The organism is Kineococcus aurantiacus (genome assembly GCF_013409345.1).
Lineage (GTDB): Bacteria > Actinomycetota > Actinomycetes > Actinomycetales > Kineococcaceae > Kineococcus > Kineococcus aurantiacus.
In genome coordinates this window covers 3,612,137-4,073,509 of the sequence record NZ_JACCBB010000001.1, presented here as the reverse complement: position 1 = coordinate 4,073,509, position 461,373 = coordinate 3,612,137, and the positions used below count along the sequence as shown (strand labels likewise).

The window sequence follows — 461,373 nt, the reverse complement described above, 5'->3', positions numbered from 1 at the left end:
GCACGCCGGCGGTGACCTCACGCCGGACGGGTTCTCGGCCGGGACGCCGGACGCGGTCCTCGTCGGGGCCGCCGTCACCCTCGTCGGGGCGCTGACCGCGCTGGCCCTGCCGCGCAAGGCGTAGGTCCGCGCGACGGCTCGGGAGACCGACAGGGCCAGCCGGGCCACGGTCGCCACCACCACGAGGAGGACGACCCCGCAGGCGGCTACGACCACCCCGGTGACACCGTCGCCGACGACGCTGCCGCCCCCGACCCGCACGTGCGCGGGTCGGGGGCGGAGGGGTCGTGGACGACCTGCGCGGAACGACCGGTGACGCAGGAGCGGTTCCAGGCCTGCTCACCCACCACGACGACCTCCCGGCCACCGGCCTCGAAGCGCACGATCGGCGGGGAGGTCGTCCGGTGCTCGTGGTGGTTCGTGATCCGGTCGTCCACGACCGTGCCCGTCGTCGTGACGCTCTCGGCGCCCAGGGGCCGAGAGCAGGCCGCCGACGACGACGGCCACGCCGGACAGGGCGATCAGGACGAACACCACCACGAGGAGCGCCGGCACACCGGGACCGGTGTCCAGGCCGGGCAGATCGTGATCCACCGCCCCGGCCTGCCGCGCCGCCTCAGGCGCGGTGGGGGTCCTCCCCGACCTCGTCGTCCGTCTCGTCCTCGTCCGCCTCGTCGTCGTCCCACTCGTCGTCGGGGTCGGCGGGCTTCTTGTACGGGTCCGGGTCCCCGGCGGGGGTGGCCCCGGCGGCCAGGGCGGCGACGCGGGCGTCCTGCTCGGCGGCCTTGGAGAGCAGGTCGGTGATCTGCTGCGCGGTCTCGGGGACCTCGTCGGCGGTGAACGTCAGCGTGGGGGTCAGCCGGATGCCGGTGCGCTTGCCGACCTCCGAGCGCAGGACGCCCTTGGCCGACTCCAGGGCGGCCTTGGTCCCCTGCTTCTCCTCGTCGCTGCCGAAGACCGTGTAGTACAGCGTGGCGTGCTGGAGGTCGTTCGTGACGCGGGCGTCGGTGATCGTGACGAACCCCAGGCGGGGGTCCTTGACGCGCTTCTCCAGCGCGTCGGCGACGACGACCTTGATGCGGTCGGCGAGCTTGCGGGCGCGGGTCGGGTCGACCACGGGAAACTCCTGCGTTCTAGTCGTCCGACGACAGGTACTGCCGCCGGGCGGAGAGGATCTGGAACTCCGGGTGGGCCGCGACGAGCCGTTCGCAGCGGTCGAGCACGTCGGCGCAGCGGGCGGCGTCGGTGGCCACGACGGCGACGGCGACCTCGGCCCGGCGGTGCAGGTCCAGGTGGCCGGTCTCGGCGGCCGCGACCTCGAAGGAACGGCGCAGCTCGGCGACCAGGGGCCGGACGAGGCTGCGCTTGCCCTTGAGGGAGTGGACGTCGCCGAGGAGCAGGTCGACGGTCAGGGTTCCGGTGAACATGGGTGTGCGCTGGTTCCCAGCGGGGAGGCGACCGGGGCGGGACCGCGAGGTCCCGCCCCGGTCACCGGGTCGCAGGCGTCAGCCGGTCAGCTGCGCGCCTTCTCCTGCATCTCGTACGTCTCGATGACGTCGTCGACCTGAAGGTCGTTGTACGAGCCCAGGCCGATACCGCACTCGTAGCCCTCGCGGACCTCGGTGGCGTCGTCCTTGAAGCGGCGCAACGACTCGATGGTGAGGTTGTCCCCGTGCACGACACCGCGGCGCAGGACGCGCGCCTTGGTGTTGCGGCGGATGAGACCCGACCGGACGAGGCAGCCGGCGATGTTGCCGAACTTCGACGAGCGGAAGATCTCGCGGACCTCCGCCGTGCCGAGCTGGACCTCTTCGAACTCGGGCTTCAGCAGGCCCTTCAGGGACGCCTCGACGTCCTCGATGGCCGCGTAGATGACCGAGTAGAAGCGGATGTCGACGCCCTCGCGGTCGGCGTACTCCTTGGTCTGCTGCTCCGGGCGCACGTTGAACCCGATGATGATCGCGTTCGAGGCGACGGCGAGGTTGACGTTGTTCTTCGTCACCGCACCGACACCGCGGTCGATCACCCGCAGCTCGACCTCGTCGCCGACGTCGATCTTGTAGAGGGCGTCCTCCAGGGCCTCGACCGAGCCCGCACCGTCACCCTTGAGGATGAGGTTGAGGGTCTCGACCTTGCCCTGCTCCAGCGCCTTGGTGAAGTCCTCCAGCGAGATGCGCTTGCGCGCCTTCGCCAGAGCCGCGTTGCGCTCCTGCGCCTCGCGCTTCTCCGCGATCTGCCGGGCGGTCCGGTCGTCCGGGGCCGCCAGGAACGTGTCACCGGCACCCGGCACCGACGTCAGACCCAGGACCTGGACCGGACGCGACGGGGTGGCCGCCTCGACGTTGTCGCCGTTCTCGTCGAGCATCGCGCGGACGCGGCCGTAGCCGGTGCCGGCGACGATCGCGTCACCGACGCGCAGGGTGCCGGACTGGACCAGGACGGTGGCGACGGGGCCGCGGCCCTTGTCGAGGTTGCCCTCGATCGCCACACCGCGAGCGTCCTTGTCGGGGTTCGCCCGCAGGTCCAGGGAGGCGTCGGCCGTGAGCAGGACGGCCTCGAGGAGGTCGTCCAGGCCCATGCCCTGCTTCGCCGAGACGTTGACGAACATCGTGTCGCCGCCGTACTCCTCGGCCACCAGGTTGTACTCGGTGAGCTGCTGCCGGACCTTGTCCGGGTTCGCGCCCTCCTTGTCGACCTTGTTGACCGCCACGACGATCGGGACGTCCGCCGCCTGGGCGTGGTTGAGCGCCTCGACGGTCTGGGGCATCACGCCGTCGTCCGCCGCGACCACGAGGATCGCGATGTCCGTGACCTTCGCACCACGGGCACGCATGGCCGTGAAGGCCTCGTGACCGGGGGTGTCGATGAAGGTGATCGGACGCTCGACCCCCTCGTGCTCCTTGACGACCTGGTAGGCACCGATGTGCTGGGTGATGCCACCGGCCTCCTTCGCCACGACGTCGGAGGACCGGATCGCGTCGAGGAGCTTGGTCTTCCCGTGGTCGACGTGACCCATGACGGTCACGACCGGCGGACGGGCCTCCAGCTCGTCGTCGCCCTCGGCCTCCAGCTCGGCGTCGAGGTCGATGGAGAAGCCCGCGAGCAGCTCGCGCTCCTCGTCCTCGGGCGAGACGACCTCGATGACGTACCCGAGCTCGTTGCCGAGCACCTGGAACGTGTCCTCGTCGAGGGACTGGGTCGCGGTCGCCATCTCACCGAGGTGGAACAGGACCGTGACCAGCGCCGCGGGGTCGACGTCGATGCGCTCGGCGAAGTCGCTCAGCGACGCGCCGCGGCGGATGCGGACGACGGTCGTGCCGTCACCGCGACGGACCGAGACGCCACCGGGCGTCGGGGCCGCCATCGACTCGAACTCCTGGCGCTTGGCCCGCTTCGACTTGCGGCCGCGCGCCGGCTTGCCCCCGGCGCGACCGAACGCGCCCTGGGTGCCGCCGCGACCACCGCGCGGACCACCGCCACCGCCACCGGGACGGCCGGCGAAGCCGCCACCGGTCCCGGTGCCGCCACCGGCACCGCCGGGACGACCGCCGAAACCACCGCGACCGCCACCGGGGCCACCGCGGCCCGGGGCACCCGGACGGCCGGCACCGGCACCCGGACGGCCGACCGTCGGGCGCGCGGGCATCATGCCCGGGTTCGGGCGCGGGCCACCCGGACGGGGACCACCCGGGCCGGGCGCGCCACCGGGACGCGGGCCCTGCGGGCGGGGCATGCCCTGGTTGGCCGCGAACGGGTTGTTGCCCGGACGCGGGGCACCGCCCTCGCGCTGCGGCCGGGGCATGCCCTGGCTCGTCGCGAAGGGGTTGTTGCCCGGGCGGGGAGCACCCGGACGGGGAGCGCCACCGGGCGCACCGGCACCGCCGGGACGGCCCTGGCGGTCGCCCTGCGGACGGTCGCCGCGGGGACGGTCGCCACCGGGCCGCTCACCGCGGTCGGGACGGTCGCCGCCCGGACGCGGACCGCGACCAGCGGGACCACCGGCGCCACCCGGGACGGGGGCACCCGGCCGGGCGCCGGGACCACCGGCACCGGGACGCGCGCCGGGGCGCGGACCCTGACCGGGACCACCGGAGGTGGGCGGCGTGGACGGGCGCGCACCCGGGGTGGGGCGCTGGCCCGGGGCCGCCGGGCGCTGCGGAGCCGGGCGGTCCGCCGGGGCGGGCGCGCGGAACGCGGGGTTGGCGGCGGGGTTGGCCGCCGCGGGGGCCTGCGGGGCCTGCGCGACCGGCGTCGGCGCGGGGGCCGGAGCCGGGGCCGGTGCAGCGGCCGGAGCCGCGGGCGCCGGGGCCGCGGGGGCGGGCGCAGCCGGGCGGGCGGCCGGAGCCGGACCCGGGCGGGCACCCTGCGGCAGACGCGGACCCGGCTTCGCCGCCGGGGCCGGACGGGCCGACGGCGCGGAGCCGCCCCCGTTCGGGAACTTGTCCTTCAGCCGCCGGATGACCGGCGGTTCGACGGTCGAGCTCGCGGAACGCACGAACTCGCCCATCTCCTTGAGCGTGGCCAGCACGACCTTGCTCTCGACTCCGAACTCCTTGGCGAGCTCGTAGACCCGGACCTTTGCCACATCTCTCCTGTCTCGGTCCGGGCTCGTCTCTACCGGGCGCGGACCGTCGTCAGTCGGGGGGATTCATCGCTGGAGACTCATCGGGTGCTCATCAGCTGTTCGACCCGCTCTCATCGGTGGTGGTGGACACGACGACCTCGGGCGAGCGCCGGTCCAGGAAGGACCGTACGCCCGAGGGGTCGAGGGGAGCTGCGCGGCGCAACGCGCGGGGCCAGGCCCTGCGCTTGTCCGCCAGCTCCAAGCACGCGGTGCTCTGGTGCAGCCACGCGCCCCTGCCCGGGAGCCGGCGCCGCACGTCGACGAGGAGGAGACCCTCCGCGTCCGGTGCGACGACGACCCTCAGCAGCGACGACCGGTCACCCCGGCGACGGCAGCCGACGCACGTGCGCTGAGGGTGCGGCGCAGGCTCGACGGACCGCCGGTCGGTAGGACCGGTCGCAGGCAGTGTAACGATGAGGGACAGTCTAGCCTTCCCGCCCGCTCCCCGCCCTACTGCTCCGGCTGGGTGTCCGGCCGGATGTCGATGCGCCAGCCGGTGAGCTTGGCGGCCAGGCGGGCGTTCTGCCCCTCCTTGCCGATCGCCAGGGACAGCTGGTAGTCCGGCACGACCACCCGCGCCGAGCGCGCCGCGAGGTCGACGACCTCCACGGAGCTGACGCGGGCCGGGGACAGCGCGTTGCCGACGAAGGTCGCCGGGTCCTCGTGGAAGTCGACGATGTCGATCTTCTCGCCGCGCAGCTCGGCCATGACCGCCCGCACGCGCTGACCCATCGGCCCGATGCAGGCGCCTTTGGCGTTGACGCCGGGCCGGGTGGCCCGCACCGCCATCTTCGAGCGGTGCCCGGCCTCGCGGGACAGCGCGGTGATCTGCACCGTGCCGTCGGCGATCTCGGGCACCTCCAGGGCGAACAGCTTGCGGACCAGCTGCGGGTGCGAGCGGGACAGCACGACCTGCGGCCCCTTGGGGCCCTTCTTGACGCTCACGACGAAGCAGCGGATGCGCGCGCCGTGCTCGTACTTCTCCCCCGGCACCTGCTCGGCCGGCGGCAGGACCCCCTCGAGGGTCCCCAGGTCGACCTGCACGATGCGCGGGTCGCGGCCCTGCTGCACGATCCCGGAGACGATCTCGCCCTCGGTGTCGGCGTACTCGCCGAGCACGGCGTCGTCCTCGGCGTCGCGCAGGCGCTGCAGGATCACCTGGCGGGCCGTGGCCGCCGCGATCCGGCCGAAGCCGCCGGGGGTGTCGTCGAACTCGCCGACGACGCCGCCGGAGTCGTCGCGCTCCTTGGCCCACACGCGCACCTCGCCGCTGCTGCGGTCCAGCTCGATGCGGGCGTCGGGGTGCGCCTTGTGGTCGGTGTGCTCGGTGCGGTGGTAGGCCACGAGCACCGCCTGCTCGATGGCGCGCACGAGCGTCTCGAAGGGGATCTCCTTCTCGCGCTCGAGCACCCGCAGGGCCGACATGTCGATGTTCACTGCTCGTCCTCGTCCTCGTCGTCCGGTCCGCTCTCGTCAGCGACCAGGTCCTCCACGTCCTCGACCGTGTCGCCGTCGGCGCGGCGGAACTCGACCTGCACCTCGCCGCGGACCAGGTCCGCCCAGGCGAGGTCGTGCGGGGCGCCCACGTCCCTGGCCCGCGGCGGCCGGCCCTTGACCGACTGCGGCTCGCCCGTGCCGTGCACGCCGTCCTCGTCGACCGACACCACGCGCAGGAACAGCGCGCCGCCGTCGGCCAGCACGGCGCGCACGAGGCGGCCCCGGGCCCGCGACCAGTGCCGCGGCGTCGTCAGCGGGCGCTCCACCCCCGGGGAGGTGACCTCCAGGGTGTACGGCGCGTCGCCCAGCACGTCCGACTCGTCCAGGGCCTGGGAGACGGCGGTGGAGGCGGCGGCCACGGCGTCCAGGTCGATCTCGCCCGGTTCGTCGCCGGCCCCGTCGACGACCACCCGGACCACGCGGCGGCGACCGGCGGCGCTGACGTCCACGCCGTCGAGGACGAGCGAGGCGCCGAGGTCGGTCCCGGGGGCGAACACGGGGGTCAGCACCGCGGTGACGGTCTCCTCGAGCGTCGACACGACCGCTCCTCCCTGTTCTCGAGTTGTCCAGAGGTGCCCGCGGACCCGGACGGACCGGGGCGGGCACGACCGCTCATCCTAGGGCTTCGCGGGCGGGGTCCGGCCACGCCGCCCGCCCTGGCACGATCGGTGCCCGTGCCCCGGCCCCGCTGCGCCCCGCCGACCCGACGCGCCCTGCTGGGCACCCTCGCGGTGGCCGCGCTGGCGGTGAGCGGGTGCGGCGTGCGGTGGGTGGGCGGTCCCGAGCCGACCCCGGCCCCCGACCGCGGCCCCGACGACGACGCGCGGGAGGCGGCGGTCGCCGGCACCCGCGCCCTGCTGACGCTCCTGGGCCCGGCCGCGGCCGGGCCCGAGCCGCTGCGGACCGTTGCGGGGCAGGCGGTCCAGGCCTGCCGGGCCCACCTGGTGGCGCTCGGGGAGGACGACCGGATCCCCACCGCGACCGGCTCCCCCACCCCCACCGACGCACCCTCCGGCGCTCCCGCCCCCGACGCCCGGGCGCTGGTGGACGGGCTCCTGGCCGCGGCCGGGACCGCGTGCGCGGCCGCCACCTCGACCGCGCCCGCCGTGAGCGGGGGGATGGCGCGGCTGCTGACCGCGATCGCCGCCTCGCGCGCGGTGCTGGCCGACGCGGTGGCCGCGACGACGGGGACCCCGGCCGGCGCGATCCCCCCGACGGCCGAACCGGGCCCCACCGCCGCGCCCGCGAGCAGCCCTGCGAGCACCTCCGCGAGGACCCCGTCGCCGGACGGGGACGACCCCGCCACGGCGGCCCTGCAGGCGGCCCTGGCCGGGGAGCACGCCGCCGTCCACGGCTTCGCGCTCGTCGCGGGCCGCCTCACCGCCCCGCGCCGCGCCGAGGCCGTGGCCGACCTCGCCGCCCGCCGGGTCGCCCGCGACGACCTCGTCGACCTGCTGACGGCGCGCGGGGCGACGCCCGTGCAGGCCGCCCCCGGCTACGACGCCGCGGCCCCCACCCCCGAGGCCGCCACCGCGCTCGCGGCCAGCGTGCTCGACCGGCTGGCGCGCCTGTACGCCGACGTCGTGGCGGTCTCGGCCCCCGACCGCGCGCTCGGCGCCCGGGCGGTGCCGGCGTGCGCGCGCGACGCCCGCCGCTGGGGGTCGACGGCGCGCTCGTTCCCCGGGCTGCCCGAGCTCGGCGCGGACGGCCCCCCCACCTCCACCGCGAGCCCCACCGCGAGCTCCACCGCCAGCGCCAGCGCGACGGCCACCCCCTGACCCCGGTCACCGGGCGGACTGCGAGACTGCCCGGGAGATGAGCAGCGACCCGCACCCCCGCCGCGACGACGCGCCCCTGCGCGTCATGACCTGGAACGTCTGGTGGCGGTTCGGGGACTGGCGGGCCCGGCGCGAGGCGCTGCTGGCCGTCCTGCGCGCCGAGGACCCCGACGTCGTCGGCCTGCAGGAGGTCTGGGCCGACGCCGACGAGAACCTCGCGCACTGGCTGGGCGCGGAGCTCGGGATGCACGTCGCGTGGTCGCCCTCGCCCGCCCCCGAGCGCTGGCGCCGCCGGCTGCTGTTCAACGGCGAGGACCCGGCCGTCGTGGAGACCCTGCAGTTCGGCAACGCGGTCCTGAGCCGCTGGCCGTTCCTGGAGCAGGAGTCCGTCGACCTGCCCGGCGGCGGTCACGAGGACGAGGGCCGCACGGCCCTGCAGGTGCTCGTCGACACCCCGCGCCGGCCGCTGCCGTTCACCACGACGCACCTGAACTCCTCCCCCGCCGAGTCCGCCGTCCGCGTCGACCAGGTGCGCGCGCTCGTGCCGTTCGTCGCCGCGGGCAGGGTGCGGGGCGATCGCTACCCGCCCGTGCTGACCGGCGACTTCAACGCCGTGGCGGAGTCCGACGAGCTGCGGCTGTGCCAGGGCTACCTCACGGCCGGACCGGTCCCCGGTTTCGTCCTCGTCGACAGCTGGCGGTTCGCCGACCCCGCCGACCCCGGCTTCACCTGGGACCGGGCCAACCCGTTCGTGGCCCGCGTCCACCAGCCCAGCGCGCGCATCGACCACGTCCTCGTGGGGCTGGCCCCGTTCAGCGGCGAGGGCTCGGTGCGCGACGTGCGCCTCGTGGCGACCGAGCCCGTCGACGGGGTGTGGGCCAGCGACCACGCGGCCGTCGTGGTCGACCTCGAACCCTGAGGACGGTCCTCGGACCGCGGTGCAGCCGCCGTCGATGACGACGTCCTGCGCCGTGAGGTGGCCGGGCCGCGCTTCGCGCAGGACCACCCCGACGCCCCGTGACCCCGGCGGGGCGCCGCCGCACCGCGGCGGGCCCGCCCGCGATCACGCCCGGGATCACGCCCCGAGGGCGGTGAGGGACTCGTCGAGGGCCTGCACCACCGTGTCCACGTCGCCGGCCGCGAAGACCAGCGGCGGGCGGAGCTTGAGGACGTTGCCGTGGGGCCCGGCGACCGAGGTGAGGACACCGCGCTCGCGCAGCTCCTCCAGGACCGCCAGGGCCAGGTCGCGGTCCGGTTCGCGCGTCGAACGGTCCGTCACGAGTTCGAGACCGGTGAACAACCCCACCCCGCGGACGTCGCCCACGGCCTCGTGGGTGGTGGCCAGCGAGCCCAGCGCGTCCCGGAACAGGGCACCGACCTCGAGCGCGTGCTCCTGCAGACCCTCCTCCCGCAGGACCCGCAGGACGGCCCGGGCGGCGGCCATCGAGACGGGGTTGCCGCCGAAGGTGTTGAAGTACGGGATGCGGTCGCTGAAGGCCCTCAGCACGTCCTCGCGCGCGAACAGGCCCGAGACCGGGATCCCGTTGCCCATGGGTTTGCCCGTGGTCACCAGTTCGGGGACCAGCCCGTGCCGGGCGAACCCCCAGAACTCCTCCCCGGTCCGGGCGAACCCCGGCTGCACCTCGTCGGCGATGAACACGCCACCGGCGGCGCGCACCACCTCGACGGCCTCGGCGAGGAACCCGCGCTGCCCCGGCAGGACCCCGTCGGAGGAGAAGGCGGAGTCCGCGATGAACGCCGCGACGCCGAACCCGTCGGCCTGCAGGGACGCGACGGCCTCGCGCACGCGGTCGGCGAACCAGGGACCGAGCTCGGCGGGCGACAGGCCCTGCCGGTAGGCGTCGGGCGCCGGGACGAGCCGGGTGGTGGGGGCCAGGGGCTGACCCGACCCCAGCGCCGGGGAGAACCCCGACGTCAGGTCGCTCGTCCCGTGGTACGCCTCGCTCGTGGCGATGACGCCGAGGTTCCCGGAGAACTCGCGCGCGACGCGGACCGCGAGGTCGTTGGCCTCCGACCCCGTGCACTGGTACATCGCCTTCCACGCTGCTCCCGGGGACCCCGGCGCGGGGAGCGTCGCGAGGATCTCGTCGGTGTAGTCGAGGATCGTCTCGTGCAGGTAGCGCGTGTGCGTGTTCAACTGCTGCACCTGCGCCGTGACGGCCTCGACGACGGCCGGGTGGCAGTGCCCGATGCTGGCGACGTTGTTGTACAGGTCCAGGTACCGGCGGCCGTCGGCGTCGAACAGGTACTGCCCCTCGCCCCGCACCAGGTGGACCGGCCGGCGGTAGAACAACCGGTAGGAGCCGCCCAGGACCCGGTCGCGGTGCTGCGTCAGGCCCCGCGTCGCCGGGTCGAGCTCCGCGGCGTGCTCGGCCCGGAAGCTGTTGGTGTCCATGATGGTGGACCGGGTGGGGCTGGTCATGGGTCTCCTCGCGCTGCGCTCGACGTGGTGGCGCCCGAACCCTCACGGCGGTGGCTGACGCGGCGATCCTGGCGGCCGCGGGTGACCCGGAGGTTCGCCCGGTGTTTCGGGCACGTCAACTCGTCACCGCGCGTGTGAACTGTTCGTTACGGACCCCGTCGCGCGGGCGCCCCCGTGCCAGGATCGTCGCGGCGCCCAGCCCTCCCCGCCCCCGGGAGTTCCCGTGACCGCACCCACCGCCGCCCCAGCCTCCGCCCCACCGTTCGCGCAGTTCGGTGCCCTGCGCCGCGGGGACCCGGCCCCCGGCTGGCTGCACCGCACGGTCGTCGACGCGTGGGGCCTGCCCGCCACCACCTCGCTCACGCTCATCGCCGTCTCGGAGAACGCGACGTTCCGGGTCGCGACCGGCGGTTCGCCCGTCGGGGTGCTGCGGGTCCACCGGCCCGGGTACGTCGCCGACGCCGCGCAGATCGAGGCGGAACTGCACTGGGTGCGGGCCATCGCCGAGGACACCGAGGTGCGGGTGCCCGAGGTGCTGCCGGTGCGGGACGGCTCCCTCGTGCACTCCTTCACCGACGACGCCGGGTCCGCCTGGTTCGCCGTGCAGTTCGGGTTCGTCGACGGCGAGGTCCTCGAGGACGTCCTGGCCGTCGGCGGCGTCGACCTGGACGTCGTGCGCACCCGGTACGCCGAGATCGGCGCGACGACCGCCGCGCTGCACGACCACGTCGCCGCCTGGACCCCGCCGCAGGGTTTCACCCGGTTCGGCTGGGACCTCGACGACGCGCTGGGGGCGGGCAGCCGCTGGGGCGATTGGCGCGGGGCCGCCCTGAGCCCGGAGCAGCGGGACGTGTGCGAGCGGGGGGAGCTCGCCGCGCGCGACGTCCTGGCGACCGCGACCCCGACCGGGCTCGTCCACGCCGACCTGCGCCCCTCGAACCTCATGGTCGACCGGGCGGGGCGGCTCACCGTCATCGACTTCGACGACTGCGGCGAGGCGCGGCTGCTGTGGGACTTCGCCGCCGCCCTGAGCTTCATCGAGCACGAGGAATTCACCCCCGCCCTCGCCTCGGCGTGGCTGGCCGGTTACCGGACGGTCCGCCCGCTGTCCGAGGAGGACCTCGAGGTGGCGGCGGCCCTGTCCGTCGTGCGCCGGCTGCAGATGCTGGGCTGGACCACGACGCACCGGCAGGACGCCCTGCCGCCGGCGGTGTGGGCCGCGCAGGTGCCCGGGACGGCGCGCGTGGTGGGCGACTACCTGAACCGGCCCCTGTGGCTGTTCGAGGACCGCGCCGGCTGAGCGGGCCCGCGTGCGGGCCGGGACGGGCGAGGGGACGATGACCGCGTGAGCAGCGACGCGATCTCCCGCACCGGGTCCCGCGACGGCGTGCGGCAGGTGGTCGTCGTGGCCAGCGCCGTGCTCGGCATCGCCGGCGCCGCCGTGGGTTCGGGGGCGTTCGGGGGCACCCCGATCGCCTCGGCCGCCGGGGGTGCCCTGTCGGCGGACGCGACGCTCGTGGCTCCCGCCGGACCCGCGTTCGGCATCTGGTCGGTCGTCTACACCGGGCTCGTCGGGCTGTCCGCCTGGCAGGCGCTGCCGGCGCACCGGGAGGACTTCCGCCAGCGCGCGACGGGGTGGTGGACGGCGGCGTCGCTGCTGCTGAACGCGGTGTGGATCGGGACCGTCCAGGCCGGCTGGCTGGGGGTGTCCGTGCTCGTCATCGCCGTGCTGCTCGTCGTCCTCGTGCGGACCTTCACGCTGCTGCTGCGCGAGCGGCCGACGTCGCGGGCCGAGGCGGCCCTCGTCGACGGGACCGTGGGGCTGTACCTGGGGTGGGTGTCGATCGCGACGGTGGCGAACACGGCGGCGGCGCTGCGGGCGGCGGGCCTGACGAGCGGTGAGACCGGCTGGGCCGTGGGCGTCCTCGGGGTCGCGACCGCGGTGGGCGCGTTCACCGCGGTGCGCTCGCGCGGGCGCCTGGCGTTCGGCGCGGGCCTGGCCTGGGGGCTCGGCTGGGTCGCGGCGGGGCGCGCGGGGGCCGAGCAGAACACCTCGACGACCGTGGCCGTCGCGGCGGGGGTGGCCGCCACGGTGGTCGCGGGGACCACCGTGGCGGTGCGCGTCCTCAGCCGCGCACGACGGCGGTGACCCGGTTGACGGCCTCGGCGACCGGCACCTGCTCGGAGTCGCCGCTGCGGCGGTCCTTCAGCTCCACGGTGCCCTCGGCCAGGCCCTTGCCGACGACGAGGACGGTCGGGACGCCGATGAGCTCGGCGTCCTTGAACTTCACGCCCGGGGAGACCTTCGGGCGGTCGTCGTAGAGGACCTCGACGCCCTGGGCCTGCAGTTCGGCGGCGATCCGCTCGGCGGTCTCGAAGACGGCGGCGTCCTTGCCCGTGGCGACGACGTGGACGTCGGCGGGGGCCAGCGCGCGGGGCCAGACCAGCCCCTTGTCGTCGTGGTTGCCCTCGGCCACGCACGCCATGGCGCGCGTGACGCCGATGCCGTAGGAGCCCATCGTCACGACGACCTGCTTGCCGTTCTCGTCGAGCACCTTCAGGTCCAGGGCCTGCGCGAAGCGGCGGCCGAGGGCGAAGATGTGCCCGATCTCGATGCCGCGGGCCAGTTCCAGCGGGCCGGAGCCGTCGGGGGCGGGGTCGCCCTCCTTGACCTCGGCGGCCTCGACGAACCCGTCGGGGGTGAAGTCGCGGCCCGCGACCAGGTCGTAGACGTGCCGGCCGGGGGCGTCGGCGCCCGTCACCCACGCGGTGCCGTCGACGACGCGGGGGTCGACGAGGTAGCGGATGCCGGAGGCGTTCTCCGAGCCCAGCACGCCGGGCCCGATGTACCCCTTGACCAGCGCGGGGTGCTTGGCGAAGTCGGCGGCCTCGAAGGGTTCGACCTCGGCCGGGGACAGCGCCGCCTCCAGCCGCTTGGCGTCGACCTCGCGGTCACCGGGGACCCCGATCGCCAGCGGTTCGCGCGTCCCGTCCGGGTGCTTGAGGACCACGATGACGTTCTTCAGGGTGTCCGCGGCCGTCCACGGCCGGTCGGCGCGCGGGTGGCGCTCGTTCGAGACGGCGACGAGGGTCTCGATGGTCGGGGTGTCGGGGGTGTCCTCGACGTGCGCGGCGGGCAGGCCCTCGAAGGGGATGGGCGCGGGCGCCAGGGTCGTGACGGCCTCGACGTTCGCGGCGTACCCGCCGGGCGAGCGCACGAAGGTGTCCTCCCCGATCGCGGTGGGGTGCAGGAACTCCTCGCTGCGCGAGCCGCCCATGGCCCCGGACATCGCCGAGACGATGACGAAGTCCAGCCCCAGCCGGGCGAAGATCCGGACGTACGCCTCGCGGTGCAGCTCGTAGGACTTCTCCAGGCCCGCGTCGTCGACGTCGAAGCTGTAGGAGTCCTTCATGGTGAACTCGCGCCCGCGCAGGATCCCGGCGCGGGGGCGGGCCTCGTCGCGGTACTTCGTCTGGATCTGGTAGATCGACAGCGGCAGGTCCTTGTACGAGGAGTACAGGTCCTTGACCAGGAGGGTGAACATCTCCTCGTGCGTGGGCGCGAGGAGGTAGTCGGCGCCCTTGCGGTCCTTGAGCTTGAAGATGCCGTCGCCGTAGTCGCTCCACCGGTTCGTGGCCTCGTAGGGCTCCCGGGGCAGCAGCGCCGGGAAGTGGACCTCCTGGGCGCCGGCGGCGTCCATCTCCTCGCGGACGATGCCCTCGATCTTGCGCAGCACCTTCAGGCCCAGCGGCAGCCAGGTGTAGATCCCGGGGGCGGCGCGCCGGACGTACCCGGCCCGCACCAGCAGCTTGTGGCTGGCGACCTCGGCCTCGACCGGGTCCTCCCGCAGGGTTCGCAGGAACAGGGTCGACATCCGCATCAGCACGGGAGCCAGGGTACCGGCGGCCCCTCACCCCAGCCGGTACGTCCCGGGACGCCGCTCGGCGAGGTGGTCCACGACGTCGCGGGCGCGCCGCACGTCGTCGGCGTCGACGTCGGCGACCAGCAGCGCGGGTGCGTCGGCGCCGGCGAGCGCCAGGACGCGCCCGTCCGGCCCGACGAGGACCGACCCGCCGCTGAACGTCTCCCCGTCGGGGGCGGGGCCGTGGTGGTTGGCGTAGGCGAGCGCGACGCGGTTCTCGTAGGCGCGGGCGGGCAGCAGCACCCGGGCCACGCTCGCGTCGCAGACGGCCGTGGGCACCACGACGACGTCGGCGCCGGCCAGGGCCAGGCCCCGCACGGTCTCGGGGAACTCGACGTCGAAGCAGACGAGGACGCCGACGCGCAGCCCCGCGACGTCGACGACCAGCGGGGTCCCGTCGCCGGGAGCGAACGCGGCGCGCTCGGCGGGGCCGTACAGGTGCGTCTTGACGTAGCGGCCCCGGACGGTGCCGTCGCGGTCGACGACGACGGCGGTGATCCGTGGAACGCCCGCGTCCTCGTGCGGTTCGCTGACCACCAGGGCGACGCCGGTGCGCCGGGCCACGTCCTGCACCCGCGGCAGCACGGTCGGGTCCGGGTGCACCCGGCCGGGGTCGTAGCCGCTGGTGAACAGCTCCGGGGTGACGAGCAGGTCGGCCCCGGCGCGGGCGGCCGCGGTGGCCGCCCGCTCCAGGGTCGCGAGGTTGCCCGCGACGTCGGCGCTCGCGGCCTCCTGGGTGACGGCGATCCTCACCGCGGCTCCCGCGCCGGGACGGGTGCCGGGACGGCCAGCCGGGAGCGGTGCCGGCCGTAGCCGAGGTGGACGGCCACGCCGACGAGGGTCCAGGCGCCGAAGGCGATCCAGGTGCCGGTGCCGAGGTTGAGGGCCAGCAGCACGCACATGGCGGCCCCCAGCAGCGGCGTGAGGGGGAACAGCGGGACGCGGAAGGTGCGGGGCAGGTCCGGGCGGGTGCGGCGCAGGACGACGACGGAGACGTTGACGAGGGCGAAGGCGGCCAGCGAGCCGATGCTCGTGGCGTCGGCGAGCGCGCCCAGCGGCACGAGGGCGGCCAGGACGGCGACGGCCCCGCCGACGACGACGGTGTTCAGGACGGGCACGCCGCGGCGGTCCAGGCGGCCGAACAGCGCCGGGGCCAGCCCGTCGCGGGCCATGCTGAACAGGATGCGCGTCTGCCCGTACAGGACGGTCAGCACGACGCTGGCGATGGAGACGAGGGCACCCGCGGAGAAGACCACGCCGACCCAGGTCTGCCCGGTGACCTCGCGCAGGATGTCGACGAGGGCGACCTCGACGCCGTCGAACCACGTCCACCGCCGCGCCCCGACGGCCGCGAGCGCCACCAGGCAGTAGATGGCGGTGATGACGACGAGGGACAGCACGATGGCGCGCGGCAGGTCGCGGCGGGGGTCGCGGGCCTCCTCCCCGGCGGTGCTGGCGGCGTCGAAACCGATGTAGGAGAAGAAGAGCCGGGAGGCGGCGGCGGTGGCCCCGGCCGCGCCCAGCGGCGCGAACGGGGTGAGGTTGCCGGCCCGGAAGGCGGTGAACGCCACGGCGCAGAACAGGGCGAGCACGACGAGCTTGACGACGACCATGGCGGCGTTGACGGCGGCGCTCTCCTGCGCGCCGCGCACCAGCAGGAGCACGGCGCCGACGACGACGAGGGCGGCGGGCAGGTTGACGACCCCGCCGGAGCCGGGCGGCTGGACGGTCCAGGCGGGCAGGGTGAGACCGCTGACGGCGTGCACGACGTCGGCGACGTACTGCCCCCAGCCGACGGCGACGGCGGCGACCGAGACGCCGTACTCCAGCAGCAGGCACCAGCCGCACAGCCACCCGGCGAACTCCCCGACGGTGGCGTAGACGTAGGAGTAGCTGGACCCGGCGACGGGCACGGCGCCGGCCATCTCGGCGTAGGACAGGGCCGAGAGCAGGGCGGTGAACCCGGCCAGGACGAAGCTGACGACGACGGCGGGCCCGGCCAGCGGCACGGACTCGCCGAGCACGACGAAGATGCCGGTGCCCAGGCTGGCGCCGATGCTCAGGGCGGTCAGCTGCCACAGGCCCAGGGAGCGGCGCATGCTCGCCGGGCCGCCGGTGCCGTGGCCGGCCTCGGAGACGATCTGGTCGACGGGTTTGGTGCGCAGCAGCTGGGCGCGCAGGCCCGGCCGGGGGGTGGTGCGGTCCACGGGACTCCTTCGTCCGCGAGCGTGCGGGTGCTCGTGCGGGGTGTGCGGTGCGCTCACGCGGGGCGGCGCGGCGGGTCGGACAGGGCGGGGCTGACGACCCACAGCACCCGGGCGGGGCCGTCGCCGGCGGCCTGGAAGCTGTGGGGGCGGGCGGGGTCGAAGGTGAAGGCGTCCCCGGTGCCCAGCAGGACGGTCTCGGCGGGTGCGGGGCCGGCGAAGCGCAGCTCGACCTCGCCGGCCAGGACGAGGGCGAACTCGACGTCGGCGTCGAGGGCGTAGGGCTCGTCGCCGGAGCCGCCGCGGGGGGCGAGCTCGCTGACGATGACGGCCACGCGCCGTTCCCCCAGCGGGGTGAGCAGGGACTCGTGCAGGCCGTGCCCGCCGAAGGTGATGGGCGGGTAGTGGCCGGCGCGGACGACCTCCCCGGCCGGGGCGGGGGTGAAGAGGCTGCCCACGGCCAGGTCGAGGGTGCCGCAGAGGCGGACCAGGGCGGCGACGGAGGCCGTGGCGCGGTCGCGCTCCAGGCGGGACAGGAAGCCCTTGGTCAGCCCGCTGGCCTCGGCGACCTCGGCGACGGTGCGGCGCTGGGCCAGGCGCGCGGCGCGCAGCCGGGCCCCGACGAGGGCCGAGCCGCCGGGGTCGCCGCGGGTCCCCGGTCCGTCCGGGTCCGGCCCCGTCGCCGCTGCCTGCACCGTGCCCCCTGGTCGTCCCGCCGTCGCGTCGCCGCAGTGTGGCACCGACGGGGGCGATCTGGAAACCCCCTGGCTCCACCGGTAAACAAGGGTTGACCGTCGGGGGGCGACGCGCCACTGTGGGCACCATGCCGTCCCCCAGCTCCCCTCCGCCGCAGGGTCCGGTCGACGCCACCCGCGTCCCCCGCTACGGCGGCCCCACCACCTTCGCGCGCCTGCCGCGCCTGGACGAGGTCTCGCGCGCCGACGTCGCCGTCGTCGGCCTGCCCTTCGACTCCGGCGTCAGCTACCGGCCCGGGGCCCGCTTCGGCCCCGGGCACATCCGCGCCTCCTCCAAGCTGCTGCGGCCCTACAACCCGGCCCTGGGCGTCTCCCCCTTCGCCGCCCAGCAGGTCGCCGACGCCGGCGACCTGGGGCTGAACCCCTTCGACATCGGCGAGGCGCTGCGCGAGACGGAGACCGCGCTGACCCGGCTGACCGAGGACGGCGCGACCGTCATGGCCCTCGGCGGCGACCACACCCTGGCCCTGCCCGCGCTGCGCGCCCTGGCCAGGCAGCACGGCAAGCTCGCCGTCCTGCACTTCGACGCCCACCTCGACACCTGGGACACCTACTTCGGCGCCCCCTACACCCACGGCACCCCGTTCCGCCGCGCCAGCGAGGAGGGCCTGCTGGACCTGGAGCGCTGCCTGCACGTGGGCACCCGCGGTCCCCTCTACAGCGAGCAGGACCTCGAGGACGACGCCGTCCTGGGCTTCCAGGTCGTGCGCGCCGACGACTACGAGGTCGACGGCGTGGCCGGCGCCGTGGACCGCGTGCGCCGCCGCCTGGGCGACGGGCCGGTCTACGTCTCCGTCGACATCGACGTCCTCGACCCCGCCGCGGCCCCCGGCACCGGCACCCCCGAGGCCGGTGGCCTCACCAGCCGGGAGCTGCTCAACACCCTGCGCGGGCTGACCGGCCTGAACGTCGTCGGCGCCGACGTCGTCGAGGTCGCCCCCGCCTACGACCACGCCGAGATCACCGGCATCGCCGCGGCCCACGTCACCTACGAGCTGCTGTCCGTGCTCGCCGCGACCCGGAAGGGGCGCTGACGTGACGCTGCCCACCGGCACCAGCACCGAGGACGAGCTGCCCGAGGCACCCGCCGGCGGCCCCGGGCCGCTGACGATGCTCGTCCCGGACTTCCCCTTCCCCTACGACGACTACCTGGCCCACCCCGCGGGCCTGGGCTCGGTGCCGCAGGACCGCCTCGGCACGGAGGTCGCCGTCGTGGGGGCAGGCATGTCCGGGCTGGTCGCGGCGTACGAGCTGATGAAGCTGGGCCTGCGCCCCGTCGTCTACGAGGCCGGCGAGATCGGCGGCCGGCTGCGCTCGGCGGCCTTCCCCGGGGTCCCCGGCGCCGTCGCCGACCTGGGCGGCATGCGCTTCCCCGCCTCCGGGCGGGCGTTCTTCCACTACGTCGACACCCTCGGCCTGCGCACCAGCCCGTTCCCCAACCCGCTGGCCCCGCAGACCCCCAGCACCGTCATCGAGCTGCGCAACCAGGCCCACTACGCCGAGACCGCCGCCGACCTGCCCGCCGAGTTCGGCGAGGTCGCCGCCGCGTGGCGGCGCGCGCTGGTGGAGGGCGCGGAGCTGGAGGCCATGCAGGACGCGATCCGACGCCGGGACCTGGGCACGATCAAGGAGATCTGGAACCGGACGGTCCCCCGCCTGGACGAGGAGACGTTCTACGGGTTCGTCGCGAAGTCGCCGGCGTTCTCGGCGCTGCCGTACTCCTACCGGGAGACGTTCGGACAGGTCGGTTTCGGCACCGGCGGCTGGGACACCGACTTCCCCAACTCCGTCCTGGAGATCCTGCGCGTCGTGCACACCGACGCCGACGACCAGCACCACCGCATCACCGGCGGCGCGCAGGGCGTCCCGCTGGGCCTGTGGGAGCACGCCCCGGACGACCTCGTGCACTGGCCGGCGGGCACCAGCCTGCGGTCCCTTCACGGCGGGTCCCCCCGCTCGGCCGTCACGCGCGTGCGCCGCGGCGAGGACGGCCGTCTGCGCGTGCTGGACCGCTGGGGCACCGAGCGTCCCTACGAGGCCGTCGTCGTCACGTGCCAGTCCTGGCTGCTGTCGGCGGGCATCGACACCGAGGAGTCGCTGTTCAGCCACGACCTGTGGATGGCGATGGAGCGCTCGCACTACATGCAGTCCTCCAAGACGTTCGTCCTGGTGGACCGCCCGTTCTGGCGCGACGTGGACCTGGCCACGGGGCGGCGGGTCATGAGCACGACCCTCACCGACCGCATGACCCGCGGGACGTACCTGCTCGACGGCGGCGAGGGCCTGGACGACCCCGCGGCCGTGGACTCCCCCGCCGTCATCTGCCTGAGCTACACGTGGAACGACGACGCCCTGAAGTGGCTGGCGCTGGACACCGACGAGCGCGTGCGGCTCATGCTGCACAACCTCAGGCAGATCTACCCCGACGTCGACATCGCCTCGCACGTGCTCGGTGAGCCCATCACCGTGTCGTGGGAGCGCGAACCGCACTTCATGGGCGCCTTCCGGGGGAACCTGCCCGGGCACTACCGCTACCAGCAGCGGCTGTTCTCCCACTTCGTCCAGGACGACCTGCCGGCGCACCAGCGCGGGGTCTTCCTGGCCGGGGACGACATCTCCTTCACCCCCGGCTGGGCCGAGGGGGCGGTCACGACGGGCCTGAACGCCGTGTGGGGCGTGGTGCACCAGCTCGGCGGGGCCAGCGCCCCCGGCAACCCCGGCCCCGGTGACCGCTTCGCGGAGCTGCAGCCGCTGCGCCTGCCCTGAGCGCGGGCGTGGACGGGTCGGCACCCGACCCGTCCACCGCCCCGGCAGACCCCCGGGCAGACCCTCAGGCCGGCGGGGCGTACAGCTGCAGGTCGTTGCCCTCGCTGTCCCGGAAGGGCGCGATCCGGCCCCACGGGTGCTCGCTGACGTCGCCGGTGAACTCCACCCCGGCCTCCCGCAACCGGGCCACCTCGTCCTCGATGCCGCCGTCGGGCTGGAACGTCACGACGGCGCCCCCGCCGGCCCCGCGCGAGGTCTCCTCCCGGGCGTTCAGCCCGATCATCAGCCCGTTCGCGTCGATCTCGCTCCAGTCGGGCGAGGTCGACGTCACCTCCAGCCCCAGCGTCCGTCCGTAGAACTCCACCGCCCGGTCCATGTCGGCCACCGGGACCCACACCGTCGCCACACCGCTCGCCACGTCCGCCTCCGCGTCCGGCCCGCGGGCGGATCGTCGACCCGTCGACCCGCGGTGCCCCCGGCACCGTCTCCCGCGCGGCGCCCCGGCGCACCCCGGAGCGGCGGGAGAGCCGCGTGGTCCCCCCGCGGCGGCTCCGATGAGTCCGGGCCCGTCGCACGGTCCTGTCGGCATGGCGATGACGACGAGGGTGCTGAGCGTGACGGTGCCGGTGGCCGACCAGGACGCGGCCCTGGCCTTCTACACCGGCGTGCTGGGGTGCGAGGTGCGCCACGACGTGGAGGTGTGGCCCGGGGCCCGGGTGGTGGAGGTGGTGCCGCCGGGCTCGGACGTCGGGATCGTCCTGCTGCCCCCGGACAGCCCGCTGCCCCTGGCCGTGCGGCTGGGCACGACCGACGCCGGCGCCGCCCACGCCCGGCTGGCCGCCACGGCGGGGGTCGTCCTGCACAACGACGAGGTGCTGCGGTGGGAGGGGGTCCCGCCGATGTTCCACTTCAGCGACCCCGACGGGAACGGGCTGGTGTTCCTGGAGACGGACCCCGCGGGCCCCTCGTGAGGATGGTGAGGTGCTGCACGGCGCGGTGAGCGGGTCCGCGGACCGAGGCGTCCGCGTCCAGCGGGTGCTGCCCGACGCCCCGCGCCGGCCGGGTGGCCGCACAGCCGGACCTCACAACCGCCGGCGCACCCCGGCCTCGGCGTCCAGGTCGCTCAGCTGACCGTCCAGGCCGCCCCCGCCCAGCGCCGTGGCCGAGTCGCCCCGCCGGCCCAGCGGCAGGACCGTGCGGTGCGCACCGTCCTCCAGCACGAACGCCAGACCGCCGTAGAGGGCCGCCACGGTGATCACCCAGGCCAGGACCCCCGCGGTGGTCTGCGCCCAGCCCGTCCCGGTGAACTCGTGGACGCCGTCGAAGTACCCGCGCACCGCCGACAGCGTCAGGACGGCGGCCATCAACGGCTGCCCGCGCCGCGCGGCGAGGGCCAGCAGCGCGACCGCGGTGCTGAACACGAGCAGGTACACCCCCAGCACCGCGCTGGACCCACCAGGAGGCCCCAGCACCAGCTGACCCCCGATCCCCGACCACGCGGCGGCGAACAGACCCAGACCCGTGCCGGCGGCACCGTCGCGGGAGGCGAAGGCGATGACCGCCGCCACGAGCTCGGCCGGCGCGACGAACGTGATGAGCATCCAGCCCAGCTGAGGGGACTGCCCGACGGGGACGATCTCCAGGTCCAGGCCCCCCAGCAGCGCCATCCCCACACCGAAGGCGAAGAACCCCAGAGGCAGGCCGCTGCCCACCGGGCGCAGGACGATGCGCACGCGGTCCTGCAGGCCGTCACCGGGCTCGGTCCCAGGCACGGACCCGCCTCACTCGGACGCGCTGGAGGCGTCGCCCTGACGCTGCTCGCCGCTGGGCGGCCCCACCCAGACCGTCTTGGCGTTCATGAAGGCGTGCATGCCCAGGTCGGTGAGTTCGCGGCCGTAGCCGCTCTGCTTCACCCCGCCGAACGGCAGTTCCGGGTAGCTGGTGACCATGCCGTTGACGAAGACCATCCCCGACTGCACGTCCCGGACGAACCGGGCCCGCTCCTCCTCGTCCTCCGTCCAGATGTTCGACCCCAACCCGTAGGGGTGGCTGTTGGCGATGTCGATCGCCTCCTGGAGGCTGGAGACGGTGAACAGCACCGCCACCGGTCCGAAGACCTCCTCGTCGTAGACCCGCATCCGCGGGGTGATGCCGGTCAGCAGCGTCGGCGGGTAGAACCAGCCCGGGCCCTGCGGCCGCTGCCCGCCCGTGACGACGGTCGCCCCCTGCTCGACGGCGTCGCGGACGTACTCCTCCACGTCCTGACGGCCCGACTCCGTGGCCAGCGGGCCGACCTGGGTGTCGTCAGCCATCGGGTCCCCCACCCGCAGCGCGGCCAGCTTCTGGGCGAACAGCCGGGTGAACTCCTCGGCGACGTCGGCGTGCACGAAGAAGCGCTTGGCCGCGATGCAGCTCTGCCCGTTGTTCTGGCAGCGGGCGGTGACCGCCACGCCCGCAGCGGTCTCCAGGTCGGCGGAGGGCATCACGACGAAGGGGTCGCTGCCGCCCAGTTCCAGCACGGTGGGCTTGAGCACGTCCCCGGCGACGGAGGCCACCGACCGCCCGGCCGGTGCGCTGCCGGTCAGCGTCGCGGCGACCACGCGGTCGTCGCGCAGCACCGCCTCGATGGCGCCGGAGCCGATGAGCAGCGTCTGGAACACGTCGGCGGGGAAGCCCGCCTTCCGGAACAGCTCCTCCAGGTAGAGCGCGGTCTGCGGCACGTTGCTGGCGTGCTTGAGCAGCCCCACGTTCCCGGCCATCAGCGCCGGGGCGGCGAAGCGCATCGCCTGCCACAGGGGGAAGTTCCACGGCATCACCGCCAGCACCACGCCCAGCGGCTGGTACGTCACGTACGCCTCGCGCGCGCCGACGGCGTCGGCGTCGGCCGGGCGCGGCCGCAGGAAGGCCGGACCCTGCTCGGCGTAGTAGCGCAACGCCGCGGCGCACTTGGCCACCTCGGCCTTCGCCGCGGCCAGCGTCTTGCCCATCTCCAGCGTCATCAGCGCGGCGACGTCGTCGGTGTCCGCGTCCAGCACGTCGGCCGCCGCGCGCAACCAGCCCACCCGCTGCTCGGGTGTCGTCAGCCGGTAGGTCGTGAAGGCCGCCGAGGCGCGCGCGATGCGCTCGTCCACGGCCTCCTCGTCCAGCGCTTCGAACTCGCGCACCGTCTCACCGGTCGTCGGGTCGATCGTCGCGATCGCCATGTCCGCTCCTCGCCGTCTCTGTCCGCGCCGCTCGTCGCGCCGCTGTCGTCGGCCCCGGACGTGAGGCCGGCACCGCTCTCGCCCTACCCGCTGCGGGCGGTTCCACGCGCTGAGGGTGCGGGGAGGGCGGGGACCGGGGACGCCGCCACGGGCGCCCGGACGCCGCGGACGGCGAGCAGGGTGTCGCGCGAGGGCGTGAACCCGGGACCGCCCCACCACGTCGTGGTCACGACGTCGTCGGGGAACCCCGGTCACGTCGCCGCCGAGGTCGTGGTGTTCCGCCCCCGAGCACGACCACGACCGTCCGGGACGCGCGGGACAGGCCCCTAGAACAGCACCGTCGCGAACGCGCCGACCTCGCGGAACCCGACCCGGCGGTAGGCCGCGAGCGCGCGGGCGTTGTAGTCGTTGACGTAGAGCGAGACGTGCTGGACGCCGTCGGCGCGGGCGGCCTCCACGACCGCGGCCATGCCCGGTTCGGACAGCCCCTGCCCGCGCCGGTGCGGGGGGACCCACACGCCCTGGACCTGGACCACCTTGGGCGAGACGGCGCCCAGCTCGGCCTTGAAGACGACCTCGGGGCCCGCCGGCCCGGGGTCGACGCGCACGAAGGAGCGGCCGGTGGAGACGAGCTCGGCGATCCGGGCGCGGTAGGCGCCGCCGCCGTCGGGCGGGGCCGGGGCGTACCCGATCTCCTCGGTGAACATGGCCACGCACGCGGGCACGACGAGGTCGAGCTCGCGCAGCGTGGCGCGCCGCACGGCGGGGTCGGGCCGCACGGACGGCTCGGTGTCGCAGACCATGAGCGGCTGGTGGGCGCGGACCTCGCGCACCCCGCGCCAGTGCGGTTCGAGCCGCTGCCACAGGGCCAGGACCGGTTCGGCCGGGCCGACGAGGGAGGAGCAGCGCCGGCCCTCGGCGCGCGCCTGCGCGGCGAAGGCGTCCAGCGCGGCGGGCGTGGCCTCGACGGGGACGAGGTTGGCGCCGGCCCAGCAGGCCGAGACGAGCTCGCCGTCCTCGAACCAGCCCCAGACCTGCCCCCCGAGGTCGGTGCCGGGGCGGGCGACGAGCCCGAGCAGCCGCGCGGAGACGAAGAGGTTGGCGACGGGGTCGCGCTCGCACAGGCGCAGGAGGGCGGGGGCGTCCGGCCCGCCGAGCACGCGCAGGGTCCCCGCGGTGGAGCCCCGCGCGGCGGAGTTGGTCAGGGACACCCCGGCATCCTGCCCGCTGAACCGCCGGCGGTCGAGGCGGACACCCCGGCGCCCCCTCAGCCGACGGTGACGGTGGGGGTGCCGGCGGCGTCGTCGTCGACGGGTTCGCCCATCTCGGCGGCCAGGCGGTTGGCCTCCTCGATGAGGGTCTCGACGATGGCGTGCTCGGGGACGGTCTTGATGACCTCGCCCTTGACGAAGATCTGGCCCTTGCCGTTGCCGCTGGCGACGCCCAGGTCGGCCTCGCGGGCCTCCCCCGGGCCGTTGACGACGCAGCCCATGACGGCCACGCGCAGCGGCACCTTCATGCCCTCCAGGCCCTCGGTGACGGCGTCGGCCAGGGAGTAGACGTCGACCTGGGCGCGGCCGCAGGAGGGGCAGGAGACGATCTCCAGCTTGCGGGGGCGCAGGTTGAGGGACTGCAGGATCTGCAGGCCGACCTTGACCTCCTCGGCCGGCGGGGCCGACAGCGACACGCGGATGGTGTCGCCGATGCCCTTGGCCAGCAGGGCCCCGAACGCGGTGGCGGACTTGATGGTGCCCTGGAAGGCCGGTCCGGCCTCGGTGACGCCCAGGTGCAGCGGCCAGTCGCCGCGCTCGGCGAGCAGCTCGTAGGCGCGGACCATGATCACCGGGTCGTTGTGCTTGACCGAGATCTTGAAGTCGTGGAAGTCGTGCTCCTCGAACAGCGAGGCCTCCCACACGGCGGACTCGACGAGGGCCTCGGGGGTGGCCTTGCCGTACTTCTGCATCAGGCGCGGGTCCAGGGAGCCGGCGTTGACCCCGATGCGGATCGACGTGCCGTGGTCCTTGGCGGCCTGGGCGATGGCCTTGACCTGGTCGTCGAACTTGCGGATGTTGCCCGGGTTGACGCGGACGGCCCCGCAGCCGGCCTCGATGGCCGCGAAGACGTACTTGGGCTGGAAGTGGATGTCGGCGATGACGGGGATCTGCGACTTGCGCGCGATGATCGGCAGCGCCTCGGCGTCGTCGGCGCTGGGGCAGGCGACGCGGACGATGTCGCAGCCGGTGGCCGTCAGCTCGGCGATCTGCTGCAGCGTGGCGTTGATGTTCGTCGTCGGGGTGGTCGTCATCGACTGCACCGAGACGGGGTGGTCGCTGCCGACACCGACCTTGCCGACCTGGATCTGCCGGGTCTTGCGGCGCGGGGCCAGGACGGGCGGGGGCAGGGCGGGGAGACCGAGGCTGACGCTCACGGGGTCAAGTATCAACCCCCCGCCCCCGGCTCACGACCAGGGGCGGGGCTCTTCACGGGGAGTTCACCGGTCCGGTCACTGGTTCAGGGTGACGGGGCGGACGATGTCGGCGTAGAGCAGCAGCACGCTCATGCCCACGAGCAGGATCGAGACGCCGTACGCCAGCGGCATGGCCTTGGCGACGTCGACGGGGCCGGGGTCCGGGCGACGGCGCAGCCGGAAGACCGCCTTCTTGACGACCTCCCACAGCGCCCCGGCGATGTGCCCGCCGTCGAAGGGCAGCAGCGGCACCACGTTGAAGACGAACAGCGCGACGTTCAGGCCCGCCAGCAGCGAGACGAGGCGCCCGGCCCGCTCGGCGAACGCGTTCCCCGACAGGGAGTCCTCGGCGTTCAGCTCCCCGGCGAGCCGGCCGATGCCGACGATCCCGATGGGGCCCTCCGGGTCGCGGGCCTGGGTGCCGAAGGCGGCCTGCGCGACGCCGTAGAGGCGCTGCGGCAGGTTCAGCACGATGCCGGCGGTGCCCGCGAGCTGGTCCAGGACGATGCCGGGCACCTGCCCGACGGGGACCCGCTCCAGCGTGGCCGTGGGCGAGACGCCGAGGAAGCCGGCCTCGACGGTCCCGCCGGTGGCCCGCCCGTCGGCGTCCAGGGCGGGGCGCTGGGTCAGCAGCGGCGTGGTGGTCAGGGTGACCGGCTGCCCGTCGCGCTCGACGACGAAGGACACCTGGCGGCCCCCGGCCTCGCGGATGAGGCGGGACAGCTGCACCCAGCCGGTGACCGGCTGCCCGTCGAAGGAGACGAAGACGTCACCGGGCCGCAGCCCCGCGGCGGCGCCGGGGGTGGGGTCGACGTCGGCGGGGCAGGTCGTCGCGGTCGTGTCGGCCGGCAGCACGCACCGCTGGACGACGCCGACCGTGGTGGAGGCCCCCGTGGGCAGCCCGATGGCCGACAGCGCCACACCCGTGAGGACGAAGCCGAGGACGAGGTTGACGAGGGGCCCGCCGGCCATGATGACGATGCGCTTCCACACCGGCTGGCGGTAGAAGGCGCGCTGCTCCTCACCGGGGCCGATCTCGACGAAGCTGGCCTGCCGGGCCTCCTCGGCCATGAGCGCCCAGCGGCCGGTGGAGCTGGCGCGCAGCCGCCCGTCGGGGCCGGGCGGGAACATGCCGATCATGCGGATGTAGCCGCCGAGCGGGACGGCCTTGACGCCGTACTCGGTCTCCCCCCGCCGCCGCGACCACAGCGTCGGGCCGAAGCCGACCATGTACTGGGTGACCTTCACGCCGAACCGCTTGGCGGGCAGCAGGTGCCCCAGCTCGTGCAGCGCGATGGACACGGCCACCCCGACGGCCGCGGCGAGCACGCCGGCGACCCACAGCAGCACGGTGCTCACGCGGCGAGCTCGTTCGCCCGGGCGCGGGCCCACTCCTCGGCGGCGAGCACGTCCTCCACGTCGCGGGGGTCCCCGCCGGGTTCGTGCTCGCCGACGACCCGGGCGACGGTGTCGACGATGCCCAGGAAGGGCAGCCGGCCGGCGTGGAAGGCCGCGACGGCCTCCTCGTTGGCGGCGTTGAGGACGGCCGGGACGGTCGACCCGCGCCGGCCCGCCTCCCGGGCCAGGTCCAGGGCCGGGAACGCCTGCGCGTCGACCGGCTCGAACGTCCACTGCGCCGCGCGCGTCCAGTCGACGGCGGCCGCGGCGCCGGGCACCCGCGCCGGCCAGGCCATCCCCAGCGCGATGGGCAGCCGCATGTCCGGCGGGGAGCATTGGGCCAGGGTGGAGCCGTCGGTGAACTCGACCATCGAGTGCACGACCGACTGCGGGTGCACGACGACGTCGATGCGGTCGTAGCCGATGCCGAACAGCAGCGACGCCTCGATGACCTCCAGCCCCTTGTTGACCAGGGTGGCCGAGTTCGTCGTCACCACCGGCCCCATGGACCACGTGGGGTGGGCCAGGGCCTGCTGGGGGGTGACGTCGGCCAGCTGCGCGCGCGTGCGGCCGCGGAACGGCCCGCCGCTGGCCGTCAGGACGAGCCGGGCGACCTCCCGGTCCGTCCCGGCGCGCAGGCACTGGGCCAGGGCGGAGTGCTCGGAGTCGACGGGGACGATCTGGCCGGGTGCCGCGGCCCGCGTCACGAGCGGGCCGCCGGCGACGAGGGACTCCTTGTTGGCCAGGGCCAGGGTGCGGCCCGCGCGCAGCGCCGCGAGCGTCGGGCGCAGGCCCACCGAGCCGGTCGTGCCGTTCAGGACGACGTCGCAGGGGTGCTCGGCGACCTCGGTGGCCGCCTCGGGGCCGGCGACGACGCGCGGGAGCGGGCGGCCCGCGGCGTGCGCGCGCAGCGCCTCCCGCAGCGGCTGCTCGGCGTCGGCGCGCGCCACCCCGACCAGGGCGACGCCGTGGTCGAGGGCCTGCCGGGCCAGGGTGCCGACGTCGGCCCCGCCGGCGGCCAGCGCGACGACGCGGAAGGCGCCCGCCGCGTGCGCGACGACGTCCAGGGCCTGGGTGCCGATCGACCCGGTGCTGCCGATCAGCACCACCTCGCGGACGGCGGAGGGGACGGGAGAGCTCACGCGGGCCATCATGTCGTGCCCCGCGACCGCCACGCCCCGTCACCACGTCGCTGCGGCGGATCTGCACGGGATCGGCGAGGATGACCCACGGCACCACCGGAACCGGGAGGACATCCGTCATGCGAAGGCTCGTCTCCGCGGCCTCGGCCGGCGCGTTCGCGCTGGCCTGCGCCGCCTTCACGACCACGGGCGCGGGGAGCGCCTCGGCCGTCCCCGTGACACCGGCCGGTTCCGCCGCGACCCTGCTGTCGACGGTCGACGCGGACGGGCAGCAGGCCGCGCTGGACTACTGGACGCCGGAGCGGATGGCGCAGGCCGAGCCGGCCGACCGGGTCGTGGTGCGGGGCGCCGACGCCACCACCACCGTCCCCGCCGAGCCTGCCGTCCCCGCCGAACCCGCCCCGGCCGCGCCGGGCACGGCGGCCCCGGACCGGTCGACGCTCGCCGCGGGCGACGCCCCGGTCCTGACCCCGCGGGCCCGGGCCACGGCCGACGTCGTCACCGGCGCGGCCGTCGCGCGGGCCACGACGTGGACGGGCCCGGCCGTGCCCACCGTGGGCCGGCTGTACTTCACGCAGGGCGCCGGCAAGTACGAGTGCAGCGCCAGCAGCGTCGACTCCCCCCGGGGCAACGTCCTCGTGACCGCCGGGCACTGCCTCACCGAGGACGGCGTGCCGTCCACCAACGTCCTGTTCGTGCCCGGCCTGACGGCCACGGCGGAACCGCACGGCCGGTTCTCGGTGACCAAGCTGTTCACGACGAGGCAGTGGGCGCAGGAGGATCAGACGTCGGCGGCGGCCCTGAACTACGACGTCGGGTTCGCCGTCGTCGCGGGCTCGCCGACGGGCAGGTCGCTGGCGAGCACCGTCGGGGCGTACGGCATCGACTTCTCCGAGTCGGTGGGCCGCGTGACGGTCCTGGGCTACCCCGCCCGCAGCACCACGGCGGACGGGGACACGCTGCAGTACTGCGCGGGCGTGCAGTTCACCGACAACGGCGCCGACGCCACGTCCGACCACGCGACGCTGTGCGACCTCGGCGGCGGGTCCAGCGGCGGGCCGTGGCTGCGCGACTTCGACCCCGCCCAGCGCACCGGCACGATCACCTCGGTCGTGAGCTTCAGCTACGGCAACGGGTCCGGGGTCCTGTACGGACCGCGGTTCGGGGACGTGGTGCGGGACGTCTACGACGAGGCCGTCGCCGCGTCCTGAGGCCTCGGCTCCCCGGGACGACGAAGGGCCCCGCCGTCACCGGCGGGGCCCTTCGTCGTGCGGGGTCGGAGCGTCCCGGGGGTCAGAGCGGGAAGTTCACGTACTTCGTCTCCAGGTACTCCTCGATGCCCTCGAAGCCGCCCTCGCGGCCGAACCCGGAGGCCTTGACCCCGCCGAAGGGCGCGGCGGCGTTGGACACGATCCCGGCGTTCAGGCCGACCATGCCGGTCTCCAGGGCCTCCGCGACGCGCATCGCGCGGTCCAGGCCCCGGGTGAAGGCGTAGGCGACGAGGCCGTACTCGGTGTCGTTGGCCAGGGCGACGCCCTCCTCCTCGGTGTCGAAGACGACGACGGGGGCGACCGGGCCGAAGGTCTCCTCGGTCAGCAGGCGCGCACCGGCCGGGACGTCGGTGACGACGGTCGGGGCGTAGAAGTACCCCTGGTCCCCCACCGGCCCGCCGCCGACGACGACCCGGGCGCCGGCGTCGACGGCCTCGGTGACGCGCCGGGCGACGTCGTCGCGGGCGCGGGCGTCGATGAGCGGGCCGACCTGCGTGTCGTCCTCGGTGCCGCGGCCGACGACGAGGGACCCCATGCGCTCGGCGAGCTTGCGGGAGAACTCCTCGGCGACGGGGCGCTGGACGTAGAACCGGTTCGCGGCCGTGCAGGCCTCGCCCTGGTTGCGCATCTTGGCCAGCACCGCGCCGTCGACGGCCGCGTCCACGTCGGCGTCGTCGAACACCAGGAACGGGGCGTTGCCGCCGAGCTCCATGGAGATGCGCAGCAGCTGCTGCGCGGACTGCTCGACGAGCTTCTTGCCCACCGGGGTGGAGCCGGTGAACGTCAGCTTGCGCAGGCGCGGGTCGGCGATGAGCGGCGCGACGACCTCGCTGGTGCGCGAGGTCGTGACGACGTTCACGACCCCGTCGGGGACCCCGGCCTCGGCCAGGGTCTGGGCCAGCAGCAGCGTCGTCAGCGGGGTCTGGGTGGCCGGCTTGACCACGACGGTGCAACCCGCCGCCAGGGCCGGGGCGATCTTGCGGGTGCCCATGGCCAGCGGGAAGTTCCACGGCAGGATCGCCAGGACGGGGCCGACGGGCTGCTTCATGGTCAGCAGCCGGGACCCGCCGGCGGGGTTCTGCGAGTAGCGGCCGGAGATGCGCGGGGCCTCCTCGGAGAACCAGCGGAAGAACTCGTTGCCGTAGGCGACCTCACCCCTGGCCTCGGCCAGCGGCTTGCCCATCTCCAGGGTCATGAGCAGGGCGAAGTCGTCGGCGCGCGCGGCGATGAGCTCGAACGCCCTGCGCAGGACCTCCGCGCGCACCCGGGTCGGGGTCCTGGCCCACGCCGGTGCGGCGGCCACGGCGGCGTCCAGGGCCGCGGCGCCGTCCTCGACGGAGGCGTCGGCGATCTCGACGAGGGTCTGGCCGGTGGACGGGTCCTCGACGGCGACGCGCGCGCCGTCGGCCGCCTCGCGCCAGCTCCCCCCGACGAACAGGCCGGTGGGGACGGCGGCGAGCAGTTCCTTCTCACGCAGGCTGGTGGTCACGGGGTCGATCCTCTCGGGCTCAGCGGGTGGCCGCGAAGACGCGGTCGAGGACGTCGAAGGCCTGCTCCAGCAGGTCGTCGCCGATGCTCAGCGGGGGCAGGAACCGCAGGACGTTGCCGTCGGTGCCGCAGGTCAGGACGATGACGCCCTGCTGGGCGGCCTCGGTCGCGACCTGCTTGGCCAGGGCGGCGTCGGGTTCGGTGGTACCGGGCTTCACCAGTTCCACCGCGACCATGGCGCCGCGGCCGCGGACGTCGCCGACGCGCGGGTCGCGCCCGGCCAGGGCGTGCAGGCGGCGGAACAGGATCTCCTCGACCTGCCGGGCGCGGGCGAGGAGGTCCTCGTCCTCGACGGTGCGCAGCGTCGCGAGGGCGGCCGCGGTGGCCAGCGGGTTGCCGCCGTAGGTGCCGCCGAGGCCACCGGTGACGGGGGCGTCGACGATCTCGGCGCGGCCGGTGACCGCCGACAGCGGCAGGCCGCCGGCGACGCCCTTGGCGATGGTGACGAGGTCGGGCTCGATGCCCTCGAGGTGGCTGGCGAACCAGGCGCCCGTGCGGGCGACGCCGGTCTGCACCTCGTCGGCGACGAACACGACGCCGTTCTCCTTGGCCCAGGCGGCGACGGCGGGCAGGAAGCCCGGCGCCGGGACGATGAAGCCGCCCTCGCCCTGGATGGGCTCGACGACGATGGCGGCGAGGTTGGCGGCGCCGACCTGCTTCTCGATGAGGTCGATGGCGCGCGCGGCGGCGGCCGGGCCGTCGAGGCCGTCGCGGAACGGGTAGCTCAGCGGGGCGCGGTAGACCTCGGGGGCGAAGGGGCCGAACCCGTTCTTGTACGGCATGTTCTTGGCCGTCATGGCCATCGTGAGGTTCGTGCGGCCGTGGTAGGCGTGGTCGAAGACGACGACGGCCTGCCGGCCGGTGTGCGCGCGGGCGATCTTCACGGCGTTCTCGACGGCCTCGGCGCCGGAGGTGAAGAAGGCGCTCTTCTTGGCGAAGTCGCCGGGGGTGAGCTCGGCGAGACGCTCGGCGAGCTCCACGTAGGACTCGTACGGCGTGATCATGAAGCAGGTGTGGGTGAACCGCTCGACCTGCTCGCCCACGGCGGCCACGACCGCGGGGGCGGAGTTGCCGACGGTGGTCACGGCGATGCCGGAGCCGAGGTCGGCGAAGGAGTTGCCGTCGACGTCCACGACGACGCCCCCGCCGGCGGCGGCGGCGTAGAAGGGCATCGAGGAACCGACGGCGGCCGAGACCGCGGCGGTGCGGCGGGCGGCCAGCTCGCGCGACCGGGGTCCGGGGACCTCGGTGACGAGCCGGATCTCCTGCGGCAGCGCGGGGCCACCGGTCTGCTGGGCCTGGGGGCTGAGCGTCGTCATGACCCGACGGTACGTCCGCAGCGCGTCCCCGTCAGTGCCCGGGATGCACCGTCTGGACGTCGCTGACGGTGCATCCTGTCCCTCGTGGTGCAGCTCAGCGACCTCCTGGCGACGGAGTCCCTCGCCCTGCGGCTCATCGGCGGCGACCCGCGGGTCGCCGTCCGCTGGGTCGCCACGAGCGAGCTGGACGACCCCACCGCGTTCCTGGAGGGCGGCGAGCTGCTGCTGACCACCGGGCTGCGCGTCCCGCGCGCCGGCTGGGCGGCGTGGGTGGGGCGCCTGGTGGCCGCCGGGGTGTCCGGGGTGGGCTTCGGCGTCGGGCTCAGCCACCGCACCGTGCCCCGCACCCTCACCGCCGCGGCGGCCGCGACCGGCCTGGCCCTCGTCGAGGTGCCGGTCCCCACCCCCTTCATCGCCGTCTCCCGCCGCCTGGCCGACCTGCTGCGGCGCAGCGAGAACGAGGCCGAGGCCGCCGCCGCGCGCGTGCAGCGCGACCTCGCGGCGCTCGCCGCGGGCCCGGACGGGACGCGGGCCGTCCTGCACCGCGCGGCCCGCGCGGCCGGTGGGCGGGCCTGGCTGCTGGACGCCTCGGGGGCCGTCGTGGCCGCCAGCAGCACCGACCCGCCGCCGCCCGCCGCGCTCGACGGGCTGCGCCGGGTCCGGGGGCAGGGCGCGCGGGCCGCCTGGAGCGACGTCGGGGCCGCCGGGTCGACGACGCTGCGCGCCAGCGGGACGTCGCGCTGGCTGCTGGTGACCGGTCCCCGCGAGGTCCCGCGGGCGGTGCACGCCACGCTCGGGACGGCGGCCGCGCTGCTGGGCCTGCTCTCGGCCCGCCCCGGCGACCCCGGCGGCGTCACGCCGGTGCTCGTCAACCTCGTCCTGGACGGGCGCACGGACCTGGCCCGCCGGCTGGCCGCCACCGTCCCGGTCCCCCTGCCCGACCCCCTCGTGGTCGTGCGCTGGGCCGGCCGGCCCCCCGCGGGGCCCCTGGTGGGCGACGCGTACGCCCTGTGCGGCACCACCGACCTGCCCGACCTGCCCGACCTGCCCGACCTGCCCGGGCGCGCGGGCGTGGGCCGCCCGGTGCCGCTGGAGCAGGCCGCCGAGGGCCGCCGCAGCGCCGACCTGGCCTTCGCCCGGACCGGTCCCGCCCGACCCGTCGCGCACGCCGACGGCCGGTCGCTGCCGGAGCTGGTGGCCCCCGACGCCCTGGCGGGGTGGGCCCGGGACCGGCTGGCGGGCCTGGACCCCCAGCTGCGCGCCACGGTCCGCGCGTTCCTGGCCCACCACGGCGCCCGGCAGCCCACCGCCGAGGCCCTCGGCGTGCACCGCAACACCCTGAGGCAGCGGCTGGCGCGCGCCGAGACGGTGCTGGGCGCGTCGCTGGAGGACCCGACCGAGCGGGCGGAGCTGTGGCTGGCCCTCGGCGCCACCGGCGGCTGACACACTGCCGCCGTGGCCCTCGACCCCGCCGACCTGCCCGCCGCCGCGCTGGAGTTCCTCGCCGAACGCCACCTGGCGACCCTGACGACCCTGCGGGCCGACGGGTCCCCGCACGTCGTGCCCGTCGGGTTCACCTTCGACCCGGCCACGCGCGAGGCCAGGGTCATCACCTCGGGGACCAGCCGCAAGGCCGTGCACGCCGCCCGGGGATCGCGCTGCGTCGTGGCGCAGGTCGACGGCCGGCGGTGGCTGTCGCTGGAGGGGGCCGGGCGCGTGCTCACCGGCGCCGGGGACGTGCGCGAGGCCGAGGAGCGCTACGCCGCGCGGTACCGCACCCCGCGACCCAACCCCGCCCGCGTCGTCGTGGTCTTCACCGTCGACCGGGTGCTGGGGTCGGTCCCGCCCTGGGACTAGCGCTCGAACGTCACCATGAGCTCGACGACGCGGTCCAGGAAGGCGTCGACGGGCGCCTCGCGGTACCCGCGGCCGCCGCGGCGCGGGCGGAACAGCGCCCCGCGGACGTCGTCGGCGGACAGCCGCGCCGTGCCCTGGAAGTGGTCGGCGAGCAGGTCGCACAGGTCGTCGACGTCGCGCGGGCGGTACCCGCGGCGCAGCCCGCGCGCGCGGGGGAACCGGTCGCCGGGGGCCTCCCCCAGCCGTCCCGAGACGGCCGCCGCGAGGGCCGCGCGGCGCTCGGTGAACTGCCGCTGGTCGCTGCGGGCCAGCGCGTGGGCGCGCTCGCGCCGGGCCAGGGCGTCCTCGAGGTCGGCCAGCAGGTCGTCGGTCTCCTCGACGTCGTAGCCGCGCAGCTGGGACCCGAACCCGACCGTGCGCACCTGGGCCGAGGACACCTTCCCCGTGGGCACCGCCCGGGACAGGTGGTCCAGGAACAGGTCGACGTCGGCGACCCGGTAGCCCCGGCGCAGACCCCCCGCCCGGCGGGGGCGTTCGAGGAGCAGCTGCGACAGCGGTGCACCCTCGAGGTCGGTGGTCATGCGGTCGGCTGCTCCGGACCGATGGCGGCGAGCTGGCCGCACGCGCCGTCGATCTCGCTGCCGCGGGTGTCGCGGACGGTCGTGGGGATGCCGCGGGCCTCCAGCGCGGCGACGAACGCCTTCTCCACGGCCGGGTCCGAGGCCGTCCACTTCGACCCCGGCGTCGGGTTCAGCGGGATGGGGTTGACGTGGACCCAGCCGCGGCCGCGGGCGTTGAGCAGCTTGCCGAGGCGGTCGGCGCGCCAGGCCTGGTCGTTGATGTCCCGGATCAGCGCGTACTCGATGCTGACGCGGCGCCCGGTGGCCTCGAAGTAGCGGCGGGCCGCGTCCAGTGCCTCCCCGACCTTCCACCGCTGGTTGATCGGCACGAGGTCGTCGCGCAGCTCGTCGTCGGGGGCGTGCAGGCTCAGCGCCAGCGTGGCCGCGATGCCCTCGGCGGCGAACTTGTCGATGGCCGGGACGAGCCCGACGGTCGACATCGTGATGCCGCGCGCGGAGATGCCCAGGCCGTCGGGGGCGGGCTGGGTGAGCCGGCGGACGGCGGCGACGGCCGACTTGTAGTTGGCCAGCGCCTCCCCCATGCCCATGAAGACGACGTTGTTGACGCGGCCCGGCCCGCCGGGGACCTCCCCGCGGGCCAGGGCCCGGGAGGCGGCCGTGACCTGCTCGACGATCTCGGCCGTCGACAGGTTGCGCGTCAGTCCCGCCTGGCCGGTCGCGCAGAACGGGCAGTTCATGCCGCAGCCGGCCTGGCTGGAGATGCAGATCGTGTCGCGGTTCTTGTAGCGCATGAGGACCGACTCGACGAGGGCGCCGTCGTGCAGGCGGTACAGCGTCTTGACCGTGGTGCCCTTGTCGGCCGTGAGCGTGCGGACCTTCGTCAGCAGCGTCGGCAGCAGCGCCTCGGAGATCCTGGCGCGGCTGGCCGCCGGCAGGTCGGTCATCTTCTCCGGATCGTCCTCGAGCCGCTCGAACCACTGCGTGGCGAGCTGCTTGCCGCGGAAGGCCTTCTCCCCCAGCGCGACCATCGCCTCGCCGCGCTCGGCGGGTTCGAGGTCGACGAAGTGCCGCGGCGGCTTGCCGCGGCGCGGGGCCGACATGACGAGCTTGCCGGGGCCGGCCGGGGCCAGCGGCAGGGGCTCGCGCGGCGGGGAGGTGAGGTCTGCGGGAGTCGACATCGTGACTCCATGGTAAGGGCGGTTCGGCGGGTCAGGGGCCGACGAACCACACCAGCAGCAGGTGCACCACCGGCGCCGCGGGCAGCAGGGAGTCCAGCCGGTCCATGACCCCGCCGTGACCGGGCAGCAGCGTGCCCATGTCCTTGATGCCGAGGTCCCGCTTGAGCATCGACTCCGACAGGTCCCCGCCGATGGCCACGACCACCGTCACCAGGCCCAGGACGACGCCCTGCCACCAGTGCCCGCCCAGGGCCAGCGGCACGGCCAGCCCCCCGGCCAGGGCCCCGACGACGAGCGAGCCGGCCGTGCCCTCCCAGGACTTCTTCGGGCTGATCGAGGGGGCCATGGGGTGCTTGCCGAACAGGACGCCGGCCGCGTACCCGCCGACGTCGCTGCCGACGACGACCAGCACGAAGATCAGGACCCGCCACGCGCCCTGCGTCGCGGCCAGCATGAGCATGGCGAAGCCGGCCAGCAGCGGCCCGTAGGTGACGATGAAGATGCCGCCGACGACGTCGCGGACCGGGGGCACCGGCACGGGCGAGCCGTGGTCCTCGTCACCGCCGGCGACGAGCCGGTGCACGAGCACCGCGAACACCGTCAGGGCGTACGCCACGAACAGCGTCTCGCCCCCGCCGAGGTAGGCGCCGGGCAGCATCGCGAGCGTGCCCGCGACGGGCGGCAGGACGGGGATGCGCAGGTGCCGCGCGCGGAAGGCGCGGACCATCTCCACGGTGCCGTAGAGCACCGCCGCGCTGGCCAGCACGAGGAAGGCCTCGCGGCGGACGAATAGGCTCGCGACCAGGACACCGCCCATCGCCAGTCCCATGCCGATCGCGGCGGGCAGGTTGCGTCCGGCTCGCCGCGGCGGCCTCCGCGTGGTCTCGCTGGTCACGGTTCGTCGTCGCCGGTGGTCCTCAGACGGCGAGGAGCTCGGCTTCCTTGTTCTTGAGCAGCTCGTCGACGGCGTCGACGTGCCTCTTGGTCACCGACTCCAGCTCCTTCTCGGCGCGGGTGACCTCGTCCTCGCCGGCCTCGCCGTCCTTGACGATGCGGTCGAGCTCCTCCTTGGCCCGGCGGCGGACGTTGCGCAGCGAGACGCGGGCGTCCTCGGCCTTGGACCGGGCGAGCTTGATGTAGTCCTTGCGGCGCTCCTCGGTCAGCTGCGGCAGCACGATGCGGATGACGTTGCCGTCGTTGCCCGGGTTGACGCCGAGGTCGGAGTTGCGCAGCGCCTTCTCGATCTCGCCCATCGCGCCCCGGTCGAAGGGGGTGATGAGGACCGAGCGGGCTTCGGGGATCTGGAAGCTCGCGAGCTGCTGCAGCGGCGTGGGTGCGCCGTAGTAGTCCACCATGATCTTGAAGAACATCGCGGCGTTGGCGCGGCCGGTGCGGATCGCCCCGAAGTCCTCCTTGGCGACCTCGACGGCCTTTTCCATCTTCTCCTCGGCCTCGAGGAGGGTGTCGTCGATCACGGTGGTCCCTTCGTCCTTCGTCCTGTCGCCGCAGGCCCCGACACGGGCTGACGAAGCGTCAGCCCGCGATCACCTGCGTGCCGATCCTCTCACCCCGCAGCGCGCGCGCCACGCCCTGGCCCTCCATGCCGAAGACGATCATCGGCAGCCGGTTGTCCATGCAGAGGCTGAAGGCCGTCGTGTCGACGACGCGCAGGTTCTTCTGCAGGGCCTCGGAGTAGGTGATCGTCTCGATCTTGGTCGCGGTCGGGTCCTTGCGGGGGTCGCCCGTGTAGACGCCGTCGACCCCGTTCTTGGCCATCAGGACGGCGTCGGCGCGCACCTCCAGGGCCCGCTGCGCCGCGACGGTGTCGGTGGAGAAGTACGGCATGCCCGCCCCGGCGCCGAAGATGACGACGCGACCCTTCTCCATGTGCCGGATGGCGCGGCGGGGGATGTACGGCTCGGCGACCTGCCCCATGGTGATGGCGGTCTGCACGCGGGTCGCGATGTCCTGCTGCTCCAGGAAGTCCTGCAGGGCCAGGGCGTTCATGACCGTGCCGAGCATGCCCATGTAGTCGGCGCGGCTGCGCTCCATGCCCCGCTGGGACAGCTCGGCCCCGCGGAAGAAGTTGCCGCCGCCGACGACGATGGCGACCTGGACGCCCTGCTTGACCGGACCGGCGATCTCCCGGGCCACCTGGGCGATGACGTCGGGGTCGACGCCGACCTGGCCGTTGCCGAAGAACTCCCCCGAGAGCTTGAGCAGCACGCGCTGGTAGGCGGGCCGCGGGTGGACGGTCCCGGCCTCGAGGTCGACGGTCAGGCTGGGCTCGCTCACGCGGGGGCTCCTCGGGTGGTCGCACTGGGTCTGGGGCGGGGTCTGGGGCAGTCTGCCCCAGTGGGGCTGGGGAGGTCACGCTGAGTGAGGCGCGACTGGTCCGGACGTGCGAACGGGGTGGGGGGACCGTGGTCCCCCCACCCCGTCACGTCGTCGTGCGAGCGGTGATCAGACGCCGGCCCGGAAGCGGGCGAAGGCGGTGACCTGCGCGCCGGCGTCGGCCAGCAGCTTGGTGATGGTCACCTTCTGGTCCTTGGCGAACGGCTGCTCGAGCAGCACGTTGTCCTTGAAGAAGGAGTTGACGCGACCCTCGATGATCTTGGGCAGCGCGGCCTCGGGCTTCTTCTCCTCGCGCGCGGTCTCCTCGGCGATGCGGCGCTCGGACTCGACCTTCTCGGCCGGCACCTCGTCGCGGGTGAGGTAGGTCGGGCTCATCGCCGCGGTGTGCATCGCGATGTCCTTGCCGAGGGCGTCGTTGTCGACGTCCAGGGCCACGAGGACGCCGATGGTCGGCGGCAGGTCGGTGGCGGTGCGGTGCAGGTACGCCGAGACGTGCTTGCCCTCGATGCGCGCGACGTTGGGGACGAGGATCTTCTCGCCCATGGTGGCGTTGGCCTCGTCGAGGACGGCCTGCACGGTCTTGCCGTCGATCTCGGAGGCGAGCAGCGAGGCGGAGTCGGTGGCGCCGACGGCCACGGCCTGGTCGAGGACCTGCTGGGCCAGGGTGACGAAGCCCTCGGACTTGGCGACGAAGTCGGTCTCGCAGTTGACCTGGACCATGACACCGAGGCCACCGTCGACGTGCACGGCCACGAGGCCGTTGGACGCGTCGCGGTCGGCGCGCTTGGCGACGCCCTTCTGACCCTTGATGCGGAGCAGCTCGATGGCCTTCTCGACGTCGCCCTCGGTCTCCACGAGCGCGTTCTTGCAGTCGAGCATGCCGGCGCCGGTCTTCTCGCGCAGCGCCTTGACGTCAGCGGCGGTGTACGCAGCCACGGTCGTTCCTCTCGTCGTGTCCGAACTGGTGGTGTCCGTGAGCATCTGGGTGTGTCTGGGGGTGGACGCGCGGACGCCCCGGGCCTGGGAGGGCCCGGGGCGTCACCACAGGCGTCCTGTGTCCGTACCTGAGGGAGGTCAGGCCTGGGCGGCGGCTTCGGCCGGCTCGCCCTCGGCGGCGACCTCGGCCGGCTGACCCTCGGCGGCCTCGGCCGCGGCGACCTCGGGGGCGGTGGAGCCCTCGGCGGTCGCGACGGACTCGGAGCCACCGGTCTGCTCACCCTCGTTGCCGGCGAGCAGGTCCTGCTCCCAGGCGGCCAGGGGCTCGGCGTCGGTGCCCGACTTGCCGCCGTGGCGGACCTGCAGGCCGTCGGCGACGGCGTCGGCGATGACCCGCGTCAGCAGCGTGACGGAGCGGATCGCGTCGTCGTTGCCGGGGATCCGGTAGTCGACGTCGTCCGGGTCGCAGTTGGAGTCGAGGATCGCGACGACGGGGATGTTCAGCTTCTTGGCCTCGTCGACGGCCAGGTGCTCCTTGTTGGTGTCCACGATCCACACGGCGGAGGGGACCTTCGCCATGTCGCGCAGACCACCGAGGGTCTTCTCCAGCTTCTCCTTCTCGCGGCGCAGGACGAGGAGCTCCTTCTTCGTGAGGCCGGAACCGGCCACGTCGTCGAAGTCGACCTCCTCGAGCTCGCGCAGGCGCGAGATCCGCTTGGAGACGGTGGAGAAGTTGGTCAGCATGCCGCCGAGCCAGCGCTGGTTGACGTAGGGCATGCCCACGCGGCGGGCCTGCTCGGCGATGGACTCCTGAGCCTGCTTCTTCGTCCCGATGAACAGGATGGTGCCGCCGTGGGCGACGGTCTCCTTGACGAAGTCGTAGGCGCGGTCGATGAACGACAGCGACTGCTGCAGGTCGATGATGTAGATGCCGTTGCGCTCGGTGAACAGGAAGCGCTTCATCTTCGGGTTCCAGCGGCGGGTCTGGTGGCCGAAGTGCACACCGGACTCGAGCAGCTGGCGCATCGTCACGACGGCCATGGGTGGTCCTCCTCGTGCCGGCCCCTGCGGCGGGGCCGATCGGTTCGTCCGCGGCGTCCCGGTCGGACCGCCGCGCCTGGCCCCCCGAGCGCACCCGACCGCCGGGGTGACCCGGTGGACCGAGAGGGTGCTCCCCCCTGCGCGGCGGCAGGGAAGGGGGACGCGATGTCACCCGGGAGGGTCCCTCGGGTGAGGGACACGCACGGGTGCCCGCCTAGTCTACGACGCGTGAGCACTGGTCTCGACCGCACCGCGTCCCCCGCCCGCCCGGCACCGGGACCGGTGTCCCGGCTGCGGCGCTTCGGGCCCACCGTCTTCGCGGAGATGTCGGCCCTGGCCCAGCGCACGGGGGCGGTCAACCTGGGCCAGGGCTTCCCCGACGCGGACGGGCCGGCGACGCTGCTGGACGACGCCGTCGCGGCGATCCGCTCGGGGCACAACCAGTACCCGCCCGGCGTGGGGGTGCCCGCCCTCCTCGACGCCGTCGCCGAGCACCAGCGGCGCTTCTACGGCCTCGACCTGGACCCCGGCTCCCAGGTGCTCGTGACCGCCGGGGCCACCGAGGCGGTCGCCGCGGGCGTCCTGGCGCTGTGCGAGGCCGGCGACGAGGTCGTCGTCCTCGAACCGGCCTACGACTCCTACCCGGCGGTCATCGCCCTCGCCGGGGCCGTGCAGCGGTCGGTGCCCCTGCTGCCGGGTCCCGACGGGTTCGCCCTGGACCGGCAGGCCCTGCGGGCGGCGTTCTCCGAGCGCACCCGGCTCGTGCTGCTGAACACCCCGCACAACCCCACCGGGACGGTCCTGGGCGCCGACGACCTGGCCGCCGTCGCCGCGCTGGCCGTGGAGTTCGACGCCGTGGTCGTCACCGACGAGGTCTACGAGCACCTCGTCTTCGACGGCCGCGCGCACACCCCGGTGGCGACGCTGCCGGGGATGGCCGAGCGCACCCTGACGGTCTCCTCGGCGGGCAAGACGTTCTCGGTGACCGGCTGGAAGGTCGGCTGGGTCAGCGGCCCGGCGCCGCTGGTCGCGGCGGTGCGGACCGTCAAGCAGTTCCTCACCTACGTCAACGCCGGGCCGTTCCAGCCGGCCGTGGCGAGCGCGCTGGCCCTGCCCGACGAGTTCTACACCGGCCTGGCGGCCGACCTGCAGCGCCGCCGGGACCTGCTCGTGGAGGGCCTGCGCGCGGCGGGCTTCGCCGTGGCCGTCCCGGCCGGGACGTACTTCGCGGTGGCCGACCCGCGGCCGCTGGGCTTCGCCGACGGCACCGACCTGTGCCGCCGGCTGCCCGAGCTGGCCGGGGTGGTGGGGGTGCCCGTCTCGGCGTTCTGCGACCCCGGCTCCGCCGCGGCGCAGGCCTGCGCACCGCTGGTGCGGTTCACCTTCTGCAAGTCCGACGCCGTCCTGCACTCCGCGGTCGAGCGGCTGCAGGTGCTGCAGTCGCGCTGATGCCGTCCCCGCAGCCGCACCCGCAGCCGCGACCGGGGCCGGAGCTGCGGGCCGCGCTGGAGGCCGAGCGGGCCGAGGCGCTGGTGCGCGTGGCGGGCCTGGAGCGCGAGCTGGCCAGCGCGCTGGAGGCCGCGGCCGAGGGCACCGCCGACGACGAGCACGACCCGGAGGGCTCGACCACGGCCTTCGAGCGGGCGCAGGTGGCGGCCGTCCTGGAGCAGGTGCGCGGGCGGCTGGTCGCCCTGGACGACGCGCTGGCCCGGTTCGACGACCCCGGTTTCGGGGTGTGCACCCGGTGCGGGCGGCCCATCGCGGCGGACCGGCTGGCGGCGCGGCCGTGGGCCACGACGTGCGTGGGGTGCGCCGCGCGCTGACCCGGCCGGGGCACCGCCCGCGGGTGCGGGGTCCGCGTGCACAGGGGCCGACCGTCCACAGCGGGCCGGTCCCGGCCCGCCGCACCGCGCCGGGGCGGGTGAGGGTGGGCCGGTGCTGAGCTCCTCCGTCCCCCCGGTCCTGGTCCCGCTGGCGGCGGCCGGGCTGGCCGTGGCCGCGCTGAGCGGTCCTCCCGCCGCGCCCGGGCCCGCGCGCACCCCGGTCGCGGCGTGGGGGTGGCCCGTGACGCCGCACCGGGTCCTGCGCGGTTTCGACGACGTCGGGCGGTACGCCGCCGGGCACCGTGGGCTGGACCTGGCCGTCTCCCCCGGCCGGCCGGTCGTCGCCGTCGCGGCCGGGTCGGTCACGTTCGCCGGTCCCGTGGCCGGCCGGTCCGTCGTCGTGGTGCTGCACGCCGACGGTGTTCGGACGACGTACGAACCGGTCGCCCCCCTCGTCACCGCCGGCTCGACGGTCGCCGGCGGCCAGCCGCTGGGGGTCGTGGCGGCGACACCGGCGCACTGCGCGGTGCCGTGCCTGCACCTGGGCGCCCGCGCCGGCGAGGTCTACCTCGACCCGGCCCTGCGCCTGCGCCCGGCCGCTCCCGTGCTGCTGCCGCTGGGCCAGGCGTGAGGCTCAGCTGGCGTCGGAGAGCTTCCCGCGCAGCTGCAGGACCGCCTTGGTGTGCATCTGGCAGATCCGCGACTCGGTGACGCCGAGGACGCGGCCGATCTCGGCCAGCGTCAGGCCCTCGTAGTAGTAGAGGGTGACGACGATCTTCTCCCGCTCGGGCAGCTGGTTGATGGCCCGCGACAGGAGGAACTTCGTCTCCTCGCTCTCGAAGGCCGCGACGGGGTCCTCGGCCTTGGTGTCCTCCAGGGTGTCGACGAGGGAGAGCTTGTCGCCCTTCTCACCGGACACGCTCAGCAGCTCGTCGAGCGCGACGACGTTGACGTAGGAGACCTGGCTGAAGATGTGGTGCAGGTCCGAGAGCGGGATGCCCATCCGCTCGGCGACCTCGGCCTCGGTGGGGGTGCGGTGCAGCTCCCCCTCCAGGGTCGCGTAGGTCCGCTCGACCTCGCGGGCCTTGCTGCGCACCGACCGCGGGATCCAGTCGATGGCGCGCAGCTCGTCGATGATGGCGCCGCGGATGCGGGAGATGGCGTACGTCTCGAACTTGATGGCGCGCTCGATGTCGAACTTCTCGATGGCGTCGATGAGGCCGAAGATCCCGTAGGAGACCAGGTCGGCCTGCTCGATGTTCGGCGGCAGGCCCACACCCACGCGCCCGGCGACGTACTTGACCAGCGGCGAGTAGTGCATGATCAGCTTCTCGCGGACGTAGGGGTCCGCGGAGGCCTTGAACTCCTCCCACATGGCCCGCAGGGCGGCCTCGGCCGCCTCCTGCTCCGGTGTGAGGGGTCCCTTGCCCTTGCGGCTGCTGAACCGGGCGTTCGCCTGGGGCCGACCGGCCGGCTGGACCTCCTCGACGGGGGGCTGCGCGCTGTCGGCGGACTGCTGCTCGGTCGTGCCGGTGGTGTCGATGCCGCGCTCCTTACCGTCGTCGACCACTCGCAGGCCGGACTCGCGTTCCGACTGCGCGGTGGAGGCACGGTTGCGCCCCGCTCCTGGTTCCACCGTGGTCCTCCCCCCGACCGCCACGCCCCGGGATGGGCCTGACGGTGCGAAACTCCGCAGACGTTGCACGCAGACGTGCGTGTCGATCTGCGTCGTTGACAGCGTAGCGTGACCAGGCAACTCCTGTACGCTACGAAGGTCAGCTCGTCCGTCGGTCCGTCCCGCCGGGGGGCCTCACCGCCGCGGATCGGCCGGCGGCGCCGCCGCAACCCGCGGCAGGCCGGCACCACGATCCTCCCCCGGCGACGCAGCCGCACCCCGGGCGGTGCCCACCGACCCTCGAGCCCCACGGGCCGACCAGCAGCGCCCGGACCACCCCGCGGCGCACGCAGCGGCCGGTCCCCCGACGACCCGGGTGGAGCAGACCGTCGCGGCGGGTCGCGACGAGGGCACCACGGCGGCCAGGGCACCGGCTGCACGTGGCCACGGCCCCACGTGGGCCGGGCTCCTGCCGAGGCCGGGGCCGACGGGAGGGTGCAGCCGGGCCGGGCGCACCCCTCCCCCACCCTCGCCCTGTGCCCGATCCGCGGCAGGACGGCCGACGGCGGACCGCGGCCGGGAGAGTCCCGGACCGCCGGCCCGCCGCCGCGCCCGTCAGTCGCCCTTCACGTTCACGACCTGCCGCAGCGTGTGGCGCACCTCCACGAGGTCGGCGGCGTCGGCCATGACCCGGTCGATGTCCTTGTAGGCGGCGGGGATCTCGTCGAGGAACGCGTCGGTGTCGCGGTACTCGATGCCCGCCATGGCCTCCCGCAGCTGCTCGCGGGTGAACCTCCGCCGCGCGGCGGACCGGCTGTACTCCCGGCCCGCGCCGTGCGGCGAGGAGTCCAGCGCCATCCGGTTCCCCTTGCCCACCACGACGTAGCTGGCGGTGCCCATCGACCCCGGGACCAGACCGGGGCGCCCCTCGTCGGCGCGGATCGCCCCCTTGCGCGACAACCACACCTCCCGGCCGAAGTGCCTCTCGCGCGAGGTGTAGTTGTGGTGGCAGTTGATCCGCTCCTGCTCCTGGACCTCGACCCCCAGGAACTCCCCGAGCCGGGCCGCGACCCGGTCCACCATCTCCTCGCGGTTCAGCAGCGCGAACTGCTGCGCCCACCGCAGGTCGCTGACGTAGTCGTCGAACTCGGCCGTGCCCTCGACCAGGTAGGCCAGGTCGCGGTCGGGCAGCGGCACGAACCACTGCGCGCACAGCCGCTGGGCGACGGCGATGTGGTGGGTCGCGAGCTTGTTGCCCGGCCCCCGGGACCCCGAGTGCAGGAACAGCCACACCGCGCCCGTCTCGTCGAGGGACACCTCGATGAAGTGGTTGCCCGACCCCAGCGTCCCCAGCGCCGTGCGCCACGCCGGGGCCAGCGCCTCGCGGAACCCGGCCCGGTGCGGTTCGAGCTGCTCGAGCTCGGCCACGCGCGGGACGGCCGTCGGCTCCACGACCCGGTTCGCCGCACCCGCCGACAGCGGCACCGACCGCTCGATCGCCACCCGCAGGACCGACAGGTCCCGGCCGGCCAGGTCCGCGGCCGAGAACTGCGTCCGCACCGCGATCATGCCGCAGCCGATGTCGACCCCGACGGCCGCCGGGATGATGGCGCCGTCGGTCGGGATGACCGACCCGACGGTCGCCCCCTTGCCGAGGTGGGCGTCGGGCATCAGCGCGATGTGCGGGTGGATGAAGGGCATCGTCGCGGCGGTCTCCGCCTGACGGCGGGTCTTCTCCTCCAGGATCGACGCCCAGTTCACCAGCTTGTCCGCGAGCCGCTCCACCGTTCCACCTCTCTCGACAGGCCTGCGCGGCAACGGTTCCCGCGCCAGGCCGGGGATCGACGATACGCACCGCCCCCGCCGGCCGCCCACCGGTTTTCACGCCGCCGGCCCCCGGCACCAGCCGTCGCCGGCCCGCGCCGCGTGGGCCGACAGCTCCAGCCGGCCCAGCACGGCCTGCACCGCGGCGACGTCCAGGCCGGCGTCCCGCGCCAGCCGGTCCAGGTCCGCCCCGCCCCGTCGCGGCAGGCACTCGGCGACCCGCAGCTCGTCCCGCTCCAGCCCGTCGAAGGGCCGGCGTTCGGCCTGCCGGGCCGTGACGGCCTCGCGGCCGAGGTCGCCGAGGAGCTCGGCGACCTCCTCGGCGCTCGTGACGCAGACGGCCCCCCGCTCGCGCAGCAGCCGGTGGCAGCCCGCCGAGGCCGCCGACGTCACCGGCCCGGGGACGGCCCCGACCGGGCGCATCAGCCGCTCGGCCCGGTCGGCCGTGGACAGCGCACCCGAGCGCCAGGCCGCCTCGACGACCACGGTCCCCCGCGTCAGCGCCGCGATGAGGCGGTTGCGCTCCAGGAAGCGCCACCGGGTGGGCGTGGACCCCGGCGGCACCTCCGAGACCAGCGCGCCGGTGCGCCCCAGCGTCGCCAGCAGGGCCGCGTTGCCGGCCGGGTACGTGCGGTCCACCCCGCAGGCCAGCACGGCGACGCTCACGCCGCCGACCGCGAGCGCCGCGCGGTGCGCGGCCGCGTCGATGCCGAACGCGCCGCCGCTGACGACGGCGAACCCCCGCTCGGCGAGGCCGGCGGAGAGCTCGGAGGCGACGTGCTGGCCGTAGCCGGTGGCCGCCCGCGACCCCACGAGGGCGGCGCTGCGGGCGGTGACGCCGGCGAGCCGGGCGGGCCCGCGGACCCACAGGCAGAACGGCGCTCCCAGGGACCGGTCGCCGGTGGCGTCGACGTCGAGGTCGGACAGGGTGGTGGGCCACTCCTCGTCGCCGGGCACGACGAGCCGCCCGCCGGCGGCACGGACGGCGGCGACGTCGGAGGCGGGGTCCGTCTCGTGCAGCCGGGTCCGCCAGCGGTCGGGGCCGCGACCGGAGACGACGGCTTCGAGCGCCAGCGGGGCGCCCACCTCGGCGACGAGCCGGGCCGCGGCGGCGTCGCCCGGTTCGGCGAGCCGGCTCCAGGCGGCGCGGGCGAGCCGGTCGTCGGCCAGGGCGGGCCTCAGCGCGGGCGGCACGGGGCGCGGGGCCGGGGTGCCCCGCGCGGGGGTGGCGCTCACGCGGCCACCGCCGAGGTGAGGGCGCCGCGCAGGGCCAGGGCCCGCCCGACGTCGTCGCGGTCCGGAGCGGGGGCGCCGCGCAGGTCGGCGACCGTCCACGCCAGCCGCAGGACGCGGTCGACGCCGCGCAGGGTCAGCAGGCCCCGGTCCAGCGCGCGGTCGAGGTCGCGGGTGGTCTCGGCGGGCAGCCGCAGGGGCCCGCGCAGCAGCGGCCCCCGCAGCTCGCCGTTGGTGAGCACGCCGTGGCGGGCCAGGCGCTCGCGCTGCACGGCGCGGGCGGCGGCGACGCGGGCGGCCACGACGGCGGTGCTCTCCCCCGCGACGGGGTCGGCGACGTCGGCGCGGGTCACGGCGTGCACCTGCAGCTGGACGTCGACGCGGTCCAGCAGCGGCCCGGACAGCTTCGTGGCGTAGCGGCGGCGGGCCTGCGGGGTGCAGGTGCAGTCGACGCCCTTGCCCACGGCCCGGCCGCACGGGCAGGGGTTGGCCGCGAGGACGAGCTGGAAGCGGGCCGGGTAGCGGGCGGTGCCCCGGGCGCGGTGCAGCACCAGCTCGCCGTGCTCCAGCGGCTGGCGCAGCGCGTCGAGCACCCGCGCCTCGAACTCGGGCGCCTCGTCGAGGAACAGCACGCCGCGGTGGGCGCGGGAGACGGCACCGGGGCGCGGTACGCCGCTGCCGCCGCCGACGAGGGAGGCCACCGACGCGGTGTGGTGGGGGTCCTCGTAGGGCGGGCGCGTGATGAGGGCGGTCCCGGGGCGCCCGCGCAGGGTGCCGGCCACGGAGTGGACGGCGGTGACCTCCAGGGCCGCGTCCTCGTCGAGGTCGGGCAGCAGGCCGGGCAGGCGCGCGGCGAGCATGGTCTTGCCGGCCCCGGGTGGGCCGTTCATGAGCAGGTGGTGGCCACCGGCGGCGGCCACCTCCAGCGCGAACCGGGCCTCGGTCTGGCCGACGACGTCGGCGAGGTCGAGTGGGCGGGCGGTCACGGGCCGGGCGGGCGGGACGAAGGCCCGCGGCGGGTCGGGCAGCTCCAGGGGCGGGTCCCCGCGGTACTCGGCGACGAGCTCGGCCAGCCAGCGCGCGCCGCGCACGGTGATGCCGGGCACGAGGGCGGCCTCACCGGCCGTGGCCTCGGGCACGACGACGCGCCGCACACCGGCCCGGGCCGCGGCCAGGACGGCCGGCAGGACGCCGTCGACGGCCCGGACGCTGCCGTCCAGGCCCAGTTCGCCGAGGTGGACGGTCTCGGCCGACGCCTCGGGGGGCAGGACGCCCGCGGCGGTGAGCGTGGCGACGGCGACGCTGAGGTCGAACGCGGACCCGTTCTTGGGCAGCGTGGCCGGGGACAGGTTGACGGTGATGCGCTGGGAGGGCAGGGGGAAGCCGGAGTTGGCGGCCGCGGCCCGGACCCGGTCCTTGGCCTCGTTGAGCGAGGCGTCGGGCAGTCCGACGAGGACGAAGGCGGGGATGCCGGCGGAGATGTCGGCCTCCACCTCCACGAGGTGCCCGTCGAGCCCGATGAGCCCGACCGCGAGGCAGCGCGCCAGGGCCATCAGAGCACCGCGCGCAGGTGCTCGACGTGGGCCGGGCCGCGGTCGGCGGGGGTCACGGCGACCACGTCGAAGCGGATGGCGCCGTACCGCACGTCGGGGCGGGCCCGCAGCCACTCCTGCGTCAGGTCGCGCAGGCGCCGCAGCTTGTCGGGGGTGACGGCCTCGGCCGCGGTCCCGGCGCGGCCGCTGCGCCGGGTCTTGACCTCGCAGACGACGAGGACGTCCCCGTCGCGGGCGAGGATGTCGATCTCCCCCCGCCGGCACCGCCAGTTGCGCTCCACGACGGTCATCCCGGCTTCGCTCAGCCACCGAGCGGCGACCCGCTCCCCGTACCGCCCGACGGCGTCCTTCGCACGCACGTGCACCACCTCCGCCGCCAAGACTGCGGCGTCCTGCGGTGGTGGCCGGGGCGGTGCGGTGCCCGCTGTGGACGGTGGGGGCCTGTGGACACCGGGGCGCCGGTGCCGCGGCCCGTCGACACGTCGACCGGTGCTGGAGGGAACGCGCCCCAACGACCCCCCGGCAGTGGGGCGCGTCCCGACGGTCCATCGGCAGCGGACGCGGGAGCGTTACCGATCTCCGCGCGCGAGGTGCGGATCGTCCCGGGACGACGCCGGGGCGCCGGCGTCAGCGGTCGCGCAGCTCCGGGGTGTCGGGCACCTCGATGTCGCGCTTCTGCAGCTCCTCGACGTTGACGTCCTTGAAGGTCACGACCCGCACGTCGCGCACGAACCGCGCCGGCCGGTACACGTCCCAGACCCAGGCGTCGTGCAGCGTCACCTCGAAGTAGGTCTCGCCGTCGGCCGTCCGCACCTGCAGGTCCACCGAGTTGGCGAGGTAGAAGCGCCGTTCGGTCTCCACCACGTAGGAGAAGAGCGACACGACGTCCCGGTACTCGCGGTAGAGCTGCAGCTCCATCTCGGTCTCGTAGTTCTCGAGGTCCTCTGCGCTCACGTGCCCATCATGCCTTCCGCGGCCCGGTCAGTGGTGGACGCCACCGGGGGCCGGGTCCCCCAGCGCGTCGCCGGCGGCCGGCCCGAGGTCGAGGGTCCGGGCCGACGGCTGGACGGTGCGGGGCGCCGGGACGGCGACCCCGGGCAGCCGCCAGCTGCGCCGGTGCTGCTCGCAGGCACCGTGCAGCGCCAGGGCCTGGAGGTGGTCGGGGGCGCTGTAGCCCTTGTTCCCCGCCCAGCCGTAGTGCGGGAACAGCTCGTGCCGCTGCGCCATCAGCGCGTCACGGGTCGTCTTGGCCAGCACGCTGGCCCCGGCGACGGCGGCGCAGGTCACGTCGGCCTTGATGCGCGTCGTGACGAGCGGGGCGTCCCACGCCGGACCGCCGAGGTCGTCGAGCAGGGACGGTTCGCGCGGGTCGCTGAGGTAGTCGTGGTTGCCGTCGAGGATGACGACGTCCGGGGCGACGGGCAGCTGCGCGAGGGCGCGCCGGCCGGCCAGCCGCAGGGCCGCGGTGATCCCCACGGCGTCGATCTCGGCCGGTTCGGTGTGCCCGACGGCCCAGGCCACGGCCCAGCGCTGCACCTTGGGGGTCAGGGCGTCGCGGGCCGCGGGCGTCAGCAGCTTGGAGTCGCGCAGCCCCGCCGGCGCCGTCCTGGTGGCGGCGTCGACGACGAGGACGCCGACGCTGACGGGACCGGCCAGCGCCCCGCGGCCCACCTCGTCGATCCCCGCGACCAGGGTGTGGCCCTCGCGCAGGAACTGCCGCTCCAGGCGCAGGGACGGCGGGACCGACGCGGACCGGCCGGTGGGACGGGCGCTCACTCCGCGCCCGAGGCGCCGCTGACGGAGTCGAAGTCGTGCGGGGTGCTCAGCCAGGTCCAGTGCCCCACGGGCCACACGACGGCGTAGGCCCGGCCCACGACGAGGTCGATCGGCACGAACCCCTGGTGCGGCTTGTCGGTGTTGTAGCGCGAGTCGGCCGACTCGGCGCGGTTGTCGCCCATGACCCACAGCGAGCCCTCGGGCACGGTGACGTCGCACGTCAGCTGGTTCGGGGAGTCGGAGGAGACGTACGGCTCGCCGATCGGGGTGTCGTTCACGGTGACGCTCCCGTCGGGGGCGCACACGACGTGGTCGCCGGGCAGGCCGACGACGCGCTTGATGAGGTGGTCGTCGGAGTCCTCCGGCAGGAGCCCGACGAAGGTCAGCGCCTCGGCCACGACCGTCCCCACGGCGCCCCGCTGCGTCGGCGCGGTCTCGCCCAGCCAGCCGCCGGGGTCGGAGAAGACCACGACGTCGCCGCGGTGCAGCTCGAACGGTCCCGGCGTCAGCTTGCTGACGATGACGCGGTCGCCGATGTCCAGGGTCCGCTCCATGGACTGCGAGGGGATGAAGAACGCCTGCAGCAGGAACGTCTTGACGACCAGGGAGACGACCAGGGCCACCGCCACGACGAGGACGGTCTCCTTGACGGCGGCGAGGACACCGCCGGCCGGGCTGCGCCGGGCCGGGGGCGGCTCGGGTGCGGCCGCGCCCTGGTGCGCGTCGTGCTCGGTGCTCACGAACCGTTCCCCCGTTCGACGGTGCCGGCCGCGCCGAGCGGCCAGGTGATGGCGACCACGCGCCCGATGACGTCCTCGAGCGCGATCGTGCCGCCCCCGGGCGAACCGAGGTGGGAGCGGGAGTCGACGGAGTCGCTGCGGTGGTCGCCCATCACCCACAGTCTCCCTTCCGGCACGGCGATGTCGAACTCGACGTCGCTGGCGGCGTCACCGGGGTGGACGTACGGCTCCTCCAGCGGCTGCCCGTCGACGAGCAGGCGCCCCTGGGCGTCGCAGCAGGTGATGCGGTCCCCCGGCAGCCCGACGACGCGCTTGACGTAGTCGGACTCCCCGGGCCGGAACCCGAGCAGCTCGCCGATCCCGGCACCGAGCCGGGCCAGCCCCCGGGGCGCGGCGGGGGTGTCGGCGAAGGTCCCCGTGCCGTCGAAGACGATCACGTCGCCCCGGCGGACGTCGGTCGCGTCGACGCGCCAGACCAGGACCCGTTCGCCGGGGTCGAGGGTGGGCTGCATCGAGTCGGAGGGGATCGAGAAGGACTGCACGACGAAGGTCCGCACGAGCAGGACCAGCAGCAGCGCGATCGCGAGGACGAGCACGGCCCGCCCGCCGCGGGAACTGCGCCTCGCCGGGGCCGACGGCCGCGGTGGGGTGGTCGTCACGGAACTCCTGCCTCGCGGGGACTGCGCGCCGCGAGCGGCGCGGCCCGGCGAGTCTAGTCAGAACGTCTCCACGGCCTGGGGACGACACGAGCCGGGCCCCCTGGAGGGGACCCGGCTCGTGGGTGTGCGCTGGTGTCAGCCGCGCGGGTTCACCGCGTCGCGACGCTCCTTGATCTTGGCGGCCTTGCCGCGCAGGTCGCGCAGGTAGTACAGCTTGGCGCGCTTGACGTCACCGCGGGTCACGACCTCGATCTTCTCGATGACCGGGGTGTGCAGCGGGAAGGTGCGCTCCACGCCGACGCCGAAGCTGACCTTGCGGACGGTGAAGGCCTCGCGGACGCCACCGCCGGTGCGGCGGATGACGACGCCCTGGAAGACCTGGACACGGGAGCGGCTGCCCTCGATGACCTTGACGTGGACCTTCAGGGTGTCCCCGGCGCGGAACTCGGGGACGTCCGAGCGCAGCGAGGCTGCGTCGATGCTGTCGAGCACGTTCACGGCTCTGCTCTTTCCTCCTGCAGGACGCCACAGGTCATCGGCGCAGGGATCGGTCCCGTGGCGGGAGGTCCGGCGGGCTGGCCCCCTGTGGCGGGCGCACCCCCGCTGCCCGGGGGCAGCGGTCACCGGTCGTCACGGCGTGGTGTTGTCAGCTGACGAGTCTGCCACAGGCGGGGACCCGAGCGAGAATCCGTGATCACCGGGGACCCAGCCGAGGTCGGCCAGGACGGCGAGGTCGTGGCGGTCGCAGCGCGCCGGGTCCAGCCGCCGCAGCACGTCGGGACGCCGGGAAGCGGTGCGGCGCAACGCCTCGTCCCGGCGCCAGCGCTCCACGGCCCCGTGGTTGCCGCCCGCCAGGACCGCCGGCACGTCCAGCCCCCGCCAGGAGGCGGGCTTGGTGTAGGCCGGGTGCTCCAGCAGGCCGTCGTGCTCGGGGGCGTGGCTCTCCTCCGTCAGCGACGCGGCGTTGCCGATGACGCCGGGCACCAGCCGGACGACGGCCTCGGTGATGGCCAGCACCGCGACCTCACCGCCGTTGAGGACGTAGTCGCCCAGCGAGACCTCGCGGACGCGGATCCGCGTCCGGTAGTGCTCCACGACGCGCGCGTCGATGCCCTCGTAGCGGCCGCAGGCGAAGACGAGCCACGGCTCGGCGGCCAGCTCCACCGCGGCGCGCTGGCTGAAGACCTCCCCCACCGGCGAGGGCACGACCAGCACGGGGCCCTCCTCGCGCGCGCCGGCGGGTGGGTCGGCCAGCAGGGCGTCCAGCGCCTCGCCCCACGGCTCGGGCTTCATGAGCAGCCCGGCGCCCCCGCCGTAGGGGGTGTCGTCGACCGTGCGGTGCCGGTCGTGGGTGTGCTCGCGCAGGTCGTGGACCCGCACGTCCAGCAGGCCCTGCTGCTGGGCCTTGCCGATGAGCGAGAGCTGCAGCGGGGCCAGGTAGTCGGCGAAGATCGTGACGACGTCCAGGCGCACTAGTCGGCGTCCCCGGGCAGCTCGACGAACAGCCCGCCCGGCGGGTTGAGCACGACCTTGCGCCGGCGCACGTCGACGGTCGGGACGATGGAGCGCACGAACGGCACGAGGACCTCGCGGCCGTCGGTGCCGGTGACGACGAGGACGTCCTGGGCGGTGCCGGTCAGCAGGTCCGCGACGACCCCCAGCGGGGTGCCGGTCACCGTGACGGCGGCCAGACCGCGCAGCTGGTGCGGGTACCAGGCGTCGTCGGTCTCGTCGGCCTCGTCGTCGATGTCGACGAGCAGGAGCGTGTCCCGCAGCGCCTCCACGGCCGTGCGGTCGGTCACCTCGCTGAACGTCAGCAGCAGGGTGCCGTTGTGCCAGCGCGCCGAGGCGACGGTGAGCCGGCCCCGGTCGGGGTCGGTGCGCAGGACCGCGCCGGGGACGAACCGCTCGTCGGGGTCGTCGGTGCGGACCTCGACGGTGACCTCACCGCGCACCCCGTGCGGGCGCCCGATGCGGGCGACGACGTACTCCACGTCACGAACTCCAAGTCGGGAACGGCGGAACGCCGGGGCCGCTCATGCGGCCCCGGCGTCCCGGGAAGTGCTGGTCCTCAGCGGCGGTCGACGTCGACGAGGTCGACCCGCACCTGCTTGCCGCCGGCGAGGGCACCGACGACGGTGCGCAGCGCCTTGGCCGTCCGACCCGAGCGGCCGATGACCCGGCCCAGGTCGTCCGGGTGCACGCGAACTTCGAGCAACGCGCCGCGCCGCAACGTCTTCGACGTCACCTGCACGTCGTCGGGGTGACCGACGATGCCGCGCACGAGGTGCTCGAGGGCGTCCGCGAGCACCGGGTCAGGACTCTTCGGCCGGGGTCTCGGCGTCGGCGGCGGGCGCCTCGGCCGGGGTCTCGGCGGTCTTCACGACGCCACCGGCGGGGATGCGCGGGGGCTTGGTGTTGGCGGCCGGGACGCGGTAGGTGCCCTCGGTGCCGGGCAGGTTCTTGAACTTCTGCCAGTCACCGGTGACCTTCAGCAGCGCGGCGACCTGCTCGGTCGGCTGCGCGCCGACACCGAGCCAGTACTGCGCGCGGTCGGACTTGATCTCGATGGTCGAGGGGTCGGTCATCGGGTTGTAGAGCCCGATCTCCTCGATCGCGCGACCGTCGCGCTTGCTGCGCGAGTCGGCGACGACGACGCGGTAGAACGGCGCGCGGATCTGGCCCATGCGCTTGAGGCGAATCTTGACAGCCACGGTGTGGGGTGTCTCCCGGTTCTGGAGTGGCGGACGGCACGGACCCGGTGTGGGGACGCCGGGCCGGACTGTCCATGGACGCGCGCGTCCCGGGTGAGAGGGTCCCTGGACGAACGAGTGCGCGTCCATCATGCCAGAGGTCGCGCAGGCCTCTCGACACGTCCGCCCGGCACCGTCCCGACGCCGCGGTGGAGCACCCGGTCGACCTCCCGGTCGTGGCGGGCCTCAGCCGGTGAGGAGCCGGCCGCGCAGCACGACCCGCGGCCGGCGCAGCACGCCCGGGTCGGCGCGCGGGTCGCCGTCGAGGACGAGCAGGTCCGCGCTGGCCCCCTCCTCCAGCCCGGGGTGCCCCAGCCAGCGCCGGGCCGACCACGTCGCGGCGTCCAGCGCGGCGGTCGGGGACAACCCCGCGGCGACGAGCTCGTGCAGCTCGTCGACGACCAGCCCGTGCGGCAGGACGCTGCCGGCGTCGGTCCCGGCGAACAGCGGCACGCCCGCCTCGTGCAGGGCGGCGACGTTGGCGTACCGCCGCGCGTGCAGCGCCCTCATGTGCGCGGCGTACGCCGGGAACTTCGGCTCGCCCCGGTCGGCGATGCCGGGGAACGTCGCGATGTTCACCAGCGTCGGCACGACGGCGACCCCGGCGGCGGCCAGCCGGGGCAGGACGTCGGCGGACAGCCCCGTCCCGTGCTCGATCCCGTCGACCCCCGCGGCGAGGAGGTCCTCGACGCCGTCCTCGCCGAACTGGTGCACGGTGACGCGCGCGCCGAGCTCGTGCGCCGCGGCCACCCCCGCGGCGAGCACGTCGGCGGGCCAGCACGGGGCCAGGTCCCCGGTGGTGCGGTCGATCCAGTCGCCGACGAGCTTGACCCAGCCGTCGCCGCGGCGGGCCTCGACGCGGACGTGCTCGACGAGGTCCTCGGGTTCGATCTCGTGGGCCAGCCCCCGCAGGTACCGCCTGGTCCGCGCCAGGTGCCGGCCCGCGCGGACGATGCGCGGCAGGTCCTCGCGGTCGTCGATCCAGCGCGTCCGCGACGCCGACCCGGCGTCACGCAGCAGGAGCGCCCCGGCGTCGCGGTCGGCGAGCGCCTGGGCTTCGGAGACGTCGTCGGGGACCTGCCCGTGCGGCCCGATCCCCACGTGGCAGTGCGCGTCGACCAGCCCGGGCACGACCCAGCCGGGCAGGGTGGCGCTCACCGAGGCCGGGCGGGAGAACGTCAGGCGACCGCCGACGACCCACGCCTGGGCGACCACCTCGTCCGGGCCGACGAGGACCGGCCCGGAGAGGTGCAGGCTCACTGGCCCAGGTACTTGTCGAACCCCTTGGGCAGGTTGAGGTCGGCGGGGTCGAAGCCCTTGGAGGGGTCGGGCAGCCCGAAGGCCGAGCCCGGCTGGGACGTCGCCCTCTCGGCGGCGGCGGCTTCCTGCTGGGCGCGCTTGGCGGGGTTGCCGCTCTTGCTCTTCTTGCCCTTGGAGGCGGCGATGCGCGCCTTCTGCTTCTTCGACGCCCCGCCGCCGACCCCGGGCATCCCCGGGATGCCGGGCAGCCCGCCGCCGCCGAGGCCGTTCTTCAGCGAGCGCATCATCTTCTGCGCCTGCCCGAAGCGTTCGAGCATGTCGTTGACGGACGAGACGCTCTGCCCGCAGCCGGCGGCGACGCGGGCCCGGCGCGAGCCGTTCATGATCTTCGGCTGGCGGCGCTCCAGCGGCGTCATGGACCGCACCATGGCCTCGATGCGGTCGAACTCGCGCTCGTCGAAGGCGTCGAGCTGCTGGCGCATCTGGGCCATGCCCGGCAGCATCCCGAGCATCTTCTTCAGCGAGCCCATGTTCCGGACGGCCTGCAGCTGCTGCAGGAAGTCGTCGAGGGTGAAGTCCTCGTCGCCGGCGAACTTGGCCGCCATGGCCTGGGCCTGGTCGGCGTCGAAGGCCTTCTCGGCCTGCTCGATGAGCGACATCACGTCACCCATGTCGAGGATGCGCGAGGCCATCCGGTCGGGGTGGAAGAGCTCGAAGTCGTCGAGCTTCTCGCCCGTGGAGGCGAACATGACGGGCTGGCCCGTGACGTGGCGCACCGACAGGGCCGCGCCACCGCGGGCGTCGCCGTCGAGCTTGGTGAGCACGACGCCGTCGAAGCCGACGCCGTCGCGGAACGCCTCGGCGGTGGCGACGGCGTCCTGGCCGATCATGGCGTCGAGGACGAAGAGGACCTCGTCGGGCTGGACGGCGGCCCGGATGTCGATGGCCTGCTGCATCATCTTGGCGTCCACGCCGGTGCGGCCGGCGGTGTCGACGACGACGACGTCGTAGTGGTGGTGCCGGGCGTGCTCGATGCCGCGCTGCGCGACCGAGACCGGGTCCCCCACGCCGTTGCCCGGCTCGGGGGCGAAGACGTCGACCCCGGCGCGCTCACCGGTGATCTGCAGCTGGTTGACGGCGTTGGGGCGCTGCAGGTCGCAAGCCACGAGCAGCGGGCGGTTGCCGTTGCCCTTCAGCCAGCGGCCCAGCTTGCCGGCCAGCGTCGTCTTCCCGGCCCCCTGCAGACCGGCGAGCATGATCACGGTCGGGGGGTTCTTGGCGAACCGCAGCCGGCGGGTCTCGCCGCCGAGGATGCCGACGAGCTCCTCGTTGACGATCTTGACGATCTGCTGGGCCGGGTTGAGGTGCCCCACGACCTCCGTGCCGGTGGCGCGCTCGCGCACGCGGGCGGTGAAGTCCCGGACGACGGGCAGCGCGACGTCGGCGTCGAGCAGCGCCCGCCGGATCTCCCGGACGGTCGCGTCGACGTCGGCTTCGGTCAACCGCCCCTTGCCGCGCAGCGACTTGAACGTGGCGGTGAGACGGTCGGAGAGCGTGGCGAACACGACCCCCACCTTAACTAACCGGGGACCTCGGCCGCGTCGGACAGCACCTGGATCGCCCGGGCCACCCGCGGCGGGCTCAGCCGGTCCCCCGACGGCTCGGCCAGGTAGAGCACGTCGACGGCCTGCGCGGCGTACGTCGCGACGTGCGCGGACCGGATGTCGACGCCCTCGGCGGCCAGCGCGCGCCCCAGGGCGTGCAGCAGGCCGGGGCGGTCGCCGCAGCGCACCTCCAGCACGGTGGCGCGCTCGGAGGCCCCGGGCAGGATGACCACCCGCGGGTGCGCCACGAGCGAGCGTCCCCCGCCGGCGGGCCGGCGGGCCTGGGCGTCGCGGGCCGAGAGCCGGTCCAGCAGGGTGACGTCGCCCCCGACGATGCGGTCCAGGCTCTGGCGCAGCAGGTCCGGCGACGGCGGGTCCCCCGTCGGCGACTCCACCCACCAGGAGTCGACGGCCACGCCGTCGAGCGTGCGGACCAGGGCCGAGCGGACGAGGAAGCGGTGCCCGGCCAGCAGCCCGGCGAGGTCGGCGAACAGCCCCGTCCGGTCGGGGGTCACGACGGTGACCACGAAGAAGCCGTCGACCTCGCGCACGTCGACGCGCGTGCGCCCGTCGGCGGCCGCGGCCGTGGCCAGGGCCTGCTCGGCGGCGTCGAAGGGCGCCGGGCCGGGAGCCTGCTCCCCTGCCAGGGACCGGGTGGCGCGCGCGACGAGGTCGTCGACGAGCCGGGCCCGCCACGGCGACCACGCCGTGGGACCCGCGGCGCGGGCGTCGGCCTCGGTGAGGGCGCGCAGCAGCTGCAGCGTCTCCAGCCGGCCGCCGACGGCCTCGACGAGGGCGGCGACGGTCTGCGGGTCGTCGGGGTCGCGCCGGGTGGCGAGGTCGACGAGGGTCAGGTGCTCGGCGACGAGCCGGCCCACGACCTCCACGTCCTCGGCCTCGAACCCCAGGCGCTGCGCGACGGCCCGGGCCAGGGGCGCCCCGGTGCGGGCGTGGTCCTGCGCGCCGGGCAGCTTGCCCAGGTCGTGCGTCAGGGCGGCCAGCAGCAGCAGGTCGGGGCGTTCGACCTCGCGCAGGAACGGCTGCGCGGCCACGGCGGTCTCGATGAGGTGGCGGTCGACGGTCCAGCGGTGCACGGCGTTGCGCTGGGGCCGGTTGCGGATCGCCGTCCACTGCGGCACCCACCGCTCGACGAGCCCGACCATGTCGAGGGACTCCCAGACGGGCACCTGCGCGGGCCCGGCGGCCAGCAGCTCCAGCAGCGCCTCGCGGGCCGGGGCCGGCCACGGGGTGGGCAGCGGCGGGCAGGTGGCGACGAAGTGCTCCAGGGTCACCGGCGACAGCGGCAGCCCCACCCGGACCGCGGTCGCGGCGGCCCGCAGCGGCAGCGCGGGGTCCTGCGCCGGGGCGGCACCGGCGCCGAGGACCACCTCGCCGTCGTGCTCGACGAGGCCGTGCCCCAGCGAGCGCAGCCGGGGGCGCCGGCCCTGGGCGCGGAACCGGCGCGAGGGCATGGACTGGCGGGCGCGGCGCGCGGTGAGGTCGACGGCCGCGGAGATCGTGCGGGCGGCCTGGGCGACGGCGGCGAGCATGAGGTCGGCGTCGGCGTAGCCGCAGACGACGGCGGTGGCGTCCTGCTCGGGCAGGACGAGCCGGTCACCGGGGCGGCCCGAGGAGGTCTGCAGCCCGTCGCGGACGTCGAGCAGGACCGCGTGGGCCTCGTCGACCGCGCCGTGCGGCCGGTCGGTCAGCCAGCTCGCGGCGAGGGCGCGCAGCGTGATGGCGTCGCGCAGCCCGCCGCGGGCCTCCTTCAGGTCCGGTTCGAGCAGGTAGGCCAGCTCCCCGAAGCGCGCGGCGCGCTCGGCGAGGGCGTCGAGGACCTGCGGCAGCCGGCGGCGGGCCCCGGCGCGCCAGTCGTCGAGCAGGTGCCCGCGGGTGCGGGCGACGAGGCCGCCGTCGCCGGCGACGACCCGCAGGTCCAGCAGCCCGGTGGCCGCGGCGAGGTCGGTGGCCGCGACCTCCCGGCACTCCTTGGCGGTGCGCACCGAGTGGTCCAGCCGCAGCCCGTTGTCCCACAGCGGGTACCAGACGCGGTCGGCGAGCACCGCGACGTCGTCGCGGGACAGCCGGCGGCCGTCGTGCAGCAGGACGAGGTCGACGTCGCTGGCCGGTCCGGCGTCGCGGCGGGCCAGGGACCCCACGCAGGCCAGGGCCACCCCGTCGGGCAGGTCGCCGAACGGCTCCACGGCCTCGTCCCACACGTCGCGCAACCGGGACTCGACGAGCTGGACCAGCTCGGCGCGGCGGTGCGGGCCGGGTCGCCCGGCCCGCACCGCCAGCGCGAGTCGCTCGGTGCGCAGGTCGGCGCTCAGCGCCGGCCTGCCACGGGAGCGTCCATCAGGTGCTTCCTCCTGCCGGGGTGGGTCAGAGCGCGTCGGGGCCGTGCTCGCCGGTGCGGACCCGCACGACGTCGTCGACCGGCTGCGTCCAGACCTTCCCGTCGCCGATGCGGCCCGTCTGGGCGCTCTTGACGACGACCTCGACGACGTCGTGGACGTCCACGTCGTCGACGAGCACCTCCACGCGGACCTTGGGGACCAGGTCGACGGTGTACTCCGCGCCCCGGTAGACCTCGGTGTGGCCGCGCTGGCGGCCGTAGCCGGACGACTCCGAGATCGTCAGCCCCTGGATGCCGTAGGCCTCCAGGGCCGACTTCACGTCGTCGAGCTTGTGGGGCTTGATGATCGCGGTGACGAGCTTCATGCGGAGACCTCCGAGGTGCCGGACGTGTGACGGGCGTCGGTCGGGCGGGCCGGGGAGCCGGCGACGCGGCCGCCGCCACCGGTGAGGGTGCCCCAGTCGTAGCCGGACTCGGCGTGGACGACCTGGTCGATGCCGGCCACCTCGTCCTCCTCGTCGATGCGGAAGCCCATCGTCTTCTGGATGACCGTGCCGATGACCCAGGTCACGACGAAGGAGAAGAGCATGACGCCGACCCCGGCCACGACCTGCTTGCCCAGGAGGCCGGCGCCGCCGCCGTAGAAGAGGCCGTCGGTGGCCGCGGGGGCGTCGGCGGTGGCGAACAGGCCGATGGAGATGGTGCCCCACAGGCCGCCGACGAGGTGGACGCCGACGACGTCGAGGGAGTCGTCGTAGCCGAGCTTGTACTTCAGGCCCACGGCCAGCGCGCACAGCACCCCGGCGAGGATCCCGACGACGATCGAGGTGACCGGGGTGAGGGCCGAGCAGGCGGGGGTGATGGCGACGAGGCCGGCGACGGCACCGGAGGCGCCGCCGAGGGAGGTGGCGTGGCCGTCGCGGACCTTCTCGGTGACCAGCCAGCCGAGGACGGCGGCGGAGGTCGCGGCGAGGGTGTTGACCCAGGCGACCGCGGCGGTGCCGTTGGCCGCGGTGGCCGAGCCGGCGTTGAAGCCGAACCAGCCGAACCACAGGATCCCGGCGCCGAGCATGACCAGCGGCAGGTTGTGCGGGCGCATGGGCTCGCGGCCGAACCCGCGGCGCTTGCCCAGGACGATCGCCAGGGCCAGGCCGGCGGCACCGGCGTTGATGTGGATGGCGGTCCCACCGGCGAAGTCGATGACGCCCCAGCCGGCGATGACCCCGCCGACCTCGGAGACGACGCCGTCGAAGGAGAACACCCAGTGGGCGACGGGGAAGTAGACGAGCGTGGCCCACACGCCGGCGAAGACCATCCACGCGCCGAACTTGGCGCGGTCGGCGATGGCCCCGGAGATCAGGGCGACGGCGATGATCGCGAACGCGGACTGGAAGCCGACGAACGCCATGGCCGGCAGCGTCCCGACCAGGTGGTCCGCGCCCAGCAGCCCCTTGAGGCCGAAGTACTCGAACGGGTCACCCAGCCAGCCGCCGCCGACGTCGTTGCCGAAGGCGACCGAGAAGCCGTACAGGACCCAGAGGACCCCGATGAGGGCCATCGCGCCGAAGCTCATCATCATCATGTTCAGGACGCTCTTGGCGCGGACCATGCCGCCGTAGAAGAGCGCGAGACCGGGGGTCATCAGCAGCACGAGCGAGGCGCTGGCGAGCACCCAGGCGGTGTCACCGGTATCCATGGGCAACGGGCCTTCCGCAGGGCCGGCAGAACCGGCGGGACGTCGGGGGTGAGCGAGGTCAAAGGTGACGTGACCTCGTTACAGGCCCTCGCACGTCGTGTTTCACCCGTGTGACGGAGCCGCCGTCCGTGTGAACTTCGCGTTACGCCGCGCCCCGCGCGCCTCAGCCGAGCAGGGCGTCGACGAAGGCCTCCGGCTCGAACGGCGCGAGGTCGTCGGCGCCCTCGCCCAGCCCCACGAGCTTGACCGGGACCCCCAGGGACCGCTGCACGGCCACGACGATGCCGCCCTTGGCGGTCCCGTCGAGCTTGGTCAGGACGATGCCGGTGACGTCGACGACCTCGGAGAAGACGGCCGCCTGCCGCAGCCCGTTCTGGCCGGTGGTCGCGTCCAGGACCAGGAGCACCTCGTCGACCGGCCCGTGCCGCTCGACGACGCGCTTGACCTTGCCGAGCTCGTCCATCAGCCCGACCTTGTTCTGCAGCCGGCCGGCGGTGTCGATGAGCACGACGTCGACCTCGGCCTCGATGCCCTGCTTGACGGCGTCGAAGGCGACGGCGGCGGGGTCGGCGCCGTCGCGGTCGGAGCGGACCGTGGGCACGCCCACGCGGTCGCCCCACGTCGCGAGCTGGTCGGCGGCGGCGGCGCGGAAGGTGTCGGCCGCGCCGAGGACGACGTCCTTGTCCTGCGCGACGAGCATGCGGGCGATCTTGCCGACGGTCGTCGTCTTCCCCGTGCCGTTGACGCCGACGACCATGACGACGGCCGGGCGCGAGCCCTGGCGCTCGACCGTCAGGGAGCGGTCGAGGTCGGGGCCGATGACGGACAGCAGCTCCTCGCGGAGCATGCCGCGCAGGTGCTCGGGGTCGCGGGTGCCGAGGACCTTCACGCGCTCGCGCAGGGCGTCGACGATGCGGGTGGTCGGCTCGAACCCGACGTCGGCCAGCAGCAGGGTCTCCTCGACCTCCTCCCACGTGGCCTCGTCGAGGGTGTCGCGCGAGAGCAGGGCGAGCAGGCCCTGGCCCAGGGCGGAGTTGGAGCGGGCCAGGCGCCCCCGCAGGCGCACCAGGCGGCCCAGCACGGGGGCCGGGCGCTCCAGGACCGGGCCCTCGGGCAGGGTGACGTCCTCGACGGTGCGGGTGGGGCTGTCCCGCGGCACCTCCGCGTCGTCACCGACGCCCGGCAGGTGCTCCGCGTCCGCGGTGCCGGGCCGCCGGGCCGGTCGCGGCGGCAGCGAGCGGCGCCGACGGGGCCGGACGAAGCCGACCACCGCGCCCACCGCCGCCAGGGCGATGACCGCGATGAGGCCGATGACGATCTCGAGGGTCTCCACGAGCCCCGATCTTCCCAGACCGCCGGCCCCCTGCGGGTCGGCCGCTGCCCCGCGGCTCGCCGGTCACCGCTCCGAGCACGGTTCGCGCCCCCGGGAACGGGTCCGGGAGGGCGCGAACCGTGCTTCGAGCGGGGCGCGTCAGCGGGCGCGCGCGGCCCCGTGGTCGTCGCGCGGGGACCGGGCGGCGCGGCGCTGGGCCTCGAGCCGGTCGGCGAGCTGGGCGGCGGCGCGGTCGCGGTGGTGCCGCAGGACTGGCAGGGCCCGTTCGGCCGCGGCGTCGATCCGGGCCATGGTCCGGCTGCCGCGGCGGCGCAGCGTGGGGGCCGCGACCGACAGCAGCACGACGAGCGCCAGGCCCACCGTGAGGGCGAACGTCACCAGCAGGGTCGTCACCATGTCCTCACCACGAGGTCCACCTTGCCCCGGGGGTCACGCCCGCACCACTCCGCCCACGCCGTCGTTGCTGGTCCGTGACCGGATGCTCATCGGGGCGTCACCGTCAGGTGGGCTGCCCCTCACGCAGCCGCTGGCTGACGACGGTGCTGATCCCGTCCCCGCGCATCGTCACGCCGTAGAGGGCGTCGGCGATCTGCATGGTGCGCTTCTGGTGCGTGATGATGATCAGCTGGCTGGTGGCGCGCAGCTCCTCGAACAGGGTGATCAGCCGGGACAGGTTCGCGTCGTCGAGCGCGGCCTCCACCTCGTCCATGACGTAGAACGGGCTGGGGCGGGCGCGGAAGATCGCGACGAGCATCGCGACGGCGGCCAGCGACCGCTCCCCGCCGGACAGCAGCGACAGCCGCTTGACCTTCTTGCCCGCCGGTCGCGCCTCCACCTCGATGCCCGTGGTCAGCATGTCGGCGGGGTCGGTCAGCACGAGCCGGCCCTCCCCGCCGGGGAACAGCCGCGGGAACACCTCCTCGTACTGCTGGGCGACCTCCGCGAACGCCTCGGTGAAGACCCGCTCGACGCGCTCGTCGACCTCCTTGACGATGTCGAGGAGGTCCTTGCGGGAGGTCTTGAGGTCGTCGGACTGGGTAACGAGGAACTGGTGCCGCTCCTCCATCGCCGCGTACTCCTCCAGCGCCAGCGGGTTGACCTGACCGAGCTGGGACAGGGCGCGCTCGGCCGCGCGGCGGCGCTTGTCCTGCTCGGCGCGCACGTAGGGCCGCGGCTCCGTCGCGGCGGCGGTCTCGCCGGGGGCCGGCGGGGAGGGCGGGACGAGCTGGTCGGGGCCGAACTCCTCGACGAGGACGTCGGGGTCGGTGCCCAGCTCGTCCAGCGCCCGCTGCCGCAGCTGGTCGATCTTCCAGCGCTGCTGGGCGCGGGCGACCTCGTCGGCGTGTCGGGTGTCGCCCAGGCGCTGCTGCTCGGCCTTCAGCGACTCCACCGTGCGCCGCGCGCCGGTGAGCTCCTCCTCGAACCGCGCGCGGGCCGCCTCGGCCGCTTCGCGCAGGCGCGCGGCCTGGGCGTGGGACGACTCCCACGCCGCCAGCGCCCGCTGGGCCCCGTCCCGCACGGCCGTGGCCACGCGGGACTGCTCGGCGCGCCGCTCCCGGCGGGCGGCGGCGCGCTCGCGGGCGGCCAGCTCCTCACGGGCCTGCCGCTGCAGGGAGTCGGCGCGACCGGCGAGGGCGCGGGCCCGCTCCTCGGTCGTGCGCAGCGCCAGCCGGGCCTCGGTCTCGGCCCGGCCGAACCCGCGGGCCGCCTCGGCGAGGCGGTCGCGCTCGTCGGTGGACACGTCGCCGTCGTCGGCCGGGGCGGCCGAGGCGGCCTCGAACCGCTCGGTCAGCTCGGCCAGCTCGGCGCGGTCGGCCTCCAGCCGGGCGGTGACCTGCTCGCGCGCGGTGCGGACGCGGTCGGCCTCGGCCGCGGCGCCGCGCACGGCCGAGCCGAGCTGCCCGAGCTGCTCGGCGACGGCGTTCATGCGGGCGTCGGAGTCGTGCAGCCGGTCCAGGGCGGCCTCGACGCGCTCGGTGGCGGCGGCGCGGGCGGTCTGGGTCTGCTGGAGGGCGAACTGCGCGCGCTGGGCGCGGTGCGAGGCGGCGGCCAGGGCGTCGGCGGCCTCGTCGACGGCGGCCTGGACCTGCAGCAGGCTCGGGGCGGAGGAGGAGCCTCCCGCGGCGACGTGGGCACCGAGCAGGTCCCCGTCGCGGGTGACGGCGACCAGCCCCGGGGAGGTCTGCACGAGGTGCTGGGCCTGCTCGAGCCCGTCGACGACCACGACGTCGCCCAGCAGCCGGGTCAGCGCCGGGCGCAGGTCCTCCGGCACCCGCACGAGGTCCAGCGCGGCGCGCGAGCCCGCGGGCGCGCCGGCCACCGCGCCGGTGTCACCGGCGGTGGCCACGACCAGCCCGGCCCGGCCGGCGTCGCCGGCCTTGAGGTGCTCGATGGCGCGCACGGCGTCGCCGGGGGTGGCGACCGCGACGGCGTCCGCGGCCGAGCCGAGGGCGGCCGCGACGGCCTGCTCGTAGCCGGGTTCGACGTCCAGCAGCGCGGCGACCGACCCCAGCACCCCGGAGACGGCGGGTCCGGCGGCCAGCAGGGCCCCGGCGCCGTCGCCGCGGGTCAGGCCGATCTCGAGGGCCTCCTTGCGCGCGGCCCACGCGGCGCGGTCGCGCTCGGCGGCCTGCAGCTCGGTGCGGGCGTCCTCGTGGGCGGCCTCGGCGAGCTGGAGCTGCTCGGCGGCGGCCTCGTGCTCGGCGTCGAGGCTCTCCTCGCCCTCCTCGACCCCGGCGACCTGCGTCTCCAGCGCCGTGAACTGCGACTGCGCCTTCGCCCGGCGCGCCTCGGCGTCGGCCAGCGTCGCCGAGAGCCGTTCGAGCTCGGCCTCGGCGGCCTCCACGCGCGAGGTGCGGGCGGCGACCTGCCCGCCGAGGCGGGCCAGGCCCTCGCGGCGGTCGGCGGCGGCGCGCAGGGCGGCGGCCACGCGCTGGTCCTCGGCGCGGGCGGCCCGGTCGGCCTCGGCGCGCGCGGCGAGCACGTCGTCGAGGGCCGCGCGGTGGGCGGCGACCTGCCCGGCGAGCTCGGCCTCCTCGGCGCGGACGCGGTCGGCCTGGGCGGCCAGCTCCTCGGGGTCGCGGCGGCCGGTCTGCTCCTCCGGTTCGGCCGCCAGCAGCCGCAGCCGTTCGGCGGCGAGCGCCTGGACGCCCCGCAGGCGCTCGGCCAGGGCGTCGAGCCGGTGGTGGGTCTCGACGGCGCGGGCCAGGTCCGGGGCGGCGGCCGCGGCGGCCCGCTCGGCGGCGGCCAGGCGGGTCGCGGCCTCGGCGAGGTCGGCCTCGACCTGGGCCTGCCGGGTCTTCAGCGCGGCCTCGTCGGCCTCGTCGCGGCGCAGGGAGCTGCTGGCCTGCACGAGGTCGTCGGCCAGCAGGCGCAGCCGGGCGTCGCGCAGGTCGGCCTGGACGACCTGGGCCCGGCGGGCGGCCTCGGCCTGCCGGCCCAGGGGCCGCAGCTGCCGGCGGATCTCGGTGATCAGGTCCGCCACGCGCGTGAGGTTGGCCTCCATCGCGTCGAGCTTGCGCAGCGCCTTCTCCTTGCGGCGCCGGTGCTTCAGGACGCCCGCGGCCTCCTCGACGAACGCGCGGCGCTCCTCGGGGGAGGCGTGCAGGACGGCGTCGATCTGCCCCTGGCCGACGACGACGTGCATCTCGCGGCCGATGCCGGAGTCGGACAGCAGTTCCTGCACGTCCAGCAGCCGGCACGTCTGGCCGTTGATCCGGTACTCCGAGCCGCCCGTGCGGAACATCGTCCGGGTGATCGTCACCTCGGCGAACTCGATGGGCAGGGCCCCGTCGGAGTTGTCGATCGTCAGGGACACCTCGGCCCGGCCCAGGGCCGCGCGGCCCTCCGCGCCGGTGGTGCCGGCGAAGATGACGTCCTCCATCTTCCCGCCGCGCAGGCTCTTGGCGCTGCTCTCCCCCATCACCCAGGTGAGGGCGTCCAGGACGTTGGACTTGCCCGAGCCGTTGGGGCCGACGACGCACGTGATCCCCGGCTGCAGCCGCAGCGTCGTCGCGGAGGCGAACGACTTGAACCCCTTGAGGGTGAGGGTCTTCAGGTGCACGGTCGGGAAGCCTAACGAGGAACGGCCCGTGATCCGGTGAGGCCGGGCGGTGGGCCGCTCCCATCACGAGGTGGAATGACGCCCGGGACGACACGCGATGCGCTCGGCCCGCGACGCCCCGGCGCTGTACAACGGTGGAACACCTCGCCACGACGGTGGAACACCTCGCCGTCCCGGCCGTCCCACCCGGAAGGACCTCCGTGCCGACCCGCCCCGCCGGTCGTTCCCGCCCCGCCCGCCCCGCCCGCAGCCGCCGGTTCCTCCCGCAGCCGCGGACCGTCCCCGGCTCGCCCGCGGGCCCGCTGCCCGGCCCGGCCGGCCAGGACGTCCCGGTGCGCCTGCTGGTGACGCTCGCGCTGCTCGTCGCGATCGGGCCGTTCGCCGTCGACATGTACCTGCCGACCTTCCCCGGCCTGGCCTCGGACCTGTCGACGAGCGCGGCGCACGTCCAGCTGACGCTGACGACGTTCATGCTGGGCATGGCCACCGGCCAGCTCGTCCTGGGGCCGCTGTCGGACCGCCTCGGCCGGCGCCGGCTGCTGCTGGCCGGGACGCTCGTGACGTTCGCCGCCGGGGTCGTGTGCGCGCTGAGCCCCTCCATCGCCGTGCTCGTCGTGGCACGGCTCGTGCAGGGCTTCGCGGGGGCCGCGGGGGTCGTCATCGGCCGCGCCGTCGTCGCGGACCTGGCCACCGGGCGCGCCGCGGCGCGGGCGTTCTCCACCCTGGGCGTCATCGGTGGCGTCGCCCCCGTCGTCGCCCCGCTGCTGGGCGGTCTCGTCGCCGGCCACGGCGGCTGGCGCGGGATCTTCGGCGTCACGGCCCTGGCCGCCCTGGTCATGGCGGTCGCGGCCTGGTTCGCCGTGCCCGAGACGCTGCCGCGCGAGCGCCGGCACTCCGGCGGGGTGCGCGACGTGCTGGTGACGTGCCGGGCGGTGCTCTCGCGCCGCGGGTACGTCGGCTACGTCGGCACCCTCGTCCTGGTCTTCGCGACGGTCTTCTCCTACGTGTCCGCGTCGCCGTTCGTGCTGCAGAACGTCGTGGGGCTGTCGCAGGGGACCTTCTCCCTCGTCTTCGCGGCCAACGCGGTGGGCATCGCCGCCGGGGGCGCGGTCTCGACCCGCGCCCTGCGCCGCCGCTCCCCCGTGCAGGTCCTGACGGCCGGGGTGCTCCTCCAGCTCGTCTGCGCCGCCGGGCTGTTCACGGCCGTCGTCGCCCTCGACGCCTGGACGCCCGCCGTCCTGGTCCTGCTGTGGTTCAACGTCTTCAGCTGCGGCCTCATCTTCGGCAACGCCACGGCGCTGGCCGCCGACGAGGTGCGCTTCGCCTCCGGGACGGGCTCGGCCCTGCAGGGGGCGCTGCAGTTCACCGTGGGGGCGCTGGTGTCCCCGCTGGTCGGGCTGGCCGGTGAGCACTCGGCGGTGCCGATGGTGACGGTGATGCTGGGCTGCACGGCGGCGGCGGCGCTGGTGCTGTTCACCGTGGCGCGCCCGGCCACCGCGGCCCGGCTCGCCGCGGTCGAGGCCCCGGCCAAGGGCTAGGTCGTCTCGAACCCCCGGGCGCCCTCGGCGGGTCCCCAGTGGTCGGTGACCCGGGTGACCCGACCGGGGCGCCCGTGGGCGGAGGGGTCCGCGCGCAGGCGGGACAGCAGCTGGCGCAGCGGCTCGCGCTCCCCCTCGGCGACCACCTCGACGTGGCCGTCGGAGGTGTTGGTGGCGCTGCCCGCGAGGCCGAGCTCGTCGGCCTGGGCCTTGGTCCACCACCGGAAGCCGACGCCCTGGACGCGGCCGGTGACGAGTGCGGTGAGTCGTTCCACGCGATCAGCCTGCCGCACCGGAGCGGCTCAGGCGTACGCCGTCCCGCCGCTGATCCCGAAGAACTCCTCCAGCGTGGTGACGCCCCGCTCGGCCATGCGCGCCAGCAGGTCGGTGCCGACCCAGCGCCAGTGCCACGGCTCCGGCTCGTACCCGGTGACGGGGGTCGCGCCCTCGGGGTAGCGCAGCAGGAACCCGAACGCGCCGGCGCGGGCCCGCAGCCAGGCCGACTCCGGTGTCTGGCCGAAGCAGTTCTCCAGCAGGCAGCCCGGCGCGGAGCTGCCGCCGAAGTCGACGGCCAGGCCGGTCTGGTGCTCGCTGTAGCCGGGGCGGGCCGACAGGCTCTCGGCGCTCTCCAGCCCGTTGCGGGCGACCGAGCTGTCGTGCACGGACCGCTGCCGGCTGAAGGAGCGGTACCCGCTGGTGATGCTCAGCGAGACCCCCTCGGCGCGGGCCGCGTCCAGCAGGGCCCGCAGGTCCCCGGCGATGGAGGCGGCGACCTCCTTGCCGCCCACGACGGCCAGCTCGGGGGCGTACTCCAGGGGGTTCAGCGGGTGCTGCTTGTTGACGACGACCCACGGGCTGGCCGCGTCCGTCGTCGACGGGCCCGGTGGCGGGGCCGTCGCGGGGGCGGTGCCGGGGGCCGGTTCGGGGGCGGTGAGCGCGACGGGGTCGTGCACGGCCGGGTCGGCCGCCGAGGCGGTCTCGTGCGGGGACCGCAGCTGGGTGAGCAGGACGCCGCCGCTGGCTCCCGCGACGACGAGCCCGGCCAGCAGCGTGCGCCGCGCGACGACGGCGTCGTGGCTGAACCGGCGCGACCCGTCGGGCCGCACCTGGGGCGCGAACGGGGACGGTCGCACCGGGGCGGGGGTCATGCGGGCAGTGTCCCAGCGCGGCGCGCGCGGGGCACGCGCCGCGCCGGGACGCCCGGGCCGGGTCTCAGGCCGTGACGCGGTGGTCGCCGGCGGCCAGCTCGTGCTCGCGGCCGTCGGGCAGCCGCAGGACCGCGCTCGTGCCGGGCGGCACCGTGACGTCCACGCTGAGCCCGCCGTCCTCCTGCCGCCAGCTCACGGCGAGCCGGCCGTGGGGGGTGTCCAGCGACCCCCTGGCCCAGGTGATCCCGCCGCCGGGCCGCGGGGCGACGAGCGACTTCGCGTACCCGGGCTCCAGCGGGGACAGGCCCGCGACGACGCGGTGCACCCAGTCCGCCACCGCGCCGAGGGCGTAGTGGTTGAAGCTCGTCATCTGGCCGGGGTTGATGGTCCCGTCGGGCAGCATCGAGTCCCAGCGCTCCCAGATCGTCGTGGCCCCCATGGTCACGGGGTACAGCCAGGACGGGCAGCCCTCCTCCAGCAGCAGCCTGTACGCCTCGTCCAGGTGGCCGGTCGAGGTGAGCGCGTCGGTGACGTAGGGGGTCCCCGCGAAACCGGTCGAGACGCGGTAGCCCGCCTTCTCGACGACCTCGGCGAGCCGGTCGCCCGCCTTCACCTCCAGGTCACCGTCGAGCAGCCCGAACTCGATGGCCAGGGCGTAGACGGTGGCGCAGTCCGAGAGCACGGTGCCGTCGTCGGAGACGTAGTGCCGGCCGAAGGCGGTGCGCAGCCGGGCGGCGAGGGCGTCGAACTCGGCGGCGTCCTCCTCCTTCCCGAGCACGCGGGCGGTGTCCGCGGCCGTGCGGGCGGAGCGGAAGATCGCCGCCGTCGCCACGACGCCCTTGTCCGCCTTGGCCGCGGCCGGGTCGTCCGGCGGCGCGTCGGGGTCGAGCCAGTCGGCGAACTGGAACCCCTGGTCCCACAGGTCGGTCGGCGACAGGAGCGTGGCGACGTGGCGGACGTGCGCGGCCGCGGCCGGGTAGGCCTCGGCCAGCGCCTCGCGGTCCCCGTAGGCCTGGTACAGCGTCCACGGCAGCCACACCGCGACGTCGGACCAGAAGCACGTGGAGTCGGGTTTGCCGCGCAGCTCCTTGGGCGGGGAGAACTTCAGGACGTCCGGGACGACGTACGGGGTGATGCCGTCGTCGTGGGCCTGCTCGGCGTCCAGGTCGCGCAGCCAGTCCCGCAGGAACGCCGAGACGTCGAACAGGTACGCGGCGGTGGGGCCGAACACGGCGAGGTCACCGGTCCAGCCGAGGCGCTCGTCGCGCTGCGGGCAGTCGGTGGGCACGTCGAGGAAGTTGCCCTTCTGCCCCCACACGACGTTGCGGTGCAGCTGGTTGACGAGCTCGTGGGAGCACTCGAACTCGCCCGTGCGGCGCAGTTCGGAGTGCACGACGACGGCTTCGAGGTCGTCGACGGTGAGCTCGCCGGGCCAGCCGGTGACCTCGGCGTACCGGAACCCGTGGAACGTGAACGTCGGCTCGAAGGTGTCGGTGCCGCCCGAGAGCGTGAAGCGGTCGGTGGCCTTCGCGGTGCGCAGCGGACGGGTGCCGAGCTCGCCGTGCTCGAGGACCTCGGCGTGCCGGACCGTGATGGTCGAGCCTGCTCCGCCGGCCACGGTGAACCGCAGCCAGCCGACGAGGTTCTGCCCGAAGTCGACGAGCGTCTTCCCGCTCGGGGAGGTCGTGACCGCGACGGGGCGGACGACCTCCTGCCGCCGCACGGGCGGCCCGAGGTGCTCGGTGAGCCGGGCGGTGTCGAAGTCGACGACGTGCACGCCGGACCACCCGTCGGCGGGCCCGTCCACCGCGGCCCAGCGGGGGACGAGGAGCCGGGCGTCGACGTCCTGGCCGTCGTAGATCTCGTCGGCCGTGACGGCCGAGGCGCGCGCCTGCCAGTCCGGGCCCGTGGCGACGGTCTGCCGGTGGCCGTCGGCGAAGGTGACCTCGAGCTGGGCGATGGCGCTGGGCTCGGGCGCGTACAGGCCGCGGTGGCCGCTCCAGGCCAGCCGGCCCACGGCCCAGCCGTTGCCGAGGGCCAGGCCGAGCACGTGGTCCTCCCCCGTGCCCCCCGCCGTGTCCCCCGCCGTGTCCCCCGCCGCCAGCCGCGCGGTCACGTCGTGGCTGACGTACCGCAGCCGCCACTCGTAGGAGCTCCAGCCGGGGGTGAGGACGTCCTCCCCGACGGGTTCGCCGTCGAGGTGGGGTTCGACGACACCGAGGGCGGACAGGTGCAGGACGGCCGACGTCACCTCCCCGTGGCCGGGGTCGAGGGTGAACGCGGTGCGCAGCAGTGGGGCCTGGGTCACGTCGTCGGCCGCGATCATCGCGGCCTGCCAGCGTGGGGACATCGGGTGGTCTCCTCCTGGGAGCGGTCTAGCCCTTGACGGCGCCGGACGTCATGCCGGCGACGATCTGACGGTTGAAGAACAGGTACATGACCAGCGGCGGGATCGTGATGAGCAGGATGTCCATGAACAGCAGGTTGTAGGACGTGAGGTTCTGGCTCTGGAAGTTGAACAGCGTCAGCTGCACCGTCGCGTTCTGGTCGCCGGGGGCGAAGTACAGCGGGTTGGTGAAGTCGTTGAAGATGGTCACCGACTGCACCACGATGATCGTCACCGTGACCGGCCGCAGCAGCGGCAGGATCACCCGGAAGAACAGCCGGAACGGGCCGGCGCCGTCGAGGACGGCCGCCTCGTCCAGTTCCCGCGGGACGGTGCCCAGGAAGGCGCGGAACAGCAGGACCGTGAACGAGAGGCCGTAGGCGATCTCGACGAGGATGAGCCCGGGCATCCCCCCGAACAGGCCCAGCCGCTGCAGGACCCAGATCGTCGGGACGACGGCCGGGGGCATGATGAGCCCGGCCAGCACGAGGAAGTTCACCAGCCCGGTGAGGCGGGACCGGCGGCGCTGCAGCACGAAGGCGACCATCGCCCCGAGCACGACCAGTGCCGTCACCGACACCACGGTGAGGATGGTGGAGTTGATGAAGGCGATGACCAGCAGGTAGTCCCGCGCCTGCAGGACGGTGGTGAAGTTCTCCACGAACTGCAGGTTCCGCGGCCAGGCCAGGGCGAACTCCCCGGCCTGCTGGGCGTCCATGACGGCGGTGGTGACGATGAACGCGAACGGCACGAGGAACACGACGACGCTGGCCACGATCGCCAGGCCCCCCAGTCCCCACCGGGTGAGCGCGGAGGCCGTGCGGGTGTTCCGCGCGGGGGCGAGGGGCCTCTTGACGGGGGCGTCGGCGAGGGTGCTCACATCTCCACCTCCTTGCGGGACAGGTACCGCGTCAGCGGGACGACGATGGCGGTGACGGCGAGGAAGAGGATGACGTTGCCGGCCGTCGACAGGCCGTAGAACCCGGCCTGGTACTGCTTGTAGATCACCGAGGCGATGACGTCGGAGGTGAAGCCGGGCCCGCCCCGGGTCATGGCCCAGATGAGGTCGAACGACCGCAGGCCCCCGATGAGCGAGAGCGTCACGACGGTCGACGTCGCGGGCCAGGACAGCGGCAGGACGATGTTGCGGAACGTGCTCCACGCACCGGCCCCGTCGACCTTGGCCGCTTCGCGGTACTCGTTCGGGATCGAGACGATCCCGGCCATGTAGATGACGGTGGCCAGGCCGACGCCCTTCCAGACGTCGACCAGGGCCACCGAGAAGAGGGCGAGGGAGGGGTTGGTGAGCCAGCCGACCTGGTCGATCCCGAAGACCGCGAGAGCGTGGTTGATGACGCCCTTCTCGGGGTTCATGAGCACCTGGAAGGTGATCCCGACCCCGACCGTGGAGACCAGGACGGGGAAGAACACCACCGACCGCAGGTACCCCCGGCCGACGATCCGGGAGGTCAGCAGCAGGCCCAGGGCCATCCCCAGGACGACCTTGGCCCCGGAGGTGACGACGGCGTAGACGAAGGTGTTGACGAAGCCCTTCGTCAGGGCCGGTTCGGAGAAGAACTGGGCGAAGTTGCCCAGCCCGATGAACTCGCTGTCGAAGATCGTCCAGCGCGTGAGGCTGAAGTAGAACGACAGCAGGGTGGGGACCAGGAAGAGGACCGCGTAGACGACCGCGGCGGGCAGGTAGAACCAGTGGGGGTAGGGGCTGCGCCGGCGACGCTGCCGCCCGTCCCCTCGCGCGCGCCCGCCCGCACCGGTGCGCGTGGCGGGTGGTGGGGTGCTGATCGTCGCCGACACCTCAGCTCACCAGCCCTCGAGGCCGAGCTGCTGGGCCTGCTTCTCGACGTCCTGGTCGTAGAGCTTCGCCGCGTCGGCGGCCGGAGTGATGCCCGAGCCGACCTCGACGCACAGCTGCTCGAGGTTCGGGCCCTTGACCGGGGACAGGAACTCCAGGGCGGGCGACTGCTTGTCGGCGTCGAAGTAGGCCTGGACGTCCTTGGTGACCTGCGGGACGTCGGCCGGCAGGGTGCAGCCCTCGACCAGGTACGGACCGGTGGGCGGGCTGGCCTGGCTCTGGGCCTCGCAGCCGGCGGGGCTGGCGATGAAGGCGAGCAGCTTCTTGGCCGCCGTCAGCTGGGCGTCCTCGGTCGTGTTGGGGATGTAGACCGCGTTGGGGAACCACGCCGTCAGGCCGTTGGACGCCGCGTCGGTGCCCGGCAGGGCGAAGAACCCGACGTCGTTCACCTTGTCGGGGGCGGCCGCCGCCAGCGTCGTGATGTTCCCCGACAGGATCGGGTACATGACGCCGTCGCCGGCGGCGAGCAGGCGCATGCCGTCGGGGACCTTGGCCGAGGCGAAGTCGGCGTTCGCGTAGCCGCGGTCGTGGATCTCCTGCAGGTGCTGGAACCCGGCGAGGGCCACGGGGTCGGTGGCGTACTTCCTCCGGTTGGCCGTGTACTCCTGCGCCCAGTCCGGGTCCGCGGCGGCCACGTTGTGGAAGTCGCCGAGGATGGGCAGCTGCGCGGTCCACGTCTCGCCGTAGGTCTGGATGACGGCGGTCTTGCCGGCGGCCTTGATCGCGTCGGCGTTGGCGAGGAACTCCGCCCACGTCGTCGGGACCTCCAGGCCCAGCTCCTCGTAGACCTTCTTGTTGTACATGACGCCGCCGCCGAAGGCGGTGCCGTAGGGAACGCCGTAGACGTCGTCGCCGACCGAGACCTGCGGGCTGAACGCCTCGTCGACGGCGGCGACGGCGGCGTCCCCGGTGAGGTCGGTGAGGTTCTTCTCGGGGGCGATCTGCTGGAACAGCGAGCCGGAGTTGTAGTCGAAGACGTCCGGCATGCTGCCGGTCTGCAACCGGGTCTTGACGAGGTTGTCCCCCTCGGCCCCGGCCGGGCGGCCGTCGAGCTCGACGGTGATGTCGGGGTTGGCCTTCTCGAACGCCGCGACGATGGTCCTGGCGGTCGTCTGGGCCGTCTCGTCGGAGCCGGTGAGCCACGTGATGGTCGTCCCGCCGTCGGAGGACTCCGAGGACGAGCCGAGGCTCCCGGCGCTGCAGGCCGTGAGGGGGGTCAGCGTCAGGGCGACCGCGAGGGCGAGGGCGAGCCGGGCGGGTCGGGGGTTCTTGCGTGTCACGGTTCGTCTCCTCTTCGAGACCACGGACCGGCGGCTGCGCCGGTTCTTGCACCGCCTGACACGATTCAAAGCGGTAGCCCCGAGTTTGGGGACGTGCCGCACCGCTCGTCAAGCGTTCAGCGCCCACTTCCCGCGCCGGGGCGTCCCGCGCCCTCCGGGAAAGCGTGTACCGCCCCTGTGGGCGGCACGGCATGCCTCCGGGCGGGCGCCCGGGCCCCCGGGGCAGGCGCTAACGTCCGCTGCACCCGTGCCCCCACCGTCGGGGGCCCACGACCGGAGGTCCACGATGACGATCCCGCCCACGATGAACGCGGCCTTCCTGCCCGGTGGGCGGGTGGTGGACCTGCAGGAGGTCCCCGTCCCCGCGCCCGGGCACGGGCAGGTCCTCCTCGCGGTGCGGGCCTCGACGATCTGCGGCAGCGACCTGCGGGCCATCTACCGCGAGCACCTGGGCGAGGGGCCCGAGGCCTACCAGGGCGTCGTGGGCGGTCACGAACCGGCGGGCCGGGTCGTGGGCGTCGGGACGGGCGTGGACCGCGTGCGCCCCGGCGACCGCGTCGTCGTCTACCACATCTCCGGCTGCGGGCAGTGCGACGACTGCCGCCGCGGGTACCAGATCAGCTGCACGTCGCCGCGGCGCGCGGCCTACGGCTGGCAGCGCGACGGCGGCCACGCCGACTACCTGCTCGCCGAGGAGCGCGACCTGCTCGTCCTGCCCGACAGCCTCACCTACCTCGACGGCGCGTGCGTGGCGTGCGGGTTCGGCACCGCCTACGAGGCGCTGCGCCGCCTGGACGTCAACGGCGCCGACCGCCTGCTCGTCGTCGGGCTGGGCCCGGTCGGCCTGGCCGCTGGGCTGCTGGCCCAGGCGCTGGGCGTCCGCACCGTCGTCGGGGTGGACCCCTCGGCCGAGCGCCGGGACCTGGCCCTGCGCCTGGGCGCGGTGAGCGGGGCCGCCGAACCCACCCGCGAGGCGTTCGAGGCGGTGCTGCCCGGCGGGGCCGAGACGGCCGTGGACTGCAGCGGGTCCGGTGCGGGGCAGCTGTTCGCCCTGCAGCACACCCGGCGCTGGGGGCGGGTGGCCCTCGTCGGCGAGGGCGGTCACCTGTCGGTCGACGTCAGCGAGCACGTCATCCACCAGCAGCTGACGATCCACGGGTCGTGGGTCACCTCGACGGTGCACATGGCCGAGCTGCTGGAGCTGCTGGACCGCACGGGCCTGCACCCGCAGGTCGTCGTGACCGACACCCGGCCCCTCGCCGAGGCCGGCGAGGCGTACCGGATCGCCGACAGCGGCACCCACGGCAAGGTCGGCATCGTCTGGCCCGACGCCTGAGCCGCCGCGGGTGCCCCGGGTGCTCCCCCGGCGCCCGGGTCAGGAGACCCCGAGCAGCTGCTTGATCGGGTCGATGGCGAAGTAGACGACGAACAGGGCCGCCACCACCCACATCACGGGGTGGACCGCGCGGGCCTTGCCGCGGGCGAGCTTGACCACGACGAACGCGACGAACCCCGCCCCGATGCCGGCGCTGATGGAGTACGTGAACGGCATGAGCACGATCGTCAGGAACGCCGGGACGGCGATCTCCAGGTCGGTCCAGTCGATGCCCTTGACCTGGGTCATCATGAGGAACCCGACGACGACCAGGGCGGGGGTCGCCGCCTCGTAGGGCACGATCGCCACGACGGGGGCCAGGAACGTCGTGAGCAGGAACGCGACGCCCGTCACGACGCTGGCCAGCCCGGTGCGGGCCCCCTCGCCCACACCCGTGGCGGACTCGATGAAGCTCGTGTTGCTCGAGACGCCGCCGGCGCCCCCGGCGGCGGCGGCGATGGAGTCGACGACGAGGATCCGGCGCATGCGCGGGGGGTTGCCCTCCGCGTCGAGCAGGTCGCCCTCGGCGCCGATCGCGACGACCGTGCCCATGGTGTCGAAGAAGTCGGCCAGCAGCAGGGTGAAGACCAGCAGGACGACCGTGACCCAGCCGACGGCCTCGAACGAGCCCAGCAGGGAGAAGTGCCCCAGCGTGGCGAAGTCGGGGGCGGAGACCCACGAGTCCGGCAGCGCGGGGACGTTCAGGCCCCAGGCGCGGGGGTTGACGACCGACCCGTCGGCCCCGGTGCGCGGCCCGAGGTGGGCCACGGCCTCGACGACCACCGCGAGGACGGTCGCCGCGACGATCCCGCCGAGGATGGCGCCGCGCACGCCGCGGGCCATGAGGACGATCATCAGCACGAGGCCGACGACGAAGACGAGCGTGGGCCAGCCGGCGAGGAAGCCGCCGATGCCCAGTTCGAGGGGCGTGCCGCTGCCGGCCCGGACGAACCCGGCGTCGACGAGCCCGACGATGGTGATGAACAGGCCGATGCCCACGCTGATGGCCGTCTTCAGCGGTGCCGGCACGGCCCGGAAGACGGCCTCGCGCAGCCCGGTGAGGACGAGCACGAGGATGACGAGCCCCTCGATGACGACCAGCCCCATGGCGTCGGCCCACGTCATGTCCGGCAGGCTGGCCACCCCGAAGGCGAGGAAGGCGTTCAGGCCCAGCCCGGTCGCCAGGGCGAGGGGGTAGTTGGCGACGAACCCCATGAGCAGCGTCACGACCCCGGCCACCAGGGCGGTGCCGGCGGCGACCGCGGCCAGGTTCGGGCTGTCCCCACCGCCGAGGTACTTCCCGGTGGCGTCGGCGTGCGTGCCGATGATCAGCGGGTTGAGCACCACGATGTAGGCCATCGTGAAGAAGGTCGCGAGGCCGCCGCGGACCTCCCGGCCCACGGTGGACCCGCGGGCGCTGACCTCGAACCAGCGGTCGATCGCGGACGGGGGGGCGGTGACGGCCATCGGAACCTCGGTGATCGGTCGAACGTCGTGTGCGGCCACGCCCTCGGAGCCGAGCGGCATCCTGCCAGAACGCCGGGGCCCGGCTCAGTGCACGGGTGCCACCGGGGAGATCACGATCTCGCGCGCGGGCACGTGCACACCCACCCACGTCGAGGACAGCGCCTCGTGCAGGACGGCGCTGGCCGCCCCCAGCGCACCGGCCTGCTCGCCGGCGTCGCTGAAGCGGACCTCGACGGGGTGCACCTCGCGGGTCATGGCCAGGCCCAGCCCCGCCCGCACGGCGTCGCGGACCCGTTCCCCCGCGTGGCGCAGGCCCGCACCGCCGAGCACGACCTCGCTGACGTCGACGACGTTGACCACGCCCAGCACGACGCGGGCGACGGCCAGCGCCGCGGTCCGCAGCTCCGCGGCGGCGACCTCGTCCCCCGCGGCGGCGCGCACGCCGAGGCGGTCGTGGTCGTCCAGGACGCTGCGCTCGGCCAGCCGCAGGCCCGCGGCGCGGGCGGCCTCGCGCCCGACCCGTTCGGCGTAGCGGCGCACGACCGCCGCGGGGGCGGCCACGGCCTCCAGGCACCCGACGGCACCGCAGGAGCAGGGCGGCCCGGCGGGTTCGACGACGACGTGCCCGATCTCCCCCGCGTTGCCCGACTCCCCCCGCAGGACCTCGTCGCGCACGACCACCCCGCCACCGATCCCGGCGCCGACGTGGACGTAGAGGAAGCTGCGCCCGACCCGCCGCGAGCGCCACAGGTCGCCGACGGCGGCGGCGGTCGCGTCGTTCTCCACCAGGACCGGCAGCCCGGTCGAGGCCGTGAGCATGTCGGCGACGGCGACCCCGCGCCAGCCGGGCAGGTTGATCGCCGAGCTGCGCACGGGCCCGGCGAAGTCGAGCGGCCCGGGGACGGCCACCCCGACGCCGAGCACGGCGTCGGCGGACCCGCGGGTGCGGACCAGCCGCCGCACCACGGCCGTCGCGCGGGCCACCGCGGCCTCGGCCGCCCCGCCGGTCGCCCCGCCGGTCGCGTCCGGGGGGTCCGGCAGCGGTTCGCGGTCGACGGCCAGCACGTCCCCGGTCAGGTCGAGCAGGACCGCGTCGACGTGCTCGCGCTCGAACTGCAGGCCGACGGCCAGCGCCGCGCCGGGCCGGACCGCCAGGGCGGTCCGCGGCTTGCCGCCGGCGCGGGCGCCCGGGCGCAGCAGCGGCTCCCCCTCCTGGACGAGGCCGCGCTCGATGAGCCGCCGGACGATGTTGGACACCGTCTGCAGGGTCAGGCCGGTGGCCGCGGCCAGGTCGGTCCGGGACGTGCCGGGGTGGCGGCGGACGCCGTCGAGGACGACGGCCTGGTTGTAGTCGCCCACCCAGGGCAGGTTCGTGCCTCGTCGCACCCGCGCCTCCTCGCGCTCGCCGCCCCGCTCGGGGAGCGACGTTGGGATCGTTCCCAGAATGATGCGGCCCATCCGTTGACACCGTCAATCCACTGGATTTAGTCTCCTCGCAACGGCCGGCCGGACGATCCCCGGACCGCCCGGCCGGCCGGCCAGAGATCGGACACCGCCACGAGGGAGTGGGTTGTGCGTCGTCGTAGCTTCCTGACCTATGCCGGCCTGGGTGCCGGAACCGTGCTCGGAACCGCAGCCTGCGGCGGCGGGTCCCAGGGCGGCGATGACTCGTCCGGGGCGATCAAGGTCGCCTACCAGCAGTGGGGCTCGGGCACCGTGATGAAGGACTACCTCACCACGGTCAAGAGCGCCTACGAGAAGGCGAACTCCGGCAAGACCGTGGAGCTCGTCCCGATCGTCGCCTCCGAGAACGACTACTACACCAAGCTCCAGCTCATGATGCGCTCGCCGCGCACCTCCCCGGACGTGGTGTACGAGGACACGTTCCTCATCAACTCCGACATCACCGCCGGGTACCTGCAGCCCCTGGACAGCTGGCTGGGCCAGTGGGACGAGTGGGACCAGTTCCAGGACGTCGCCAAGGGCGCCGCCAAGGCCGCCGACGGCAAGACGTACGGGGTCCCCGACGGCACCGACACCCGCGCCCTGTGGTTCAACAAGGACCTGCTCACCAAGGCGGGCCTGGCCGCGGACTGGGCGCCCACCTCGTGGGACGACATCCTCGCGGCCTGCCGCGAGATCAAGGGCAAGGTGCCGGGCGTCACGCCGATCAACGTGTTCGCCGGCAAGGCCGCCGGTGAGGCGGCGTCCATGCAGGGGTTCGAGATGCTGTTCTACGGCACCGGCTCCACGCTGTACGACCCCGGCCAGGACAAGTGGAACGTCGGCAGCCCCGAGTTCGTCGACTCCCTGCGGTTCATCAAGACGATCTTCGACGAGAAGCTCGCCCCGGACCCCTCGGTCGCGCTCGACGCGCAGGTGGGCACCCGGGTGCAGGAGGAGTTCCTGCCCGGCGGCACCCTGGCCATCGACCTGGACGGTTCCTGGGTCTCCAGCACCTGGCTGGACACCGGCGGCGCCCCCTGGCCCCAGTGGAACGACGTCATGGGCCAGGCCCCCATGCCGACGAAGGACGGCTCCGGCGACGGGAAGATCTCGATGTCCGGCGGCTGGACGTGGGCCATGACGAAGAACGCCTCCAACGCCGACGACGCCTGGAAGGTCATCTCGACCCTGACGTCCTTCGACAACAACCTGCGCTACAACATCAACTCCGCCGCCGTCGCCGTCCGCAAGGACGTCGCCGCCGACCCGACGTACACCGGCTCCAACCCGACGCTGGAGTTCTTCTCCAGCCTCGTCCCGGTGACCCAGTACCGCCCGCAGAACACCGACTACCCGCGGGTGTCCAACGAGATCCAGGTCGCGATGGAGGCCGTCGTCACCGGTCAGGCCAGCCCCGACGAGGCCGCGAAGGCCTACGACGAGGCCGTCAAGGGCATCGTCGGCGAGGACAAGACCGCGACGCTGTGAGTCGCAGGGAGGAGTTCCGGTGGCCACGCTGACACGACCGGGGGCACCGTCCGGCCCCCAGCTGCGGCGCAGGACGCACCCGGTCCGGGTCGACATCGCCAGGGCGCTGCCGCTGACCCCGGCGGTCGTGCTGCTGCTGGTGTTCCTGGCCGGCCCGATCCTGTGGTGCGTCTACGCCGCGTTCACGAACACGGCGCTGACCGGTGCGGGGTCGGGCGACACGCAGTTCGTCGGCCTGGACAACTTCCGGGCCGCCTTCGGCAGCGAGGCGTTCGGGAACTCCGTGGTCCTGACGCTGGTGTTCACCATCCTGTCCGCCGTCGTCGGGCAGAACGTCCTGGGGCTGGCCCTGGCCCTGCTGCAGAAGCGGGCCGCCAAGGTGGTCCGCACCCTCGTCGGCATCACCGTCATCGGCGCCTGGGTCATCCCCGAGGTCGTCGCCGGGTACCTCTGGTACGCCTTCCTGGCCAAGGACGGCACGCTCAACGAGGTCATCGGCGTGCTGGGGCTGGGCCAGAACTGGCTCTACACCCTGCCGATCATCGCGGTCTCGCTGGCGAACGTCTGGCGCGGGACGGCCTTCTCGATGCTCGTCTACAACGCGGCGCTCTCGGAGATCCCGGCCGAGATCGAGGAGGCAGCGGAGATGGACGGCGCGACGGGCTGGGCCCGGCTGCGGCACGTCACGATCCCCATGATCAAGCGGACCGTGACGACGAACCTCATGCTCATCACCCTGCAGACCCTGTCGGTCTTCGGCCTGATCTACACCATGACCAAGGGCGGCCCGGGGACCAAGAGCCAGACCCTGCCGCTGTACATGTACGAGCAGGCCTTCTCGTTCAGCCAGATCGGCTACGGCACCGCCATCGCGCTCGTCCTGCTCGCGGTCGGCGGCGTCTTCTCCATCGTCTACATGCGCCTGCTGCGCGAGGACTGACGCGATGACCACCGAGACCTCCACCACGCCGACCGCCACCCCCCTCGCGGTCACCTCGCACCGCCCCGTGGGACCCCGCACCTGGGTCGCCACGGCCGTCGTGAACGTCGTCACCGCCGTGCTCGGCGTGATGTTCCTCGTCCCGCTGCTGTGGGTCGTCTTCGCGGCCTTCGACGCCCGCGCGGGGCTGAAGCTGGAGTGGCCCGGCACGGGCTTCAGCTTCGACAACTTCCGGGCCGTCCTGACCCCGGAGACCACGTACCGGCCGATGTGGAACGGCCTGGTCCTGTGCGTGGGCTCGACGTTCATCGCCATCGTCGTGGCGACGCTGGCCGCCTACCCGCTGTCCCGCTTCGAGACGCGCTACAAGCGGCCGTTCCTGCTGACCATCCTCTTCTCGACCGGCCTGCCCATCACGGCGATCATGGTCCCGGTGTACGGGCTGTTCGTGCAGCTCAACCTCGTCGACACCATCGGCGGGACGGTCGCGTTCATGGCGACGACCGCGCTGCCCATGTCGATCTTCCTGTGCAAGAACTTCATGGACGGCGTGCCGCTGACGCTGGAGGAGGCGGCCTGGACCGACGGGGCCAGCTCCATGCAGACGCTGCGCCACATCGTCCTGCCCCTCATGTGGCCCGGGCTGTCCGTCGTGACGATCTTCACGTTCATCGGGATGTGGGGGAACTTCTTCATCCCCTTCGTCCTGCTGCTGTCCCCCGACCGGCTGCCCGCCTCGGTGAGCATCTTCACCTTCTTCGGGCAGTACGGGTCGGTCCAGTGGGGTCAGCTGGCGGCGTACTCGGTCCTGTACACGCTGCCCGTCGTCGTCCTGTACGTGCTGCTGTCCCGCCGGCTAGGCGGGGCGTTCAACTTCGGCGGCGCCCTGAAGGGCTGACCCCCTCCCCTCCGGGCACCGTGGTGCCGTGCGGGTGGGCCCGCTGCCCCGAGGGGGACGCGGCGGTGCGGCGGGAACCCCGCGGGCCGGTCCGCGCGTTGCGCGGGCGAGTCCCGTGACCGTCCGACGTCAGGAGTGCAGGTGCCGTTCTCGTTCCGCTGGGCCAAGGACCTCGGCAAGGGCGTGCGCGTGAACGCCGGGCGCTCCGGGGTGAGCGTCACGAAGCGGATCGGGCGCGCGACGGTGTCCTCCACGGGGCGCGTGAGCGTCCGCCTGCTGAAGGGGCTGAGCTGGCGCGGCAAGCTCTGGTGAGCCCCGCGGTGCCCCGGGGACCCCGCGACGGCCGAGACGTCAGGGCGTCGCCGGATCGCGCGGCCGGCGGGACCCGGCAGGACCGGGGTCCGTGGCCCACGACGACAGCAGCCGCAGGTTGTCCGCCGAAGCGCTCCCCGGCTCGGCCGAGTACGTGAACAGCGTCTGGTCGTCCTCCCCGGCCAGCACCAGCGCCTCGAAGTGGATCGTGACGTCCCCCACCACGCGGTGGTGCAGGCGCTTGGTCCCGTGGGTGCGTTCGTGCACGCGGCGGTCGGACCACCACCGGGCGAACTCCGGGCAGCCGATCGTCAGCTCCCCGACGAGGGCGTTGAGCAGCGGGTCGTCGGGGTGGCGGCCGGCGTCCAGGCGCAACGTGCCGACCGCCTCGGCCGCCAGCACCGGCCAGTCGGGGAACAGCGCACGCGCACCCGGGTCCAGCAGGAGCCAGCGGACGTAGTTGCGCCGGCGAGGCGGCAGCGCGTCCCAGTCGGTCAGCAGCGCCCGGGCCAGCGCGTTGGAGGCCAGCACGTCGGTGCGCCGGCCGACCACGAACGCCGGGTGGTCACGCAGGGAGTCCAGCAACTGGTGGACCGCGGGCCGCACCCGCTGCACCACCGGGCGTTCGTGCCTCGCCGTGGACGGCCCCGCCAGGTCGTGCAGGTGCGCGCGACCCGCCGGGTCCAGGCCCAGCGCGCGGGCCAGCGCGTCCAGCACAGCGCCCGACGGGCTGGCGTGGCGGCCCTGCTCCAGGCGCGTGTAGTAGTCCACGCTCACCCCGGCGAGCCGGGCGACCTCCTCCCGGCGCAGCCCGGCGACCCGGCGCCCCGGCGCCACCGGCAGCCCCACCGCCTCCGGGGACGTCGCCGCGCGCCGGCTGCGGAGGAAGTCACCCAGGTCCCTGCGGTGCTCGCCGTGGGAGGTCACCCGACCAGTGTGCCGGTCCGGACGGGGCACGGACAGGTCGAAGGGGGGTACGCCGTACCCAGGCAGGAGTGGGCGGGGCAGCGGCCTCCCCGGCCCCTGCTGACGGCCCAGGCTGGTGCTGTCCCCACCTCCTCCGACCGAAGGAGACCTCGTGTCCACCTGGTTCGTCACCGGCACCTCCCGCGGCCTGGGCCGCGAGCTCGTCACCCGACTGCTGGACCGCGGCGAGGACGTCGCGGCCACCACCCGCTCGACGCAGCGGTTGACCGCTGCCCTCGGCGGTGACGTCGACACCTCCCGGCTGCTGGCGCTGGAACTCGACCTGACCGACGGAGCCGCCGTCACGCGGGCGGTGCAGCGGACCCGCGAGCGGTTCGGCACCCTCGACGTCGTCGTCAACAACGCCGGTTACGGCTTCCTCGGCGCCGTCGAGGAGACCTCCGACGCCGAGGTCCGCGCCATGCTCGACGTGCAGGTCGTCGGGGTGTGGAACGTCCTGCGCGCGGCGCTGCCGATCCTGCGGGCCCAGCGGTCAGGTCACGTCGTCAACGTCTCCTCCATCCTGGGGATGACGTCCTTCCCCGGCTGGGGCCTGTACTGCGCGGGCAAGTTCGCCCTCGAGGGGCTCACCGAGTCCCTCGCCGCGGAGGTCGCCGACCTCGGGATCCAGGTCAGCCTCGTCGAGCCCGGCTACTTCCGCACCGACTTCCTGACCCCGGACTCCCTGGTGCTGCCCGAGAGGACCACCGACGCCTACCCCGCCCTGCGCGAGATGACGCAGGCGCACCTGCGGATGCCGGGGACCCAGCTGGGTGACCCGGTCAAGGCCGCCGCGGCCCTCGTCGACCTCGGGGTGTCCGGCAACGGCGGCCGGTTGCGCCACCTGCTGGGCTCGGACTCGTTCTCCCTCGCGCTCGGCGCGCTGGACGCCCGCCGCGAGGAGGTCGAGGCCGGCGAGGGGGTCGCCCGTTCCACCGACGTGTCGACCACCTGACGGGGCACGGGCGGTGCGCGGCCGCGGTGCCGGGGTGCGCTGCGGTCAGCGCCCCTGCCCTGCCCCGGAGGTACCGGGTTCGACGACGTCGGCGAGCAGCGCCGCCAGCGCGACCGCGCTGGCCGGTGACAGGGGGGCGAAGAACGTCCTGAGCTCGGCGCGGACCAGGACGGAGGCCTCGTCGAGACGGCACCGGCCGGCGCCGGTGATGCCGAGGATGACCTTGCGCCCGTCGTGCGGGTCCTTGGCCCGGGTGACCAGCCCCTCCTCCTGGAGCCTCTTGGCGATGAGGGTCACGCAGGACTGGGGCACCAGCATGTGGCGGGCCAGCGAGCCGGCGCTCTGGTCCCCGAGGACCTGCAGCAGGTACATGGCGCGCAGGTCGCTGGCCAGGAGCCCGACCCGGTCGGCGGCGCTGTCCAGGATGCCGAGGACCCCCAGCCCCGCCTGCAGGGTCAGGTGACCGAGTTCGGAGCCGGAGAACGGCGACCGGGCGATCACGTCCAGTTCCTCCCGCACCCCCGGCAGCCGGTCCACGGGAACCGGGTGGAGCTCGGCGGAGCCCTGGTCCGGGTCGACACCGGCTGCGTCGGTCGGGTGGGCGCTCGGGGTGGTCAGCACGGTCCTTCATCGGTCGAGGACCTCCGGTGCTTGACCGGGGGCCGGCGGAGGGGGCGGGCAGGGCCCGGGAGGTGGTCGGGGGCCACGATCCTCCGGATGCAGTAGTCAAGCCGTCCCACCGGGCAGTCGATCACTCCAGTGCTGGAGAACTTCAGCGCTGAAGGAGTCCGGCGCGGTGACGACCCGGGTCGTCACCGCGCCCAGTGACAGGAGATGGACGATGCTCGGTCGACGGACCGCTGGAACCGCCGCCGTGGCGCGCGAGCTCGCCGAGGGGCGCGCCGACGTCGAGGCCGTGACCGACCTCGTGCAGGCGCTGGAGACGGCCCGGACGCCGGCCGAGGCCGTCGGGATCGCGCTGGAGACCGTCCGGACCCGCTTCGGCTGGGCCTACGCCTCGTTCTGGCGGCTGGACCGCGCCGCCCGCGTCCTGCGCTTCGAGCAGGAGAGCGGGACGGCCGGCGAGGAGTTCCGCCGGGTGACCCTGGCGGCCACCTTCGCCGAGGGCGTCGGGCTGTCGGGCCGGGCCTGGCGCCAGCGCGACCTGGTGTTCGTGGCGGACCTGAGCGAGCTGAGCGACTGCGTGCGGGCACCCGTGGCGCAGCGGGCCGGGATCCGCTCGGGGATCTGCTTCCCGGTGCTGCAGGGCGGGCAGGTGGCCGGGACGCTGGACTTCTTCACCACCGAGCAGATCACCCCCTCCGCCGGCCGGCTGTCGGTGCTGCGCACGGTCGCCCGGCTGATCTCGGCGACGGTGGCCCGGCTCGAGGAGGCCGTGCGGCAGGAGAAGGCCGCTCAGGACGTCGAGGCGGTCTCCACCCTGATCCACGCGCTGACGTCGGCGACCAGCGAGGAGCAGGCGCTGCGCACGGCGCTGGACACGATCCGCGCCGAGTTCGACTGGCAGTACGGCTCCTTCTGGCGCCTGGACGAGTCCGGGCCGGCGTCGAAGCACGTGCTGCGCTTCGGGCTGGAGTCCGGGGACGCCGGGGCGGAGTTCCGGCAGGTGACCTTGAACGCGTCCTTCGCCAAGGGCGTCGGGTTGTCGGGGCGGACGTGGGCCAAGCAGGACTTCGTGTTCGTGGAGGACCTGGGCGAGATGACCGACTGCGTGCGGGCCCCGGCGGCCCAGCGGGCGGGGGTGAAGTCGGGGGTGTGCCTGCCGGTGGTGGTGGCCGGGCGCGTGGTGGGGACCATGGACTTCTTCGCCACCCGCACCCTCATCATGTCGGCCAGCCGCGAGAGCGCCCTGCGCAACACGGCTTTCCTCATCGGCCAGGCGATGGAGCGGTTCGCCGCCGCCGACCGCCTCACCCGGGCCGGCGGGGACCTGCTGGCGTCCATCGGGGAGGTGGAGCGCAACGTGGTCGCCGCCACCGGGGTCGCCGCGCACGGGGAGACCCTGGCGGTGGAGGCCAACGCCGAGGTGGCCGCCCTGGAACGGGCCAGCGCGGAGATCAACGACGTCGTGCGCGCCATCCAGGCCATCGCGGCCCAGACCAAGCTGCTGGCCCTGAACGCCACCATCGAGGCGGCCCGGGCCGGGGACGCCGGACGGGGTTTCGCGATCGTGGCCGAGGAGGTCAAGGAGCTGTCGGGTCAGACCGAGCAGGCGACGTCGAGCGTGAGCAGCAAGGTCGCCACGATCCAGGCGCGGGTGGGTGCGGTCACCGCCTCGCTGGTGCAGATCCACGCCGCGGTGGAGGAGATCAACCAGACGCAGTCGATCATCGGCGGCGTGCTGACCGAGCAGTTCGCCGTCACGCGCGACATCGTCGGCTGAGGACCGCTCCACGGCTCTGACGCAGTGGCCCGGTGTTCAGCCACCTCCGGCGGCGGCGCGATCGCCGGCGCGCCCATCGGGCACGAGGACCCCGACGCTCCCGCTCGACCGTGTCGCGCGGCGGCTCCCGGCTCCACCTCCGCGGCCGGCGTGCCGGTGAGCCCACCGGCCGCTGAGGAGGCGACGGCCCTGCCGCAGTGGCTGGCCGACCACGAGCACGGCCTCCGCCTCGGCGAGGGAGGAGCACGACCGGGCTCGAACGCGTCACGACCGTGACGCCGCCCGCAGGGCGTCCGGGTCGCGGTGTCGCGGGAGACGGTGGAGCACTTCGCGCGCGGCGTCTCAGGAACGCCTCAGGGTTCTCCCCGATGCGCTGAGACCGTGTGGACGGCCACCGTGGACTGCAGCTGCACGCAGCACCGGGCCCTTGCCCCTGGACCTCTCGGACAGAGGCAGTCGGCTCGTCGTGGGCGACGGGGTGTCGAACTCCTCGGCGTGGTGATCTCACAGGAGGGTGCAGCCATGAGCACGTTGCCCGACCCGCCCGACCCGCCCGACCCGCCGGACGTCGAGGGCGGGACTCCCGTCGGACAGCGGTAGTCGGTGGCAGGCACCGCCTCCCCGGGCCGAGCAGTGCTCGACCGTGGCGAGGAGGTGGTGGCCGAGTGTCGTCGGGGAACCCGCACGGGCAGGTGAGGAGCGCCGAGACCGCTGGGTGCGCGTCACGCGCCACGACCGTGCGCGACGCGGCCCGCGCCGTGACCGTGACGTCGTGCCCGGCGCAGAGGGTCACGGCACGTCGATCCACAGCGGCGCGCCGAACAGGTGGGCGGGCAGGACGTCGCGGATCCACGCTGCCCGTCTGGCGGCGTACGCAGCGACCCGGACCTCGAAGGCGGGGTCTTCGACAGTGCTCATCACCGCTCCGGTGGCCGGCGCTCTCGCCCCGGTTGGACGCTCGACCAGCACGACCCACGCAGGCGGTTGCGCCCGGTCGAAGTCCCAAACTCGTGGATCCGTGGGTCGTTCAGGAGCCGGTGCCCGCACGTGCTGCCAGCTGGTGCGCCCGGGCCGAGACCTGCCCGGCGCGGGACCGCTGACGTTCGGCCATGACCTGCAACTGGGCCGCGCGCTCCGCATCGTCCTCGCGCACGGCCAGTTGCTCGTACAGCGTGCTGCAGTGCTCCAGCGTCAAGGCCAGCTGCTCGCACGCCGCGATCGCGGCGGTGGCCATCTCCTGCTCCCGGTCCCGGCCTGCTGCCTGCTGGGCGTCCTGCTGCTCGCGCAGCCGCGCCGAGCGGTGACGAGCGTCGCGGGAGTAGAAGCGTTCGTCGGCGGAGTAGTTCCGGTCACTGCGGGCACTGCGGCGGTCCCGGTCGGCGGCTTCGCGGTCGGCGAACGCCGTGCGCCGGTCCTGCGCGGCGGCCCGCCGGTCGGCGCGGGCCTGTTCCCGGCTGGCCTGCGAGGCGCTGGTGTCCTGCCCCTGCGCCCCGCGGTCGGCGTCGGCCCGCTCGTCGGCGGCGTCGCGGTCGTCGGCGCTCGTGTCGCGTTCGAAGGCGGCGGTGTCGCGGTCCTGGGCGGCGGCGTCACGCTGCTCGGCCCGGTGGTTGCGGTCGCCGGCGGCGAGGTCCCGATCGACGGCTGAGGTGTCTCGGTCTCCAGCCAGTCGGTCGAAGTCGGCCAGGATGCGCCCCCGCGTCTGCGCGAGGTCAGGCCCGTCCGCCGACGTCTGCCACTGCTCGTCCAGCGCCTGCCAGCGGGTGGTGAACACCTTCCACTGCTCTTCCAGCAGCTGTTGCCGCTCCGACTCGGTCCGCCGGTCCGCCGGCGATCCCCTCTGCTCCTCCACCCGTCAGTGGTACTCCACCGGCCCGTCCTCGGACCACCCCGTGACCGACCTCCCGGCAGGATCGAGGTGGAGTGGTCGCCGCACCCGCCCCACCCCGGTCATCGGCACGGCCGCGACGTCCATGTCCGTCACCGACGCCCTACGACGTGACACACCTCGGTGGGAACCGCTCGACTCGAACACCCGTTCGACTCCTGGTAGCGTTCGGAGTGGCGGGTCGGTGTGGGGAAGCGCCGGCCCGCCCCCTTTCCCGACGTGGCACGGGACGGCCCCCGGCACCTCGAGGTGCCGGGGGCCTTCAGCCTGGAGGGGCGGGCGTCAGAGCGGCAGGTCCACGTCGAGGGTCGCCGTCGCGGTGGCGAGGAGGTTCCCGCCCCACGTCGTGTCGCTGACGGTCCACCGGTTGGTGGTCAGCTTCGTGACGTGCCAGCGCGTGAAGTCCGGGGTCTGGCCGGCGGCGCAGTCGAGCAGGTACTCGGGGTCGCCGTAGTGCCACTTGTAGATCTCGCCGAGGTTGATCTCCGCGCTGGTGGCGCTGGTCGCCCGCGCCGGGACCTCCACCTTGCCGGACTGGCTGAACGGCCCGCTGTAGTAGTAGTCGGTGTTCCCCGCCCCGTACGTCCCGAAGGACTTCTCCGTGCCGGGGACCACCCGCCCGCCCACGAAGCAGGCCCCGTAGCCGGTGCCGCTGAGGTAGCTGGCGATGCCGGTCTTGCCGGGCACGGCGGGGAAGGTCGAGTAGCTCGTGAGGCCACGCAGGCTCGTCGTCATGGTCGGTTTGGCGGCGACCGTGAAGGTGGTCTTGGTGCGGTTGTTCGACTCGTTGGATTCCGCGATGCGGCCGGCGTCGTCGACGTAGGCCAGGATCTCGTGCGTGCCGGTGGTCGCGGTCCAGGTCGAGGAGCCGGTGGGGCCGCCGCTGGCGACGACCGTGGTTGACTCCCCCGGCGCGAGGGACCAGGTGACGTAGTCGGACCAGGTGCGGAGCTTGCCGTCGACCTGGAAGCCGACGCCGTGGATGACATCGGCAGGGGTGGCAGCGGTGCCCTGGTTCTTGATGGTCGCGGAGAAGGCGAGCTGCTGCCCGGCGGCGACCGACTGCGGGGCCCAGGTGACCTTCGTGACGACGAGGTCCGGTCTGGCCGGCGCGGCCTGTGCGGTGCCTGCCCCCAGCAGGCCGGCCGCGACCGCTGCTGCGGCGGCGAGCGTGGTGGAGCGGTGGATGCGCATGGTTCCCCCCATGTGAGCGCCGGGCACAGCCGTTGTGCCCGGTGCGCAGCGTAGGGCCGTGCGGGTGAGTTCCGCGCGACCCCCGATGGGGGGACGAGTCGGCCTGTAAGCCGGATCCTGTACCGCTCCGGGGAGCGGTGGCGACCATCCCTCTAGGACGTGCGTCGCCGCACGCCTCAAGCGACCTACCCGGCAGCTCGGGCGGGCCGCCCTCGAACGCTGCCTGTCTGGTCTTGCTCCGGGTGGGGTTTACCTAGCCGCACTGGTCACCCAGCACGCTGGTGGTCTCTTGCACCACCGTTTCACCCTTACCGCGCCGATCGCTCGGCGTGGCGGTTTCCTTTCTGTGGCACTGTCCCGCGGCTCACGCCGGGTGGCTGTTAGCCACCACCCTGCCCTGTGGAGTCCGGACTTTCCTCGGCGGCCGGGTCGCCCCGGCCGACGCGGTCGCCCGGCCGACTCGTCCGCGGGACAGCCTAGGGCATCGGGCCGGACGGGTGGCCCGGCCCGGTCAGCGCCCGCGCAGGAGCACCGCGGTCCCCTGACCACCGCCCCCGCACAGCGTGGCCGCGCCCAGCGCCCCCGGGGCCAGGTGCAGCGCCACCGACCCCGCGATCCGTGCTCCCGACGCCCCCAGCGGGTGCCCCAGGGCGATGGCGCCGCCGTGCGGGTTCACGACCGCCTCGTCCAGCCCGAGCAGCCGCGTCGAGTGCACCGCCACGGCCGCGAAGGCCTCGTTGACCTCCACGTGCGCGAGGTCGGCCGGGTCGACGCCGGCCCGGTCCACGGCCCGGCGCAGCGCGTTCGCCGGCTGGGCGTGCAGGGTCGTGCCCGGACCGGCGACGGTGGCGTGCGCGACGACCTCGGCCAGGCCGGTGACCGCGTGCCGCTCGGCGTAGCGGGCGCTGACCAGGACGAGCGCGGCCGCGCCGTCGGTCAGCTGTGAGGAGTTCCCCGCGGTCACCGTGCCGTCGGCGGAGAACGCCGGCCGCAGCCGGGCCAGGACCTCCGGGGAGCTGTCGGGGCGGATCCCGTCGTCCTCGGTGACGGTGGTGGCGCCCCGGCGGCCGGGGACCTCGACGGGGACGACCTCCTCGGCCAGCCGCGCGCGGGCCTCGTGGGCGCGCCGGTGGGAACGGGCCGCCCAGGCGTCCTGCGCGGCCCGGTCCAGACCCAGCGCGGCGTTCTCCGCGTCGGTGCCCTCCCCCATCGCGCGGCCGTCGAAGGCGTCGGACAACCCGTCGCGCTGCAGGGTGTCGACGAGCTCGGCCGCCCCGTACCCCAGACCCTGCCGGGAGCGGGTCAGGGCGTGCGGGGCCAGCGACATCGACTCCTGGCCCAGCGCCACGACGACGTCGAACTCGCCCGTGCGCAGCAGGCGGTCGGCCTGGACGACGGCCTCCAGCCCCGACAGGCACACGGCGTTGACGGTCCAGGCCGGGGCCTGCAACCCGACGCCCGCCCCGGCCGCGGACTGCCGGGCGGGGTTCTGCCCCGCCGCGGCCTGCAGCGCCTGGCCCCCCACGACGGCTTCGACGGCGGCCGCGTCGATCCCGGACCGCCCCAGCGCGGCACGGACCGCCACCGCGCCCAGCGTCGTCGCGGGGACCGCCGCGAACGCCCCGTTCCAGCGGACGAAGGGAGTCCGGGCGCAGCCCGCGACCACGCTGTTCACGCCGGGACCGCCACCGAGAACGGGGCACCGGTCAGGGCGCGCAGCTCCTCGACGTCCTGGCCCGCGGCGACCTCCACCAGCACCAGCCCCTCGGCGGTCACGTCGAAGACCGCGCGGTCGGTGATGACCCGGTCCACCACGCCCTGACCCGTCAACGGCAGGTCGCACTCGGCCACCAGCTTCGGCGACCCGTCCCGGGCCACGTGCTCCATGACGACCACGACCCGGGGGGTGCCCGCGACCAGGTCCATCGCCCCGCCCATGCCCTTGACCATCTTCCCCGGGATCTGCCAGTTCGCCAGGTCCCCCCGCGCCGAGACCTGCAACGCCCCCAGCACCGCCACCGCCACGTGCCCGCCGCGGATCATCGCGAACGACGTCGCGGAGTCGAACACGCTGCCCCCGGGCAGGATCGTGACCGTCTGCTTCCCGGCGTTGACCAGGTCGGCGTCCTCCTCGCCCTCGAGGGGGAACGGGCCCAGGCCCAGCAGCCCGTTCTCGCTCTGCAACGTCACCCGCACCCCCGGCGGCAGGTGGTTGGCCACCAGCGTCGGGATCCCGATGCCCAGGTTCACGTGGTCACCGTCGCGCAGCTCCGAGGCCGCCCGCGCCGCCATCTCCTCCCGCGTCCAGGTCACGAAGCACCCCTCGCTCTCGTCGTGCGCTGCTCGATGGGCCGGTCGTGGTCGGTGCGGACCACCGACGTCACGAACACCCCGGGGGTGTGCACGTCGTCGGGGTCCAGGAACTCCCCCTCGTCCAGGACGTGCTCGGCGTCGACGACGGTGACCGGGGCGGCCGTGGCCACGACGGGGTTGAAGTTGCGGGCCGTCAGCCGGTACCGCAGGTTCCCCGCCCCGTCGGCGGTGCGGGCGTGCACCAGGGCCAGGTCGGCCACGATCGCCCGCTCCTGCAGGTAGGTCCGCCCGTCGAACTCCGTCGTGGGTTTGCCCTCGGCGACGGGGGTCCCCACCCCGGTCGCGGTCCAGAACGCCGGGATGCCCGCGCCCCCGGCCCGCAGCCGCTCGGCCAGCGTGCCCTGCGGGACGAACTCCACGTCCAGGTCGCCGTCGAGGTAGCGCTGCGCGAACAGCTTGTTCTCCCCGACGTAGGAGGCCAGGACCCGGGAGACCTGGTCGCTCTCCAGCAGCAGACCCAGGCCCTGCCCGTCGACGCCCATGTTGTTCGACACGACCGTCAGGTCCCGGACCCCGGCGTCGCGGACGGCCTCGATCAGGGAGAACGGCACCCCGCACAACCCGAAACCCCCGACCGCGATCGTCATGCCGTCCCGCAGGACGTCACCCAGCGCCTCCGCGGCGCTGCTGCGGACCTTGCTCACCGCGCACCCCCCACCACGTCGGGGACGGCGCGCTCGCGGCGCCGGGACCGGGTGCGCGCGGGCGGGACGACGGGCAGCGCCGCCAGGTCCGCCCCCGGGACGACCCGGTTCTGCACCGCGCCGATCCCCTCGACCTCCAGCCGCACGACGTTGCCCGGCCGCAGCGGCGGCGGGTCCTGCCGGCCCCGCCGGCCCCACAGCTCGGCCAGGCAGCCGCCGTTGCCGCACGTGCCCGAGCCCAGCACGTCACCGGGCCGCACCCAGGTGCCGCGCGAGGCGTAGGCGATCATCTCCTCGAACGTCCACCCGGCGTTGGAGAGCAGGTCGTGGCCGACGCGCTCACCGTCGACGAAGGCCTGCAGCTCCAGGGCCAGGAAACCCTCGTCGTCGCGGAAACCCTCCAGCTCGTCGGGGGTGACGATCCACGGCCCGAGGGTCGTCGCGGAGTCCTTGCCCTTGGCCGGGCCCAGGTTCACCCGCATCTCCCGGCGCTGCAGGTCGCGGGCCGACCAGTCGTTGAAGACCGTGTACCCGAACACGTGCTCGCCCGCGCGGGCCGGGTCGACGTCCTGCCCGGCCCTCCCGACGACGACCGCGACCTCGAGTTCGAAGTCGAGGACGGAACTGCCCGGCGGGACCGGCACGTCGTCGTGGGCGCCCACGAGCCCGTGCGGGTTGGTGAAGTAGAACGTCGGCGCCTCGTACCACTCCGGGACGACGGCCGTGGAGCCGTCGACGCTGCGCACGACCCCCTCGACGTGCTCCTCGAAGGTCACGAAGTCCCGCACCGACGGCGGCTGGACCGGCGGCAGGAGCTGGGCGTCGGCGACGGGGACGGCCGCGCTGGAACGCAGCGCCCAGGCGGTGGCCTCGGCGGCCGACCCCGGCGCGGCGGCCAGGTCCAGCACCGAGGTGGTGCCCTTGAGCGCGTGCAGGACCTCCTGCCCCGGGTCGCCGGCGACGGCCGCGGTGAACTCGGTCCCGGCGTGGCGGGCGCGGGCGAACCTCATGCCGGCACCGCCACGAGCGCGGAGATGCGGCGCATGAGGCCCGGGACGTCGGTCTCCTCGCGCGGGGTGCGCTCCAGCAGCCAGCGGCCCAGCTGCACCGAGGCGTCGACGACCTGGCGGGCCCGGTCGCGGCGGCGGTCGGCGTAGGTGACGAGCAGGTCCTCGGAGAACCCCTCCGCCTCTACGAGCAGCTCGGCGAGCACGGCGGCGTCCTCCAGCGCCTGCGCGGCGCCCTGGGCGATGGTCGGCGGGCAGGAGTGCACCGCGTCCCCGGCGAGCACGACGCGGCCGCGGTGCCAGGCGCCGTCGACGAGGTGCGTCTCGAAGCGGGTGTAGTTGACGTGGGTGTCGGGGGTCAGGCTCTCGCGGATCTCGTCCCAGGGGCCGTGGTAGGCCCGCGCCAGGTCCCGGACGACCTCCACCTGCTCGGTCGGGGTGAGGCCGGAGCGGTCCTGGACGTCCTCGACGAGGTAGGCGTAGACGGAGTCCTCACCCGTGGGGCAGTACCCCGCGATGTGGCAGGGGCCGCCGTAGGTCAGGTCGGTGCGGACGACGTCGGCGGGGCGGGGCACGTGGACGCGCCAGATGCCCATGCCGGTGCCCTGCGGCTCGACGTCGACGCCGACGGCCCGGCGCGTCCAGGAGCGGATGCCGTCGGCGCCGACCACGAGGTCGTACCGGCCCGAGCCGCCGTCGGAGAACCGGACGTCGACGCCGTCGGCGTCCTGGTCCAGGCCCGTGGCCGACACGCCGAAGCGCACCTTGGCGCCGACCTCGGCGGCCGCGTCCAGCAGGATCCCCGCCAGAACCGGGCGCGGCATCCCCAGGGTCGCCGGCAGGTCCGGGCCCCCCGTGCGGACGTCCGGGATCTCGGCGACGACGGTCCCGGCCGGGTCGGGGGCCCGCAGCCCCAGGGAGTCGAAGGCGTAGCCGCGCGCCTGTACGGCGGGCCAGACGCCGAGGTCGCGCAGGACGCGCAGCGCGTTGCCCTGCAGCGTGATCCCCGAGCCGGCGTCGGAGGTCCCCGGCCGCGCCTCGACGACCTCCACCTCGACCCCGGACCGGGCGAGCAGGATCGCCGCGGCGCACCCGGCGGCACCCCCGCCGACGACCAGGACTGAACGGACTGCGGGCATCGTCGCCCCACCTCTCCACACGACGGAACTACTTGACGGCGATCGGGTTCAGCGGCGCCCCGACGGCCCCGGTCACCGGCAGCGGCGCGGCCACGAGCAGGAAATCGTAGCGGGAGTCGGCCGCGCAGTCGTCGGCCAGCTCCTCCAGCGCCCACATCTCCCCGACGAACAACCCCATGTTGGGGATGACCACCTGGTGCAGCGGCTGGAACGCGACGTCGAACTCGTTCGGCCGGACCTCGAAACCCCAGGTGTCGGTGGCGACGGCGGCGACGTCGCGCTCGTGCAGCCACTCCGCCGACGTGAACGACAGCCCGGGGGCCGGGCCGCCGGCGTACTCGCCCCAGCCCTCGCGCCGGGTCCGGCCGTACTGGCCGGTGCGCACCAGCAGCAGGTCCCCGGTGCCCACCCGGGAGGTGTCCCCCTGGGCGGCGATGGTGGCGTCGAGGTGCTCGGGGGTGATGGCGAAGCCGTCGGGCAGCTCGCCGAACCCGTCGCCGAGCACCCGGCCCACGTCGAGGAGGACCCCGCGCCCCGTGAAGTCGGAGGCCACCGTCTCGATCCCGGTGCGGGAGTCGCCGAGCGAGGTCACGACCTCCCCGGCCCGCCGCCCGTTCCAGGTGCGGCCGTGGTCGAAGATGTGCCCCAGGCCGTCCCACTGGGTCGAGCACTGCAGGGGCATCGCGACGACGTCGTCGGCCCCGCCGAGGCCGTGCGGGAAACCCTGCACCCCGGCCTCGGCGTCGGTCCCGGTGTCGAGCATGGTGTGGACGGGGTTCGTCCGCCGGCGCCACCCCTTCTGCGGCCCGTCCATCGAGAACTGCTGCGCCAGGGAGAAGCTGCGGCCCCGCCGGACGAGCCCCGCCGCGGCGCGGCGGTGCTCGTCGGTGATGAGGTTCAGCGTGCCCTTGACGTCGTCCTCGCCCCACCGTCCCCAGTTGGACACGCGCGCGACGGTGGCCGCGATGGCCGCCTCGGGGTCGGTGCGGTCCAGGGTGGCCGGTTCGACGGTCACCGGGTGGTCCCGCCCAGCCGTTCGGCGACCCAGTCGGCGATGAGGTCGGTGGCGACCGACCCGTTGTCGACGCTGGAGTGCGCCGTCCCGCCCGTGCGGTCGGTGAACACGACCAGTTCGCGGTCGGGGGAGTTCACGAGCTGCTCGAACGTGCGGTGGGCGTACTGCAGCGGGATCTGCCGGTCGTGCTCGCCGTGGGTGACCAGGAAGGGCACCTGGATCTTCTCCACGACGCCGTCGAGGTGCATCCGCTCGGCGACCTCGAAGAAGTCGTCGAGGTCCTTCGTGCCGAAGACCCACTGCACGTGGTCCCAGTAGTGCGGGACGGGACGTTCGCCCTCGCGGTCGCGCCGCGCCTTCTGCACGGCGCGCCAGTCGTGGTTGGCGCCCCACGCCACGCCGAGGGCGAACCGCGGCTCGAACGCGACGGCGCGGGGGGCGTAGTACCCGCCGAGGGAGACCCCGAGCAGGCCGATCCGGTCGGCGTCGACGTCCTCGCGGGCGGCGAGGAACTCGTAGACCGGGGTGGCCCAGCGCTCGGACTCCGGTGTCGCGTGCAGGTCCTGCAGCCGCAGCGCCTCCCCGGTGCCCGGCTGGTCCAGGCACAGCGAGGAGACCCCCCGGGCGGCCAGCTTCGCGCCGGGCCCGGTGCGGTGCAGCATCTCCTTGGTGGAGTCCAGGCCGTTGACCTCGACGAGCAGCGGTTTCGGCCCGTCACCGGGGGCCTTCGTCAGGATGCCCGTCAGCACCGTCCCCTCGTAGGGGATCTCGACGCGCTCGGCGTTCTCGCCCGCGAGCTCGACCCCGCGGTCGAAGGTGCGGCGGAACTTCGCGTACAGGGCGACGCGGGGGGCGTGCCCGGCGGCCTGCATGCGCTCACCCGTGAGGAAGTACGTCGCGGCACGGCCGAGCTTCTCGCCGGCCGACAGCAGCCGCCCGGCCGCCTCGTCCTCGGCGGCGAGCTCGACGAGGGTGTCGCCCTGCCGTTCCCACGCCGCCATGAGGTCCTCGGTGCCGGCGTCCTCACCGCGGGTCGCGGCCTCCAGCAGCGGCCGGCAGATGGCGTCGACCTCGCCGATGCGGGCGCCCATCTCCATCGCGAGGTTGACGGAGAGGTTCCAGACGTAGTTGCCGGGGAAGTACTGGAACATCCTTCAGCCCTGGCCCTGCTGGGCGTACGGGTTGAGCAGCGCGTCCTCGGTGCCCGGCAGGACACCCTCCTCGGTGGCGGTGGGACGGCCCGGGTCCGGCGGGAACGACTCGGTCATCGACATCGGCATGGCGCCGTTGCGGTAGATGCTGTTCGAGCCCAGCGACGGCTTCCAGGCGTTCGGTTCCCAGTCCGGCACGTAGTTGCGGTAGCCGCCGGTGTTCAGCTCGACGCGCATGCCGCCGGGTTCGCGGAAGTACAGGAAGGTCTGCTCCCCGACGCCGTGGATCGAGGGGCCGTACTCGATGTCGACGCCGTTCTCCATGAGGACGTCGGCCGCCACGAGGAGTTCCTGGTGGCTGTCGGTCCAGAAGGCGATGTGGTTGACGCGGCCGCCGAGCTGGGAGGAGTCCAGGACGCAGCCCAGGTCGTGGGACTTCTCGTTGGTCGTCAGGACCCCGAACACCGTGACGGGGGCGTGGTCGAGCTCGGTGAAGGCCATGGTGCGGAACCCGAGGACCTCGGAGTACCAGGCGGCGAAACCCTTGACGTCGGTCGCGGCGACCGTGACGTGGTCGAGGAACCGGGGCGCGGCGGCGTGCGAGGACCGCTTCTCGGGGCGGTCGGGGAAGATCGACGTCAGCTCGGCCGGGGCGGAGTGCTTGGGGACGTCCCAGTACAGCTCCATGGTGTGGCCGTAGGGGCCGGTGAACCTGAACGAGCGGCCGTGCCCCTGGCGCTTGTCGGACCACTGCCCCTCGACGCCCTTGCCCTGGACGCGGCGGGCGGCCTCCTCGAGGGCCTGCTCGCTGGTGGTGCGCCAGGCCATGTTCACCAGCGCGGGCTGGGCGCCGGGCGAGACCACCAGGCTGTAGGGGTAGTAGTCGCCCCAGCAGCGCAGGTAGACGCTGCCGTCCTCGTCGCGCTGCACCTCGCGCAGGCCGAAGCCCCGCTCGAAGAAGCGCACGGAGGCCTCCACGTCGGGGGAGGCGATCTCGAGGTGGGCCAGGTGAGCCAGCAGGTTCGTCATCGAACGGGTCCTCTCGGGGTCTTCGTGGGCGGCGCCGGAGGCGCGGGAGGCGCTGCGCCGCGGCCTGTCACGACTGTGCGGCATCCCGCGGTCATCAGGGAAGAACGTTTTCGCGATGCCCGTCATCCACGACGTCGATGCCCCTCGGCGGTGCGCCACGTGACGGCGGCCAGCAGCACGGCCAGCAGCGCGACCCCGCCCAGGGCCGGGGACAGGCTCCCCAGCGCGGCGGTCAGGGCCAGCACCAGCAGCGGGCAGGCGAACTCGCCGGCGAACAGGGCGGCGGTCCACCAGCCGGTCGCCCGCCCGCGCTGGTCCAGGTCCAGGCCCCCGAGCGCCCACGTCAGCAGCGACGGCAGGAGCAGGCCGGTGCCGGCCGAGGCGACGGCGGCCCCCAGGAGCACGACCGGCACGGACCCGGCCAGGGCGACGCCCACCAGCCCCGCGCCGGCCAGGGTGAAGGCCACCGGCAGCAGGACACCGGACCCGCGGGGCGCGAGCCGCGCGAAGGAGGCCGCCCCGACGCAGGTGGCGACGGCGGCGGCGGCGCTGACGGCGCCGATGGTGGCGCTCGACCCCACGCCGAGGGCGTCCAGCGCGTAGGACAGCTCCACGATCGGGGTGTAGAACACCAGGCCGCCCCCGAGCGTGACGAGCAGCGGCAGGCGCAGGGCGCGCGCGTCCAGCGGCGGCAGCGCACCGGTCCGGCGCGGTGCGGGTTCGCGCAGCAGCACGCGCACGGCCACGGCGCCGACGACCCCGACCGCGTACAGCCAGAAGGGGGTGCGCCAGTCCCCGGCGGCCAGGGCACCGCCGGCGGCGATGAACACGACCGCCGACAGGCTCGTCGCCACGGTCTGCAGGCCGAAGTAGCGGTTGCGGCGGGCGCCCTCGAACAGGTCGCCGAGGAGCGTGGTGCAGCACGTCATGACGCCGGCCTCGGCGACGCCGACGAGGGCTCGGCTGACCACGACGGCGGGCAGCGAGTCCAGCCACAGCGGTGCGGTCCCGAACACCGAGTACAGGACCAGGGACGCGGTGAGGACGCGCAGCCGGCCGACCCGGTCGACGGTGCGGCCGGCGACGGGCGCGAGCAGCGCGATGGCGACGGCGGGGACGGTGAGGGACAGCGGTACGAGCACGTCGACGCCGGGCTGCCCGGCGAACGCTCGGGCGATGCTGGGCTGGACCGGGGCGATGAGCACGGCCCCCAGCACCGCCAGGGTGCTCAGGGCGACGAGCAGGACCCCTTGCGGGGCACGGGCACCGGTCGGGCCGGCCCGGCGGTGGGCGGGAGCGGCGGTCGTCCAGGGCGAGGGGGGCTGGGCAGTGGGCACGCGGACCTCCTGGGTGCGCCTGCTCCGTCGCAGGCGGTGCCAGGAGTGTCGGGGAGGGGCGGGACCGTTGGGCAGAGCGATCTGCTGAGGTCGGTCATCAGCGCCGTGGATGGCGCGGTGGGCGGCGCCGTCAGGACCCCACGTCGGGCAGCGTGGCCGCGGCCCGCCGGACGAGGTCGCGCAGCCAGGTGTGCTCGGGGTCGGCGGTGTAGACCGGGTGCCACCACATGGCCTCCAGCAGCAGGCCGACCTCGACCGGCGGGCGCAGCACCCGCACCCCGGAGCCGGGGGGCAGCCGCGCGGCGAGGCGTTCCTGCAGCAGCGCGATCCGGCCGCTGCCGGCGACGAGGGCCGGGACGGCCAGGAAGTGCTCGGTGACCACCTGGACGTGCGGCTCGACGCCCAGCAGCCGCATCTGCAGCGCGGCCGGGGTGGAGGCGACCGGCCCGTGGTAGGTCACCACCCACGGCATGGAGCGCAGCTGCCCGACGGTCAGCTCCGGCCCCACGTCGGGGTTGTCCTCGGCCACCAGGCAGACCCAGCGGTCGCGGTGCAGGTCCTGGTGGGGCAGGTCGGTGAGGAAGCCGTGCGGCAGCAGCAGCAGGTCGGCGTCGACGAGGACGCGTTCGGCGTCCTCGACGACGGGCGGGGTGTTCACCGAGAACCGCAGCCGCATCCCGGGGGCCTCGGCCGCCAGCAGGGCGGCCAGCGGGCCCCCCAGGACGGTCTCGGCGTAGTCGCTGCTGACGATGCGGACGTCGCGGACGGAGGAGGCCGGGTCGAAGTCCGGTTCGGCGCTGAAGACGCGCTCCACCCCGGCCAGCGCGACCCGGACCTGCTCGCGCAGCCGCACGGCCAGCGGGGTGAGCTGGTGGTCGTTGCCCACCCGGGTCAGCAGGGGGTCGTCGAAGTGCCGGCGCAGGCGGGCCAGGGAGGCCGACAGGGCGGGCTGGCTCAGGCCCATGCGGGTGGCGGCGCGGGTGACGCTGCGCTCCTGCAGGAGGGCGTCGAGGGCCACGAGGAGGTTCAGGTCGAGGTTGCGCAGGTTCACGCCGGCTCCCGCGGGTCGTGGCGCCGGGGCCGCGGGGGTCAGGCGACCACCCCCGCCGAGAGCCGCTGGAGGGTCGCGGCGTGCCCCAGGGGCTGACCGTCCTCCACCCAGTGCCCCAGCGCCACGGGGTTCAGCAGGTTCTCCGCGGCCAGCAGCCCGGCGCCGACGACCCCCTCCAGGTGGTCCAGGGAGGCCGCGCGGATCACGAGGTCGCGCACGGCCAGGTCGGTGCATCGCTGCCGGACCGTGTCGGCCATGACGTCCAGGAAGCGCGTCCCGGTGCGCAGCACCCCGCCGCCCAGGACGAGGGTGCCGGGGTTGGAGAAGTTCACCAGGTGCGCGGTGACCTCGGCGACGGCGCGCGCCGAGGCGTCGATGAGCCCGGCGGCGACCGGGTCCCCGGCGAGGGCCGCGCGGCCGACGTCCTGGGACGTCAGGTGGCCCCGGCGCTGCAGCGCGGCGGCCAGGGCCGGGCTGTCGCCGGCCCGGGCGCGCTCGGTCGCGTCGCGTTCGAGGGCCCAGCCCCCGGCGATGGCCTCCAGGCACCCGGTGCGGCCGCACCGGCAGGACAGGCGCGGGTCGTCGGAGACGTGGACGTGCCCGATCTCCCCGGCCGCGCCGCGGTCGCCGCGCAGCACCCGGCCGCGCACGACGAGGCCGGCGCCGATGCCGCTGCCGACCTTGACGAAGAGCATGTCGCGGCCGTCGTGGGGGGTGGCCCGCGTCCACTCCCCCAGGGCCATGAGGTTGACGTCGTTGTCGACCCACACGGGGGCGTCGTAGTGGTCGCGCAGCCAGGAGCGGACGCTGAACCCGTTCCAGCCCGGCATGATCGGCGGTGCGACGAGCCGGCCGGTGGCGTACTCCACCGGCCCGGGGACCCCGACGCCGATGCCCCAGGGGACGGTGACGCCGGTGCGGCGGGCCAGCGTGGTGAACAGGTCGTGCACCCGCTGCAGCGTCGGTTCCGGGCCCTCGGCGACGGGCCAGTCCTCGTGGGCGGTCCCGACGAGGGTGCCGCCGAGGTCGAGCACGGCGGCGGTGATCTCGGCGGCGCCGATGAGGGCGGCGTAGACGTGACCGCTGCCGGCGCGGAAGCGCAGGGTGCGCGAGGGACGCCCCCCGCTGGACGGCGCCAGCTCACCGTGCTCCAGCAGGCCCAGCCCGATCGCCTGCTCGACCCGCTGGGTCACGACCTTGCGGCTGAGCCGGCTGGCGTCGACCAGCGCGGGGCGGGTGGTGGCCCGCCCCGCGCGCACCAGGTCCACGACACCGGCCAGGGTCGCCGCGTCGGGGTCGGGCACCGGGGCCAGGAGGGGCGTCGGTGCGCCGACGGCGCGGGCGCGCGGGGCGGTCGGTGCGTCGGTCATGGCAACCCAGCTACGAGTGGTCGGTGCGCGGTGCGTCGGGACGGCTCGTCCTATCACACGCCCGCGGCGCGCCGGGCGGCCAGTTCGGCCCGGAGGGCAGGCAGGCGTCGCTGCAGGTCGTAGGGGGCGATCGCGACGATCTGCAGCAGGGCCAGCGCGATGGGCAGCCCGAGGTAGAGCCAGGTGATGCCGTCGGCCACGGCGTCGGTGACGGCGGCCGGGTCGTACCCGACGGCGGCCAGGCCCCAGGCCAGCAGGGCCGACCCAGCGCCGCCCCGATCTTGGTGCTCATGCTGTACCCGGCGAACAGCAGGCCCTCGTCGCGCCGCCCGCTGCGCCACTCCTGCTCCTCGACGATGTCGGCGGTGAGCGCGGGGGCGGCGACGAAGCCGAAGCCGCCGACGACGTTGGCGACGAAGAACACGGCGGTGAAGGCGACCAGGTTCCCCGTCAGCGGGACGAGGGCCGCGGTCAGGACGGCGGCGGCCACCAGGCCCAGGACGATGCCGCGGCGGTGCCCCAGCCGCTGCAGGACCCAGGGCGTCAGGGGGGCGCCGACGAGGGCGGACAGGGAGAAGGCGGTGAGGACGACCGCGATGGCGGCCGGGTCGTGCAGGACGTGCAGGGCGAAGAACACGGTGCCGGCGGTGGTGATGCCCAGGCGGGTGAAGGACAGCACCGAGAACGCGAACACCGACAGCCAGGACCTGTTGCGCAGCAGCGCCTTCAGCGACGCCCCGAGCTGCCCGCGCTCCCGGCTCACCGGGGCGTGGGGGACGCGTTCGCGGACCTGGGCGAAGACCACCCACAGCAGCAGGGTGCTGACCAGCGCGTACCCGGAGATCACCCAGGCGAACCCGGAGCGGGAGGTGGGCGAGCCGCCGACGGCCACGATGAGCGGCTGGGTGGCGGTGGAGACGACGATCAGGCCCAGGCCGATGCCGAGGGCGCGGTACCCGCTGAGCTTCATGCGCACGTCGGAGTCGGTGGTGGCCATGGACAGCAGCGCCCCGTAGGGGACGTTGACCAGGGAGTAGGCCAGGCCGACGAGGATGAACGTGACGTAGGCGTAGGCCACGGTGCCGGCGCCGCCGCCGGCGGGGGCCAGGAACGTCAGGACGGTCAGCCCGCCGAGCAGCGGGGCGCCGAAGAGCAGGTAGGGCCGGGCGCGTCCCCAGCGGGTGCTGGTGCGGTCGAGCAGGGCGCCCACCATGGGGTCGAACACGGCGTCGAGCAGGCGCGCGAGCAGCATCAGGGTGCCGGCGGCGGCGGCCCCGATGAGGGCGACGTCGGTGTAGAAGAACAGCAGGTAGCTGGAGATGGTGGTCCACACCAGGTTCGCGGCCACGTCGCCCAGCACGAACGCGCTCCGTTCGCGCAGGCGCAGCGGTGCGGGCGGGGTGCCGGGTGGGGTGGCGGGCGAGGTGGGCCGGACGGCGGGGGTGGAGTCTTGCCTCGCGCTCATCGTTGAGTCCTTCGTGTAGAGGGCGCCGACGGTGGCGTGGGAGCAGGTTGTGTTCACAAGGAACAAAAGTCAAGGCAGTTGCCTTCTCCCGGAGGCGGTCCCTCACCAATGGGGGTCATCCAGTGCGCTGATGCCGCGGCGATCACCCCGTTGCGCCATCCGGTCGACATAGTTGTCTTTTGCTCTGCGAGCACATAAGTTGCCTGCGTGGTCGAGGACGATCCCGTCCTCCGCCCGCCGACGCGACCCGGTCGCCCGGCGCCGGCGTGCCCGTGCCACCCCGCCCAGGAGGACCGATGTCCCCCACCGCCCCGGCCCCCCGCCGGCCCGACCACCTGCCCGATCACCTGCCCGACCACGTCGACGTCGTCATCGTGGGCAGCGGCCCGGCGGGGGCCGCCTACGCGCGCGTCCTCAGCGAGCAGGCCCCGCACGCCACGATCGTGCTGTTCGAGGCCGGCCCGCTCATCAGCGACCCGCCCGGCGCGCACGTCAAGAACATCGCCGACCCCGCCGCCCGCGCCGCCGCCCAGCGCGCCTCCGAGGGGCGCCGGCCGGCCGCCGCGGACACCCCCACCGACACCCTCGACGGGTACGCCGACGGCGCCCACCGCCTCGTGCGCCCCGGCACGTCCCTGCTGCCGACCGGGTGGCGGCAACCGGGCGAGGACGGGATGCCCGCCGCGGCGGTGTCGACCAACGTCGGCGGGATGGCCGCGCACTGGACCGGCGCGTGCCCCCGCCCCGGTGACAGCGAGCGCATCCCCTTCCTGCCCGACCTCGACGACTTGCTCACCGAGGGCGAGCGCCTCCTGGGGGTTTCGAGCACCGCCCTGGCCGGGGCGCCCCTGGCCGGGGAGGTCCGCCGGCGCCTCGCGGACGCCCTCGACGCCGGGCGGGCCCCGGGCCGCCGCGTGCAGCCCATGCCGCTGGCCGTGCGCCGCGAGACCGGCCCCGACGGGACCGGGCGGCTCGTCTGGTCCGGCTCCGACGTCGTCTTCGGCGCGGTCACCCGCGAGAACCCGCGCTTCACCCTCGTGCCCGAGGCGCTCGTGACGCGGGTGCTCACCACCGACGGCCCCGAGGGCCGCCGCGTGACGGGGGTGCGCGTGCGCGACCTGTCCGCCGGTGACGGTCCCGACGGACCCGAGCACGAGGTGTCCGCCGCGCACGTCGTGGTCGCCGCCGACGCCCTGCGCACCCCGCAGCTGCTGTGGGCCTCCGGCGTGCGGCCGCCGGCCCTGGGCCGCTACCTCAACGACCAGCCCCAGGTCGTCTTCGCCGTCCGCCTGCGCGACGTCCCGCAGAGCGCCGGGGAACCGGAGACCCTCGGCGTGGACCCGCGCACCACCCCCGGCATCACCGCCCAGAGCGGGGTCAGCTGGGTGCCCTTCACCGACGAGCACCCCTTCCACGGGCAGGTCATGCAGCTCGACGCCTCCCCCGTTCCCCTGCCCGCCGGCGACGACCCCGTGCCCGGTTCCGTCGTCGGGCTCGGCTGGTTCTGTGCCAAGGACGTCCAGGCCGGCGACCGCGTCGCCTTCAGCGAGACCGAGGTCGACGAGAACGGCATGCCCGCCCCGCGCCTGCACTACACGCTGACCGCCCGCGACCACCGCACCCTGGAGGAGGCCCGCGCCGCCGTCCGCCGCGCCGCGCTGGCCCTCGGGGACCCCCTGGACGACGAACCCCTCACCTTCCCCAACGGCGCTTCCCTGCACTACCAGGGCAGCGTGCGCATGGGGGCGCAGGACGACGGCACGTCGGTCTGCGACCGGGACAGCCGGGTGTGGGGCGTCGCGGGCCTGCACGTGGCCGGCAACGGGGTCATCCCCACCGCCACGGCCTGCAACCCCACCCTGACCTCGGTCGCGCTGGCGGTCGCCGGCGCGCGCAGCATCGCCCGCGCCCTGCAGCACTCCCCCGCGCACGCCGGCGCCTGAGACCCCACCCACCGGAAGGACGACACCGTGCTGGACCGAGAACTCATCCAGAACCGAGGTTTCCGCAACGTCGTCGACGACGACGGCACCACCACCGGCTTCCAGCTGCGGCTGCGGATGCCGAACTACCGCGGCGTGGCGGGCAGCCTCGTCGACGGCGTCGAGGTCGAGGTCGACGGCGAGACGTGGGACCGGGAGGTCCCACGCTGGACGTTGCAGGGCAGGGACTTCAGCATCGACGAACTGCGCACGTCGACCGACGTCCGCTGGCAGCTGGACGAGGCGGCCACCATCACCGTCCCAAAACCCGGGGGCCTGGAGCCGGGCGTCCACGACGTGCGGGTCAGCATCGCGATCCGCGCGCCCTACATCCCGGCGCAGTTCCAGCCGTCCCTGTTCCCCGCCCAGCGGAAGGTCACGATCGTCGCATGAACACCCCCAGCACCCCCGGGTTCCAGTACGGCGTCTCGCTCTACAGCTACACCGACGACCTCGGCACGGTCCTCACCCTGGAGGACGCCGCCGCCGAGATCGCCGACCTGGGGGCCACCGGCATCGAGATCCTCGGCGAGGGCAACGTACCCGGGTACCCCGAGCCCAGCACCGCGTGGATCGACGGCTGGCACCGCCTGCTGCAGACCCACGGGCTGACGCCCACGAACTACGGCTCGTGGATCGACTCCAGCATGTGGCGCCACCGCGACCTCACCGTCGAGGAGGGCACCGCGATCCTCGCCCGCGACCTGCGCCTGGCCCACACGCTGGGGTTCAGCACGGTGCGCCCCAAGATCGGCGTCGTCTCGACGGACCTGCGGCCCCACCCCATCTGGGAGGGCGTCGTGGAACGGAACCTGGACCTGGCCGCGGACCTCGGGATCGTCATCTGCCCCGAGATCCACGCGCCCACCCCGATCCGGCACGAGGTCGTCGACGGGTACGTGCAGTTCATCGAGCGCACCGGCACGAAGAACTTCGGCCTGCTCATCGACACCGGCATCTTCCAGACCCGCTCGTTCCTGGGCCTGCACGCCGGCCTGAGCGAGGAGGCCAACGAGGAGGGGTGGCGCCGGCCCCTGGCCGTGCCCATGGCCGACCTCGTCGACGTCCTGCCGCACGTGGTGTTCATCCAGGCCAAGTTCTTCGACATCGGTGACGACCTCGTCGACCAGCAGATCCCCTGGGCCGACGTCGTGGACACCCTGGTCGAGCACGGCTACACCGGCTGGCTGTCCAGCGAGTACGAGGGCGTGCGCTCGCCCTACCGTTCCCTGGAGCAGGTGCGGCGCCAGCACAGCCTGCTGCGGTCCCTGGAGTCCGCTGCGCGCAGCCGTCTGGGGTGATCCCCGTGCGCCGCGGGCCAGGACGCGCCGGGCCCGCGGCGCCATCTCGGTCAGCGCGCGAAACCCTCCGGGACCAGCACCTTCTCGGGTTCCCCGGACCGGACGAGGTCGAGGATCGCCTCGGCGACGTGCTCGGCGGTGTGCGGGGCCGGTCCACCGGGGCGCTGCTGCAACCGCCCGGCGCGCAGCACCCGGTGGAACTCGGTGTCGGTGATGAACGGGTAGACCGTGGAGACCACGACGCCGTCACCGGCGAGCTCGCGCCGGGCCACCGCCGAGAGCATGTTGAGGGCGGACTTGGTGGCCGCGTACGCCCCCGCCCCGGGCAGCACCATCCGGGAGGTCCCTGAGCTGACGTCGACGACGGCGCCGGCGCCCTGGGCGCGCATCACCGGCAGCACCGCCTGCAGCGCCACGAGCGGGGCCACGACGTTGAGCTCCAGGACGGCGCGGAAGTCGTCGACGTCGACGTCCTCCAGCGGTGCGTGGAGCCCCTGGCCGGCGTTGTTGACCAGGACGTCGAGGCGCCCGAACGCCTCCACCGCGGTGTCGACCGCGGCCTGCACCTGCGCGGGGTCGGTCACGTCGGTGCGCACGGCCACCGCGTGCGGCAGCTCCGCGGCCAGCGCCTCGAGGCGGTCGGCCCGGCGCGCGGCCAGCACGACCTTCGCCCCGGCGGCCGAGGCGGCGCGGGCGGTGGCGGCTCCGATGCCGGAGGAGGCGCCGGTGATGAGGAAGACCTTGTCGCGGGGATCCACCCCGTCAGCAGACCACCGCCGCAGCCGGCCGACCACTCCGGCCGGTCCCGCCCCGGCGGTCGTCCTGCGGTGGCGGGCGGGAGCGTGGATGATCCAGGGATGGCCGACGGCGCCCGCCCCCGCGAGTCCGCTCCGGAGCCCTCCGGGGAGCACTCGCACCGGGGCGGTGAGGAGGGGGCCGGCGGGCCCGTGCCCGACCGGCCGGTCACCGCCGAGCCGCCCGGGCCGCCCGGGCCCGCGACCCCCCCGCCCCTGGTCGACTTCGCCGCCGCCGCCGCCACCACGCTGCGCCACCTGCAGCAGCGCATCGGCATGGACAGCTGGGCCCTCGCCCGCCGCGACGGGGACGACTACGTCGTCCTGGCCGCGGTGGCCCCCGACGGCGTCGGCCCGGTCGCCGGCGGCGTCATGGCCTGGTGCGACACCTTCTGCGCCGCCGTCCTCGCCGGGCGGGCCCCGGTCTTCAGCACCCGGGTCCACGACACCCCCGCCTGGGACCACGCCCGCCGGGCCACGGGTTTCCCGTGGACGTCCTACCTGTCGGTCCCCCTCACCGGACCGGACGGCACCGTGCTGGGCAGCCTGTGCGCCGGGGCCCACCCCAGCGACCCCGCGCGGACGCGGGCCCTGGAGCACGCCGCGAGCGAGGCCATGGCCGAGGTGGAGCTGGCCGCGAGCCTGCTCGGGACGCTGCTGGCCTACGAGGTCCGCCTGCAGCAGGAGGCCCGCCGCGCCGAGCGCGCCGAGGCCGCCGCCGAACGGGACGCCCTGACCGGGGTGGGCAACCGGCGCGCCTGGGACGGGGCGCTGGCCGCCGAGGAGGCCCGCGCCCGCGCCCTGGGCGGCACGGCCTCCGTCCTGGTCCTGGACCTGGACGCGCTGAAGGAGACCAACGACACCCACGGCCACGAGGCCGGGGACGCGCTGCTGGTCCAGACGGCGCGGGTCATCGGGGAGCACCTGCGCGAGGCCGACCTGCTCGCGCGCCTGGGGGGTGACGAGTTCGCCGTCCTGCTGCCCGACGTCGACGAACCGACCGCCGCGCAGTGGCGGACCCGGTTGCAGGCGGCGCTGCAGGCCGCGCACGTCAGCGTCTCGGTGGGCGCGGCCACCCGCCGGGCCGCGACCGGGCTGGGAGCGGCCTGGCGGCAGGCCGACGCCGCGATGTACCTGGTCAAGACCGCGCGCGCCGGCCGCCGCGTGCCACCGGTCCCGGCGGGCACCACGTCACCGCCGGGGACCGCGGCCGAGCGGGCACCGGGCGCGAGCGGCCCCGGCGGCCCCGGCGGCCTCGTCGCCGCGGCCACCGGCGCCCCGGTGCCCGGCACGGACGGGACGGTGCAGGGCCTGGCGAGCCTGGACGACGCGGTCCTGACCGCCCGCATCGAGCAGCTGCTGGAGGCCGCCCGGCGTCAGCTGGGCCTGGAGACGACCGTCCTGGCCCGCTTCGACGGGCAGAGCTGGCGGCTGCACCACACCGCCACCGCCCCCGGCGTGCCCGACCACCGCGGTTTCGCCTGCCCCCGCCGCGAGACCTACTGCCAGCGGCTGCTCGAGGGCCACCTGGACGCGGTGGTCCCCGACACCCGCGCCGACCCGGTCACCGCCGGGCTGCCGCTGACCCGGGCCCTGGACGTCGGCGCCTACCTCGCCGCCCCGGTGCACCTGGCCGACGGGACCCTCTACGGCACGGTGTGCGCGCTGTCCCGCACCGCCGAGCCCGACCTGCGGCCCCGCGACGTCGGTGTCCTGGAACTGCTGGCCGACGCCTTGAGCGTCCCCCTCACCGCCCACCTGCAGCGGGCCCGCCGACGCCGCGACACCCTCGCGGCGCTGGACGCCCTCGCCCGCGCCGGGGGGCCGCGCCCGGTCTACCAGCCCGTGGTCGAGCTGCGCACCGGCCGGGTCCTGGGCCACGAGGCGCTCAGCCGCTTCCCGCACGACGGCCCCGAGGCCTGGTTCGCCCGGGCCGCGGCGGCCGGCGTCGGCCCCGACCTGGAGCTCGACGCGCTGCGGGCCGCGCTGCGTCGACGCCCCGCCCACCCCGGGGAGGCGCTGTTCCTCAACGTTGGTCCCGCGCTGGCCGGTTCACCGGCCCTGGCGCGGACGCTGGAGGAGCACCTGCTCCCCCGGGCCGACCACGGCACCGGACGGGACCTGTCGGGGATCGTGGTCGAGATCACCGAGCACGAGCAGGTCCAGGACTACCCCGCGCTCCTGCGCCACCTCGAACCGCTGCGCCGCGACGGCCTGCGCCTGGCCGTCGACGACGCCGGGGCGGGCTTCGCCAGCATGCGCCACGTCCTGGCGCTGCACCCGGAGTTCGTCAAGCTCGACATCAGCCTCGTGCACGGCATCGCCACCGACACGACCCGCCAGGCGCTGGCCGCCTCCCTGGTCGCCTTCGCCGAGCGCACCTGCACCCACCTGATCGCCGAGGGCGTCGAGAGCGAGGAGGAGCTGCGGTTCCTGCGCGACCTCGGCGTCGCCTACGGCCAGGGGGTCCACCTGGGACCGCCCGTGGACGCCGCCCCGCCGGCCCACCCCTGAGGCCCGCCCCCGCCCCGCACGGGCCCGCCGGGGCGTCCTCGAAGGGGAAGCGCAGGTCACAGGGGCGTCCCGTAGGCTCCCGCCTCGTGCTCGTGCTGCTCCCGCCGTCGGAGACCAAGTGGGCGGGGCCGCAGCGCGGTGCCCCCGCGCGTCTCGACGCCCTGTCCCACCCCGCCCTGACGGCCGCCCGCGAGCAGGTCCTCGACGCGCTCGTCGAGGTGTCCGCCCGCCCGGACGCCGCGGACCTGCTGGGGGCCGGGGCGAGCCTGGCCGACGTCGTCGCCGCCAACACGACGCTGCGGACCCGGCCGGCGGCGAAGGTGTCGCAGGTCTACACCGGCGTCCTGTACGACGCCCTGGACCTGCCGACGCTGCCCGCCGCGGCGGCGGAGCGGGTGCTGGTCGTGTCCGCCCTGTGGGGCGTGCTGCGGCCGCGCGACCGGGTCCCGGGCTACCGGCTGTCGATGGGCACCTCGCTGCCCGGCGTCGGGCCGCTGGCCGCGTTCTGGAGACCGCGGCTCGCCGAGGTCCTGGCGCCCCGGGGCGTCGTCGTGGACTGCCGGTCCGCGGCGTACGCGGCCGCGTGGGCGCCGGACGCGGACACGGCCCGGCGCACGGTGGGCGTGCGCGTCCTCTCCGGCGGCAAGGTCGTCTCCCACGCCGCCAAGCACACGCGCGGGCTCGTCGCCCGCCACCTGCTCACGCGCCCGGGCCGGCCGCCGCGCACACCCGCCGCCCTGCACGACGCGGTCGTCGAGGCGTTCGGGGCGAAGCTGCTCGAACCGTCCCGGCGCGGCGGGTCGTGGACGCTCGAGGTCGAGGCGCCCTGACGTGTGGTGGGTGAGCGGGATCGCCGGGGTCGTCGTCGTCGTCACCGGCCTGCTGGGCGGTGACGGCCTGTCCGAGGTCGCGGGGCGGGCCGGGCCCGTCCTGGCCTTCCTCCTGGCCGTCACCGTCGTGGCGGAACTGGCCGACGAAGCGGGGGTCTTCGACGCCGCCGCCCGGCTGGCGGCCCGGGTCGGCCGGGGCCGGACGTGGCTGCTGTGGCTGCTGGTCGTCGCCCTGGGGACCCTCGCGACGGTCGTGCTGTCCCTGGACACGACGGCCGTCCTGCTGACGCCCGTGGTCCTGGCGCTCGCCGCGCAGCTGCGCCTGGACCCGCTGCCGTTCGCGGTGACGACGGTGTGGCTGGCGAACACCACCTCGCTGCTGCTGCCCGTCTCCAACCTGACCAACCTCATCGGCCTGCGCACGCTGGAGGGTTTCGGCGTGCGCGGCACGGTGGGTTTCGCGGGGCTGACGTGGGCGCCGTTCCTGGCCGGCCTCGCCGGGGCGGTGCTGGTCCTGGGGCTGGCGTACCGGCGGCGGCTGCGCGGCCGCTACGACCCGCCCCCCGCTGCGCCGCCGCGGGACCCGGTGCTGTTCAGGACCTCGGCGGTCGTGTGCGCGCTGCTCGCGCCGGCGTTCGTCAGCGGGATCACCCCGGCGGTCCCGGCCGCCGTGGCCGCCGCCGTCCTCGTCGCGGTGTTCGCAGTGCGCCGCCGGGAGGCCCTGCGGTTCGGGCTGCTGCCGTGGCGCACGGTCGTCCTGGTCAGCGGGTTGTTCCTCGTCGTCGAGGCCGCCCAGGTGCACGGCCTGGAGGACCTGCTGCGCCCGCTGGCCGGGACGGGTGAGTCGTTCGGGGACCACCTGCGGCTGGCCGGGACGGCGGCCCTGACCGCGAACGTGGCCGACAACCTGCCCGCCTACCTGGCCGTCGAACCGCTGGCCGGCAGCGCCGCCCGGCTCGTGGCGGTGCTCGTCGGGGTGAACCTCGGCCCGCTGGTCACCCCGTGGGCCTCGCTGGCGACGCTGCTGTGGCTGGACCGCTGCCGGGCCCGCGGGGTGCGGGTGTCGCTGCCGCGGTTCGCCCTGCTGGGGCTGGTCGGCGCCCTCGTGTGCGTGCCCGCGGCGACGGCCGCGCTCCAGCTCGTCCGCTGACGGCCCCGCCACCGACGGCCCCGCCCCGCGCCGGGGCTGGCCAGGTCCACGACGTCGCCGGTCCTGACCCGCGGGCCGGTCCGCGGGCCGGGGTTCACAGGTCCCGGTGGTGCTCCTCGAAGGCCTGCCGCATGCCGGCCAGGAAGCGGTGCACGACCTCCAGCTCGGCGTCGTCGAAGCGCTCCATGACGGCGTCGCTGCGCCGGCCCAGGGGCCCGAAGAAGCGCGTGGCGAGTTCCTGGCCGGGTTCGGCGTAGCGCAGGAACACCTTGCGGCGGTCGGTGTCGGAGCGGTCGCGGCGCAGGTGGCCGTGCTTCTCCAGCCGGTCCACGACGCCGGTGGCCGCCCCGGTCGTCACGTCGAGCAGCCCGGCGAGCTCACCGGCCGTCAGGGGGTCGTCGGCGGCCTCGCGGCGCATGACGTGGATCAGCGCCTGCAGGTCGGTGGGGTGCAGGCCGTGGCGGTGGGCGAAGGCGTGCGCGATGCGTTCGGACGTGCCGACGAGGTCGCGCAGGTCGTCGACGATCTCCTGCTCGCGGCGGGCCCGCGGGGTGTCGCGCGGTCGGTACATGCTGCTCATCGGGTTGCCACCCTACCGCTTCCGCGCTAGAAATCTCAGTGACTGAGAAGTTCAGCGAAAGAGGTTCCCGTGCGCACCCTGACCGGCCGGCTGACGGCCTGGCTCGTCCTGCTCGCCGCCCTGGTCCTGACCGGCGTCGTCAACGCCGTCAGCGGCCAGGCCCCCGACGGCACCTCCGCCGCCACCGGCGGACCCCCCGCCTCCAGCGAGTCGGTGCGCGCGGCCGCCCTGGCCGGGCAGCTGCCCGACGACGGCCGGGGCGCCCTGCTCGTCGTCTACTCCCGCGACGGCGCCCTCACCCCCCAGGACCTGCGGGCCGCCGCGGCGCTGGGCACCCCTGTGCCCAGCCAGGACGGCGAAGCCGCCGTCGTCACCCTCACCGTGCCCGTCGACGTCCCCCGCGAGCAGCTCGCGCAGACCGTGGCCGACGTGCGCGAGCGCGCCGGCCGGGACCTGCCCGCCGGCCTGGACGTCCAGGTCACCGGCGGCCCGGCCTTCAGCGTCGACATCGCCGACTCCTTCTCCGGGGCCAACACCCGCCTGCTGCTCGTCACCGCCGGCGTCGTCGCGCTGCTGCTGCTCGTGACGTACCGCTCCCCCGTCCTGTGGCTGGTCCCGCTGGTCGTCGTCGGCACCGCCGACCAGGTCACGACCCAGCTGCTCGAACTCGTCGGCCGCCTCACCGACACCCCCGTCGACCCCTCCGCGACGGGCATCACCAGCGTCCTCGTCTTCGGCGCCGGCACCGACTACGCGCTGCTGCTCATCGCCCGCTACCGCGAGGAGCTGCGCCGCGAACCCGACCGGCGGGCCGCCATGCGCGCGGCCCTGCGGGGCGCCGGGCCCGCCATCGCCGCGAGCGCCGTCACGGTGGTCCTCGCGCTGCTGACCCTCCAGGCCGCCGTCCTGCCCAGCGACCGGACCATCGGCCGGGACGCCGCCATCGGCATCGTCGTCGCGCTCGTCTTCGGGCTGCTCGTCCTGCCCAGCGCCCTCGTCGTCTGCGGGCGCCGGCTGTTCTGGCCGTTCGTGCCGACCGTGGGCTCGAAGGACACGACCCGCACGGGCGTGTGGGCCCGCATCGCCGGCGCGGTCCTGGCCCGGCCCGTGCGGGTCGTGGTCGGCTCGGTCGCGCTGCTGGCGGTGCTCGGCGCCGGGCTGAGCGGGGCGACGCTCGGGCTGTCCCAGACGGAGCAGTTCCGGGTCAGCGCCGACTCCGTCGACGGTTCGCGCACGCTGTCCGAGCACTTCCCCGGTGCAGCCGCCGAACCCGCGCAGGTCCTCCTCACCAGCGACGTCACGAGCGACGTGCCCGGTGGCGTGGAGGCCGTCCGGACCGCCGCCGCGGCGGTCGAGGGCGTCACCTCGGTCACCGTGGGCCGCAGCGCCGCGGGCACCACCGAGCTCCTGGCCCGGCTGGCCGCCGACCCGGGCACCGCGGCCAGCCGCGCCACCGTCCAGGCGCTGCGGGACGCCCTGCCCGACGGCGCGCTGGTCGGCGGCACCGAGGCGCAGGCCCTCGACGTGCGGACCGCGACCGTGCGGGACCTGCGCGTGGTGACCCCGCTCGTCGTCCTCGTGGTCCTGGTCGTCCTCGTCGTGCTGCTGCGCTCCCTCGTGGCGCCGCTGCTGCTCGTCGCCACGGTCCTGGCGACGTACCTGGCGGCCCTCGGTGCGGCGAACCTGGTGTTCACGCAGCTGGCCGGGATGCCCGCCCTCGACACCCAGGTGCCGCTGCTGTCGCTGCTGTTCCTCGTCGCGCTGGGGGTGGACTACAACATCTTCCTCGTCACCCGCGTCCGGGAGGAGACCCCGCAGCTGGGCACCCGGGAGGCGGTGCGCGTGGCGGTGGCCGTCACCGGGGGCGTCATCACTAGCGCGGGGGTCCTGCTGGCCGCGGTGTTCGCCGTCCTCGGCGTCCTGCCGCTCATCGTGCTCACCCAGATCGGCGTCGTCGTCGGCATCGGGGTGCTGCTGGACACCCTGCTGGTCCGCACCGTCCTCGTCCCGGCGCTGTTCGCGCTGCTGGGCCACCGGGTGTGGTGGCCCAGCCGCCTCGACTCCCCCGGCGGGGCGCACCGTCAGAGCCGGTTGACCGCCAGCACCTCCGACGTGCCGTCGGCGCGGTAGCGCAGCAGCGTGCGGGACCCGGGGTCGACGTGGATGCGGCGCTGCATCTGCGGCCCGACCCCCAGCACCGAGCGCAGCAGCACGCGCAGCGGGTCGCCGTGGGTGACCAGGACGACCCGCTGGCCCGCCCACCGCCGCAGCAGCGCGTCCCGGGCCTGAAGGACGCGCCGCTCCACGGTGAGCAGCGACTCCCCGCCGGGCGGGGCCGCGGACCCGGACTCGTTCCACGCGGCGAACTCCGCGGGCCAGCGCTTGACGACCTCCCCGGCCGTCAGGCCGTCCCAGTCGCCGAAGTCCGTCTCGTCCCACAGCGGGTCGACCGTCACCTCCAGCCCGAGGCGGTCAGCGATGGCCCGCGCGGTCTCCCGCGAGCGGCGCAGTGTCGAGGACAGCACGACGTCGGCCCCGACGACGTCCGGGCAGGCGGCGGCGGCGACCGCCTCGGCCCGCCCCCGCTCCGACAGCGCGGGGTCCTCGCCGTAGCGGCCGGAGACCCGGCGCTGCTCGGTCAGCGCCGTGGACCCGTGCCGGACCAGGACGATCGTCGTCGGCGGCGCGTCGGGGTTCGCCGGCGCCGCGGGCCTGCCGGTCGGGGCCGCGGTCCGCTGCCACTGCTTGCCGGCGGCCGCGGCGTCCATGGCCTCGTTCGCCAGCCGGTCGGCGTGGGAGTTCTGCGCGCGCGGGATCCAGCCGAAGTCGACGTCCCCGCCGGCCAGCGCCCGCGCCTCCTGGGCCAGGACGCGCATGTCGGCGTGCTTGACCTGCCAGCGGCCGGACATCTGCTCCACGACGAGCTTGGAGTCCATCCGGACCTCCACGCGCGCGCCGGGGTCGATCGCCCGGGCCGCCTTCAGGCCCGCGATGAGCCCGCGGTACTCGGCGACGTTGTTCGTCGCCCGGCCGATCGACTCGGCGACCTCGGCCAGGACCTCACCCGTGGCGGCGTCCTTGACGACGGCCCCGAAACCCGCCGGGCCGGGGTTGCCCCGTGAGCCGCCGTCGGCCTCGACCCGAAGGACCGCGCTCAAAGACCCGACTCCTCCGTCCGGACGAGGATCCGCCCGCACTCCTCGCAGAACACGACGTCGTCGGAGGCCGCCTTGCGGATCTCGGCCAGGTCGGAGGCGTTCAGCTCCAGCTGGCAGCCGCCGCACCGGCGCGAGCGCAGCAGCGCCGCGCCGACCCCGCCGCGCGGGGCGCGGACCTTCTCGTAGAGGGCGACGAGGGCGTCGTCGACGCCCATGACGATCGCCTGCCGGCGGGCCAGGACGGCGGTCTCCTCCGCGGCGATCTCGGCCAGGGCGCCGTCGCGGCGGGCGGTGACCTCGGCGATCTGGTCGGCCAGCTCGCCGTCGGTCGTCGTCAGCTCGGCCGCGGCGAACTGCACCTGCTCCAGGCGCTCGAGGACCACGAGCTCCTCGTCCTCCAGGACGCCCTGGCGGCGGCCCAGGGACTCCAGCTCGTGCTGCAGCCCCTGCAGGTCCTTGGCCGAGCCGGTCCCGGTCTCCAGGCGCTTGCGGTTGCGGTCGGCGCGCTCGCGCACCTGCGCGACGTCGGCCTCGGCCTTGGCGACCTGGCGCTCGACGTCGCCGACGAGGGTGCGGGCGGCGACGAGCATGTCCGCGGACCGCTGCCGCTCCTTGACCAGCCCGTCGAGCTCGGCCTGCTCGGGCAGGGTGTTCCGGCGGTGCGCGAGCTGGGCCAGACGGGTGTCGACGGTCTGCAGGTCCAGCAGACGCTGCTGGTCGATGGCGGGAGCCTTGGGCATCGCCCCGCTCACTCTCCTCGGCTGGGGACGCGCAGCGACCAGGGGTCGGTGCGCGTGGTGGACACGTGGGCAGCCACGGTACGGCCGCCGGCGGCCAGGGCCACCACCAGGCGGTCGGCGCAGCCGGCCAGCCAGGGCCACTCGCTCGCCCAGTGCGCCACGTCGACGAGGTGCGGGCGGCCGTCCTCGAAGGCGGCGCGCTCGCGGGCCTCCGAGGCCGGGTGGTGGCGCAGGTCGGCCGTGACGTAGACGTCGGCGCCGCTGGCGCGCACCCGGTCGAACAGGCTGTCCCCGGACCCGCCGCACACCGCGACGCGCTGCACGAGCGCGTCGGGGTCGCCGGCGAGCCGGACGCCCTGCTCGGTGCCGGGCAGCGCGGCGGCCACCCGGTCGGCGAAGTCGCCCAGGCGCTCGGGGGCCGCGAGGTCGCCCACCCGGCCGATGCCCAGGTCCGGGCGCCCCGGCAGGGGTTCCAGCGGCACGAGGTGGTCGAGGTCGAGGACCCGCGCCAGGGCGTCGGAGACCCCCGGCGCCCCCGCGTCGGCGTTGGTGTGCGCCACGTAGATCGCCAGCCCGGCGCGGACCGCGCGGTGCACCACCGCGCCCTTGGGGGTCGTCGCGGCGACCGAGTGCACGGCGCGCAGCAGCAGCGGGTGGTGGGTGACGAGCAGGTCCGCGCCGGCCGCGACGGCCTCCTCGACGACCTCGGCGACCGGGTCGACGGCGAAGTGGACGCGGCGCACGGGCGCGGCGGGGTCACCGCAGACCAGGCCCACCGCGTCCCAGGGCTGCGCCCACTCCAGGGGGTGCATGGCCTCGAGCGCGTCGACGACCTGCTGCAACGTGGGAGCGGCCGGTGGGTCGGGGATCACGGGTCACGACACTAACGGCTACCGTGGTCCCGCAGGGGCCTGTAGCTCAGTTGGTAGAGCACCGCGTTTACACCGCGGGTGTCGTCGGTTCGAGACCGGCCGGGCCCACCCCCGGCTCCGCCCCCAGCGCCTCCAGGGCCGCCAGGTGCGCCTTCAGCGGCCGCGGCGCCCCGTGCTCGCCGCGCAGGACCCAGCGCACCCGCCCGTCCACCACCAGCAGCGACAGCCGGCGCGCCACCCCGAGCTCGGCGTCGAAGGCCCCCAGCGCCCGGCACACCTGACCGTGCGGCCAGAAGTCGCTGAGCAGCGGGAACGGGTAGACGCGGTCCTCGCCCCAGGCCCGCAGCGCGGGCACGGGGTCGCACGACAGCGCGGCCAGCTGCACCCCGGCCTCGTCGAACCGGTCGACCTCGAAGGCGAGGGCGCCCAGCTCGGCCGTGCAGTGGGTGGAGAAGGCCGCGGGCACGCAGACCAGCAGCGCGGGACCCTGCTCCCACAGCTCGCGCAGCGCGAGCCGGTCGCCGTGCTGGTCGGCCAGGACGGTGTCGGGGACGGGGAAGGCGTCCCCGACCGCCACGTTCAGCGGCGCCCGCTCTTCGGCGTGGTCATCCGGGTCCCCGCCCAGTTCGCGCTCGCGCTCACGCTGGAGGTCGCGTGCAGGCCCGCCGTGGGCGCCGCCTCGTCGATCTCGGAGGCGTTGACGCTGCCCGGGCGTCCCTTCTTGGGGGTCAGGAGCCAGACGATGCCGCCGTCGGCGAGGTTGGTGATGGAGTCCACCAGGGCGTCGACCAGGTCGCCGTCCCCCTCGCGGTACCAGCAAAGGACCACGTCGGCGACGTCGTCGGCGTCCTCGTCGAGCAGCTCGCTGCCGACGATCTCCTCGACGGCCGCCCGGAAGTCCTCGTCGACCTGCTCGTCCCAGCCGAACTCCTGGACCAGTTGCCCAGGCTTGAAGCCGAGCTTGGCCGCTGCGGCCACATCCGCCGCAGGGTCCGCGGTCGCACCCACTGATGTCCTACCTTCCTCGATGCCCCCCGGGGGCGCTGCCCCGGGAGCCGACGCTGACGCTCTTGACCTCCTAGTGGAGCGGAGGAACGGTGCTCGGCGCAAGACGGAGCGCGGTCGGCGCGACCACGACCCCTCTCGCGGGCCCCGCGGGGGCACCGGTGAGACAGTGGAGCGGTGGCGATCTCCTCGGTCCGCACGCGCACGGTCCGGCTGGACCTCGACGCGGGGTCGGCGTCCGAACGTCCCGACACCCTCGCCGTGGAGGAGCCGCTGCAGCTGGAGGTCGACGGCCGCGAGCTGACGGTCACGATGCGCACGCCGGGCCACGACGTGGAGCTGGCGCTGGGCTTCCTGCACGCCGAGGGCCTGCTGCACGACGCGGGCGACGTGGTGGCCATGCGGCACTGCGCGGGCACCGGGCCGGACGGGGAGCCGACGCACAACCTGCTGCGCGTCACCGCGCGCGCCGGCAGCCGCCTGGCCGGCGAGCGCGTGGCGCGCCCGTTCACGACGACCTCGGCCTGCGGGGTGTGCGGCTCCCTCAGCGTCGGCGACGTCCTGGCCCGGGTGCCCGCCCCGCTGCACGACGACCGCGTCGAGGTGGGCCCGGACGTCCTCGCCGGGCTGCCGGCCGCGCTGCGGGCCGCGCAGGCCACCTTCGAGCGCACCGGCGGCCTGCACGCCGCCGGCCTGTTCACCGCCGACGGCGAGCTGCTGTGCCTGCGCGAGGACGTGGGGCGGCACAACGCCGTCGACAAGGTCGTGGGCTGGGGCCTGCGCGAGGGGCGGCTGCCGCTGCGCGCCACCGTGCTCGTCGTCTCCGGCCGCGCCTCGTTCGAGCTCGTGCAGAAGGCGGCGATGGCCGGGGTGCCGGTGCTCGCCGCGGTGTCCGCGCCGTCGTCGCTGGCGGTGTCCCTGGCCCGGGAGGCGGGCATGACGCTGCTCGGCTTCGTGCGGCCCCCGCGGGCGAACGTCTACGCCGGTGAGCACCGGGTCGCGCGCCCGGCGGGGACCGGGGTGGGTCCGCGTCCGACGTCCGTCCTAACCTGAACCCACCAAATGGGTCCGACGCGCCCCCACCCGGCCGCGGGGGACCCTCGACGAATGCGGGAGGACCACCACCGTGGCCAGACGCGATGAAGCGGGAGCACCCGCCGGCAAGGGCCCCATCCTCAACGGCCTGCCGTCGCAGTTGCCGGACATCGACCCCGAGGAGACCGCCGAGTGGCTGGCCTCGCTCGACGGGGTCGTCGACGAGCGCGGCCAGAACCGGGCCCGCTACCTCATGCTGCAGCTGCTGCAGCGGGCCCGCGAGCGCCAGGTCGGCGTCCCCAGCCTCACCGCGACCGACTACATCAACACCATCGGCCCCGAGTCCGAGCCCTGGTTCCCGGGTGACGAGGAGGTCGAGCGCCGCTACCGCGCGTGGATCCGCTGGAACGCCGCGGTCATGGTGCACCGCGCCCAGCAGCCCGGCATCGGCGTCGGCGGCCACATCTCGACGTACGCGTCGTCGGCGACGCTGTACGAGGTCGGCTTCAACCACTTCTTCCGCGGCAAGGACCACGCCGGCGGCGGGGACCAGGTCTTCATCCAGGGCCACGCCTCCCCCGGCGTCTACGCCCGCGCCTTCCTCGAGGGCCGCCTCAGCGAGGAGCAGCTCGACGGCTTCCGCCAGGAGGTCTCCAAGGCCCCGAACGGCCTGTCGTCCTACCCCCACCCCCGGCTCATGCCGGACTTCTGGGAGTTCCCGACGGTCTCGATGGGCCTGGGCCCGGCGAACGCGATCTACCAGGCGCAGTTCAACAAGTACCTGCACAACCGCGGGTTCAAGGACACCTCGCAGCAGCACGTCTGGGCCTACCTGGGCGACGGCGAGATGGACGAGCCGGAGTCGCGCGGCTTCGCCCAGCTCGCGGCCTACGAGGAGCTCGACAACCTCACGTTCGTCGTCAACTGCAACCTGCAGCGCCTCGACGGCCCGGTGCGCGGCAACGGCAAGATCGTCCAGGAGCTGGAGGCGTTCTTCCGCGGCGCGGGCTGGAACGTCGTCAAGGTCCTGTGGGGCCGGGAGTGGGACTCCCTGCTGGCCGCCGACCACCAGGGCGCGCTGGTCAACCTCATGAACGCCACCCCCGACGGGGACTACCAGACGTTCAAGGCCGAGAACGGCGCGTTCGTCAAGGAGAACTTCTTCGGCCGCGACCCGCGCACGGCCAAGCTCGTCGAGGGCATGTCCGACGACGAGGTGTGGAACCTCAAGCGCGGCGGCCACGACTACCGCAAGGTGTACGCGGCGTACCAGGCGGCGGTGAACCACACCGGGCAGCCGACGGTGATCCTCGCCAAGACCATCAAGGGCTACGGCCTGGGCCCGCACTTCGCCGGGCGCAACGCCACGCACCAGATGAAGAAGCTGACGCTGGAGGACCTCAAGCTCCTGCGCGACTCGCTGCGCATCCCGATCAGCGACGAGCAGCTGGAGAAGGACCCCTACCGCCCGCCCTACTACCACCCCGGTGACGGCGACGAGGCGATCCAGTACCTGCGCAAGCGCCGCGCCGACCTCGGCGGGCCCGTCCCGCAGCGCCGCGTCCAGCACGCCCCGCTGCACCTGCCCGGCGACGAGTCCTACAAGATCGCCGCCAAGGGCTCGGGCAAGCAGGAGATCGCCACCACCATGGCCTTCGTCCGGCTGCTCAAGGACCTCATGCGGGACAAGGAGTTCGGCGCCCGCGTCGTGCCCGTCATCCCCGACGAGGCCCGCACCTTCGGGATGGACTCGCTCTTCCCGACCCTGAAGATCTACAACCCGCACGGGCAGAACTACACCTCCGTGGACCGCGAGCTGATGCTCGCCTACAAGGAGTCCGAGCAGGGCCAGATCCTGCACGTCGGCATCAACGAGGGCGGCTCGCTCGCGGCCTTCACCGCGGCGGGGTCCTCGTACGCCACGCACGGCCAGCCGATGGTCCCGATCTACGTCTTCTACTCGATGTTCGGGTTCCAGCGCACCGGCGACGCCATCTGGGCTGCGGCCGACACCATGGCCCGCGGGTTCATGATCGGCGCCACGGCGGGCCGGACCACCCTGACCGGTGAGGGCCTGCAGCACGCCGACGGCCACTCGCTGCTGCTCGCGGCGACCAACCCGGCGGTCGTGTCCTACGACCCGGCGTACGCCTACGAGATCGGGCACATCGTCAAGGACGGTCTGCGCCGCATGTACGGGGAGTCCCCCGAGAACCTCATCTACTACCTGACGGTCTACAACGAGCCGGCCGTCCAGCCGGCCGAGCCCGAGGGCGTGGACGTCGAGGGGATCCTGCGCGGCATGCACCGCGTCGCGACCGGCGAGGGGGACGGCCCGCGCGTGCAGCTGCTGGCCTCCGGCGTCGGGGTGGCGTGGGCCTTCGAGGCCCAGAAGCTGCTCAAGGAGGACTTCGGGGTCGTCGCCGACGTCTGGTCGGTGACGAGCTGGAACGAGCTGCGCCGCGACGGCCTCGCCAGCGACGAGCACCGGTTCCTCAACCCCGGCGACGAGGAGCGCGTGCCGTACGTGACGCGCAAGCTGCAGGACGCCCCCGGCCCGGTGGTCGCCGTCAGCGACTGGATGCGCCAGGTGCCCGACCAGATCGCGCAGTGGGTCCCGGGCGACTTCGCCTCCCTGGGCGCCGACGGGTTCGGCCTGTCCGACACCCGCGCGGCGGCCCGCCGGTACTTCCACATCGACGGCCCGTCCGTGGCGGTCCGCGCCCTGGAGATGCTCGCCAAGCGCGGCGAGGTCGACTGGCGCGCCCCCGGCCAGGCCATCGAGAAGTACCAGCTGCACGACGTCCGCGCGGGGCGCAGCGGCAACGCCGGCGGCGAGAGCTGAGGTGAGCGGCCGGTGAGGGCCCGGCAGCTGCTGCCCGAGGAGGTGGGGATCACCGTCCTCGGGCGGTTGCTGCTGGTCGGCGCCGTCGGCGGCGGCCTGGTGGGCGGCGCCACCGGCGCCGTCCTCGGCTCGGGCCTGCCGCTGGACCGCTGGGACGCCGTGCCGGTCTACGCCGGCGTCCTCGTCGGGCTGGTGGCCGGCGTCCTGACGCAGGCCGTGACGGCGCTGGTCGTGCACCTGGTGCACCGGCGCGTGCAGTGGGACACGGTGCTGCGCACCGCGCTGCTGCCCCCGGTCCTGGGGTCGGGGTCCCTGGTCCTGGCCGTCGGGTCCGCGCTGCCGCCGGACCTGGCCCTGGCGGCCGTGGTGGCCGCCGTGGCGCTGACCGCGGCCACGGCGCTGCGGACCGTCCGGTGGTGCCTCGCCCCGTACCTGCTGCCCGACTGGTAACCCCTACGCTCGCAGGGTGCCCGCCGACAGGACCGAGCTGTCCCCCGAGACGGTCCGACGCCTGGAGGCCGCGCAGGGGTCCTTCGCGTCGGCGATCACCGCCCGCATCGACCAGGCGCACCCCTGGTACGGCGACCTGCCCGCCGACGAGCGCTCCTGGGTGGGGCTGGTCGCCCAGGCCGGGTTCGGCGACTTCCTGCGCTGGCTGTCCGAACCGGACCCCGACGTGCTGGCCGGGACGGCCGTCTTCGGGGCGGCCCCGCGCGAGCTGATGCGGTCGGTGACCCTGCAGCAGACCGTGGAGCTGGTGCGCACCGCCATCACGGCCGTGGAGGAGGGCCTGGACGCCGTCGTGGGCGACGGCGAACCCCACGAGCAGGTCCTGGCCCGCGAGGCGCTGCTGCGCTACTCCCGCGAGGTCGCCTTCGCCGCGGCCGCCGTCTACGCCCGAGCCGCCGAGGCCCGCGGCGCCTGGGACGCGCGCCTGGAGGCGCTCGTCGTCGACGCCGTCCTGCGCGGCGACGGCGAGGACACCATCGCCTCCCGCGCCGCCGCCCTGGGCTGGACGGCGGTGGCCCCGACGACGGTCGTCATCGGCCAGGCCGCCGGGCAGGAGTCCGCCGGGGCCGTGGCCCGCATCCGCTCCCTGGCCCGCGAGGACGGCGGGGAGGCCCTGGTCGGCGTCCAGGGCGATCGGCTCGTGGTGGTGCTCTCGGGCACGCCCGACGCGCACGCCAGCGCCGAGCGGCTGGCGCTCACGGAGTTCGGGCCCGGCCCCGTGGTGGTGGGGCCCACGGTCGCCAGCCTGCCGGTCGCGGCCCGCTCGGCCCGCGCGGCGCAGGCGGGCGTGGTCGCGGCGCGGGCGTGGCCGGAGGCCCCCCGGCCCGTGCTGGCCGACGACCTGCTGCCCGAGCGGGCGCTGTCCGGGGACGCGACGGCCCGGCGGGCGCTGGTCGACCGCGCCTACGCCCCGCTCGTGGAGGCCGGCGGGGCGCTGCTGGAGACGCTGACGGCCTACCTGGCCCACGGCGGGTCGCTGGAGGCGTGCGCGCGGTCGCTGTACGTGCACGCCAACACGGTGCGTTACCGGCTGCGCCGGGTCGCGGAGGTCTCGGGCTGGACGCCGTCGGCACCGCGGGAGCGCTTCGTGCTGCAGACCGCCCTGGCGCTGGGCCGGCTGTCGCAGACCACCGCACCCGTCCGGAGCACGCGCTTGGAGGAACCCTACAAGTCTGGGGGGTGAACTCGGTGAGCGTCGTCACCGCCTCCGGGGGGTCCCGGCAGGCAGGGTGAGCGGGTGCTCGTCTTCGTCTTCCCCGGCCAGGGCTCCCAGTCGCCCGGCTTCCTCGCCCCCTGGCTCGAACTGCCGGGTGTGGCGGACCGGTTGCGGTGGGCCTCGGCCGTCGTGGGCGACGACCTCGTGGCGCACGGCACCCTGTCGGACGCCGACACCCTGCGTGACACGGCCGTCGCCCAGCCGCTCATCGTGGCGGCGGGGCTGCTGGGCCTGCGCGAGCTGTTCGCCGGCCCCGCCGAGCTGGCCGCCGCCGCCACCGCCGTTGCGGGGCACTCCGTCGGGGAGCTGACCGCGGCCGCCGCCACCGGCGCCCTGACCCCCGAGCAGGCCCTCGTGCTGGTGCGCGAGCGGGGCCGCGGGATGGCGGCCGCCGCGGCCGCGCGGCCCACGGGCATGAGCGCGGTCCTGGGCGGCGACCCCGACGAGGTCGCCGCGCGGCTGGCCGAGCTGCAGCTGACCCCGGCCAACGCCAACGGCGGCGGGCAGACCGTCGCCGCGGGCACCGTGGAGGCCCTCGCGGCGCTGGCGGAGAACCCCCCGGCGAAGGCCCGCGTGATCCCCCTGCAGGTGGCCGGCGCCTTCCACACCGAGCACATGGCCCCCGCGGTCGGCGCCCTGGAGCAGCTCGCCGCCGGCATCGACCCCGGCACCGCGGCCGTGCCCGTCGCCGCGAACGCCGACGGCGAGCTCGTCACCGACGGCGCGCAGTTCCTGCGCCGGCTCGTCGCGCAGGTCTCCCGCCCCGTGCGCTGGGACCTCGTGACCGGGACGTTCGCCCGGCTGGGGGTGACCGGCCTGATCGAGGTGCCCCCCGCGGGGACGTTGACCAACCTGGCCAAGCGCACACTGAAGGGTGTGGACGTGCTGGCGCTGAAGACGCCGGACGACCTGGACAAGGCCCGCGCCATGATCTCCGACCACGGTGGCGTGGCCGCCACGCTCACGACGGAGGCCGCCCTGTGACCGCTCTGACCAACGCCCCCACGCGCGAGGCCCGCATCCTCGGCATCGGTGCGCACCGCCCGCCGCGGGTCATCGACAACGAGGAGGTGTGCACCTGGATCGACAGCTCCGACGAGTGGATCCAGCAGCGCACCGGGATCAAGGCCCGCCGCTGGGCGGCCCCGGACGTCTCCGTGGTCGACATGAGCGAGGACGCCGGGGCCAAGGCGCTGGCCGCCGCCGGCCTGACCGGGTCCGACGTCGACGCCGTGATCCTGGCGACGGTCTCCTACCCGTACCAGACCCCCGCCGCCGCGGCGGTCGTCGCGCACCGCCTCGGCGCGACGCCCGCGGCCGCCTTCGACATCTCCGCCGGCTGCGCCGGGTTCTGCCACGGCATCGCGCTGGCCACCGACCTCGTGCGCGGCGGCACGGCCCGCAACGTCCTGGTCGTGGGCGCCGAGAAGCTGTCCGACTTCACCGACAAGCACGACCGTTCCACGGCGTTCCTGTTCGCCGACGGCGCCGGCGCCGCGGTCGTCGGGGTCTCCGACGAGGTCGGCGTCGGGCCGACGGTGTGGGGCTCGGACGGCGGCCAGTCGGAGCTGATCAAGAGCAAGTTCTCCTGGATCGAGCTGCGCGGCGTCATCGACGGCACCGCGGCGTCCTCCCCGGACCCGATCGCCACGGCGACCGCGGCCGAGCCCGCCTCCGAGCTGACGCCGGAGCCCGCGACCGGGCCCGCGTCGGAGCCCGGGCAGGCCCCCGGCTGGCCCTACCTGGAGCAGCAGGGCCAGTCGGTCTTCCGCTGGGCGGTGTGGCAGATGGCTCCCGTCGCCCAGGCCGCGCTCGACGCCGCGGGCGTCACGGCCGACCAGATCGACGTCTTCGTCCCCCACCAGGCCAACGCGCGGATCATCGACGCGATGGTCAAGCAGCTCAAGCTGCCCGAGACCGTCCACGTGGCCCGCGACATCGTCGACATGGGCAACACGTCGGCGGCCTCGATCCCGCTGGCGGTGGAACGCGCCATGGCCGATGGGGACGCCCCCTCCGGCGGCCTGGCGCTGCTGATCGGTTACGGCGCGGGCCTGTCCTACGCCGCCCAGGTGGTCCGGCTCCCGTAGCCGGCTGTTGTTCTCCTGGCCGCGATCCCCGCGGTCAGGTCGTTCCGGTGACCCGTCCGGGTCACCGTCCACACGGATGGAGCCACGCATGGCCAGCGAGCAGGAGATCCTCAGCGGTCTCGCCGAGATCGTGAACGAGGAGACGGGCCTGCCCACCGACAGCGTCGAGTCGGACAAGTCCTTCACCGACGACCTCGACATCGACTCGCTGTCGATGATGACGATCGTCGTGAACGCCGAGGAGAAGTTCGGCGTCCGCATCCCCGACGAGGACGTCAAGAACCTGCGCACCGTGGGCGACGCCGTCGCCTACATCTCCCAGGCCCAGGGCTGACGAGCACCCCCGGCCGGCCCGCACCCGCGGGCCGGCCCCCCTGCACCACCCACGCCGTCTGAGTTCCAGGAGGAGCTGACCGACCATGACCATGACCACGACCCCGTCGACCTCCACGAGTTCGTCGCGTCGCGTCGTCGTCACCGGGCTGGGGGCCACGACACCGCTCGGCGGCGACGTCCGCACCAGCTGGGAGGCCGCGCTGGCCGGCCGCTCCGGTGCGCGACCGATCACCGACGCGTGGATCGACGAGTTCGAGCTGCCCGTGACGTTCGCCGCCCAGGCCGCCGTGCGCGCCGACAGCGTGCTGGAGCGCCGGGAGATCAAGCGCCTGGACCCCTCCCAGCAGTTCGCGGTCATCGCCGCCCGCGAGGCGTGGGCCGACGCCGGCTCCCCCGAGGTGGACCCGCTGCGGCTGGGCTCGGTCGTCGCGACCGGGATCGGCGGCATCTGGACCCTGCTGACCGCCTACGACACGCTCAAGGAGAAGGGCGCCCGCCGCGTCCTGCCCCTGACCGTGCCGATGCTCATGGCCAACGGCCCGACGGCGGCCATCAGCATCGAGTTCACCGCCCGCGCCGGGGCCCACACCCCCGTCAGCGCGTGCGCGTCCGGGGCCGAGGCCATCGCGTACGGGGCGGACATGATCCGCTCCGGGCGCGCCGACATCGTCCTGTGCGGCGGCACGGAGGCGGCGATCCACCCGCTGCCGATCGCCTCCTTCACCTCCATGCACGCCATGTCCCGGCGCAACGAGGACCCCGAGCGCGCCTCGCGGCCCTTCGACACCGCCCGCGACGGGTTCGTCCTGGGCGAGGGCGCCGGGATCCTGGTCCTGGAGTCGGAGGAGCACGCCACGGCCCGCGGGGCGCGCATCCACGCCGAGCTCCTGGGCGCCGGGCTGTCGGCGGACGCCTACCACGTCGCGGCCCCCGAGCCCGAGGGCGCCGGTGTGAGCCGCGCGATCCGCGACGCGCTGAGCCAGGCCGGGCTGTCCCCGCGCGACATCGTCCACGTCAACGCCCACGCCACCTCGACCCCCGTCGGGGACGTGGCCGAGGACAAGGGCCTGCGCCTGGCCCTGGGCGACGCCGTGGACGGCATCGCGGTCTCGGCGACGAAGTCGATGACGGGCCACCTGCTGGGGGCGGCCGGGGCCGTGGAGAGCATCTTCACGATCCTGGCGCTGCGCGACCGGATGGCCCCCCCGACGATCAACGTCGACGACCTCGACCCGGAGGTCACGCTCGACGTGGTCCGCAAGGAGTCGCGCCCGCTGCCGGCGACGGGGACGCTCGTGGGCCTGAACAACGCCTTCGGCTTCGGCGGCCACAACGTCAGCGCGGTGTTCGCCGCCCGCTGACGCGGGTCCCCCGCGCGGGGTGCGGGGCCTCCCGGACGACGATCCGGGGGCCGCGCACCCCGCGCTGCCGCGTGCGGGGTGGGCGGTGCGGGCTGGGCGGGGTCAGCCGACCTGGTGCAGCCAGCGCACGGGGGTGTCGTCCCCGGCGTGGCGGAAGGCCTCGAGCTCGCAGTCCCAGGCCTCCCCGACGGCCAGGGCGAGGGCGCGGCGGGCGCCGGCGGCGTCGCCGACCGTCAGCAGCTCCATGGCGGCGTGGATGCGGTCCTCGGGGACGTGGGTGTTGCCGTGGACGTCGGTCACGGCGTGGAAGATGCCCAGCGCCGGGGTGTGGCTCCAGCGGCCGCCGTCGCAGCCCTGGGAGGGTTCCTCGGTCACCTCGAAGCGCAGGTGGGCCCAGCCGCGCAGCGCGGACGCCAGGAGCGCACCGCTGCCCTGCGGCGCCTGCCAGGAGTACTCCGCCCGCAGGCAGCCCGGAGCGACCGGCTGGCTCGTCCAGTCGAAGGACGCACGCACGCCGAGGACACCGCCGGCTGCCCACTCGATGTGCGGGACGAGCGCTCGCGGTGCGGAGTGCACGAAGAGCACGCCGCGGGTCGTCGCACCGGACATGCCTGTCTCCTTCTGCGTCGGTGTGAGGGACGTCTTCCCCAACGACCTCACGACACGCAGAACGACCGACCGTCGTACGTCGACTACACGGTGTGCAGCTCCTTGCCGGGCCCATCATGCACCACGGATCAAGGTGACGACCAGCCGTCCGCAGGACCTCCACACGCGGGCTCAAGTCCGGGGCCCCCCGCGCCGATGGAACGGACGACCCGAACGACCACCACCGACGAGGGGACGCCCCGCGTGGACGACCAGCCCACCCCGCCCGCGCAGCGCACCGCCGGGGAGATCTCCGAGGTCATCCGGCCCGCCGCGATCGTCCCCGAGGAGGCCGCGCGCTCGGTCCTGGTCGAGCTCGCCCTGCGCGACGTGCAGAACGGCGGCGTCTGGCAGGCCGGGCCGTCGCTGTGGAGCCGCTACGACCGCCCCTGGCTGGGTGCGGACAACGCCGCCGGCGCCGAGCTCATCGGCCGCATCCACGTCGCCTACGGCACCCCGACGAAGTACGAGATCACGATCTACCGCGTGACCGTCACCCTCTTCGGCAGCCAGCTGGGGTGGAGCGTGGAGTCCCTGTGCGACGAGGCCCTGGGTCACGGCGGCCTGCGCCTGCAGGACTGCCCGCGCGCGACCCTCGCCGCTCCCCCGGCACCGTTCCGCGGGTGACACCATCGGGTCCGTGCCCGATGCCGTCCCACCCGCCCGTCGCCACCACCGCCCCGCGCTGCCCGGCGACGAGGCCATCGTCGCCCTCGCCGGGGGCGTGGACCCCTCGGCCGTCCAGGAGGCCGCGCACGCCGCGGCCAGCGCCCTCGTCCACGGGGCCCGCAGCGCCCGCGACGCCGAGGTGACCCGGCGCGTCGTGCGCCTGGCCCAGGACGAGGGCCTGGAGGTCATCGCCGACCTGTGGGCCGACGCCCCCGCCGACTCCCTGGCCGGGGCCCTGTGGCGGCTGTACGTGCTGCGCACGTGGGTCCAGCGCCAGCCGGTGGCCGTCTCGCGCCAGTTCGCCGAGGGACGCCGGCACGCCCCCGTGCTGGAGGTCGTGGCGGGGGTGGCGGACCCGCCGGGCCCGCAGGAGGTCGCGACGGTGGTCGACGCCGTGCTCACCGGGGTCGCCGAGGGCGACTTCGCCGTGACGCTGGAGCGGGCGGCCGCCTTCTGCCGGGTCCTGGCCATCGGCCGGGCCCACCACGCCGACGCGCCCGCCGAGGACGACGCGGCCTCCGAGCTGACCCGGTCGGCGGCCCGGCTGGTGCGCACCGCCGAGCAGCTCGAGCACGTCGCGCACCGCTGGCGCGCCGGCGAGCTGGGCTGACCCGGCCGGCGGCACCGGCGTTACAATGGGAGGGCGTCGGGCCGCGGTAGCCCCGGGTCCCAATGAAAGCCGCTACGAGCGGCCGTGCGCCGTGAGGCGCTTCCCGGTCCGGCGCACCCTCACGTGAACAGGCCCTCGCCCCAGGCGCCACCGGTGCCGATCCCCGGCGGGCAGGCGAAGACGCCGGACCCGGTGTGCTTGAGGTACTCCGTCAGCGCGTCCTGCGCCCCGAGCTTGCGCTGCAGCGGGACGAACTGCCGGTGCGGGTCGTTGCCGAAGACGATGAAGAACAGGCCCGCGTCGAGCTGACCGGTCGCCACGTCCAGGCCGTCGGTATAGGAGTAGCCGCGGCGCAGCAGCTTGACGCCGCCGTTGGTCTCGGGGGCGGCCAGCCGCACGTGCGCGGCGACGTCGATGGCCGGCGTGCCGTCCGCACCCGTCTTCGCCAGGTCGAGGGCGTCGAACTCCGCCCTGCCCGACAGGGGCGCGCCGGACGCCTTGGCGCGGCCGATGACGCGCTCCTGCTCCCCGAGCGAGGCGCGGTCCCAGGCCTCGACGAGCATCCGGATGCGGCGGGCCACCAGGTAGGTCCCCCCGCGCATCCACTCCTGGTCGACCGCCGGCGCGCCCTGCCCGCCGACCCAGACGTGGCGGTCCAGGTCCGTGGTGTCCTCGGCCTTGAGGTTAGCGGTGCCGTCCTTGAAGCCCATGAGGTTGCGCGGGGTGGACTGGGCCGCGGAGGTCGTGGAGGTGCGCCCGAACCCCAGCTGCATCCACCGCACGCGCACGACGCCGCGGCCGGTGCGGACGAGGTTGCGCACGGCGTGGAAGGCGACCTGCGGGTCGTCGGCGCAGGCCTGCAGGCACAGGTCGCCGCCGACCTTGGTGGGGTCCAGCTGCTCGCCGGGCAGCGGGGGCAGCTCCTCCAGCGCGGCGGGCCGGCGGTCGGCCAGCCCGAAGCGCTCGTCGAACAGGGAGGGCCCGTACCCCAGGGTCACCGTGAGGTTGGCCGCGGGCAGCTCGTGGGCCTCGCCGGTGTCCTGCGGGGGCTCGTCGGCGGCCCCGCCCAGCCCGCCGGAGCCCCCCACGGGGGTGCCCGCGGCCATGGTGGCGGCGTCCGCGCTCCAGCGCTGCAGGACGTCGGCGAGCTCCCCGGCCCGCGACGTCGTGACGTCCAGCGCCGCGAAGACGAGGGAGTCCTGCTGGGCGGTGGTGATGCCGGCCTGGCGGGCCCCGTGGAAGGGCACGGTGCCGGGGGCGGCCGCGGCGTGGCCGGGCCGGGCGGCCAGGGCCGCGACACCGGCGCCCACGCCGGCGGCGCCGGCGACCGCGGCGCCGGTCAGGACGCCGCGGCGGGAGGGGCGGGGAGCGCTCACGGGACGATCACCTCCGGGGACTCAGGCGTTCGCGGCGCCGACGACCTTGCCGGAGACCTGCGAGAGCGGTTCGGCGAGGGCGTCGACGGCGGAGGCGAGGTCGCGGACCTGGTCCTGGGTCAGCTGGGTGTAGAGGACGTAGCCCTCGCCCTGCCGGAAGGGCGCCAGGGCGGTGGTGACGTCGTCGAAGCGGGCCGAGATGGTCGTGACCAGGTCGGGGTCGGTGACCTGCAGGGCCGGGGTCAGCAGGTCGAAGGCCTCGCGCGAGCCCTCGACGTTGGCGCCGAAGTCGAGCAGGTCGACGTGGGAGTACGCCTCCTCCTCGCCGGTGACCTTGGAGCTGGCGACCTCGTCGAGCAGGGCGGAGGCGCCGTTGGCGAGGTCGGCCGGCTGGTAGGTCGTGGTCTGCACGAGCGTGTTCAGCTCGGCGACGTCGGCGACGAGCTGCTGCGCGACGGGGGCCATGCCCTCGGTGGAGCCGGTGACCCACAGGGCCTGCTCGAGGCGGTGGAAGCCGGTCCAGGTGGCCGGGTCGGCGACGTCGGCGACGCGGGCGTCGATGCGCGGGTCGAGGTCGCCGAAGCTCTCGGCGACGGGCTCGACGCGCTCGTAGGGGGTGCGGGCGGGGCCGTACAGGGCCTTGGCCCGCTCGACGTCCCCGGCCTCGACGGCGGCGGCGAAGGCGCCCGTGGCGGTGACGAGGTCGGCGACCTGGGCCTTGACGTAGTCCTGGTAGCCCCGGGTCGCGGCGGCGAACAGCGGGTCCTCGGTGCTGGCGGGCGCCGCGCCGCTGACGGTGAACGCCGAGGACTCGGTCGCGGCGTTGGGGCACTGGACGGTGTAGTCGCCGGCCTCCAGCTGCAGGGAGAAGGTGCCCGTCAGGCCCGGGGTGAGGTTCTCCCGCTCGCCGACGATGCGACCGCCGGAGTTCACCAGCTCGGCCTCGGTGACGGCGGTGGCGCCCTCGTTGACGACGTCGAAGGTCGCCGCGCCCGCGGGGACGGTCGCCGGCTCGGCGCTGCAGCCGTCGTCGGTGATGGTGATCTTGACGTGGCCCGAGCCGCCGGCGACGTCGGCGGGGGCGCCGTCGGCCCCTCCGCCGCAGGCGGCGAGCAGGAGCAGGGGGCCCGCGGCGAGCGCCAGGGCGAGACGGGGGTGCGGGGTCACTTCGGGGTCCTCCGGGGACGGGTCAGGCGGGGACGCGCTGCGGCGCGGGCCGGCCGGCGCGGGGCCGGAGCACGACGACGAGCATGGGCAGGAGGTAGAGGAGCCAGCCGGTGACCTCGGCGACGGTCGGGCGGGGCTGCCAGCCCAGGACACCGGTGAACAGGGCCGAGCGGACCGTGCCGGGGGTCACGAGCGTGGACAGGTCCACGGCGGTGCCCTGCCCGGCGAGCAGCCAGCCGGCCTCGTAGGCGGTGTGGGCGGCCGACATGACCAGCCCGGCGGCGACGAGGACGAGCACGACGCCGGTCACGCGGAACAGCCGGCCGAGGTCGAGGCGGACCCCGCCGCGGTACACGGCGTAGCCGAGGGCGGCGGCGAGCAGGACGCCGAGGGAGGCGCCGAGCGCGCCGCCGGCGTTGCTGCCCGAGGCCTGGTAGGTCGCGAGCAGGAACACCGAGGTCTCCAGCCCCTCGCGCAGGACGGCCAGGAACGCCATGGCGACCAGCGCCCACGCGGACCCCTTGGCCAGCGCGGAGGAGGTGGACGCCTCGAGCTCGGCGCGCAGGGTGCGGGCGTGCCGGGTCGTCCACACGACCATCCAGGTGACCATGGCCACCGCGACGAGGGCGAGCACGGTCTCCAGCTGCTCCTGCTGGCGCTGGGGCAGGGACCGGGTGGCCGCCTGCAGGGCCGCGGCGGCGCCCAGGCACAGCGCGACGGCCAGCAGGACGCCGGCCCAGACCGAGCGCAGCGCCCGGCGCTCACCGCGCTGGACGAGGAAGGCCGAGACGATCCCGACGATGAGGGAGGCCTCGAGCCCTTCGCGCAGTCCGATGACGAACGTGGCGAGCACGGGCAGCTCCTCTGGTCGGCGACGGCCCACCGAGGTGAGGTGAGCCTCGCCGATGATAGGTGCACCTCACCGACCCCTCGACTCCCGCGCCGGCGGTGTGACGCAGCTCACCTCGGAGCGCGGAACTCGGTACCCGGTCCCGCGGTGGGGCCGCACCCGTGTTCGTCACCGGCCGCCGGAGCGGGCAGGATCTCCCCATGTCGCTGGACGCCGCGCCGCCCGCCCCACCCCTGCCGACCGCCGACGACGTCGAGGCCGCCGCGACCCGCCTGGGGCCGGTGGTGGTCCGCACCCCGCTGGCCACCAGCGTCCGCTGGTCGGCCGAGCTCGACGCCCACGTCCGCGTCAAGCGCGAGGACCTGCAGGCCGTCCGCTCCTACAAGCTGCGCGGCGCCTACAACCTCGTCGCCCAGCTCGACGCCGACCAGCGCGCCCGCGGCGTCGTCACCGCCAGCGCCGGCAACCACGCCCAGGGCCTGGCCTACGCGTGCGCCGCCCTGCGCGTGCAGGGACGCATCTACGTCCCGCGCACGACACCGCGCCAGAAGCGCGACCGCATCGCCGCCCTGGGCCAGGAGTTCGTCGAGACCATCGTCCTGGGCGACACCTACGACGACTCCGCCGCCGCCGCGGCCACCGACGCCGCGCGCACCGGCGCCACCCTCGTCCCCGCCTTCGACGACGCCCGGACCCTCACCGGCCAGGGCACCGTCGCCGTCGAGGTCGTGGAGCAGCTCGCCGCGCTCGGCGAGGCCCCGCCGGACGTCCTCGTCGTCCCCGTCGGCGGCGGTGGTCTGCTCGCCGGGGTCCTGACCTGGGTGCGCGAACGGCACCCGCAGGTGCGGGTCGTCGGCGTCGAGCCCGAGGGGGCCGCGTCGATGGCCGCCGCCCTGGCCGCGGGCCGGCCGGTCGAGCTGGACGACCTCGACACGTTCGTCGACGGCGCCTCGGTGCGCCGCGTCGGCGGGGTCACCCACGCCGTCGTGGCCCGCCACCCCGTCGAGCTCGTCACCGTGCCCGAGGGCGCCATCTGCGTCGAGATGCTCGCGATGTACCAGACCGACGGGATCATCGCCGAACCCGCCGGGGCGCTCGCCACGGCCGCCCTGGCCGGGTACGTCAAGGTCGAACCGGGCCAGAGCGTCGTGGCGGTCGTCTCCGGCGGCAACAACGACGTCTCCCGGTACGCCGAGATCATCGAGCGGGCCCTGGTCCACGAGGGGCGCAAGCACTACTTCCTCGTCGAGTTCCCCCAGGAACCCGGCGCCCTGCGCCGCTTCCTCGACGAGGTCCTCGGCCCGGACGACGACGTCACCCTCTTCGAGTACGTCAAGCGCAGCAACCGGGAGTTCGGCCCGGCCCTGGTCGGCATCGAGATCCCGACCAAGGAGGACCTGCCGGGGCTGCTGGCGCGGATGGACGCCGCTCCGCCCTCGTTCGAGCGGATCTCCGCGGCCGAGCCGCTGTACCGCTACCTGCTGTGAACCGGCGTCCCCCCGGGGGATGACGGGCACGCCCACCGTCCCCCGCCGGGACGACCCCGCGGATCCGCTCGGGAACCGATGTCCCGCAACCGGTCCGTCCGTAGCGTCGCCGACGTCGAGATCGTCTGCGAGCACGGGAGAACGTCGTGTCCGAACCCAACGTCGTGTCCGAACCCGGCCGGGAACCCCGCGCCGCCGCCGTCCTGGAGGCCGCCCGCCCGGCGGTCCGGGCCGTCGGCCTGCGCAGGACGTACGGGCGCGGTGACGCCGCGGTGCACGCCCTCGCCGGTGTCGACGTGGAGTTCGCCCGCGGGGAGTTCACCGCCATCATGGGCCCGTCGGGCTCGGGCAAGTCCACGCTCATGCACTGCCTGGCCGGGCTGGACACGGCCACCGCCGGGCAGGTGTTCCTCGGCGACACCGAGCTGACGGCGCTGAGGGACCGCGACCTGACCCGGTTGCGGCGCGAGCGCGTGGGGTTCGTCTTCCAGAGCTTCAACCTGCTGCCCGTCCTGGACGCGGCCGAGAACGTGCTGCTGCCGCTGCGACTGGCCGGGCGGACCCCGGACCGGGCCTGGTACGAGGACGTCGTGCGCCGCCTGGGCCTGACCCGGCGCCTGCACCACCGGCCCCACGAGCTGTCCGGCGGGCAGCAGCAGCGCGTCGCCGTCGCCCGCGCGCTGCTGCCGCGCCCGGACGTGGTCTTCGCCGACGAGCCCACGGGCAACCTGGACTCCCGCGCGGGCGCGGAGGTGCTGAGCCTGCTGCGCGACAGCGTCCGCGAGATCGGGCAGACCGTCGTCATGGTCACCCACGACCCGGTCGCGGCCAGCTACGCCGACCGCGTCGTCCTCCTGGCCGACGGGCGGCTGGCGGGCGGGCTGACCCGGCCCACGCCCGACGACGTCCTCGACGCGCTGCGCACCCTGGGGGCCTGAACCGTGCTGCGGGTGACCCTGGCCCAGCTGCGCGCCCACGGCGCGCGCGTCGTCGCCTCCTGCCTCGCGATCGTCATCGCGGTGGGTTTCGTGGTGGCGACCCTGTCCCTGAACGCGACCGCGAAGGCCGGTGTGCTGGACGCCGTCGGCGCGGAGTTCACCGCCAGCGCCCTCGTCGTCGAACCCGACGGGTCCTCCCCGGGGGAACCGCTCACGGACCTGCAGCCGGTCCTGGCGGCGCTGCCGGGCGTGGCGGCCGTCGCCGCGGACCGCTCGACGACCGTGGAGGTCCGGCTGCCGGGCCGCTCGGGCTCGACCACGGCGCTGGCCGAGGGCGTCGGCACGGCCCCGCAGCTGCGCTGGCAGCGCCTGAGCGCGGGCCGGCTGCCGGCGGCCCCCGACGAGGTCGCCGTCTCCGACCGCGTCGGCGTCCGGCCGGGGACGCGGATCGCGCTGACCGGCTACCCCGTCCCCGCGGACGGGGACCCCGGGGAGGGCGCCGCACCGGAGCCGGTGACCCGGGACGTCACCGTCGTCGGCGCCGTCGACCTGTCCGGCGACCCGCGCGCGGGGCTGGTCCCCCGCCTCTTCGGCACCGAGCAGGCGCTCGTGGCGTGGGGCGCGGACGCGGTGGAGCAGCTGCGCGTCGCGGCCGTGCCCGGCCAGGACCCGACGGCGGCCGTGCGGGCCGCCACCGCCGGGCGGGCCGTGACCGTCTCCACCGGCCCGGCCGTGGCGCAGCGGGTCGCGGACTCCTTCACGGGCGACGCCTCCAGCCTGACGTCGGTGCTGCTGGTCTTCGGGGCGATCGCCGTCCTGGTCGCCGGGCTCGTCATCGCGAACACGTTCGCGGTGCTGCTGGCCCAGCGGACGCGGGAACTGGCGCTGCTGCGGTGCGTGGGCGCGGCCCGCGCCCAGGTCGGTCGCAGCGTCCTGGGCGAGGCGGCCGCCGTGGGCCTGCTGGCCTCGGCGGCGGGGGTGCTGGCCGGGTCCGGGCTGGCGCACGCCGTGGCCGCCGTCGCCGGCCGGGCCGACTCCCCCGTCCCGCTGACGCACGTCGTGCTGCCCGGGTCGGCGGTCGCGACCGGGCTGGTCCTGGGCACGGTCGTCACGGTCCTGGCCGCCGCGGCCCCGGCCCGGGCCGCCACCCGGGTCGCGCCGCTGGCCGCGCTGCGCCCGCTCGACCACGCCCCGCTGCGCTCGCGCGGGGGTCTGGTGCGGCTGGTCCTGGGGCTGGTGCTCACCGTCCCGGCCACGGCCGCGATGGCGCTGTGCGCCGCCGTCGGCGCCCTGGAACCGGCCGTGGCGGCCGGTGCGCTGAGCTTCCTGGGGTTCCTGCTGCTGGCCCAGCGGCTCGTGCCCGCCCTCGTGGAGCTGGCCGGCCGCCCGTTCGCCCGGCTCGGCGGGGTCCCGGCGCAGCTGGCCGCCGGGAACTCGGTGCGCAACCCCCGCCGCACCGCGGCCACCGCGACGGCCCTGGTCATCGGGGTCACCCTGACCACCGCGATGGTCGTCGGCACGGCCTCGACGCGCTCGTCCGCCTCGGCCGGGCTGGAGGCCTCCTACCCCACCGACGTCGTCGTGCGGGCCTCCGGGCCGGTGACGCCGCAGGCCGTCGCGGCGGTGCGCGGCACCGGGCGGGTCGCGGCCGTGGCGCTCGTGCAGGACCTCGCGGTGGTCACCTCCGACGGGTCGCTGAGCCTGTCGGTGGCCGGTGTCGACCCCGCCGAGGCCGCGGGCGTCGTGCGCTCGCAGGAGCGGACCCCGCTGCCGCGCGACGGGGAGGTCGTCCTGGCGCGCACCACCGCGCAGGACGCCGGCCTCACCGACGGCGCGCGCCTGACCCTGCACCGCCAGGACGAGGCGACGGGGGCCGCCGCGGGCCCGGGGGTCGAGCTCACCGTGCGGGTCGCCGCGCGGTCCTCGGCCGGGGCGGGCGTCACCGCGGCCGACGCGCGCCGGCTGGCCCCCGGCGCCGTGGCGACGGGGATGTGGGTCCGGCTGGCCGACGGCGACCCGGACGCCCAGGCCGCCGCGACCGACGACGTCACCGAGGCCGTGACCCGGACGCTGCCGGCCGCCGAGGTGGCCGGGATCGCCTCGGTGCGCGGTGCCCTGGACCGGGTCCTGACGACGATGCTGCTCGTGGTCACGGGGCTGCTGGCCGTGGCGGTGGTCATCGCGCTGCTGGGGGTGGGGAACACGCTGGCGCTGTCGGTGGTGGAGCGCCGGCAGGAGTCGGGGCTGCTGCGGGCGCTGGGGCTGACCCGCGGGCAGCTGCGGGCGGTGCTGGCGTGGGAGGCGCTGCTGGTGGCGGGGGTCGCGGCGGTGCTCGGGGTCGTGCTGGGCACCGGTTACGGCCTGGCCGGGACGGCGTCGGTGCTCGTGCGGGAGACGCCGGTGCGGCTGAGCGTGCCGTGGGCCCAGGTCGCCGGGATCGTCGTGGTGGCCGCGGCGGCCGGGGTGCTGGCCTCGGTGCTGCCGGCCCGGCGGGCCGCGAACACCCCGCCGGTCGCCGCGATCGCCGACTGAGGGTCTGCGAGGCTGTCGGCATGGCTGTCGTGAAGATCAACGCGATCGAGGTGCCGGACGGGTCCGGCCCGGAGCTGGAACGCCGGTTCGCGCACCGGCTGGGTGCCGTGGAGGGCAGCCCGGGGTTCCTCGGGTTCGAGCTGCTGCGTCCGGTGGCGGGTGAGACCCGCTACTTCGTCTACACCCGGTGGGAGACCGAGGAGGCGTACCAGGCGTGGGCGGGCGGCGGCGCCCGCGACGCCCACGCCGGGGAGCGGCAGCGGCCGGTCGCGACGGGCGCCTCGCTGCTGGAGTTCGAGGTCGTGCTGGGCGCCGGTCCCGCCTGAGGGCGGGGCCGGCTCCCGGCTCAGAACTCGAACAGGTTGCCCCGCAGCCCCCCGCCGCCGTACCCGGACCGCAGGACGCCGCGGCGGCGCAGCACGGGCACGAGGTCGTCGAGGAAGCGGTGCAGCGTCACGGGGTGCAGGTCGCCCGAGAGCAGGAACCCGTCGTTGCCCGCGTCCTCGCCGAACTCCTCGACGAGGTCGGCGAACTCCTCCGCCGTCCCGACCAGGCCGGACCGGTCGGCCAGCCGGCCCTTGCGGGCCTTGCGGGTCAGCAGTTCCCGCAGCGGGGCGTCGGGGGTGTCCCCGCGCAGCGCGGAGATCGTCCCGAGGGAGACGTGGTCGCCGAACACCGCCGGGTCCAGCGGGCGGTCCAGCGGCAGGGCGGTCAGGTCGGTCTCCAGGTCGCTGGACCAGTGCAGCGCGACCTCGCGCAGGACGTCCTCGCCCGGGTGCGCGGAGGCCTCGACGACGCGGTCGGCCTCGGCGGCGCTCGCGACGAGCTCGGGTTTGACGACGAGCAGGACGCGCACGTCGGAGGCCTTGCGGCCCGCCAGCGCGGCCGCGTCGAGGACCCTGCGCCGGTACTCGCGGACCCGGTCGACCCGCAGGGGCGCGAGGGCCAGCTGCACGTCCGAGCGCGACCCCGCGAACCCCAGGCCCCGGGGCGACCCGCCCGGGGAGACCAGGACGGGGTCGCCCGAGGAGAACGGCAGGGCGTTCAGCGGGCCGTCGAGGCGGAAGTGCTCCCCGCGGTGGGCGAAGGCGTCGATGCGGGTGCCGTCGGCGAACCGGCCCGTGACGGGGTCGGCGACGAGCGCCTCGGGGTCCCAGCTGTGCCACAGCCGGCGGACCACGTCGATCCACTCCTCGGCGCGGTCGTAGGCGACGTCGTGCGGGACGGGGTCGAGCCCGACGTGCCGGGCGCTGCCGGTGTCGGTGACGAGGTTGATCCCGAACCGGCTGCCGGACAGGTGCTGCAGCGTCGCGGCCTGCCGGGCGGCGAGGTACGGCGGGGTGATCCCCGCGTTGACCGTCGGGACGACCCCGAGGTGGGTCGTGGCGGCGAACAGGTACGGCGCCAGCAGCAGCGGGTCGTGCTTGGGGCCGCCGTAGGCGGCGCGCACCCGCAGGTCCAGGGTCTGCGGGTTCCCCAGCGAGATCGCGTCCTCGACCACGACGAGGTCGAACCCGGCCCGTTCGAGGTCGCGGACGGCGTGGGCGTACAGGTCCGGGCGCGTCCAGTCGTCGTTCCACGCCTGGTAGTCCCGTCCCCAGCCCTGCGGGCCGAAACCCCGGGAGAAGAAGTAGCCGAAGTGCTGCAGGCGTCCCATCAGGCCGCCGCCCCCTCGCGCTCGCGGGAGGCCACGAGGGCCTGCTCCAGGTCCCCGAGCAGGTCCTCGGGTTCCTCCAGCCCGATGGACAGCCGCACCAGGCCGGGCCAGATCCCGGCGGCGAGCCGTTCGTCCTCGCTGCGGTGGGCGTGCGTGGTGCTGGCGGGGTGGATGACCAGGGAGCGGACGTCCCCGACGTGGGTCATCCGGGTGAACAGCTGCACGGCGTCGACGAACCGTTGGGCCGCAGCGCGTCCACCCTCCAGCGTCACGGACAGGACCGCCCCGGTGCCGCGCGGCAGCAGGCGGCGGGCGACGTCGTGGGAGGGGTGCCCGGGCAGCCCGGCGTGGTCGACGCCGACGACCTCGGGCCGGGCCTGCAGCCAGCGCGCGACGGTCTCGGCGGTCGCGCTCTGGCGGCCCACCCGCAGCGAGAGGGTCTCCAGCCCCTGCTGGACCAGGAAGGCGTTGAACGGCGAGATCGCCGGGCCCAGCCGGGAGGCGACGACGGAGCGGGTGTGCTCGACGTAGGCGCGCTGCGGGCCGTGGCGCTCCACCCAGCTCATCCCGGCCAGGACGTTCGCGGGGTCGGTGAGGTGGGCGAAACCGCTCCAGTCGAAACCGGTGCCGGTGACGACCGCGCCGCCCAGCGCCGAGCCGTGCCCGGCGAGGAACTTGCTCGCCGAGTGCACGACGACGTCGGCGCCGTGCTCCAGCGGCCGCAGCAGGTAGGGCGTGGCGAAGGTGTTGTCCACGACGAGCGGGACGCCGTGGCGGTGCGCGACGGCGGCCACGGCCGGGACGTCCAGGACGCTGTTCTTGGGGTTGGCGACCGACTCGGCGAAGAACGCCCGGGTCGTCGGGCGCACGAGCCGCTCCCAGTCCCCCGGCCCGGCGGCGAAGTCGACGGCGATGCCCAGGCGGGCGAAGTTGTCCAGCAGCAGCCCGCGCGAGCCCTCGTAGAGGTCGGCGGCGGCCACCACGTGGTCGCCGGCGCCGAGGATCCCCAGCAGGGCGACGGTGATCGCGGCCTGGCCGGTGCCGAGCAGGATCGCGTCGGTGCCGCCCTCCAGGACCGCCAGGCGGCGTTCGACGGCGGCCGTCGTCGGGTTGCCCATGCGGGTGTAGACGTAGCCGTCGTCCTCGCCGGCGAAGCGGGCGCGGGCGTGCTCGAAGTCGTCGAAGACGAACCCGGCGGTGAGGTGGACGGGCGTGACCCGGGAGCCGGTGACCGGGTCCGGTTCGGCGCCGGCGTGGACCTGCTGGGTGGTGAAGCCGTACGGGGCGTGCGTCATCGCGGGACCTTCCTGGGGCGGAGCGGGGTGGGGGCGGATCGGGCGGTCAGGCCCGACACGTCGTCCCGGCGCTGCGCAGGAGGTCGACGACGAGGCGTCGCGTGAGCGGTTCGATCGGCACTGCGGGTCCCTCCCCATCGGTCCTGGCGGGAGCACCTACCCCGGCGGGGCGGTTGCTGCGGCGTCGACGAGCCAGGTCTCTCGGCCGCTCTGGATGGCTCTCCCAGTGGACGGCACGGCCCCGACCCGTGTCAAGCGCTTCACCGGATCGGGCGCGGGGTAGCGTGCGCGGTCGTGATCCTCACGGCGATGGTCTTCTACCCCGGCGGCGAGCACCTCACGAGCTGGCGGCTGCCGGGTGGGCGGCCGGACGAGTACGTGAGCTTCGGGTACTACGAGCACTTCGCGCGCACCGCCGAGCGGGCGGGGTTCGCGGCCGTGTTCTACGCCGACGAGCTGTACGTGTGGGACCGGTTCGGCTCCGGCGTCGAGCACGTCGCGAACGTGCGGCCCGAGCCGTTCGGCCTGCTGGGGGCGCTGACCCGCAGCACCGAGCGGATCGGCCTGGTCGCGACCGTCTCCACGACGTACAACGAGCCGTTCCACACCGCCCGGCAGGTCGGCACCCTGGACTTCCTCAGCTCCGGGCGGGCCGGGTGGAACCTCGTGACGTCGGCCAGCGACGAGGAGGCCCGCAACTTCGGGCTGGAGCGCAACCTGGACCACGCCGCGCGCTACCGCCGCGGCGCCGAGTTCGTCGAGGTCGTGCACGGCCTGTGGGACAGCTGGGACGACGGCGCGATCCGCCCCGACGTCGCCTCGGGCCGCTACGCCGACCCGGCCGGGATGCACGTGCTGGACCACGAGGGGGAGTTCTTCCGGGTGCGGGGCCCGCTGAACCTGCCCCGCCCGCCGCAGGGCCGTCCCGTGCTGTTCCAGGCCGGGTCCTCCGAGGACGGCCGGCGGCTCGCGGGCCGGCACGCCGAGGCCGTGTTCGTGCCGGGCTCGGCCCCGCTGCCGGGCGCGCGCAGCCTCTACGAGGACTACAAGCGGCGCGCCGTGGAGAACGGCCGGGACCGCTCGCACCTGCTCGTGCTGCCGGCCCTGTCCCCCGTGCTGGGCGAGACCCCCGCGCGCGCCCTGGAGCGGCTGGAGGAGATCGAGGCGCTGACCCCGGACCGGCTCAGCCTGGACTGGCTCTCGCACCACCTGGGGGTCGACCTGTCCGACCGGCCGCTGGACGAGCGGTTCGAGTTCGACTTCAGCAGCGGGTCGAACCAGGTGCAGACGGTGTTCGAGGGGGTCCGCAAGCTCGTGGACCGCGAGCGGTTCACGCTGCGGGAGCTGTACCGGGCGATGCTGCGCCGCCGGTTCCTGCCCGGCACCCCCGAGCAGGTGGCGGACTGGATGACCGAGCGGTTCACCGGCGGCGCGGCGGACGGTTTCACCCTGGCGTTCTCCTCCCTGCCCACCGGGCTGGAGGAGTTCGCCGAGCAGGTGGTGCCGCTGCTGGTGCGACGCGGGGTGCTGGCCCCGGAACTGCCCGCGGCGACCCTGCGGGAGAACCTCGGCCTGCCCGTGCCGCCCAGCCGCTACCGGTGAGCCGCTACCGGTGAGCCGCTACCGGTGAGCCGCTACCGGTGAGCCGGGGGGCCGTTCAGGCGCCCAGCTCGGCCAGCCGCGGGACCACGGCGTCGCCGAACCGCTTGACGCTGCCGGGTTCGAAGTAGCCCCGGAACCCGCCGTGGACGTGGGTGACGCCGAGCGCGGCCCACCCGCGGGCCTGCTCGAGGAACCCCTCGACGTCGTCGGGGTCGGCGACGGCCATGACGGTCTTCTCGATCTCGTCGTAGTCGCGGCCGAGGTCCTCGCAGTGGGCCCGCAGGACGTCGAGCTTGCGGGCGATGTCGTCGCCCCCGAACAGGTTGCAGGCGTCGGCGTACTGCGCGACCAGGCGCAGCGTCTTCTTCTCCCCGCCGCCGCCGATGAGGATCGGCGGGTGCGGGCGGCGCAGCGGCTGCGGGCTGTTGAGGGTCCGGCCGAGCGCGTAGTGCCGGCCGGTGAAGGGTTCCTCGGAGTCGGACCACATCTGCCGGCAGATCCGCAGCGTCTCCTCCAGCCGCTCGAAGCGCTCGGCGGTGCCCGGGAAGGGCAGGCCCAGGCCCGTCGCCTCCTGCTCGAACCAGGCCGCCCCGATCCCCAGCCACGCCCGGCCGCCGGAGAGCACGTCGAGGGTGGTGACGAGCTTGGCCAGGAGCCCCGGTTCCCGGTACGTCACCGCGGTCACCCAGGCGAGCAGCTCGACGCGCTCGGTGCGGGCGGCCAGGAAGCCCAGCGTCGTGTACGCCTCCAGCATGGCCCGCTCGGCGTCGCCGATGGGCGGGATCTGCCACAGGTGGTCCATGACGCTGACGCTGCGGAAACCGGACTCCTCCGCCTCGCCGACGACCCGCAGGAGGTCCTCGCGCAGGGCGGCGGGGCCGCCGGGGTTGGTGAAGTCCGAGACGTGCAGGCCGATGCGCACGGGGTGCTCCCTCGTTCGGTGCCGGTGGTCCGGGGCGAACCTACGCCCGCCCCCCGCCACGCCGCACCCGGATCGGTCCCCGGGCCGTGGAGGGGTCCACGACCCGCCCGCCCTGGGTGATCTCGGCCTCCCCCGCCGCGACGAGCCGGCGGGCGGCCGAGCGGGCCGGTTCCCGCAGCTCCTGCCAGTCCGCGCCGCCGACGGCGCGCGCGACCTCCTCGGGGTCCACGGTGCCCGCGGGGCCGCGTTCGTCCAGCAGCCGGCTCAGGGCCGCCTGGAGCGCGCCGTCGACGCCGGCGGCCGCCTTGGCCCGCCGGCGGCAGGCGTCGGAGCAGTACCGGACCTGGTCCCAGTCGCGTTCCCACTTCTTGCGCCAGGTGATGGTCCGCCCGCAGACGGCGCAGTCCTTGGCCGGCGGCGGGGCACCGCGACGTGCGCCCTGGCCCGCTCCACGACTCACCGCCGCCTCACCCCGCGATCGCCGCGTTCGCGGCGTCCTGGGCCCGCTTCATGCCCTCGGGCACGGGGATGCGCCCCAGGAACACCTCCTTGAGGACCTCGTCGGCGGCCGCCTGGCCGGTCTGGGCGCGGGCGCCGTGCGGGGCGGGCATCGTGTCGGTGGCCGCGGCCGCGTCCAGGAAGGGCTGGACGTCGACGTCCTGGCCCTTCCAGTAGTCCAGGTAGGCCTGCTGCGCGGCCGTGACGGCGGGGAACGCGGCGCCCTCGGCCCCGATGGGCGCGGCGCCCTCCTCGCTGCCCAGCCACTCCAGGACCTTCAGCGTCGCCTCCTTGTCCTTGGTCTTGGCGTTGCCGACGGCGACGATCCCGTTGGTGACCAGGACCCGGCCGGCCGGCCCCGTCAGGCCCGGCGCGATGCCCCAGGAGAACTGCGCCGCGTCGGCGACGTTCTTGAGGTTGTAGGTGCCGGACTGGAACAGCGCCATGTTCCCCTGGGTGAACTGGTCGCGGGAGAAGTCGCCGTTGTCGTTGGTGTCGGCCGCCGAGGGCGACACCTCGTCGCGGTTGATCAGGTCGACGACGTACTGCATGGCCTCGACGGACTTCGGGTCGTCGCCGAAGACGTAGCTGTCGTCGTCGGCCTGCCAGGCGCCGCCGTTGGACCCGACGAAGTTGAAGAAGATCGCCTGCAGGTCGTAGGCGGCGTTGAACCCGTACCGCGTGCGGGCCCCGGAGGTGTCCGTCAGCGCCTCGGCCGCGGGCAGGAACGTGTCCCCGGTCCCCGACGGGTTCCACGTGAGGCCGGCCGGGTCCACGCCGGCGGCCCGGACGAGGTCGGTGTTGTGGAAGAGGCCGATGGCGTCGGACAGCTGCGGGACGCCCCACAGGGACCCGGAGCGGGTGTACTGGTCGACGACCGTCCGCTGCCAGCCCGCGACGGCGTCGGGCAGTTCCTCGGAGATGTTCAGGAACGTGCCGGAGTCGACGTAGACGCCGAAGTTGGAGCTGTTGACCCACAGGACGTCCGGCAGGGTCCCCCCGGCCACGTCGGCGGGCAGCTTGTCCCAGTAGCTGGCCCACGGGACCATCTCGATCTTCGGCGTGATGCCGGGGTTCTGCTCCCGGAAAGCCGCGAAGCTCTTCTCGTAGGCGGGCTGCACGGTGTCGTCCCACAACCGCACCGTCACCGTCGTCCCCCCGCCGGAGGACGACCCCGAGGACGAGCCGTCGTCGGCGATGGAGCAGCCGGCCAGGCCCGCGGTGGCCAGGCCCCCGGCGAGCAGGGAGCGGCGGCTGAGCCGGGACGTCGTGCGTGCGCTGGTCATCTGGACTCCTGGGACGTCAGCGGAAACCGGTGAGGGAGATCGACTCGGTGACGTGCTTGTTCACGAGCAGGAAGAGCACCACCAGGGGGGCCATGGCGAGCGTCGTCGCAGCGGTGACCAGCGTCCAGTTCCCGTTGTACTGACTCTGCAGGTTCGCAGTCGCCACCGTGAGAGTCTGCCACTTCGGGCCCGTGGTGATGATCAGGGGCCACAGGAAGTTGTTCCACTGGCTGACGACGGTGATGACCGCCAGGGTCGCCAGCACCGGCCGCGACAGCGGGACGACGACGTGCCGCAGGATGCGCAGGGTCCCGCACCCGTCGAGGCGGGCGGCGTCCTCCAGGTCCTGCGGGACGGCGCGGAAGTGCTCGCGCAGGAGGTAGACGGCGAACGGGGAACCGAACAGGGTGGGCAGCACGATGCCCCAGAAGGTGTTCCGCAGCCCGGCCTGGGCGAACATCACGTACAGCGGGACGACCGTGACGACCTGCGGGACCATCATGGTCGCCAGGTAGCCGCCGAACAGCAGGCTGCGCCCGGGGAACCGCAGCCGCGCGAACGCGTAGGCCGCGAACACCGAGCAGACGAGCTGCCCGACGAGCAGCACCACGACCACCTGCACCGTCACGACCAGGGCCGGGACCAGCGTGTACTGCCCGCCGAGGACGTCGGCGTAGTTCTGCCCCGTCCACGGCGCCGGCCAGGTGAGCGTGGCCCGCCGGGCCAGTTGCGCCGGCTCCTTCAGCGACGTCAGCAGGCTGAGCAGGTAGGGCCCGAGGGCGAGCACCGCCCCGGCGAGCAGCACGAGGTAGGTCAGGGCGACGCCCGCGGCGCGGCGGCTCACGCGGACAGCTCGTACGTCGTGCGGCGGCCGAACCACAGCCGCTGCGCCACGGTGAGCACCACGAGGACCACCATGAGGACGACCGAGATGGCGGCGGCCCGGCCCATGCGCAGCGCCGTGAACGCCTCGGAGTAGATCTGGTAGGCCACGACGGACGTGTCCCCGCCCGGCCCGCCGCCGGTCATGGCGTAGACGGTGTCGAACACCTGGAAGCTGGAGATGACGCCCGTGATGAGCACGAAGGACGTCGTGGGCCGCAGCAGCGGCAGCGTGATGCTGCGGAAGACCCGCCAGGGCCCGGCCCCGTCGACGCGCGCGGCGTCGGCCAGCTGCGGCGGGATGCCGGCCAGCCCCGCGAGGAAGAACAGCGCGACGTAGCCCACCTGCGTCCAGACCGTGACGAACGCGACGGCGGGCAGGGCCAGGGCGTGGCTGGTGAGCCACTCGACCCGGGTCCCGATCAGCGCGTTGAGCGCGCCCGTCGAGGGGTCGAACACCCACCGCCAGACCAGCCCGACGACCAGCGGCGCGCAGATCCAGGGCACGACGTACAGGACGCGGAAGAACCCCGACCCGGGCAGCCGGCGCGCGAGCAGGACCGCCACGAGCAGCCCCAGCCCGGTCTGCACGGGGATGACGAGGGCGGTGAACAGCGCGGTCACGGCGAAGGAGTGCCGGGTGCCGGCGTCGGACAGGACGGCGGCGTAGTTGTCCAGGCCCGCCCAGCGGGCCGGGGACACCAGGTCCCAGCGGTGCAGGCTCAGCCACAGCGCGACCGCGACGGGGACCAGCAGGAAGACGGCCGTCCCCAGCAGGCTGGGGGCCAGCAGCGCGAGGCCCGTCAGCGCCTCTCGGGTACGGCGTGTGCGCACATCACTCCCCCTCGCTGGCTGCTCCGCCTCCGGTCCGCTCGCCAACATGCCACGCCTCCCGTGCGGACGCGACGGGAGCGCGCTAGGTTGGACCCGACAACTTGCAGGTTCAACGAAAGAGGAGGTCGCCGTGAGCGACGTCAAGCTCGCCATCGTCTACTACTCCGCCACCGGCACCGTGCGCGCCATGGCCGAGCGCCTGGCCGCCACGGCCGAGGCGGCCGGGGCCCAGGTGCGGCTGCGCCAGGTCGAGCGCCAGCCCACGGGCGGCGAGAAGGCGGCCACCGACGAGCAGACCGCCGAGGCCGAAGCGGCGAAGGGCGCTCCCGGCGTCACCGCCGACGACGTCGTCTGGGCCGACGCCGTCCTGTTCGGCTCCCCCACCCGCTACGGCAACATCGCCGGCCAGCTGAAGATCTTCATCGACTCCCTCGGCGCGCAGTGGGCGCAGGGCCTGCTGGCCGACAAGGTGTACGCGGGGTTCACCTCCTCCCAGACCGCCCACGGCGGGCAGGAGACCACCCTCCTGGCCCTCTACAACTCGATCTACCACTTCGGCGGGATCATCGTGCCCCCCGGTTACACCGACGGCTCGAAGTTCGTCGACGGCAACCCCTACGGCGTCAGCCACGTCACCGGCGGCGGCAACGACATCCCCCTGGGCGACGTCGAGTTCACCGCCCTGGACCACCTGGTCACGCGCGTCATCGGCATCGCCGGCAAGCTCAGCGCCTGAGGCACCCCGTCCGACGACGAGGCCCCCGCACCGTCACGCGGTGCGGGGGCCTGGTCGGTCACGGGGTTCAGCGCGCGGCGGAACCCTCGACGTAGTCGCTGTCGTCGGACTTCACCCACGCCATGAGCTTGCGCAGCTCACGGCCGGTGGCCTCGATCGGGTGCTGCTCGGCCTTGGCGCGCAGCTCCTTGAACTTCGGCGCACCGGCGTCCTGGTCCTCGATGAAGTTGCGGGCGAAGGTGCCGTCCTGGATGTCCTTGAGGACGTCCTTCATGCGCTCCTTGACCGAGGCGTCGATGACGCGCGGGCCGGAGACGTAGTCGCCCCACTCGGCGGTGTCGGAGACCGACCAGCGCTGCTTGGCGATGCCGCCCTCGTACATGAGGTCGACGATGAGCTTCAGCTCGTGCAGGCACTCGAAGTAGGCGACCTCGGGCTGGTAGCCGGCCTCGGTGAGGACCTCGAAACCGGTCTGCACGAGGGCGGAGGCGCCACCGCACAGGACGGCCTGCTCACCGAACAGGTCGGTCTCGGTCTCCTCGGTGAAGGTGGTCTTGATGCCGCCGGCGCGCAGGCCGCCGATGGCCTTGGCGTAGGCCAGGGCCAGGCCCCAGGCGTCGCCGGTCGCGTCCTGCTCCACGGCGACGATCACGGGGACGCCGCGGCCGTCGACGTACTCGCGGCGCACGAGGTGGCCCGGGCCCTTGGGGGCGACCATGACGACGTCGACGTCGGCCGGGGGCTTGATGTAGCCGAAGCGGATGTTGAAGCCGTGGCTGAAGAACAGCGCCTTGCCGGCGGTCAGGTTCGGCTCGATCGCCTCGGCGTACAGGCCGCGCTGCAGGTGGTCCGGGACGAGGACCATGATCACGTCGGCGGCCTTGGCGGCCTCGAACGGCGTGGCGACGGTCAGGCCCTGCTCCTCGGCCTTGGCCTTGGACTTCGAGCCCTCCTTGAGGCCGACGACCACGTCGACACCGGAGTCGCGCAGCGACAGCGCGTGGGCGTGACCCTGGCTGCCGAAGCCGATGACGGCAACCTTCTTGCCGGTGATCTTGGACAGGTCGGCGTCGTCGTCGTAGAACATCTCGGCCACGTGGGGTTCTCTCCTCGGTTTCTTCTGGGGGTTTCGTGCGGGGATCAGGCGGAGCGCAGCGCGCGGTCGGAGATCGCGCGGCCACCGCGGGCGAGGGCCACCGACCCGGACTGCACCAGCTCGCGGATGCCGAACGGTTCCAGCACGCGCAGCAGGGCGGCCAGCTTGTCGGGGCTGCCCGTGGCCTCCACCGTCACCGCGTCGGGAGACACGTCGACGACGTGCGCGCGGAACAGCTGCACGGTGTCGAGCACCTCCCCGCGCGCCGAGGCGTCGGCCCGGACCTTCACGAGCAGCAGCTCGCGCTGGACCGAGGCGTCGTCCTCCAGCTCGACGATCTTCAGGACGTTGATCAGCTTGTTCAGCTGCTTCGTCACCTGCTCCAGGGGCTGCCGCTCCACGTCGACGACGATGGTCATCCGGGAGATCTCGGCCCGTTCGGTCGGTCCGACCGTGAGGGAGTGGATGTTGAAGTTCCTGCGCGCGAACAGCGAGGTGACGCGCATCAGGACACCCGGTCGGTTCTCGACCAGGACGCTCAGGGTGTGGACGGACATCAGGAGATCACCTTCTCCGGCCCGGACACGGTGTCGCCGGACTCCTCGCGGTCCCACTGGGGCGAGACCCCGCGGGCGTACTGGATGGCGTCGTTGCTCACGCCGGCCTCGACCATGGGCCAGACCATGGCGTCGCGGTGGACGCGGAAGTCGATGACGACGGGCACGTCGTTGATCGCCAGGGCCTTCTCGATGGTCGCGTCGACGTCCTCGGGCTTGTCGCAGCGCAGGCCCACGCACCCGTAGGCGTCGGCGAGCTTGACGAAGTCGGGGACGGGCGCGGCGTGCTCGCCGTGGTGGTCACCGGAGTGCAGGTCGGTGTTGGAGTACCGCTCGGAGTAGAAGAGCGTCTGCCACTGCCGCACCATGCCCAGCGACGAGTTGTTGATGATCGCGACCTTCAGCGGGATGCCGTTGAGGGTGCACGTGGCCAGTTCCTGGTTGGTCATCTGGAAGCAGCCGTCGCCGTCGATGGCCCACACCACGGTGTCGGGCCGGCCCACCTTGGCGCCCATGGCGGCCGGGACGGAGAAGCCCATGGTGCCCAGGCCGCCGGAGTTGATCCACGTGCGCGGGTTCTCGTAGTCGATGAACTGCGCGGACCACATCTGGTGCTGCCCGACGCCCGCGACGTACACGGCCTCGGGCCCGGTGAGCGCGCTGATGCGCTCCAGGACGTACTGGGGGGCGAGGGTGCCGTCCTCGGAGTCGGCGTAGCCCAGCGGGTACGTCGCCTTCCAGGACTGCGTCAGGTCGCGCCAGGCGCTCAGGTCGGCGCGCCCGTTCTCGAACTCGGCGGCCACGGCCGCGGTGAGCTCGGCGATGACGAGCTTGGCGTCGCCGACGATGGGCACGTCGACGGCGCGGTTCTTGCCGATCTCGGCCGGGTCGATGTCGGCGTGGATGACCTTGGCCTCGGGGGCGAAGCTGGACAGCTCACCGGTCACCCGGTCGTCGAAGCGCGCGCCGAGGGTGATGAGCAGGTCGGACTTCTGCAGGGCCGTGACGGCCGCGACCGTCCCGTGCATGCCGGGCATGCCCAGGTGGTTGGGGTGCGAGTCCGGCAGCGCGCCGCGGGCCATGAGGGTCGTCACGGCCGGGATGCCGGTCAGGTCGGCCAGGGCGATCAGCTCGGCGGAGGCGTCGGCCTTGATGACGCCGCCCCCGACGTACAGCACGGGGCGCTCGGCGGCGGCGATGAGCCGGGCCGCCTCGCGGATCTGCTTGCTGTGCGGGCGCACGACGGGCCGGTAGCCGGGCATGTCGACGCTCTCGGGCCAGGCGAAGGACGTCTTCGCCGTCTGCACCGACTTGGGGATGTCGACCAGGACCGGCCCCGGGCGCCCGGTGGAGGCCAGGTGGAAGGCCTCGGCGATGGTGCGCGGGATGTCGGCCGGGTCGGTCACCAGGTAGTTGTGCTTGGTGATCGGGATGGTGATCCCGGTGATGTCGGCTTCCTGGAACGCGTCGGTGCCGATGGCCTTCGTGCCGACCTGGCCGGTGATCGCGACCAGCGGCACGGAGTCCATGTAGGCGTCGGCGATGGGGGTGACGAGGTTCGTCGCGCCCGGGCCGGACGTCGCCATGCAGACGCCGACCCTGCCGGTGGCCTGGGCGTAGCCCTCGGCCGCGTGCCCGGCGCCCTGCTCGTGGCGGACGAGGATGTGCCGCACCGTCGGGGAGTCCATGAGCGGGTCGTAGCTGGGGAGGATGGTGCCGCCCGGGTAGCCGAAGACGACCTCGACCCCTACCGCCTCGAGGGAGCGGACGAGGCTCTGCGCGCCGGTGAGCTCGGCGACGGGGAGCTTGGGGTCCAGGGGCAGTTGCTCTGGCATCTGGGTGTCCTCCTCGGGCGGTGCCGTCCACGGTGTCGTGCTCCGGACGTCCGGCGTGTTCGGTCCGCCGGACGCAAAAAGACCCCTCAGCCAGGGATGGCGTGTGAGGGGTCGCGCGCTCGGCCGAACTGACTCAGCCGGCGCGCTGTCCGATGGCTACGAGGAACCGCATGGGTGGAAAGGTAGCCCCCCTGCGGCGCGCTGTCAGCCGAGGGCGTGTCGCGTCTCACATCGTGGACACCCTGTCCACCCGCTGGACGGCGCGGGGCGGGTGGGGGGCCATCGTTGCGACAACGCTCGCGGTCATCGCGAGCGTTGTCACAACGATCCCACCCCACCCCACCCCGCCCCGCCCGGCGCGCGGCGCGCGGTGCGTCAGAGGCAGACGGCCCCGACGGAGGCGGACTGGACCTGCTTGGCGTACTTGGCCAGCACCCCGCGCGTGAAGACCGGGGGCAGCGGCTGCCAGCCCTCGCGGCGGGCGGCCAGCTCCTCGTCGTCGACGAGGACCTCGAGCGTCTTGTTCGCGACGTCGAGGCGGATGGTGTCCCCGTCGCGCACGAAGGCGATCGGCCCGCCGTCGACGGCCTCGGGGGCCACGTGCCCCACGCACAGGCCCGTCGTCCCGCCGGAGAAGCGGCCGTCGGTCATGAGCAGCACGTCCTTGCCCAGCCCGGCGCCCTTGATCGCGCCGGTGATGGCGAGCATCTCGCGCATCCCCGGGCCGCCCTTGGGGCCCTCGTAGCGGATGACGACGACGTCGCCGGCCGAGATCGTGCCGTCCTCCAGCGCGTCGAGGGCGGCGCGCTCGCGCTCGAAGACGCGGGCGGTGCCCTCGAAGACCTCCGAGTCGAAGCCGGCGCTCTTGACCACCGCGCCACCGGGGGCGAGGTTGCCGGTGAGGATCGTGATGCCGCCAGTCTTGTGGATCGGGTCGTCCAGGGCCCGCAGCACGACGCCGTCGACGTCCGGCGGGGCGATGTCGGCGAGGTTCTCGGCCATGGTCTTGCCCGTGACCGTCAGCACGTCCCCGTGCAGCAGCCCGGCGTCGAGCAGGGCGCGCATGACGACGGGGATGCCGCCGATGCGGTCGACGTCGACCATGACGTGCCGGCCGAAGGGCTTGAGGTCGCCCAGGTGCGGGACCTTGCCGGCGATGCGGTCGAAGTCGGCCAGGGTCAGGTCGACCTCGGCCTCGTAGGCGATGGCCAGCAGGTGCAGGACGGCGTTGGTGGACCCGCCCAGGGCCATGACGACGGCGATGGCGTTCTCGAACGCCTCCTTGGTGAGGATCTGCCGGGCGGTGATCCCCCGGCGCAGCAGGTTCACCACGGCCTCGCCGGACTTGCGGGCGAACCCGTCGCGACGACGGTCGGTGGCCGGCGGGGCGGCGCTGCCGGGCAGCGACATGCCCAGCGCCTCGGCCGCGGCGGCCATGGTGTTGGCGGTGTACATGCCGCCGCAGGCGCCCTCGCCGGGGCAGATGGCGCGCTCGATGGTGTCGACGTCCTCGCGCGACATCAGCCCGCGCGCGCAGGCCCCGACGGCCTCGAAGGCGTCGATGAGGGTGACCTCGTGCTCGCTGCCGTCGGACAGCTTGGCCCGGCCGGGCAGGATCGTGCCGGCGTAGAGGAAGACGCTGGCCAGGTCCAGGCGGGCGGCGGCCATGAGCATGCCCGGCAGCGACTTGTCGCAGCCGGCCAGCAGCACCGAGCCGTCGAGGCGCTCGGCGCTCATGACGGTCTCGACGGAGTCGGCGATGACCTCGCGGGAGACGAGGGAGAAGTGCATCCCCTGGTGCCCCATCGAGATCCCGTCCGAGACGGAGATCGTGCCGAACTCCAGGGGGTAGCCGCCGCCGGCGTGGACGCCGTCCTTGACGGCCTTGGCCAGGCGGTCCAGCGGCAGGTTGCACGGGGTGATCTCGTTCCAGCTGGACGCGACCCCGATCTGGGGCTTCTCCCAGTCGTCGTCCCCCATGCCGACGGCTCGCAGCATGCCCCGCGAGGCGGTGGCCTCCAGCCCGTCGGTGACCTGGCGGCTGCGCGGTTTGATGTCGACGCTCACGGCGGGAGTCTAGATCGCGCCCGCCGGGCTCAGCCCGTTGACCGGACGGGGAGCGGCGATTAGCGTTCACCGGGCCGTGAACGTTCACGGCCCTCCCCCGGCCCGAAGGAGCGCCTCATGCCCACCCCCACCCGCTGGGCCGTGCTCGGCCCCGGTGGCATCGCCCACCGGTTCGCCTCCCAGCTCCCCCACGCCGACGCCGAGCTCGTCGCCGTCGGCAGCTCGCCCACCCCCGCGGGGACCGAGCGCGCCCGCGCATTCGCGGCCGAGTTCGCCCCCGACGCCTTCGTCGGCGACTACGACGCGGTCCTGGCCCGCGACGACGTCGACGCCGTCTACGTCAGCACCGTCCACGTGACCCACGCCAAGCTCGCGCTCGCGGCGCTGCGCGCCGGCAAGCACGTCCTCGTCGAGAAGCCCTTCGCGCCCAACCACGGCACCGTCATGGCGATGGTCGACGCCGCGCGCCGGTCCGGCGTCCACGTGCTCGAGGCGTACATGTACGCCCACCACCCGCAGTTCCAGAAGACCCTCGACCTCGTCCGCAGCGGGGCGATCGGCACCGTGCAGCACGTCGACGCCAGCTTCTCCTTCGCCACCGGGAAGAAGGAGGGGCGCCTGTACGACGCCGACCTCGCCGGCGGCGGGATCCTCGACGTCGGCGGCTACCCCGTCTCGGCCGCGCACCTCGTGGCCGGGGCCGCGCTCGGCCACCCGGCCGCGGTCGAGCGGTTCTCCGCGCAGGGCACCGTCGGGGAGACCGGCGTCGACGAGTGGGCCGTGGCCTCCCTCACCTTCGCCGGCGGGATCACGGCCTCGGCGCGCACCGGCGTCGGGCTGGCCGAACCGCAGTCGGTCACCGTGTACGGCTCGGCCGGCACCGTCCACCTGCCCGACCCGTGGACGATCCTCGGGGACCCCCGCGTCGTGCTGACCCGCCCCGGCGCCGAGCCGGAGACCTTCGCCTTCGACCCCGAACTGCCCGCGAACAAGGCCTACGCCCTGGAGGCGAAGGCGCTGGTCTCCGACGCCACCCCGGCGTTCACCCTCGACGACACCCTGGCCGTCAACGCGCTGCTCAACCGCTGGCGCGACGCGATCGGCCTGCGCTACCCGTTCGAGACCGACACCGCCGACATCCCCACCGTCTCGGGCCTGCCGCTGCGGCGCACCGAGCCGACGGCCATGAGGTACGGGCGCATCCCCGGCCTGGACCGCGAGGTCTCCCGCCTGGTCATGGGCTGCGACAACCAGCCCGACCTCGCGCACGCCTCGGCCGTGTTCGACGCGTTCGTCGAGGCCGGCGGGAACACGTTCGACACGGCGTGGGTGTACGGCATGGGCAAGTACGAACGGCTGCTGGGCCGCTGGATCGCCAACCGCGGGATCCGCGCCGACGTCAACGTCATCGTCAAGGGCTGCCACACGCCGCACTGCGACCCCGAGTCGCTGACCCGCCAGCTGTTCGAGTCCTTCGAGCGGCAGGGCAACGACCACGCCGACATCTACATGATGCACCGCGACAACGAGGACATCCCCGTCGGCGAGTTCGTCGACGTCCTCGACGAGCACGCCTCCGCCGGGCGCATCACGGTCTACGGCGGGTCGAACTGGTCGACCGCCCGCGTCGACGAGGCCAACGAGTACGCCGCCAAGAACGGCAAGCGCCCGTTCTCGGTGCTGTCCAACCACTTCGGGCTCGCCGAGGCCTACGACGTGCCGTGGGCCGGGTGCCGGCACGTGACCGACCCCGGGTCCAAGAAGTGGCTGTCCGAGCGGAACATCGCGCTCCTGCCGTGGAGCTCGCAGGCCCGCGGGTTCTTCGCCCGGGCCGACGCCGACGACACCAGCGACGCCGAACTGGTCCGCTGCTACTACTCCGAGGCGAACTTCGAGCGCAAGGCGCGCGCGGAGCAGCTCGGCCGGGAACTCGGCGTCCCCGCCACCGCGATCGCCCTGGCGTTCGTGCTGGCCCAGCCGTTCGAGGTGTTCGCGCTGTTCGGCCCGCGCACGATCGCCGAGGCGCGCTCGTCGATGACCGGGCTGGGGGTCGAGCTGACCGAGCAGCAGGTGGCGTGGCTGGACCTGCGCGAAGGGTGAGCGGACCCACCGGGACCCCCGGGCCGGCGCGCGCCGCGACCATCGTGGACGTGGCGCGCGCCGCCGGGGTCTCCCGGCAGACCGTGACCCGGGCCGTGAACGACATGGCCGGCATCAGCGCCGCCACCCGCGAGCGGGTGCTGGCCGCGGCCCGGGAGCTGAACTACCACCCCTCGCGGTTCGGCCGGGGCCTGGTGAAACCCTCGGCCCGCACCCTCGGGCTGCTCGTCGGGGACCTGACCAACCCGTACTACGCCGACCTGGCCTCCACGGTCCTGCGGCTGGCCGCCGACCGCGGCTGGAACGTCGTCATGGCCGAACCGGGGTCGGTGGCGGACCTGGTCGGGGGCGCCGACGCGGTCGTCGGGTTCACCGGGCTGGCGCTGGACCGGCCCGGTCCCGGCGCCCCGAACCTGCCCGTCGTGGAGATCGACCCGCCGCGCGTCCAGCCCGGGCACGGGCGGGTCGAGCTGGAACGGGCCACCGCGACCGGCGACGCCGTGCGGCACCTGCTCGGCCGCGGTGTCCGGCGCCCGGTGGTGATGGACCTGCCCGGTTCCACCTCGCGGGGACGGGCGTTCACCGCGGCGTTCCGCGCCGCGGGGGTCGAACCCGTCGCGGCCCCGCGCGAGGCCGGCTGGGCGGACCTGCGCGACCTGGACCCCGACGCCCTCGTCGCGTTCAACGACCTCGACGGGTTCCGGCTGCTGCGGGACCTGGCCCGCGACGGCGTGGGCGTCCCGGAGCGGGTGAAGGTGGTCGGGGTCGACGGCCTGGCCGTCGGGGAGTTCGTCACCCCGCGGTTGTCGACGCTCGCGATCGACCTGGCCGAGGTGGCCCGCGCCGCCCTCGACCTCGTCGTGGAGCTCAGCGAGCGGCGCGCCGGGGACCCGGTGCGGGTCGTGCCGCACCGGTTCGTGGCGCGGGACTCGACCTGAGGCTCAGCCCGCCAGGAGCGCCTCGACGTCCACGGTGATCCCCCACCGGTCCAGCTCAGCGGTGCCGGTGATCACCTGGTCGAGGACGGAGGCGTCCCCGACCAGGGTGAAGACGTGAACAGCCCGACCCCACGGCGACTCCGGCGCAGGGCGCCGGCTCCAGACCCAGTGCTCCGGGCACCCGGCCGCCGCGTGGTCGTGGAGGTCGCGGACCCGGTCCGTCGCCTCGTGCGACGGCGAGAGCACCTCGACGAGGAGCGCGACCGGACCGTCCCGGTGCTGACCGGACCGGTCGACCGCCGGCGGGTGGTCACGGTCGATGAGCACGAGGTTCGGGACCCCGTGAGCGGACTCGTGCACTTCGGCTGCCACGGTGCCCTCTCCGACCTGTCGTCACCGGTCCGGCCACGGACCACCGCGGCACTCACCGCCGAGCCCGCCTCGAAGCCGCCCCGCGAAGGCGGGCAGCCGGGGCAGCGGGGCCCTCAGGAGCGCTGCAGCCCCAGCTTGCGCAGCGAAGCGCGCACGTCGGCGGCCTCCCAGCCCAGCCGGCCGTCCGACCACGTCGGGGCGGGCAGGGCCCCGCGGCCGACCAGGGAGTGCAGCGTCGCGACGTCGACGTCGTAGCGGTGGCTGACCTGGAGCAGGGTGAGCTTGTCCATCGGATCCGATTCTCGAGGTGAGGCGGGGACGGGGCGAGGAGCACCCGCGGGGCGAAGAGCCCAAACGGCCCGATGGTACCCGGTGCCGGCCCGTGCCAGGAAGCGCCAGCGCGCGCCAGCGGGGTGACAGCGCCGCGCCAGCGGCCCCGGCGACGGTCCTGCCATGACCTACGCGATCGAGGCCGACGGCCTGCGCAAACGATTCGGTGACACCCGGGCCCTCGACGGCGTCTCCCTCGCCGTGGCCGAGGGCAAGGTCCTGGGCGTGCTCGGCCCCAACGGGGCGGGCAAGACGACCGCGGTGCGGGTCCTGGCCACGCTGCTGCGCCCCGACTCCGGCACCGCCCGCATCGGCGGTCACGACGTCGTCCGCGAGGCCGCCGCCGTCCGCCGCACCATCGGCCTCACCGGCCAGTACGCCTCCGTCGACGAGGACCTCACCGGCCGGCAGAACCTCCTGCTCATCGGGGCGCTGCTGGACCTGTCCCGCCGCGACGCCCGGCGGCGCGCCGACGAGCTCCTGGAGTGGTTCGACCTCACCGGCGCCGCGTCGCGCCCGGCCGGCACCTACTCCGGCGGGATGCGCCGCCGCCTGGACCTGGCCGCCTCCCTCGTCGGGCGCCCGGCCGTGGTGTTCCTCGACGAGCCCACGACCGGTCTGGACCCGGCCAAGCGGGACGCCATGTGGGACGTCGTGCGCACCCTGGTCGCGGAGGGGTCGACGATCCTGCTGACGACGCAGTACCTGGAGGAGGCCGACCAGCTGGCCGACGAGATCACCGTCATCGACCACGGCCGCGTCATCGCCCACGACACCCCGCTGGGCCTGAAGCGCCAGGCCGGCAACCGCACCCTGACCGTGGTGCCCGCCGACGCCGCCCACGCCCCCGTCGTCCGGTCCCTGCTCGCGGCGGTCTCCTCCGAGGAACCCACCGCCCTGCCCGCCGGCGGGTTCTCCGTGCCCGTCCTGGACGAGGCCGTGGTGGGGACGACGGTGTCGGCGCTGGCCGGGCGCGGCGTGGCCCTCAGCGAGCTGTCGCTGCACCTGCCCACGCTCGACGAGGTCTTCTCCACCCTCACCCAGCACGAGGACCGCACCCGAGACCGCAACGAGAAGGAGGTCGCCGCGTGAGCGCCGTCCTGGAACACCCCACCCCCACGACCCCCAGCCCCGCCGCACCCCGCCCGCTGCGCGCCCTGCGGCACGCCGGCGCGCTCGCGGTCCGCAACCTCGTCAAGACCGCCCGGACCCCCGAGGCGCTCATCGACGTGACCGTCCAGCCGGTCATCTTCCTGCTGCTGTTCACGTACATCTTCGGCGGCGCCCTCGGCGGCGGGGACCGCGGCAGCTACCTGCAGTACCTGCTGCCGGGGCTGCTGGCGCAGTCGATCGCCCTGGCCGGTGTCTCGCTGGGGCAGAACCTGAACTCCGACATCCAGAAGGGCGTCTTCGACCGGTTCCGGTCGCTGCCCATCGCGCGGTCGGCCCCGCTCGTGGGGGCCGTGCTGGCCGACGTCGTGCGGTACCTGATCCTCTTCGCGGTCACCACGGGCGCGGCGTGCCTGCTGGGTTTCCGGGTGCAGACCGGCCTCGTCCCGACCCTGGCCGCCCTGGGGGTCTCGATGGCGTTCGCGCTGTCGTTCTGCTGGATCTCGGTGTACGTCGGCCTCCTGGTGCGCACCCCGGGCGCGGTGCAGGGGCTGATGTTCCTGCTCGTCATGCCGCTCAGCTTCGGCAGCAACGTGTTCGTGGACACCGCGACGATGCCCGGGTGGCTGCAGTCCTTCGTGCACGTGAACCCGGTCACCCACCTCGTGGGGGTGGTGCGCGGGTTGCTGCTGGGCGGTCCGGTGGCCGGTGACCTGGCCTGGACCGGCGGCTGGATCGCGGTGTTCCTCGCCGTGTTCGTCCCGCTGGCGCTGCGCGCCTACTCCCGCCGCGCCTGAGGACGGGCCCCGGGGCCGGCGGGGGCGAGCACCGCGCGCAGACCGGCCAGCGCCTCCTCCCGCGCCAGGTCGCGGCCGCCCCGGTAGGCCGCCTCGAACTCCCCGGGGGGCAGGACGCGGTCGAGGTCGGTGCGGACCCGGGCGATCTCCGGCTCGGTGCGGTCGTCGGCCCCGCGCAGGCCGGCGGCCACGCCCAGCAGCCGCGCCGCGCCCCGCGGGTCGCCCGTGGCCAGGACCCAGCGGGCGACCGCCACGGCCGTCATGGCCGCGATGGGCATGTCGAAGGTCCCCAGCGCGAACTCCAGGGCCTCGACGAGGGTGGTCCCGGCCTGCGGCACCTGCCCCGCGTCGAGCTGCAGGTGGGCCAGCACCGTCAGGAGCCCGGCGCGCTCGTGACCCCACACCCCGCCGGAGGTGCGGGCCGGGCGGGCGGCCAGCCGCTCGTCGACGACCTCCCGCGCCCGCTCGGCTCGGCCCGTCGCCCGCAGCAGCCCGACCTGCGTCATGACCAGCCACGTGCGGGTGGTGGCCGACGCGGTCCCGGCGGCGGCCTCCATCCGCTGCAGCTGGGCGACGGCCTCCTCCAGCCGGCCGCGCCGTTGCAGGACGTCGACGAGCCGCATGCGCAGCTGCACCTCGTCGTCGGCGTTGCCGAACGGGGTGACCAGGTCACCGGCCTGCCGGTACAGGTCCTCGGCGGCGTCCAGGTCACCGTCGTACAGGCGCCCCTGGGCCAGCAGCCGCAGGGCCCCGGCCTTCCCCCAGCTCTCCCCCACGGCGGCGAACCCCGCCGCCGCGCGGGCGGCGGACTGCGACATGGCCGCGGTGTCGCCCACGTTCTCGGCGGCCGCGGCGAACATCAGCTGCACGAGCGCCTCGGCCCACGGGTCCGAACCGGCCGCGCGGAGGAACTCCGCCACGCGCGGGTCGTCGCGCAGCTCGGCGGGGGCGGGTGCGGCGGTCTCGTCGGTGAACCGCTCGAGGAACACCACCAGCAGCAGGGTCAGCACGTCCCGCTCGCCCGGGCCGAGCTGCGCGAGCTCGGCGCGCAGCTCCCGCATCCGCGCCCGCGTCGGTCCCCACTCCCCCGCACCGTCCATGACGCCGTTGACCAGTTCGAGCCCCTCGGCGGCCAGGGCGGCCGGTCCCCCGGTCGGCGCGCCCGAGCGCGCCACCGCGAGCCACTCGCGCACCTGGGCGTGCCGTCCCAGCGCGGTCCACCACACGGCCACCGGCAGCGCCAGCCGCAGGGCCGGCTGCGAGCGGCCGGTGGTCACGAGGTGGCGCAGCGCGGCGAGGAGGTCCTCGGACTCGGCGTCCAGCCGGGTCGACCACTGCACCTGGTCGCCGCCCCGCAGCCCCGCCGAAGCGCGCTCGCTGACGCCCAGCGCCCACTGCGTCCGCGCCTCCAGCACCTTCTCCGCGTCCCCGGAGGCGGCGAGCCGCTCCGCGCCGTACTCCCGGATGGTCTCCAGCAGCCCGTACCGCGCGGTCGGGCCCGGCCGCAGCTGCAGCAGCGACTTCTCCACGAGCGAGCCCAGCAGGTCGGCCACGGTCAGCTCGTCCCCCAGGTCCGGGGCGAGGGCCGCGGCGGCCTCCACCGGGACGGGGGCGTGGAACACCGACAGCCGCTGCAGCAGGGCCTGCTCGTCGGGAGCCAGCAGTTCCCAGCTCCAGTCGACGACGGCGCGCAGCGTGCGGTGCCGGGCCACCGCCGTGCGGCGGCCGCCGGTCAGGACGCGGAACCGGTCCGAGAGCCGGTCCAGCAGGTCGGCCGGGCTCATGGACCGCAACCGGGCCGCGGCCAGCTCCAGGGCCAGCGGCAGGCCGTCGAGCCGGGTGACGACCTGCTCGACGACCTCCCGGTGCGGCCCGTCGGCGGTGAAACCCGGGGAGACGGCCCGGGCGCGGTCGGTGAACAGCTCGACGCCGGCCTCTGGCGGCAGCGGCCCCAGCGGGTGCAGGACCTCCCCCTCCACGCCCAGGCCCTCCCGGGAGGTGGTCAGGACCCGCAGCCCCGCGCACGAGCGCAGCAGGTTCTCGACGAGGTGGGCGGCGGCGTCGACGACGTGCTCGCAGTTGTCCAGCACCAGCAGGTTCCCGGGCGCGGCCAGCGCGGAGACGACGCGCGTCCAGGGGTCGGTGTCGCCGCGCAGCGGACGCAGCCCGCGGCCGGTGTCCCGGGCCCCCACGACGGCCGCGACGGCGCCCAGCACGTCACCGCCCTCGGCGACCGGGGCCAGGGGCACGACGTGCACGGTCCCGCCGGCGAGGGCGCCGACCTCACCGGCCAGGCGGGTCTTGCCCGCGCCCCCGGGACCGACGACGGTGACGCAGCGGGCCGCGGCGAGCAGCTCGCGGACGCGCGCGACGTCGGCGGCCCGGCCCACGAAGGAGGTCAGGGCGCCGGGCACCGCCACCGGGGGCGCCGGCCGCGCCGGGGCACCACCGCCCGCCAGCGCCTGCCGGTGGGCCTCGCGCAGCGGGGCCGAGGGGTCGGCCCCCAGCTCCTCGGCCAGCAGCCGCCGGGTCTGCTCGTAGGCGGCCAGCGCCTCCCCCGCCCGGCCCGAGGCCGTGAGCACCCGGACCCGCAGCTCGGCGAACCGCTCCCGCAGCGGGTGCGCCCGCACCAGCTCCTCCAGCTCGGCGGCCAGGCCGTCCAGGGCCCCGGTCACCAGGCGCGCCTCGGCCCGGTCGGCGAGCCCGTCCAGGCGCGCCTCCTCCAGGCGCACCGCGTCGGGGGTGTCGGTGAGGTCCACCAGCGGGCCGCGCCAGCGCGCGAGGGCGGCGGTGAGGACCGCGTCGGCCTCCTCGCAGGCCCCGGCGCGCAGCAGGGACCGCCCCCGGGCCAGGGCCGCCTCGACCTCCGGCACGTCCACCGCGACCCCGTGCAGGGCGTACCCGGCCGGCCCGGCGACGACACCGGCCCCGGTCCCGGCCCCGGTCCCCAGCGTGCGGCGCAGCCGGGACACGAGCGACTGCAGCGCACCGGGACCGCCGGGTCCCTCCCCGGCCCACAGCAGCTCCTCCAGCCGGTCCGTGGACACCGGGTGACCGGCGCGCAGGGCGAGCTCGGCGAGCAGCCGGCGCAGCCGCGTCCCGGGCACGGGGACCTCGGCGCCGTCCGCGGTGCGGACGCGCAGGGGGCCCAGGAGGTCGATCTGCACGGGCCCAGCCTGCCACCGGCTCCCGCGGCCCCGCGGGACCCGGGGGACCTCAGTAGACGTCGCGCACGTACCGCTTGCCGCTGGCCATCGCCCGCACGTACGCGGCGGCGTCCTCGGCGCCCATCCCGCCGTGCTCGGCCACCACCTCGCGCAGCGCCGCGTCGACGTCCCGGGCCATGCGCGCCGCGTCGCCGCAGACGTACACGTGGGCGCCGTCGGCGATCCAGCGCCACAGCTCCTCGCCGTGCCGGCGCACCCGGTCCTGCACGTAGACCTTCTCGGGCTGGTCGCGGGAGAAGGCCAGCGACAGGCGCGTGAGCAGACCGTCCTCGCGCCAGCCCTCGAACTCCTCGCGGTAGTACCAGTCGGTGCGGGAACTGCGCTCGCCGAAGAACAGCCAGTTCGGGCCGGTGGCCCCGTGGGCGCGGCGGTGCTGCAGGAAACCCCGGAAGGGCGCGACCCCCGTCCCGGGCCCGATCATGACCATCGGCACGGACGGGTCGGCGGGCGGGCGGAACGCCGGGGAGGGCTGGACGAAGACCCGCAGGTCCCGGCCGTCGGCGCGGTCGGCCAGGAACGTGGAGCAGACCCCGTGCCGCACGGGGTCGCCGTAGCGCACCACGGACACCGTCAGCTGCACCTCGTCGGGGTTCACCTCCGGCGCCGAGGAGATGGAGTACTGCCGCGGCTGCAGGGGTTTGAGCAGGTTGCGCCACTCGGCGGGCTCGGCCCCGACGGGGAAGTGCCGCAGGACGTCGGCGGTCTGGCGGCCCCGGCACCACTGCGGGGTCAGCCCCTCCTGCCGGGAGTGCCGGGCGACGAACCGCAGCAGGTCCGGGGACGGGCGGGTGACGTCCAGGTCGCGCAGCTCACCGGCGTCGAGCCCGGTCAGCGAGGCGACCTCCTCCACGACGGCGGGGTCGTTGACGGGCCAGACCCCCAGGGAGTCCCCCACCTCGTGCTCCAGGCCGGCGTCGCGGGCGAACCCGAAGAGCCGGACCTCCTTGGAGGAGCCCTCGGCGTTGAGCCGCACGTTGCGCACCAGGCGGGAGACGTAGGGGTCCTTGCGGGTCGGGCGCGCGGGGGCCGCGGGGGCCGCGGACCGCTGGGCGGGGATCGCCGGGGCCGCCGCCGGCGCCGACGTGGCCGACGTGGCCGACGGGCCCAGCAGGCCGGCGATCGTCGCGCTCCAGCTCGCGGCCCGCTCGTCCTCCCCCGGCTCGCAGTCCACGCGGTCCAGCAGCCGCTGCGCGCCGAGCTCGGCGAACCGCTCGTCGAGGCGCCGGCCGTGGCCGCAGAAGTCGGCGTAGCTGGAGTCCCCGAAGGCCAGGACGGCGAACCGGCTGCCGTCCAGCCGCGGGGCGTCGGGGGCGGACAGGCTGTCCCAGAACGACTCCCCGTTGTCCGGCGGCCCGCCGTCGCCGAAGGTGCTGGAGACGACGAGCGTCGTGGGCGCCAGCCGCGCGGGGTCGGCCTGGTCCATCCCGCGCACGCCCACCCGCACCCCGGAGGCCTCCAGGACCGCGGCCGCCGAGCGCGCGTGCTCCTCGGCCGAGCCCGTCTGGGACGCGTAGAGCACGAGCACCTCGGGCTCGGCGACCGCGGTACCGGGTGCAGAGGCGGGTGCGAGGGCGGTGCCGGGGGCGGGGCGGGCGGCGAACGTCCCGGCGAGGAACCCGTCGACCCACGCCCGCTCGGCCGCGGGGAACGGGGCCGAGTCCGGCAGCACCGGGGTGAAGCCGGGCGCCTCGCCCAGGGCGTGCAGGAACCCCGCGAGGTACCGCTCCTGCCGGTCGTCGAGGACCGGCGGGCCGGACGCGGCGGGGACCCGCGCGGGCGCCTGCACGGGGACCTGCACGGGGACCTCGGCGGGGACCTCGGCGGGGACGCGGGTCAGCTGCACGGCGCACACCTTGAGCTCGGGCTGGAAGCTGTCGGGGTCGACGGCGTCGTTCGTGACGGCGTTCACCGCCAGGTCCTGCCCGAACGCGTCGCTCCAGTGGAAGGGGGCGAAGCAGCACCCCGGCAGCACCCGGTCGGTGACGACCGCGGGCAGCACCGCCCGGCCGCGCCGCGAGGCGACCTCGACGCGGTCCCCGTCGGCCACGCCGAGGCGCTCGGCGTCCTGCGGGTGCACCTCGACGAACGGGCCGGGGTTCAGCTTGTTGAGCTTGGCGATCTTGCCCGTCTTGGTCAGCGTGTGCCACTGGTGCTGCAGGCGCCCGGTGTTCAGGACGAAGGGGAACTCGTCGTCGGGCAGCTCCGCGGCCGGCACGAACGGCCGCGGCCAGAACACGGCCCGGCCGCTGGCGGTCGGGAAGCGCAGGGAACCGTCGCCCGTGAGGTAGCGCACGGGGTTGCGGGCCGGGCCGTCGGGGGCCACGGGCCACTGCACCGGCCCCTCGCGCAACCGGTCGTGGTCCACCCCCCGCAGGTCGTAGCCGGTGTGCGGGTTGGAGAACCGCCGGATCTCCTCGAAGACGTCGGCGGCGCACCCGTACGCGAACTGGTCCCCGAAGCCCATGGCCTGCGCGACGCGGGCGATGACCTCCCAGTCCGGCCTCGCCTCGCCCACGGGGTCGACCGCCTGCGGCAGCAGGGTCATGGTGCGCTCGGAGTTCACGGCGACCTGGTCGGACTCGGCCCACAGCGCCGCGGGCAGCAGGACGTCGGCGTGGGGGGTCGTCTCGTTGTCCGCGAAGGCGTCCTGCACGACGACGAAGTCGCAGCGCCCCAGCGCCTCGACGACGGTGGACCGGTTCGCGACGGAGGCGACGGGGTTGGTGCAGACGATCCAGCAGGCCTTGACCTCCCCGTCGGCCATGCGCCGGAACAGGTCGATCGTCCCGGTGCCGACCTCGGTGCGCAGCGTCCCCGGCTCCAGGCCCCACACGCTCTCGGTGAAGTCCCGGTCGGCCTCGACGAGCACCGACCGCTGCCCCGGCAGGCCCGGGCCCATGTACCCCATCTCCCGGCCGCCCATGGCGTTGGGCTGGCCCGTCAGGGAGAACGGGCCGCTGCCGCGACGGCCGATCGCCCCGGTCGCCAGGTGCAGGTTGACCAGGGCGTTGGTGTTCCAGGTCCCGTGGACGCTCTGGTTGAGCCCCATCGTCCAGCAGCTGACCCAGTTCCCGGCCCCGGCGATGAGCTCGGCGGCCCGGCGCAGGTCCGCCTCGGGGACGCCCGTCAGCTCGGCCACCCGGGCCGGGGGGAAGTCGGCCAGCAGCGGCGCCATCGCCTCCCAGCCCGTCGTGGAGGAGGCCACGAAGTCCTCGTCGACGGCCCCCAGCTCGACCAGCAGGTGCAGCAGGCCGTTGAGCAGCGCCAGGTCGGTGCCCGGCCGGACGGGCAGGAAGACGTCCGCCGCCTCGGCCGTCGCGGTGCGCCGCGGGTCCACGACGATCACCTTCGCGCCGGCCTGCCGGACCCGGTCCATCATCCGCAGGAAGAGGATGGGGTGGCAGTCGGCCATGTTGGAGCCGACGACGAGGAAGACGTCGGCGTGGTCGAAGTCGTCGTAGGAGCCCGGCGGGCCGTCGGCGCCGAGGGACTGCTTGTAGCCGGTCCCGGCGCTGGCCATGCACAGCCGGGAGTTGGACTCGATCTGGTTGGTGCGCCAGAAGCCCTTGGCGAGCTTGTTGGACAGGTACTGCGCCTCCAGGGACATCTGCCCCGAGACGTAGATCGCCACCGAGTCCGGCCCGTGCTCGGCGATCGTCGCGGCGAAGCGGTCGGCCACCCGGCGGACGGCCTCCTCCAGCGGCACCGGCCGGGCCGGGCCGCCCCGCTCGTCGCGCACCTGCGCGGTCTCCAGCCGCCCGGGCGCGGTGACCAGGGCGGCGCTCGTCGCCCCCTTGGTGCACAGCCGGCCCCGGTTCACGGGGTGCTCGCGGTCCCCAGAGACCCGGGCGAGGGTGCGCCGGCCCGTCTCGGGGTCGGTGGCGACGTCGAGGACCACACCGCACCCGACCCCGCAGTAGGAGCAGGCACTGCGCACGCTGGTCGTCACCTCGGGGCCGCTCACGTCGGCAGTACACAAGGGCGCCGTTGCACCGCCGTTTCCCCCGTGTTGCGCCCGTGGTGCGCTCTCCTCACAGCCCCGCCCCGCAGCCGTGAGGACAACGTGACGCGACCGCAACGGCGGACGCCACCGCCCGTAACGCAGCGTGCCTACGTTGCCGCCATGACCCTCGACACCCGCACCACCCCGGTCCCCCGGTCCGGCCGCTGGGTCGACGACCACGACCCCGAGGACGTCGCGCAGTGGGAGTCGACCGGACGCCGCGTCGCCCAGCGCAACCTGTGGCTGTCCATCTTCGCCGAGTTCCTCGGCTTCTCCGTCTGGCAGCTGTGGACCATCGTCACGCCGTCGCTGAACAAGTCCGGCTTCTCGCTGTCCGAGGACCAGATGTTCTGGCTCATCGCCGTGCCGAACCTGGTGGGGGCCACCCTGCGCTTCCCCTACACCTTCGCGGTGCCGCGCTTCGGCGGCCGCAACTGGACGATCGTCTCGGCCCTGCTGCTCATCGTCCCGTGCGCCGGGCTCGCGGTCGTCGTGCAGAACCCCGACACCCCGTTCTGGCTCATGGTCCTGGTCGCCGCGACCGCCGGCGTCGGGGGCGGGAACTTCGCCTCCAGCATGGCGAACATCTCGTTCTTCTACCCCGAGCGGGAGAAGGGCGCGGCCCTGGGCCTCAACGCGGCCGGCGGCAACCTCGGCGTGGCCGTCGTGCAGCTGGTCGTCCCGATCATCGTGGTCATCGGCGGCGGGCTGGCCCTGGACCGCGCGGGCCTGGTCGTCATCCCGCTCGCGGTGCTCGCGGCGGTGCTGGCGTGGCGGTACATGGACAACCTGTCGACGGCCAAGGCCGACTTCGCCGGGTACGCCGCCGCCGTGCGCAACAAGCACACGTGGATCATCTCGTTCCTCTACATCGGGACGTTCGGGTCCTTCATCGGGTACGCCGGGGTGTTCCCCACCCTCATCACCCGGGAGTTCCCGCAGGTCACGTTCAACTGGGGCTTCCTGGGGCTGCCGCAGGTCCCGCTGACCCTGGCCTTCCTCGGCGCGCTCGTCGGGTCGATGGCGCGCCCCAGCGGCGGGAAGCTGGCCGACCGGTTCTCGGGGGCCACCATGAGCATCGTCGCCTACGGCGTCATGGCCCTCGGCGCGCTGGGCGTCATCGCCAGCCTCAGCGCGGGGACGTTCGCCGGGTTCTTCACCAGCTTCCTCGTCCTGTTCATCGCCAGCGGCGTCGGCAACGGAGCGGTGTACCGGATGATCCCGGCCATCTTCCGCGCCGGGGTCGCCCCCGAGGACATGGTCCTGGCCAAGCGGAAGGCCGCGGCCTGCATCGGGATCGCCGCCGGGATCGGCGCGTACGGCGGGTTCGTCATCCCCCGCGTGTTCGCCGCCTCGATCAAGAGCACCGGATCCCTGCAGCCCGCGCTCGTCGGGTTCATCGCCTTCTACGCGGTGTGCGCCGTCGTGACCTTCGCCGTCTACAAGGTCGGCCGCGCCCAGCGCTTCGCCGGCGCCGAGATCTGAGGAGAACACCGTGAGCTCGACCCCCCGCTTCCTGCAGGGCACGTACGCCTTCACCGGCGCCGGCCTGGAGAAGACCGTCCCCCTCGAGGGCCTGGCGGGCCTGCAGGTCCCCGACGGCCACCGCGCGCAGACCGTCTACTTCCGCGGCGGCAACCCCACCGAGGAGCTCGTGGTGGTGGCCCTGCTGCGCGACGGGGTCGTCATGCGGCTCTTCCCCATCGGGGCCAAGGACGCCGTGCACGTCCCGCTGAGCATCGTGGAGGACGTCGAGGCGCCCTCCACCCTGGAGCTGCGGGTCATGGCGCCCGAGGGCCTGAGCGGGTCCGTCGTCGTCGACCTCGGCGTCGTGGAGGTCTGAGGTGACCATCGAAGAGACCGGGACCGTGGAAGCGGCCATCCCGCGCCAGCGCGACCACCGCCGCCGCCTCGTGGTCGTCGGCAACGGCATGGCCGGGATCCGCGCCGTCGAGGAGCTCCTCGAACGCGGCGGGGCCGAGCAGTTCGACATCACCGTGTTCGGCGACGAGCCGTACGGCAACTACAACCGCATCCTGCTCTCGCACGTGCTGTCCGGGGAGGAGACCGAGGAGGGCATCTTCCTCAACTCCCTGTCCTGGTACGAGGAGAACTCCATCGACCTGCGCGCCGGGGTGCGCGTCGACCGCGTCGACCGGTTCGCCAAGGTCGTGCACGACGCCGACGGCGGCCAGACGCCCTACGACACGCTGCTGCTGGCGACGGGGTCCACGCCGTTCTTCCCCTCGATGGACGGGCTGCACCTCGACGGCGTGTTCACGTTCCGCACCCTCGACGACGCCCGTTCCCTGCTGGCCTCGGCCCGGACCCACCGGCGCGCCGTCGTCATCGGCGGCGGCCTGCTCGGGCTGGAGGCCGCGCACGGCCTGGCCACGCACGGCCTGCAGGTCGACCTCGTGCACTCCCCCCAGCACCTCATGAACCAGCAGCTGGGGCCCGAGGCCGGGCGGGTGCTGCGCCGCAAGATCGAGGAGCTGGGCATCCGGGTGCACACCGGCGTCCGCACCCGGGCGCTGCTGGGCACCGACCGGGTGAGCGGGGTGGAGCTGCCCGACGGCACGGTGCTGGAGGCGGACTTCGTCGTCATCGCCGCCGGGATCCGCCCGAACGTGGACGTGGCGCTGCGCTCCGGCCTGGCGGTCGAGCGCGGGGTCGTCGTCGACGACCGCCTGCGCACCAGCCACCCCGACGTGTACGCCGTCGGGGAGTGCGTGCAGCACCGCGGCCAGACGTACGGCCTCGTGGCCCCGCTGTGGGACCAGGCCGGCGTCCTGGCCGACCACCTCACCGGGACCCGGCCGGACGCGCAGTACCACGGGACCCGCACGTCGACGAAGCTGAAGGTCGCCGGCGTCGACGTCGTGGCCATGGGCCTGCCGGGCCCCGAGCGCGACGACGACGAGTTCGTCGTGTTCTCCGAACCGCACCGCGGCGTCTACCTCAACGTCGTGGTCCGCGACGGCCGCCTCGTGGGGGCCACCCTCCTGGGCGACGTCCGCAAGACGGCGTTCCTCACCCAGGCGTTCGACCAGGCCCTGCCGCTGCCGGAGGAGCGCATGAGCCTGCTGTTCGACCTGGGGGCCCCCGACGAGGCCACCTCGGTGGCGGAGCTGTCCGACGACGTCCAGGTCTGCAACTGCAACGGCGTGACGAAGGGGAAGATCGTCGACGCGGTCGCCGGCGGCTGCACCTCCCTGACCGCGGTGATGGGCAAGACGAAGGCGGCCAAGGGCTGCGGGTCCTGCAAGAGCCTCGTCGAGCAGATCACCGAGTGGGCCGCCGGCGGCGAGCTGACGGTCGACGAGAGCGTCAACTGGTACGTGCCGGGCGTCCCGCTGGCCAAGCCCGAGCTCATGGCCGCCATCCGCGAGCGCGGGCTGAAGTCGGTCTCGGCGGTGTTCCGCGAGCTGGCCCCCGGCGGCGTCGAGGACGCCAAGTCGAAGATGGGCCTGACGTCGCTGCTGCGGATGATGTGGCCCGAGGGGATCGAGGAGGAGCGCGACGGCCGGTACATCAACGACCGCGTCCACGCGAACATCCAGCGCGACGGCACGTTCTCCGTCGTCCCGCAGATGAAGGGCGGGGTCACCACCCCCGAGCAGCTGCGCAAGATCGCCGACGTCGCCGACAAGTACGACGTGGGGATGGTCAAGGTCACCGGCGGTCAGCGCATCGACCTGCTGGGCGTGGCGAAGGAGGACCTGCCGAAGGTCTGGAAGGACCTGGGGATGCCGTCGGGCTACGCCTACGGCAAGAGCTTCCGGACCGTGAAGACGTGCGTGGGGTCCGACTTCTGCCGCTTCGGCCTGGACGACTCCACCCAGCTGGGGATCGACCTGGAGACCCGCTACCAGGGCATCGAGACCCCCGCCAAGCTCAAGCTGGGCGTCGTGGGCTGCCCCCGCAACTGCGCCGAGGCGTACGTCAAGGACATCGGCGTGGTCGCCGTCGGCGCCGGGAAGTGGGAGGTCTACGTGGGCGGGGCCGCGGGCGCCACCGTCCGCAAGGGCGACCTGCTGGCCACCGTCGGCTCGGCGCAGGAGGTCCTGACCCTCACGGGCCGGTTCATCCAGTTCTACCGGGAGTGGGGCAACTGGCTGGAGCGCACCTACGAGTTCGTGCCCCGCCTGGGGATCGAGCGGGTGCGCAACGTCCTGGTGGACGACTCCGACGGCCTGGCGGCGGGTTTGGACGAGCGCGTGCAGGCCACCGTCGACAACTACCGGGACCCGTGGCTGGAAGGAGCCGAACCCGTGACGACCGGACAGTTCCGTCCCGCCCTGCCCCTGGGGATGCCGGTGGTGCGCTCGTGAACGGCACCACCAGCCCCACCGCCAGCCCCACGGCGGTGTGCCGGGTCGAGGACCTGCCCGTCGGGGAGGGCCGGACGTACGTCGTCGACGGCGAGCAGGTCGCGCTGTTCCGGCACCGCAGCGGCCGGGTCAGCGCCGTGCAGGCCGCCTGCCCGCACGCGGGCGGGCCGCTGGCCGACGGACAGGTCGACGAGCGGGTCGTGGTGTGCCCGCTGCACCTGGCCACGTTCGACCTCACCACGGGTGAGTCCGCGGGCGGGGAGGGGCCGATCGCGGTGCATCCTTGTCGGGTCACCACAGACGGGCTCGTGGAGGTGTCGCTGTGACGTACCCGCTGCACCTCGACGTGTCCGGCCGCCGGGTCCTGGTCGCCGGCGGGGGGCCCGTCGCGGCCCGCCGCGCCCGCGACCTGGCCGACGCCGGCGCCGACGTCCTGGTCGTCGCCCCCGCGCTGTGCGAGGACCTGCGGGACCTGCTGCCCCGCGTGCGCTGGGAGGCCCGCGAGGTCGAGCCCGCCGACGTCGCCGGTGCCTGGCTCGCGCACACCGCCACCGGCGACCCCGCCGCGGACGCCGCGGTGGCCGCCGCGGCCGAGGCCCTGCACGTGTGGTGCGTGCGGGCCGACGACGCGGCGGCGTCCTCGGCGTGGACGCCCGTCGTCGTGCGCCGCGAGGAGGTGACGGTCTCGGCCACGGCCGGGGGCGACCCGCGCCGGGCCACGGCCCTGCGCGAGGCGCTGTCGCGCTGGCTGGACTCCGGCGCGGCCCCGCTGCGCCGGACCCGCCCGGGCCCGGGCCGGGTCACCCTCGTCGGCGGTGGCCCCGGGGAGGTGGACCTGCTGACGCTGCGCGGGCGGCGGCGGCTGGCCGAGGCGGACGTCGTCGTCGTCGACCGCCTGGCCCCCACGGACGTCCTGGACGAGCTGGACCCCGCCGTCGAGGTCGTCGACGTCGGCAAGACGCCCGACCACCACCCCGTGCCGCAGGAGGAGATCAACCGGATCGTCGTCGGGCACGCCCTCGCCGGCCGCCGCGTCGTGCGGCTCAAGGGCGGCGACCCGTACGTGCTGGGCCGCGGCGGGGAGGAGGTCCTGGCCTGCCGCGCGGCGGGCGTGGACGTCGAGGTCGTCCCGGGCGTCACGAGCGCCCTGGCCGTCCCCGCGGCGGCCGGGATCCCCGTGACCCACCGCGGGCTGGCCCGCTCGGTCACGGTGGTCAGCGGCCACGAGGAGGTCGACGGCGACGCGCTGGCCCGCGTCGAGGGGACGCTGGTGTTCCTCATGGGCGTCACGATGCTGCCCCGGATCGCCGCGGCGCTGCTGGCCGGCGGCAAACCCGCCACCACCCCCGTCGCGGTCGTCGAGAACGGCTGGCGCGCAGGGCAGCGCACGACGCGCGGGACGCTCGCGGACATCGCGGACCTGGCCGCCGAGCGGGGGGTGCGCAACCCCGCGGTCATCGTCGTCGGCGCCGTGGCGGCGCTGGGGGCGGAGATGGCGTCGGGGGCCGCGTTCCCCTACCGTCCGCACTCGTGAGCGAACTCCTGGGCGTGACGATCGGCATCACCAGCGACCGCCGCTCGGGCGACATGATCGCGACGTTCGAGCGCAAGGGCGCCCGCGTCGTCCACGCGCCGACGATGCGCATCGTCCCGCTGACCGAGGACGACCAGCTGCTGGCCGAGACGCGCGACGTCATCGCCGACCCGCCCGACGACGTGCTCATCACGACGGGGATCGGGTTGCGGGGGTGGGTCGAGGCCGCCGACGCGGCCGGGCTGGCCACCCCGCTGCTGGAGACCCTCGGCCGGGCGCGGGTCGTGGCGCGCGGCCCGAAGGCCACCGGCGTCATCCGCGCCAACGGCCTGCGCGAGACGTGGTCGGCGGCCTCGGAGCAGACGGCCGAGGCCGTCGAGCGGCTCGTCGCCGAGGGCGTCGCGGGCCGGTCGGTCGTCGTGCAGCTGCACGGGGCCGCCGACGTCCAGCAGCTCGAACCCCTCGTCGCGGCGGGGGCGCGGGTGCGCGGGGTGTCGGTGTACCGCTGGCTGCCGCCGGCCGACCCCGGGGCCGTGGACCGGCTCGTCGACCTCGTCGCGGCCCGCTCGCTGGACGCCGTGACGTTCACCAGCGCCCCCGGCGCCGTGGCGCTGCTGGAGGCCGCCCGCCAGCGCGGCTCGTTCGACGACCTCGTCGCCGGGTTCCGCGACGGCGTCATCGCCTGCGCCGTGGGCGACGTCACCGCCGAGCCGCTGCGCCTGGAGGGGATCGACCCGCTGATCCCCGACCGGTGGCGCCTGGGCGCGCTGCTGCGGACCCTGACGGCCCACCTGGCCGCGCACCCCGTGGCCGACGTCACGACCGGCTGCGGGCGGCTGGTGCTGCGCGCGCAGACGGCCGTCCTGGACGGGACGGTGCTGGAGCTGGCCCCGGGGCCGCTGGCGGTCCTGCGCCGGCTGGCCCGGGCCGGCGGGACCGTGCTCAGCCGGGAGGACCTGCTGCCGGTCCTGCCGGGCGCGGCCGACGAGCACGCCGTCGAGGTGACCGTCGGGCGCCTGCGGGCGGCGCTGCCCGACGCCGGGCTGGTGCGGACCGTCGTCAAGCGCGGCTACCGGCTGGACGTGGTCGCGTGACCCCCGCGCCGCAGTCCGCGTCGCGGCCCCCGGTGCTCATCGCCTGCTCGCACGGGACGCGCTCGGCCGCGGGCCGGGAGGTCGTCGAGGGGCTGCGCGCGGCCGTCCGCGCGGCCCGGCCGGGGCTGGAGGTCGAGGCCGCCCACGTCGACGTCCACGGCCCCTTCCTGGCCGACGTGGTCGAGCGCGTGTGCACCGGCGGGGACGAGGGGGGGCCCGGCCGGGACGCCGTGGTCGTGCCCCTGCTGCTGTCCAGCGGCTACCACGTGCGCGTCGACATCGCGCAGGCCCTGGAGCGTGGCCACGGCCGGGCCTTCGCCGCGGCCGCCCTGGGCCCCGACGAGGTCATCACGGGCATCCTCGCCGAGCGCCTCGGCGGCTTCGGCGGGGCGGTGGTCCTGGCGGCGGCGGGGTCCTCCGACGCGCAGGCGCAGGCCGACGTGGCCCGGGCCGCGCAGCTGCTGGCGCAGCGCGTGGGCCGTCCCGTGACCACGGGGTTCCTCTCCGCGCAGGAACCGTCCGTCGCCGACGCCGTGGCGGCCGCGGGCCCCGGCCCGGTGGCCGTCGTCAGCTACCTGCTGGCGCCGGGGGTGTTCTCGGCCCGGCTGGACGCCGTGGGGGCGGACCTCGTGACCGCTCCCCTGGGCGTGCACCCGGCGCTGGTCGAGCTCGTGCTGGACCGCTACGACACGGCTACCGGACGACGTTCCGCAACTCCCGACCCGCTGCCAGCCGGGCGATCTGGTCACGCAGCAGGGTGAGCATCCGCGGCCGGAAGGCCGTGGAGTTCCCCCCGACGTGGGGGGTGACGAGGACCCCGGGGGCGGTCCACAGCGGGTGGTCGGCGGGCAGCGGCTCGGGGTCGGTGACGTCGAGGGCGGCGCGCAGCCGGCCCGCGCGCAGCTCGGCCAGCAGCGCCGCGGTGTCCACGACGGGCCCGCGGGCCACGTTGACGACCAGCGCCCCGTCCGGCAGCGCGGCGAGGAACCCCCGGTCGACCAGCCCCCGGGTCCGTTCCGTCAGGGGGCAGGCCAGGACGACGACGTCGTGCTGCGGCAGCAGGTCGGGCAGCTCCTCCACGGCGTGCACCGGCACCCCGTCCTGCACGCGCGCGCGGGTGCCGACGGCGGTCACGGAGCACTCGAACGGCGCGAGCCGGGCCGCGGTCGCCCGGCCCACCCCGCCCCAGCCGACGACGAGGACGCGGCGGTCGGCCAGGGACGTGCGCCGGGAGGGGTTCCACTCCCCCGCCGCCATGGCGCGCGCGTCGTCGCCGATCCCGCGCAGCGCGGCGATCGCCAGGCCGACGGCCAGCTCGGCGGTGGACGTCTCGTGGACGCCGGTGGCGTTGCACAGCCGCACCCCCGCGGGCAGCTGCTCGGGGACCCCGTCGTACCCGATGGTCAGCAGCTGCACGGCGCGCGTGCCGGCCGGCAGGTGGGACAGGTCCGGGGTGGCGACGTACGGCGGCACGACGAGGTCGGGGGCCGGCCCGGGCAGGGGGCCGGCCCCGTCCCAGACGACGACGTCGGCGCCCTCGACGGGACCGAGGGCGCTGGCCCAGGAACAGGACGGGACGCTGACGAGGAGGCTCACGTCGCGCACGGTACCGAGCCGGGTGAGGATGGGTCCGTGAGCCGAGGACCGCGCGCGCTCGTCCCCGTGGCCCTGACCGGGGTGCTCCTGGTGGGCTGCTCGAACAGCGCCCCCGGGGCGTCCTCCCCCTCCCCCACGTCGGCGACCTCGTCCGCGGAGCCGGCCCCCACCGGCGGTGCGGCGGCCCCCGTGCCCGACCCGCGGGCCGCCGCCATCGGCAAACCCGGCACCCCGGTGGACATCGCGACGGGCCTCGACGTCCCGTGGGGGCTGGCGGTGCTGCCGGACGGGACGGCGCTGGTGACGCTGCGGGACCAGGCCCGCGTCGTGCGGCTGGGGCCGGGCGTGCGCGACGTGCTGGGCACCGACGGCCCGGACGGGGAGGTCCCCGACGTCGCCCCCGCCGGCGAGGGCGGCCTGCTGGGCGTCGCGGTCTCGCCCGCGTTCACCACCGACCAGCACGTGTTCCTCTACCAGACCGCGCGGGACGACAACCGCGTCGTGCGCTACACGCTGGTGCAGAACCGCCTCACGCAGGCCACGCCGATCGTGACGGGGATCCCGAAGAACACCACCCACAACGGGGGGCGGCTGGCGTTCGGGCCCGACGGCAAGCTGTACGTCGGGACCGGGGACGCGCAGGACCGGCCCAGCGCCCAGGACGTGGGCTCCCTCGGCGGGAAGGTCCTGCGGGTCGAGGCCGACGGGTCGATCCCCTCCGACAACCCCTTCCAGGGCTCGCGCACGTGGTCCTACGGCCACCGCAACGTGCAGGGTTTCGGCTGGGACGCCACGGGCCGGATGATCGCCTCGGAGTTCGGGCAGGACACCTGGGACGAGCTCAACGTCATCAGGCCCGGCGGGAACTACGGCTGGCCCGAGGTGGAGGGCCCCGGGGACGGCGGCGGGGAGTACGTCGCGCCCCTGCAGACGTGGGCGACGGCCGACTCCTCCCCCTCCGGCGTCGCCGTCACCCCCGACGCCGTGTACGTCGCGGCCCTGCGGGGCCAGCGGCTGTGGCGGGTCCCGCTGAACCCCGACGGCCCCACCGGGACCCCCGACGCCTACCTCGACGGCACCCTGGGCCGGCTGCGGACCGTGGAGGTGGGACCGGACGGGTCGTTGTGGGTCCTCACCTCCAACACGTTCCGCGGCACCCCCAGGCAGGGCGACGACCGGCTCGTGACGGTCCCGCTGACGTGACCGGCGGAGTGACCGGCGGAGTGACCGGCGGCGGGAGCGGCGGGGTCAGCGCACGCGCCGGGCGGTGAACTGCAGGCGCGGGTGCGCGTACGCCTCCTGCGCCTCGACGAGCTGCAGCTCCCGCTGCCCCGACCGGTACGTCAGCTCGATGAGGTCGAAGACGCTGGAGACGGTGCGCTCCAGCGCCACCTTCGCGTCCCCAGTGGAGCGCAGGTGGGCGGTGAACAGCGCGGCCGTCACGTCGCCGGAGCCGTTGGCCTTGAACGGCAGCATGGGCGTCTGGACGACCCAGGCGCCGGAGTCGTCGGCGACGAGGACCTCGACGGTGCCCTCCTCGCGGTCGGGGCGCTCCACGCTGGTCACCAGGACGGTCGAAGGGCCCATGGCCCGGGCCGCGTCGACCGAGGCGAGGGTGGACTCCAGGGTCGAGGGCTCGGTGCCGGTGAGGTACCCCAGCTCGAACTGGTTGGGCGTGATGACGTCGGCGACGGGCACGACGCGGTCGCGCAGCAGGTCGGGGATCTCCGGGGCGACGAAGCAGCCCGACTTCGCGTTGCCCATGACCGGGTCGCACGCGTAGATCGCGGACGGGTTCGCGGCCTTCACCCGCCGCACGGCGTCCACGATCACGTCACCGATCCCGACCCCGCCCTGGTACCCCGACAGGACGACGTCGACCTGCGGGAACACCCCGCGCTCCTCGACGCCGGTGAGGACGTCGGCCACGTCCGCCGGGGAGATGAGCGGACCCCGCCAGGCGCCGTACCCGGTGTGGTTGGAGAAGTTCACCGTGTAGACGGGCACGACCTCGACCCCGATGCGCTGCAGGGGGAAGACCGCGGCGGAGTTGCCGACGTGACCGTGGGCGACGGCGGACTGGATGGAGAGCACCTTCACCCGCGGGAGGATACGCCCGCCCCCCGGGCCGACGCCGGGCGTGGCAGGCTGGCCGGGTGTTCGACCAGCTCAACGCGCTCGTCACCGAGCACGCGGGAGCCCCCTGGGTGCTGGCCGCGGTGCTCGCCCTGGCCGCGCTCGACGGTTTCGTCCCGCCGCTGCCCAGCGAGTCGATCGTCATCGGGCTCTCGGCCGTCGCCGCCGACACCGGGCACCCCGACCGGTGGGCGCTGTTCGGCTGCGCGGCGGTCGGGGCGTTCCTGGGGGACAACCTCACCTACGCCCTGGGCCGGCACTCCCCGCTGCGCCGCTGGGTCGCCGGGCACCCCCGGCTGGAACGGGCCTTCAGCCGCGCCGCCCTGGAGCTGGACCGGCGGGGCCCCTTCGCGATCCTCGCGGCCCGCTACGTGCCGATCGGGCGGGTCGCGGTGAACCTCACGGCCGGGGCGGTGCAGTTCCCGCGGACCCGGTTCGTGGGGCTCAGCGCGCTCGCGGCGCTCACGTGGGCGGCGTACTCGATCGCGATCGGGTCGCTGGCCGGGCACTGGGTGGAGTCCACCCCGCTGGTGGGGGCCGTGCTGGGGATCGTCGTCGCCCTGGCGCTCGGGTTCGTCGTCGACCTTCTGCTCAACCGGTTCGTCCACGCCCGGGGAGGGGCCCGGTGAGGCGGCGCGGCACCGCGCTGCTGGGGTGCGCCCTGCTCCTGGCGGCCTGCTCGGGGACGGCCGGGGACCCCACCGCCCCGACCCCGACCCCGTTCCCGTCCACGTCCTCAGCCCCGTCCCCGTCCTCGTCCCCGTCCACGTCCTCAGCCCCGTCCACGGCCCCGTCCCCGCCGGCCCTCGACCCCGGCCTCGGCGCGCTGGAGCAGGAGTTCGGGGCCCGGCTGGGCGTGTGGGCCGTCGACACCGGCACGGGGCGGACGGTGGAGCACCGGGCCGACGAGCGGTTCGCGTTCGCCTCCACGTACAAGGCGCTGGCCGCGGCCGCGCTGCTGGCCGACGGCACCGACCTCGACCGCCGGGTCGCGGTCGAGGAGGCCGACCTCGTGAGCCACTCCCCGGTCACCGCGCAGCACGTCGCGGACGGCCTCACCCTGGGCCGGGCCGCCGAGGCGGCCGTCACCGTCAGCGACAACACCGCCGGGAACCTGCTGCTCGACGCCCTCGGCGGCCCCGCCGGGTTCCAGGCGCGGCTGCGGGCCCTCGGCGACACCGTCACGCGGTCCGACCGCACCGAACCCGGCCTCAACGACACCGCGCCCGGGGACGCGCGCGACACCACCTCACCGCGCGCCTTCGGCACCGACCTGCGGGCCTACGCCCTCGGCGACGCCCTCGACCCCGCCGACCGCGAGCTCCTCGCGACGTGGCTGCGGGCCAGCACCACCGGGCCCGACCTCGTGCGGGCCGGGGTCCCCGCCGGCTGGGACGCGGGCGACAAGACCGGGCGCACCGGCGTCCACGCCGGCCTCAACGACCTCGCCGTGCTCCGGCCCCCCGGCGGGGCCGCCCCCTGGGTCCTGGCCGTCTTCTCCGACCGGCCCGGGACCGACGACGAGCCCGACCCCGCGCTCGTGGCGCGCGCGGCCGGGCTCGTCGTCCAGCGGCTCAGCTGACGCGTTCGGCGATCAGCCCGCGGATCTTCGCCGCGTCCGCCTTGCCCTGCATCTCCTTCATGACCTGGCCGATGAGCGCCCCGGCGGCCTGCGCCTTCCCGCCGCGGATCTTCTCGACCACGTCGGGGTTGGCCGCCAGCACCTTGTCCACGGCCGCGGCCAGCGCGCCGTCGTCCTGGACGACGACGAGGCCGCGCGCCTCCACGACCTGCGCGACCGACCCCTCCCCGGCCAGCACGCCGTCGAGGGCCTCCCGGGCGAGGCGGTCGGTGAGCTTGCCGGCCTCGACGAGCCCGGCCAGCTCGGCCACGTCGGCGGGGGTGACGGGCAGGTCCGCCAGGTCCACGCCGTCGGCGTTGGCGCGGCGGGCCAGTTCCCCGGACCACCACTTGCGAGCCGCGGCGGGCGAGGCCCCCGCCGCGACGGTGGCCTCGACGACGTCGAGGGCCCCGGCGTTGACGAGGTCGCGGAACTCCAGGTCGGAGAAGCCCCACTCGGCGTGCAGCCGCTTGCGGCGCTGCGCCGGCGGCTCGGGCAGCGAGGCGCGCAGCTCCTCCACCCACGCCCGGTCCGGGACGATCGGCACGAGGTCGGGTTCGGGGAAGTACCGGTAGTCCTCGGCGTCGGACTTCTCCCGGCCCGAGGTCGTCAGGCCGGTGTCCTCGTGCCAGTGCCGGGTCTCCTGCACGACCTTCGCGCCCGAGCGCAGGACCGCGGCGTGCCGGGACACCTCGTAGCGCACGGCCCGCTCGACCGAGCGCAGCGAGTTGACGTTCTTCGTCTCCGAGCGGGTGCCCAGCGGGGACTGCGGGGTCGGGCGCAGCGACAGGTTCACGTCGCAGCGCAGCGAGCCCTGCTCCATCTTCACGTCCGAGACGTCGAGCGCGCGCAGCAGGTCCCGCAGGGCCGCCACGTAGGCGCGGGCCACGTCGGGGGCGCGGTCACCGGTGCCCTCCAGGGGCTTGGTGACGATCTCGATGAGCGGGATGCCCGCGCGGTTGTAGTCCACCAGGGAGTACTCCGCGCCGTGGATGCGCCCCGTCGACCCGCCGACGTGCAGGGACTTGCCGGTGTCCTCCTCCATGTGCGCGCGCTCGACGAGGACGCGGTAGGTGAAGGCGGGCTTCGTGCCGTCCTCCGACGCCGGGACGTCGACGTCGAGGTAGCCGTCGTAGGCGATCGGCTCGTCGTACTGCGACGTCTGGAAGTTCTTCGGCATGTCCGGGTAGAAGTAGTTCTTCCGGGCGAACCGGCAGGACTGCGCGATGGAGCAGTTCAGCGCCAGGCCGATGCGGATCGCCGACTCCAGGGCCTTGGCGTTCAGCACCGGCATGGACCCGGGCAGGCCCAGCGACGTCGGGTCCACCTGGGTGTTCGGCTCGGCGCCGAACTCCGTGGGGGCCCCGGAGAACATCTTCGTCGCGGTGTTCAGCTCGACGTGCACCTCGAGCCCGAGGACGGGGTCGAAGCTCGCCACCGCCTCGTCGTAGTCGACCAGTTCCACGGTCACGCCGAAACCCCCTGCCAGGTCGGGATCTTCGCGAGCAACGGCCCGCCCCACGAGTCGTTCAGCCGCGTCTCCAGCGCCGCCCCGACCCGGTACAGCCGGTCGTCGGCCTGCTGGGGGGCCAGGATCTGCAACCCCACCGGCAGGCCCTCGGACAGGCCGGCGGGCAGGGACATGCCGGGGATGCCGGCCAGGTTCGCCGGGATCGTCGCGACGTCCCCGGCGTACATCGCCAGCGGGTCGTCGAGCTTCTCCCCCAGCTTGTAGGCGACCGTCGGGGCGGTCGGGGACACGAGCACGTCGACCTGCCCGAACGCGGCGTCGAAGTCGCGCTGCACCAGGGTGCGGACCTTCTGCGCGCTGCCGTAGTAGGCGTCGTAGTACCCCGCGGACAGGGCGTAGGTGCCGAGGATGATGCGGCGCTTGGCCTCGTCGCCGAACCCGGCGGCGCGGGTGGCGCGCATGACGGTCTCGGCCGTCACGCCCTCCCCCTCGGGCACGACGCGCAGGCCGTACCGCATGCCGTCGAACTTGGCGAGGTTGCTGGAGGCCTCGCTCGGCAGGATGAGGTAGTACGCGGCGAGGGCGTGCACGATGTTCGGCAGGCTCAGCTCGACGACCTCGGCGCCGGCGGCGCGGAACTGCTCGAGGGCCTCCTCGAAGCGCGCGACGACCCCGGGTTCGTACCCCTCGCCGGACAGCTCCTTCACGGCGCCGACCCGCACGCCGGTCAGGTCCCCGGACGCGCCGAGGCGCGCGGCCCCCACGACGTCGGGGACCGCGGACGGCAGGGAGGTGGAGTCGTACGGGTCGTGGCCGGCGATGACCGCGTGCAGCAGCGCCGTGTCCATGACGGTCCGCGCGCACGGTCCGGCCTGGTCCAGGGAGCTGGCCAGGGCGATGAGGCCGTACCGCGAGACCGCGCCGTAGGTCGGCTTGACGCCGACGGTGCCGGTGACCGCGGCCGGCTGGCGGATCGAGCCGCCGGTGTCCGACCCGACGGTCAGCGGAGCCTCGAAGGCCGCGAGCGCCGCCGCGGACCCGCCGCCGGAGCCGCCGGGGATGCGGGTGGGGTCCCACGGGTTGCGGGTCTCGCCGAAGGCGGAGTGCTCGGTGGTCGAGCCCATCGCGAACTCGTCCATGTTGGTCTTGCCGAGGACGACGAGACCGGCGGCGTGCAGCTCGCGCACGACGGTGGCGTCGTACGGCGGGACCCAGCCCTCGAGCATGCGCGACCCGGCCGTGGTGGGCAGACCGCGGGTGGTCAGGACGTCCTTGACGCCGATCGGGACCCCGGCGAGGGGCCCGAGGTCGGCGCCGGCGGCGCGGTCGGCGTCGATCTGCCGGGCGCGGGCCAGGGCGCCGTCGTGGTCGACGTGCAGGAAGGCGTGCACGCCGTCGGGGTTGGGGCCGGAGGTGGGGCCGTCGACGGCGTCGATGCGGTCCAGGTGGGCCTGGACGACCTCCTCGGCCGAGACGACCTTGGCGCGCAGGCCCTCGGCGAGCCGGGTGGCGTCCCAGTGGACGAGCTCGTTGACGCTCACGCCTCCTCCCCCAGGATCATCGGGACCCGGAACCGGCCGTCCTCCGCCGCGGGGGCGCCGGCGAGCGCCTCCTCGGCGGTCAGCCCCGGGCGGACGACGTCGGGGCGCGTGACGTTGGTCAGCGGCACGGGGTGGGAGGTGGCGGGGACGTCGTCGGTGGCGACCTTCGCGACGGCCGCGACGGCATCGAGGACCGCGTCGAGCTGGCCGGCCATGCGGTCCAGCTCCTCGTCGGTCATGTCGATGCGCGCCAGGCGCGCGAGGTGCTCGACCTCGGGACGGGTGATGGCGGACACGAACGGTGAGTCTATTCGGCCCGGCCGGGGCGGGCTGCGGTCCACCGGTCGCGGCGCCGCGGCGCGGGGCGCGGCGGCGGTCGCGAGGACGGTGCCGGGACCGTCGCAGCGGCCCGCGGCGGGGGGTGGCGGAGCGGCCCGTGGCCCCCCGCCGGCCCCCTCCCCGGCGGCGTCACTCGGGGGCGGCCGCGGGAACGGGGTCGGGAACGGGTTCGGGAGCGGGTTCGGCGGCGGGCACGGCGTCCGGGCCACCGGCCAGCAGCGCCGTGAACCCCGCCTCGTCGAGGACCCGCACCCCGAGCTGCTCGGCCTTGTCGGCCTTGGACCCGGCCGCCTCGCCGACGACGACGAAGTCGGTCTTCTTCGACACCGAGCCCGACGCCTTGCCGCCGCGGGACAGGATCGCCTCCTTGGCCTCGTCGCGGGAGTACCCGGCCAGGGAGCCGGTGACGACGACCGTCAGGCCCTCCAGGGTGCGCGGGGTCGACTCGTCGCGCTCGTCGGCCATCCGGACGCCGGCCTCGCGCCACTTGCGCACGACCTCGCGGTGCCAGTCGACGGCGAGCCACTCCACGACGGCCTCGGCGATGGTGGGACCCACCCCCTCGGCGGCGGCGATCTCCTCGGCCGTGGCGGCCTCGATCGCCTCCATCGACCCGAACGTCGAGGCCAGGGCGCGGGCCGCGGTGGGACCGACGTGCCGGATCGACAGGCCCACCAGGACCCGCCACAGCGGGCGGTCCTTGGCGGCGTCGAGGTTCTTCAGGAGCTTGCGGCCGTTGGCCGAGACCGTGCCGGCCTTGGTCAGGAACAGCGGGACCCGCGCCAGGTCCTCCTCGGACAGCGTGAACACGTCGCCCTCGTCCTCGATGACCCCGGCCTGCAGCAGCGCGGTGGCGGCCTCGTAGCCGAGGGCCTCGACGTCGAAGGAACCGCGTCCGGCGAGGTGGAACACGCGCTCGCGCAGCTGCGCGGGGCAGCTGCGGGTGTTGGGGCAGCGGATGTCGACGTCGTCGGCCTTCTGCCGGGCCAGCGGCGTGCCGCACTCGGGGCAGACGGTGGGCATGACGAACTCGCGCTCGTCGCCGGTGCGGGAGTCCACGACGGGGCCGAGGACCTCGGGGATGACGTCACCGGCCTTGCGGACGACGACGGTGTCGCCGATGAGGACGCCCTTGCGCCTGACCTCGTCGGCGTTGTGCAGCGTCGCCATCTTCACGGTGGACCCGGCGACCAGGACGGGTTCGAGGACGGCGAAGGGGGTGACCCGCCCGGTGCGGCCGACGTTGACCTGGATGTCGTGCAGGACCGTCGTGACCTCCTCGGGCGGGTACTTGAACGCGATGGCCCACCGGGGCGCGCGCGAGGTCGTCCCCAGCCTGCGCTGCAACGGCACCTGGTCGACCTTCACGACGACCCCGTCGATCTCGTGCTCGACGTCGTGCCGGTGCTCGCCGTAGAACCGGACGTAGTCCGCGACCTCGGGCAGGGTGTCGACCACCTTCACGCGCGGGGACGTCGGCAGCCCCCACGCCGCGAGCTTGGCGTACGCCTCGAACTGGGAGGCGTTCTCCATGCCCCGGCGGGCCCCGATGCCGTGCACGAGCATCCGCAGGGGGCGGGTCGCGGTGATGCGGGGGTCCTTCTGCCGCAACGAACCCGCCGCGGCGTTGCGGGGGTTGGCGAACGGTGGTTTCCCCGCCTCGACGAGCCCGGCGTTGATGGCGGCGAAACCGTCGAGGTGGAAGAACACCTCCCCGCGCACCTCGAGGAACTCCGGCACGCCCTCGCCCGTGAGCTCGTGCGGGACGTCGCCGATGGTGCGGACGTTGTAGGTGACGTCCTCGCCCGTCCGGCCGTCGCCGCGCGTGACGCCGCGCACGAGGCGGCCGCCCTCGTACACCAGGTCGATCGCCAGGCCGTCGATCTTCGGTTCGCACAGGTACCGGGCGCCCTCGCCGACCTCCTTCTCGACGCGTGCGGCCCACTGCGACAGCTCGTCGAGGGAGAAGGCGTTGTCGAGGCTGAGCATGCGCTCGGGGTGGTCGACGGCGGCGAACTCGGTGGAGAACGTGCCGCCGACGGTCTGGGTGGGCGAGTCCGGCGTGCGCAGCTGCGGGTGCTCCTCCTCGAGCGCGCGCAGTTCCCGCTCCAGCTCGTCGTACTGCCCGTCGCTCAGCGGGGAGGAGTTGCGCACGTAGTACGCGAACCGCGCGGCCTCGATCCGGGCCACGAGCTCCTCCCAGCGGTGCCGGGCCGACGGGGGGATCGCACTGTCGTCGCTCACGGGGAACATCCTGCCGCGAGGCTCCGACAGGCGCGTCTCACGTCGTGGGGGCGGTCGGCCGGCGCAGGACCACGAACTCCAGGTCGTCGCGCAACGGCCGGCCGAACCGCTCGTCCCCGTAGGGGAACGGGCGCCGCTCGCCGGTCGCGGTGAAACCGAGCCGCTCGTACCAGGCGATGAGGTCGGCGCGCTGGACGATGACCGTCATCTCCAGGGCGCTCGCGCCCCAGCGCCGGACGGCCTCGGCGTCGGCGCGGGTGAGCAGCCGGCGGCCGATGCCGCCGCCCTGCGCGGCCGGGTCCACCGCGAACGTGCCGAAGTAGGCCACCTGCCCGACCTGCCGCAGCTCGCAGCAGCCGACGAGCGCGCCGTCGCGCTCGGCCAGCAGCAGCACCGACCCCGGGGCGTCGACGACGGCGCCGATCCCCCCGGCGTCGGTGCGCTGCCCCGCCAGCAGGTCCGCCTCCGTCGTCCAGCCCGCGCGGCTGGACTCCCCCCGGTAGGCGGACTCCACGAGCGCCACCACGGCGGGCACGTCGGCCGCGGTCGCCTCGCGGAACGTCGGGTCAGTCACCGGAAGCCTCCTCCAGGGCGGCGGCCGCCTCGCGCAGCCGGGTCAGCAGGCCCCGCACGGCGGCCGGGTCGGTGTCGGCCAGCCCGGTCGCGGGGGTCAGGACGACGTCCGCGAGCGCCGTCGCGGGCAGCCCGACGCGCCGCCAGGGCAGGCGCACCGCGTCGACGAGGGAGCCGACCGCGGGCAGGTCCCCCCGCACGGGCAGGGCACCGGCCCACAACCGCAGGCCGTCCTCGACGCAGGCCGCGACCGACTCCCAGCCGGCCGGGCCCAGGGAGCGCACGTCGAGGGCGACCCCGGCTGCCCCGGTCTCGCGGACCAGCGCCCAGGGCGCCTCCTCGGGGGTGAGCCGGACGACGGGCTCGGCGTCGGCGGCGCGGACCGCGGCCAGGACGTCGCGCAGCCCGTCGCGGACCTCGGCGCGGTCCACGGCGCGCAGCGTCCCGTAGCCGGACTGGGTGGGCAGTCGGCCGGCGAGCACGGCGGCGAGCGAGGGCTCCTCGACGTGGACGACGACGCGGGCGCCGGGCACGAGCCGCCGCACGTCGGCGACGTGGCGGCTCAGGCCCTCGGCGAGGGAGGCGACGACGTCGCGGCGGGCGCCGGGGTCGGCGACGCTGCGCTCGCCGCGGTTCAGCTCGACGGCGGCCAGCAGCGTCCAGGGACCGACGACGGGCAGCGCGAGCGCCCCGGTCCACCCGTCGGCGGCCTCGGCGAGCTCGTCGAGGTCGGCGCGCAGGAAGGACGCGGCCCGGGCCGCGTCCCGGCCGGGGGCGTCGACGAAGCGCCAGCCGGCGGGCTGGCGGTCCACGGGCAGGTCCACCAGCAGGGCCGCGGTGCGGCCCAGCGGGTCCGCGCCCGGGCCCCGGGCGGGCAGCGGGGCCAGGTGCGGGACGTGGGGCGGGTCGCCGAGCTCCCCGAAGACGGTCCGCGCGGCCTCGCGGGGGTCCTCACCGGGCATCGGGCCGACGGCGGCGGCGGTTCCTGGCACGAGGGCGACGGTACCGGGGGCGCGCGCGGGGTCCGTCGAAGGGAGGACCCGGGGTGCACCGGAGGTCCGTTGGCACCGGCGGGGCGGGTGCGGGTGGATGGGAGCGTCACAGCAGACTCCTGGGAAGGCTCCCCCGTGCACCTCCGCCGTCCAGCCGTCGTGGGCGTCCTGGCCCTGACCGGTTCGCTCCTGGCCGCCGCCCCACCGGCCTCGGCCACGCCCGCACCCGACCCCCTCGTGCAGGCCCAGCGCGAGTTCGAGCAGCGCACCCCCGAGCGGTTCCGCGACCAGCAGCTCGCCTGGGCGCCCTGCACCACCGACCAGCTCGGCCTCCTCGCCGGGCTGACGTCGGGGCTGGAGTGCGCGCGGGTGGCCGTCCCGCGCGACTGGGACGACCCGGAGGCGGGTGAGCCGCTGCACGTCACGATCAGCCGCGCGCCGCGCACGGGCCCGCGCCCCGAGCGCACGATCGTCACCAACCCCGGCGGGCCCGGCGGCGCGGGGCTGTCGCTGGCCGCCCTCGGGACGCAGGTGCCGGCGCTGGCCGGGACCGAGGTCGTCGGCCTCGACGTGCGGGGCACGGGCGCCAGCTCGGCGTTCACGTGCGGGACCGGCGCGACCGACCGGCTCCCCGACGTCCGCGACCGCTCCCCCGAGGCGCTCGCCGCGACGGCGCGGGCCGTGCGGGCCGTGGCGCAGGAGTGCTCGGCGGACCCGCTGGCCCCGGTCGTCAACACGCAGCAGACCGTCCACGACGTCGACCTGGTCCGCGACGCCCTGGACCGGGACACGATCGACTGGGTCGGGTACTCCGGCGGGACGTGGCTGGGCACGCAGTTCGCGACCCACCTGCCCGCCCGGGTCGGCCGGTTCGTCCTGGACTCCACGGTCGACGCGACGGCCGGCTACCAGGAGGTCTTCTCCTACCAGCCCATGGCGTTCCAGCGCCGGTTCGACGAGGACTTCACGCCGTGGGCCGCGGCCGGGAACGGCACGTACGGGCTGGGCGCGACCCCGCAGGAGGTCACGGCGACCTACGAGGGGCTGCGCGCCGCCCTCGTCGCCCACCCGCTGCCCACGCCGACGACGACCCTGGACGGCAACGGCCTCGACACCGTCGTGGCCCAGGCGATGTACGGCAAGGCGCAGTTCCCCGTCCTGGCGCAGACCTTGAGCGGTCTGCGGACCGTGCTGGCGCTGCGCGGCGACGCCGACCTGCCCGTCCCCGCCGCCCTCCAGCGGCTCGTGACGGACCTGCTCGAGCGGCTCAGCGGTCCCCCCGGAGCCACCCGGACGATGACGGCCACGTTCGCGGCGACGACGTGCAACGACAGCCCGTGGACCACCGACCAGGCCTTCTGGGACGCCTACGGGACCGAGCAGGGCCGCCGGTACCCGCTCGTCGGGTACGCCCAGAGCGCCCAGGTCTGCGCGGCGTGGGACCGCACGCCCGTCGACCTGCCGACCGTCGACGGCGCGGACCTGCCGCCGCTGCTCATCGTGCAGTCCCGCCACGACCCCGCCACCGCCTACGAGGGCGCGCTGCAGACGCACGAGGCGCTCGGCTCGTCGGTGCTGGTCACCGTCGAGGACGAGGGCGACCACGGCCTCTACGGCGTGGGCGGCAACGCGTGCGTCGACGACGTCGTGGGGGCGTTCCTCACCGACGGCACCGTCCCCGCCGGCGACCTGTCCTGCGCCGGCACCGGCCTGCCCCCCGTCGGCGGCGGCGCCGGGGAGGGCGTGCTGGCGCAGGTGCTGCGCGCCGCGCGGACGGGTGGGTGAGGATGACCCGGTGAGCAGCCCCCACCCCGCCCCCGCGCTCGGTCACGCCGTCCCCGGCGGTCTCACCGACGGGGTCTCCGACGCCGAGCGCCGCGCGAGCCTTCGCCGGATGCGGCTGCTGGCCACCGGGCTCCTCGCGCTGGCCGCCGTCGTGTACGCCGTGACGGTCGGGCGCGGGGGCGGGTGGGGGTTCGTCAACGCGGCGGCCGAGGCCGCCATGGTCGGGGCCGTCGCCGACTGGTTCGCCGTGACCGCGATCTTCCGGCACCCGCTGCGGCTGCCGATCCCGCACACGGCGCTCATCCCGCGCCGCAAGGACGCCCTGGGCAAGAGCCTGGAGCAGTTCGTCGCCGAGAACTTCCTCGCCGAGGACGTCGTGCGGGACAAGGTCGCGCGGGCCGGGATCCCCCGCCGGGTGGGGTCGTGGCTGACCGACCGCGGCGGGTCGGCCCGCGTGGTGGAGGAGGCCGCGACGGTCCTGACGGGCGCGCTGGGGATCCTGCGCGACGAGGAGGTCACCGCCGTCATCGACCAGGTCCTCGTGCGGCGGCTGGCCGCGCAGTCGTGGAGCCCGACGCTGGGCCGGCTGCTGGAGGAGGTCGTCCGCGACGGCACCCACCACCCCGTCGTGGACCTCACCCTCACCGAGGTCCAGACGTGGCTGCGCGGCAACGAGCACCTCGTGCGCCGCATGGTCACCGACCGGGCCCCGCTGTGGGCGCCGGACTGGCTCAACGACCGGCTCGGCAAGCGCGTCTACACCGAGGCCCAGACGTGGGTGGACGACGTCGTGGCCGACCGCGGGCACGCCGGCCGCAAGGCCATCGACGACCTCCTGGCCCGCTACGCCGACGCCCTGCAGCACGACCCGGACACCCGGGCCAAGGCCGACGAGTTCCAGCAGCGGCTGCTGGGCTCCCCCGGCCTGGCCGACACCGTCGCGGGCCTGTGGTCCAGCGTGCGGGGGTTCCTGCTGGAGGCGCTGGCCGACCCGCGGTCCTCGCTGCGCGTCCGCAGCGAGGAGGCGCTCGTCGACGTCGGGCACCGGCTCGTGACCGACGAGGCGTTCGCGCTGCGCGTCGAGGGGCACCTCACCGACGCGGCCGGGCACGTGGTGCGCCGCTTCGCCCCCGAGCTGGCGACCGTCATCTCCGACACCGTCGCGCGCTGGGACGGGCAGGACGCGGCCCAGCGCATCGAGCTGCACGTCGGGCGGGACCTGCAGTTCATCCGGATCAACGGGACGGTCGTGGGCGGGCTCGTGGGTCTGCTGATCCACGCCGTCACCGTGCTGCTGGGGTGAACGTGCTCGGCCGAACGGGCGAGGCGGGTCCGGTGAGCGCCCGCGGGTGCCGATGGGGCCGTGTGAGCCCCCTCCCCGACGCCGTGCGCCGCCGCACCGCCGCCGTCACCTCGCTGCTGCCGCGGGGGCGGCTGCTGCCCGACGAGGTGTGGCACCGGAGGCACCGGGCGATCGTGCGCGTCGCGGGCCTGCAGGCCCTCGCGCTGGTCCTGTTCGGCGCCTTCTCCGGGCACGACCCGCTCGTCTGCCTCGCCGGCGGGCTCCTCGTGGCCGCGCCGCTGGTCGTCTCGCTGCCGGCGGGGTACTCGCGCAAGGTGCGCTCGGCGGGCGCCTCGGCGAGCCTGTTCCTGGCCTCCGCGGTCCTGGTGCAGTTCTGGGGCGGGCAGATCGAGGCGCACTTCCACTTCTTCGTCATGGTGGGGCTCGTCGCGCTCTACCAGGACTGGGTGCCGTTCGGGATCGGCCTGGGCGTCGTGGTGCTCCACCACGGGGTCCTGGGCACCCTGGAACCGGGGGTCGTCTTCAGCCACCACGCGGCCATGGCGCACCCGTGGCGCTGGATGGTCGTGCACGCGGCCTTCGTGCTGGCGGCCAGCGCGACCCACCTGGCGTCCTGGCGCCTCAACGAGCAGCAGGGCCTGCGGGACCCGCTGACCGGGCTGGCCAACCGCACGCTGCTGCGCGAGTTCCTGGCCCGGACGCTGTCGCGGCGCGAGGACGTCGCGGTGGTGTTCGTCGACCTCGACGACTTCAAGAACGTCAACGACTCGCGCGGGCACGCCGCGGGCGACCAGCTGCTGCTGGCCGTCGCCGAGCGGCTGCGCGCGTGCGTGCGCACCGGTGACCTCGTGGCCCGCCTGGGCGGGGACGAGTTCGCCGTCGTCGTCCACGGTGGCGGGGTCCCCGCGCGCCGGGTCGGGGAGCGCTTCCTGGCGGGCCTGGCCCAGCCCGTCGACGTCGAGGGGCAGCAGCTGCACGTCCACGCCAGCCTGGGCACCGCGGACACCTCCACGACGTGCGCGCGCGTCAGCGAGCTGGACGGCGCCGACGAGCTGCTGCGCAACGCCGACCTGGCGATGTACTGGGCCAAGGCGAGCGGGAAGAACCGCCTCGTGACCTACGCCGAGGGCATGTCCAAGGAGGCCCAGGACAAGGCGGCGCTGCGCGACGACCTCGCCCACGCCCTGGAGCTGGGGCAGTTCGAGGTGCACTACCAGGCCACGGTCGACTTCCGGGACAGCGGCCCCGTGCCGCGGGCCAAGGGGTACGAGGCGCTGCTGCGCTGGCGGCACCCCGAGCGCGGGACGGTCTCCCCGCTGGAGTTCGTGCCGCTGGCCGAGGCCAGCGGCGACATCCGCGCCATCGGGGCGTGGGTGCTGCGCACCGCCACGGCGCAGGCCGCGGCGTGGACGGCCGAGCGCGGCACCCCGGTGGGGATCGCGGTGAACCTGTCCGCGGTGCAGCTGGGCGACGACGAGGTCCTCACCGTGGTGCGCGAGGCCCTGCGCGACAGCGGCCTGCGCCCGCACCAGCTCACCCTGGAGGTCACCGAGAGCGTCCTGGTCGGCGACCTGGACGCGGTCTCGGGCCGGCTGGCCCGGTTGCGCGCGACGGGCGTGCAGGTGGCGATCGACGACTTCGGGACGGGCTACTCCAGCCTGTCGTACCTGCGGCGGCTGCCCGTGGACACCGTGAAGATCGACCGGTCGTTCGTCGGCGACCTGGCCCACGGCGGGTCGGCGACGACGCTGGTGGCGACCATCATCGAACTGGCCCGCAGCCTGGGCCTGGACGTCGTCGCCGAGGGCGTCGAGACCGAGCAGCAGGCGCAGGTCCTGCGCGACCTCAGCTGCACCTACGCGCAGGGGTACCTCTACGCCCGACCGCAGGCGGCTCAGGACGTCGTGGCACCGGCCCCCGCGGACGCGGTCCCGTCGGACGCGGTCCCGTCGGACGCGGTCCCGTCGGACGCGGTCCCGTCGGACGCGGTCCCGGCGGGCGCGGTCCCGGCGGGCGTGGTCCCGGCGATGGTGGCCGAGCCCAGCACCCGCGTCCCGCGGTAGACCGCGACCGTCTGGCCGGGGGCCACGCCGGTCAGCGGGGTGCGCAGGTCCACGTGCAGCTCGCCGTCGCGCAGCCGCGCGACGGCGGGGACGGGCTCGCCGTGGGCGCGGACCTGGACGTGGACCTCCGCCGGGCCCTGCGGCACCGGGCCGTTCCAGACGGGGTCCACGGCCCGCAGAGCGCCCACGGACAGCCGCTCGGCCGGGCCCACGGTCACGGTGCGGCGCACCGGCTCGATGCTCAGCACGTACCGGGGGCGGCCGTCGGCGGCGGGCCGGGAGATGCCCAGGCCCTTGCGCTGGCCCACGGTGAAGCCGTACGTGCCCGCGTGGGTCCCCAGGACCCGCCCGTCCTCGTCGACGACCTCGCCGGGGGCCTCGCCGAGCTTGTCGGCCAGGAACCCGCGGGTGTCGCCGTCGGGGATGAAGCAGATGTCGTGGCTGTCGGGCTTGTCGGCCACCGGCAGCCCGCGGCGCACGGCCTCGGCCCGCACCTCGGCCTTGGTGGGCGCGTCGCCGAGGGGGAACAGGGCGTGGGCGACCTGGTCGGCGTCCAGGACGGCCAGCACGTACGACTGGTCCTTGGCGGCGTCGGCGGCCCGGTGCAGCTGCGCGGTGCCGTCCTCGCCGCGGACGACCCGGGCGTAGTGCCCCGTCGCGACGGCGTCGAAGCCCAGGGCGATCCCCTTGTCCAGCAGGGCCGCGAACTTGATGCGCTCGTTGCAGCGCACGCACGGGTTCGGGGTGCGCCCCGCGGCGTACTCGGCGACGAAGTCCTCCACGACGTCCTCGACGAAGTCGTCGGACAGGTCCCACACGTAGAAGGGGATGCCGAGCAGGTCGGCGGCGCGGCGGGCGTCGAGGGCGTCCTCGATGGTGCAGCAGCCCCGCGAGCCCGTGCGCAGGGTCCCGGGGTTGCGGTTCAGCGCCATGTGGACGCCGACGACCTCGTGGCCGGCGTCGACGGCGCGGGCGGCGGCGACCGCGGAGTCCACCCCGCCGCTCATGGCGGCCAGGACGCGCATCAGGACACCCCGCCGGCGAGGGTCCGGGACCGGCGGTGCGCCCGGCCCCCGCGCGAGCTGCGCGCCCGGCGGGCCCGCTCCACGGCCGGCCCGATGGCCGCGACGGCGGCCTCGACGTCGGCGGCGGTGGAGTCCCAGCCCAGGGAGAAGCGCAGCGCACCGGCGGCCTCGGCGGCCTCCAGGCCCATCGCGAGCAGCACGTGGCTGGGCTGCGGGACCCCGGCCCGGCAGGCCGAGCCCGTGGAGCACTCCACCCCGGCGGCGTCGAGCAAGTACGTCAGCGAGTCGCCCTCGCACCCGGCGAACGTCACGTGCGCGTTCCCGGGCAGCCGCCCGGGGCCGGGCGGGGCGCCGCGCACCACGGCGCCGGGCACCTGCGTCAGGCCCGCCAGCAGCCGGTCCCGCAGCTGCGCGAGCCGCTGCGCCTGCCCCGGCAGGTCACCGGTGGCGGCGGTCAGGGCCGCGGCGCTCGCGCGCGCCCCGGCCGCGTCGAGCGTGCCGGAGCGGACGCCCAGCTCCTGGCCGCCGCCGTGCAGCAGCGGCACGAGCGCCGTCCCCCGCTTCACGAGCAGCGCCCCGGTGCCGACCGGGCCGCCGAACTTGTGCGCCGACAGCGACAGCAGGTCCGCGCCGGAGGCGGCGAAGTCCACCGGCAGCTGCCCGACGGCCTGCACGGCGTCGGTGTGCAGGGGCACCCCGGCGGCGTGGGCCAGCTCGGCGGCCGCGGCGACGGGCTGGACCGTCCCGACCTCGTTGTTGGCCCACATGAGTGAGACGAGGGCGACGTCGCCGGCCCGGTCGGGGCGCAGCTCGGCCGCCAGGGCGTCCAGGTCGACCAGGCCGGTGGCGTCGACGGGCAGCCAGGTGACCTCGGCGCCCTCGCGGGCGGCGAGGGACTCGACGCAGTCCAGGACGGCGTGGTGCTCGGTCGCGGTCAGCAGCACGCGCCGGCGCGCCGGGTCGGCGTCGCGGCGGGCGCGGTACAGGCCGGTGAGGGCCAGGTTGTCGCTCTCGGTGCCCCCCGAGGTCCACACGACCTCCCCCGGCCGGGCGCCCAGGGCCGCGGCCAGGGCCTCGCGGCTCTCCTCGACCGCGACCCGCGCGCGCCGGCCCGCGGAGTGCAGCGAGGAGGGGTTGCCGGCCCCGCGCGCCGTCTCGGCGACGTAGGCGTCGAGCGCCTCGGGCCGCAGCGCGGTCGTCGAGGCGTGGTCCAGGTAGGCCGCCGTCACGAGCCGATTCTAAGGAACTGGCAGACTGCGGCGGTGCCCGTCCCGACGCCCGCCCTGACCCGCAGCCACCCGCTGGGGGTGACGCTGAGCGGTGACGGGGCCGACGTGGCGGTCCTGGCCGTGCACGCCGACGCCGTGGAGGTGTGCGTCTTCGCCGACGACGGCACCGAGACCCGCACGGCCCTGAGCGACGTCGAGCTCGGCGTCTGGCACGGCCACGTCCCCGGCCTGGTCGCCGGGTCCCGCTACGGGCTGCGGGTGCACGGGCGGTGGGACCCCGAGCGGGGGCTGCGCCACAACCCGGCCAAGCTGCTGCTCGACCCGTACGCGCGGGGCGTGGAGGGCGAGGTGGCCCTGGCCCCGGAGATCTTCGGGCACGCCGTGGACGAGGACCTGGTGGGTGACCTGCGGGTGGCCGACGAGCGCGACAGCGCCCCGTTCGTCCCGCGCGGCGTCGTCCTGGGGCCGCTGCCGGAGCACCTGCGGGTGCGCGAGGACGAGCGCCCGCGGGTGCCGTGGGCGGACACCGTCGTCTACGAGGCGCACGTGCGCGGCCTGACGCAGCGCTTCCCCGGCGTCCCCGAGGAGGAGCGCGGGACGTACGCCGCGCTGGCGCACCCGGCCGTGCTGGAGCACCTGCGCTCCCTGGGCGTGACGGCGCTGGAGCTGCTGCCGATCCACGCCAGCACCTCCGAGATCGCGCTGCGCCGGCGGGGGCTGTCGAACTACTGGGGGTACAACACCCTGGCCTTCAACGCCCCGCACCCCGGCTACGCGACGGCGGCCGCGCGCGCCGCGGGGCCGGAGGCGGTGCGCGAGGAGTTCCGCCGCGCCGTGCAGGCCCTGCACGGCGCGGGCGTCGAGGTGCTGCTCGACGTCGTCTACAACCACACGTGCGAGGAGGGCCCGGACGGCCCGCACCTGTCGCTGCGCGGCCTGGACGACGCCACCTACTACCTGCGCGACGCCGGGGGGCGGCCGTTCGACGTCACCGGCTGCGGCAACTCCCTGGACTTCTCCGAGCGCCGCGTCGTGCAGTTCGCGCTGGACTCCCTGCGCCACTGGGTGAGCGAGTACGGCGTCGACGGGTTCCGCTTCGACCTCATGACGACCCTGGCCCGCGGCCGGGACGGCTACTCCCCCGACCACCCGTTCCTGGTGGCCCTGGGCGCCGACCCCGTCCTGGCCGGGACGAAGCTCGTGGCCGAACCGTGGGACGTGGGCCCGTTCGGCTGGCGCACCGGGCAGTTCCCGCCGCCGCTGCACGAGTGGAACGACCGCTTCCGCGACGGGGTGCGGCGGTTCTGGCTGACCGACGCGCGCGAGGCCGCCCTGGGCCACCCCGCGCCCTCCGGCGGGGGCCGCGGGCTGCGGGAGTTCGCCACGCGCTTCGCGGGGTCGGCCGACACGTTCGACGTCCAGCGCGGCCGGCTGACCAGCGTGAACTTCGTGACCGCGCACGACGGTTTCTGCCTGGGCGACCTGGTGGCCTACGACCGCAAGCACAACGAGGCCAACGGCGAGGGCAACCGCGACGGGTCCGACGGCGACACCAGCTGGAACCACGGCGTCGAGGGGGACACCACCGACCCCGCGGTCCTGGAGTTCCGCCGCCGCAGCGTCCGCAACCTCTTCGCGACCCTCGTGCTGTCCTCGGGCGTCCCGATGATCACCGCCGGGGACGAGTTCGGGCGCAGCCAGGGCGGCAACAACAACGCCTACTGCCAGGACAACGAGGTCAGCTGGCTGGACTGGGACCTGCAGGACTGGCAGGGCGAGCTGCTGGAGGACGTCCGGGAGCTGCTGGCCCTGCGCCGCCGCTACCCGGTGCTGCGGGAGGCCGGGGTGCGCCGCGGCTCCCCCGTGCGCGAGCAGCGGCAGGACCTGCTGTGGTTCTCCGAGGACGGGGAGCAGATGACGGTGGAGAGGTGGCACGAACCGGACCGGCGGATCCTGCAGGTCCTCGTCGACGGCCGCGACCGCGGGCTGGACTCCGTGCTCGTCGTCGTCAACGGCGGCCCGCGCCAGCTCGACGTGCGCCTGCCGACGGTGGAGGGCCTGCCCCGGTTCCTGCCCCGCTGGGCCTCGACGCCGGACCGGCGCCGCCGGGCCACGGGGGCGGGCCGGTGCCTGCGGGTCGCGCCGTGGTCGGTGCGGGTGCTGGCCACCGCCTGAGGTGTCCCCCGTGGTCGAGCGCAGGGGTGGCGGGTGACGGCGCTGGTCCTGGTGCCCGGGATCGGGTGCGACACGACGCAGTTCGGGCGGCTGCTGCCGGGGCTGGGCGGGTTCGACGTCCACCCCCTGGACCTGCCCGGGCACCACGGCACCCCCGCGCTGCCCGCGGCGACGCTGGACGCGGTCGCCGAGCGGGTCGCCGGGCAGGTCGCCGAGCAGGTGGCCGGGCGGGTCCCGGGGGGCGCGGTGCTCGTGGGGCACAGCACGGGCGGGGTCGTCGGCCTGGTCGTCGCCGCCCGGCACCCGGGGCTGCTGTCGGGGCTGGTGCTGCTCGACGCCAACCTGCCCGTGACCCCGGACGCGCTGGCGCGCAAGGTCGCCCGGTCCCGGGAGGTCCTGGCGCCGGGGTGGCGGGAGGTCTTGGAGGACTCGATGCGCACGTCGTGGGGGCCGCGGGAGCCGGAGCTGCGCGAGGAGGTCGTCGCAGGAGTCCTCGCGACCCCCGGGGCGGCGGTGCGGCGGCTGTGGCACGACGTGCTGGCCCTGGACCCCGCCCCGCTGCTGGCGGCCCTGCAGGTCCCGGCGCTGTACGTGCGCCCCAGTCGGGAGGTCGACCTGGCCGCGCTGCACGCGCTGAACCCGCGGGTCCGCGGGGCCGACCTGCACGCGCTGGCCGCCGGGCACTGGCCGCACCTGACCGAACCCGCTGCGGTGCTCGGCGCGCTGCGGGCGTTCCTGGACGGTGCGCTACCCCGCGGCTGAGCCGCTGCCCCACGGCAGGTGCGCGACGGCGACGGCGACGACCACGGCGACGACCACCGCGAGCAGCGCCAGGTCCGGCGCCGCCGGGCGCCGCGCCGGCCCGGTCACCCGCACGGTCACCAGCACCGCCGCGCCGGTCGCCGCGGTCAGCCACAGCAGCCAGCCCAGGAGCAGGGCCAGCACGGGCCCGGAGTCGGACCCCGGGACGTGCCGCCACACGGCGTCCCCCGCCGCGAGCACGAGGCCCGCGGCGAGGGCGAGCACGAGCGTCACGAGCGTGCCGGTCCGCCGCGTCACCACGCGCCGAGCCTAGCCGCGCGGGACCTCCCGTGGTCAGGCGTTGGCGACCAGCCCCAGCTCGGCGGCCGTGGCCAGGCCGGCGTGCCGGGGCAGGACCCGCACCGTGTACCCGAAGGGGCCGGTCTGGCGCAGCGCGAACTCCCCCTCGAACCGGTGCCGGCCGTCGCCGAACGACTCCGCCGGGTGCAGCGGGACCGTGCCGGAGGGGCGCAGCTCGTCGGAGTCGCTCACGCGGCCGTGGACGACCTGCACCTCGACGTCGTCGACGGGCAGCTCCCCCAGCGAGACGAAGGCGCGCACGTGGACGACGTCGCCGATCTGGGCGGAGTCGCCGACGCCGGAGGACTCCACGTGGTCGACGCGCACGTCCGGCCAGGCGCCGCGCACCTCCGCCTTCCAGCGCGCCAGGTCCCGGGCCCCGGCGGCCGAGGACGCCAGCGCCGCCCGCCCGGCGCGGGCCGCGGGGACGTACAGCTGCTCGACGTAGTCGGTCACCATGCGGCTCGCGAGCACCTTCGGGCCCAGGGAGGCCAGGGTGTGCCGGACCATCTCCAGCCACCGCGCGGGCAGGCCGCGCTCGTCGCGGTCGTAGAAGCGGGCCGCGACGGAGTTCTCCACGAGGTCGTACAGCGCCGCGGCCTCCAGGTCGTCGCGGTGGTCGGGGTCGTCGACGCCGTCGGCGGTGGGGATCGCCCAGCCGTTGCCGCCGTCGTACCACTCGTCCCACCAGCCGTCGAGGATCGACAGGTTCAGCCCGCCGTTCAGCGCGGCCTTCATGCCGGAGGTGCCGCACGCCTCGAAGGGCCGCAGCGGGTTGTTCAGCCACACGTCGCAGCCGGGGTACAGCTGCAGGGCCATGGTGATGTCGTAGTTCGGCAGGAACACGATGCGGTGCCGCACCGCGGGGTCGTCGGCGAAGCGCACCATCTGCTGGATGAGCCGCTTGCCGGTCTCGTCGGCCGGGTGGGACTTGCCGGCGATGACGAGCTGCACGGGCCGCTGGGGGTGCAGCAGCAGGGACTTCAGCCGCTCGGGGTCGCGCAGCATGAGGGTGAGCCGCTTGTAGGTGGGCACGCGGCGGGCGAAGCCGATCGTCAGGACGTCGGGGTCGAGGACCTCCTTGGTCCAGGCCAGCTCGGCCTCCGAGGCGCCCCGCTGCAACCAGGACAGCTTCAGCCGGCGCCGGGCGTCGTCCACGAGGCGCCCGCGCAGGACCCGCCGGGTGCGCCAGATCTCCTCGTCGGGCACCTGGCCGACCTTCTCGAAGCCCTGCCCCTCGCGGGGCAGCTCGGGGCCGATGTACTGCTTGCCCATCGAGATGACCTCCGGCGCCACCCACGTCGGGGCGTGCACGCCGTTGGTGATGGAGGTGATGGGCACCTCGGGGGCGTCGAAGCCGGGCCAGAGGCCGTCGAACATGCCGCGGCTGACCGCCCCGTGCAGCCGGGAGACGCCGTTGGCGCGCTGGGCCAGCCGCAGGCCCATGACGGCCATGTTGAAGACGCCGGGGTCCCCGCCGGGGTAGTCCTCGGCGCCCAGGGCCAGGATGCGCTCGACGGGGACGCCGGGCAGCGGGTTGTCGCCGCCGAAGTACAGCTCGATCTGGTCCCGCCCGAAGCGGTCGATGCCCGCCGGGACGGGCGTGTGGGTCGTGAACACCGTGGCGGCGCGCACGGCCTCCAGGGCCTCCTCGAACGTCAGCCCGCGCTCGACCTGCTCCCGGATGCGCTCCACGGACAGGAACCCCGCGTGCCCCTCGTTGGTGTGGTAGACCTCCGGCTCCGGCGCCCCGGTCAGCCGCGACCACAGCCGCAGCGCACGGACCCCGCCGATGCCGCACAGCAGTTCCTGCTGCAGCCGGTGCTCCCCGCCGCCGCCGTAGAGCCGGTCGGTGACGCCGCGGGCGGCGTCGTCGTTCTCCTCCACGTCGGAGTCGAGCAGCAGCAGCGGCACCCGGCCGACCTGCGCCTTCCAGACCTGCGCGTGCAGGCGGCGGCCGCCGGGCAGGTCGACGCCGACCTTGGCCGGGGTGCCGTCGGCCTCGCGCAGCAGCGACAGCGGCAGCCCGTCGGGGTCCAGGACGGGGTAGGTCTCCTGCTGCCAGCCGTCGCGCGAGAGGGACTGCTTGAAGTACCCGGTGGCGTAGAAGAGGCCGACCCCCACGATCGGGACGGCCAGGTCGCTGGCCGACTTCAGGTGGTCGCCGGCCAGGATCCCCAGCCCGCCGGAGTACTGGGGCAGGGCCCCGGTGATGCCGAACTCCATGGAGAAGTACGCCACGCTGGCCGGGGCGTCCGCACCCAGCCCGGCGTACCAGCCGGGCCGGGACAGGTAGGCCTCCAGGTCCGCGGCGGTGGCCCGCACCCGCGCGACGAACTCCGGGTCGGCGGCCAGCGCGTCGAGGCGCTCGGTGCTCAGGGCACCCAGCAGCGCCCCGGGCTCGCGGTGCACCGCGACCCACGCCCGGGGGTCCATGGACTCGAAGAGGTCCCGCGTGGGTTTGTGCCACGACCAGCGGAGGTTGCTCGCCAGCTCCCCCAGGGGCGCCAGCGGCGCGGGGAGCACGGTGCGGACGGTGAAGCGCCTGATTGCTCTCACGGCGCCGACCCTAGACCGGTGATCACCGCTGCGCGACGCTTTCGCCGCGGCCGTGCCCGCTCCCGCGCGACCGCACCCGCACCCCCGCGCCACCGCACTCGCACTCCCGCGCGACGAGCGGGCCCACCCTCGGTAGGTTCGCACCGTGACGATCGACCGAGACCTCACCGACGACACGCTGACCGTGCAGCAGGGCGCCACCAGCACCCCGGTGGTGGGCCGCATCCCCGTGCTCGACGTCCAACCCGTCGTCGACGGCGGCCGGTGGCCGTCGCAGGCGGTCCCCGGCGAACTCGTCCCCGTGCGCGCCACCGTCTTCCGCGAGGGCCACGACGCCGTCGCCGCCACCGCCGTCCTGGTGCGGCCGGACGGCACCGACGGCCCGAGCGCGCGGATGACCCTGGACAACGCCGGGCTCAGCACCTGGACCGCGACCCTGTCCCCCGACGCCGAGGGGCTGTGGGGCCTGCGGGTCGAGGGCTGGTCGGACCCCTACGGCACCTGGGACCACGACGCGACGATCAAGGTCGAGGCCGGCGTCGACGTGGCGCTCATGCTGGAGGAGGGCGCCCGCCTCCTCCAGGGAGCCGCCACGACGCCGGGCCGCACGGGCGAGGACGCGCAGGTGCTGCGGGAGGCCGCGACGGCCCTGCGCGACACCTCCCGGGGCGACCACGAGCGCCTGGACGCCGGCCGCAGCGAGGCCGTGCGCGCGGTCCTGGACCGGCTGCCCGTGCGCGAGCTGGTCAGCCCCTCGGCGACGTACCCGCTGCGCGTGGAGCGCAAGCTCGCCGCCTTCAGCGCCTGGTACGAGTTCTTCCCGCGCTCGGAGGGCGCGCACTGGGACGAGCAGGAGCAGCGCTGGGTCTCCGGGACGTTCCGCACCGCGGCCGAGCGCCTGCCGGCGATCAAGGACATGGGTTTCGACATCGCCTACCTGACGCCGATCCACCCCATCGGCCGCGTCAACCGCAAGGGACCGAACAACACCCTGACGGCCGGGCCGCTGGACCCGGGCTCGCCGTACGCCATCGGCGCCGCCGAGGGCGGCCACGACGCCGTCCACCCCGACCTGGGGACGTTCGAGGACTTCGACTTCTTCGTCGCCCGCGCCAAGGAGCTCGGCCTCGAGGTCGCCCTGGACATCGCGCTGCAGTGCGCCCCGGACCACCCGTGGGTGACCGAGCACCCCGAGTGGTTCACCACGCGCGCCGACGGGTCGATCGCCTACGCGGAGAACCCGCCGAAGAAGTACCAGGACATCTACCCGCTGAACTTCGACAACGACCCCGCCGGGATCTACGCCGAGGTCAAGCGCGTGGTCCTGCTGTGGGTCGAGCACGGCGTGACGCTGTTCCGCGTCGACAACCCGCACACCAAGCCCGTGGAGTTCTGGGAGTGGCTCATCGCGGAGGTCAACGCCGAGCACCCCGAGGTCGTCTGGCTGGCCGAGGCGTTCACCAAGCCCGCGATGATGCACACGCTGGCCAAGGTGGGTTTCCAGCAGTCGTACACGTACTTCGCCTGGCGCAACCAGGCCTGGGAGCTGCGCGAGTACCTGACGCAGCTGACGACCGAGTCGGCGCACTACATGATCCCGAACTTCTGGCCCACCACGCACGACATCCTCACGCCGACCATGCAGTACGGCGGGCCGCCGGTGTTCAAGCTGCGCGCGGTGCTCGCGGCCCTGCTGTCCCCCTCGTGGGGCATCTACACGGGGTACGAGCTCGTCGAGCACGCCGCCCGGCCCGGCGCCGAGGAGCAGCTCGACAACGAGAAGTACCAGTACCGGCCCCGGGACTTCGCCCGGGCCGAGCGCGAGGGCTGGTCGCTGGCCCCGTACCTGGGGAAGCTGAACCGGGTCCGCAACCACCACCCCGCGCTGCAGCAGCTGCGGGGAACCACGTTCCACGCCACCGACGACGAGAACGTCCTCGCGTTCACGCGCCGCCGGGTGGAGCTCGACGGCACCGAGGACCTGGTGGTCGTCGTCGTGAACCTCGACCCGCACGCGGCGCGCGAGACGACGGTGCACCTGGACATGGCGGCCCTGGGCCGGCAGTGGTGGGAGACGTTCACGGTCGTCGACGAGATCACCGGTGCGCAGTACCAGTGGGGCGAGAACAACTACGTCCGCCTCGACCCGTACGTCGAGCCGGCCCACGTCTTCCGCGTCGAGGGCTGAGCGGTGGGAGTCCCGGTCGTGACGTCCAAGGCCTCCGACGAGGCCATCGCCGAGCTCCTGCGCGGGTGGGCCCCCCGGCAGCGGTGGTTCGCGCACAAGGGGGTCCTCGCGCACGTCGAGCGCCTCGAGCGCACCCCCCTCGACGAGGGCGGGGTCGCGCAGCTGGTCGCCCTGACCGTCCGCTCGGGCGAGGGCCACGACGCGGCGCACACCGTCTACTCGGTGCCGATCTCGGTGCGCCCGGCCCCGGACCCCGACCTGGCGCACGCCCTGGTCGGGGAACTGCCCGACGTCGACGGCGCACCGGCGTGGATCTACGACGGCCCGCACGACCCGACCTGGACCCGTGCGCTGCTGACCCTCGTGGCCAGCGAGGAGGGAGCGGGGTCGACGACCTTCGGCGTCCACGGCCACAGCGCCGAGGGGGGCCTGCCGGTCCCCGCCGGGGCGCGCACGAAGGTCCTCTCGGGCGAGCAGTCGAACACCTCCGTCGTGGTGTCGGCCGACGAGGGCGAGACCCCGCTCATCGCCAAGGTGTTCCGGGTGCTGTCCGCCGGGGACAACCCCGACGTCGTCGTCCAGACGGCGCTGGCCGACGCCGGCTGCGGGCGGGTCCCGCGCCCCGCGGGCTGGGTCGACGGGCAGTGGACGGGTCCGGACGGGCAGCTGGCCGTCGGTCAGCTGGCCCACGTGACCGAGTTCCTCGCCGGGTCGCAGGACGCCTGGCGCGTCGCGACGGCCGCCGTGGCCGAGGGCCGCGGGTTCACCACCGAGGCCCGGGAGCTGGGTGGGGCCACCGCCGAGGTGCACGCGGTCCTGGCCGCCGAGCTGCCCACCGAGCCGGCGACGCCGGAACGGCTGGCCGCCCTGGCCGACGGGCTGCTGGAACGCGTCGCGTGGGCGTGCACCGCCGTCCCGCAGCTGCACGAGGTCGCCGCCGCGGCCCGCGCCCGTGTCGACGCCGTCCGGCACGTCACGGGAGCGCCTGCGCTGCAACGGGTCCACGGTGACTACCACCTGGGGCAGGTGCTGCACTCCAGCGCCCGCGGCTGGGTGCTGCTGGACTTCGAGGGCGAACCGCTGCGACCGCTGGCCGAGCGCAGCCTGCCCGACCTGGCCCTGCGCGACGTCGCGGGGATGCTCCGCTCCTTCGACTACGCCGCCTCCACGGTCCCCGACGCCGGGACCTGGGGCGCGCAGTGCCGCGAGGCGTTCCTCGACGGGTACGCGGCCGTGGCGGGGACCGACCCGCGCGCGGGTGGTCAGTCCGTGCTGCTGGCGGCGCTGGAGCTCGACAAGGCCCTCTACGAGGTCGTGTACGAAGCGCGCAACCGGCCCGACTGGCTGCGCATCCCGCTGGACGCCGTCCACCGGCTGCTGTCCGACCCGTCCTGAGAGGCGGGTCCCCCACGATCACGGGAGACTCACACGCATGACCGGTCACGCCGCTGCACCTCGCCCCGTCGACGCCGACGAACTGGCCCGGGCCGCCGCCGGGGCGCACTGGTCCCCGCACTCGGTGCTGGGGGCGCACGCCCACGACGGCGCCGTCACCTACCGCGTCCTGAAGCCGTTCGCCTCGGCCGTCACGGTCGTCACCGAGGACGGCGCGCGCGTCGGGCTCGTCCACGAGTACGACGGCGTCTGGGTCGGTGTCCGCCCCGACGCCGCGGTGGGCGACTACCGCGTGGAGGTGACCTACCCCGACGCCGAGCCGGTGGTGCTGGACGACCCGTACCGCTTCCTGCCCAGCGTCGGCGAGGTCGACCTGCACCTCATCGGCGAGGGCCGGCACGAGGAGCTGTGGAACGTCCTGGGTGCGCACGTGAAGCACTGGGAGGGCCCGCTGGGACCGGTCGACGGCACGGCGTTCGCCGTGTGGGCGCCGAACGCCCGCGCGGTCCGCGTGGTGGGCGACCACAACCACTGGAGCGGCCGCGGGGAGTCGATGCGCTCGCTGGGCTCGTCGGGGGTGTGGGAGCTGTTCCTGCCCGGCGTCGGCGTGGGGTCGCGGTACAAGTACGAGATCCTCGGGGCCGACGGGCACTGGCGGCAGAAGGCCGACCCGATGGCCCAGGCCACCGAGGTGCCCCCGGCGACGGCGTCGGTCGTCACCGCGAGCAGCTACCGGTGGGGCGACGAGGACTGGATGGAGCAGCGCGCCGCGCGCTCCGCGCAGGACGGCCCGGTGTCCATCTACGAGGTGCACCTGGGTTCGTGGAAGCAGGGGCTGTCCTACACCGAGCTGGCGACCGAGCTGGTGGAGTACGTGAAGACCACGGGCTTCACGCACGTGGAGTTCCTGCCCGTCATGGAGCACCCGTTCGGGGGCTCGTGGGGGTACCAGGTCACGGGGTACTTCGCGCCGACGTCGCGGTTCGGCTCCCCCGACGAGCTGCGGTTCCTCATCGACTCCCTGCACCGCGCCGGCATCGGCGTCATCATCGACTGGGTCCCGGGCCACTTCCCCAAGGACGAGTTCGCGCTGGCCCGCTTCGACGGGACCGCGCTGTACGAGCACCCGGACCCGCGCTTGGGCGAGCACATGGACTGGGGCACCTACATCCCCAACTTCGGCCGCAGCGAGGTGCGCAACTTCCTCGTCGCGTCGGGGCTGTACTGGCTGGAGGAGTTCCACGCCGACGGTCTGCGCGTCGACGCCGTGGCCTCGATGCTGTACCTGGACTACTCCCGCAACGAGGGCGAGTGGGTGCCGAACCGGTACGGCGGCCGGGAGAACCTGGAGGCGATCAGCTTCCTCCAGGAGGCGAACGCCACCGCCTACAAGCGCACGCCCGGCATCATGATGATCGCCGAGGAGTCCACGGCCTACCCGGGCGTCACGGCCCCCACGAGCGGGGGCGGTCTGGGCTTCGGGCTGAAGTGGAACATGGGCTGGATGCACGACTCGCTGCAGTACGCCAGCCAGGACCCGGTCAACCGGCAGTACCACCACGGTGAGCTGACCTTCAGCCTCGTCTACGCGTTCAGCGAGAACTTCTGCCTGCCCATCTCGCACGACGAGGTCGTGCACGGCAAGGGGTCCCTGCTGCGCAAGATGCCCGGGGACCGCTGGCAGCAGCTCGCCAACGTCCGCGCCTACCTGGCGTACATGTGGTCCCACCCGGGCAAGCAGCTGCTGTTCATGGGCGCCGAGCTGGGCCAGGAGGCCGAGTGGTCCGAGGCGCGGTCGCTGGACTGGTGGCTGCTGGACACCCCGTGGCACCAGGGGCTGCACCGCCTCGTCTCGGAGCTGAACGCCGTCTACAAGGCCCGGCCGGAGCTGTGGTCCGACGACTTCACGTCCGAGGGCTTCCAGTGGATCGACGGCGGCGACAGCGCGCGCAACGTCCTGTCCTTCGCCCGGTGGAGCACCGACCGCAAACCGCTGGTGGCGGTCTGCAACTTCTCCGGCGGGCCGTACGAGGACTTCCGCGTCGGCGTGCCGCAGCCGGGGGTCTGGCGCGAGGTCCTCAACACCGACGCCGCGGAGTTCGCCGGGTCCGGTGTCGTCAACACCGGCACCCTGCAGGCCGAGGACATCGCCTGGAACGGCCAGCAGTTCTCCGTGAGCCTGCGGGTGCCGCCGCTGGGCGTCACCTGGCTCGTCCCCGCCTGAAGGGAGCGCCGGAGGACCCGCGTGCTCGACTGAACACGACACCCCTCGCCCGACCACACGGTCGGACGAGGGGTGTCGTGTTCCACCGGCAGCGGATCCGCTGCGCTTCCCGTCAGGCCAGGCCGTTGTCCGTGAGGAACGCCTTGGCGACGGTCGCGGAGTCCTGCTTGTCGACCGACACCTTGGCGAGGTAGGTCGTGAGGTTGTCCGTCGTGAGCTTGGCGGAGAACGCGTTGAGGGCCGTCGTGATGGCGTCGGTGTTCTTCGAGGACCGGATGAGCGGCAGCACGTTCTGGGCCAGGAACAGGTTCTTCGGGTCCTCCAGGACCACGAACCGGTTGGTCGTGATGGCCGAGTCCGTCGTGAAGAGGTTGCCCACCTGGATCGAGCCGTCCTTCAGGCCCGCGACGGTCAGCGGGCCGCCGACGTCGAGGGGCTTGAACTCCTTGAACTCGACGCCGTACAGCTCCTTGAGCCCGACCAGGCCCTGGTAGCGCTCCTGGAACTCCGGGCCGGCCCCCATGACGAGGTCCCCGGCCACCGGGGCCAGGTCCGCGATGGAGGTCAGGTCGTACTTCGCCTTCGTCTCGGCGCTGACGGTCAGGGAGTCCTTGTCCTCCGCGGCCGACTGGTCCAGGACCTCCAGGCCGTCGGGCAGCTGCTCCTTCAGGGCGGCCAGCACCGTCTCGGGGCTGGACACGCCCTCCGGCGCGTCACCCTTGAGGTAGTACGCCAGCAGCGCGCCGTTGTACTCCGGCAGCAGGTCGATCGAGCCGTCGTCGAGGGCCTTGAGGTACAGCTCCCGGGCCCCGATGTTGAACTTGCGCTGCACCGTGACGCCCTCGCCCTCCAGGACCTGGGCGTACATCTCGGCGAGCAGCTCGCTCTCGGGGAAGTTGGCCGAGCCGACGATGACGGTCGAGGCGTCGGCCGACGAGCTGGAGCTGGAGCCGGGGTCGGCGGCCAGCGGGTCGTCACCGCCACCGCAGGCGGCCAGGCCCGCGGTCACGGTGCCCACGAGGGCCAGGCCGAGCAGGTTCCTGCGGTTCATGACGTGCCTCCTGGTGTTGCGGACATCAGTTCTGACGATTGCGCCCCGGACTCTGCCACGGATCGGGTGCCCCGTGCGCGCCGCAGTCCGCGGCCGGTGATGCCGGGTGAGACGGCGTACCGCTGCACGAGCCCCAGCAGCAGGTCCAGGACGACGGCGAGGACGGCCACCACCACCGCGCCGGCGACCATGCGCCCGTAGTCGTTGAGCGCCAGGCCGTCCACGAGCAGCCGGCCCAGGCCGGACAACCCGACGTAGGCCGCGACGGTCGCTGTGGCGACGACCTGCAGCACCGCGGCGCGCACACCGCCGAAGACGACCGGCAGGGCCATGGGCAGTTCGACGCGGAACAGCACCTGCGCCGAGCTCATGCCCATCCCCCGGGCCGCGTCGACGGCGTTCGGGTCCACCGAGCGCAATCCCGCGTAGGTGGACGTGAGGATCGGCGGGACGACGAGGACGACCAGGGCGATGAGCACCGGCAGGAAACCCTGGCTGCTCATGTAGACGACGAGCAGGCTCAGCAGTCCCAGGGTGGGCAGCGAACGCCCCGCGTTCCCGGCGTTGATGGCCCAGAACGCGCCCCGGCCCGTGTGCCCGATGAGCAGGCCCAGCGGGAAGGCGATGACGAAACCCACGAGCACCGCCAGCGCGGTGTACTGCAGGTGCGCCAGCAGCAGGTGCGGGATCGACCCGGAGGTCGACCACGCCCAGTGCGCGCCGTCGAGCAGGTACGGCGTGTCGTCCACGTCAGGCCCCCATCACGGCGCGCGTCCACGGCGTCACCGCGCGCTGGAACACGACGATGAGCAGGTCCGCCGCCGCGGCCAGGGCGATCGACAGCACGATGCCCACGATGATCGGTGCGGTGTAGAACAACTGGAAACCCCGGGTGAACAGCGCCCCCAGGCCGCCGATCCCCAGCAGGGCGCCGACGCTGACCAGGGAGATGTTCGACACGGCCGCGACCCGGACCCCGGCGAGGATGACGGGGGCGGCCAGCGGCAGCTCCACCTCCAGCAGGCGGCGGGTCCGCTTGTAGCCCATGGCCGTGGCCGCCTCCGTCAGCGCGGGGTCGACCGAGCGCAACCCGTCGGCGACCGTGCGGGCCATGAGCGCGACCGTGTACATCGCCAGGGCCACGACGATGTTGACGGGCGAGAGGATCTTCGTGCCCAGCACGTAGGGCAGTGCGACGAACACCGCCAGCGAGGGGATGGAGTAGACGATCCCCGAGACGTTGAGGATGGGGTGGTACAGCCAGCCGAAGCGCACCCCGAGGTAGCCGATGGGCAGGGCGACGAGGACGCCGACGAGCAGCGGCACGACCGCCAGGACGACGTGCTGACCCAGGGCGTCCAGGACGGTGGACTGGTTCTGCCGCAGGTAGTCCAGGACCGAGTTCACCGGCGCTTCTCCAGCAGGTCGACGACGTCGTGGTGGTGCACGAGGCCGGTGGCCCGCCCCTGGTCGTCGACCTGGACGGCCGTGCCCGTGGGCGAGGTGAGGGTGAGGTCGACGACGACGCGCAGCGAGTCGCCGGCGCGGAACGTGCCGTCGACCCCCACGGGCCGGCCCTGCTCGTCGAGGGCGACCCCGTCGAGGGGGCGCAGGACCAGACCCTCGCTGCCCTGGAAGCTCAGGCCCCGGTACCCGCGGTCGCGGCCGACGAAGTCGCGGACGAACGCGTCGGCGGGTTTCGTCAGCAGTTCCTCGGGGGTGCCGACCTGGGCGAGGTGGCCGCCCTGGCGGAAGACGGCGATGCGGTCGCCCAGGACGACGGCCTCGTCGATGTCGTGGGTCACGATGGCGATGGTCTTGCCCAGCTCGGCCTGCAGCCGCAGGAACTCCTCCTGCAGCTGGCCGCGGACGACGGGGTCGACGGCGCTGAAGGGTTCGTCCATGAGCATGACGGGCGGGTCGGCGGCCAGCGCGCGGGCGACGCCGACGCGCTGCTGCTGCCCGCCGGACAGCTGGGCGGGGTACCGGTCGGCCAGGGCCGCGGGCAGGCCGACCCGTTCGAGCAGCTCCAGGGCCCGGTGCCGCTCCCGGCCCCGGCCGACGAGCCGGGGCACGGTGAGGACGTTGTCCAGGACGGTCTTGTGCGGGAAGAGCCCGGCGTGCTGGATGACGTACCCGATGCCGCGGCGCAGGGTGGCCGGGTCCTGGCTGCGGACGTCGCGGCCGTCGATGGCGACGGTGCCGCCGGTGGGTTCGAGCATCCGGTTGATCATGCGCAGCGACGTCGTCTTGCCGCAGCCGGAGGGCCCGACGAAGACCGTGATCCGCCCGGTCGGGAGCTCGAGGTCGAGGTCGTCGACCGCGACGGTCCCGTCCGGGAACTGCTTGCGGACGGCCTCGAAGGTGATCACTGGGGCGGCTCCCTGGTTGGGCCGGTCGGCTGGTCCATGCTGGGCACGGCTCGGGGACCGGTCAACGAGGCACGATCAGCCGTCACCTGATCGTGACCTCCCCCGGGGACCCACCAGCGGCGGATGGAGGACAAGTGGACCACCAGCACGTCCCCGCGGCGACCCCGGGGGTCCTGCGGGCCCTGGTGCTGTCGGGGCGGCCCGTGGACCTGGGCGACCTGGACGACCTGGCGCACGGGCGGGCCCGGCCGGTCGTGGACCGGCACGCGCTGGGCGCGCTGGGCGCGGTGAGCGCGGCCATGGACGCCGCGCGCGGGGCCGGGGCGGTCTACGGGGCGACGACGGGGGTCGGGGCCAACAAGGACGTCGAGGTCGACGAGGAGCAGGGCGAGCACCCCCGCGCGCACGGGTTGCGGCTGCTGCGCTCGCACGCGGCGTCGCTGGGCCCGGTGGAGGACGCCCCGACGACGCGGGCCGCGCTGGCGGTGCGGCTGAACCAGCTGCTGGCCGGGGCCCACGCCGGGCTGGGGGCCGGCCTCAGCGCCCCGGTGCTGGGGGCGCTGGCCGAGGCGGTGGAGACCGACGCCCAGCCGACGCTGCACCGGTTCGGCGGCATCGGCACCTCCGACCTGGCGCCGCTGGCCGAGCTGGGGCTGACCCTCGTCGGGGAGCGGCCGTGGCGGGCGGGGTCGGTGCCGCCGGTCCCCCTGGGCCCGGCGGACGCGCTGCCGCTGATCTCCTCGCACGCCCTGACGCTGGCGACCGCCTCGCTGGCCCTGGTCCGGTTGCGGCAGCAGCTGCTGGCGGGGCTGGGGATCTCGGCGCTGTCCTTCCTGGCGCTGCGGGGCAACCCGCAGGCGTGGGACCCGCGGGTGCACGCCGCCCGCCCGCACGCGCGCCAGCCGCAGGTCGCGGCGGCCCTGTCGGGGCTGGTCGGGGGCGGCCCGGCCCCGGCGCGGCTGCAGGACCCGTTCGCGCTGCGGACCGTCCCGCAGGTGCTGGCCCCGGCCTTCGCCGCGGCCGACGCCCTGGCCGACGTGCTGGTCCTGGAGGCCTCGACGCCCGGGGAGAACCCGCTCGTCTCCGCCGAGGGCGTCTTCCACCACGGGCAGTTCCACGCGGCCTCGCTCGCGACGGCGCTGGACACGCTGCGCGCCACCACCTACGGGGTGCTGACGTTGTCGGCGGCGCGGCTGGCGCTGCTGCTGCGGCCCGAGCACACGGGGTTGCGGGCGTTCCTGGCGGCCGGCCCGCGCGGCAGCTCGGGGCTGATGATCGGTGAGTACGTCGTGCAGGACGTCCTGGCCGAGCTGCGCCCGGCGACGGCGCCCATGACGGCCGGGACGGTGTCGATCTCGCTGGGCCTGGAGGAGCACGCCAGCTTCGCCACCCAGGGGGCGCGCGCGCTGCGGCAGACCGCGGAGCTGGCCCCGGTGGTCCTGGCGGTGGAGGCGCTGGCCGCGGTGCGGGCGCTGCGCGCGGCCCCCGACCGGCTCAGCCCCGGCGCGGCGGCGCTGTTCGGGGTGTTCGACGAGGTCCTGGACCGCGACGCGCGCGACGCCCCCATCGGCCCGGACGTGGAGCGGGTGGTGGCCCGGGTGGCGGACCTGGCGCTACTCCTCCGTCTGGAGGGGTCGTAGCTCGTCGGCGTAGCTGACCGACGTGCGGCGCAGGACCCCCGAGGGGGAGATCGAGTACTGCCCCATCCGCCACAGCGGCGGGGAGTAGGCGTGGATCGACACCGACCCGTCCACGCCACCGCTCATGCGGTGGATGTGGTCGGGGCCGAAGCCGAAGGACCGGCCCGCGGCGACGGTGCGCCGGACGGGGTCGCCGCCCATGCGGGGGGTGGCCTCGACGACGGCGCCGCGGGTGACGGCCACGGCCCCGGAGGAGGTGTCGTGGTCGTGCCAGCCGGTGTCGTCGACGGTGTTCCAGCACAGCAGCCACACGTCGAGGTCGCCGTCGCGGTGCAGGCCGGCGAAGTGCCGGCCGCCGGTGTCGTGGCGGACCAGGTGCTCCCAGGCCCGGGGGTGCCGGGCGGCCTCGTCGACCCAGTCCTGCAGCTCGCGGGGGCTCAGCGTGCGCCCGGGGGCCGCGGGCAGCCCGGGGACGCGGGGGGTGCGCGGGGTGTGGGGGGTGTGGGGGGTGGTCGTCACGGTCGGTCCCCTTCGAGCAGGCGGGCGGGGTTGGCGGTGGTCAGGGCGTGGGCGAAGGCCTCGCCGAAGCCGGGCAGCCCGGCCGGGTCGAAGGGCTGGGCGTAGGGCCGGTCGCTGCCCAGGACGAGGGGGTCGACGCCGACGACGCGGACCACGGCGTCGACCGCGCGCGGGCCGTAGGAGCTCGTCTCGTAGTGCACGTTCGGGTCGAGCCGGCCCAGGGCCCCGCCGCGGGCGGCGAGCCGTTCGTGGTGCAGCGGGGCCAGGCCGGCCAGGGCCGCGAAGACGGTGCGCAGGCGGGGGTGCTGGGCGCGGCCGGCGACGTGCCAGGCCAGCCAGGCGGCGTGCAGCTGCTGGACGTAGGGGACGAGGGCGGGCCACCAGGACGGGACGTCGGACCCGGCCCCGGCGGTCGCGGCGGCGGGGCCGGGGTGGACCAGGACGGGCCGGCCGGCGCGTTCGCACTCGGCCAGCAGGGGGCCCAGGCGCTCGACGGCCCGCGGGGTGGCCAGCGCGGTGGCCGGCAGCTGGAGCCCGACGACGCGCTCGTGCCGCAGGGTGCGTGCGAGGGCGCCGGGGTCGAGGTCGGTGACGCCGGCGGCGGCCCAGACCGCGAAGGGGTCGCCGAAGGCCGTGGCCCCCTCGTGCCAGGCGCGCAGCAGGGGTTCGGCCTCCTCCCCCGGCAGGTGCTCCAGGCCCAGGGGGGCCGAGAGGGAGACGAGGGCGCGGGCGGTCCCGTCGGCGCGCTCGGCGGCGGCGCGGGCGGCGACGTCGTGGGCGGCGGGGTCGAGGAGGCAGGGCGGTTCGCCGGGCAGGTCCAGCGTCCAGCCGCCGGTCCCGGGGCGCAGGCGGGGCGGGTCGCGGCGGGCGCGCAGGGCGTCCAGGAGCGCGGGGGGCCACAGGTGCTGGTGGCAGTCCGTCCGCACCGCGTCCCTCCCCCGTCTCGGCGTGAAGCGCTTCACACAGTCTCGAGTGAAGCGCTTCACGATCGACGCGTCAAGTCGGGCGGGGCGGTCCGCACCACCCCGGCGGCTACTGTTCAGCCGTGCCGAGGGACTCGCGCAGGACGCTGCAGGACGTCGCGGACGCGGCGGGGCTGTCCCTGGCGGCCACGTCGTACGCCCTGCGCGGCACGCGCGGCTCGGCGGCCACCATCGAGCGCGTCCAGGCCCTGGCCCTCGAGCTCGGCTACCGCGTCGACCCCATCGCCCGCGCCCTGGCCAGCGGCCGCACCGGCACCGTCGGGATCAGCGGCTCGCTGCGCGACCTGTGGCAGCAGGACCTGTCCGTCCAGCTCACCCGCGCCCTGCGGACCCTGGACAAGGACGCCACCATCGCCGACGCCGACGCCGACCCCCGCACCGAGCAGCGCGTCGTGGAGCGGTTCGCCGCCCAGCGCGTCGACGGCGCCCTCGTCTCCCCCGTCGACCCCTCCGCGGAGTACTGGCGGCTGCTCGACCCCGCCACGGCCGTCGTCTCCCTCGGCGACGCCCTCACCGCCCGCCCCGGCAGCGGCGCCGTCCTGTTCGACAACCGGTTCGGCATCGGCCAGGTCCTGGACCACCTGCGCGGCCTGGGGCACCGGCGCGTGGCCCTGCTCACCCCGTCGCTGCCCACCACGCCCGGGCGCCCGGCCGAACGGCTCGCGGTGGAACTGGCCGCACCGCGCGGGATCGACCTGCTGGTCGTCCCGTCCCCCGCCTCCCCCGTGGCCGCCGCCGAGGCCGCCGCCGGGGTCCTCACCGCCACCGACCGGCCCACCGCCGTGTTCTGCCTGTCCGACTCCCTCGCCTTCGGCGTCTACCGCGCCGCCGCGGACCTCGGCCTGCGCGTGCCCGACGACGTGTCCGTCGTCGGTTTCGACGACCACCAGCTCGCCGCGCTCGTGGCCCCCGCCCTCACGACGGTCTCCTGGGACGAGGACGCCATCGTCGCCGCGGCCGTCCAGCAGTTCCTGGCCCTCGAGAGCACCGGCCGGGGCACCGGCCCGGCCCCCGACCCGGCCCCCGAGCCCGTCGTCTTCCGCCCCCACCTCGTCGTGCGGGGCTCCACGGGCGCGCCCCTCAGGGCCGCGCGAGCAGGTCGGTGAGCACCTCCACGTCCCGGCCGTAGGGACGGTCGGCCACGTCGTCGCCCAGCGCCGCGGCCACCGCGTCGAGGAGCTCGGCGGCCTCCCCACCCACACCGCCCGGGCCCCCGCGCAGCAACCGCGCCCGGTGGACCGCGAGGAGCTCCACGGCCAGCACCTCGCGCAGCCCGTCCGTCACCTCCGCCAGGCACTCGGCCGCCTCCAGCCCGAAGCTCTGCACGTCCTCCTGGCCCAGGGACGTCTCCACCGCCCCCGGCAGCGCCGGGACGGCGAAGCGCCGCAACCGGTGGGCCACCCCGACGGCCCGCTTGTGCACCGCCACCAGACCGGCCTGCGCGCCGGGTTCGGGCGACAGCTGCGCGGGCAGCCCCGTGCAGCGCGGGTCCAGGGCCCGGTGGGTGCGGGCCACGGACGTGTCGGCCACGTGCAGCAGCGCGGCGGCCAGCGCGTCGGAGTCCGCGGCCAGCTCGGTGCCGGCGAACCCCGCCGTCCCGGTGAACCCCCCGCCCAGGAACGCCGGGGAGTCGGTGACCCCCTCCAGCGCCCGGTCGGCGGCCGCGGCCAGGGCCCGCACCCGGCGGCGGGCCACGGCCAGCGCGACCGGGGCCACCCGCACCGAGACCGGGGCCTGCAACCCGTGCACCGCGGGGGCCGGGCGCAGCTCCCGCAGCCGGTCGTGGACGGCGCCCAGGTCGTCGTCGCCGCGCGCGAGCCCGGGGACGAACGGGTCGGGGCTGGCGCGCAGCACCTCCGCGCTCGCCGCGAGCACCACCTCGCAGCGGTCCAGCAGCCGCGCGGCGTCGCGCACGGCGACGGTCGCCAGGGCGGTCGCGACCGGGACCCCCTCCAGGACCGCGATGCCCTCCTTGGCCCCGAACGCGAACGGGCCGGCGCGGCGGCCGTCGAGGGTGGCGCCGGCGCCCAGCAGGACCGCCCCGACGTGAGCCAGCGGGATGATCTCCCCCGCCGCCCCGTTGCCGCGCCGCGGCACGCAGGGGTGGACGCGCTCGTCCAGCAGGGACGCCAGCCGGGCGCACAGCTCCGCCGACACCCCCGCCTCGGGGTGCAGGAACGTGCGCAGCCGCACGGCGAGGACCGCGCGCGACTGCTCCACCGTCAGCCAGGGCGCCGAGCCCACGGCCCGGCCCACCACGAGGTTGCCCTGGTGGGCGGCGCGGGCGCGGGCGTCGAGGGCGACGCCCGCCATCGCGCCCGTGCCGGTCGTCACGCCGTACACCGGCCCGCCCTCCTCCAGGGCGGCCAGCACCGCCGACCGGCGGTCGCGGACGGCCGCCAGCAGCGCGGGAGCCAGTCCCACCGGGGCACCGGCCGCGACCTCCAGGACCGCGGCCCGGTCGAGGTCGGCGCCCCGGTGGACGATCACGCGGGCCGGCGCAGGACCGACAGGGCCGGCCCGTGCAGCGGGGAGGTCTCCCACCGGGCCCGGAACCGCTCCCCGTCCAGTTCCAGGTGCAGCAGGTGCGGGGTCTCGGCGAACCGGACGTCGACGCGGGAACCGCCACCGGAGACCGACAGCGGCCCGGAGTCCTCCCAGGCGCCGTGGCCGACGCGCGCGGTGAGGACCTCACCGGAGTCGTGCAGCGCCAGTTCCCCGCCCGAGAGCACCACCCGGGTCAGCGAGGCCGGTTCGCTGCCGGGGGCCGCGGTGAACTCCCCGTCGGCCACGGCGGGACCGTCCACCGGGGGCAGCGCCAGCGCCGACAACCTGCGGGCCAGGGCCTCGTCGTGCGCGGCCGCGTCCTCGGGCAGCTGCGCCCCCAGCGCCGGCAGCAGGTGCTCCCAGGCCGCGTCCAGCACGGCCTGCATGTCCGGGCTCTGGGAGGTGATGGCCACGACGGTGTCCTGCTCGGGCAGCACGACGCAGAACTGCCCGTACGCGCCGTCCCCGCGGTAACCGTGCCGCGCGACCCAGAACTGGAAACCGTAGCCCTGCTGCCAGTCCGGGTTGTCGTTGAAACTGGCGTTGTCGATGTGCGACCGGGTCGCCTCGGACACCCAGCTCCCGGGCAGGAGCTGCCGCCCCTCCCAGGAACCGTTCTGCACGTACAGCTTCCCGAGCTTGGCGATGAGCTCGGTGGGGGCGTGGAAACCCGACCAGCCCAGTTCGCGCCCCTGCCCGTCGCGCAGCCAGCCCAGGGTCGACGGGTCGACCCCGAGGGGTTCGAGCAGCCGCGGCCGCAGGAACTCCAGGAGCCCCTGCCCCGACGCGCGCTGCACGATCGCCGACACCGCGAACGTGCACGGCTGGTTGTAGCAGAACAGGGTCCCGGGTTCGGCGTCCGGGCGGATCTTCAGGAAACCCCTCACGAGGTCCCCGTCGGGGTCCTGCGCGGCCCGGTCCAGGGTCTCCTCGCGGTGCCCGCTGGCCATGTTCGCGACGTGCCGGACGAGGATGCGGCGCGACCGGTCGTCGGTGACCTCGGCGTCGAACTCGGGGAAGTACGACAGGACCGTCGCGTCGAGGTCCACCAGACCCTCGGCGACGGCGAACCCCAGCGCCGTGGAGGTGAAGCTCTTCGACAGCGAGTACAGCAGGTGCGGCCGGTCGGGCCGGAACGGCGCCCACCAGCCCTCGGCCACGACGTCGCCGTGGCGCACGACGACCAGGCTGTGGGGTTCGACCCCGGGGATGTTCTCCAGGGCGTCCACGAAGGACGCGATGCCGCGCGCGTCGACGCCCCGGGAGGACGGCGCGCTGCGGTGCAGGGGGACTTCTGCGGTGGTGGCCTCGGTGCTCACGCCAGCGACTCTAGGACCCGGCCCCGCGAAAAGGGGTTGCGGGTCCGCAGCGGGCGGACGCACGCTCGGGGGGTCCCGTCCCCGACCGAGGAGCCGCTGCGGTGCTCAGCTGACGTGCCCCGAACCCCTGGACCCCCGCTCGTCCCGAGCCCGGGTCCGCTCGGCGTACGTCACGCGAAGGAACCCACGTGCCCACCACGGCCAGGACCACCACCTCCCTCTCCCTGCGGGGCGTCTCCAAGGGCTACGACCACGTGTCGGTCCTGGAGGGCCTCACCCTCACCCTCACCCCGGGCGTCGTGACCGGCGTCGTCGGCGAGAACGGCTGCGGCAAGTCGACGCTGCTGCGCGTCCTCGCCGGTGTCGAACCCGTCGACGCCGGGCGCGTCGTGGCCACCGCCGACGGCGGCCTCGGCCACCTGCCGCAGGACGCCGGCGCCCCCTCGCGCACCGCCGTGGGCGCCGTCCTGGACGCCGCCCTCGCCGACCTCACGGCGCTGCGGACCCGGATGCGGGACCTCGAAGCGCTCATGACCGGCCCGGACGCCGCGTCCGTGCTCGCCGAGTACGGGGACCTGCAGACCGCCTTCGAGCTGCGCGGCGGGTACGAGGCCGACACCCGCCTGGAGCAGTCCCTCGCCGGTCTGGGGCTCCCCCGGCTCGACCGCGACCGCGAGGTCGGGACGCTGTCGGGCGGGCAGCGGTCCCGGCTGCACCTGGCCGCGCTGCTGGCCGCCGGGCCCGAGGTGCTGCTGCTCGACGAACCCACCAACCACCTCGACGCCGCCGCCGTGCGGTGGCTGGAGGACCACCTGCGCTCGCGCACCGGGACGACCGTCGTCGTCTCGCACGACCGGGACTTCCTCGACGCCGTCGCCCGCGAGCTCGTCGAGGTCGACCCGCACCACGAGCACGGGGTCGCCCGCTACCCCGGCCCCTACGCGGACTACCTGCTGGCCAAGGCCGCCGAGCGCCGCCGCTGGGAGCAGGCCCGCGCCGGGTGGGAGGCCGAGGTCGAGCGGCTGCGCACGACGGGCGACGTGCAGGCGCGCGACGTCAACCACGCCCGAGCCCGCAAGGACAACGACAAGATGCAGCACGACTACAGGGGCGAGCGGGTCCAGGAGTCGATCGCGGCGCGCGTGCGGGCCAACGCCGAGAAGCTGCGGCGGCTGCAGGAGGCCGAGGTCCCCCGGCCGCCGGAGCCGTTGCGTTTCACCGCTCCGCCCGGGGCGTCGGGGCGGCGCGGCGGGCTGCGCGCCGAGGGCGTCGGCGTCACCGGCCGGCTGGCCCCGGTCGACGTCCACCTCGGCCCCACCGACCGGCTGCTCGTGACGGGCCCGAACGGCGCGGGCAAGTCGACGCTGCTGGAGGTCCTCGCCGGGACGCTGGCCCCGGGCACCGGGACGGTCCGCCGCCGCGGACGCGTCGGGCTGCTGCGCCAGGACCCGGCGACCGACCACGGCGGGCGGACGGTGCTGGCCACCTTCGCGTCCGGGCGCGCCGGGAGCGCCGAGGAGCACGCCCGGACGCTCCTGCGCACGGGGCTGTTCGACCGCGAACGCCTCGGGGTGGCCGTCGGCAAGCTGTCCACGGGCGGCCGGCGGCGGCTGGACCTGGCCCGCCTGCTGGCCGACCGGCACGACGTCCTGCTGCTGGACGAGCCGACGAACCACCTGGCCCCGCAGCTGGTCGAGGAGCTGGAGGCCGCTATCGACGCCTTCGCCGGCGCGGTCGTCGTCGTCAGCCACGACCGCCGCTTCCGGCGGACCTTCCGCGGCGACGTGCTGGAGCTGGGGGCCTGGGGAGCCGGGGCCTGAGGAGCCGGCCCGGCCTCAGAACAGGGCGCGGGTGAGCGCCTGGCGGGCCTTGACCACGCGCGGGTCGGTGGCGCCGACGACGGCGAACTGGTCCAGCAGGTGGGTGCGGGCGGCGTCGCGGTCCTCCCCGGCGGTGCGCTGCACGATCTGCAGCAGCCGGTTGAAGGCGTCCTCGACGTGCCCGCCGACGAGGTCGAGGTCGGCCACGACGATCTGGGCGGCCACGTCGTCGGGGGCCGCGGCCGCCGCGGCGCGCGCCTGCTGCAGGTCGACACCGGCCACCCGCCGCAGGACCGCGACCCGGGCCAGGCCCTCGGTGGCGGCGCTGTCGCGGGGGTCCTGGGCCAGGGCCCTGCCCCAGGCCGCGGCGGCCCCGTCGAAGTCGCCGGCCTCGACCGCGGCCAGCGCCTCGGCGTGCAGCGGCGGCAGGGCCGGGGCGGCGGGCTCCTCGGCGGCGCTCACCGCGGCCTCGACCCGGCCCGTGACGCCGTTGGCCTCGGCCACCCGCAGGACCTCCTCCAGCACCGGGCGGATCTCCTCGGCGGTGGGGTAGGAACCGGTGAACAGCGGGATCGGCTGGCCCTTGACGATGGCCGCCACCAGCGGGATCGCGCGGGCCTGCAGGGACTGCACGAGCGACTGGGCCAGGCCCGGCTCGGCCTGCGCGTCGACGCGCCCGAGCAGGAACGCGCCCGCGTACTCCTCGGCCAGCACCTGCAGGGCCTCGGCGCCCTGGTCGTAGCCCTCGGCCCACAGGTCCAGGACGAGCGGGACCTGCACCGACCCCTGGACCAGCTCGGCGAAGGTCTCCTCGGTGACGTCGACGACGAACGGCGACGACGGGGCCGCGGCGTCGGGGTCGGCCGCCGCGCGGCGGGCGACCTCCTCGCGGCGGGTGTTGCGCGCCGCGAGCGCCCCGAGGTCCACCGCTCCGCGCAGGTTGAGCTTGCCGCCGGGAGGAGTGGGCTGGGAAGTCATGGCGGACACCCTCTCACGAGCCCGTCAGCTCGCCGTGACGCGCACCAGGCCGCTCTCGACGGCGACGGCCTGCACCGTTCCCTGCCCCGGCGGGACGGCGAAGACGACGACGCTCTGGCGCTCCACGGCGGTCGTGCGGCCCTGCGCCCGGCCCGCGAGCGCCGCGAAGGCCGGTTCGAGGGTGCCGCTGGTCGCGCCCGGCGGGATGGTCAGCGTCGTGGTCCAGGTGTACCCGGCGACGACGAGCGCGCCGCCCTCGCGGGTGCGCACGGCCAGGACGCCGTCGGGCAGCACCGAGCGCTCCTGGGTGAAGGTGCCGCCGGCGCCCTGGACGGCGGCGGTGTCGGCGGCCACGGCGGACCGGACGCCGTCGCGGTAGCCGTCGGGGCCGAACTCGCCGGCGTGGGGGCTGTCGTCGCCGGCGGTCAGCACGTCGGCGTAGTGCTCGGCGACGGCGCGGGGGCTCAGGGGCAGGTTGGTGCCCTCGTCGTCGGCGACGACGGCGACGCCGTCGGCGGGTGCGGCGAGCGTGGGCAGGGAGGCCCCCGGCAGCAGCGAGGGCGTGGCCCACGCGGTGTAGGGCTCGCGGGCCGAGGCCGAGCGGAGGACCACGAGCGAGGGCGAGCGGTCGGCGCCGGGGGCGGTGACGGTCGCGAACCAGCGCGGGAAGTCCCGCGTGCGGGGCAGGATCGAGGTCAGCGGCGTGAAGTCGTCGGCGCCGTTGGTGGTCGGCGCCTGCGCCCCGGCGGCGGCGACCGCGTGCGCGGCGGTGCGCAGGGCCAGCTCGGGTCCGCTGACACGGGCGGCCAGGGCGGCGGGGTCCGCGGTGGCCGGGTCGGCGCCGGCCTGCAGGACGGCGGTGGCGGCGGCCACGACGCGGGTGGCCTGGACCGGCTCGACGGCCAGCGGCTGCCGGTCGGTGGGGGCCGGGGCCGTGGTGGTGGGCAGCCGGGCGCACCCGGCGAGCAGGACGGTCCCGGTCAGGGCCAGCGCCAGGGACCGGGTCGTGACCCGGGCGGAGCGGGCCCGGGCGAAGGGGGTCCGGCGGGTCACGCGCGCCTCCGGGCGGTCGGGGTGCGGCGGTCCAGGACGGCGCCCACGGCGCCCAGCAGCGCCAGGACGCAGCCGGCGACGAGCAGCGGCACCCCGCCGGGGTGGGTGGCGGCCGGACCCGCGGCGTGCCAGCTCAGCCGCACCTCGGAGGGGGCGGGCGCGGTGCCGTCGGTGGCGGCGAGCAGGACGAGGCCACCGGCGTCGGCGAAGTCGCCGTCGGAGGCGGTGGGCCAGGTGAGGGCGGCGGACCCGTCGCCGGTGGCGCTGGCGAGCCAGAGGTCGGCGGTGCGGGGGTCGGCGGCCGCGCCGGTCCCGGTGCGCGTCGTCGCCGCGGTCGGCTCGTCGAGGTCGCCCCCGACGGAGGTGAGGGTGGTGCGCCCGGCGTCGCCCAGCCAGGCCGTGACGTCGTCGGCGCGGGCGACGGCGAGGAAGACGCCGGTGCCGGGGGCGGCGGTGGCGCCCAGCCGGACGTCGGGCCCGGACAGCTCGAGCAGGCCGGGGGCGCTGACGACGGCGACGCCGGGGTCGGCCGCGCGGGCGGTGACCTCGATGCGGTCGGCGGGGGCCAGGACGGTCAGCAGCGCCGCACCGGTCAGACCGCACCCCAGGCCCACCACGAGGAGGAGCCGGGCGACCAGGCGTCTCACGTCGGGGTCCTCCGCGTCGGGGGTGGGGTACGGGGGCACACCCTAGGGGGTGCCCGTCGCGGGCTCCCCGCCCGCGCACGGCCCGTGACCGGCCCGGGACCGGGTGTCGCGGGTGTGGCGCAGGACACGCCGTCCGGGTGAACCGGCGCCCGGGGCACCTCCGTGGTGGGGGTGCACCTCGTGCCCGCCCGAAGAGCCCGGACCCCCGGCGCTCCCTCCCGACGCAGAGGAGAACACCGTGACCACCACGACGACCACCGCCCGCACCGACCGCCCCCGCGTCGCGCGCACCAGCCCGGCCGCCTCGGTGGGGCTGCTCCTGCTGCGCCTGGCCGCCGGCGCCCTGCTGCTGGTGCACGGCGTCCCGAAGCTGCTCGAGCCCGCCACGGCGACCGGGATGGCCGCCTCCCTCGGCGTGCCCGCCCCCACGGTCCTCGGCTGGCTCTCGATCCTCGGCGAGGTCGGGCTCGGCGGGCTGCTCCTGCTGGGCCTGGCCACCCGGGTGGCCGGCACGCTGCTGCTCGTGCAGATGGCCGGCATCTGGCTGCTGGCCCACGCCCCCGACGGCTTCCTCGTCCAGGGTCAGGTCAACGGGGAGAACGCCCTGCTGTTCGCCGCGCTCGGCCTGGCCCTGGCTTTCACCGGCGCGGGCCGCGTCAGCCTCGACGGGCTGCTGACCCGCCGCCGCTGACCGGAGCGGGTGGGCGGGCCGGGGTCACTGACCCCGGCCGGCCTCCCCCTGCGCCCGCTCGACGGCGGCCTCGAGGCGGTCCAGCTTGCCCGTCATCTCCCCCGTGCGACCGGGCCGGACGTCGGCCTTGAGGACCAGGGAGACGCGCGTGCCGTGCCGGCCGGCGGCCTCGGTGGCGCGCCGGACGACGTCCATGCACTCGTCCCACTCGCCCTCGATGGTGGTGAACATCGAGTCGGTGCGGTGCGGCAGCCCCGAGGAGCGCACGACGAGGACGGCGTCGGCGACGGCGGCGCTGACGGAGTCGGGCTCGCCGCCGACGGGGGCGGGACCACCGGACGGGGCGACGGAGAAGGCGACGATCACGGCCCGACGCTACTCCGGTCCCGGTCCGGTCCCGTGTCCCCGCCGGGCCCGGGGGTCCGGCGCGGTTACGCTGCGCTCAGTCCCTTCCCGCCCCCTCGTACCCGCCGGAGGTCCGCCGGTGTCCACCGACTCCCACGACGCGTTCAGCATCGTCGTCCGCGGCTACGAACGCAGCCAGGTCGACGCGCGCCTCAAGCACCTCGAGGAGGCCGTCGCCGAGGCCCGCGCCCGCGTCGCCCAGCGCGACCACGAGCTGCGCCAGGCCGAGGAGAAGCTCGCCGACGCGCACAAGGAGCTGCGCGAGCACGAGAAGCCCTCCTACGCCGGCCTCGGGGCCCGCATGGAGAAGCTGCTGCGCCTGGCCGAGGACCAGTCCTCGGAGATCCTGCGCTCGGCCCGCCGCGACGCCGACCGGCTGCGCGAGGAGGCCCGCGCGGAGGCCTCGGCGACCCGCGCCCAGGCCGACGAGGACGCCCGCCGCCGCACGGGCGAGGCCAGCCGCGACGCCGAGGAGATCGTCTCGCGGGCCAAGCACCAGGCCGACGGGATGGTCGACGCCGCCCAGCGGACCGCGGCCGAGCTGACCGCCGCCGCCCACCGGCAGGCCGACCAGCTCCTGGCCTCCGCCCAGCACGAGAGCGCCGAGTCGATCGCCGCGACCGAGCGGCAGGTGGCGGCGCTGCGCACGCAGGCCGAGCGCGAGGTCATCGAGCTGCGCTCGTCCACCGACGCCCGCGTCCGCGAGCAGGAGCTGGCCCTGGCCGCCGCCCGCGAGCAGGCCGCCGAGGAGGACCGGCAGCGCCTGGAGGTCGCCGCGGCCCGCACGGCGGCCCGCATCGCCGAGGCCGAGCAGCGCGCCGCCGAGGCCGAGGAACGCGCCCGGGAGGCCGTGGAGGCCGCGGAGGCCATCCGCGCCGACGCCATCGCCCAGGCCGCGCTGCGGGCCGAGACCGCGCGCCGGGAGTCCGACGAGCTGCTGTCCGACGCCCGGGCCCGCGCGCAGGCCATGGTGGAGACCGCGCGCGAGCAGGCCGAGCGCTCGCGGGCCGGTGCCCAGTCCGAGGTCGACGAGCTGATGTCGCAGCGCGACCAGATCACCGACCAGCTCGACGACCTGCGCGGGCTGCTGGGCCTGGCGCCGAAGCTGCCGGCCCGCCCGGTGGAGGAGGTCCTCGACGTGCGCGAGGGCCAGCCGGTCGAGCAGGCCGGCTAGTCAGTACTCCGTCGGCAGGGGTGAGCGCGCGGGGTTGACCCGCGCGACCACCTCGTCGAGGACGCGGCGCACGGAGGCCTCCCCCACCCACAGGTGCTTGGCGCCGGCGACGGGCACGACCTCGGCCTGGGTCAGCGGGGCGAACCGCTCCACCGCCTCGGCCGGGCGCAGGAAGTCGTCGAGCTCGGGCACGAGCGCGGTGACGGGCCGCCCGGTCCCGGCCCAGGCCTCCAAGTCCTGCGGGGTGGACCAGCGCAGCGGCGGCGAGAGCAGGATCAGCCCCTCCACGAGCGGGTCGCGGCCGTGGACGAGGGCGAGGTCGGTGCCGAAGGACCAGCCCAGCAGCCACACGTGCGGCAGGTCGCGGAACTCGGCGAACTCCAGGGCCGCGGCGACGTCGAACCGCTCGCCGCGGCCTTCGTCGAAGCTGCCGCCGCTGCGGCCGCGCGGCGACTGCGTCCCGCGGGTGTTGAAGCGCAGGACGGCCAGATCGGCCAGGGCCGGCAGCCGGTTGGCGGCCTTGCGCAGCACGTGGCTGTCCATGAACCCGCCGGCGGTGGGCAGCGGGTGCAGCGTCACCAGGGTCGCGACGGGGTCCCGCTCGGCGGGCAGGGCGAGCTCGCCGACGAGGGTCAGCCCGTCGGCGGTGTGCAGCTCCACCTCCTCCCGGCGCGCGGGCAGCACCGTGCCCGAGGTGATCTCAGGCACCGGCGATCTCCTCGGCCAGGACCTTGCCGAACGCCTCGACGTCCTCGGCGGTGGTGTCGAAGCTCGCGACGAGGCGCACCTCGACGAACCCGGCCGAGAAGTGCGGGTCCCACACGTGGAACGGCACGCGCGCGGCGGCGCGCTCGGCGACCTGCGGGGCGAGCTCGGCGAAGACGGCGTTGGCCTGGACGGGCCGGGTCACCCGCGCGCCGGCGGCGCTCACGGCCTCGGCCAGGGCCCGGGCCGCCCCGTTGGCCGCCGAGGCCGTGCGCCACCACAGGTCGCCGCCGAACAGGGCCAGCAGCTGGGCGGAGACGAAGCGCGTCTTCGACGACTGCTGCATCGAGGGCTTGACGAGCCGGTGCAGCGCCAGCCCGAACGCCTCGCGCACGACGACGGCCTCGGCGAAGCCCCCGCCGTTCTTGGTGCCGCCGAGCGAGACGGCGTCGACGCCCAGGTGCGTGGTCAGCTCGCCGGGCCCGGTGCCCAGGGAGACGGCCGCGTTGGCCAGCCGGGCGCCGTCGACGTGGACCCGCACCCCCAGGTCGTGGCTGACGCGCACCAGGTCGCGCAGCTGGTCCAGGGAGTACGTGGTGCCCAGCTCGGTGCTCTGGGTCAGCGTCAGGGCACCGACGGGGGCGCGCATGGGGTTGTCGGCGGCCTTGACGGCCCGCTCGACGTCGGCGGGGTCGACGAGGCCGTCGACGGTGGGCAGCGCGGTCACCTTCGCGCCCGCGACGTGCTCCAGGCCGCCGGCCTCGTCGTGCACGACGTGGGCCTGGTCGGAGGCCAGCACCGACTCCCAGCGCCGGGTCAGGGCCTGCAGGGCCACGACGTTCGCGCCGGTCCCGGTGAGGACGACGGCGCTGTCGGTGCCGGGGCCGAAGCGGGTGCGCAGGGACTGCGCGAGGGCCCGGGTGTACGGGTCGCCGCCGTAGCTGGGCACGTGCCCGCCGTTGGCCGCGACGACGGCGGCGAGGACCTCCGGGTGCATCCCGGCGGCGTTGTCGCTGGCGAACCCGCGGACCTCGGGGTCGTGGAGGGTGCTCACCCGGGCACGCTACCCGGCGCCCCTACCGCCGCCGCCCCCGGGCGGAGAAGCAGGAGCGGTGCCAGTGCCGGCGCTCGCTGGCCCCGTCGGCGGGGCTGAACGTGCCCCGGGCGGGCCACACGACGAGGTGGGGCGTGCCGGGGAGGATGTCCTGGAAGCAGCCCGGGCACGTGTACGTCTTGGTCGAGGACGTGCCGCGCAGCTCCCGGACGACCCAGTCGCCGTCGGGACCGGACACCGTGCGGTCCACGCCCGCGCCCAGCGGCGCCCGCGGCGGCGGGTCGGGGCGGCGGCGGTTGGAGCGGGGCACGGCGCCATGCTCGCAGAGACGGGCCGGACGCACTGCCGGGCGGTGCCGCGGTGGTGTCCCCTCCACACCACCGTGGCCACGCCCGGTTCGACCGGTAGTCGTCGTGGCCGCGCGATTCGTTACACCGCTGCTCCGGGCAGCTGCGGCCGGTCGCTCGGGGCGCGCGCCGCGGGTGCGTAAGCTCGCCCCTCGTGCGTCTCGTCATCGCCCGCTGCTCCGTCGACTACGCGGGCCGGCTCACCGCCCACCTGCCGCTGGCGACGCGGCTGCTCATCGCGAAGGCCGACGGCAGCGTCCTCGTGCACTCCGACGGGGGCTCGTACAAGCCGCTGAACTGGATGAGCCCGCCCGCCCGGCTGACCATCGCGGTGCCCGAGGAGGAGCAGCGGGAGGCCGGCGTCGTGGAGACGTGGACGGTCCAGCACACCAAGACCGACGACCGGCTCGTCGTGTCCATCCACGAGGTCCTGCACGACAGCGAGCACGAGCTGGGGGTCGACCCGGGCCTGGTCAAGGACGGCGTCGAGGCGCACCTGCAGAAGCTGCTGGCCGAGAACATCACCACCCTCGGGCAGGGCTGGACGTTCGTGCGCCGGGAGCACATGACGGCCATCGGGCCCGTGGACATCCTCGCCCGCGACCCGCAGGGCCGGTCCGTGGCCGTCGAGATCAAGCGGCGCGCGGAGATCGACGGCGTCGAGCAGCTCACGCGCTACCTGGAGCTGATGAACCGGGACCCGCTGCTGGCCCCCGTGACCGGCGTCCTGGCCGCCCAGGAGATCAAGCCCCAGGCCCGGACGCTGGCGACCGACCGGGGCATCCGGTGCGTGGTGCTGGACTACGACGCCTTGCGGGGCATCGACGACGTCGAGTCGCGCCTGTTCTGAGCGCTCTCCCGCGGGCGCAGGATCGCCTCGGCCCGGGCCCGGCGCAGGACCTGGCGCTCGGCGTCGGTGGCCGCCGCCGGGCCGGTGGCCTCGTCGAGGAGCAGCACCCGGTGCAGCCGCGTGACCCGCAGCAGCCGCAGCGCGGGCGGCGGGACGTCGCGCAGGACCAGGCGGCGCCCGGTGCGCTGGGCGCGCCGGTGGGCCCCGACGAAGACCCCCAGGCCCGTGGCGTCCGCGACGACGATCTCGTCGACGTGGACGACGAGGTCGCCGGTCCCGCGGTCCACGGCCGCGTGCAGGGCTGCCCGGACGTCGGGCACGGTGTGCACGTCGAGCCGGCCCGCGACGTGCACGACCTGCCCGCGGACCTCCTCGTCGACGTGGGCCGGTCGCCCGGGTGCCGAGCGCGCGGCCCGGCGGGCCGCGACGTCGTCGGCTGCGCTGGGCGCGCTGTCGATCGTCATCTGTTCCTCCCCCGAGGACGCCGGTCGTGATCGTGTGATCGTCACCGGTAGGACGCAGAGGACCTGCTCCCGGTTGCACCCCGGTGGTCACGAGGTGCGCGTGACGGCTGGGGGTGCTGGGGCGGCCGATCGCCTGTGAGCACACTCTGCCACCAAGCGGTACCGCTGCGTGGTCACTTGAGGCGCCGTTGCCGAAAGGTGACCTGCGGGGAGGACAATGCGGGGATGCAGGACTGGGGCAGCTTCTCGTACGCGTTCGGACCCGTCGTCGCGTTCGTGGCCGTCGGCCTGCTCGTGCTGCTCCTGCGCTGGACGTACGCGCGCGGCAAGTCCGTCGTCGAACGCCGGCCCGAGCGCGGCGGCGAGCAGGACTACGGGCTGCTGGAGGTGGTCGCGGCTCCCCCGACGTTCGTCGAGGCCGAGGTGCAGCGGCGCACCCTCGTCGACGCGGGCATCCGCGCCACGCTGGCCCCCACGACCGAGGGACCCCGCGTCATGGTCTTCCCCACCGAGGCCGGCCTGGCCCGGCAGATCCTGGCCCAGGGCCGCGGGAAGAGCTAGGCGACGTTGACGCCCTGCCCCGGCGGGGCGGACTCCAGCCAGCTCGCGAACCCCGTGTAGGCGTCGCGGCCCATGGCGAACTCGATCTCCTCGCCCAGCCCGTCGACCTCCAGGCGGCACTCCACGATCATCGCTCCGGGCTGCACTGCGGCCAGTTCGCTGCCCTCGGCCTCGCGGAACAGCGAGACCGTCAGCGCCCGCCGCGCATAGGTGCACGACGGGCGCGGGGACAGCGAGAAGGTGCGGTACCAGTCGAGGCGGTCGGTCTCGTAGCGCGCGACCCCCAGGGCCCAGCGGCGACGAGCGCCCCGCACCTGCCGGATCGAGCAGTCGAAGGTGCCCAGCCGCGACGTCAGGCGCCGCCGGCGCGCCACGACGGCCACCAGCAGCACGAGCAGAGCGACGGCGCACGCGCCTGCGATCTCCAGGGAGAGCAGGACCTCGTGCACCGTCGCTCAGCCGTCCTCAGCGCGCGCCGGAACCCGCGGTGACCTCGACCTGCTCGGCGACGATCGTCACCTTGTCGTGGTCCACCGAGAAGAACCCACCGGTGACGGTGGCCGTGACACCCTCCGAGCCGGAGCCGGAGATGGCCACGTCACCGGGGGCGAGGATGGCCAGGATCGGCTCGTGGCCGGCCATGATGCCGATGTCGCCCTCGGCGGTGCGCGCCCGCACGAGCGTCGCCTCGCCGGACCACACGGAGCGGTCCGCCGCGACGAGTTCTACCTGCAGAGCCATCAGGCGGTTTCCTTCTGGATGCGCGCCCAGTTGCGCTCGACGTCCTCGAGGCCACCGACGTTGAAGAAGGCCTGCTCGGCGACGTGGTCCAGCTCGCCGTCGGCGATCTTGGAGAAGCCCTCGATCGTGTCCTTCAGCGGCACGGTCGAGCCGGAGACGCCGGTGAACTTCTCGGCCATGTAGGTGTTCTGCGAGAGGAACTGCTGGATGCGGCGAGCACGGCTCACCGTCAGCTTGTCCTCCTCCGACAGCTCGTCGACACCCAGGATCGCGATGATGTCCTGCAGCTCCTTGTTCTTCTGCAGGATCTGCTTGACGCGCACCGCGGTGTTGTAGTGGTCGGCCGAGATGTACAGCGGGTCCAGGATCCGCGACGTCGAGGTCAGCGGGTCCACGGCCGGGTACAGACCGCGCGAGGCGATCTCGCGCGACAGCTCGGTCGTGGCGTCCAGGTGCGCGAACGTCGTGGCCGGCGCCGGGTCGGTGTAGTCGTCGGCGGGGACGTAGATCGCCTGCAGCGAGGTGATCGAGTGACCGCGGGTCGAGGTGATGCGCTCCTGGAGCACACCCATCTCGTCGGCCAGCGTGGGCTGGTACCCCACGGCCGAGGGCATGCGGCCCAGCAGCGTGGAGACCTCCGAACCGGCCTGGGTGAACCGGAAGATGTTGTCGATGAACAGCAGCACGTCCTGCTTCTGCACGTCGCGGAAGTACTCCGCCATCGTCAGCGCCGACAGCGCCACCCGCAGGCGGGTGCCCGGCGGCTCGTCCATCTGACCGAAGACCAGAGCGGTCTTGTCGAAGACGCCGGCCTCGGCCATCTCGGCGATCAGGTCGTTGCCCTCACGCGTGCGCTCACCGACCCCGGCGAACACCGACACACCACCGTGGTCCTGCGCGACGCGCTGGATCATCTCCTGGATGAGGACGGTCTTGCCGACGCCCGCACCGCCGAACAGGCCGATCTTGCCGCCCTGGACGTACGGGGTGAGCAGGTCGATGACCTTGATGCCGGTCTCGAACATCTGGGTCTTCGACTCCAGCTGGTCGAAGGCCGGGGCCTTGCGGTGGATCGGCCAGCGCTCGGTGACCTCGAGCTTCTCGCCCTCCTCCAGGTTCAGCGCCTCGCCGATGGCGTTGAACACCTTGCCCAGGGTGACGTTGCCGACGGGCACCGAGATCGGCGCGCCGGTGTCGACGACGGCCGCCCCGCGGACCATGCCGTCGGTCGGCTTCAGGGAGATGGCGCGGACCATGTTGTCGCCCAGGTGGGAGGCCACCTCGAGGGTGACGGTGGTGGTCTCGCCACCCATGGTCACCTCGGTCGTCAGGGCGTTGTTCTGGTCCGGCATCGCGTCGGCCGAGAACTCGACGTCGACGACGGGCCCGATGACTCGGGCGATGCGGCCGGTCGCACCCTTGCTGGTGCTGGTGGGCGCTTCGTTGACGGTGGCGGTCATGTCGCTCCTCGGGCTTCCTTCGTCGAGTGAGTTCTTCGTGAGGTGGTGGGGGCCGCGCGTCAGGCGCGCGAGCCGGAGGAGGCCAGCGCGTCGGCGCCGCCGACGATCTCGCTGATCTCCTGGGTGATGTCCGCCTGGCGGGCGTTGTTCGCCAGCCGGGTCAGCTTCTTGATGAGCTCGTCCGCGTTGTCGGTCGCGCTCTTCATGGCCCGCTGACGGGCGGCGAGCTCGGAGGCCGCGGCCTGCAGGAGGCAGTTGTAGATCCGGCTGTTGACGTACTGCGGCAGCAGCGCGTCCAGCACGGCGTCGGCGCTCGGCTCGAACTCGTAGAGCGGCTGCAGGTCCCCGCCGGCAGGCGCCTCGACGCCCTCGACGACCTCCAGCGGCAGGAGCCGGATGACCCGGGGCTCCTGCGTCACCATGCTCACGAAGTGCGTGTACACGACGTGGATCTCGTCGATGCCGCCCTGGTCGGCGTCGGCCGCGAAGTCGGCGATCAGGCGGTCACCGATCTCCTTGGCGTCCGCGTAGGACGGCGAGTCGGTGAACCCGGCCCAGGAGTCGACCACGGTGCGGCGGCGGAAGTTGTAGAACGCCGCCGCCTTGCGGCCGACCAGGTACGGGGCGACCTCCTTGCCCTCCGAGCGCAGGGCCGCGGTGAGCCGCTCGCCCTCGCGCAGCACGGAGGAGGAGTACGCCCCCGCCAGCCCGCGGTCGGACGACAGCAGCAGCAGGGCCGCGCGCTTGACCTGGGTCTTCTCGGTGATCAACGGGTGGTCGAGCGAGGAGTTCGACGCCGCCGCCGACACCGCGCGGGTCAGCGCCCGCGCGTACGGAGTCGACGCGCGCACGTTCGCCTGCGCCTTGATGATGCGCGACGCCGCGATGAGCTCCATCGCACGAGTGATCTTCTTGGTCGCCTGGACCGAGCGGATCTGCCGCCGGTAGGCCCTCAGCTGGCCTGCCATGTCCTGCTCCTCTTCCTTGCTCCGCTCGGTCCTTCGTGACTGCCGGGTGGAGCGCCTCAGCCGCGAGCGGCCGTGGCCCCGCCCTTGCGCGTGGTGATCTGCTCCTGCGTGATGTCGTCCGCGTCGGTCGCGCCGAGGTCCTCGTCGGCCGGCACCGCGGACTCGGTGGCGCCCGAGGTGAACTGCGGCTTGAAGGCGTCGATGGCCTTCTTCAGCTCGTCCTTGGCGCCGTCCGAGAACTGCTTCGTCTCGCGGATGCCCCGCATCAGGTCGGCGTGGTTGCGCTTGACGTGCTCGAGGAACTCGCGCTCGAAGCGGGAGACGTCCTCGACCTCGACGGAGTCGAGCTGACCCGTCGTGCCGGCCCAGATCGAGACGACCTGCTCCTCGAGGGAGAAGGGCGTGTACTGCGGCTGCTTGAGCAGCTCGACGAGGCGCGCGCCCCGGGCGAGCTGGTTGCGCGAGGCCTGGTCGAGGTCCGAGGCGAACATCGCGAACGCCTGCATCGACCGGTACTGGGCCAGGTCCAGCTTCAGCGTGCCCGAGATGCCCTTGATGGCCTTCGTCTGGGCGGCACCACCGACGCGGGACACCGAGATGCCGACGTCGATGGCCGGACGCTGGTTCGCGTTGAACAGGTCCGACTGCAGGAAGATCTGGCCGTCGGTGATGGAGATGACGTTGGTCGGGATGTACGCCGAGACGTCGTTGCCCTTGGTCTCGATGAACGGCAGACCCGTCATCGAGCCGGCACCGAGCTCGTCGGACAGCTTCGCGCAACGCTCCAGCAGGCGGGAGTGCAGGTAGAAGACGTCACCGGGGTAGGCCTCGCGGCCCGGCGGGCGGCGCAGCAGCAGCGACACGGCGCGGTAGGCCTCGGCCTGCTTGGACAGGTCGTCGAAGACGATGAGGACGTGCTTGCCGGCGTACATCCAGTGCTGGCCGATGGCCGAGCCGGTGTACGGGGCGAGGTACTTGAAGCCGGCCGGGTCGGAGGCGGGGGCCGCGACGATGGTCGTGTACTCCATCGCGCCGGCCTCCTCCAGCGAGCGCTTCACCGAAGCGATCGTGGAGCCCTTCTGGCCGATGGCGACGTAGATGCAGCGGACCTGCTGCTTGGGGTCGCCCGAGGCCCAGTTGGCCTTCTGGTTGATGATCGTGTCGATCGCGATGGCGGTCTTGCCGGTCTGGCGGTCGCCGATGATCAGCTGACGCTGGCCGCGGCCGACCGGGATCATGGCGTCGATGGCCTTGATGCCGGTCTGGAGCGGCTCGCGGACCTCCTGGCGCTGCACGACCGTGGGGGCCTGCAGCTCCAGGGCGCGGCGGGTCTCGGCCTCGATCGGCCCGAGGCCGTCGATCGGCGCACCCAGCGGGTCGACGACGCGGCCCAGGAAGTTGTCACCGACGGGGACGGAGAGGACCTCACCCGTGCGGTGGACCTCCTGGCCCTCCTCGATGCCGGCGTAGTCGCCCAGGACGACGACACCGATGTCCCGGACATCGAGGTTCTGCGCGAGGCCGAGGGTCCCGTCCTCGAAGCGCAGCAGCTCGTTCGCCATGACCGAGGGCAGGCCCTCGACGTGGGCGATCCCGTCGCCCGCGTCGGTCACGCGGCCGACTTCCTCACGCGCGGCGGTACCGGGGTCGTACGACGCCACGAAGGCGTCGAGAGCGTCCCGGATCTCCTCCGGGCGGATGGTCAGCTCGGCCATGGAAGCCCTGCTCTCCTTCTCGGGTCCTGCGGTTCTCGAAGTCCATTGTCCCCCCGCGCGGCGCGGGGGGCGGTGTTGAGTCGGCGTCAGCCGGCGAGGCGGCGGCGGGCGTCCTCGAGGCGGGTCAGGATCGACCCGTCGATGACGTCGTCCCCGACGCTGATGCGCAGCCCACCCACGAGGTGCGGGTCGACGTCGACGTTGAGGCGGATCGGCCGGTCGTACTGGCGCGAGAGCGAGGCCGCCAGGCGGTCGCGCTGGACCTCGGTCAGCGGCGCGGCGCTCACGACGTGGGCGACGAGCTGGGACCGGCGCGCGGCCACGACCTCGACCCAGTCCTCCAGCACGCGTTCGGCGCGCAGCCCGCGGGGGGCCACGGCCGCGCGACGGACCAGCTGGACCGTCTCGGGCACCGCTCGGTCGAGCAGCAGCCGGGAGACCAGCGAGGCGCGGTTGGCGTCGGGGGCGGTGCGGTCGGCGAGCGCGTCGCGCAGGGCGGGGTTGCCGGCGATCGTCCGGGAGAACCGGAAGAGCTCGTCCTCCAGCGCGTCCAGGTGCCCCGACCGCTCGGCCTGCATCACGACCGCCACGACGGCGAGCCGCTCCGTGGCGTCGGACAGGTCGCGCCCGGCCGTCCACCGCGCGGACGCCAGGGCGACCAGCGTCCCGACCGCGGCCGGGCTGATCTTCCCGGTGAACGTGGCGTGGATGAAGGCGGCCTTGGCCGTGCCCTCGCGGGACGGGTCGGTCAGCGCGCGGCGCAGGCCGACCGAGGAGTCGAGCAGGCTGGTGACGGCGAAGAGGTCCTCACCGGTCCGGCCCGCGTCGGCCCCCTCGGCGGCCAGCTGCGCCTCGAGCACCTGCTGCGCGGCGGCGAGGCTCGCCTTCGCGACGCCGGAGTCGAGCTCGCTCATCAGCGCCTCGCCCCGGCCTCGGACCGCTCGAGCTCGGCCAGGAACCGGTCCACGACACCGCTCTGGCGAGCGGGGTCCTGCAGCGACTCACCCACGATGCGCGATGCCAGGTCGGTCGCCAGGCGACCCACCTCGGCGCGCAGCTGCGCGGTGGCCTGGGCGCGCTCGGCCTCGATGGTCGTGCGCGCCGCGGTCGTGATGCGCTCGGACTCGGCCTGCGCCTGCTCGCGCATCTCGGCGAGGATCTGCGCACCCTGCTGGCGCGCCTCCTCGCGGATGCGGTTGCCCTCGGCGCGGGCGTCCGAGAGCTGGGCCTTGTACTCCTCGAGGGCGGCCTGGGCCTCGGCCTGGGCCCTCTCGGCCTTCTCGACGTTGCCCTCGATGGCCGCGCGCCGTTCCTCGTACATGGCTTCGAGGCGCGGGACGACCTTCTTGGCGACGACGATCCAGATGATGATCGCGAAGATGATCCCGACGATCAGCTCCCCCAGGTGGGGAAGGATCGGGTAGATCGGGTCGCCCTCGACGGTCTCTTCACCGGCGGCGGCGAAGACTGCTGCGAGCACGTTTCCTCCTTCGGGCTAGGGCGACGGCGGTCGGATCAGCCGGACTGATCAGCCGTTGGGGTTGGTGCCCGAGAAGACGAAGGCGAGCGCGATGCCGAAGATGGCGAGCGCCTCGGCGAGGACGAAGCCCAGGATGGCGATGCTCTGGAGCATGCCGCGGGCCTCGGGCTGACGAGCCGCGCCGTTGATGTAGGCCGCGAAGATCAGGCCGATGCCGATGCCCGGGCCGATGGCGGAGAGACCGTAACCGACGATGGCGAGGGAGCCGTACATGGTCCTCTGTCATTCCTTTCGTAGCCGAAGCGCAGGTCCGCGCCCCGGGTTCTGGGTGGGGCGGGTCAGTGGTCGTCAGCGAGGGCGCTGGCGATGAACGTGGCGGCGAGCATCGTGTAGACGTACGCCTGGAGGAACTCGACGAAGAGCTCGAAGAGGGTGAGCGCGAAGGCCATGGCGATCGTCGGGATGCCCACGAGCTTCAGGCCCAGGCCACCTTCGAGGAACATGTGCTCCGCGCCGGTGATGAACAGCACGAGGATGAGGTGGCCGGCGAACATGTTGCCGAACAGCCGCAGGGTGATCGTCACCGGCTGGATGACGACGATCGAGAGGACCTCGAGCAGGAAGACCAGCGGGACGATCGGCTTGGGCAGGCCGTGCGGCACGACACCGGCGAAGTAGGCCGCGAAGCCCTTCTTCCGGATCCCGACGAAGTGGTAGGTCAGGTACAGGAAGATCGTCAGCGCCAGCGGGAAGGCGATGCGCCCCATCGTGGGGTACTGGATCGGCGGGATGACGCCGAACAGGTTGTTCACGAGGATGATCGAGAAGAACGTGAACAGCAGCGGGACGAACTTCAGGAACTCCTTGGAACCGATGATGTCCCGGCCGATGGAGTTGCGGACGAAGCCGTAGGCGGCCTCGACGACCATCTGCTTCTTGCCCGGCACCACCGACAGGCGCTTGGTGCCGGCCAGCAGCAGCCAGGTGATGAGCACCGCCGACAGCGCGAAGACGATGGCCGGACGCGTGATGGCGAACGGACCGCTCCCGATCAGCGGCTGCCAGAAGATGCTCTGGTCGGGCGCTTCGTACGCGCTCTCCGCGGCAGCCAGCAGGGGCAGGCTCACGTCAACTCCTCCGTGCGAACTTCATCGTGGGTACGGGGCCGGCGGCCGGCCGCGTGGCCCTGCGAACAAGTGGTCGAGCGTCCCGCGGTCAGTGCGTACCGTACCGGAGCCACACGTAGTACAAAGTCAGCGCCTTGCCGACGACCAGGCCGATGCCCACGACGAAGTGGGTCCCGAGCAGGTGGTCGACGCCCCAGCCGGCCAGCGCCCCCAGGAGCGCGCCGGAGATGAGGTACGACGTCACGCTCCAGGCGACCTTCTCGGTGATGCCGTTGCCGGCGTCGGTCGGCACCTCGCGGGGGGCGGCGGGCTCGACGGCGCTCACCTGCGGTCCCCGTCCACCATGAAGACCGGGATGCGCAGCTTCGTGAAGGCGCGCAGCTCCGCGGCCAGCCAGACCACGGCGGTGATGATGACGGTGAAGCCCAGCGCCGGGCCGGAGATGCCGTCGACGCGCGTCAGCAGCAGCATCGCGACCCCCAGCAGCACGATCTTCACCGAGTAGACGACCATCGCCGTCAGCATGATCATGTGCGGGTTCCTCGCGGTGACCTTGCGCATGACGACCAGCCGCGCCCCGAAGAACGCGATGACGATCGCCCCGCCGATCAGCGACGACAGACCCGCCGGGAGGCCCTTCCAGACCGCCGCGACCGCGACGCAGGCGAGCGCGACGACAGCCGTCACCCGCGACGCGCGGCGCAGCAGGAGGCCGAAGGCCTCGGCGGCCTGGACCCCTGCGTCGGTGCTCGTGCTCACGGGATTCTCTTTCGTCGTCGGTGGGTCGTCCGGTGGGACAGGCCTATCGGCGGCAGCCCCGGACTCGGGTGGAACCGGGGAGACTTCGTGAAAGCTATCACGAGCCGCAGGGTCTCCTACGCCGCGTCGTTCGCCGTCCGGGCTCACGTGCGCGACGCTTCGGGGGGTGCGGGTTCACGGTCCGCGCCGGTCTGGTCGCTCACGGGCTCCACGGTGGGCCGTCCGCGGCGCCAGTACAAGGGCAGGAACGTCAGCGCGAGCACGAGGCAGCCCGCGGCGAAGGCCACGGCGAGCGCCTGGGTCAGCGGCAGGAAGGCCGACGTGGCCGCCCCGAAGCTCAGGAACGCGGCCCAGGAGTACATGACGAGCACCGCCACCCGGTGCGAGTGCCCCATCTGCAGCAGCCGGTGGTGCAGGTGCTTCTTGTCGGGGTGCCAGAACGCCTTGCCGGCCCGGGTGCGGCGCACGACGGCCAGCAGCATGTCGCTGAACGGCACGAGCAGCACCGCGATGGGCAGCAGCAGCGGGAAGAAGGCCGGGGCGATCTTCTCGGCCGCGACCGTCCCGGGGTCGACCGTGCTCGTCGCGGCGATGGTCGAGCTCGCCAGGAGCAGGCCCAGCAGCATCGAGCCGGAGTCGCCCATGAAGATGCGCGCCGGGTGGGCGTTGTGCGGCAGGAAGCCCAGGCACACCCCGACGGTGATCGCGGCGATGAGCGTGGCCAGGGAGGAGAAGTCGTCGGGGACGCTGCCGCGCTGCAGCGCGTAGGAGTAGCCGAAGAAGGCGATCGCGCCGATGCCGACGATGCCCGCCGCGAGGCCGTCGAGACCGTCGACGAAGTTCACGGCGTTCACCGAGACCACCACGACGAGGATGGTGATGACCATCATCGTCCGCCCCGACAGCAGCGTCACCCCGCCGATGGGCAGCTGCAGCAGGCTCACGCCCTGCCAGCCCATGATCCCCGCGGCGAGCACCTGACCGGCCAGCTTGGTGACGGCGTCGAGCTGGACGATGTCGTCGGCGACCCCGACGGCAACGACCACCGCGGCGCCGACCAGGACCCACAACGGGCCGGGGTCGGTGTCGAACACGCGGGACAGGAACGGGATGCGGCTGGAGACCAGGAGCGCGGCGCCGGTCCCCAGCAGCATGGCCAGCCCCCCCAGGCGCGGGATCGGCACGGTGTGCACGTCCCGGTCGCGCAGGGGGGTGACCGCGCCGACGCGCTGGGCCAGGCGCCGCACCAGGGGCGTCGTCAGGTACGTCACGGCCGCGGCCACGACGATGACGAGCAGGTAGGCCCTCATCCGCTCGCGGCCCCTGACCGCTCCGCGCCCCCGGTGGGCTCGGTGGGCTCGCCCGCGGGGGGGACCTCGGCGGGGGCTCCCGCGGCGGTCTGCGGCTCCTCCGGCTCGACCCAGCCCTTCGGCACCGCGGCCCGCAGCTCCGCCTCGCTGATCGCGCCGACGCGCACGACGCGCAACGGCCCGTCGGAGGCGTCGACGATGGTCGAGGGCGCCCCCTTCGGGCTGGGCCCGCCGTCCAGGTACACCCGCACGGACTCGCCGAGCTGGTCGACGGCCTCCTGCACGAGCGTCGCGGCCGGCTGCCCGGACTTGTTGGCGCTCGAGACGGCCATCGGGCCCGTGCGCTTGAGCAGCTCCAGGGCCACCGGGTGCAGCGGCATCCGCAGGGCGACCGTGCCGCCCGTCTCCCCCAGGTCCCACGTCAGGGACGGCTGGGCGCGGCAGATGATCGTCAGCGCACCGGGCCAGAAGGCGTCGATGAGCTCGCGCACCGCGAAGGGGATGGAGCTCGCGAGCCCGTCGATGGTGCGGGTCTCGGGCACCAGGACCGGCGGCGGCATGTCCCGGCCGCGGCCCTTGGCCTCGAGTAGCCGCTTGACGGCGGCGGGGTTGAACGCGTCGGCGCCGATGCCGTACACGGTGTCGGTCGGCAGCACGACGACCTCGCCGCGCTTGACGGCGTTGTGCGCGGCCGACAGGCCGCGCTCTCGGATGATCGGGTCAGCGCAATCGAACGGGGGCCTCACGGGGGAGAGTCTGGCACCGTCCCGGCGTGTCGTGAGGACGGCCTGCCCCGCGGCGCGTCAGCGGCGGCGCGCGGAGGTCGAGCGGGGACGGCCCGTGAGGTCGCGGTGGCTGCGCACGTCGGTCCAGTCCCGCCCGCCGAACATGGCCCGGGCCGCGGCCTCCTGGACCTCGGCGTGCTCGACGACGGCGTACCCGCCGGGCTTGAGCAGCCGGGCGGCCGAGGCCACGACGCGCCGCGGCACCAGCAGCCCGTCGTCCCCGAGCCCGTACAGCGCCACCTCGGGGTCGTGCCGGGCGACCTCGGCGTCGACGGGGACGGCGCCCGGCGGCACGTAGGGCGGGTTGCTGACGACGACGTCGACCGCGCCGTCGAGGTCGGGGAAGGCCGTGGCCGCGTCCCCCCGGCGCAGGTCCACGTCCGGGGCGATCTCCTGCACGTTGCGGCGGGCCCACTCGTGGGCCATGGGGTCCAGCTCGACGGCGTGCACCCGCGCACCCGGCACCTCGGTCGCGACCGCGAGCGCGATGGCCCCCGACCCCGTGCACAGGTCCACGACGACGGGGGACGGCACCGCGCACGCCGCGACGACCGCCAGCTCGGCGACGGTCTCGGTCTCGGGCCGGGGCACGAACACCCCCGGGCCGACGTGCAGGTCCAGGGCGCGGAACCCCGCGCGGCCGGTCAGGTGCTGCAGCGGGACGCGGTCGGCCCGCAGCTCCAGCAGGTCGTCGAACCGGCCCGGGTCGACCCGCTCCCCCAGCGCGACGAGCACCCCGACCCGCGAGCGCTCCACCCCCAGGGCGTGGGCGAGCAGCAGCTCGGCGTCGGTGCGGGGGGTGGGTACGCCGGCGGCCGCGAGCCGCTCCTCGGCCTCGAGCAGCAGCTGGCGGGCGTCGATCACCTCACGAGGCTAGGCCCAGCGGCCGGCAGGCCACGGTCCGGGTGCCCGCCCTCCGGTGGACCCGGGGAGCCGGGGGTCAGGACGCCGCGAGCTGCGCCGCCTCGTCGGCGTCGATCGCCGACTGGATGACGGGGTCGAGGTCGCCGTCCAGGACGGTGTCGAGGTTGTACGCCTTGAAGCCCGTGCGGTGGTCGGCGATGCGGTTCTCGCCGTAGTTGTAGGTGCGGATGCGCTCGGACCGGTCGACCGTGCGCACCTGGGAGCGGCGCGCGGCGGAGGCCTGGGCGTCGGCGGCCTCCTGGGCCACGGCGTGCAGCCGGGCCCGCAGGATCCGCAGCGCCTGCTCCTTGTTCTGCAGCTGCGACTTCTCGTTCTGGCAGCTGGCGACGATGCCCGTGGGCAGGTGGGTGATGCGCACGGCCGAGTCGGTCGTGTTGACGCTCTGGCCCCCGGGGCCGGAGGAGCGGAAGACGTCGATGCGCAGGTCGTTCGGGTCGATCGCGACCTCGACCTCCTCGGCCTCGGGCATGACGAGCACCCCGACGGCGGAGGTGTGCACGCGCCCCTGGGACTCGGTGACGGGGACGCGCTGCACGCGGTGCACGCCCCCCTCGTACTTCAGCCGGTGCCAGACGCCGTCGGCGGTGCTGCCGCGCGTCTTGACCGCCACCGAGACGTCCTTGTAGCCGCCCAGGTCGCTGGGGGTGGAGTCGATCAGCTCGGTGGCCCAGCCGTGGCGCTCGGCGTACCGCAGGTACATGCGCAGCAGGTCCCCGGCGAACAGCGCGGACTCCTCCCCGCCCTCCCCCGCCTTGATCTCCAGGATCACGTCGCGGGAGTCGTCGGGGTCGCGCGGCAGCAGGACGCGGCGCAGGCGCTCGCCGGCCTCGGTGACGGCCTGCTCCAGCGCGGGCAGCTCGGCGGCGAACCCGGCGTCCTCGGCCGCCAGCTCGCGGGCCGCCCCGGCGTCGTCGGTGGCCGCGCGCCAGGCGGAGTACGCCTCGACGACCTGCCCCAGCTCGGCGTACCGCCGGCCCAGGCTGCGGGCCAGGCCCTGGTCGGCGTGGACGGCGGGGTCACCCAGCCGGCGCTCGAGCTCGGCGTGCTCGTCGAGCAGCGGCTGGACGGCTTCGAACACGGTGGACTCCCGGGGACGCAGGGCTCAGAACGCGACAGCGCCGGCCCCGCCACCCCTTCGGGGGTGGCGGGACCGGCGCTGCGGGGCGACTACTTGGCGGTCTTCTTGCCGTAGCGCTGCTGGAAGCGGGCGACGCGGCCACCGGTGTCCAGGATCTTCTGCTTGCCCGTGTAGAACGGGTGGCAGGCGCTGCACACGTCGGCGCGCATCTCGCCCGACGTCTCGGTGCTGCGGGTGGTGAACGTGTTGCCGCAGGTGCAGACGACCTGGGTCTCGACGTACTCCGGGTGGATTCCGGCCTTCATGGTGATCTCCTCATAGCGCTCAGTCGGCACCGGGTCGCCTGCGAGCGGGCGTGAGCCGGTACCTGCGGTCGAAGCAGTCTCCCACAGGAGCCGCCGGGTGGTGGAACCCGGCGACCCCGCGGGGGATTCCCGTCAGTCCTTCTGGACCAGCGGCGTCGAGGTCTGCACCTGGTGCAGGAACTCGAGGTTGCTGCGGGTCTTCTTGAGGCGGTCCAGCAGCAGCTCGATGGAGGCCTGCGCGTCGAGCGCGGTGACCACGCGGCGCAGCTTCCAGACCGTCTGCAGCTCCTCGCGGGACATGAGGATCTCCTCGCGCCGCGTGCCGGAGGCCGGGACGTCGACGGCGGGGAAGATGCGCTTGTCGGCCAGCTGGCGCGACAGGCGGACCTCCATGTTCCCGGTGCCCTTGAACTCCTCGAAGATGACCTCGTCGGCCTTGGAGCCGGTCTCGACGAGGGCCGAGGCCAGGATCGTCAGCGAGCCGCCGTTCTCCACGTTGCGGGCCGCGCCGAAGAAGCGCTTCGGCGGGTACAGCGCCGAGGCGTCGACACCACCGGACAGGATGCGGCCGCTGGCCGGCGCCGAGATGTTGTAGGCGCGCGACAGGCGGGTCAGGGAGTCCAGCAGCACGACGACGTCGTTGCCGAGCTCCACGAGGCGCTTGGCCCGTTCGATGGCGAGCTCGGCGACCGCGGTGTGGTCGGAGGCGGGACGGTCGAAGGTGGAGGCGATGACCTCACCCTTGATCGTCCGCTGCATGTCGGTGACCTCTTCGGGACGCTCGTCCACGAGCACGACCATGAGGTGGCACTCGGGGTTGTTCGTCGTGATGGCGTTGGCGATGGCCTGCATGACCATCGTCTTGCCGGCCTTCGGCGGGGCGACGATGAGCCCGCGCTGCCCCTTCCCCAGCGGCGACATCAGGTCGATGATGCGCGTGGTCAGGACGTTGGGCTCGGTCTCCAGCCGCAGGCGCTCCTGCGGGTACAGCGGCGTGAGCTTGGTGAACTCCGGCCGGTGCCGGGCCTGCTCGGGCGCGGCGCCGTTGACGGTGTCGACGCGGACCAGCGCGTTGAACTTCGCGCGCTGACCGGTCTGCTCGCCCTCGCGCGGCTGGCGGACGGCGCCGGTGACGGCGTCGCCGGGGCGCAGGTTGTTCTTCTTCACCTGGCCCAGGGAGACGTACACGTCGTTGGCGCCGGCGAGGTAGCCCGAGGTCCGGATGAAGGCGTAGTTGTCGAGGACGTCGAGGATGCCCGCGACGGGCAGCAGGACGTCGTCCTCGTTGATCTGCTCGTCGACCTCGGGGGCGCCGCCGCCCTCGCGGCCGCCGCGACGGCCCTTGCGGTCGCGGTAGCGGTTGCGCCGCCCGCGGCGGCCCTCGCCGTCGAAGTCGTCGGACGGGCCGGTGTGCTGGGCGGCCTGCGGGCGCTCCTCGGAGCGCTGCTCCTGCCGGCGGCCCTCGCCACGACCCTCACCGCGAGCCTCGCCACGGTTCTCACCGCGGGCCTCGCCACGGCCCTCGCCGCGGGCCTCGGTCCGCTGCTCACCGTCGGCGGCACCGTCGGTGCGGTCCCGGCGCGGCATGTTGGGCAGCTCGACCTGCTGGTCGGGCTCGCGGACGCGGTCGCGACGGGCGCGCTCGCGGCGCGACAGGCGCGGGGAGCCGTCCTCCGAGCGCTCCTGACGTTCCTGGCGCTCCGAGCGCTCGGGACGGTCGGCCCGGCCGCCGGTGAAGTCGTCGAGCGTCGGCTCGGGACGCTGCTGCGGGGTGCGCACCGGCTCCACGACCGGGACCTCGAGGGTGGGGGCCTGCTCGGTGACCGGCGGGGCACCGGCGGGGGCGCCGGCGCGGCGCGACCGGGTGCGGGTCGCGGGCGCCGCCTGGGCGGGGGCCTGCTCCTGCACCGGCTCCTGCACCGGGGCCTGCTCGGCGACGGGGCTCGGGGCCTGAGCCGGGGTCTGGGCGGGAGCCGCGGCCGCGCCGTCGGCGGCGGGCTCGGGGCGCGCGCTGCGCTGCGGCGCGCCGGACTGGTGCTCGCGGATGGCGGCGAGCAGGTCCACCTTGCGCATGCGGCCGGTGCCGGAGATGCCGAGCTCGGTCGCGAGCGCCTGCAGCTGCGGCAGGCGCAGCGCGGACAGGCTCCCCGTCCGGCGCGCGGGCGCCTCGGCGGTCGCAGCGTCGGTGGCAGCGATGTCGGTGGTGTCGGTCACGAAGGTCCTTCCCCCTCGTCGGAGCGACGGACCGGCGGACCCGGCGCTTCGTCGGGTCCGGGGGTGTCGCGTTGACTGCCCGATCGGGCAGGAATCGGGAATCCACGGCCGCGCGCAGAGACGCGGCGAGAACGTGGACACGCACCCGGGAGCGGGGGGACGGGCGCTGCAGGAAGACGGTCCTGCGAGCAGTTGTTCTCCGACCAGCGTCCGCCGAAAACGGTCCCGCCGTGAGTGCTGATGACGATGCTAACACCCGGGGGCCCGCTGTCCTTCCCCGTCCCCCGTTCGGACGCGCGGCGCGTCGCGCCGCGGCCCACCACCGGGAGGGCTACCCGACCCGCCAGGAGACGCCGCTCGGGTGCACGGGCAGGTCGTGGACGTCCCACGCCCCGTGCGCCCCGGCGACCGAGCGGACCCGCGGCACCCCGGCCGCCCCGGTCAGCACGAGCACGCTGGGCCCGGCCCCGGAGACGACGGCCGCCAGCCCGGCCTCGCGCAGCGCCTCGAGCAGCTGCGCCGACCGCGGCATGGCCGGTGCGCGCTGGGCCTGGTGCAGCCGTTCCTCGGTGGCGTCCAGCAGCAGCGACGGGTCCGCGGTCAGGGCGTGCACGAGCAGCCCGGCGCGGCCTGCGGTCAGCGCGGCGTCCCCGTGCGGCACCGTCGCGGGCAGCAGGGCCCGGGCCCGCGACGTCGCGAGCTCCTCGGCCGGCACGCACACCACGGCGCGGACGTCGGGGTGCACGTCGAGGCGGACGGACCGCACGGCGTCGGGGTGCGTGGGGTCCTCACCGCGCGTCCAGGCGATGGTGAACCCGCCGTGCACGGCGGGCGCGGCGTTGTCCGGGTGCCCCTCGCGCCGGGAGGCCTCGAGCAGGACGCGGGCCCGGGTGTCCTGCTCGGTCTCGGTCACGACCCCGGCCGCCAGCAGCAGGGCCCGGGCCGCGGCCAGGCCCGCCACGATCGCCGAGGCGGACGACCCCAGACCCCGGCCGTGCGGGATGACGTTGCGGCACAGCAGGTCCAGCCCGGCCGAGGTGTACCCGGCCGCGGCCAGCTCCTCGCGCAGGACCCGCACGACGAGGTGCCGCTCGTCGGTCGGCACGGCCCCCTCGCCCTGCCCCCGCACGCGCACGGCCAGCCCCCCGGCGCTCACCTCGGCGCGGACCTCGTCGCACAGGTCCAGCGCCAGCCCGAAGGCGTCGAACCCCGGGCCGAGGTTCGCGCTGGTCGCCGGGACGCGGACGGTCACGGCCGTCCCCACCGGCAGCGGCGCGAGGACCCGGGGCCGGGTGGGGACGCTGACCACGGGCCGTGCGGAGTCGGACACGCGACTCAGACGTCCAGGCCGATGGCCCGGGCGATGGTCACCGCGTCCGGCTGCACGCGCACCGGCTCGACCGCGCCGGAGCCCCCGGCCAGCTCCAGGGCCCACTGCGGGTCCTTGAGCCCGTGCCCGGTGACCGTGATGACGATGGTCTGACCCGGCTCGACCTCACCGGCCTCCGCGGCGGCGAGCAGACCGGCCACCCCCGCGGCGGAGGCGGGCTCGACGAAGACGCCCTCGCGGGCCGACAGCCAGCGGTGCGCGGCGAGGATCTGCTCGTCGGTGACGGCGTCGATGCGGCCGCCGGAGTCGTCGCGGGCCGTGGTGGCCCCGGTCCACGAGGCGGGGTGGCCGATGCGGATCGCCGTGGCGATCGTCTCGGGGTGGTCGACGGGGTGCCCCTTGACGATGGGGGCCGCGCCGGCGGCCTGGAAGCCCCACATCTTCGGCGTGCGGGAGGCGACCCCGTCCTTCGCGTACTCGGTGTAGCCCTTCCAGTACGCCGTGATGTTGCCGGCGTTGCCGACGGGCAGCGCGTGGATGTCCGGGGCGTCCCCGAGGACGTCCACGACCTCGAAGGCGCCGGTCTTCTGGCCCTCGATGCGGAACGGGTTGACCGAGTTGACCAGCTCGACGGGGTAGGCCTCGGCGAGCTTGCGCGCCTGGTTCAGGCAGTCGTCGAAGTTGCCGTCGACCTGCAGGATCGTCGCGCCGTGGGCGACGGCCTGGGACAGCTTGCCCATGGCGATCTTGCCGTCGGGCACGAGGACGGCGCAGCGGATGCCGGCGGCCGTGGCGTAGGCCGCGGCCGAGGCGGACGTGTTGCCCGTCGAGGCGCAGATGACGACCTCGGCGCCGTGCTCCTTGGCCTTGCTCATGGCCATCGTCATGCCGCGGTCCTTGAAGGACGCGGTCGGGTTGCAGCCCTCGACCTTGATCAGGACGCGGCCCCGCACCAGCTCGGACAGGTGCCGCGCCGGGACCAGCGGCGTCCCGCCCTCGCCCAGGGTGACGACCGGAGTCGCCTCGGTCACGGGCAGCCGGTCCCGGTACTCCTCGATGAGACCCCGCCACACGTGCGCCATCAGGCGTCTCCCCCCTCGACCCGCAGCACGCCCGCCACGGAGTCCACGATGTCCAGCTGTTCGAGTTCGTCGACCGTGGTCGACAGCGCCGCGTCGGTGGCGCTGTGGGTCACGACGACCAGGACCGCGCGGCCCGCGTCGTCCTGACGCTGCTGCACGGCCTCGATGGAGACGCCGTGCGCGGCGAAGACACCGGCCACCTGGGCCAGCACGCCGGGCCTGTCGGCCACGTCCAGGCGCACGTGGTACCGCGTGACCGTCTCGGCCATGGGCTGCACGGCCAGCTGCGCGTAGGCCGACTCCCCGGGCCCGCGGCCCCCGACGACCTTGTGCCGCGCGACGGCGACGACGTCGCCCATCACGGCGCTGGCCGTGGGCCGCCCGCCCGCGCCGGGGCCGTAGAACATGAGCTGCCCGGCCGCCTCCGCCTCGACGTACACGGCGTTGAACGCCCCGCGGACCCCGCCGAGCTGGTGCTCGCGCGGCAGCATCGCCGGGTGCACCCGCACCGAGACGGCCTCGTTGCCGTCGGCGTCGGTGCCGCGCTCGCAGATCGCCAGCAGCTTCACGACGCAGCCCTGCAGCTCGGCGGCGCGCACGTCGGCCGCGCTGACCTCGGTGATGCCCTCGCGGTGGACGTCGTCGAGGCTGACGCGGGTGTGGAAGGCGAGGGAGGCGAGGATCGCGGCCTTGGCGGCGGCGTCGAAACCCTCCACGTCCGCCGTCGGGTCGGCCTCGGCGTACCCGAGGGCCTGCGCCTGCTCGACGGCCTCGGCGAACCCCATGCCCGTCGTGTGCATCTGGTCCAGGACGTAGTTCGTCGTCCCGTTGACGATGCCCAGCACGCGCGTGACGCGGTCGCCGACGAGGGACTCGCGCAGCGGGCGCAGCAGCGGGATGGCCCCGGCCACGGACGCCTCGTAGTACAGGTCGACGCCGTTCTTGGCCGCGGCCTCGTACAGCGCCGGGCCGTCGGCGGCCAGCAGCGCCTTGTTCGCGGTGACGACCGAGGCGCCGTGCTCGACGGCGCGCAGGACGAGGGACCGGGCCGGCTCGATGCCGCCGATGACCTCGATGACGACGTCGGCGCGCGTCACCAGCTCCTCGGCGTCGGTCGTGAACAGCGACGCGTCGATGCCCGCCCCGCGGTCGCGGCCCAGACGGCGCACCGCGATCCCGACGAGCTCGAGCGGCGCGCCCACGCGCGCCGCGAAGTCGTCGGCCTGCGTCGTCAGCAGGCGCGCGACCTCGGCGCCCACCACACCGCACCCGAGCAGCGCGACCTTCACCGGCTCCACCGCTTGCGCTCCCTCAGTTCGTCCTGCACGATCCGCCCCACCCTCTCACCCCGCGTCAGGTCGCCCCGACCACCGGGCGTCCTCAGCCGGCGTCCAGCGCCAGCAGGTCCTCGGGCGTCTCCCGGCGCACGAGGACCCGGGCGGCACCGTCGCGCACCGAGACCACCGCCGGGCGCGGGACCTGGTTGTAGTTGCTGGCCATGCTGCGGCAGTAGGCACCCGTGCCGGGGACGGCGAGCAGGTCCCCCGCCGCGGCGTCGGCGGGCAGGAACTCGTCGCGCACGACCACGTCGCCGCTCTCGCAGTGCTTGCCGACGACCCGGGACAGCACGCCCGGCGCGGTGGAGGCGCGCGAGGCGATGGTGGCGGAGTAGTCCGCGCCGTACAGGGCGGTGCGGATGTTGTCGCTCATCCCGCCGTCGACCGAGACGTAGCGCCGGTTCGCGCCGCCGTCGAGGTCGACGACCTTGGTGGTGCCGACCTCGTAGAGCGTGAAGGTGCTCGGGGCCGCGATCGCGCGCCCCGGCTCGACCGAGACCCGCGGGACCGCGATGCCCTGCACGAGGCACTCGCGGGCCACGATCTCGGCGAGCCGGCCGGCGATCTCGACCGGGGCCAGCGGGGTGTCCTCGGAGGTGTAGGCCACGCCGTACCCGCCGCCGAGGTCGATCTCGGGCAGCTCGACGCCGTGCTCGCGCTCGACCTTGCGGTGCAGCTCCAGCAGCCGGCGGGCCGAGACCTCGAAACCGCCGAGGTCGAAGATCTGCGAGCCGATGTGGCTGTGCAGGCCCAGCAGGTGCAGCTCCGGGCGCGACAGGACCCGCGCCACGGCGGTCTCGGCGGCTCCGCTCGTCAGCGACAACCCGAACTTCTGGTCCTCGTGGGCCGTGGCGATGTACTGGTGGGTGTGCGCCTCGACGCCGACGGTGACGCGCAGCATGACGGGCGCGACCAGCCCGCGCTCGCGGGCCAGGTCGGCGACGACGTCGATCTCCTCCAGGGAGTCCACGACGATCCGGCCGACGCCGGCCTCCAGGGCCGTGGAGATCTCCCGGCGCGACTTGTTGTTGCCGTGCAGCGCGATCCGGCCCGGCAGCACCCCGCCGCGCAGACCCAGCTCCAGCTCACCGCCGGAGGCGGTGTCCAGGTGCAGGCCGTCCTCGGCGATCCAGCGGGCCACGCCCGTGGCCAGGAACGCCTTGGACGCGTAGTAGACGTCCGCCCCGCCGCACAGGTCGGCGAAGGCGTCGGCGAAGGCGTTGCGGAACGCCACCGCGCGCGAGCGGAAGTCCAGCTCGTCGACGACGAACAGCGGGGTGCCGTGGGTGCGCGCGAGGTCGGCGACGTCGACCCCGCCGACCTGCAGGGCCCCGCCGTCCCCGCGCCGGACGGTGCGGGCCCACAGCTGCGGCAGCAGCTCGTTGACGTCGGCCGGGGGCTTGAGCCACGCCGGCACGACCGCGATGTCCGCCACTTACATCCGCTCCGGAGCCGAGACGCCGAGCAGGCCCAGGCCGTTGGCCAGCACCTGCCGCGTGGCGTCGTTGAGCCACAACCGCGTCCGGTGGACGTCGGTGACCTCCTCGCCGGCGCGGGGGGTCACCCGGCAGGCGTCGTAGAACTTGTGGAACCGCCCCGCCAGCTCCTCCAGGTACCGCGCGACCCGGTGCGGTTCGCGCAGCTCCCCGGCGCGCTTGACGACGCCGGGGAACTCGGCGAGCGCGGCCAGCAGCAGCGACTCGGTCTCGTCGGTCAGCAGCGCCGGGTCGAAGGCGTCCTCGCGGCGCACCCCGGCCGCGGCGGCGTTGACGCCGACGTTGGCCGTGCGGGCGTGGGCGTACTGCACGTAGAAGACGGGGTTGTCGTTGCTGCGCCGGGTCAGCAGGTCCAGGTCGACGTCGATGCTGGAGTCGACGCTGGAGCGCACCAGGGAGTACCGCGCCGCGTCGACGCCGACGGCGCCCACCAGGTCCTCCATCGTCACGACCGTGCCGGCCCGCTTGCTCATGCGGACCGGGACGCCGTCCTTGACGAGGTTGACCATCTGGCCGATGAGGATCTCCAGGTTCACCCCGGGGGTGTCGCCGAAGGCGGCGCACAGCGCCATCATCCGGCCGACGTACCCGTGGTGGTCGGCGCCCAGCATGTAGACGCAGCGGTCGAAACCGCGCTCGCGCTTGTCGAGGTAGTAGGCGATGTCGCCGGAGATGTAGGCCGCGGTGCCGTCGCTCTTGAGGACGACGCGGTCCTTGTCGTCGCCGAAGTCGCTCGTGCGCAGCCACTCCGCGCCGTCGGCGGTGTACATCCGGCCGAGGTCGCGCAGCTTCTGCACGGCGCGCTCGACGGCGCCGGAGGCGTGCAGGGAGTCCTCGTGGAAGTAGACGTCGAACTCGACGCCGAACTCGGACAGGCTCTGCTTGATCTCGGCGAACATCAGGTCGACGCCCTCGCGCCGGAACGTCTCCTGCTGCTCCTCGCGCGGCTGCTGCAGGACGTCGGGCACGCGGGCCTCGACCTGCTCGGCGATGTCGGTGACGTAGTCCCCGCCGTACCCGTCCTCGGGGGCGGGCTCGCCGTTCGCGCGGGCCATCAGCGACCGGGCGAACCGGTCGATCTGGCCGCCGTGGTCGTTGAAGTAGTACTCGCGGGTGACCGAGGCGCCGGAGGCCTGCAGGATGCGGGCCAGGGAGTCGCCCACGGCGGCCCAGCGGGTGCCGCCGAGGTGGATCGGGCCGGTCGGGTTCGCGGAGACGAACTCGAGGTTGACCTTCTCGCGGCTCAGCTCGGCGGCCGTGCCGTAGGCCGCGCCGGCGGTGACGATCGCGTGCGCCAGCTCCCCCGCCGCGGCGGCGTCGAGGGTGACGTTGAGGAACCCGGGCCCGGCGATGTCGACGGCCTTCACGCCGGGGACCTGGGCCAGGCGCCGCTGCAGGACCGTCGCCACGTCGCGGGGCGCCGCGCCGGCCTTCTTGGCCAGCTGGAGGGCCACGCTGGTCGCCCAGTCGCCGTGGTCGCGGTTCTTGGGGCGCTCCACGCGGACCTCGGCCGGCACGTCGGCGGGGTCCAGGGACAGCTCTCCGGCGGCGACGGCGGCGGTCAGGGCGTCCCTCAGGGCAGCTGAGAGCTCGGCGGGAGTCACGAGCGACAAGCCTACCGGCGCACGTCGGTACCCCCGTCCCCCACCGTCGTCCCGCCGTCGTCCCGCCGTCCCCGCGCCGTCCCCGCGCCGTCCGGGTGACCGCGCGGGCGGACCGGGCGGGGGTGGTCGGGGACGCGGCGCATCGCTGGTAGTGTCGGCGACGCACCGCAGGGCCCCCGTAGCTCAGCGGATAGAGCATCGGCCTCCGGAGCCGTGTGCGCAGGTTCGAGTCCTGCCGGGGGCACTTCCACGAAGGGCGCCGCACACCGTGCGGCGCCCTTCGCCGTGTCCGCCCCGCGCGCGGGGCCGGCGAGGGGGTCCGCGGGTGGACGTGCAGGACGCGCTGGCGATGGCGCGGGGACTGGTGGCGCAGCACGGGCTGGACGGCTGGACGGTCGTGCTGGACCGGGCGCGCACGCGCGCCGGGGTGTGCCGGGCCGACCGGCGCCAGATCGGGCTGAGCGGGCCGCTGACGGCGCTGCACGCCGAGGCCGAGGTCCGCGACACGGTGCTGCACGAGATCGCCCACGCCCTCGTGGGGCCCGGCCACGGCCACGACGCGGTGTGGCGGGCCACCGCCCGCCACATCGGCTGCTCGGGCGAGCGCACGTCGAGCGGGCCGCGGGTGGCCGGTCCCTGGGTGGGCACCTGCCCGGCGGGGCACGTCACGACGCGGCACCGGCGGCCGGCGCGCGTGCTCTCGTGCGGGCGCTGCGGGCCCGGGTTCGACCCGGGGAACGTCGTGCGGTGGACCTTCGGGGGCGAGCCGGTCCCGGCGGCGGCGATGCCCGCGAGCTACCGCGCCGACGTGGAGCTGCTGCGCACCGGGACGGCGGGGACGGGCGGGGCGGCCGGGCCGGGCCCGCGGCTGCCCGTGGGCTCGTGGGTCCGCGTGGGCGGCGGCGGCCCGCACGCGGGCAGCACGGGGCAGGTCGTGGCGCTCGGGCGCAGCCGCTACCGGGTCCGCACGCGCGGCGGGGTGCTCACCGTCCCCTTCGCCCTCGCCGACCCCCTCCCCGGCCCCCGCACCGGCCCCTCCCCGGGCCCGGTGGGCTGAGCCGGGCTCAGGCGGGCAACTGCGCCTCGACCGCCGCGCGCAGCGCCGGGTCCTGCGGGGTCGTCCGCGAGCGCCAGCGGCCCACGACCCGCCCGTCGGGGGCGAGGAGGAACTTCTCGAAGTTCCAGGCCACGTCACCGGCCGCGCCGTCGGCGTCGGGGGCCTGCGTGAGGGTGGCGTACAGCGGGTGCCGGCCGGCGCCGTTGACGTCGGCCTTGGCCGTCATGGGGAAGGTGGTGCCCCAGGTGGCCGAGCAGTACTCGGCGATCTCCTCCTCCGTGCCCGGTTCCTGGCCCGCGAACTGGTTGCAGGGCACGCCCAGGACGGTGAACCCGCGGTCGCCGTACTCCCGCTGCAGCTCCTCCAGGCCCTCGTACTGCGGCGTGAAGCCGCAGCGGGAGGCGACGTTGACGACGAGGACGGCCTTGCCGGCCAGGGCCGCGGTGTCCAGCGGGCCGCCGGTGAGCGCGGTGAGGGGGGTGTCGAGGGGGGACGTCACGGGCGGAACGTACACCGGGTCCCCCGCGGCCCGGTCAGCGCCCGGCGAGCACCTCGCGGACGGCCTCGCGGGCCGCGCGGGAGGCCCCGACGGTGCTGGCCGAGGGGCCGTAGCCGACGAGGTGCAGCCGGGGCTCGCGCACGACGCGGGTGCCGTCGACGAGGATGCCGCCGCCGGGCTCGCGCAGCCGCAGCGGGCGCAGGTGGTCCAGGGCGGGGCGGAACCCCGTGGCCCACAGGACCGCGTCGGCGCGCTGGGTGGACCCGTCGGCCCACTGCACCCCGTCGGGGGTCAGGCGCGCGAAGGGCGGGTGCCGCTTGAGGACGCCGCGGTCGCGCAGCGCGGCGACCTCGGGGGTCAGGGCCAGGCCGGTGGCCGAGACGACGCTGCCGGGCGGTTCGCCGCGCGCGACGCGCCGGGCGACGACCTCGACGGCGGCGCGGCGGGCCTCGACGTCGAACTCCTCGCGGAACTCCGGTTCGCGGCGGGTGACCCAGGTGGTGCCCACCCCGGCCCCGGCGAGCTCGGCGAGGTGCTGAACGGCGGAGATGCCGCCGCCGACCACGACGACGTGCTGGCCGGTGAACTCCTGCGGCCCGGCGTAGTCGGCGGTGTGCAGCTGCCGGCCGCCGAAGGTGCCGGCCCCGGGGTAGGACGGCCAGAAGGGCCGGGTCCAGGTGCCGGTGGCGTTGACGACGGCGCGGGCGGCGAAGGACCCGGCCGTGGACTCGACGAGCAGCCGGGCCCCCGCGGCGTGGACGGCGTGGACGGCGACGGGCCGGCGGACGGGGTGCCCCAGGCGCCGTTCGTACTCGGCGAAGTAGGCGGGCACGACCTCGCGGACGGGGGCCCGCGGGTCCACGGCGCCCAGCGGGTACCCGGGCAGGTCGTGGACGCCGTTGACGCGCGCCATGACGAGGCCGGGCCAGCGGTGGCGCCAGGCGCCGCCGGGGGCGTCGTCGGCGTCGAGGACGACGTAGCCGCGCCCGGGCGCCAGCCCGGCGCGGTCGAGGAAGTGGGCGGCGGACAGCCCGCCCTGGCCCGCGCCCACGACGACGACGTCGACCGTGCTGAGCGCGGGGCTCACGGCTGCCCCGCGGCCGGCCTGGTCCGCGAACGGGTCGTCACGAAGAGTGATCGTAATCGTCCGGGGCTCCGCGCGTCGGGGAAGCCGCCGGCCCCGCCGCTACCCTCACCGGGTGGAGCCCACCCCCGAGCGCGAAGTCCTGACCTGGTCGACCTTCGGGGAGGCCGTCCGCGACCTCGCCTCCCGCATCGCCCGCGACGGGTACCGGCCCGAGGTGCTGCTGGGCATCGCCCGCGGCGGGCTGCCGCTGGCGGCGGGCCTGGCCTACGCCCTGGACGTCAAGGAGACCGCGACGATCAACGTCGAGTTCTACACCGGCGTCGACTCCCGGCTGCCCGAGCCCGTCGTCCTGCCGCCGTCGGTGGACCTGTCCGAGCTCGCCGGCCGCGACGTGCTGGTCGTCGACGACGTCGCCGACACCGGCCGCACGCTGGGCGTCGTGGTGCGCATGTGCGCCGAGGCGGGCGTGCGGGTGCGCTCGGCCGTGGTCTACCGCAAGCCCACGACGACGCTCGCGCCGGAGTACGCCTGGCGCGAGACCGACCGCTGGATCGAGTTCCCCTGGTCCGCGCAGGGGCCCGTGCCCGAGCTCGGTGGCGGCGCGGCCTCAGCCTGAGCGGCGGGCGGTGCGCGCGGTCGGGGTCGCCGTCAGCGGGTCCTGCGGCCACGGGTGCCGGGGGTAGCGTCCCCGCACCTCCGCGCGCACCGACGGGTACACGTCGCGCCAGAACGACCCCAGGTCGGCGGTGACCGCCAGCGGCCGGCCCGCGGGTGAGAGCAGGTGCAGGACCACCGGCACCCGGCCGTCGACGAGCCGCGGGGTGGCGGTCCAGCCGAAGGCCTCCTGCAGCTTCAGCGCGACGACCGGCCGCGCGGGGTCGGCGTAGTCGACGCGGACGCGGCGCCCCGTCGGGACGGGCAGGTCCACGGGGGCCAGCTCGTCGAGGCGGCCGGCCTGCGGCCACGGCAGCCGGGCGCGCAGGGCGGCGGCGACGTCGAGGCGGGCCAGGTCCCGGCGCGAGCGCACCCCGGCCAGCTGCGTCCCGAGCCACTCGGGCAGGGTCGCGAGCAGGTGCTCGTCGCCCAGGTCGGGCCACGGCTCGCCCTGGGCCGCGCGGCAGCACGCCACGCGGGCCCGCAGGGACGCGGCGGCCGGCCCGAACGTCAGCAGGCCCAGCCCCTCGCGGCGCACGCCCTCGGCGACGGCGTCGGCGACCGCGGCGGCGGGCGGGTGCGGCAGCGGCCGGGCCGACAGCTCCAGCGCGCCCAGGCGCTCGACCCGGCGCGCGCGGACGTCGCCGTCCCAGCGGACCTCCTCGACGACCTCCACGCCCACGACGTCGCGGGCGGTACCCTCGTCCAGGGGCGCCGCCGCGCGCACGCGGGCCGCGGCCCGGCCGGGGACGCGGTCGGCGACGGCCACCGCGAGCCACGGCGAGGACCGCAGCCCGCTGCCGTCGGCGAGCTCGACGCCCGTCCCGCCGGCCGTCGCGTACGCGGCACCGCCGGGCGCGCGCTGCCGGGCCACGCGCTCGGGGTGGGCCAGGGCGACGACCGTGCCGGCGGCCAGGTCCCGGGGCACCCCCGTGCCGGGGTGCTCGGGGGCCAGCGCCCGCAGCCGCCGCACCTCCCGCCGCCAGCCGGGGTCGCCGTCGCGCTCGGCGGCCCGCCAGGCGGCGACGAGGTCGTCCCCGGACCGGCCGCCGTCCTCCGACAGCAGGGCGACGACCTCGGCGGCCGCCGTCGACCCGACCCGCCCGGCGCCCTGGAGCAGGGCCCGGGCCAGCCGGGGGTGCAGGCCCACGTCGGCCATCGCGCGCCCCAGCGCGGTGATCGTCCCGCCCTCCAGCGCGCCGAGCCGGTGCAGCGCCTCGCGGGCGGCGCTCAGGGGGCCCGCGGGGGGCGGGTCGAGCAGGGCCAGGTCCTCCAGGTCGCCCCAGCCGGCCGTCAGCAGCGCGAAGCCCGTGAGGTCGGCGGTGAGGATCTCCGGCGCCGAGTGCGCCGGCAGCAGCGCGTGGTCGGCGGCCGACCAGGCCCGCAGCACCGCGCCGGGGGCCTCGCGGGCGGCGCGACCGGCCCGCTGGTCGGCCGAGGCGCGGGAGACGCGGACGGTGTCCAGGCCCCCGAAACCGCGGGCGTGGTCCACGCGCGGGACCCGGGACAGGCCCGCGTCGACGACGACGCGGACGCCGGGCACCGTGAGGCTGGACTCGGCCACGGCCGTGGACAGCACGACCCGGCGCCGGGTCCCCGGCCGCAGAGCAGCGTCCTGCTCGGCACCGGAACGCCTGCCGTGCAACGGGACCACGTCGGCGTCCACGCCCCGCAACCGGCCCTCGACGGACCGGATCTCCCCCGTGCCGGGCAGGAAGGCGAGCACGTCCCCGGGGTGCTCGGCCAGCGCCCGGCGCACCAGGGCCGCGACGTGGTCCAGCAGCGCGGGGTCGACGCGCAGGCCGTCGGGGGGCCGCACGGGGCGCGGCGGCGGGCACCACAGCACCTGCAGCGGGTGGACGGGCGCGGTGGCCGTCACGACCGGGCCGCCCAGCAGCTGCGCCAGCCGGGGCACGTCCAGGGTCGCCGAGGCCGCGACCAGGCGCAGGTCCTCGCGCAGCAGCTGCCGCGACTGCAGGGCGAAGGCGAGGACGAGGTCGGCGTCGAGCTGGCGCTCGTGGACCTCGTCGAGCAGCAGCGCCCCCACGCCGGGCAGCTCGGGGTCGCGCAGCAGCCGCCGCAGCAGCAGCCCCGTCGTGACGACCTCGACGCGGGTGCCCGGGCCGGCCCGGCGCTCCCCGCGCACGGCGTAGCCGACGGTGCCGCCCACCTCCTGCCCCAGCAGGGCCGCCATCCGGGCCGCGGCGGCGCGCGCGGCGACCCGGCGGGGTTCGGCGACGACGACCCGGCCGGGGACGTGGTCGGCCAGGGCCAGCGGGACGAGGGTCGTCTTGCCCGTGCCCGGCGGGGCCTGCAGGACGGCCGTGCCCGCGGCGTCCAGGGCGGCCAGCAGGCCGGGGACGGCGACGCCGACCGGCAGGGAGTCGAGCAGTCCGTCGGCGAGCACGGGCTCATCCTGCCCGGACGCGCTCCCGCCGCCGGTACCGGTGGCGGACGACGAGCCCGGTGGCGCCACCGGCGACCAGGACGAGGGCGAGGACCTGGCGCGCGCCCAGCACCGGCCCGGCCCCCTCCCACGCGTACCCGCCCGAGCTCAGCCCCGCGAGGCGCTCGAAGTGGTTGCGGGCTCCGGGGAAGAAGAAGTCGTCGACGCCGTAGGCGACCGGGAAGGCGGCCGGGCCCCCCAGGAGGGTGGCGACGGCCCACTGCGGCCGGTGCCGGGACTCGTGCGCGGCCAGGGCCGCGGCGTCGGCGGGCAGCGTCGGGAAGCGCGGGGAGACGACCATGTCGCCGAAGTTGACGGTCCGCTTGCCCGCCACGGCCTCGGCGACGACGCCGACGTAGTAGTCCGCGGCCGCGTACCGGCAGACCGTCAGGCCCCGGGCGTCGGCGTACAGCATCGCCAGCCCCGTCTCGGGCCACGTCGCGACCTTCTGCGCCGCCACCGACGCGGTGAGCGGGGCGACCTCGTCCGTCGAGCCCCAGTCCTCCCCGGGCGGGGCGGCGCACACGGGCGCGTCCCCGAGGTCGGTGAGGCTGCGCCAGGTGGTGCCGACGAGGATCAGCCCCACGGCCAGGCCCGCCACGACGCCCTGGGCGACCCGCACGGGCGCGCGCCGGACGGGGGCGTGCCGGCCCCGCAGCCACCAGTAGGCGGCGCCGAGGACACCGGCGACGAGCAGCCAGAAGAAGAGGTGGACGGCGGCGCGGCTGTGCGGGTGGCTGTACCCCCACCACTGACGCCGGCGCCGCCCCACCCCGGCCAATCTAGGCCGGGACGCTCAGTTCGTCCCGGCGCCGGTGCCGCGACCGCCGCGGCGGCGACGGCGGGGAGCGCCCCCGGACCCGGCGGACCCGGCGGCGGGCCCGGCGGGCGTGCGCTGCGCGGTGCGCTGCGGGGCGGTCGGCACGGGCGAGCTCGCCGGGTCGACCCAGGCCGCCGCCGGGCCGACGAGGCGCGCGGTCAGCTCGTGACCGGTCCCCACCGGGGTCCACTGCGGGGAGATCCCCGCCTGCCGGGCCAGGGTCCGCACGTCGGCGCGCTGGTCCGGCGTCGCGACCGTCACGACGAGGCCGCCGGCCCCGGCGCGGGCCGTGCGGCCCGAGCGGTGCAGGTACGCCTTGTGCTCGGTCGGCGGGTCGACGTGCACGACGAGGCCGACCTCGTCGACGTGGATGCCGCGCGCGGCGATGTCGGTGGCGACCAGGACGCGGACCGAGCCGTCGGAGAAGGCCCCGAGGTTGCGCTCGCGGGCGTTCTGGCTGAGGTTGCCGTGCAGGTCCACGGCCGGGACGCCCGCGGCCGTCAGCTGCTTGGCGAGCTTCTTCGCGCCGTGCTTGGTGCGGGTGAACAGCACCGTGCGGCCCTGGCCGGCGGCCAGCTCGCGCACGAGGGCGTTCTTGGTGTCGGCGGCCACCTCGAGGACGTGGTGCTCCATCGTCGAGACGGGTGCGACGGCCGGGTCGACCGAGTGCACGACCGGCTCGGACAGGTAGCGCTTGACCAGGACGTCGATGCCGTTGTCGAGGGTGGCCGAGAACAGCAGCCGCTGGCCGACGACGGGGGTGGCGTCCATGAGGCGCTTGACGCCGGGCAGGAAGCCCAGGTCGGCCATGTGGTCGGCCTCGTCCAGGACGGTGACCTCGACGGCGTCGAGCCGGCAGTGGCCCTGCCCGATGAGGTCCTCGAGCCGGCCGGGGCAGGCGATGAGGACGTCGACGCCCTCGCGCAGGGCGGTGACCTGCGGGTTCTGGCCCACGCCGCCGAAGACGACGGCGGTGCGCAGCCCGGCCGCGGCGGCCAGGGGCTTGACGGTCTCGGCGACCTGGTTGGCCAGCTCGCGGGTGGGGACCAGGACGAGGGAGCGCGGGCGGGTGCTGCGCCGGGGCCGGCCCGAGGCCGCCACGCGCGCCACCAGCGGCAGGGCGAACGCGATGGTCTTGCCGCTGCCCGTGCGGCCGCGGCCCAGGACGTCGCGGCCGGCCAGGGAGTCCGGCAGCGTGGCGCTCTGGATGGGGAACGGGCTGCTCACGCCGCGCCCGGCGAGGACGTCGACGAGGGCCTGCGGCACCCCGAGCTCGGCGAAGGAGCGGTCGTCGGCGACGACCTCGGTCGCGGTGTCGGGGACGACCTGCGGGCGCGGGGCCTCGGTGCGCTGCGCGGGCACGGCCTGCGCGCCGGCACCGGTACCGGCACCGCCACCGCCGGAGCGGCGACGGCGGCGCGGGCGCGGCACCGAGGAGTCGTTCGAGGGGGTGGTGGACGTGCGGGGGCCGCGGGACGCGGACGAGTTCACGTGGAGCCTTCCGGTGATCGGACACGACGGGGATCGGCCGTGGTGCCCGCGGACTGACCGGACTGAACACTCGACCGCGGCCGCCCCGGTGGACGACCGCCGACGACCACCCTAGTCGCCGTCACGGCACTCCATCGGCAGGCGGGGGGGCGCGCACGACGGTTCGTGACCGATCCCACTCCCCCTCGGCACTCCCCCGCCCCGCGGTGGCGGGGGAGGCGGGGGGAGGCGGGGTGCGGACGCGGCTTGCTCCGCCGGGCAGTGGAGAGGCTAACCTCACTCACGTGTCCACCTCGACGAGCGCGCCGCCCCCGGCGGCCGCCCCCGCACGGCGCCGGCCCGCCGCCCGGCGCCGCGTCAGCCGGCCCGCGGCCCTCGTCACCGCCCTCGCCCTGCTGGTCCTGGCGGTCCTGGCGAGCCTGGCCGTCGGCTCGCGGGAGGTCCCGCTCGGGACCGTCCTGGACGCCCTGCGCGGGCTGGGCGGCACCTCCCAGGACGCCCTCGTCGTGCGCGAGCTGCGCGTGCCCCGCACCCTCGTCGGCATCGTGGTCGGCGTGGCCCTGGGGCTGTCCGGGGCCCTCATGCAGGCCCTGACCCGCAACCCGCTGGCCGACCCCGGGCTGCTGGGCGTCAACGCCGGGGCCGCGGCCGCCATGGTCACCGCGCTGGCCTTCCTCGGCGTCACGTCCCGGCTGCAGCTGGTGTGGGCCGCGATGGCCGGCGCCGCGGTCGTCTCCGTCGCCGTCTACGTGCTGGGCGCCACCGGCCGCGGCGGGGCGACCCCCGTGCGGCTGGCCCTGGCCGGGACGGCCGTCTCGGCCGCGCTCTACGCCTACACCAGCGCGCAGGTCCTGCTGGACACCACGACCTTCGACCGGTTCCGCTTCTGGCAGGTCGGCTCCCTGGCCGGGCACGACACGACCGTCTTCTGGCAGATGCTGCCGTTCTTCGCCGTCGGGACGGCCCTGGCCCTGGCGCAGGCCCGCCCCCTGAACGCCCTGGCCCTGGGCGACGACTCCGGCCGGGCGCTGGGCGCCCACGTCACCCGCACCCGCGTGCTGACCGCCCTGGCCGTCACCCTGCTGTGCGGGGCCGCGACCGCCACCGCCGGGCCGATCGCCTTCGTCGGCCTGGCCGTCCCGCACCTCGTGCGCGCCCTCACCGGGCCCGACCAGCGCTGGGTCCTGCCGTTCTCCTGCGTCCTGTCCCCGGCGCTGCTGCTGTTCGGCGACGTCCTGGGCCGGGTCGTCGTGCGGCCCGGGGAGCTGGAGGTCGGCATCGTGACCGCGCTGCTCGGGGCCCCCGTCCTGGTCGCCCTCGTCCGCCGGCGCCGACTGGCCCAGCTGTGAGCGCCCCCACCGCGGGCCGGGCCGTGCCGCTGCCCCGCCGCGGCGTCGCCGACCGGGCCCGGCGCGGCCGCACCGTCCGCGCCGGCCGCGGGCTGTCCGTGCGGGTCGAGGGCCGCACCCTCACCGTCTGCCTCGGCCTGCTGCTGGCCCTGGGGGCCGTCGTCGCGGTCAGCCTCACCACCGGCGACTACCCGATCTCCGTCCCCGACGTCCTGCGCACCCTCGTGGGGCAGGGGCAGCGGGCCGACGAGTTCATCGTCCTGGGCCTGCGGCTGCCGCGCGTCGTCGTCGGCCTGCTCGTCGGCTGCGCCCTCGGCGTCGCCGGCGCCGTGTTCCAGCTCGTCACCCGCAACCCGCTCGGCTCCCCCGACGTCATCGGGTTCACCTCCGGCGCGGTCACCGGCGCGCTCGTCGTGCTGCTCGTCCTGCACGGCGGCGGCTGGCAGACCTCCTTCGGCGCGCTCGCCGGCGGAGGGGGCACCGCGGTCCTCGTCTACCTGCTGTCCACGCGCGGCGGCGTCCAGGGCTACCGGCTCATCCTCGTCGGCATCGGCGTCTCGGCCGTCCTGCAGGCCGCGAACGACTACCTGCTCACCCGCTCCCGCGTCGAGGACGCCCAGCAGGCCCAGCTGTGGATCACGGGCTCCCTCAACGGCCGGGGCTGGGAGCAGGCCACCCCGCTGGGCGTCGGGCTGGCGGTGCTGCTGCCGGTGCTGCTGCTCTCGGGGCGCTCCCTGACCCTGCTCGACCTCGGCGACGACGCGGCCCGCGCCCTCGGCGTCGACGTCGCCCGCACCCGGCTCGTCGTCCTGGTCGCCGCCACCGCGCTCACCGCGCTGGCCGCCATGGCCGCCGGCCCGATCGCCTTCGTGGCCCTGGCCGCCCCGCAGGTCGCCCGCCGCCTCACCGGCGCCGTCGGGGCCGGCCTCGTCGCCGCCGGCCTCACCGGCGCCCTGCTCCTGCTGGTCAGCGACTTCGCCGCCCAGCGCCTGTTCGCCCCCACCCAGCTGCCCGTCGGCGTCGTGACCGGTGCCGTCGGCGGCCTCTACCTCGCCTACCTGCTGGTCACCCAGTGGCGCCGCGGCCGCGGCTGAGAGGACCCGACGATGACTCCCCCGAACCGGCTGCGTGCCGAGGCCCTCACGCTGGCCTACGACGAGCGCACCATCGCCCGCGACCTCGGCCTGGAGATCCCCGACGGCTCGTTCACCGTCGTCATCGGCCCCAACGCCTGCGGGAAGTCGACGCTGCTGCGGGCCCTGGCCCGCATGGTCAAGCCGACGGCGGGCCACGTGTACCTCGACGGCGAGCAGATCCACTCCCTGCCCTCCAAGGAGGTCGCGCGCCGCCTGGGGCTGCTGCCGCAGACGGCCACCGCCCCCGACGGCATCACGGTCGCCGACCTGGTCGCCCGCGGCCGCTTCCCGCACCAGAAGCTGCTGCGGCAGTGGTCGGCCGAGGACGAGCGGGCCGTCGACGCGGCGATGGCCGCCACGCAGGTCTCCGAGCTGGCCGACCGCACCGTCGACGAGCTGTCCGGCGGTCAGCGCCAGCGCGTGTGGATCGCCATGGCGCTGGCGCAGGAGACGCCCATCCTGCTGCTCGACGAGCCCACGACGTACCTCGACATCGCCCACCAGATCGAGGTCCTCGACCTGTGCGCCCAGCTGCACGAGGAGCAGGACCGCACGATGGTCGCGGTGCTGCACGACCTCAACCACGCCACCCGGTACGCCACCCACCTCGTGGCCCTCAAGGCCGGCACGGTCGTCGCGCAGGGCGACCCCTCCGAGGTCGTGACGGCCGAGCTCGTCGAGGAGGTCTTCGGGCTGCCGTGCGTCGTCGTCCCCGACCCCGAGACGGGGACCCCGCTCGTGGTGCCCCGGGCCCGCAGGAGCCGGCTGGGCGCGGACGCGGGCCCCGCCGCCGCCCACCGCCGGGCCTGACCCCGCCAGGACCGCCCGCGGCGGGGCCGTTTAGCGTGTCGCAGGTGCAACCCGGAAGCGTCGGACGCCTCGGCCTCGTCGTGCACCCCGTGCGCGACACGGTCGAGCAGGCCCGCGTCGTGCAGCGCTGGGCGCACGAGCACGGCAAGGAGGTCGTCGGGCTGCGCACCGACGCCACCCGCCTGCCCGACGACGTGCGGCTCGTCGGCGTGGAGGAGTTCGCCGCGACCGTCGACGCCGTCGTGAGCCTGGGCGGGGACGGCACCATGCTCGGTGCCCTGCGGCTGCTCGTGGGCCGCAAGGTGCCCGTGCTGGGCGTGAACCTGGGGCACCTGGGCTTCCTCGTCGAGCTGGAGCCCAGCGAGCTGCCCGGGGCCCTGGAACGGATCTCCGCGGGCGACTTCACCGTCGAGCCGCACCTGTCCCTGCGGACCGAGCTGCGCACCGGCACCGAGCGCCGGGGGGCGGTGGCCTTCAACGACATCGCGCTGGCCCGCACGCCCGGGCGCGGGACGGTGACGGCGGCGCTGTCGGTCGCCGACCAGCGCATCGGCTACCTGCGCTGCGACGGCATCGTCCTGGCGACCCCGACCGGCTCGACGGCCTACAGCTACGCCGCGGGCGGTCCCGTCGTCTCCCCCGGCGCCGACGCGCTGCTCGTGACGCCCGTGGCCCCCATGTCCGGCATCGCCCGCACCATCGTGCTCGGCGTCGACGAGCCGGTGCGCATCGAGCTGCTGGAGGGCTCCGGCCCGCCCGTCGTCGAGGTCGACGGCATCGCGTCCGGGGAGCTGGCGCCGGGGTCGGTCGTGGAGGTGCACGCCGAGCGCGACGCCGGGCACGTCATCCGGCTCGACGCCGCCGACCACGGCCGGCGCTCGCGGGTCAAGCTCAGCCTCCTGGACCTGCCGCTGCTGCCCGAGGAGATGCTGGAGCTGGTCCCCCGGGAGCTGCGCCGCAGCGAGACCACCCAGCGCCGCTAGGGCGGCGCCCCGGGCCGGTCGGGCCGGTCAGGGGGCCGTCGTCGCGGCGGCGTCGTCCACGGCGGCGCCCTCCACCGCGGCGCCCTCCACCGCGGCGTCGTCCGCGGCGGACGGCGCGCTCTTCGGCTCGACCGTCGACGTGGCGGTCGGGGTCGGCGTCGACCGGCTGCTCGAGGTGGCGGTGGCCGAGCTCGTCGCCGTGCTCGTGGCCGTGCTCGTGGCCGTGGCGTCGCCGGTGGCCGTGGGCGAGGTCGTCGGCTCCTGCGTCGCGGTCCCCGTCGCCGTGCCGGTGGCCGTGCTCGTGGCGGTCCCCGTGGCCGTCGGGGTGGCGGTCGGGGTGCCGGTCGGCGTCGAGGGCGCCTCGGTGACCGTGGTGCCGAGGATGGTGCTGCTCGTCGTCTCCGTGGTGCCCTGCCGCTCGGCGGCCACGCTCGTGCCGGTGAGGTTCTCCCACGCGAAGATCCCGCCCACGCTGAGCAGGAACGCCACGACCCCCAGCAGCACGGCGTGCCGGGCGCGGAACCGCCGGCGCGGCGACGGGCCGCGCCCGGGGTCCGGCGTCGGGCCCGGCGTCGGGTCCGGCGCCGGGGTCGGGTCGTCCGGGTCGGTGACGGGCGGGTCGGCGCGGTCGGGGTGCTCGTCCTGCGCCGGCGGCACCGTGCCCGTGCGGCGCTCGCGGGCCCGCCGGGCCACGTCGGCCAGGTGCTCCCGGCTGCGGTTCAGCGTGTAGCCGTAGACCGCCGCGGCCGTCGAGGCGATGACGCTGCCGAGGGCGGCCCCCACGAGGGTGCCGTACGCGCCGAAGGTCTTGAGACCGGCCAGCAGCACCGCGGACGTCACCGCCGCGCCCGCTCCGCCGGCGATCTGCAGCCAGTTGATGGTCAGGGTGGTCCGCTGGGGTGTCTGCTCGCTCATGCCGCTCCCCATGGTGTCACCCGGCCCGGGGCGGTCCTGACCGCCGGGCGGGAAGGTCCTGTGAAGGAGCCCGCGTGCGCACCGGCGGGCCCTGCGCGACAGTGATCGTCATGACGATCCTCGTGCAGGACCTGAACCAGTGGAAGGGCGCCCCCGTCCTCGACGTGAGCGACGCGAAGCTCGGCACGCTGGCGGCCGTCTACGTCGACGCCGCCACCGACGAGTGGCTGTTCGGCGCCGTGGAGACCGGGGTCGTGGGCTTCAAGAAGGTCGTGCTGGTCCCCCTGGAGGGCGCGGCCGTGGGGCGCCACGACATCCGGGTGGCGTTCGGCAAGGACACCGTGAAGGCCTCCCCCGCGTTCGGGACCGACGACGAGCTCGGGCCCGACGACGAGCCGCGCGTCTACGCGGCGTACGCGATGGAGTACACCCCCGCCGCCACGCCCAGCGGACGGCGCCTGGCCCGCCGCTGATCAGCCCCGGGCGCGCTGCATGGCGTCGCTGACCTCGCCGACCAGCTCCTCCAGGACGTCCTCGAGGAACACCACGCCGCTCACCCGGCCCGAGGCGTCCACGACGCGGGCCAGGTGGGCGCCCGTGCGGCGCATGGTGGCCAGCGCGTCCTCGACCTCCTCCCCCGCCCCCAGGGTGCCCAGGGCGCGGACCCGCTTGTCCGGCACGGGCTGGCCGTAGCGGTCGGGGTGCTCGGCGGGGTCGGCGTAGAGGATGTCCTTCAGGTGCAGGTACCCCTCCAGGTCGCCGTTGCCGTCGACGACGGGGAACCGGCTGTACCCCGTGCGGGCCACGAGCGCCTCGACGTCGGCGGGGGTGGACCCCGCCGGCAGCGTGCGCAGGCCGGCCAGCGGGACGGCGATGTCCCCGACGGTGCGGTCGGAGAACTCCAGGGCGCCGGTGACGAGCCCGCCGGAGTCGTCCAGGGTGCCCTCGCGGCGGGACTCGGCGACGATCGACTGCACCTCCTCGACCGTGAAGGCGCTGGACACCTCGTCCTTGGGCTCGACGCCCAGCAGCCGCAGGGCCGCGTTCGTCAGGGCGTTGAGGGCGCGGATGACCGGCCCGGTGACGCGGCCGATGGCGACCAGCGGCGGGGCGAGCAGCAGCACCGCACGGTCCGGGCCGGCGATCGAGAGGTTCTTGGGGATCATCTCCCCGGCGACGACGTGCAGGTACGTCACGATCGACAGGGCGATGACCAGCGACACGGGGTGGATCAGGACCTCGGGCAGGTGCACGGCGTGGAAGAGCGGTTCGAGCAGGTGCGCGATGGCGGGCTCGGCGACCGCGCCCAGCCCCAGCGAGCACAGCGTCACCCCGAGCTGGCACGCCGCCAGCATGAGCGAGACGTGCTCCATGGCGGCCAGGGCCGAGCGCGCGCGGGCGCTGGTCTGGGCCAGGGGCTCGATCTGGCTGCGGCGGGCCGACAGCACGGCGAACTCGGCGCCGACGAAGAAGGCGTTCCCCAGGATCAGGAACACCGCCAGGACCAGCGAGGCCTCGTTGCTCACGCGGCACCTTCCGAGCTGGGGACGGGGGACGGCAGGGTGACGGGGCGGGGCCGCAGGCGCAGCCGCTCCACGCGCCGCCCCTCCATGCGGACCACGCGCAGCACGGCGCCGCTCACCTCGACCTCGTCGCCGACGGCGGGGATGCGGCCCAGGCGGGCCATGACGAAACCGCCCACGGTCTCGTAGGCCGGGTCGTCGGGGACCTCGACGCCGGTGGCGTCGCGGACCTCGTCGGGGCGGGCCAGGCCCGGGACGGTCCAGGAGGCGTCGCGGTGCTGGCGCAGGCCGCCGCGGTCGCGGTCGTGCTCGTCGGAGACGTCGCCGACGATCTCCTCGACGAGGTCCTCCAGCGTCACGACCCCGGCCGTGCCGCCGTACTCGTCGACGACGACGGCCAGCTGCAGGCCCTTCTGCCGCAGCTGCAGCAGCAGCGGCTCCAGGGTCAGGGAGTCGGGGACGCGGCGCACCGCGGACATGAGCGCGGCGGCGGGGACGTCGTGGCGGCGCTCGGGCGGGACCGCGACGGCGGCCTTGACGTGCACGACGCCGCGCACGTCGTCGTCGTCGTCACCGGTGACGGGGAAGCGGGAGTGCCCCGTGGAGCGGGCGCGCGCGACGACGTCGGCGGCGGTCTCCTCCAGCCGCACGACCTCCATCCGCACGCGGGGCGTCATGACGTCGGCGGCGGTCTGGTCGCCGAAGAGCAGCGAGCGGCTGATGAGGTTCGCGGTGCCCTCGTCGAGGGTGCCGAGGTCGGCCGAGCGGCGGACCAGGGCGGCCAGCTCGCGCGCCGAGCGGGCCCCGGACAGCTCCTCCTGCGGTTCGACGCCGATGCGGCGCAGGAACCAGTTGGCGCTGCCGTTGAGGACGGTGATGAGCGGGCCGGTCAGCCAGGTGAAGCCGCGCTGCAGCGGGGCGACGACCCCGGCGGTGCGCAGCGGCACCGACAGCGCCAGGTTCTTGGGGATGAGCTCGCCGACGACCATGGAGAAGACCGCCGCGACGACGACGCTGACGACGCCCGCGACGGAGTCGGCGAGCGCGTCGCCCAGGCCCAGGCCGGTGAGCGGCCCGTGCAGCAGCCGGGCCAGCGACGGCTCGGTGAGGTAGCCCACGAGCAGGGTGGTCAGGGTGATGCCGACCTGCGCGCCGGACAGCTGGGTGGACAGGGTCCGCAGCGCGGGCAGGACGCCGGCCGCGCGCCGGTCGCCGTCCTCGACGGCCTTCTCGACGGTGAACCGGTCGAGGGTGACGAAGGCGAACTCGGCGGCGACGAAGACGGCCGTCCCCAGGGTCAGGACGACGCCGACGAGCAGCAGGAGCCACTCGGTCAGCACGGGAGGGTTCCCGCCGGGCAGGTGCTGGGGGGGTCCTGGTCGGACCGGGCATCTGAGCTCATGGCGAGGCCGATGCTAGTCGGTGACCCGCTCCCGCCGCCGTCCGGAAGGACGCGGGTGGCCGGGCGCCCGGGCTCAGAACAGGGTGTCGCCCGCGAGGAACGTCTCGAGGGGGGTGACGCACCGCCTCGCGGCCCGCAGCAGCGAGTCGTGCCCGCACCCGCCGGCCACGAGGGCCGTGGCGGCCGGGGCGGCGGCGGCCATCGCGAGCGCCGCCTCGGCGAAGTAGGCCGGGGACCGCTCCCCCGTCAGCAGCAGCGCGCGGGCCGGCAGGTCGGCGTAGACGTCGGCGGGGCCGTCGAACTGCAGGCCCGCGCGGGTCTCGGCGAGCACCTGGGGCAGCCGGGCCGCCGTGGAGCGGCCCCACTCGGTGCGGGCCAGGACCCCGCCGAGCACCCGCTGCACGCGCTCGGAGCGGGCGACGGCCTGGAGGGAGGACGTGCGCAGGTGCCGGTCCAGGTGGGCCAGGGCCAGGTCCGGGGAGCCGGTGGCCAGGGCCCGGACGGCCTGCTCCAGGGCCTCCTCGGGCACGGAGCCGTCGATGGGCAGGACGGCGTCGTAGACGGCGACGCGGTCGACGAGGCGGTCGAGCAGGCCAGCGGTGGCCAGCAGCGCCACGAGGCCGCCGAGGCCGTGCCCCAGCACGAGCCGGGCGCCGGTGCGGGTCAGGACGGCGCCGAGGAGGGCGACGTCGTCGGCCACGGCGTAGCGGCCCCCGTCGCGGCCGCGGTGCTCGCGGTCGTAGCGGTGGACGGTGAAGCGCCCGGAGAGGCGGTCGGCGAGCTTGCCGTAGTCGGCCGCGGCCCGCGCGCCGTGGACCAGCACCAGGCCCGGGCCGGTGCCGGTGGTGGTGACGTCGACGGGGGAACCGTCGGCGCGCCGCACCCCCTCCAGGATCAACGGCTCACCACCCCGCGGGCAGGGGGCGGCCCTCGTCGTAGCCGGCCGAGGACTGCAGGCCGACGACGGCGCGGTCGGCGAACTCGGGGACGGTGCGGGCCCCGACGTAGGTGAAGGAGGAGCGCACCCCGGAGGTGATCTGGTCCAGCAGGTCCTCCACGCCGGGGCGGGCGGGGTCCAGGTGCATGCGGGAGGAGGAGATGCCCTCCTCGAACAGGCCCTTGCGGGCGCGCTGGAACGGGGAGTCGGCGCGGGTGCGGGCGGCCACGGCGCGCGCGGAGGCCATCCCGAAGCTCTCCTTGTACTCGCGCCCGCCCGCGTCGACGGCGAGGTCGCCGGGGCTCTCGTGGGTGCCGGCGAACCAGGACCCGACCATGACCTGGGAGGCGCCGGCGGCCAGGGCGAGGGCGACGTCGCGGGGGTGGCGCACGCCGCCGTCGGCCCAGACGTGCGCGCCGAGCTCGCGGGCGGCCGCGGCGCACTCCAGGACGGCGGAGAACTGCGGGCGCCCGACGCCGGTCATCATCCGGGTGGTGCACATGGCGCCGGGCCCGACGCCGACCTTGACGATGTCGGCCCCGGCCGCCACGAGGTCGCGCACGCCCTCGGCGGTGACGACGTTGCCGGCCACGACGGGCACCTGCGGGTCCAGGGAGCGCACGGCGCGCAGCGCGTCGAGCATCTTCTCCTGGTGCCCGTGCGCGGTGTCGACGACGAGGGTGTCGACGCCGGTGTCCAGCAGCGCCTTCGCGGTGGCCGCGACGTCGCCGTTGATGCCGACGGCGGCCGCGACGCGCAGCCGGCCGCGCGCGTCGAGGGCGGGGGCGTAGACGGTGGAGCGCAGGGCGCCGGTGCGGGTCAGCGCGCCCACGAGGACGGGGCCGTCGCCCTCGTCGCGCACGACGGGGGCGAACCGGCGGCGGGACTCGTGCAGCACCGCGAAGGCGGCCTCGAGGTCGGACTCGACGGTGGCGGCGTCCAGGGACACCGGCTGCCGGCTCATGACGGCCCCGACCTGGGTGAAGCGGTCGACGTCGGCGCAGTCGGCGGGGGTGACGACGCCCAGGACGTGCCGGGCCTCGTCGAGGACGACGGCCGCGCCGTGGGAGCGCTTGGGGATGAGGGCGAGGGCCTCGGCGACGGTGGCGTGCTCGTGCAGGACGACGGGCGTCTCGAAGACGGGGTGGCGGTCCTTGACCCAGTCGACGACCTCGGCGACGACGTCGAGGGGCAGGTCCTGCGGCAGCACGGCCACGCCCCCGCGGCGGGCGACGGTCTCGGCCATGCGCCGCCCGGAGACGGCCGTCATGTTGGCCACGACGACGGGGATCGTGGTGCCGGTGCCGTCACCGGTGGACAGGTCCACGTCGAGGCGGGAGGTGACCGCCGACCGCGACGGCGCGAGGAACACGTCGTTGTAGGTGAGGTCGTGCCCGGGCTGCTGACCGTCGAGGAAGCGCACGGCACCAGCCTAGGCCGGTGCGGCGGGGGGAGAGCGTGTGCAGGGCTCGTGCACACGGCCACCACCGGGCGGCGACCGGGGTCCGGCGGGGCCGGGCCGTCCTACGCTGGCCGCCATGAGCACCGGAACCACGTCGGCGCCCCGGGGCGGGGCGGGCCAGAACGGTCAGCCGCCGCGCACGGCCGTCGTCGTCGAGGACGAACCCACGATCGCCGACGCCGTCGCGCGGCGGTTGCGCGCGGAGGGGTACACGGTCGAGACGGCCGGGGACGGGCCCGGCGGGGTGGAGCTGTGCGAGCGCGTCTCCCCCGACGTCGTCGTCCTGGACGTCATGCTCCCCGGCTTCGACGGCCTGGAGGTGTGCCGGCGCGTGCAGGCCTCGCGGCCGGTGCCGGTCCTCATGCTCACCGCCCGCGACGACGAGACGGACAAGCTCGTGGGCCTGGGCGTGGGGGCCGACGACTACATGACCAAGCCGTTCTCGATGCGCGAGCTGGTCGCCCGCGTCAACGGGCTGGTGCGCCGCGTCGAGCGCGCCCGGGCCCTGGTGGGGGCCCCGCAGCCGTCCACCGAGGCGCTGCGGTTCCCGGTCTCGGACGGGGAGCTGGAGATCGACCGCGCCCAGCGCCGGGTGCGCCGCGCGGGTGCGGAGGTGCACCTGACGCCGACGGAGTTCGACCTGCTGGTGTGCCTGGCGGAGTCCCCGCGCACCGTCCTGACGCGCGAGAAGCTGCTGGAGGAGGTGTGGGACTGGGTGGACGCCTCGGGCACCCGCACGGTCGACAGCCACGTGAAGGCGTTGCGCCGCAAGCTGGGGGCGGACCTGGTCCGCACCGTCCACGGGGTCGGGTACGCCTTCGAGCCGGCCGGCGGTCAGGAGGCGCCGTGACCTCCCCGCACGCCCCGGAGCCGGTCGGGACGGGCCTGACGGGCCCCATCCCGATCAGCGGCGCCGCGCACGACGCCCGGGTGCGGGCGGCGACCACGGCGCGGACGGCGACCCGGCGCCCGTGGCCGGACGTGCGGCCGCTGGACCCGGTGCACTCGATCAAGACGAAGCTGGCCCTGCTCGTGGGGGCGTCGGTGACGGTGGCCTCGCTGCTGGTGTGGGCCGGCCTGCGGCTGGCGGAGATCCACATCGGGCCCCGGTACACGCTGCCGGCCTCGATCGCGGTGACCCTGGTCTTCACCCAGCTGCTGGCCCGGGGCATGACCTCGCCGCTGCGGGAGATGACGGCCGCGGCGCGCGCGATGGCCACGGGCGACTACTCCCGCCGCGTGCGCTCGACCTCCAACGACGAGGTCGGGGAGCTGGCCGACGCCTTCAACCGGATGGCCGAGGACCTGGAGGCGGTCGACCGGGAGCGGCGGGAGCTGGTCGCCAACGTCAGCCACGAGCTGCGCACGCCCGTCTCGGCGCTGCACGCGGTGATGGAGAACCTCGTCGACGGGGTGACCGAGCCGGACCAGGAGACGCTGAGCACGGCCCTGGCCCAGACCGAGCGGCTGGGCCGGCTGGTGGAGCAGCTGCTGGACCTGTCGCGGCTGGACGCCGGGGCCGTGGAGCTGGACCGGGAGTACCTGGCGCTGGAGCCGTTCCTGGGCCAGGCGACGCGGGCGATGTCGATGACGGGCCGCGACGTGCGGTTCGTCCTGGACGTGCAGCCGCCGGACCTGGAGGTGCTCGTGGACTCCGCGCGGCTGCACCAGGTGGTGGCGAACCTGCTGGACAACGCCTCGCGGCACTCCCCGCCGGGCGGGAAGGTCTTCGTGTCGGCCGCGGCCGTGGGCCAGGTCGTGCGGATCACGGTGCAGGACCAGGGCCCGGGCATCGCCGACGCCGACCGGGAGCGGGTCTTCGAGCGCTTCCAGCGCGGCAGCGCCCGCACCGACGGCGGCACGGGGCTGGGGCTGGCCATCGCGCGCTGGGCCGTGCAGCTGCACGGCGGGACGATCCGGGTGGCGCCGACGCCGCCGGAGGGCGGGTGCCGCATCGACGTCCACCTGCCGGCTGTGACGGACGATGCACTGGGTGTGACGAACACCGCAGGACCGGGCGCGACGGCGCCGTAGGGCGGCGGGCGCCCGCATACCACACGGGGATAGGGTGGACGGGCGCCCGCAGTCGGAAGAAAAAACGAACGAGGAAGAAGGCGACACCGCCGTGCCTCAACAGCCCTCGCACCACGAGGACAAGATCGCAGCCACCTTCGGCCCGAACGAGTGGCTCGTCGACGAGCTGTACGAGCAGTACAAGACCGACAGGAACTCCGTCGACCAGGCCTGGTGGGACTTCTTCGAGGACTACGCGCCCGCCGAGAACCCCGCGGGCACCACCCGCAGCAACGGCCACGGCGCAGGCGCGGGGAACGGCAACGGCACCGCCGCCGCGGGGGCGCCCGCCGCCCCGACCGCCCAGCAGACGGCCCAGCGGACGGCCACCGGGCAGACGGCCCAGCCGGCCGCCAAGCCCACCACGCAGCCCCCGGCACCGGCGCCGACCCCCGCTCCCGCGACCACCCCGGCGACCGCCCCGACGACCGCGGCGCAGCCCCCCCGGACCCCGGCCGCCGCGCCCGCCCGCCCCGAGCCCGCCCAGGCTCCCGTCGAGGCCCCCACCGACACCGTCTCCCCGCTGCGCGGCCCCGCCGCGCGCGTGGTGACGAACATGGAGGAGTCCCTCGAGGTCCCCACCGCGACGAGCGTGCGCGCGGTCCCGGCGAAGCTGCTGGTCGACAACCGCATCGTCATCAACAACCACCTCAAGCGCGCCCGCGGCGGGAAGGTCTCCTTCACGCACCTCATCGGGTACGCCGTCGTCGAGGCGCTCGCGGCGATGCCGTCGATGAACGCCGCCTACACGACCGACGCCAAGGGCAAGCCCGCCGTGCTGCAGCCGGCGCACGTGAACCTGGGCATCGCGATCGACCTGCCCAAGCCCGACGGCACCCGCCAGCTCATGGTGCCCTCGATCAAGGGGTGCGAGGCCAAGGACTTCGCCGACTTCTGGGGCGCCTACGAGGACGTCGTGCGCCGCGCCCGCGCCGGCAAGCTCACCACCGACGACTTCGCCGGCACGACGATCAGCCTGACGAACCCGGGCACCATCGGGACCGTCCACTCGGTGCCGCGGCTGGTCAAGGGCCAGGGCGCGATCATCGGCGTCGGCGCCATGGAGTACCCCGCCGAGTACCAGGGCGCCAGCGAGGACACCCTGACGCGGCTGGCGGTCAGCAAGGTCATCACGCTGACCTCCACCTACGACCACCGCATCATCCAGGGCGCCGGCTCGGGCGAGTTCCTGCGGATCGTGCACACCAAGCTGCTGGGCGAGGACGGGTTCTACGACCGCGTCTTCCAGGCGCTGCACATCCCCTACCAGCCGATCCGCTGGACCCCGGACATCTCGATCAGCCACGACGACCAGCTGAACAAGACCGCGCGCCTGGTCGAGCTCATCCACGCCTTCCGCGTGCGCGGCCACCTCATGGCCGACACCGACCCGCTGGAGTACCGCCAGCGCATCCACCCCGACCTGGAGATCGAGACCCACGGCCTGACGCTGTGGGACCTCGACCGCGAGTTCCCCACCGGGGGCTTCGGCGGCAAGGCGCACATGAAGCTGCGCGACATCCTCGGGGTGCTGCGCGACTCGTACTGCCGCACCGTCGGCATCGAGTACATGCACATCCAGGAACCCGAGCAGCGCAAGTGGATCCAGGACCGCGTCGAGCGGCCCTACGCCAAGCCCACCGCCGCCGAGCAGCTGCGCATCCTGCGCCGGCTCAACGCCGCGGAGGCCTTCGAGACCTTCCTGCAGACGAAGTACGTGGGGCAGAAGCGGTTCAGCCTCGAGGGCGGCGAGTCCGTCATCGCCCTGCTGGACGGCCTGCTCTCGCGCGCCGCCTCGGCCGGCCTCGACGAGGTCTGCCTCGGCATGGCCCACCGCGGCCGCCTCAACGTGCTGACGAACGTCGCCGGCAAGAGCTACTCGCAGGTGTTCCGCGAGTTCGAGGGCATGCAGGACCCGCGCACCGTGCAGGGTTCGGGGGACGTGAAGTACCACCTGGGCACCGAGGGCACGTTCACGGGCGAGGACGGGGAGCAGACGAAGGTCTACGTCGCCGCCAACCCCTCCCACCTGGAGGCCGTCGACCCGGTGCTGGAGGGCGTGGCCCGCGCCAAGCAGGACCGCATCAACCTCGGTGGCGCCTCGTTCCCGGTGCTGCCGGTCCTCATCCACGGCGACGCCGCGTTCGCCGGCCAGGGCGTGGTGGCCGAGACGCTGAACCTGTCCCAGCTGCGCGGGTACCGCACGGGTGGCACGGTCCACGTCGTCATCAACAACCAGGTCGGCTTCACCACGGCCCCGACGTCCTCGCGCAGCTCGTTCTACTGCACCGACGTCGGCCGCATGATCCAGGCGCCGATCTTCCACGTGAACGGCGACGACCCCGAGGCGTGCGTCCGCGTGGCGCAGCTGGCGTTCGAGTTCCGCCAGGCGTTCGACAAGGACGTCATCATCGACATGGTCTGCTACCGCCGCCGCGGTCACAACGAGGGCGACGACCCCTCGATGACGCAGCCGCTGATGTACAACCTCATCGAGAAGAAGCGCTCGGTGCGCAAGAGCTACACCGAGGGCCTCATCGGCCGCGGCGACATCTCGGTCGAGGAGGCCGAGGAGGCGCTGCGCGACTACTCCGCCCAGCTGGAGCGGGCCTTCGCCGAGACCAAGGAGTCCAAGGACGGCCCCGCCGACGGCGACAGCCGCGGCGGGCTGGGCAAGCCGTCCGCGCAGGAGGCCGACGAGCAGGCCCCCGCGCAGGCGCGCGAGACCGCCGTCGACGCCGCGGTCCTCAAGCACATCGGCCAGGTCCAGGCGAACCCGCCGGCGGGTTTCACCGTCCACCCCAAGCTGCGGCAGCTGCTCGACAAGCGCGAGCAGATGTCCACCGAGGGCGGCGTCGACTGGGGCTGGGGCGAGCTGCTGGCCTTCGGCTCGCTGCTCATGGAGGGCACCCCGGTCCGGCTGGCCGGGCAGGACTCCCGCCGCGGCACGTTCGTCTCCCGGCACGCCGTCCTCACCGACCGCGTCACCGGCGAGGAGTGGACCCCGCTGCTGTACCTGGGCCGCGAGGGCGCCGAGCAGGCGAAGTTCTGGATCTACGACTCGCTGCTGTCCGAGTACGCCGCCATGGGTTTCGAGTACGGCTACTCCGTCGAGCGCCCCGACGCCCTGGTGCTGTGGGAGGCGCAGTTCGGCGACTTCTTCAACGGGGCGCAGACCGTCATCGACGAGTTCATCGCCGCCGGTGAGCAGAAGTGGGGCCAGCGCTCCTCGGTGGTGCTGCTGCTGCCGCACGGCTACGAGGGCCAGGGCCCGGACCACTCCTCGGGCCGCATCGAGCGGTTCCTGCAGCTGTGCGCCGAGGACAACATGACCGTCGCGGTCCCCTCGACGCCGGCCAGCTACTTCCACCTGCTGCGCCGCCAGGCCTACGCGCGCCCGCGCCGCCCGCTCATCGTCTTCACCCCGAAGTCGATGCTGCGCCTCAAGGCCGCGCAGTCGGCCGTGGAGGACTTCACCTCGGGGACCTTCCAGGAGGTCATCGGCGACCAGGGCGGCCTCGACGCCGCGAAGGTCGACCGCGTCCTGCTGTGCTCGGGCAAGGTCTACTGGGACCTCGTCGCCGAGCGGACCGCCCGCCAGGACACCTCCACCGCGGTCGTCCGCCTGGAGCAGCTGGCCCCGCTGCCGGTGCAGCAGGTCCTCGCGGTGCTGTCGCAGTACCCCGGCGCGGAGGTGGTCTGGGTGCAGGAGGAGCCGGCGAACCAGGGCGGCTGGTGGCACGTCGCGATGGGCCTGTTCCCCTCGCTGGCGGCCAAGCTGCGGCTGGTCTCCCGCCCGGCGTCGGCCTCCCCCGCCGCCGGGTCGGCCAAGCGCCACCAGGCCGAGCAGCGCCAGCTCGTCCAGGAGGCGTTCACGCGCTGAGACCCGCTGCGCCCAGGACCCCGTCCCCCCGCCGCGGGGGGCGGGGTCCTGCGCGTCCGGCGGCACCCGGCGGGTCCTCCAGCGGTGGCCGCGGCGGGGCCCGGAGCGACTATCCTCGCCCCGGACCACCACCCCCTTCGACGAGGAGCACCACCCGCGTGAGCGAGGACCAGCAGTGAACGGCCGCTACGACGTGCGGGTGTGCCTGATCGGCGATGAGTTCCTGACCGGCGTCGGCGACCCGCGGGCCCTGGGCTGGGTGGGCCGCGTGTCGGCCCGCACGCCCCGCGAGGACCGCGACATCACGTTCTTCCCCCTCGGCGTCCCGGGGGAGACGACGACGGAGCTGAACAACCGCTGGCGCGAGGAGACCTCGCGCCGGTTCGTCGGCGGCGACGAGCACCGCCTCGTCGTGGGCCTGGGCCACGCCGACCTCGACGCCGGGACGACGCTGGCGCGCAGCCGCCTCAACCTCGCCAACGTCCTCGACGAGTGCGAGGCCCGCGGCCTGCCCACGCTCGTCGTGGGCCCCACCCCCGTCTCCGACACCGAGCGCAACGACCGCATCGGCGACCTCGCCGACGCCTTCGCCGACGTCTGCGCGCGCCGCCGGATCGCCTACGTCGACACCTTCTCCCCGCTGCTGGAGCACGAGGACTGGTACGCCGACCTCGCCGCCTCCGACGGCGTCCACCCCGGCCAGGCCGGGTACGGGCTGCTGGCGTGGCTGGTGCTGCACAGCGGCTGGTACGACTGGCTGGGCGTCCCCCAGCCCTGAGGCGCCGGGGCCGGGCCCCGTCACCTCAGGGCTCGATCACGGGAGTGCTCGATCACGGTGACCGAGCACTGCGGTGATCGAGCAGCGGGTGACGGGCGCTGGGCCGATCGGGCGCGACGACGGGCGGGGGTGGGACCGGGGGGTCAGGATGACCCGGTGCCCACCGCCCTCCTCGGTCCCCTCCTGCGCCACGTCGACGGCACCAGCGCCACGGTGTGGGTGGAGGTGGACGTCCGCGGCGTCGTCCACGTGGACGTGGAGCTGCCCGACGGCTCGGTGCGCCGCGGCTCCGAGCCGACCCTGACCCTGCACGGCCACCACTTCGCGCTCGTCGTCGTCGACGGGCTGCCGGCCGGCGAGACGCTGCCCTACACGGTGTCCGTGGGCGGGGACCGGGTGTGGCCGCCCCGCTGGGACTGGCCGGCCAGCGCGGTGCGCACGCCGCGGCCCGGGGCCGCGGTGCGGTTGTCGTTCGGCTCCTGCCGGCGCGCCGGTGACGACGGGGAGGAGTCGACGCGGCTGGTGGGGGTGGACGCGCTGTCGGCCCTGGCGCACCGGCTCGTGGGCGAGCCGGGCGCGGTGCCCCCGGACGTGCTGCTGCTCGTCGGGGACCAGGTGTACGCCGACGACCCCAACCCCGGCATCGTCGAGCGGCTGCGGGAGCGCAACGCCGGCCGGGCCCAGGGGGCGGAGGAGGTCCGCGACGAGATCGGCGACTTCGAGGAGTACACCTGGCTCTACCACGAGACGTGGGGGCCGGACGCGGTCCGCTGGCTGCTCTCGAGCGTGCCGACGTGCATGCTCCTGGACGACCACGACCTGCGCGACGACTGGAACACCTCGCAGGCGTGGCGCGCGCAGGTCGCGGCGGCGCCGTGGTGGCGCGACCGGGTGGCGGGGGCGTTCGCCAGCTACTGGGTCTACCAGCACCTGGGCAACCTCTCCCCCGCCGAGCTGGAGCGCGACGAGCTGTACCGGGTGCTGCGCGGCACCGGCGACGACGCCACCCGCGACGGCCTGCTCGACGCGTTCGCCCTGCGCGCCGACGCCGAGCCCTCCTCGGCGCGGTGGAGCTTCACGCGCGACCTGGGCGCGACGCGGCTGGTGGCGGTCGACTCGCGCTGCTCGCGGCGGCTGACGCCCGGCGAGCGGTACATGACCGACGCCGCCGAGTGGGAGTGGGTGCGCGAGCGCGCCCTGGAGCCGGGGGCCCGGCACCTGCTGCTGGCGACCACGCTGCCGGCGTTCCTGCTGCACGGGATCCACCACGCCGAGGCGTTCGACGAGGCGGTGGCCGACGGCCGCTTCGGGGCCCGCGCGGCGCGCTGGGCCGAGGCGCTGCGGCAGGCCGCGGACCTGGAGCACTGGGCGGCCTTCCACCGCTCGTTCCGGCAACTGGTGGAGCTGCTCACCGACGTCGCCCGCGGGCCGCAGGCGCCCGCGAGCGTGCTGCTGCTGTCCGGGGACGTGCACTGCAGCTACACCGCGCAGGTCCGGCTGCCGGGGGTCGACCCCGCCGGGACGGTGGTGCACCAGCTCGTCATGTCGCCCTTCCGCAACCCCCTCGAGCGCGGCATGAAGATCGCCAACCGGCTCCTGGACCGGCCGCCCGTGCGGAACCTGCTGCGCGGCCTGTCGCTGCTCGCCGGGGTCCGCGACCCCGACATGGCGTGGCGGGTCGAACACGGCCCGTGGTTCGACAACGGCGTGATGACCGTGGTCCTGGACCCCGACGGCGCCGCCGACGTGGAGGTCGACCACGCCGGCCGCAGCCGGGACCGGCCGCGGCTGCGGCGCACGCTGGCCCGCCGGCTGCGCCCGCGTGTGACGAGTGCGTTACGAACGGCCGTCTGAGCGGGCGGCGTGCACGGGAGGCTGTTCACCTGGTCCACACTGTGCAGGCTCCAGTCCCGTCCCCGGAGGTTCCCGTGCCTGCTCGCCCCACCGCCCGTCGCCCGTTCCTCGGTGTCCTGGGCGCCGTCGCCGTCGCCGGCCTCACCGCCGCCGGCTGCGGCTCGAACACCCTGTCGGGGGACGCCAGCAGCTCCTCGACCACGACGGCCGCCTCCGCGCCGGCCGCCGACCCCGCGCTGAAGGCGATGCTGCCCCAGTCGGTCCAGGACTCCGGCACGCTGCGCGTCGGCACCAACGCCGAGTACGCCCCCAACGAGTTCCTCGACGGCACCACCGTCAAGGGCATGGACATCGACGTCATGAACGCCGTCGGGGCCAAGCTCGGCGTCAAGGTGGAGTTCTCCGACGCCAGCTTCGACAGCCTGCTGACCGGCGTCGCGAGCAACCGCTACGACGCGGCGATCTCCTCGTTCACCATCACCGCCGAGCGCGTCGCGCAGGTCAACATGGTCCAGTACTACAACGCCGGGACCCAGTGGGTCGTGGCGAAGGGCAACCCCGACGGCATCGACCCCGACAACGCCTGCGGCAAGATCGTGTCCGTCCAGACCGGCACGACGCAGTCCGACCAGGACCTGCCCGCCCGCCAGCAGGCCTGCACCAGCGCCGGCAAGCCCGAGATCCAGGTGCTGTCCTTCGACTCCCAGGAGGACGCCACGACCGCGCTCGTCCAGGGCCGCGCCGCCGCGATGCTGGCCGACTCCCCCATCGCCGCGTACGCCGTCGAGCAGACCGGCGACAAGCTGGAGCTGGCTGGGGACGTCTACGACTCCGCCCCCTACGGCATCGTCGTCCCCAAGGCCGAGACCGGCGCCGCGGACGCCATCTCCAAGGCGCTGCAGGCGATGGCGCAGGACGGCTCCTACGAGGCCGCCCTGGCGCCCTGGGGCGGTCAGAGCGGCGCCGTGACCGAGTTCCCGGTCAACCCCGCGTCGTGAGCACGCCGGCCCCGGGCCGGGACGGGGACCGTCCCGGCCGCATCGACGCCGTCGAGGTGCGCCACCCCTGGCGGTGGGTGGCGCTCGCCGTCATCGCGGTGCTCACCCTCATGCTCGCCCACCTGCTGGTGACCAACGAGAACTTCGACTGGCCGTTCACCCTCGAGGTGATGAACCAGACGATCGTCATCCGCGGTTTCCTCGTCGGCACCCTGTTCACCACGGTGTGCGCCATGGTCATCGGGATCGTCGGCGGCGTGCTGCTGGCCGTCCTGCGGCTGTCCGACAACAAGGCGCTCGCCTGGTTCGCGTGGACGTTCACGTGGTTCTTCCGCGCCGTCCCCCGCTACGTCCTGCTGTCGGTCACCGGCGGTCTGGGCGCGCTGTTCGCCACGGGCCTGTCGATCGGCGTGCCGTTCGACTTCCTGCTCGCGCAGTGGTTCGGGACCCCGGACCTGCGGCTGCTCACGGTGTCCCAGACCACGCTGTTCGCCCTGTTCGGCGGGGTCTTCGGCGGCATCGTCGGGCTGGGGGTGTCCGAGGCGGCGTACATGGCCGAGATCGCCCGCGCCGGGCTGCTCAGCGTCGACCGCGGGCAGCACGAGGCCGCCGAGGCCCTCGGCATGTCGAAGCGGCTGGCGATGCGCCGGATCGTGCTGCCGCAGGCGATGCGGGTCATCGTCCCGCCCACCGGCAACGAGGTGATCGCCATGCTCAAGGACACCTCGCTGCTGGCCGCGATCCCCGTGTCCACCGAGCTGTTCTTCCGGGTCAGCCAGATCAAGAACCGGACGTTCGAGGTGATGGCGGGGAACATGGCCGCGGTCCTGTACTACCTCATCGCGACGTCGATCCTCATGGTCGGCCAGTACTTCCTCGAGAAGCGGTTCAGCCGCGGCTACGGGGGGACCGCGCCGCAGCGCCCGGCCGCGGCCGGGGTCTCGATGGGCCCGGGGGGTGCGAAGTGAGCGAGCCGCTGGTCAAGGCGCTCAACGTCCACAAGAACTTCGGCCACGTCGAGGTCCTCAAGGGCATCGACCTCGACGTCCACGCCGGGCAGGTCGTGTGCCTGCTCGGCCCGTCGGGTTCGGGCAAGACGACGTTCCTGCGGTGCATCAACTCCCTGGAGCGCATCGACGCCGGCCGCCTGTGGGTCGACGGGGAACTGGTGGGCCTGGCCGAGCGCGGGGGCCGGCTGCACCGGCTGACCGACAAGGAGATCGCGCGGCAGCGGCGGGACATCGGCATGGTGTTCCAGCGGTTTAACCTCTTCCCGCACATGAGCGCGCTGGAGAACGTCGTGGAGGCCCCCGTGCGGGTGCGTGGGGTCCCCAAGGCGGAGGCGCGACGGCGCGCCCTGGAGCTGCTGGAACGGGTCGGGCTCGCCGACCGCGCGCAGAACTACCCGGCGCAGCTGTCCGGCGGGCAGCAGCAGCGCGTCGCGATCGCGCGGGCGCTGGCCATGCAGCCCAAGCTCATGCTGTTCGACGAGCCGACCTCCGCGCTGGACCCCGAGCTCGTGGGTGAGGTGCTCGCCGTCATGCGCGAGCTCGCCGCCGACGGGACGACGATGGTCGTCGTCACGCACGAGGTGGCCTTCGCGCGGGACGTGGCCGACGAGGTCGTCTTCATGGACGGCGGGGTCGTCGTCGAGCGCGGGGCACCCGCCGACGTCATCGGCGCCCCGCGCGAGGAACGCACCCGGACGTTCCTGGCCCGCATGCTCGCCGGTCAGCCGGAGTAGGACGCCCGCAGCGCCACCGCGACCTGCCGCCGGCCCTCCCCCACGACCCGCCGGGCGTGCGGGAGGACCGGCGCGAGGGCGTCCACCCCGGCCGGGCGCGGCCGCCCGGACCCGGGCCGCCGGACGGACCTCACAGGGGGGCGACGGTGACCTCGTCGCCCAGCGCGCGGGACACGCACGGCATGACGTACCCGGCCCGCTCGTCGGCGGTCAGGACGAGGTCGCGGTGGTCGGCCTCCCCGGCGACCAGCCGCAACCGGCAGGTGCCGCAGGTGCCGGACTCGCAGGAGGCCTCGACGTCGACCCCCCGCGCGCGCAGCGCGTTCAGCAGGGTCCGGTCGGCGGGCACCGGGACCCGCGCCCCGGTGGGGGCCCACACGGCCGTGAACGGCGCGCGCCGGCCACCGAGGGCGTCGACGCCGGCGAAGTCCTCGACGTGGACGCGGCTGGGGCGCCAGTGCGCGGTGAGGGCCAGGACCTCCTCGACGAGCGCCGTGGGGCCGCAGCAGTAGACGCGCGCGTCGTCGTCGGGGTGCTCCAGGTGGGGCCACAGGTCCAGGCGGCCGTGCGTCGCGCTGTGGTGCAGCAGGGACCCGTCGGCGGAGAACTCGTCGAGGAACACCGTCTCCTCCGGCGTCCGGGTGAGGTAGAGGACCTGGACCTGCGCGCCGGGGCGGGCGCGCAGCTCCCCGACCATCGCGCGGACGGGCGTGATGCCGATGCCGCCGGCGATGAACAGGTACCGCTTCGCGGGCCGCAGGGCGAAGTTGTTGGCCGGCCAGGTGACCTCCAGGACGTCGCCCTCGCGGACGTCGTCGTGCAGGCTGACCGACCCGCCGCGGCCGCTCGCGTCCCGGCGCACGCAGATCACGTACTCGCGCGGGGCCCGGCCGCCGGGCTCGACGAGGCTGTAGCTGCGCCGCTGCCCCGCGGGGGTGGTGACGGTGACGTGCGCCCCGCCGCGGTAGGCGGGCAGGGCCGCGCCGGCGGGGTCGCGCAGGACGAACCGGGCGACCGAGGGGGTCGGGTCGGAGCGGTGCGCCACGACCAGGTGCAGCCGCTCAGCCAACGGGTGCCCCCACCGCGACCTCGCCGGCGCTGAGGACCTGCACGTAGCAGCCCACGACCTCGTGCCCGTAGGTGCGGGCCAGCAGCTGCGGGACGGGCAGGTCCCGGCGCCCGGTGCCGGGGCGGACCTCGGTGGCGGCGCAGCGGACCGTGACCTTCGTGCCGCGCACGCGGACGTCGCCGAGGGAGAACTCCCGGCCGACGAGGTCGAACTCGGCCCACGGTTCCAGGCCCTCGAGGTGGACGTTGGCGCGGAAGCGCAGCGGGTCGACCTCGGTGCCGGTGCGCTCGGCGAGGTCGCGCACGGAGGCGAGGTTGACGACCGAGACGTGCTCCATGGCCTCGTCGGAGGCGTGCGCGGTGTCGGTGAACCGGCGCCCCTCGTCGCGGGCGACGACGGGTTCGACCCCCGGCGGCAGGTCCAGGACGCGGGCGTAGAAGGCGCGCAGGTCGGCCAGCCCCCCGGCGGTCCCCAGGTCCGCGGTCAGGACGCGGTGCCCGCGGACGTCGACGGTGAAGACGCCGGTCGCGGTGTCGAGGTGGGTCGTCAGGCCGGCGAGGCGTTCCTCGGCGACCAGGACGTAGTAGTGGCGCTTGGAGACGCCGTGGCGCATGCCGGGCACGTACTCCCCGTCCGGCCGGGCCAGGGCCAGGGTGCGGTCGTGGGGGACGCCGCGGCCGGGGGTCAGCCGCACGCGGTCGAGGGGTTGCGGTGTCATGCCCTTGACCGGGTAGACGAACAGGCCGTCGACGTGCGGGGTCACGCGGTGATCGTAGGGGCCCGCCCCCCGGGGTGGCCCGCGGTGGTGCTCCCCCGTAGATTCCGGGGGCATGACGCTCGTCCCGTACACCGCCGGTGAGAAGCCGAGCCTGGTGGCCAGCCTGCAGCGTCACCGCGAGGCGGTGCTGTGGAAGCTCGAGGGCCTCGACGACGAGCAGCTGCGCCGCCGCGTCGTGGGCTCGGAGATCACCCTGCTCGGCACCGTGAAGCACCTGGCCAGCGTCGAGTACGGCTGGTTCTGCTCCACGTTCGGGCGGCCCAGCGACGAGGTCCCCTCGGCCGTGCTGGACGAGGACCCGCAGGCCGACTGGCGCATCCACCCGTGGGAGACCACCGAGGGCGTCCTGGCCTACTACCAGCGGGCCCGCGCCGCGGCCGACGCGGCGATCCGGGAGCTGAAGGTCACCGAGCGCGGCACGGCGTGGCACGGGGAGACCGTGACGCTGCGCTGGGTCCTGCTGCACATGGTCGAGGAGACCGCGCGGCACGCCGGGCACGTCGACGTGCTGCGCGAGCTCATCGACGGCCGCACCGGGGACCACCCGGAACCCGGCGACACGCCGTGACCGCTTGAGTTCCGGCGCGGGGTGGCCGATGGGTCCCCCGTGCCGTTCTCGCTGCGTCCCCGTTCCCTGCGCTCCCAGCTGCTGCTGCCGGGCGTGGGTGCCGTCGTCGTCACCGCGGGCCTGCTGAGCGCGCTGTCCGCCGTGCAGGTGGAGGGGCTGGCCCAGGACATCTCCGCCGACGTGCGGGCCGTGTCGGAGCAGTCGCTGCACGACGCCGGCACGCAGGTGCAGACGACGGTGTCCGCGCAGGCCGCGGCCGTGCAGGACCAGCTGGACTCCGACCTGCGGGTCGCCACCGACCGGCTGGACCAGTTCGGCCCCGCCGCGCTGGACGCCGGGGAGAGCGCCACCTGGACGGCCACCAACCAGGTCACCAAGGACAAGAGCACCGTCACCCTGCCCCGGCTGGAGTTCGGCGGCACGTGGCTGGGCCAGCAGGGCGACCCGGCCGCCGTCGTGCCCGCCATCGACGAGGCGGCCCGGCTCACCGGGGCGGCCGTCACGGTCTTCCAGAAGGTGAACGCCACCGGGGACATGCTGCGGGTCGCCACCACCGTCGTGGGGGCCAGCGGCTCGCGGGCCATCGGCACGTACATCCCCGCCGTCGGCGCCGACGGCTCGCCCAACGCCGTCGTGAAGTCGCTGCTGGCCGGGGAGACGTACCACGGCACCGCGACGGTCGTCGACAAGCCGTACGTGACGGTCTACGCCCCGCTCACCGTGGGCGGCGAGGTCGTGGGCGCCGTCTTCGTCGGCCTGCCCCAGGCCGACGTCACCGACGCCCTGCGCTCGGCGCTGACCTCCTCCACCGTGGGCCGCAGCGGCTACTACGCCGTGTTCTCCGACGCCGCCGCCACGGCCGGCACGGCCGTCGTGGCCCCCGACGGGACCGCGGACGGCGAAGCCATGGCCGACGCCGCCGACGCCGACGGCCGCCCCTACGTGCAGGAGCTGCTGGCGACCGCGAAGGCGCTGCCCGAGGGCGGGTTCACCACCACCCGCGTGCACCTGAGCTCGGGCAGCTACACGGTGGGCGTCTCGCGCTACCCCGCCTACAACTGGGTCGTCACGAGCTGGCTGCCCGACGCCGAGACCGCCGCCGTCACCGACCGCGTCGCCGCCGGCGGCGCCAGCCTGGTCCGCAACACCGTGCTGCTCGGCGCGGGCGTCGCGCTGCTCATGGCCGGGGTCATCGCCCTGCTGGCCCGCAGCCTGGTCGGCCGCATCGGCCGGCTCACCGACGTCCTGCGCCGCGTCGCCGCGCGGGACCTGTCCGCCCGCGTCCTGGCCGACGGCGAGCGCCACGGCGACGACGAGCTGGGCGCGATGGGCCAGGCCCTGGACGAGGCCACCGCGGCGGTGCGGGAGGCGCTGACCGCGGTCAGCGCCGGCGCGGGCCGGGTCACCGAGGCCGCCGGGGCCCTGGACGGGGCCAGCGACCGGCTCGCGGGCACCGCCGAGTCCACGGCCGCCGAGATCGTGCAGGTCTCCGGTGACGCCGCGACCGTCTCCGGCGGGGTGCACGAGGTCTCCGACGCCGTCGAGCAGCTGCGCGCGGCCGCCGACGAGGTGTCGGCCACGACGAGCAACGTCACCCTGGTCGCCGCCGACGCCGTCCAGCTGGCGCACGCCGCCAACGGCACGGTGGAGCGGCTGGGGGCCAGCTCCCAGCAGATCGCCGACGTGCTGCGCACCATCACCGCGATCGCGGCGCAGACGAACCTGCTGGCCCTCAACGCCACCATCGAGGCCGCCCGCGCCGGGGAGGCGGGGGCGGGGTTCGCGGTCGTGGCCGAGGAGGTCAAGGAGCTGTCCCGGCAGACCGCGCAGGCGACCGAGGAGATCGCGCCGACGCTGACGGCCGTGCAGTCGGAGGCCGCCGCGGTGCGGGCCGACATCGCCCGGATCACCGAGACCATCGCGCACATCGACGAGCTGCAGGCGGCCATCGCGGCCGCCGTCGCGCAGCAGCTGGCGACCACGACGTCCGTCAGCGGCACGCTGCACACCGCGGCGGACCGCTCGGCGGGCATCACCTCGGCCCTGGAGGGCACGGTCGGTGCGGTGCAGGGGACGACGGCGGAGGTGCGGGCGGTGCGCGGTTCGGTGGGTGAGCTGTCGGCGGTCGCCCGGCACCTGGACGAGCAGGTGCGCCAGTTCACGCTGCGCTGACCTCGTGCCGGTGGCGCCGGTCCCGCAGCCGCTGCAGCTCCAGGGTGACGGCGTAGCCGTACACGCTCAGCGCCGTGAACACCCACAGCCACAGGCAGACGGCGACGGCCCCCCCGACCTGGGTGAACCCGCCGAAGGGGGCGCCCAGGTCGACGGGGATGGCCAGGAAGAGCACGAAGCCCTGCAGGAAGCCGGAGACGAACGCGCCCGTGGCGTAGCCGCCCCACAGGGCGGCCCACCACCCCGGGCGGACCGGTCCGAGGACCTTGTAGACGTAGACGAGCACCGGCGAGACGACGAGCCAGTCGACGTTGAGCGCGATGTACACCGCCAGCACGGACCCGGGGGTCCCGGAGCCGAACAGCCGCACGAGCCAGGGCGCGACCTCCAGGACGGCGAGGAAGCCCGCCGGGGCGAGCAGCAGCAGCGGCAGCGCCTGCAGCCGCACCTTCCAGGCCCCCACCCGGCCCCGCACGGCGGCGGGGGGCGGTTCGGGGTGGCGCACGCTGACGCGCGCGAACCCGCGCCGCAGGCCCTCCCCGTAGACGGTCGCGGGCACCAAGGCCACGACGACGGCGACCCAGCCGACGTCGACGGCGCGCGCCGCCAGCTCCCGCACGACGTCCCCGGCGCCCTGGGCGCTGGGCAGGGCGCGGCCGACGGCGTCGGCCAGCTCCAGCACCTGCCCGGGCCCGATGACGGCGGCCAGCAGCCGGACCACGACGATGAGCGAGGGCACGAGGGCGATGGCGGCGTAGAAGGTGACCCCCGCCGAGACGAGGAAGAGGTCGTGACCGTGCAGGCGGGCGTGGACGTCCGCGAAGAGCCTGCGCAGGAACCTCATGCGCCTGCCGGCACGAGGCGGACCGGGTCGGGTGACCGGGTGCCGCGGAAGGTGCGGCGGTAGGCGGTGGGGGTGGTCCCGACGAGCCGCAGGAAGTGCTGGCGCAGCATCGCCGCGGAGCCGAAGCCGCAGCAGCGGGCCACCTCGTCGACGCTCTCGTCGCCCTCCTCCAGCAGCAGCCGGGCCGCGGTGACGCGGCGCTCCAGCAGCCAGCGGTGGGGGGTGACGCCGGTCTCGGCGCGGAACCGGCGGGCGAAGGTGCGCGGGGACATGGTGGCCGCGCGGGCCCAGGCGGCGACGTCGATCTCGGTGTGCAGGTTCGCCGCGGCCCAGTCCAGGGCGGCGGCCAGGGACTCGTCGGCGCACGGGCGGACGGGGGCCTCGACGTACTGCGCCTGCCCGCCGTCGCGGTGCGGGGGCACGACCATGCGGCGGGCGATGGCCGTGGCGACGGCGGTGCCGTGGTGCCGGCGGACCAGGTGCAGGGACAGGTCGATGCCCGCCGACGTGCCCGCGCTGGAGGCGATGGGGCCGTCCTCGACGTAGAGGACGTCGGGGACGACCTCGACGAGGGGGAAGCGGCGGGCCAGCTCGGTCGCGTACATGTAGTGGGTCGTGGCGCGGCGGCCGTCGAGCAGCCCGGTGTGGGCGAGGGTGAAGGCGCCGCTGCAGAAGCTGGCGACGGTGGCCCCGCGCGCCGCCGCGGCGTGCAGGCGCTCGGTGAGCTGGTCGCCGGGCGGCTCGAACCCGCGCTTGGTGGGGGTCACGATCACGAGGTCGGCGTCGTCGAGGCGGTCGAGGCGGTGGTCGGCCGTGAGGGAGAAGCCCTGCCGGGAGGGCACGGGGCCCTCCTGCTCGGTGCAGACGGCGAAGCGGAACGGCGGCACGCCGTCGTCGGCGCGGTCGATGCCGAAGACCTCGCAGGCCACGGAGAACTCGAACGCCGAGAAGCCCTCCTCGACGACGACCGCGACGTCGTGCAGGTCACCGCTGGTCCCCATGACCGGCAGTGTGCCAGCGCCCGGGCCGGTTGGCAGGATGTGGCCGGACCTCGGCGGGGCTGCCACTGGCCCGGGGGCGCGACCACGAGGACGCTGCGGAGGTGACCACCGGCTCCCCGCACCCCGCTCCGCCCGCCCTCGACGTCCGGACCGCGCTCGAGGCCCAGCAGCGCGCGTTCCTGGCCCTGGCCCGCGAGGTGGGACCCGACGCCGCCGTCCCGGGCTGCCCGGGCTGGCGGGCCCTGGACCTCGTGACGCACCTGACGGGGGTCCACCGCTGGGCCGCGGCCGTGACCCGCACCCCCGTCGGCGGCACCGTGCCCGACGACGCCGACCCGGCCCCGGACCCCGCGCCGTGCGCGGCGTACGCGGCCGCCGCGCGGGACCTGCTCACCGCGCTCGGCGAGGACCCGGCCCGGCCCTGCCCGACCTTCGCCGGGCACGGCGTGGTCGCCGACTGGGGGCGCCGGCAGCTGCACGAGACCCTCGTGCACACGTGGGACCTGGCCGACGCCGCGGGGCGGCCGCGCGAGGGCGCCCCGGACGTCGTCGCGGACGCCGTCGAGGAGGTCCTGGACACGGTGCTGCCGCGGCAGGTCCGGCTGGGCCGGGTGGCGGCGCCCGCGGTGGCGGTCGAGCTGCTGGGGTCGCGGCGCCGGGTGCTGGGCACCGGGCCGGTCGTGGCGTCGGTGTCCGGGGCGGACGCCGACCTGGTGCGCCTGCTGTGGCGGCGCACGACGTGCGGGGACCCGCGGCTGGTCGTCCGGGGCGACGCCCGGCGCGCGCGGGAGGTCCTGGGCGACGCCCTCACCCCCTGAACCGGGGCGTCCGGGCGGGCCCCGAGCGCTTGGCAGGATGTGGCCGAACGTCGGCAGAACTGCCACTCGTCCGGTGCGGCGCGGCGGCGGAGGCTGAAGGCGTGCCCACCGACCTCCCCGCCCTCCTCGTGCTCCTCGTCCTCGTGGTGCTGGCCCTGGCCGCACCCCGCTTCGGCGCCGACACCCGCACCTCCCGCGCGTGGTCCGACGCCGACCCCCTCCCCTACCCCGTGCAGCGCCGGTAGGGGCGCCGCAGCCGTCAAGTCCGCCCCCGGACCCGTCGACAACACCCCGACGACCCGTCCGAGGAGGAACCGCCGTGCGAGTGCACCACGCGCGCTGGGACCGCGCGCAGGGGTGGTCCACCCCGCTGCCGGCCGTGGACGGACCCCGCACCCTGGTCCTGGTGCTCAGCGGCCCCGCCGTGCCGGGACCCGACGTCCCCGTCGCCGACCTGCTGGCCGCCTACCCCCGCTCCAGCGTCCTGGGCGCCTCCACCGCCGGCCTCGTCCTGGGCGACGCGCTGCTGGACGAGGAGGTGCTCGTCACCGTCGTCACCTTCGAGCGCACCCGGGTCGTCCTCGACCACGTCCCGCTGACCGCGGGCACCTCCGAGGAGGCCGGCGCCGCCCTCGGCGGCCGCCTGCGCGCCCACGGCTCGGGCCCCGGCGAGGACCTGGCCGCCGTCCTCGTCCTGGCCCACGGCCGCGACGTCGTCGGCAACGCCCTGGCCGAGGGCCTGTCCCGCGGGACCGGCGGCACCGTCCCCGTCTTCGGCGGCATGAGCGCCGGGCTGCCCGCGCCCGGCGGCCTGCTGCCGCCGTGCTGGGTGCTGGTCGACGGCCGGCCGCGGACCGGGGTCGTGACCGCCGTCGGGCTCTACGGCGAGCGCGTCGGGCTGAGCGTGGGCACCGGCAGCGGCTGGGCCGACCTGGGCCCGCAGCGGCGGGTGACCCGCGCGGACGGCGCCACCCTGCACGAGCTGGACGGGCAGCCCGCGCTCGCGCTCTACAAGCGCTACCTCGGCGAGGAGGCCCGCGGCCTGCCGGTGGCCGGGCTGCGCTTCCCGCTGGCCATCCGCCGCCCCGGCGAGCACGGCACCGCCGTGGTGCGCTCGGTCCTCGACGTCGACGACGCCACCGACACCATCCTGCTCACCGGCGACGTGCCCCAGGGCTGCACCGCCCAGCTGCTGCACCAGGACTCCGAGGCGCTGGCCGACGCCGCCGAGCAGGCCGCGCGCCGGGCCGTCGCCGCCGCGGACGTCCCCGTCGGCCTGGCCCTGGTCGTCACCTGCCTGGGACGCCGGCTGGCGCTGGGCTCGCGCACCGAGGACGAGCTGGAGTCGGTCGTGGCCGGCCTGCCCGCCGGGACCCCCGTGCTGGGCTTCTACACCTACGGCGAGCTGGCGCCGACGGCGGCGCGCTCGTGCGACCTGCACAACGAGACGCTCACCGTCGCCGTCCTGGGCGAGCGCCCGTGACCGACCCCTCCCCCGACGGCGCCGTGCACCGCGTCCTGGCCCGGCAGCTGCGCCGCCTGGGCCTGGACGCGGCCACCGTCCCGGACCCCGAGCGCTGGCAGCGGCTGCTCACCGGCGTCTCCGACGTCTACACCGAGCACGACCGCTCCCGGTACGTGCTGGAACGGGCCATGCGGATCTCCGCCGAGGAGATGACCGGGCTGCACGAGGAGCTGCGCTCGCGCGCCCTGCTGGACGGCATGACCGGGCTGGCGAACCGGGCCGGGCTGCTCGACGGGCTGGACCGGCTGCTGGAGCGCGCCACCGCGCGGGGGACCCGGGTGGCGGTGTGCTTCGTCGACCTCGACGGGTTCAAGGCCGTCAACGACCGGTACGGCCACGCCGCCGGGGACGAGCTCATCACCGCGGCCGCCGGCCGGCTGCGGACCGGCTGCCGCTCCGCGGACCTCGTGGGCCGCCTCGGCGGCGACGAGTTCCTCACGGCCACGGCCGACCCCGGCACCGACGCGCAGGCGCTGGCCGTGGCCGGGCGGCTGGTCGAGGCCCTGTCCCGGCCGTTCGCCCTGAGCGCCGGCAGCGTCCGCGTCGGCGCCAGCGTCGGGCTGGCCCTGGCGACGGCGGCCGGCCGCACCGGGGAGGACCTCGTGCGCGCGGCCGATGACGCGATGTACGCGGCGAAGGCGGCCGGCAAGAACCGCGTGCACCACGTGGACCTGGACGCCTGAGGACCCGCGCCCGCCCGCTCCCCCTGGCGCGACGGCCCGTCAGTGCTTGGCTGGGGTCATGCGCATCTTCTTCACCGGCGGCAGCGGCAAGGCCGGTCACCACGTCGCCCCGTACCTGGCCTCCCGGGGCCACCGGGTCACCAACGCCGACCTCACCCCGCTGCGCCACCCCGACGTCGCCGACCTGCGGGTCGACCTGACCGACGCCGGCCAGGTCTACTCCGCGCTGGCGGGCACCCCCGCGGACGACCTCGACACCCCCGGCCCCGACACGGGTGGCGGCTCGGCGTACGACGCCGTCGTCCACTTCGCCGCGATCCCCAGCATGTTCCAGGCCCCCGAGGCCACGACGTTCCAGACCAACGTCGCGGCCCACTACAACGTGCTGGAGGCCGCGACCCGGCTCGGGATCCGCAAGGTCGTCTTCGCCTCCTCCGAGACCACCTACGGGATCTGCTTCGCCCGCGGGGAGCGCAAACCCCTGTACGTGCCCGTCGACGAGGAGCACCCCGTCGTGCCGGAGGACGCCTACGCCATCTCGAAGGTGGCCGGGGAGGTCGTGTCGCGGTCGTTCCAGGCCCGCACCGGCGCCGACGTCTACGGGTTCCGGATCAACAACGTCATCGAGCCGCACGAGTACGCCGAGAAGTTCCCGGCGTTCCTGGCCGACCCGTCGCTGCGGCGGCGCAACGTCTTCGCCTACATCGACGTCCGCGACCTGGGGCTGGCGACCGAACGGGCCCTGGAGACCGACGGCCTCGGCTTCCAGGTGTTCAACGTCGCCAACGCGGACATGTCGGTCGCCGCGACCACGCAGGAGGTCCTCGAGAGGTTCTACGCCGGGGTCGAGGTGCGCCGGGAGATGGGGCGGGACGAGACCCTCTACAGCATCGACAAGGCCCGCGAGCTGCTCGGGTTCTCCCCGCAGCACTCCTGGCGCGACGTGCTGGACGACCCCCGCGCCGGGGCCTGAGCCCCGCCCCGCGGGGTGCGGGAGGTCAGGTCACCAGGCCCAGGCGGCGCAGCTCCACGGCCAGGTCGTGCGGGCTGGACGCGGCGTCCTGGGCGTCCTCCAGCGTCACGACGCCGTCGCGGACCAGCGTGACGAGGTGCTGGTCGAACGTCTGCATCTGGTAGTACTGCCCCTCGCGGATGAGGTCGGTGATGAGGTTCGTCTTGTCCGGGTCCGCGATGGCGTCGGCGATGCGGCCGGTGTTGACGCAGATCTCCATGACCACGCAGCGCCCCGCGCCGTCGGCGCGGGGCACCAGCCGCTGGCAGACGATCCCGCGCAGCGACCCGGCCAGCGCCAGCCGCACCTGCTTCTGCTCGTGCGGGGGGAAGAAGTCGACGATGCGCGAGATCGTCTCGGCCGCGTCGATGGTGTGCAGCGTCGACATGACGAAGTGCCCGGTCTCGGCGGCCGACAGGGCGGCCTTGACGGTCTCCTGGTCGCGCATCTCCCCGACGAGGATGACGTCGGGGTCCTGGCGCATCGCCGCGCGCAGCGCCGTGGTGAAGTCGGCGGTGTCGAGGCGGACCTCGCGCTGGCTGACGATCGAGCGGTTGTCGGTGTGCAGGACCTCGATGGGGTCCTCGATGGTGACGATGTGCGACTCGCGCACGGTGTTGATGTGGTCGATCATCCCGGCCAGCGTCGTGGTCTTGCCCGACCCGGTGGGGCCGGTGACCAGCAGCAGCCCGCGGTGCTCCAGGGCGAGCTGCTCGATGACCGGCGGCACGCCGAGCCCGGACAGCGGCACGGCCTGGGCGGCGACGCGGCGCAGCACCAGCCCCACGGCCCCGCGCTGGCGGAAGGCGTTGACGCGGAAGCGGCCCGCCCCGCCGGGCAGGCTGTAGGCGAAGTCGGCCTCGTGGGTGCGGGCGAACTCCTCGACGAGGTCGTCGCGCATGATCTCCTCGAGCATCCGCTCGGTGACCTCCGCCGTCAGCGCGGGGGCCTGCAGCGCCCGCAGCCGGCCGTCGATGCGCAGGCGCGGCGGCGAGCCCGCCTTGCAGTGCAGGTCCGAGCCGCGCAGCTCGACCAGGGCCCGCAGGTACGGCGTGATGAGCGGTTCGACCGGGACGGCCCGGTGCCCGGCGCTCGGCTGCTCGGTCCCCTGCGTGGTCGTCACCCCAGCGGCATCGGCGCGGGCGCGGGCGACCTTGAGCACCCCTCGCCCCGTGGGACGATGGACGGCGGAGAAGCACCCGACCAGCACGGAGGAGGACCACCATGAGCAAGCGAGGCCGCAAGCGCCGTTCGCGCAAGGGCAACGGCGCGAACCACGGCAAGCGCCCCAACGCCTGAGTCTGCTCGCAGACACGACGGAGGCCCCGGACCCTGACGGGTCCGGGGCCTCGTGCGTGCGGGGGTCAGCCGGCGGTGGTGGTGACCTGCGTGATCGAGACGAGGATGCGTGCCCGCAGGGTCTGCGGGGCCTCCTCGCAGGGGCAGCCGTCGCGGATGACGCGCTTGAGCTTCTCGTCCTCGGCGAGCTGGGCCAGGCAGCTGGCGCACTCCTCCAGGTGCGCGCGCAGCTGCTCGCAGTCCAGGTCCGGCATCTCGCCGTCGAGGTACTCGAAGGCCCGGTCCAGGACCTCGTGGCAGTGCTTGGACCCGCTCACGACGCACTCTCCTTCTGGGTCGCACCGGACACGCCGCGGTCCACGGCGTAGTCGCGCAGCAGCTCGCGCAGCTGACGACGGCCGCGGTGCAACCGGGACATCACCGTCCCGATGGGAGTGCCCATGATCTCGGCGATCTCCTTGTACGCGAAGCCCTCGACGTCGGCCAGGTAGACGGCCAGCCGGAAGTCCTCGGGGACCTGCTGCAGCGCCCGCTTGACGTCGGAGTCAGGCAGGTGGTCCAGCGCCTCGGTCTCGGCCGAGCGCAGACCGGTCGAGGAGTGCGACTCGGCCCGGGCCAGCTGCCAGTCCTCGATCTCGTCCGAGTGCGACTGCTGGGGCTCGCGCTGCTTCTTGCGGTACGTGTTGATGTACGTGTTCGTGAGGATCCGGTACAGCCACGCCTTGAGGTTCGTCCCGGGCGTGAACTGGTGGAACGCGCCGTAGGCCTTCGCGAAGGCGTCCTGGACGAGGTCCTCGGCGTCGGCGGGGTTGCGCGTCATGCGCAGGGCCGCGGAGTACAGCTGGTCCAGGAAGGGCAGGGCGTCGCGCTCGAAGCGCGCGGCCCGCTCGTCAGCGGTCTCCTCGGCGACGGTGGTCGCCGGGACCTGCTCGGTCTGCTCGGTCATCGGGATCGAGCCTAGGCCCTGCGCGGGGACGGCGCCCACGCGCGGGGCACGGTGGTCCTGGCGGCGGGGCGGTCCGGCCGTCCCGCGGGACGGGGTGCGCGGCTCGACCCGGCGCGCGGACGGGCGCCGGGCCTCCCGGACGGGTTCGAGGGGTGGGGCGAGCGGCATGACCGGGACAACGCGGGGCCCGCCGTCACCATTCCGTCACCCACCGATCGGTTCGCCGGTGCGCAGGTCCACCACGCCCGCCAGGTCGGCGAGGGGGACGGGGTCCAGCAGGTCCTCGCCGGTGTCGCGGACGTCGCCGACGCGCCGGGAGACGGGGTGGGCCCGCAGCGCACCGCCGAGGAAGAGGTCGTGCGGGACGGCCCCCAGCAGGGACCGCACGTCGTCGGCGTCGTCGAGGGAGGGGTCCAGCCAGGCGTCGCGCAGGTCCCGCGGGACGACGAGGGGCATCCGCTCGTGCAGCCGGTCCAGCCCCGCCTCGGCCGCCCGCGTGACGACGGCGAAGGACACCACCCAGCGGGCGGGGTCCTCGGGGGCCCTGGCGGGGTCCTGCCAGAACTCGTAGACCCCGGCCAGCGACAGCACCGACCCGTCGGCGGCGGACACCGCGAAGGGCTGCTTGAGCGGCTTGCCGCCGGGCCCGGTGACCGCGGTGGTCTGCCACTCGTACCAGGCGTCGACGGGCACCAGGCAGCGGCGCGCGAGCGCGGCCGCGGCGAAGGCGGGCTTGTCCAGCAGCGTCTCGGACCGCGCGTTGACCATCCGGGCCGCGCCGGAGGCGTCCTTCGACCAGCTGGGCACCAGGCCCCACCGCAGCGCGCGCAGCGAGCGGGTGGGCGGGGCGTCCGGTTCGCCCTTGCGGAAGCGCTCCAGCACCACCGGGGGCGTCGTCGTGGGGGCGACGTTCGTGGACCGGGTGACCGCCGCGGGATCGGCGGCGGGGCCGGTGAGGGTGTTGTCGTCGACCTCGAACTCCTCCACGAGGTCCTCGAGCTCCCGACGCAGGGCGTAGCGACCGCACACCCGGCAGACCTTGCCACCCGCCCCGGACACGACCGGCACGAGGCCCGCGTTCGCGGTGGGCACCGCGGTGCGGTAGGCAACTCCCATGACTGTGGTGCGACGAGTGGCCCGCCCGATGCTCGCGGCGATCTTCATCAAGAACGGCATCGACCAGGTCCGGCACGCCGCCGACCTCGCGCCCTCGGCCGAACCGCTCGTGCACCGGGCGGCCGGGACCCTGCGGCTGCCCGACGACCCGGTGCTGCTGGTCCGCCTGAACGGAGCCGCGATGGCGGGCGCGGGCGTGCTGTTCGCCCTCGGCCGCGCGCCCCGGCTGGCCGCGACGGTGCTGGCCGCGACCGCGGCCCCGACCGCCGCGGTCAACCACCCGTTCTGGTCCGAGAAGGACTCCACGGTGCGCGCCGAGGTCCTCACCGACTTCCTCACCGACGTCGGCCTGCTGGGCGCGGCCCTGCTGGCCGCCGCCGACACCGCCGGCAAGCCCGGCGCGCTGTGGCGCGGCAAGCGCGCGGGCCGCGACGCCCAGCGCCTGGCCCGGCTGGCGGCCCGCGAGGCCCTGCACGCCGCCGAGATCGGCAAGAAGGACGTCCAGCTGGCCGCGGCCAAGCTCGGCTGAGCTCTCCCGGCGGGTCGCGCGGCGACGGTCGCGCCCCGTCGCGGGCGGCTGGGAGGATGCCCCCGTGACCCCGAACGATCCGTCCAGCAGACCCCCGAGCCCGGTCGCCGACGCCGGTGAGCTGTGGGCCGCGCCGACCGCGGCCGGCCCCCTCGACGCCGTGGTGGCAGTGCCGGGCTCGAAGTCGCTGACGAACCGCTACCTCGTGGTGGCGGCGCTGGCCGAGCGCCCCTCCCTGCTGCGCGACCCGCTGGTCTCGCGGGACACGCTGCTCATGGCCGACGCGCTGCGCCAGCTCGGCGCGGACGTGGTCGAGGGCGGTCACGCCGCCGAGGGCGTCGGCCCGGAGGACTGGGTGGTGCGCCCGGGCCCGGTCACCGGCGGCTCCCGCATCGACTGCGGGCTGGCCGGGACGGTCATGCGCTTCCTGCCGCCCGTCGCGGCCCTGGCCGACTCCCCCGTCGAGTTCGACGGCGACACCCGGGCCCGCGAGCGCCCCATGGGTGCCGTCGTCGAGGCCGTGCGCCAGCTCGGCGCGCTCGTGGAGGACGGCGGGCGCGGGCTGCTGCCGTTCAGCGTCCAGGGCCCGGCCGGCGGGCTGCGCGGCGGCACCGTCCGCATCGACGCCTCGGCCTCCAGCCAGTTCGTCTCGGCGCTGCTGCTGGTCGGGGCCCGCACCCGCGAGGGCCTGGAGGTCGTCCACGAGGGCCCGCCCATCCCGAGCCTGCCGCACATCCGGATGACGGTGGAGGTGCTGCGCGACGCCGGGGTCCTGGTCGACGACTCCACGCCGGGGCGCTGGTTCGTCGAGGCCGGGGAGATCAACCCCCTCGACGTCCAGGTCGAGCCGGACCTGTCCAACGCCGGGCCGTTCCTGGCCGCGGCGGCCGTGGCCGGGGGCCGGGTGCGGGTGCCGGGGTGGCCGCAGTCGACGACGCAGGCCGGCGACGTGCTGCGCGACGTGCTGGACCAGATGGGCGCGGACGTGACGCTGGACCGCGACGGGCTGCTCGTGGAGGGCACCGGGGAGCTGTACGGCGTGGACCTGGACCTGCACGAGGCCGGGGAGCTGGCGCCGGTCGTGACCGCGCTGGCGGCGCTGGCGTCCTCCCCGAGCCGGCTGCGCGGCATCGCGCACCTGCGCGGGCACGAGACCGACCGGCTCAAGGCCCTGGTCACCGAGGTGAACAGCCTGGGCGGGCGCGCCGAGGAGACGCTGGACGGGCTGCTGCTGCACCCGGCGCCGCTGCACGGCGGGGTGTTCCGCACGTACGCCGACCACCGGATGGCCACCGCGGGGGCCGTCATCGGGCTGCGGGTCGAGGGGGTCCTCGTGGAGGACATCGCCACGACCGGCAAGACGCTGCCCGACTTCCCCGGCATGTGGGCCTCGATGCTGGCCGGGGTGGGCGCCTGAGCCCCCGCCAGCGCGGTCCGCTCGGCCGGTTCGACGAGGACGACGTCCGGGTCCGGCCGAACCGGCGCGGGTCGCGACCGCGGACCAAGGACCGCCCCGCGCACGCCGACGCCGTCGACGCGTTCGTGGTCGCCGTCGACCGCGGCCGCTCGACGTGCCTGGTCGGTGAGGGCACGGCGGAGCAGCGCGTGGTGACGGCCATGCGGGCCCGGGAGCTGGGGCGCACGGGCGTCGTCGTGGGCGACCGGGTGGGCCTGGTCGGGGACGTGTCGGGGACGACGGACACCCTGGCGCGCATCGTCCGCATCGACGAGCGGCGCACGACGCTGCGCCGGTCCGCCGACGACAGCGACCCGGTGGAGCGCGTCGTGGTGGCCAACGCCGACCTGCTCGTGGTGGTGGCGGCCGTGGCGAACCCCGAGCCGCGCTCGCGGCTGGTCGACCGCTGCCTCGTGGCGGCGTACGACGCGGGCATGACCCCGCTGCTGTGCCTGACGAAGGGCGACCTGCGGCCCGCCGAGGAGGTGCTGACCACCTGGGCGCCGCTGGGGCTGGAGGCCGTCGTGACCTCGCGCGGGCCCGAGGGGCTGGTGGGCCTGGACGCGGTCCGGGAGCGGCTGGCCGGCCGCACGAGCGTGCTGGTGGGTCACTCCGGCGTGGGCAAGTCGACCCTGGTCAACGCCCTGGTCCCGGACGCCGAGCGGGCCACCGGCCACGTCAACGCCGTGACGGGCCGCGGGCGGCACACGTCGTCGGCGTCCTCGGCGCTGGCCCTGCCCGGCGGCGGCTGGGTCGTCGACACCCCGGGGGTGCGCTCGTTCGGGCTGGCCCACGTCGCGCCGGAGTCGGTGCTGCGGGCGTTCCCGGACCTGCTGCCCGGGGAGCGGGACTGCCCGCGCGGCTGCACCCACGACGAGCCGGACTGCGCGCTGGACGCGTGGGTCGCGACCGGGCACGCGGGGGCCGCGGGCCCGGTGCGGCTGGAGTCGTTCCGGCGGCTGCTGGCGGCCCGCCGCAGCACGCGGGAGGACACCGGCCGCGACGGCGGCGCACCGGGGAGCGCACCGGGGGGCGGGCCGGCGCCCCGGTGACCCGTCACGTCCCCGGCACGCACTCGCCGTCACCGGTGATGCCATAGGGTGACGACGACGACCGGTCGGAGACGGGGGAACGGCGCGCCATGGGGGATGTGCCAGCCACCCGTCCCGGCGGGCCCGGCGCGACGCTGACCGCCCCCGGCCTGAGCCTGGTCCTGACCCCCTCCCCCGCGGCCCCCGCCGCCCGCCCCGGGCCCCCGCAGGTCACCGACCCGCCGTGGACGGTGCTGCGCGAGCTCGGCCGCGGCGCCGGGTCCGTGGTGCACCTGGCCGTGCGCGGCGACCGCGAGTACGCCGTCAAGCGCCGGCGCACCGACCTGCCCGGCGCGGACCCCGCCGGACCCGCCGGACCCGCCGAGGACGAGCGCGCCCTGCGCCGCGAGGCCGCGCTGCTGGCCAGCGTCCACCACCCCGGGCTCCCCCGCGTCCACGCCGTCACCGAGGTCGAGGGCCGCCTCGGCGTCGTCGTGGACGCCCACGACGGCACCACGCTGGCGGACCTGCTGGCCCCCGCCCCGGCCGGTCCCGCCGGGCACCCCGGCGGGGCCCGGACCGCGACGCTGCCGGTGGTCACGACCCTGCGGCTCGTCGTGGACGTGTGCGACGCCCTGCACGCGCTGCACCGCAGCGGCCTCGTCCACGGCGACGTGGAGCCGTCCAACGTGCTGGTGACCGCCGCGGGCCGCGCGGTCCTCGTCGACCCCGACCTGGCGCGGCCGCGGACCGCCGCGGCCCCACCGCACCGCTCCCCCGAGCAGACCGGGGCGGTGCGCGGCCCCGTCGACCACCGCAGCGACCTGTACTCGGTGGGGGCCGTGCTGCTGCAGTGCCTGACCGGGCGCACCCCCGGCGGCCCAGACGCGGCCCCCGGCCCGCTGGGCCCCGGCGTGCCGCCGGCCCTGGGGCCGCTGCTGCGGCGGCTGCTGGCCCCCGAGGCCCGCGACCGCCCCGCCGACGCCACGGCCGTCGCCGACGAGCTGGCGCGCCTGGCCGCCGACACCGCCCCCGACATCGCGCTGGGCCGCCGCCGCTGGCACGCCCCGGCCGACGCCCCGCTGCTCGAGCGCAGCCGGCAGACCGCGGCGCTGGAGGCCGCCTGGGACAGCGCCCGCGCCGGGTCCGGCGGTGTCGTCGTCGTGCGCGGGGCCGCCGGGTCGGGCCGCTCGGTCCTGGTCGAGGCCCTGCGCCGCAAGGCCTCGGCGCAGGGCGCGACGACCGTCGTCCTGGACACCACGACGTCGCCGGGGGCTCCGCTGAGCGCCCTGCGGCGGGCGGTCCCGGCCGGGGGGCTGAACCCGGCGGGCCCCGCGCCGGCCGACCCCGGCGGCCCGGGCGCGGAGGACCCGCGACCGGGGGCGCTGGCCGAGGAGCTGCTGCAGCACGCCGCCCGGACCGGGCCGCTGCTCGTCGTGCTCGACGACACCGAGCACGCCGACGCCTCGACGCTGGCCGTGCTGCGGTGGCTGGCCGCGGAGTGCGCCGACCTGCCGCTGCTCGTGGTGCTCGTCGACCGGGCCCGCACCCCCGGGACCCCCGCCGCCCCCGGGGAGCCCGGCGACGTCGAGGACGGCCTGCCCGGACCCGGCGCGGTGGTGCTGGAGGTGCCGCCGCTGTCCGACGCCGCGGCCCGCGCCGTCGTGCGGCGCAGGCTGCCCGGCGCGGTGGTCACCGACCCGGTCGCCGCGGCGCTGGTCTCGCGGGCCGCGGGCAACCCCGGGGCCCTGCTGGCCCTGCTGACGACCCTGCTGGACCAGGGCGGCCTGGTGCCGGAGTGGGGCCGCTGGCGCCTGGAGCACGACGCGCTGGAGGCGGTCCCCGTCGCCCCCCGGCTGCTGACCGCCCTCCTGCGGCGCCTGGAGGAGCTGCCGGCGGGCCAGCGGGACGCGCTGCGGCTGGCCGCGGCGTGCGGGCGCTCCGTCGACGACCACCTCGTGCTGCGGGCCGCGGTCCCGGGGCTGGACGCCGACGCCGTGCACGCCGGCCTGGCCGCCGGGGTCGCGGCCAGGCTGCTGCGCGCGCTGCCCGGCGGCCGGCACGAGTTCCTGCACCAGCAGGTCGTCGACGCCGTCCTCGACGGGGTCGGCGAGGCCGGGCGGCGGGCCCTGCACGCGCGGCTGGCGCGGGTCCTGCGCGCCGACACCCGGACCGGTGCGGACGGCGCCGACCGCGACGCGCTGTTCGCCTGCGCCCACCAGCACCTGCGCGCCGGGGACGCCATGGCCCCCGCCGACGTCGTCCGGGCCTGCGCCGCCGCGGGGGTCGAGGCCGCCCGCCGCTTCGCCCCCGAGACGGCCGTCACCCTCCTGGGGCAGGCCGTGCGGACCGCCGACGCCGCGGGCCTGGACCTCGACCCGCGGCTGCGCCGGCTCCTGGCGGCGTGCCTGGCCCGGCAGGACCGGCACGCCGAGGCGCACGCGCACCTGGAGCACCTGCTGGCCCCGGCGGCGGACGACGCCCTGACCCGGGCGGTCGTCCTGGGCGAGGTCGCGCTCCTGCACCGCCACGAGCGCACCCCGCACGCCCCCGGCCGCACGACCGGCGCGGCCGCGCGGGGGCTGGCGCAGCTGCGGGCCGCCCGCCCGGTGAGCGCGCCGGGCCGGTGGGCGGCCGCGCTGGCCGCCCTGCTCCTGCTGGCCGGCACCGTCCTGCACCCGGGGCGGCGCCGGGACGGCCGGCACCGGCGGGACTCCGCCCGCGAGGTGCGCCGGGCCACCGTCGAGGGCGCGCACGCGGTGCTGCTGCGCGAGGCCGCCGCGGCGGACCTGCAGGCGGGCCGGACCGCGGCGGCCGTGCCGACCGCGCTGGCGGCCTGGGCGCGCGCCGTGCGCGCCCGCCGCCGGGACCTGGCCCGCGACGCGCGCTGGTCCCTGCGCGCCGCGCTGGAGCAGGCCCGCACCGGCCGCGCGAGCGTCCTGCCGGTCCGGTTGCCCGGCGGCGCCGGTCTCGTGGGGGAACCGCTGACCGCCCCGGACCACCGGCCCGGGGAGACCGAGCCGACCGTCCTGGCCTCGGTGCGGCTGGCCGCGGGCCTGCGCCGGCTGTGGTCGGGCGGCACGTGGCGGGCCGTGGCCGACGTGCTGGAGGCGGACGGCCAGTGGCTGGACCTGCCGCTGTACGTCCTGGGGACCTGCGCCGTGGCGGGCGAGCGGCTCGCCGCCGGGCACGTCGGCACCGCCGCGGCCTGGCACGCCCGGGCCGCGCGGCGGGTCCCCGCGGGAGCGCCCGCGCCCGTGGAGCTGGAGCTGCTGCGGGCCGCGCTGCTGAGCGCCCGCGGCCGCCCCGGGGAGGCCGGGGACGTGCTGGACGCCGTGCGCCTGCGGCTGGAGCGCGGCACCGGGGACGACCCGGGCGGCACGGACCCGCTGAGCGGGTTGCAGCTGCAGCTGGCGACCACCCGGTGGCTGCTGGAGCAGGCCGACGTCGGCGAGCGCTTCGACGAGGCCGCCGCCCGCGCCGAGCGGCTGGTCCGCAGCACGCCGCTGCCCGGTGCGCCGGAGGTCCGCTGGACGCGGGTGCTGGTGCTGCAGGGCCGGGTGGCGCAGCTGCGCGCCGCCGTGCAGGCCGGGGACCGGGCCGGCGCGCGCGAGCGCGAGCGGCAGGTCGCCGACGCCCTGCGCGGGCTGCGCCGCGGCCGCGGCAGCGCCGTCCAGGACGCCCACGTCGAGGTGGTCCGCGCCGCCGCCCTGTTCCGGCTGGGCCGCCGCGGCCCGGCGTCGCGCCTGCTGGGCTCGGCCGAGGCCCGGGCCCGGCACCTGGACGCCCCCCTCGTGGACCACCTGGTGCTGCGGCTGCGGGCCGAGGTCGCCGAGGCCGCGGGTGCGCAGCCGGACGCGGACCGCCTGCGGTGGCTGGCCACGGCGCTGGCCGAGAAGCACGGCTGGGTCACCCTCGCCCGGCGGGGACGGCCCGAGGCCGTCGCGGGCCCGGCCGCGGGCACCGCCCGCGGTCCGTGGACCCCGGCGCCGGGGCGACGGCGGCGGCTGCTGTCGGCCATGCGCGACGTGGGGCACGCGGCCCAGGTGCTGGACCCGCAGGACGTGGTGCGGCTGGCGCTGGACCAGGCGTGCGAGGTGCTGGGGGCCGACCGGGCCGTGCTGGCGGTCCTGGACGGCCGGGACGAGCTGACGGTCCTCGCCGGCCGCACCCGCTCGGGCACCGACCTGTCCCCGGCCGAGCCCGTCGACCCCGCGGCCGCGCGCGCCGCCCGCACGGGCCGGCCGGTGGTGCGCGGTGGGCTGGAGCCGGTCCCGGCGCGGGTCCCGGCGCACGGTGCGTCCGACGGGGTCGGCGGGGCTGACGGGGCCGACGGGGCCCGCAGCGTCGTGGCCGTGCCGCTGCTGGTGCGCGGGCGCCGCACGGGGGTGCTCTCGGCGATCAGCACGCTGACCCCGGGCGCCTTCGGCCGCGGCGACGTGGAGCTGCTGCAGCTCATCGCCGGGCAGGTCGCGGCGGCGCTGGAGACGGCCCGCGCGGCGCGGCTGGAGATCGAGGTGCACGGGGCCCAGCGCGAGCGGGACCTGGCCGAGGCGGTGCGCCGGGTGACCGAGGAGGTCTCCGGCAGCCTGGAGCTGCCCACGGTGCGCCGCCGGCTGCTGCGCTCGGCCGTGACCGAGCTGGGCGCCCGCCGCGGCGCCCTCGTGCCGGTGCGCACCGGCGCGGGGCCCGACGGGGGGCCGACCGCACCGGTGCCCGCGCTGGTCACCGCCGCGGACGGGCCGGTGCGGGAGGTCGCCTGGGGCCGGGACTGGCGGGCCGAACCGGACTGCGCGCGGCTGCTGGAGAGCGCCGGCGCCACCCGCGGCACCACGGGCGGCACCACCGGGGGCGGGACCGCGCTGCCACCGCGCCTGGCCGGGCTGCTGGACCTGGCCCCCGGGCCCGGCGGGGCCACCCCCGCCGCCGGCGCCACCGGTTCCGACGGCGCCCACGGCACCGACGGGGGGTCGTGGCTGGTGGTCCCCCTGAAGGACCGGACGGGCCTGGTCGCCGAGGTGCTCGTGCTGTCGGGGGACGCCGACGGTCCCGCCTCGCGCGCCCACGTCGCCGAGGCCCTGGCCGCGCCCGCCGCGATCGGCCTGGAGAACGCCCGCCTCTTCGCCCGGGTCGAGCACCTGGCCCGCACCGACTCCCTGACGGGCGTCGCCACGCGCGGTCACCTGCTGCGGGTGGGCGAGCAGCGCCTGCGGGCCGATCCCGAGGGTCCCGCCGCGGCCGTCATGGTGGACGTCGACCACTTCAAGTCCGTCAACGACACCCACGGCCACGCGGCCGGCGACGAGGTCCTGGCGGCCGTGGCGCGCCGGCTGCAGGAGCAGACGCGGGGGTCCGACGTCCTGGGCCGGTACGGCGGGGAGGAGTTCGCGCTCGTCCTGACCGGCCCGGGGGCCGGTGCGGAGCCGTTCGACCCGCTGGAGGTGGCCGAGCGGCTGCGGGCCGCCGTGCGCAGCAGCCCCGTGCCGGTGCGCGGCGCGCGGCTGCGGGTCACCGTCAGCGTGGGGGTCGCGCTGCGGCGCGACGGCGAGCACCTGCCCGACGTGCTGGCCCGCGCCGACGCGGCGCTCTACCGCGCCAAGGCGGCGGGTCGCGACGTCGTCGTCGCCGCGCCCTGACCCCTCACAGCAGCGTGCTCCAGTAGGCCCAGAACCTGGTGGCGACCATGGCGACCACCGCGAGGAAGCTCAGGACGACCAGCAGCGCGCGGTAGTCCACGACGACGCGCGCCGCGCCCCGCAGCGCCCGCGGCACCGGGACCAGCCCGCGGTCGAGGCCGTCGGCCAGGTGCGTCCAGAAGGTCGGGACCACCACGGCCCACACGACCACGCAGTACGGGCACAGGGCGTGGATCCGGTACAGGCTCTGGCCGATCAGCCAGCCGATGAACACCACCCCGAGGGTGATGCCCACGAGGTAGCCGCGCTCGACCCAGCGCGGCAGCACCACGCGCGAGAGGACCAGCACCCCCAGGAACGTCGAGACCGCGAAGGCCGCGATGCCGATGAGGGGGTTGGGGAAGCCGAAGAGGGCCGCCTGGTGGGTCTGCATGACGTTGCCGCAGGAGATGACCGGGTTGATGCTGCAGCTGGGGACGTAGCCGGGGTCCTCGGCCAGCCTGATCCGCTCGACGGTCAGCGTGAAGGCGGCGACGAAGCCGAGGAGGCCGCCGAGGAACAGCAGCAGCCCGCGGGTGCGCGGGGACACCGGGATCGCCGACAGGTGCCCCTCGGGCGGACCGTCGGGCAGGTCCTCGGTGGAGCCCCCGGCGGAGTCCTCGCGCGCGACCCGGTCCGTCGTGCCGGCCATCGGTGTCCCTCCCTCGTGGCGGTGCTGGTCCCAGCATCCTCGACGGCGCTGGGCGTCAGCTGAACGGGTCCGTGGTCCTGCGTCGCGGTCCCGGCTCCCCGGTGCGGCGCACCGCGGGCGGTAGGTTCGCGACGTGCCGACGCCCAGCCCGTCCCCCGCCCGCCCGCGCTACGACGACGACCTGCGCCTGGCGCACGTCATCGCCGACCAGGTCGACGGGCTGACGACGGACCGGTTCAAGGCCCTGGACCTGACGGTGGAGACCAAGCCGGACCTGACGCCGGTCAGCGACGCCGACCGCACGGCCGAGGAGCTGATCCGCGGCCAGCTCAAGCGGACCCGCCCGCGCGACGCCGTGCTGGGCGAGGAGTTCGGGCTCGTGGGGCACGGGTCGCGGCAGTGGGTCGTCGACCCCATCGACGGGACGAAGAACTTCGTGCGGGGCGTGCCGGTGTGGGCCACCCTCATCGCGCTGGTGGAGGACGGCGAGCCCGTCCTGGGCGTCGTCTCGGCCCCCGCGCTGGGGCGGCGCTGGTGGGCCGCGACGGGGTCGGGGGCCTGGACGGGCCGCAGCCTGTCGTCGGCGACGCGGATCTCGGTCAGCTCGGTCTCGCAGCTGTCCGACGCCTCGTTCGCCTACTCCTCCCTGGACGGCTGGGAGGCCTCGGGGTCGCTGGAGGGCTTCCTCGGGCTCACACGCACCGTGTGGCGCACGCGCGGCTTCGGCGACTTCTGGTCGTACATGCTGCTGGCCGAGGGCGCGGTCGACATCGCCGCCGAGCCGGAGCTGGCGCTGCACGACATGGCCGCCCTCGTCCCCATCGTCACCGAGGCCGGGGGCCGCTTCACCTCCCGCGCCGGCGTCGACGGGCCGCACGGCGGGGACGCCGTCGTGACGAACGGCCTGCTGCACGAGGCGGCCCTGGAGTTCCTGGGCCGGCCGTGAGCGCCCCCGGGAACTCCGCCCCGCGCCCCGGCGTGGTCACCGACCCGCGGGAGCGCCGTCTGCTGGTGTGGGAGGTCGTCGCGGTCTTCACCGTGTCGCTGGGGATGAGCGGCGTCCGGGCCCTCGTGCGGTTCATCGGGATCCTCACCGCGCCGGTGGCCGTCAACGCGCAGACGTCGACGGTCCTGGGCAGCTACGCCCCGGACCGGCCGTGGCTGGACCTGTCCCTGCAGCTGGTGGCGGTCGCGTCCGGCCTGGCGCCGGTGTTCCTCGTGGCGTACCTGATGGCGCGCGGCGGGGAGTCGCTGCGGACGCTCGGCCTGGACGGGCGGCGGTGGCGGCGCGACGTGCTCGCGGGGCTGGGCCTGGCCGCGGTGATCGGCGGCTGCGGCCTGGTGCTGTACCTGGGGGCGCGCTCGGCCGGGGTGAACACGAACGTCGCCGCCTCGACGCTGCCGGACGTGTGGTGGGCGGTGCCGGTCTCGGTGCTGGCCGCGGCCGAGAACGGGGTCCTGGAGGAGGTCCTCGTCGCGGGCTACCTGCTGCACCGGCTCTCGCAGCTGGGGTTCCGGTGGTTCCCGGCGCTGCTGGTCAGCGCGCTGCTGCGCGGGTCGTACCACCTGTACCAGGGGGTCGGGGGGTTCGTCGGGAACGTCGCGATGGGGCTGGTGTTCGGGTACGTCTACCAGCGCTGGGGCCGCACGGCGCCGCTGGTCGTCGCGCACACGGCCATCGACGTCGTCGCCTTCGTCGGCTACGCCGCGCTCGTGGGGAAGGTGAGCTGGCTGCCCGGCTGAGGCCCGCGACGGGGCCCGCGGGGCGGCCGCGGCGGTGATCGCCGTGCGGGAGGTCTCGTGCAGGTCGTGCGGGGGTCCGCCCGCCCGGGCTGCACGGGCCCGGTCACGTCGCCTACCGTGGCGAGGGTCCGCAGGACGTCGATGTCCGTACTCGATCCCTGAGGAGCTACCGCTTCCGTGAACATCAGCACCTCCGTCTGGCTCACGATCGCCGTGGCCCTGGTGGCCGCCGTCCTGGCCGCCGGTGTCGGCGAGCTCGTCGCGCTCGTCGTGCGGCGCCTGGGCCGCAAGCACGAGATCCTCGCCACCCTGGCCCAGCGGGGCCGCCGGCCGCTGGCGGGTCTGCTCGCCACCGTCGCCGCGTACGCCTCCCTGGGCGTCTACACGCAGGCCGCGGACTGGCGCGAGCCGACCTTCCTCGTGCTGCGGCTGCTCACCGTCGCGTTCGGGGCGGGGCTGGCGGTGGTCGCCGCGAACGTCGTGCAGGACGTCCTGATGCTGCGCTACCGCATCGACGTGGCCGACAACCGGCGGCAGCGGCAGCGGCGGACGCAGGTCTCGCTGCTCAAGCGGGTCGTCGTGGCGCTGATCGTCGTCGTGGCCGTGGCCTCGATGCTGCTGACGATCCCCGGGGCCCGGGGGGTGGGGACGAGCGTCCTGGCCTCGGCGGGGCTGCTGTCGGTGGTGGCCGGGCTGGCGGCCCAGACGTCGCTGGCGAACGTCTTCGCGGGGTTGCAGATCGCGTTCACCGACGGTCTGCGCGTCGACGACGTCGTCGTGGTGGAGGGCGAGTTCGGCAACGTCGAGGACATCACGCTGACGTACGTCGTGGTCCGGTTGTGGGACCAGCGGCGGATGATCCTGCCCTCGACGTACTTCACGACGACCCCCTTCACGAACTGGACGCGGAACTCCTCCGACCTGGTCGGGACCGTGGAGTTCGAGACGGACTGGACCGTCCCGTTCGACGAGCTGCGTTCCAGCACCGAGGTCTTCGTCCGCGAGCACCCGCTGTGGAACGGGCAGACGTACGTGCTGCAGGTGACCGACGCGAAGAACTCGCTGGTGACGTTCCGGGTCCTCGTCAGCGCCGACTCGGCGGCCGAGCTGTACGACCTGCGCTGCGCGGTGCGCGAGGAGGTCGTCGGCCGCATCCGCAGCGAGCACCCCGAGGCGCTGCCCAAGGTGCGCCTGGAAACCCCGCGCGCCCTGAACCTGCCCCAGCAGAGCTCGCGGTTGTGAGCCAGGTCTCACCACTTTGAGTTGACAGCCGCCTCAAGGGGGGTCCGAGCGCGGGTCGAAGAACAGGCACGTGCCTGTCTCCGCCTTGATCCCTTCGCTCGGTCTCCTCGCCGCCGCTCTCGGCATCCTCACCGGGGTGCCCCAGGTCGTCCGCCTCGTGCGCGACCCCGACGCCACCGGCCTGTCCTACTCCTCCGCCGTCCTGGGCGCCCTCGCCTCGGGCACCTGGCTCAGCTACGGCGCCGTCCTGCGCGACCCCGCGCAGCTGGTCGCCAACGTGCCCGGCTTCCTGTGCGCCGTCGTGACGGTCGTCCTCGCCGCGCGCCGGCTGGGCCTGCGGCTGGCGCCGGCGGTCGTGGCCCTGGTCGCGTGGGCCCCGCTCCTGGCGGGGGCCCTCGCCGTCGGGGGCGTCGGCCTGGTCGGCGCCCTGGGCACCGTGGTGTCGCTGGTGAAGATGCTGCCGCAGATCCGCACCGTCGTGCGCCGCGAGCCGCTGCACGGCCTGGCCCCGGCGACGTTCGTGCTGACCCAGGTCTCCGGCGGCCTGTGGGCGGTCTACGGCGCGGCCACGGGCCAGTGGTCCGTGGTCGTGTGCTCGGTCGTCACGGTGGTCCTGGCCGGTGTGGTGCTGGCGCGCCGCTGCCCGCCGCTGGCGGTGGCCCGCGCCCTGCACGACGGCCGCTTCGGGGTCCCGGGCCGCCTGCTGGTCCGCCCCCTGGTCCTGGCGCGGCGCGCCACCCTCACGCTGGCGGCCTGAGCACCTTCACCAGGTGGACGAGCCGCACGCCGCGGTCGTCCGCGCTCTCCCCGCACCGGGCGTACCCCGCCCGCTCGTAGCGGGCGATGTTCTCGGCCGAGTCCCCGCCGGTGAACAGCCGCAGCTCACGGACCCCCTGCGGCACAGCGTCTTCGAGCGCCGTGAGCAGCGCCGTGCCGATCCCCCGGCGCTGCCGGTCGGGGGCGACGGCGAGCCGGCCGACGTGACCCACCCGGTCCTGCACCCGCACCCGGACCGACCCGACGAGCCGGGTCCCCTCCCGGGCCACCAGCACGACCTGCGCCGCGACGGCCGCGCGGACGGCGTCGAGGTCCTCCCGCAGCGGCGGCAGGAACGGGTCGCCGTAGCGCTGCGCCTCGCCGACGAACGCGGCCCGCTGGACGGTGAGCAGTTCCCCCGCGTCACCGTCCAGCGCGCGCTCGATCAGCACGGCACGCTCAGCGCAGGAACCACTGCCCCGGTTCCGCGAGCGCGTCGGCCGCCTCCGGCCCCCACGTGCCCGGCGCGTAGGGCAGCACCTCGGGCCGGTCCTGGGAGAACCGCTCGATGGCCGTCCACGCGGCCCGCAGGCCCTCGACGCCGGTGAACAGCGACCGGTCCCCGGTCAGCACGTGCTCGATGAGGTGCACGTAGGGCAGCGCGGGCCGGGCCGCCACGCCCTCGAACTCGTCCAGCGCCAGCGTCGCGGTGCCCTGCACCAGTCCGCCCTCGACCCCGGGCCGGCGCACGGTGGTGGCCAGGTCCAGCGCACCGCCCTCGAGCAGCGAGAAGCTGATCGTCGCCGGTTCGGCGTCGGCGTGCAGCCCAGTGGGCGACTTCAGCACGAGGGTGACGCGCTGCTCGTCGGCCGTCATCTTCTTGCCCGACCGCAGCAGGAACGGCACCCCGCGCCAGCGGTCGTTGTCGATCCAGACCCGGCACGCGGCGAGGGTGTCGGTCCGGGAGTCGTCCGGGACGCCGTCGATCGCGGTGTACCCCTCGAACTGCCCGAGCACGACCTCGGCCGGGTCGAGTTCGCGGAAGTCCTGCAGCGCAGCGTCCCGGGCCGCCTGCAGGGCCCCCGGGCCGAGGTCGGCCGGCGGTTCCATGGCGACCGTGGCGGCCATCTGGAACAGGTGCGTGACGATCATGTCGAGGAAGGCGCCGGTGGCGTCGTAGAAGCTCGCGCGCTGGGCGACGTCGAGCGTCTCGGCGACGTCGACCTGCACCTGGGCGATGAACTCGCGGTTCCAGATCGAGGCCAGCCACGGGTTCGCGAACCGGGCGTGGATGACGTCCTGCTGCGCCTCGAAGGCCAGGAAGTGGTCGATGCGGAACACCTGGGACTCGTCGAAGACGCGCTGCACCTCGGCGTCGAGCTCCTCGAAGCTCGCCAGCGAGGTGCCGTAGGGCTTCTCGTAGACGACGCGCGAGCCCTCGACGAGGCCGTGCGCGGCGAAGGCCCGGGTGGTGTCGAGGAAGGCCCCCGGCGGGATCGCGAGGTAGTGGACGACCTCGGCGTCCTCCCCGACGTCGCCCCGGGCCTGGGCGAGCACGTCGAGCAGCTCGCCCGGGTCGTCGGCGGTGAAGCCGCCGCCGGCGAACAGGAGGTTGGCGGCGAACTCGTCCCAGGGCCCGTCGGACGGCTGCGGGCCGAACTCCTCCAGGGCCTCGCGGATGAACCCGCGGAACTCCTCGTGCGTCTTCTCGCCGCGGCCGCTGCCGATGAGCCGCCACCGGCGCGGCAGCCGGCCCAGGCGGGCGAGCTCGAAGAAGGCCGGGGACACGAGCCGGCGCGAGAGGTCGCCGGTCGCCCCGTACATGATGAAGATCGTCGGCGCGTCCGAGGTCGAGGACGGCGGTGTCTGCGGTGCGGAGGTCACGGCTGCACCGTATTGCCTCCGTCCACCCCGTGCGGGCTATGGTGTCCCCGTGACCACCGCTCTCCCGACGGGAACCGCCAGCGCCTCGCGCCGCGGTGCGTGGTGGTGGGTGTCGGCGGTCGCCTGACGCTCCTGACGTCCCGTGGCCGCCTCGTCGAGGAGGCCGACCACTGGACGTCCCCCTCGACGGACGGCTCGCCCTGAAGCCCCCCGAGGAGAAACCGATGACCCCCGAGAACACCGTCGCGGCCCTGCTGGAGCCCGGCGCGGGCCCGTTCGCGCTGCTGCGCCGCCTGGACCCGCGCACGGGTCAGCCCGGTCCCGTGGAGGTCCTGCGCGGCCCCGTGGAGGTCGTCGAGCACCTGGCGGACATCCCCCTGGGGACCACGGCGCGCGACGCCCTGGCCCTGGTCCCGTTCCGGCAGCTGCGCGAACGCGGTTTCGAGGTCCACGACGACGGCACCCCGCTGCAGGTGCTGCGCATCGCCTCCGCCGTGGACCTGACCCTCGAGGACGCCCTGCGGGTCCTGCCCGACGCCGAGGTCCCGCTGCGCGACGTCGCCCCGGACCTGTCCGACGACGACTACGCCGCCGTGGTGCGCCGGATCATCGCCGACGAGATCGCCCAGGGCAGCGGCGCGAACTTCGTCATCCGCCGCGACGTCGACGGTGTCGTCGACGGCTTCACCGCGACCACCGCGCTGAGCCTGTTCCGCCGGCTGCTGGTGGCCGAGCACGGCGCGTACTGGACGTTCGTCGTGCACGTCCCCGGCCCCGACGGGACGTCGCGGACGCTGGTCGGCGCCTCCCCGGAGGTGCACGTGCGGATGGCGCGCGGCGAGGTCGTCATGAACCCCATCTCCGGCACGTACCGCTACCCCGCGGCGGGCCCGGACGCCGACGGCCTCGTGGAGTTCCTCACCGACCCCAAGGAGGTCGAGGAGCTGTTCATGGTGGTCGACGAGGAGCTGAAGATGATGTGCTCGGTCGGCGACCTGGGCGGGGTCGTGCACGGGCCCTACCTGCGGGAGATGGCCAACCTCGCCCACACCGAGTTCGAGCTGCGCGGCCAGTCGACCCTGGACGCCCGCGAGGTGCTGCGGCAGACCATGTTCGCGGCCACCGTGACGGGTTCGCCGCTGCAGAGCGCGTGCCGCGTCATCAAGCGCTTCGAGCCGTCGGGCCGCGGCTACTACGCCGGCGCGCTGGCGCTGCTGGGCCACGACGCCGAGGGCGCGCAGACCCTGGACTCCCCCATCCTCATCCGCACCGCCGACGTGCGGGCCGCCGGCGCGAGCGCGACCGTGCGCGTCTCGGTGGGCGCCACGCTGGTGCGCGGCTCGACGCCCGAGGGCGAGGTGGCCGAGACGCACGCCAAGTCCGCCGGCGTCCTGCGCGCCCTGGGCGCGCTGCCGCCGCTGCCCCCGCGCACCGGCCCGGACGGGGCCCCGGTGCGCCGGGTGCCGCTGGCCTCCGACGCGCGGGTCGCGAACCTGCTGGCCTCCCGCCGCGACCGCCTGGCCCCCTTCTGGCTCGAACCGCAGAAGCAGCCGACGGGCTCCCCCCTCGGCGAGGCGCTCGTCGTGGACGCCGAGGACACGTTCACCGCGATGCTCGTGCACCTGCTGGCCGCGGCCGGGTTGCGCGCCCGGGTGCTGCGCTACGACGACCCGGCGCTGGAGGCCGAGCTCGCCGCCCACACCGGCCTGGTCCTGCTGGGCCCGGGCCCGGGCGACCCCGAGGACGCCTCCGACCCGCGCATCGCCCGCCTGCAGCAGCTGGCGGCCGGCCTGGCGGCCGCGGCCCGCGCCGGGGGCAACCCGCTGCTCGGCGTGTGCCTGGGCCACCAGCTGCTGTCCGGGACGCTGGGCCTGCCGCTGCGCCGCAAGGACGCCCCGCACCAGGGCACGCAGCTGCAGGTCGACCTGTTCGGCACCGCGGCGACCGTCGGCTTCTACAACTCGTTCACGGCCCGCGTCGACGCCGCCGCGCTCGACCGGCTCGCCGGGGAGGGCGTGCAGGTGGCGACGGGACCGGCCGAGGAGGTCGTGGCCGTGCGCGGGCCGGGGTTCGCGGGCATCCAGTTCCACCCCGAGTCCGTGCTGACGCTCGAGGGGCCCGCCGTCCTGCGCTCCCTGGTGGAGCCGCTGCTCAGCGACCGGGGCTGACGAGGCCGATCTCGTAGCCGAGCACGACGGCCTGGACGCGGTCGCGCAGCCCCAGCTTGGTGAGGATGCGGCTGACGTGCGTCTTGGTCGTCTGCTCGGCGATGAACAGCTCCGCGGCGATCTCGGTGTTGGACAGCCCGCGGGCGACGCAGACGAGGACCTCCCGCTCGCGCGGGGTCAGGTCCGCGACGGCGGCGGGCACCTGGACCGCCCGCTGCCGCGTCGCGACGAAGTGCTCGATGAGCCGGCGCGTGATGACGGGCGAGAGGAGCTGGTCGCCGGCGGCGACGGCGCGGACGGCGTCGACGAGCGCCTCGGGGGTGGCGTCCTTGAGCAGGAACCCGCTGGCGCCGGCCTGCAGCGCGGAGAACACGTAGTCGTCGACGTCGAAGGTCGTGAGCACCAGGACCCGGGGCGGGGGGTCCAGGTCCGCGGCGAGGATGCGCCGGGTGGCCTCCAGCCCGTCCAGGACGGGCATCCGGACGTCCATGAGCACCACGTCGGGCTTGACGTCGGTCACCACGCGCACGGCCTCGGCGCCGTCGGCGGCCTGCCCGACGACCTCGACGCCGTCCTGGGCGGACAGCAGCGCGGAGAACCCCGCGCGGATCATGGCCTGGTCGTCGACGACGACGGCGCGCACGGCGGGGGTCACGCTGCACCCTCCCACGGCAGCTCCACCCGCAGGGCGAACCCGCCGTCGGGCGTCGGGCCGGCCTCGACCGCGCCGCCCAGCAGGGCGGCGCGCTCGCGCACCCCCACCAGCCCGTGCCCGCCGGCGTCGGCGGCCGGGGCCGGGCCCTGCGGCGCGGGACCGTTGCGGACCTCCACGACGATCCCGGGACCGGCGCGCAGCACGTCGACGGTGACGGCGGCGCCGGTGGCGTGCCGGACGACGTTGGCCAGCCCCTCCTGCACGATGCGGTGCACGACGATGCCGACCGAGCTGGGCAGCGCGGTCCGCCGCAGCGGCTCGTCGACGCGCAGGTGGACGACCGACCCGGCCCGCCGGGCGCCCTCGCCGAGCTCCTCCAGACCGTCCAGCCCGGCCCGCGGGGCCAGCTCACCGCCGTCGCCGGAGCTGCGCAGGACCCCCAGCAGGGTGCGCATCTCGGCCAGCGCCGTGCGGGACTGGGCGGCGATGTCGTCGAACTCGGCCCGCACCTCCGGCGGCAGCCCGGGCAGGCGGTAGGGGGCCGTGGTGGCCTGCACGCCGATGACGGACATGCTGTGCGCGACGACGTCGTGCAGCTCCCGGGCGATCCGGTTGCGCTCCTCCACCACGACGCGGCGGGCCTGCTCCTGCTCGGCGTCGCGCCGCGAGCGCGCCAGCTCCTCCCGGACCCGCCGCCGCGCCCCGACGACCCCGCCGATCGCGAGCAGCAGCGCCGAGTTGGGCCCGTAGACGACGAGGTCGGTCCAGGCGCTCTCGACCCAGTCGGGCGTGGGGCCGGCGGCGGACACGTCCGGGACGGTCACCAGCGCGGTGGTCAGCAGCAGGCTCAGCGCCCAGGCCCAGACCGCGACCCGCCACCGGCGCACGCAGCCCAGCACGAGCAGCAGCGACCCGAAGGTCAGCAGCGAGGGCACCGTCCAGGGCCACGGGCCGCTGCGCGGGTCGGCCGTGCCCGCCACGAGCAGCACCCCGGCCAGGCCCAGGACGACGGCCGAGCGGGCCCGGAACAGCGCCACGAGCAGGGCCGCGCACTGGGCCAGGACGGCCGCCAGGGCCAGCCCGGTGGGGACGTGGTGCACGCCCACCGAGACGGGCACGCCGACGGCGTACAGGGTCAGGGCGAGCAGGACGAGCAGGACCCGGGGGTGGCGCAGCAGGGCCAGCGGCGCGAGCAGCGCCCGGGCACGGGCACGGGCCCCCTCAGGCCGCCGGAGCCGGCCAGGGGCGGGGCGAGAACGACGTCGCAAGCAGCACACCCCCCTCGCGCACGGCCCGCAGCGCGGCCCCGACGACGGCCTTGACCCCCAGCAGGGTCGCACCCGCCGCCAGCCCGCCCAGGACGGCCAGCCAGGGCCGGTCCAGGACCCCCTCCACCCGCGCGGCCAGGTGCTCACCGGTGAGCACCCCCAGCCCGACGAGCACGCTGACCCGCACCGCGGTGCACAGCGCCACCCACCCGGCGAAGCGGCGGTAGGCCACCCCGGACCAGCCCGCGGCGCAGAACGCCGGGACGGCGCCCACGTCGACGAGCTTGGCGCCGGCCACGAGGGTCGGCAGGTGCTCGCGGGCGGTGCGGGACAGGGCGTCGCGGCGGTCGGCGGTGAACCCCAGGCGCGCGGCGAGGGCCTCGGCGCGCGGGGAGCGGCCCGCGCGGGCGGTCAGGCGCCCCAGCGCGAACAGCGCGCTGTCCAGGACGAGGTCCGTCGCGAACGCCAGCAGCCACACCACCACCAGCGCCGCGTGCCCGGCCCCGACGAGGGTGCCGCCGACGAAGGTCGCCACCGGCCCCTCGACGACCAGGGCCGGGGCCAGCACCCCGTACGGGCCGTCCCCCAGCACGTCCACCCCCACCACCCCGTCCTCCGGTCCGGCGCGGTCCCGCGACCGCCCGCCCAGTGCACCGCACGGGCCCGCCGCGGGGCGTCACCCGGCGGGACCGTCCCGGCGTAGCACCGGGGTAGGGGTCCGGCGGCCCCGGTGGGGGGTCACAGCCGGGGGTCCACCGGTTCGGACTCCAGCGCCAGGACGGCGAAGGCGCACTCGTGCACCCGCCACAGCGGTTCCCCGCGCGCGGCCCGCTCCAGGCCCTCGAGGCCGAGGGCGTACTCGCGCAGCGCCAGGGACCGCTTGCGCCCCAGGTTGCGCTGGCGCAGCCGCGCCAGGTTCGCCGGTTCGAGGTAGTCGGGCCCGTAGACGATCCGCAGGTACTCCCGGCCGCGGACCTTCAGGGCGGGCTGGACGAGGCCGCGCCGGGTCCGGACCCGGTTCGCCAGCGGTTTGACGACCACCCCCTCGCCCCCGGCGCCGGTCAGCTCCTCCCACCAGGCGACCCCCTCGGCGGGGGCGGCGGTGTCCACGACGAGCCGGCGGGTGGCGGTGAAGCGGTCCGAGACGGCGACGAGCCGGTCGGCGACGGACAGGTGCCAGTCGTGGGGGCGGTCGGCGAACGTCGCCCCCGCGGCGGCCGGCACGGCGAACGGCGCGAACCGGACGCCGTCGAGGCCCTCGGTCGGCCAGCAGTACCGCCGGTAGGCGTCGGTGAACGCCGCGACGTTCGCGCTGCGGGCCGCGGTCCGGGCCAGCAGCGCGCCGACGTCCAGCCCCCGCCCCGACGCCCGCTCCAGGGCGTCGACGGCGACGGGCAGCGCCGAGCGGCCCGCGGCGCCGACGGCCGCGTACTGGGTCCGCAGCAGCTCCCCGGCCTTGGCGCTCCACGGCAGCAGCTCCCCGTCGAGCACGACCCAGTCGCCGAGCTCGTCGAAGACCCCCGCCGCGGTCAGCGCGGCGCGCAGCTCCCCGACCAGCTCCTGCGTCAGCGCGGGGTCGAAGAAGCTGCGGCCCGTGCGCGTCCACACCGCGCCCAGCGCCCCGCCGGGGGCGCCGAAGCGCTCCCGGGCGACGCGCTCGTCGCGGCACACGAGCGCCACGGCGCGCGAGCCCATGTGCTTCTCCTCGCAGACCACGGTCGCGACGCCGTCGGCGGCGTACGCCGAGAAGGCCTCGTCGGGGTGCTCGAGGTGGCCCTCGCGCGACGACGTCGCGACGGGGGCCGTCGTCGGGGGCAGGTGCACCAGCCAGCGGGGGTCGACGGCGAAGCGGGACACCACCTCCAGGGCCGCGGCGGCGTTCTCCTCCCGGACGGTGACGCGGCCGTGGTCGGCGGTCTCGACGACGCGCTTGCCCAGGACGTCGGTGACGTCGAGGACGTCGGGGTCGCGCACGACGGTGCGCCCGGGAGCGGCCGGCGCCGCCGCGGGGAAGGGCCGCACCGGGTCGTGGTGCACGGCCCGGGCCGGGACGGAGACCAGCTCCTTCTCCGGGTACCGCAGCGCCGTGAGGTGGCCGCCGAAGACGCAGCCGGTGTCGACGCAGATCGTCCCGTTGACCCACTCCGGCTCGGGCACGGGCGTGTGGCCGTAGACGACGGTGGCCCGGCCCCGGTAGTCCTGCGCCCACGGGTACCGGACGGGCAGGCCGAACTCGTCGGTCTCCCCCGTCGTCTGCCCGTACAGGCAGAAGTCGCGCACCCGGCCCGAGGCGCGGCCCTGGTAGCGCTCCAGGACCCCGGCGTGGGCGACGGCGAGGTTCCCGCCGTCCAGGACGTAGTGCGACAGCAGGGAGTCCAGGAACGCGGTGACCTGCGCGCGGAACTCCTCCGGCTCGGCGCCCAGCTGCTCCAGGGACTCGGCCAGGCCGTGGGTGACCTGCACGTCGCGGCCGCGCAGCGCCCGCAGCAGCTTGTTCTCGTGGTTGCCCGCCACGCACAGCGCGTGCCCGGCGGCGACCATCCCCATGACCAGCCGCAGGACGCCGGGGGTGTCCGGTCCCCGGTCGACGAGGTCGCCGACGAACACCGCCCGCCGGCCCGGCGGGGGCACGGCGTCGACGGGCCGGCCCCGCTCGTCGGTGACGAGCCCGTAGCCGAGACGGGTCAGCAGGTCGGTGAGCTCCTCCCGGCAGCCGTGGACGTCGCCGACGACGTCGAAGGGCCCGGTCTCCTCGCGCAGGTCGACGTGCAGCCTGGTGCGGACGACCGTGGCGTCGGCGACCTCCTCGGCGCTGCGCAGCACGTGGACGACGCGGAAGCCCTCGCGCTGCAGGCGGCCCAGGCTGCGGCGCAGGTCGGCCTGCTGCCGGCGCACGACGTGGGCGCCGAAGGTGCGGTCGGGCCGGGCGGCGTTGCGGGCCACGCACACCTCCACGGGCAGGTCCAGGACGACCGCGACGGGCAGGACGTCGTGCGCGCGGGCCAGGTCCACCAGGGACCGGCGCGCCGACGGCTGGACGTTCGTCGCGTCCACGACGGTCAGCCGGCCCGCCGCGAGCCGCTTGGCGGCGATGAGGTGCAGGACCTCGAACGCGTCGGCGGTGGCGGCCTGGTCGTTCTCGTCGTCGGAGACCATCCCCCGGCAGGCGTCGCTGGAGAGCACCTCGGTGGGGGCGAAGCGGGCCCGGGCGAACGTCGACTTGCCCGACCCGGAGGCGCCGACGAGCACCACCAGGCTCGTGCGCGGCACGGTGAGCTCCCTCACGCCGCCACCTCCTTGGTGAAGACGGCCAGCTGGGTGGGGGCTCCCGTGCTGCCCACGGCCTCGCCCACGCCCAGGTGCCGGACGGTGTACCCGAAGCGGGAGCCGACGTCCGCGGCCCACCGCGCGAACTGCGGGCGGGTCCACTCGAACCGGTGGTCGGGGTGCCGCAGGCCGTTCCCGCGCAGGCCGGGGTAGTTCACGTTGTGCTCCGCGTTCGGGGTGGTGACGAGGACGTGGGTGGGGGCGGCCTCGCCGAAGACGACGCGTTCGAGCGCCCCCAGCCGGGGCGGGTCGACGTGCTCGACCACCTCGGACAGCACGGCGGCGTCGAAGCCGGCGATCCGCTCGTCGCGGTAGGTCAGGGAGCTCTGGAAGACGCGCACCCGGTCGTCGGGCTGCCGGTCCAGGCGCAGCCGGCGCGAGGCCGTGCGCAGCGCGCGGACGGACACGTCGGTCCCCACGACGGCGGTGTACCGCGCGTCGGCGGCCAGGGCCCGCAGCAGCTCCCCCTGACCGCACCCGAGGTCCACGACCCGGGCCGCGCCGAGCTCGGCCAGGACGGCCAGGAGCGCGGCGCGGCGGTGGTCCGCGAGCCGGGCGGGGGGCTCCTCGACGGGGTCGGCGGGCCGGTCGTCGAGCTCGGCGAGGCGGTCCAGGGCGTCCAGGACCAGCGGCCGGGCGTGCAGCAGGTACCGGCGCGTGATCAGCTCGCGCTCGGGGTGGGTCGCGAGCCAGTCGCCGCCGCGGCGCAGCAGCTTGTCGATCTCGGACTCCCCCACCCAGTAGTGCTTGGCGTCGTCCAGGACGGGCAGCAGGACGTACAGCTGCGCCAGCGCGTCGGCGACCCGGCACGTGCCCTCCAGCTCGGCGTCGACGTACCGGGACTCCCCCCAGGCGGGCACCGTCTCGTCCAGCGGCAGCACCGTGGTCCGCACCCGCCAGCCGAGGGGCTCGAAGAGGCGGTGCACGAGGGCCGGGCCGCCCGAGCAGGGCAGGGACGGCAGCCGCAGCCGCAGGGGCCACCTCACGTCGACCAGGTCGGGGCGGGCGGTGCAGCGGCCGGCGAGCGCGGTGGAGAACACCCGGCCCAGGGCGACGGCCAGCAGGCTGGACGCGGCGTAGGGCCGGTCGTTGACGTGCTGGCCGAGCACGCCGGTGTCCCCGCCGGTGCGCACGAGCGCCACGGGGTCGACGTCGAGCAGCACCGCGACCTCGCACTCCTCCGGCGTGTTCCGCGGGTAGAGGACGTGCGTGGTCACGGCGCCGTGCTCGCTGGTCAGGACCCGGTCGGGGTGCTTGTGCAGCAGGAAGCCGAGGTCCCCGGCGGGGACCTCGGGAGCGGGCCGCTGCGCGCTCAGGGTGAGGATCACCCCTGCAGCAGACCACGGAGGGCGGCGGCGACGCACCGGAAAACACGAAGGCCCGGACCGTGTGGTCCGGGCCTTCGATCGGCGTAGCGGGGACAGGATTTGAACCTGCGACCTCTGGGTTATGAGCCCAGCGAGCTACCGAGCTGCTCCACCCCGCGTCGGTGAACCCCACGTTACGTGGATCCTCGCGCCGAAGCAAATCGCCTGCGGCGCAGGCGGGAACGACGAAGGCCCGGACCGTGTGGTCCGGGCCTCCGTCGTCAGTAGCGGGGACAGGATTTGAACCTGCGACCTCTGGGTTATGAGCCCAGCGAGCTACCGAGCTGCTCCACCCCGCGTCGTGAGCACAACCTTACGCCAGGGTGGACGGGAGACCAAATCGCCTCCCGCGCGGCCGTCGTCGGGGCGTCGTCAGGGCGTCGTCAGGGCGTCGGGGTCCCGCTGGGCGTGCCGCCCTGCGGCGGGGCGCCGCTGGCGGACGGGCTGGCCGTGGGGGCCGGCGCCGGGGTCCCCTCCAGCCGCCCCTCGGCCGCCGAGGCGGCGTCGACGGCCGTCGACAGCCGCTGCTGCGCCTCGCCGTAGGCCGCGAAGTCGCCGAGGGCCAGCGCCGCCGAGGAGTCGGTGATCGCCTGCTTGGCGGCGGCCAGCGCCGCCTGCAGGTCGGCCTGGGGGTCGCCGGAGGTGGCCCCGCCGGTCGGCGCCGGGGTCGGGCCCTGGGTGGGCGCCTGGGTCGGGGTGGTCCCCTGCCCGCCGGTGGGCGGGGCGCCCTGGTCGCCGGCGTCGGCCCCCGAGTCCCCGCCGAACACCTTGTTCAGCGCCCCGTCCAGGGTGTCGTCGATGGCGATGCTGTTGCCGAAGACGGCCACGACCTTGCGCAGCTGGGGGTAGGAGTTGTTCCCCGTGCTCTGCGCGTAGATCGGCTCGACGTAGAGCATCCCGCCGCCGACGGGCAGCGAGAGCAGGTTGCCGTAGATGACCTCGGAACTGCCCCCGACGCTGAGCAGGCGGACCTGGTCGGCCACGGCCGTGTCGGAGCGGATGTTGTTCTGGATCTGGACCGGGCCGTTGACCGTCGTCGACTGGGGCAGCTCCAGCAGCCGGATCTTGCCGTAGTCGGGGCTCCTCTCCCCGTCGGCCGTGCCGGCGTCGGAGTCGACCGCGGCGAACCCCCGCAGCACCTGCGTGCCGGAGTTGTTGGCCGTCGAGCTCGGCACGTAGGTCGTCGTCAGGCTGTACCGGGCCTCGTCCTGGTCCGGCATCCGCAGCGTCAGGTAGTAGGGCGGCTGCTTGGCCTTGGCGGCGTCGGCCCCCGTGGTCGGGTCCTCCGGGATGTCCCAGAAGTCCTGCCCGGTCAGGAACGAGCCCGGGTCGGTCACGTGGTAGCTCGCGAGGACCTCGCGCTGCACCTTGAACATGTCCTGCGGGTAGCGCAGGTGCTGCATGAGCGAGGCGTCGATCTCCGAGGTCGGCTGCACCGTCCCCGGGAACGCCTTGCGCCACGCCTTGAGCACCGGGTCCGTCTCGTCCCAGGCGTAGAGCGTCACCTTGCCGGTGTAGGCGTCGACCGTGGCCTTGACCGAGTTCCGGACGTAGTTCACGGTGCGGTCCTGCAGCGCCTGGACGCTGCTGCCCTGGGTCGTCGTCAGGGTGTCGGTCGTGGCCTCGCCGAGCTCGGTCTGCGCCGAGTACGGGTAGGACGCCGAGGTCGTGTACCCGTCGAGGATCCACACGACGCGGCCGTCGACGACCGAGGGGTAGGCGTCGCCGTCCATCGTCAGCCAGGGCGCGACCTTCTCGACGCGCTCGCGCGGCGTGCGGTCGTAGAGGATCTTCGACTGCGCGTTCACCGAGCTGGACAGCAGGATGTTCTGGTCGCCGAACTTCAGCGCGTAGACCAGCTTCTCCAGCGTGCCGCCCACGTCGACGCCGCCGGAGCCGTCGTAGCGGGTCGTGGCGAAACCGGCCGCCGACCCGTCCGGGTAGTCGATCTCGTTGTCGCGGCCGCCGACGACGGAGTAGTCCGTCGTGCCCTCGCCGAAGTAGATCCGCGGCTGCTCGATGTCGACCTCGCCCGACGTCGGGACGTTGGCCTCCAGGTAGCTGGGGCTGCCGTTGGCGTTGCGGTCGTTCCCGCGCGCCACGACGACCCCGTACCCGTGGGTGTAGATGGTGTGCTCGTTGACCCAGGTCCGCTGGTTGGGCGAGAGCCCGGCCAGGTTCAGCTCGCGGGCCGCCACGACGGCGTCCTGCGTGGTGCCGTCCGCGGTCGTGTAGCGGTCCACGTCGAGGGTCTCGGGGAACTTGTAGTACCCGCGCTGGCCCTGGGTCTGCTGGAAGGCCGTGGAGACGACCGAGGGGTCCAGCAGGCGGACGCTGGGGATGGTCTGGGCGTCCTGCGTCAGCTGGCCCGAGGAGGTCGTCGTGTCGGCCTCGTAGGTGGTGACCTCCACGTCGGACAGGTCGTAGGCCTCGCGCGTGGCGTCGATGTTCTTCTTCACGTACTCCGACTCGGCGCTGGCCCGGTTCGGCGTCACCTGGAACTTCTGCACGGCCCACGGGTAGATCCCGCCGATGGCGACCGCGCTCACCACGAGCAGCCCCGTGCCGATGGCCGGCAGCCGCCAGGACAGCCCGAACGCCGCGGCGAGGAACAGCAGCGCCACGACGACCGCGACGATCGTGAGGATCGCCTTGGCGGGCAGGACGGCGTTGACGTCGGTGTACGTGGGCCCGACGACCCCCCGCACGTGCCCGGAGGCGCTGGTGAGCAGCTCGTAGCGGTCCAGCCAGTACCCGACCGCGCGCAGCAGCAGGAACAGCGTGGCGAGCACGGCGAGGTGGACGCGCGCGGCGCGCGTCGTGCGCTGCCCGCCGCCGGACAGCCGCAGGCCGCCGTACAGGTAGTGCGCCGCCAGCCCCGCCACGCCGGCCAGGACGACCGCGGCGGTCAGGAAGCTGACCAGGAACGTCAGCCACGGCAGCGTGAAGACGTAGAAGCCCTGGTCGAGCTGGAACTGCGCGTCGCGCGTGCCGAAGCTCGTCCGGTTCAGCCACAGCAGCAGCGTCTCCCACCGGCTCATGGCCACCGACCCGCCGAACAGGCCCGCGGCGACCGAGACGACGACCACGACGACGCGCCGCAGCGGCTCCAGGGACTCCCGGTAGCGGTCCAGCCCCGCCTGCTCCGTCGACAGCGGCGCGTACACCGGCCGCGACCGGTACCCCACGGTCAGCGAGACGGCCACCGCCGCGGCCAGCAGCGCGCCGCCGACGACGAAGAGCCCCAGCTGCAGCCACAGCTTGCGCGAGAACGTCGGCAGGAAGCCCAGCTCGTCGAACCACCACACGTCGGCCAGGACGCGGGCGCCGACGAGCACCGCGATCAGGAGGGCCACCAGGGCCAGGACGGTGGGCAGGGCGGCGCCGCGGCGACGACGCCGCAGCACCGGCCGCGAGGGACGGCGAGGGGGGAAGCTCACGGTCAGGCAACTTACAAGCCGCCGCCCGGGTGCCCCACGCGGTGCGCGTCCGCCGCATCGTGACCACTTCGTTGCCTGCCGGGGGCCGTCCCGTCCCCGGCCGGTCCCCGCCCGTGGACGCGGCGTGAGGATGTCGTGAGCGCGCTGGGCACCGCCTGGGAGCGCGGGGAACGCGGCGGCGGCCGGGGCGCCGTCCGTGCCACCATCGGGACCGTGAGTCCCGACGCCAGTCCCCCCTCGGTCGCACCCCCGAACACCTCCGGCCTGTGGCGCACCGTCGCCGAGATCGAGCGCTACGTGGCGTCCGACGGCTGGGGCGCGCCGCTGCGCCTGTTCGCCCTGGTCCGCACGGCCGACGCCCTGGACCGCGACCCCGGCCTGGCCCTCCGCCTGCCCGCCCACGTCGTCGACGAGGCGCGCGCCGACGCCGACCACCTCACGTCCGTCGAGCAGGACGGTGTCCCCGAGGTCGACGACCTCGACGAGCTGCTCGGCCAGCTCGCCTGGCCCGACGGCGTCGACGGCGCCGCGCTGGTCGTGGAGCGGATCCTCGTCCCGCCGGACGCCGAGGCCGAGGTCCGCGCCGCCACGTCCGCCGACGACGAGGCCGGCCGGGCCCGCGCGCTGGCCGCGCACCCCCTGGCCGAGGACGTCCGCATCGCCGTCGGCGTGCTGCGCGACGGGCGGCACGAGTGCGCCGTCCGCTCCCGGTCGAAGGACTCCGACGGGGAGGTCGCCACGGGGGCCGACCTCGTGCCCGGCCTGGTCAGCGCCCTGCAGGCCACGCTGCAGGACTGAGCCCGCGGACGGGTCAGGGGGCCTCCCGGGGGGCCTCCCGGGGGGCCTCCCGGGGGGCCTCCCGGGGGGCCTCCCGGGGGGCCTCCCGGGGGGCCTCGCAGGTCGCCAGCGAGTCCCCCCGGCCCCGCCCGATGGCCTCGACGGCCTCCCGGGCGTCGTGCAGGGTCGTGATCGGCACCACCGTGATGCCCTCGGGCGTGGCGCCGGCGACCTGGTCGCACTCGGCCGCCGGGGCCAGGAACCACCGCGCCCCCGCGGCCCGCGCCCCGAGCACCTTCTGCCGCAGCCCCCCGATCTGCTCGACCGTCCCGTCGGCGTCGATGGCGCCGGTGCCGGCCACGTGCTGCCCGCCGGTCATCGCCCCCGGCGTCAGCAGGTCCACGACGCCCAGGGCGAACATCGTGCCCGCGCTGGGCCCGCCGACGTCGTCGATGGCGATGTCGACCTCGAAGGGGAAGTCGTAGTCGACGTGCGGGGTGATGCCCAGCAGCGTCGTGCCGCCCGCCGACACCGTCCGGGTCGTCACCGTGCGCGGCTGCCCCCCGCGGGTGATGCCCAGGGTCACCTCGGCGCCGCCGGGCAGGGCGCGGACCGCGCCCTGCAGCGCCGCGAAGTCCGCGACCGGCCGCCCGTCCACCGCGGTCACCTCGTCCCCGGCCCGCAGCACGGAGGCGGCCGGGGCGTCGGCGGCGACCTGCTCGACCCGCGTGGTCGTCGTGGCCGGGACCTCGATGCCCAGCTCGGTCAGCGCCGCGACCTTGGCGTTGGTCTGCGAGCTCGTCATCTCGGCCGCGCTCTGGTCGTCGGCCTCCTGCCGGGTCTGCTCGGCGGGGAAGTACAGCGAGCGCGGCACGACGTTGACCGCCGGGTCGGCCCAGTCCACCAGCAGCTCCCCCAGCGTCATCCCGCGGCCCGGGCCGCCGCGCAGCGACACCGTCGTGAGGTCCAGCCGTCCCTCGGTGGGGTACGTCTCGCGGCCCGAGACCGTGATGAGGCCCTCCGCGCCCTGCCCGCCGGACGGGGGCAGGACGTCCGTGACCGGTCCCGGGCTCAGCGCCACGTACGGCACGTGCACGACGCCGAAGACCCCGGTCAGCGCCACGGCGCAGAACGCCGAGGCCGACAGCAGGACCCCCCGCGCGCCCGGGGACCCCGGCGGGCGCCGCGCACCGGGCACCGCGGCGAGCCCGTCGACCGGTCCACCGGGGGGTTCGGGGGCCGGACCGGTGGGCGGGAGGCTCGACACGTCCGGCACTCTACGGTCGCCCGGCGGGCCGTTCGCCCACGGTGAAGTCGGCGCGCGCCGCGGAACGCCGCCCACCCGCCGCTCGTCGGGTGGGCAGCGGGGCGTCATGATGGAGCGACGACCCGCAGGTCGAGGCGAGCGGAGGACACGGTGGGCCAGCGAGACGAGCAGGAACCCGAGGACGGACGCGAGCGTCCCGACGGCGACGACGAGGGCACCGGCCGGCAGGGCGAGGAGGCCGGGGGCCAGCCGGGGTTCCGCCCCTCGGGCACCCCGGGCAAGCGCCCCGAGCCGTCCTCGGGCGGCACCGGGTCGGGCAACCCGCTGGAGGACCTCCTCGGGCCGCTGTTCGGCGGGCAGTTCCCCGGCGGCGGGCAGCTCCCGGGCTTCCCCGGTGGGCTGCCGCAGGGGATCCCCGGTTTCGGCGAGGCCGGTTTCGACCCGGCCGTCATGGGCCAGGTCCTGGCGCAGCTGCAGAAGTTCCTGTCCACGCCCTCGGACGCGCCCGTGAACTGGGACGTGGCCCACGACCTGGCCCGCCAGGCCGCGGCCGGGCAGGGTGACCCGACCCCGCACGCCGTGGACCGCCGCGAGGTCGACGACGCGCTGCGCGTGGCCGACCTGTGGCTCGACGGGGTCACCGACCTCGCGCAGGCCGCGACCTCCCTGGAGGCGTGGAGCCGGGCGGAGTGGGTCGAGAAGACGATGCCCGTGTGGCGCCAGCTCGTCGAGCCCGTCGCCGGCAACGTCGCCGCCGCCATGGGGGACGCCATGGCCGCCCAGGCCCCGCCGGAGCTGGCCGCGATGATCGGCCAGGCCGGGGCGATGCTGCGCCAGGTCGGCGGCGGTGTCTTCGGCATGCAGGTCGGCCAGGCCATCGGCCAGCTCGCCGGCGAGGTCCTCTCAACCACCGACGTCGGGCTCCCGCTGGCCCCGACCGGCCGCGCGGCCCTGCTGCCGGAGAACGTCCGGTCCTTCGCCGACGGCCTGGAGGTGCCGATCGACGAGGTCCGCCGCTACCTGGCGCTGCGCGAGGCCGCCCACCAGCGCCTCTTCGCGCACGTGCCGTGGCTGCGGGCGCACCTGCTGGGTTCGGTGGAGTCGTTCGCGCGCGGCATCTCGGTGGACTCCGACCGGATCGCCGAGGCGGCCCGGCAGGTCGACCCGTCCAACCCGGAGTCGCTGCAGGAGGCCCTGCAGTCGGGGATCTTCGAGCCGGAGAGCACCCCGGCCCAGAAGGCCGCCCTGGCGCGGCTGGAGACGGCCCTGGCCCTGGTCGAGGGCTGGGTCGACCACGTCACCGACGAGGCCGCCAAGAACGTCCTGCCGCACGCCAACGCGCTGCGCGAGACGATGCGCCGCCGCCGCGCGACGGGCGGCCCGGCCGAGCACGCCTTCGCGGTGCTCGTCGGCCTGGAGCTGCGCCCGCGCCGGGCGCGCGAGGCGAGCGCGCTGTGGGAGCTGCTGCTGACTCGCGGCGGGCGCTCGGCCCGCGACGCGGTGTGGGACCACCCGGACCTGCTGCCGGTGGCCGAGGACCTCGACGACGCCGCGGCGTTCGTCGAGCGCCGTCTGGGCGGCGGGGAGCGCAGCGCGCAGGTCCCCGACGACATGGACGCGGCGCTGCGCGAGCTGCTCGACGGCGGCACGGACGGCGGGAGCGGCGACGGTGAGGGCAACGGCGGGGACGGGCCCGGGCGGGGCTGACCCGGTCGGGCTCAGCCGGTCGTCGCGATGACCTCGACGGCCGGCGGGCCCGCGTCGGCGGGCCCGTGCTCGGGGGCGCGGTCCTCGGGCAGGTCGTCGTCGTCGTCCCGGTCGTGGTGGCCGGGGCCCTCGTGGCCCGTGGCGTGGTCGAAGCCGGCCAGGAAGCCGCGGGCCCGCTCGGTCCTGGGGTAGGACTCCAGCAGGCCCCAGAACTGCCGCGAGTGGGTGGGCACCAGCAGGTGCGCCAGCTCGTGCAGGATCACGTAGTCCAGGACCCAGCTCGGCATGCCCTGCAGGCGGCTGGACAGCCGGATGCTGCCGTCGGCGGGGGTGCACGACCCCCAGCGGTGCAGCTGGTTGTCGACCCACGTCACCGACTGCGGCCGCGCCAGGCCGTCGAGGTGGCGGCGGGACAGCTCCCGCGACCGTTCCAGCAGGTCGCTCTCGTGCGGGTTGCGCCGCCGGTCGGCCGCCTCGAGGCGGGTGACCATGCGGTCCACCCACTCCCGCTCCTCGGCCGGGGTGAACCGCGCCGGGATGAGCACGACCGTGCGGTCGCCGTCGCGGTAGGCCGAGACCGTGCGGGTGCGGCGCCGGCTGCGGCGGACGTCGACGGCCGGGGACCGTCCGTCGAGGGGCGCACCGTCCAGGGGCGGGGCGCCGTCGGGGGCAGCCTCCAGCGCCGCTGCACCCTCCTCGTGGGCCCTCACCTCCGGCAGGTTACCCTGCGGCCCCCACGGGGGCGGGGAACCGGTGATCACGGCCCCACGCGTCGCGTCGCGGGGTGGTCCGGGGACGGGTCCGGTGGGTGGGAACGGTGCGGATCGGCTCCCCTGGAGCGCGCCGACGCGCCCGCCGGGGCGGATCAGGGCACGATGCGGAGCGGGACGACGGCCCAGCGACGGGCCGGGGCGGTCCTACCGGACGACGGGAACGAGGAGGGCACCATGGCCGACACCTGGAGCGGCGAGTTCTACTGCGTGAAGTGCAAGGAGAAGCGCGAGGCGGAGGGGCAGGTCGTCGAGACGAACGGCCGCCGCATGGCCAAGGGGACGTGCCCGGTCTGCGGCACGAACCTCAACCGGATCCTCGGCAAGGCGAGCTGACCGGTCACCCGCACCCGGTCGGTGACCCCACGTGGCGGGGTCACCACCGGGCGGGACGGCTGTGGACGACGAGGTCCACGCCGGCGGCACCTGCGGCACAGTGACCGCGTGCCCCGCCCCCCGACCCGCCCCGTCCCCCCTGGCGTGCCCGTGCGGCACCGGTCCGACGGCCTGGTCCAGGTCGGGTCCAGCCCGCGCACCGCGGCCCTGCACGAGACGGCCCCGCCCGCCCTGACCGGCCGGGCCACCGCGGAGGTGTGGGCCTGGAGCGCCTACGACCCCGACGGAGCCGACCCCGCGACCCGCGCCCGGCGGCGGGCCCGCGCGGGCGTGGCGGTCGCCGGCTCCCCCGCCGTCGCCGACGCGCTCCTGGCGGTGCTCGCCGACGCCGGGGTCGGTGAGCTGTCGTGCGACCGGGACGTGCCCGGCACGACCCGTTCCCCGCGCCCGGCCGACGTGCTGGTGCTCGTCCAGGGCCACGTGGCCCACCCCGTGCGCGCCGACGGCGCCCAGGCCGACGGCGTGCCGCACCTGGCGGTGGTGCTGCGCGACACCGACGCCCTCGTGGGGCCGCTGGTGCTGCCGGGCCGCTCGGCGTGCCTGCGGTGCCTGGACCGCTGGACCTGCGACGCCGACCCGCACTGGCCCGAGGCGCGGGAGGCGCTGGCCCGCGCCGCGGCGCGGCCCGTGGACGCCGCGACCGCGCGGGTCGTGGCGGGGCTGGCCGCGCTGCAGGTCCTGGCCCTGGTCGACGGGGCCCGGCCCTCCACGGTCGGGGCGACCCTGGAGCTGCTGCTGCCCGAGGGGCGGGTGCGGCAGCGCTGGTGGCGGCCGCACCCGTCCTGCGGGTGCGTGGACCTGCCGGTCCCCTGAGGGCGGCCGCTCAGACCCCGAGCAGTTCGCGCTCGACGACCTGCTCGGCCCGCTCGGCGCGGGCGGCCAGGACGAGCGCGCGGCGGGCCGCGACCTCGGCCCGCCGCCGGGCCCGCAGGGCGCGGGCGGCGCGGACGCGGGCGGCGTCCCGGTGCAGGGAGAGCGCCCGTTCCCGCAGCAGTTGTTCCTCGACGTACGACATGGTGGCTCCAGTGCTCCTCACGAGTGGGTACCGCCGCCGGCTCAGGCGGCGACGGGGTGCTTGCGCGGACGACCGCGCGGACGCTTGCGGGGGACGACGACCCCGGCGAGCACGAGCTGCCCGCCCCAGACGCCCCACGGTTCGGCGCGTTCGAGAGCGCCTGCGAGGCAGGCGCTCGCGAGCGGGCAGTCCTGGCACAGCGACTTGGCGAGCTCGACGTCGTCGGGTTTCTCGGCGAACCAGAGCTCGGAGTCGAAGCGTCGGCAGGGCAGCGGTTCCGGCGTGTGGCGGCGGGTCACGCCGCTCACCTCCTCGTCTCGTCCGGTGGTGCGGGTGTTCCTCGTGGTGCGGTTCGGGTGGCTCGGTCCGGTCCTGGCGAGCGTGGGCTGGGTGGTCAACTGTTTCTCCGGCGGTGGTGGTTCGGCGTCGAAGAGCCCACGAACGCAAGAAGGCCGCGGACCCGAGGTGTCGGGATCCGCGGCCTGGAGGCTGCCGTTCTAGCGAGCTAGAGCGGTGGGCTCGAAGTCGAGGGTCCCGAGGACGGGATGGAGGTGGCGCCGTAGGCACCCTTGTCGTGGCGCAGCCCGGCGGTGGCGGCCGGGAGCAGACGCACTCCACCCGTGGTCATGGGGCGGGTGGACGCGTGGCTGCGCTCCCACGAGACGCACGGGGACGTCGGCGCGGAGTTCCGGACGCGGGCGGCGGCGACGAGGGCACCGGCGACGACGCCGGTGGTCGCGAAGGTCGCGGTCGTGGTGCTGTCCATCGTTCGGCCCTCCTCCCCTGCGCGTCCGCGCGGTACCTGATCCCGCGCTGTGTGGTGGTTCGACTGTAGGGGTACTCGCGGAGCGAGGACAACGCCTTTTTCCGCGATTCGTGCCCCGGTGTTCTGGTGACGTTCTCAATCAACCCCTGACCCGTTGCCGCGCAACGGATCAGGGGTTTCAGCCGGCGAGGACCTCGAGGACCTCCGCGCCGTACTTCTCCAGCTTGGCCGGGCCGACCCCGGTGATGCGCGACAACGCCGCCGTGCTCGTGGGCATCGCCTCGCAGATCGCCACGAGGGTCGCGTCGGTGAACACCACGTACGCGGGCACCTCGGCGGCCCGGCACGTCGCGCTGCGCCACTCCCGCAACCGCTCGAACACGGCCTCGTCGTAGCTGGCCGGGCAGTCGGCGTGCCGGCGCAGCTTGCGGTCCACCGCCGCGGTCAACGGCGCCCCGCACACCCGGCACGTCATCGGGCCGGTCGACTTCGCCGGCTTCGGCGCCGCCGCGCCGCCGCGCCGGCCCGCGGGCGCCGCCTGCGGGCGGATCGGGTCCAGGAACCGCGACGGCTTGCGCGTGGCCCGCCCGCCGGGGGTGCGGGAGTTCGCCCACGACAGGTGGATCCCCTCCCGGGCCCGCGTGATGCCGACGTACAGCAGCCGGCGCTCCTCCTCCACGTCCTCGGGGGTCTCGGCGAAGGAGATGGGCAGCAGCCCCTCGCTGACCCCGACGAGGAACACCACGTCCCACTCCAGCCCCTTCGCGGCGTGGAACGAGGCCAGCGTGACCCCGTCGACCGTGGGGGCGTGCTGGGCCTGGCTGCGCTCGACGAGCTCCTCGACGAGGTCCGCCAGGGTGGAACCGGGCCGCTTCTGCGCCAACTCGTCGGCCAGGACGACCAGGGCCTGCAGGGACTCCCAGCGCTCGCGGGTCGCCCCGCCCGCGGTGGGCGCCTTCTCGCCCCACCCGGCCGCGCTGAGGACGGCGCGGGTCTCGGTGCCCAGGTCGTGCCCCGGCAGGGCCGACCGGGCCTGCCCGCGCAGCAGCACGATCGCGTCGCGGACCTCCTTGCGGGAGAAGAAGCGCTCCCCGCCCCGCACGACGTAGCCCACGCCGGCGTCGGCCAGCGCCGACTCCAGGGCCTGGGACTGCCCGTTGGTGCGGAACAGGACCGCGATGTCCTTGGCGCTGCGGCCGGCGCGGACCTCCGCGGCGATGCGCGCCGCGACGCCGGTGGCCTCGGCCACGTCGTCGTCGTAGGCGGTGAAGGACGGCGGCGGGCCCGAGGGCCGCTGGGCGATGAGCTCCAGCCGGGCCCGGGCGTGCAGGCCCGTCGCCAGCGACAGCACCGAGTTGGCCAGGCCGACGACCTCCGGGGTGGAGCGGTAGTCGCGCACCAGCCGCACGACGGTGGCCCCCGGGTGGCGGCGGGGGAAGTCGAGCAGGTGCTCGGGGGTCGCCCCCGCGAAGGAGTAGATCGTCTGGCTGGCGTCGCCCACGACGCACAGGTCCTGCCGGCCGCCCAGCCACAGGTCCAGCAGCCGCTGCTGCAGCGGGGAGACGTCCTGGTACTCGTCGACGACGAAGTGCCGGTACTGCTCGCGGACGGTCGCCGCCACGTCCGGGCGCTCGTCGAGGATGCCCGCGGTCAGCAGCAGGACGTCCTCGAAGTCGATGACGGCGCGGTCGGTCTTGACGTCCTCGTAGGTCCGCACGAGGCGGGCCACGGTGGGCAGGTCCAGGCCGCCGGGCTCCCCGCGACCGGCGGCCGTGGCGACCCGCACGTAGTCGTCGGGGTCGACGAGCATGACCTTGGTCCACTCGACCTCGGCCGACAGGTCCCGGATGCGGGCGCGGTCGGCCTGGATCCGCAGCCGGTTGCAGGCGTCGGCGACCAGCGGGGCCTTGTGCTCCACCAGGTTCGGCAGGGTCCCGCCGATGGACTGCGGCCAGAAGAACTGCAGCTGCCGCAGGGCCGCGGCGTGGAAGGTGCGGGCCTGGACGCCGGCGACGCCGAGGTCGCGCAGGCGCGTGCGCATCTCCCCCGCCGCGCGGGCCGTGAACGTCACGGCCAGGACGCGGTTGGGCACGTAGGCCCCCGAGTGCACGCCGTAGGCGATGCGGTGGGTGATGGCGCGGGTCTTGCCCGTCCCGGCGCCGGCGAGCACGCAGACGGGGCCGTCCAGCGTCGTGGCGACCTGGCGCTGCTCGGGGTCGAGGCCGTCCAGGACGGAGTCCGCGTCGGGGCGGGAGAGGTCTGTCGTCGTCATGGCCCCGGCATCTTCTCTCACCGCGGCGCTGACCGGGGCCAGGCGGGGCCCCGTGTGGACGACGGGGCGGGAAGATGCCCGCGGCTCCCGCGGTTGCACGGGGCGTCACCATCCGCGGCAGGACCCAGGAGGAGCAGACGTGTCCACGATCGAGGCCCCGGCGCCGGGCAGCGTCACGATGTTCACGACGACGTGGTGCGGCTACTGCCGCCGTCTGAAGTCGCAGATGGACCGCGAGGGCATCACGTACTCCGAGGTCAACATCGAGGAGGTCCCCGACGCGGCCCAGTACGTGATGCAGGTCAACGGCGGCAACCAGACCGTCCCCACCCTGCTCTTCCCCGACGGCTCCGCGGCGACCAACCCGTCGGTGGCCGAGGTGAAGGCCAAGCTGTCCTGAGCAGCTCCTACCGGCCCACCGGACCGCGCGAGTTCGCGGACCGGTGGGCCGCGTCGTGCCCGCCCGGCGCGCGCGTCGGCGTCGACGGCGCCGTCGACGCCGACACCCTCTGGTACGCCGGCCACCTGGCCGAGGCGCTGCGCGCGCTGGCCCGGCCGGTGCTGGTGGCGGACTGGCGCGGCTTCTGGCGGCCGCGGTCGCTGCGGTACGAGTTCGGCCGCGACGACCCCGACGCCTACTACGACGGCTGGCTCGACGTGCCCGGCGTGTGGCGCGAGCTCCTCGGCCCGCTCGGGGAGCCGTCCGGGCGCCGGTGGGTCCCCTCGCTGTACGACCCGGGTACCGACCGGTCCTCGCGCGCGCCCCGGCAGGAGGCGCCCGACGACGCGGTCCTCGTCCTCGCCGGGTCGTTCCTGCTCAAGGACGACGTGCGGTGGGGCCTGGACGCCGTCGTGCACCTGTCCACGTCCCCGGCCGCCATCCGCCGGCGCGTGCCCGCCCACGACGCCGACCGGGTCGTCGGCGCCTGGGAGCGGTACGTGGCCGAGGACGACCCCGCCGGCACCGCGACGGCGGTGCTGCGCTGCGAGGACCCCCGGCACCCGGCGGAACTGCTGCGGGAGTGAGTCCTCAGACCCAGGGACGGTCCTCGACGGGCAGCGGGCCGCCGTACCAGGCCTCGATGAGGCGGCGGGCGATGGAGACCCCCGGCGGCGGCAGGACCGCGCCGGTCCCCAGCGCCTCGGCCAGCTCCTCGCGGCTGAACCAGCGGGCCAGGGCGATCTCGTCGCCGTCGACCTTGATCTCCGTCGTCACCGCGCGGGCGGCGAAACCCACCATGAGGCTCGCCGGGAACGGCCACGGCTGGCTGCCCAGGTACCGGACGTCCTCGGGGTCGGAGCCGACGACGACGCCGGCCTCCTCGAACGCCTCGCGGCGCACGGTGTCCTCGAAGCACTCCCCCGGCTCGACGAACCCCGCCAGGACCGAGTAGCGGTTGGCGGGCCACACCGGCTGGTGGCCCAGCAGCAGCCGGTCGTCCGGGGAGATCACCGCCATGATGACGGCGGCGTCGGAGCGCGGGAAGTGCTCGCGGCCGCCGGGCTCGGTCTTGACCCAGCCCGAGGAGGCCGCCGTCAGGGGCTCGCCGGTGCGCGGGGAGAACCGCGTGACGGCGTGCCAGTTGCCCATCGCCAGCGCCTCGGTGAACAACCCCGCGTCGCGCGCCGACAGCTGCTCGCCGACCTCGCGCAGCCCCCGCCACTCCTCGCCGCCGGCCGCGCCGTCGGTGACCTCCGGCTCGGCCTCGGTGGAGACGACCGCGACGTGGTGGACGCCGTCCTCCACGCCCAGGTACAGCTGCAGGTCCTCGGGGCCGGGCGCGGGGACCTCGGCCGGGGCCCGCAGCACCAGCCGCGGCCCCTCGGGGGTGCTCACGACGGGGGCGCGGCCGGCGTGGACCTGCAGGACGCGCGTGCCCGCGGACCGCCACAGCTGCTCCAGCCACGTCGGCGACGTCCGGTGCGCACCCGCCCGGTCGACGTGCTGGCGGGACAGCGCGAGGTCGCGCAGCGGAGGGCTCGGGAGCGGCACAGGGGTCACTCCTGCACCCTACGCAGCGCCGTTCGCAATACCGTGGGGGCGTGCCAGCCCGCTCCCCCCGTGTCCTCGCCGCCCTCGCCACCGCCGCCGTGCGGGGGCTGGACGTCGTCGCGGCCGGGCCCGCCGAGTCCGACGGCGCCGACTTCGACGTCGCGCTGGTCGCCGCCGGCGACGGGCAGCGGTACGTCGTGCGGGCCCCCCGCCGGGCCGCGGCGGCCGCCGCGCTCGACGCCGAGGTCGAGCTGCTCAAGGGGCTCGTGGAGCCGCTGCCGTTCGCCGTGCCCGAGGTCGTGGGCACCACGCCCCTGCCCGACGGCGGCCGCTGCGTGGTCCACCCCGAGCTGCCCGGGCACCCCCTGGACCCCGGCGCGCTGCGCCCGGGCCCGGGACTGGCCGCCTCCCTGGGCGCCGGGCTGGCGGCGCTGCACCGCATCGACGGCACCGTCTTCAGCGAGGCCGGGGTCCCCGTCTACGACGCCGAGCAGTACCGGCGGCGGCGGCTGTCGGAGCTGGACCGCGCCGCCGGCACCGGTCACGTCCCGCCCCGGCTGCTGACCCGCTGGGAGGCGCTCATGGAGGACGTCGCGCACTGGCGGTTCGCGGCGACCCCCGTCCACGGGGACCTGGTCGGTGAGCACGTGCGGACCGACGGGTCCCGGCTGACCGGCATCACGGGCTGGGTGGACGCCAAGATCGCCGACCCCGCCGACGACTTCGCCTGGCTCGCCGTGGGCGCCGACCCCGACGCGCTGGAGTCCGTGCTGGAGGCCTACGCGCACGCGCTGCCCGAACCCCCCGACCCGGACCTGCTGCTGCGCGCCCGCCTGGCCGGTGAGCTCGCGCTGGCGCGGTGGCTGCTGCTGGGCCTGCGCATCGAGGACCCCGAGATCGTCGAGGACGCCCGGCGGATGCTCGACGAGCTGGCCACCCACGCCGACGCCCACCCCCTCGGGCCGTGACCGTGCGGCTGCGCCTGGCCTCGGTCAACGCCGCCTCCGGCCGCGACCTGCGCTCGGGCCGGGTCGACACCCCCGCCCTGGTCGCGGCCGTCGCGGCGCTGGACGCCGACGTCGTCGCCGTCCAGGAGGTCGACCACCTGCTGCCGCGCAGCGGCGGGGTCGACCAGACGGCGGAGCTGGCCGCCGGGCTGCGCGCCCACGGCTGGTTCGCCGCCACCGTCCACGGCACCCCCGGCACGCCGCAGGGCGTGCGCGAGGCGCACCGGACGCTGCCGGAGGAGCCGTCGTACGGCATCGCCCTGCTCGTGCGCGGCGCCTTCGACCGGGGGCTGGGCTTCCGGGAGCTGCGGATGCCCGCCGGTCGCGGCCGGCTGCCCGTGCTGGACCCCACCACCGGCCCCCGGCTCGTCCCCGACGAACCGCGCGCCGTCGTCTCCGTCGTCCTGACCACGGCCGCCGGGCCCCTCAGCGTCCTGGGCACCCACCTGTCGTTCAGCCCCTGGCACGCGGGCCGGCAGCTGCGCTCGGTGCGCGGGTTCGCCCGCACCCTGCCCCGCCCGCTGGTGCTGCTCGGCGACCTGAACCTGCCCCCCGGCGTGGTGGGCCGGCTGCTGCCGTGGCGGCCCCTGGTCACGGGGCCGACGTTCCCCGCCCCCTCGCCCAAGCTGCAGCTGGACCACGCGCTGGCCGACGGGCTGCCCGCCGGGGCCCGCGTCGAAGGGCGGATCGAGCAGGTCGGCGGCAGCGACCACCGGGCCGTCGTGGTGGACCTGACGCTGTAGGGAGTCCTGGTGTCCCGGGGGACCGTGCCGTCAGGACACGGGCACCGACCGCACCAGCCGCTCGAGGTCCTCCACCCCGAGCAGGTCGACGGGGCGCACCGTCTCCCCCGTCGAGGCGTAGAAGAACGCCGCGCTGACGTCCTCCAGCGGGACCCCGTGCCAGCGCGACCACGCCAGCCGGTACACCGCCAGCTGCACGTCGCGGGCCCGGGCCTCCTCGCCCCGCGGCGGGCGGCCCGTCTTCCAGTCCACGACGTCCCAGCGGGTCCGGCCGTCGGGCTCGCGGGTGGCGAACACGGCGTCGATGCGCCCGCGCACCACCAGGCCCGCGACGGGCGTCTCCACGGACACCTCCACGAAGGCCGGGTCGCGCGGGGCCCACTCCGAGGCCAGGTACGCGCGCTGCAGGGCCGCCAGCTCGGCGTCGTCGGCCGCGTCCTCGTCCGCCGAGCCGGGCAGGTCCACCAGGTCCAGCAACGACGTGGCCGTGAACCGCTGCTCCAGCCAGGCGTGGAACGCCGTGCCGCGCCGGGTCGCCGGGCGCGGCTCCAGCGGCACCGGCCGGCGCAGCTGCAGGGCCAGGGCGTCGGGGTCCTGGGCCAGGGCCACCAGGCGCGAGGCCGACAGGTGCGCCGGCAGCAGGACCCCGGGCACCTGGTGGGCCGCGGCGCGCTCGGCGAGCAGCAGCTCCGTCTGCTCGGCCCAGGCGCGGGTCTCCTCGTCCGGGTCGGTGGCGCTCACCCGCCCCGCCAGCGCGGCGCGGACCAGCGCGGCCCCGGTCTCGACCTCGGCGCGGCGCGCCGCCAGCGGGTCCACGGGCCACACGACGCGCTGCGGGTCCGCCGTGCGCGGGTTCACCGCGTCGGGCGCGGGCGGGGCGGCCGGCGGCAGGGACACCAGCCCCGGGACCGACCCCGCGGGGGCCTCCAGCACCTCCCGCAGGAACCGCGACGGCTCACGGGGCTTGGTCCCGGCGTCCCAGTGGGCCCCCGACAGCAGCAGCTCCTCCTTGGCGCGCGTGAAGGCGACGTAGGCCAGGCGGCGCTCCTCGGCGAGCTGGTGGTCCCCGCAGGCGGCGAGGAACGCCTCGCGCGCGACGTCGAGCTCCTTCTGCGTCGCGGCGGAGAAGAGGGCGAACTCGGGCAGGCCGGCGCGGTCCCCGCGCAGCGGGTACGGCAGCACCCCCAGGGAGCTCGTGCCGCCCAGCCACCCCGGCGCGGTGTCCCCGGCCGACGGGAAGTTCCCCTCCACCAGGCCGGGCACCGCGACGACGTCCCACTCCAGGCCCTTGCTGGCGTGGACGGTCAGCAGCTGCACGGCGTCGCGGGAGACGTCGGCCGCCCCCTGCTCCAGCCCGCGCTCACGCACCTCGGCGGCCTCCAGCCACGCCAGGAACCCCCCGAGGCCGGGGCGCTGCGAGCTGGCCGAGAACGACGCCGCGGCGTCGGCGAGCGCGTCGAGGTTGCCTCGCTCGAACGACGGGGAGCTGCCCGGGCGGGCCGCGACCTCGACGTCGAGCAGCAGCGCGCGCTCGACCTCCCCGACGAGGTCGGCGACGGGCAGGTGGGTGCGGGTGCGCAGCCGCCGCAGCGTCGCCGCCAGCCGGGACAGCCGGCGGTGGGCCTGCGGGGACAGGCCCCGGCCGTCCGGGCCGCGCCACGACGGCGGGGGCAGCTCGTCGAGCGCCTCGACGAGGCTGACGGCCTCGACCTCGTCGAGCAGGACGACGACGTCGACCGGGTCGACCTCGGACCCGGACCGGTGGGCGCGCTGACGCTGCAGCTGCCGGGCCCACGCCCCCAGCGCCGCGAGGTCGCGGGCGCCCAGGCGCCAGCGGGCTCCCGTGACCAGCCGCGCGAGGTGGTTCCCGCGGGCGGGGTCGTGCAGGACGTGCAGGGTCGCGACGACGTCGGCGACCTCGGGGGTGGACAGCAGGCCCCCCAGGCCCACGACCTCCACGGGCAGCCCGGCGTCGCGCAGCGCCCGCTGCAGGACGACGAACTGCGAGCGCTTGCGGCACAGCACGGCCGCCGTCCGGCGGGGGCGGGGGTCGGCGCCGGGGACCCGGCGCTGGACGGCGAGGCGCTCGGAGTCGGCGCGCCACACCTCCGCCAGCCGCGCGGCGACCTCAGCGGCCTCCTCCTCCACGGTGGAGGCGAAGGCCGTCCGGACCCGGCCGGTGCCCGCGCCCGGCCGGGCGCGCAGGACCGCGACGGTGCCGGGGTCCAGGGGCTCGTTGAGGGGGGCGGCGACGACGTTGGCGGCCGCGAGGACCGCTTCGTCGTTGCGCCAGCTCGTCGCCAGCGGCAGCTGCCGGGCCGGGGTGCCGTCGGTGCGGCGGAAGTGCGCCGGGAAGCGCGCGAGGTTGCCGGCGCTGGCCCCGCGCCAGCCGTAGATCGACTGGTGCGGGTCGCCGACGGCGGTCACCGGGTGGCCCTCGCCGAAGAGGGCGCGCAGCAGCGCCAGCTGCGCGTAGCTGGTGTCCTGGTACTCGTCGAGCAGCACGACCCGGTGCCGGGCCCGCTCGGTGGCCGCGACGGCGGGCACCTCCCGGGCCAGCCGGGCCGCGAGCATCACCTGGTCGCCGAAGTCGAGCTGGGCGGCGTCGCGCTTGCGGCGCTGGTACTCCCGCAGCAGCGGGACCACCTGCTCGCGGGCCCGCTGGACGCCCAGGAAGGCGGCGACCTTGGCGAAGGGCTCCCCCGGCACCCCCGCCCCGAGCTTCGCGACGCTCCGGTCGTCCTTGGGCAGCCTGCGCACGTGGGCCTCGACGGCGTCGACGAAGGCGACGAGCTCGTCGGCGTCGACGAGGTGCTCGGCGCACTCGCCCGCGAGCTGCAGGAGCGCCGCGGCCAGCGTGGCGGGGGCCGCGTCGACGCCGGGCAGGTCCCCCCGCCAGGTCTCGACGACGTCGGCGGCCAGCTGCCAGGCCCCGGCGTCGGACAGCACGGCCGACTGCGGCTCGATCCCCAGCCGCAGGCCGTGGTCGGCCACGAGCGAGGCCGCGTAGGCGTGGTAGGTCGAGACGACGGGTTCGCCCTCGCCGAGGTCCCCGCCGGGCCCGTCGTCGGCGGCCGGGCCGAGCCCGTGCGCGCGCAGCGACCGCAGCCGGCGGCGGACGCGCTCGGCCAGCTCACCGGCGGCCTTGCGGGTGAAGGTCAGGCCCAGCACGTCCTCGGGCACGACGAGGCCGTTGGCGACGAGCCACACCACGCGCGAGGACATGGTCTCGGTCTTGCCCGACCCGGCGCCGGCGACGACGAGCAGCGTCTCGACGGGGGCCTCGATGACGGCGACCTGCTCGGGGGTGGGGGCCGGGCGCCCCAGCCGGGCGGCGATCTCCAGCGCGGACGGCATCAGCGGCCCTCCTCCTGCACGACACTGCGCCCGGCGTCGTGGGCCGGGCAGGAGCTGAGGACCGGGCAGTGGGCGCAGTGCGGCCCCACGACGGCTTCGAAGGTGCCCGCGGCCATCCCCTCGGCGGTGCGTTCGACGAGGTCGCGCGCCCAGTGCGGGTCCTCGTCCTCGGCGAGCGCCGGCTGGCGCTGCTGGGGCGCCTTCTTCTGCGTCCCGCCGAGCTGGACGAGGGCCGCGCCGCCGGAGCCGGCGGGGCCGAAGGCGCCCTCCTCGGCCGCGAGCTGGTAGACGCCGAGCTGCGGCAGGCGGGCGACCTCGGCCTTCGTCGGCTGGGTCCCGCCCGTCTTGAGGTCGACGACGACGGCCCGGCCCTCGGCGTCGCGCTCGAGCCGGTCCACGCGGCCGCGGATGCGGGCCCGGCCGACGAGCACGTCGACGTCGAGCTCCACGCCCTGCAGGGTCCGGCCCTCGCGGCGGGCCTCGCGGTAGTAGTCGGCGAGCTTGTCGAGCATCCGCTCCGCGCGCGCCCGGGCGGTCGCGCCGACCCAGCCCTCGGGCAGCCCGAGGGTGGGCCACAGCTGGTCCAGGCGCCGCCGCAGCTCGGCGGCGTCCGCGTCGGGGGCCTCGGAGGCGATGCGGTGCACCAGGTTGCCGATGGACTGGCTCGTCGAGTCCGCGGTCCGGGCCCCGGAGGTGTCCATCAGCCAGCGCAACCCGCAGCGCTCGAAGCCCTCCACCCGCGAGGGGGAGACGGGGACCTCGTCGTGGGGTGCGCGCAGGGGGCCGGGGTCGGTGACGTCGTCCACGCCGTACCAGTCGGCCGGGTCCGCCCCGGGGACCCCGGCGCGGGCCAGCTCCGCCAGCCGCGCCGCGGCCGAGGCCCGGCGCTCGGGGGTCTCGGCCGCCTCGGGGGCGCACACGACCTGCCGCAGCCGCGCCACGAGGGCCGTCAGCGACACGGCGCGGGGCACGGTGGCGACGGGACGCTCGTCGTCGTCCGCGTCGGCGAGCCCGGCGGCGTCGGCGACGAGGCCGACGAACACCGACGGGCGCTCGTCCTCGGTGCGGACGGCGGTGACCACGAGCTCGTCGCGGGCGCGGGACACCCCGACGTGGAACAGGCGCAGCTCGTCCTCGAGGACGGCGCGGCGGGCGCCGGCCCCCAGGGTGCCGCGGCCCTCCGCGACGTCGACGAGGTCCTGGGCGCCCAGCAGCGAACCGCGCAGCCGCAGGTCGGGCCAGACGCCCTCCTGGACCCCGGCGACCACGACGAGGTCCCACTCGCGCCCGACGGCGCCCTGCGGCGTGGTCAGCGTGACCGCCCCGGCGTCGGGGGCGCGGTCGGCGAGGGTGTCCGAGGGCACCTCGGCGGCGAGCAGCTCCTGCAGGAAGCGCTCGGCGCTGCCGCTGCCGGGGAAGCGGTCGACGAAGCGGCCGGCGGCCTCGAACAGGGCCAGGACCGCGTCGAGGTCGCGGTCGGCGCGCGCGGCGTCGACGCCCTCCTGGGAGGGGCCCGCGAGGGCCGAGCGCTGCCAGCGCTCGGCCAGCCCGGTGGCGTCCCACACCGCCCACAGGACGGTCTCGGCGCTCGCGTCGGGGTCGCGCGCGGCGCGACGGCCGGCGCGCAGGACGTCGGCGACCCGGAGGGCGGGCGCCAGGGCCGGGTCCGCGCCGTCGGGGTCGTCCAGCAGGGCCAGGTCGCCGCCGGCGCCGGGGTGGGCGTCGGGGTCGGCCAGCACCTGCGCGAGGGCGCCGGTGAGGACGACGTCGCTGCTGCGGCCGCCGCCGGCCAGCAGCTCGCGGCGGCGCAGCGACTGCCGCAGCCGGCGGACGGCGACAACGTCGGCACCCCCCACGGGGGATGTCACGAGGTCGTGGGCGACGGCGTCGGTGAGGCCGGAGGGGTCGAGCACGACCCCGAGGGCGGCGAGCAGGGGCCGGACGGCGGGCTCGTCGCGCACCGGGACCTCGGCCAGCGGGACGGCCAGCGGGACACCGGCCTGGGTGAGCCCGCGGCGCAGGGCGGCGGTGTGCCCGGCGGAACGGACGACGACGGCCATCCGCGACCAGGGCACCCCGTCGAGCAGGTGGCGGCGGCGCAGCCGCTGGGCGACCCAGGCGGCCTCCTGGGTCGGCGACCCGAGCACGGCGACCTCCACGAGCCCGTCCTCCTCGCGGCGGGGACCGGCCGCGCGCTGGGCGGCACCCCCCAGGGCGCCCACGCGGGTCGAGACGGCGCGGGTGACCCGGTGCAGCGCGCGGCGCTGGCGGTGGTCGGTGCCGAGGACGACGGTGCGCGCGGGGGTGCCCCGCACCGCGAACCGGTCGGCCAGGCCGGCGGCCGTGCGGGCGTCGGCGCCGCGGAACCCCTGGGTGACGGAGTCGGGGTCGGCGGTCAGGACGAGGTCGCGCCCGCCCGCGACGGCCTCCAGCAGCCGGAACGCGGCCTCGGAGAGGTCGTGGGCGTCGTCGACGGCGACGAGGTCCCAGCGGTCGCGCTCCTCCCGCAGCAGCTCGGGGGCCACCGACAGCGCGTTGACGGCCTCGTCGACGACGGCCGCCGGGTCGTAGGCCCCGGCCCGGCCCAGGGCGTTGACCTGCAGGTACTCCTCCAGCACCGCGGCGGCGGTCACCCACTCGGGGCGGTCCTCCCGGCGCCCCAGGGCGAGCAGGTCGTCGGGGCGCAGGCCCCGCTCGACGGCGCGCATCAGCAGGTCGCGCAGCTCGTTGCGGAAGCTGCGCAGGGTCCAGGAGTCGCGGGGGACGCCGGCGGGCCAGACCGGGGCGAGCAGCGCACCGGCGGACGCGGGGTCGTCCTCGGGGTCGTCCTCGGGGTCGTCCTCGGGACCGTCCGCGGGGTCGAGGGGCGGCAGGTCGTCGGCCTCCGCGGCCGCGTCCAGGTGGCCGCGCAGCAGCTCGGCGAGGATGGTGTCCTGCTCGGCGCCGGAGATCAGCCGGGGCGGCGGGGCCCCCTCCAGGACGTGGACGCGGCGCAGCACGCCGAAGGCGTACGACTGCGGCGTCCGCGCCGCCGGCTGACCCGTCGTGCGGCGCAGGCGGTCGGACAGCTCGTCGCGCAGCAGGTCGGCCGCCCGGCGGGTGGGGGCCAGCACGAGGACGCGGTCGGGGGCCAGGCCGTCGCGCTCGACGCGGGTGGCGACCAGCTCGCGCAGGGTGTGCGTCCGGCCGCTGCCGGGGGCGCCGAGGACGACCAGCGGGCCGCTGCCGGGGCGCGTGGCGAGGACGTCGTCCTGCCGCGGGTCCGGGTGCGGGGCCGGGCGCGCGGACTCCCCCGCGCGACGCAGGCGCGGCACCGGGAGGCGGCGCGGCGGTTCACCCGCCCCGCCAGCGGGGGCGTCCTGCTGCTCTCGAAGCACGGGTGTCACGGAACCACAGGGGTCCGACACGTCCCCTCCCGCGCGTCGGCCAGGCCCAGCTCGCCCACCAGGGCCTCGACGTTGGAGGCCGCGTTGAGCGAGTACAGGTGCAGCACCTCGACCCCCTCGGCGAGCAGCCGCCGGCCGTCCTCGACGGCCACCCGCATGCCCTCCTCGCGGAACGCGCCCCGGTCGTCGAGGAGGGGGGCCAGCCGCTGGTTCAGCCAGGACGGCTCGTGCCCGTCGGTGAGCCGCCGGGTCACCTCCAGCACCCGCGGGCTGGTGACGGGCAGCAGCCCCGGCACGAGCGGCGCGTCGCAGCCGGCCGCGGCGAGCCGGTCCCGCAGCCGCAGGAAGTCCTCGACGTCGTACGTCAGCTGCGCGATCGCGAAACCGGCCCCGGCGGCGAACTTGCCCAGCAGGTGCCGCAGGTCGGTGTCGGCGTCGGGCGACTCGGGGTGGCCCAGGGGGAAGGCCGCGACGCCGACGCCCTCCACGCCCCGGGCGAGGGCCAGCCGCACGAGCTGGTCGGCGTGCGCGAGCCCCTCCGGGTGCGGTTCCCAGGGCGCGCGGGGGTCCCCGTGCGGGTCACCGCGCAGGGCCAGGACGTCGCGCACCCCGCCCTCGACCAGCTCGTCCACGACGGCGGCGAGCTGGGCGGCCGACTGCCCCACGGCCGTCAGGTGCGCCACGGGCCGCAGCGGGGTCTCGCGCGCGGTGCGGGAGGCCAGCTCGACCGTGCCGGCCCGGTCGCCGCCGCCGGCGCCGTAGGTGACCGAGGCGAAGACGGGACCGAGCGCGCCGAGGCGCTCCACGGCGCGCCACTGCCGGGCGGCCGTCGCCTCGTCGTGGGCCGGGGAGAACTCCACGGAGAAGCGCCGCCGGGCCGCGCGCAGGTCCTCGACGAGCGTCACCGCCGCCCCTCCCCGGCCGGTCCCTCCCAGGGGGCCGCCCACTCCCCCGCGTCCCAGCGGGCCCGGCCGAGGTCGACGCGCACGTCGGCGGCGTCGTGGGCCAGCCGCCGCAGCGGGGTCCCCTCGGACCGCCAGCGCCGCAGCGCCTCACCGGCCAGGGGCGGCGGGGCGCTGCCGTCGGCGCGCAGGACGCGCCACCAGGGGGCGTCGGAGCCGAAGCGGCGCAGGACGTTGCCGACGAACCGGGGCCCGCGGTCGCCGACCCGGGCGCCCACGTCGCCGTAGGTGAGGACGCGGCCGCTCGGGATGGCGTGCACGACCTCCAGGACCTCCTCGGCGCGCTCGGGCAGGTGCGGTTCCACGCCTGGAGCCTGCCACGGTGCGGCGGGCCGGGGTCGTGTCGGACCCGTGGTGCACGGTGCCGTCGTGACCTCCTCGATGCGCTGGGCCGATGTCGAGACCGCCGGGGCGGGGTTCGCCGCCGCGGTGCTGGCGCGCTTCACGGCCAGCAAGCACCACGTGCTCGCCTCGCTGGCGCGCGACGGCTCACCCCGGGTGTGGGGCACCGAGGTCGACCTGTGGCGGGGGGACCTGCTGCTGGGGTCGATGGTGCCGGCGCGCAAGGTGGACGACCTGCGCCGGGACCCGCGGTGCGCGCTGCACGCCAACCCCGGCGACGGCTCGATGACCGGCGGTGACGCCAAGCTCGCCGCCCGGGCCGTGGAGGTCACCGACGCGGCCGTCCTGGCCGACTTCACGGCCGAGCGGCAGCCACCGCCGCCGTTCGTCCTGTTCCGCCTGGAGCTGACGTCGGTGGTGCTGACGGAGGTCGACGGGGACGTGCTGCGCATCCGCAGCCTGCGGCCGGGTCAGGCGCTGCGCACGGTGACCCGCTGACCCGCTGAGCGCGTCAGGGGTTGGGCCAAGGGTTGGGCAGGGCGCCGCGCAGCCCCTTGGTCTGCTGCGCCATCACCGGCGCCAGCCGGCCGGGCCCGGGGTTCGGCTCGTGGCCGTGACCCAGGACGTGCCCGATCTCGTGGTTGACGACGTACTGCCGGTAGCCGGTGCGGTCCTCGCCGTAGTCGGGGATCGCCTCGACCCACCGGTACCAGGTGAGGACGGCCGCGTCGCCGGAACGGCACGACAGCGTCCCCATCGTCCGCAGCGGCCGGCACAGCGCCGCGGAGGTGTCCGGGGTGGCCAGGACCAGCCTCACCTGCGCCTCGCCGTCGGTGCGCGCGAAGCTCGTCGTGCCCCCGGCGCCCCAGCTGCGGGGGTCGTTGAGCACCCCGAGGGCGAAGTCGGCGAACGCGGTGGCGTCCAGCAGGCCCGCGTCGAGGAGGTCCCGCTCCACCTCCACGCGCACGGTGCGCACGCGCGCCGAGGGCGGGGCCGGGCTGGAGCCGGGGACGACGACGAGCGCCCCGCCGCCGGACCGCGGGACCTCCCGGCGCAGGACACCGGCGTCGACGTCGGCCTGCGTGAGCCCGGGCGGCAGGGCGCTGGTCGTCGGGGCGGCCGGGGAGGTGGGGGCGGCAGCCGCCGCGCTGGTCGCCCCCGCCGGGGTGGTGGCGCGGGGGGTCGTGGTGGTGGGAGCACCGGGCGTGCTCGCCGCCGTCGGGGTGCCCGTGCAGCCGGCCAGCGCGAGGCCCACCCCGCCCAGCAGCAGGGCGCGGCGGGCGGGGAAGCGGTGCGGGGCGGCCACGGGCGCAGCATGCCACCCGTCCGCCGGGAGCGAACCGGAGCGCCGCGCTGCGGCGACGGGGACCGGCGACGACTAGCGTGGAGCGGCGGCCGCCCGTGCGGCCGTGCACGAGACGAGATCGGCGAAACCCTGGAGGGGACTGCGGTGGAGGTTCGGATCGGCGTGCAGAACGTCGCACGCGAGCTGGTGTTCGAGTCGGCCCAGACCAGCGAGGAGATCACCGCTGCCGTCACCAAGGCGCTGTCCGGCGGCACGGTGCTCGAGCTGGCGGACGAGAAGGGGCGCAAGGTCGTCGTCCCGGCGGCGACGCTCGGGTACGTCGACATCGGCGCGCAGGAGCAGCGCAAGGTCGGTTTCGGCCTGTCCTGAACCGGCCCCGGAGCCACCCGGGGAGCCGGCCGGGCGCGCAGGGGCGGTGACGGGTCCCGTCACCCTCCGGCGCGCCCGGCCGGCGGCGCCGCGTCACGCCGGGGCCGCACCCGGTTACCATGGTCGTGTTCAGGGTTGCCCGGTCGCCAGTCACGATCGGCTGCCGACTGCCGCGACGCGGCTGCACGCCCCGCCTGACGACGTTCCCCGCCGCTCGCTCCGGTTCCCCGCGAGCCCCTGCAGCGGGTTCCGCGCGGACGCAGCCGCCGTCGCCCCTCGCACGGGAGACGCATGACCGACCAGAGCACCACCGACAGCACCACCGAGGGCACCGCCCACCACATCGGCACCTTCGCCGAGCACGGCGTCGACGCGCGCATCGCGCAGTCCCTGGCCGGTGCCGGCATCACCACCCCGTTCCCCATCCAGTCGATGACGCTGCCGGTGGCGCTGAGCGGGCACGACATCATCGGCCAGGCCAAGACCGGCACCGGCAAGACCCTCGGCTTCGGCGTGCCGCTGCTGCAGCGCACCGCCGTGCAGGGCGACGCGGCGTACGACGCGCTGGTGCACCCCGGCAAGCCGCAGGCCCTCGTGATCGTCCCCACCCGCGAGCTCGCGGTGCAGGTCGCCGGTGACCTCACCACCGCCAGCCGGAACTACCCCGCGCGCATCCTCACCGTCTACGGCGGCCGCGCCTACGAACCGCAGATCGACGCCCTCGTCAAGGGCGTCGACGTCGTCGTGGGGACCCCGGGCCGTCTGCTCGACCTGGCCCAGCAGCGTCACCTGGACCTGTCGAACGTCATGTGCGTCGTCCTCGACGAGGCCGACGAGATGCTCGACCTGGGCTTCCTGCCCGACGTCGAGCGCCTGCTGGCGCAGACGAACCCGGCCCGCCAGACGATGCTCTTCTCCGCGACGATGCCCGGTCCGGTCGTGGCGATGGCGCGCTCGTACATGCGCCAGCCGACGCACATCCGCGCCGTCGACCCGACCGACGACGGCGCCACCGTCGCGGCCATCACCCAGTTCGCGTACCGCACCCACGCGCTCGACAAGGTCGAGGTGCTGGCCAAGATGCTGCAGGCCACCGGCCGCGGCCTCACAATCGTCTTCAGCCGCACCAAGCGGACGGCAGCCTCGGTCGCCGAGCAGCTCACCGAGCGCGGTTTCGCGGCGGCCGCCATCCACGGCGACCTCGGCCAGGGCGCGCGCGAGCAGGCGCTGCGCGCGTTCCGGCACGGCAAGGTCGACGTGCTCGTCGCCACCGACGTCGCGGCCCGCGGCATCGACGTCGAGGACGTCACGCACGTCGTGAACTACCAGTGCCCCGAGGACGAGAAGACGTACCTGCACCGCATCGGCCGCACGGGCCGGGCCGGGAACACCGGGGTCGCGGTGACCTTCGTGGACTGGGACGAGCTGCCCCGCTGGAGCCTCATCGACAAGGCGCTGGGCCTCGGCTTCGGCGAGCCCGTCGAGACGTACTCCACCTCCGCGCACCTGTTCGAGGACCTCAACATCCCGCAGGGCACGACGGGCCGGCTGCCGCGCACCCAGCGCACGCGCGCCGGGCTGGAGGCCGAGCAGGTCGAGGACCTCGGCGAGGTCGGCGCCGCCAAGGGCCGCCGCCCGCGCAAGGGGTCCGACCGCGGCTCCGACCGCGCGTCCGACCGCGGGTCGGCCCGTGGCCCCGCCCGCGAGGAGGCCGTGGAGGAGCCGCGCGAGGAGCGTCCCCGGCGCACCCGCAACCGTCGCCGCACGCGCAACGGCGTCGAGGTCGAGGCCACCGGCACCGCGGCGGCCCCCGGGACCACCGAGGGAACCGTCGAGGCGACCGTCGAGCCCGAGACCGCGGCCGACGTCACGCCGGACGTCACGCCCGACACCGCGCCGGCCCCTCGCCGTCGTCGTCGCACCACCCCCGCGGCGGCTGCCGAGGCGGCTCCCGAGGCGGCCGAGGCGGCCGAGCCGGTGACCACCGCGCAGGCCGACCCGACCCCGGCGGCCGGGGACGACACCCCCGCGCCCCGCCGCCGGCGCACCCGGACCGCCAAGACGGCCGAGGCGACTCCTGAGGCGACTCCTGAGGCGACCCCCGAGGCGACCACGGAGGCGACCCCCGAGGAGGCTCCGGCCCCCCGCCGCCGGCGCACCCGCACCGCCAAGACGGCCGAGCCGACCACGGAACCGGGTGCCGAGCCGACGGCGGACGCACCGGCGGACGCGGACACCGCCCCCGCGCCCCGCCGCCGGCGCACCCGCACCGCGAAGACGGCCGAACCGGCCACCGGGACGAGCGCGGACGCGGAGCCGGTCACCGTCACCGACTGACGCCCGGCCCACCGGTCCCCGGGGCAACCCGGGGACCGGCGGGAGGGTCAGGCCGTCCCGACGACGAAGGCGCGGACGGCGTCGGCGACCAGCTGGACGGCGATGGCCGACAGCAGCAGACCCGCGACCCGGGTCACGAGCAGGACCCCCGAGTCGCCCAGCAGCCGGTGCACCACGCCCGCGAAGCGCATCGCCAGCCACAGCGTGATGTGGACGGTGACGACGCCGAGGGCGATGGCGGCCCAGTCGCGCACGCCCTCGGACTGCTGCACGAAGACCATGGTGGCGACGATCGCGCCCGGCCCGGCCAGCAGCGGTGTGCCCAGCGGGACCATCGCGACGTTGACGCCGACGGTGCTCGTCGGCTCGTCGCCCTTGCCCGTCAGCAGCTCCAGGGCGATGAGCAGGAGGAGCAGCCCGCCGGCGGCCTGCAGCGAGGGCAGGCTGATGTGCAGGTAGTCCAGGATGCGCTGCCCGAAGACCGCGAAGGCGACGATGACGCCGAACGCGACGATCACGGCCTGCCGGGCCGCGCGCGAGCGCTGGGCGGGGCTGAAGCTGGCGGTCAGCCCCAGGAAGATGGGCACGGTCCCCAGCGGGTCCATGATGACGAAGAGGGTGACGAAGGACTCGCCGAAGAGCTGCCAGTTCACGCCGGGTGCACGACCCGCTCAGCCGCCAGGGCGTCGAGGCGCTCCAGCGCCTCGGGGTGGGTGGTGTTCTCGGCCAGCCGGTTCTGCTTCCCGGCGCCGTGGTAGTCGCTGGAGCCCGTCACGAACAGCCCCAGCGAGCGGGCGACGTCGCGCAGGTGGGCCCGCTCGGCGTCGGAGTGGTCCCGGTGGTCGACCTCGAGGCCGGCCATCCCGGCGTCGACCATCGCCTCGATCTGGTCGTCGTCGATGCAGCAGCCCCGCTTGGACGCGGCCGGGTGCGCGATGACGGGGACGCCGCCGGCGGTCCGCACGCGCTTCACGGCCTCGACGGGGTCGGGGGCGACCTGCGGGACGAAGTACTTGCTGCGGCCGGACAGCAGGGTCGCGAAGGCCTCGTCGCGGTCGGCCACGACCCCGCGCGCCACGAGGGCGTCGGCGAGGTGGGGCCGCCCGATGGTCGCCGCACCGTGGACGTGCTCCAGGACGTCCTCCCAGCGCAGGCCCGTGTCGGGGGCGAGGAGGTCGACCATCTGCCGGGCCCGTCCGACCCGGGAGGCGCGGGACTCGGCCAGCATGGCGACGAGGGCGGGGTCCTCGGGGTCGTGGAAGTAGGACAGCAGGTGCACGGACACCCCACGGAGCAGGCAGCTGATCTCGACGCCCGGGACGAACCGGAGCCCTTCTCGATCGGCCGCCGCCGCGGCCTCCGCCCAGCCCGTGCTCGTGTCGTGGTCGGTGAGAGCCACGACGTCGAGCCCGGCCTGCGCTGCGGAGGCGATCACGGCGGCGGGGGGTTGTGTCCCGTCGGACGCCGTGGAGTGCGTGTGCAGGTCGATGCGCACGCGCTCCACTTTACGCGCCGGGGCGCCCGGTCCCGCTCACGCGCGGGCCGGGGCGGCCACCGCCGTCCACCGCAGCCGCGGGGACATCGCCCCGCAGGGCACGTCCAGCTCGTGCGCGGGGTCGCGCAGGTCGACCAGCTGCAGGTCGTCCAGGAGGGTGGCCCCGGCGGCCGCGGGCCACAGCAGGGCCCACAGCCACACCCCGCCGGCCTCCCCGACGAGCACGCAGCGGTCGCCGTCGGCGGGCACGCTCCACAGCGGCGTCGAGGCCCCCGCGGCGTGCAGGCGGACGGCGGGCCGGCCCGTGGTGAGCCCCTCCCCCGGGTCGAGGTCGTCGCGGCCGGCCAGGTGGGCCCCCAGGCCGGTGCCCGGCTGCTCGGAGACCAGGAGGAGGTCGGCGACGCGCGGGCCCGGGGCGGGGCCGTGGTGCGGGCCGCTGACGGCGACGACGACGGCCTGGGACTCGTGCCGGTCGTCGCGCACGCACCGGGTGCCCGTCACGAGCCAGCCGTCGGGCAGGGGCCACGGCAGCCACACCGGGACGTCGGAGTGCCGCGACACCCACGCCAGGTGCTCGGCGTCGCCGGGGTGCGGCGGCTGCAGGGGGACCACCTCCCCGTGCACCGCGCAGGTGTGTCCGGAGTGCCAGATGCTGGGTGCCCTCACCGCGCCGTCGCAGCGGGGGCACTGCGGTGTACCGCCCATACCCCACGGTCGCGCCAACTGCTGCGGATCGTCAACCGCGCACCACGGACGGTCCCGGGCACCGGGTGGGGGGACAACCCTGGGCGGCGGGGGCGATGATGAGGCGGTGAGCACCTCCCAGACGACCACCGCCGCGACGGACGCCCCCGGGACGATCGGGGAGGTCCTGGACGCCCACGCCCCCGAGGCGGCCGGGGAGGCGGTCGCGGCCGGCGGCGGGAGCGACCACCGCACGACCCCCCGCTCGGAGGCCTTCCGCGCGTTCATCGCCTCCGGCTGGGGTCCCCGGCCGGCCGAGGACCTGCGACCCGCCGAGGTGGCCCCCTTCGCCGCCCGCCGCCGGCAGGCCCTGTCGGCGCTGTTCCCCGGCGAGGTCCTCGTCGTGCCCGCCGGCCCCCTGGTGCGGCGCTCGAACGACACCGACTACCGGTTCCGCCCGCACTCGGCCTTCGCCCACCTCACCGGGCTGGGCACCGACCGCGAGGCCGACGCGGTCCTCGTGCTGCACCCGCGCGACGAGGGCCACGAGGCCGTGCTGTACGTGCGCCCGCAGGCCGGCCGGGACACCGAGGAGTTCTACGCCGACGCCCGCTACGGGGAGCTGTGGGTCGGTCCCCGCGAGTCCCTCGCCGCGCTCGCGGCGCAGACGGGCCTCGTCTGCCACGACGTGGCCGACCTGGCCGGGGAGGTCACCGCCGGGCTGGGCGACGCCAAGGGCCTGCGGCTGGTCCCCGACGCCGACCCGGCCGTCACCGCGGCGGTGACCCCGTTGCGCGGTGAGGTCGCCGAGGGGGCCGACGACGAGTTCGTGACGGCGCTGTCGGAGCTGCGGCTGGTCAAGGACACCTGGGAGGTCGAGCAGCTGCGGCAGGCCGTCGCGGCCAGCGCCCGCGGCTTCGAGGAGATCGTGCGGGCCCTGCCCCGCGCGGTGGGCCACCCCCGCGGTGAGCGCGTCGTGGAGGCCGTCTTCGACGGCACCGCGCGCGTGGAGGGCAACGCCGTCGGCTACGAGACGATCTCCGCGGCGGGCGACCACGCGTGCACGCTGCACTGGATCCGCAACGACGGCGCGGTCACCCCCGGGCAGCTGCTCCTCGTCGACGCCGGGGTGGAGGTCGACTCCCTCTACACCGCCGACATCACCCGCACCCTGCCCGTGGACGGCACGTTCACCGAACCCCAGCGCCGCGTCTACCAGGCCGTGCTGGACGCCGCCGAGGCCGCGTTCGCCGTCGCCCGGCCCGGGGTGAAGTTCCGCGAGGTGCACGAGGCGGCCATGGCGGTCGTGGCCGACCGGCTCGCGGCGTGGGGGATGCTGCCGGTGGACGCGGCGACGTCGCTGGAGCAGGACGGGCAGTTCCACCGCCGCTGGATGCCGCACGGCACCAGCCACCACCTCGGGCTGGACGTGCACGACTGCGCCCAGGCCCGCAAGGAGATGTACCTCGACGCCGAGCTGCGCGAGGGCATGGTCTTCACGATCGAGCCGGGCATCTACGTCAAGACCGAGGACGAGCTGGCCCCGCAGGAGCTGCGCGGCATCGGGGTGCGCATCGAGGACGACGTCCTCGTGACGGCCGACGGGGTGGAGAACCTGTCCGCCGCGCTCCCCCGCACCCCCGAGGCCGTCGAGGCGTGGATGGCCTCGCTGCGCTGACGCGCCCGGGCGCACGTCGACCCCACGGCCCCCGGTGAGGGGCGTGGGGTCGACGGGCCGGGACCTGCGGGGCTACTGCGAGCCGTCCTGCTCCTCGCGCGCCTTGGCCTCGGCGGCGCGGCGCGCGCGCCGGGCCTCCTCCATCTTCTCGGCGTAGGTCGGGCCCGACAGGTCCAGCTCGGGCTCGCGCTCGGGCGCCTTCTCGAACGACGGCGGCGGGGGCGGCTGGTCGGCGGGGCCGGAACCGGGCGGCGGCGGGGGCATGTACGGCTGGGTGCCCCCCGGGGGCGGGCCCCAGGACCGCGACGGCTGGTCGGGGGCGCCCCAGGGCGCCGCGCCGTCGGCCGGTCCGGTGCCGCGGCCCAGGCCGTTGGGCAGCCGGGACAGCACCTCGCGCGCCTGGCCGGCCAGCTGCGGCAGGCACAGGACGGTGTACTGGGAGGCGACGATCTGGGAGCTGGACGTGAAGTCGCGCCGCCCCCCGGTCAGCGCGTACGAGATGACGCCGAAGAGCATCCCGAAGCCCGCGCCGACGAGGATGCCGGTCACGAGGGCTCCGGTGCCGCCGGGGCCGAAGACGCTGAGCATCAGGCCGATGAGCAGACCGAACCAGGCCCCCGAGGCGGCCCCGGCGCCGGCGGCGCGGCCGTAGGTGAGGCGACCGGTGACGCGCTCGACCATCTGCAGGCCCGTGCCGACGATCGTGACGTTCTGCACCGGGAAGTGCTCGTCGGAGAGGAAGTCGACGGCCCGCTGCGCCTCGGAGTACGTCGCGTAGCGGCCGATCGCCTCCCCCTGCGGGGGCGTCGGGGTGCTCATCCGCTGCGGACCCATCGGTCCGAGGTTCGACATGGGGCTTCCTCACCGGTGGCCGTCCGTCCCGCGACGTCGGCACGGGATCGGGGTCGGCGACCTCCCGGAGGAGATCACCGACATCCTGCCCAACGCGACGGCGGCCGCGAACGTGCCCGCACGTCCGCGGCCGGCCGCTGCTGGAGGGTCAGGCCTTGCGCTTGGCCCCGGCCCGACCGGCGGCGGCCTTGGCCGCCACCTCGGTCGTCGCGCCGGCGGTCGTCAGCTGGCCGCCGGAGGTCTCCAGGTGGGCCCGGACGAACCAGTGGAACTGCTCCAGCTGCCCGGCCTGCCCGATGAGCAGGTCCTGGGTGACGAGGTCGAGGTCGTCGGTGGCCTCGATCGCGGCGCGGTGGTCCTGGATGACGCCGGTGTACACGAGGTCCAGCGCGCCCAGGTGCTCGATGGCCCCGGCCCGCCCGATCGAGTAGTCGTCCCAGCCGCGGTCGGCGACGAGGGCGCCGGGGGTGCCCACGGGCGACAGGCCCAGGGTCGCGATGCGCTCGGCCGTCGCGTCGGCCATCTCGCGGACGGCGTCGACCTGCGGGTCGAGCATCTCGTGGACCGAGATGAAGTGCGGCCCGACGACGTTCCAGTGGACGTGCTTGAGCGTCAGGTGCAGGTCGGTCAGCGCGTTGAGCCGGTCCTGGAGGAGCCGGGCCACCTGCGCGCCCTGCTCCGTCGTCAGGCCGGGGATCGTGTAGGAGGGGGTCCCCTCGGACGTCAGCTTCTTGCTCTCCTTGGCCATGCGATCACGGTAGGAGCGCCCTCGCCGCCCCGCGAGCCGGAAGCCCCTAGATTGGAACGTGTGACCGGTTCCACCACCCGCCTGTTCGCCGCCCGCCTGGCGGGGACCTCGGTGTTCGACCCGCAGGGCGACCAGGTCGGCCGCGTCCGCGACGTGGTGGGCATGATCCGGGCGCGGGGACCGGTGCGCGTCATCGGCCTGGTCGTGGAGGTCCCCGGCCGCCGCCGCGTCTTCGTGCCCATGACGCGCGTGACGTCCATCGACACCGGCCAGGTCATCACCACGGGCCTGGTGAACATGCGCCGCTTCGAGCAGCGCGGCACCGAGACGCTGCTGCTGGCCGAGCTGCTGGACCGCACGGTCGAGCTGGCCGACGGCAGCGGGCCCGCGACGATCGAGGACCTCGGCCTCGACGCGGTCCGGTCCCGGGACTGGCAGCTGACCCGCCTGTTCGTGCGCCGGGGCACGGCGCCGCGGGGGCTGGCGGGCCGGCTGCGCCGTCGCGGGGACACCCTGACCATCGACGTCGACGCCGTCGTCGGCGGGGTGCTGGGGCTGGCCTCCCCCGACGCCGACCAGGGCGCGACGAACCTGCTGGCCGCGTTCGAGGAGCTCAAGCCGACCGACCTGGCCGAGGTCATCCACGAGCTGACGCCCAAGCGGCGCCGGGAGGTGGCCGCCGCCCTGGACGACGAGCGGCTGGCCGACGTCCTGGAGGAGCTGCCCGAGGACGACCAGATCGAGATCCTGTCGGCCCTGGAGGGCGGGCGGGCCGCGCACGTCCTGGAGGAGATGCAGCCCGACGACGCCGCCGACCTCATCTCGGAGCTGCCCGCCGAGCAGGCCGAGCGGCTCATGGCGCTCATGGACCCCGAGGAGGCCGAGCCGGTCCGCCGGCTGCTGGCCTACGACGACTACACCGCCGGCGGCCTCATGACGACCGACCCGGTGGTCCTGGCCCCCGACGCCACGGTCGCCGAGGCGCTGGCGCACGTGCGGCGCTCGGAGCTGAACGTCCCGCTGGCCACCGCCGTGTACGTGTGCCGGCCGCCGCTGGAGACGCCCACGGGCCGCTACCTGGGCACCGCGCACCTGCAGCGGCTGCTGCGCGAGCCCCCGCAGACGGCCCTGGGTCAGCTCCTGGACAACGACATCGACCCGCTGGCCCCGGACGAGACGCTGCAGGCGGTCACCCGCCAGCTCGCGGCGTACAACCTCGTCTCGCTGCCGGTGGTCGACGAGGACGGCCACCTGCTGGGGGCCGTCACGGCCGACGACGTCCTGGACCACCTGCTGCCGGAGGACTGGCGCGACGCCGACGAGGACGACGACCTCGAAGGGACCAGCGGGAAGGAGGCGGCCGGTGCCTGAGCTGCGGCCGAGTCGACGGGACCAGCGCCGGGGGCCGGTCCCCCTGGACACCCCGCGCGAGGTGCGGCGCCCGCTGCTGGCCCGTCCGGAGTTCGACCCGGACGCGTTCGGCCGGGCCTCGGAGAAGTTCGCCCGGTTCATGGGGACGGGGAAGTTCCTCGTCTGGATGACGGCGTTCGTCCTCGCCTGGATCGGGTGGAACGTGGCGGCCCCCGAGCGGTGGCGCTTCGACCCGTACTCCTTCACCTTCCTGACCCTCGTGCTGTCGCTGCAGGCCTCCTACGCGGCGCCGCTGATCCTGCTGGCGCAGAACCGCCAGGACGACCGCGACCGCGTCCTCAACGAGCAGGACCGCTCCCGCGACGAGCGGGCCCTGGCCGACACCGAGTACCTCACGCGGGAGGTCGCGGCCCTGCGCATCGCGCTGCGCGAGGTCGCGACCCGCGACTTCGTCCGCTCGGAGCTGCGCTCGGTCCTGGAGGAGCTGGCCGAGGAGGGCGTCACCGTCCCGGCCAGCCGCTCCCGCGACGCCAAGCGCAAGAGCAGCGGCAAGAAGCGCAAGCGGGTGGACGAGCCGGGCGCCGCGCGACCGGGGGGCGCGGACTCAGGTCCGGACGGTGACTTGCCGACACCTGCAGGGTGACGACCCTCGACGACGCCCCCGTGGCCCCCGGCACCCCCGCCTCGTCGCCGCAGCCGGGGACGCAGACGCGCAAGCGCCTGGGTGACGTCCTCGTCGAGAAGGGGCTGCTGGTCCCCGAGGACCTCGACGTCGCCCTGGCCGAGCAGCGCGACGTCGAGGGGCCGCGCCGCCGCCTGGGCCAGATCCTCGTCGAGCTGGGGATGGTCACCGAGGCCGAGCTGGCCCAGTGCCTGGCCGAGCTGCTGAACCTGGAGCACGTCGACCTCTCGCGCATCAACCTGGCGCCCGACGTCGTGCGGCTCCTGCCGCGCGCCGTGGCCGAGCGCTGCCGGGTGCTGGTGCTGGACAAGACGCCGGAGTACCTGCTGGTCGCCGCCGCGGACCCGACGAACGTCCTGGCCCTGGACGACGTGAAGCTGTACACGCGCACCCCCGAGCTGCACGTCGTCGTCGCGATGGACTCCCAGATCCGCGACCAGCTCGCGCGCGCGTGGTCCCTCACCGAGGACACCTCGCAGGTCTCGCGCATGGTCGAGGAGGCCTCCGACGACGACGAGGAGGACCCGCTCGCCGCGCTGAACGGCTCGGTCGACGACGACGCCCCCATCGTCAAGCTCGTCAACCGGATCCTGTCCGACGCGGTGCGGCTGCGCTGCTCGGACATCCACCTGGAGTCCCAGCGCGACCAGCTGCGGGTCCGCTTCCGCGTCGACGGCCTGCTGCGCGACGTCATGTCCGCGCCCAAGCGGGTCGCGCCGAGCGTCATCAGCCGCATCAAGATCATCTCCGGGCTGGACATCTCCGAGCGCCGCATCCCCCAGGACGGCCGCACCCGCGTGGTGGTCGACGGCGCCGCCATCGACTGCCGCGTCTCGACGCTGCCGGCCCTGCACGGGGAGAAGGTCGTCATCCGCCTGCTGACGCGCGGCGACGACGTCCCGTCGCTGCCGTCGCTGGGTTTCGAGCCCGAGCAGCTGGAGATCTTCGAGAAGGCGCTGTCGGTGCCGCAGGGCCTGGTGCTCATCACGGGGCCGACGGGTTCGGGCAAGACGAACACGCTGTACGCGGCCATCCACGCGACGATGTCGCCGGAGAAGAACATCATCACCCTCGAGGACCCCGTCGAGGTCCAGCTGCCCGGCATCACCCAGGTGCAGGTGCACGCCAAGGTGGGGATGACGTTCTCGGCGGGGCTGCGCTCGGTGCTGCGCCAGGACCCCGACATCGTCCTCATCGGTGAGGTCCGCGACTCCGAGACCGCCGAGCTGGCCCTCAAGGCGTCGATGACCGGTCACCTGGTGCTGACGACCCTGCACACCAACTCGGCCGTCGGCGCCCTGACGCGCCTGGTGGACATGGGGGCCGCGCCGTTCCTCGTCGCGTCGTCGCTGACGGCCGCGATCGCCCAGCGCCTGGTCCGCAAGCCCTGCGACTCGTGCGCGGACGGGTACATCCCCGACGACGACACGCTGGCGCTGCTGGACCTGACGATCGAGGACATCCTCGACGCGACGCCGCTGAAGGGCGCGGGCTGCCCGGAGTGCGGCGGCACCGGCTACCGGGGCCGCACGGCGGTGTACGAGGTCCTCGACGTGACGCCGAGCATGCGCAAGGTCCTCATGCACGACGCGACGGAGTCGGCGCTGCTGGCCGAGGCCGAGCGGATCGGGATGAAGACGCTGCGGCAGTCGGCGCTGGCGAAGGCCATGCGCGGGGAGACGACCTTCGAGGAGGTCATCCGCGTCACCGCGGGCTGACCGACAGGTGTCGAACTAGCAGGCGTAGGCTCCTCGTCGCACCACTCGCCGAGGAGAGGAGGCTGCCGTGCGCGCAGTCCAGTACCGGACCATCGGGGGCGCCCCGGAGGTCGTGGAGATCGACCGGCCGACACCGGGGCCGGGACAGGTCCTGCTGGAGGTGACGGCCGCCGGGATCTGCCACTCCGACGACTTCGTCATGAGCCTGCCGGCCGAGCAGTACACCTACGGGCTGCCGCTGACCCTGGGGCACGAGGGCGCCGGTCGCGTCGTCGAGCTCGGGCCCGGGGCCGAGGGCGTCGAGGTCGGCACGAACGTCGTCGTCTACGGCCCGTGGGGCTGCGGCGTCTGCCACGCGTGCGCGCAGGGCAAGGAGAACTACTGCCCGCGCGCGGCGGAGCTGGGCATCCACCCGCCCGGGCTCGGCGCCCCCGGCGCGCTGGCGGAGTTCATGGTCGTCGACTCCCCGCGCCACCTCGTGCCCATCGGCGACCTCGACCCGGTGAAGACCGTCCCGCTGACCGACGCGGGCCTCACGCCGTACCACGCGGTCAAGCGGTCGCTGGGCAAGCTGCGGGCGGGCTCGACGGCCGTCGTCATCGGCACGGGCGGCCTGGGGCACCTGGCGATCCAGATCCTGCGCGCCCTGTCACCGGCCCGCGTGGTCGCCCTCGACGTGACCGAGGAGAAGCTCGCGCTCGCGACGGCCGTCGGCGCGCACGACGTCGTCCTGTCCGACGCCGACGCGGCCGCGAACGTCCAGCAGCTGCTGGGCGGGCGCGGGGCCCAGCTGGTCCTGGACTTCGTGGGGGCGCAGCCGACGATCGACACGGCGATGGCCGTCGCCGGCGTGGAGTCGGACGTGACGATCGTGGGCATCACCGGCACCTCCGCCGCGGCGCAGGTCGGGTTCTTCCGGCAGGCCTACGAGGCGTCCGTGACGGTCCCGTACTGGGGCACGCGCGGTGAGCTCATCGAGCTCGTCGAACTGGCCCACCGGGGCGTGTTCGACGTGCACACCGAGACGTTCGCGATGGCCGACGCCCCGGCGGCCTACGAGCGCCTGCACGCCGGGACCCTGACCGGCCGCGCCGTGGTCGTCCCCTCGCTCTGACCCCCCGTCCCCCGCTCGAAGCACACCTCGAGCCCTCCGGGAGCGTTCCCGGAGGGCTCGACGTGTGCTTCGAGCGGGAAGGCGGGGTGGTGGACGCGGGGAGGCCGGGTCAGGAGCCGGTGAGCTCGCCGCCGAGGGCGAGCGCGCCGGGGCCCAGGTCGAGGTCGGCCGTGCGGACCGCCTGCCCCGAGGCCAGCGAGGCGTTCCCCGCGATCCCGACGACGACCGACCGCACCCCGTCGCGCCAGGACGCGGTGCGGCCCAGCGGGTCCGGGCCCGGCCCGACGAAGACGTCGCGCAGCAGCAGCGCGTCCCCGCCGCCGTGACCGCCCTCGCCGGCGGGGATCTCGACCTCCCGGGCGGGCGCGAAGTGCTGCTGCACGACGAGCCGCTCGGACACCGGCCGGGTCCCGTCCTGCCCCACGCCCTCGGGGTGCATGCTCGGGTCGACGACCCCCTCGGCCAGCGGCACCGACCCGCGCTCGACCACGGTCAGCTCGGCGCGACCGCGGGTCCCGTTGACGTTGACGACGTACCCCTCCCACGGCGAGTGGGCGTTGAGCGCGTAGGACATGGTCGCCGTCCCGCGCGCCACGGCGTGGTCGACGACGAGGGCGAGGTTGTCCTCGATGGTGATGCCGGCGTCGAAGACGTCGCGGTCGCGCAGGTACCCGTCGTACCCCTCGTTCTCCAGGTACAGCTCCCGGTACGTCGCGTTCGCGGCCAGGTCGAGGGAGAACGCGTCGCCGCGCCCGGCCTCCGACGTCCCGCGCGGCGGCCGGGGCCCCAGGCCGCGGGCTGCGGCGTTCTCGGCGCCGTAGAAGCGCAGGCCGCCGCTGGCGTAGACCCGGGTGGGCGTCCCGGCGATCCACCAGTTCACGAGGTCGAAGTGGTGGGAGCTCTTGTGGACCAGCAGGCCGCCGGAGTTCTCCTTCTGCCGGTGCCAGCGGCGGAAGTAGTCCGCGCCGTGGGCAGTGTCGAGGACCCACTCGAAGTGGACGGAGGTGACGTCGCCGATCTCGCCTCCGGCGATGACGCGCTTGAGGGCGCTGTTGCGCGGGGCGTACCGGTAGTTGAAGGTCACCAGGACCTCGCGCCCGGTGCGCTCGACCGCCTCGGCGATGCGGCGCACGCCGTCCTCGGTGGTGGTCAGGGGCTTCTCCACGACGGCATCGGCGCCGGCGTCGAGGGCGGCCACGACGTAGTCGGCGTGGAAGCGGTCGGGGGTCGTGACGATGACGCGGTCGATCCCCAGGCGCCGCACGACGTCCGCGAGGTCGGCCGGGTCGAACAGCTCCGGGGCGGCCAGGCCGGCGGCGACGACGCGCCGCTGGTGGACCTGCGCCCGACCGGGGTTGGTGTCCCCCAGGGCGACGAGGTCGCCGTCGCCGGCGTGGGCCCCGGCGAGGGCGTCGAGGTACATGCTCGCCCGGGACCCGGTCCCGACGAGCGCGTAGCGACGAGCGGACAAGGTTCCTCCACGGCGAAGGGCGGCGAACGGCAGGGAAGCGCTTTCCGTCCTACCCTGTCACCGCCGTTCGGGACGGTCAACCACCGCCCCGTACGCTGGGGCCATGCCTGGACCCGAGAGCGTGCGTACCGGAGTCCTGCAGGCTCTGGCGTCCGTGGACGACCCCGAACTGCACCGCCCGATCACCGACCTGGGCATGGTCGACGGTGTCGACGTCGACGACGCGGGCCACGTGGACGTCAAGGTCCTGCTCACGACGGCCGGCTGCCCCATGCGCGACACCCTGACCCGGGACGTCACCGCCGCCGTCCGCACCGTCGAGGGCGCGCGCTCGGTCCGCGTCCACCTCGGGGAGATGACGCCCGAGCAGCGCCGCGAGCTGACCGCCAAGGTCCGCGGCACGACCGGCGCCGCGCCGACCATCCCGTTCAACGACCCCGGCAACCTGACGCGCGTCTACGCCGTGGCCTCCGGCAAGGGCGGCGTCGGCAAGTCCAGCGTGACGGCCAACCTCGCCGCCGCCATGGCCGCCGACGGCCTGCGCGTCGGGCTGCTGGACGCCGACGTGCACGGCTTCTCCATCCCCCGGCTCCTGGACGTCCAGGGCAAGCCCACCAAGGTCGAGGACATGATCATCCCGCCCGTCGCGAACGGGGTCCGGGTCATCTCCATCGGCATGTTCGTCCCCGGCAACCAGCCCGTCGCCTGGCGCGGGCCGATGCTGCACCGGGCGCTGCAGCAGTTCGCCTCCGAGGTGTTCTGGGGCGACCTGGACGTCCTGCTGCTGGACCTGCCGCCGGGGACCGGGGACGTCGCGATCAGCGTCGGTCAGCTGCTGCCGCGCGCCGAGATCGTCGTCGTGACGACCCCGCAGGTCGCCGCCTCCGAGGTCGCCGAGCGCGCCGGGTCGGTCGCCGCCCAGACCGAGCAGCGGGTCGTGGGCGTCGTGGAGAACATGAGCTGGCTGGAGCTGCCCGACGGGCAGCGGATGGAGGTGTTCGGCTCCGGCGGCGGGCAGGTCGTCGCGACGTCGCTGTCGCAGAAGCTGGGGACCGACGTGCCGCTGCTGGCGCAGGTGCCCATGGACGTCGCGCTGCGCGAGGGCGGCGACGCGGGCCGGCCCGTGGTGCTCTCGCACCCCGACTCCCCCGCCGCGGTCGTCCTGCGCGACCTGGCGCGCACCCTGGCCCACCGCCCGCGCGGGCTGGCCGGGCGCCGGCTGGGGGTCAGCGTCGCCTGACCCGCCGCTCGGGCCGTCGGCCGGGGGTCACCCCGGGGACGGCCCGGGGCTCAGGTCGCGTCCTCGTCGTACGGGACCGCGGCGGGCTTGGCCGCCGGCTCGGAGGACTTCTTGCCCAGGTCGAGACCGCCGCCGACCGCGGTCGGGGCGCCCTTCTTCGCGGTGGGCTCGTCGTCGTCGTTCCACGCCTCGGTGAGGGCTTCCCGCACGATGCGCCGGGGGTCGTACTGGCGCGGGTCGAGCTTCTGCCAGTCGATGTCGTCGAACTCCGGGCCGAGCTCCTCGCGCATCTGCGCCTGGGCGCCCTTGGCGAAGCGCCGCGCGGACTTGACCAGGCCTGCCAGTTGCTCGGCGTAGTGCGGCAGCCGCTCGGGACCGAGGACCACCAGCGCCACGACGAGGAGGACGAGGAACTCGCCCCCGTTGATGCCGAACACGGGGCGATCCTAACCGTCGGCTTCGAGGGTGACGGGCACGTCCACGGTCTCTCCACCCCGACGGACCGACAGGGTCACCACGTCACCGGGTTCGCGGGCCCGGATGTCGACGATGAGCTCGGCCGGTTCGGTGACCGGCCGCCCGTCGATGGACAGCACGACGTCACCGGGCCGCAGCCCCGCCCGGTCCCCCGGACCCCCGGGCTCCACGGCCTCGGCCTCGTCGACGATCCGCACGCCCTGGCCCTCGTAGGTGCGGTCCAGGGACACCTTGATGACCGGGTGCACCGCGCGGCCGGTGCGGATGAGCTGCTCAGCCGTCCGGCGCGCCTGCTCCGAGGGGATCGAGAAGCCGAGCCCGATGCTGCCGCTGGCCGCCTGCCCGTCGGCCCCGGGCAGCGCGGCGATGGCGGAGTTGATCCCGATGACCTGGCCCGCGGAGTTCAGCAGCGGGCCGCCGGAGTTGCCGGGGTTGATGGCCGCGTCGGTCTGGATGGCCTGGATGTAGCTGGCGTCGGAGGCGGACTCCCCGGCCGTCACGGGCCGGTTCAGCGCCGAGACGATGCCCTCGGTGACGGTGCCCTGCAGCCCCAGGGGCGCGCCGACCGCCACGACGGGGTCACCCACGACGACGGCGTCGGAGTCCCCGAACGGCAGGGCCGTCAGGTCCGTGCGCTCGACGCGGACGACGGCGAGGTCGTAGGAGGTGTCCGCCCCCACGACAGTGCCGGGGGCCTGCCGGCCGTCCTGGAAGACGACGACCACGCCGTCGCGGTAGGCCCCGGCGACCACGTGGTCGTTGGTGAGGACGAAAGTGCCGCCGTCGCCGGTGGCGTCCAGGACGAACCCCGAGCCCGTCCCGGACCCCTCCTGGCCCTGCACCTGCAGCGCCACGACGCTGGGCAGCGCCGCGGCGGCGATGGCGGCGACCGTGCCGGCCGGGCGCTGCGTCGACCCCGCCGACGGCGAGGGCAGCGAGACCGAGGGGTTGGTCCCGCGGTCGGCGAGCTCGTCCTGCAGCAGCCCGCCAGCGAACCCGCCCGCGACGCCCAGCACGAGCGCCAGCGACCCGGCGCCGATCCAGCGCGCGGGCGAGCCGCGGCGCGCGGGAGCGGGCGCCGGCGGGTGCGGGTCGTGCGGGGCCGGCGGCGGGAAGGCGTCGTGACCGGCCGGGTGCTGCGGCTGCCACCACGCGTCGGCCGGCGGCTGCTGGGGCCGCTGCGGTGCCCAGGGGTCGGCGGGGGCGGCCGGGTCGGCCCACCCGCCCGGCTGGTCGGGCCCGTCGTGGCGGGGACGCGACCACCCGTCGCCGGGCGGCGGGGGCGTGCTCACGGGGTCGCGGTGGGCGTGGCGCCGACCGGGCCGCTCGTCACGGCGCTGCCGGTGGGCGAGGTGGTCGACACGGGCGTCGTCACGCGGGTCGACACGGGCGTCGAGGCGGGAGCCGAGGAGGGTGCGGCCGACGGGGTCGTGCGCAGCTCGGCCACGGGGGCGTCGCCCAGGTGCGGCACGCCACCCAGGACGAGGACGCCGACGATCCCCGCCCCCAGGAGGGAGAAGGTGCCGGCGAGCGCGGCCGAGACGGGGCGGCGGTGGACCCGGCGCGCGGCGCGCCCGGCCGGGCCGCGGCGACCGTGGGCGGGGTCGGTCCGCGAGGGCGGGGCGACACCGACGACGGGCCGGGCGGGGTTGGCGATCGGCAGGTCCCGCGGGCGCAGCGGGCCGCTGGGGCCGCCGATCTCCAGCAGCCGCACGAGCAGGTCGCCGGACGGCTCCGGCGTCGCCATGGCCTGCAGGCGGGCCCGGACGAGGCGTTCGGACTCCACGGCCCCGGCGCACTCGGCGCACTCGCTCAGGTGCTCCCCGGCGCGAGCCTCGGCGTCGGCCGCCAGGCGCCCGTCGACCAGCGGCGTCACCCGCGGTCCCAGGTGCGGACCGCTCACCGGTTGTCCTCGCCGTAGGCCAGCTGGGTCGGGGCCTGCGGGCGGGGGGCGCGGTGGGCCAGCGCAGCGCGCAGCTGGGCGCGGCCGCGGTGGATGCGCGAGCGCACGGTGCCGAGCTTGACGCCCAGCGTCGCGGCGATCTCCTCGTAGGACAGGCCCTCGATGTCGCACAGCACGACGACGGCGCGGAAGTCCGGCGGCAGGGCGTCGAGCGCGCGCTGCACGTCGTCGTCGAGGTTGCGGTGCTCGTAGGCGCGCTCGGGCCCGACGTCGGTGCTGGCGAGCTTGTCGCCCGCGTCCTCGGCGAGGGCGTCGAAGCGGATGCGCTGCTTGCGGCGGACCTGGTCGAGGAAGAGGTTGGTGGTGATGCGGTGCAGCCAGCCCTCGAAGGTGCCCGGCTGGTAGTTCGACAGGGATCGGAAGACCCGGACGAAGACCTCCTGGGTGAGGTCCTCGGCGTCGTGGCGGTTGCCGGTGAGGCGGTAGGCGAGCCGGTAGACGCGCGCGGAGTGGTCGCGGACCACGTCCTCCCAGGTGGGGGGCACCCACGTCGAGGCCGCCGCGGCCGGCGACAGGGTCGCCGGGTCCACGGTGGGGACGGCAGAACGACCGGCGGTGTCGCCGGTGTCGTCGCTCACGGTGTTCCTCCTGGAACGGGCGGGGAAGGGGGCCGCGCACGGCACCGCCACTGCTCCCATGGTCTCCCACTCCCCTCGTCTCGGCCAGCCTGCGCCGGCAGAACCAGCCGGTCGTCGTCGCAGGGTCCAACGGAGGTCTGACCCCGACGGTTCCCCGGTCGGGCGACGCGCGGGGAGTTCACAGCTCCCGCGCAGCCGACCCGGAGCTTCAGCACGGTGCGCGATCGTCTCGGCACGTCGGGTGAGATCGGGGCGTGCACTAGATTGCGGACGTGCCGACGTCTTCGTCTCGCCCGACCAGCAAGCAGCCCGCGAGCTGGGCCTACGCCGAGCAGTTCGTGCCCGAGGACGACGTCCTGGAACGGGCCCGGGCCCGGGCGGCCGACCTCGGCGTCGAACCCGTCTCGACCGGTGTCGCCGCGACCCTCACCGTGCTCGCCGCGGCCGGCGGGGCCCGCACCGTCGTCGAGGTCGGGACCGGCACCGGGGTGTCCACCCTCAGCCTGCTGCGCGGCATGGCCGACGACGGCGTCGTGACCACCATCGACGCCGACGGCGAGGCCCAGCGCGCGGCCCGCGAGGCCGTCGCCGCCGACGGCATCCGCCCCAACCGCGCCCGGTTCATCAACGGCCGGGCCCTGGAGGTGCTGCCCCGGCTCACCGACGGCGCCTACGACCTCGTGCTGCTCGACGGCGACGAGCGCGAGTACGGCGCCTACCTCGAGCAGGCCCACCGGCTGCTGCGCCCCGGCGGGCTGCTCGTCGTCGACGACGCCCTGTGGAAGGGCCGGGTCACCGACCCCGCGGTCCGCGACACCTCGACCGCGGCGCTGCGCGAGGTCGCCCGCGTCGTGCTGGAGGACGGCAACTGGTTCCCCACCCTCCTGCCCACCGGGGACGGCCTGCTCCTGGCGGTCAAGAACAGCTGACGGTCACCGCCGGGAGCGCACCGGTCGCGCCCCCTCAGCGGGCGACCGACGTCTCCAGCCACTCCAGCAGCAGCCGCGCGCCGAAGCCGGTGGCGCCGCGGGTGACCTCGTGCTCGGGGGCGTCGGCGCGCCCGGTGCCGGCGATGTCCAGGTGCGCCCAGCGGCGGGCGCCGGCGAAGGGCCGCAGGAACAGGGCCGCGACGATGGAACCGGCCCCGTGCCCGGGGGTCGTGGTGACCTGCCGGGCGTCGGCGACGTCGGAGTCGATCGAGGCGGCGTAGTCCTCGACCAGCGGCATGTGCCACAGCCGCTCCCCCGTGGCGGCCGAGGCGGCCAGCAGCTCCTGGACCAGGGCCGGGTCGGCCGAGTACAGCGGCGCGTGCCGCTTGCCCAGGCCGAGGGTGGCCGCGCCGGTGAGGGTCGCGACGTCGACGAGGACGTCGGGGTCGAGCGCGGCGTCGGCGTAGGCGAGGGCGTCGCCCAGCACCAGCCGGCCCTCGGCGTCGGTGTTGTTGACCTCGGTGGTCCGGCCGCCGTAGTGGGTCACGACGTCACCGGGGCGGTAGGACGAGGCGCCGAAGGCGTTCTCGGCCAGCGCCAGCAGCCCCGTCACCTTCACGGGCAGCTTCAGGCGCGCGGCCGCCAGGACCACGGCCAGGACGGCCGCCGCCCCCGCCATGTCGGTCTTCATGGCGACCATCGACTCGCGCGGCTTGATGCCCAGGCCACCGGTGTCGTAGGTGATGCCCTTGCCGACCAGCACCACGTGCGGGGCGCCCGGGGTCGCGCGCGGGGTCCAGCCGACCTGGACCAGCGCCGGGGAGGAGGCCGAGCCGGCCCCCACGGCCAGCAGGCCGCCGAAGCCCTCCCGGCGCAGCCGGGCCTCGTCGCGCACGTCGACCTTCAGGCGCAGGCCCGCGGCGAGCTCGTGGACCTGCGCGGTGAGCCACTGCGGGTCCTTGAGGTTGGAGGGGGTCGCCGCGAGGTCGCGGGTCAGGACCGTCGCGCCCGCGGTCACCTCCGCGTGCCGCACGTCGGCGGCGTCGACGTCGCCGAGCAGGGCGAGGCGGCGCGGGGCCACCTCCGCCGCGGCCCGGCGGCCGCTGACGGGCGGGGCGTGCGAGGCCAGCAGGAAGCCCTCGACGAAGGCGCGCGTGCCGGCCGGCCCGACGCCGTCGGCGAGGGTCGTGGCCACGTCGGCGCTGCCGGTGGCGCGGGCCAGGGCCGCGCCGCTGCGGCGCAGGGCCGTGACCGAGGAGTCCCCCACGCCCACGACGAGCAGCCGGCGGGGGCTGCCGTCGGGGGCGGGCACGGGCAGCCGCGTCACGGTCGCGGCGGCGCCGGTGACCTCCTCGGCCGCGCACACCGCGCCCAGGTCGACGCCGTAGCGGACCGCCGCGTCGGCCGCGCCCGGGCGCGGCTGCAGGGGTGCGTCCTCGCCCTCCCCGGCGGCCACCGGGACCGCGAGCACGTCGAAGCCGGTGAGGTCGGCGGCGGCCGCGCCGGCGCGGCGCACCTCGACGGTCGGGGCGGGCCGGCGGCGCAGCTCTGGCGCCGCCGCGGCCACGGGCGGGGTGTCGGGAGAGGTGCTCACGGTGCGTCCTGACTCTGGTGGCCTGTCCTGGGGGTGGTGCGTGCAGACGGCTCGGGGCGGGCACCGACCCGGTGCCCGCCCCGCTGAGGTCCCTCAGCCCACCACCGAGGTGATGGCCTCTCCGAGCGCCTTGGCCTCGTCCGGAGTCATCTCCACCACGAGCCGGCCCCCGCCTTCCAGCGGCATCCGAAGGACGATGCCGCGCCCTTCCTTGGTGACCTCCAGCGGACCGTCCCCGGTCCTCGGCTTCATGGCCGCCATCGGCGTGCTCCCTCTCGTCGTCTCGTGCGCGCCGGACCCCGCCACCGGGTGCCTGAGCACCCGGAGGGCCGACGTGTTGGGTCCATCATCCCCCACCGCCGACCCCGATCGGGCTCAGGGGCACGCCGACGATCACGCACCGGTCACGGCGGCCAGTCGGCCGGCGGGGAGAAGCGCCACAGCCAGGCGATCCAGACGACCTGCAGCGCAAGCGAACACACGACCCACGCCGTCAGCGGCGACCGGCGGCCCGGGCGCGTGGCGACGAGCGCCCCCAGGGGGAAGAGGAAGATCAGGTACCGGAACAGGCTCGTGAAGGGGTCCAGGACCAGCAGCAGGTACCCGACGTAGGCCAGGCACCACGCGCGCAGCTCGGGCCCGAGCACCCGCGCGCGCCGCGACAGCACCCCCCAGGCGTACAGCCCCAGGGCCACGGCCAGCAGCAGCGGCCCCAGCGGGCCCAGGACGTACTGCGAGATGCCCCACCACGGCTCCAGGGGCACGACCCGCCCGCCGGCGCGCCAGGCGCCCATGGTGGCGGTGTAGGCGTCGCGCTGCCCCGTCAGCTGCCAGGCCAGCAGGGGCCACAGCAGCCCCGCGGCCCCGGAGGCGGCCAGCAGCCCCAGGCAGCGCACGGCCTCGCGCCCGCCCAGGCGGGCCCCCGCGCGGTACCCGGCCAGCGCCCGCAGCCCCAGGTGGACGACCACGACGACGGACAGCGGCACGGCGACGGGCCGGGTCAGGCCCAGCAGGACCGCCACCAGCGCCGCCGGGCCGTAGCGGCCCGCGTGCAGGCACAGCAGGAACGCCACGAGCAGGGCCAGGGCCGGGCCCTCGGTGTAGGGGACCTGGAAGACCAGCGACGGCGGGGAGACGCAGAACAGGACCGCGGCCGCCCACGCGCCGCGCCGCGCGACCGCGGGCCCCGCGCGGCGGGCCAGCACCCGCAGCAGCAGGGCGTGCACGCCGCACGCCGCGGCGGCCCCGGCGACCAGCGACACGACCGCGCCGGCCGCGGTGAACGGCAGCCCCGTGGTCATGAGCAGCCGGGCCAGCAGCGGGGCCAGCGGGTAGAAGGCCAGCTGCGACTGCTGCACGTCGCCGGCCGGGCCCAGCGGGACCGAGCGCGGGTACCCCTCCTCGGCGATGCGGCCGTACCAGTCCGCGTCCCACATGCCGAGCATCCCGCCGTAGCCGGGGTCCTCGGTCGTCCAGGTGCTGGCGGGCTGGAAGCGGGCCACCTCGGCCAGCACGGCGGCGGTGAACAGCCGGGCGAGGGCGTAGACGACGAGCACCCGCACGGTGGCGGGGGTGCGCAGCCAGCGCAGGTGGGCCCGGGCCGGCCACGACGGCCGGGAGCCCGTGGCCAGCGCCGTCACGACGGCGAGCGCAGGTCGTCGGCCGCCCGCCGCAGGACCGCCTCGAACGCGACCTTGCCCACCAGGCCCGGCAGCGGGCCCCCCAGGGCGGCCAGCCGGGCCAGCCCGCGGGGGCGGACGAGGACGTGCTCGGTCCACTCGATCCCGACCCGTCCGTCCTCCAGGGGGCGCACGACGAGCTCGACGGTGCCGCCCAGGACGTCACCGGTCTTGACGATCCCGACCCGGCCGGGTTCGCCGGTGGACCCGTCGGGGACGACGAGGCGGCGCACCTCCATGGAGTCGACGAGCGCGAGGGGGCCCAGCGCCGTGGTGGCGACGAACCGCTCCCCCACGGCGCGCACGGGCGTGCCGGGGACGCGGACGACGACGGTGGCCGGCACCCACGCGGTCTGGCGGGGCCAGTCGGTCAGGACGTCGAAGACGTGCCGCACGCGGCCGGTGACGACGGCGGAGGCGGTGAAGTCGACGGTGCGCGCCACGGGTCAGTCCTCCGCGCTGCGCCAGGCAGCGAGCTCGTCGTCGCGTTCGCGGATCTCCTCGCGCAGCCGGTCCAGGACGGCGTCGACCTCGTCCATCCGGTAGCCGCGCAGCCCCAGGGAGAAGCGCACGGCGTCGACGTCGGCGGCCACGACGGGCCCCTCGGGCAGGCCCCGGTAGGGGCGCGTGGAGGTGGCGGGCCCCAGGCCGCCGCTGACGCGGCCGGTGACGACGGCGGCCACGGCCCCGACGACCAGCAGCACGAGGACCAGCAGCACGAGCGTCACGACGCGCCCCCTCCCGGCCCGCCCGGCCCGTCGGTGGGGTACTCGGCGAAGGAGCCGACGATCTCGGAGCTGGGCAGCGTCACGCGCTCGCGCGGGGCCCGCTCCAGGAAGTCCAGCGCCTGGGCGGGGTCGTCGGTCCACAGGACGACGTCGAAGACCAGCGGCCGGGCGAAGCCGCGCTCGACCAGGCCCTCCAGCCAGGTGCGCAGCCCGGCGTAGTGGCCGTCGCAGTCGAGGACGGCCATCGGCTTGGTGTGCAGGCCGATGGTGCGGGCCACCCAGATCTCGAACAGCTCCTCCAGGGTCCCCAGCCCGCCGGGCAGGACGACGAAGGCGTCGGCGCGGGCGTCCATCTCGGCCTTGCGCTGGCGCATGTCGGCGGTGACGACGAGCTCGCCGAGCCCGGCCGGGGGCAGCTCCAGGTCCATGAGGGCCTGGGGCATGACGCCGGTGGTGCGCGCCCCGGCGGCGCGGGCGGCGGCCTCGGCCGCACCCATGACCGACGTCCCGCCCCCGCCGTAGACGAGGTCGTGGCCGCGTTCGCCGATGAGCCGGCCCACCGTGGCGGCCAGCTCCACGTGCGCGGGGTCGATGCCGCCGGAGGCGCTGCCGTACAGGCAGATCGTGCTCACGCGACACCCCCCGCCAGCCAGTCGGAGAGCACCTGCAGGCACTGCTCGATCTCCGCGGTGCGGCACCGCTCGTCGTCGGCGTGGGCCGTGGCGTTGTCGCCGGGGCCGTAGTTGACGGCCGGGACCCCCAGGGCGGAGAACCGCGCCACGTCGGTCCAGCCGTACTTCGGCAGCGGCGCGGCCCCGGTGCGGGCCACGAAGTCGGCGGCCGCGGGCAGGTGCAGCCCGGGCCGGGCGCCGTCGGCGGCGTCGACGACCCGCACGTCGAAGCCGTCGAGCACCTCCCGCACGTGCGCCTCGGCCCCGGCGGCGTCGACGGCGGGGGCGAAGCGGTAGTTGACGGTGACGACGCAGCGGTCGGGGATGACGTTGGTCGCCACGCCGCCGGAGACCAGCACGGCGTTGAGGGCCTCGCGGAACACCAGCCCCTCGACCTCGACCTCGCGGGGGGTGTACGCCGCGAGCCGGGCCAGCACGGGGGCGGCGTCGTGGATCGCGTTGCGCCCGCGCCACGGGCGGGCCGAGTGCGCGGCCTTGCCCGTGGTGGTGACCTCGGCGCGCAGGGTGCCGTTGCAGCCGCCCTCCACGATCGCCGACGACGGCTCGAGCAGGACCGCGAAGTCCGCCGCGAGGAGGTGGGGGGCGTTGCGCGCCAGGCGCCCCAGGCCGTTGCGGGCCGCCTCGACCTCCTCGTGGTCGTAGAACACGAAGGTCACGTCGCGCCGGGCGTCGGCCCCGGCGGCGCTGACGCGGCGGGCCAGGGCCAGGGCCACGCCGACGCCGCCCTTCATGTCGCACGTCCCGCGCCCCACCAGCACGTCGCCGTCGACGGGGTGCTGCTCGCGGCGCACGGGCAGGTTCGGCGGGTCGGTGAGCGGGACGGTGTCCAGGTGCCCGGCGAGCAGGACCCGCTCGGGCCGGCCCAGGGTGGTGCGGGCCACGACGGCGTCGCCGTCGCGGGTGACCTCCAGGCCCGGCAGCGCCCGCAGCGCGGCCTCGACGGCGTCGGCCAGGGCCTGCTCGTCACCGCTGACCGAGGGGATGTCGCACAGCCGTCGGGTCAGCTCCACGACGTCGATCGCCGGGTCGGCGAGGTCCAGGGAGGGGGTCGGCACGCTCACGCCGCTCACCCTAGCCACGGGCGGGCGCGCACCCCCTCGTGGACGGTCGGGCCCGCGGGCCGTCCGCTTGTAGGGTCGGGCGGGTGAGCGAGCAGAGCACCGGACAGACGCACACCGCCCGCGGCCGCCGCGCCTGGGGCCACGGCCTGGCGACGTACGCCGCGGACGGCACGGTGCTCGACGTCTGGTTCCCCTTCCCCGCCCTGGGCGACCCGGCCTCCACGAGCTCCTACGGCGTGCCGGCCGAGCTGGCGGCCCTGGAGGACGACGACGTCCACCGCCGCACCCGCCAGCGCGTCGTGACCGTCGAGATCGACCTCGACGCGCCCCCGGCCGACACCGCGGACGCCTACCTGCGCCTGCACCTGCTCTCGCACCGGCTCGTCGCCCCGCACGGGGCGAACCTCGACGGGCTGTTCGGGGTGCTGGCCAACGTCGTGTGGACCAACCACGGCCCGTGCGCGGTCGCCGACTTCGAGCGGACCCGGCTGGCCCTGCGGGCCAACGTGGGCCCGGTGACGGTGTTCGGGATCGACAAGTTCCCGCGGATGACCGACTACGTGGCGCCCACGGGCGTCCGGATCGCCGACGCCGACCGCGTCCGCCTGGGCGCGCACCTGGCCGAGGGCACCACCGTGATGCACGAGGGGTTCGTGAACTTCAACGCCGGCACGGTCGGCGTCTCCATGGTCGAGGGCCGCGTCTCCGCGGGCGTCGTCGTGGGGGACGGCTCCGACGTCGGCGGCGGCGCCTCGATCATGGGCACGCTGTCCGGCGGCGGCAAGGAGGTCGTGCGCATCGGTGAGCGCACGCTGCTGGGCGCGAACTCGGGCACCGGCATCAGCCTGGGCGACGACTGCGTCGTGGAGGCCGGCACGTACGTCACGGCCGGCACGAAGGTGACGCTGCTGGGCGAGGACGGCACCGTGCAGCGGGTCGTGTCCGCGCGCGCGCTGTCGGGCTCGGACGGGCTGCTGTTCCGCCGCAACTCCCTCACCGGGCAGGTCGAGGCGCTGCCGCGCAGGGGCGTCAAGGTCGAGCTCAACGCGGCGCTGCACGCCAACTGAGGTGCCCACCCGCCCCCGGACGCGACGCACGCCCCCCGGCGTCCGGCGCACCCGCCGCCTGCGGCTGCTCACGACGCTGCTCGCCGCGGGTGTCGTCGTGACCGGCGGCGTCGTGTGGGTCACCCGCTCCCCCGACGCCCCGGTCGTCGTCGAGCGCTGCTCGGCCACCGTCGACGGCGAGTCGACGTCGATGTCCCCCGAGCAGGCCGCGAACGCGGCCACGGTCGTGGGGCTGTCGGTGCGCCGCGGGCTGCCCGCGCGCGCGGCGACCATCGCGGTCGCGACGGTCGTGCAGGAGTCGGGGCTGCGCAACCTCGACCACGGCGACCGCGACTCCCTGGGCCTGTTCCAGCAGCGCCCGTCGCAGGGCTGGGGCACGCCCGAGCAGGTCCAGGACCCGGTCTTCGCCACGAACGCCTTCTACGACGCCCTGGTGGAGGTGGACGGCTACCGCGACCTGCCGGTCACCGACGCGGCGCAGCGGGTGCAGCGCAGCGGGTTCCCGCTGGCCTACGGCGACCACGAGGCCGAGGCCCGGCTCGTGGCCTCGGCGCTGACCGGGTTCACCCCCGGCGGTTTCAGCTGCCACTTGCGCGACGTCACGACGCCCCAGGAGGCCGGCGGCGACGAGCAGCTGACCCCCACGGCCCAGCGCGTGGCCGACGCGGCCGCGACGCAGGTCACGACGGCGCGCCCGTCGGTCGTGGCGGGCACGAGCGGGCGCGCGCTGGAGTTCACCCTCGACGGCGAGGACGCCTCGCGCCTGGCGTGGGCCGTGGGCGGCTGGGCCGTGGCCAGCGCCGGGACGTACGACATCACCGAGGTCAGCGTCGAGGGGTCGCGCTGGACGCGCTCGTCCTCGGGGCGGGGCTGGGTGACCACCGCCACCGGGGTGCCCCGGGGCGGGGTCCAGATCCGGCTGGGCGGTTAGCGGCCGGCGACGTCGACGTAGTCGCGCGCGCCCTCACCGACGTACACCTGGCGGGGGCGGCCGATCTTGGTGGCCGGGTCGTTGATCATCTCGCGCCACTGCGCGATCCAGCCGGGCAGGCGGCCCAGGGCGAACAGCACCGTGAACATCTTCGTCGGGAAGCCCATCGCCTTGTAGATGATGCCCGTGTAGAAGTCGACGTTCGGGTACAGCTTGCGCTCGATGAAGTAGTCGTCGTGCAGCGCGATCTCCTCGAGCCGCATGGCGATGTCGAGCAGCTCGTCGCGCTTGCCGAGCTGGGACAGGACCTGGTCGGCGGTCTTCTTCACGATGGCCGCGCGCGGGTCGTAGTTCTTGTACACCCGGTGGCCGAAGCCCATCAGGCGCACGCCCTTCTCCTTGTTCTTCACCTTCGTCATGAAGGTGTCGACGTCGTCGTCGGAGTTGCGGATCGTCTCGAGCATGTCGAGGACGGCGGAGTTCGCCCCGCCGTGCAGCGGCCCGGACAGGGCGTGGATGCCGGCCGAGACGGAGGCGAAGAGGTTGGCCTGGCCGGACCCGACGAGGCGGACGGTGGAGGTGGAGCAGTTCTGCTCGTGGTCGGCGTGCAGGATCAGCAGCTGGTCCAGCGCCTTGACCAGGACCGGGTCGAGCTCGTAGTCCTCGGCGGGGTTGCCGAAGGCGAGCCGGGTGAAGTTCTCCACCAGGCCCAGGCGGTTGTCGGGGTACAGCAGCGGCTGCCCCAGGGACTTGCGGTGGGCGTACGCCGCGATGGTCGGCAGCTTGGCGAGCAGCCGGATGGTGGACAGCTCCACCTGCTCGTCGTCGAAGGGGTTCAGGGAGTTCGGGTAGAACGTCGACAGCGCGCTGACGGCGCTGGACAGCACGGGCATCGGGTGCGCGTCGCGGGGGAACCCGTCGAAGAACCGCTTGAGGTCCTCGTGCAGCAGGGTGTGGCGCTTGATGCGCTCGGTGAAGTCGGTCAGCTCCTGCTCGGAGGGCAGGTGCCCGTGGATGAGCAGGAAGCTGGTCTCGACGAACGTGGACTTCTCGGCGAGCTGCTCGATGGGGTACCCGCGGTAGCGCAGGACCCCGGCGTCGCCGTCGATGTACGTGATCGCCGACGTGCAGGACGCGGTGTTGGTGAACCCGGAGTCGAGCGTCACGAGCCCGGTCTCCTTGAGGAGGCTGCCGATGCCGAAGCCGGCAGCACCCTCGGTGGCAGGGGTCACGGGGAGGTCGAGGTCGCCACCTGCGTGCTTCAGCGTCACGGAGTCAGCCATGTCGCGACCGTACCCGGCACCGTGGACCGGGCCCAACACCGGTCCGCCGCGCGCTCACGCGAGGTCGGCCAGCCGCCCGGGCACCTGGGCGACGCGCTCGTCGCTGCCGGTCAGGGCGACCCGGACGTGCCGCGCGCCGGGCGGGCCGTAGAAGTCGCCGGGGGCCACGAGGACCCCGCGGTCGGCCAGCAGGTCCACGGTCGTGCGCGCCGGCTCGTCGCGGGTGCTCCACAGGTACAGGCCCGCCTCGGAGGCGTCGATGCGGAAACCGGCGCGCTGCAACGCCTCTCGCAGCGTGTCGCGGCGCGCGCGGTACCGCTCGCGCTGGACCGCGACGTGCTCGTCGTCGCTGAGGGCGGCCCGCAGCGCGACCTGCACGGGCCAGGGCACGATCATCCCGGCGTGCTTGCGCAGTTCCAGCAGCTCGCGCACCAGGGCCACGTCACCGGCCAGGAACGCCGCGCGGTAGCCGGCCAGGTTGGACTGCTTGGACGTCGAGTACGCCACGAGCAGACCCGTGTGATCGTCACCACACACCCTGGGGTCGAGCACGGACGCGACGAGGCCGCCGGCCGTGGTGTCGTGCCGGGGACCCCAGCCCAGCTCGGCGTAGCACTCGTCGGAGGCCACGACGACGTCGTGGGCGCGGGCCCAGGCGACCAGGGCCGCCAGCTCGGCGGCCGAGCGGACCGCGCCGGTGGGGTTGGCGGGCGAGTTCAGCCACAGCAGCCGGACGCGGGCCCCGGCGGCCCACGCGGCCTCCAGCTCCTCGACGGTGTCGGCCCCCAGCGGCGTCGCCCGCGCCAGCCGGGCCCCGACGTCGTACGTCGGGTACGCCACGGACGGGTGGGCGACGACGTCGCCCTCGCCCAGTCCCAGCAGGAACGGCAGCCAGGCCACGAGCTCCTTGGACCCCACGGTCGGCAGGACCCCGTCGGGGTCAAGCGACGGCACGCCGCGCCGGCGCGCGAACCAGGCCGCGACGGCCTCGCGCAGCGGCGCGGTGCCGTACGTCTGCGGGTACCCGGGGGCGTCGGCGGCCGAGCGCAGCGCGTCGGCCACGACCTGCGGCGTGGGGTCGACGGGCGTCCCGACCGACAGGTCCACGATGCCGCCCGGGTGCGCCGCCGCGCGGGCCTTGGCGGCCGCGAGGGAGTCCCACGGGAAGTCGGGCAGCGACGCGCCGACCCGGCGCCGTCCTGGGTGCCGGGCCGGCTGCTGGGTCGGCGCGCTCACCTCAGTGGCCCTCGCCCTGGGGCGGCAGGGCCCGGACCAGCTCGGCGTCGGCGTCGATCCGCCCCAGCTTGGCGGCACCGCCCGGGGAGCCGATGGTGTCGAAGAACACGACGTTGGCCGCCGTGAACGCCGACCACTGCTCGGGGACGTCGTCCTCGTAGTAGATGGCCTCCACCGGGCACACGGGTTCGCAGGCCCCGCAGTCGACGCACTCGTCGGGCTGGATGTAGAGGGACCTCTTGCCCTCGTAGATGCAGTCGACAGGGCACTCCTCGATGCAGGCCTTGTCCTTGACGTCGACGCAGGGCTGCGCGATGACGTAGGTCACGGTTGTCCTCCTCCTCCGGCGGACGGGCGGCCGGACGCCCTCCCTAGTATCGCCGACGCCCGCCGGAGACGGCACACGCACCACCCCTGGAGGGATCCCCGTGACCGACCCCCGCCCGACGCACGTGGTCCACGAGCTCCCCGTCGGTGCGCGCGTGGTGGTGCGGCACCGGCTGGCGGACGGGTCCGCCTCCGACGCGCTGGGCGACCTGGTGGCCGCCGACGCCGCGACGCTGACGGTCGCGACGCGCCGCGGCGAGGTCGTCGTGGCCCGCGCCGACGTCCTGGCCGCCAAGCCCGTCCCCCCGCCGCCGGCCCGCCGGGGCGCCCCGCACACGGCCGTCGGTGTCGACGACCTCGAACGCGTCATGGCCGAGCACTGGCGGCCCCTGGAGCGCGTGGACCTCGGCGGCTGGCGGCTGCGCGCGGGCGGCGGCTTCACCGGCCGCGCCAACTCGGCGCTGGCCGTCGGCGACCCCGGTGTGCCGCTGCCGCAGGCCCTCGCGGCCGTGCAGCGGTTCTACGCCGAGCGCGGGCTGCCCGCGCTGGTCGCCGTCCCGCACGGAGCCGGCGGCCTGGGCGAGGGCACCGGCACCGCCGACGCGCTGGCCGCCGCGGGCTGGGCGGTGCGGACCCCGACGGTGGTCATGACCGCGGCCACCGACGACCTGCCGGGCCGCGACGACGTCCCGCTGCCGGCCGGCCTGCACGTGGTGACCACCGCCGTCCCCGACGGGGCGTGGCTGGAGCAGTACCACTACCAGGGCTCCCCGACCGTGCCCGCGGCCGGCCGGCGGATCCTCGTCTCCGCCGACGAGCAGGTGTTCGTCCGCGTGGTGGACGACGGGCGGACGGTGGCGATCGCGCGGGGTTCGCTGTCCCCCGGCTGGGCGGGGGTGACGGCCGTGGAGACGGCCCCCACCCACCGCCGGCGCGGGCTGGGCCGGCGGGTGCTGGCCGAGGTCGCCGACTGGGCCCGCGCGCGCGGCGCGGCGTCGACGTACCTGCAGGTGCAGGCCGACAACACCGGCGCGCGGGCGCTGTACGCGGGGCAGGGCTTCGCCGTGCACCACGCGTACCACTACCGGGTGGCGCCCTCCGCCTGAGCGCCGCGGGCCACCGAGGCGTGGGTGCCGATGTCCCACACGAACGGCGGCTCGGTGCCGTTGACCGACCAGTCCCCCACGATGCGCTGCTTGTAGATCACCGGGTTGTGCGAGGCGACCGTGCGGGCGTTGCGCCAGTGCCGGTCCAGGTCCCGGGCCCGGGAGGTGCCGGAGGCGCCCAGGGTGTTGAACAGCAGCGTCGCGGCCCGCGGCACGGCCTCGGAGAGCACGACCTGCGCCTGGGCGGTGCGGATCTCCGCCTCCACGTTGGCGGCCCGGTCCCGGTCGGTGCCCGGTTCGCCGGCGGTGTCGGCCGCGGCCTGGACGGCCTGGGCGGCCGCGCGCACGAGGGCGCGGGCGGTGAAGGCGGTCGCGGAGATCTCCCCGGCCACCGAGAGCACCTGCGCGTCGTGGCGCACCAGCGGGGCCAGGCCGTGGGTGTAGGTGCGGGTGCGCGCGCGCACCTGCTGGGCGGTGTCGCGCTCGACGGCGGCCGCGATCCCGGCGTGCACCGCCAGCAGGACCAGCTGGTACAGGGCTGTCTGGTAGCGGAACCGGTCGGTGAAGGGTGCGACGTCGGCGGGGTCGACCTCGACGTCGTCCAGGACCAGGGTGCCCGTGCCGGTCAGCTGCTGGCCGAAGCCGTCCCAGTCGTCGGAGACCTCCACGCCCGGCGCGCGCACGGGGACCAGGACGGTGACGACCTCGAAGGAGCCGTCGGGCAGGAGCCGGCGGGCCGTGGCGTCGGTCCAGTCCGCGAAGATCGTGCCCGTCGTGTAGTACTTGCGGCCGGTGACGCTCGTGCGCCCCTCGCGGGTCGTCACGACGGTCTGCTGCTCGCCGGTGACGCCGTCGCCGACCTCGCTCCAGGAGTTGCCCACGAGCTCACCGGCGACGATGCGCTCCACCCAGCGGTCCCGGTGCTCCCCCGGCGGCAGGCTCAGGACCTGCTCGACCCACGCGACGTGCCCGCGGAAGACCTGCGGCAGGTTGGAGTCGGCCGTGGCCAGGTCGACGAGGAGCTCGGCGAGCTCGACGAGGTCGAGCCCCTCACCGCCCTCGGCCACGGGCAGCCGCAGCCGGCCGAACCCGGCGTCGAGCAGCTCGCGGACCGCGGCGCGCGGCAGCTCGTGGTCCTGCTCGCGGGCCACCGCGCCCTCGGCGATGCGCTGCAGCAGCGGGGCGAAGCGCTCGCGCACGGGTCGGGTGCTCGGGGTCGGGGTGGTCGGGGCCAGGGTGGTCGTGCTCAAGGGTCCTCCTCGGTCGCGGACGCGTCGGCGCCCGGAGGCGGGAGGGCGTGCACCGGCTCGTCCTTACCCGTGCCCGGGGCACCAGGGTCAGGTCTTCACCCGGGGCACCCCACGACGAGGAGGGTTGCCGGCCAGCGAGCCGGGGCTTGGCGCTGGCGCTCATGACCTGGCGCCAGCGAACCACACGCCCCCCGCGCGGGTCCAGCCACCCCGCGACGCGCGGGGTGGCCGGGTGCTGACGTCGCGGCCGGGGCTCCCCTCCGGGCCCCGGGCGCGACGGGTCTCACAGGTCCCGGTGGACCGGGGCCGGGTCGCGCAGGTCGATGACGGCCGGGGCCGCGTGCGCGGCCCGCGCCGCCTCCAGGACGTCGGTGATCTCGTGCCCGACGAGCTCGTGACGCTCCAGCAGCGCGTCGCGCAGGGCCGCCACGAGGTGCCGGTTGCGCTCGAGGAGCTCGCGGACGGACTCCTTCTGCTCGCTCAGCAGGTTCTCCACGAGGCGGCGGCCCTCGCCGTCGCCCAGGACGCGGGAGACGAGGTTGCCGTCGGCGAAGGCGCCCTGCTGGACGGCGGCGAAGGACACCAGCGTGCCGGCCATGCCGGCCGAGCCGACCATCTGCGCGGCGACCGACGTCGCGGACTGCAGGTCCCCGGCGGGGCCGGTGGACACGTCGCCGAAGAACAGCTCCTCGGCCACCTGCCCTCCGAAGGCGATCTTGATCATCCCGGCGAGCTCGGTGCGCGAGCGGGTGTAGACGTCCTCGGCGTCGCCGTGGGCGAGCAGCCCGAGGGAGCCGGCGCGCTTGACGATCGTGAGGATCTCCAGCCGGCGCTGCGGGGCGACGAGCCAGGCCACGGTCGCGTGCCCGGCCTCGTGGGTGGCGATGAGCCGGGCCTCGTGGTCGGTGTAGGCGACGGGCTGCCCCAGGCCCACCTCGGTGACCAGGCGGGCGTGCTCCAGGTCGGCCCAGCTCATCCCCTCGCCGTCGCGGCGGACGGCGTTGACGAGGGCCTCGTCGAGCAGGTTCTCGATCATCACGGGCGAGTAGCCGTTGGTGATCCCGGCCAGGGCGTCGCGCCGCTCGGCGTCGTCGAGGGCCGGTTCGTGGGCCTTGCGGGCCAGGAAGTGGTCGACGAGCTGGCGGCGGCCGTTCTTGTCCGGCAGGCCGAAGCTCATCCGGCGGTCGAAGCGGCCCGGGCGCAGCAGGGCCGGGTCGAGGGCGTCGGCTCGGTTGGTCGCGGCGATGAGCAGGACCTCGACGGGTTCGCTCACGGGCCGCGTCAGCCGGCGGTGGGCGGGCAGGAACCGGTTGGCGGTGTCGACGAACCAGCCGACGACCCGCTCGGAGGTGGTGGGCTCGTCGAAGGACTGCATCTGCACGAGGAGCTCGTTGACGACGCCGCTGGCGCCCTCGCTGGAGGCGAGGCGCTCGACGTGCAGCGCGGGGGTCTGCGCCGCGGGCCCGGCCATCGGCAGGTTCGTCAGCCCGCCGCAGCCCACGACGGAGCTGGCGGGCGGGACCGTCGCGGTCGCGGCGCTCATCCCGCCGCGCGCGGCGGCGATCGCGTCGATCTCCTCGATGAACCCGATGGCCCCGCCCTCGCGGCGGGCGGCCTTGCGCAGCGCCTTGAAGTAGGAGCGCAGCTTGCGGGCCGTCGCGCCGTACCACATGGACTGGAAGCTGGTCGCGGAGACGAAGAGGAACGGGACCCCGGCCTCGCGGGCCATGGCCTTGGCCATGTGGGTCTTGCCCGTGCCGGGCGAGCCCTCGAACAGCAGGCCGCGGCGGGGCCGGCCGCCCATGCGGGTGCGGAAGGTGCGGGCGGACAGGAACAGGTCGAGGCTGCGCTCGACGTCCTCCTTGACGGGGTCCAGGCCCACGACGTCGTCGAGGGAGACGTCGATCTGCTCGGGCCGGTACACGACGTGCGGGGACCGGCCCGAGACGAGCGTCTGCCCCAGCAGCAGCGCGATCATCAGCGCGAAGAAGACGCCGACCATGACGTAGATCGGGTCGACGGCGGGCAGCGAGGGGACGAGGGAGCCGCCGAGGGCCAGCCGCACGTCGACGAGGAGCACGGCGGCCAGGACGGCCAGGAGCAGCGCCCGGGTGCGGCGGCGGCGGTTGCGCTCGCGCGCCCGGCCGACGTCGGCGCTGTCGCGGGCGGGGCGCGCCACGGGCGCGGGGGGCGCGGGCGTGCGCTGGTCGTGGGCCACGAGCGGCTCCTCTCGGTCCGCCCGGCGGTTCCGGACGTGCGTCCACCCAACCCCGCCCGTTCACGCAGGGCCACCCTCTGTGACGCGTTCGGACGATGGCGTTCACCCGAGCGGCGCAACGGACCGTGATCGGGTCATCACCGAGCCGGTCCGCGGCGCCCCGCCCGCGGCTCAGGCCGAGGGCGCCACCCCCGCGAACAGGTCGGTCTCGCGGCCGTCGGCGTCGAAGGGCCCCGAGGCCACCCCGTGCACGAGCCGGAAGTGCTCGACCGGCCAGACCGGCTGCGGCACGCCGTTGGACAGCCGCATGAGGGGCGGCGCGGCGTCGAGGTCGAGGCTGATCTGGGTGGCGTGGGCGCGCAGCGCGGCGAGCTTGGCGGGCAGCTGCCCCGTCCCGTCGACGACCGTCGTCACGGCCTCGTCGGGGACCACGACGCTCGGCAGCGGCCCCTCGGGGTCGGCGGCCCCCTGCGCCCCCGAGGCCGCGATCGCGCGCAGGGCCTCGCGGACGGCCGACTCGGGCTGGACGATCTCGTAGACCTTCGCCACCTGCCACGGCACGCCCGTCCCGTCCCCCGCGGCCAGCACCAGCGCGCGCGCCGTCGCCTCCTGGGCCCGCACGTGGTCGGGGTGCCCGTAGCCCCCACCGGGCTCGTAGGTCACGACGACCTGGGGGCGGACCTCGCGGACGACCGCCGCCACCTGGGCCGCGACCTCCTCGGGGTCGGCGGCCGCGAGCGCCTGCGGGTGCACGTCGTCCCCCGCCGCGGCCCGGCCCGGCTCCAGCCACACCATGCCCGAGTCCCGGTAGGCCGAGCCGTCGGGCCGGGTCAGGAAGCGGTGGTCCTCCACGCCCAGCGCCTCCATGGCGGTGGCGAGCTCGTGGACGCGGTGCTCGGCCAGGCCCTGCGGGTCCAGGTGGGCCAGGTCGGCGGGGATGACCTCCCCCAGCTCGCCGCGGGTCAGGGTGAGCAGCACCACGCTGGCCCCGGCCTCGGCGTAGCGGGCCATGGTCGCCCCGGTCCCGATGGTCTCGTCGTCGGGGTGGGCGTGCACGAACAGCACCCGCCGCGGCTGGTCCAGCGCCTCCAGGGCGGCCAGCTCCGCGGGGTCCAGCTCGCCCGCGACGTCGTCCACGACGTCCTGGGCGATCTCCAGGGGGTCCCGGCCCGCCACGGCGGCACCGGGTTCGTCGGGGGTCTGCGGGGGCTGCGTCGTCATGCCCCCATCCAAGCCCCCCGTCGTCCCGCACGCACGGAGCACCCCCGCCCGCGGTGGGTCGGGGGTGCTCCGGCGGCGGTGCGGGGGGTCAGCCCTTCTTGGCCCGGGAGGCGGCGCGGGCGCGCTGGGTCTGGTCCAGCTCCACCTTGCGGATGCGCACGGCCTCGGGGGTCACCTCGACGCACTCGTCCTCGCGGCAGAACTCCAGCGCCTGCTCCAGGGACAGCTTGCGCGCCGGCACGAGCCGCTCCAGCTCGTCACCGGTGGAGGAGCGCATGTTGGTGAGCTTCTTCTCCTTGGTGATGTTGACGTCCATGTCGTCGGCGCGGGAGTTCTCGCCCACGATCATGCCCTCGTACACCTCGGTGGTGGGCTCGATGAACAGCGAACCGCGCTCCTGGATGTTGGCGATGGCGAAGCCGGTCGCCGCGCCGGAGCGGTCGGCGACGAGCGAGCCGGAGGCGCGCGTGCGGATCTCCCCGGCCCAGTGGTCGTACTGGTTGAAGATCGCGTGCGCGATGCCGGTGCCGCGGGTCTCGGTGAGGAACTCGGTGCGGAAGCCGATGAGGCCGCGGGAGGGGACGTAGAACTCCATGCGCACCCAGCCGGTGCCGTGGTTGGTCATGGTCTCCATGCGGCCCTTGCGGGCGGCCAGCAGCTGCGTGATCGCGCCGAGGTACTCCTCGGGGGAGTCGATGGTCAGGCTCTCGAAGGGCTCCAGGAGCTTGCCGTTCTCGTCCTTCTTGGTGACCACCTGCGGCTTGCCGACGGTCAGCTCGTAGCCCTCGCGGCGCATCTGCTCGACGAGGATGGCCAGCGCCAGCTCACCGCGGCCCTGCACCTCCCAGGCGTCGGGGCGCTCGGTGGGCAGGACGCGCAGCGACACGTTGCCGACCAGCTCGGACTCCAGGCGGTCCTTGACCAGCCGGGCGGTGACCTTCGAGCCCTTGACGCGCCCGGCCATCGGGGAGGTGTTGGTCCCGATGACCATCGAGATGGCGGGCTCGTCGACGGTGATCAGCGGCAGCGGGCGCGGGTCCTCGGGGTCGGCCAGCGTCTCGCCGATGGTGATGTCCTCGATGCCGGCGACGGCGACGATGTCGCCGGGGCCGGCCTTCTCGCCGGGGACGCGGGTGACGGCCTCGGTGACGAGGAGTTCGGTGATCTTGACGCGCTGGATGGTGCCGTCGTGCTTGCACCAGGCGACCTGCTGGCCCTTGACGAGCTCGCCGGAGAAGACGCGCAGCAGCGCCAGGCGCCCCAGGAACGGGGAGGCGTCGAGGTTGGTGACGTGCGCCTGCAGCGGGGTCTCGGGGTCGTAGGTCGGCGCCGGGATGGTGTCCAGGATCGTCTGGAACAGCGGGACGAGGTCCTCGGAGTCCGGCAGGCCGCCGTCCTCGGGCTGGTTCACCGACGCGCGGCCGTTCTTGGCCGAGGCGTAGACGACGGGGACCTCGAGGAGCTTGTCGGCGTCCATGCCCTCGATGTCGGCGGCCAGGTCCAGCAGCAGGTCGTAGGTCTCCTCCACGACGGCGGAGATGCGCGCGTCGGGGCGGTCGACCTTGTTGACGAGGATGACGACGGGCATGCCCGCCGCGAGCGCCTTGCGCAGCACGAAGCGGGTCTGCGGCAGCGGCCCCTCGGAGGCGTCGACGAGCAGGACGACGCCGTCGACCATGGACAGCCCGCGCTCGACCTCGCCGCCGAAGTCGGCGTGGCCGGGGGTGTCGATGATGTTGATGGTCATGCCGCCCTCGGGAGCACCGGGGCCGGAGTACCGGACCGAGGTGTTCTTGGCGAGGATGGTGATGCCCTTCTCGCGCTCGAGGTCACCGGAGTCCATGACGCGGTCGGCGACGTCGGCGTTGGCGCGGAAGGCGCCGGACTGCCAGAGCATCGCGTCGACGAGGGTGGTCTTGCCGTGGTCGACGTGGGCGACGATCGCGACGTTGCGCAAGTCCTCGCGGGTGCTCAAGGGCATCAGGTTCTCGATCCGCTCTTCGAAGTCTCGACGTGTCCGGGCCACCGCGCGCACGGGTGCGGGAGCCGGGTCAGGAGGGTTGACACCCCAGTCTATCCGCGCCCGGGCCGACCCTGTCGGCCCCGCGGTCCTTGAACGGGGAACCACCGCGCTGACCTGCGCGAACGCCGCCGAGGTGGTCCTTTGTGATCATCGCCGGTTGGCTTGGACTAGTCACTTCGTGCCACCCTCGGGGCCATGTCCGCACCACCTGAGCACCGGCCCGGCACGTCCCCGACACCCCCGTCACGACCCTCCGGCACGCCCTCGCCGGGCCCCTCCGGGAGCGTGCCGGCCCGGCCCCCCGTCGACCGCACGACCCTCGTGGTCGCCGCCGGGCTGGTCGTCCTCTTCCTCCTCGTCGGGGCCCTGTGGCCCACCCGGCTGAAGGCCGGCGCGGACGCCGTCCTCGACGTCGTCGTCGCTGACTTCGGCTGGGCCTTCGTGCTCGGCGCGACCGGCTTCGTGGTCCTCGCCCTCGTCCTGGCCTTCAGCAGGTTCGGCCGCATCCGCCTCGGCCGCGACGAGGACCGTCCCGAGCACTCCCGGGCGTCCTGGGTCGCGATGATGTTCTCCGCCGGCATGGGCATCGGCCTGATGTTCTACGGCGTCGCCGAGCCCGTCGCCCACCTCGTGACGGTCCCGCAGAACGACGCCGCACCGGGGTCGCAGGCCGCGGCGCGCGAGGCGATGAACTACTCGCTGTTCCACTGGGGCCTGCACCCGTGGGCGATCTACGCCGTCGTCGGGCTGGCGCTGGCGTACTCCAGCTACCGCAAGGAGCGCGCGGGGGGCTTCTCGGCCGCCTTCGCGCCCCTGCTGCGCGGCCGCCGGGGCCGGGGCGCGGCCCGCGTCATCGACGTCTTCGCGATCTTCGCGACCCTCTTCGGCTCGGCCGTCAGCCTGGGCCTGGGGGCGGCGCAGATGAACGGCGGGCTCACCGAGGTCTTCGGGGTCGCCAGCTCGACGACCGTCAAGGCGGTCATCATCGCCGTCCTGACCGTGTGCTTCATCCTCTCCGCGGTCAGCGGCATCGACCGCGGCATCAAGTGGCTGTCCAACACGAACATGGTGCTGGCCCTGGTCCTGCTGCTCTTCCTCTTCGTCGTGGGCCCGACGGTCTTCGTGCTCGACCTCATCCCCGCCTCGGCCGGCAACTACCTGTCCGCGCTGCCGCACATGGCCTTCCGCACGGGCGCCTTCGGCGGCACCGACTGGCTCAGCGCGTGGACGCTCTTCTACTGGGCGTGGTGGGTGTCCTGGACGCCCTTCGTCGGCGCCTTCCTGGCCAAGATCTCCAAGGGGCGCACGATCCGCGAGTTCGTCGTGGGCGTCATGCTCGTCCCGACCACCGTGAGCCTGGTCTGGTTCGCCGTCCTCGGCGGCGCCGCGATCGACCTGCAGCGCAGGTTCATCGAGGGCACCGGCGGCGCCGACATCGCCGGGATCGCCGACCAGGAGTCGCAGATGTTCACGTTCCTGGCCCAGTTCCCCTGGTCCGGGTTCACCTCGGTCCTCGTCGTGGTCCTCGTGGCGATCTTCTTCGTCTCCGGGGCCGACGCCTCCAGCATCGTCATGGGGTCCCTCAGCTCCTACGGCGTGGACGAGCCGCGGAGGTGGCTGACCGCGCTGTGGGGGGCGCTCATGGGGCTCGTGGCGATCGTGCTGTTCTTCGCCGGCGGCCTGGAGGCGCTGCAGGACGTCACGATCATCGCCGCCGCGCCCTTCCTGGTGATCATGGTGCTGATGGCGGCGGCCCTGGTCAAGGACCTCGCGCGCGACCCCAAGATGACGATGCCGAAGCGGCGCAGCGGCGACCGCCGGGACCCCCGCGTCACCGCGGTCGACCACGACTGGCACAGCCCCGTCCCGGGCGCCGACCGCTGACCCGCCCCCCGGGGGCCCGCCCGCCAGCTCGCGGGTGGGCCCCCGGGGTGCCTCAGGAGCGCTCCAGCTGCGCGATGAGCGCGACGTCGCCGGGCAGCCAGTCGACCGAGGACCACTGCCCGCGCGGCAGCCACCGCAGCTCGTCGTGGTCCTCCAGCGGCTGCGGCTCCCCGTCCACGACGGCCCACCACACGCGCATCCGCAGCTGCGGCGTCAGCGGCCACGCCCCGTCGGGGTGCACCACCTCGGCCCCCAGCCGCGCCGTGACCCCCAGCTCCTCCCGCAGCTCCCGGTGCAGGCCCTCCTGCGGGGACTCCCCCGGCTCGACCTTCCCCCCGGGCAGCTCCCAGCGGCCGGCCAGCGCCGGCGGGGCGCTGCGCCGCGCGGCGAGCAGCCGCGTCGGCGCGCGCAGGTCGTCGACGATCGCCGCCCCCACCACCAGCCGCACGTCAGGCCCCCTGCGGCAGGGGCTGGGCGCCGCGCGCGGCGAGGTAGCCGGTGAGCACCTCCGACTCCGCCCGCTGGCTCGCCGCGATGGCCCGCGCCAGGTCGCGGACCTCCTGCGTCGTGGCGTGCTCGGCGCCGTACTGCGCCATCTCGACGCCCCCCTCGTGGTGTCGCAGCATCAGCTGCAGGAAGTCGACCTCGAAGGTCCGTCCCGTCTCGGTGCCCAGCCGCGCCACCTCGGCCGCCGTGGCCATGCCCGGCATGGGCCGGCCCTGCGCCTGCTCGACCTCGTGCCGGGCGTGCAGGTCGGTGCCGGCCATCCACGCCATGACGGGGGTGCCGGCCCGGGACAGGGGCTGCCCCCACGACAGCAGCAGCTGCTGCATGCGCCCGGCCTGGTTGCCCTGGGTGGAGGCGATGTCGACGGCCAGCTGCCGCACCTCGGCGCTCGGGGCGGTCTGGACGGCCGTGTAGGCCATCGCGACGGCCTGGGCGTGGTGGGTGGCCATGTCGCGGGCGAACCCGACGTCGACGGAGTTCGCCCCGGGGGCCGTGGGCAGCGCCCGCCCGGCGAGGACGCCGAGCACCAGCGCCAGCAGCAGCCCCACCGCCGCCAGCAGGGCCCCCCGGCCCGTCAGCGCCCGCATCAGCCCGTCGGCGTCCCCGTGCCGTTGGAGCACAGCGCGCCCGGTTCGGGCGTCTGGGCGCCCTGGACGAACTTCGCCAGGAAGGCCTCGACCCGCGGGTCGTCGGCGTCCTCGACCGCCAGCTGGTTGTTCCAGGCCGACAGGACGACGGGCGAGGGCAGCCCCTCGTAGGGCGAGAGGACGGTGTAGGTCTCCCCCGCCACGTCCTGCTCCAGCTGCTCGACCTGCTCCTGGGGGAGGTCGGGCCGGTAGGTGATCCACACGGCCCCGTGCTCCATGCTGTGCACGGCGTTCTCGCTGCGCACCGGCGCGTCGTAGACACCGCAGTTGAGCCACACGGGGTCGTGCGTGCCGCCGACCGGCGGGTTCTCGGTGTACGTCTGCGGCTCGGTGCTGTGCGCGCCGCTGGTGTAGGAGAACGTGCGGACCGCGTCCAGCGACGGCGGCTCCGGGCGGTTGAGGAAGACCGCGGTGACGCCCGCGGCCACGGCGAGCACGACGACCGTGGGGATCGCCACGACGAGCGCGCGCCGGCGCCGGGCGCGGGCCCTCTCGGCCTGCTTCATGGCCTGGACCCGCGCGGCGCGGTCCTGGCGCGCGGGGCGCGGGTCGTTGTTCTCAGGCACGTGCTGACTCCCGTCGTGGTGACGCCGCCACGGCGGGTGTGGCGATCTCTCCTGCTGGGCAACGGTACGGGCGCGGAGGTGGTTCACCCGCGACCACCCCGCCGGGGGTGAGTCCCCTCACACGTCCTGGCGGCGCGCTGCCTCCCGGGCCCGGCGGGCCCGGTCCCCGTGGTCCGCGCGCGCGACGGCGGCGACGCGGTGGCGCGGGCTGGTCCGCCAGAAGACGACGGCGATCCCGGCGGCGACGGCGAGGACGACCACTGCGATGAACGTCACCGGAACACCGTAGTCCTCCGACCCCCTGCCGTGCAGCCCTTCCGGGCGGCCCACGGGTGTCCCGGGAGCCGCCCGGGGGCGTCTCAGGCGCCGAGCTGGATGCTGCCGCCGGGGATCGCCTCGAGCAGGGCCCGCGTGTAGTCCTGCTGCGGGCTGGTGAAGACCTCGTCGACGCTGGCGTGCTCGACGAGGCGCCCCCGCTGCATGACCACGACGTCGTCGGCGATCTCCCGGACGACGGCCAGGTCGTGCGTGATGAACAGGTACGTCAGCCCCAGCTCGGCCTGCAGGTCGTTGAGCAGGTGCAGGATCTGCCCCTGCACCAGGACGTCGAGCGCCGAGACGGCCTCGTCGCACACGACGACCTCCGGCTGCAGGGCCAGGGCGCGGGCGATGGCGACGCGCTGGCGCTGACCGCCGGACAGCTCGTTGGGGTAGCGCCGCAGCGAGCTCTGCGGCAGGGACACCTTGTCGAGCAGGTCCCGCACGCGGGCCTCGCGGCTCTTGGCGTCCCCGACCCGGTGCACCCGCAGGGGCTCCTCGATCGAGGAGAAGATGCTCCAGCTGGGGTCCAGCGACCCGTAGGGGTTCTGGAAGATCGGCTGGACGCGGCGCCGGAAGGCGAACTGCTGCCTGCGGTCCAGGGTCGTGATGTCGACCCCGTCGAACAGCACCTCCCCCTTGGTGGCCGGCAGCAGGTTCAGCACCATCTGCGCGACGGTGGACTTGCCCGACCCGGACTCCCCGACGACGGCCAGGGTCGTGCCGCGGCGCACCGAGAAGCTGACGTCGTCGACGGCCAGGAGCTTCTCCCCGCGCGGGCCGGCCCCGCGGATGACGAACTCCTTGGTGAGGTTCCGGACCTCGATGACGTCGGCCGTGGCCTCGTCCGGGACCGCGACGGGGGTCTCGGACGCGACGAGCGCGTGGACGGCCTCGGCCTTCGCCTCGGCCTGCTCGACGATCTGGGCGCGGTGCTGCGACTGCATGCGCCGCGAGGCCAGGGACGGGGCGGCCGAGACGAGCCGCTGCGTGTAGGGGTGCTGCGGCGCCTGGAGGATCTGCAGCGCCGGTCCCGACTCCACGACCTGCCCCTTGTACATGACCACGAGGTGCTCGGCGCGCTCGGCGGCCAGCCCCAGGTCGTGGGTGATGAGCAGGACCGCGGTGCCCAGGTCGGAGGTCAGGGAGTCGAGGTGGTCCAGGATGCCCCGCTGGACGGTCACGTCCAGCGCCGAGGTCGGCTCGTCGGCGATGAGCAGCCGGGGGCGGGAGGCCAGCCCGATGCCGATGAGGGCGCGCTGGCGCATGCCGCCGGAGAACTCGTGCGGGTACTGCTTGTACCGGCGGGCGGCGTCGCCGAGCCCGGCCTCCCCGAGGACCTCGATGGCGCGCCGCTTGGCCGCCGCCCCGCGGGCGATGCCGTTGGCCTCGATGGCCTCCTTGACCTGGAACCCGATGTTCCACACGGGGTTCAGGTTCGACATCGGGTCCTGGGGGACGAGGCCGATGTGCTTGCCGCGCAGGTTGACGTACTCGCGCGTGGAGGCGTGGGCGATGTCCTGGCCGTCGAACAGGACCTGCCCGCCGACGACCTTGCCGGTGCCCGGCAGCAGGCCGATGACGGCCATCGCCGAGGTGGACTTGCCCGACCCGGACTCCCCCACGATGGCGACGGTCTGACCGGGGTAGACCGTGAAGTTCGCCTTGCGGACGGCGTGGACGGCCCGGCCGCCGGAGGTGAAGTCGACCTCGAGGTCGCGCACCTGCAGGAGCGGCTTGGTCCGGTCGACGGTCGGCGTGAGCGGGCTCATCGGGTGCGGCCCTTCGGGTCGAGGGCGTCGCGCAGGGCGTCGCCGAGCATGAGGAACGACAGGACCGTCAGGGACAGCCCGAGCGAGGGCCACAGCAGGATCGACGGGTCGGTGCGCAGGGTCGTGCGGGCCAGCGAGATGTCACCGCCCCAGGACACGATGTTCGGCGGGAGCCCGACGGACAGGAACGACAGCGTCGCCTCGGCCGCGATGAACGTCCCCAGCGAGATCGTGGCGACGACGATGACCGGGCCCAGGGCGTTCGGCACGACGTGCTTGACGAGGGTCGCCATCCGCGACAGGCCCAGGGACTTCGCGGCGGTCACGTACTCGGCCGAGCGCACCTGCAGCACGGCCCCGCGCATGATGCGGGCCACCTGCGGCCAGCCGAACAGGGCCAGGGTGAGCGCGACGGTCAGCACGTTGCGGCTGTCGAGCATCTGCAGCAGGACGATCGCGCCCAGGATGAGCGGCAGGGCGAAGAAGATGTCCCCGACGCGGGACAGGACCGCGTCGAGCCAGCCCCCGAAGAAGCCGGCCAGGGCCCCGACGACCCCGCCGATGACCACGACCAGCAGCGTCGTGAGGATCCCGACGCTCACCGAGGCGCGGGCCCCGTAGACGAGCCGGGCGTAGACGTCGGTCCCGGCCTTGGTGACCCCCAGGGGGTGGGCGTCGGAGGGACCGGCCAGCGAGGAGGCCAGGTCCACGAACCGGGGGTCGGTGGAGGTGAACCACGACGGGAAGACCGAGACGACGACGAGCGCGAGGATGATCAGGCTCGGGACGATGAACAGCGGCCGCTTGCGCAGCTGGCGCCAGGCCTCGGTGAACAGGCCCCCGCTGGGCGCGGACTCGTCGACCGCGTCGACCGCGGCGAGCGGGGTCTCCTCCAGCGGGGCGACGAAGTGCTCCTGGCCGGGACGGACGGCGGTGCCGCCGGACCTGCCCACGGTGTTCTCAGACATAACGGATCCTCGGGTCCAGGACGGCGTAGAGCAGGTCGACGACGAGGTTGGCGACCAGGTACACGAGCACCAGGATCGTCACGACCGACACGACCGTCGGGCCTTCCTGCCGGATGACGGACTGGTACAGCAGGTTCCCCACCCCGGGGACGTTGAAGATGCCCTCGGTGACGACGGCCCCGCCCATGAGCGCGCCGAGGTCGGTCCCGAGGAAGGTGACGACGGGGATGAGGGAGTTGCGCAGGACGTGCACGGTCATGACCCGCGGCCGGGAGAGCCCCTTGGCCGTCGCGGTGCGCACGTGGTCGGCCGACAGGCCCTCGGCCACGGAGTTGCGGGTCAGGCGCAGCACGTACGCGAACGACAACGCCCCGAGCACGGCCCCGGGCAGGATCAGGTCGGCCCAGGCCGGGTCACCGCCCACGGTGGCCCGGGCGATCCCCCACTTGATCCCGATGAAGTACTGCCCGACGAAGCCGAGCACGAAGACGGGGATGCCGATGACGACGAGGGACAGGAACAGCACGGTGGAGTCGAAGACCCCACCGCGGCGCAGGCCGGCGAGGAAGCCGAAGACGATCCCGAACACCGCCTCGATGGCGAGGGCGACGACGGCCAGCTTGATCGTGACCGGGAACGCCCGGGCGATCTGGCTGATGACGGGCTGGCCTGAGAAGGAGGTCCCGAAGTCGAGGGTGAAGACGCCCTTGAGGAAGTACAGGTACTGGACGAAGAACGGCTGGTCCAGGTGGTACTGCTCGCGCAGCAGCGTCAGCGCCGTGGGACTGACGGGCTTGTCGCCGAACAGGGCCCGGATGGGGTCGCCGGGGAGGGCGAACACCAGGGCGTAGATGAGGAGCGTCGCTCCGAAGAAGACGGGCACCATCTGCAGCAGACGGCGCCCGATGTACCAACCCATCACGAGCCTCCTCGGGGGACCGGCCTCCCTGGGCCGGCCCGGCGGTCAACGTCGGTGTTCAGTGTCGCGCCCGGACCTGCACGCGCGAACGGGGGTGGGCCGGACCTCCGACCCACCCCCGGACCTCACGTCAGGACTTGGTGACCTGGTAGTACAGCGGGACGCTGTTCCAGCCGAACTCGACGTTCGAGGCGCTCTCGGCGTACCCGCCGCTGGCGTTGGAGTACCACAGCGGGATCGCCGGCAGGTCCGCGAACAGGATGGTCTGGACCTCCTGCAGGATCTTGTTCGCCGCGTCCTGGTCGGTGGTCGACTCGGCCTGGCTGAGCTTGGCGTCGACCTCGGGGTTGGAGTAGTCCCCGTCGTTGGAGTCCGCGCCCGTGGCGTACAGGGGCCCGATGAAGTTGAACAGACCCGGGTAGTCGGCCTGCCAGCCGCTGCGGAAGGCGCCCTTGATGGTGCGGTCGGTGACGTCGGTGCGCAGCGCGGCGAACGTCGGGTAAGGCGCGCCCTCGGCCTTGATGCCCAGGGTCTGGCGCAGCAGCGCCGTCACCGCGTCGACCCACTCCTGGTGACCACCGTCGGCGTTGTAGCCGATGGTGAAGGTGTCGGTGTACGGGGAGATGGCGTCGGCCTGCTGCCACAGCTGCTTGGCCTTGGCCGCGTCGGCCGTCAGGACCTCGTTGCCGGGGACCGTCTCGGAGTACCCCGCGATGACGGGGGACGTGAAGTCCTTGGCCGGGGTGCGGGTGTCGCTGAAGACGCTCTTGCAGATGGCGGCGCGGTCGATGGCGTAGCTGATCGCCTGGCGGCGCAGCTTGCCCTCCTCGCCCTCGAAGTGCGCGAGCTTCTGCGGGATGGTGAAGGACTGGAAGACGGCGGAGGGCTGGTTGACGGCCCGGTCGCCGAGCTCGTCCTGGAAGGTCGCCAGCGCCGACGGCGGGATGTTGTCGAGGACGTCGAGGTCGCCGGACTGCAGCGCCGCGTAGGCCGCGTCGTAGGTCTCGTAGAAGACGAAGGCGAGGGAATCGTTCTGCGCCTTGCGCGGGCCGTCGTAGTTCTCGTTCGGCACGAAGTCGATGCGGACGTTGTGCTGCCAGGCGCCCTCGGCCTTGAGCTTGTACGGCCCGTTGCCGACGGGGTTCTCGCCGTAGGCCTCGATGTCGTCGTAGGCGTTGTCCGGCAGCGGGTAGAAGGCCGAGTAGCCCAGGCGCAGCGGGAAGTCGGACTGCGGCTGGACCAGCTTGACCGTGAAGGTCGTGTCGTCGACGACGGCCAGCCCCGACAGCGTCTGCGCGGTGGGCGGGTCGGACTGGACCGCGTCGAAGCCCTCGATGGGCTGGAAGAAGTAGCTGGAGAGCTGCGTGTTGGTGCCCAGCGCGCCGTAGTTCCAGGCGTCGACGAAGTTCTTGGCGGCCACGGGGGTGCCGTCGGAGAACTTCGTGCCGGACTTGATCTTGATGGTGTAGGTCTGCGCGTCGGTGGAGGAGATCGACTCGGCGATGTCGTTCTCGGGGGTGCCGTCGGCCTTGTAGTAGACGAGACCGGCCCACAGCGAGTCGAGCAGGCGGCCGCCGTTGACCTCGTTGGTGTTGGTGGGGATGAGCTTGTTCTGCGGCTCACCGCCGTTGACGACGACGTCGCCACCGGTCCCGCCGGTCCCGCCGCCACCGCCGGAGCCACCCTGGTCCTCGTCGTTGCCGCCGCACGCCGCCAGGGTCGCCAGGGCCGCGATGCCCAGGACGCCCTTCAGGCCGTTGCGCCGGCTGAACGCGGACCCCGTGACGACGCCGATGCGCTGGCCCGGCTGGTCGTCCTTCTCGAAGCTGCTCAAGGTGGAACTCCTCCTCGCACGCGTGACTGGGTGGGCACGATGCCCATCTGAGGCGACTCCTGACGAGCAGGATGTCCACCGCTACAGGTCGGGCAGCACGTTAACACCCGGTCAACCCGAATCCTGACGCACGTGAACGGCGATCCCCGCCCGCGCAGCGCACCCTCCCCCAGTGTCCCCCCACCCGGAGGCTCTCCGCGCACGAAGGATCACGCTCTGCGACGGGCCGGGAGGGTGACGTCGCAGGTCAGCGCCCCGGACGGCCCGCTGGGGGCCGCAGGTAACGATGTCGTTGCAACGTCGTCGCGTGTCGTCGTGGATCCTCGCGGATCGTCACGGGCCGCGTCGACCCCCCACGACGGTACCCGGTGGGGTGCCGGGACGGCTGGAGCGGTGGGATCCCCGTCGACCCCACCGCCCGCGCAGCATCCCGCACCCCACCCCTCCGGCCCACCACCGCACCCCACCGGACACCGGATCGAGACCTGATCGTTTCCGCGACGGACCCGAACGGGCCGGGCCGGACCGGGTCGGGTGTGGGAACGGGCCCGGAGCCCGCGGGGTCCACGGGTCGGGCTGGGGCGGGACGCGGCCGGCCACGACGGCGCGGCCGCGCCCGCGGCGGGGGTCAGGCCCCCTGCTCCAGCGGTCCGTACGTCATGACCGGCTCGGCCATCTCCAGGTCCGCCGTGGCCTGGATCAGCTCGATGAGCTCGGGGTCCAGCCCGGGGGCGAACTCCTCGTACCGCTCGGGCGCGATGGTCAGCGGAGCCCCCTCGGGGGCCTGCTCGGTCCCGTCCAGCTCGGTGCCGTCCTTCGACGGCGACGCGCCCCGGTAGATCTTCGCCGCCTCCGAGGCCCCGGTCAGGTCGAAGGTGTACTGCTTGGACTGCCAGCCCAGGTCCACCATCTGCTTGACCTCGGGGAAGCGCTCGGCGTTGGTCTTGGGGATCGGCAGCAGCTTGCGCCAGTCCACCCCCAGGGTCTCCAGGGCCTTGGCGTAGCCGTTCTCGTGCGCCTGGTCGCGCACGATGAGGTAGGACACCGTCGAGCGCAGCGTCTTGTTCGCGCTCATCTCGTAGATGCGGCACTTCTGCAGCCGGCCGGTGGACTCCAGCATCAGGTTGTACAGCAGGTCCAGCACGAGGTTGCCGGAGTTGTACACGTAGCTGCCGCTCCACGGGTTGCCCGCCGCGTCGACCGGCAGCGCCCCCTGCGCACCCACGAGGTAGTGGTGGATGTTGCTGTCGCTCAACGCGTTCTGCAGCGGGGTCGCCCCACCGGCGCCGGGGGTGTCCAGCGGGTCGGTGTCCTTGCCCTGGTAGCGGGGGGACCCGTCCAGCAGGCGCGCGATGGTGGTGCCGATCAGCTCGACGTGGCTGATCTCCTCGGTGCCGATGCCCTGCAGCAGGTCCTTGTACGGCTTGGCCTGCGGGCCGCGGAAGTTCATCGACTGGAACAGGTACTGCATCATCGTGCGCATCTCGCCGAACTGACCGCCGAGCCCCTCCTGCAGGGCGTTGGCGGCCGCGGGGTCCGGCTCGTCCTCGGCGATCTCGTGGATGAGCTTCTGGACGTGCAGGTACACGGGGGCCTCCTCGACGTCGGACGTGCGCGGCGCTGCGGTTCAGCAGTCCCGACCCTGCCCCTCCCCCACGCCGGCCGCGACCCGGAGCGCCCGCCGGTCACGACGGCGGGCGCTCCCCTCAGGCGCCGACGGGCTCGATCCAGGCCAGGTAGAGCCAGTGCCCCGCGGCCGTCGGCCGGCGCTCGATGAGGAACCCGCAGGGGATCTCGCGGCCGTCGGCGTGCAGGACCGGGAGCACCAGCGGTGCGCCCAGGACGCGGGACTCCCCCGTGCCCAGGTGCCGGCTGAACCCGGCGACGTGGGCCTCGCGCAGGGCCGGGGGGATGATCGCCACCACGCGGCGCCCCACGAGTTCGGCCACCTCCCAGCCCAGTGCGGCGGCCAGGGCGTCGTCGACGGCCAGGACGCGGCTGCCGGCGTCGATGGCGACGAACCCCCGGCCGCTGCGCACGGCGGCCTCGCGCACGGCGGTGAGGGCCTCCTCCAGTGCCGCGGCGGCCTCCGGGGCCAGCTCGTGCCCGGGGATCTCGAACCGCTCGTGCCGGGCCCCCTGCCAGGCGCGGGCGGGAGCGCCCTGCAACTGGCTCTGCACCTGCTCGCACACCCAGTCCCGCACGGCGACGACCTCGGCCTGGCCGGGCAGGGCCAGCAGCAGCCCCTGCCGGGCCAGCTCCTCGGCGGCGTCCAGGGCGTCCTGCAGGGCCGCGGCGGCCGGGCCCGTCCACGGCGGCAGCTGCAGGTCCAGGTCGACGGCCTCCAGCGCGACGGGCAGCCCGCTGAGCCGCACGGGGTCCGGCGCGGTGCGCCGGGCCTGCTCGGCGGCGGCGAGCACCGCGTTGGAGAAGGACTGGCGGGCCCCCTCCACCGCGGCCAGGTCGACGACGGGTTCGGCGTGGGTGGCCAGGTAGAGCGTCAGCTCCCGCAGCAGCGCGTCGTGGTGCTCGCGGGCGGCCAGCCACAGCGTGGGCGGGATCCCCACCAGCTGGACCCGCCGCGGCGACGCGTCGGGTTCGGGCCGGTCCCCGTCGGCGGCGCGGGCCGTGAACCCGTCGGCGACGTCCCACTGCTCCTCGTCCCAGGCCGCGAGCAGGTCCTCCTCGGACGGCTCGTGGTCCGGGGTGCGCAGTTCGAACCAGACCACCTTGCCGTCGGGCAGGCTGGTGGTGCCGCACCCGCTGCTCACCGAGGCCACCAGCGCCATGCCGCGCCCGGTGGTGGCCTGCTGCCCGTAGTGGCGCTGCGACGGCTGGGTGAGGTTGAAGTCGCGGACCTCGACCCGCGCGTGGTCGGGGTGCACCTCGACGCCGACCTCGACGGTCGTGCGGGCGTGCAGGGCCGCGTTGGTCACCAGCTCGCTGACCGCCAGCTCCCCGGCGTCGACCCACTCCGGCCGCCCGGCCGCGGCCAGGGACTCCCGGACGAAGCGGCGGGCCCGGCGGGCCGCACCCGGGTCGGGTTCCAGCGTCAGCCGGTGGCTGCACGGCCGCCCTGCGCCGCCACTGGTCACGCTCCCCACTGCCACAGTCTGTCACCTTCGAGCGGCGCTCCGTGTGCCCGCGCGCCGGAGCTGGGCGGTGCCGCGACCCGCCGGCACGCCGCAGGCCCGCGGGGACCCCGGTCAGACGTTGAAGCGGAACACGGGGCTCGGCCGGCCTCACCTGCGGTGATCCTCTGACCTACCGCCTGACCTGCAAGAACGTTGCGCAGCGCTTGTCGACGTCTGCCACGGCTTAGGTGCGTCTCACGGCCTGGCGACGGCCTGGCGACGGCCTGGCGTCGTCAGATCACCCACCTGCTCCCGACGTCATCCAGGCTCAGGCGGTACCAAGCAGTGCCGATCACGGCGTGCAGGTCGGGGCCGCGGCTGGTGTACCGCGCCCGGGGCAGGTCCGCGCCACCTGGCAGCACCAGCCGCGCCGGTGACCCCGCCAACCAGATGGAATCCGTGGCGAGCCGGAGCGGGGTGAGGACGTCGTCCTCACCGCCGTAGCCGCTGATCGTCGCAGCCTGGTCATCGGCAACGAGCACCGCACGGGCGTGGTCGACCGGGACACGGCCATGATCCTGAGCCTGCCCAGCGTGGACACCAACGAGGTGGAAGGAGGTCCAGCTGTACGTCCACGCCGCCTCGCCGTCGACATTGAGGACGAGGCAGTCGTAGATGTCCGGCAGCGCAGTGCTCAGGGGATAGCGCCAGTGGGGAGTCAGGTCGGCGCCGAAGCGGACCAAGCCGTGTTGGCTGAAGTAGTGATCGCGCGGGGACTCCTTGTCGTAGCCGATCCACACCTGGCCCTCGACGGTGCTGAGCACGCGGGTCACGCCGCGACCGACATCGATGGTCCGCACCAGACGGCCCACCCCGTCGTGGACAGCGGCGCGGGGACCACCGGCTTCGACGACCAGCACCTGCCCGTGCGGCAGCGGCTGCACGTGGAAGGCCCAGGGCACCGTCTCCAACGGCATGCTCGCGCTGAGCTGACCGTCGCAGTCGTACCGGCTGAGGTGCGTTGCCCTTTCGCTGGTCTCCCCCCACAGGGCTAGGGCCTCTCCGCTGGGGCCGAAGCCGACCGTCCGAGGGTCCTGCTGCTCGGGGACGCCCTCGGGGCGTTGCAGGTCGGTGTGGTGGCGCAGAGGAAGCGTGGGGTAGGTGAGCACCTCTTGCCGGCGCAGCGCCTGCTGCTCCTCCCACTCACGCCGAATGCTGTGGGGGTGTTCCAGCCGGTCCTGGTGATACAGCTCCGAGCGCTGTTGGGCGTCGCGCTCCGGATCGCCCGACGGCGTCCACCGCTGCTCGATCCGCAACCTCCGCTCGACAGCCTCGCGTCGTGACCGCTCCCGCTCCGCCACCCTCTGCTGCTCGTGCTCGTCGAACCATTGCCCCCACCGCTGCTGACTCCAGTGCTCCATCTCCTCCTGCCACGTGTCCCACACCCCGCCATCCTGACCTGTCGTGCTGCGGGGCGGCAGCACCAACCGGACGAAGGCCCGAGATGCCGCGTACCGCGGCAACGGGCGTTAACGCGGCACTTTTTTCGAGCGGCGGCATCGCGAGAGAGCACCAGCCGTAGGAGCCCCCTCCGACCAGGAGCGGCACCCCGGTAAACGGGGGGGTCAGGCGAGTGCGGCACTCCCGACCAGCTCGACCCCATCGTCCCAGACGAGTCGGTGAGGCTCGATGTCCTCGATCATGGACAGGGCGAGCAGGTTGTACTTGTTCGCGAAGCGACGCCCGTCCTCGTAGCTGTGCCGGCAGCCGGGGAACGGGGTCCCGGTCGTGCGGTGGAAGAGGTAGAGCTGCACGGCTCGCATCTGCGCGTCCGTCAGCTCCGGGCCGATTTCCAGCAGCCTCTGCGCGAGCACGAGCTTGCCCCCCGTCGTGACGTCCAGCCTGCCGTTGGTGAACAGCTCTCGCGCCAGCGCGTCCAGCGCCTGCGGTGTCGCATCCATGATCCGTTGGATGCGGCGTCGCAGCAAGACACCGCGCCGCGCCTGCAGCTCCACGCGCAGGACCTCGTCCATGACGTCCGCGAGCGCCAACAGGACGGCGGCCTGCGTCTTGTCCTGGGTGATCGCCGCCTTCTCACGCATCTGCACGCCCTTGTTGTACGTGCGGGCGATCCACTGGGTCTTGCTGCCCCTGCTCATGGACTGCAGGCATCCGTCGCGGTAGTGGCGGCTGTCGTACTTGGCGAACACGAGGGGGACGCGGGCGATGTTGGCCATGGTGGTCGACGTGGACTCCACGACGTAGTTCTTGGAGATGTCGATCCGGTACAGCTCGACGTCGTCGATGACCGGGACGTCCGGGAACCGCCGACCGAGGTCGGTCAGAGCTGCGTCGACGGCATCGGGGAGGAGCGCGGCCTCCATCGGGTAGATGTTGTGCCCGTCGAGCATCTCCGCGACGGACCACTCCAACCGGACGGTGGGGGTCTCGCCCCTGGTCGTCGCTGAGAGGTGCGCACGGCCGTCACCGATCAGCACGTACTCGCTGCCCCACTCGTGCCCGAGCCGGGACCGGCCGTGGTTCTCCAGCTCCCTGACCAACTTGGTGGTGGTCGCTCCGACGACCGTGACCGTGTCGAGCGCTACCCCGGATGCTGGGGAGAGCTGCCTTCTGTCAGTGGGACTGGCGGACGAGGCGCGGTAGACGGCGGTGTCCGTGCTCACCTGGTGTTCGACGCCTGGACCCGCTGCTCCAGCCACCGGCGGACGTCGGTCTCCCGGTAGCGCAGGTAGCGACCGACCCGCGCGGCGGGCGGACCGTCGCCACGGTGGCGCCACTGGTACAGCGTGGTCACGGGGATCTGCAGGTAGCTGGCCACCTGCTGCGGGCTCATGAGGACGTCGTCAGCCACGGAATCTCCAAGTTGGTGTGCGGTGCTCCGAAGATGACCACAGTCGATCGCAGGTGTTGACTCATGTCAAGAAGGAATGGCATGTTTCCAACATGGGTACAAGGCCAGTGGAGAAAGGGGCCGTCGCCACGACGGTCGCGACGAACATTCGAGCCGTCCGCGAGCGCCGGGGATGGTCGCAGCAGCAGCTCGCCGGCCGCCTGGCCGAGCTGGGACGCCCCCTCGCCGCGTCGGCCATCGCCAAGGTGGAGAACGGCGACCGTCGCGTGGACGTCGACGACTTCGCCGCCTTCGCCGTCGCGCTCAACGTGTCCCCGGCGCGGCTGATGGTGCCCGACGCCGACGACGAGTCCGAGCTGTTCGCCGTCACCCCGGCGTGCGAGGTCTGGGCGTGGTCCGCCTGGCAGTGGGCCACGGGCGTGGAACCGCTGCGGACTCCTGCCGAGGCGCGGGGCGAGACGGAGATCGTCCGGTCCCGGCTCGACTTCGACGCCGAGCGTCCCGTGTGGTGGCGGGCACTGGACCGCGAACCGCTGATGCAGTGGTTCACCTCGCTGCAGGAGCAGATCCTCTCCCTCACCCGTGTGCTGTGGAAGAACACGGTGCTGCCGGACCACCTCGTCATCCGCATGGAGAGCACGTCCGTGAAGAACCGCCTCAAGGCGGCTCACCGCGCCCTGGCGGGACTCCAGGAGGAACTCGTACGCCTGACCGAGAGGGAGAGCTGATGTCGCACATCGAGAAGCGCGGACCCGGGCGCTACCGCGCGCGCTGGAACGAGCCGGGTGGACGGGAACGGTCCAAGACCTTCGAGCGGAAGACGGACGCGGTCAAGTTCCTCGCGACGGTCGACGCCGACCAGCTCCGCGGACAGTACGTCGATCCGCACGACAAGACCACGGTGCTGGAGTACGCGCGGCAGTGGGCGGAAGGCAGACCTCACCGTCCGACCAGCGCACGACGGACGGCGAGCAACATCAACAACCACATCGCCGGAACGGCCCTCGGGGAACGCCGGCTGGCCTCCGTCCTACCCTCCGACGTGCAGGCGTGGGTCAGCGACCGGGCCGCCAGGCTCGCCCCGTCCACCTTGGACAACCTCGTCAGCCTCATCCGCAGCGTGTTCACCGCAGCGGCGCAGGACCGGCTCATCGGGACGTCGCCTGCGATCAAGCTGACTCTGCCCGCGTCCCGTCCTGAACGGGTCGTGCCCTTGACCGTGCAGCAGGTGGTCGGTCTCGCCAGCGCCATGCCGCCCCGCAACGAGGCCATGGTGCTGGTGCAGGCGGGTCTTGGTCTCCGGATCGGGGAACTGCTGGCCCTGCGCCTCGAGGACGTCGACTTCCTCCACCAGACCGTACGCATCGACTGGCAGACGGACGACGAGACGCGATCGCTGGTGGACGTGAAGACCCCGACGTCGCACCGAACGATCCCGCTCCCCCGTGTGGTCGCGGAAGCGCTGAGCCGGCACATCGCCACCTTTCCTCCCGCGGAGGACGGCACGCTGTTCCACACGCGGTTCGGTCAGTTCTACCGCCGGGATTACTACGGAACGACGATCTTCAAGAAGGCCGTCCACAAGGCGGGGCTGCCGAAGGGGACGACGTCCCACGACCTCCGCCACCACTACGCCTCCGTGCTCATCGAGCGCGGAGAGAGCCTGGTCGCCGTCGCGGAACGCTTGGGGCACGAGAACGCGACCCTGGTCATGACGACCTACGGTCACCTCATGCCCAACAGCGAAGCAAGGACCCGGAAAGCGGTCGACGACGCCTGGTCTGAGGTGCTCGACGGCCTGGGGACGGCCTCCGCGAGCGCCTGACAAGCATCGCTGCAGGTCAGAAGCCCACGGAGGCCCTCAGTCAGACGTTGAAGCGGAACTCCACGACGTCCCCGTCCGCCATGACGTACTCCTTGCCCTCGATGCGCACCTTGCCGGCGGCCTTGGCCTCGGCCATCGACCCCGCGGCGACCAGGTCGTCGAAGGAGACGACCTCGGCCTTGATGAACCCGCGCTGGAAGTCGGTGTGGATGACGCCCGCGGCCTGCGGGGCGGTCCACCCCTTGCGGATGGTCCAGGCCCGCGACTCCTTCGGGCCGGCCGTCAGGTAGGTCTGCAGACCCAGCGTGGCGAAGCCGACGCGGGCGAGCTGGTCCAGGCCGGACTCGTTCTGCCCCACCGACTCCAGCAGCTCGGCGGCCTCCTCGGCGGACAGCTCCACGAGCTCGGACTCCAGCTTGGCGTCGAGGAACACGGCCTCGGCCGGGGCCACCAGGTCGCGCAGCTCCTGCTTGCGGGCCTCGTCGCCCAGGACGGTCTCGTCGACGTTGAAGACGTAGATGAACGGCTTGGTGGTCAGCAGCCCCAGCTCCTTCAGGAGCGCCACGTCGACGTCGTCGGCCTTCGTCGCGGCCGACAGGGGACGGCCGGAGTCCAGGACCTTGGACGCGGCCTCGGCGGCCTTGAGCACGGCCGCGTCGGTCTTCTTGCCCTTGACCTCCTTCTCCAGGCGCGGGACGGCGCGCTCGAGGGTCTGCAGGTCGGCCAGCACCAGCTCGGTGTGGATCGTGGCGATGTCGTCGGCCGGGTCCACCCGGTTGGCGACGTGCACGACGTCGGGGTCGGCGAACGCGCGCGTCACCTGGCAGATCGCGTCGGCCTCGCGGATGTTGGCGAGGAACTTGTTGCCCAGCCCCTCACCCTCGCTGGCGCCCTTGACGATCCCGGCGATGTCGACGAAGGACACCGTCGCGGGCACGGTCTTCTCGCTGGAGAAGACCTCCGCGAGCCTGTCCAGCCGCGGGTCGGGCAGCGCCACGACCCCGACGTTGGGCTCGATGGTGGCGAACGGGTAGTTCGCCGCGAGCACGTCGTTCTTGGTCAGGGCGTTGAAGAGCGTGGACTTGCCGACGTTGGGCAGTCCGACGATGCCGATGGTGAGAGCCACGGGAACAGGAGCCTACCGTCTGCGCTCACCCGGCCTCGGCGACGAGGAAGCGCCGCAGCTGCCCCACGTCCTGGAACGAGGTGAGCTGCTCGTCGGAGAACCGCACCCCGAACTCCGCCTCCAGGGAGTACATGATGTTGATGTGGGCCAGGGAGTCCCAGCCCGGCACGTCCGCGGCGGTCGTGGAGTCGGTGAGCTCGACCTCGTCGCGGCCGAGCACCTCCCGGAACACCTGCAGCATGCGGTCGTCGACGTCGTTCACCGTGCGCTCCTCACCGTCTCGCCCTGCTGGTCCCGTGCGGTCGGCACGGCCGGTCCGTGCAGGTCGACGACCCGTTCGACGGCGACCAGGCCGGGCGTCGCGACCGTGGCCGGCAGCGCCAGCTCCCAGTGCGTCGTCCCGTCCTCGTCCCGTCCCACGAGCCGGCAGCCGAGCCGTTCGTAGAGCCCGGCGACCTGCGCGTTCTTCGCGGTCGGGACGTACGTCCCCCGCACGGTCCTCGCCCCCGACGCCTCCGCGGCCCCGACGAGGACCGCGAAGACCTCGTCCTCGAGCGTGCGCCCGATGACGCGGCAGCTCATGAGCCAGGAGTCGACGTCGAGCACGTCGCCCTCCCGGCGCGCGAGCAGCACCGCGACGATCCCGTGGTCGGCGAAGCGGTCGCGCACGCGCACGACGAACGTGGTCCACGCGGGGTCGGCGGCCACCGCCTCGACGTCGGCGTGCGAGTGCCGGCGCGTCGTGAGGTTGAACTGGTTGGTCTTGCCGAGCAGCTGGACGACCCGGGCGAGGTTCTCCGGGCCGAGCGCGCTGACCTCGGCGTGCATGTCGAGGGAGGCCAGGTACTCCTCCAGGGTCCCGGCCTGCTCCCGGGCCTGCACGGCCCGGGCCCGTGCCCGGTACTGCGCCGTGCGGGCGGTGTCCTCCGCGGTCAGGGCGTCGGTCTCGAAGAACGGGTACGCCGCGAGCGCCGCGACGTACCCGGAGGGTTCGGCGGGCAGGGCGACGACGTCGACGCCGGGCACCAGGTCGCGCACGGCCTCGCGCTCGGCGGGGTTGTCGTCGACGAACACGAGCGCGTCCTCGCCGATGCCCAGGGTCGCGGCGATCTCGCGCACTGCGGTGGGTTTGTCGTCCCAGTTCGCCTTCAGGACGGCGATGTCGTCGAGGCGCACGAGCACGTCGGGGTTGCGCTCGAACGCCTCCCGCACGTGGGCCTCGTCGTTCTTGGAGCTGACGGCGAGGACGACGCCCTTGGCCTTGAGGTCGAGGACGTAGCGCTGGAAGGCGCTGAACGCCTCCCCGCGGGCGCCGTGGCCGACCTCGATGCCGTGCGGCCCGACCTCACCGAGGACCCCGCCCCACAGCGTGCCGTCGAGGTCGAGGACGAGGCACTTGCGGGACCGGCCGAGCTGCGCGCCGATGACGGCGGCGGTGTGCTGGGCCAGCAGCGGGACCGCCCCGAGGGCCACGGACTGCTTGGCGGCGTGCACGTACCGCGGGTCGGTCCAGTTCCGCTTGCCGACCGTGGCCGCCAGGCGCTCGCAGTCGACGACGCCGATCCCCTGCGCCGCCCGGGCCCCGGCTTCCTCACCGAGGCGCCGGGCGAAGCGCTGGAGCACGGCGTAGCGCGAACCGGGGGTCCTGACGGCCAGGTGCCCGAGGGCGACGTCGGCGGGCAGGACGACGCCGTGCTGGACGACGCGGGCGCCGAAGCGCGCGGTGGCCAGGTCCCACAGCCTCGTCCAGTTCGCCAGCTCGGCCTCGACGGCGGCCTCGGGGTCCTCGCTCGTCGCCGGCAGGTCGACCGCGGCGGCGTCGACGGCGAGGACGACGACGTCGGGGTCGAACGCGTGCAGCGCGCTGGTGGGGTCGAGGAGCTCGGTGCGGAACTGCCCGTACCCGCACTCGTGGACCTCCACCTCGACCCCGGCGCGGGCGCAGGCCAGCGGCAGCAGCTGGGTGAGCTGGGTCGTGGTGTAGCTGCCGAGCACGGCGACCTTCGCCCGGCGCGGGGCCGGTGGGAGGTCGGCGCGCACCGACCGCCAGACCCGGTTCGCGCCGAGCCAGGTGGCGAAGTCGGAACCGGCCCCCGTCACGGCGGCGTCGGTGGCCGCGAACGCCCACTGCGCCGCGCGGCGCGGCTCGCCGGCGTCGGCGAAGGCCCTGGCCAGGTCCAGGCACGCGCGGGCCGCCGGGACCGGTGTGGTCCCCACGGCGGCCAGCGCGTCCCGGATCGCGTCGCGCGTCATCGTTGGTCCCCCCTCGTGGCCGTGCGCCCTGACGCGGTCAGGGCTCAGGCGGTGCGCGTGTGGTCCGGTTCGGCGCGCTGCGCTCCCTGGGCGCGCGCCTGCGGTCGCAGGATGCGGGCGGGCGGGGCGAAGGCCGTGGCCCCGGCCGGCACGTCCGTGCTGACGTTGGCGTTGGGCCCGATCTGGGCGCCGTCGCCGACGGTGATGGCCCCGACGAGGACCGCACCGGGCCCGATGGAGACGTCGCGGCCGATGTGCGGGACGGCTTCGCGCCGGGTCTCGGCGCCGTCGGTGAACCCGATGGTGATGCCCGACCGCAGGGTCGAGTCGTCGCCGATCACGGCGAACGCGGGGATCTGCACGGCCTGGTGGTGGCCGATGGCGACCCGCCGGCCGATGATCGCCTCGTCGGCGATCTCGGTGCCGTAGAGGTTCTGGATGACGAGCCGGTTGACGAGCCGGTGCGCCACCTTGACCGCCCGGCGCACGGGCGCGGGCTGGGACAGGCCCCAGAACCCGATGCGGTGGACGACGAGGGCGTGCAGGCCCGGGTGCACCAGGGACCGGGAGTGGCGTTCGAAGTCCTCGCGCAGCAGCGTGCGCAGCGGTGCCGTGCTGGCCGCCTCCGCCGCTCCCACGCCGTGCCGCAGACCGCCTCGACTGTCGTGCCCCACGTCGCCCCCCGTCATCGCCCCGCGTCAACTCTCACGTGGCGTCACTGTAGCCGGGACCGGACCCGGCCCCGCCGCCCCCCACCGACGGCGCGCCGTCCGTGCGACACCAGCGAACACCCTCCCGCCGTGGGCGTCGAGGGGCGGGAAGCGTTGGCGCGCAGGGGGAGAACTCGAACCCTCAACTTGGTGACTAAGCGTCCTGAATCATCACTCAGCGTGAGGAAGGGGTCGATCACGGGGCCACGGCGGACACCGGGGAACCCCGGGCGGTTCCACCCGTCCGGAGCAGTCGACGACGCTCCGCGACCGTGCGGGGCGTCGTCGGACCGGCCGCGGCCGGCGACCGGGGCGTGCACGGGCTCTCGACGTCGTCGTCGCGCCCGTCCCGGCAGAGGCTTCGGCGGCCGCCGGGGCGGCGGCCGGGCCGGTCAGACGGGGGTGACCGGCAGGGAGCGGCGGCCCCCCGCCTTGAGGTCGCGGCGCAGGTCCGTCGGCAGCGCGAACTGCAGGTCCTCCATCGCCGTCGTGACCTCCTCGACCGCGCCGTAGCCGCGCTCGCGCAGGTGCGCGAGCACCTCCTGGACCAGGACCTCCGGCACCGAGGCGCCCGAGGTCAGCCCGACGGTCGTCACGCCCTCGAACCACGCGTCGTCGATCTCCCCGGCGTCGTCGACGCGGTGCGCGGCCCGGGCACCGGCGTCGAGGGCGACCTCGGCCAGCCGCACCGAGTTCGAGGAGTTCGCGCTGCCCACGACGATGACCAGCTCCGCCTCGGGGGCGATCTTCTTGACCGCGACCTGCCGGTTCGACGTGGCGTAGCAGATGTCGTCGCTGGGCGGGTCCTGCAGGTTCGGGAACCGCTGCCGCAGCCGGCGCACGGTCTCCATCGTCTCGTCCACGCTCAGCGTCGTCTGCGACAGCCACACGAGGTTGTCGGGGTCCTTGACCTCGATGCGGTCGGCGACGTCGGGGTTGTCGACGATCGTGATGTGGTCGGGCGCCTCCCCCGCCGTGCCCTCGACCTCCTCGTGGCCGGTGTGGCCGATGAGGAGGATCTCGGCGTCCTGCCGGGCGAAGCGGACGGCCTCCTTGTGCACCTTGGTGACCAGCGGGCAGGTGGCGTCGATGGTCTGCAGCGAACGGGCCTTCGCGGCCTCGCGCACGGCCGGGCTCACGCCGTGGGCGGAGAAGACGAGGTGGGCGCCCTCGGGGACCGCGTCGGTCTCGTCGACGAAGACCGCCCCGCGGGCCTGCAGCGTCCTGACGACGTGCTTGTTGTGGACGATCTCCTTGCGCACGTAGACGGGCGCGCCGTAGAGGTCGAGCGCCTTCTCCACCGCGACGACCGCGCGGTCCACCCCGGCGCAGTACCCCCGGGGCGCCGCGAGCAGGACGCGCTTGCCGCCGTCCCAGGCCGCCCGCGCCGCGGGGGCGCCCAGCAGCGCGGTGTCGTTGCAGTCGTCGGCCGCGGGGGCCACGGGGTCCGTCACGGTCCGGGTCACGCCCCCATGGTAAGTCGGCCCCGGCGCCGGGCCGGGGCGCCTCCGGAGCGGGCCGGCGGCTGGGAGGATGGGCCGGTGCCCGCCGCTGACCCGCCCGTGCGCCGACCGACCTCCGCCGGGGAGACGACGGCGGAGAACCCGTGGCCCGTGCGGCTGCTCGCGGCCAAGATGGACGCCTACATCGCCAGGATGCCCTGGACGTGGGTCGAGGGGCAGGTCGTGCAGGTCAACGACCGGCCCGGCGCCTCCGTCGTCTTCGTCACGCTGCGCGACGCCGACACCGACATGTCGCTGCCCGTCACCATCACCCGCCGCGTGCTGGGCCGGCTGCGCGAGACCCTGCCCGACGGCCTGGCCCACGGCACCCGCGTCGTCGTGCACGCCAAGCCGGAGTTCTTCGCCAAGCGGGGGTCGCTGAGCCTGGCCGCCGACGACGTCCGCCCCGTCGGCGTCGGGGAGCTGCTGGCCCGGCTGGAGCACCTCAAGCGCGTCCTGCGCAGCGAGGGCCTCTTCGACGCCTCGCGCAAGCAGGAGCTGCCGTTCCTGCCGCGCACCGTCGGGCTGGTCTGCGGGCGGGCCTCGGCCGCCGAGCGCGACGTCGTGGAGAACGCCCGGCTGCGCTGGCCCGCAGTGCGCTTCGAGGTCCGCGAGGTCGCCGTCCAGGGCCCGCACGCCGTCACCGAGGTCGTCGCGGCGCTCGCCGAGCTCGACGCCGACCCCGACGTCGACGTCGTCGTCATCGCCCGCGGCGGCGGCAGCGTCGAGGACCTGCTGCCCTTCAGCAACGAGGCGCTCGTGCGGGCCGTGGCGGGCACCCGCACCCCGGTCGTGTCCGCCATCGGGCACGAGGTCGACTCCCCGCTGCTGGACCTCGTCGCCGACGTGCGCGCCTCCACCCCCACCGACGCGGCCCGGCTCGTCGTGCCCGACGTGGCCGAGGAGCTCGCCGGAGTGCGCCAGCTGCGGGCGCGGGCCCGCCGCGCGGTCACCGGCCGCCTGGAGCAGGAGGAGCACGCCCTGGCCGCGCTGCGGTCGCGGCCCGTGCTGGCCGCCCCGCACGTCCTGCTCGACGCGCGCCGGGACGAGGTCGACGCGCTGCGGGAACGGGCCCGGCGGGGGCTGGGGCACCGGCTGGACCGGGCGCGCGTCGACGTCGACCACCTGCGGGCCAGCGTGCGGGCGCTGTCCCCGCGCTCGACGCTGCTGCGCGGCTACGCCGTCGTCCAGCGCCCCGACGGCTCCCTGGTGCGCACCCCGCAGGACGCCCCCGAGGGGACCCGGCTGCGGATCCGGCTGCCCGACGGGGAGGTGGCCGCGACGGCCGGGGAGGCTGGGTAGCCTCGCCGGGTGCCCGACGAAGCGACCGCCCCCTCCGAACTCAGCTACGAGCAGGCCCGCGACGAGCTCGCCGACGTGGTGCGCCGGCTCGAGACCGGGGGCACGGGGCTGGAGGAGGCGCTGGCGCTGTGGGAACGCGGCGAAGCCCTCGCCGACCGCTGCCAGCAGTGGCTCGACGGGGCCCGCGAGCGCCTGGACGCCGCCCGCGGCGAGGACCCGGCCGCCGAGGACTGAGCGCCCCGGACAGCACCCGCCCCCGGGAGTGCTCGATCACAGGAGTGCTTGATCACCGAAAGGCTAACCGCGGTGATCAAGCACAGCGGTGATCGAGCACGGTGGTGGTCAGGCGGGCTTGACGCCCCAGGGCGTGCCCGCCGCGGCCCACCCCGCCTCGGCCGCCGTCACCAGCTCGGCCAGCACGTCGTAGCCGCCCTCCCCGGTCACGAGCAGCGTCTGCCCGTCCTGGGTGCGCACGAGGGAGTAGCGGGCCCGGTCCTCCTGCAGGTACCGCTGCCAGACCTCGCCGCCGATGGTCTGCTCACCGTCGGCCTCCCCGCTCTGCGTCTGCGCCCGCAGCCACGTCCGCGTGGTGTCGCGGGCCGTCTCCAGCGCCAGGTAGTCCCCGTCGTCGGTGCGGTAGCCGACGTGCCAGGTGGTGACGCCGTCGGTGGAGCGGTTGACGTTCGCCGAGGTCGCCGTCCAGCCCTGCGGGCCGTCGGGCACGACGGGGTTGAACGGCAGCTCGGAGACCGCGCCGGAGGCCGCGTTGGCGACGTCGACGGCCGGCTGCTCGATGGCGTTGGGCCGCGGCAGCAGCCACACGACCACGGCGACCATCGCCAGGATCACGAGCATCGAGATGACCATCGACTGCACGTTCCCCTCCGAGCGGCGCTGGCGGGGGACGCCGCGGGCGTCCTCCCCCGGCGCGGTCGCGGCGGCGGGCGCGGGCGAGGGGTCGGAGGGGCTACCGGTCGTGCTCACGCCCCCATGGTGACGGATAGAGTCGGCAGCCGACGACGACCGTCGCCGGAGGCCCGCCCGGGGGCACCGGATCCCGCAAGCCCGCCGTGCGCACGGCGACCGCCCCAGGAGGTCCCAGCCCATGTCCCAGCACACCGCGCTCCCCCCCGCCCTGGCCGTCCGCGACGAGGCCCCCGACCGCAACCTGGCGATGGAGCTGGTCCGCGTGACCGAGGCCGCCGCCATGGCCGGCGGCCGCTGGGTCGGGCGCGGGGACAAGAACAAGGCCGACGGCGCCGCCGTCAACGCCATGCGCACCCTCATCGGCACCGTCTCCATGAACGGCACCGTCGTCATCGGCGAGGGCGAGAAGGACAACGCCCCCATGCTCTACAACGGCGAGCGCGTCGGGGACGGCTCCGGGGCCGAGTGCGACGTGGCCGTGGACCCCATCGACGGCACCACGCTGACCGCGCGGGGCATGCCCAACGCCGTCGCCGTCCTGGCCGTCGCCGAGCGGGGCACCATGTACGACCCGTCGGCGGTGTTCTACATGGACAAGCTCGCCGTGGGGCCCGAGGCCGCCGACGTCGTCGACATCCGCCTGCCCGTGCGCGAGAACGTCCGCCGCCTGGCCCGGGCCAAGAAGCGCTGGGTCGAGGACGTCACCGTCTGCATCCTGGACCGGCCCCGGCACGCGCAGCTGGCCCAGGAGGTCCGCGACGCGGGCGCCCGCATCAAGTTCATCTCCGACGGCGACGTCGCCGGCGCCGTGATGGCCGCCCGGGAGGGCACCGGGGTGGACCTGCTGCTGGGCATCGGCGGCACGCCCGAGGGGATCATCAGCGCCTGCGCCATGCACTGCCTGGGCGGGGCGATCCAGGGCCGGCTGGCCCCGCGCGACGACGAGGAGAAGCAGAAGGCGCTCGACGCCGGCCACGACCTGGACGCGGTGCTGGACACCCAGACCCTCGTCGCCAGCGACAACGTCTACTTCGTCGTGACGGGCATCACCGACGGCGAGCTGGTCTCCGGCGTCCGCTACCGGGGGGACACCATCACCACCTCCAGCATCGTCATGCGCTCCAAGTCCGGCACGATCCGCAAGGTCGAGAGCGAGCACCGCCTCTCGAAGCTGCAGGCGTACTCGGCCATCGACTTCACCGGGCCGCGCTGATGGGGGCCCCCTCGAGCGTCGTCGTCGGCGAGGCCCTCGTCGACGTCGTCCACCGCGCCGGCGAGGACGCGAGCGCCGAGCACCCCGGCGGGTCGCCGCTCAACGTCGCCTACGGCCTGGGCCGGCTCGGGCACGACGTGGCGCTGCTGACCCGGCTGGGGGACGACGCGCACGGGCGGCTGCTGCGCGAGCACCTGGCCGCCGGCTCGGTGCGCCTGCTGCCGGGGGCCGTGGACGGCGAGGCGACGTCGACGGCCCGCGCCGAGGTCGACGCCGAGGGGAAGGCCACGTACGAGTTCGACCTGGTGTGGCGGCTGCCGGACACGCCGCTGCCCGAGGGGGTCGCGCTGGTGCACACGGGGTCGATCGGGGCGGCGGTGGCCCCCGGTGCGGACTCGGCGCTGGAGCTGCTGCGCTCGGTGCGCGGGCGGGCCACGACGAGCTACGACCCGAACGTGCGCCCGGCGTTCTTCGACTCCCCCGCGCAGGCCCTGGCCCGGGTGGAGGAGTTCGTCGAGGCCGCCGACGTCGTCAAGGCCTCCGACGAGGACCTGGACTGGCTGCTGCCCGGTGAGGACGTCGAGGCCGTGGCCCGCCGCTGGCAGGCGCGCGGGCCGGCGCTGGTCGTGGTGACCCGCGGCAGCGCGGGCGCGGTGGCGGTCTGCGGCGCGGCGACCCTGCACGTGCCGGCCCCGGCGGTCGACGTCGTCGACACCGTCGGGGCGGGCGACGCCTTCATGTCCGGCCTGCTGCACGCCCTGGCCGAGCACGGCCTCCTCGGCGGCGCGGCGCTGCCGCGGCTGCGGCACCTGGACCTGCGCACGTGCGAGGACCTGGTGACCACGGCGGTCCGGTCGGCGTCCATCACGTGCTCACGGGCGGGGGCCAACCCGCCCACGCGCGCTGAACTCGCGGCCGGCGGCTGAGGCCCCCACGCTGTCGGGTGTGGACGACACGCTGACCCGAGCGCCCCGCACGCGGCCCCCGGGCCGGCTGGCCAGGTTCTCCTGGCTGACCGTGCTGCTCGCCGGCGTGGTCGCCTACGTCGTGGTGCTGCGCGTCATGGTGCGCACCCAGAACCTCAACTTCTTCCCGACGCTGCTGCTCATCGGCGCCATCACGGTGCCGGTGACGGTCCTGGCCTTCGCCGAGGTCGGGCGGGGCGGGACGGCCGTGCGCGGCTGGCTGGTCGCGACGGTCGCCATCGCCGGCGGCGTCGTGGGGACGGCCACCGCGGGCACGCTGGAGTTCGACACGCTGCGCACGCTCGGCGTGGTCCCCATGCTCTTCGTGGGGATCATCGAGGAGTTCGCCAAGCTCATCGTCCCGCTGGTGGTGTTCGCCGTGCGGCGCCCGCGGGACCCGCGCGGCGGGGTGGTCGTGGGCGTCGCGGCGGGCATGGGCTTCGCCGTGCTGGAGACCATGGGGTACGGCTTCCAGGCGCTGCTGCAGGCCGGGAGCATCGCCGCGGTGCACCAGGAGCTGCTGCTGCGCGGGCTGCTGTCGCCGGCCTGCCACATCGCCTGGACGGGCATGACGGTCGCGGTGCTGTGGCGCGTGCCGACGGCGCGGCACCGGGGCCGCGCCGTGGCGCTGTTCGTGCTGACCTACGTCGCGGCGGTGGCGCTGCACGCCACGTGGGACGGGTCGCGCAGCGAGGGCGTGCACGTCGTCGTCGCGGCCGTGGGCCTGGTCGTGCTGTTCGTCTTCGTGCACCAGGCGCACCGGCGGGTGCCGGCGGCCGTGGGGGGCGGGTCAGCGACGGCGCAGGCGCGGTAGCCGCGGCGCGGGCAGGGCGGCCCGGCGGCGGGCGGCCCGCTCGCGCAGGCGCTCGGCGGCCCCGGCCACGGCGTCGTAGGAGCGGCCCAGGCGCTCGTGGCGGCGCAGCTCGTCGCGGTAGGTGCGCCGCAGCAGGCTGAGGCGGTCGACGACCGCGGGCAGCAGGTCCTGGCCGGTGGGGAACAGCACGAGCCGCACCGTGCGGCGGGCCACGGGTTCGAGGCGCTTCTTGTAGGCCTCGTCCCCGCGCAGGAGGTCCAGCTCCCGGTAGCCGCTGACGACGGCGCGCCGGCGCAGGCGCAGCAGCAGGAGCGTCCCGGGGCCGGTGGAGGAGTACCGGGCGCGGTAGGACTGGACGTAGCCGTGCAGGGCGCGCGGGCCGGCCAGGCACAGGGCGTAGGCGACGAGCTCGCCGTCGACGCGCAGCCCCGACAGCTGGACGGTCCCGGCCGGGGCGGACCACAGGACCTCGGTGAGCGTGCGACCGGAGGCGCCCCGCCAGGGCCGGCGGCGGTGCGTGGCGTGCGGGTGGGCGTCGTCGACCTCGGCGAGCTCGGTGACCAGCTCCTCGAGGCGGTCCGCGGCGGCCTCGGGGTCGCGGGCGCGCAGCTCGGCCAGGCCCTCGAGCAGGTCGTCGGCGACGACGAGCTCCCCGAGCTCGGCGAGGCGGCGCCACTGGCGGCGCTCCTCGTGCCGCACGTGGCGGCCCAGGGCGGCGTCGTGCTCGGCGACCGTGGCCGGCAGCGGCACGGCGTGGACGGTGGCCTGCGGCAGGGTGCGGACCGCGTACCCGCGGTGGGCCGCCCAGTCGCTCACGAGCTCGACCTGCCCGTCGGCCAGGGGCACCTGCTCCAGGTCGAACAGGGCGCCGGGGGCCTCGCGCAGCGCCCCGTCGAGGACGGCGGCGACGAGGCGGCCGGTGGGGATCCCGGTGTCCGGGTCGGCCAGCACGGCGGCGTAGTCGCTGCCGCCGGCGCCCAGGAACGTCAGCACGGGGCGCGGCCCGCCGTGCAGGGCGAAGGCCCCGAAGGCGAGCAGCCGGCCGTCGCGGCGGACGCTGACCAGCAGCGGTTCGCCCGCGCCGAGGTGGGCGTGCACGGCGCGCAGCCAGTCCGGGCCCGTGAACGGCGACTGCCCGGCGCGGGCGGCGAGCGCGCGCCACTCGGGGACGGGGGCGCTGTCGAGGTGGCGGCGCACCGTCACGGACAGCCCGTGCGCGGGGTCGCGGACCAGTTCCAGGCCGGTGCCGGAGGAGGTCGGACGGGGCGGGAGCGCGAGGTCCGTCACCACCCACCGCCTTCGCCGCACCGGGGGTCCCCCCGTGTGGAGGACCCGTGCGCGCACCTTAGCCGCGGGGTCCGACACGGACGCGGAACCTCCCCCCGCGTCGCCGGACTATCGACGCAGCGTCGTCGACCGGTCACGGTCGATGACCGACAGGCGCCGGTGCCGCACGACCGAGGGCCCGACCGCGACGGTCGGGCCCTCGGCGAGCGCGGGACGGGGAGGGGTCAGGCGTGCGCCGGGGTGCGGGCCGCCGCCGACTGCGCCCGCTCCAGCGACCGCTTGCGCAGCGCCTCGGACTGCTCGCCGATCTTGGCGGCCTTGGCGTCGTCGCGCGTGAGGTTCACCCCCGTCGTCGGGTCGAAGACGTGCATGCGCCGGGGGTCGAACCACAGCTTGGCGGTGTCCCCGTCGCGCACCCCGCTCATGGCGTCCAGCGTGACGACGAGCTGGGACCGCAGGCTCTCCCCGTCCAGCTCCCGGTCCAGCTCCGCCAGCTGCTCGCGGGTCTCGTCGGCGGCCTCGAACGGGATGTAGGCGTACAGCTCGTTGCCCAGCCACTCCGTGACGTCGACCTGCGCCGAGAAGGTGACGGCCCCGGCCGGGGCGTCGGTGACGTCGGCGTCGTCGAAGTGCTCCGGGCGCACGCCGACGATGAGCAGCTTGCCCTCGTAGGACCCGTCGACCTGCTCGGGCCGCGGCACCTCGCAGAACGGCAGCTGCAGCGTCGTCCCCGCGACCCGCGCCGGGAGGAAGTTCATCGGCGGCGCGCCGATGAACCCGGCCACGAAGAGGTTGACGGGCTGCTCGTACAGCTCGCGGGGGCTGGCGACCTGCTGCAGCACGCCCTTGCGCAGGACGGCCACGCGGTCACCCAGGGTCATCGCCTCGGTCTGGTCGTGCGTGACGTACACCGTGGTGGTGCCCAGGGAGCGCTGCATGCGGGCGATCTCGGTGCGCATCTGACCGCGCAGCTTGGCGTCGAGGTTCGACAGCGGCTCGTCGAACAGGAACGCCTTCGCGTCCCGGACGATGGCCCGCCCCATCGCCACGCGCTGGCGCTGCCCGCCGGACAGGTTCGCCGGTTTGCGGTCGAGGTGCTCGTTGAGCTCCAGCATGTCCGCGGCGCGCTGGACCCGTTCGCGCACCTCCTTCTCGGGGACCTTGGAGTGGTTCAGGCGCAGCGGGAAGGCGATGTTCTCCCCCACCGTCAGGTGCGGGTAGAGGGCGTAGTTCTGGAAGACCATCGCCAGGTCGCGGTCGCGCGGGGCGAGGTCGTTGACGCGCTTGCCGTCGATGAGCAGGTCCCCGGAGGTGATGTCCTCCAGCCCGACGATCATGCGCAGCAGCGTCGACTTCCCGCAGCCCGAGGGGCCCACGAGGATGACGAACTCGCCGTCGGCGATGTCCAGGCTGACGTCGTTCACCGCGGGGAACCCGTCGCCGTACTGCTTGACGATGTTCTTCAGTTCGATGCGAGCCATTGCGAGATCAACCCTTCACGGCGCCGTTGGTGAGGCCTGCGACGATGCGGCGCTGGAACACCAGCGCCAGGACCACGACGGGGATCGTGACGATGACGGCGGCCGCCGAGATCGCCCCCGTCGGCTGGACGAAGTAGCTGGACCCGGTGAAGCTGGACAGCGCCGCCGGCACGGGCTGGGCCCGCGACGTCGAGGTCAGCGAGATGCCGAACACGAAGTCGTTCCAGGCGATGAAGAACGCGATGATCGCCGTCGTGAACACCCCGGGCGCGGCGAGCGGGACGATGACCTTGCGGAACGCCTGCCAGCTCGTGGCGCCGTCGACCTGCGCGGCCTGCTCCATGTCCCAGGGGATGCCGCGGAAGAACGCCGACATCGTCCAGATGGAGATCGGCAGCGTCAGGGCCAGGTACGGGATGATCAGGCCGGGGATGGTGTCGTAGAGGCCGACCTGCCGCCACAGGTTGAACAGCGGCGTGACCATGGTGATCACCGGGAACACCGCGACGGCCAGGGCCGAGGTGAGCACCAGGCGCTTGCCCGGGAAGTCCAGCCGGGCGATGGCGTACGCGGCGAACATCGCCAGGACCACCGCGATGAACGTCGCGATGAGGCAGGTGATGATGGAGTTCCGCAGCGCGGGCAGGAAGAGGTCCGAGCCGTTCCCGGCGAAGATCCCCGAGTAGTTCGCCCCCGTCGCGGTGGTCGGGAAGAACGTCTTCTCGGCCAGCGCCCCCTCGGACTTGAAGCTCATCGAGACGATGTAGACGACCGGCACGATCGCGTACAGGACGATGACGAGCGCCCCGACGTACCAGGCGGCCTTCTCCTTGGTGGACATCGCACCCATCAGCCTTCACCTCTCGCCCGGGCCAGGTCGACCTTGAACACCTTGATGGCGATGAAGCAGATCGCCAGGACGCACACGAACAGCAGCACCGACACCGCCGACCCCAGCCCGATCTCCAGCCGGGAGATGGTCTGGTTGTAGGCCAGCGAGGAGACCGTCTCGGTCCCGGCGGCCCCGTTGGTCATGATGTAGACGTTGTCGAAGATGCGGAACGCGTCGAGCGCGCGGAACAGCAGGGCCACCATGATGGAGGCCTTCATGTTCGGCAGCGTCACCCGCCACAGCCGCTCCCACGCCGTCGCGCCGTCGACCTTGGCCGCCTCGGTCATGTCCGAGGGGACCTGCGCCAGACCCGCGAGCAGCAGCAGGGAGATGAACGGCGTCGTCTTCCAGATCTCGGACAGGCAGATGACCGCGAGCGCGCTCCACTTGTTCGCGAAGACGTCGAAGTCGTCCAGGCCGAGGACCGCGTTCATGAAACCCGTCGTCAGGCCGAACGCGTACTGCCAGGCGTAGGCCGAGACGACGGTGATGACCGCGTAGGGGATGAGGATGGCGGTGCGCACGATCGGCCGCAGCCACCCCAGGACCTTGTGCATCACCATGGCCAGCGCGAAGCCGATGACCAGCTCCACCGCGACGGTCACCACGGTGATCATCGCGGTGTTGAGCAGGGCGCTCCACCACAGGCTGTCGGTGAGGATCACGCCGTAGTTCTTCAGGCCCACGAACGCGCGGTCGGCCGGCGCGGTGAGCCGGTAGCTGAACAGCGACTCGTAGAGGGCCTGCAGGATGGGGTATCCCGTGACGGCCACGAGGATGACGAACGCGGGCCCGGCCAAGTACCAGCCGAGGCGGGCCTCGGCCCGGGCCTTGTCCGAGCCCCGGGCCCGTCCGCGCACCGGGCGGGAGACCGACACGTCCCCCGCCGTGCGGGTCTGCGTCTGCTGGCTCACAACAGCTTCTCCCCTCGCAGGACGTCGCCGATGTACTCCTGCGACGTGGCCGGCGTCTGCTCGCCGACGCTGGAGACGGGCTGCCACTGGTCGGCGATGCCCTGGCTGACCTCGTTGTAGTAGGCCGTCTGCGGCCGCGGCGAGGCGGCCTGCAGGGAGGCCCGGATGGTGTCGTACATGGGGTACGCCTCCTGGACCTGCGGGTCGTCGTAGACCGCTTCGGCCGCGGCGGGGTTGCCGTCGGAGATCATGTAGGCGGCCTGGTTCTCCGCCGAGACGATGCACGAGACGGCCTGGAACGCCAGGTCGCGGTGCTCGCTGAAGGCGCTGACCCCGATGTCGATGCCGCCCAGCGGGGGTTTGGCCTCCTGCCCCTCGCTCATCGCCGGGTAGGTCGACCAGCCGTAGTCGTCGAAGACGGCCCGGTCCATCGTGCCCTCCTCGGCCGCGGACTTGCCCTGGGCGTAGACGAACGGCCAGTTGACCATGAACGCGGCCCCGCCCTGCTGGAACAGGTTCGCGGTCGCGGCCTCGTCGCGGTTGTCGATGCCCGGGCCCCCGACGCCGGCGGCGGTGATGTCCCGCATGACCTGCGCCGCGGCCCGCCCGGCGTCGGAGTCGAGCCCGAGCCGGATGTCGGGGCCCTTGGCGTCGGGGTTCTCGATGACCTCACCGCCGGCGGAGGCGATCATCGCGTTGACCCAGACCGTCATGGACTCCGCCCGCTGGCCCTGGACGCCGATCGCGGTGCCCTGGCTCTTCGCGGCCTCGACGAGCTGCTCCCAGGTGACGGGCTTCGTGACGTCGAGCCCGGCCGCCTCGGCGACCGACTTGCGGTACCAGAGCAGCTGGGTGTTGGCCCAGAACGGGGCCGCCACGAGCTCGTCCTTCCAGGTGGCCCCCTGCACGGCGCCGTCGACGACGCCCTCGGACCACTGCTGCTGCAGGTCGGCCGGGACCGGGGCCAGGAACCCGGCCTCGGAGGTCTCGGGGACGAACACCGGGTCCAGGCTCATGAGGTCGATCGAGGTGTCGTTGCCCGCGAGCCGACGCATCAGCTGCTCGCGCTGCGCAGCGGCGTCGCTGGGCAGGATGGAGACGTCGATGGCGTACGCGCCGCCCGAGGCGGCGCTGCACTTCTCGGCGATCTCCTGCTGTCCCCCGTTGTCGGGGTTCACGTACCAGTTGAGCGTCGGGGTCCCCGACGCGGTGCTCGAACCCCCGCAGGCGGTGAGACCCCCGGCGAGCACCGTCGCTGCGCTCAGGATCCCCAGCCGGGTTCGCCATCGGCCAGCCACAGCCCCTCCTTGGACTAGGTCGTGTGCTGCTGTCCGCCATGCCTACACCCGTCGTTCTCACAGCGCACCCTGGGGAAAGGCACGGGAACGGATCGTGAGCTGGTCGTGATGCGCGCCACCGGGTGCACCGCGCGGGGGCCCCGCTTGGCAGGATGGGCGCCATGGCCAGTGAAGCCCCCGCAGCAGCAGACTTCCGCATCGAGCACGACACCATGGGGGAGGTCCGGGTCCCCGCCGCCGCGAAGTACCGCGCGCAGACGCAGCGGGCCGTGGAGAACTTCCCGATCTCCGGGACCCCGCTGGAGCGCGCCCACATCGAGGCCCTCGCCCGCATCAAGAAGGCCGCCGCCCTGGCCAACGCCGAGCTGGGCGTGCTGGAGCGCGACCTCGCCCAGGCCGTCGCCGACGCCGCCGAGGAGGTCGCCACGGGCCGCTGGGACGCCGAGTTCCCCGTCGACATCTTCCAGACCGGGTCGGGCACGAGCTCGAACATGAACGCCAACGAGGTCATCGCGACGCTGGCCACGGAGCGGCTCGGCTCCCCCGTCCACCCCAACGACCACGTCAACGCCTCGCAGTCCTCCAACGACGTCTTCCCGACGTCGGTGCACGTGGCCGCGACCAGCGCCGTCGTCAACGAGCTGGTCCCGGCGCTGAGGCACCTGGAGGCGGCGCTGCGCGCCAAGGCGGACCTGTGGGCCGACGTGGTGAAGTCGGGGCGCACCCACCTCATGGACGCCACCCCCGTGACCCTGGGCCAGGAGTTCGCCGGGTACGCCCAGCAGCTCACGCGCGGCGTCGAGCGCGTCGAGGCCACCGTCGTGCGCGTCGCGGAGGTGCCGCTGGGCGGGACCGCCACCGGCACGGGCATCAACACCCCGCCCGGCTTCCCCCAGCGCGTCATCGAGCTGCTGGCCGCCGACACGGGCCTGCCGCTGACCGAGGCCGCGGACCACTTCGAGGCGCAGGGCGCGCGCGACGCGCTCGTGGAGCTGTCCGGGGCGCTGAAGGTCGTGGCCGTCAGCCTCACCAAGATCTGCAACGACCTGCGCTGGATGGGCTCGGGCCCGCGCACCGGCCTGGGCGAGCTGCGCCTGCCCGACCTGCAACCCGGGTCCTCGATCATGCCGGGCAAGGTCAACCCGGTCGTGCCCGAGGCGACGCTCATGGTGTGCGCGCAGGTCGTCGGCAACGACGCCACCGTGGCCTGGGCCGGGGCCAGCGGCTCCTTCGAGCTGAACGTCCAGATCCCCGTCATGGCCCGCAACGTGCTGGAGTCGGCGCGCCTGCTGGGCAACGCCGCGAAGCTGCTGGCCGACCGCACGGTCGAGGGGCTGGAGGCCGACGTGGAGGCGTGCCGCCGGTTCGCCGAGTCCTCCCCCTCGATCGTGACCCCGCTGAACCGGGTCATCGGCTACGAGGCGGCCGCCAAGGTCGCCAAGCACGCCGTCGCGACGGGCTCGACGGTGCGCGAGGCCGTCGTGTCCCTCGGCTTCGTCGAGCGCGGCGAAGTCAGCGAGGAGCAGCTCGACCGGGCCCTCGACGTCATGTCCATGACCCACCCGTGACGTCCCCCCGCCGGTGACCCCGCGGTGAGCCCGCCGGGGGCCGCGCGAGGCCGCGCGGTCCCCCGGCGGGCTCGGGTTGGATGGGCCGGGTGTTCGCCCAGCTGCTCGTCGTCGTCTTCGCCGCCCTCGCCCTGACCATCGTCGCGGCCCGGCGGGGCTGGCAGCCGCCGCTGCTGCTGGCCGTCGCCGGGGCGGCCGTCTCCTTCGTCCCCGGCGTGCCCGACGTCGAGCTGTCCCCCGAGGCGATCCTGTCGGTCGTCCTGCCGCCCCTGCTGTTCTCCACGACGCAGGACTTCCCCCTCAGCGGGTTCGCGCGGCGCTGGCGCTCGATCACCAACCTCGGGGTGCTGCTGGTCGTCGTGACGACCGCCGTCGTGGGGCTGGTCGCGAGCCTGGTGGTCCCGTGGGTCACGCTGTCGATGGCGCTGGTCCTGGCCGCCGTCGTCTCACCGCCGGACGCGGTGACGGCCGTCGCGATCGGCGGCCGGCTCGGGTTGCCGTCGCGGGTGCTGAACACGCTCAAGGGCGAGAGCCTGGTCAACGACGCGGCGGCCCTGACGCTGTTCTCCGTGACGATCGCCTCGGCGACCCGCGACGGGGGCGAGGGGCCGCTGCCGGCGAACCCCGTCCTCTTCTTCCTGCTGACCTCGGCCATCGGGGTCGCGGTGGGCTTCGCCCTGGGCCACCTCGCCGCGGCGGTCCGCGCGAAGCTCACCGACGCCTCGCTGATGACCGCGTTCGCCGTGCTGCTGCCCTTCGCCGCGTACGCCCTGGCCGAGGTCGTGGAGGGGTCGGGGGTGCTCGCCGTCGTGACGGCCGGTTTCGTGCTGTCGCGGCACTCGCTGTCGGCGGCGTACGCGACGCGGCTGGCCGAGCGCGAGGTGTGGAACGCCGTCGACGTGCTGCTGGAGGCGTTCGTGTTCGCCTACCTGGGGTTGCAGTTCCACTCCCTGCTGGCCGACGCCGCGGCGGGCGGCTCGCGCACCTGGTCGCTGCTGGGCGCCGGCCTGGTCGTCCTGGCCGCCGTCGTGCTGGTGCGGGTCGCGTGGGTCCTCGGCGGCGGGGTGCTCATGCGGGACGTGCTGCGGGGCAGGCTGTCCCCGGGGGGCAGGCACTTCACGGCGGCCGAGGACGTCGTGCTGGCCTGGACCGGGATGCGGGGCGTCGTGACGCTCGCGGCGGCCGCCGGCATCCCCGAGGACTTCCCGCACCGCGCCGACCTGCAGGTGCTGGCGTTCGTCGTCGCGGTCGGCACCCTGCTGCTGCAGGGGGCGACCCTGCCGCCGCTGATCCGCCGGCTCGACCTGGACACGTCCGCCGAGCGCGCCTGGCGCCGGGCCGAGCGCCGCAAGGCGCAGGACCTGTCCCGGGCCAGCGTGTTCGAGGTCCTGCGCGCGGCCCGCGAGGAGGCCACCGACCCCGCGGAGCGCCACCTCGTCGACGCCCTGCTCGAACGCGCCGACCGGTTGTCGCGGGTCCGCCTGGCCGAGCAGGAGGAGAACGAGGGCACGTCCCCCACGGCGCTGCGGGGGGTCCAGCTGCGACGGCGCACGCTCGTCGCCCAGCGTCGGGCGCTGCTGGCCGCGGAGGAGTCCGGCGAGGTGGGCGAGGACGCGGTGCGCGAGGCGCTGGAGCAGCTGGACCTGGAGGAGGCGTCGCTGGCGCACCGGGGTTCGCCGCGCCTGTGAGGCCCCGGGGACGACGCAGGGCGCCGACCCCCTCGCGGGGATCGGCGCCCTGGGTGCGGGTGCGGCAGGCTCAGCGCGAGTAGTACTCGACGACGAGCTGCTCGTCGCAGGTCACCGGGATCTGCTCGCGGACCGGCAGGGCGTTCACCTTGGCGGTGAGGTCCTGGCGCTCCACGGACAGCCAGCCGGGGATCTCGTTGTCGCTCCAGCCGCCCTCGGCCGCGACGATGAACGGCGTCTTGGCCTTCGACCGCGGCGCGACCTCGACGGTCTGGCCGGGGACGACGCGGAAGGAGGGACGGTCGACACGACGGCCGTCGACGACGATGTGGCGGTGCACGACCATCTGGCGAGCCTGGTAGATGGTGCGGGCGAAGCCGGCACGCCAGACGACGGCGTCCAGACGGGTCTCGAGCAGCTGCACCAGGTTCTGACCGGTCTTGCCGGGCTTGCGCTTGGCGAGGTCGTAGGCGCGACGCAGCTGCGTCTCGCTCACGTCGTACTGGTAGCGCAGACGCTGCTTCTCACGCAGCTGCGTCGCGTAGTCCGACGCCTTCTTCTGCTTGCGGCCGTGCATGCCCGGGGGGTACGGGCGACGGTCCATGAAGCGGGCGGCCTTCGGCGTGAGGGCCACCCCGAGCGCGCGGCTGATGCGCACCTTGGGACGTGCGTTGTTCATTCCACTCTCCTGATCGTAAGGTGAGCCTAGCCAAAGTCGAGGAGACCTCGCCTGGCCAGGACGATCGCGCACCGAGGAGGCACTGTGAACCACCGGATCCAGGGGATCGAGCGGGCCACGGCACCGGATCCCCATCGGACTGGGGGCTCGGAGCGCACCGACCCCAACTCTACGGCCTCCGCAGGGGTGCGACTGACCACCGCCCCCACGCCGGCCGAGTGGGCCCGCACGCTCGCCGTCGGCACCGTCCCCGGCACGCTGCACCTGCCCCGCGTGCCGCGGCCCTGCGCGCACCACGGCGAGGGGACCGTCCACGACGGGGCCGGGGAGGTCTTCGCCCAGGCGGCACCGGCGCGTCGCGGCCGGGCCGCCACCCCGCGCACGGAAGCCTTCGCCGTGCAGCACCTGACCGACGCCTGGGGCGGGTTGCTGCTCCTGCTGGAGGACGGGTCGCCGGTGCACCGCAGGCTCCTGGAGCTCGGGGACGACGCCCGCTGGAACGGGGTCCCCGTCGTCCTGGACGTCCTGGACGTCCCCCCGGGCCAGGCCGCCCTCCCCCGGGCCCGGCTGTGCGTGACGGGCTGGGTCGAGTCGATCCTGCCGGCCGACCAGCGCCGCGTCGCCCAGACCGCGGCCGCCGTCCGCCCGCTGGGCGCGCTGCTCGACGTCGGCACGACGCGGTCCGTGTGGCGCCTGGAGGTCGCCGACGTGCGCGTCACGACGGCCACCGGGGTGCACCTGCTGGAGGACGAGGAGTTCACCGCCGCCGCCCCGGACCCGCTCTACGACGACGAGGACGGCATCGTCGCCCACCTGGAGACGCACCACCGCGACGCCCTCGTCGGGTGGGTCCTGGACGCGCTGCCGGCCGGGCAGGCGCACGAGGCGCGGGAGGTGGCGGTCGTGGGCGCCGACCGGTACGGCCTCGACGTGCTGGTGACCGTCGGCGGCGGCACGACGACGCTGCGCGCCGCCTTCGCCGCCCCGGTCCGGGACGGGCGGGACGTCGCCCGCGCGCTCTGCGGGCTGTTCGGGTGCCCCTGCCGCGGGACGGGGTCCACGCACGCGAGCGCGTGACCGGCGGGGGTCACGCGCTGCGCGGGCCGGTCAGTACCAGTTGCTGGCCTTGGAGTGCGACCAGGCGGCGCACGGGGTCCCGTAGCGGCTGGCGATGTAGTTCAGGCCCCAGGTGATCTGCGTGACCGGGTTCGTCTCCCAGTCCCCGGCGACCGAGGCCATCTTGCTGCCCGGCAGCGCCTGCGGGATGCCGTACGCGCTGGAGGACGGGTTGTCGGCCGCGTAGTCCCAGCCGCTCTCCTTCGTCCACAGCGAGTCCAGGCAGCTGAACTGCGCGCCGTCCCAGCCGCGGTCGGCGGCCAGGAGCCGGGCGACGCCCCGCGGGTCGCGCTGGGCGTCGCGGGTGGCCTCGGCGGCGGCGGCCCGGCGGGCCTCCTCGGCCAGCCGCGCGGCCTCGGCGGCGGCGGCGGCCTCGGCGGCGGCCTTCTCGGCGGCCACGCGCTCGTCGCTGGCGGCGCGGACCTGGACCTGCTCGAACCAGTGGTCGGACGTGGTGGCCTGGCGCTGGGCGGAGGCGGCCACCAGGAGGCGGTCGGGGACGGCGGCCTCGGCCTCGGGGGCCGGCCCGGAGGTCAGGGCGGCACCGGCCAGGACGGACGCCGAGACGGCGACGACGCCCGGGGCGGCGATCCAGGCGGAACGGCGCGACCGCCGGCGGCGGGTGGTGCGGGACTGCTGGTGCGGGACTGCGTGCGTGCGCTGGGGCGGCAAGCCGGGCCTTCCGACGTTCTCCCGGCCCACGCCCGGTCGAGCTGTCCACCCCCAGCCGGGTCGTCGCGACCCCCTATCGGGGGGCGGCACCGTGGGACCCGGTCAGCCGGCGGGGTCGTCCCGCGGCCGACGTCCGCGGCCGCGGGGGAACCCGCCGGCCGAGGCGCTTGGAGGTGCTGTCGGACAGGCACGCTGCCTCGCGGACCCGGACCTGAGCAAACCCTGGCGCGTCGTTTCGTCACGGTGAGGTCACAAGTGAGCGACAGTGCGTCGACTTTTGTGGAACATCTCACACCGAACGGACCAGTCTCGGAGGTTTGACGCAGCCGAGCCGCGCGCGGTTCCGGGGAGGGAACGTCCCGTGCCCGGAACCGCGCGCCCGGCTCAGGCCCCGAAGTCGGCCAGCAGCTCCGTCACCAGCGCCGCCACGGGCGAGCGCTCGGACCGCGTGAGGGTCACGTGCGCGAACAGCGGGTGGCCCTTGAGCGCCTCCACGACGGCCGCGACGCCGTCGTGCCGGCCCACGCGCAGGTTGTCGCGCTGGGCCACGTCGTGGGTCAGCACGACCTTGGAGTTCTGCCCGATGCGCGACAGCACCGTCAGCAGGACGTTGCGCTCCAGGGACTGCGCCTCGTCGACGACCACGAAGGAGTCGTGCAGGGACCGGCCCCGGATGTGGGTCAGCGGCAGGACCTCCAGCATCCCGCGGGCGAAGACCTCCTCGACCACGCGCGGGTCCACGACGGCCTCGAGGGTGTCGAAGACGGCCTGCCCCCAGGGCCCCATCTTCTCGGCCTCCGTGCCCGGCAGGTACCCCAGGTCCTGCCCGCCGACGGCGTACAACGGCCGGAAGACGACGACCTTGCGGTGCTCGCGGCGCTCCATGACGGCCTCCAGGCCCGCCGCGAGCGCGAGCGCCGACTTGCCCGTCCCGGCCCGGCCGCCGAGGGAGACGATGCTGACGGTGGAGTCCAGCAGGGCGTCGAGGGCGATGCGCTGCTCGGCCGAGCGGCCCCGGACGCCGAACGCCTCCCGGTCACCCTTGATCACGCGCAGGTGCTTGTCGGCGGTGACCCGGCCCAGGGCGTGCCCGCGCGGGGAGGACAGGACGACACCGGTGTTGGCGGGCAGCTCCCGGATGTCGGGGGTGTCCAGCGTCCCGTCGTCGTAGAGGGTCGCGACGTCCTCGGCGCTGGCGTCGAGCTCCACGACCCCCGTCCAGCCGGAGTCGGGGGCCAGCTCGGCGCGGTACTCGTCGGCGGCGAGCCCGACCGCGGACGCCTTGACGCGCAGCGGCACGTCCTTGGAGACGACGGTCACGTCGTGGCCCTCGTCGGCCAGGTTGCGGGCCACGGCCAGGATCCGGGTGTCCCCGGCCGTGGCCAGCGGGCCGTTGCGCAGCGCCGACGGCAGCGTGGAGACCTCGGAGTGGTTCAGCTCCACCCGCAGCGTCCCGCCCAGCTCCCCCACCGGCATCGGCTGGTCGAGGCGGCCGAACTCGACGCGCAGGTCGTCGAGGCGGCGCAGGGACTCGCGGGCGAAGTAGCCCAGCTCGGGGTGGTGGCGCTTGCCCTCCAGCTCGCTGACGACGACCAGCGGCAGGACGACGTCGTGCTCGTCGAAGCGGAAGAGGGCACCGGGATCGGACAGCAGGACGGAGGTGTCCAGGACGAAGGTCCGGCGGGCGGGGGTGTTCGGCGCAGCGGGGCTGGAGGTGGTGACCACGAACGTCTCCCGTTCTCGAGGAGCCCGGTGCGCATCCACGCCCGGGTCCCCTCAGCAGCGGCGGACCGGGACTCAGGTCACCGCGCGGGCGACCCGGGACCGGGCCTCCCTGCTGCGCTGGGCAGCGTGCACGGCGACCTCCCGAGCGGGGAGCGGGTGCCCCCCGTGTGGGTCCGACGTTAGCCCCCGGGCCGCCGGGAGGGGCGAGGAACACGCGCACGGCTGTGACGAGTGGGTGACATCCCGGTGACGTGCCGCCGACGCGGCCCGGTGCGGGCGCGGGCTCAGGCGCCGAAGCGCCGCTCCCGCGCCGCGTACGACCGCAGCGCGCGCAGGAAGTCCACCTTGCGGAAGTCCGGCCAGAGCACCTCGGTGAAGAAGAACTCCGAGTGCGCGCTCTGCCACAGCAGGAACCCGGACAGCCGCTGCTCCCCCGACGTGCGGATGACGAGGTCGGGGTCGGGCTGGCCCTTGGTGTAGAGGTGGTCGGCGATGTGCTCGACGTCGAGGACCTCGGCCAGGGCCTCCATGGGGGTGCCCTTGGCGGCGTGCTCGCGCAGCAGCGAGCGGACGGCCGCGGCGATCTCCTGGCGGCCGCCGTAGCCGATGGCGACGTTGACGACGCCGGAGGTGATCCCGGCGGTCCGGTCGGCGAGCTCGCGCAGCCGCGCGGCGCTGGGCTCGGGCAGCAGGTCCAGGGCCCCGACGGGGTGGACCTTCCAGTGCCCGGTGGCCGCGACCCGGGCCACGGCGTCCTCGACGATCCGGATGAGGGGCTCCAGCTCGTCGGCGGACCGGTTGAGGTTGTCGGTGGACAGCAGGTAGAGGGTCACGATCTCGATGCCCTCGTCGGCGCACCAGCCCATGACCTCGACGACCTTGTCGGCGCCGGCGCGGTGCCCATGGGAGCTGGGCGCCCCGAAGGCCTTGGCCCAGCGCCGGTTGCCGTCGAGGATGATGCCGACGTGGCGGGGCAGCACGGCCGGGTCCAGCGACCGTTCCAGCCGCCGCCCGTACGCGCCGTAGAGGAGATCGCGGAGGCCCATCGGCGCTCACCGTATACCCGCCGGTGCGCCCGTCCGGACGCCGATCGGGCGTTCTCCTTGACCGGTTGACAGTGGTTACCTACGGTCTGAGCACCGACGACGCCGTCGGTGGCCCCGGACGCGTCCGGGGCCCGCGCTGCCGCGACGACGCGGCTCGTCCCGGAGGAACCGCATGTCCGCCACGACCTCCCGCCGGTCACTGCTCACCCTGGCCCTGTCCGCGCCGCTGGTCGGCACCGTCCTGGCCGCCTGCGGCGACTCCGGCCCGGCCGGTGGCTCGTCCGCGGGTGCCACCATCTGGATCCTCACCGGCCAGCCCGGTGAGGGCATCCGCACGGACTCGGTGAACGCCTTCAACGAGGCGAACCCCGACTCCGAGCTGGTCCTGTCCTCCTACCAGAACGACGCCTTCAAGGCGAAGATCCGCACCGCCATCGGCGCGAACCAGAGCCCGACGGTCATCTGGACGTGGGGTGGCGGTGGCCTGCGCGACTACGTGAAGAACGGCCAGGTGGAGGACCTCACGTCGTTCTTCGCCGAGAACGCCGAGCTGAAGGACAAGCTGTTCGCCAGCGCCTTCGGCGCGGCCACGGTCGACGACAAGATCTACGCCGTCCCGTGCGAGAACGTCTCCCCGATCGTCATGTTCTACAACATGCGGCTGTTCGAGAAGGTCGGCGCGCAGCTGCCGAAGACGTGGGACGACGTCATGGCGCTGGTCCCGACGTTCAACGCCGCCGGCATCGCCCCGTTCTCCCTGGGCGGGCAGTCGCGGTGGACGAACATGATGTGGCTGGAGTTCCTGTACGACCGCATCGGCGGGTCGGAGCTGTTCACCTCCATCTACGAGGGCACCCCGGACGCCTGGTCGCACCCGGACTCGATCGACGCCCTCACCAAGGTGCAGGACCTGGTGCGCGCCAACGGCTTCATCAACGGGTTCGCCTCCATCACGGCCGACTCCAACGCCGACCAGGCGCTGCTGTACACGGACAAGGCCGCGATGATGCTGCACGGGGCGTGGACGTACGGGGCGATGAAGACCGACGGCGGCGACTTCGTCACCGGCGGCCACCTGGCCTGGTCGACGTTCCCGGAGGTGACCGGCGGCAAGGGCGACCCCAGCGACAGCGTCGGCAACCCGTCCTCCTACTACGCGCTGTCCTCCCAGGCCAGCGACGAGGCGAAGACGGCGGCGAAGAAGTACTTCGCCGAGGGCCTGATCACCGACGCGACCACGAAGGCGTGGGTGGAGTCCGGCTCGGTCCCGATCATCAACGGCTCCGACAGCCTGTTCACCGGTTCCGAGGACGCCGAGTGGCTGCAGTTCGTCTACGACACCGCCTCGCAGGCGAAGGTCTTCCAGCAGTCCTGGGACCAGGCCCTGTCGCCGACGCAGGCCGAGGCGCTGCTGGACAACATCTCCAAGCTGTTCGGGCTGGCCATCACGCCCGAGGAGTTCGCGGCGAACATGAACGCGACCCTGGCCGGGTAGCCCGCCGGCGGCTCCCGGGCACGCGTGCAACGGCTACCGTCGCCCCATGACGGCCGACGCCCACCACGACACCGCCGCGCTCGTCGCCGCGGTGAAGCCGAAGCTGAGGGGCTGGCTGCACGCCGGCACGTTCCCCGCGGTGCTCGTCGCGGGGACGGCGCTGGTCTGCCTGGCCCCGACGCCGGGGGCCCGCTGGGCCGCGGTGGTCTTCGCCGTCACCGCGGCCCTGCTGTTCGGCACGAGCGCGCTGTACCACCGCGGCGACTGGTCCCCGCGGTGGGCGGCGGTGCTGCGCCGGCTGGACCACAGCAACATCTTCCTCATCATCGCCGGCACCTACACCCCGCTGGCGGTGACGACGCTGCCGGCGGGGAAGGCGCGGACCCTGCTGACGGTCGTGTGGGCGGGGGCGCTGGCGGGGGTGGCGTTCCGGGTCCTGTGGATCGGCGCCCCCCGGTGGCTGTACACGCCCGTCTACCTGGCCCTGGGCTGGGTCGCGGTGGGCTACCTGGGGGACTTCGCCCGCGGCGGCGGGGTCGCGGTGGCGGTGCTCGTCGTCGTGGGGGGCCTGCTGTACTCCCTGGGCGCGCTCGCCTACGGGACCAAGCGCCCCAACCCCAGCCCGCGCTGGTTCGGCTTCCACGAGGTGTTCCACGCCTTCACCGTCGTGGCGTTCACCGCGCACTACGTGGGGATCTCCCTGGCCACCTACGGGCACGCCGCCTGAGCGGGCCCACCCGGCCGGGCCCGCACCCGGTCAGCCCCGGCGCGCCCCCACGGCCGCGGCCAGCTCGGCCACCTCCGTCGTCGGGGCCTGGCACACCTGACCGCGGCACACGTACGCCGCGGCGCGCCCGCCCACGAGGTCGCGGTGCGCCAGCAGCTCGGGCACCGACTCCCCCGGGACCCCGCGCGCCACGACGAGCCCGGGGGCCGTCCCGGCGAGGGCGACCCGGTGCAGCGCGGCCGTCCCCGCGTCCCCGGCCGCCCCGACCACGGCCACCTCCCGCGGCCCGTCCGCCAGCGCCTCGGCGACGGCCAGGCCCCAGCCGGCGAACCGCGGTGAGGCCGCCGCGACGGCCCCGGCGACCCCCAGCGCCCGCCGCGCGGCGTCGCCGAACTCCGCCGAGCCGGTCAGCGCCCCCAGCGACAGCAGGACCCCCGCCGCCGCGGACCCGCCCGAGGGCGTCGCGCCGTCGGTGGGGTCCGCGGGTGACCCGGCCCCGGCCCGGGCCGCCGACAGCGCCGGGTCGACGTCGGCGACGTCGACGAGGCCGTCGGGGCCGTCGAAGCGGTCCAGGACCTCCCGGCCCAGCTCCAGGGCCACGTCGAAGAAGCGCCGCTCCCCCGTCGCCGCGTGCAGGGCCAGCAGGCCCTCGGCGAGGTCGGACAGGTCCTCCAGGACCGCGGCCGGTGTCCCCACCACCCCGTCGCGCGAGACCCGCCGCCACCGGCCGTCGACCCGGTGGACGTCCAGCAGGAACTCCGCGGCCCCGCGCGCGGCGAGCAGCAGGTCGGGGCGCTCCAGCAGCGCCCCCGCCTCGGCCAGCGCCGCGACGGCCAGCCCGTTCCAGGCCAGCACCACCTTGTCGTCGCGGGCCGGCTGCGGGCGGTCGGCGCGGGCGGCGGCCAGCCGCTCGCGGACCCGTTCCCAGCGGTCGAGCTCCTCGCCGGGGTCGCGCGTCAGCCGGGCCGTGGAGGTGCCGTGCTCGAAGGTGCCCGCCTCGGTGACGCCGAGCAGCTCGGCCGCCCACGGCCCGTCGTCGAGGCCGAGGACCTCCACGAGGTCGCCGGGCGTCCACACGTACGTGGCGCCCTCGACGGCGTGCGGGTTCCCCTGCGCGTCCGGGACGGGGGTGTCGGCGTCCAGCGAGGCCGCGAACGCGCCCTGCGGGGTGCGCAGGTCCCGCAGCAGGAACTCGCACGTGTGCTCGGCGACGCGGCGGTGCTCGGCGTCCCCCGTGGCGCGCCAGGAGTGCAGGTAGACGCGGGCCAGCAGCGCGTTGTCGTAGAGCATCTTCTCGAAGTGGGGGACGACCCAGCCGGCGTCGACGGCGTACCGGGCGAAGCCGCCGCCGACCTGGTCGGCGGTGCCGCTGCGGGCCATGGCCGTCAGCGTCCGCCGCACCAGGCCCGCCGCCTGGTCCGAGCCGGTCCGGGCGGCGTGCCGCAGGAGGAACTCGCACACCATGGACGGCGGGAACTTCGGCGCCCCGCCGAACCCGCCGTGCACGACGTCCTCCTCGGCGGCCAGGGCGTCCACCGCGGCGGCCAGCTCGTCCGGGCCGGGCACGTCCCCGGCGGTGGGCACCATCGCCCCCAGGGCCGCGGCGATGCGGCCGCTGGAGGCCAGCACCTCCCCGCGCCGGTCCCGCCACGCTTCGCTCACCGCGGCCAGGAGCTGGCGGAAGGACGGCAGCTGCGGGTGCGGGCGGGGTGGGAAGTAGGTGCCGGCGTAGAAGATCTGCCCGTCCGGGGTGCAGAACGTCGTCATGGGCCAGCCGCCCTGACCGGTCATGGCCGTCGTGGCGGCCATGTGCACGGCGTCGACGTCGGGCCGCTCCTCCCGGTCGACCTTGACGTTGACGAACCACGCGTTCATCTCCGCCGCGGTGGCCGGGTCCTCGAACGACTCGTGGGCCATGACGTGGCACCAGTGGCAGGCCGCGTACCCCGTGGAGACGAGGACGGGCACGTCCCGGCGGCGGGCCTCGGCGAACGCCTCGGCGCCCCACTCCTGCCAGTCGACGGGGTTGTCGGCGTGCTGCAGGAGGTAGGGGCTGGTGGACCGGGACAGGCGGTTGGGCACCGGACCACCGTGGCACGCGGACCGGGCGGGCGACACCCGGCGCGGTAGCGTCCGGCCCGTGAGCACCCCCACGCGGTTCGGGATCCTCGGCACCGGCCACTGGGCCCGCACCACCCACGCCGCCGCGCTGCGCGCGCACCCCGACGTCGAGCTCGTCGGGTTCTGGGGCCGCGACCCCGCGCACGCGCGGGACGCCGCGGCGCAGCACGGGACGACGGCGTTCGGGGACCTCGACGACCTCCTGGGGCGGGTGGACGCCGTGACGGTGGCCCTGCCCCCGGACGTGCAGGCGCAGGTCGCGGTGCGCGCCGCGGACCGGGGCCGGCACCTGCTGCTGGACAAGCCCCTCGCGACGACCCTGCCGGGTGCGCGGGCCGTGGTGGAGGCGGTGCGGCGCAACGGTGTCGCCTCGGTGGAGTACCTGACGTACCTGTTCCAGCCGGACATCACGACGTGGCTGGAGCGGATGCGGGCGCTCGCGGCCGAGCACGGCCCGTGGGAGGGCGGGGTGTTCCGCTGGGCGGGGTCGATCGACGCCCCGGGCAGCCCCTACGGGGCGTCGGCGTGGCGCCGGGAGCGCGGGGGCCTGTGGGACACCGGCCCGCACGCGCTGTCGATCGCCCTGGAGCTGTTCGGCCCCGTCGAGCGGGTCAGCGCGGGGCGGGGGCCGCGGGACGCGGTGACCGTGGCGCTGGAGCACGCCGGCGGCGCGGGGACGTCGCTGTCGCTGACGCTGACGGCGCCGCAGGGGGCGGGCGGGTCGTTCGCGACGGTCTGGGGCCCCGGCGGCCGGCACGACCTGCCGCGCTTCACCGGCACCCCGCAGGAGGGTTTCGCCCGGGCCGTGGACCGGTTGCGCCGGGCCGCGGCGACGGGTGAGCCGGACGCCCTGGACGTGCGCCGGGCCGCCGCCGCGGTCGCGGTCCTGGCCGCGGTCGAGGAGCACCTCGCGCGGCCGGACCGGGCCACGGCCGTCCCTCAGCCCTGAGGCCCGCGGGCGGGGTCCTGCGCGTCGGGCCCGGGCGCCCCGGTCCCCTCCTCCGGCTCGGCCTCCGGTCCGGCGTCGGCCCCGGGCTGCTCCGAGTGCCGCACGCGCTGGATGCGGCGCGCCATGCTGCGGCCCAGGAAGTACACGGCCACGGCGAGGACGAACAGCACCACGAACCCCCGCAGCCCGGGGGTCACGAGGTCGGCGTCCACGTCCGGGGTGGTCGTGCCCGCTGTGCTCGTGCTCGTGGCGGTGCTGGACGTGGTGGGCGAGGGGGTCGCCAGCGGGAACTGCGCGATCACGGGCGCAGCCCCGCGAACAGGTCGTCCTCGGGCGTGGTCGTCGGCACGTGGCTGATCGCGAGGTGGAAGTCCTCGGTGGGCCACAGCTCGCGCTGCAGCTCCAGCGGCACCCCGAAGAACCAGCCGTCGGGGTCGATCTGCGTCGCGTGCGCCAGCAGCGCCCGGTCGCGGGTCTCGAAGAACTCCCCGCACTCCACGCGCGTGGTGATCTCCAGCTCCTTGCGCGCGCCGGGTTCCTCCTCGGCGATGCGCTTCATCCACTCCGCGAACGGGGACTCCTCGCCCCGGGCCAGGAACGCCTCGTGGAAGGTGCGCATGCGGTCCCGGGAGAAGCTGGCGTGGTAGTAGAGCTTCGACGTCGTCCACGCCGGCCCCGCCTGCGGGAACCGCTCGGGGTCGGCGGCGGCGTGGAAGGCGGCCAGGGACACCGTGTGGGTCATGATGTGGTCCGGGTGCGGGTACCCACCGGACTCGTCGTAGGTCGTCATGACGTGCGGGCGGAACTCGCGCACCACGTGCACGAGGGCGTCCACGGTGAACTGCTCCGGCGTCAGGGCGAAGCAGCCCTTCGGCAGCGGCGGCAGCGGGTCACCCTCGGGCAGCCCGGAGTCCACGTAGCCGAGCCAGCGGTGCTGCACCCCCAGGATCCGGGCCGCCTCGGCCATCTCGTGCCGGCGGTACTCCCCCATGTCGCGCAGCAGGGTCGCGTCCTGCTTCAGGCGGGGGTTGAGCACGTCCCCGCGCTCGCCCCCGGTGCACGACACGACGAGCACCTCGACGCCCTCGGCCACGTACTTGGCCATCGACGCCGCACCCTTGCTGGACTCGTCGTCCGGGTGGGCGTGCACGGCCATGAGCCGCAACGTCTCCGCCACCGTGGCTCCTCTCACACGCGTTGTCGTCGGCACCCCGAGCGGCGAGGTGCGACCATCGGGGTCCATCCTCGCCGATCCGCGGTGCCGCCGGAGCACCGCCCTCGACCACGCAGGAGCACCGCCGTCGTGACCAGTCCCCACAGGCCCGGGGAAGTCCCCGCAGACGTCCTCGCCGCGCGGTACGGCCGGCGCCCGCCGCGCACCGGCCGGCCCTGGTACCGGCGCCCGGTCCGGCTCGCGGCGGCGGTCCTGGGCGCCGCGCTGCTGCTCGCCTACGGGGTGTGGCTGTCGGTGGACCAGTCCCGGGGGCCGTCCTACACCGAGATCAGCCACCGCGTCCTGGACGACCGGATCGCGGAGATCCGGTTCAGCGTCACGCGGCCGGCGGGCACGGCCGTGCGCTGCCAGGTGCACGCCCTGGACGAGAGCTCCGCGGAGGTGGGGCTGCTGCAGGTGGACGTCCCGGCCTCCCCGGAGACCGACGTCCAGCAGACGGTGCAGGTCAGGACGACGTCGCGGGCCGTGACGGTCGGGGTGGAGTCCTGTTCGGCGGTGTCGTCCTGAGCCGTTGGAGCTAGGCTTGTCGCTTCGAGTCGCCCGCTCCCGCGCCGCGGGGCCGGGCGACTCGGTTTTTGCGCCGGGAGGCAGGAGGCCGCCCGGGAGGTACGTGACAGGGAGCACACCGTGAGCGACACGACCACCGGCAGCACGACCTGGCTGACGCAGGACGCCTACGACCGCCTCAAGGCCGAGTACGAGCACCTCGCCGGTGAAGGCCGCACGGAGCTCGCCAAGCGCATCGAGCAGGCGCGCGAGGAGGGCGACCTCAAGGAGAACGCGGGCTACCACGCGGCCAAGGAGGAGCAGGGCAAGCAGGAGCTGCGCATCCGCCAGCTGCGCCACCTCCTGGAGACCGCGCAGGTCGGCGAGGCGCCCGCCTCGGCGTCCGGGGAGGTCTCCCTGGGGCACGTCGTGACCGTCGAGCTGGCCGGCGACGAGGTGAAGTTCCTGCTCGGCAGCCGCGAGGTGGGGGACGCCGCGGGGCTGGACGTCTACTCCGAGAAGTCCCCGCTGGGCGCGGCCATCCTGGGCCGCAAGCCCGGCGACGAGGTCCAGTACACGGCCCCCAACGGCAAGGTGTTCCCCGTCAAGGTCGTGAGCACGGAGCCCTACACCGGCTGAGCGCCCCACCCCCTCCGGGCGCGCGGTGACCTCGCGCCCGACGGTCGAGCGCGGGGTCACCGCGCGCGCCGGGGCCGGCGCGCACCGGGCCGGCCGCGCTACCGCTTGACCCGCGCCGCCCCCTCGTCGCCGTCGACGGGCTCGGCCTCGTCGTGCGGTGGGGGTGCCTCCGGCGCCAGGGGCGCGTCCGAGTCGGTGATCTCCTCGACCTCCTCGGTGGGCCGCCCGCCCCGGGCCAGGGCACCGACGCCCGTCTTGAGCACCGCGACCAGCGGCACCGCGAACAGCGCCCCGACGATCCCGAAGACCGTCGCACCGCCGGCCACGGCGAGGATGACGGCCAGCGGGTGCACGGCCACGGCGCGTCCCATGAGGAACGGCTGCAGCAGGTGCGACTCGACCTGCTGGACGAGGATCACCACGCCCAGCATGATCAGCGCCGTCACGAAGTCGTGGGCCACGAGGGCGACGAGGACGGCGACGGTCCCCGACAGCAGCGCCCCCACGATGGGGATGAAGGCGCCGAGGAAGACGAGCAGCCCCAGCGACGTGGCGAGCGGGACGCGCAGGACCGCCGCCCCGATCGCCACGCCGACGCCGTCGACGAGGGCGACGACGATCGTGGCCCGCATGTAGTGGGTCAGGGTCACCCAGGACTGCCGGGCCGCGTCGTCCAGCGGGTCCTGCGCCGGCCGCGGCAGCAGGTGCACGAGCCAGGACCAGATCCGCCGGCCCTCCAGCAGGAAGAAGAACGAGGTGAACAGGCAGATGAAGAACCCGGCCACGAGGTGCCCGGCCGTGGACACGACCCCGGTCGCGCCCGCGATGAGCGCGTCCTGGTTGTCCGTGGCCGCCTGCTGGAGCTCGGCGACGTAGTCGGAGATGGCCGTGGACGTCAGGTGCAGGGGGCCGGTCGAGAGCCACCGCTCGACCTCGCCGACGCCCTGGGTGGCCGAGGACGCCAGGTCCGACCACTGGCTGGAGGCCTGCGACCCGACGATCGTCACGAGCCCGGCCACCACGCCGGCGGCGACGAGCAGCGTCACCAGGGCCGCCACGGCCCGCGGGACGTGCAGGCGCACGTCCAGCAGGTTCACCACGGGTGCGAGCAGCGCCGCGATGAGCATCGCCACGAGGACCGGGATGAAGATCTCGCTGACGAAGCTGAGGCCGTAGGCGAGCACCACGACGGCCACCGCGACCACGACGAACCGCCACGACCAGTCCGCGGCCGTCCGCAGCGCCGGGCTGACGTAGGGCCGGTGCGGGGGCTGGGGCTGGGCCATGCGGGTCATCCTCCCGCGCCGCCGGTCACCCGGCTCGCGGGGCGCGACCCGTCGCCATCTGACCGGAGCGGACGTAGGTTCGCCCGTGTGAGCATCAGCGACACCACCACGCTGCCCCTCGAACCGCCCGCCGACCTCCCGCGCACCCTGGGTGCGCTGCGCGCCTCCGGTCACCGGCACGTGCCGGTGAAGGAGGAGCTGCGCACCAACCTCGTCGCCCGCATGAAGGCCGGCGAGGACCGCTTCCCCGGTGTCGTCGGCTACGAGGACACCGTGGCCCCCGAGCTGGAGCGTGCCCTGCTGGCCGGCCACGACGTCGTCCTGCTCGGCGAGCGCGGGCAGGGCAAGACGCGCCTGCTGCGCTCGCTCGTCGGCCTGCTCGACGAGTGGACCCCCGTCATCGAGGGGTCGGAGCTCAACGAGCACCCCTACACCCCGCTGACCCCCGCCTCCCGCCGCCGCGTCCGCGAGGAGGGCGAGGACCTGCCCGTGGCGTGGTTGCACCGGTCGCTGCGCTACGGCGAGAAGCTCGCCACGCCCGACACCTCCGTGGGCGACCTCATCGGCGACGTCGACCCCGTCAAGGTCGCCGAGGGCCGCGCGCTGGGCGACCCCGAGACCATCCACTTCGGGCTCGTGCCCCGCACCAACCGCGGCGTCTTCGCGATCAACGAGCTGCCCGACCTGGCCGAGCGCATCCAGGTCTCGCTGCTCAACGTGCTGGAGGAGCGCGACATCCAGGTCCGCGGGTACCAGCTGCGGCTGCCGCTGGACCTGCTGCTCGTGGCCAGCGCCAACCCCGAGGACTACACCAACCGCGGGCGGATCATCACCCCGCTGAAGGACCGGTTCGGCGCCGAGGTCCGCACGCACTACCCGCTGGAGCTGTCCCTGGAGGTCGACCTCGTCCGGCAGGAGGCCGCCACGGTCGCCGAGGTCCCCGAGCACCTGCTGGAGGTCGTCGCGCGGTTCACCCGGGCCGTGCGCGAGTCCCCCGCCGTCGACCCGGCCTCGGGCGTCTCGGCGCGGTTCTCCATCGCGGCCGCCGAGACCGTCTCGGCGGCGGCCCTGCGCCGGCACGCGCTGTCCGGGGAGGTGACCCCGCCGGTGGCGCGCGTGGGCGACCTGCACACCGTCGTCAGCGTCCTGGGCGGCAAGGTCGAGTTCGAGCAGGGTGAGGAGGGCCGGGAGGTCGAGGTCCTGGAGCACCTGCTGCGCACGGCCATCGCCGAGACGTACCGCTCGCTGCTGGGCGGGGCGGAGCTGTCGGGGTTCTCCGAGCTGGTCACCGACGGCCGCACCATCGAGACGGGCGACCTGGTGCCGGCCGAGCGGCTGCTGGAGCAGGTCGGGACGGTCGCCGGGCTGGCGCAGGTGCTCGAGCGGCTCGGGCTGAGCGAGGTGACGCCCGGGCGGGCGGCGGCCGGGGTGGAGTTCGTCCTGGAGGCCCTGCACCTGACGCGGCGGCTGGACAAGCTCGTCCTGGACGACGGCCGGACCGTCTACGGCAGCTGAGCCCGCGCGCCCCGGCGCACGAGCACCGCGAGGCAGAACCCGGTGAGCAGCGCCACGAGGTGCCCCAGGGCGGTGGGGTCGGGTGCGGCGGCCAGGACCGCCGCCAGGACGGCCGACGGCAGCAGGACGTAGGGGACGCGCAGCCGGCGCGGGACCCGCGCGGCGAGCAGCCCGACGACGCAGGCCAGGCCGTAGCTGACCCCGACGTCGGGCGCGTGCGCGACGGCGGGGTCCAGGCGGCCGTGGGTCAGCCCCGCGACGAGCACGACGGCGACGACCAGCGTCGCGCCGACGTGCCCGAAGGCGAACGCGACGAGCGTGGGTAACCGCCCCAGCCACCGGGCGCTCGCGGTGAGGGCGACGACGAGGGGCACCAGGACGAGCAGCCCCGCGGTGTCCGGCACGACGACCGCGGACAGCAGCAGGACCCGGAACGGGAACCGCCGCAGGTTGTCCAGGTTCGTGCTGGAGTCCTGCACGAACCCGGCGCGCCCGGCCCCGGTCTGGAAGCGCAGGGCGGTGTAGACCGCGAGGACGACGGCGGCGTGGAGCAGGCCGAGGCCGGCACCGCGGCCGGCGCGACGCAGGAGGCGCACCGGCCCAGTGTCGGTGCGCCCCCTGGGAGGGAGCCGGGCGTCAGTCGTTCTGGGGGAAGCCCAGGTTCAGGCCGCCGTGGGAGGGGTCCAGCCAGCGCTCGGTGACGACCTTGCCGCGGGTGAAGAAGTGCACGCCCTCGGTGCCGTGGGCGTGGGTGTCGCCGAACAGCGACTGCTTCCAGCCGCCGAAGGAGAAGTACCCGACGGGCACCGGGACGGGCACGTTGATGCCGATCATGCCGACCTGGACCTCGTTGCGGAACTTGCGCGCCGCCCCGCCGTCGTTGGTGAAGATCGCCACGCCGTTGCCGTAGCGGTTGGCGTTGATGAGCTCCAGTCCCTCGTCGTAGCCGGCAACGCGGACCACGGACAGGACGGGGCCGAAGATCTCGTCGGTGTAGATGGACTGCTCGGGGGTGACCTTGTCGAACAGGGTCGGCCCGAGCCAGAAGCCGTCGGCGTCGCCGTCGGGGACGACCTCGCGGCCGTCGATCACGAGCTCGGCGCCCTCGGCGACCCCGGCCTCGACGTAGCCGGTGACCTTGTCGCGGTGCGGGCCGGTGACCAGCGGGCCCATGTCGCAGCCGCGGCGGCCGTCACCGGTGCGCAGCGTCGCGACCCGCTCCCCGATCTTGGCGATGAGCTCGTCGGCGACCGAGTCGACCGCGACGAGGGCCGAGACGGCCATGCAGCGTTCCCCGGCGGAGCCGAACCCGCCGTTGACGGCCGCGTCGGCGGCCAGGTCCAGGTCGGCGTCGGGCAGGACCAGCATGTGGTTCTTCGCCCCGCCCAGGGCCTGCACGCGCTTGCCGTGCGCGGTGGCGGTCTCGTACACGTACCGGGCGATGGGGGTCGAGCCCACGAAGGAGACCGAGGCGACGTCGGGGTGGGTCAGCAGGCCGTCGACGGCGACCTTGTCGCCGTGCAGGACGTTGAAGACGCCGTCGGGCAGGCCCGCCTCCTTCCACAGCGCGGCGATGAAGTTCGCCGCGGACGGGTCCTTCTCGCTGGGCTTGAGGACGACGGTGTTGCCGGTGGCGATGGCCAGGGGGAAGAACCACATGGGGACCATCGCCGGGAAGTTGAACGGGGAGATGATCGAGACCACGCCCAGCGGCTGACGGATCGAGAAGACGTCGACCTTGGTCGAGGCGTTCTCGGTGAAGGCGCCCTTGAGCAGGTGGTTGACGCCGCAGGCCAGCTCGACGATCTCCTGACCGCGCGAGACCTCCCCCAGGGCGTCGGACAGGACCTTGCCGTGCTCGGCGGTGATGATCTCGGCCAGCTCGCCCTTGCGGGCGTTGAGCAGCTCGCGGAAGGCGAACAGGATCGTGGTGCGGCGGGCCAGGGAGGTGTCGCGCCAGGCGGGGAAGGCGGCCTTGGCGGCGGCGACGGCGGCCTCGACGTCGGCGGGGGCGGCCAGCGCGAGGGTCTTGGTGCGCTTGCCGGTCGCGGGGTCGTACACGTCCGCCGCCCGGTCACCGGACCCGGCCGCCTCGGCCCCGGCGATCCAGTGCAGGACGTGCGGCAGGTCGGGGGTGGAACCAGGAGCACCAGCGTCTGCGGTGGTGCTGGCGGTGGTGGTCGTCACGGGTGCCCTCCTCGGACGTCATCGGCGGGACGGCTCCCGCCGGGGAGTCGAACGGGCCCCATCATGCCACCAGCGGCGCCCTGTTTGTCCAGACAAACTGTCATTGATCTCGGGGTGGGTGCGACGGCCCGTCGGCCCGACCCGTGGCGTCCCCGCGGCAGCGGACGTAGCGTTCGGGCGTGGCTCGGGATGCGTGGAGCAGGCGGCGCGGCGGTCGGTACCGGTACGGGGAGTGGGCCGGCGGCCCCGACCCGCTGGCCCCGCCCTACGACGTGCGCGCCGCCCTGGACCGGGTCGGCCAGGAGGTGCTGAACGGCGGCTCCCTGCGCGAGGCCCTGCGCGACCTGCTGCGCCGGGGCCCCGACGGCCGGTCCGGGCTGGAGGACCTGCGGGCCCGCGCGGCCCGGATGCGCCGCGAGGCCGCCCGCCGCGGGGACCTCGACGGGGCCCTGACCACCGCGCGCGCCCAGCTGGACCAGGCGCTGGCCGCCGAGCGCGAGGAACTGGCCGGCCGCGACGGCGACGACGCCCGGTTCGCCGAGGCCCGCCTCGACGCCCTCCCCCGCTCCACCGCCCAGGCCGTGCGCGACCTGGAGGACTACCCGTGGGCCTCGGAGCAGGCGCGGCAGCAGTACCAGCAGATCCTCGACCGGCTGCGCGAGGACGTCGTGGGCCAGCAGTTCCGCGGCATGAAGGAAGCCCTGCAGAACGGCAGCCCCGAGACGATGCAGGCACTCAAGGACATGATGAGCGACCTCAACGACCTGCTCGCCAAGAAGGCCCGCGGCGAGGACACCCCCGAGGACTTCGCCGAGTTCATGGCCAAGCACGGGGACACCCTCGGCGAGGAGGGCGTGGAGGACCTCGACGACCTCGTCGACGCCCTCGCCCGCCGCGCCGCGGCCGCCTCACGGCTGATGCGCTCGCTGTCCCCGCAGCAGCGCGAGGAGCTGTCCTCGCTCATGCAGCAGGCGATGGGTTCCGACGTCGACCTGCAGGCGCAGATGGCCCAGCTCAACGACAACCTGCGCGCGCTGCGCCCGGACCTGGACTTCTCCCGCGGCGAGCGCGTGCGCGGCCGCGGGGACCAGCCCCTGGACTACGGCGAGGCCGCCGACGCCCTGCAGGACATCTCCGAGCTCGACGACCTGCTCGACCAGCTCGGCCAGGAGCACCCCGGCGCGACCCTGGACGACGTCGACGTCGAGGCCCTAGAGCGTCAGCTCGGCCGGGGCGCCGCGGACGACCTGCAGCGGCTGCGCGAGCTGGAGCGCGAACTGCAGCGGCAGGGCTGGCTGTCCCGCTCCGCCGACGGCCTCACGTTGTCCCCCAAGGCGTTGCGGCGTCTGGGCCAGACCGCCCTGCAGGAGGTGCTGGGCCGGCTGGACACCGGCGGGCGCGGCGACCACGAGAACACCGACGCCGGGTCCGGCGGCGAGCCCACCGGCGCCACCCGGCGCTGGCGGTTCGGCGACGAGCAGCCCCTGGACGTCGTGCGGACCGTCTCGAACGCCCTGAAGCGGGGGACGGCCTCGGGCGGGGCGGTGAAGCTGTCGTGGGAGGACTTCGAGGTCGTCGAGACCGAGCGGCGCGCCGGGGCGGCCGTCGCGCTGTGCGTCGACCTGTCGTTCTCGATGGCCGCCGAGGGCCGCTGGGGGCCCATGAAGGAGACGGCCCTGGCCCTGTCCCACCTCATCTCCACGAAGTTCCCCTACGACGAGCTGCAGATCATCGGCTTCGGCCTGCACGCCCAGCCCATGACCGTCGGGGAACTGGCCGAGGTCGAACCCGACTTCGTGCAGGGCACCAACCTGCAGCACGCGCTGAGCATCGCGCGCCGCCACGTGCGCCGGCACCCCGACGCCGAACCCGTCGTCCTGGTCATCACCGACGGCGAGCCCACGGCGCACCTCGACGACTCGTACGGCACCCCGCAGGCGGTCTTCCAGTGGCCGCCGACGGCCGAGACGATCCGCGCCACCGTCCACGAGGTCGACCTGCTCACGCGGTTCGGGGCGACCATCAACCTGTTCATGCTCGGCGAGGACCCCGGTCTGCGCCGCTTCGTCGACGCCGTCGCCCGCCGCAACGGCGGCCGGGTGCTGTCCCCCAGCCCCGACCGGCTGGGGCAGTACGTCGTCGACGACTACCTCAAGGCCCGCGCCGGCCGCCGCGCGAACCGCCGCGCCTCCTGACCCGTCGCGACTCGATCTCTGCCCTGCTCGATCACCGAAGTGCTTGATCACCGCCCCCCGCGGTGATCAAGCACTTCCGTGATCGAGCACTTCCGCGTCGGGGTTCTCGTCGGCGTGCGCGACGTGGCGCAGCGCCCGCCACAGCAGCACGACCAGCACCGCCGAACCCGCGAAGGCGAACCAGAACGGCGCCGTCACGCCCAGGTGCTGCGCCAGGGCACCCCCGACCCCGCTGCCCAGCGCGAGGCCGCCGAACGTCCCCACGGTGTTCACCGCCGTCACCCGGCCCTGCAGGCCCTCGGGAACGGCGCGCTGGCGGACGGTGAGCGACGTCGTGCCCCACACGAACGCGTGCGCGCCGAACACGACGAACACCGGCAGGGCCACCCACGCCGACCGGGCCAGCGCCAGCGCGAGGTGGGTGAGGGTCTCCACGACCAGCCCGACGCGCATGAGGTCGCCGAGGGAGACGCGCCGGACGATCCACCCGTACGACAGCGTCCCCGCCACCCCGCCGACCGCGCCGGCCGTCGTCACCAGGCCGTAGCCGACCGGGCCCAGGCCGAGCCGCTGCGTGGAGTACAGGACCAGCACCGACCAGGCCGCGCCGAACGTGACGTTGAAGGTGAAGATCGTCACGACGAGGGTCCGGACGGCCGGGTGGTGCGCCGTCCAGCGGACCCCCTCGACGACGTCGTGCCACGGGTGGGTGGCCGGGCGCGCCGCCCGGGGCGGCAGCCGCAACCGGCCGACGAACACGGCCGCCAGCGCGCACAACCCGGCCTGCGCCGCGAACGGCGTCGCCGCCCCGGCCGTGAACAGCGCCGCGCCCAGCGGGGGGCCGGCCAGCTGGTTCACCGTCACGAACCCCGTCTGGACGCGCGCGTTGGCCACGGCCAGGTCGTCGCGGGCCACCAGCGCCGGCAGCAGCGTGCTCGCGGTGTTGTCGGCGAAGACCTCCGCTGTGGCCAGCAGGAACAGCGCGCCCAGGACGAGGGGCACCGTCGCGCGCCCGCCCGCGACCAGCCCCGCCAGCGCCAGCAGCAGGACGGCCCGCACGACGTCGACGGTGACGACGACGAGGCGTCGGTCCAGCCGGTCGGAGACCACGCCGGCGCTGAGCCCGAACAGCAGCGGCGGCAGCCACGCCGCCAGCGCGGCCAGCGCGACGGGGAACGCCTCGCGCGTCAGGGAGGTGACCAGCAGCGGCCCGGCGGCCAGGGCCAGGCCGTCACCGAGGTTGGCCGCCCAGCTGGAGGCGATGAGCCAGCGGAACCCCGGGCCCAGCCGCCGGGGCAGGACGACCTCGACGACCCGGGCGGCGCTGCTCACCCGGGCACGCTGGCACGCCCGGGCCCGTCCCCGCCACGTGGTTCCGCGGCGCCCGGCGGGGCGGTCGTGAGGAGGCGCGGCAGTGCTCGATCACCGGAGTGCTCGATCACCGGAGTGCTCGATCACCGAGGGCCTCCCCCGGTGACCGAGCACGACGGTGGCCGAGCGCTCCCGGCGGTCTCAGCCCAGCGCCTGCGCGAGGTCGGCGACGAGGTCGTCGGCGTCCTCGATGCCGACCGACAGCCGGACGAGGTCGTCGGGGACCTCCAGCAGCGACCCCGCGACGGAGGCGTGCGTCATCTTCCCGGGGTGCTCGACGAGGGACTCCACCCCGCCGAGGGACTCCCCCAGGGTGAACAGCTCGGTCGCCCCGCAGACCGCGAGCGCGTCCTCGACCGAGGCCGTGCGGAACGAGATCATCCCCCCGAAGCGCTTCATCTGCTTCGCGGCGACGTCGTGGTTGCGGTGCTCGGGCAGGCCCGGGTAGAGGATCCTCGTCACGCGCGGGTGCGACTGGAGGAACTCCACGACGCGCTCGGCGTTGTCGCAGTGCCGTTCCATCCGCACCGCGAGGGTCTTCAGGCCGCGCTGGACCAGCCAGGAGTCGAACGGCCCGGGGACCGCGCCCATCGCGTTCTGGTGGAACGCGATCCGCTCGGCCAGGGAGTTCCCGCGGCCGTCGTCGCCGTCGCGCACGACGACGGCGCCGCCGACGACGTCGGAGTGCCCGCCGGCGTACTTCGTCGTGGAGTGCACGACGAGGTCCGCGCCCAGGGTCAGCGGGGTCTGCAGGTACGGCGTGGCGAAGGTGTTGTCGACGACGAGCAGCGCGCCGGCGGCGTGCGCGATCTCGGCGATGGCCGCGATGTCGCCCACCGTCAGCAGCGGGTTGGTGGGGGTCTCCAGCCACACCAGCCGGGTGCGGCCGGGCTGGACCGCGTCGCGCACGGCGTCCAGGTCGGCCAGGTCCACGGGGCTGTGCTCGACGCCCCACGGCTCGGCGACCTTCTTCACCAGCCGGTAGGTCCCGCCGTAGGCGTCGTTCGGGATGACGACGTGGTCGCCGGGGCGGCACAGCGCCCGCAGGATCCCGTCCTCGGCGGCCAGGCCGGAGGCGAACGCGAACCCGGCCGCGCCCTGCTCCAGGGCCGCGAGCTGGGTCTCCAGGGACGTGCGGGTGGGGTTGCCCGAGCGGGAGTACTCGTAGCCGGTGCCCAGCCCCGTCCGCAGCGCGCCGACGCCGTCCTGCTTGTAGGTGGAGACCTGGTAGATCGGGGTCACGACGGCGCCGGTGGCGGGGTCCGCCTCCTGGCCGGCGTGGATCGCGCGGGTCGAGAAGCCGGGGATCTGGTCGGAAGTCACACGGGAAGGCTAGACACCGCTGCGCTGTTGTTCTCCACGACACCGCTGAAGGGAGCGATGGATGCTGTTCGGCAACCCGTTCAAGACGACCATGGTCACCGCGGAGGACGCGCTGCGGGGCTCGCAGGAGCGCCGCTTCGAGGTCCCGGCGACGCACACCGTGCTCGGCACCCCGCTGGAGGGCCCCTGGCCCGAGGGCACCGAGGTCATCTCCTTCGGCATGGGCTGCTTCTGGGGCGCTGAGCGCATCTTCTGGCAGCAGCCGGGGGTCGTGACGACGGCGGCCGGCTACCAGGGCGGGTTCACCCCGAACCCGACGTACGAGGAGTCGGTGACGGGCCGCACGGGCCACGCCGAGACGGTGCTGGTGGCGTACGACCCGTCCGTGACCAGCGCGGAGCAGCTGCTGAAGGTCTTCTGGGAGAACCACGACCCGACGCAGGGCTACCGGCAGGGCAACGACCGCGGCACCGAGTACCGCTCGGCGGTCTACACGACGACCGACGAGCAGTTCGAGGCGGCCCAGCGCACGCGCGAGACGTTCCAGCGCGAGCTGACCGAGCACGGCCACGGCCGCATCACGACGGAGATCCGTCCCGCGAGCGAGGCCGGCCGGTTCTGGTACGCCGAGGACTACCACCAGCAGTACCTGCAGAAGGTCCCCAACGGGTACTGCAACCACGGCCCCAACGGCCTGACCTGCCAGATCGGTCTGGTCGCGAAGGACTGAGCCTCGACGCAGGGAGGGGGCGGAGCCACCTGGCTCCGCCCCCTCCCTGCTGCGTTCGCCCCCCGGCGTTCGCGTGGCAACCCGTCCCCCCGGCGGGGTGCCTGCGACGATCCTGTCAGAGGTCCGGGCGCACCGACACCGCCGCGCCGCCCCCCTTTAGGGGGTACGACTTCGCCGGTTCGGCCTTCTCGCGGGTCCCGGTCCCGGTACTGTCCCCCCGAGGAGGGGGTCTTCACGTGGTTGCCAACACCGGGCCCGGCGCGGCACCGGAGCCGGGGACGCTGCGCATCGCGGCGGTCGACGACCACCCTGCGCTGCTGTCGGGGCTGGAGCTGGAGCTGTCCCGCCTGGACCCGTCCACCGTCTTCGTCGCCACCGCCCCCACCGTGCCGGACCTGCTGCGCCGGATCGCCGGGACCACCCCGCCCGACGTCGTCCTGCTCGACCTGCGCCTGGGCGACGGGTCCACCCCGGCCCAGAACGTCGGCGACCTGCTGGCGGCGGGCACCCGGGTGCTCGTCTACACCGAGGGCCGCCAGCACGCCGAGGCGCTGGCCGCCATGCAGGCCGGTGCCCAGGGGGTGCTGCTGAAGGACCGCCCCGTGGCCACGGTCGCCGAGGCGCTGCACGCGGTCGCCGACGGCGACACCGTCTCCTCGGCCGAGACCGCCGCGGCCCTGCAGGTCGACGAGACACTCACCTCCCACCTGTCCCCGCAGGAGCGCCGGGTGCTGGAGCTGTACGCCGGCGGGATGCCCGCGCGGTCGGTCGCGCTGCGGCTGGGGGTGACGCTGGAGACGGCCAAGAGCTACCTCAAGCGGATCCGGGCCAAGTACGCCGCCGTCGACCGGCCCGCCTACACGCGCATGGAGCTGTACCGGCGCGCCGTCGAGGACGGGGTGCTGGCCCCGATGCCGTCGGCCCCGCCGACCCCGGACGGCCGTGCCCGCTGACCGGGCGGGCCGGTGACGCGCGGCGGGGTCCAGCGGCTGCTGGCCCTCGTCCTGCTGCTGGCCATCGTCTCGATCGTCCCGACCGTGGCGGCCAACCTGGCGGGCGGTCGGGGCGAGGCGCCGGGGTGGTGGTCGGCGACGGTCCTGGTCGCCTACGCCGCGGTCGCCGTCCTCCTGCTGGTCCAGGCCGTGCGGGGCTCCCGCTGGTGGGTCCTGTCGTGGGCGCTGGTGGTCGTCGGCGACGTGGCGCTGGCGACGTACCCGGCCGCGGTGGGGCACCGGCCCGACGACGACGTGCCGTGGGTGCTGGCCCTGTCGCCCATCACCGTGGGGGCCGGGGCGGTGGCGACCCCCACGCTGCTGGGCGCCCTGGCCCTGGCCCTGGTGCACCTGGGCCTGCGGCTGGCGCTGCAGCTGTCGGGGGTGTGGACGGTACCGGCGGACGTCGCCGTGCAGGAGGCCATCGGGCTGCTGGTCATCACGACCGCGGCCTCGGTCGCGGTGCTGGCGGTGCGGGGGGCGGCGCGGCAGGTGGAGACGGCCCGCGGCGGGGCGGAGCGGGCGACCGCGGAGGCCGCCGCGGCCCGGGCGGTGGAGCTGGAGAACTCCCGGTGGGACGGCATCGTCCACGACGACGTGCTGGCGTCCCTGTCGCTGACCGCGCACGCCCGCGACGACGGCGACCGGGTCCGGGCGCGGGCCGCGGCGGTGCGGGCGCTGGCCAGCGTCGAGCGCGACCCGGGCGCCGAGCGGGGACCGCTGCCGCTGGCGGACGTGGTCTCGCGGCTGACCGACGCGGTCCTGGAGCAGCACCCGGCGGCGGTCCTGACGCTGCCGGCCCCGCAGCAGGTGCGGGTGGACCCCGACGCGGCGGACGCGCTCGTGGCCGCCACCGCCGAGGCGTGCCGGAACGCGGTGCGCCACGGCGGCACCGGCGGGGTGCCCCCGGCGGTGCGGGTGCGGGTGCGCGCCACCGGGGACCGGCTGCTGGTGGAGGTGCGCGACGACGGCCGCGGCTTCGACCCCGCCTCGGCCACCCCCCGGCTGGGCCTGGTGGTCTCGGTGCGCCGCCGCGCCGACCTGGTGGGGGGCCGGGCCCTGGTGCGCTCGGCGCCCGGGGTGGGGACCGTGGTGCTGCTCAGCGTCCCGTTCGCGGGCGGCGCGGCGTGAGCGGTGTGCAGCGCGCGTGCCTGGTGGGCGCGGTCCTGTGGCTGTTCTCGCACGGCCCGCTGTCGGCGCTGCTGTCGCTGGACGCGCACCGGGCGCCGTGGCTGTCGCTGACGGCGCTGGCCGTGGTGCTGGTGGTCAGCGCATACGCGGTGAGCCCCCTGACGGGCCGCCCGCTGCACCTGCCGACGCCGGCCGCGGTGGCGGTGGCGGCGGTCGTGCCGCTGAGCGGGCTGGCGGTCACCCCGTTCCTGGACGAGTCGCTGTGGCGCACGTACGCGGACTACTGGCCGGGGCTGACGCAGATCGCCGTCGCGGCGCTGGTGATGCGCCGGCACCGGCTTCCCGCCCTGGCCGCCGAGCTGGCCTCGGCCGCGGTGCTCGGCGGGTGCCTGCTGGCCTCGGACCTGCCGAACCGGGCGGTCGCCTTCGCGGCCCTGAACCAGCCCGCCCTGGTGTGGTTCAGCGCGGCGCTGGGCGTGCGGTGGCTGTTCGACCGCACGGCGCGGGACGTGGCCCGGTTCGAGGCGGACGCCGGCCGCGCGGTCGCGGCCCGGGCGGTGACGGAGGCCCGTGAGGTCAGCGCCCGCCAGCGCCGCGAGGACCTGGAGCACAGCGTCGTCCCGCTGCTGCGCCGGGTGACCACCTCGGGACCGGAGGCCTCGGCCTGGCCGCTGCTGTCGCGGGCGGCGCTGACGCTGGAACGCCGGTTGCGCGACGACCTGCGCGCCCGGGAGCTGCTCGACGACAAGGTCCGGGCGGCCCTGCGCACGGCCCGGGACCGGGGCTGCGCGGTGGACGTCGTCGACGACCGGGGGCCCGCGGCGGCCGGCCCGCCGGGGTTCGCGGCCCAGCTGCGCACGGTCCTCGCGCCCGTCCTGGACGCCTGCGGCACGGCGCAGGTCACGCTGCGCCTGCCGCCGGGCGGGGGGTGGGCGACGCTGTCGGTGGACGGCTCGGCCGCCGAGGCCGACGCGGTGGCCGCGGCGCTGCGGATGGCCCACCTGCGCGGCGTGCAGCTCGCGGTCGCCTCCGACCTGCAGGTGGGGGACGGAGCCGGCTCGCTGTGGGCCGAGCTCCGTCCCGCCTGAGGCCCCGCCCGGGGCCGGACGGGGCCGGACGGGAACGCGGGGGCGGGCCGCTGCTCAGAACCCGTGGACGGCCAGGTACTGCCGCATCCGGGCGGTGGCCCCGACGGGGTCGGTCAGGACGCCCGCCTCGTCGGCCAGCCGGAACGTCGTGGCCTGGTGCACGGCGCTGCGCGCCGAGTGCAGCCCGCCCACCATGGCGTAGCCGGGCTGCCGCCCGTCGAGCCAGTTGAGGAACGCGATGCCCGCCTTGTAGTACGGGGTCGGGGCCCCGAACACGTGCCGGGCCAGCGGGACCGTGGGGTCCAGGGCGGCCCGGAACCCGGCGGTGTCCCCGGCGTCGAGCCGGGCCAGGCCGGCCGCGGCGACGTTCGCGATGCCCGCGAAGATGCCGAGCAGGGCGTCGGAGTGGAACTGCCCGTCGCCCTCGATGAGCTCGGGGTAGTTGAAGTCGTCGCCGGTGTAGAGGCGGACGCCCGCGGGCAGCCGCCGGCGCAGCCCCCTCTCGTGGTCGGCGTCGAGCAGCGACACCTTCACGCCGTCGACGTGGGCGGCGTTCGCGCGGACGAGGTCGACGAAGACGTCGGTGGCGGCGGCCACGTCGCGCGACCCCCAGTACCCGGCCAGCGCGGGGTCGAAGACGTCGCCCAGCCAGTGCAGCACGGCCGGCCGGCGCACCTGGGACAGCAGGTCCGCGTACAGCGCGAGGTAGTCGTCCGGCCCGGTGGCGGACGCGGCCAGGTGCCGGGAGGCCATGAGGATCGGCTGGGCGCCGGTGTCCTCGACGGTCGCCAGCTGCTCCTCGTAGGCGGCGCGGACCACCGGCAGCGGGTGGGTCCCGGGGGCGAGCTGGTCGGTCCCGACCCCGGCGGCGATGCGCCCGCCGACGGCGGCGGCCTCGCGGGCGCTGCGCCGCACGAGCTCGGTGGTCGCGGCGGGGTCCAGCCCCATGCCGCGCTGGGCGGTGTCCATGGCCTCGGCGACCCCCAGCCCCAGCGACCACAGCCGGTGCCGGAACGCCAGGGTGGCGTCCCAGTCGAGGTCGGCCGGGGCGCCGGGGACGTTCTCGGCGCCGGCGCGCGGGACGACGTGAGCGGCGGCGAACGCGGTGCGGCTGCTCGCGGGCCCGGCCGGGACCTCCCACGCGACGGGTTCGCGGACGGCGTGCTCGACGACGCCGTCGGCCGTGGGCAGCCGCAGGACCTCGCCGGTCGGGGCCCGTCCCGTCAGGACGGTCACAGCGAGATCTCCTGCAGCTCCACGCGCCGGCCCTGCGCGGAGGACTGCAGGCCGGCCTGCGCCAGCCGCACGCCCCGGGCGCCGGAGAGGAAGTCGTACGGGTGCGGGGTGTCGGCCACGACGTGCCGGACGAACTGCTCCCACTGCGCCTTGAACCCGTTGTCGAACACGGTGTTGTCCGGGACGGTGAGCCAATCGTCGCGGTAGCGGTGCTGCTCGGGCAGGTCGGGGTTCCACACGGCCCTCGGCGTCGCCGACCGCGGCTGCACGCGGCAGCCCCACAACCCGGCGACGGCGCTGCCGAGGGTCCCGTCGACCTGGAACTCGACGAGCTCGTCGCGGTCGACGCGCACGGCCCAGGAGGAGTTCAGCTGGGCGACGATCCCGCCCTCCAGCTCGAAGATGGCGTAGGCGGCGTCGTCGGCCGTGGCCTTGTAGGCCTCGCCGTTCTCGTCGTGGCGGACGGGGACGTGCGTGACGGCCTTGGCGGTGACGGCCTCGACGGGGGCGACGGTCTGCTCCAGGACGTAGTTCCAGTGGCAGAACATGTCGGCGACGATGCCGCCGCCGTCCTCGGCGCGGTAGTTCCAGCTGGGGCGCTGCGCGGGCTGCCAGTCGCCCTCGAAGACCCAGTACCCGAACTCCCCGCGCACGGAGAGGATCTCGCCGAAGAACCCCGAGTCCACGAGCCGCTTCAGCTTCACCAGGCCCGGCAGGAAGAGCTTGTCGTGCACGACGCCGTTCTTGACGCCGGCGCGGGTGGCGGCGCGGGCCAGGCCGACCGCGCCCTCGAGGGTCTCCGCGGTGGGTTTCTCGGTGTAGACGTGCCGGCCGGCGGCGACGGCCGCCAGGACGGAGCGCTCGCGCGCGGAGGTGAGCTGCGCGTCGAAGTACAGCGGGTAGTCGTCGTCGGCCAGGGCCGCGTCGAGGTCGGTGGTCCAGCGGTCGAGGCCGTGCCGCTGGGCGATGTCGCGCAGCTTGTCCTCCGACCGGCCGACGAGCAGCGGTTCGAGCTGGACGCGCGAGCCGTCGGGCAGTTCCACGCCGCCCTGCTCGCGGATGGCCAGGACCGACCGCAGCAGGTGCTGGCGGTACCCCATCCGTCCGGTGACACCGTTCATGACCACCCCGAGGCGTTGCACCATCGCGGCCTCCTCCTGGCTCGTGTCGGGAATGCGCTTTCCAAAAGGCTAGGCCAGCAGGGGCGCGCCGTGCAAGGATCCCCCGCGTGCTGACTCCGGGGCTGTGCTCGATCACCTACCGGCAGCTCGACGCCGACGGTGTCCTGGACCTCGCCGCGCGCGCCGGGCTCGCCGCGGTGGAGTGGGGCGCCGACGTCCACGTCCCCGCCGGCGACCTCGCCACCGCCCGCTCCGTCGCGGCCCGCACCGCCGGCGCCGGGCTGACCGTGGCCTCCTACGGTTCCTACTTCCGCGCCGGCGTGCACGACGGCTTCGCCGACGTCCTGGCCACGGCCGTGGCCCTGGGCGCCCCGCGGATCCGGGTCTGGGCCGGGGACCGCGGCTCGGCGGGCGCCGACCGCGTACCCGTCGTCACCGCGCTGGCCGACGCCGTGCGCCGGGCCGCCGACGCCGGGGTCGAGGTCGGCACCGAGTCCCACGGCGGGACCCTCACCGACACCACCGCCTCGACCCTGCTCCTGCTCGAGGAGGTCGACGACCTCGTGGGGGCGCCGGCCCTGACCACCTACTGGCAGCCCACGGTCGACGCCCCCGACGACGACGCCCTGACCGAGCTGGCGGTGCTGCTCCCCCGCACCAGCACCGTGCACGCGTTCTCCTGGGCCCCCGGCACGACGCGGAACCCGCTGGCCTCGCGGGAGTCGTTGTGGCGGCACGCGATCGCCCTCCTGCGCGACGACGGCCACGACCACGGCCGCGACCACGACGTCCTGGTCGAGTTCGTCCCCGGGGACGACCCGGCGGTGCTCGCGCGGGAGGCCTCCACCCTGCGCCGGTGGTTGAACCCGTGACCGCCGACGCGGTTCGTGGAGGTTCCCGGGACCTCCCCCGGGGGCCGCTGCGGCACTGCTAGGTTCCGGCCCAGCCGCTCGGGGGAACGGCGGCCCGCACCGTGCACCGACGACACCCGGACGCCCGACCGGAGGTGTCGCCGTGGGTGTCGTCCGCACCGTCGTCTTCCCCGCGCTCAGGCTGGTCGTCTGGACGCTCATCGCGATCGCCCTGCTGTGGATCGCCTTCGCGCGCCCCGACCGGGACACCGGCGCCGCCGCGAGCCCGTCCGCCGTCGTGGAACCGCCGGCCGCCGTCGTCACGCGCGGGGACGTCACGAACACCGTCACCCTGCAGGGCACCATCGCGGCCGACCCCGCCGCGACCGTGAGGTCCACGGCCACCGGCGAGGTCGCCAGGGTCCGCGCCGCGGTGGGCGACGCCGTCCAGGAGGGCACCCCCCTGTTCACGGTGACGGTCACCGTCGAACCCCCCGCCCCCACCGACCCGGCCGCCCCGCCCGCGCAGCCCACGACGAGGACCGTGGCGGTGACCTCGCCCGTGGCCGGGGAACTGGCCACCCTCGACGTCCTGCCGGGTCAGGCCGTGAGCGTCGGCGACGACGTCGCGACCGTCAGCCCGGGCACCCTCACGGTCTCCGCCCCGCTGACGCAGGCCCAGCAGTACCGGCTCCTCGCCCCGCCCACGACGGCGCAGGTCACCGTCCCCGGCGGCCCGGGCACCTTCGCGTGCACCGGGTTGCGCACCGGGAACCCGGCCGCGACCCGGCAGTCCCCCACCCCCGACCAGGGGTGCGCCGACCCCTACGCCGACCCCTACGCCGACCCCTCGTCCTCGATGACCGGCGCGAACGTCAGCTGCGCCGTGCCACCGGACGTCCAGGTGTTCCCGGGGTTGTCCGCGACCCTCGACGTGACCGCCGGGACCGCCACCGGCGTCCTGCTGGTCCCCGTCACCGCCGTGCAGGGCAGCGTCGGCACCGGCACGGTCTGGACCGTCGCCGAGGACGGCACGCGGACCGAGACCGAGGTCACCCTGGGCCTGACCGACGGCGAGGACGTCGAGGTCACCGGCGGCCTCACCGAGGGCCAGCGGATCCTGCAGTTCGTCCCGGGCACCGACACCCCCGCCGGGCCCGGCGGGGCGTACGGGGCGGGGTCCTGATGGACCCGGTGGTCTCCCTCACGCGGGTCAGCCGCAGCGTGCGGCTGCCCGACGGGGAGGACCTGCACATCCTCACCGGCGTCGACCTGCACGTGGCGCGCGGCGAGCACGTCGCCGTCGTCGGCCGGTCCGGGTCGGGCAAGTCGACGCTGCTGAACATCGTCGGCCTCCTCGACGCGCCCACCTCCGGGGAGTACCTGCTCGACGGCCGCCCCGTCGCGGCGCGCTCGAACCGGCGCACGGCGAAGCTGCGCGGGCAGACCTTCGGCTTCGTGTTCCAGCAGTTCAACCTGCTCCCCGGCCGCACCGCGACCGAGAACGTCGCCAACCCGCTGCTCTACGGCTCCAGCCGGGAGTTCTTGCACCGCAGACGGATCGCCCGGGACATGCTGGAACGCGTCGGCCTGGGGCACCGCCTGGACACCATGCCCGAGAAGCTGTCCGGCGGTGAGCAGCAGCGCGTCGCGCTGGCCCGCAGCCTCGTCCGCCGCCCCCGCGTCCTGCTGGCCGACGAACCCACCGGCGCCCTCGACGTCGACACCGGGTCGGCGGTCATGGACGTCCTGGAGGAACTCGTGCGCGACGAGGGCACGACCCTGGTGACCATCACCCACGACCTGTCGGTCGCCGCGCGCGCCGACCGGCGGTTCCGCCTCGACCACGGCGTCCTCACCGAGATCACGGCCGACGCCGTGGCCAGCGCCACCGCCCACCGGGAGACCCTGTGATCGGCCTGCTCGCGGCGGTCACGGAGGCGTGGAGCGAGATCCGCGTCAACCGCGTCCGCGTGGTGCTGTCCCTCGTCGGGGTGTTCCTCGCGGTGTTCGCGATGACGACCATCACGGCCGTCGGGGACATGGGCCGCCAGATCATCGGCGAGAGCTCCGAACGCGCCGGCGGCCGCCCCGCCACGCTGCGCGTCGACGCCTCCCCCGTCTCCCCGTCCACCCCGCAGACCGCGCAGGAGGCCGCGCGGGCCTTCGCGGCCGCCGCCGACCGCCACGAGATCGGCTGGTGGGGCCAGACGGCGTACACCCAGCTCACGGCCCGGTTCCCGGCCGGGACGCAACTGGTCCCGGCCACCGCCGTCGACCCCAGCTACGGCACGATGCACCGCGTGGTCGTCGCCGACGGCCGCTGGTTCACCGCGGCCGACGACGCCGCCTTCTCGCCCCGGCTCGTCGTCAACGACGGCTTCCTGGCCCAGGTCGGCGCCTTCGACGCGGCGAACCCGCCCACGGTGGTCCTGGGGGGCGACACCCCCGTCACGGCGACCGTCGTCGGCGTGGCGAACCCCACCGGCAGCGACCCGACGTCCCCGCAGGCGTGGGTGCTGAACTCGGCCGTGTCCCGCTGGAACCTCACCGACCCGCTGTACGGGTCGACCCCGAGCCTGGAGGTGTGGGTCCCCGACACCGACGTCGACGCGCTGACGCAGGCCCTGCAGACGGAGGTGCAGTCGAGCCTGCCGGGGTTCTCGGTGTACGTCTCCCGCGCCGACGCCGGGGCCGAGCTGGGGATCGTCGACGCCGTCCTGGCCTACGGCGTGCGCGGGGTGGGGGTGTTCGCGCTGCTGCTGGGCGGCATCGGCGTGCTGAACGTCGGCCTGGTCACGGTGCGCCAGCGCATCCGCGAGATCGGGGTGCGGCGCAGCTTCGGGGCCACGGGTGGGCGGGTGTTCTTCGCCGTCCTGCTCGAGAGCGTCGCGGCGACGTTCGTCGCGGGCTTCCTCGCGGTGGTGCTCTCGATCGTCCTCGTCTCCAACTTCCCGCTGGAGGCGGTGCTGCCGGTGGGGCTGACCCTGGAGGACGTCCCGCCGTTCCCGGTGGCCGCGGCCGTCGAGGGGCTGCTGGCGGCCACGGCCGTCGGTGCCCTCGCCGGTGTCGTGCCGGCGACGATGGCGGTGCGCGCGAAGGTCATCGACGCGATCCGCTACTGAGACCACGCGTGGCCGGGCCCCCGCCCGGGGGCCCGGCCACGCGGTGGGTCAGCGGGTCAGTGGGACAGCGCCAACCAGGCCAGCAGGTCGTGGCGGGTGATGACCCCGACGGGCTTGCCGTCCTCGACCACGACGGCCGCGTCGGCGCGGGAGAACACCTCGCGGGCGTCCGCGACGGTCTGCCCGGAGCCGACCAGCGGCAGCGGCGGGCCCATGTGCGCGCTCACCGCGTCCGACATCTTCGCCCGGCCAGTGAACAGGGCGTCGAGGATGGCCCGCTCGTTGACGGCCCCGGCGATCTCACCGGCCATGACGGGCGGCTCGGCGCCCACGACGGGCAGCTGCGAGACGCCGTACTCGCGCATGATCTCGATGACGTCGTGGACGGTCTCGGTCGGGTGCGTGTGCACCAGCGCGGGCAGCCCGGCGGTCTTGTGGCGCAGCACGTCACCGGCCGTACCGCCCTCGCCGGAGTCCAGGAACCCGTAGGAGGACATCCAGTCGTCGTTGAAGATCTTGCCGAGGTAGCCGCGGCCGCCGTCGGGCAGCAGCACGACCACGACGTCGTCGGGGCCGAGGTCCTTCGCCGCGCGCAGGGCGGCGACGACGGCCATGCCGCACGAGCCGCCCACGAGCAGCCCCTCCTCGCGGGCCAGGCGCCGCGTCATGGCGAAGGAGTCGGCGTCGGAGACGGCGATGATCTCGTCGGGGACCGACGGGTCGTAGGCGCTGGGCCAGAAGTCCTCCCCCACGCCCTCGACGAGGTACGGGCGGCCGGTCCCGCCGGAGTACACCGACCCCTCCGGGTCGGCGCCGATGACGCGGACGGGGCCCTGCTCCTTGAGGTAGCGGCCCGTCCCGGTGATCGTGCCGCCGGTCCCGACGCCGGTCACGAAGTGCGTGACCCTGCCCTCGGTGTCGGCCCAGATCTCCGGGCCGGTCGTCTCGTAGTGGCTGCGGGGCCCGTGGACGTTGGCGTACTGGTTCGGCTTCCAGGCGCCCTCGATCTCGCGCACGAGGCGGTCGGAGACGGAGTAGTACGACTGCGGGTCCTCCGGCGGCACGGCCGTCGGGCAGACGACGACCTCGGCGCCGTAGGCCTTGAGGACGTTGCGCTTGTCGACGCCGACCTTGTCGGGGCACACGAACACGCAGCGGTAGCCGCGCTGCTGGGCCACGAGCGCGAGGCCGACCCCGGTGTTGCCCGACGTGGGCTCGACGATGGTCCCGCCCGGCTTGAGCAGCCCCTCGGCCTCGGCGGCCTCGATCATGCGGGTCGCGATGCGGTCCTTCACCGACCCGCCCGGGTTCAGGTACTCGACCTTGGCCAGGACGGTGCAGGACAGGCCCTCGGTGACCCGGTTGAGCTTGACCAGCGGGGTTCCGCCCACGAGGTCGACGACGGTCTCGGCGTAGCGCATGCCCCCATCATCCCGCACCCCGCCGGGCCGCCGGTCACGCCCGCGCCCCGGCGGTCGACCACCGCGGTGGTCGAGCACGGGTCACAGCGCTCCCCGCACCCGCGCGAGGACGTCGTGCGCGGCCGCGAGGTGGGTGGCCGCGCCGGAACGGACCACGTCGCGGCCCACGACGGCGAGCTGGTCGCCGAGGCCGTGGGTGGCCAGGACCGGCAGGGGCCGCCGCTCACGCCCCTCGGCGTCGGCGGCGAGGTCGGCCAGCTCCTGGGCGGCCTGCCGGACCACGTCCGCGGCCGAGGGCGCGCCGTCGCGGGATCGGTCCAGGCGGCTCAGCGGCAGACCGCGGACCCGGTCGGCCTGCAGGCCCAGGACGCGCGAGAGCTCGGCGCGCTGACGTTCCAGCGCGCCGAGCTCGTCGGGGTCGGGCAAGGAGGTCAGTCGTTGCCGCGCAGGATGGCGACCAGGCGCAGGATCTCCAGGTACAGCCAGACCAGCGTCACCATGAGGCCGAAGCCGGCGCGCCAGCTCTCCCGGACCGGCAGGCCGTTGCGGATGCCCTGCTCGATGTGGTCGAAGTCCAGGACCAGGAACAGCGAGGCCAGGACGACGCCGAAGGCGCTGACGACGACGGCCAGGAAGCCGTTGCCGGCGTAGACGTTGCCCCAGCCCGCGAGCGAGGCGACGAGGTTGGCGAGGGCGAACACGCCGTACCCGATGCCCGCGATGAGCAGCACCTTGGTGAAGCGGGGGCTGTTGCGGATCACGCCGGTCTTGTAGGCGAGCAGCATGCCGGTGAAGGCGGCGAGCGTGCCGAGGACGGCCTGCCCGATGATGCCGTCGTACAGCGAGGCGTAGAACGCCGAGATGCCGCCGACGAACACGCCCTCGAGGGCCGCGTAGGCGAACATCACGCCGGGGCGGACCTTGCGGGACATCTGCGCCCACAGGCCCAGGACCATCGCCACGAGGGCGGGGACGAGGACGATGCCGAACCCCATCCCGCCGCGGGTGACCCCGAGGTAGCCCCCGGCGGCACCGGCGAGCAGCACGACGAACAGCGAGGCCGTGCGGACGACGACGTCGTCCAGGGTCATGCGGCGCGACTGGGACGGGGTGGCGGACGGCTTGGCGTACCAGTCCTCGAGCGTGCGGGCGGACGCGTCGGCGGGGCGCGGGGGCTGCGCCGAGCTCGGGGCGTCGAACGTCGCGTAGCCACCCCGCTTCCACTCGCCGCTGCGGGCGAAGACCGGGTTCTTGCTCTCCATGGCTCCCCTCCGGAGCAGGTGTCGTTGCTCGTGGAACGGCCGGGGACCCGTCCTCGTTCCCCGCCGGGGTCACAGCCTCATCACGATGGAGTACCCGGGACGGGGATCGAACCCGCACGCCGCGAACGGCCCGGGGGTTTAAGCCCCGTGCGCCTACCAGTTACGCCACCCGGGCCTGCGCGGGGACATCTTGTCAGGAGGGCACGGCCCGCTCGAACCCGGCGGACGCGGAGGGCCTCGCACACGGGCACGCCCGCGCCCTAGTCCGCCAGCGCGGCCGCCCGGGAGACGACCCCGTCGAGCATGGCCTCGGTCAGCCGGCCCGTGGAGGTGTTCTGCTGGCTGACGTGGTAGCTGCCGAGCAGCACGACGGGCCCGTGCGGGGCGCCGAGCACCGCCTCGGCCCCGTGCCCGAAGCGCGGCTGCGGGCGCGGCACCGCCCAGCCCGCCCGGCGGGCCGCACCCAGCGCCGCGGCCCAGGCGATCGCGCCCAGGGCCAGGACCACCCGGACGTCGCCGCCGACCTCGGTGAGCTCGGCGTCGAACCAGCCGGCGCAGGTCTCCCGCTCGGCGGGGGTGGGCTTGTTGTCCGGCGGCGCGCACCGCACGGGCGCCACGATCCGGGTCCGCCGCAGCGTCAGCCCGTCCGCGGCGTGCACGGACGTGGGCCGGCTGGCGAGCCCGGCCCGGTGCAGGGCGCGGACGATCCAGTCCCCCGAGCGGTCCCCGGTGAACATCCGGCCCGTGCGGTTCCCGCCGTGCGCGGCGGGGGCCAGCCCGACGACCAGGACGCGCGGGTCCGCCACCCCGAGGCTGGGCACGGGCCGTCCCCAGTAGGGCTGGGCGCGGAAGGCGCGGCGCTTGGTGCGCGCCACGTCCTCGCGCCAGGCCACCAGGCGCGGGCAGGCCCGGCACACGCAGCTGCGGGCGAGCAGGTCCCCGGTGGCGAGCCGATGCACGTCCGCGGCCGAGCGGGCGACGGGGGTCTGCGCGGTCGAGGGGTCCCCCGGCCAGCCGGTGCCCGGCGGGACCGGTGAGGCGAACGGCTGCCCCGTCGCCGGGTGCTCAGCGGGCGACGGTGTCGGCGAGGTTGTCGAGGAGTTCACCGTAGATGCGGTCCAGTCCGCGGGGGGCGAAGGTGCGCTCGAAGAACCCGCCGATGCCCGAGGCGCCGCTCCACTCGCTGGTGACGACGACCTCGGCGGCGTCGGGGCCGTCGGACTCCACCCGCCACGTCGTGACGAGCGTGGAGTTCTCGTCGCTCTCGACGAGGGCGTGCCGGTCGGTGGAGGTCACGACGGCGCGCACGTCGCGGACGCGCTTCTTGGTGGCGTGCAGCTTCCAGCGGACCTGGGTGCCGGGCCCGTGGCCGCCCTCGATCACCTCGTAGTCGGTGAACTGCTGGGGCAGCAGCCCCGGCCGCGTGCCGCGGTAGTCGGCCAGTGCGGCGAGGACGCGGTCAGCGGGCGCGTCGATGCGTCGAGTGGTCGTGGCGGTCACGGTGCTCATGCTTCCCACCCTGCCAGATGTGCGGTGAGGTGCTGCCCGTGGTGACGAGCGGCACGGTGCGCGGGTGGGCCCTGGAACTGCCGGGGACCCACGAGGAGGAGACGTGGGGCGCGGCGACGTTCCGCGTGGGGGCGAAGATCTTCGTCATCCTGCGCGAGGACGACGGCGAGGCCTCCATCAAGGCGTCCAGGGCCGACCAGGCCGAGCTGGTGGCCGGCGACGGGCAGACGTACGGCATCGCCTCCCACGTGGGCCGGTTCGGCTGGGTGCGGGCCCGGCTGGCCACCGCCGACCCCGTCGAGCTGCGCTCGGTCGTGCTGGAGGCCTGGCGCCGGACCGCGCCGAAGCGCCTGCAGCTCGCCCTGCCCGACGACCTGCGCGCCCTGCTGCCGCGGCGCTGACGCCGGGCGGGGCCCGCGGGCGGTCAGAGGGAGCGGGCGAGGGCGACGGCGATCCCGTCGAGGACGTCGTGCTCGCTCGTGACGACCTCGGTGGTCCCGGCGCGCGCGGCGACCCGCTCCAGGACGGTCGCCCACACCAGGGCCCCGGCGCCGATGACGTCGACGCGGCCCGGGTGCACGAACGGCATGGCGGCCTTCTGCGCGCGCGTGGCGCGCAGCAGCCGGTCGCAGGCCGCGAGGACCTCCCCGACGGGCAGCCGGACCCCGTGCAGGCAGCCGGGGGTGTACTCGGCCAGGTCCAGGGCGGCGGCCGTGATCGTGGTGATGGACCCGGCGACGCCGACGAGGGTCCGCGTCCGCTCCAGGGGGACGTCGCTGCTGTCCAGGGCCGCCTCGACGTCCGCGCGCGCCGCGGCGACCTGCGCCTCGGTGGGCGGGTCGTCGTGCAGGTGCCGTTCGGTCATGCGGACCGACCCCACGTCCAGCGAGCGGGCGGACTCGACCTGCCGCCCCCCGAGGACCAGCTCGGTGGACCCGCCGCCGAGGTCGACGACGAGGAAGGGCGCCTGCTCCGGGCCGAGCTCGGCGGTCGCGCCGGAGAAGCTCAGCGCGGCCTCCTCGTCGCCCGTGACGACGTCGGGGTCCACGCCCAGCCGGGCGCGGACGCCGGTGGCGAACTCGTCGCGGTTGGAGACGTCCCGCGAGGCCGACGTCGCGACGAAGCGCACGGCCCCCGGCTGGTGGCGGGCCACCAGCTCGGCCACGCGGTCGACGGCGGAGAAGGTGCGCTGCAGCGCTTCCGGCGCGAAGGCGCCCGTCCGGTCGACGCCCTGCCCCAGCCGGACGACCTCCATGGTCCGCTCCAGCTCGGTGGTCCGCCCGGTGACCGGGTCGACGTCGGCCAGGAGCAGGCGCAGGGAGTTGGTGCCGCAGTCGACGGCGGCGACGCGGAGGGTGCTCACGCGTCGGACCCGGTGTGGGGGCACACGGCGGGCCAGCCGCCGTCGGCGGCCAGCAGCGCGAGGGTCTCGTCGCCGAAGGGGTTGACCCCGGGCCCGGCGGCCAGCGCGTGCCCCACGAGGGCGTGCAGGCACTTCACGCGCGTGGGCATCCCGCCGCAGGAGATGCCCGCGATCTCGGGGACGTCGGCGTCGCCGAGGGCGGCGCGCCGGCGCAGGAAGTCCTCGTGGGCGGCGGCGTACCGCGCCGTGAGCTCCTCGTCGTCGCCGAGGCGGTCGGTCATCTCCCGCATCAGCCCCGAGGCCTCCAGCGTCGAGACGGCCCCTGCGGCGATGGGGTCGACGAGGTAGTACGTCGTGGGGAACGGGGTGCCGTCGGGCAGCCGCGGGGCCGTCTCGACGACGTCGGGGCGGCCGCAGGAGCAGCGGTGGGCGATGCCGAGGACACCGCGCGGCACCCGGCCGAGCCGGCCGGCGATGCTGTCGAGGTCGGCCTGGGTGGCGGGGGTCGTGCTCACGGCCTGCCTTCTACTTCGTGGTGGTGCTCGAACTCGTGGCGCCGAGCCCGGGCGTCTGGACCGGGGCGACGGTGTCGTTGCCCGCGAGCCGCAGGGACTCCCAGATGTTCTCGTACCAGGCCGCCGAGGGCTTCGGGACGGTCGTCGCGGCCTGCTGCGGGGACACCTCGTCGGCGTCGGACTCGCCGTCGACGACGTAGGGCACCTCGCCGGGCTGGACGTACCGCAGCCGCTCGCGCGCCTGGGCGACGACGTACGCGTCGTCGTCCCAGCGGTCCGCCTGGGCCTGCGCCGCGGCGAGGTCCTGCTGCTGCTGGGTGATCTGCGCGTTCAGCTGCCCGATCTGGGAACGCTGCTCCAGCCACTTCTGCAGGCTGGGCAGCAGGAAGATCGCCAGCAGCAGCACGACGGCGGACAGCACGAGGACCCGCGGCCCCCGCGTGCGGCGCCGCTCGGCGGCGCTGAGGGTGGCGGCGCTGCGGCCGCGGGCCGCGGGCGCGGGCCGCGAGCTCGCCTGCGCCGGGCGGGCCCCGCCGGGACCGCGACCGGCCCCCTGGCGCTGCGCCGGGCGCGGGGTGGCGCTGCGCCCCGCACCTCCCGCCTGGCGGGAGGTGCGGGGCGCAGTCGGACGTCGCGTCGCCATGGGCTCCAGCTTCCCCCGGACGCCTGCGTCAGCCGGTCAGGCGCGCCCGGTGAAACCGGCCGAGCGCGGGAAGGCCTTGGCGCCGGCGTAGCGCGCGGCGTCGTCCAGCTCCTCCTCGATGCGCAGCAGCTGGTTGTACTTCGCGACGCGCTCGGAGCGGGCCGGGGCGCCGGTCTTGATCTGGCCCGAGCCCACCGCGACGGCGAGGTCGGCGATGGTGGTGTCCTCGGTCTCGCCCGAGCGGTGGCTCATCATCGTGGTGAAACCGCTGCGGTGGGCCAGGTCCACGGCGTCCAGGGTCTCGGTGAGGGACCCGATCTGGTTGACCTTCACCAGCATCGAGTTGCCCGCACCGAGGTCGATGCCCTTCTGCAGGCGCTCGGGGTTGGTGACGAACAGGTCGTCGCCGACGAGCTGCAGCTTGTCGCCCAGGGCGTCGGTGATGTGCACCCAGCCGTCCCAGTCGTCCTCGGACAGCGGGTCCTCGATGGAGACCAGCGGGTACTCCGAGACCAGGCCCTCGTAGTAGCCCGTCATCCACTCCGCCGAGCGCTTCGAGCCCTCGAAGTCGTAGCCGCCCTCGCCGAAGAACTCGGTCGCCGCGACGTCGAGGGCCAGGGCGATGTCCTTGCCCGGCTCGAACCCGGCCTTGCCGACGGCCTCGAGGATGAGGTCGAGGGCGTCCTTGTTGCTGGGCAGGTCGGGGGCGAAGCCGCCCTCGTCGCCCAGGCCGGTGGACAGGCCGCGGGCCTTGAGCACGGACTTCAGCGAGTGGTACGTCTCGGCGCCCCAGCGCAGGGCCTCGCGGAAGGAGGCCGCCCCGACGGGAGCGATCATGAACTCCTGGATCGCCACGCCGGTGTCGGCGTGGGCGCCGCCGTTGACGATGTTCATCATCGGCACGGGCAGGACGTGCGCGTTCGGGCCACCGAGGTAGCGGAACAGCGGCAGGTCCGCCGACGACGCGGCGGCCTTGGCGACGGCCAGCGAGACGCCGAGGATCGCGTTGGCGCCCAGGCGGTTCTTGTTCGGGGTGCCGTCCAGGTCGAGCATGACCTGGTCGATGATCCGCTGCTCGTGGGCGTCGTGGCCCACGAGCGAGGGGCCGACCTCCTCGATGACGGCTTCGACGGCCTGCTCAACGCCCTTGCCGAGGTAGCGGCCCTTGTCGCCGTCGCGGCGCTCGTTGGCCTCGTAGGCACCGGTGGAGGCACCCGAGGGCACCGCCGCCCGCGCGAAGGTCCCGTCGTCGAGGAGGACCTCGACCTCGACGGTGGGGTTGCCGCGCGAGTCAAGGATCTCGCGAGCTCCGACGGCCTCGATGGTGGCCACGCGCACTCCTCGTGCTTGTCGACGTCGTCTGGTGGTGTTGCGGCCCGAGCCTAGTCGCCCGGCCCGCCGGCCGGTCGACCACCCGAGCCCCGCCGGGTCCGCCGGTGGTGGTCGGGGTCCGCGCCGCTAACCGGCCAGGGTCGTCCACCCCAGCCGCCCCGCGCCGACCAGCCCGGAGCGGCGGGGCAGCGCCGAGGTGCTGATGCGCACGTCGGCCAGGTGCGGGTAGACCGCCAGCTCCGCGTAGGCGCGGCGCAGCGGGTCCATGAGCACGTCCCCGGCCGAGGCCACTCCCCCGCCCACGACGATGTCCGTGAGGTCGAACAGCGCCGCGGTCGACAGGAACGCCGAGGCCAGCGCGCGCGTGCCCGCGGCGATGACGGCCGTCGCGACGAGGTCGCCGTCCCGGGCGTCGGCGGTCAGCTGCCGGGCGTCGGCCGCCTCCCCGACGCGCCAGCCCTGCGCGTGGGCGGCGCGGACCATGGCCGGCCCGCTGGCGTAGGCCTCGACGACGCCGGAGGCCCCCGACCCCGGCAGCAGCTCCCCGTCCAGCACGACGCCGACGTGGCTGATGAAGCCCGCGTTGCCGGTCTTGCCGGCCAGGATCCGGCCGTCCAGGACGATGCCACCGCCGATGCCGGTGGAGACGACCACGCCCATCACCGACGGCGCCCCCGCCGCCGCCCCGACCCACTGCTCGGCGGCGGCGAAGCACTGCCCGTCCTGGGCGAGCACGGCCGACACCCCGCGCCCCAGGGCCTGCGTGGCCTGCGCGCCGACGTGCTCGACGAGGGGGAACCCCCGCAGCGAGACGATGTTGACCGGGTGCACGGTGCCCGTCGTGGTGTCCACCGGCCCGGCCGAGCCGATGCCGACGACGTCGGCGACCTCCAGCCCCTCCTCGCGCCCGGCGGCGACGACGTCCTGGACCAGAGCGGCCAGGGCCCGTCCGACCGCGTCGCCGTCGTGGGCGTCGGTGGGCACCTCGCGGTCGTGGCGGACGGTCCCGTCGTCGGCGACGAGCCCCGCGGCGATCTTCGTGCCACCGATGTCGATGGCCAGCACGTGGGTCACGGTCGGCGACCCTACCCAGCCGGGCGCTCGCGCTCCCGCGCCGCGCTCTCCAGGCGCCGCGTGACGGTGCGCAGGGCGGCTTCGGGGTCGACACCGGCCGCGTGGGCCCTCCGCACGACGCGCAGCAGCTCCTCCCCGACCTCCTCCGGTGTCGCCTCGGCCTCGACCGGCTCGTCGAGCCCGTTGCGCTGCAACCGCCCCAGCACCTTGTCGGCCCGGGCCAGCGCGGGCAGCTGCAGCGGGATCCCGTCCAGGACGCTCTCGCGCGGCTTCTCGGTGGCCTTGATGGCGTCCCACCCGGCCTGCAGGTCCTCCGCCACGGCCTCCCCCGCGAAGACGTGCGGGTGCCGCCGCTCCAGCTTGGTGACGATCGCCTCGGCGACGTCGTCGATGCCGAACGGCTCGGCGCCGTCCTCCTGGGCGACGCGGGCGTGGAAGACGACCTGCAGCAGCAGGTCCCCCAGCTCGTCGCGCAGCTCGGCGCGGGTGCCGTTCTCGACGGCGTCGACGACCTCGTAGCTCTCCTCCACCAGGTACTTCAGGAGGGAGGTGTGGGTCTGCTGCGCGTCCCACGGGCAGCCGCCGGGTGAGCGCAGGCGGTCCATGACGGCGACGAGGTCGAGGAGCTTGCTGCCGGGCCGGGGATCGCTCACGGTGGGCACGGTACAAGTGCCTAGACTCGTGAGGACGACCCGGAGGAGGCGAGCACGATGTCGGTGACCGCACCGCTGCCCGCTGGCGAGCCCATGACCTGGGAGCAGTACGAGGCCCTGCCGGAGGACCACCGCCGTGAGTACATCGATGGCCTGGCTGTCGTGACGCCGAGCCCGGACCTGCACCACCAGGACATCTCGTTCGCCCTGGTCGCGTCGTTGCGCACCGTTCTCCCGCCGACCCACCGAGCGACCTTCGCCTGGGCGTGGAAGCCGGGGAAGGACGAGTTCATCCCCGACGTCATGGTGTGGGCCCGGGCCGATGAGACCGGGACGAAGCGCTTCACCGGCACCCCGTCCCTCGTCATCGAGGTCCTGTCCACCAACCGCAGCGACGACCTGCTGCTGAAGATGGCCAAGTACGCCGCGGCGGGCCTGCCCCGCTACTGGATCGTCGACCCCCGCGAGCGCACCCTGTCCGTCCACGTCCTCGACGACTCGGGCGTGTTCCGCGCCGACCGCGTCCTGCGGGACGGCGACCCCACCGTCCCGCTCGACGTCGGCCCGGCGACCCTGGCCCTGGACCTCGGCGCCCTGCTGCCGTAGGCCCTACCGCGCGCCGCCCGCCGCGACCGCCGCGGGCTGGTCGAGCAGCACCGCGTTGACGAACTCCGTCGCCCAGGCGAGCATCTCGGCGTTCTGCAGCGGTTTGCCGCCGATGCGCGCCGTCATGGGCGCCGGCACGAGCGCGACGTCGAGGGCGGGTTTGAGGATCGTCCCCGGGTAGAGCCGCTTGAGGCGCAGCTCCTTGGACTCGGGCAGGCTGATCGGCGCGAACCGGACCTGCTTGCCCATGAGCGCCACCTCGCGCAGGCCGCCCTGGCGGGCGGCGATGCGGAACTTCGCGACCTCCAGCAGGTTCAGCACCGGCTGCGGCGGGGTGCCGTAGCGGTCGACGAGCTCGGCGTGCAGCTCGACGAGGTCGTCGGCGGAGTCGGCCGCGGCCAGCCGCCGGTAGGCCTCCAGGCGCAGCCGCTCGGACGGCACGTAGTCGTGCGGCAGGTGCGCGTCGACCGGCAGCTCGATCTTCACCTCGGTGGGTTCGGGTTCGGCGTCCTCGTTCTCCGCCCCCGGCACCTTGTTGCGGACGTCGGCGACGGCGTCGGCGACCATCCGCATGTAGAGGTCGAACCCGACCCCGGCGATGTGCCCGGACTGCTCCCCGCCGAGCATGTTCCCCGCGCCGCGGATCTCCAGGTCCTTCATGGCGACGGCCATGCCGGAGCCGAGGTCGGTGTGCTGGGCGATGGTGGCGAGCCGGTCGTGGGCGGTCTCGGTGAGGGGTTTCTCCGGCGGGAACAGGAAGTAGGCGTAGGCCCGTTCCCGGCCGCGGCCGACGCGCCCGCGCAGCTGGTGCAGCTGGGACAGGCCCATGGTGTCGGCGCGTTCCACGATGAGGGTGTTGGCGTTGGAGATGTCCAGGCCGGTCTCGACGATCGTCGTGCAGACGAGGACGTCGAACCGCTTCTCCCAGAAGTCGACGACGACCTGCTCGAGGCGGTGCTCGCCCATCTGCCCGTGCGCGGTCGCGATGCGCGCCTCGGGGACGAGTTCCTTCAGCCGCGCCGCGGTCCGCTCGATGGAGGAGACCCGGTTGTGGACGTAGAAGACCTGCCCCTCGCGCAGCAGCTCACGGCGGATGGCCGCGGTGATCTGCTTCTCCTCGTGCCCGCCGACGTAGGTCAGGACGGGGTGCCGCTCCTCCGGCGGGGTCGCCAGGGTCGACATCTCCCGGATGCCCGTGACGGCCATCTCCAGGGTCCGCGGGATCGGGGTGGCGCTCATGGCGAGCACGTCGACGTTGGTGCGCAGCGTCTTCAGCGCCTCCTTGTGCTCGACGCCGAACCGCTGCTCCTCGTCGACGATCACCAGGCCGAGGTCCTTGAACTTCACCTCGCCGCTGATGAGGCGGTGCGTGCCGATGACGACGTCGACCGACCCGTCGCCCAGCCCCTTGATCGTCTCCTTCGCGTCCCCGCCCGGGGTGAACCGGGACAGGGGTTTGACCACGACGGGGAACTGCGCGTACCGCTCGGCGAACGTCTTGTAGTGCTGCTGCACGAGCAGCGTCGTCGGCACCAGGACCGCGACCTGCTTGCCGTCCTGCACGGCCTTGAACGCCGCGCGCAGCGCGATCTCGGTCTTGCCGTACCCGACGTCACCGCAGATGAGCCGGTCCATGGGGACCGGTTTCATCATGTCGGCCTTGACCTCGTCGATGCTGGCGAGCTGGTCGGGCGTCTCGACGTACGGGAAGGCGTCCTCCAGCTCGCGCTGCCAGGGGGTGTCGGCGCCGAACTGGTGGCCCTTGGTGGCCATGCGCGCCGAGTACAGCCGGATGAGGTCGCCGGCGATCTCCTTGACGGCCCGCCGCGCCTTGTTCTTCGTCGCGGTC

Annotated in this window: 419 protein-coding genes, 5 tRNA genes, 1 other RNA gene, 1 pseudogene and 2 riboswitches (2 of these 428 only partly in view); of the genes and pseudogenes, 157 read left to right on the top strand and 269 right to left on the bottom strand. The window is 75.0% G+C overall.

The annotated features are described in order from the left end of the window. Nucleotides 1-124, top strand: the 3' end of a protein-coding gene (locus BJ968_RS19500; RefSeq protein ID WP_425491530.1) for a DHA2 family efflux MFS transporter permease subunit. Its footprint begins 1,286 nt before the window's first position; only the last 124 of its 1,410 coding nucleotides appear in the window; its start codon lies beyond the left edge, outside the window; it ends in the stop codon at nt 122-124. Nucleotides 125-206: 82 nt separating this feature from the next. Here the strand turns inward: BJ968_RS19500 and BJ968_RS19495 are convergent, their stop codons facing one another. From BJ968_RS19495 to BJ968_RS19465, 7 genes are all read right to left on the bottom strand, one after another. Then, nucleotides 207-437 (bottom strand): hypothetical protein, encoded by a 231-nt coding sequence (locus BJ968_RS19495; protein ID WP_179754637.1) that lies wholly within the window; start codon nt 435-437, stop codon nt 207-209. A gap of 179 nt (nt 438-616) precedes the next feature. Continuing rightward, nucleotides 617-1,117, bottom strand: a complete 501-nt coding sequence (gene rbfA, locus BJ968_RS19490) for a 30S ribosome-binding factor RbfA (protein ID WP_179754635.1) — start codon at nt 1,115-1,117, stop codon at nt 617-619. Nucleotides 1,118-1,133: 16 nt separating this feature from the next. Then, entirely contained in the window at nt 1,134-1,427 is a 294-nt protein-coding gene (locus tag BJ968_RS19485; RefSeq protein ID WP_179754633.1) for a DUF503 domain-containing protein, read from the bottom strand. Between the two features lie 86 nt (nt 1,428-1,513). Then, the gene (gene infB, locus BJ968_RS25080; RefSeq protein ID WP_179754631.1) at nt 1,514-4,585 is read right to left on the bottom strand and encodes a translation initiation factor IF-2; all 3,072 of its coding nucleotides are present in this window, start codon (nt 4,583-4,585) and stop codon (nt 1,514-1,516) included. Between the two features lie 91 nt (nt 4,586-4,676). Beyond that, entirely contained in the window at nt 4,677-5,030 is a 354-nt protein-coding gene (locus tag BJ968_RS26940) for a YlxR family protein (RefSeq protein ID WP_343078275.1), read from the bottom strand. Between the two features lie 44 nt (nt 5,031-5,074). Further along, entirely contained in the window at nt 5,075-6,061 is a 987-nt protein-coding gene (nusA, locus tag BJ968_RS19470) for a transcription termination factor NusA (RefSeq protein WP_179754629.1), read from the bottom strand. Further along, nucleotides 6,058-6,660 (bottom strand): LSm family protein, encoded by a 603-nt coding sequence (locus BJ968_RS19465; RefSeq protein ID WP_218885184.1) that lies wholly within the window; start codon nt 6,658-6,660, stop codon nt 6,058-6,060. The genes nusA and BJ968_RS19465 overlap by 4 nt, the downstream gene beginning before the upstream one ends. A gap of 135 nt (nt 6,661-6,795) precedes the next feature. Between BJ968_RS19465 and BJ968_RS26935 the strand changes: the two genes are divergently transcribed. Then, nucleotides 6,796-7,899, top strand: coding sequence for a DUF4439 domain-containing protein (locus tag BJ968_RS26935; RefSeq protein WP_179754627.1), 1,104 nt, complete (start codon nt 6,796-6,798; stop codon nt 7,897-7,899). Between the two features lie 37 nt (nt 7,900-7,936). Then, complete coding sequence (locus tag BJ968_RS19455; RefSeq protein ID WP_179754625.1) at nt 7,937-8,818, top strand: endonuclease/exonuclease/phosphatase family protein; 882 nt, start codon at nt 7,937-7,939, stop codon at nt 8,816-8,818. 156 nt (nt 8,819-8,974) lie between these two features. Here BJ968_RS19455 and BJ968_RS19450 read toward each other — a convergent pair whose 3' ends face one another. After that, nucleotides 8,975-10,342 carry an aspartate aminotransferase family protein gene (locus tag BJ968_RS19450; RefSeq protein ID WP_179754623.1) on the bottom strand — a complete coding sequence of 456 codons (1,368 nt, stop codon included), beginning with the start codon at nt 10,340-10,342 and terminating at the stop codon, nt 8,975-8,977. Nucleotides 10,343-10,565: 223 nt separating this feature from the next. On the opposite strand from BJ968_RS19450, the gene BJ968_RS19445 reads away from it, so the two are divergent. Both BJ968_RS19445 and BJ968_RS19440 read left to right on the top strand, forming a co-directional pair. Next, nucleotides 10,566-11,642 carry a phosphotransferase gene (locus BJ968_RS19445; RefSeq protein WP_179754621.1) on the top strand — a complete coding sequence of 359 codons (1,077 nt, stop codon included), beginning with the start codon at nt 10,566-10,568 and terminating at the stop codon, nt 11,640-11,642. A gap of 45 nt (nt 11,643-11,687) precedes the next feature. Continuing rightward, entirely contained in the window at nt 11,688-12,491 is an 804-nt protein-coding gene (locus BJ968_RS19440; RefSeq protein WP_218885183.1) for a tryptophan-rich sensory protein, read from the top strand. Here BJ968_RS19440 and BJ968_RS19435 read toward each other — a convergent pair. From BJ968_RS19435 to BJ968_RS19420, 4 genes are read right to left on the bottom strand one after another with little or no spacing between them, the layout of a single operon-like run. Beyond that, complete coding sequence (locus tag BJ968_RS19435) at nt 12,469-14,229, bottom strand: proline--tRNA ligase (RefSeq protein ID WP_179754619.1); 1,761 nt, start codon at nt 14,227-14,229, stop codon at nt 12,469-12,471. The two genes, BJ968_RS19440 and BJ968_RS19435, sit on opposite strands and share 23 nt — an antisense overlap. Before the next feature lie 24 nt (nt 14,230-14,253). Then, nucleotides 14,254-15,018, bottom strand: a complete 765-nt coding sequence (locus BJ968_RS19430; RefSeq protein ID WP_179754617.1) for a nitrilase-related carbon-nitrogen hydrolase — start codon at nt 15,016-15,018, stop codon at nt 14,254-14,256. Further along, nucleotides 15,015-16,472 carry an amino acid permease gene (locus BJ968_RS19425; protein ID WP_218885182.1) on the bottom strand — a complete coding sequence of 486 codons (1,458 nt, stop codon included), beginning with the start codon at nt 16,470-16,472 and terminating at the stop codon, nt 15,015-15,017. The genes BJ968_RS19430 and BJ968_RS19425 overlap by 4 nt, the downstream gene beginning before the upstream one ends. Nucleotides 16,473-16,525: 53 nt before the next feature. Beyond that, nucleotides 16,526-17,164, bottom strand: a complete 639-nt coding sequence (locus BJ968_RS19420; RefSeq protein WP_179754615.1) for a helix-turn-helix domain-containing protein — start codon at nt 17,162-17,164, stop codon at nt 16,526-16,528. 128 nt (nt 17,165-17,292) lie between these two features. Here BJ968_RS19420 and speB point away from each other — a divergent pair, with 128 nt between their 5' ends. Both speB and BJ968_RS19410 read left to right on the top strand, forming a co-directional pair. Then, nucleotides 17,293-18,258, top strand: coding sequence for an agmatinase (speB, locus tag BJ968_RS19415; RefSeq protein WP_179754613.1), 966 nt, complete (start codon nt 17,293-17,295; stop codon nt 18,256-18,258). A gap of 1 nt (nt 18,259) precedes the next feature. Then, nucleotides 18,260-19,990: a flavin monoamine oxidase family protein gene (locus BJ968_RS19410; protein WP_179754611.1), complete on the top strand. Its 1,731-nt coding sequence runs from the start codon at nt 18,260-18,262 to the stop codon at nt 19,988-19,990. Nucleotides 19,991-20,054: 64 nt separating this feature from the next. Here the strand turns inward: BJ968_RS19410 and BJ968_RS25945 are convergent, their stop codons facing one another. Then, nucleotides 20,055-20,408, bottom strand: a complete 354-nt coding sequence (locus BJ968_RS25945; protein WP_179754609.1) for a VOC family protein — start codon at nt 20,406-20,408, stop codon at nt 20,055-20,057. A 169-nt stretch (nt 20,409-20,577) separates the two neighbouring features. Between BJ968_RS25945 and BJ968_RS19400 the strand changes: the two genes are divergently transcribed. Further along, nucleotides 20,578-20,961, top strand: a complete 384-nt coding sequence (locus tag BJ968_RS19400; protein ID WP_179754607.1) for a VOC family protein — start codon at nt 20,578-20,580, stop codon at nt 20,959-20,961. 111 nt (nt 20,962-21,072) lie between these two features. Here BJ968_RS19400 and BJ968_RS19395 read toward each other — a convergent pair whose 3' ends face one another. From BJ968_RS19395 to dxr, 6 genes are all read right to left on the bottom strand, one after another. Further along, complete coding sequence (locus BJ968_RS19395) at nt 21,073-21,762, bottom strand: acetate uptake transporter family protein (protein ID WP_179754605.1); 690 nt, start codon at nt 21,760-21,762, stop codon at nt 21,073-21,075. 9 nt (nt 21,763-21,771) lie between these two features. Further along, nucleotides 21,772-23,193, bottom strand: coding sequence for an NADP-dependent succinic semialdehyde dehydrogenase (locus BJ968_RS19390; protein WP_179754603.1), 1,422 nt, complete (start codon nt 23,191-23,193; stop codon nt 21,772-21,774). 326 nt (nt 23,194-23,519) lie between these two features. After that, a complete protein-coding gene (locus BJ968_RS19385; protein ID WP_425491529.1) occupies nt 23,520-24,404 on the bottom strand; it encodes a GNAT family N-acetyltransferase in 885 nt (294 codons plus the stop codon). 56 nt (nt 24,405-24,460) lie between these two features. Beyond that, complete coding sequence (gene ispG, locus BJ968_RS19380; protein WP_179754601.1) at nt 24,461-25,621, bottom strand: flavodoxin-dependent (E)-4-hydroxy-3-methylbut-2-enyl-diphosphate synthase; 1,161 nt, start codon at nt 25,619-25,621, stop codon at nt 24,461-24,463. Nucleotides 25,622-25,696: 75 nt separating this feature from the next. After that, complete coding sequence (locus BJ968_RS19375) at nt 25,697-27,019, bottom strand: site-2 protease family protein (RefSeq protein ID WP_179754599.1); 1,323 nt, start codon at nt 27,017-27,019, stop codon at nt 25,697-25,699. Then, a complete protein-coding gene (gene dxr / locus BJ968_RS19370; protein WP_179757051.1) occupies nt 27,016-28,209 on the bottom strand; it encodes a 1-deoxy-D-xylulose-5-phosphate reductoisomerase in 1,194 nt (397 codons plus the stop codon). Before dxr ends, BJ968_RS19375 begins: the two co-directional genes overlap by 4 nt. Nucleotides 28,210-28,319: 110 nt before the next feature. Between dxr and BJ968_RS19365 the strand changes: the two genes are divergently transcribed. After that, on the top strand, nt 28,320-29,411 hold the full coding sequence (locus BJ968_RS19365; RefSeq protein WP_179754597.1) for a trypsin-like serine peptidase: 1,092 nt from the start codon (nt 28,320-28,322) through the stop codon (nt 29,409-29,411). 82 nt (nt 29,412-29,493) lie between these two features. Here the strand turns inward: BJ968_RS19365 and BJ968_RS19360 are convergent, their stop codons facing one another. Both BJ968_RS19360 and gabT read right to left on the bottom strand, forming a co-directional pair. Further along, entirely contained in the window at nt 29,494-30,960 is a 1,467-nt protein-coding gene (locus BJ968_RS19360; protein ID WP_179754594.1) for an aldehyde dehydrogenase family protein, read from the bottom strand. 19 nt (nt 30,961-30,979) lie between these two features. Beyond that, entirely contained in the window at nt 30,980-32,338 is a 1,359-nt protein-coding gene (gabT, locus tag BJ968_RS19355; RefSeq protein ID WP_179754592.1) for a 4-aminobutyrate--2-oxoglutarate transaminase, read from the bottom strand. A gap of 84 nt (nt 32,339-32,422) precedes the next feature. On the opposite strand from gabT, the gene BJ968_RS19350 reads away from it, so the two are divergent. Beyond that, nucleotides 32,423-33,781: a PucR family transcriptional regulator ligand-binding domain-containing protein gene (locus BJ968_RS19350; RefSeq protein ID WP_179754590.1), complete on the top strand. Its 1,359-nt coding sequence runs from the start codon at nt 32,423-32,425 to the stop codon at nt 33,779-33,781. Between the two features lie 12 nt (nt 33,782-33,793). After that, nucleotides 33,794-34,195 (top strand): TIGR03618 family F420-dependent PPOX class oxidoreductase, encoded by a 402-nt coding sequence (locus tag BJ968_RS19345; protein WP_179754588.1) that lies wholly within the window; start codon nt 33,794-33,796, stop codon nt 34,193-34,195. Here the strand turns inward: BJ968_RS19345 and BJ968_RS19340 are convergent. From BJ968_RS19340 to rpsB, 7 genes are all read right to left on the bottom strand, one after another. Continuing rightward, a complete protein-coding gene (locus BJ968_RS19340; RefSeq protein WP_218885179.1) occupies nt 34,192-34,776 on the bottom strand; it encodes a DivIVA domain-containing protein in 585 nt (194 codons plus the stop codon). The genes BJ968_RS19345 and BJ968_RS19340 overlap by 4 nt on opposite strands. After that, nucleotides 34,773-35,954 carry a dual-specificity RNA methyltransferase RlmN gene (gene rlmN / locus BJ968_RS19335; protein WP_179754586.1) on the bottom strand — a complete coding sequence of 394 codons (1,182 nt, stop codon included), beginning with the start codon at nt 35,952-35,954 and terminating at the stop codon, nt 34,773-34,775. Before rlmN ends, BJ968_RS19340 begins: the two co-directional genes overlap by 4 nt. A 31-nt stretch (nt 35,955-35,985) precedes the next feature. Next, complete coding sequence (locus BJ968_RS19330) at nt 35,986-36,849, bottom strand: phosphatidate cytidylyltransferase (RefSeq protein WP_343078163.1); 864 nt, start codon at nt 36,847-36,849, stop codon at nt 35,986-35,988. A gap of 22 nt (nt 36,850-36,871) precedes the next feature. Continuing rightward, entirely contained in the window at nt 36,872-37,429 is a 558-nt protein-coding gene (gene frr / locus BJ968_RS19325; protein ID WP_179754584.1) for a ribosome recycling factor, read from the bottom strand. 58 nt (nt 37,430-37,487) lie between these two features. Next, on the bottom strand, nt 37,488-38,249 hold the full coding sequence (pyrH, locus tag BJ968_RS19320; protein ID WP_425491528.1) for a UMP kinase: 762 nt from the start codon (nt 38,247-38,249) through the stop codon (nt 37,488-37,490). A gap of 168 nt (nt 38,250-38,417) precedes the next feature. After that, on the bottom strand, nt 38,418-39,245 hold the full coding sequence (gene tsf, locus BJ968_RS19315) for a translation elongation factor Ts (RefSeq protein ID WP_179754582.1): 828 nt from the start codon (nt 39,243-39,245) through the stop codon (nt 38,418-38,420). A 138-nt stretch (nt 39,246-39,383) separates the two neighbouring features. Then, complete coding sequence (rpsB, locus tag BJ968_RS19310) at nt 39,384-40,286, bottom strand: 30S ribosomal protein S2 (RefSeq protein WP_179754580.1); 903 nt, start codon at nt 40,284-40,286, stop codon at nt 39,384-39,386. A 228-nt stretch (nt 40,287-40,514) separates the two neighbouring features. On the opposite strand from rpsB, the gene BJ968_RS19305 reads away from it, so the two are divergent. The 3 genes from BJ968_RS19305 (at nt 40,515) to BJ968_RS19295 (ending at nt 42,740) form a co-directional block, all read left to right on the top strand. Then, nucleotides 40,515-41,735 carry a pyridoxal phosphate-dependent aminotransferase gene (locus tag BJ968_RS19305; RefSeq protein ID WP_343078162.1) on the top strand — a complete coding sequence of 407 codons (1,221 nt, stop codon included), beginning with the start codon at nt 40,515-40,517 and terminating at the stop codon, nt 41,733-41,735. Next, nucleotides 41,735-42,109 (top strand): TraR/DksA family transcriptional regulator, encoded by a 375-nt coding sequence (locus BJ968_RS19300; protein WP_179754576.1) that lies wholly within the window; start codon nt 41,735-41,737, stop codon nt 42,107-42,109. The genes BJ968_RS19305 and BJ968_RS19300 overlap by 1 nt, the downstream gene beginning before the upstream one ends. Nucleotides 42,110-42,221: 112 nt before the next feature. Continuing rightward, nucleotides 42,222-42,740 (top strand): peptidoglycan DD-metalloendopeptidase family protein, encoded by a 519-nt coding sequence (locus tag BJ968_RS19295; RefSeq protein WP_218885177.1) that lies wholly within the window; start codon nt 42,222-42,224, stop codon nt 42,738-42,740. A gap of 3 nt (nt 42,741-42,743) precedes the next feature. On the opposite strand, the gene whiG is transcribed toward BJ968_RS19295, so the two are convergent. From whiG to smc, 22 genes are all read right to left on the bottom strand, one after another. Continuing rightward, the gene (gene whiG / locus BJ968_RS19290) at nt 42,744-43,679 is read right to left on the bottom strand and encodes an RNA polymerase sigma factor WhiG (protein ID WP_343078161.1); all 936 of its coding nucleotides are present in this window, start codon (nt 43,677-43,679) and stop codon (nt 42,744-42,746) included. Nucleotides 43,680-44,339: 660 nt separating this feature from the next. Continuing rightward, nucleotides 44,340-45,509 (bottom strand): RtcB family protein, encoded by a 1,170-nt coding sequence (locus BJ968_RS19285; RefSeq protein ID WP_179754574.1) that lies wholly within the window; start codon nt 45,507-45,509, stop codon nt 44,340-44,342. A 96-nt stretch (nt 45,510-45,605) separates the two neighbouring features. Beyond that, a complete protein-coding gene (gene dprA, locus BJ968_RS19280) occupies nt 45,606-46,784 on the bottom strand; it encodes a DNA-processing protein DprA (protein ID WP_218885175.1) in 1,179 nt (392 codons plus the stop codon). Then, nucleotides 46,781-48,334, bottom strand: a complete 1,554-nt coding sequence (locus BJ968_RS19275) for a YifB family Mg chelatase-like AAA ATPase (protein ID WP_179754572.1) — start codon at nt 48,332-48,334, stop codon at nt 46,781-46,783. Before BJ968_RS19275 ends, dprA begins: the two co-directional genes overlap by 4 nt. After that, nucleotides 48,334-48,702 (bottom strand): YraN family protein, encoded by a 369-nt coding sequence (locus BJ968_RS19270; protein WP_179754570.1) that lies wholly within the window; start codon nt 48,700-48,702, stop codon nt 48,334-48,336. Before BJ968_RS19270 ends, BJ968_RS19275 begins: the two co-directional genes overlap by 1 nt. 259 nt (nt 48,703-48,961) lie before the next feature. Then, a complete protein-coding gene (locus BJ968_RS19265; protein WP_011981967.1) occupies nt 48,962-49,288 on the bottom strand; it encodes a DUF2469 domain-containing protein in 327 nt (108 codons plus the stop codon). A 27-nt stretch (nt 49,289-49,315) separates the two neighbouring features. After that, a complete protein-coding gene (locus BJ968_RS19260) occupies nt 49,316-50,110 on the bottom strand; it encodes a ribonuclease HII (RefSeq protein ID WP_179754568.1) in 795 nt (264 codons plus the stop codon). Further along, entirely contained in the window at nt 50,107-50,850 is a 744-nt protein-coding gene (lepB, locus tag BJ968_RS19255; protein WP_179754566.1) for a signal peptidase I, read from the bottom strand. The genes BJ968_RS19260 and lepB (BJ968_RS19255) overlap by 4 nt, the downstream gene beginning before the upstream one ends. Then, the gene (gene lepB, locus BJ968_RS19250) at nt 50,847-51,509 is read right to left on the bottom strand and encodes a signal peptidase I (protein ID WP_179754564.1); all 663 of its coding nucleotides are present in this window, start codon (nt 51,507-51,509) and stop codon (nt 50,847-50,849) included. The genes lepB (BJ968_RS19255) and lepB (BJ968_RS19250) overlap by 4 nt, the downstream gene beginning before the upstream one ends. Nucleotides 51,510-51,644: 135 nt before the next feature. Then, nucleotides 51,645-52,007, bottom strand: a complete 363-nt coding sequence (gene rplS, locus BJ968_RS19245) for a 50S ribosomal protein L19 (protein WP_179754562.1) — start codon at nt 52,005-52,007, stop codon at nt 51,645-51,647. 132 nt (nt 52,008-52,139) lie between these two features. After that, the gene (trmD, locus tag BJ968_RS19240) at nt 52,140-52,982 is read right to left on the bottom strand and encodes a tRNA (guanosine(37)-N1)-methyltransferase TrmD (protein WP_179754560.1); all 843 of its coding nucleotides are present in this window, start codon (nt 52,980-52,982) and stop codon (nt 52,140-52,142) included. After that, a complete protein-coding gene (gene rimM, locus BJ968_RS19235) occupies nt 52,982-53,503 on the bottom strand; it encodes a ribosome maturation factor RimM (RefSeq protein WP_179754558.1) in 522 nt (173 codons plus the stop codon). The genes trmD and rimM overlap by 1 nt, the downstream gene beginning before the upstream one ends. 77 nt (nt 53,504-53,580) lie before the next feature. Continuing rightward, nucleotides 53,581-53,820 carry an RNA-binding protein gene (locus BJ968_RS19230; protein ID WP_179754556.1) on the bottom strand — a complete coding sequence of 80 codons (240 nt, stop codon included), beginning with the start codon at nt 53,818-53,820 and terminating at the stop codon, nt 53,581-53,583. Between the two features lie 4 nt (nt 53,821-53,824). After that, on the bottom strand, nt 53,825-54,223 hold the full coding sequence (rpsP, locus tag BJ968_RS19225; RefSeq protein WP_179754554.1) for a 30S ribosomal protein S16: 399 nt from the start codon (nt 54,221-54,223) through the stop codon (nt 53,825-53,827). A 225-nt stretch (nt 54,224-54,448) separates the two neighbouring features. Continuing rightward, entirely contained in the window at nt 54,449-55,522 is a 1,074-nt protein-coding gene (locus BJ968_RS19220; RefSeq protein WP_179754552.1) for an amidohydrolase family protein, read from the bottom strand. Further along, nucleotides 55,519-57,087: a signal recognition particle protein gene (ffh, locus tag BJ968_RS19215; protein ID WP_179754549.1), complete on the bottom strand. Its 1,569-nt coding sequence runs from the start codon at nt 57,085-57,087 to the stop codon at nt 55,519-55,521. The genes BJ968_RS19220 and ffh overlap by 4 nt, the downstream gene beginning before the upstream one ends. Nucleotides 57,088-57,101: 14 nt before the next feature. After that, nucleotides 57,102-59,417, bottom strand: coding sequence for a [protein-PII] uridylyltransferase (locus tag BJ968_RS19210; RefSeq protein WP_425491526.1), 2,316 nt, complete (start codon nt 59,415-59,417; stop codon nt 57,102-57,104). A gap of 91 nt (nt 59,418-59,508) precedes the next feature. Continuing rightward, complete coding sequence (locus tag BJ968_RS19205; RefSeq protein ID WP_179754547.1) at nt 59,509-59,847, bottom strand: P-II family nitrogen regulator; 339 nt, start codon at nt 59,845-59,847, stop codon at nt 59,509-59,511. After that, on the bottom strand, nt 59,844-61,178 hold the full coding sequence (locus BJ968_RS19200; RefSeq protein WP_179754545.1) for an ammonium transporter: 1,335 nt from the start codon (nt 61,176-61,178) through the stop codon (nt 59,844-59,846). Before BJ968_RS19200 ends, BJ968_RS19205 begins: the two co-directional genes overlap by 4 nt. A 163-nt stretch (nt 61,179-61,341) precedes the next feature. Beyond that, nucleotides 61,342-62,511, bottom strand: a complete 1,170-nt coding sequence (gene ftsY, locus BJ968_RS19195; protein ID WP_179754542.1) for a signal recognition particle-docking protein FtsY — start codon at nt 62,509-62,511, stop codon at nt 61,342-61,344. 138 nt (nt 62,512-62,649) lie between these two features. Next, nucleotides 62,650-62,904, bottom strand: coding sequence for a hypothetical protein (locus tag BJ968_RS19190; RefSeq protein WP_179754540.1), 255 nt, complete (start codon nt 62,902-62,904; stop codon nt 62,650-62,652). Nucleotides 62,905-63,010: 106 nt separating this feature from the next. Then, the gene (smc, locus tag BJ968_RS19185; protein WP_179754538.1) at nt 63,011-66,574 is read right to left on the bottom strand and encodes a chromosome segregation protein SMC; all 3,564 of its coding nucleotides are present in this window, start codon (nt 66,572-66,574) and stop codon (nt 63,011-63,013) included. A gap of 338 nt (nt 66,575-66,912) precedes the next feature. Here smc and BJ968_RS19180 point away from each other — a divergent pair, with 338 nt between their 5' ends. Beyond that, entirely contained in the window at nt 66,913-68,112 is a 1,200-nt protein-coding gene (locus BJ968_RS19180) for a multidrug effflux MFS transporter (RefSeq protein ID WP_484496872.1), read from the top strand. On the opposite strand, the gene BJ968_RS19175 is transcribed toward BJ968_RS19180, so the two are convergent. The 6 genes from BJ968_RS19175 to BJ968_RS19150 all read right to left on the bottom strand — a co-directional run bounded on the left by BJ968_RS19175 (nt 68,109) and on the right by BJ968_RS19150 (nt 74,799). Beyond that, nucleotides 68,109-68,387: an acylphosphatase gene (locus BJ968_RS19175; RefSeq protein ID WP_179754536.1), complete on the bottom strand. Its 279-nt coding sequence runs from the start codon at nt 68,385-68,387 to the stop codon at nt 68,109-68,111. The two genes, BJ968_RS19180 and BJ968_RS19175, sit on opposite strands and share 4 nt — an antisense overlap. A 27-nt stretch (nt 68,388-68,414) precedes the next feature. Continuing rightward, nucleotides 68,415-69,260 (bottom strand): M15 family metallopeptidase, encoded by an 846-nt coding sequence (locus tag BJ968_RS19170; protein ID WP_179754534.1) that lies wholly within the window; start codon nt 69,258-69,260, stop codon nt 68,415-68,417. A gap of 64 nt (nt 69,261-69,324) precedes the next feature. After that, complete coding sequence (locus BJ968_RS19165; RefSeq protein ID WP_218885172.1) at nt 69,325-71,610, bottom strand: family 78 glycoside hydrolase catalytic domain; 2,286 nt, start codon at nt 71,608-71,610, stop codon at nt 69,325-69,327. A 25-nt stretch (nt 71,611-71,635) separates the two neighbouring features. After that, the gene (locus tag BJ968_RS19160; protein ID WP_218886470.1) at nt 71,636-72,439 is read right to left on the bottom strand and encodes a carbohydrate ABC transporter permease; all 804 of its coding nucleotides are present in this window, start codon (nt 72,437-72,439) and stop codon (nt 71,636-71,638) included. Between the two features lie 83 nt (nt 72,440-72,522). After that, entirely contained in the window at nt 72,523-73,461 is a 939-nt protein-coding gene (locus BJ968_RS19155; RefSeq protein ID WP_343078148.1) for a carbohydrate ABC transporter permease, read from the bottom strand. A gap of 6 nt (nt 73,462-73,467) precedes the next feature. Next, nucleotides 73,468-74,799 carry an extracellular solute-binding protein gene (locus tag BJ968_RS19150; RefSeq protein ID WP_179754532.1) on the bottom strand — a complete coding sequence of 444 codons (1,332 nt, stop codon included), beginning with the start codon at nt 74,797-74,799 and terminating at the stop codon, nt 73,468-73,470. A gap of 286 nt (nt 74,800-75,085) precedes the next feature. On the opposite strand from BJ968_RS19150, the gene BJ968_RS19145 reads away from it, so the two are divergent. Then, a complete protein-coding gene (locus tag BJ968_RS19145; RefSeq protein WP_179754530.1) occupies nt 75,086-76,135 on the top strand; it encodes an alcohol dehydrogenase catalytic domain-containing protein in 1,050 nt (349 codons plus the stop codon). A 39-nt stretch (nt 76,136-76,174) separates the two neighbouring features. Here the strand turns inward: BJ968_RS19145 and BJ968_RS19140 are convergent, their stop codons facing one another. Further along, complete coding sequence (locus BJ968_RS19140) at nt 76,175-77,641, bottom strand: NCS2 family permease (protein ID WP_179754528.1); 1,467 nt, start codon at nt 77,639-77,641, stop codon at nt 76,175-76,177. Nucleotides 77,642-77,725: 84 nt separating this feature from the next. After that, on the bottom strand, nt 77,726-79,027 hold the full coding sequence (locus tag BJ968_RS19135) for an ROK family protein (RefSeq protein WP_179754526.1): 1,302 nt from the start codon (nt 79,025-79,027) through the stop codon (nt 77,726-77,728). Nucleotides 79,028-79,213: 186 nt separating this feature from the next. On the opposite strand from BJ968_RS19135, the gene BJ968_RS19130 reads away from it, so the two are divergent. The 4 genes from BJ968_RS19130 to BJ968_RS19115 all read left to right on the top strand — a co-directional run bounded on the left by BJ968_RS19130 (nt 79,214) and on the right by BJ968_RS19115 (nt 82,725). Further along, complete coding sequence (locus BJ968_RS19130; RefSeq protein WP_179754524.1) at nt 79,214-80,575, top strand: extracellular solute-binding protein; 1,362 nt, start codon at nt 79,214-79,216, stop codon at nt 80,573-80,575. Nucleotides 80,576-80,594: 19 nt separating this feature from the next. Next, nucleotides 80,595-81,515: a carbohydrate ABC transporter permease gene (locus tag BJ968_RS19125; protein WP_179754522.1), complete on the top strand. Its 921-nt coding sequence runs from the start codon at nt 80,595-80,597 to the stop codon at nt 81,513-81,515. 4 nt (nt 81,516-81,519) lie between these two features. Then, nucleotides 81,520-82,413: a carbohydrate ABC transporter permease gene (locus BJ968_RS19120; protein WP_179754520.1), complete on the top strand. Its 894-nt coding sequence runs from the start codon at nt 81,520-81,522 to the stop codon at nt 82,411-82,413. Nucleotides 82,414-82,554: 141 nt separating this feature from the next. Beyond that, nucleotides 82,555-82,725, top strand: coding sequence for a DUF4236 domain-containing protein (locus tag BJ968_RS19115; protein ID WP_179754518.1), 171 nt, complete (start codon nt 82,555-82,557; stop codon nt 82,723-82,725). Between the two features lie 39 nt (nt 82,726-82,764). On the opposite strand, the gene BJ968_RS19110 is transcribed toward BJ968_RS19115, so the two are convergent. Then, nucleotides 82,765-83,652 (bottom strand): MmyB family transcriptional regulator, encoded by an 888-nt coding sequence (locus BJ968_RS19110; protein WP_179754516.1) that lies wholly within the window; start codon nt 83,650-83,652, stop codon nt 82,765-82,767. Between the two features lie 151 nt (nt 83,653-83,803). On the opposite strand from BJ968_RS19110, the gene BJ968_RS19105 reads away from it, so the two are divergent. After that, complete coding sequence (locus BJ968_RS19105; protein ID WP_179754514.1) at nt 83,804-84,646, top strand: SDR family NAD(P)-dependent oxidoreductase; 843 nt, start codon at nt 83,804-83,806, stop codon at nt 84,644-84,646. A 45-nt stretch (nt 84,647-84,691) separates the two neighbouring features. Here BJ968_RS19105 and BJ968_RS19100 read toward each other — a convergent pair whose 3' ends face one another. Beyond that, nucleotides 84,692-85,267: a MarR family transcriptional regulator gene (locus tag BJ968_RS19100; RefSeq protein ID WP_179754512.1), complete on the bottom strand. Its 576-nt coding sequence runs from the start codon at nt 85,265-85,267 to the stop codon at nt 84,692-84,694. Nucleotides 85,268-85,487: 220 nt separating this feature from the next. On the opposite strand from BJ968_RS19100, the gene BJ968_RS19095 reads away from it, so the two are divergent. After that, nucleotides 85,488-87,050: a GAF domain-containing protein gene (locus BJ968_RS19095; protein WP_179754510.1), complete on the top strand. Its 1,563-nt coding sequence runs from the start codon at nt 85,488-85,490 to the stop codon at nt 87,048-87,050. Between the two features lie 789 nt (nt 87,051-87,839). On the opposite strand, the gene BJ968_RS25940 is transcribed toward BJ968_RS19095, so the two are convergent. The 16 genes from BJ968_RS25940 to BJ968_RS19020 form a co-directional block, all read right to left on the bottom strand. Beyond that, nucleotides 87,840-87,968 (bottom strand): hypothetical protein, encoded by a 129-nt coding sequence (locus tag BJ968_RS25940; protein WP_281372741.1) that lies wholly within the window; start codon nt 87,966-87,968, stop codon nt 87,840-87,842. A 109-nt stretch (nt 87,969-88,077) separates the two neighbouring features. Continuing rightward, nucleotides 88,078-88,899: a hypothetical protein gene (locus tag BJ968_RS19090; RefSeq protein WP_179754508.1), complete on the bottom strand. Its 822-nt coding sequence runs from the start codon at nt 88,897-88,899 to the stop codon at nt 88,078-88,080. A gap of 318 nt (nt 88,900-89,217) precedes the next feature. Continuing rightward, nucleotides 89,218-90,129 carry a CARDB domain-containing protein gene (locus BJ968_RS19085; protein ID WP_179754506.1) on the bottom strand — a complete coding sequence of 304 codons (912 nt, stop codon included), beginning with the start codon at nt 90,127-90,129 and terminating at the stop codon, nt 89,218-89,220. Nucleotides 90,130-90,219: 90 nt separating this feature from the next. After that, nucleotides 90,220-90,592: RNase P RNA component class A (gene rnpB / locus BJ968_RS19080), an RNA gene on the bottom strand. 48 nt (nt 90,593-90,640) lie between these two features. Next, the gene (locus BJ968_RS19075) at nt 90,641-91,804 is read right to left on the bottom strand and encodes an acetyl-CoA C-acyltransferase (protein WP_179754504.1); all 1,164 of its coding nucleotides are present in this window, start codon (nt 91,802-91,804) and stop codon (nt 90,641-90,643) included. Next, nucleotides 91,801-92,442, bottom strand: coding sequence for a CoA transferase subunit B (locus tag BJ968_RS19070; RefSeq protein ID WP_343078138.1), 642 nt, complete (start codon nt 92,440-92,442; stop codon nt 91,801-91,803). The genes BJ968_RS19075 and BJ968_RS19070 overlap by 4 nt, the downstream gene beginning before the upstream one ends. Next, on the bottom strand, nt 92,439-93,146 hold the full coding sequence (locus BJ968_RS19065; RefSeq protein WP_179754503.1) for a 3-oxoacid CoA-transferase subunit A: 708 nt from the start codon (nt 93,144-93,146) through the stop codon (nt 92,439-92,441). Before BJ968_RS19065 ends, BJ968_RS19070 begins: the two co-directional genes overlap by 4 nt. Continuing rightward, nucleotides 93,143-94,156: a fumarylacetoacetate hydrolase family protein gene (locus BJ968_RS25050; RefSeq protein WP_179754501.1), complete on the bottom strand. Its 1,014-nt coding sequence runs from the start codon at nt 94,154-94,156 to the stop codon at nt 93,143-93,145. The genes BJ968_RS19065 and BJ968_RS25050 overlap by 4 nt, the downstream gene beginning before the upstream one ends. Next, a complete protein-coding gene (locus BJ968_RS19055; RefSeq protein WP_179754499.1) occupies nt 94,153-95,292 on the bottom strand; it encodes an FAD-dependent oxidoreductase in 1,140 nt (379 codons plus the stop codon). Before BJ968_RS19055 ends, BJ968_RS25050 begins: the two co-directional genes overlap by 4 nt. A gap of 28 nt (nt 95,293-95,320) precedes the next feature. Next, entirely contained in the window at nt 95,321-96,286 is a 966-nt protein-coding gene (locus BJ968_RS19050) for a cyclase family protein (protein WP_179757029.1), read from the bottom strand. 17 nt (nt 96,287-96,303) lie between these two features. Beyond that, a complete protein-coding gene (locus BJ968_RS19045) occupies nt 96,304-97,458 on the bottom strand; it encodes an alpha/beta hydrolase family protein (RefSeq protein WP_179754497.1) in 1,155 nt (384 codons plus the stop codon). Between the two features lie 3 nt (nt 97,459-97,461). Then, entirely contained in the window at nt 97,462-98,487 is a 1,026-nt protein-coding gene (locus BJ968_RS19040; RefSeq protein ID WP_179754495.1) for a VOC family protein, read from the bottom strand. Nucleotides 98,488-98,609: 122 nt separating this feature from the next. Further along, complete coding sequence (locus BJ968_RS19035; protein WP_179754493.1) at nt 98,610-99,824, bottom strand: MFS transporter; 1,215 nt, start codon at nt 99,822-99,824, stop codon at nt 98,610-98,612. Nucleotides 99,825-99,954: 130 nt separating this feature from the next. Next, a complete protein-coding gene (locus BJ968_RS19030; RefSeq protein ID WP_179754492.1) occupies nt 99,955-100,875 on the bottom strand; it encodes a LysR family transcriptional regulator in 921 nt (306 codons plus the stop codon). Nucleotides 100,876-100,913: 38 nt separating this feature from the next. Continuing rightward, complete coding sequence (locus BJ968_RS19025; protein WP_179754490.1) at nt 100,914-102,245, bottom strand: ROK family protein; 1,332 nt, start codon at nt 102,243-102,245, stop codon at nt 100,914-100,916. A 10-nt stretch (nt 102,246-102,255) separates the two neighbouring features. Then, nucleotides 102,256-103,710, bottom strand: a complete 1,455-nt coding sequence (locus BJ968_RS19020; RefSeq protein WP_179754488.1) for an MFS transporter — start codon at nt 103,708-103,710, stop codon at nt 102,256-102,258. 296 nt (nt 103,711-104,006) lie between these two features. On the opposite strand from BJ968_RS19020, the gene BJ968_RS19015 reads away from it, so the two are divergent. From BJ968_RS19015 to BJ968_RS19010, 3 genes are read left to right on the top strand one after another with little or no spacing between them, the layout of a single operon-like run. Next, complete coding sequence (locus tag BJ968_RS19015; RefSeq protein ID WP_179754486.1) at nt 104,007-105,653, top strand: GMC oxidoreductase; 1,647 nt, start codon at nt 104,007-104,009, stop codon at nt 105,651-105,653. Between the two features lie 27 nt (nt 105,654-105,680). Beyond that, on the top strand, nt 105,681-106,085 hold the full coding sequence (locus tag BJ968_RS23820; protein WP_218885169.1) for a C-glycoside deglycosidase beta subunit domain-containing protein: 405 nt from the start codon (nt 105,681-105,683) through the stop codon (nt 106,083-106,085). Next, the gene (locus BJ968_RS19010) at nt 106,082-106,993 is read left to right on the top strand and encodes a sugar phosphate isomerase/epimerase family protein (protein WP_218885168.1); all 912 of its coding nucleotides are present in this window, start codon (nt 106,082-106,084) and stop codon (nt 106,991-106,993) included. Before BJ968_RS23820 ends, BJ968_RS19010 begins: the two co-directional genes overlap by 4 nt. A gap of 50 nt (nt 106,994-107,043) precedes the next feature. Here BJ968_RS19010 and BJ968_RS19005 read toward each other — a convergent pair whose 3' ends face one another. Continuing rightward, a complete protein-coding gene (locus BJ968_RS19005) occupies nt 107,044-107,751 on the bottom strand; it encodes an SDR family NAD(P)-dependent oxidoreductase (RefSeq protein ID WP_179754484.1) in 708 nt (235 codons plus the stop codon). Between the two features lie 99 nt (nt 107,752-107,850). Here BJ968_RS19005 and BJ968_RS19000 point away from each other — a divergent pair, with 99 nt between their 5' ends. The 3 genes from BJ968_RS19000 to BJ968_RS18990 all read left to right on the top strand — a co-directional run bounded on the left by BJ968_RS19000 (nt 107,851) and on the right by BJ968_RS18990 (nt 112,281). Next, a complete protein-coding gene (locus BJ968_RS19000; RefSeq protein WP_179754482.1) occupies nt 107,851-110,301 on the top strand; it encodes an EAL domain-containing protein in 2,451 nt (816 codons plus the stop codon). An 86-nt stretch (nt 110,302-110,387) separates the two neighbouring features. Continuing rightward, entirely contained in the window at nt 110,388-111,131 is a 744-nt protein-coding gene (locus BJ968_RS18995) for a peroxide stress protein YaaA (protein ID WP_179754480.1), read from the top strand. 10 nt (nt 111,132-111,141) lie between these two features. Beyond that, nucleotides 111,142-112,281: an SLC13 family permease gene (locus BJ968_RS18990; RefSeq protein WP_343078132.1), complete on the top strand. Its 1,140-nt coding sequence runs from the start codon at nt 111,142-111,144 to the stop codon at nt 112,279-112,281. 94 nt (nt 112,282-112,375) lie between these two features. Here BJ968_RS18990 and BJ968_RS18985 read toward each other — a convergent pair whose 3' ends face one another. Beyond that, the gene (locus BJ968_RS18985) at nt 112,376-112,852 is read right to left on the bottom strand and encodes a MarR family winged helix-turn-helix transcriptional regulator (protein WP_179757027.1); all 477 of its coding nucleotides are present in this window, start codon (nt 112,850-112,852) and stop codon (nt 112,376-112,378) included. Between the two features lie 78 nt (nt 112,853-112,930). Here BJ968_RS18985 and BJ968_RS18980 point away from each other — a divergent pair, with 78 nt between their 5' ends. After that, nucleotides 112,931-114,991, top strand: coding sequence for an MMPL family transporter (locus BJ968_RS18980; protein WP_179754476.1), 2,061 nt, complete (start codon nt 112,931-112,933; stop codon nt 114,989-114,991). Here the strand turns inward: BJ968_RS18980 and BJ968_RS18975 are convergent. Genes BJ968_RS18975 through BJ968_RS18965 form a run of 3 tightly spaced genes read right to left on the bottom strand, consistent with a single transcriptional unit; the run spans nt 114,943 to nt 117,628 of the window. Continuing rightward, entirely contained in the window at nt 114,943-116,019 is a 1,077-nt protein-coding gene (locus BJ968_RS18975; RefSeq protein ID WP_179754475.1) for a bifunctional RNase H/acid phosphatase, read from the bottom strand. The genes BJ968_RS18980 and BJ968_RS18975 overlap by 49 nt on opposite strands. After that, complete coding sequence (locus tag BJ968_RS18970; RefSeq protein ID WP_179754473.1) at nt 116,016-116,759, bottom strand: zinc ribbon domain-containing protein; 744 nt, start codon at nt 116,757-116,759, stop codon at nt 116,016-116,018. The genes BJ968_RS18975 and BJ968_RS18970 overlap by 4 nt, the downstream gene beginning before the upstream one ends. An 8-nt stretch (nt 116,760-116,767) precedes the next feature. Then, a complete protein-coding gene (locus BJ968_RS18965) occupies nt 116,768-117,628 on the bottom strand; it encodes a Nif3-like dinuclear metal center hexameric protein (protein ID WP_179757025.1) in 861 nt (286 codons plus the stop codon). A 38-nt stretch (nt 117,629-117,666) separates the two neighbouring features. Here BJ968_RS18965 and BJ968_RS18960 point away from each other — a divergent pair. Continuing rightward, nucleotides 117,667-117,739, top strand: a tRNA-Val gene (locus BJ968_RS18960). Here BJ968_RS18960 and BJ968_RS27185 read toward each other — a convergent pair. Together BJ968_RS27185 and BJ968_RS18950 are read right to left on the bottom strand one after the other, a co-directional pair. Beyond that, nucleotides 117,699-118,208: a redoxin domain-containing protein gene (locus tag BJ968_RS27185; RefSeq protein WP_425491591.1), complete on the bottom strand. Its 510-nt coding sequence runs from the start codon at nt 118,206-118,208 to the stop codon at nt 117,699-117,701. The two genes, BJ968_RS18960 and BJ968_RS27185, sit on opposite strands and share 41 nt — an antisense overlap. Nucleotides 118,209-118,210: 2 nt before the next feature. Beyond that, complete coding sequence (locus BJ968_RS18950) at nt 118,211-118,639, bottom strand: DUF3052 family protein (RefSeq protein ID WP_179754471.1); 429 nt, start codon at nt 118,637-118,639, stop codon at nt 118,211-118,213. A 180-nt stretch (nt 118,640-118,819) separates the two neighbouring features. Between BJ968_RS18950 and fdhD the strand changes: the two genes are divergently transcribed. From fdhD to fabF, 8 genes are all read left to right on the top strand, one after another. Next, nucleotides 118,820-119,689 (top strand): formate dehydrogenase accessory sulfurtransferase FdhD, encoded by an 870-nt coding sequence (gene fdhD, locus BJ968_RS18945; RefSeq protein WP_179757021.1) that lies wholly within the window; start codon nt 118,820-118,822, stop codon nt 119,687-119,689. A 73-nt stretch (nt 119,690-119,762) separates the two neighbouring features. Further along, the gene (aceE, locus tag BJ968_RS18940; protein WP_179754469.1) at nt 119,763-122,516 is read left to right on the top strand and encodes a pyruvate dehydrogenase (acetyl-transferring), homodimeric type; all 2,754 of its coding nucleotides are present in this window, start codon (nt 119,763-119,765) and stop codon (nt 122,514-122,516) included. 12 nt (nt 122,517-122,528) lie between these two features. Continuing rightward, entirely contained in the window at nt 122,529-122,966 is a 438-nt protein-coding gene (locus BJ968_RS18935) for a hypothetical protein (protein ID WP_179754467.1), read from the top strand. Between the two features lie 16 nt (nt 122,967-122,982). Then, nucleotides 122,983-124,209: a helix-turn-helix domain-containing protein gene (locus BJ968_RS18930; protein WP_179754465.1), complete on the top strand. Its 1,227-nt coding sequence runs from the start codon at nt 122,983-122,985 to the stop codon at nt 124,207-124,209. Nucleotides 124,210-124,263: 54 nt separating this feature from the next. Then, entirely contained in the window at nt 124,264-125,226 is a 963-nt protein-coding gene (locus tag BJ968_RS18925; protein WP_179754463.1) for an acyltransferase domain-containing protein, read from the top strand. Further along, nucleotides 125,223-126,332, top strand: a complete 1,110-nt coding sequence (locus BJ968_RS18920; RefSeq protein WP_179754461.1) for a beta-ketoacyl-ACP synthase 3 — start codon at nt 125,223-125,225, stop codon at nt 126,330-126,332. Before BJ968_RS18925 ends, BJ968_RS18920 begins: the two co-directional genes overlap by 4 nt. An 88-nt stretch (nt 126,333-126,420) precedes the next feature. Continuing rightward, nucleotides 126,421-126,666, top strand: coding sequence for an acyl carrier protein (locus BJ968_RS18915; protein ID WP_179754459.1), 246 nt, complete (start codon nt 126,421-126,423; stop codon nt 126,664-126,666). Nucleotides 126,667-126,751: 85 nt separating this feature from the next. Beyond that, nucleotides 126,752-128,029 carry a beta-ketoacyl-ACP synthase II gene (gene fabF, locus BJ968_RS18910; RefSeq protein WP_246314161.1) on the top strand — a complete coding sequence of 426 codons (1,278 nt, stop codon included), beginning with the start codon at nt 126,752-126,754 and terminating at the stop codon, nt 128,027-128,029. A gap of 102 nt (nt 128,030-128,131) precedes the next feature. Here fabF and BJ968_RS18905 read toward each other — a convergent pair whose 3' ends face one another. Next, the gene (locus tag BJ968_RS18905) at nt 128,132-128,638 is read right to left on the bottom strand and encodes a DUF3145 domain-containing protein (RefSeq protein WP_179754455.1); all 507 of its coding nucleotides are present in this window, start codon (nt 128,636-128,638) and stop codon (nt 128,132-128,134) included. A 243-nt stretch (nt 128,639-128,881) separates the two neighbouring features. Here BJ968_RS18905 and BJ968_RS18900 point away from each other — a divergent pair, with 243 nt between their 5' ends. Then, the gene (locus BJ968_RS18900; protein WP_179754453.1) at nt 128,882-129,304 is read left to right on the top strand and encodes a hypothetical protein; all 423 of its coding nucleotides are present in this window, start codon (nt 128,882-128,884) and stop codon (nt 129,302-129,304) included. Nucleotides 129,305-129,317: 13 nt separating this feature from the next. Then, nucleotides 129,318-129,956, top strand: coding sequence for a hypothetical protein (locus tag BJ968_RS18895; protein ID WP_218885166.1), 639 nt, complete (start codon nt 129,318-129,320; stop codon nt 129,954-129,956). 119 nt (nt 129,957-130,075) lie between these two features. Here the strand turns inward: BJ968_RS18895 and efeB are convergent, their stop codons facing one another. From efeB to efeU, 3 genes are read right to left on the bottom strand one after another with little or no spacing between them, the layout of a single operon-like run. Next, a complete protein-coding gene (gene efeB, locus BJ968_RS18890; RefSeq protein ID WP_179754451.1) occupies nt 130,076-131,332 on the bottom strand; it encodes an iron uptake transporter deferrochelatase/peroxidase subunit in 1,257 nt (418 codons plus the stop codon). A 21-nt stretch (nt 131,333-131,353) separates the two neighbouring features. Further along, entirely contained in the window at nt 131,354-132,499 is a 1,146-nt protein-coding gene (efeO, locus tag BJ968_RS18885) for an iron uptake system protein EfeO (RefSeq protein WP_179754449.1), read from the bottom strand. Nucleotides 132,500-132,521: 22 nt separating this feature from the next. Beyond that, on the bottom strand, nt 132,522-133,352 hold the full coding sequence (gene efeU, locus BJ968_RS18880) for an iron uptake transporter permease EfeU (protein WP_179754447.1): 831 nt from the start codon (nt 133,350-133,352) through the stop codon (nt 132,522-132,524). Between the two features lie 197 nt (nt 133,353-133,549). On the opposite strand from efeU, the gene ilvA reads away from it, so the two are divergent. The 4 genes from ilvA to BJ968_RS18860 all read left to right on the top strand — a co-directional run bounded on the left by ilvA (nt 133,550) and on the right by BJ968_RS18860 (nt 138,632). After that, a complete protein-coding gene (ilvA, locus tag BJ968_RS18875) occupies nt 133,550-134,836 on the top strand; it encodes a threonine ammonia-lyase IlvA (protein WP_179754445.1) in 1,287 nt (428 codons plus the stop codon). Between the two features lie 164 nt (nt 134,837-135,000). Next, nucleotides 135,001-135,774: an ABC transporter ATP-binding protein gene (locus BJ968_RS18870; protein ID WP_425491589.1), complete on the top strand. Its 774-nt coding sequence runs from the start codon at nt 135,001-135,003 to the stop codon at nt 135,772-135,774. A gap of 12 nt (nt 135,775-135,786) precedes the next feature. Next, nucleotides 135,787-138,306: an FtsX-like permease family protein gene (locus BJ968_RS18865; RefSeq protein WP_218885165.1), complete on the top strand. Its 2,520-nt coding sequence runs from the start codon at nt 135,787-135,789 to the stop codon at nt 138,304-138,306. Nucleotides 138,307-138,326: 20 nt separating this feature from the next. Then, nucleotides 138,327-138,632 (top strand): antibiotic biosynthesis monooxygenase family protein, encoded by a 306-nt coding sequence (locus BJ968_RS18860; RefSeq protein ID WP_179754439.1) that lies wholly within the window; start codon nt 138,327-138,329, stop codon nt 138,630-138,632. 20 nt (nt 138,633-138,652) lie between these two features. Here BJ968_RS18860 and BJ968_RS18855 read toward each other — a convergent pair whose 3' ends face one another. After that, complete coding sequence (locus tag BJ968_RS18855) at nt 138,653-139,963, bottom strand: LLM class flavin-dependent oxidoreductase (protein WP_179754437.1); 1,311 nt, start codon at nt 139,961-139,963, stop codon at nt 138,653-138,655. Beyond that, nucleotides 139,963-141,258 (bottom strand): O-acetylhomoserine aminocarboxypropyltransferase/cysteine synthase family protein, encoded by a 1,296-nt coding sequence (locus tag BJ968_RS18850; protein ID WP_179754435.1) that lies wholly within the window; start codon nt 141,256-141,258, stop codon nt 139,963-139,965. Before BJ968_RS18850 ends, BJ968_RS18855 begins: the two co-directional genes overlap by 1 nt. 131 nt (nt 141,259-141,389) lie before the next feature. Continuing rightward, nucleotides 141,390-141,479: riboswitch (SAM riboswitch) on the bottom strand. A gap of 73 nt (nt 141,480-141,552) precedes the next feature. On the opposite strand from BJ968_RS18850, the gene BJ968_RS18845 reads away from it, so the two are divergent. Next, the gene (locus BJ968_RS18845; protein WP_218885164.1) at nt 141,553-142,860 is read left to right on the top strand and encodes an NtaA/DmoA family FMN-dependent monooxygenase; all 1,308 of its coding nucleotides are present in this window, start codon (nt 141,553-141,555) and stop codon (nt 142,858-142,860) included. Between the two features lie 55 nt (nt 142,861-142,915). On the opposite strand, the gene BJ968_RS18840 is transcribed toward BJ968_RS18845, so the two are convergent. The 5 genes from BJ968_RS18840 to BJ968_RS18820 are packed head-to-tail and all read right to left on the bottom strand — an operon-like array spanning nt 142,916 to nt 147,282. Beyond that, entirely contained in the window at nt 142,916-143,782 is an 867-nt protein-coding gene (locus BJ968_RS18840) for a TIGR03560 family F420-dependent LLM class oxidoreductase (RefSeq protein ID WP_179754433.1), read from the bottom strand. A gap of 40 nt (nt 143,783-143,822) precedes the next feature. Beyond that, nucleotides 143,823-144,242 (bottom strand): DUF3253 domain-containing protein, encoded by a 420-nt coding sequence (locus BJ968_RS25935; RefSeq protein ID WP_179754431.1) that lies wholly within the window; start codon nt 144,240-144,242, stop codon nt 143,823-143,825. A gap of 7 nt (nt 144,243-144,249) precedes the next feature. Beyond that, entirely contained in the window at nt 144,250-145,566 is a 1,317-nt protein-coding gene (locus BJ968_RS18830) for an ABC transporter substrate-binding protein (RefSeq protein ID WP_179754429.1), read from the bottom strand. Nucleotides 145,567-145,582: 16 nt separating this feature from the next. Next, the gene (locus tag BJ968_RS25035; RefSeq protein WP_179754427.1) at nt 145,583-146,410 is read right to left on the bottom strand and encodes an ABC transporter permease subunit; all 828 of its coding nucleotides are present in this window, start codon (nt 146,408-146,410) and stop codon (nt 145,583-145,585) included. After that, nucleotides 146,407-147,282 carry an ABC transporter permease subunit gene (locus BJ968_RS18820; RefSeq protein ID WP_218885163.1) on the bottom strand — a complete coding sequence of 292 codons (876 nt, stop codon included), beginning with the start codon at nt 147,280-147,282 and terminating at the stop codon, nt 146,407-146,409. Before BJ968_RS18820 ends, BJ968_RS25035 begins: the two co-directional genes overlap by 4 nt. 130 nt (nt 147,283-147,412) lie before the next feature. Between BJ968_RS18820 and BJ968_RS18815 the strand changes: the two genes are divergently transcribed. Next, nucleotides 147,413-148,018 carry an NAD(P)H-dependent oxidoreductase gene (locus BJ968_RS18815; RefSeq protein ID WP_179754423.1) on the top strand — a complete coding sequence of 202 codons (606 nt, stop codon included), beginning with the start codon at nt 147,413-147,415 and terminating at the stop codon, nt 148,016-148,018. Nucleotides 148,019-148,085: 67 nt separating this feature from the next. Here the strand turns inward: BJ968_RS18815 and ilvC are convergent, their stop codons facing one another. The 4 genes from ilvC to ilvD form a co-directional block, all read right to left on the bottom strand. Beyond that, nucleotides 148,086-149,114, bottom strand: coding sequence for a ketol-acid reductoisomerase (ilvC, locus tag BJ968_RS18810; RefSeq protein ID WP_343078130.1), 1,029 nt, complete (start codon nt 149,112-149,114; stop codon nt 148,086-148,088). A 44-nt stretch (nt 149,115-149,158) separates the two neighbouring features. After that, a complete protein-coding gene (gene ilvN / locus BJ968_RS18805; RefSeq protein WP_179754421.1) occupies nt 149,159-149,671 on the bottom strand; it encodes an acetolactate synthase small subunit in 513 nt (170 codons plus the stop codon). Further along, nucleotides 149,671-151,506 (bottom strand): acetolactate synthase large subunit, encoded by a 1,836-nt coding sequence (locus tag BJ968_RS18800; RefSeq protein ID WP_179754412.1) that lies wholly within the window; start codon nt 151,504-151,506, stop codon nt 149,671-149,673. The genes ilvN and BJ968_RS18800 overlap by 1 nt, the downstream gene beginning before the upstream one ends. A gap of 375 nt (nt 151,507-151,881) precedes the next feature. After that, the gene (gene ilvD / locus BJ968_RS18795) at nt 151,882-153,573 is read right to left on the bottom strand and encodes a dihydroxy-acid dehydratase (RefSeq protein ID WP_179754410.1); all 1,692 of its coding nucleotides are present in this window, start codon (nt 153,571-153,573) and stop codon (nt 151,882-151,884) included. A 117-nt stretch (nt 153,574-153,690) separates the two neighbouring features. On the opposite strand from ilvD, the gene BJ968_RS18790 reads away from it, so the two are divergent. Together BJ968_RS18790 and BJ968_RS25925 are read left to right on the top strand one after the other, a co-directional pair. Further along, a complete protein-coding gene (locus BJ968_RS18790; protein ID WP_179754408.1) occupies nt 153,691-155,673 on the top strand; it encodes an aldo/keto reductase in 1,983 nt (660 codons plus the stop codon). Beyond that, entirely contained in the window at nt 155,670-156,611 is a 942-nt protein-coding gene (locus tag BJ968_RS25925) for a substrate-binding domain-containing protein (protein WP_218885162.1), read from the top strand. The genes BJ968_RS18790 and BJ968_RS25925 overlap by 4 nt, the downstream gene beginning before the upstream one ends. A 3-nt stretch (nt 156,612-156,614) precedes the next feature. On the opposite strand, the gene BJ968_RS18780 is transcribed toward BJ968_RS25925, so the two are convergent. After that, complete coding sequence (locus BJ968_RS18780; RefSeq protein ID WP_179754406.1) at nt 156,615-156,983, bottom strand: Uma2 family endonuclease; 369 nt, start codon at nt 156,981-156,983, stop codon at nt 156,615-156,617. 113 nt (nt 156,984-157,096) lie between these two features. Continuing rightward, entirely contained in the window at nt 157,097-157,273 is a 177-nt protein-coding gene (locus tag BJ968_RS18775) for a hypothetical protein (protein WP_179754404.1), read from the bottom strand. 163 nt (nt 157,274-157,436) lie between these two features. On the opposite strand from BJ968_RS18775, the gene BJ968_RS18770 reads away from it, so the two are divergent. Further along, a complete protein-coding gene (locus BJ968_RS18770; RefSeq protein ID WP_179754402.1) occupies nt 157,437-158,405 on the top strand; it encodes an ATP-binding cassette domain-containing protein in 969 nt (322 codons plus the stop codon). Continuing rightward, nucleotides 158,402-159,220 carry an ABC transporter permease gene (locus BJ968_RS18765; RefSeq protein WP_179754400.1) on the top strand — a complete coding sequence of 273 codons (819 nt, stop codon included), beginning with the start codon at nt 158,402-158,404 and terminating at the stop codon, nt 159,218-159,220. The genes BJ968_RS18770 and BJ968_RS18765 overlap by 4 nt, the downstream gene beginning before the upstream one ends. Here BJ968_RS18765 and BJ968_RS18760 read toward each other — a convergent pair. Beyond that, entirely contained in the window at nt 159,202-162,387 is a 3,186-nt protein-coding gene (locus tag BJ968_RS18760; protein WP_179754398.1) for a BTAD domain-containing putative transcriptional regulator, read from the bottom strand. The genes BJ968_RS18765 and BJ968_RS18760 overlap by 19 nt on opposite strands. Nucleotides 162,388-162,436: 49 nt before the next feature. Then, entirely contained in the window at nt 162,437-166,411 is a 3,975-nt protein-coding gene (locus tag BJ968_RS18755; protein ID WP_343078129.1) for a bifunctional nitrate reductase/sulfite reductase flavoprotein subunit alpha, read from the bottom strand. 159 nt (nt 166,412-166,570) lie between these two features. Here BJ968_RS18755 and BJ968_RS18750 point away from each other — a divergent pair, with 159 nt between their 5' ends. From BJ968_RS18750 to BJ968_RS26930, 7 genes are read left to right on the top strand one after another with little or no spacing between them, the layout of a single operon-like run. Next, nucleotides 166,571-167,935: an MFS transporter gene (locus BJ968_RS18750; protein ID WP_179754395.1), complete on the top strand. Its 1,365-nt coding sequence runs from the start codon at nt 166,571-166,573 to the stop codon at nt 167,933-167,935. Between the two features lie 10 nt (nt 167,936-167,945). Then, entirely contained in the window at nt 167,946-168,293 is a 348-nt protein-coding gene (locus BJ968_RS18745; protein ID WP_179754394.1) for a molybdopterin oxidoreductase, read from the top strand. A gap of 7 nt (nt 168,294-168,300) precedes the next feature. After that, entirely contained in the window at nt 168,301-170,784 is a 2,484-nt protein-coding gene (nirB, locus tag BJ968_RS18740) for a nitrite reductase large subunit NirB (protein ID WP_343078271.1), read from the top strand. Further along, a complete protein-coding gene (locus tag BJ968_RS18735) occupies nt 170,781-171,110 on the top strand; it encodes a Rieske (2Fe-2S) protein (RefSeq protein WP_343078128.1) in 330 nt (109 codons plus the stop codon). The genes nirB and BJ968_RS18735 overlap by 4 nt, the downstream gene beginning before the upstream one ends. Beyond that, nucleotides 171,107-172,318, top strand: coding sequence for a uroporphyrinogen-III C-methyltransferase (gene cobA / locus BJ968_RS18730; protein ID WP_343078127.1), 1,212 nt, complete (start codon nt 171,107-171,109; stop codon nt 172,316-172,318). The genes BJ968_RS18735 and cobA overlap by 4 nt, the downstream gene beginning before the upstream one ends. Continuing rightward, a complete protein-coding gene (locus BJ968_RS18725) occupies nt 172,315-173,412 on the top strand; it encodes a uroporphyrinogen-III synthase (protein WP_179754390.1) in 1,098 nt (365 codons plus the stop codon). Before cobA ends, BJ968_RS18725 begins: the two co-directional genes overlap by 4 nt. Further along, a complete protein-coding gene (locus BJ968_RS26930; RefSeq protein WP_218885160.1) occupies nt 173,409-174,173 on the top strand; it encodes a CbiX/SirB N-terminal domain-containing protein in 765 nt (254 codons plus the stop codon). Before BJ968_RS18725 ends, BJ968_RS26930 begins: the two co-directional genes overlap by 4 nt. Here the strand turns inward: BJ968_RS26930 and BJ968_RS25020 are convergent. Beyond that, a complete protein-coding gene (locus BJ968_RS25020) occupies nt 174,106-175,008 on the bottom strand; it encodes an NAD(P)-dependent oxidoreductase (protein WP_179754388.1) in 903 nt (300 codons plus the stop codon). The genes BJ968_RS26930 and BJ968_RS25020 overlap by 68 nt on opposite strands. 36 nt (nt 175,009-175,044) lie before the next feature. On the opposite strand from BJ968_RS25020, the gene BJ968_RS18710 reads away from it, so the two are divergent. Beyond that, the gene (locus BJ968_RS18710; protein WP_179754386.1) at nt 175,045-176,211 is read left to right on the top strand and encodes a PQQ-dependent sugar dehydrogenase; all 1,167 of its coding nucleotides are present in this window, start codon (nt 175,045-175,047) and stop codon (nt 176,209-176,211) included. A gap of 45 nt (nt 176,212-176,256) precedes the next feature. On the opposite strand, the gene pdxY is transcribed toward BJ968_RS18710, so the two are convergent. Next, nucleotides 176,257-177,108, bottom strand: a complete 852-nt coding sequence (gene pdxY / locus BJ968_RS18705) for a pyridoxal kinase PdxY (RefSeq protein WP_179754384.1) — start codon at nt 177,106-177,108, stop codon at nt 176,257-176,259. A 56-nt stretch (nt 177,109-177,164) separates the two neighbouring features. On the opposite strand from pdxY, the gene BJ968_RS18700 reads away from it, so the two are divergent. Together BJ968_RS18700 and bla are read left to right on the top strand one after the other, a co-directional pair. Further along, on the top strand, nt 177,165-177,773 hold the full coding sequence (locus BJ968_RS18700; RefSeq protein ID WP_179754382.1) for a VTT domain-containing protein: 609 nt from the start codon (nt 177,165-177,167) through the stop codon (nt 177,771-177,773). Beyond that, a complete protein-coding gene (bla, locus tag BJ968_RS18695; protein ID WP_343078126.1) occupies nt 177,770-178,726 on the top strand; it encodes a class A beta-lactamase in 957 nt (318 codons plus the stop codon). The genes BJ968_RS18700 and bla overlap by 4 nt, the downstream gene beginning before the upstream one ends. Here the strand turns inward: bla and gatB are convergent. The 6 genes from gatB to BJ968_RS18665 form a co-directional block, all read right to left on the bottom strand. After that, nucleotides 178,719-180,236, bottom strand: a complete 1,518-nt coding sequence (gene gatB / locus BJ968_RS18690; RefSeq protein WP_179754380.1) for an Asp-tRNA(Asn)/Glu-tRNA(Gln) amidotransferase subunit GatB — start codon at nt 180,234-180,236, stop codon at nt 178,719-178,721. The genes bla and gatB overlap by 8 nt on opposite strands. After that, entirely contained in the window at nt 180,233-181,777 is a 1,545-nt protein-coding gene (gene gatA / locus BJ968_RS18685; protein WP_179754378.1) for an Asp-tRNA(Asn)/Glu-tRNA(Gln) amidotransferase subunit GatA, read from the bottom strand. The genes gatB and gatA overlap by 4 nt, the downstream gene beginning before the upstream one ends. Next, complete coding sequence (gene gatC / locus BJ968_RS18680) at nt 181,774-182,073, bottom strand: Asp-tRNA(Asn)/Glu-tRNA(Gln) amidotransferase subunit GatC (RefSeq protein WP_179754375.1); 300 nt, start codon at nt 182,071-182,073, stop codon at nt 181,774-181,776. The genes gatA and gatC overlap by 4 nt, the downstream gene beginning before the upstream one ends. Nucleotides 182,074-182,245: 172 nt before the next feature. Continuing rightward, nucleotides 182,246-184,369 carry an NAD-dependent DNA ligase LigA gene (gene ligA, locus BJ968_RS18675; RefSeq protein WP_179754373.1) on the bottom strand — a complete coding sequence of 708 codons (2,124 nt, stop codon included), beginning with the start codon at nt 184,367-184,369 and terminating at the stop codon, nt 182,246-182,248. Nucleotides 184,370-184,397: 28 nt separating this feature from the next. Continuing rightward, nucleotides 184,398-184,934, bottom strand: coding sequence for a GNAT family N-acetyltransferase (locus BJ968_RS25015; protein WP_179754371.1), 537 nt, complete (start codon nt 184,932-184,934; stop codon nt 184,398-184,400). Continuing rightward, complete coding sequence (locus tag BJ968_RS18665; RefSeq protein ID WP_218885159.1) at nt 184,927-185,925, bottom strand: uroporphyrinogen decarboxylase/cobalamine-independent methonine synthase family protein; 999 nt, start codon at nt 185,923-185,925, stop codon at nt 184,927-184,929. Before BJ968_RS18665 ends, BJ968_RS25015 begins: the two co-directional genes overlap by 8 nt. 135 nt (nt 185,926-186,060) lie before the next feature. On the opposite strand from BJ968_RS18665, the gene BJ968_RS18660 reads away from it, so the two are divergent. From BJ968_RS18660 to BJ968_RS25010, 3 genes and pseudogenes are all read left to right on the top strand, one after another. Continuing rightward, entirely contained in the window at nt 186,061-187,710 is a 1,650-nt protein-coding gene (locus BJ968_RS18660; RefSeq protein ID WP_179754369.1) for an alpha/beta fold hydrolase, read from the top strand. 10 nt (nt 187,711-187,720) lie between these two features. Next, the gene (locus BJ968_RS18655) at nt 187,721-189,013 is read left to right on the top strand and encodes a DUF445 family protein (protein WP_179754367.1); all 1,293 of its coding nucleotides are present in this window, start codon (nt 187,721-187,723) and stop codon (nt 189,011-189,013) included. Nucleotides 189,014-189,426: 413 nt separating this feature from the next. Then, nucleotides 189,427-190,887, top strand: a pseudogene (locus BJ968_RS25010) (putative bifunctional diguanylate cyclase/phosphodiesterase); the annotation flags it as partial. A gap of 20 nt (nt 190,888-190,907) precedes the next feature. Here the strand turns inward: BJ968_RS25010 and mnmA are convergent. Next, the gene (gene mnmA, locus BJ968_RS18645) at nt 190,908-192,101 is read right to left on the bottom strand and encodes a tRNA 2-thiouridine(34) synthase MnmA (protein ID WP_246314159.1); all 1,194 of its coding nucleotides are present in this window, start codon (nt 192,099-192,101) and stop codon (nt 190,908-190,910) included. Next, nucleotides 192,101-193,330 (bottom strand): aminotransferase class V-fold PLP-dependent enzyme, encoded by a 1,230-nt coding sequence (locus BJ968_RS18640; protein ID WP_179754365.1) that lies wholly within the window; start codon nt 193,328-193,330, stop codon nt 192,101-192,103. Before BJ968_RS18640 ends, mnmA begins: the two co-directional genes overlap by 1 nt. Nucleotides 193,331-193,363: 33 nt before the next feature. Between BJ968_RS18640 and glgX the strand changes: the two genes are divergently transcribed. Both glgX and BJ968_RS18630 read left to right on the top strand, forming a co-directional pair. After that, a complete protein-coding gene (glgX, locus tag BJ968_RS18635) occupies nt 193,364-195,505 on the top strand; it encodes a glycogen debranching protein GlgX (RefSeq protein ID WP_179754364.1) in 2,142 nt (713 codons plus the stop codon). 33 nt (nt 195,506-195,538) lie between these two features. Then, nucleotides 195,539-196,267, top strand: a complete 729-nt coding sequence (locus tag BJ968_RS18630) for an alpha/beta fold hydrolase (protein ID WP_179754362.1) — start codon at nt 195,539-195,541, stop codon at nt 196,265-196,267. Here the strand turns inward: BJ968_RS18630 and BJ968_RS18625 are convergent. Beyond that, on the bottom strand, nt 196,253-196,567 hold the full coding sequence (locus BJ968_RS18625; RefSeq protein ID WP_179754360.1) for a hypothetical protein: 315 nt from the start codon (nt 196,565-196,567) through the stop codon (nt 196,253-196,255). The genes BJ968_RS18630 and BJ968_RS18625 overlap by 15 nt on opposite strands. 33 nt (nt 196,568-196,600) lie before the next feature. Then, complete coding sequence (gene glgP / locus BJ968_RS18620; protein ID WP_179754358.1) at nt 196,601-199,165, bottom strand: alpha-glucan family phosphorylase; 2,565 nt, start codon at nt 199,163-199,165, stop codon at nt 196,601-196,603. 145 nt (nt 199,166-199,310) lie between these two features. On the opposite strand from glgP, the gene BJ968_RS18615 reads away from it, so the two are divergent. The 3 genes from BJ968_RS18615 to glgB are packed head-to-tail and all read left to right on the top strand — an operon-like array spanning nt 199,311 to nt 204,972. Continuing rightward, nucleotides 199,311-201,353: an alpha-1,4-glucan--maltose-1-phosphate maltosyltransferase gene (locus tag BJ968_RS18615; protein WP_425491521.1), complete on the top strand. Its 2,043-nt coding sequence runs from the start codon at nt 199,311-199,313 to the stop codon at nt 201,351-201,353. A gap of 3 nt (nt 201,354-201,356) precedes the next feature. Further along, on the top strand, nt 201,357-202,748 hold the full coding sequence (locus tag BJ968_RS18610) for a maltokinase N-terminal cap-like domain-containing protein (RefSeq protein WP_218885158.1): 1,392 nt from the start codon (nt 201,357-201,359) through the stop codon (nt 202,746-202,748). 37 nt (nt 202,749-202,785) lie between these two features. Next, nucleotides 202,786-204,972 (top strand): 1,4-alpha-glucan branching protein GlgB, encoded by a 2,187-nt coding sequence (glgB, locus tag BJ968_RS18605; protein ID WP_179754355.1) that lies wholly within the window; start codon nt 202,786-202,788, stop codon nt 204,970-204,972. Between the two features lie 112 nt (nt 204,973-205,084). Here the strand turns inward: glgB and BJ968_RS18600 are convergent, their stop codons facing one another. Genes BJ968_RS18600 through BJ968_RS18585 form a run of 4 tightly spaced genes read right to left on the bottom strand, consistent with a single transcriptional unit; the run spans nt 205,085 to nt 208,395 of the window. Continuing rightward, nucleotides 205,085-206,023: an ABC transporter substrate-binding protein gene (locus tag BJ968_RS18600; RefSeq protein WP_179754352.1), complete on the bottom strand. Its 939-nt coding sequence runs from the start codon at nt 206,021-206,023 to the stop codon at nt 205,085-205,087. Beyond that, nucleotides 206,020-206,772, bottom strand: a complete 753-nt coding sequence (locus BJ968_RS18595) for an ABC transporter permease subunit (RefSeq protein WP_179754351.1) — start codon at nt 206,770-206,772, stop codon at nt 206,020-206,022. Before BJ968_RS18595 ends, BJ968_RS18600 begins: the two co-directional genes overlap by 4 nt. Nucleotide 206,773: 1 nt before the next feature. Further along, nucleotides 206,774-207,430, bottom strand: a complete 657-nt coding sequence (locus BJ968_RS18590; protein ID WP_179754349.1) for an ABC transporter permease subunit — start codon at nt 207,428-207,430, stop codon at nt 206,774-206,776. After that, nucleotides 207,427-208,395 (bottom strand): ATP-binding cassette domain-containing protein, encoded by a 969-nt coding sequence (locus BJ968_RS18585; protein WP_179754347.1) that lies wholly within the window; start codon nt 208,393-208,395, stop codon nt 207,427-207,429. Before BJ968_RS18585 ends, BJ968_RS18590 begins: the two co-directional genes overlap by 4 nt. 134 nt (nt 208,396-208,529) lie before the next feature. Between BJ968_RS18585 and BJ968_RS18580 the strand changes: the two genes are divergently transcribed. Beyond that, complete coding sequence (locus tag BJ968_RS18580; RefSeq protein ID WP_343078123.1) at nt 208,530-210,035, top strand: aromatic amino acid lyase; 1,506 nt, start codon at nt 208,530-208,532, stop codon at nt 210,033-210,035. Here the strand turns inward: BJ968_RS18580 and BJ968_RS18575 are convergent. Together BJ968_RS18575 and BJ968_RS18570 are read right to left on the bottom strand one after the other, a co-directional pair. Beyond that, nucleotides 210,009-210,554 (bottom strand): cysteine dioxygenase, encoded by a 546-nt coding sequence (locus BJ968_RS18575; protein ID WP_343078122.1) that lies wholly within the window; start codon nt 210,552-210,554, stop codon nt 210,009-210,011. The genes BJ968_RS18580 and BJ968_RS18575 overlap by 27 nt on opposite strands. Further along, a complete protein-coding gene (locus BJ968_RS18570) occupies nt 210,551-211,480 on the bottom strand; it encodes an amidohydrolase family protein (protein WP_179754345.1) in 930 nt (309 codons plus the stop codon). Before BJ968_RS18570 ends, BJ968_RS18575 begins: the two co-directional genes overlap by 4 nt. Nucleotides 211,481-211,599: 119 nt before the next feature. Here BJ968_RS18570 and BJ968_RS18565 point away from each other — a divergent pair, with 119 nt between their 5' ends. Then, nucleotides 211,600-212,643 carry a substrate-binding domain-containing protein gene (locus BJ968_RS18565; RefSeq protein ID WP_179754343.1) on the top strand — a complete coding sequence of 348 codons (1,044 nt, stop codon included), beginning with the start codon at nt 211,600-211,602 and terminating at the stop codon, nt 212,641-212,643. Here the strand turns inward: BJ968_RS18565 and BJ968_RS18560 are convergent. Together BJ968_RS18560 and BJ968_RS18555 are read right to left on the bottom strand one after the other, a co-directional pair. After that, nucleotides 212,618-214,027, bottom strand: a complete 1,410-nt coding sequence (locus BJ968_RS18560) for an aromatic amino acid lyase (RefSeq protein WP_179754341.1) — start codon at nt 214,025-214,027, stop codon at nt 212,618-212,620. The two genes, BJ968_RS18565 and BJ968_RS18560, sit on opposite strands and share 26 nt — an antisense overlap. Then, entirely contained in the window at nt 214,024-215,403 is a 1,380-nt protein-coding gene (locus tag BJ968_RS18555; RefSeq protein WP_179754339.1) for a serine hydrolase, read from the bottom strand. Before BJ968_RS18555 ends, BJ968_RS18560 begins: the two co-directional genes overlap by 4 nt. A gap of 188 nt (nt 215,404-215,591) precedes the next feature. On the opposite strand from BJ968_RS18555, the gene BJ968_RS18550 reads away from it, so the two are divergent. Then, on the top strand, nt 215,592-217,223 hold the full coding sequence (locus BJ968_RS18550; RefSeq protein WP_425491520.1) for an ABC-F family ATP-binding cassette domain-containing protein: 1,632 nt from the start codon (nt 215,592-215,594) through the stop codon (nt 217,221-217,223). Nucleotides 217,224-217,238: 15 nt separating this feature from the next. Here BJ968_RS18550 and BJ968_RS18545 read toward each other — a convergent pair whose 3' ends face one another. From BJ968_RS18545 to BJ968_RS18535, 3 genes are read right to left on the bottom strand one after another with little or no spacing between them, the layout of a single operon-like run. Next, nucleotides 217,239-218,201 (bottom strand): co-chaperone YbbN, encoded by a 963-nt coding sequence (locus BJ968_RS18545; RefSeq protein ID WP_179754336.1) that lies wholly within the window; start codon nt 218,199-218,201, stop codon nt 217,239-217,241. A 24-nt stretch (nt 218,202-218,225) separates the two neighbouring features. Next, nucleotides 218,226-219,254: a DUF8094 domain-containing protein gene (locus BJ968_RS18540; RefSeq protein WP_179754334.1), complete on the bottom strand. Its 1,029-nt coding sequence runs from the start codon at nt 219,252-219,254 to the stop codon at nt 218,226-218,228. Further along, nucleotides 219,251-219,901 (bottom strand): hypothetical protein, encoded by a 651-nt coding sequence (locus tag BJ968_RS18535; RefSeq protein ID WP_179754332.1) that lies wholly within the window; start codon nt 219,899-219,901, stop codon nt 219,251-219,253. Before BJ968_RS18535 ends, BJ968_RS18540 begins: the two co-directional genes overlap by 4 nt. 238 nt (nt 219,902-220,139) lie before the next feature. On the opposite strand from BJ968_RS18535, the gene BJ968_RS18530 reads away from it, so the two are divergent. After that, nucleotides 220,140-220,592 (top strand): DoxX family membrane protein, encoded by a 453-nt coding sequence (locus tag BJ968_RS18530; protein ID WP_179754330.1) that lies wholly within the window; start codon nt 220,140-220,142, stop codon nt 220,590-220,592. Nucleotides 220,593-220,616: 24 nt separating this feature from the next. Here the strand turns inward: BJ968_RS18530 and BJ968_RS18525 are convergent, their stop codons facing one another. Further along, on the bottom strand, nt 220,617-220,958 hold the full coding sequence (locus tag BJ968_RS18525; RefSeq protein ID WP_179754328.1) for a thiamine-binding protein: 342 nt from the start codon (nt 220,956-220,958) through the stop codon (nt 220,617-220,619). Nucleotides 220,959-221,076: 118 nt separating this feature from the next. On the opposite strand from BJ968_RS18525, the gene BJ968_RS18520 reads away from it, so the two are divergent. Next, nucleotides 221,077-222,171: a coiled-coil domain-containing protein gene (locus BJ968_RS18520; protein ID WP_179754326.1), complete on the top strand. Its 1,095-nt coding sequence runs from the start codon at nt 221,077-221,079 to the stop codon at nt 222,169-222,171. Here BJ968_RS18520 and BJ968_RS18515 read toward each other — a convergent pair whose 3' ends face one another. Genes BJ968_RS18515 through BJ968_RS18505 form a run of 3 tightly spaced genes read right to left on the bottom strand, consistent with a single transcriptional unit; the run spans nt 222,172 to nt 224,240 of the window. Then, nucleotides 222,172-222,879, bottom strand: a complete 708-nt coding sequence (locus tag BJ968_RS18515) for an alpha/beta hydrolase (RefSeq protein ID WP_179754324.1) — start codon at nt 222,877-222,879, stop codon at nt 222,172-222,174. It lies immediately after the preceding gene. Further along, nucleotides 222,872-223,930: a beta-eliminating lyase-related protein gene (locus BJ968_RS18510; RefSeq protein ID WP_218885157.1), complete on the bottom strand. Its 1,059-nt coding sequence runs from the start codon at nt 223,928-223,930 to the stop codon at nt 222,872-222,874. Before BJ968_RS18510 ends, BJ968_RS18515 begins: the two co-directional genes overlap by 8 nt. A gap of 22 nt (nt 223,931-223,952) precedes the next feature. Next, nucleotides 223,953-224,240, bottom strand: a complete 288-nt coding sequence (locus tag BJ968_RS18505; protein ID WP_179754322.1) for a hypothetical protein — start codon at nt 224,238-224,240, stop codon at nt 223,953-223,955. Nucleotides 224,241-224,431: 191 nt separating this feature from the next. Here BJ968_RS18505 and nucS point away from each other — a divergent pair, with 191 nt between their 5' ends. Further along, a complete protein-coding gene (gene nucS / locus BJ968_RS18500) occupies nt 224,432-225,127 on the top strand; it encodes an endonuclease NucS (protein WP_179754319.1) in 696 nt (231 codons plus the stop codon). On the opposite strand, the gene BJ968_RS27180 is transcribed toward nucS, so the two are convergent. Next, nucleotides 225,079-225,480 (bottom strand): STAS domain-containing protein, encoded by a 402-nt coding sequence (locus tag BJ968_RS27180; protein ID WP_425491587.1) that lies wholly within the window; start codon nt 225,478-225,480, stop codon nt 225,079-225,081. The genes nucS and BJ968_RS27180 overlap by 49 nt on opposite strands. A 336-nt stretch (nt 225,481-225,816) precedes the next feature. On the opposite strand from BJ968_RS27180, the gene BJ968_RS18490 reads away from it, so the two are divergent. Continuing rightward, nucleotides 225,817-226,152: a hypothetical protein gene (locus BJ968_RS18490; protein WP_179754315.1), complete on the top strand. Its 336-nt coding sequence runs from the start codon at nt 225,817-225,819 to the stop codon at nt 226,150-226,152. On the opposite strand, the gene BJ968_RS18485 is transcribed toward BJ968_RS18490, so the two are convergent. The 22 genes from BJ968_RS18485 to argS form a co-directional block, all read right to left on the bottom strand. Continuing rightward, complete coding sequence (locus tag BJ968_RS18485) at nt 226,149-226,601, bottom strand: DUF2550 family protein (protein WP_179754313.1); 453 nt, start codon at nt 226,599-226,601, stop codon at nt 226,149-226,151. The two genes, BJ968_RS18490 and BJ968_RS18485, sit on opposite strands and share 4 nt — an antisense overlap. A gap of 16 nt (nt 226,602-226,617) precedes the next feature. Next, the gene (locus BJ968_RS18480) at nt 226,618-226,893 is read right to left on the bottom strand and encodes a F0F1 ATP synthase subunit epsilon (RefSeq protein ID WP_179754311.1); all 276 of its coding nucleotides are present in this window, start codon (nt 226,891-226,893) and stop codon (nt 226,618-226,620) included. Further along, nucleotides 226,893-228,353 (bottom strand): F0F1 ATP synthase subunit beta, encoded by a 1,461-nt coding sequence (gene atpD / locus BJ968_RS18475; RefSeq protein ID WP_179754309.1) that lies wholly within the window; start codon nt 228,351-228,353, stop codon nt 226,893-226,895. The genes BJ968_RS18480 and atpD overlap by 1 nt, the downstream gene beginning before the upstream one ends. A gap of 59 nt (nt 228,354-228,412) precedes the next feature. Further along, on the bottom strand, nt 228,413-229,321 hold the full coding sequence (locus BJ968_RS18470) for a F0F1 ATP synthase subunit gamma (protein ID WP_179754307.1): 909 nt from the start codon (nt 229,319-229,321) through the stop codon (nt 228,413-228,415). A gap of 56 nt (nt 229,322-229,377) precedes the next feature. After that, complete coding sequence (atpA, locus tag BJ968_RS18465; RefSeq protein WP_179754305.1) at nt 229,378-231,036, bottom strand: F0F1 ATP synthase subunit alpha; 1,659 nt, start codon at nt 231,034-231,036, stop codon at nt 229,378-229,380. A gap of 86 nt (nt 231,037-231,122) precedes the next feature. Next, nucleotides 231,123-231,950, bottom strand: coding sequence for a F0F1 ATP synthase subunit delta (locus BJ968_RS18460; RefSeq protein ID WP_179754303.1), 828 nt, complete (start codon nt 231,948-231,950; stop codon nt 231,123-231,125). Continuing rightward, nucleotides 231,950-232,516 carry a F0F1 ATP synthase subunit B gene (locus BJ968_RS18455; protein WP_179754301.1) on the bottom strand — a complete coding sequence of 189 codons (567 nt, stop codon included), beginning with the start codon at nt 232,514-232,516 and terminating at the stop codon, nt 231,950-231,952. The genes BJ968_RS18460 and BJ968_RS18455 overlap by 1 nt, the downstream gene beginning before the upstream one ends. A gap of 48 nt (nt 232,517-232,564) precedes the next feature. Further along, the gene (gene atpE / locus BJ968_RS18450) at nt 232,565-232,789 is read right to left on the bottom strand and encodes an ATP synthase F0 subunit C (RefSeq protein ID WP_012084391.1); all 225 of its coding nucleotides are present in this window, start codon (nt 232,787-232,789) and stop codon (nt 232,565-232,567) included. A gap of 65 nt (nt 232,790-232,854) precedes the next feature. After that, nucleotides 232,855-233,643, bottom strand: coding sequence for a F0F1 ATP synthase subunit A (gene atpB, locus BJ968_RS18445; RefSeq protein ID WP_179754299.1), 789 nt, complete (start codon nt 233,641-233,643; stop codon nt 232,855-232,857). Nucleotides 233,644-233,731: 88 nt separating this feature from the next. After that, on the bottom strand, nt 233,732-233,968 hold the full coding sequence (locus tag BJ968_RS18440; protein ID WP_179754297.1) for a hypothetical protein: 237 nt from the start codon (nt 233,966-233,968) through the stop codon (nt 233,732-233,734). Beyond that, a complete protein-coding gene (locus tag BJ968_RS18435; protein WP_179754295.1) occupies nt 233,965-234,402 on the bottom strand; it encodes a Cg1360 family ATP-synthase-associated protein in 438 nt (145 codons plus the stop codon). Before BJ968_RS18435 ends, BJ968_RS18440 begins: the two co-directional genes overlap by 4 nt. Nucleotides 234,403-234,545: 143 nt before the next feature. Next, complete coding sequence (locus BJ968_RS18430; protein WP_179754293.1) at nt 234,546-235,712, bottom strand: glycosyltransferase family 4 protein; 1,167 nt, start codon at nt 235,710-235,712, stop codon at nt 234,546-234,548. Then, complete coding sequence (locus tag BJ968_RS18425) at nt 235,709-236,458, bottom strand: L-threonylcarbamoyladenylate synthase (RefSeq protein ID WP_179754291.1); 750 nt, start codon at nt 236,456-236,458, stop codon at nt 235,709-235,711. The genes BJ968_RS18430 and BJ968_RS18425 overlap by 4 nt, the downstream gene beginning before the upstream one ends. A gap of 57 nt (nt 236,459-236,515) precedes the next feature. Next, nucleotides 236,516-237,361, bottom strand: a complete 846-nt coding sequence (gene prmC / locus BJ968_RS18420; protein WP_179754289.1) for a peptide chain release factor N(5)-glutamine methyltransferase — start codon at nt 237,359-237,361, stop codon at nt 236,516-236,518. 76 nt (nt 237,362-237,437) lie between these two features. Next, entirely contained in the window at nt 237,438-238,499 is a 1,062-nt protein-coding gene (gene prfA, locus BJ968_RS18415) for a peptide chain release factor 1 (RefSeq protein ID WP_179754287.1), read from the bottom strand. 89 nt (nt 238,500-238,588) lie between these two features. Further along, nucleotides 238,589-238,804, bottom strand: a complete 216-nt coding sequence (gene rpmE / locus BJ968_RS18410; protein WP_179754285.1) for a 50S ribosomal protein L31 — start codon at nt 238,802-238,804, stop codon at nt 238,589-238,591. 132 nt (nt 238,805-238,936) lie between these two features. Beyond that, the gene (gene rho / locus BJ968_RS18405; RefSeq protein WP_179754283.1) at nt 238,937-241,018 is read right to left on the bottom strand and encodes a transcription termination factor Rho; all 2,082 of its coding nucleotides are present in this window, start codon (nt 241,016-241,018) and stop codon (nt 238,937-238,939) included. Nucleotides 241,019-241,349: 331 nt separating this feature from the next. Continuing rightward, nucleotides 241,350-242,348, bottom strand: coding sequence for a homoserine kinase (gene thrB, locus BJ968_RS18400; protein ID WP_425491519.1), 999 nt, complete (start codon nt 242,346-242,348; stop codon nt 241,350-241,352). Nucleotides 242,349-242,353: 5 nt separating this feature from the next. Continuing rightward, complete coding sequence (gene thrC / locus BJ968_RS18395) at nt 242,354-243,430, bottom strand: threonine synthase (RefSeq protein ID WP_179754281.1); 1,077 nt, start codon at nt 243,428-243,430, stop codon at nt 242,354-242,356. Next, complete coding sequence (locus BJ968_RS18390; RefSeq protein WP_179754279.1) at nt 243,430-244,728, bottom strand: homoserine dehydrogenase; 1,299 nt, start codon at nt 244,726-244,728, stop codon at nt 243,430-243,432. The genes thrC and BJ968_RS18390 overlap by 1 nt, the downstream gene beginning before the upstream one ends. A gap of 82 nt (nt 244,729-244,810) precedes the next feature. Then, the gene (gene lysA / locus BJ968_RS18385; protein ID WP_179754277.1) at nt 244,811-246,202 is read right to left on the bottom strand and encodes a diaminopimelate decarboxylase; all 1,392 of its coding nucleotides are present in this window, start codon (nt 246,200-246,202) and stop codon (nt 244,811-244,813) included. Continuing rightward, nucleotides 246,203-247,867, bottom strand: coding sequence for an arginine--tRNA ligase (argS, locus tag BJ968_RS18380; protein ID WP_179754275.1), 1,665 nt, complete (start codon nt 247,865-247,867; stop codon nt 246,203-246,205). It abuts the gene before it with no gap. Between the two features lie 172 nt (nt 247,868-248,039). Here argS and BJ968_RS18375 point away from each other — a divergent pair. Next, nucleotides 248,040-248,111 (top strand) — tRNA-Arg (locus BJ968_RS18375). 81 nt (nt 248,112-248,192) lie between these two features. Then, nucleotides 248,193-248,924 (top strand): SprT-like domain-containing protein, encoded by a 732-nt coding sequence (locus BJ968_RS18370; RefSeq protein ID WP_179754274.1) that lies wholly within the window; start codon nt 248,193-248,195, stop codon nt 248,922-248,924. Nucleotides 248,925-248,931: 7 nt separating this feature from the next. Here the strand turns inward: BJ968_RS18370 and BJ968_RS18365 are convergent, their stop codons facing one another. After that, on the bottom strand, nt 248,932-249,423 hold the full coding sequence (locus BJ968_RS18365; RefSeq protein ID WP_179754272.1) for a glutathione peroxidase: 492 nt from the start codon (nt 249,421-249,423) through the stop codon (nt 248,932-248,934). Between the two features lie 34 nt (nt 249,424-249,457). Beyond that, nucleotides 249,458-250,510 (bottom strand): FAD-dependent oxidoreductase, encoded by a 1,053-nt coding sequence (locus BJ968_RS18360; RefSeq protein ID WP_179754269.1) that lies wholly within the window; start codon nt 250,508-250,510, stop codon nt 249,458-249,460. A 112-nt stretch (nt 250,511-250,622) separates the two neighbouring features. Here BJ968_RS18360 and BJ968_RS18355 point away from each other — a divergent pair, with 112 nt between their 5' ends. Continuing rightward, complete coding sequence (locus tag BJ968_RS18355; protein WP_179754267.1) at nt 250,623-251,126, top strand: phosphoribosyltransferase family protein; 504 nt, start codon at nt 250,623-250,625, stop codon at nt 251,124-251,126. Here BJ968_RS18355 and hrpB read toward each other — a convergent pair. From hrpB to BJ968_RS26920, 3 genes are read right to left on the bottom strand one after another with little or no spacing between them, the layout of a single operon-like run. Beyond that, nucleotides 251,118-253,571, bottom strand: a complete 2,454-nt coding sequence (gene hrpB / locus BJ968_RS18350) for an ATP-dependent helicase HrpB (protein WP_179754265.1) — start codon at nt 253,569-253,571, stop codon at nt 251,118-251,120. The genes BJ968_RS18355 and hrpB overlap by 9 nt on opposite strands. A gap of 4 nt (nt 253,572-253,575) precedes the next feature. Further along, nucleotides 253,576-254,382 (bottom strand): hypothetical protein, encoded by an 807-nt coding sequence (locus tag BJ968_RS18345; RefSeq protein ID WP_179754263.1) that lies wholly within the window; start codon nt 254,380-254,382, stop codon nt 253,576-253,578. A gap of 24 nt (nt 254,383-254,406) precedes the next feature. After that, on the bottom strand, nt 254,407-255,921 hold the full coding sequence (locus tag BJ968_RS26920; protein WP_343078118.1) for a DEAD/DEAH box helicase: 1,515 nt from the start codon (nt 255,919-255,921) through the stop codon (nt 254,407-254,409). 284 nt (nt 255,922-256,205) lie between these two features. Between BJ968_RS26920 and BJ968_RS18335 the strand changes: the two genes are divergently transcribed. Genes BJ968_RS18335 through BJ968_RS18320 form a run of 4 tightly spaced genes read left to right on the top strand, consistent with a single transcriptional unit; the run spans nt 256,206 to nt 260,199 of the window. Beyond that, on the top strand, nt 256,206-257,270 hold the full coding sequence (locus tag BJ968_RS18335) for an iron chelate uptake ABC transporter family permease subunit (RefSeq protein WP_179754261.1): 1,065 nt from the start codon (nt 256,206-256,208) through the stop codon (nt 257,268-257,270). Continuing rightward, nucleotides 257,267-258,364 (top strand): FecCD family ABC transporter permease, encoded by a 1,098-nt coding sequence (locus BJ968_RS18330; protein WP_343078116.1) that lies wholly within the window; start codon nt 257,267-257,269, stop codon nt 258,362-258,364. The genes BJ968_RS18335 and BJ968_RS18330 overlap by 4 nt, the downstream gene beginning before the upstream one ends. 12 nt (nt 258,365-258,376) lie before the next feature. After that, a complete protein-coding gene (locus tag BJ968_RS18325) occupies nt 258,377-259,216 on the top strand; it encodes an ABC transporter ATP-binding protein (protein ID WP_179754260.1) in 840 nt (279 codons plus the stop codon). Between the two features lie 44 nt (nt 259,217-259,260). Further along, the gene (locus BJ968_RS18320; RefSeq protein WP_179754259.1) at nt 259,261-260,199 is read left to right on the top strand and encodes an NAD(+)/NADH kinase; all 939 of its coding nucleotides are present in this window, start codon (nt 259,261-259,263) and stop codon (nt 260,197-260,199) included. 27 nt (nt 260,200-260,226) lie between these two features. On the opposite strand, the gene BJ968_RS18315 is transcribed toward BJ968_RS18320, so the two are convergent. Beyond that, nucleotides 260,227-261,114 (bottom strand): hypothetical protein, encoded by an 888-nt coding sequence (locus BJ968_RS18315; RefSeq protein ID WP_179754258.1) that lies wholly within the window; start codon nt 261,112-261,114, stop codon nt 260,227-260,229. 110 nt (nt 261,115-261,224) lie between these two features. Between BJ968_RS18315 and BJ968_RS18310 the strand changes: the two genes are divergently transcribed. Beyond that, nucleotides 261,225-261,587 carry a PRC-barrel domain-containing protein gene (locus BJ968_RS18310; protein ID WP_179754257.1) on the top strand — a complete coding sequence of 121 codons (363 nt, stop codon included), beginning with the start codon at nt 261,225-261,227 and terminating at the stop codon, nt 261,585-261,587. Here the strand turns inward: BJ968_RS18310 and BJ968_RS18305 are convergent, their stop codons facing one another. The 4 genes from BJ968_RS18305 to BJ968_RS18290 all read right to left on the bottom strand — a co-directional run bounded on the left by BJ968_RS18305 (nt 261,588) and on the right by BJ968_RS18290 (nt 266,399). Next, nucleotides 261,588-262,640 carry a CNNM domain-containing protein gene (locus tag BJ968_RS18305; RefSeq protein ID WP_179754256.1) on the bottom strand — a complete coding sequence of 351 codons (1,053 nt, stop codon included), beginning with the start codon at nt 262,638-262,640 and terminating at the stop codon, nt 261,588-261,590. It abuts the gene before it with no gap. Beyond that, a complete protein-coding gene (locus BJ968_RS18300) occupies nt 262,637-263,977 on the bottom strand; it encodes a CNNM domain-containing protein (RefSeq protein ID WP_179754255.1) in 1,341 nt (446 codons plus the stop codon). The genes BJ968_RS18305 and BJ968_RS18300 overlap by 4 nt, the downstream gene beginning before the upstream one ends. Nucleotides 263,978-264,112: 135 nt before the next feature. Continuing rightward, nucleotides 264,113-264,937 (bottom strand): alpha/beta fold hydrolase, encoded by an 825-nt coding sequence (locus BJ968_RS18295; RefSeq protein WP_179754254.1) that lies wholly within the window; start codon nt 264,935-264,937, stop codon nt 264,113-264,115. Between the two features lie 4 nt (nt 264,938-264,941). Next, nucleotides 264,942-266,399, bottom strand: a complete 1,458-nt coding sequence (locus tag BJ968_RS18290; RefSeq protein ID WP_179754252.1) for a GuaB1 family IMP dehydrogenase-related protein — start codon at nt 266,397-266,399, stop codon at nt 264,942-264,944. A gap of 115 nt (nt 266,400-266,514) precedes the next feature. Here BJ968_RS18290 and BJ968_RS18285 point away from each other — a divergent pair, with 115 nt between their 5' ends. From BJ968_RS18285 to BJ968_RS18250, 8 genes are all read left to right on the top strand, one after another. Next, the gene (locus BJ968_RS18285) at nt 266,515-267,288 is read left to right on the top strand and encodes a response regulator transcription factor (RefSeq protein WP_179754250.1); all 774 of its coding nucleotides are present in this window, start codon (nt 266,515-266,517) and stop codon (nt 267,286-267,288) included. Continuing rightward, nucleotides 267,285-268,472, top strand: a complete 1,188-nt coding sequence (locus BJ968_RS18280) for a sensor histidine kinase (protein ID WP_179754248.1) — start codon at nt 267,285-267,287, stop codon at nt 268,470-268,472. The genes BJ968_RS18285 and BJ968_RS18280 overlap by 4 nt, the downstream gene beginning before the upstream one ends. Nucleotides 268,473-268,563: 91 nt before the next feature. Next, the gene (locus BJ968_RS18275) at nt 268,564-272,394 is read left to right on the top strand and encodes a multifunctional oxoglutarate decarboxylase/oxoglutarate dehydrogenase thiamine pyrophosphate-binding subunit/dihydrolipoyllysine-residue succinyltransferase subunit (RefSeq protein ID WP_179754246.1); all 3,831 of its coding nucleotides are present in this window, start codon (nt 268,564-268,566) and stop codon (nt 272,392-272,394) included. 175 nt (nt 272,395-272,569) lie between these two features. Then, complete coding sequence (locus tag BJ968_RS18270) at nt 272,570-273,172, top strand: GDSL-type esterase/lipase family protein (protein ID WP_179754245.1); 603 nt, start codon at nt 272,570-272,572, stop codon at nt 273,170-273,172. 156 nt (nt 273,173-273,328) lie between these two features. Beyond that, nucleotides 273,329-275,026: a DUF7800 domain-containing protein gene (locus BJ968_RS18265; RefSeq protein ID WP_179754243.1), complete on the top strand. Its 1,698-nt coding sequence runs from the start codon at nt 273,329-273,331 to the stop codon at nt 275,024-275,026. A gap of 74 nt (nt 275,027-275,100) precedes the next feature. Further along, nucleotides 275,101-276,024 carry an ABC transporter substrate-binding protein gene (locus BJ968_RS18260; protein WP_343078114.1) on the top strand — a complete coding sequence of 308 codons (924 nt, stop codon included), beginning with the start codon at nt 275,101-275,103 and terminating at the stop codon, nt 276,022-276,024. Continuing rightward, complete coding sequence (locus tag BJ968_RS18255; RefSeq protein ID WP_343078113.1) at nt 276,021-276,992, top strand: amino acid ABC transporter permease; 972 nt, start codon at nt 276,021-276,023, stop codon at nt 276,990-276,992. The genes BJ968_RS18260 and BJ968_RS18255 overlap by 4 nt, the downstream gene beginning before the upstream one ends. Continuing rightward, complete coding sequence (locus BJ968_RS18250; RefSeq protein WP_343078112.1) at nt 276,989-277,768, top strand: amino acid ABC transporter ATP-binding protein; 780 nt, start codon at nt 276,989-276,991, stop codon at nt 277,766-277,768. The genes BJ968_RS18255 and BJ968_RS18250 overlap by 4 nt, the downstream gene beginning before the upstream one ends. On the opposite strand, the gene BJ968_RS18245 is transcribed toward BJ968_RS18250, so the two are convergent. Genes BJ968_RS18245 through BJ968_RS18235 form a run of 3 tightly spaced genes read right to left on the bottom strand, consistent with a single transcriptional unit; the run spans nt 277,756 to nt 279,600 of the window. Then, on the bottom strand, nt 277,756-277,902 hold the full coding sequence (locus BJ968_RS18245; protein ID WP_179754241.1) for a hypothetical protein: 147 nt from the start codon (nt 277,900-277,902) through the stop codon (nt 277,756-277,758). The genes BJ968_RS18250 and BJ968_RS18245 overlap by 13 nt on opposite strands. Beyond that, on the bottom strand, nt 277,899-278,837 hold the full coding sequence (locus tag BJ968_RS18240) for a PDR/VanB family oxidoreductase (RefSeq protein WP_179754239.1): 939 nt from the start codon (nt 278,835-278,837) through the stop codon (nt 277,899-277,901). The genes BJ968_RS18245 and BJ968_RS18240 overlap by 4 nt, the downstream gene beginning before the upstream one ends. Continuing rightward, nucleotides 278,830-279,600, bottom strand: a complete 771-nt coding sequence (locus BJ968_RS18235) for an MOSC domain-containing protein (protein ID WP_179754237.1) — start codon at nt 279,598-279,600, stop codon at nt 278,830-278,832. Before BJ968_RS18235 ends, BJ968_RS18240 begins: the two co-directional genes overlap by 8 nt. Nucleotides 279,601-279,667: 67 nt before the next feature. On the opposite strand from BJ968_RS18235, the gene BJ968_RS18230 reads away from it, so the two are divergent. Both BJ968_RS18230 and BJ968_RS18225 read left to right on the top strand, forming a co-directional pair. After that, nucleotides 279,668-280,183 carry a DinB family protein gene (locus BJ968_RS18230; RefSeq protein ID WP_179754235.1) on the top strand — a complete coding sequence of 172 codons (516 nt, stop codon included), beginning with the start codon at nt 279,668-279,670 and terminating at the stop codon, nt 280,181-280,183. Nucleotides 280,184-280,222: 39 nt separating this feature from the next. Then, entirely contained in the window at nt 280,223-282,355 is a 2,133-nt protein-coding gene (locus tag BJ968_RS18225) for a Cache 3/Cache 2 fusion domain-containing protein (protein WP_179754232.1), read from the top strand. On the opposite strand, the gene BJ968_RS18220 is transcribed toward BJ968_RS18225, so the two are convergent. Together BJ968_RS18220 and BJ968_RS18215 are read right to left on the bottom strand one after the other, a co-directional pair. Continuing rightward, a complete protein-coding gene (locus BJ968_RS18220) occupies nt 282,342-283,199 on the bottom strand; it encodes a YihY/virulence factor BrkB family protein (RefSeq protein WP_179754230.1) in 858 nt (285 codons plus the stop codon). The two genes, BJ968_RS18225 and BJ968_RS18220, sit on opposite strands and share 14 nt — an antisense overlap. Beyond that, nucleotides 283,196-284,200 carry a GlxA family transcriptional regulator gene (locus tag BJ968_RS18215; protein ID WP_179754228.1) on the bottom strand — a complete coding sequence of 335 codons (1,005 nt, stop codon included), beginning with the start codon at nt 284,198-284,200 and terminating at the stop codon, nt 283,196-283,198. The genes BJ968_RS18220 and BJ968_RS18215 overlap by 4 nt, the downstream gene beginning before the upstream one ends. 101 nt (nt 284,201-284,301) lie before the next feature. Here BJ968_RS18215 and BJ968_RS18210 point away from each other — a divergent pair, with 101 nt between their 5' ends. The 5 genes from BJ968_RS18210 to BJ968_RS18190 all read left to right on the top strand — a co-directional run bounded on the left by BJ968_RS18210 (nt 284,302) and on the right by BJ968_RS18190 (nt 288,199). Next, complete coding sequence (locus BJ968_RS18210; RefSeq protein WP_179754225.1) at nt 284,302-285,018, top strand: maleylpyruvate isomerase family mycothiol-dependent enzyme; 717 nt, start codon at nt 284,302-284,304, stop codon at nt 285,016-285,018. Nucleotides 285,019-285,119: 101 nt separating this feature from the next. After that, nucleotides 285,120-285,263, top strand: coding sequence for a hypothetical protein (locus BJ968_RS18205; RefSeq protein ID WP_179754223.1), 144 nt, complete (start codon nt 285,120-285,122; stop codon nt 285,261-285,263). Between the two features lie 74 nt (nt 285,264-285,337). Beyond that, nucleotides 285,338-286,501, top strand: coding sequence for an FIST C-terminal domain-containing protein (locus BJ968_RS18200; RefSeq protein ID WP_179754221.1), 1,164 nt, complete (start codon nt 285,338-285,340; stop codon nt 286,499-286,501). Then, nucleotides 286,498-287,226 (top strand): diguanylate cyclase domain-containing protein, encoded by a 729-nt coding sequence (locus BJ968_RS18195; protein WP_179754219.1) that lies wholly within the window; start codon nt 286,498-286,500, stop codon nt 287,224-287,226. The genes BJ968_RS18200 and BJ968_RS18195 overlap by 4 nt, the downstream gene beginning before the upstream one ends. 58 nt (nt 287,227-287,284) lie before the next feature. Further along, nucleotides 287,285-288,199, top strand: coding sequence for an NAD-dependent epimerase/dehydratase family protein (locus BJ968_RS18190; RefSeq protein WP_179754217.1), 915 nt, complete (start codon nt 287,285-287,287; stop codon nt 288,197-288,199). Nucleotides 288,200-288,224: 25 nt separating this feature from the next. Here BJ968_RS18190 and BJ968_RS18185 read toward each other — a convergent pair whose 3' ends face one another. After that, nucleotides 288,225-289,361, bottom strand: a complete 1,137-nt coding sequence (locus BJ968_RS18185) for a PilT/PilU family type 4a pilus ATPase (RefSeq protein WP_179754215.1) — start codon at nt 289,359-289,361, stop codon at nt 288,225-288,227. Between the two features lie 101 nt (nt 289,362-289,462). On the opposite strand from BJ968_RS18185, the gene BJ968_RS27175 reads away from it, so the two are divergent. Beyond that, nucleotides 289,463-289,537 (top strand): 50S ribosomal protein bL37, encoded by a 75-nt coding sequence (locus BJ968_RS27175; RefSeq protein WP_375791718.1) that lies wholly within the window; start codon nt 289,463-289,465, stop codon nt 289,535-289,537. 65 nt (nt 289,538-289,602) lie between these two features. On the opposite strand, the gene rsrA is transcribed toward BJ968_RS27175, so the two are convergent. Genes rsrA through BJ968_RS18170 form a run of 3 tightly spaced genes read right to left on the bottom strand, consistent with a single transcriptional unit; the run spans nt 289,603 to nt 291,575 of the window. Beyond that, the gene (rsrA, locus tag BJ968_RS18180; protein ID WP_179754213.1) at nt 289,603-289,854 is read right to left on the bottom strand and encodes a mycothiol system anti-sigma-R factor; all 252 of its coding nucleotides are present in this window, start codon (nt 289,852-289,854) and stop codon (nt 289,603-289,605) included. After that, nucleotides 289,851-290,651, bottom strand: coding sequence for a sigma-70 family RNA polymerase sigma factor (locus BJ968_RS18175; protein WP_343078111.1), 801 nt, complete (start codon nt 290,649-290,651; stop codon nt 289,851-289,853). Before BJ968_RS18175 ends, rsrA begins: the two co-directional genes overlap by 4 nt. A gap of 36 nt (nt 290,652-290,687) precedes the next feature. Continuing rightward, a complete protein-coding gene (locus tag BJ968_RS18170; protein ID WP_218885155.1) occupies nt 290,688-291,575 on the bottom strand; it encodes an SOS response-associated peptidase family protein in 888 nt (295 codons plus the stop codon). A gap of 22 nt (nt 291,576-291,597) precedes the next feature. Between BJ968_RS18170 and BJ968_RS18165 the strand changes: the two genes are divergently transcribed. From BJ968_RS18165 to BJ968_RS18150, 4 genes are all read left to right on the top strand, one after another. Continuing rightward, nucleotides 291,598-292,128, top strand: a complete 531-nt coding sequence (locus tag BJ968_RS18165; protein ID WP_179754210.1) for a DoxX family membrane protein — start codon at nt 291,598-291,600, stop codon at nt 292,126-292,128. Nucleotides 292,129-292,192: 64 nt separating this feature from the next. Next, nucleotides 292,193-293,545 (top strand): 3-phosphoshikimate 1-carboxyvinyltransferase, encoded by a 1,353-nt coding sequence (gene aroA / locus BJ968_RS18160; protein ID WP_179754209.1) that lies wholly within the window; start codon nt 292,193-292,195, stop codon nt 293,543-293,545. Further along, on the top strand, nt 293,542-294,636 hold the full coding sequence (rsgA, locus tag BJ968_RS18155; RefSeq protein ID WP_218886412.1) for a ribosome small subunit-dependent GTPase A: 1,095 nt from the start codon (nt 293,542-293,544) through the stop codon (nt 294,634-294,636). The genes aroA and rsgA overlap by 4 nt, the downstream gene beginning before the upstream one ends. A gap of 98 nt (nt 294,637-294,734) precedes the next feature. Next, nucleotides 294,735-300,251: a diguanylate cyclase gene (locus BJ968_RS18150; RefSeq protein ID WP_179754207.1), complete on the top strand. Its 5,517-nt coding sequence runs from the start codon at nt 294,735-294,737 to the stop codon at nt 300,249-300,251. 4 nt (nt 300,252-300,255) lie between these two features. On the opposite strand, the gene BJ968_RS18145 is transcribed toward BJ968_RS18150, so the two are convergent. Beyond that, a complete protein-coding gene (locus BJ968_RS18145) occupies nt 300,256-300,942 on the bottom strand; it encodes a vitamin K epoxide reductase family protein (protein ID WP_179754206.1) in 687 nt (228 codons plus the stop codon). Nucleotides 300,943-301,075: 133 nt separating this feature from the next. Between BJ968_RS18145 and hisN the strand changes: the two genes are divergently transcribed. The 4 genes from hisN to BJ968_RS18125 all read left to right on the top strand — a co-directional run bounded on the left by hisN (nt 301,076) and on the right by BJ968_RS18125 (nt 304,684). Continuing rightward, a complete protein-coding gene (hisN, locus tag BJ968_RS18140; RefSeq protein WP_179754205.1) occupies nt 301,076-301,888 on the top strand; it encodes a histidinol-phosphatase in 813 nt (270 codons plus the stop codon). After that, nucleotides 301,885-302,685 (top strand): CPBP family intramembrane glutamic endopeptidase, encoded by an 801-nt coding sequence (locus BJ968_RS18135; RefSeq protein ID WP_343078110.1) that lies wholly within the window; start codon nt 301,885-301,887, stop codon nt 302,683-302,685. The genes hisN and BJ968_RS18135 overlap by 4 nt, the downstream gene beginning before the upstream one ends. 177 nt (nt 302,686-302,862) lie before the next feature. Beyond that, nucleotides 302,863-303,927: a mechanosensitive ion channel domain-containing protein gene (locus BJ968_RS24995; RefSeq protein ID WP_179754202.1), complete on the top strand. Its 1,065-nt coding sequence runs from the start codon at nt 302,863-302,865 to the stop codon at nt 303,925-303,927. 136 nt (nt 303,928-304,063) lie between these two features. Then, on the top strand, nt 304,064-304,684 hold the full coding sequence (locus BJ968_RS18125) for a hypothetical protein (RefSeq protein ID WP_179754200.1): 621 nt from the start codon (nt 304,064-304,066) through the stop codon (nt 304,682-304,684). On the opposite strand, the gene BJ968_RS18120 is transcribed toward BJ968_RS18125, so the two are convergent. Beyond that, on the bottom strand, nt 304,668-305,135 hold the full coding sequence (locus BJ968_RS18120; protein WP_179754198.1) for a GNAT family N-acetyltransferase: 468 nt from the start codon (nt 305,133-305,135) through the stop codon (nt 304,668-304,670). The two genes, BJ968_RS18125 and BJ968_RS18120, sit on opposite strands and share 17 nt — an antisense overlap. Before the next feature lie 7 nt (nt 305,136-305,142). Next, the gene (locus BJ968_RS18115) at nt 305,143-306,567 is read right to left on the bottom strand and encodes a glucose-6-phosphate dehydrogenase (RefSeq protein ID WP_425491515.1); all 1,425 of its coding nucleotides are present in this window, start codon (nt 306,565-306,567) and stop codon (nt 305,143-305,145) included. A gap of 224 nt (nt 306,568-306,791) precedes the next feature. Between BJ968_RS18115 and BJ968_RS18110 the strand changes: the two genes are divergently transcribed. After that, a complete protein-coding gene (locus BJ968_RS18110; RefSeq protein WP_179754196.1) occupies nt 306,792-308,735 on the top strand; it encodes an anthranilate synthase family protein in 1,944 nt (647 codons plus the stop codon). Here the strand turns inward: BJ968_RS18110 and BJ968_RS18105 are convergent. From BJ968_RS18105 to BJ968_RS18070, 8 genes are all read right to left on the bottom strand, one after another. After that, nucleotides 308,719-309,390 carry a response regulator gene (locus BJ968_RS18105; RefSeq protein ID WP_343078109.1) on the bottom strand — a complete coding sequence of 224 codons (672 nt, stop codon included), beginning with the start codon at nt 309,388-309,390 and terminating at the stop codon, nt 308,719-308,721. The two genes, BJ968_RS18110 and BJ968_RS18105, sit on opposite strands and share 17 nt — an antisense overlap. Next, the gene (locus BJ968_RS18100) at nt 309,387-310,658 is read right to left on the bottom strand and encodes a sensor histidine kinase (RefSeq protein WP_179754194.1); all 1,272 of its coding nucleotides are present in this window, start codon (nt 310,656-310,658) and stop codon (nt 309,387-309,389) included. Before BJ968_RS18100 ends, BJ968_RS18105 begins: the two co-directional genes overlap by 4 nt. After that, nucleotides 310,612-311,262: an SNARE-associated domain-containing protein gene (locus BJ968_RS18095; protein WP_179754192.1), complete on the bottom strand. Its 651-nt coding sequence runs from the start codon at nt 311,260-311,262 to the stop codon at nt 310,612-310,614. The genes BJ968_RS18100 and BJ968_RS18095 overlap by 47 nt, the downstream gene beginning before the upstream one ends. 134 nt (nt 311,263-311,396) lie before the next feature. Beyond that, nucleotides 311,397-313,943, bottom strand: coding sequence for a polynucleotide kinase-phosphatase (locus BJ968_RS18090; protein WP_179754190.1), 2,547 nt, complete (start codon nt 313,941-313,943; stop codon nt 311,397-311,399). Further along, a complete protein-coding gene (locus BJ968_RS18085; protein ID WP_179754188.1) occupies nt 313,940-315,313 on the bottom strand; it encodes a 3' terminal RNA ribose 2'-O-methyltransferase Hen1 in 1,374 nt (457 codons plus the stop codon). The genes BJ968_RS18090 and BJ968_RS18085 overlap by 4 nt, the downstream gene beginning before the upstream one ends. Nucleotides 315,314-315,397: 84 nt before the next feature. Beyond that, nucleotides 315,398-315,471 (bottom strand) — tRNA-Met (locus BJ968_RS18080). 106 nt (nt 315,472-315,577) lie between these two features. Beyond that, nucleotides 315,578-315,651 (bottom strand) — tRNA-Met (locus BJ968_RS18075). Between the two features lie 84 nt (nt 315,652-315,735). After that, nucleotides 315,736-318,792: a UPF0182 family protein gene (locus tag BJ968_RS18070; protein ID WP_179754183.1), complete on the bottom strand. Its 3,057-nt coding sequence runs from the start codon at nt 318,790-318,792 to the stop codon at nt 315,736-315,738. 135 nt (nt 318,793-318,927) lie between these two features. Here BJ968_RS18070 and BJ968_RS18065 point away from each other — a divergent pair, with 135 nt between their 5' ends. Continuing rightward, nucleotides 318,928-319,590 carry a PPA1309 family protein gene (locus BJ968_RS18065; RefSeq protein WP_218886586.1) on the top strand — a complete coding sequence of 221 codons (663 nt, stop codon included), beginning with the start codon at nt 318,928-318,930 and terminating at the stop codon, nt 319,588-319,590. 13 nt (nt 319,591-319,603) lie between these two features. Here BJ968_RS18065 and BJ968_RS26915 read toward each other — a convergent pair whose 3' ends face one another. Further along, on the bottom strand, nt 319,604-320,836 hold the full coding sequence (locus BJ968_RS26915; protein WP_179754181.1) for a PDZ domain-containing protein: 1,233 nt from the start codon (nt 320,834-320,836) through the stop codon (nt 319,604-319,606). A gap of 150 nt (nt 320,837-320,986) precedes the next feature. Between BJ968_RS26915 and BJ968_RS18055 the strand changes: the two genes are divergently transcribed. Further along, nucleotides 320,987-322,543, top strand: coding sequence for a zinc-dependent metalloprotease (locus BJ968_RS18055; RefSeq protein ID WP_179754179.1), 1,557 nt, complete (start codon nt 320,987-320,989; stop codon nt 322,541-322,543). A gap of 11 nt (nt 322,544-322,554) precedes the next feature. On the opposite strand, the gene BJ968_RS18050 is transcribed toward BJ968_RS18055, so the two are convergent. Then, entirely contained in the window at nt 322,555-323,253 is a 699-nt protein-coding gene (locus BJ968_RS18050) for a M48 metallopeptidase family protein (protein WP_179754177.1), read from the bottom strand. 237 nt (nt 323,254-323,490) lie between these two features. Between BJ968_RS18050 and BJ968_RS18045 the strand changes: the two genes are divergently transcribed. Beyond that, the gene (locus BJ968_RS18045) at nt 323,491-323,649 is read left to right on the top strand and encodes a DUF5679 domain-containing protein (RefSeq protein WP_179754175.1); all 159 of its coding nucleotides are present in this window, start codon (nt 323,491-323,493) and stop codon (nt 323,647-323,649) included. 108 nt (nt 323,650-323,757) lie between these two features. Next, entirely contained in the window at nt 323,758-324,522 is a 765-nt protein-coding gene (locus BJ968_RS26910; RefSeq protein ID WP_179754173.1) for a TOMM precursor leader peptide-binding protein, read from the top strand. 10 nt (nt 324,523-324,532) lie between these two features. On the opposite strand, the gene BJ968_RS18035 is transcribed toward BJ968_RS26910, so the two are convergent. The 4 genes from BJ968_RS18035 to BJ968_RS18020 all read right to left on the bottom strand — a co-directional run bounded on the left by BJ968_RS18035 (nt 324,533) and on the right by BJ968_RS18020 (nt 327,762). Then, nucleotides 324,533-324,724: a hypothetical protein gene (locus BJ968_RS18035; RefSeq protein WP_179754172.1), complete on the bottom strand. Its 192-nt coding sequence runs from the start codon at nt 324,722-324,724 to the stop codon at nt 324,533-324,535. Nucleotides 324,725-324,765: 41 nt separating this feature from the next. Continuing rightward, entirely contained in the window at nt 324,766-325,032 is a 267-nt protein-coding gene (locus BJ968_RS18030) for a WhiB family transcriptional regulator (protein ID WP_179754169.1), read from the bottom strand. Nucleotides 325,033-325,229: 197 nt separating this feature from the next. Beyond that, the gene (locus BJ968_RS18025) at nt 325,230-325,490 is read right to left on the bottom strand and encodes a hypothetical protein (RefSeq protein ID WP_179754168.1); all 261 of its coding nucleotides are present in this window, start codon (nt 325,488-325,490) and stop codon (nt 325,230-325,232) included. Between the two features lie 178 nt (nt 325,491-325,668). Next, nucleotides 325,669-327,762, bottom strand: coding sequence for an ATP-dependent DNA helicase UvrD2 (locus BJ968_RS18020; RefSeq protein WP_179754166.1), 2,094 nt, complete (start codon nt 327,760-327,762; stop codon nt 325,669-325,671). Nucleotides 327,763-327,940: 178 nt separating this feature from the next. Between BJ968_RS18020 and BJ968_RS18015 the strand changes: the two genes are divergently transcribed. After that, complete coding sequence (locus BJ968_RS18015; protein WP_179756968.1) at nt 327,941-328,162, top strand: mycoredoxin; 222 nt, start codon at nt 327,941-327,943, stop codon at nt 328,160-328,162. Nucleotides 328,163-328,320: 158 nt separating this feature from the next. After that, nucleotides 328,321-328,788 carry a nucleoside/nucleotide kinase family protein gene (locus tag BJ968_RS18010; protein WP_218885154.1) on the top strand — a complete coding sequence of 156 codons (468 nt, stop codon included), beginning with the start codon at nt 328,321-328,323 and terminating at the stop codon, nt 328,786-328,788. A gap of 4 nt (nt 328,789-328,792) precedes the next feature. On the opposite strand, the gene nudC is transcribed toward BJ968_RS18010, so the two are convergent. Then, nucleotides 328,793-329,755 (bottom strand): NAD(+) diphosphatase, encoded by a 963-nt coding sequence (nudC, locus tag BJ968_RS18005; protein ID WP_179754163.1) that lies wholly within the window; start codon nt 329,753-329,755, stop codon nt 328,793-328,795. 50 nt (nt 329,756-329,805) lie between these two features. On the opposite strand from nudC, the gene BJ968_RS18000 reads away from it, so the two are divergent. Continuing rightward, entirely contained in the window at nt 329,806-330,723 is a 918-nt protein-coding gene (locus tag BJ968_RS18000) for a phosphotransferase (protein WP_343078106.1), read from the top strand. Beyond that, nucleotides 330,720-331,505, top strand: coding sequence for an endonuclease/exonuclease/phosphatase family protein (locus tag BJ968_RS17995; RefSeq protein ID WP_218885153.1), 786 nt, complete (start codon nt 330,720-330,722; stop codon nt 331,503-331,505). Before BJ968_RS18000 ends, BJ968_RS17995 begins: the two co-directional genes overlap by 4 nt. 30 nt (nt 331,506-331,535) lie before the next feature. Here the strand turns inward: BJ968_RS17995 and BJ968_RS17990 are convergent, their stop codons facing one another. The 4 genes from BJ968_RS17990 to BJ968_RS26905 all read right to left on the bottom strand — a co-directional run bounded on the left by BJ968_RS17990 (nt 331,536) and on the right by BJ968_RS26905 (nt 339,515). Further along, a complete protein-coding gene (locus tag BJ968_RS17990) occupies nt 331,536-334,862 on the bottom strand; it encodes an ATP-dependent helicase (protein ID WP_179754160.1) in 3,327 nt (1,108 codons plus the stop codon). Then, nucleotides 334,862-338,176 carry a PD-(D/E)XK nuclease family protein gene (locus tag BJ968_RS17985; protein ID WP_218885152.1) on the bottom strand — a complete coding sequence of 1,105 codons (3,315 nt, stop codon included), beginning with the start codon at nt 338,174-338,176 and terminating at the stop codon, nt 334,862-334,864. The genes BJ968_RS17990 and BJ968_RS17985 overlap by 1 nt, the downstream gene beginning before the upstream one ends. Nucleotides 338,177-338,244: 68 nt before the next feature. Then, a complete protein-coding gene (locus tag BJ968_RS17980) occupies nt 338,245-339,153 on the bottom strand; it encodes a methylenetetrahydrofolate reductase (RefSeq protein ID WP_179754158.1) in 909 nt (302 codons plus the stop codon). Further along, nucleotides 339,150-339,515, bottom strand: a complete 366-nt coding sequence (locus BJ968_RS26905) for an MGMT family protein (protein ID WP_218885151.1) — start codon at nt 339,513-339,515, stop codon at nt 339,150-339,152. The genes BJ968_RS17980 and BJ968_RS26905 overlap by 4 nt, the downstream gene beginning before the upstream one ends. 76 nt (nt 339,516-339,591) lie before the next feature. On the opposite strand from BJ968_RS26905, the gene BJ968_RS26900 reads away from it, so the two are divergent. Further along, nucleotides 339,592-340,050 (top strand): pyridoxamine 5'-phosphate oxidase family protein, encoded by a 459-nt coding sequence (locus tag BJ968_RS26900; RefSeq protein WP_179756956.1) that lies wholly within the window; start codon nt 339,592-339,594, stop codon nt 340,048-340,050. Nucleotides 340,051-340,063: 13 nt separating this feature from the next. Here the strand turns inward: BJ968_RS26900 and BJ968_RS17965 are convergent, their stop codons facing one another. Next, a complete protein-coding gene (locus tag BJ968_RS17965) occupies nt 340,064-340,858 on the bottom strand; it encodes a DUF3152 domain-containing protein (RefSeq protein WP_218885149.1) in 795 nt (264 codons plus the stop codon). A gap of 144 nt (nt 340,859-341,002) precedes the next feature. On the opposite strand from BJ968_RS17965, the gene BJ968_RS23815 reads away from it, so the two are divergent. Beyond that, nucleotides 341,003-341,227 (top strand): DUF3107 family protein, encoded by a 225-nt coding sequence (locus BJ968_RS23815; protein WP_179754156.1) that lies wholly within the window; start codon nt 341,003-341,005, stop codon nt 341,225-341,227. A gap of 291 nt (nt 341,228-341,518) precedes the next feature. Next, entirely contained in the window at nt 341,519-343,564 is a 2,046-nt protein-coding gene (locus BJ968_RS17955; RefSeq protein WP_246314153.1) for a DEAD/DEAH box helicase, read from the top strand. Between the two features lie 47 nt (nt 343,565-343,611). On the opposite strand, the gene BJ968_RS17950 is transcribed toward BJ968_RS17955, so the two are convergent. From BJ968_RS17950 to BJ968_RS17940, 3 genes are read right to left on the bottom strand one after another with little or no spacing between them, the layout of a single operon-like run. After that, nucleotides 343,612-344,169: a MarC family protein gene (locus BJ968_RS17950; protein WP_218886404.1), complete on the bottom strand. Its 558-nt coding sequence runs from the start codon at nt 344,167-344,169 to the stop codon at nt 343,612-343,614. 44 nt (nt 344,170-344,213) lie between these two features. Next, entirely contained in the window at nt 344,214-345,059 is an 846-nt protein-coding gene (locus tag BJ968_RS17945) for a PHP domain-containing protein (RefSeq protein ID WP_179754152.1), read from the bottom strand. Nucleotides 345,060-345,095: 36 nt separating this feature from the next. After that, nucleotides 345,096-345,764, bottom strand: coding sequence for a DUF6758 family protein (locus BJ968_RS17940; protein WP_179754150.1), 669 nt, complete (start codon nt 345,762-345,764; stop codon nt 345,096-345,098). Nucleotides 345,765-345,870: 106 nt separating this feature from the next. Here BJ968_RS17940 and BJ968_RS17935 point away from each other — a divergent pair, with 106 nt between their 5' ends. After that, complete coding sequence (locus tag BJ968_RS17935) at nt 345,871-347,421, top strand: aminopeptidase P family protein (RefSeq protein WP_343078104.1); 1,551 nt, start codon at nt 345,871-345,873, stop codon at nt 347,419-347,421. 72 nt (nt 347,422-347,493) lie between these two features. On the opposite strand, the gene BJ968_RS17930 is transcribed toward BJ968_RS17935, so the two are convergent. Together BJ968_RS17930 and BJ968_RS17925 are read right to left on the bottom strand one after the other, a co-directional pair. Then, nucleotides 347,494-348,273 carry a YflT domain-containing protein gene (locus BJ968_RS17930; RefSeq protein ID WP_179754148.1) on the bottom strand — a complete coding sequence of 260 codons (780 nt, stop codon included), beginning with the start codon at nt 348,271-348,273 and terminating at the stop codon, nt 347,494-347,496. Nucleotides 348,274-348,421: 148 nt separating this feature from the next. Beyond that, nucleotides 348,422-349,021: a Dps family protein gene (locus BJ968_RS17925; protein WP_179754146.1), complete on the bottom strand. Its 600-nt coding sequence runs from the start codon at nt 349,019-349,021 to the stop codon at nt 348,422-348,424. Between the two features lie 60 nt (nt 349,022-349,081). Between BJ968_RS17925 and BJ968_RS17920 the strand changes: the two genes are divergently transcribed. The 4 genes from BJ968_RS17920 (at nt 349,082) to BJ968_RS17905 (ending at nt 353,906) form a co-directional block, all read left to right on the top strand. After that, nucleotides 349,082-350,392: a magnesium transporter MgtE N-terminal domain-containing protein gene (locus BJ968_RS17920; RefSeq protein WP_179754144.1), complete on the top strand. Its 1,311-nt coding sequence runs from the start codon at nt 349,082-349,084 to the stop codon at nt 350,390-350,392. Between the two features lies 1 nt (nt 350,393). Continuing rightward, nucleotides 350,394-351,035: a DUF1003 domain-containing protein gene (locus BJ968_RS17915; RefSeq protein ID WP_179756950.1), complete on the top strand. Its 642-nt coding sequence runs from the start codon at nt 350,394-350,396 to the stop codon at nt 351,033-351,035. Next, nucleotides 351,032-352,792: a GspE/PulE family protein gene (locus tag BJ968_RS17910; RefSeq protein WP_343078101.1), complete on the top strand. Its 1,761-nt coding sequence runs from the start codon at nt 351,032-351,034 to the stop codon at nt 352,790-352,792. Before BJ968_RS17915 ends, BJ968_RS17910 begins: the two co-directional genes overlap by 4 nt. Nucleotides 352,793-352,859: 67 nt before the next feature. After that, nucleotides 352,860-353,906, top strand: a complete 1,047-nt coding sequence (locus BJ968_RS17905) for an alcohol dehydrogenase catalytic domain-containing protein (RefSeq protein ID WP_179754142.1) — start codon at nt 352,860-352,862, stop codon at nt 353,904-353,906. Between the two features lie 109 nt (nt 353,907-354,015). Here the strand turns inward: BJ968_RS17905 and BJ968_RS17900 are convergent, their stop codons facing one another. Continuing rightward, nucleotides 354,016-355,377 (bottom strand): Gfo/Idh/MocA family protein, encoded by a 1,362-nt coding sequence (locus BJ968_RS17900; protein WP_179754140.1) that lies wholly within the window; start codon nt 355,375-355,377, stop codon nt 354,016-354,018. A 103-nt stretch (nt 355,378-355,480) separates the two neighbouring features. Here BJ968_RS17900 and BJ968_RS17895 point away from each other — a divergent pair, with 103 nt between their 5' ends. Further along, entirely contained in the window at nt 355,481-356,617 is a 1,137-nt protein-coding gene (locus BJ968_RS17895; RefSeq protein ID WP_179754138.1) for an Mrp/NBP35 family ATP-binding protein, read from the top strand. A gap of 50 nt (nt 356,618-356,667) precedes the next feature. On the opposite strand, the gene BJ968_RS17890 is transcribed toward BJ968_RS17895, so the two are convergent. The 4 genes from BJ968_RS17890 to sigE are packed head-to-tail and all read right to left on the bottom strand — an operon-like array spanning nt 356,668 to nt 359,695. Beyond that, nucleotides 356,668-357,054 (bottom strand): twin-arginine translocase TatA/TatE family subunit, encoded by a 387-nt coding sequence (locus BJ968_RS17890; protein WP_179754136.1) that lies wholly within the window; start codon nt 357,052-357,054, stop codon nt 356,668-356,670. A 9-nt stretch (nt 357,055-357,063) separates the two neighbouring features. After that, nucleotides 357,064-358,386: a trypsin-like peptidase domain-containing protein gene (locus tag BJ968_RS24975; protein ID WP_179754134.1), complete on the bottom strand. Its 1,323-nt coding sequence runs from the start codon at nt 358,384-358,386 to the stop codon at nt 357,064-357,066. Next, a complete protein-coding gene (locus BJ968_RS24970) occupies nt 358,383-358,997 on the bottom strand; it encodes an anti-sigma factor family protein (RefSeq protein WP_179754132.1) in 615 nt (204 codons plus the stop codon). The genes BJ968_RS24975 and BJ968_RS24970 overlap by 4 nt, the downstream gene beginning before the upstream one ends. Next, nucleotides 358,994-359,695 (bottom strand): RNA polymerase sigma factor SigE, encoded by a 702-nt coding sequence (sigE, locus tag BJ968_RS17875; RefSeq protein ID WP_179754130.1) that lies wholly within the window; start codon nt 359,693-359,695, stop codon nt 358,994-358,996. Before sigE ends, BJ968_RS24970 begins: the two co-directional genes overlap by 4 nt. A 212-nt stretch (nt 359,696-359,907) precedes the next feature. Here sigE and BJ968_RS17870 point away from each other — a divergent pair, with 212 nt between their 5' ends. Further along, complete coding sequence (locus tag BJ968_RS17870; RefSeq protein WP_179754128.1) at nt 359,908-360,564, top strand: class I SAM-dependent methyltransferase; 657 nt, start codon at nt 359,908-359,910, stop codon at nt 360,562-360,564. Nucleotides 360,565-360,598: 34 nt separating this feature from the next. Here the strand turns inward: BJ968_RS17870 and BJ968_RS17865 are convergent, their stop codons facing one another. The 7 genes from BJ968_RS17865 to dapE all read right to left on the bottom strand — a co-directional run bounded on the left by BJ968_RS17865 (nt 360,599) and on the right by dapE (nt 366,327). Further along, the gene (locus BJ968_RS17865; protein ID WP_218885145.1) at nt 360,599-362,158 is read right to left on the bottom strand and encodes a M17 family peptidase N-terminal domain-containing protein; all 1,560 of its coding nucleotides are present in this window, start codon (nt 362,156-362,158) and stop codon (nt 360,599-360,601) included. A gap of 93 nt (nt 362,159-362,251) precedes the next feature. After that, on the bottom strand, nt 362,252-362,419 hold the full coding sequence (locus BJ968_RS17860; protein ID WP_106210338.1) for a DUF3117 domain-containing protein: 168 nt from the start codon (nt 362,417-362,419) through the stop codon (nt 362,252-362,254). Nucleotides 362,420-362,562: 143 nt separating this feature from the next. Then, on the bottom strand, nt 362,563-363,798 hold the full coding sequence (locus tag BJ968_RS17855) for a hypothetical protein (RefSeq protein WP_179754126.1): 1,236 nt from the start codon (nt 363,796-363,798) through the stop codon (nt 362,563-362,565). After that, nucleotides 363,795-364,280 carry an SRPBCC family protein gene (locus BJ968_RS17850; protein ID WP_179754124.1) on the bottom strand — a complete coding sequence of 162 codons (486 nt, stop codon included), beginning with the start codon at nt 364,278-364,280 and terminating at the stop codon, nt 363,795-363,797. The genes BJ968_RS17855 and BJ968_RS17850 overlap by 4 nt, the downstream gene beginning before the upstream one ends. Before the next feature lie 3 nt (nt 364,281-364,283). After that, complete coding sequence (locus tag BJ968_RS26895; protein ID WP_179754122.1) at nt 364,284-364,565, bottom strand: DivIVA domain-containing protein; 282 nt, start codon at nt 364,563-364,565, stop codon at nt 364,284-364,286. Beyond that, nucleotides 364,562-365,197, bottom strand: coding sequence for a TIGR00730 family Rossman fold protein (locus BJ968_RS17840; RefSeq protein WP_179754120.1), 636 nt, complete (start codon nt 365,195-365,197; stop codon nt 364,562-364,564). The genes BJ968_RS26895 and BJ968_RS17840 overlap by 4 nt, the downstream gene beginning before the upstream one ends. Further along, a complete protein-coding gene (gene dapE, locus BJ968_RS17835) occupies nt 365,194-366,327 on the bottom strand; it encodes a succinyl-diaminopimelate desuccinylase (protein WP_343078100.1) in 1,134 nt (377 codons plus the stop codon). The genes BJ968_RS17840 and dapE overlap by 4 nt, the downstream gene beginning before the upstream one ends. Nucleotides 366,328-366,401: 74 nt before the next feature. Between dapE and dapD the strand changes: the two genes are divergently transcribed. Beyond that, on the top strand, nt 366,402-367,385 hold the full coding sequence (gene dapD, locus BJ968_RS17830) for a 2,3,4,5-tetrahydropyridine-2,6-dicarboxylate N-succinyltransferase (protein WP_179754118.1): 984 nt from the start codon (nt 366,402-366,404) through the stop codon (nt 367,383-367,385). Between the two features lies 1 nt (nt 367,386). Continuing rightward, nucleotides 367,387-368,316 (top strand): hypothetical protein, encoded by a 930-nt coding sequence (locus BJ968_RS17825; RefSeq protein ID WP_218885144.1) that lies wholly within the window; start codon nt 367,387-367,389, stop codon nt 368,314-368,316. On the opposite strand, the gene BJ968_RS17820 is transcribed toward BJ968_RS17825, so the two are convergent. From BJ968_RS17820 to fdxA, 3 genes are read right to left on the bottom strand one after another with little or no spacing between them, the layout of a single operon-like run. Continuing rightward, the gene (locus BJ968_RS17820) at nt 368,313-369,599 is read right to left on the bottom strand and encodes a citrate synthase (protein ID WP_179754116.1); all 1,287 of its coding nucleotides are present in this window, start codon (nt 369,597-369,599) and stop codon (nt 368,313-368,315) included. The two genes, BJ968_RS17825 and BJ968_RS17820, sit on opposite strands and share 4 nt — an antisense overlap. A gap of 54 nt (nt 369,600-369,653) precedes the next feature. Further along, nucleotides 369,654-370,835, bottom strand: a complete 1,182-nt coding sequence (gene dapC, locus BJ968_RS17815; RefSeq protein ID WP_179754114.1) for a succinyldiaminopimelate transaminase — start codon at nt 370,833-370,835, stop codon at nt 369,654-369,656. A 1-nt stretch (nt 370,836) separates the two neighbouring features. Beyond that, a complete protein-coding gene (fdxA, locus tag BJ968_RS26890; RefSeq protein WP_179754112.1) occupies nt 370,837-371,163 on the bottom strand; it encodes a ferredoxin in 327 nt (108 codons plus the stop codon). A 100-nt stretch (nt 371,164-371,263) separates the two neighbouring features. Between fdxA and BJ968_RS26885 the strand changes: the two genes are divergently transcribed. Then, nucleotides 371,264-372,268 (top strand): GNAT family N-acetyltransferase, encoded by a 1,005-nt coding sequence (locus BJ968_RS26885; protein ID WP_218885143.1) that lies wholly within the window; start codon nt 371,264-371,266, stop codon nt 372,266-372,268. On the opposite strand, the gene BJ968_RS17800 is transcribed toward BJ968_RS26885, so the two are convergent. From BJ968_RS17800 to typA, 4 genes are all read right to left on the bottom strand, one after another. Next, nucleotides 372,244-373,518 (bottom strand): acyl-CoA dehydrogenase family protein, encoded by a 1,275-nt coding sequence (locus BJ968_RS17800; protein ID WP_179754110.1) that lies wholly within the window; start codon nt 373,516-373,518, stop codon nt 372,244-372,246. The two genes, BJ968_RS26885 and BJ968_RS17800, sit on opposite strands and share 25 nt — an antisense overlap. A 54-nt stretch (nt 373,519-373,572) precedes the next feature. Then, nucleotides 373,573-373,685: riboswitch (SAM riboswitch) on the bottom strand. A 116-nt stretch (nt 373,686-373,801) separates the two neighbouring features. Next, the gene (locus BJ968_RS17795; RefSeq protein WP_343078099.1) at nt 373,802-375,736 is read right to left on the bottom strand and encodes an AAA family ATPase; all 1,935 of its coding nucleotides are present in this window, start codon (nt 375,734-375,736) and stop codon (nt 373,802-373,804) included. A gap of 171 nt (nt 375,737-375,907) precedes the next feature. Next, entirely contained in the window at nt 375,908-376,957 is a 1,050-nt protein-coding gene (gene mshB, locus BJ968_RS17790) for an N-acetyl-1-D-myo-inositol-2-amino-2-deoxy-alpha-D-glucopyranoside deacetylase (RefSeq protein WP_179754108.1), read from the bottom strand. A gap of 88 nt (nt 376,958-377,045) precedes the next feature. After that, a complete protein-coding gene (gene typA / locus BJ968_RS17785) occupies nt 377,046-378,938 on the bottom strand; it encodes a translational GTPase TypA (RefSeq protein ID WP_179754103.1) in 1,893 nt (630 codons plus the stop codon). 327 nt (nt 378,939-379,265) lie between these two features. Here typA and BJ968_RS17780 point away from each other — a divergent pair, with 327 nt between their 5' ends. Next, entirely contained in the window at nt 379,266-380,864 is a 1,599-nt protein-coding gene (locus BJ968_RS17780; protein WP_343078098.1) for a BCCT family transporter, read from the top strand. Nucleotides 380,865-380,916: 52 nt separating this feature from the next. Here the strand turns inward: BJ968_RS17780 and BJ968_RS17775 are convergent, their stop codons facing one another. From BJ968_RS17775 to BJ968_RS17715, 13 genes are all read right to left on the bottom strand, one after another. After that, on the bottom strand, nt 380,917-381,312 hold the full coding sequence (locus BJ968_RS17775; protein ID WP_179754099.1) for an NUDIX domain-containing protein: 396 nt from the start codon (nt 381,310-381,312) through the stop codon (nt 380,917-380,919). 1 nt (nt 381,313) lies between these two features. After that, a complete protein-coding gene (locus BJ968_RS17770; RefSeq protein ID WP_218885141.1) occupies nt 381,314-381,991 on the bottom strand; it encodes a DUF305 domain-containing protein in 678 nt (225 codons plus the stop codon). Beyond that, a complete protein-coding gene (locus tag BJ968_RS17765) occupies nt 381,958-382,584 on the bottom strand; it encodes a thioredoxin-like domain-containing protein (protein ID WP_343078097.1) in 627 nt (208 codons plus the stop codon). Before BJ968_RS17765 ends, BJ968_RS17770 begins: the two co-directional genes overlap by 34 nt. Before the next feature lie 117 nt (nt 382,585-382,701). Continuing rightward, nucleotides 382,702-382,860, bottom strand: a complete 159-nt coding sequence (locus tag BJ968_RS17760; RefSeq protein ID WP_179754097.1) for a hypothetical protein — start codon at nt 382,858-382,860, stop codon at nt 382,702-382,704. An 83-nt stretch (nt 382,861-382,943) separates the two neighbouring features. After that, the gene (locus BJ968_RS17755; RefSeq protein ID WP_179754095.1) at nt 382,944-384,674 is read right to left on the bottom strand and encodes a dipeptide ABC transporter ATP-binding protein; all 1,731 of its coding nucleotides are present in this window, start codon (nt 384,672-384,674) and stop codon (nt 382,944-382,946) included. Then, nucleotides 384,671-385,642 carry an ABC transporter permease gene (locus BJ968_RS17750; RefSeq protein WP_179754093.1) on the bottom strand — a complete coding sequence of 324 codons (972 nt, stop codon included), beginning with the start codon at nt 385,640-385,642 and terminating at the stop codon, nt 384,671-384,673. The genes BJ968_RS17755 and BJ968_RS17750 overlap by 4 nt, the downstream gene beginning before the upstream one ends. After that, complete coding sequence (locus BJ968_RS17745; protein WP_179754091.1) at nt 385,635-386,561, bottom strand: ABC transporter permease; 927 nt, start codon at nt 386,559-386,561, stop codon at nt 385,635-385,637. Before BJ968_RS17745 ends, BJ968_RS17750 begins: the two co-directional genes overlap by 8 nt. Nucleotides 386,562-386,691: 130 nt before the next feature. Further along, on the bottom strand, nt 386,692-388,314 hold the full coding sequence (locus tag BJ968_RS17740; RefSeq protein ID WP_179756932.1) for a peptide ABC transporter substrate-binding protein: 1,623 nt from the start codon (nt 388,312-388,314) through the stop codon (nt 386,692-386,694). Nucleotides 388,315-389,023: 709 nt separating this feature from the next. Then, the gene (locus BJ968_RS17735) at nt 389,024-389,983 is read right to left on the bottom strand and encodes a manganese catalase family protein (RefSeq protein ID WP_179754089.1); all 960 of its coding nucleotides are present in this window, start codon (nt 389,981-389,983) and stop codon (nt 389,024-389,026) included. Nucleotides 389,984-390,101: 118 nt separating this feature from the next. Continuing rightward, on the bottom strand, nt 390,102-391,490 hold the full coding sequence (locus BJ968_RS17730) for an ATP-binding protein (protein ID WP_179754087.1): 1,389 nt from the start codon (nt 391,488-391,490) through the stop codon (nt 390,102-390,104). A gap of 272 nt (nt 391,491-391,762) precedes the next feature. After that, the gene (locus tag BJ968_RS17725) at nt 391,763-392,914 is read right to left on the bottom strand and encodes a hypothetical protein (protein WP_179754085.1); all 1,152 of its coding nucleotides are present in this window, start codon (nt 392,912-392,914) and stop codon (nt 391,763-391,765) included. A gap of 180 nt (nt 392,915-393,094) precedes the next feature. Next, nucleotides 393,095-394,153 carry a phage/plasmid replication domain-containing protein gene (locus tag BJ968_RS17720; protein WP_179754083.1) on the bottom strand — a complete coding sequence of 353 codons (1,059 nt, stop codon included), beginning with the start codon at nt 394,151-394,153 and terminating at the stop codon, nt 393,095-393,097. Next, on the bottom strand, nt 394,150-394,341 hold the full coding sequence (locus BJ968_RS17715; protein ID WP_218885140.1) for a helix-turn-helix domain-containing protein: 192 nt from the start codon (nt 394,339-394,341) through the stop codon (nt 394,150-394,152). Before BJ968_RS17715 ends, BJ968_RS17720 begins: the two co-directional genes overlap by 4 nt. A gap of 107 nt (nt 394,342-394,448) precedes the next feature. On the opposite strand from BJ968_RS17715, the gene BJ968_RS17710 reads away from it, so the two are divergent. Beyond that, the gene (locus BJ968_RS17710; protein WP_179754081.1) at nt 394,449-395,069 is read left to right on the top strand and encodes a helix-turn-helix domain-containing protein; all 621 of its coding nucleotides are present in this window, start codon (nt 394,449-394,451) and stop codon (nt 395,067-395,069) included. Further along, nucleotides 395,069-396,166, top strand: coding sequence for a tyrosine-type recombinase/integrase (locus BJ968_RS17705; protein ID WP_179754079.1), 1,098 nt, complete (start codon nt 395,069-395,071; stop codon nt 396,164-396,166). Before BJ968_RS17710 ends, BJ968_RS17705 begins: the two co-directional genes overlap by 1 nt. 40 nt (nt 396,167-396,206) lie before the next feature. On the opposite strand, the gene ychF is transcribed toward BJ968_RS17705, so the two are convergent. The 5 genes from ychF to BJ968_RS17680 all read right to left on the bottom strand — a co-directional run bounded on the left by ychF (nt 396,207) and on the right by BJ968_RS17680 (nt 401,658). After that, the gene (gene ychF, locus BJ968_RS17700) at nt 396,207-397,292 is read right to left on the bottom strand and encodes a redox-regulated ATPase YchF (protein WP_179754077.1); all 1,086 of its coding nucleotides are present in this window, start codon (nt 397,290-397,292) and stop codon (nt 396,207-396,209) included. Nucleotides 397,293-397,317: 25 nt separating this feature from the next. After that, complete coding sequence (locus BJ968_RS17695) at nt 397,318-397,554, bottom strand: phosphopantetheine-binding protein (RefSeq protein WP_218885139.1); 237 nt, start codon at nt 397,552-397,554, stop codon at nt 397,318-397,320. Further along, nucleotides 397,551-399,545, bottom strand: coding sequence for an HAD-IIIC family phosphatase (locus BJ968_RS17690; protein WP_179754075.1), 1,995 nt, complete (start codon nt 399,543-399,545; stop codon nt 397,551-397,553). The genes BJ968_RS17695 and BJ968_RS17690 overlap by 4 nt, the downstream gene beginning before the upstream one ends. 44 nt (nt 399,546-399,589) lie before the next feature. Beyond that, a complete protein-coding gene (locus BJ968_RS17685; protein WP_218885138.1) occupies nt 399,590-400,183 on the bottom strand; it encodes a serine O-acetyltransferase in 594 nt (197 codons plus the stop codon). Nucleotides 400,184-400,647: 464 nt separating this feature from the next. After that, a complete protein-coding gene (locus BJ968_RS17680; protein WP_179756926.1) occupies nt 400,648-401,658 on the bottom strand; it encodes a 4-hydroxy-3-methylbut-2-enyl diphosphate reductase in 1,011 nt (336 codons plus the stop codon). A 138-nt stretch (nt 401,659-401,796) separates the two neighbouring features. Between BJ968_RS17680 and xseA the strand changes: the two genes are divergently transcribed. Continuing rightward, on the top strand, nt 401,797-403,059 hold the full coding sequence (xseA, locus tag BJ968_RS17675) for an exodeoxyribonuclease VII large subunit (RefSeq protein ID WP_343078096.1): 1,263 nt from the start codon (nt 401,797-401,799) through the stop codon (nt 403,057-403,059). A 9-nt stretch (nt 403,060-403,068) separates the two neighbouring features. Continuing rightward, nucleotides 403,069-403,293 (top strand): exodeoxyribonuclease VII small subunit, encoded by a 225-nt coding sequence (locus tag BJ968_RS17670; RefSeq protein WP_179754068.1) that lies wholly within the window; start codon nt 403,069-403,071, stop codon nt 403,291-403,293. A gap of 108 nt (nt 403,294-403,401) precedes the next feature. Here BJ968_RS17670 and BJ968_RS25900 read toward each other — a convergent pair whose 3' ends face one another. Beyond that, nucleotides 403,402-404,043 (bottom strand): DUF4245 family protein, encoded by a 642-nt coding sequence (locus BJ968_RS25900; RefSeq protein ID WP_179754066.1) that lies wholly within the window; start codon nt 404,041-404,043, stop codon nt 403,402-403,404. Between the two features lie 121 nt (nt 404,044-404,164). On the opposite strand from BJ968_RS25900, the gene glpX reads away from it, so the two are divergent. From glpX to BJ968_RS17650, 3 genes are read left to right on the top strand one after another with little or no spacing between them, the layout of a single operon-like run. Continuing rightward, nucleotides 404,165-405,199, top strand: a complete 1,035-nt coding sequence (glpX, locus tag BJ968_RS17660) for a class II fructose-bisphosphatase (protein ID WP_179754064.1) — start codon at nt 404,165-404,167, stop codon at nt 405,197-405,199. Beyond that, nucleotides 405,199-406,125 carry a carbohydrate kinase family protein gene (locus tag BJ968_RS17655; protein ID WP_179754062.1) on the top strand — a complete coding sequence of 309 codons (927 nt, stop codon included), beginning with the start codon at nt 405,199-405,201 and terminating at the stop codon, nt 406,123-406,125. The genes glpX and BJ968_RS17655 overlap by 1 nt, the downstream gene beginning before the upstream one ends. Before the next feature lie 19 nt (nt 406,126-406,144). Further along, a complete protein-coding gene (locus tag BJ968_RS17650) occupies nt 406,145-406,978 on the top strand; it encodes a PrsW family intramembrane metalloprotease (protein WP_343078095.1) in 834 nt (277 codons plus the stop codon). Here BJ968_RS17650 and BJ968_RS26880 read toward each other — a convergent pair. The 5 genes from BJ968_RS26880 to BJ968_RS17625 form a co-directional block, all read right to left on the bottom strand. After that, complete coding sequence (locus BJ968_RS26880) at nt 406,955-408,265, bottom strand: GNAT family N-acetyltransferase (RefSeq protein ID WP_179754060.1); 1,311 nt, start codon at nt 408,263-408,265, stop codon at nt 406,955-406,957. The two genes, BJ968_RS17650 and BJ968_RS26880, sit on opposite strands and share 24 nt — an antisense overlap. Nucleotides 408,266-408,489: 224 nt before the next feature. After that, nucleotides 408,490-409,746 carry an ABC transporter ATP-binding protein gene (locus BJ968_RS17640; RefSeq protein ID WP_179754058.1) on the bottom strand — a complete coding sequence of 419 codons (1,257 nt, stop codon included), beginning with the start codon at nt 409,744-409,746 and terminating at the stop codon, nt 408,490-408,492. 7 nt (nt 409,747-409,753) lie between these two features. Then, nucleotides 409,754-410,587 carry a carbohydrate ABC transporter permease gene (locus BJ968_RS17635; RefSeq protein ID WP_179756922.1) on the bottom strand — a complete coding sequence of 278 codons (834 nt, stop codon included), beginning with the start codon at nt 410,585-410,587 and terminating at the stop codon, nt 409,754-409,756. Between the two features lie 8 nt (nt 410,588-410,595). Further along, nucleotides 410,596-411,552, bottom strand: coding sequence for a carbohydrate ABC transporter permease (locus BJ968_RS17630; protein WP_425491512.1), 957 nt, complete (start codon nt 411,550-411,552; stop codon nt 410,596-410,598). Beyond that, nucleotides 411,549-412,850, bottom strand: a complete 1,302-nt coding sequence (locus BJ968_RS17625) for an extracellular solute-binding protein (protein ID WP_343078094.1) — start codon at nt 412,848-412,850, stop codon at nt 411,549-411,551. The genes BJ968_RS17630 and BJ968_RS17625 overlap by 4 nt, the downstream gene beginning before the upstream one ends. 161 nt (nt 412,851-413,011) lie before the next feature. Here BJ968_RS17625 and BJ968_RS17620 point away from each other — a divergent pair, with 161 nt between their 5' ends. Together BJ968_RS17620 and BJ968_RS17615 are read left to right on the top strand one after the other, a co-directional pair. Continuing rightward, nucleotides 413,012-414,418, top strand: coding sequence for a class II fumarate hydratase (locus BJ968_RS17620; RefSeq protein ID WP_179754055.1), 1,407 nt, complete (start codon nt 413,012-413,014; stop codon nt 414,416-414,418). A gap of 89 nt (nt 414,419-414,507) precedes the next feature. Continuing rightward, the gene (locus tag BJ968_RS17615; protein ID WP_179754053.1) at nt 414,508-416,106 is read left to right on the top strand and encodes a cation:proton antiporter domain-containing protein; all 1,599 of its coding nucleotides are present in this window, start codon (nt 414,508-414,510) and stop codon (nt 416,104-416,106) included. Nucleotides 416,107-416,176: 70 nt separating this feature from the next. On the opposite strand, the gene rpsD is transcribed toward BJ968_RS17615, so the two are convergent. Beyond that, on the bottom strand, nt 416,177-416,785 hold the full coding sequence (gene rpsD / locus BJ968_RS17610) for a 30S ribosomal protein S4 (RefSeq protein ID WP_179754051.1): 609 nt from the start codon (nt 416,783-416,785) through the stop codon (nt 416,177-416,179). Nucleotides 416,786-416,971: 186 nt separating this feature from the next. On the opposite strand from rpsD, the gene BJ968_RS17605 reads away from it, so the two are divergent. Beyond that, nucleotides 416,972-417,862: a DUF2470 domain-containing protein gene (locus tag BJ968_RS17605; RefSeq protein ID WP_179754049.1), complete on the top strand. Its 891-nt coding sequence runs from the start codon at nt 416,972-416,974 to the stop codon at nt 417,860-417,862. A 30-nt stretch (nt 417,863-417,892) separates the two neighbouring features. Here the strand turns inward: BJ968_RS17605 and BJ968_RS17600 are convergent, their stop codons facing one another. The 3 genes from BJ968_RS17600 to BJ968_RS17590 all read right to left on the bottom strand — a co-directional run bounded on the left by BJ968_RS17600 (nt 417,893) and on the right by BJ968_RS17590 (nt 421,344). After that, nucleotides 417,893-418,573, bottom strand: coding sequence for an aggregation-promoting factor C-terminal-like domain-containing protein (locus BJ968_RS17600; RefSeq protein ID WP_179754047.1), 681 nt, complete (start codon nt 418,571-418,573; stop codon nt 417,893-417,895). Nucleotides 418,574-418,957: 384 nt separating this feature from the next. Continuing rightward, nucleotides 418,958-420,298, bottom strand: coding sequence for an RNA 5'-3' helicase PhoH2 (gene phoH2, locus BJ968_RS17595; protein WP_179754045.1), 1,341 nt, complete (start codon nt 420,296-420,298; stop codon nt 418,958-418,960). Nucleotides 420,299-420,582: 284 nt separating this feature from the next. Continuing rightward, on the bottom strand, nt 420,583-421,344 hold the full coding sequence (locus BJ968_RS17590; RefSeq protein WP_179754043.1) for an isoprenyl transferase: 762 nt from the start codon (nt 421,342-421,344) through the stop codon (nt 420,583-420,585). A 172-nt stretch (nt 421,345-421,516) separates the two neighbouring features. On the opposite strand from BJ968_RS17590, the gene BJ968_RS17585 reads away from it, so the two are divergent. Beyond that, entirely contained in the window at nt 421,517-422,839 is a 1,323-nt protein-coding gene (locus BJ968_RS17585) for an extracellular solute-binding protein (protein ID WP_179754041.1), read from the top strand. 46 nt (nt 422,840-422,885) lie between these two features. Then, nucleotides 422,886-423,566, top strand: coding sequence for a PAQR family membrane homeostasis protein TrhA (gene trhA, locus BJ968_RS17580; RefSeq protein ID WP_179754039.1), 681 nt, complete (start codon nt 422,886-422,888; stop codon nt 423,564-423,566). 30 nt (nt 423,567-423,596) lie between these two features. On the opposite strand, the gene BJ968_RS17575 is transcribed toward trhA, so the two are convergent. Then, nucleotides 423,597-425,648, bottom strand: a complete 2,052-nt coding sequence (locus tag BJ968_RS17575) for a DUF255 domain-containing protein (protein ID WP_179754037.1) — start codon at nt 425,646-425,648, stop codon at nt 423,597-423,599. 58 nt (nt 425,649-425,706) lie between these two features. Between BJ968_RS17575 and BJ968_RS17570 the strand changes: the two genes are divergently transcribed. Beyond that, nucleotides 425,707-426,636, top strand: coding sequence for a Gfo/Idh/MocA family oxidoreductase (locus tag BJ968_RS17570; RefSeq protein WP_179754035.1), 930 nt, complete (start codon nt 425,707-425,709; stop codon nt 426,634-426,636). Here the strand turns inward: BJ968_RS17570 and BJ968_RS17565 are convergent. Both BJ968_RS17565 and mca read right to left on the bottom strand, forming a co-directional pair. Continuing rightward, the gene (locus BJ968_RS17565; RefSeq protein ID WP_179754033.1) at nt 426,627-426,938 is read right to left on the bottom strand and encodes a hypothetical protein; all 312 of its coding nucleotides are present in this window, start codon (nt 426,936-426,938) and stop codon (nt 426,627-426,629) included. The two genes, BJ968_RS17570 and BJ968_RS17565, sit on opposite strands and share 10 nt — an antisense overlap. Next, on the bottom strand, nt 426,935-427,813 hold the full coding sequence (mca, locus tag BJ968_RS17560; protein ID WP_179754031.1) for a mycothiol conjugate amidase Mca: 879 nt from the start codon (nt 427,811-427,813) through the stop codon (nt 426,935-426,937). The genes BJ968_RS17565 and mca overlap by 4 nt, the downstream gene beginning before the upstream one ends. A 126-nt stretch (nt 427,814-427,939) precedes the next feature. Between mca and BJ968_RS17555 the strand changes: the two genes are divergently transcribed. Both BJ968_RS17555 and greA read left to right on the top strand, forming a co-directional pair. Further along, nucleotides 427,940-428,377 carry a DUF4307 domain-containing protein gene (locus BJ968_RS17555; RefSeq protein ID WP_179754029.1) on the top strand — a complete coding sequence of 146 codons (438 nt, stop codon included), beginning with the start codon at nt 427,940-427,942 and terminating at the stop codon, nt 428,375-428,377. Nucleotides 428,378-428,497: 120 nt separating this feature from the next. Next, nucleotides 428,498-428,995 carry a transcription elongation factor GreA gene (gene greA / locus BJ968_RS17550; protein ID WP_179754027.1) on the top strand — a complete coding sequence of 166 codons (498 nt, stop codon included), beginning with the start codon at nt 428,498-428,500 and terminating at the stop codon, nt 428,993-428,995. Between the two features lie 98 nt (nt 428,996-429,093). Here the strand turns inward: greA and BJ968_RS17545 are convergent, their stop codons facing one another. After that, nucleotides 429,094-430,281, bottom strand: coding sequence for an AI-2E family transporter (locus tag BJ968_RS17545; protein WP_179754025.1), 1,188 nt, complete (start codon nt 430,279-430,281; stop codon nt 429,094-429,096). Nucleotides 430,282-430,368: 87 nt separating this feature from the next. On the opposite strand from BJ968_RS17545, the gene BJ968_RS17540 reads away from it, so the two are divergent. Further along, the gene (locus tag BJ968_RS17540; protein ID WP_179754023.1) at nt 430,369-431,796 is read left to right on the top strand and encodes a sigma 54-interacting transcriptional regulator; all 1,428 of its coding nucleotides are present in this window, start codon (nt 430,369-430,371) and stop codon (nt 431,794-431,796) included. Here the strand turns inward: BJ968_RS17540 and BJ968_RS17535 are convergent. Both BJ968_RS17535 and BJ968_RS17530 read right to left on the bottom strand, forming a co-directional pair. After that, complete coding sequence (locus BJ968_RS17535) at nt 431,784-432,392, bottom strand: rhomboid-like protein (RefSeq protein WP_179754021.1); 609 nt, start codon at nt 432,390-432,392, stop codon at nt 431,784-431,786. The two genes, BJ968_RS17540 and BJ968_RS17535, sit on opposite strands and share 13 nt — an antisense overlap. Before the next feature lie 40 nt (nt 432,393-432,432). Then, nucleotides 432,433-433,923, bottom strand: a complete 1,491-nt coding sequence (locus tag BJ968_RS17530; protein WP_179756916.1) for a CoA-acylating methylmalonate-semialdehyde dehydrogenase — start codon at nt 433,921-433,923, stop codon at nt 432,433-432,435. 239 nt (nt 433,924-434,162) lie between these two features. On the opposite strand from BJ968_RS17530, the gene BJ968_RS17525 reads away from it, so the two are divergent. Continuing rightward, complete coding sequence (locus BJ968_RS17525; protein WP_179754019.1) at nt 434,163-436,178, top strand: vWA domain-containing protein; 2,016 nt, start codon at nt 434,163-434,165, stop codon at nt 436,176-436,178. 66 nt (nt 436,179-436,244) lie between these two features. On the opposite strand, the gene BJ968_RS17520 is transcribed toward BJ968_RS17525, so the two are convergent. Next, complete coding sequence (locus BJ968_RS17520) at nt 436,245-437,510, bottom strand: MFS transporter (protein ID WP_179754017.1); 1,266 nt, start codon at nt 437,508-437,510, stop codon at nt 436,245-436,247. 180 nt (nt 437,511-437,690) lie between these two features. Then, a complete protein-coding gene (locus BJ968_RS17515) occupies nt 437,691-438,872 on the bottom strand; it encodes a cystathionine gamma-synthase (RefSeq protein WP_179754015.1) in 1,182 nt (393 codons plus the stop codon). A 61-nt stretch (nt 438,873-438,933) separates the two neighbouring features. Here BJ968_RS17515 and msrA point away from each other — a divergent pair, with 61 nt between their 5' ends. The 4 genes from msrA to BJ968_RS17495 all read left to right on the top strand — a co-directional run bounded on the left by msrA (nt 438,934) and on the right by BJ968_RS17495 (nt 442,813). Then, nucleotides 438,934-439,602 (top strand): peptide-methionine (S)-S-oxide reductase MsrA, encoded by a 669-nt coding sequence (msrA, locus tag BJ968_RS17510; protein ID WP_179754012.1) that lies wholly within the window; start codon nt 438,934-438,936, stop codon nt 439,600-439,602. 236 nt (nt 439,603-439,838) lie between these two features. Then, a complete protein-coding gene (locus BJ968_RS17505; RefSeq protein WP_179754011.1) occupies nt 439,839-440,555 on the top strand; it encodes a response regulator in 717 nt (238 codons plus the stop codon). A gap of 12 nt (nt 440,556-440,567) precedes the next feature. Beyond that, on the top strand, nt 440,568-441,725 hold the full coding sequence (locus tag BJ968_RS26875; protein WP_179754009.1) for an ATP-binding protein: 1,158 nt from the start codon (nt 440,568-440,570) through the stop codon (nt 441,723-441,725). After that, nucleotides 441,722-442,813 (top strand): hypothetical protein, encoded by a 1,092-nt coding sequence (locus BJ968_RS17495; protein WP_179754007.1) that lies wholly within the window; start codon nt 441,722-441,724, stop codon nt 442,811-442,813. The genes BJ968_RS26875 and BJ968_RS17495 overlap by 4 nt, the downstream gene beginning before the upstream one ends. A gap of 54 nt (nt 442,814-442,867) precedes the next feature. On the opposite strand, the gene BJ968_RS17490 is transcribed toward BJ968_RS17495, so the two are convergent. Together BJ968_RS17490 and BJ968_RS17485 are read right to left on the bottom strand one after the other, a co-directional pair. Next, nucleotides 442,868-444,049: a dihydrodipicolinate synthase family protein gene (locus tag BJ968_RS17490; RefSeq protein ID WP_343078093.1), complete on the bottom strand. Its 1,182-nt coding sequence runs from the start codon at nt 444,047-444,049 to the stop codon at nt 442,868-442,870. Then, the gene (locus tag BJ968_RS17485; protein ID WP_179754005.1) at nt 444,046-445,194 is read right to left on the bottom strand and encodes a Gfo/Idh/MocA family protein; all 1,149 of its coding nucleotides are present in this window, start codon (nt 445,192-445,194) and stop codon (nt 444,046-444,048) included. The genes BJ968_RS17490 and BJ968_RS17485 overlap by 4 nt, the downstream gene beginning before the upstream one ends. A gap of 83 nt (nt 445,195-445,277) precedes the next feature. Between BJ968_RS17485 and BJ968_RS17480 the strand changes: the two genes are divergently transcribed. The 4 genes from BJ968_RS17480 (at nt 445,278) to BJ968_RS17465 (ending at nt 449,146) form a co-directional block, all read left to right on the top strand. After that, nucleotides 445,278-446,042, top strand: coding sequence for a TIM barrel protein (locus BJ968_RS17480; RefSeq protein ID WP_179754003.1), 765 nt, complete (start codon nt 445,278-445,280; stop codon nt 446,040-446,042). Between the two features lie 142 nt (nt 446,043-446,184). Continuing rightward, the gene (locus BJ968_RS24940) at nt 446,185-447,207 is read left to right on the top strand and encodes a permuted SH3 domain-containing protein (protein ID WP_179754001.1); all 1,023 of its coding nucleotides are present in this window, start codon (nt 446,185-446,187) and stop codon (nt 447,205-447,207) included. Next, complete coding sequence (locus BJ968_RS17470; protein ID WP_179754000.1) at nt 447,207-447,935, top strand: ABC transporter ATP-binding protein; 729 nt, start codon at nt 447,207-447,209, stop codon at nt 447,933-447,935. Before BJ968_RS24940 ends, BJ968_RS17470 begins: the two co-directional genes overlap by 1 nt. Next, nucleotides 447,932-449,146 carry an FtsX-like permease family protein gene (locus tag BJ968_RS17465; RefSeq protein WP_179753997.1) on the top strand — a complete coding sequence of 405 codons (1,215 nt, stop codon included), beginning with the start codon at nt 447,932-447,934 and terminating at the stop codon, nt 449,144-449,146. The genes BJ968_RS17470 and BJ968_RS17465 overlap by 4 nt, the downstream gene beginning before the upstream one ends. Nucleotides 449,147-449,202: 56 nt before the next feature. On the opposite strand, the gene BJ968_RS17460 is transcribed toward BJ968_RS17465, so the two are convergent. The 6 genes from BJ968_RS17460 to BJ968_RS17435 all read right to left on the bottom strand — a co-directional run bounded on the left by BJ968_RS17460 (nt 449,203) and on the right by BJ968_RS17435 (nt 453,338). Then, nucleotides 449,203-450,567: a cystathionine beta-synthase gene (locus BJ968_RS17460; protein WP_179753995.1), complete on the bottom strand. Its 1,365-nt coding sequence runs from the start codon at nt 450,565-450,567 to the stop codon at nt 449,203-449,205. Nucleotides 450,568-450,648: 81 nt separating this feature from the next. After that, nucleotides 450,649-450,993 carry a hypothetical protein gene (locus BJ968_RS17455; protein ID WP_179753993.1) on the bottom strand — a complete coding sequence of 115 codons (345 nt, stop codon included), beginning with the start codon at nt 450,991-450,993 and terminating at the stop codon, nt 450,649-450,651. Between the two features lie 5 nt (nt 450,994-450,998). Continuing rightward, nucleotides 450,999-451,829 carry a Bax inhibitor-1/YccA family protein gene (locus BJ968_RS17450; protein ID WP_179753991.1) on the bottom strand — a complete coding sequence of 277 codons (831 nt, stop codon included), beginning with the start codon at nt 451,827-451,829 and terminating at the stop codon, nt 450,999-451,001. A gap of 91 nt (nt 451,830-451,920) precedes the next feature. Beyond that, a tRNA-Leu gene (locus BJ968_RS17445) sits at nt 451,921-452,004 on the bottom strand. An 85-nt stretch (nt 452,005-452,089) separates the two neighbouring features. Beyond that, nucleotides 452,090-452,935: a uracil-DNA glycosylase family protein gene (locus BJ968_RS17440; protein WP_179753989.1), complete on the bottom strand. Its 846-nt coding sequence runs from the start codon at nt 452,933-452,935 to the stop codon at nt 452,090-452,092. Beyond that, nucleotides 452,895-453,338: an SRPBCC family protein gene (locus tag BJ968_RS17435; protein WP_179753987.1), complete on the bottom strand. Its 444-nt coding sequence runs from the start codon at nt 453,336-453,338 to the stop codon at nt 452,895-452,897. Before BJ968_RS17435 ends, BJ968_RS17440 begins: the two co-directional genes overlap by 41 nt. Nucleotides 453,339-453,355: 17 nt before the next feature. On the opposite strand from BJ968_RS17435, the gene BJ968_RS17430 reads away from it, so the two are divergent. Continuing rightward, nucleotides 453,356-453,739, top strand: coding sequence for an MmcQ/YjbR family DNA-binding protein (locus tag BJ968_RS17430; RefSeq protein WP_218885136.1), 384 nt, complete (start codon nt 453,356-453,358; stop codon nt 453,737-453,739). A gap of 23 nt (nt 453,740-453,762) precedes the next feature. Here BJ968_RS17430 and BJ968_RS17425 read toward each other — a convergent pair whose 3' ends face one another. The 6 genes from BJ968_RS17425 to BJ968_RS17400 form a co-directional block, all read right to left on the bottom strand. Further along, complete coding sequence (locus BJ968_RS17425) at nt 453,763-454,701, bottom strand: Ppx/GppA phosphatase family protein (RefSeq protein ID WP_179753985.1); 939 nt, start codon at nt 454,699-454,701, stop codon at nt 453,763-453,765. Then, nucleotides 454,698-455,216, bottom strand: a complete 519-nt coding sequence (locus BJ968_RS17420) for a DUF501 domain-containing protein (RefSeq protein ID WP_179753983.1) — start codon at nt 455,214-455,216, stop codon at nt 454,698-454,700. The genes BJ968_RS17425 and BJ968_RS17420 overlap by 4 nt, the downstream gene beginning before the upstream one ends. A gap of 10 nt (nt 455,217-455,226) precedes the next feature. Continuing rightward, nucleotides 455,227-455,859: an FtsB family cell division protein gene (locus BJ968_RS17415; RefSeq protein WP_179753981.1), complete on the bottom strand. Its 633-nt coding sequence runs from the start codon at nt 455,857-455,859 to the stop codon at nt 455,227-455,229. Nucleotides 455,860-455,895: 36 nt separating this feature from the next. Beyond that, nucleotides 455,896-457,191: a phosphopyruvate hydratase gene (gene eno / locus BJ968_RS17410; RefSeq protein ID WP_179753979.1), complete on the bottom strand. Its 1,296-nt coding sequence runs from the start codon at nt 457,189-457,191 to the stop codon at nt 455,896-455,898. A 126-nt stretch (nt 457,192-457,317) separates the two neighbouring features. Then, nucleotides 457,318-458,265: an ROK family protein gene (locus tag BJ968_RS17405; RefSeq protein ID WP_179753978.1), complete on the bottom strand. Its 948-nt coding sequence runs from the start codon at nt 458,263-458,265 to the stop codon at nt 457,318-457,320. Nucleotides 458,266-458,276: 11 nt separating this feature from the next. Next, the gene (locus BJ968_RS17400; RefSeq protein ID WP_179753976.1) at nt 458,277-458,918 is read right to left on the bottom strand and encodes a MazG family protein; all 642 of its coding nucleotides are present in this window, start codon (nt 458,916-458,918) and stop codon (nt 458,277-458,279) included. Nucleotides 458,919-458,975: 57 nt separating this feature from the next. On the opposite strand from BJ968_RS17400, the gene BJ968_RS17395 reads away from it, so the two are divergent. Continuing rightward, the gene (locus BJ968_RS17395) at nt 458,976-459,524 is read left to right on the top strand and encodes a Uma2 family endonuclease (RefSeq protein WP_179753975.1); all 549 of its coding nucleotides are present in this window, start codon (nt 458,976-458,978) and stop codon (nt 459,522-459,524) included. 3 nt (nt 459,525-459,527) lie between these two features. Here the strand turns inward: BJ968_RS17395 and mfd are convergent, their stop codons facing one another. Further along, nucleotides 459,528-461,373 carry the 3' portion of a transcription-repair coupling factor gene (gene mfd, locus BJ968_RS17390; RefSeq protein WP_179753973.1) on the bottom strand. It continues 1,742 nt past the right edge of the window, so the window shows 1,846 of its 3,588 coding nt (coding positions 1,743-3,588); its start codon lies beyond the right edge, outside the window; it ends in the stop codon at nt 459,528-459,530.

Coding starts and splice junctions, on each gene's coding strand:
- BJ968_RS19485 (WP_179754633.1), bottom strand. CDS start 1,427: ATGTTCACCGGAACCCTGACCGTCGACCTGCTCCTCGGCGACGTCCAC.
- BJ968_RS19455 (WP_179754625.1), top strand. CDS start 7,937: ATGAGCAGCGACCCGCACCCCCGCCGCGACGACGCGCCCCTGCGCGTC.
- BJ968_RS19450 (WP_179754623.1), bottom strand. CDS start 10,342: ATGACCAGCCCCACCCGGTCCACCATCATGGACACCAACAGCTTCCGG.
- speB (WP_179754613.1), top strand. CDS start 17,293: ATGCCGTCCCCCAGCTCCCCTCCGCCGCAGGGTCCGGTCGACGCCACC.
- BJ968_RS19400 (WP_179754607.1), top strand. CDS start 20,578: ATGGCGATGACGACGAGGGTGCTGAGCGTGACGGTGCCGGTGGCCGAC.
- BJ968_RS19390 (WP_179754603.1), bottom strand. CDS start 23,193: ATGGCGATCGCGACGATCGACCCGACGACCGGTGAGACGGTGCGCGAG.
- dxr (WP_179757051.1), bottom strand. CDS start 28,209: ATGGCCCGCGTGAGCTCTCCCGTCCCCTCCGCCGTCCGCGAGGTGGTG.
- BJ968_RS19365 (WP_179754597.1), top strand. CDS start 28,320: ATGCGAAGGCTCGTCTCCGCGGCCTCGGCCGGCGCGTTCGCGCTGGCC.
- gabT (WP_179754592.1), bottom strand. CDS start 32,338: ATGACGACGCTCAGCCCCCAGGCCCAGCAGACCGGTGGCCCCGCGCTG.
- BJ968_RS19340 (WP_218885179.1), bottom strand. CDS start 34,776: ATGACCACCGACCTCGAGGGTGCACCGCTGTCGCAGCTGCTCCTCGAA.
- rlmN (WP_179754586.1), bottom strand. CDS start 35,954: ATGTCGACTCCCGCAGACCTCACCTCCCCGCCGCGCGAGCCCCTGCCG.
- rpsB (WP_179754580.1), bottom strand. CDS start 40,286: ATGGCCGTCGTGACGATGCGCCAGCTGCTCGAGTCCGGTGTGCACTTC.
- BJ968_RS19300 (WP_179754576.1), top strand. CDS start 41,735: ATGCCGTCCCCGCAGCCGCACCCGCAGCCGCGACCGGGGCCGGAGCTG.
- BJ968_RS19275 (WP_179754572.1), bottom strand. CDS start 48,334: ATGGCCCTGGCGCGCTGCCTCGCGGTCGGGCTCATCGGGCTCGACGGG.
- BJ968_RS19205 (WP_179754547.1), bottom strand. CDS start 59,847: ATGAAGCTCGTCACCGCGATCATCAAGCCCCACAAGCTCGACGACGTG.
- BJ968_RS19200 (WP_179754545.1), bottom strand. CDS start 61,178: ATGGATACCGGTGACACCGCCTGGGTGCTCGCCAGCGCCTCGCTCGTG.
- BJ968_RS19170 (WP_179754534.1), bottom strand. CDS start 69,260: ATGACCCCCGCCCCGGTGCGACCGTCCCCGTTCGCGCCCCAGGTGCGG.
- BJ968_RS19165 (WP_218885172.1), bottom strand. CDS start 71,610: ATGTCCCCACGCTGGCAGGCCGCGATGATCGCGGCCGACGACGTGACC.
- BJ968_RS19145 (WP_179754530.1), top strand. CDS start 75,086: ATGACGATCCCGCCCACGATGAACGCGGCCTTCCTGCCCGGTGGGCGG.
- BJ968_RS19140 (WP_179754528.1), bottom strand. CDS start 77,641: ATGGCCGTCACCGCCCCCCCGTCCGCGATCGACCGCTGGTTCGAGGTC.
- BJ968_RS19120 (WP_179754520.1), top strand. CDS start 81,520: ATGACCACCGAGACCTCCACCACGCCGACCGCCACCCCCCTCGCGGTC.
- BJ968_RS19095 (WP_179754510.1), top strand. CDS start 85,488: ATGCTCGGTCGACGGACCGCTGGAACCGCCGCCGTGGCGCGCGAGCTC.
- BJ968_RS25940 (WP_281372741.1), bottom strand. CDS start 87,968: ATGAGCACTGTCGAAGACCCCGCCTTCGAGGTCCGGGTCGCTGCGTAC.
- BJ968_RS19085 (WP_179754506.1), bottom strand. CDS start 90,129: ATGCGCATCCACCGCTCCACCACGCTCGCCGCCGCAGCAGCGGTCGCG.
- BJ968_RS25050 (WP_179754501.1), bottom strand. CDS start 94,156: ATGAGGTTCGCCCGCGCCCGCCACGCCGGGACCGAGTTCACCGCGGCC.
- BJ968_RS19055 (WP_179754499.1), bottom strand. CDS start 95,292: ATGCCCGCAGTCCGTTCAGTCCTGGTCGTCGGCGGGGGTGCCGCCGGG.
- BJ968_RS19045 (WP_179754497.1), bottom strand. CDS start 97,458: ATGTTCCAGTACTTCCCCGGCAACTACGTCTGGAACCTCTCCGTCAAC.
- BJ968_RS19040 (WP_179754495.1), bottom strand. CDS start 98,487: ATGACGAACCTGCTGGCTCACCTGGCCCACCTCGAGATCGCCTCCCCC.
- BJ968_RS19025 (WP_179754490.1), bottom strand. CDS start 102,245: ATGACCGACGCACCGACCGCCCCGCGCGCCCGCGCCGTCGGCGCACCG.
- BJ968_RS19020 (WP_179754488.1), bottom strand. CDS start 103,710: ATGAGCGCGAGGCAAGACTCCACCCCCGCCGTCCGGCCCACCTCGCCC.
- BJ968_RS19015 (WP_179754486.1), top strand. CDS start 104,007: ATGTCCCCCACCGCCCCGGCCCCCCGCCGGCCCGACCACCTGCCCGAT.
- BJ968_RS19010 (WP_218885168.1), top strand. CDS start 106,082: ATGAACACCCCCAGCACCCCCGGGTTCCAGTACGGCGTCTCGCTCTAC.
- BJ968_RS19000 (WP_179754482.1), top strand. CDS start 107,851: ATGGCCGACGGCGCCCGCCCCCGCGAGTCCGCTCCGGAGCCCTCCGGG.
- BJ968_RS18985 (WP_179757027.1), bottom strand. CDS start 112,852: ATGTACCGACCGCGCGACACCCCGCGGGCCCGCCGCGAGCAGGAGATC.
- BJ968_RS18970 (WP_179754473.1), bottom strand. CDS start 116,759: ATGCCCAAGGCTCCCGCCATCGACCAGCAGCGTCTGCTGGACCTGCAG.
- BJ968_RS18915 (WP_179754459.1), top strand. CDS start 126,421: ATGGCCAGCGAGCAGGAGATCCTCAGCGGTCTCGCCGAGATCGTGAAC.
- fabF (WP_246314161.1), top strand. CDS start 126,752: ATGACCATGACCACGACCCCGTCGACCTCCACGAGTTCGTCGCGTCGC.
- BJ968_RS18905 (WP_179754455.1), bottom strand. CDS start 128,638: ATGTCCGGTGCGACGACCCGCGGCGTGCTCTTCGTGCACTCCGCACCG.
- ilvA (WP_179754445.1), top strand. CDS start 133,550: ATGTCGCTGGACGCCGCGCCGCCCGCCCCACCCCTGCCGACCGCCGAC.
- BJ968_RS18860 (WP_179754439.1), top strand. CDS start 138,327: ATGGCTGTCGTGAAGATCAACGCGATCGAGGTGCCGGACGGGTCCGGC.
- BJ968_RS18855 (WP_179754437.1), bottom strand. CDS start 139,963: ATGGGACGCCTGCAGCACTTCGGCTACTTCTTCTCCCGGGGTTTCGGC.
- BJ968_RS18850 (WP_179754435.1), bottom strand. CDS start 141,258: ATGACGCACGCCCCGTACGGCTTCACCACCCAGCAGGTCCACGCCGGC.
- BJ968_RS18830 (WP_179754429.1), bottom strand. CDS start 145,566: ATGACCAGCGCACGCACGACGTCCCGGCTCAGCCGCCGCTCCCTGCTC.
- ilvN (WP_179754421.1), bottom strand. CDS start 149,671: ATGTCCGTCCACACCCTGAGCGTCCTGGTCGAGAACCGACCGGGTGTC.
- BJ968_RS18800 (WP_179754412.1), bottom strand. CDS start 151,506: ATGCCAGAGCAACTGCCCCTGGACCCCAAGCTCCCCGTCGCCGAGCTC.
- BJ968_RS18790 (WP_179754408.1), top strand. CDS start 153,691: ATGCCCACCCCCACCCGCTGGGCCGTGCTCGGCCCCGGTGGCATCGCC.
- BJ968_RS18775 (WP_179754404.1), bottom strand. CDS start 157,273: ATGGACAAGCTCACCCTGCTCCAGGTCAGCCACCGCTACGACGTCGAC.
- BJ968_RS18770 (WP_179754402.1), top strand. CDS start 157,437: ATGACCTACGCGATCGAGGCCGACGGCCTGCGCAAACGATTCGGTGAC.
- BJ968_RS18750 (WP_179754395.1), top strand. CDS start 166,571: ATGACCCTCGACACCCGCACCACCCCGGTCCCCCGGTCCGGCCGCTGG.
- ligA (WP_179754373.1), bottom strand. CDS start 184,369: ATGTTCCCCGTGAGCGACGACAGTGCGATCCCCCCGTCGGCCCGGCAC.
- mnmA (WP_246314159.1), bottom strand. CDS start 192,101: ATGCGCGTCCTGGCCGCCATGAGCGGCGGGGTGGACTCCGCGGTCGCC.
- glgB (WP_179754355.1), top strand. CDS start 202,786: ATGACCGGTCACGCCGCTGCACCTCGCCCCGTCGACGCCGACGAACTG.
- BJ968_RS18600 (WP_179754352.1), bottom strand. CDS start 206,023: ATGAACCGCAGGAACCTGCTCGGCCTGGCCCTCGTGGGCACCGTGACC.
- BJ968_RS18545 (WP_179754336.1), bottom strand. CDS start 218,201: ATGACTTCCCAGCCCACTCCTCCCGGCGGCAAGCTCAACCTGCGCGGA.
- BJ968_RS18490 (WP_179754315.1), top strand. CDS start 225,817: ATGCAGGACTGGGGCAGCTTCTCGTACGCGTTCGGACCCGTCGTCGCG.
- BJ968_RS18480 (WP_179754311.1), bottom strand. CDS start 226,893: ATGGCTCTGCAGGTAGAACTCGTCGCGGCGGACCGCTCCGTGTGGTCC.
- atpD (WP_179754309.1), bottom strand. CDS start 228,353: ATGACCGCCACCGTCAACGAAGCGCCCACCAGCACCAGCAAGGGTGCG.
- BJ968_RS18470 (WP_179754307.1), bottom strand. CDS start 229,321: ATGGCAGGCCAGCTGAGGGCCTACCGGCGGCAGATCCGCTCGGTCCAG.
- atpA (WP_179754305.1), bottom strand. CDS start 231,036: ATGGCCGAGCTGACCATCCGCCCGGAGGAGATCCGGGACGCTCTCGAC.
- BJ968_RS18460 (WP_179754303.1), bottom strand. CDS start 231,950: ATGAGCGAGCTCGACTCCGGCGTCGCGAAGGCGAGCCTCGCCGCCGCG.
- atpE (WP_012084391.1), bottom strand. CDS start 232,789: ATGTACGGCTCCCTCGCCATCGTCGGTTACGGTCTCTCCGCCATCGGC.
- BJ968_RS18430 (WP_179754293.1), bottom strand. CDS start 235,712: ATGAGGGCCTACCTGCTCGTCATCGTCGTGGCCGCGGCCGTGACGTAC.
- rpmE (WP_179754285.1), bottom strand. CDS start 238,804: ATGAAGGCCGGAATCCACCCGGAGTACGTCGAGACCCAGGTCGTCTGC.
- thrC (WP_179754281.1), bottom strand. CDS start 243,430: ATGGCGCACGTGTGGCGGGGTCTCATCGAGGAGTACCGGGACCGGCTG.
- BJ968_RS18325 (WP_179754260.1), top strand. CDS start 258,377: ATGACTCCCCCGAACCGGCTGCGTGCCGAGGCCCTCACGCTGGCCTAC.
- BJ968_RS18315 (WP_179754258.1), bottom strand. CDS start 261,114: ATGAGCGAGCAGACACCCCAGCGGACCACCCTGACCATCAACTGGCTG.
- BJ968_RS18310 (WP_179754257.1), top strand. CDS start 261,225: ATGACGATCCTCGTGCAGGACCTGAACCAGTGGAAGGGCGCCCCCGTC.
- BJ968_RS18285 (WP_179754250.1), top strand. CDS start 266,515: ATGAGCACCGGAACCACGTCGGCGCCCCGGGGCGGGGCGGGCCAGAAC.
- BJ968_RS18230 (WP_179754235.1), top strand. CDS start 279,668: ATGACGCTCGTCCCGTACACCGCCGGTGAGAAGCCGAGCCTGGTGGCC.
- BJ968_RS18220 (WP_179754230.1), bottom strand. CDS start 283,199: ATGAGGTTCCTGCGCAGGCTCTTCGCGGACGTCCACGCCCGCCTGCAC.
- BJ968_RS18215 (WP_179754228.1), bottom strand. CDS start 284,200: ATGGGGACCAGCGGTGACCTGCACGACGTCGCGGTCGTCGTCGAGGAG.
- BJ968_RS18190 (WP_179754217.1), top strand. CDS start 287,285: ATGCGCATCTTCTTCACCGGCGGCAGCGGCAAGGCCGGTCACCACGTC.
- BJ968_RS18175 (WP_343078111.1), bottom strand. CDS start 290,651: ATGCCGCTCGCCCCACCCCTCGAACCCGTCCGGGAGGCCCGGCGCCCG.
- BJ968_RS18165 (WP_179754210.1), top strand. CDS start 291,598: ATGACTGTGGTGCGACGAGTGGCCCGCCCGATGCTCGCGGCGATCTTC.
- BJ968_RS18145 (WP_179754206.1), bottom strand. CDS start 300,942: ATGGCCGGCACGACGGACCGGGTCGCGCGCGAGGACTCCGCCGGGGGC.
- BJ968_RS18110 (WP_179754196.1), top strand. CDS start 306,792: ATGACCCCCGAGAACACCGTCGCGGCCCTGCTGGAGCCCGGCGCGGGC.
- BJ968_RS18045 (WP_179754175.1), top strand. CDS start 323,491: ATGGCCGACACCTGGAGCGGCGAGTTCTACTGCGTGAAGTGCAAGGAG.
- BJ968_RS18035 (WP_179754172.1), bottom strand. CDS start 324,724: ATGTCGTACGTCGAGGAACAACTGCTGCGGGAACGGGCGCTCTCCCTG.
- BJ968_RS18025 (WP_179754168.1), bottom strand. CDS start 325,490: ATGGACAGCACCACGACCGCGACCTTCGCGACCACCGGCGTCGTCGCC.
- BJ968_RS18020 (WP_179754166.1), bottom strand. CDS start 327,762: ATGACGACGACAGACCTCTCCCGCCCCGACGCGGACTCCGTCCTGGAC.
- BJ968_RS18015 (WP_179756968.1), top strand. CDS start 327,941: ATGTTCACGACGACGTGGTGCGGCTACTGCCGCCGTCTGAAGTCGCAG.
- BJ968_RS17990 (WP_179754160.1), bottom strand. CDS start 334,862: ATGCCGTCCGCGCTGGAGATCGCCGCCCGGCTGGGGCGCCCGGCCCCC.
- BJ968_RS26900 (WP_179756956.1), top strand. CDS start 339,592: ATGCGCTGGGCCGATGTCGAGACCGCCGGGGCGGGGTTCGCCGCCGCG.
- BJ968_RS17955 (WP_246314153.1), top strand. CDS start 341,519: ATGACCGACCAGAGCACCACCGACAGCACCACCGAGGGCACCGCCCAC.
- BJ968_RS17950 (WP_218886404.1), bottom strand. CDS start 344,169: ATGGACCCGCTGGGGACCGTGCCCATCTTCCTGGGGCTGACCGCCAGC.
- BJ968_RS17940 (WP_179754150.1), bottom strand. CDS start 345,764: ATGGGCGGTACACCGCAGTGCCCCCGCTGCGACGGCGCGGTGAGGGCA.
- BJ968_RS17930 (WP_179754148.1), bottom strand. CDS start 348,273: ATGTCGAACCTCGGACCGATGGGTCCGCAGCGGATGAGCACCCCGACG.
- BJ968_RS17925 (WP_179754146.1), bottom strand. CDS start 349,021: ATGGCCAAGGAGAGCAAGAAGCTGACGTCCGAGGGGACCCCCTCCTAC.
- BJ968_RS17895 (WP_179754138.1), top strand. CDS start 355,481: ATGCCTGGACCCGAGAGCGTGCGTACCGGAGTCCTGCAGGCTCTGGCG.
- sigE (WP_179754130.1), bottom strand. CDS start 359,695: ATGGGAGCAGTGGCGGTGCCGTGCGCGGCCCCCTTCCCCGCCCGTTCC.
- BJ968_RS17860 (WP_106210338.1), bottom strand. CDS start 362,419: ATGGCGGCCATGAAGCCGAGGACCGGGGACGGTCCGCTGGAGGTCACC.
- BJ968_RS17820 (WP_179754116.1), bottom strand. CDS start 369,599: ATGGCTGACTCCGTGACGCTGAAGCACGCAGGTGGCGACCTCGACCTC.
- mshB (WP_179754108.1), bottom strand. CDS start 376,957: ATGACGACGCAGCCCCCGCAGACCCCCGACGAACCCGGTGCCGCCGTG.
- typA (WP_179754103.1), bottom strand. CDS start 378,938: ATGCCCTTGAGCACCCGCGAGGACTTGCGCAACGTCGCGATCGTCGCC.
- BJ968_RS17755 (WP_179754095.1), bottom strand. CDS start 384,674: ATGAGCCCGCTCACGCCGACCGTCGACCGGACCAAGCCGCTCCTGCAG.
- BJ968_RS17750 (WP_179754093.1), bottom strand. CDS start 385,642: ATGTCTGAGAACACCGTGGGCAGGTCCGGCGGCACCGCCGTCCGTCCC.
- BJ968_RS17745 (WP_179754091.1), bottom strand. CDS start 386,561: ATGGGTTGGTACATCGGGCGCCGTCTGCTGCAGATGGTGCCCGTCTTC.
- BJ968_RS17705 (WP_179754079.1), top strand. CDS start 395,069: ATGTCGCACATCGAGAAGCGCGGACCCGGGCGCTACCGCGCGCGCTGG.
- BJ968_RS17690 (WP_179754075.1), bottom strand. CDS start 399,545: ATGACGCGCGACGCGATCCGGGACGCGCTGGCCGCCGTGGGGACCACA.
- glpX (WP_179754064.1), top strand. CDS start 404,165: ATGTCCCAGCACACCGCGCTCCCCCCCGCCCTGGCCGTCCGCGACGAG.
- BJ968_RS17655 (WP_179754062.1), top strand. CDS start 405,199: ATGGGGGCCCCCTCGAGCGTCGTCGTCGGCGAGGCCCTCGTCGACGTC.
- BJ968_RS17640 (WP_179754058.1), bottom strand. CDS start 409,746: ATGGCTCGCATCGAACTGAAGAACATCGTCAAGCAGTACGGCGACGGG.
- BJ968_RS17635 (WP_179756922.1), bottom strand. CDS start 410,587: ATGTCCACCAAGGAGAAGGCCGCCTGGTACGTCGGGGCGCTCGTCATC.
- BJ968_RS17620 (WP_179754055.1), top strand. CDS start 413,012: ATGGCCAGTGAAGCCCCCGCAGCAGCAGACTTCCGCATCGAGCACGAC.
- rpsD (WP_179754051.1), bottom strand. CDS start 416,785: ATGAACAACGCACGTCCCAAGGTGCGCATCAGCCGCGCGCTCGGGGTG.
- BJ968_RS17590 (WP_179754043.1), bottom strand. CDS start 421,344: ATGGGCCTCCGCGATCTCCTCTACGGCGCGTACGGGCGGCGGCTGGAA.
- BJ968_RS17585 (WP_179754041.1), top strand. CDS start 421,517: ATGTCCGCCACGACCTCCCGCCGGTCACTGCTCACCCTGGCCCTGTCC.
- trhA (WP_179754039.1), top strand. CDS start 422,886: ATGACGGCCGACGCCCACCACGACACCGCCGCGCTCGTCGCCGCGGTG.
- BJ968_RS17545 (WP_179754025.1), bottom strand. CDS start 430,281: ATGGCCCAGCCCCAGCCCCCGCACCGGCCCTACGTCAGCCCGGCGCTG.
- msrA (WP_179754012.1), top strand. CDS start 438,934: ATGCTGTTCGGCAACCCGTTCAAGACGACCATGGTCACCGCGGAGGAC.
- BJ968_RS17485 (WP_179754005.1), bottom strand. CDS start 445,194: ATGGTGCAACGCCTCGGGGTGGTCATGAACGGTGTCACCGGACGGATG.
- BJ968_RS17470 (WP_179754000.1), top strand. CDS start 447,207: ATGGACCCGGTGGTCTCCCTCACGCGGGTCAGCCGCAGCGTGCGGCTG.
- BJ968_RS17460 (WP_179753995.1), bottom strand. CDS start 450,567: ATGCGCTACGCCGAGACCGTCGTCGACCTCGTGGGCGGAACCCCGCTG.
- BJ968_RS17450 (WP_179753991.1), bottom strand. CDS start 451,829: ATGGAGAGCAAGAACCCGGTCTTCGCCCGCAGCGGCGAGTGGAAGCGG.
- BJ968_RS17435 (WP_179753987.1), bottom strand. CDS start 453,338: ATGAGCACCGTGACCGCCACGACCACTCGACGCATCGACGCGCCCGCT.
- BJ968_RS17430 (WP_218885136.1), top strand. CDS start 453,356: ATGTGCGGTGAGGTGCTGCCCGTGGTGACGAGCGGCACGGTGCGCGGG.
- BJ968_RS17415 (WP_179753981.1), bottom strand. CDS start 455,859: ATGGCGACGCGACGTCCGACTGCGCCCCGCACCTCCCGCCAGGCGGGA.
- BJ968_RS17395 (WP_179753975.1), top strand. CDS start 458,976: ATGTCGGTGACCGCACCGCTGCCCGCTGGCGAGCCCATGACCTGGGAG.